This is a genomic window from Metabacillus indicus, assembly GCF_046603695.1.
GTDB classification, from domain to species: Bacteria; Bacillota; Bacilli; order Bacillales; family Bacillaceae; genus Bacillus_P; species Bacillus_P indicus.
In genome coordinates, this window is sequence record NZ_CP176757.1 from 2,461,201 (window position 1) to 2,914,241 (window position 453,041).

Here is a 453,041-nt window from a genome sequence, read left to right on the forward strand (position 1 = left end):
CCTTCAGGGAAAAGTTCCTCAATAACAAGGTGATAAAAATCTTTCTTGGAGATTGTCCCGTCAAAATCAGACACGAATGCCCATGTTTTCATTGTTAATCCTCCATTGATTTAATTTTTCCATCTGGAAATATATAGGTTTCTCTCTTCATATCATGTAGTAATTGCTTTTAACTACTCACATCAAAGGAGAGACACATGAAGAAATTATTCGTTATTTTCACCGCCGCGCTATTTATCTTTTTCGGCGCAGGCATCAGCAAAACAGAGGCAGCAGGCAGTGACTTTATTATTATTAACAAGTCCAAAAATCAGCTGGCCTTTTATAAGAACAGCAAGCTCAGCAGCGTGTTTAAAGTGGCAACCGGCAAAAAGCCATCCTACACCCCTGAAGGAACCTTTAAAGTGGTCAGCAAAATTGTAAACAGACCATACTACAAGCTTGGCATTCCCGGCGGCGACTCGCGCAACCCTCTTGGAAACCGCTGGCTTGGCATCAACGCAAGAGGCACATGGGGCACAACGTATGCCATACACGGGAACAATAATCCCAGCTCCATCGGGCAGTACATCAGCAACGGATGCATCAGAATGTATGATAATGAAGTGGAATGGCTGTACAGCCAGGTTAAAATGAATACACCTGTTATCATAACATCTTCCGGCAGTTCATTTGATGCCATTGCCTCATCAAAAGGGTTTAAGGTGAGCGGCAGCAAAGCAGTATCATCTAAACCATCCGGATTTACGGGACAAAATCTGAAAAAAGGCAGCCGGGGAAGCGAAGTCAAACATCTCCAGCAGCTTCTTACCTCCAAAGGGTTCGACACCCGCGGCATTGATGGGATCTTCGGAAGCAATACCGATAAAGCAGTGAGGTCTTTCCAAAAGAGCAAAAAGCTTTCAGCAGACGGCATAGTCGGTCCGGCTACAAGAAAAGCCCTCAGTATGTATTAAGAAAAGCCATACCCTGAAGATATTCGGGTATGGCTTTTCTATTGGATCTTATTTTACATCAGAAGAATTAAGATGCGTGTTTTTCGTTCAGACGTACAGCTTCGCTTTTTTCTTCTTTTCGAACAACGTTGAACACAATATTCAGCAGAATGGCTGTCAGGCTTCCCGCCACTATGCCGTTGTTGGTCAGGATTTTAACAGACTCGGGAAGAGCGGCGAACATATCAGGCACGGCAGTCACACCAAGTCCCATTCCTACAGAGCACGCGATAATCAGCAGGTTTTCCTGTGATGCAAACTCTACCCTGCTCAGCATCTTGATGCCGTATGCAATGACCATCCCAAACATGGCGATCATGGCTCCGCCGAGAACGGCTTCAGGAATAATGGTTGTGAATGCAGCAATTTTCGGCACAAGTCCAAGCACCATTAGCATTCCTGCTGCTGTATAAATGACATTCCTTGATTTAACGCCAGAAAGAGAAATCAAACCTACGTTTTGGGAATATGCCGTGTATGGAAAAGCATTAAAAATCGCCCCAAGCAAGTAAGCAACTCCTTCTGCACGGTACCCTTTCGCAAGATCCTCTTTTGTGATGTTCTTTTTCGTAAGATCCCCAAGCGCATAGTAAACCCCGGTTGACTCTACCAAACTGACGATAGCGACGAGGATCATTGTCAAAATCGGAGCAATCTCAAACGTCGGCGTTCCAAAGTAAAACGGCTTGCCGATCTGAAACCATCCCGCTTCAGAGACAGGCTGCAGGTCCACCTTTCCCATAACCGCAGCCGTAGCTGTTCCCGCAATCAGCCCAATCAGGATGGAAACGGCGCGGATGAAGCCGGTGAAAAATCTGTAAAGCAGAATAATAAACAGCAGAACACCAAAAGCAAGCGCAAGATTGGAAGGAGATCCAAAATCAGCGGCCCCCTGTCCGCCCGCCATATTATTCATGGCAACCGGAATCAGCGTGATTCCGATAATCGTCACGACAGATCCTGTTACAACAGGCGGGAAAAATACAGCCAGCTTCCCAAACACTGTTGAAATCAGAATGACGAAAATTCCTGAAGCTAAAATCGCACCATAGACAGAAGATATCCCGTACTCCGTCCCAATGGCGATCATTGGACCAACTGCTGTAAACGTGCATCCGAGCACAACCGGAAGACCAATTCCGAAAAACTTGTTTTTCCACACCTGCAGAAGTGTAGCAAGACCGCACATGAAAATATCAATGGAAACAAGATAAGTCAGCTGCTCAGGCGTTAATCCAAGGGCTCCGCCTACAATCAGAGGTACGATAATCGCACCTGCATACATGGCAAGAACGTGCTGAATGCCGAGTGAGAACACTTTAAAGGAATTGTTATTCATCGGACTGCCTCCGTTTCGTCAAGAAATTGCACGGCGCCGTTTTCAAGAGACTCGATTCGTGCAAGGGATTCCACGCGAAAGCCTTTTTCGCGAAGCAATTTCCCGCCGTCCTGAAACGATTTTTCAATGACGATGCCTATTCCCGCAATTTCTGCTCCGGACTGCTTCACAATCTCGGCAAGTCCAAGAGCTGCCTGTCCATTTGCCAGAAAATCGTCAATAATGAGTACACGGTCTGTTTCATTCAGATGTTCGCCTGATACAGCGATCGTGTTTTCTTCCTGCTTCGTAAATGAATAAACAGCTGCTGTGAGAAGCTTGCCCTTTAACGTAAGAGAGCTGCGCTTACGGGCAAAAACAACCGGCACGTTTAGCTCAAGCCCTGTCATCACCGACGGGGCAATCCCTGACGATTCCAGGGTAAGAATTTTCGTAATGCCTTCGTTTTTAAACCTTCCTGCAAACTCTTTTCCTACTTCTCTCATTAAAAATGGATCAATTTGATGATTTAAAAAGGAATCTACTTTCAGTACCTGATCAGAAAGCACCTTTCCTTCAAGTTTAATTTTTTCCTGCAGCATGATCATCCTATTTCCCTCCAGCTATAAAAAAACGGCATCGTCTCATAGAGTGAGACAATGCCGTTTAGAAGATAGCTTAAAAGAAGCAGGCTGCAAAACAAAGCACTGCTCACTCATAGTCAGATGATTAACGGTCATCCGGTAGAAACTTGCAGGCCATATCCCCGCGATTATATGAGTGTGCACGTTTTATTAGAATAGTAGCATTATAACAGGGTTTATTCGTTATGGGAAGAGTATTCTGCACAAAAAAGCGAATAATGGCATGTAATTTAATTCGAATTATTCGTTATTTCTGAAAAAACCAAAAGAGACCGCACGAGAACACGTGCGGCCTTTGCTTATTATTTTGCCGGCTGAAGCTGATAAAGTTTCGAGTACTTCGTCTCGAGATGATCGATTAAATACTTGGCATTCAGGCCTTCTCCAGTTACATCATGAAGGATCTCAAGCGGCTGCTTCATTTTTCCGTGCTGATGGATCTTTTCTGTCAGCCAGTTTTTAATCGTGCCGAACTCTCCGTTTTCAACAAGCTGATCAAAGTCAGGCAAGTCTTTCAGCATCGCCTGTTTAAACTGCGCGGCGTACATATAGCCAAGTGCATAGGAAGGGAAATAGCCGAACATGCCGCCGGACCAGTGAACGTCCTGAAGCACGCCTTCTGCGTCATTCGATGGCGTTACGCCAAGGTACTCTGTATATTTTTCATTCCAGATGCGCGGAAGATCCTCTACTTCGATTTCATCATTAAATAAGCCCTTCTCAATTTCATAGCGGATCATGATGTGAAGCGGATACGTCAGTTCATCTGCCTCGATGCGGATAAGAGACGGCTTGGATTCGTTGACTGCGCGGTAGAAGTCCTGGAGCGCTACATCATCAAACTGCCCGTCTGCATAGTTCTTGAGCGAATCGTAGTAGCGGTTCCAGAATCCAGGATTTTTGCCGATGAATTTCTCATAGAAAAGAGACTGCGACTCATGAATTCCCATGGATGTTCCGTCGCACAGCAGGGTTCCTTCAAGCTTTTCTGAAATGTTCTGCTCATAAAGCGCGTGACCGCATTCGTGGATTGTACCGAAAAGCGCTGTACGGAAGTCATTTTCAGCATATTTCGTAGTAACACGCACATCCCCGCGGTTAAGACTGATCGCAAATGGATGGACCGTTTCATCCAGGCGGCCTGCTTCAAAATCGTAGCCGAGCTCTTTCAGGAAGAACTCTGAGATCTGGCGCTGCTTGTCTTTTGAAATCGGCTCATACAAAAAGTGAGTTTCCGGCTGGTTCTGTGACTCTGTAATGCTTTTTACAAGAGGCACGATCCGGCTTCTCAGTTCGCCGAATACCCGGTCAAGCACTTCAACGGTTACACCCGGCTCATACTGGTCAAGGAACGTATCATATTTGTTTTCTTTGTATCCCCAGTACTCAAGAAACTTTTTGTTGGTCTCAACGAGCTTCTTTAAGTACGGTGCAAACAGGCTGAAATCCGATTTTTCCTTCGCTTCTTCCCACACGGACTCTGCTTTTGACTGAAGAATGACATATTCTTTGTATTCTTCCTGCGGGATCACTTTGCTTAGTTTGTATTCTTTCTCACTTTCAAGGGCTGCTTTGAATGTGATTTCAGAAACCTCATCCTTCGCGCTCAGAATCTGATCAATATAGGATTTCATTTCATCAGATGTCTGCATTTGGAACACTTCAGTAGATAAAATGCCAATTGCCTGCGAACGCTGTTCAATCGCTTTTTTCGGTGCTCCTGTGCGCAGATCCCAGAACATGAGCGAGATGGCTTCATTATAGCTTTTCATTTTTTGCAGGTACTCTAAAAATGACGTCTCAACGGATTGAATAGTCAATCTGATCACCCCTTCTTTAGGTATGTAAAATAGTAGTAATTTTCTAACATTTTTAGATTAAAGGAAAGAAAAGGTTTTTGTCAATGATTTTATAAACTGACGGGTCGGTTTTATTTTTGTTTGCGAATGTGTGCTTCTGGCAATTGCATACCCTCCACATCGTTTCTCGGTTTCCGGGGGTACGATTACAGCGCTTGCTTACCCTCCCAAATCGTTTCTCGGTTTCCGAGGGTACGATTCGCCCACTTGCTTACCCTCCCAAATCGTTTTTCAGTTTCCGAGGGTACGATTCGCACTCTTGCTTACCCTCCCAAATCGATTCTCGGTTTCCGAGGGTACGATTCGCCCACTTGCTTACCCTCCCAAATCGTTTTTCAGTTTCCGAGGGTACGATTCGCGCTCTTGCTTACCCTCTCAAATCGTTTCTCGGTTTTCGGGGGTACGATTCATTACGCCGAAAAAAAGAGCGAAGGGACCTCTCCCCTCGCTCTTACACTTACAATTCTTCAGCTGTCACAGGCAATATGGATTTAACTTCTTCAAGCACGTTCAAATCCTGCTTTGTGGAGAGGTAAATTGAAATCTCCCCGCTGTCAGTGCTTGTTCTGATCAGGCGGCCAATGCCCTGTTTCAGTCTCAGCATCATATACGGCATATCCACATCAGCGAACGGATCGGGCGAGCTGCTGCGTTTTGATTCAAACACCGGGTCATTTGGCGGGAACGGCAGTGACCAGATGATCACATTCGACAGGGATGCCCCAGGAATGTCAAGTCCTTCCCACAGATGCACGGCGCATAATACGGATGTCTCGTTATTCTGGAACTCAGAAACAAGCTTGCTTATTTCCTGGTCTCCTTCAAATAAGAAGCGATAATCAGCTTTATGGGCTGATGCATAACGTTTAAACACGTCAAGTTCATCTTTTGTGTTAAACAGGATGAGCGCACGGCCTCCTGATTGTTCAATTCTTTTCAATGTTTCCGCACATTTCACTTCATTGAGGGAAACAGATGCTGATACGTCTAGCAGTGAAATCTTCATGTTTTCTTCATAATCAAACGGTGACTCAACGTTCAATGACAAATAGTCTTTAATTCCAAGACTGCCCGCGATAAAATCGAACGATCCATGATTGGACAGTGTCGCAGATGAGAAGATATACGGCTTTTTCTGAGAAAATACTTTCTCTCTCAGCACTTCTTCCACTGTTCTTGGCATGATGATCAGGGAGAAATCCTGCTCTCCGTTTTCAATCCAGTGGATCGCGCCTTTTTGTTTATTAAAAAGGGAAATGGAAAATTCCATGCTGTCCAAATATTCCTCGACAATCTTTAGCTCGTAGGAATCAATGGTATACATTTCCCCTTCAAATACTAGGGCCTCGCCAATTTCAGCCAGCATCCTGTGCAGCTCAATCCCCTGTTTCCGCAGCGTATCGTTCATCACTATCCGTGAGCGGTGTGAGCCTTTTACTTCTTCTGATGCTTCAAGCAGGCTGTCGAAAAATTCCTCGTTGATGACAAGCGTGTCTTCAACTAAATGAGCAAATTCTTCCCTGATGTCATTCTGAAGCAGTCTTTCAAGCAAGATGGCAAGCGTGCTGCTTTTCACTCTGTAGGTAAGGGCTTTTTGGGCTGCATATTCAAGAAGATGCCCTTCATCGAAGACGACTGAGCTGTGTTCAGGCAGCAATGGAAGCTGTCCTTCCCGCTTTCTTGAGTCGTATGTCCAGATATGCTCCATGTAGAAATCATGAGAACAGACGATCAGGTCGGTTGCTTTGCGGTAATGCTCGCGTGAAAGCGTGAGGCCGCAGCGGTGCCTTTGGTCACATGACAGACAGTCCTGGAACGAGTCATAATTCACATGACTCCACTCTTCATCTGTCAGGTTGGGATATTCTTTACGGTCTCCGTAATGATAGAAAGACTGCATACCTGCTTTTTCATGGACAAAGCCTGGAAGCGACTCAAATAAATCAAGATACAGATCATCACCCGTCCGCTGAATCGTCTGATCCAGTTTTTTCAGGCACAGATACTGATCCTGGGATTTTCCGAGTCTTACATCAATGGTTAAATCCAGATGCTTTCTCAGCTTTGCAATATCCCCTTCATTTTTAACAAGCTGTTCAATCAATGTTTCATCCGCACATGCAATAACAGCAGGTTTTCCGGTGTAGCGTGCATAGCTGATCGCATAAAGCAGATACACCAGTGTTTTTCCCGTTCCAACTCCAGCTTCTGCGAACATGACACTCTTTTCGCGGAATGCCCGTTCAAGCTGAAACGCCATAAAAATTTGTTCATCTCTAAGTTCAAAGCCTTTTTCAGGCAAAATATCGTAAAATACATCTCCGATCCAATTGTTCAGCCCTTCATAGAAGGTTTCATTTTTGGAAACAGCAAATGGCAGACGTGACGTCGGCATGTATTAGATCCCCCGCAATCATTTATACTCAAACAACTATTTTCTCATTTGTCGATCGGTTCGTCAACTGCTTCTGAGCTGAATATGACCCTGAATTCAGGAGCCATGAAAAAAGACAGGCTTTCATCATATGAAAGCCTATCTCAGCGGTCGTAAAGCGTATCAATCATTACCTTTTGGTCAATCGCAGAAGCATGTGCCACTGCTTTTAGAAAATCGGCTCTCGCACTGCCGAGCGATGCTTGAGCAGCTGCTTCATGGCCATTCTCAATGAGAGACAAATAAGTTGATGACAGCGCTTTGGATATTAGATTAAAATCATTGTTTTCGCCCAGAATCACTCACTCCTTGAAAAGAAATCAATACTGTTTCTAGTGTATTCAAGGAGAGATGCTTCTATACCTGTTTTCTGTCTCTTGGCGGGCGTTTACCCCAGTACTGATAATAATCCGTTTCAATAAATCCGTTAAAGAGCTTGCGTTTTTTTGTTGCCTGCCTGCCGTAAAAATCTTCAAATCCTTTATGGGAAGTCAGCATATAAACAGACCACGTCTCAAGAGGCAGCAGAGCGCGTCCCATTCCTTTGTACAGCTGCTCAACTTCTTCTTTTTCTCCAAGTCTTTCCCCGTATGGAGGGTTTCCAACGATTACGCCATACTCTTTTCGGGTTGTGAAATCGCTGACCTGCATTTGCTTGAATTGAATGATGCCGCCAAGGCCTGCTTCATCCGCATTTTCCTCCGCAATGGAGATCATGCGGTGGTCAATGTCATGTCCTGAAATATCAAGCTCGAGATCATAATTCGCCAGGTCTTCAGCTTCTGTGCGTGCTTGATTCCAATGGCTTTTTCCGATAATATCCCATTGTTCGGAAACGAATTCCCGGTTAAACCCGGGGGCAATGTTCTGTCCGATTAGTGCCGCTTCAATCGGGATTGTACCCGATCCGCAGAAAGGATCTACAAATGGACGGTCAGGCGTCCAGTTTGTCAACATGACAAGAGCAGCAGCCAGTGTTTCCTTAAGAGGCGCCCCTCCCTGGTCAAGCCTGAAGCCGCGCTTGTGAAGCCCTGCGCCGCTTGTATCAATCGTCAAGGTCGCTACATCTTTTAAGAGGGCAATTTCCACTTTATAAAGCGGACCTGATTCCTCGTACCACTCTGAAGTAATCTTATACTGTTGCTTCAGTTTTTCGGCAATTGCCTTTTTCACGATACGCTGACAGTCAGGTACACTGTAGAGCTTTGATTTTACCGATTTACCCGTGACAGGAAATTCTGCCTGGCGTGGAATAATTGCTCCCCAGTCAAGGGCCTTTGTTTTTTCAAACAGATCGTCAAAAGAGTAGGCTTTAAATTCGCCCACTTTCAGCTTTACGCGGTCAGCTGTGCGAAGCCATAAATTCAGACGGGGAATGTCCTTTGGATCCGCCTCAAATGTCACTTTGCCGTTATCGGTCGTGCATTCATATCCAAGATCCCGCACTTCTTTGGCAACAAGCGCCTCAAGTCCCATGGCAGCTGTTGCGATCAATGTCACCTTACTCATTGCATCACCTTCTAAATCAGACTGCAGGACAGGCCTGCAGATCATTTTTAATTTCATTTTATTTTGCACATAGTGCACGCAGCTCAAACTTCCTTTGACAGTCGGCCGGCTGTGGTTTTCTATGCTCAGTTATATGAGCTGGGCTATTCCGCTTTTCTCATTGTCCAGCTGCGCCTCCTAGTCCTTCTGTCAGAACAAAATCCCCGAAAAAGTCAAAACCGGACTTTTCCGGTGATTTCTTATCTGACTGAAAGGATTGAACAGTCGGCTCCGCTTTTCTGTATTGTCCAGTTCCATCGCCCAACTCCTCCGTCAGAACAAAATCCCCCAAAAAGTCAAAACCGGACTTTTCGGGTGATTTCTTTTCTGCCTGTCGGAGCTGAACGGGCGACTCCACTTTTCTTTATGTAAATGAAAAGCTCTCATCACATATGAAGAGAGCCTGTTTTAAACATGTTAAGTTTACCTGAAATAACGTTCTGTAAGCCATGTTTTGTCCCTTTGTACTGCAAACGGCCGGTATCACCTCGTACTCCGGTGGTAATCATCTATCTACGGAAGCTTAAAGCTTCCGGCCTTCTCCGTGTTCAGTTCCTAAGAGAAGGTGCCCCTACCTATATTTGGGTTTCTCGCTCGAGGGGTTTACCGCGTTCCACTCCTCAGGTTTCCCTGAGGACTACGTCACTGTGGCACTTTCAAGGTAGCAGAGCCATATCCGAAGACTTAGGCCCCTTCCCTGCCGTCAGCCGGATCACCCGGCTGCCCTAGCTTATGACTTCGCTAGGCACGAACACTACGGGCATCTCAGCACCGTGCGAGCATGGACTTTCCTCTACAGCCCTAAAGACTGCAGCGATTACCTGAACGTTATTATTTTTTAAGAGCAAGTACTAGTATAGTTAATTACAGAAAAGATTGCAAGAGCAAATAGTGGAAATCAATCGTAAAGCTTGCTTCCGAAAACATGCTTTTCAAGGTTTGACAAACGTTTCAGAATATCAAAGTTTGTCGTGTTTGTCTGTACAGGCTGAACCTGCTTTCGGTTGAACGAGTCTTCAAGCTGTTTTGTCAGACGCAGGTTTTCCTGCTGAAGCTCTTCGATTTCCTGATGAAACGTTTCATAGTCCTTGATGATCAAATCAAGAAACTTATCCACGTCTTCCTGTTTGTAGCCGCGCATTCCCTGTTTAAATTCTTTTTCTAAGATTTCTTTCGCCGTTAATTTAATTTTATCGGAAAGCATCTCTTTCACCTCGTCACACTGAAATCATCTTTTCATATTTTTTCATAATCCTGATGCCGTTGTCAATTTTCTTCCGTTATTCGCCTGTCCAAAAATGATCCTTGCTTTGCTCTTCTTCCACAATGAGCTGCAGATCTGCAAAAGAAATTGTCATAATGGTATATCCGCCGGACTCAGCCTTTTTTCTGGCGGTCTCGAGCAAATATTTTGGAGACCCAGGGTTTTCTTCGTCATAAACCAGCAGGAGTCCTTCACTTTTTGAAACAAAAAATTCATTTTTCAGCCTGAACTGATTTGGATTATCATATTTTCTTTTTGTGATGCTGTCAACAAAGTCGGCTGATGACATAATGTATTCATAATATTCTTTATTGTCTTCATTCCATTTTTCTTCCTGCTCCAAAAATGGAGTCAGAATGCCGAGCTTTAGTTCATCATACTCTACCTGCAAATCAAAGACAACCTCTGCAGCCCAGAGCTCTATTCCGAGCTGGCCGCTGATGAGCACCCACTCGAGTCCTTCTTCTGCAAGCGGCCGCAGGGACTTTTCAATGGCTTTTTTTATATAGGCGACTCCCGGATCATCATTTTTAAAGATGCCGAGTTCAAAAGGTTTGTATCCGGATACGGTCAGGACCTTCATTATGTATGTCTCCCTTCAAAGAAGATAGGAGCTGACAATTGCATCAGCTCCTAAGGTGAGGTATTAACGGCCGTAAGGACTCATAGGAGGTCTTCCGCCGCCGCAGTTAAATTGTTGGTTTGATACAGAGTTTACCATAGAATTTGTTTGAGGGAAAAAATGCTTGTGCTGAATGTTCTGGTGGTTAACGACAGTTGTGTGAGTCGGGTGGATATGAGGAACAACTGTTGTAGAGAAAGTATGCTGCACGCAGCATTTTGTCGGATGAACAATCGGCGGACACATTTTGACAGGTCCCATCGGCATCATCGGCATTTGTGCACCTGCCACCATATTTGGAGCTGGCATGTTTGGTCCCATTTGTGCACCTGCCACCATATTTGGAGCTGGCATGTTCATTTGAGCTCCGCCTACCATATTCGGCATGTTCGGTCCCATCTGAGCGCCGCCCACCATATTAGGAGGCATGTTGTTATTTGGCATCATGTTTGTTTGTCTCCTTTCCTTCATTTCTTATCTGTCTTACAGTGATAGTCTATGAAGCAAGGAGTGTACATGTACTGATGCAATAACCTATTTTTTACAAGAATGCATAGAAACTGTCTTTGAAGTTTGAAAAGATGAAGACTGTTGCAAATAAAACGATGAAAAACAAGTAGAAGATGCCTTTGTACATGATCGTGCTCACCCCGGTTATTAATGTTTACAGTCCCTAATTTTACACACATCTTCACCGTTCTACAATTACTTGAATGCCCATCTTATAAATTTCACAATATCGACAAATTTTACGCGAAAAAGAGCGGATTTTGCGGTTCCCCGGGGAATAATCACCCCATTTTATTCCCCAGCCTCTTCATTCTTTTTAAAAGCTCTGCTTTCTCTTTTTCTGAATCGGTTTTCAGTGCCTGATCCTTTTCCTTTACCGCAAGATAAGCGGATGTGGCAAATGAAAGGGCCTTTTTTGAATCTTTCTCCTTGTGTTCATAATACTTCGCCGCTTCCACTGATGCCTTTATCTTATATTTCAAGCTGCCCGCTTTTGCGCAAGAGAGGAAAATCGGCAGTGCTTCGTCCATCCTGTTGTTCTTTTTCAGCTGCATCGCCATCTCAAATTTCGCTTCATATTCCCTCTCTGAGCCTGATTCTGCTGCAGCTTTAAATGTGTCGAAGGCTGCCGCCTTTTCACCTGCTGAAAGCAGCCAGCGTGCGACTTCATATTGCTCGATGCCGGTTGCTTCGACAGAGGGAAACAAAATTCTGTGTGTGAGATGCGTGTAGAGAGTGATGAGTGAAAGGATATCAACTTCATTATGTGTCAGCACACCGCTGATGTGATCTGGATCCTGGGACTGTACATAGCTGAAATACAGCATGGGGGCAAGATAGCCCGGAACATCATGCTCCCTCACGATTCCAAGAATCTCCTTCTCCACATGACTCAATTTAACTGATTCAAGCCTTGTTTTCCAAAGCCTTCTGGCCGCATGGAAAAGATCGAAATGGCCGAAGGAAGGAAGCTTCGGCACCTGATCTTTAATCAGCGTATGCCGCGTTTTCACCTGAGGCCAGTCAAAGGCTTTACCGTTATAAGTGACAAGGGTTTTCGTATTGACCCGGCTCAGAAAACTTTGATAAAGCGCTACTTCATTTCCGGGTTTCGGCAGAAAATGCTGAACAACTTTCACTTTATCGTCAAATACCTGCGCATGACCAAGCAGAAAAATCGTATTTCCCGCTCCTCCCCCAAGACCTGTCGTTTCTGTGTCAAAGAAAAAGAGATCGTGCGATTGATGCTCTTTGGAAGAAAGCGGATGAAGGCTGTCTCTCTCATTCCACAGGGAAACCGCTCTATGAAATTCACCTAGCTGATAGAGGCCGTGCTGAAAAGAAAGATCATATGTCCTTTCCCTTACAAGACAGTACTCACCATCGAACCAGAATGGTTTGGCGTCAAGTTCTTCCCACTTTGAAAGGTGCGAAACATTTTCTTCCGGCTCCCTTTTGACAGTCTCTGTTTTCTCTTCCAGCGACATATGTGATTTTAATCGGTTTAGCTTTCCTTTTAACGACAAGAATCTTCGGCTCCTTTAAGACCGTTTATTAAGTAAAGGGTATCCTTCTTCTGATGGTCGGATCCTTCCAGGCCAGTGCACGACGGACAGCCTGTTTCACAGGGGCATCCGCTGATCATGGCATACGTTTCAGAGAGCACGATTTCCATTGTTTCAAAGACTTTCCCTGCAAGACCGACTCCGCCGGGATATTTATCATAGAGAAAAACGGTAGGCTGGTCGTTATGCGTCGCCTTCATTTGCGGAACAACGCTTATATCTGACGGGTCACACATGACGCTGATCGGAACAATATGCTTTAAGGCATGCGAAAGACCGAGAAGGGCTTCTTCGAGCCTGTCTTTCTTCAGCATTCCGGCAAGTCCATCCGAAAGGCTGATCCACGCAGCATTCGTGTGCAATTCTTCTTCAGGAAGGTGAATCGGGCCTGATCCGATATTCTCATGCGTGTCAAACTTGATCTTTTTAAAAATGGTCGCCATCGCCTGAACCGTTACATCCCCGTAGCCAAGATGGTGGCTATCTCCCGCTCTCGTTTTGTCTTCTTCAAGCACTTTCAGCTGCACGGCAAGATTTGCATCTGTAAAATAATCAACATCCACTTCTCTTACAAAGGCTTTTTTCTCTTCCCAGTCGAGCATCTCCACCTGATACTGAATGCCCTGATGAAGGTAGATCGCTTCATCATGAAGCAGGGTCATGGCGCTGAATCTGTCCATCTCCCCGATGACTTTGACATTTGCAATATCCGACTGGTCAATGATGATGACATTTTCCTGTGAAGCCGATCTCAGACTGATGTTATGGGCCGGGAAAGAATCGTTCATCCAGTGATATTTGTCTCTGTTAAAATATAGAACTTTCTCCTCTGCCAGGAATTCGAGAATTTCCTCGATATCCATTTGCCCGAATGATTCATCTTTTTTGAATGGCAGTTCAAACGCAGCACATTTGATATGATCCACAAGAACAATGAGATTGTCCGGATTAATGATGGCCGTTTCCGGATTCTGCCTGAAAAAATAATCCGGGTGCTGAATGATGTACTGATCAATTGGAGTCGATCCCGCCACCATCACAATCAGGGCTTCCCCGCTTCTTCTTCCGGCCCGGCCAGCCTGCTGCCAGGCACTCGCGATCGTTCCCGGATAGCCTGTCATAATGCACACCTGCAGCTGCCCGATATCAACTCCGAGTTCAAGGGCGTTTGTGCTGACAACGCCGAGAATCTCCCCGTTCCTCAGCCCTTTTTCAATTTCGCGCCTTTGTTTTGGCAGATAACCTCCCCTGTAGCCGCGTATCGTCTTCTTTCCAAGCTCCCCCTTGATCAGCTCCTGCAAGTACGTCAAGATAATTTCAACACGCACCCTGCTCCTTGCAAAAACGATTGTCTGAATTTTATTTTTCAGGAGCTCTGATGCTATCTTTCTGACTTCAAGTGTAGCGCTTTTCCGGATATTCAGCGGCTTGTTGACGATTGGGGGATTGTAAAAAAGAAAGTGTTTTTTCCCCGAGGGGGCCCCGTTATCATCAACGAGCACCACGTCTTCTCCAAGCAGCTCTTCAGCAAGCTCCTTAGGATTGGCAATCGTTGCTGATGTGCAGATAAAGACCGGATCGCTTCCATAAAAACGGCATATGCGTTTTAGCCTGCGGATCACATTGGCAACATGGCTGCCGAATATTCCCCTGTAAATATGAAGTTCATCAATGATGATATACTTCAAGTTTTCAAAAAGGGAAACCCATTTTGTATGATGGGGCAAAATCGCCGAGTGAAGCATATCAGGATTTGTCATGACAATGTGACCCGCCTTGCGGATGACATTCCTGATTGTCGGAGCGGTGTCTCCATCATAGGTGTAGGAGTTGATTGGAACGCCAAGTTCTGTAATCAGCTCATTTAATTCGCTCTTCTGGTCCTGGGCGAGTGCTTTGGTAGGAAATAAATAAAGGGCCCTGCTGCTTTCATCTTGAACAATCTGCTGCAAAACCGGGAGATTGTAGCAGAGCGTTTTCCCTGAAGCAGTCGGAGTGACGGCAACAAAGCTTTTTCTGCTGCGTGCAAGCTCATAGGCCGTTGCCTGATGGGTATAAAGAGACTCTATGCCTCTTGCTGCAAGCGCCTCTCTTAACCTGCTGTCAACAGAAGACGGCATTTCGGCTGTTCTTGCTTCTTTTGGTTCTATCGTATGAGCATGGACAATCTGCTCTTTAAATTCTTCATCGCGTTTTAAAAAATCAATAATCTCTGACAGTGACTGCTTTCTTCGCACCCTGATCACCTCTTTCTCCATTTTAACAGAATAGATGTTCGTTTTTAAGCAAAACAGACGATAACATAAAAAAAGCAGGCGCGATGCCTGCTCCGTTCTGCACTTATTTAACCTTGATGTCAAACACTTTATCTTTTCCGCCGTTCACCTGTCCGACAGGAGCTTTCTGAACACTTTCCACAATATCGCCATTTGTAATGATGATTGGAGTGATCGTGCTTGCTGCTTTTTCTTTGATCAGATCAAGATCAAACGAAATCAGTTTATCTCCCGGCTTGACGCTGTCTCCTTCTTTGACAAACGCTTCAAATCCTTCTCCGTTCATAGCCACCGTTTCAAGGCCGATGTGAAGAAGAATCTCCATGCCCGTCTGGCTTCTGATGCCGATCGCATGCTTTGTGTGGAAGAGCTGAATGATCTCTCCCTCAACAGGTGACACCAGGATCCCTTCTGAAGGTTCAATCGCCATTCCATCGCCCATCATTTTCTGGGAGAAAACAGGATCCGGAACTTCTTCTAATTGCAAAAGCTTTCCTGTTAATGGTGCAAATACTGTTTCTTCTGTCTGTTTTTCCGTTTTTTTACTGCCGAATAGTTTTTTAAGCATGGCTCTGCTCCTTTTCTGCATTGAATTCTACTTTAGAAATACCCCTGTCTCCCTGAAATTAAACGCTTCTCACTTCACCCGTCCCTTTATAATTATCATCATTTAACCATAAAACGCCTGAATCAAGCAACCAATTTACAGTGCCATGCATATTTTAGCCTAAAAGCATGCTTTATCCTCATTTAAAAGGAGACACGGCAGATGAGTGAAAAAAATCACAACCCGTTATATGAACTTGCGGAGCAGTTCTTCGGTGACAGCTCATTTAAACAGAACGTACTGGAGTTTGAGAAAGTATTTCAGGAGCAGATGAATACGGCTTATATGAAAGTATCCTCATGGGAAGAGGATAATCGCTATTTTGTAAAAGCAGAGTTTCCCGGATTGAAAAAAGAGCAGATCAAAATTGAATTTCATGACCTTTGCCTGTCCCTGACCGTCAGCCACAAGGAAGAATTAAATCTCAGCCATATAAATGGATCTGCTTACTCGCAGACGAGAAAACAAATGACAAAAACCATTCTATTGCCTAAGTCGCCGAAGATGGACGAAGTGGATGCCGCTTTTCAAAATGGCTGCCTGCTCATATCCTTTCCGCTCAGCTGACCAGATTTTAACACAATAAAATTCCCCCTGCTTATGAAAACTACTAGCAGGAGGTGCTTTTATGAAGGAACATGAAAAAAGAATCAGCGCAGAGCCGTCGGGGTCTCCGATGCTTGTTATAAAAACAAATCTGGATGAAGGTGCGGCCTCGGAAAATCCATACGCATCCGGCAGTGATCCGGGAAAAGTGAAAGAATTCTTTGAGGATCCGTCCTGATGGAACAGTCACTGTCATATTTAAGAGAAGCCCTTTCCAATTATCTGGAGGAGCATGAAACCAGCAGGCACATTTATTTCAAACTCTCCAGGGAATCCTTTACAGATGAAAAGCAATTCATCAGGATGCTTTCTGAAAAAGAGCAGATGTTCTTAAATAAAATGCTCCCGTATGAAATAAAGCATGCGATGGGCGAGCAGGACTATGTCAGGATGAATCAGCTGAATGACGTTTATGAGGAGCTGCTGTAATGAAAAAAGATGCGGGACTCCAACCCTTCAGCACGACAAATGCAGAGGAAGTTAAAAGATTGAATGCCGCTTCAGGCTTGTCCTATTCTGAAGTTAAAAAAAGGCTGGAGGAAAGATTAAATGAAAAGAAGTAAACACAGGCAAAGACGCATAAGGTTATGCGTCTTTGTTTTTGCCGTCCGCGTTTCGTTCGAGAACAGATTGTTTATACGCCTGATGAGTGGTGATGGCCGCTCCTGCCGCGATAAAACCGTTGGCAATGCTGCTGACTGAAAAACCCAGTGTGAAAATACTTGCGATAATGCCGGCTCCGAGGAGAATCCAAACAATCATCCAGTCCTGCACATTAGGAGTCCGCTTTAAAGCATACCCTAAGATCATGAGGGCCGGAACGACAATCACGAGCTGGGGGTGAACATTGATCTGATCAAACAGACTTGAGAGCGCTGCAGAAACCATGCTTATCCACCTCATTTATAGCTTAATGCAGCTTATACTTTAAACATGGATGTGACCCCTTTTACAAGAGAACTCACCTGATTAACGGCTCCCATCATCTGCCCTGCCGTATCCATTACTTTGTTGAAATCCATCTGACCATCCGGCTTTTTAAACTGGGACATCACTGTAGAAATGCCTCCCTGCTGATTTTTCGCTGCAGGTACCGGTTTTGGGTATGGATTTGCATACATTGCTTGCGGCATCATATTCTGCTGGGGCTGCTGCATCATAAACCCCTGTGTCTGATAGCCGTATGGCGGCATCTGGGACTGCTGATAGAAGGCTTGATTTTGCTGCACTTGCTGATAGGTATGCTGATTTTGAGGCAAATATGCCGGATTTTCATATGGTGCATAGCCTTCATATGGATAGTAATAGCTAATTCTCTCTTCTTTCTTTTTTCTGCGGTTTTTAAATGAACTCATTTCTTGAGAATACATAACAGATCTCCTTTCAGCATAATGGGCTATTTCATACATATGCAAAAGAAAAGACTGCCGTGCGTGTCTAAAAGAAATTGTCAACTCTTGTCGGAAGTTTAAATTATTTGAAAAATCGAGATAAAAATTTCCCGTGATACCATTAAAGCAAGGGAATGGGAGGAGATACACGATGAATCTGCAGAGCATACAATCCGCTTTTTTAGAAACAAAGAAGTATGAACCGACCAGCATCAGCGAATTAATGAATTTTATCAAAACGCTTTATATCAAGGGTGAGATGACCATCAGCGAATACAGGACGGCTGTCATGTACCTTGAAGCCTCAGAACTTGAAAAGATAAGCAACTGATGACTGAGAGGGGATTCCCTCTCTTTTTTTGTGTTATTTTCCATACATAACAGCACGCAATCGGAAACATATTATGAAGGATTCACCATTTCATTTATGGAGGTCATTATGATGGGAAGAGGCAACCATTTCAACCATAAGAAAAAAGGACAGGATCTAACATTGTCAAAAAAGGGACAGCCTGCCGCTGCTAAACATTCAAAAGATGTTGAATATGCAATTGAACCTGTCGCAAGCGAAGGAGACCGCGCTGTCACATTCCAGGAAGCGCGTGAAATAGACGAATAAACGTCATGAAGGGTGTCCGATATACTTCGGACACCTTTTTCATTGAGGAAAATTCTTCACCTTGAGGTCTTTAAGCAAAATAAAAAGCCCCTCATTGTAAGGAGCTGTGTGCCTCCAGCCGGTCCATAACAGTTTCAATCGTATAGTCAATGGACTGTTTCATGTTCTTAAAACGTATGGCTTTGGAATCTTTGTAAAACGACTGAAGCACAAGCTGCTCAAAATTTTCTTCAGCTGAATCAATTTGAGCCGGAAACAAATATTTTGGTTTTGCTTCATCTCTCCATGCAAGAACGTCTCTTTTCCAATCGCTCATTACTTTCATCGCATCCTCAAATGCTGGCTTTACTTCGTGAAAAAAATCAACGTCTTCTTTCTTTTTGCTGTCGTTCTCAAAACGGCGGACACATTCGTCCGTTATATATAGAAGCTTTTCGGAATTTTCAAGAATTTTCGCTTTCATGCTGCAACCCCTCTCTGGGGTATCTTACCAAACATAAGCATGAAAAGCCAGATTCCTGCTAATAACTGAGCCGGTAGCTTGGTTTAACCCGTGATACGGAATCTTCCCTGTTTTCTTCTCCATTTGCCTGTAATACCGATTCTTCCGTCCTCTTTATGCTGCGCTGAAGGTCCTCTTCGCTCTGCAGAATGGTTTCCGATACTCTCTTTTGTATGGCAAGTTCTAATTTCGTCATCTCTTCATCGAGTTCCATTAAAAGTCTTTCCACAACCATTTTCGGCACGAGGTGTTCCATCCTAACTCCTCCTTTCAATCTACTCGTACTATTCGCGGGCCAAAACGCTCCTCCCTTCACGGATGACAAAACTAGTTCGCTTTCGGCAAAGAAAGAAGAAATGATTGGATATTACTGTTTTTTCGACATCTCCCCCCGACATGCTGCATGAAATCGATTCCCATGCAAACACTACACTCAGGAGGTGTCTAACATGGCAAAAGAAAACAAAAAGAACACACAAAAACAGCAGCAGCAAGCCCCGTCAAAAAATGACCTCGACAAAAAGCTGGGTGGGCCGAATCGCCCTTCTACGTAATAGAAAACACACAGAGGCTAGGACGTAACTAATTTAGCCATAAAAAAACCGGACTAGTTTATAGCAGCTAGTTCGGTTTTTTATGTTAATGGACTAAAATTGATTGTCAATTGTAGGAGTCATTCCCCTTAGTGACGCACTTTTTCCAGTGATTGATGCTCATTTGTGGCGTCATTCATCTTAGTGACACCACTTTTTCCGGTGATGGTGCTCATTTGTGGCGTCACTCGCCGTAGTCCCTGCCACTTTTAAAAGAAATGGATCCTCGATTATATCATCATTCATAGGTGTGACTGCATTCTTCCAGATTTTTAATCGAACCTCTTTACACTATGATTTGTTCCAGCCTCCTCATATCTTTTTTCTCTTCGCCTGAACATACTCATTAGCAATGGCCAGAGCGTGCAGCTGATTTTCCTTTTTTATAAGCCAGTCTGTCAAATCGATTGTTTCTGGCACCGGTATCGGTCTGTACCACCTGTCAAGCGGCTGGCCATGAAACCATTTTCGTTTCTTTTCGTCTAATTGATGGGAAACAAAAGGAAAGGCCGTTCTTAAATACGGGGTCATACGAAGCCTGCTTGAAGGCTCATAATCTGCTCTTGAGCCGGTATGAACTGTCTTAGCCGCGAAGGTCAAAAACTCGCCGTAATAATCAGGATGAAAAAGAAGCCATGCAAGGGATCGTCCGAGCCTGATCCTGCTTTTCAGCTTTCTGAAATCATGTACGGAGAAACCGTAAAGTCTGCCGCCCTCTCCGGGAAAAATGACTGTGCTGAAGTGAAACAGATCCTGAAAAAGAAAAAACGGTGTGCCGAATACTTTTCGTTTAAAGACAGTTCCCTCTATAACGGGTTTCTGGATAAGATGCTGCTCATTAATAATGAGAGAGGTCATCAGCCGCTCCATGTCCCCTCTTTCCCAAAACAAAACCCATTCTTTTTTCATAAAGGCAGAAACGTGAAATGCATCAAGAAGGTGAAACAGGGGTTTCCCTGCTGTTTTTGACCATTCATAAAGCAAAAGCTGCGGATACGCATCCGAAAAAATCAGCCAGTTGGCATCCTCATATGTCAGAAAGAGGGCTTTCCTTGTTTTCTCGTCCAATAATTTTTGAAACCAAACGCCCTTTAAATCCGTCATACAGTAGCCTGCATTCCGCGAGACCATGCTTGCCAGAAAAGACCATTTGATTTCGGGGTGACGGAGAAAAAAGTCCTGATAGCTTTGCGTGCGAGAAATATTGTCGTAATTATTTTTGCGCACCGTATTCTTTATAAGTGCTATAATATTCTTTTCATCTAAATGGCTGCCGCCTGTCATCAGCATTCGCCTCCCTGTTTTAAGCTTGCCCAGGGAACCCGGAACTACGCGCGGCGTCTGTTAACAAAATCGAAACTTTTTCACCATGTCTTTTTTCATTTTTTTGATATGATAGGTAGTAGTTTTACCTGAGGAGGGAAGAAATGATTTTTCGTTATCCTAACGGAAAAACGTACAATCCTGGTGCTGTTCCGGCTAAAAAGCGTGAGGCTAAGGAATCCTATAGTAATAGAGGGATGACTCTTGAAGAGGATTTGAATGAAACCAATCAGTTCTATCTAAACAGAGCGATTGCCGTCATTCATAAAAAGCCGACTCCTGTGCAGATTGTGAATGTTGATTTTCCGAAAAGGAGCGCAGCGGTTATTCGCGAGGCCTATTTTAAACAATCCTCTACAACAGACTATAACGGGGTCTATAAAGGAAAGTACATTGATTTTGAAGCGAAGGAAACGCAAAGCGAAACCTCTTTTCCGCTGAAAAATTTCCATGAGCATCAGATCAGCCACATGAAAATGGTCATTGATCATGGAGGCATTTCGTTTGTGATTCTGTCTGCCTTCGGAAGTGTGTATTTGATGGAGGCAGCCGTTTTATTTGAGTTTTGGGAAAGAAAAGAAAGCGGAGGCAGAAAGTCCATCTCAAAAAAAGAAATTGAAGCATCGTCCCACTTGATACCGCTTGGCTATCAGCCCAGAATTGATTATATTAAAGTATTAGAAAAGCTTTATTTCCATTAATTCGCCGCAGCGCGGATCTTGTAATGAAAGGTTGGAAAAACGCAATGTCAGATCAATACAAAAGCCGCGAGGAACGCCGCAGGGCACTTGCGCAAACAAGTAAAACAAGCAAGACAAAAACGAAAAAACCGAACAAACCCGGCGGGGGTGCCCTATGGAAACGTATCCTGTTTATCCTGATATCGATCGGACTGATCGGCATGATTGCAGGCGGCGTAACATTTGCGGTTATCGCAGCAGGAGCCCCGAAGCTTGATGAGAAGAAACTGAAGGATTCATACTCATCCACCATTTACGATAAAGAAGGCAATGAAATTACGGAAGTAGGCGCTCAAAAACGAACCTATATCTCCTACAATGACATTCCCAAAGTACTTGAAGAAGCTGTTCTTGCAACGGAGGATGCCCGCTTTTATGAACACAGCGGGGTAGATGTTATCCGCCTTGGCGGTGCAGTCGTTGCCAACGTTACACAAGGGTTCGGTTCCCAGGGCGGAAGCACGATCACCCAGCAGGTCATCAAAAATTCTTTCTTCACTCATGAAAAAACGATTACCCGTAAGGTTCAGGAGCTGTGGCTCGCATTCCAGCTTGAGCAAAAATACTCAAAGCACGAAATTCTTGAGATGTACTTAAATAAAATTTACTATCATCCTCAATATTACGGAGTCGGGAAAGCCGCTGAAGGCTTTTACGGCAAAGAACTGAAGGACCTTGAGCTTCACGAGGCAGCAATGCTTGCCGGGATCCCTCAGAGCCCGACAAACTTTGACCCGAGAAAAAATCCCGAGTCAGCTGAAAAAAGACGAAACATCGTCCTGAATATGATGGTGAAACAAGGCTTTATTACAGAGCAGGAAGCAGAAGAAGCGAAAAAAGTTCCTGTTCAGTCTACCGTTGTTCCTGAAAAAGAAAAATCAAATCCATACAGTGCGTATGTCGAGCAGGTCATTGAAGAAGTGAAAGAAAAAACGGATATCGATGTAAGCTCAGCAGGTGCGAAAATCTATACGACAATCGATACAGATGCACAAAAATACGTAGAAGATCTTCTTAATGGAAATGATGTCGACTTCCCTGATGACAACTTCCAGGCAGGCATCACGCTCATTGATACAGAGTCCGGCGAAATCCGCGCAATCGGCGGCGGACGCAACCAGAATGTCGGAGACTTCAACTATGCAATTGATACGAGAAGACAGCCGGGTTCGACGATTAAACCTGTCCTTGATTACGGACCGGCCATTGAATATCTGAAGTGGTCCACATATGAACAAATTAAGGATGAACCATATACCTATTCAAACGGCGTCAAAATCAATAACTTTGACCGCGGCTACAAAGGACAGATGTCCATCCGCGACGCCCTGGCACAATCACGCAACATCCCTGCTCTGAAGGCTATGCAGGAAGTCGGAATTGACAAAGCCCGTGACTTTGCCGCAGGACTTGGCATTCCGCTTGAAGAGGAAATTCCGGAAGCATACTCTATTGGTGGATTTGACACGGGAGTATCCCCTCTTCATATGGCAGGAGCATTTGCAGCGTTCGGCAATAATGGCATTTACACAGAGCCTCATGCCGTTACAAAAGTTGTCTTAAGCGACGGAACAGAATTTGATCTTTCTCCTGAGGCTGAAGCTGCAATGAGCGATTACACCGCTTATATGACAACAAGCATGATGATTTCTGTTGTTGAAGAAGGAACAGGTACAGCAGCAAGAGTTCCCGGGGTCACAGTTGCAGGCAAAACAGGAACGACAAACTTCTCTGAAGAGGATAAACAAAAATACAACGTTCCATCCGGCGGTGCGAAAGACAGCTGGTTTGTCGGCTACACTCCGGAATATGCGGCTGCAGTATGGACCGGTTATTCAAAAAATGATGAAAAAATGCATCTGAATAAATCAGATCAGCAAATTGCGAAGAAACTTTTTAAAGAAGTGATTTCAGAAGTATCAAGCGGAAACGGCAAAGATTTCAAAAAACCAAACTCAGTTGTTAAAGTTACAGTTGAAAACGGCTCTAACCCGCCGAAGCTTGCAAGTAAATTTACGCCTGACAGCAAGAAAATCAGTGAGTACTTTGTAAAAGGCACAGAGCCTACAAAGGTTTCTGAGCAGTATAAGCGTCTTGCTAAACCATCAGGATTTAAAGTGGAATATGATCAGACAGCCAATCAAATTGTACTCAACTGGGATTACAAAGAGGATCTGAAAGACTCTGTTACCTTTGAAATCAGCCAGTCTGTTGACGGAGGTCCTGCACAGGTGATCAATCAGACGAAAGACACCAGCATGGCCATCCCTAACCCGAATCCTGGATCAACGTATAAATTCCAGATTGCAGCCGTCAGCGATGACGACGGCTCTAACCGAAGCGACTCTGCCGCAGCAGCGATCCAAATTCCGGAAGCAGTCATAGAGGAACCTGCAGAACCGGAAGAGCCTGAAGAAGAGCCTGGTGAAGGCGAACAGCCTCCTGGCGAAGAATTCCCCGGCGGTGAACTTCCGGGTGAAGGTGAGCCTGGTGAAGGCGAGCAGCCTCCTGGCGAAGGAGAACAGCCTCCTGGTGAAGGCGGACCTGGAGATGGTGAAACACCTCCTGGCGAAGGCGAAACACCTCAAGAGCCTGCTGAACCTCTGATTCCGCTTCCTCCCGGCAACGGAAACGGAAACGGCAATAATGGAAACGGAAACGGCAATGGAAACAATGATGATGATTGATAAGAAAAGCACAAGCGCATGATAAAAGAAAGACCTGCACATGCAGGTCTCCCCAAAACAAAAACGCAGGAAAATCATTCCGATTTCCCTGCGTTTTTTTGTTTGTATTTTTTTAGGGCCATTTGTTTTGAAAACTGCTTTTCGCACTCCTGAAAGAGCTGATCAAGCTGAACAAAGGAATGATACTGTTCCGGCTTTATAAGGATATAGTTCAGTCTTTCATGTACATTCACAGGCTGTATGTCAAAAACAGTCCAGTCTGTGTTTCTGAGATCTAAATGCCCGACCGGTTTGCCGCTGCTCCAGTAAAGACAGCAAACAAACAGGGAGACCCCGTCAATCATGTCTTTCCTTGAGGCTTTTTTCTGACGGGAACGGAAGCCGGATGCAATTGTTGTCTTGAGTGCATCCCACCTTTTCATAATAGCGGAAACCGATTGATCTGCATGCTCCCAAGGTCTCCACAGCACCTGCTCGCCTGTTTTCAGACAGATGTCATAGTAAAAAGGATTAATGGCCAGCACCTGTTCCAAATCACTATGAAAAGCTTCTTGAAAAGGACCGAACGGCTCATGGAGAAAATCTCCGGGCACACTGCTGCTATACATTTCTGACCGTCCCTTTTTTGATGCGCTTCTGCCCTTCCCTGCACATATGTAAAAGCGGACATTCTGAGCATTTTGGCGCCTGGGCCCTGCAGTGATATCTGCCGAAAAAGATCAGTCTGTGATGGGTCAGAGACCACTCTTCCTCAGGCACTTTCCGCATCAGGGTTTTTTCAACTTCCAATACAGAATCTTTCCACCTGCAGATCGCAAGCCTTTTGCTCACCCTTTCTACATGAGTATCAACAGCGATGGCCGGTATGCCAAAAGCTACGGAAACGACTACATTTGCCGTCTTCCTCCCTACCCCGGGAAGCTTTGTCAGTTCATCGCGGTCTTCAGGAACCTTTCCGCCATATTCATTGATAAGCAGCGTGCACAGCTTTTGAATGTTTTTAGCTTTATTTCTGTAAAGTCCGATGGACCGGATGTCGTTTTGCAGTTCTTCAATGGGAACTGCAAGATAATCTTCCGGTGACTTATATTTTTCAAACAGGCTCTTCGTCACTTTGTTTACAAGCACATCTGTACACTGGGCAGAAAGAGCAACTGCTATGACAAGCTCAAATGGATTGCTGTGATTTAATTCGCAGTGGGCGTCCGGAAACATGTCCCCGATCGTATCCATTGCTTCTCTGATTTGTTTCTTGTTCAGCATAACATCACCTGTTCATTTTTCATTTAACTTTCCAGCCAGTTGTAAAAAGGCACTTTCCGTTTGTATTCTTCTTCAGACTCCGGCTGTTTTTGCGGCTGCACTTGATGCTGGCGGAACCGTTTCCCGTAGCTTCTTGCCTGTTCAATCGTTCTGATGCCGTTCTTTTTCCATTCAAAAAGTATTCTGTCAATGTATCTGAAGTTCAGTTTGCCTGAAATGACCGCTTCTTTAAGGGCTGCTTTAATAATAACCGGATCATGATAATCCTGATCCATCCAAATAGACAGCGTTTCAACTTCAAATGGGGACAGCGGCCTTCCAAATTCACGTTCAAATACAGGATACAGGTTTACATTTTCCTGGTCCTGCTTCTCCTCAGATTGAACTTCCTCTTTTTTCAGCAAATCATCATATAATTTGCCCCAAAGCGGTTTTAGGGAATAACGTTCATATTTTATGGAAGCCTGCTCATATTCTTCAATATCAATAAACCCTCTCTGCAGCAGACTTCTTAAAAGAGACGTGCAGGCAGAAGTCTGTATGGTCATGGAATTTGATAATTCGTCCGGTGTAGGAAACTGATTTCCGTTTTGAAGATGCAGATTTACCTGCAGAAGCAAAACCAGCTCCTCTTCTTTGAGGCCTAACCGGAAGTAATTGGATATAAGCGCCGAAGGCACAGTCAAATAGCCCTGTTCCTGCATGGCTGTAAATTGTTCTTTATTCATCACGGGTCACCTCACCTCACTTAGTATAACACGACCTGTCTGAAAAACGGCGATGGTCTTTTAAACCAATTTAAAGACAGGACCGAAAGGAAAGAGCAGCTGCAAAGCGCCGGATAAAATACTGACAGGAAAAGAAAACATGAGCCTCTATAGAGACTCATGTTCGCCAGTTTTTCTGATTAAGGATAAAGTCTGTTTAACAGACGAGGGAACGGAATCGTTTCGCGTACATGCTCAACGCCGCTGATCCACGCTACTGTTCGCTCAAGCCCAAGTCCGAAGCCTGAATGCGGCACTGACCCGAATTCACGGAGCTGCAGGTACCACTGATACGCTTCTGGTGAAAGATCATGTTCTTCAATACGCTGTTTCAGCAGCTCATGATCATGGATGCGCTGTGAGCCTCCGATGATTTCACCGTAGCCTTCAGGCGCAATCAGGTCTGCACAAAGGACAACGTCGTCGCGGTCAGGTGCAGGCTGCATGTAGAACGGTTTAATGCCTGTCGGGTAGTGTGTAATGAATACCGGCTTATCAAAGCTTTCAGCAATGGCCGTTTCATGCGGCGCTCCGAAATCATCCCCCCACTTGATATCGTCAAAGCCTTTTTCGTTCAGGAATTTGATGGCATCGTCATATGAAATGCGCGGGAACGGTGCTTTAATTTGCTGAAGCTTTTCAGTATCGCGGCCAAGAACCGTCAGTTCAAGACTGCAGTTTTCAAGGACACTTTGAACGACGTATGACACGTAATTTTCCTGAACCACAAGGTTGTCTTCAAAATCATAGAAAGCCATTTCAGGCTCAATCATCCAGAATTCAATCAAGTGGCGTCTTGTTTTTGATTTTTCGGCACGGAATGTCGGGCCAAAAGAGAACACTTTTCCAAGAGCCATTGCAGCTGCTTCCATATACAGCTGGCCGCTTTGTGAAAGGTAGGCATCTTCATCAAAGTATTTTGTTGCAAACAGTTCTGATGTACCCTCAGGCGCGCTGCCCGTAAGGATCGGAGGATCTACTTTTGTAAATCCTTCTTTGTTGAAAAATTCATAAGTTGCACGGATAATTTCGTTTCTGATTTTCATCACAGCATGCTGGCGTTTTGATCTCAGCCATAAATGGCGGTGGTCCATCAAGAACTCTGTGCCGTGCTCTTTAGGTGTGATCGGATAATTAACAGATTCATGAATGACTTCAATGCCTGTTACCCCAAGTTCATAACCGAACGGAGAACGCTCGTCCACCCGCACAACGCCGGTTACAAAAATAGATGATTCCTGTGTGATTGATTTTGCTGTCTGGAAAACAGCCTCGTCGACTTCTGCCTTTACGACAACGCCCTGAATGAAACCAGTTCCGTCACGCAGCTGCAAAAAAGCAATTTTACCGCTTGAACGCTTATTGGCGATCCATGCGCCAATCGTTACTTCTTTATCTACAAATTTGCTTACTTCTTTAATCGTTGTTTTCACGTTATGTCCCTCCAAAAAAACCGCAGATCAAAATATATGTACATGCATCTATTATACCTTATGGCATCTCCAAACAAAAGAGCGGACCGTCAATTGACGGCCCATCTGACTTTTAGTTTGAACTGTTTTCTTTTACAAACCGTTCGATTCTCTCAAGTGCTGCTTCAATGACGTCAAGAGATGTCGCATATGAAAGTCTTACATTGTCCGGAGAGCCGAAGCCTGAACCGGGAACAATGGCAACTTTTTCTTTTTCAAGCAGCGCCTCTACAAATTCATCCACTGATGCAAAGCCTGTCATTTCGGCTGCCTGCTTTGCATTCGGGAATAGATAGAAAGCACCTTGAGGCTTCAGGCATGAAATACCCGGAATGGCAACGAGTTTATCATAAATAATGTTCAGTCTCTCTTCAAACGCCTTCCGCATTTCTTCAACTGGCTCCTGCGATCCCGCGTATGCAGCAATCGAGGCATATTGAGCAATGGAAGTCGGATTAGAGGTGCTGTGGCTCGCAAGATTTGTCATCGCTTTGATGATTTGTTCATTGCCTGCTGCATACCCGATTCTCCATCCTGTCATGGAATGTGATTTGGAAACACCGTTGATGATGATTGTCTGATTTTTTAGCTCTTCTGACAATTCAGCGATTGAAACATGCTTATGAGTTCCATAAATGAGTTTTTCATAAATCTCATCGGAAACAATCAGAACATCATGCTCCAGGCAAATTTGGCCGAGCACTTCAAGTTCTTCCTTCGTATAGAGCATCCCCGTCGGATTGCTTGGAGAGTTAATGATGACAGCTTTTGTCTTCTCAGTGATTGCTTCTTTCAGCTGTTCAGGTGTTAATTTAAATTGATTCTCTTCAGATGCCTCTACATAAACCGGCACGCCATCTGCAAGTTTAACCTGTTCAGGATAGCTTACCCAGTATGGGGCAGGGATGATGACTTCATCACCTTCATTTAAAAGAACTTGAAACAGGGTATACAGGGCATGTTTTGCGCCGCTGCACACAATCACTTCTCCCGGTTTATAGGCAATTCCCTGGTCTCGTTCAAACTTGCTGATGATTTCTTTTTTCAGCTCAGCCAGGCCGCCTGCAGGTGTATACTTTGTCTGGCCGGCATTCATTGCGTTTACGGCAGCGTCCATAATGTGCTGCGGCGTATTAAAATCAGGCTCGCCTGCACCGAGGCCAATCACGTCATGTCCTGCAGCTTTAAGTTCTTTTGCTTTTGCAGTAATGGCCAAAGTGGTTGATGGTGTTAATGCAGATACTCTGTCAGCTAGTTTCATGACTATAGTCCCCCTATTTCCTGATGGCAATATGCTTTCTGATTTCTCCGTCTGTAAATTGGACGAGATCATATGTATACCTGTTCTGATCATCAATATACTTCACTTCCCAGACAGGAACGCTGCGCTCCATGCCAAGCTGCACACTAATCAGCTTTTGCGGGTTTTGTTCCGATCTGACAGCTTCAAGTGCTTCCTTTTCTGAAATGCCGTCTGACACAACCTTCAGTACAGGCTTTTTCTTTTTGTCTGAAGGGACAAATACATACACGGGCTTCCCGCTATCATCAGATCCTGTAATGACGATGTATTGTTCCAGGCCGTTAAAGGTTTCAGCACTCTCTGCTTTTTTAAGCTCCGTATCCCGTTCGGCTCTCTGAATGGCTTCCGTGTGGCCATCCTTCTTTTGAGCCATAGCCGTGTTGTAGACATTCATAAAAACAACCGCGGCAATAAGCAGCAGAATTCCTGCAGAAATGGATGCAATCGCTATTTTTCTCCCCATTGTTTCAAATCCTTACGTTCTGTATATCGTGAAAACAGCTTTATTTTTGTCTTCCTGATCAAGAGCGAGCCCAAACATCAGATTTTCTCTTTTAAGCGTACGGTTCAGCCCGTCGACAATTTTATAGAGATCATCCGAATGCTCCACGGTCACAGTAGACAGGATTTCAATCTTACTTTCCATGGTCTATACCTCCAGTGCAAAAACAAAAATTGTAACTTATATCACAGCCGCAAACGGCCACAATAAAAGTACAGACAACGACATGTTGTTTTATGTACCCATTATAACAGCATCATGATCATTTAGTGAAAATAAATTTTCTCCTACCCACACCATTGCCTGTGCGCTCACACAGGCTTTTTTACGTTCTGCTGTTTTTCCAGCCTGCGATTTTTTTGTGCAGGCGGGCCATTGGCTCAACCGAAACTTCAATGTCAGGAAGTGAATCAATGAAATGTCTTCCATACTTCGCTTCAATGATTCTTTTGTCAAAGACAAACAGGAGGCCTTTGTCGTTTTCTGTACGGATGAGGCGTCCAAATCCCTGTTTGAATTTCAGCACTGCCTCAGGAAGCGAATAATGGTAAAAGGCATTCTTTCCTTCTTTCGTCAGCTGTTCGCATTTGGCTGCTGTTCTGGGATCATCAGGCGGAGAAAACGGCAGCCTGACAATCACAAGCGTTGTCAGTTCATCGCCTGGAAAGTCCATTCCTTCCCAGAACGTGCTCGTTCCCAGAAGAATAGCCTTTTCAAACTGACGGAAGTTTTTAGTCAGCTTCGTAATGCTTCCGCCACCCTGGCCCATGATGACAAAATCATCCAGGCTCTGATCATTTTTAAGCAGCTGCTGCGTTTTTTTAAGCATATCATAGGCATTGAACAAGATAAGAAGCTTTCCTGACGCAGCTTTGGCTATTTCAGAAACCCTGCAGGCGATTGCTTCAGTATACTCATCAAGCGTAACATGCTGGACAGACGGGAAATCTGATGGAATCATCAGCATGGCCTGCTTCTTATAATCAAAAGGTGAGTCAATTTTGTGGACCAAAGGATAGAAATCGCTTAGCCCAAGCTCAGAAATCATATAATCAAAAGTCCCGTTTACAGTGAGAGTGGCCGATGTAAGAACAGCGCTCTTCATACTGGCGAAAAATCCGTCAGCCAGCTGATCAGAAACAGAAACAGGCTGTGAATACACACTTACCGCATTTCTCGCTCCCCTGGACTCTATCTCAATCCACTTCACTTCTCCCGGGCTGTCCTTAAAGAAAAGGGAATCTAGGCTGTCATATGCAGCCTTAAACCGGTCAAGCACTTCCCAGTATTCATAAAGATCGAACGATTCTTCTCGTTCTTCCAGTCTGCTGAAGACACCCTTCTGTTTATTCATGATGGACATCATATCATGAAGCTGAAATTTCACTCTTGCTGCAAGCTCTAAAATGGCCAGCCATTTTCTGCTTTTTTTCTCATCATGACTGAAGCGGCAGGCAATCCTGTTTGATGAAGAGTCCTTTTGGTTCTGCAGCACATAGCTGTGCAGGGTTGTAAACAGAAGCTGATTGTCTTCTGCAAGCTGCTTTAGAATCGCATCGATTTCAAGAAACGGTTCACTCCATTTCTTTTTGCTGAAAAGCTGCTGCGTTTTGCGGAGCAGACCGTCTGTATAAAGGTTGCCCAGCTGATTTGTCAGGGCTTGAAGCGTCAGGTAATGAATTCTTTTCCCTAAATGCTCACTTGCTGTCCGCTCAAAATGATGCGCCTCATCAATGACGACTTCCTCGATGCCTTCAAGCATGTCTGAGGAAGAAGAAACGGCTGAGAGCAAAAGCGAATGATTCGTCATGATCACATCAGCCTGATTTGCCCGCTTATAGGCTCTCGTATAGAAACAGCGTTCCTTCCAAGGATTTGACGCGGACCCCGACAGCTTCGGGTCGTAGTGGAGCCTTTGCCATAGGAGTTTCCCGCCAGAAGGCAGATTGAGTTCATCCACATCTCCTGTTTCGGTCTCGGTCAGCCAGATAAGCAGCTGCGCTTTCGTCAAAAGATTATCATAATTCATATCTTCTTCATTCAGGTACTTTTCGAATTTCCTTAAGCAAAGGTAATGAGATCTCCCTTTAAGAACAGCCATCGAAAACGGCAGACCGGCTGCCTGTTTCAAAAGCGGATATTCTTTTTCCATCACCTGCTGCTGAAGGGCTATCGTATAGGTGCTGATGAGCACTCTCTTCTTTTCAGTAAGGGCATAATAAACAGCGGGAACAAGATAGCCCAGTGTTTTTCCCGTCCCTGTCCCTGCTTCGATCAGACTGTGCTGATGGCTTGCAAAAGACTGATAAACCGATTTCATCATGTTTACCTGTTCACTGCGCTTTTCGTATTGCACAAAGTGGGCTGCGACAGAACCATTTTCATTCATCAGTTTCTCTGCAAACGCATGGAAAGGAAGTTTTTCAGTCCCGGACTGATCCGGATTCTGTTTCGTATCGGCCATTTTTCTGACAGCAACCGACCGGTACACCTCGATATCCAGAGCCTCTTTCAGCCTCAGCTCACTCATTGTTTCAAGCTCCTCAAGCATTTCCTCGGCATCGCTGATAAACGAAGCTGATAATCTTTTGAGGGAATGAAGAGTAACAGAGGGCAAGCTTGAAAGCCTGGAAAGAATGTGAATAAGCAGTTCTCCCGTAACTTCCGCATCGCTGTCCGCCCTGTGCGGATTCTTGTGCTGGATCCCAAGGTCTCTGCAGAGCTCAGAAAGCTTGTAGCTGTCAGCACTCGGAAAAACAATCCGGGAAAGCTCGACTGTATCTAAAATCGGCCCTGTAAACATTTGAATGCCGCACCGGTTCAATTCCTCCTGAATGAAAGAAAGATCAAAATGAACATTATGGGCAACAAAATAAGCATCGTCCAAAAGCGATGACACTTTATCTGCAATCTCTTTAAATGCAGGGGCATCTTCCACCATTTCTGTCGTAATGCCTGTCAGCTGTTCAATAAAAGAGGGAATCTTTTTTTTCGGATTCACAAAGCTTGAGAAGCGTTCAATGATCTTTCCTTCTTCAATGACAACGGCTGCAAGCTGTATAATCCGGTCTCCCTTTTTCGGAGAATTTCCTGTTGTTTCCACGTCAACTACAACAAATCTTTGTTTCATTTTTACTACACCTCAATTAACCAGGGCCCGTAAAAGCCCCATCCAAAAAACCAATATCGTTATTTTACCACTTATAATGCAAAATCCCCCAAGATTTTGGGGGATTTTTTTGAAATCGTGCTATTTATTCATTACATGATGGTTGAAGCAGGCTCCTGGCCCAGCATCTCCACGATTTCATTGTTTTCATTCATGATGGCAACCTTCGGCTTGTGTGCGCGGACTTCTTCTTCTGACATCATGGCATAAGTTAAAATAATGACAACATCACCTTCTTGAACAAGTCTCGCTGCAGCGCCGTTCAGACAAACTGTGCCTGACCCTCTTTCCCCGGGTATAATGTAGGTTTCAAAGCGGGCTCCATTATTGTTATTTACAATCTGGACTTTCTCATTAGGAAGCATATCCACTGCATCGAGTATATCTTCATCGATTGTAATGCTGCCTACATAGTTCAAATTCGCCTCTGTCACCCTTGCACGGTGTATTTTACCCTTCATCATGGTGCGGAACATCCCTATCTCCTCCTGTATCTTTCTCTATAGCTGTAACGTAATATTATCGATTAATCTTGCCTTGCTGAATTTGACCGCTGCTGCAAGAATGATTTTTCCTTTTGCTTCCTGCAAAGGCTGCAGTTCCGGATAGGAATAAACCTCGACATAGTCAATTTCGCCGGCTGTTCTGTCTTCAATCCTCTTTTTCACAGTATCAGCTGCATGTTCCGGAGAATGGCCTGAAGCAAGCAGCCCGGCACCTTCATTCAAGGCTTTATACAGTTCAGGCGCCTGTTCTCTTTCTTCTTCAAGCAGATAAACATTGCGAGAACTTTTGGCTAGTCCGTCCGGTTCTCTGACCGTTTCAACCGGTACAAGCTCAACAGGGAAATGAAAATCTTCAATCAGTCCGCTGATCACCGCAACCTGCTGAGCATCCTTCATTCCAAAATAGGCCCGGTCCGGCTGAACAAGATGAAACAGCTTCGTCAGGACAGCTGCTACACCGTCAAAATGCCCGGGTCTGGATTTGCCGCATAAAACATTCGTGCGCTTCACTGCTTTCATGGAAATGGACGGTTCATGAGGGTACATTTCGTCTGCAGAGGGAGCAAACAAATAGTCTGCGCCCTCTTCCTTTGTCAATATTGCATCCCGCTCCAAGTTGCAGGGATACGAATCAAAATCCTCATTTTCACCAAACTGGAGAGGATTGACAAAAATGCTGACAACAAGCAGATCGTTTTCTTCCCGTGCTTTTTTCATCAGACTTAAGTGGCCCTCGTGAAGATAGCCCATCGTTGGAACGAAGCCAATGGTACGGTTTTCTTTTTTATGATTTTTGATAATCTGCTTTAGTTCCTTTATGGTTGTGACAGTTTTCATTTTGCAGCAGTACCCCCGTACAACGCCTGTAGTTCTTCGTCTTTCAACGTGAATGTATGTTTTTCTTCAGGAAATTCTCTCTTTTTCACTTCCTGCACATAAGCAGTCAGAGCGGACTTCATCCCGCTGCCGGCATTTGTGTACTGTTTGACAAACTTTGGCACACGGTCAACGCCGTAGCCAAGAACATCGTGGTAGACAAGCACCTGTCCGTCTGTTGAGGCTCCTGCCCCAATTCCGATGACAGGAATGGATAATGTATTTGAAATTTCTGATGCAAGCTGGCGCGGAACACATTCCAGCACAAGCGCAATTGCGCCCGCTTCCTCGCACTGCTTTGCATCATGCATTAATTTTTTTGCACTTTCTGCATCTTTTGCCTGAACTTTATATCCCCCAAGCACTCCTACTGACTGCGGTGTAAGGCCAAGATGGGCAACAACCGGCACTCCTGCTGATGTAAGCGCTTCAATATTTTGGAGCACCCCATCCGCCCCTTCAAGCTTAAGAGCATGTGCCCCGCTTTGCTGCATGATCTCCGCTGCATATTTAAGGGTCTGTTCTTTTGAGACATGATAGGACATAAACGGCATGTCAGTCACGATAAACGTAGAAGGCGCCCCTCTTTTAACAGCTTTCGTGTGATGAATCATATCCGCGACTGTAACAGGCACAGTTGAATCGTATCCAAGCACGACCATGCCGAGTGAGTCACCGACTAAAATCATGTCCACACCTGATTCTTCAGCAAGCCTGGCTGAAGGATAATCGTAGGCTGTAAGCATGACGATCGGTTCATTTTCCTGCTTCATTTTGACAAAATCAAGTCTCGTTTTCATTTTTTTCCCTCCCATGTGATGCAGAGGAATTTCGGAACCAGCAAATGGCCGACCGCAAAAAAACCTTCTCCAATAGGAAGAAGGATTGATGGTCTCATCATATCTGGCTTGATATCCCTCTGTCCCAGTCCGAATTCCGGATCAAGGCAGAACTATTAAAATCTGGTTTTCATTGCTAGCAGGTGCAATTCCTGAAAAAGGATACTGCCCGCCTTGAATTATACCAGAAAGTAAAAGGGGATACCAAGTATTTATGACTGGATTTCGATATCGGCAGAATAGATTTTTTCAAGCTTCCCTTCATCTGTTTCCAGAAGAAGAACGCCTTCATCATCGATTCCTGCAGCCCTGCCGCGCAGAGTTCCCTGCAAGGTTCTTGCAATCAGTTTTTTATTCAGACTGATGGCGTAACTTTCCCAAAGAAGCTTGACAGGTTTAAATCCGTGCGCAAGATAGCTCTTATACAGCTTTTCAAAGTGGATCATCACAGACTGTATCAGCTTTGCCCTGTCAATCTGCTGACCTGTCTCTTCCGCTAAAGATGTAGCAATATGCTGAAGTTCTTCTGGAAATTGCTCTTTCGTATGATTCACATTGATGCCGACCCCGATAATAACAGAATGCACCCTGTCAGCTTCAGCCTGCAGCTCCGTTAAGATTCCGACGGCTTTTCTGCCATTAATGAGGATATCATTCGGCCATTTAATTTCAGGTGTCAGTCCCGTGACATCTTCAATGGCCTGTATAAGGGCAACCGCCGTCAGCAATGTCAGCTGCGGGGTTTTATTGATCGGAATTTCAGGCTTCAGAATCATGCTCATCCAAACGCCCGTCTGTTTCGGGGAATACCACGCTCTTGCAAGCCGGCCTCTGCCTTCTGTCTGCTGGTCGGCTACTACAAGAGTCCCTTCTAGTGCACCGTCGCCCGCCAGAGTATGGGCAATCTTTTGTGTAGATGCCACGACTTCCTCGAAGTGGATATGACGCCCCATAAATTCTGTTTTCAGCCCGAGCTGTATTTCATTGCCGCTGATCTTATCCGGCTTGCGGGTAATTCTGTAGCCGCGTTTTCGGACCGCTTCAAGCTGATAGCCCTCGCTTCTCAAGTCCTCAATATGCTTCCAGACAGCTGTCCTTGAACACCCGAGTGTCTCACTCAATTTCTGCCCGGATAAAAATTCTCCCTCGGCTTCTGAAAAAGCCTGAAGCAATCGCGTTCTTAATTCAGATTGCACGATTTCAACATCTCCTTAATCGCTTCCTTGCTGTTTTCTACCTGACCATTCACTACGGCAAGTTCTATTTTTTCCATATACTCACTCAGCCACGGTCCGGGTTTACGGCCTTCAAAAGCCATCAAATCGTTCCCGTTCACAGCAAGCTCCCTCTTTGAATGAACAGGAAGGGAATGATATTGCGCTTTGATCTCCCGGATCTTAGATTCACTGAACGGAAGACCGCTAAGCAGACAGTATACAGCTTCAGTCTGCAGCGCACACTGCAGGCCTGCCCTGTAAAGATTAACCTTTGTCCAGTCAGACTGCCTGCGCTCCTCCAAAAACAGAAGGTTCTGCCTGATGGCCCCAATTTGCCTGTTGGAAAGCTTCCATTTTTTCAGAAAAGCTTCAATGCCGCTTATTCCAATAACGTCAATGAAAGCGGTCCAGCGCTCTTCATGTGAACTCAGTCGGTAAAAAGGAAGATCAGCCGCCTGCAGGATCTGCTGCTTTTTCTCTTTTAAACCAGGAAGATATTCACTCATGCCCGTCTCTGCAATCAGCCTCAAGCCTTCGCTGCATCCGGAGCCTGCCATCGTTTTTTCAAATTCGGCCGTTTTGCGTTCTGCCGATATATGCTTAAGCAGGGATATGTGGCTGACAATGGCATCATGTGTGCCTTCGCTTAGAGAAAAGCCGAGCTGACTGACAAAACGGACAGCTCTCATCATTCTCAGCGCGTCTTCTGAAAATCGTTCGGCAGGACTGCCTACTGTAGCTATCCGTTTTTTTTCAGCGTCTTCCCTGCCGTTAAAATAATCGATGATGCTGCCGTTCTCATCCATGGCCATGGCATTGATCGTAAAATCACGGCGTTTTAAATCTTCTTTTAACGAGGAAACAAACGTCACTCCGCTTGGCCTGCGGTTATCCTCATACGCAGACTCTGTCCGGAACGTTGTGATTTCGTAGTGAATTCCGTTTTCAATCACAATCACCGTGCCGTGCTCTGAGCCGATATCAACGGTTTTCTGAAAGAGCTGCTGTACTTGATCCGGTGTCGCAGATGAGGCGATATCGACATCTTTAATCGGTTTGCCGAGGAGCTGGTCTCGGACAGAACCGCCTACAAAATAAGCCTCAAAGCCGTGTTTTTTCAGCTTTGAAAGAACAGGAAGCGCCTCCTGAAATTCTCTATTCACCCTGCTCACCTGATTCCGCCAGTTGATAGTAAAGAGTTTCATACTGTTTGACAATATGGGCAGAATGAAAGGTTTCCTGTGCGATTTTGACGGATTCTTTTGACATCCGCTCATGAAGTTCATGATCCGTTAACAGCGAAATCGTTTTTTCTGCTATAGATGAAATATCCCCTACATCGCACAGGTATCCGGAAACGCCATCCTGAACGACTTCAGGAATCCCTCCAATATTGGATGCCACACAGGGAACCCCGCATGCCATCGCTTCAAGAAGGACAAGTCCAAAGCTTTCTTTCTGTGAAAGGAGCAGCTTCACATCACTTAATGAATACAGTTCTTCAAGGTGATTCTGCTTACCAAGAAACAGAACGTCTTCGCTGATGCCCAGTTCCTTCACGAGTTTGCAGACAGACGTCATCTCCGGCCCGTCCCCTACAAGAAGAAGCTTTGACTTTACTTCTTTAGTAACGCGTGCGAACACCTTGACCACATCCTGCACCCTTTTTACCTGCCTGAAGTTTGAAACGTGAATCAGTACTTTTTCATCTTCAGCTATGCCATATTCTGCTTTCAGATGACCGACATTTTTCTTTTTGTAAATGCGTTCATCGATAAAGTTGTAGACGGTCTGTATGTCTTTCTCGGGATGAAGAAGCTCATACGTCTGATCGGCAAGTGCCTTTGACACAGCCGTCACTGCATCAGAGGCTTCTATGCCGAACTTAATCATATTGGACAGTGACAGATCATGACCGAGAACTGTAATATCGGTTCCGTGCAGCGTGGTAACGATTTTCAGGTGGTCACCCGTCATCTGTTTTGCAAGATGGGCGCAAATCGCGTGGGGCACCGCATAATGAACATGAAACAAGTCCAGCTCTTCCCTTTTCGCCACTTCAGCCATCTTGCTTGCGAGCGCAAGATCATAAGGAGGATGCTTGAAGACAGAGTATTGATTCACTTCCACCTCATGAAAAAAGATATTGGGATACATTTTATCAAGCCTGAAGGGTCTGCTTGTTGTGACAAAATGAATACTGTGTCCTTTTTCCGCCAGTTTTTTGCCAAGTTCCGTTGCCACTACCCCCGAACCGCCGACAGACGGATAGCAGGTAATGCCGATTTTCAACTTTTTCATAGTTGTTCACCGAGCAGGTCCTTATCAAGCAATAGAGGTGACCTTGAGAAAAATCCCTCTGCATAAGTGACTCCCGCTTCTTTCCCAAACAGCCGCTCCCGGCTTTCAACACTTTCTATGTATCCGTTCGTAAGGGGTGTATCAACGGATGATTCACCCTTGATGAACTGGCTTTCGTACGCTTTCAGACTCAATCGCTTTTTCTCCATCGTACCGGTTACATCAACAACAAAATCCGGCTTGTGAAAACCGTTGATCATATAAAAATAGACGCGGTTCACTCTGTGAGGTGCCTGAGATTTTGAATCACGGACATTTTTAACAGCTGCAGAAAAGCTTGCTTCCTCTACAAGTTTTGCACAATTCCCGTGATCAGGATGACGGTCCTGAAACCATGGTGCAAATACGAGCTTAGGTTTATACTGCCTGATAACCGTTATAATCTTATCTATGTATTGTTCGTTCATATAAAGTCCTCTGTCAGGGAGGTCAAGGAAAATCCGTTCCTGCAGACCGAGTATGTCTGAAGCAAGCTGCGCCTCTTTTTTCCTGACTGCGACCGTTCCGTTTGAAGACAGTTCTGCCTCCGTTAAATCGCAGATTCCCACTCTGTACCCCTGCTCCGCATATTTAGCGAGAGTTCCCCCCATCCCGATTTCGGCATCATCGGGATGGGCTCCGAATGCAAGGATATCAAGGTTATTCTTTTCCATAGTCATCATCAATTTCTTTGTCATTTACAATTGCTCTCCATTTCAAATCACCGCGCTCCAGTCCATGTATCAGAATTTCTGCTGTTCCCATATTCGTCGCAAGCGGAACCGCATAAACATCGCACAGCCGGATTAAAGCGGACACATCAGGCTCATGAGGCTGGGCAGTCAGAGGATCACGGAAGAAAATGACCATGTCCATCGCATTGTTTGCGATGCATGCGCCAATTTCCTGATCACCGCCAAGCGGCCCTGACTGGAATCTGTGGATTTCAAGGCCTGTCGCCTCTGTTACTTTGAAGCCTGTTGTTCCGGTCGCATAAAGTTTATGTTTTCCAAGGATGCCTTTGTAGGCCAGTGCAAACTGAATAAGATCATTTTTTTTCTTATCATGAGCTATGAGTGCAATATTCATCTGACATTCCCCTTTAGTCGATTAAATTTTCAAGGCCGTATACAAGAAGATCCAGCTTCATCACCTGTTCGACGCACAGTTTAACACCCGACATAAACGATGCCCGGTTAAATGAATCGTGGCGGATGGAAAGTGTCTGCCCGTCTCCCCCGAACAGCACTTCCTGATGGGCAACAAGCCCCGGAAGCCGGATGCTGTGTACGTGAATCCCCTTGTAATTGGCACCGCGGGCTCCTTCTAATGTCTCTTTCTCATCCGGATGTCCCTGTTCTTTCTCTTCTCTGACAGCAGAAATCATTTCCGCCGTTTTCAAACCAGTCCCGGAAGGTGCATCCAGCTTCTGATCGTGGTGCATCTCAAGAATTTCTACATCCGTAAAATACTTGGCGGCCATTTGTGAAAATTTCATCATTAAGATGGCACCGACTGCAAAGTTTGGTGCAATAATGGCGCCAATGCCTTTTTCTTCTGTCAGCTCCTCGAGTTCTTTCAGGTCAGCATCCGAAAAACCGGTTGTGCCGACTACAGGTCTTACACCATATTCAAGAGCTTTCTTCGTATGAATCTTCCCGATCTCAGGTGTAGTTAAATCAATAAGCACATCAGGCTTTGTTTCCTGAAAGCATGCTTCTATATCCGTATAAATCGGTGCTTCGCTTTTGAAATCACCGGCTTCTTTCAGCGTTTGGCCTCCGAATTTATGATCGACTGCCCCTACGAGAGTAAAGTGCGGTGTTTCTTCTGCAAGCTTAACCGCCTCTCTTCCCATTCTTCCTCTAGGCCCTGCAATAACAACTTTAATCTGTTCCATAGCGGTTTCTCCTTACGACTCTTTTTTTGTCCAGCGGTCTTTATCTCTTGTTGTGAATTTTTTCATGACAAGATTATGCGCTTCTTCCAGATCGATTTGCAGAGAATTGGCAAGACAGATCAGCACAAACAGAATATCTCCTGCTTCCTCTTCGATCTTCTTTTCTTTTTCTGTATCCTTTTTTGGCTTTTCGCCGTATGTATGGTTTATTTCCCTTGCAAGCTCTCCCATTTCTTCGGTCAGTCTTGCCATCATCGCAAGCGGGCTGAAATATCCCTCTTTAAACTGGCCGATGTACTCATCTACTTCTTTTTGAAGGTCTTTCATTGTCTTTTGGCTCATAAAATCACCTCTTTATTCTTCTTCATGTTAGCGGGTTCAGGACATTTTGACAAATTTTCCGGCTTGCAAAAAAGGCGTGATTGCACCTTTTGTTTCCATCATCTATACTATTATCGCAAAGAACATAGAAAAGAGGATGATCGACATCATGTTTCTTCAATTGAAAATACGGAATATTTTCTTTATTTTACTCGGTTCAGCGATTTTTGCATTCGGACTAGTTCATTTTAACATGCAGAACAATCTCGCTGAAGGCGGATTTACCGGAATAACCCTTCTTTTATACTTTCTTTTTAACATTGACCCCTCGATATCCAACCTGGTGCTGAACATCCCGATCTTTTTCATCGGATGGAAATTGCTCGGCAGGACGACCTTTCTCTATACCATAATCGGTACGGTCGCACTGTCTGTCTTCCTTTGGCTTTTCCAGCGGTTTCAGATCTTCATGCCGCTTAAAGATGACTTGACCCTTGCAGCATTATTTGCAGGTGTTTTCATCGGAGTAGGCCTCGGGATCATTTTCAGATACGGCGGCACAACCGGCGGAGTTGATATCATAGCAAGACTGGTACATAAATACAAAGGCATCAGCATGGGAAAAACGATGTTCATCTTTGACTTTGTCGTCATTACCCTTTCCCTCATTACCTACTTATCCTATAAAGAAGCAATGTATACCCTTGTTGCCGTCTTTATTGGCGCAAGAGTGATCGACTTTATGCAGGAAGGGGCCTATGCAGCTAAAGGAGCGACAATCATTTCGGAGAAAAACGAAGAAATCGCAGAAAAGATCATGCAGGAGATGGACCGCGGCGTCACGACTCTAAAAGGAATGGGATCCTATACAAAAATGGACCGGAACATTCTTTACTGCGTAGTGGCAAAAAATGAAATCGTCCGCCTCAAAGCCGTCATCACATCCGTCGACCCCCACGCATTCGTGGCAGTCAGCGACGTCCATGACGTCTTAGGAGAAGGGTTTACGCTCGATGCGGATAAGAATCCTATTCAACGCTAGAAAAGCGGAATCGCCCGTTTAGCTCCGGGAGTCAGATAAGGAAATGGCGGTGAAGGCGCTTTTTGCCTTTGCCGACAGTTCCGTTCTGGCAGAGGAGTTGGGCGATGGAGCTGGACAACAAGAAAAGCGGAATCAGCCGTTTAGCTCCGCCAACTTCAAATAAAACAAACAAGAGGCCTCGCTCACGAGGCCTCTTACTTGTTAAAGTCACGTTCTCTATTCATTTTGTCTTTCTCGCCTTTGTACTTTCTCCAGCCTGTATAAGAAAGCGCCATAAAGATAATGCTTCCGGTAGAAATCATGACCCACCATAGAGACGGATCCGCTTCATCTTCTTTTACCCTCTCAAATAAGTTCTGCAAGTCTTCCTCCATCAATGTCAGCTGATTCACCTGTGATTCTACAGGAATTTCTGCAAAGAATGAATCTTCCACCACAGACTTGTGAGCTTCAATTCTCTTAAGCTGCTCAGACTCAAGATCCATCAGCATGCTGGGATAAACCGTTTCATAAAGAGAGACAAATTCCTCCCAGTTTTGTTCAAAAGCCTGATTATTTCCGTCTTTCACACCATCTTTCACTTGTGTGAAGGCACTCATAACAGGCGCTTCCATTGAACTCCACAGCGGCTGATGCTCTGATGCAGCTGCATCAACAACCAGCCTGAGGCGGATCAGGGCTCTTACTTTTTGATCAGGCGAGGCCCCTGTTTCCTGCAGCTTGTCGACAGCCGTCTGCTGAGAAGCTGAAATTGTACGGATTTCTGCAGCTGAAACGTCGTTATTTCCCTTTATGGATTTCTCGAATTCCCTGCCAAAATAATTGACGAGCTGAAGCGATTCTTCAAACCGGTTCTGTTTTGTCAGCTGAAGTGCTGTATCCGTCAGTTTATTTAAATCATCCCAGCTGCTGTCCATGTGCCCTGCACGATGATCAGCCAGTGAATAAAACGGCAGAGCAAGCGCCATGATCATAAAAACTGCCATTGCGGCTATTCGTTTTTTCATCCTTGTCCCTCCCACAGCTTCTACTTAAAACTATGAAAAAGTGGACAAGGATAGACCTTATTTTTCAGATAAAAGAAAATCTATTTCAAGAGGTCCAGCTTATACGAATCTTTTCTCACCACAAAATAATAAGCAAGATAAATAGAGAAAAGACTAAGCCAGAAAGTAAAATACCCGATCTCAGGCAAATAGTTCATCAAAACACTGTACTTCGGCATTTGCCCAAACACATAATCAATGATTTCATTATGCAGTGTCCAAACAGCAGCTGCCGCAAGATGCCAGGCTTTGAACCTGTAAAACGGTGCATAAAGCAGCCCCTGAACGGCCATGCCTAGATGAGACAATATCAGCATATAGCCGACAGGGTCCAATACCCCTGTTTCATTCAAGACGAGCAAATTCATGACAACCGCCCATATGCCATATTTAAACAGCGTAATTATGGCAAGAGCTTCAATTAAAGGGAAATTCCTTTTAAAAAGAAAGCCGAGCATGACAATCGTAAAAAAAAGACTTGCCGTCGGGCTGTCAGGTACAAACGGCAGAAAGATGGCCGGCGTTTCGTACAGCTGATATCTGTACCAGTAATACCCGTAGAGGGTCCCAAATAAGTTGACAGTAAACATCAAAAAAAGAAAAGGCTGTCTTACAAGCAGATAGTGCATCCATCTCATAATGGTTTCAACTTCCTTTATATGTAGTTCACAACGCAGAAAAAAGCTGACATTTTGTCAGCTTTTTCTGATTATTTTGCAGTAACACTGGAGACAAACTCAGAAAGCACTTTCAATTCTTCATCTGTTCCCTTGAAGATGCCAGCAGGCATGCCGCCCTGGCCTTCAACTGCGATTTTGGCAACCTCTTCAGGACTTAAACCAGTATCAACCAGTGAAGGACCGGCTGCGCCTCCGGCTAAATTGTCGCCGTGACAGGAAACGCATGTTTGTTCAGTGAAGATTTTGTAGCCTTCTGATTCTTTGTCAATTTCAGCTTCTGCTTTGATTTTCCCTTGTTCAGCAGCTGCTTCCCAGTCGTGAGTTGCAACAGATTCCCACGTCAGGAAAATCGTTGCCGCTACGCCTAGAAGCATCATTCCGACTGCAACAGGGCGTTTTGAAGGTTTGCGCTCAGGCCCGCGGTCAATAAACGGTGCAAGAAGCAGTGCACCAAATGCAAGACCCGGCATGATAAATGCGCCAATTACTGTGTATGGTCCTGCAGCATATGTGTACTTGAGCAATTGGTATAAGAATAAGAAATACCAGTCAGGCAATGGAATATATCCAGTGTCCGTCGGATCTGCAACACGTTCAAGCGGCGACGGATGCGCCACAGTCAAACACAAGAACCCAATCAGGAACACAGCTCCAACCAGCCATTCTTTTAATAAGAAGTTCGGCCAGAACGCTTCCGTTTTACCCGGGAATTCTGAATAATCTTTTGGAATATTCGGTTTTCTTTCAGCTGGAACACGAGAGTCTCCAACAAATTTCATCCCTTTTCCGCGATGCATGATTTCCCCTCCTTCTTTGGCAGTTCCGCATATAGATGCGGCTGATCATCATTTGAATTTTACAGAGGTCCGGATATACCCTGTTTGCGGATCATGATAAAGTGAGCCCCCATTAAACCAAACAGCGCTGCTGGAAGGAAGAACACATGAATCGCAAAGAAACGGGTCAGTGTCTGTGCACCGACGATTTCCGGATGGCCGGCAAGCAATGTTTTAACTTGAGTACCAATCAGCGGCGTTGCCTCAGCGATTTGAAGACCAACTTTTGTCGCAAATAGCGCTTTCATATCCCAAGGCAATAAATAGCCCGTAAATCCAAGACCAAGCATTACGAAGAAAATTAGTACGCCGACAACCCAGTTAAGTTCGCGCGGTTTCTTATACGCACCCTGGAAGAATACGCGGAGAGTATGTAGGAACATCATGACGATTACAAGACTTGCTCCCCAGTGATGCATGCCGCGGACAATTTGGCCGAAAGCGACTTCATTTTGAAGATAATAAACAGATTCCCATGCATTTTTAATGTCGGGAACATAATACATTGTCAGGAACATGCCTGATAATACCTGAATAACGGTTACAAAGAACGTCAGTCCGCCAAAGCAGTATACGAAAGCTGAAAAATGGTGTGCCGGATTTACATGCTCTGGCACTTCATGGTCAGCGATGTCTCTCCACATAGGCGTAATATCGAGCCGTTCATCAACCCAGTCATAAATTTTGTTTAACACTTATTACGCCTCCTTTCGCGGTTTAGCCGAACCAAGATACAGGAATCCATCCTTCACTTCACTTTTGTATACATCAAGCGGAGCAAGCGGCGGTGTACCAGGAACATTCGTGCCGTCTTTTTCATACAGTCCGTAGTGGCATGGACAGAAGAATTTGTTTGGATTCGATGGATCACTGTTCCAGTTAACTGTACATCCCAAGTGTTTGCAGACAGGAGAAAGCGCTATAATATCCCCATTGTCGTTTTTGTAGACCCATGCAGCCCTAGGCTCTTCCGATTTGTGCCAAGCATCAACCTGTTTAATTTTAAAGTTAAAACGGGTTGGTTCATTTGTAATTTCATCTACACTGACAACCTGGACAAGATCCTGTTCTTCGACCTTTCCGAGTACTGGATCAAGCGCAAAACGGACCATAGGCATAAGCATACCCGCAGCCATGAAACCGCCTACACCAGTAAGTGTATAGTTGAGAAATTGCCGTCTTGATACCCGATGTTTTTTCTCGCTCATCATTTTCCCCCCTCTATCTTAAGCTGAAGTCCGTCAGGACATACGATAAAACCATATAAAACTAGGACAATCTCATGATATATCAATCTTCCAGTAAGGTCAATATTATCCTTTTTTGGAACTTAATAAATATGTAAGGGTTTTTATTTCCCTCTCCAAAATTGTAAGAAAATGTTCATAATTTGGCTGACCTGATCCTCAACCATCTTTCTTTTCAGTGATTCATCCATATGCTCCATAGGGACCGGCGGGAGGTAAATGACTTTTCCATTAGCAAAATCTTCTTTGGTCTTCCAATAAGGATCACTTGTCATAAAAAAGATATGGCTGAAGCTCTTTTCAAGATTTATGTACCATTGCTGCACCGTATTTTCTGCATCTTCAGCTGCATCTTTCAGATAAGAGACCGGCGGCATGAGGAAAACTCTTCCTTTAAGCTGTCTTTCAAGGTCTTCAGAAATCAGCAAAGCATATTCACCCTCTGCAGCAGCATGCTTCAGGCCTGTCCCGAAATCGGCCTGGATGAGGGGCACGACTGCCGTATCAACATAATCTGCCGACTCCAGATAGGACGCTGCGTCTCCGGCTGTCCATTTCATTCATTTCAGCTCCTTCAAGTTGTGATGCTTCTCATTATATAGGTTTTGCAGGAATCGGAAAAGAAGATTTAGAATCTGTACGTTTCTTTGAGACCTTTAATCTTCGGACAGGAGGATGCACGCTGTCAGTTAGGAGGAAGCTGGAAATTTTCTAGTAAACACACGTTTCCTGCAAGTAACAGACCTGCTTTTTCAAGTAAAAGAAGTATTCTTGCAAGTATTCCGCTATTTGTGGCAAGTAACGCGCTCGGTGATGTCCACGGTCACCGTTTTATAGCGTTGAATGCCCAAAACCTCTGCGAGAAAGACACTTATATGCAGGGTGCACTCTGCTAATTAGGAGGCGGATGGAAATTTTCTAGTAAACACACGTTTCCTGCAAGTAATAGACCTGCATTTTCAAATAAAAGAAGTATTCTTGCAAGTATTCCGCTATTTGTGGCAAGTAACGCGCTCGGTGATACCCACGGTCCCCGTATTATAGCGTTGAATGCCCAAAACCTCTGCGAGAAAGACACTTATATGCAGGGTGCACTCTGCTAATTAGGAGGCGGATGGAAATTTTCAAGTAAACAGCAATTTCTTGCAAGTTACTGAACTGTTTTTTCAAGTAAAAGAGGCATTCTTGCAAGTATTCCGCTATATCCTGCAAGTAACGGACTTGCTGAAATCCACGATCCCCGTTTTAAAGCGTTGCATGCTCAGGAACCTCTTCCACACAGCAAAAAAAGTGCCCCTGCATAAAATCAGGGACACCTATCATTTGTTTCGCAAGTCTTATTGAACAGCGCGCTTAACAAAACGCCTTTTCAGCATCCAGCCGCTGATGCCGGCTGCAAGCAGCACGATTCCGATAAGCATGATGCTGTAGGACGCTGTAGCTGTTGCAGGAAGTCCTTTTCCTGCACCGGGAGCTGAAGTGCTGTCTGGTGAGGCGCTTCCGCCGGCAGCATCTCCTCCTTTAGCTGGGGGTGTCCCCTGTTCATCCTTATCATGGGGCTGAGCGGCACCGTCAGGTTTTTCGTCTTTTCCAGGAGGTTTTGGCTGACTGTTTTTTTCAGCCAGAATAAAGGTGCCTCCAGCTTCCCGTTCAGGAAGGTCTGCTGTCACTTTTCCGCCTGCAGAAACTTTGTATTCTTTTCCGCTGTAAAGATCAATCACTTTCGTGTTCTTTTTAAACGGAACAGATACTGTCACTTTTTGGGCTGTTTCTGTTGTATTCAGTCCGACGGCAACAGATTGTTTGCCGTATGTTCTGGTGAACACGAGGTAGCCCTCATTGTTGCTGCCCCCGATTTTTGCGCGGGTTCCTTTTGAGAAGACCTTTGAGTAGTCTTTACGGATGTTCAGCAGCTTCTGATAGTGTGTTAACAGGTCATTATTCTTTGTTTTGTCCCAGGCAAAATCGTACCGGTTTTCATTAAATTCGCCTTTGTCCATGTCCCCGGCATGCTTGCCTGTCTGTCCGATTTCCTCCCCGTAATAAACGACCGGCTGTCCTTTTGCCGTAATCTGAAGGGCTGCAGCAATTTTCTGCTTGCTGATGTCACCGCCTGCATGAGTCAGAAGGAATCCATCCTCATCGTGGCTGCTGAGAAATTGTCCCATCGTGGCAGAGCTTGTCATGTTTGCATTGCGTTCTTCCAGTCTTGCTTCTACTGCTTCTACATCACCGTTGATGAAATCTCTCGCATCGTATTTAAAGTTGAAATCAAGCAGAGAATCCATCTGGCCGCTGTCAAGATAACCACCGGTGTTGCCGATGCTGCCTCCGTAATATTCACCGATCAGTTTAAAATCAGGATTAATTTTCACGAGTTCATTTTTAAACATTTTCCACGTTGTATCCTCGACATGTTTGACTGTATCTACACGGAAGTAGTCAATAGCGTTGCCTTTTTCCGTCCTGTGAGCAGCCCAGGCTGTCTGCCAGTCAATCATCTGTTTGCGGACAGCAGGGTCTTCCGTTATCAGATCCGGCAGGCCGGCAAGCTCGCCTTTAATGACGTCAGTTCCGCCGTTGCGGAGCATGCCGCTGAAACGGTTTCTGTCCTCATCTGTCGGATAGTTAGAGATGCCCGTATTTCCTGCATCCGTCTCTTTTAAACCGTATCCTGTATGGTTAAGAACGACATCAACCATAATCTTGATGTTTTTTTCATGGGCTTTGTCCAGAAGTTCATTCAGGTCATCCATGGAGCCCAGATGTTCATCAAGCTTTGAGAAATCCTTTGCCCAGTATCCATGATAGCCATACTGATGCCCGTTCTTGTCATGGCGCAGGTCCCAGTCAATGTTGTCAACGACAGGAGTAATCCAGATCGTGTTGATGCCAAGGTCTTCAAGGTAATCAAGCTTTTGAGTGATACCTTTAAAATCACCGCCGTGATACGTTTCAAGATGGCTCGCGTCGTAGCCTTCCCCGTTTGGATCGTTGTTTGTTTTGTCTCCGTCATTAAAACGGTCTGTCAGCATAAAATAAATTCTTGCCTCATCCCAGTCAAAATCGCCTTTTCCTTTTGAAACACGAGGTTTAACTGTGATGGATGCCGTCTTAGTATGTTTGTTGCCGTACTGGTCAACAGCTGTCACAGGAATTTGTTTTACACCTGCCGTCACGGTATCTGCAACTGAAAGAGATGTTTCCATTAGCTGCGGATCGATTTTCAGCGCCTTTGGTCCGCCGAGTGCGGAAACGTCAGCTGACAGCTCGGTAAATTCAACCTCCTGATCTGTTTCAACATCAAGGCTCAGCACCGCATTTTGATTAGAGGTTACTGCCTTCGGAGAAACAGACAGTTTCATGGATACATCAGGCACGATGTAGTCTACAGATGATTTTTCATAGTACGGATCTCTTACTTCTGTTTCTGTCCCATTGACAGTGACCAAATAACTGTAGTCATACGTACCTTCTCCAGGCAGGGCAACTGTATGGGAAAAGTACTCGTTTTTCTCGTCATAGGCCATTTCGTATTTCTTGCCTGCAACTTTAAGGCTCACTTTCTCAACCGTGTCCATTGCATTATCTGCAAACAGCTCGGGATCTCTGTAAAAGAAGGTTGCTTTTCCTTCTGACAAAACAGGACCTTTTACGGCCGGAACGGTATGAAAGTCACCTTTCCCGCTTTCAACAACGACCTTTGTGAGAGCTTGTCCCGCTTCTGCAGTGATGTATCTGTCCCCGTCATATGGATCTTTAACAGCCCAGTCCTGGCCTTTTCTGATGACAAAACCGACTGCCGTTGCATCTGAGCTGATTTCAAATTTCGAGACAGCACCTTGTTCTGTTATGTCAGAAAACAGCTTTTCCCCGTCCTGCAGTCCGGTCTGCCAGGTCCAGATGTTCCAGTCCGCGTAGTCTGCGTCCTCCCTGACATAAGTAAATTGAATAAATCTTTTAGCAGGTTCAATCATGTTTGAAGTTGCAAATGAAAGAACAAAATCCTCCTGCAGATATGAATTAGTGGATTGTCCCTTTACAGCATCTTTTTTTACTGTCAGTGTGTAGGACTGTCCTTTTTTCAGCTGCTCTGCTTTGATGCTGAGCTGATTTCCTTCTGCTTTTAAAGCAGCCGGCACATCCCCGCCGTCTTTTTCTGACAGAGTTACTGCATCCTGCTTCTCAACAGCCACGTTTTCATTGAATGTAACAATCAGCGGGGCTTCAGGCTTAAATTCAGCGTCCCCCTCCGCAGGCGTTGAAGAAAGGACCTCCAGCTGAGCAGCTTCCTCCACTCCGCCTATTGTGTAGCTGCTGCTGTATACTGCCTGGCTGTTTGGGTTTCCTGATTCATTCCAGGTGCCGGCAAGAACATTCCCTTCGGCTTCGGGACTTACATCAAATGCACCATGCTCCGCCGGATTGTTTCCGCTTAAAACGGCAATGGCCCTGATCGAGTCATCATTTTTCAGGCGGAGCTCGCTGAGCGGAATTTTTCCTTCAAAGCCTTTCGTGCGATCAGCTGCGAATTGTGCTCCTTTGCTATTTTCCCAGGTTGACAGCTTGGGAGCTGCCAGATCCTCCGAGCTGTATAGAGCAGCTCCGGCAAGTTCATTGTCATTTTTTATTCTGACAGTAATGTGAAACTGCGGCTTAGCTTCTGTGCCTCCAAAGTGAAAAGGAGCTCCCCATGGATTGCCTTCTATTTTTGAATCTTCTTCATTCACATTCAGTGCAAGGTTTAAAAACATCCCGTCGCTTCCCCAATTCGGAACATTTTTTGCTTCTGTCCAAAAATAGAGATACCTGCTGTCGTTCGTTATATGCAGATCTCCAATCTGAAACCCCTCATATCCCGGTGTTTCAGATGATGCAAGCGGTTGCATTTCAGACCAGTCTTCTCCGCTTCCGTCAACCTTTATTGCAGCCGGTGCCGAAGCGGCAAATCCCTGCCACGTTCCAAGCACACTGCTCGCGAGAAGGACCAGTATGGCTACAGCCGCCGTCCATCTCCCCCATTTGTTCCTCATTCCATTTCCCCCTTTGGCATATAAAGAAATCGGCTGCACTCGAGACCAATGCCTGTCTATGTAAACGATTTCATAAACACCCTTATTTTGTCACGGTTCGACCGAAAAATCAATTGAAAATTCTGAAAAAAATAAGCTGAAAAGCCTAAAAAAAAGAAACCTCCTTTTCTGAAGGTTTCTTCTCAAAAGCTGCAGTTCCGGCAGCAGGCAAGCTTATCTGAGGCATTTCAATTTGTCTGTCAAATGGTTGAATGCTTCTTTATCCTGGCGGTCAAGGGCATCATCAATCATTTGAAGGAGTTTTTCTTTTTGGAACGTCTGAATGGATTCTTCAAGAATTCTCTCAGCTACTACACGGTCTTTTTCATTAATGTTGAGGTGCTTTGGCATAAACGGGTTTGCCTCAAGCACGGCTGCGTAATTCGGAGACTGATAAGATGAGCGGAAATTGAGCTGGATATACAGATCCTCGTCTTTATTTAATCGAATGTCATGGAACGATTTTTCGGCATCCGTTGTCATGACATTTTCTTTGTAAAAACGAAACGGCACTTCCTCTACACAGTGGGTCGACATGATAATTCCGCGGGGACAATACTGTGCCTGCTCGACAAAATGCACTTTTTCCATCAGAGTATCATGACTCATCAAATAATTCAGAATCCATACACATTCTCGTCTTTTCAGCTGATAATGATTTAAAAACCACCTGATAAAATCCTTCTTCTCAATGACAGATACAGGGGCCATCATATGCATTTCCCTCCTCTGCTAACTGTAGATTCTTACTTTAAAAGTTCAACAGATCCCAGGTGAATTCCTTCCGGCCGAGTGTTAAAAATCATCTTCTAATTGCATCAAAATCTCTTCGATTTCGACATTCGCAGGGTCATGCGTTAAAGCCCTGCTGAACATCTCCCTTGCAGCTGTCCGGTTTCCGTCCTCAAGCAGATAATACCCGTACTCCATTAAAAAGTCTGGTTCTTCCTTGAAGAAATTATATGCTCGCTGGTAATGGTTTAATGCATCCGAATATTGTTCTGTTTCATGATAGGCGCGTGCAAGCTTCCGGTCATATTCAGGATCTTCTTCGCCGTACCTCATGACCTCTTTCAGACAGTCGATGACCTCTTCATAAAGCTGTTCCTGCATGTAGATATTCGTCAGGGTGATTGTCGCTTCCACATGACCCGGATCAATGGCAATCGCCTGCTGGAGCAAAGCTTTGGCTTCATCCGGCTGATTGTTTTTAAGCGCCGTTTTTCCGCCGTATACATACAGCTCTTTATTGTATTCATCTACTTTAAGTCCATCTTTTACAGCTTGGAGGCTTTCCCCGAGCATTCCTTCAGCCTCATAGGCCTTTGCAAGGAAAAGATAGAGGGATGTATATTCATGATCCAGTTCTTTCAGCTTCAGAAACTGCTCAATCGCTGTCTTCGGATAATTCGCCTGAAGGGCGGTAAATCCGTAGCCAAACAGCGTGTGCAGATCAACCTGCTCATCTGCTGCTTTTTCATAAAAAGGCAGAGCCTCTTCAAATTCGCCGCTTGCGCTGATCGATTCTGCCAATCTCTGATAAACGTTTACACCTGTGACCGTACTGTGTTCATTAAGCACGTCTTTGAAAAAAGGAATGGCTTTATGGTAATGCCCCTGATGAAAATAAAGCTCTCCGAGTGCAAAATCGATAATCGGCTCATCAGGCACTAATTTTTTTGCTGCTTGGAGCTTTTGTTCGCTTACTTCGTTCAGACCCTGCATCTGGTAAAGGTCTGCTGAGAGAATCAATGCCTGTACATAAGCAGGATCCGTCTCCGGAATGGTATTCAGGAGGTCGATTGCTTTTTCTTCCTGATCCATGTCGATATAGATTTCTGCAAGAAATACGGTTACTTCAGACTCTTCAGGATAGAGAAGATGCATATCTTCCATAATCGAAAGTGCCTGATCTGTATTCCCCCACTGATAATATTTTTCTGCAAGCAGAAATTTTTCTTCATCGTGCAGTTTGTTTTCGAGACCGGAAAGCTTAGCAAGCCCTTCCTGGACCTGTCCCGATTCAACCAGTTGAATTGCTTCGGATAATGTGTTGTTCACCTTTAACGCCCTTTCCATTCCAGTTACGGAACAGCCTGAGCAGCAAACCTGCCTGACATGGCCACGGTGCGCTCTTCTCCAAAACCCGGCTTTAAAAAAATCGTTTCACCGGCTTTTTGCAGCTGTCCTTTATGAACCGTAAATTTAGGAATATGACTATGATACCCGCTTGAGGACAAATCTTCAACTGAATTGAATGCATTTCCCTCATACAGGTTATAGTCAACTTCGCCGCCGATGCGGATATCTCCTTTATCAGGAAACAGGCCGATTTTCATCAGGAGGTTTTTATCTAGAATAGTATGCTCGGGCGGGCAGGCAGCATTTGCTGAGAAGCGGTGTTTTTTCATCAGGGCTTCGAACGTTTTTTGCTGTTTATCCTGCAAGGCACGATCCGGCCATTGCGGCAGAAACGTCATCGGGAAATGGTAAATGCTGCTGCGGATCCATCCCCACGGGAATCCTGCAAGATCATCCTCAGGATGAATCTCAAGGACAAGCAAAGGGATCTTCTGGCGTTTGCAGGCAATCAGCAGGGATGGAGTCAGTCTTTTGAGCGGAATGGCTGCACTGATGCAGTAATCAATTGGGGAATTAATCATCCTTTGTCTCTTTTTCCTGACTGCATCTGATAATTCACGTTCGTATTCTGCGCGGGCAACCGTAATAACGGCTGTACAACCGGATGCTATGAGCTTGTCCTTAAAAATGGGTTTGGCTTCTGAATAAGAACCGTTTATGGAGAAATCAAGCATAACGTGCCCGGGTGTCATCACATACGGAGAGGCGTCCATCTTCATATAGGCCATATTTTTAACTGAAGAATGGATATAATCCATTTTGTTGTTTCTTACGAGAATGGACGTTTTTTCAGCTGCTGCATGCTTAACAATAACTGCATCTTCAAGTATATAGGCCACTTTCCGCTTATCCCTCCCTTGTCGTCTTCTTAAGACAAGCTATGAGGAAAAAGAAGAAAATATGCCAACAAAAGCGGAAGCGCCTTGATTAGATCCGATAGGCAGATAAGAATCCGACGGAAAAGTCCGGGTTTGACTTTTTTGGCGGATTTGTTCTAACAGAGGATCTAGGCGCTGTAGCTGGACGTGGATAACTTTGTATATGATTTCCTTAGAGTTAAAAATGCCTGCGGAGATTCTCCGCAGGCTGGATGTGCATCAATCCACAGTTTTCCCTGTCAATGCACGTACATGCTCAAAGAAAGAAGGATAAGATACATCAATCGCCTCATGCCCTTCAAGACTCACTTCCCCGTCTGTTATCATGGCGGCGACTGCAAGCATCATGCCGATTCGGTGATCACCATGGCTTGAAACAGATGCTTTTTCAGCTGACAGCTTTTGTTTGCCGCGGATAATCATTCCGTCTTCCGTCGGAATAATCTCAGCTCCAAGCTTTCCAAGCTCCTGAACGACTGTATCAATCCGGTTCGTTTCTTTTACTTTCAGTTCACTCGCATCTTTAATAATGGTTTCGCCTTCTGCCTGTGTGGCAAGCAGGGCAATAATCGGGATTTCATCAATGAGCCTCGGGATCAAATCGCCTGAAATGACCGTTCCTTTTAATGAGGAGGCCGAGATTGTTAAATCCGCCACAGGCTCATGGGTGTTTGAACCTTTTTCTTCAATCGTTAAATCCGCACCCATTTTGTTTAAAACATCGATTATGCCTGTTCTCGTTGGATTGATTCCCACATTTTCAAGAGTGATCCTGCTGTTTGGAACGATCGCTCCTGCTGCAAGGAAAAACGCTGCAGATGAAATATCCCCCGGCACGTCCACTTTTGCCGCTTTTAATGTCTGTCCGCCTTTGATTTCAGCAGTCAGCCCCTCTTCCCGCACCTCTGCACCAAACGCCCGGAGCATCCGTTCTGTGTGGTCACGTGATTTATGCGGCTCTGTTACACTTGTCAATTCCTGATTCGCCTGAAGGCCTGCAAGCAGAATGGCTGATTTCACCTGTGCGCTGGCTACAGGAGACGTATACTTCAGCCCCTTAAGTTTGCCTCCGCGGATGGAAATCGGCGTGTAATTGCCCTCCTCCCTGCCGTCAATGGAAGCGCCCATTTCTCTGAGCGGATTCGTCACCCGTGTCATGGGCCGTTTTGCAATAGATTCATCTCCAATGATGCAGGAATGGAAAGGCCGTCCTGCAAGAATGCCAAGCATTAGCCGGGTAGTTGTTCCGGAATTGCCCACATCCAGTATGCCTGAAGGCTCCTTAAGAGCATCCATTCCCTTTCCTTTTACTCTGACATGAGTCCCGTTTTGCTCAATTTCAACGCCCATTTGCCTGAAGCAGGCGATTGTAGACAGACAGTCCGCCCCTGCAAGGAAGTTGTCGATCACCGTTTCTCCTTCTGCCAGCGCGCCGAACATCACCGCTCTGTGTGAAATGGATTTATCTCCGGGAATAGCTATCGAGCCCTTGAGGCCTTCTGCTCTCTGCAGTTTTTTCACGCTTTTCATACCAGCACCTCTTAACTGAAAAAAGTTTTGTAATCTGTATATTTTTCTATGCACTTCTGTGCACGTTCACGGTCGATGTCGGTTTGAAAACTCAGTCTCAGGACACCGTAAATTTCCTCGCGTGTTTCGATGATCCGGATATTTGTAATGCTGATTTCCTCCATTGCAAGGTACCCTGTAATCTCAGAGATAACCCCTGGATAATCTGGAACATCGACATATAAATCATAAAAAGAAGGAATCGCGCCTTTTTCCCGCTCGGGAAGTCCGTCTCTGTAGTCCTTTGCATCTTTGAAATAAGAGAAGAGAGCAAGACTGTCCAGATCTTCCACCATATCCTTCACACGGCTCATTTCCCGTTCCCAGTCTGCAAACAGAGTGAGGAGCTTCTCCTTATTATGCAGAAGAATGTCTCTCCACATAGCGGGACTGCTTGAAGCGATTCTCGTAATGTCCCTGAAGCCTCCTGCTGCCAGTCTTTTAATAACAGGATGAGTGTCTTCAAACCGTCCAGCCTGATGAACAAGGCTTGCTGCGACGATATGGGGAAAGTGGCTGATCACTCCTGTTACCTCATCATGGACTTCGGGCGTCATTTCAATAAAATGCGCATTTGTTCCTTTTAGAATGTTCTTCAGTTTATTTAAGGAGTCCTCACTCGTAGTTTTTGCGGGAGTCAGAATATAAAACGCATTCTCAAAAAGATGCGCTCTGGCTGCCGTGACACCTGATTTATGAGAGCCTGCCATCGGATGCCCGCCGATAAAATGGACATCGCCTTTGAAGGCTGCGGCAGCACAGGCGGTGATCTTCTGCTTGGTGCTTCCCACATCTGTAATGATGACGTCTTTTTTCAATTTCATGCCGCTTAATGTCTCTATCATCGAAAGAGTTTGCTCCACCGGGGCCGCAAGAATGATTAAATCCGCTGTTTCGATGTTTTCAAACTGGCTGCCGGCTGCCTCATCTATCACGGTAAGAGTTTTGGCAATCTCAAGCTGGCTTTGATTAATATCATACCCGGTAATCCAGGCATCAGGAAATTCCTTTTTTACAGATAGAGCAATCGATCCTCCAATTAAACCGAGTCCGATCAGATGTATTCTTTTTATTGGCTGATCCATTGTTATCACCTACGGATTTTATGTATGAAGAAAGAGGTGACAGCATCACCTCTTTAGGTTAAGAAATCAATTCGGCAAGGATGCTGATGATTTCCGCGTTTTGTTCTTTTGTGCCGACAGTAATGCGGATAGAAGTCGGAAATCCGAGCGCTTTTCCTGAACGGACAATGTATCCTTTTTCAAGCAGAGCCTGGAACACTTCGTCTGAATCCCGGTTAAAATCGATCAGAATGAAATTTCCCTCAGAAGGATAATAGCTTAGGCCATGTTCTTCACTGAAGCGGTAGAATTGCTCCAGTCCCTGTTTGTTCTTTTCTCTGCACTGAAGAATAAATTCCTGGTCATCCAAAGCATGAAGAGCGGCTGCCTGTCCAAGGCGGTTTGTATTGAACGGCTCTCTTGCAGGCTCAATGCTTTTGATCAGCTCACGATTGGCTGCTCCATACCCGACGCGGAGGGCGGCAAGCCCGTACGCCTTTGAAAACGTGCGGAGTATCATGACATTTTTGTATTCTTTTATGAGAGGAAGTGTTTCCGGAAAATCCTGAGCTGTCACATATTCATAGTAGGCTTCATCAAGAATGACGAGCACGTGCTGCGGCACTTTTTCAAGAAAAGCCGAAAGAGACGGTTCATTGATGTAAGTTCCCGTCGGATTATTCGGCGAGCACAGCCAGACAACCTTTGTTTCCGGGTCGATCGCAGCAAGCATCGCATCAAGATCATGGTATCCATCCGCAAGAGGAATTTCTCTGATTTCCGCTCCTTCAATCACCGCATTATGACGGTACTGAGGAAAAGTCGGCGTTGCCATCACGGTATTTGTCCCCGGTTTCAAAAACGCACGGCAAATGATCTGAACGATTTCATCTGAACCATTCCCGAAAATCAGCTCAGACTCGCTTACGTCAAGGAATGATGCCAGCTTTTCTCGCAGCATGGCGCTGTAGCCATCCGGATAGATGGCAAGCTGATTCAGTTCATTTTGGATGGCTGCCTTGGCAGCTTCTGAGCTGCCGTACGGATTTTCATTAGAGGCAAGCTTGACGATATGAGTCAGATTGTATTCTCTCTTAACTTCTTCAATGGGCTTGCCCGGCTGGTAGGGTTTTAGATTTGTAAGCTGATCTTTAATTTGCATAAGTAGACACCTCTTCTGTTTTGAACGCGAAGGAAGCCTTCGCATGCTGCTCTATGATCCGATTTCAACTTCAGCGGGCAATACAAAGGAAGCGGCTTTCTTTTGAAACTCTTCAAAAGCAGCAATCCGGGCATCCGGATCTTTGAGCTTTTGCGATAAACGTTCCACTTCTTCTATCAGGGCGCTGCCTACAACGACTCCGTCGCACGTTTTTGTCAGTTCTTCGACGTGCTGCCTTGTTGAAACGCCAAAGCCGACAAGGACAGGAACATCCGCTTCCTGTTTTACTTCTTCAAGGAAGTCAAAGATGCGCTTGTCGAATGATTTGCGCGAGCCCGTTACACCGAGTGATGAAACACAGTACAGGAAGCCTTCGGCACTTGAGACGATTTTCTTCAGGCGCCCGCTTGAAGTCGGGGCCACCATGGAAATGAACGTCACCCCATGCTGTCTGCATGAATCCCTCAAATCTCCGCTTTCTTCAAAAGGAAGGTCCGGAATCAGCAGTCCGTCGATTGTATTTTTCTCCGCTAAAGCAAAAAAGGATTCTTTTCCTAATTGTAACACAGGATTATAATACGTAAAAAGAATGATTGGAATAGTCAGACCATTTTCTCTCATTACCGGAACCAGTTCCATTGCTTTTACAATGTTCATTCCTTCTGCAAGAGATCTTTGCGATGCCCGCTGAATCACAGGTCCGTCTGCAAGCGGGTCTGAATAGGGAATGCCAAGCTCAATAGCCGAGGCGCCGGCTTTTTGAAGGGCAAGTGCAAGTCCGACGGTCGCCTCCCCGTTCGGATCACCCGCTGTGATAAACGGAACAAAAAGCTTCTTATTTTGTGAAAGCAGGTTCTGCAGGTGTGTCTTCATGCTTGCCGCCCCCTTCAAAAGAATCCATTAATGTGTGGACGTCCTTATCACCGCGTCCGGATAAACAAATCATCAGTGTTTCATCCTGTTTCATCTGTTTTGCAAGGTCAAACGCCTTTGCCAGAGCGTGTGCTGTTTCTATGGCAGGAAGAATCCCTTCCTCCTGAGCAAGGAACGTTAATGCTGATAAAGCTTCATCGTCTGTCACACTTTCATAGGAAACACGTCCTGTTAACGACAGATGGGCATGCTCAGGACCAATTCCCGGATAGTCAAGTCCGGCCGAGATGGAGTACGGCTCCGTAATCTGCCCGTGTTCATCCTGAAGGAGATACGTCAGCGAACCGTGGATGACTCCCTTCGTTCCTTTCGCAATCGTAGCTGCGTGAAGGTCAGTATCCGTCCCTTTGCCTGCTGCCTCGACACCTACAAGGTCAACTTCTTCATCAATAAAGGCAGCGAACATGCCAATCGCATTGCTTCCCCCTCCGACACATGCAACAACTTTGTCCGGAAGAGTATTCAGCCTGCTTTGAAGCTGCTCCTTTGCTTCGTCTCCTATAACTCTCTGAAACTCTCTGACCATTTGCGGATACGGATGTGGCCCTACAACGGATCCAATCATATAAAAATGGTCTTCGCAATGCTGCACCCAGTAGCGGATCGCTTCATTCGTGGCATCCTTCAGCGTTTTGTTCCCGCTGTGGACAGGAATGACCTCTGCGCCAAGCAGCTTCATCCGGAATACGTTCAGCTCCTGTCTGCTGACATCCTCCTGTCCCATGAATACTTTGCACTCGAGTCCAAACTTTGCCGCCACTGTTGCAGCCGCAACACCGTGCTGGCCTGCTCCTGTTTCAGCTATGATCTTCGTTTTGCCCATTTTTTTCGCAAGCAGCGCCTGGCCGATCGCGTTATTGATTTTATGGGCGCCTGTATGATTCAAATCCTCTCTTTTCAAGAAGATTTTTGCTCCGCCAAGCTTTTCCGACACGTTTTCTGCATAGGTCAAAGCGGTCGGGCGTCCGGAATATTCCGAAAGCAGGCGGCGGTATTCATTCATAAACCCGCTGTCTGCAATGGCTTCCTCAAATGCCTCCTGAAGTTCAGCCAGCGGCTGCATTAGCGTTTCAGGAACATATTTTCCGCCGAACTCTCCATATCTGCCAAACTCATCCGGAAATTGATACATGCTGATTCACCCTTTCTTGAAATCTTCTGAGTAATAGCTCGTCTTTTCTCTCATTCTGTTCAATGCCGCTCGAAAGATCGATTCCTCCAGGCATCATTGAAAGGAGGCTGTCAATGTTGTCAGGACCGATTCCGCCTGCAATAAACATCTTCCTGTTCATTTCTTCTGCTGCTTTTATATAGGCAGGGACACTAGACCAGTCAAAGCTCTCCCCAGTTCCGCCAAACGTCTCTTTTACTTTTGAATCTATGACAAACCCATCAGCGGATGTTTTATAGTCTCTCATAAGAGAGAGAGTATCCTCTTTATGGGGAAGGGCCTTCCAGACTTCCGCCCCAAACCTGCGCTTGATTTCGCCTGCTTGATCAGGGGTTTCGCTTCCGTGGAGCTGGATAACGTCAATCGGAAGTTCACTCAGAACGCTCTCGATTTCTTCGTTTGCTGGATTGACAAACACTGCTGCGAGCTTTTTCCCTCTCAGATCAACCTTTTGCAGCCACTCCTTTACTTCGCCCGCCTGAACCCGCCTCTTGCTTTTCGCAAAAATCAGGCCCAGATAGTCAGCGGATGAAGCCGCGGTCAGTGATAAATCATGAAGAGAGCGATTGCCGCAAATCTTAATGAGCGGCTTGTTCATTTTGTTTCACCGTAAAGCCTTTGAATGGCGGACGTCTGATTCTCTTCCCTCATCAGGGATTCTCCGACAAGAATCGCGTCAGCGCCCTTGCTTTTAACGGTTTCTACATCGCTGAATGTGAAAATACCGCTCTCGCTTACAAGAAGCGTCTCTTTAGGCACTGCCTCGCTTATTTTTTCAATTTGATGGATATCGGTTTGGAAAGTTGTAAGATCCCTGTTGTTGACTCCAAGAATCTTTGGAGTGAAGTGCGGCAGCAGTTTTTCAAGCACTGGCAGCGAATGCACTTCCACAAGGACGTCAAGATTCAGTTCACCCGCATGTACATAAAGCTCATGAAGCAAAACCGGGTCAAGCGCTTCACCGATCAGGAGGACAGCATCTGCGCCAATATGGCTGGATTCAATGATCTGTTTATGATCAATGATAAAGTCCTTTCTCAAGACAGGAAGGCTGACGACCTCTTTTATTTGAGCGATATAATCTCTATGCCCCTGAAAGAACGTTTCATCCGTCAGCACTGACAGGCAGTCTGCTCTTCCCGCTTCATATGCCTTGGCTATTTCAACAGGATGAAACGATTCTTTGATGACCCCTTTGGAGGGAGATGCCTTCTTTACTTCTGCTATTAGAGCCGGCTTTCTTTTAGATTGTTTGAGGGCACTGAAAAAAGACCGCTCTGAAACTTGCTTTCTTTCAGGTATATTCAGGGATTGAACTTCTTCCCGTTTTTTCTCAAGAATCTGATTAAGCATACTGTTCCTCCTTTTTGCGCTGAAGCCGTGCAAGCTGACGGTATGCCGTGCCATTTTCAATCGCCTGTTTAGCAGACGCGACCCCTTCTTTGAGACTGTCTGCCTTTCCTGCAACATAAAGGGCGGCTCCGGCATTCAGTGCGACAATATCGGCTGCAGCCCCTTTTTTCCGGCCTTGGAAAACAGAAAGAATTAGTTCGGCGCTTTCAGACGGGCTTTCTACTTGAATGTCTTTTAATTCCCCTTTTTCAAGACCCATTTCCTCAGGTGTGATTTCATAGCGCGTGATGTTTCCGTTTTTCAGTTCTACCACATCCGTTATGCCAGTAATGCTGCATTCATCAAGACCGTCTCTTCCGGTCACAAGAAGAACGTGCTCGGAACCAAGCTCCCGGAGGGCATGAGCGATTTTTTCAGCATACTCCGCCGAAAAGACACCCATCACCTGACGTTTGGCATTTGCAGGGTTGGCAAGCGGACCAAGAAGGTTAAAGACCGTCCTGAATCCGATTTCCTTCCGGGGATTTACAGCATGCTTCATGGATGCATGATAAATCGGGGCGAATAAAAAGCTCATATCATAGTGATGAAGGGCTCTTTTCGCTTCTTCAGGTGAGGTTTGAATCATGATCCCGAGCTGTTCAAGCACATCTGCACTTCCGCTCTTTGACGAAACAGCGCGGTTCCCATGCTTTGCCACTTTTACGCCCATGGAGGATGCCAAAATGGCGGATGCAGTTGAAATGTTGAAGGTTGAGGCACCGTCTCCGCCTGTGCCGCACGTATCAATCACATCTTCTTTATACTCAATCCGCGTCATATGCTGCTTCATCGCTTTAGCAAACCCGACAAGTTCATCGACCGTTTCCCCGCGGAATCTGAGAATGGAAATAAAGCTTGCAATTTGACTCGGAGTTGCTTTTCCTTCCATGACCTGATTCATGGCACTCATCGCTTCCTGTTCAGACAGCGTGTGGCCTTCAATGCATTTGTTCAGCAAAGCTTTCATTCCCGTCACCCTCCTTCTGTCCGAACACTTTTTCAGCAAGCTCGATTGTTTTAATTAGCGCACTTGCTTTGTTTCTTGTTTCCTTCCACTCAAGCTCAGGCTTTGAGTCGGCAACAATACCGGCTCCTGCCTGCACATACGCTTTTCCGCCCTGTAGAGCAATTGTTCTGATTGTGATGCAGGAATCGATATTTCCATCAAATCCAATGTAGGCTATGCAGCCGGCGTATGCATTTCTCGCTGTCGGCTCGAGCTCCTGCAGAATCTGCATGGCACGAACCTTGGGAGCACCGGACACTGTGCCGGCGGGAAAAGAGGAAAGCAGGGCATCAATCGGATGTGTGCTGCTTTTCAGCTGGCCGGTGACTTTTGAAATCAGGTGCATCACATGTGAAAAGCGTCCAAGCTCCATTAGAACAGGCGTTTTAACGGATCCGTATTCGGCCACTCTTCCTATGTCATTTCTTGCAAGATCCACCAGCATGTAATGCTCTGCTTTTTCCTTTTCATCCTGACGCAGATCTTCTTCAAGGAGCAAATCTTCTTCCTCGGTTTTGCCGCGTTTTCTGGTCCCAGCAATCGGATGGATTTCCAGATATCCGTTCTGTACGTAGATCAGCCGTTCTGGAGAACTACCGATCAGCTCCGTGCCGTCAAACTTAATATAGAACATATAAGGGGAAGGGTTTACGACCCTGAGCATGCGGTAAAGATCAAATCCCCCTGCCGTTACAGGGATTTCAAACCGCTGAGAAAGAACTCCCTGAAAAATATCGCCTGAACGGATATATTCTTTGATTTTCTCAACAGCTTCAAGGAAATCTTCTTTTTCAAAATTCGAAGCCACTCCCTCAAAAGAAACGGCTGCCTGATCAGTCGGCGACAGCATCAGGTCATGAAAATCCCGCTTCTCGCCGAGCTTTGAGATCAGCTGGCTGATTTTCGCTTCTGCCATTCCGTAGACAGCGCGTATTCCCTCTTCCGATTCCTTGCCTGTAAGCCGTTCATATTGGATAAACGAAAGCTTCTTATCCTGATGATCATAGGCAATCATGGTCGAACAGACAAACAGAAGGCATTTTTTAAAGGATAGATCCTGATGTTTGTGCTGCGGAATCCGTTCGAACATCGTCACAGAATCATATCCGAGATATCCGACTGCTCCGCCGGCAAAAGGGATATCGAGATCCGGAACCTTCACTTTTAAATACGCGTCCATCCACTTGAAAATCTCTTTAAGCGAGGATGATTCATGCAGCGTCTGGCGCTGTTTAGAACGGACACAGTAACGATTCTTTTCTTCTTCAATAAATAAAAATGGATTTAATCCGATAAAGGAATAGCGTGACCAGGATGATTCCGCGTCTTTACTTTCAAGCAGATAGACCGCTTCATCTTCAAACACCTTAAAAAGCTGTATCGGCGTAAAGGTGTCAACTTGAAAGGATTTGATGACGGGGATGGTCCGAAACTGTCCGCTGTCCTCTTTAAATGAGGCAAAATCAGTATGAAACAATGTACTCACTCCTCCAGCAGTGTGGAGAATAAGTATTTAGGAGGTTATAGAAGGTTGCCCGGTAAACAGAAAAACCCAAAAACGAGGATGACCTGTTTTTGGGTAGACGTATGCCGCAGCGTAAATATAAAAATACCTCAGCTAAACTGACTCATTCTCGGCTACCCTAAACTAAACTCTTGCTAAATGTATCGTATCTCTTATCTTTTCCTAATCTCTAAACTCAGCTAACGCACTGGAACATATTAGAAGCTCTCTTCTAATTTCTATTCTTGTGAACTATGTTAATACAGCTTTTGAAAAGTGTCAACGAAAGAAGGCAAAGCGGTATGTTTTATTTACCTGTAAGGTCCGGCCTTAAAACCGTCGCTTTTCCCTGATAAACATGTTTGACTTCCTTTTGGCTAAGCGGTGTTTCAGCCGTCATCATGACCCTGATGCATTTCTCGAGGCTTCCTTCAACCGGAATCTCCTTCATGCACATAACCGGGACATATTCCCATCCGTCAAAATTCCGTAAAGCTTTGGCAGGAAAAACAGTGTTCAAATCCGCTGTTGTTGAAAACAGGACCGACGTCACATCTTCAGCTTTAACATGATTGGAATCAATCATCTCCAAAAGCAGTGCTTCTGTTGCCTTTATAATTTCCTGCTCATTGTTTTGCTGAACGGTTGCAGCTCCTCTTATTCCCCGTATCATACAGTTCCCTCCTGTCTCCAGTTTTCCAGCAGGGATCTTAAACGTTCTTTTTCAAAGGCTTGCGTTCTGCATTCTCCAATGGACTGAAGAAGCACCATTGTGATGGTTCCCGAACTGGCTTTTTTATCTTTCATCATTTTGTCGAGGAGCAGATCTGTATCCAGATGGCTTGGGACCTCTGTTGGAAATCCAAGCTCTCCAAACCACGATTTCATCTCTTCGTACGGAAGATCCGCGCCGAGAGTAAGATTGCTCAGCCATACAGCAAACAGCATGCCTGCTGCGACTGCGTCACCATGGCTGATCTTCCCGTATCCTGCTCCTGATTCTATCGCATGACCGAGGGTGTGGCCAAAATTCAGGTGGGCCCTCACTCCTGATTCCTTTTCATCTTCTTTAACGACAGCAGCCTTTACAGAAATGCCTTGGAGGATCATCCGCTGAAGCATGGAATCATAGATTCTGCTCACATCACGTATCTCCTGTTTCAGCCATGTATATAATTCTTTATTTCCTATCAGTCCATGCTTTATTACTTCTGCAAAGCCTGACCGCAGTTCACTTTCCGGCAGGGATTCAAGGAAGTCAAGATCATAGATGACAGCTTCCGGCTGATAAAAGGCACCGATCATATTTTTCCCTTCCGGATGATTGACGGCCACTTTACCGCCAACTGCACTGTCATGGGCAAGCAGAGTTGTAGGAAGCTGGATAAAAGGTATGCCCCTCATATAGGTAGCAGCGACAAAACCGGCAAGATCGCCAATAACGCCTCCGCCGAATGCGAGAATGAGAGATTTCCTGTCAAGTCCTTGTTTAAGAGCAAACGTCTGAATGTCATAGTAGGTTTGAAATGACTTGCTTTCCTCTCCGCTTGGAACGGCATAAACATCTGACGGGAATGAGCTGACTGCCCGCATCAGCTTATCCCCGTATAGATTCTGAACAGCTGAATCGGCAATAACCAGAATTCTGCTTGGATTTAACCGCTCCAGCTGTTTCATTAGTTGTGTTTCAATCACGCCTGCCCCGATAAGAACAGGGTAGGTACTTGCTGATGTTTCAACAACAAGCTGTTTCATTAGAATTCCCTCGCGTACTCGCGGATTTCCTGAATTTCTTTTTGCAGGGCGTCTATACGGTCTGAGCCGAATTGTTCAACAATGGCTGATGCAATTTCCCATGCGACAACAGCTTCAGCCACAACACTTGCAGCAGGAACTGCACAGCTGTCCGAACGTTCAATACTTGCAGAAAACGGCTCTTTTGTTTCTATATCAACACTTTGGAGAGGTTTGTAAAGGGTCGGAATAGGCTTCATGACTCCTCTGACAACAATCGGCATTCCTGTTGACATTCCGCCTTCAAATCCTCCGAGACGATTCGTTTTGCGGGAGTAGCCCTGCTCTTTTGACCAAGTAATTTCATCATGCACTTCGCTTCCGAATTTGCGTGCAGCATCAAAGCCAATTCCAAACTCAACGCCTTTGAAAGCATTGATGCTGACGATGGCAGCCGCGATTTTCGAATCAAGCTTGCGGTCATAATGGACGTAGCTGCCTACTCCTGCAGGCATCCCTTCAACAATCACTTCCACAATGCCTCCGATTGAGTCTCCGTTGCTCTTGGCATCATCGATTGCCTGCATCATTTTAACGGCAGCATCCTCATCCAGGCATCTTACTGGCGATTCCTCTGTTACACGCTGCAGTTCTTCGATTGAAGAGTATTCTGTCTTTTCTGCTTTTACAGATCCGATTTCCACAACATGTCCTGCCACTTTGATTCCAAGCTCTGCAAGCAGTCTTTTAGCCACTGCGCCTACAGCTACTCTGACCGTTGTTTCACGGGCTGAAGATCGCTCAAGCACATTGCGTATATCACGATGTCCATATTTAATGGCACCGTTCAAATCAGCATGACCAGGACGGGGGCGGCTGATCTGACGCTTGATTTCCTTTTCCTCGCCTTCTTCTAAAGGCTCGATCCCCATAATCTTAGTCCAATGCTTCCAATCATTATTTTCAACAACGAGTGCAATTGGAGAGCCAAGCGCTTTTCCGTGGCGGATTCCGCTTGTAATCTGAACCTCATCTTTCTCAATCTGCATTCTTCTTCCTCTGCCATGTCCTTTTTGTCTGCGTGCAAGATCGCGGTTGATGTCCTCGGCAGTAATTGCAAGACCTGCCGGCACTCCTTCCACAATTGCAGTTAACTGAGGACCATGTGATTCTCCTGCTGTTAAGTATCTCATCTAAAGCTCTCCCTTCATCGCACTAACGCTTTTAAGTAACACTATATCATATCCTTCAAAGGATGAATAGAAAGATTTACAGTTGTTTTTTTCTGTAGAAAAAAGTGCCTGCCGATTCCAGTCCATATGTATGGGCATGAAAAATCTGCTCGGTGCTTCCAACAAAGAGAATTCCCCCCGGTTTCAGCGCATTTGAGAACTTTTCATAAATGGCTTCTTTCGCCGCTTCTGTAAAATAAATCAGTACGTTGCGGCAAATAATCAAATCAAAGCCGCTTTCATAACGGTCTGAGAGGAGATTATGCTTTTTAAACTGCACCGATTTTTTCAGGTCACTCTTAATTTTATAGCCTGTCCCATCTCCTGAAAAGTATTTGCCCCTCATTCCGTCAGGCAGCTCTGACAGGCTTCTCTCATGAAAAACCCCCGCTTCCGCTCTTTTCAGTACCGTTTCATCCAAATCTGTTGCCAGAATGCGGATCTCTGACTGGGCAGCATACTTTGACAAAATCATGGCCAGTGTATACGGCTCTTCGCCGGTGGAGCAGGCCGCACTCCACACCTTCAGTGTTCCGGGCTTTTTGACCATGTCCGGGAGAAGCTTCGTTTCAAGCATTTCCCACTGTTTTTTATTCCGGTAAAACTCTGTGACATTTATCGTCATTTTATCAAGCAGCTCTGCAAGCAGCTCCGGCTCTTTCCGGAGACGTTCACTGTAATCCCTAAACCCGCTGCATCCTCTTTTTATGTAGAGGGAAATTAACCTTCTTTTCATCTGCGCTTCCTTGTAGAGCGAAAGATCAATCCCCGTCATCCTTTTGATTTCATTTATAAACTGCTCGTATCCCATCAGCGTTTCTCCTCTGCACATGCATTATGTATAGTATATCGGATTTGGAGAACGACTTGTGAAATGAGTTTTAAAAAATCTGAAAAATCGGAATGGATGGATGCTTCTAGCATACCCAGCTCCCTTTCACTGGATGTCCGCGGGGAGGGCAGGAAGTTTGCGTACCCTCCCAGATCGATTTACTGTTTGGGAGGGTGCGATTCCTCACTTTGCTTACCCTCACAGATCGATTTACGGTTTTGCAGGGTACGATTCCGGACTTTGCTTACCCTCACAGATCGATTTACGGTTTTGCAGGGTACGATTCCTCACTTTGCTTACCCTCCCAGATCGATTTACGGTTTTGCAGGGTACGATTCCTCACTTTGCTTACCCTCACAGATCGATTTACGGTTTTGCAGGGTACGATTCCGGACTTTGCTTACCCTCACAGATCGAATTACGGTTTTGCAGGGTACGATTCCTCACTTTGCTTACCCTCACAGATCGAATTACGGTTTTGCAGGGTAGGATTCGCAGCTTTGCTTACCCTCACAAATCGAATTACGGTTTTGCAGGGTACGATTCCTCACTTTGCTTACCCTCCCAGATCGATTTACATTTTTGCAGGGTACGATTCATATTCTTTTCTCCCACCATTCACCAAAGCTGCTAAGCCTAGAAGCAAAAAGAGGTTCTATCCGCTTGCTCTAGTCGAAAATAAATAAAAGCCAGCATCTCTGCTGGCTTTTGGTGCGGATCAGTAGATCCAAGTATGAATATCTTTATCGTATTCGACAAGCTCTTCAGCTTTGAAGAATAAACCGATTTCGCGCTCTGCGCTCTCAGGAGAGTCAGATCCGTGAATGATGTTCTTTCCGACAAATAAACCATAGTCTCCTCTGATTGTACCCGGCAATGCTTCGGCTGGCTTGGTTTTCCCCATCATCGTACGTGAGATTTCAATCACATTTTCCCCTTCCCAAACCATTGCGAAAACTGGTCCGGATGTGATGAATTCAACTAATTCGCCGAAGAATGGCTTGCCGTTATGTTCCCCGTAGTGCTGTTCAGCAAGAGATACAGGGATCTGCATCAATTTTGCCCCGACTAAATGTAAACCCTTACTTTCAAATCTGGAAACGATTTTACCGATAAGCTGACGCTGAACGCCATCAGGCTTGACCATCATAAATGTTTTTTCCATGTTAATTTCTCCACCCCGCGATTGTTATGTATGGGCTTTCATGGCCCATGGAAATCGTACCATTATTTCACTTTTTACGCAATCGCATGGAGCGGATGAAATTAAAATTTTCTTTTTCCAATATATTTTGCAATGCTTGAAAGAGCTGATCTCGCTCTGTTTCTCGGAAGCTCGCTCAATATATTGAAACCTTTCTCAAGATACATATCGCTGACCTTTACAGACCGGCTGATTGCATCAGACGCAATGATGGCGCGGATGATTTCATCCATCTCCTCTTTTGTCGTTCTGCTGTGCACCTTGCTGATTTTTTGCTTCAGTTCATCATCTTCCATAGCATAAAGAACCGGAAGCGTAATATTGCCCTGAAGGAGATCTCCCCCTACCGGTTTTCCGAGTTCCTCTTCTGTAGAAGTGAAATCAAGGATGTCATCTGTGATCTGAAAAGACATGCCGACATAATACCCAAACAGAAACAGTTTTCTGTGAACAGATTCAGGCACTCCTCCTGCGATCGCCCCAAGCTGGCAGCTCGCAGCAATCAAAAGAGCGGTCTTCCGCTTAATGCGTCTCAAGTAGACCCGCAGGTTCTGTTCATAGTCATATTTGTCTTTGATCTGCTCAATTTCACCAAGCGAAACTTCTACAATGGTTTTGGAGAGAATCTGGTGGGCGGCAACATTCTCGAGGGATGTCATAATTTCAAGTGATCTTGCAAATAAATAATCTCCGGTGTACATGGCAATGCGGTTGTCCCATTTCGCTTTTATCGTAGGTTTGCCGCGTCTGAGTTCAGCATCATCGATGACGTCATCGTGCACAAGTGATGCCATATGTATAATTTCAAGCGCAATCGCCACTTTTTTCACTTTTTCAATATCATATTCGCCAAACATGGCCGAAAGCAATACAAAAACAGGGCGAATCCGCTTTCCCCCTGCCTGAAGAAGATGCAGCCCTGCCTCGCTTAGCAGAGGCTCTGTGGAGCTAACCGTTTTTTCTAGTTCCTGTTCGATCAGATCGAGATCTGCATTTAGAAACGAATACGCCATTTTAAATTTCATTCAATTCACCTAAATACTCGCATTTTTAAATCCGGATGAACCTGAGCCCGCTGAAAAAAATAAGTGCAATTCCTATGAGAGCTGTTTTAAAGAGATACTCTTCTTCTTTACTTTACACCGAGATGCATTGCTGCAACTCCGCCTGTGTAAGGTTTTACTTCCACTTCTTTAAAACCGGCATCCCTGAACATCCGGGCAAGCTCCTTCATGCCCGGGAAATCTCTTGCAGACTCCTGGAGCCATGAATACTCGTCATAGCTTTTGGCAAACAGCTTTCCAAACAGCGGCATGATAAACCGGAAATAAGCGTAATATGCCTGTTTAAAGCCTATCATCGTCGGCTGTGAGGTTTCCAGGCAGACGACTTTCCCCCCCGGCTTGACTACACGGTGCATTTCTTTAAGGACTGTCATATAATCAGGAACATTTCTGAGTCCAAATCCGATTGTGACATAATCAAATGTATTGTCAGCAAAAGGCAGCTCCATCGCGTTTCCATGAATCAGTTCAATGTTTGAATGGGCTTTGATTTTTTCTCTTCCGATCTTCAGCATATTGTTGCTGAAATCAAGACCGACTGCCCTGCCTTCAGGACCGACAGCATCTGCCATGGCAATCGTCCAGTCTGCTGTCCCGCAGCATACATCAAGGGCTGCCGCTCCCTTTTTTACGTTCATTCGCTTCATCGTTTCCCTGCGCCATGCTATATGGCGCTGAAAGCTGATAACGGAATTCATTTTGTCATAGTTTTTGTAGATTTTCTCAAATACAGAGTGTACTCTTTCCTCTTTTGACTGCTGCATGTTATAACCCTTCTTCCGCAAGCGTAGTGTATCTCATCTCCTGATTATACTTAAAAGACTGCAGCCTCGCCAAGAGAACCTTCTGAAGAGAGGATGGCTGCTGAAAACTGCTTTCGATCAAGGCTGCCGTTTCTTCGAAATAACGGTTGCAGAACTCTTTTAAATAGACACCCGTCCATTCAATGGCACCGGCATTCTTTTTCTTTTTGGCAGAATCGCCTGTCCGGTGATGAGATTCTGAGCTGTATTTGCTTTTTTCCAGCAGGAGGCGTTTGTATGAAAGAAACGCAGTCGTAAGCCTTGAGAATATGCCGGCCTGTATGTAGTCTGACACATGCTCAAACAGGGAGGTTTCCACTTTAAGCAGGCTTGCTGTGAATGAATCAAAATCAGCCGCCGATTGTTCGTATAGACGGATTTTGTGTTCATTGATTTCTTTTATTGCCGTTGCTAACGTCCGAATCATTCCGATATCCTGCATTTCAGAAAGAAGTGCGTAATAGAGTCCGCTGAAATAATCCCCGGCAAGAACAATAAGCTGTCTCTGCTTGAACTCTTCCTGCCTGAGATGAGCAGACGTTGAGACTTCATCATGAGTATCAAGGGCAATTTGCACAAGCATCGCAGTAATGATGTAATTTTCTTTCTTTTCCTCCGGAAGATCCGTCTGATCAAACAGAGCATAAAAGAGAAGCAATTTATCTTCATCAATCATTGGAGAAGGTATATATTTCGCTAAAAATGGATGAGTGAGTTTTACATGTAATGCGTCTTTGATTTTAGCTAATTGTACATAGATGTCTTGCAAATGAATCACCCTTGTCCCCACGTAAGAAATTTTTTCGGAAAGCCAGCAATAGCAACAACGTTCGTGATGCTTAGTACTGATTATTATACCATAAGTGTGCCTCTCGGAGTATTATCTTCTGGAATCGCTCTCTATTTCTCCGTGGCCTGTCTGAATAAGCGCTTTGCCCCTGATTTTAATGGCAGATGTGTGCTCTGTAAATTGCGCAATCATCACTTCGCCTTTATCAAGCTTTTCAGAATGATGGAAGCGTGTATCCGACCCGCGCGTAAGCCCGATTACGTTTACTCCGTCTTCGATTGCTTTAATCACAAGGAAATCATTTGTATTGTCTCTCAAGCAGGTTCACCCCCGTTTTTATGTAGTTGCTTATTCTTTTATAAATGAAAGAACTTCGGCTCTGGCCGCAGGATCATTTGTAAAGACGCCTCTGACGGCTGATGTGATCGTTTTGCTGCCGGGCTTTTTGACGCCCCTCATTGTCATGCACATATGTTCTGCTTCCACGACAACCATAACGCCGTGCGGCTCCAGGGAATCGACAATGCTTTCTGCAATAGTTGATGTGATTCTCTCCTGCAGCTGAGGTCTTCTGCAAACGGCTTCAACTGCTCTTGCAAGCTTGCTCAGACCTGTTACTTTTCCGCCTTTAGGTATGTATGCTATATGCGCTTTTCCGAAGAAAGGGACGAGATGATGCTCGCACATGGAGTGAAAAGGGATATCTTTTACTAAAACGAGCTCTTCATGATCCTCGCCGAACACCGTTTTAAAATGTTCCTTTGGATCCTCATTAAGTCCTGAAAATACTTCCGCGTACATTTTTGCGACTCGTTTTGGAGTATCAAGCAGCCCTTCACGGTTAGGATCCTCACCTATTGCTTCAAGGATCAGCCTGACCGCCTCTTCGATCTGCTGTGTGTTGATTTGCCCCATACTTTTCCTCCCGGTAACAAGTTATTTGATACAGATTCTAGCACAGGTGAAAGATTAAAAGCAAAGAATGATGCACGCCCGCTCTGTCAGAATGAACTTCATGCAGGCTTCTTCATCTTTCTCAGCACAAAGGAAAAGCCCCTATAAAAGGGGCTGTCCATTTGTTGTGTATGTATTTTATGCATCATACACGGGTAAGAGCACATTATTTACCGGCTACAGCATCTTTAAGAGCTTTACCTGGTTTGAACGCAGGCACTTTGCTTGCTGCGATTTCGATTTCTTCTCCAGTTTGCGGGTTGCGTCCTTTACGAGCCGCGCGCTCACGTACTTCGAAGTTACCAAAACCGATCAATTGTACTTTATCACCGTTTTTAAGTGCATCCAAAAGTGTATCGAAAACAGCATCAACCGCTTTCGTTGCATCTTTCTTAGACAGTTCGCTAGCTTCTGCTACCGCGTTGATTAGTTCTGTTTTATTCATGCCTTTCACCTCCTCCCAAAGTTTGTTGTCAGATTCAGCATAAATCCATTCTGTTAAATTCATTTCTTCACAGATTCTGCGGAATCTATACATGATAGAAACGCATTTTACTGTGAACACGCTAATCTTATCCGATTAACGCCTGAAATTCAATGTTTTTCCGCATGAATAGTGGGTTTCAAGGAAGATTGCACCAATGCAGAAAATAATTTCTGATAGTAGATTAACACATCAGGTTTCGCTAAGCAAGGAGAAACCTCAAGAAAACCTTTATAAATCAGGCATTGAGGCCTCCCCAGGCGAACGTGCATTCTTGCCGGGACTCTATTTTACAAAAAAATGATGGGAGAAGCAAATACTATTTTAAAATATGTAACACCATACGCCGAACATGATTGTATATAAGGGGGTACGAAAGCGAATATTTTACTGAAATACATTTTTGTAACGTGTTTGTCATCTGGCTGAAAACTATTATTAAAGACAAAAAGACAGCCACCGAAAGTGGCCGTCATTTTGGTTGAGCTTATAGGATAATCGCGATTAAACCGCCTGATCCCTCGTTAATGATGCGTTCAAGCGTCTCTTTAAGTTTGTATCTTGCATTCTCAGGCATGAGTGACAGCTTCGCCTGAATGCCTTCTCTTACAATTGAGCTCAGGCTGCGGCCGAAGATATCTGAGTTCCAGATTGACAGCGGATTATCTTCGAAGTCCTGCATTAAGTACCGGACTAATTCCTCACTCTGCTTCTCTGTACCGATAATCGGCGCAAATTCAGACTCAACATCCACCTTGATCATATGGATAGAAGGAGCAACTGCTTTCAGGCGCACTCCAAACCTTGCACCCTGTCTGATGATTTCAGGCTCATCAAGGCTCATGTCGCTGAGAGCCGGTGCAGCAATGCCGTAGCCGGTCTGCTTTACCATTCTAAGGGCATCTGCGACTTGGTCGTATTCAGCTTTTGCATAGGCAAAATCCTGCATGAGCTGAAGGAGGTGATCCTTCCCTCTTATCTCAACACCTACGACTTCTTTTAAAATCTGATCATATAAATCATCCGGAGCATAGAGGTCAATTTCGGCAATTCCCTGACCCATCTCAATTCCGGCAAGGCTTGCACGGTCGATAAAGTCGTATTCACTGAAATAGCCGACGACTCTGTCCACATCTCTCAGTCTTTTAATATCCTGAACGGTATCTTTTACAGCTTCCTGGTAGCTTTCACGCAGCCAGTGGTTGTCGCGCAGAACCATTACCCAGCTCGGGAGATTGACATTAACCTCTAGCACAGGGAATTCATATAGCGCTTCGCGGAGGACGTTCATGACATCTGTTTCGCGAATGCTCTCCACACTCATTGCCAGTACAGGAATATCATACTTTTCACTGAGCTGTCTCCGGAGCGTCTCAGACTCAGGATGATACGGCTGGACCGTGTTGATAATCATGATGAACGGTTTGCCAACTTCTTTCAGCTCTTCAATCACGCGCTCTTCTGCTTCTACATAATCTCTTCTTGGAATTTCTCCGATTGAACCGTCTGTTGTAATGACGACGCCAATTGTGGAGTGCTCCTGAATCACTTTTCTTGTTCCGATTTCAGCTGCTTCATGAAACGGAATCGGTTCTTCGTACCAAGGCGTATTGATCATTCTCGGGCCGTTTTCATCTTCATATCCTTTTGCTCCCGGAACCGTGTACCCGACACAGTCCACCAGTCTGATATTAACGTCAAGCCCCTCTTCAACATGAATCGATACTGCTTGATTAGGGACAAATTTAGGCTCTGTTGTCATGATGGTTTTGCCTGCGGCACTTTGCGGCAGCTCATCCTGCGCGCGTGCCCGGTCAGACTCGTTATCAATATTCGGAAGCACAACCTGCTCCATGAATTTTTTGATAAATGTAGATTTGCCTGTTCTTACTGCTCCTACTACTCCAAGATAAATATCGCCGCCTGTGCGCTCTGCGATATCTTTGAAAATATCTACCTTTTCCAAGTGATCCCCTCCCGATCATAGGCTTCTTGGGTTATTGACCGTCTGCTTTTTCGTGTTTAGGACACTATATATTTATGACGTTGTCCTATTTCTTTATGACAGTGATCTGAAATTTTTTTCTCGGTTCATTTTATGAACAGGTTTTTTATAAATGAAAAACCCTTCTTTCAGAGTTTATTTCCCGAAAGAAGGGTTCATGACTTAATTATTCAAAAAGACAGGCTCATTTTTTTCATTAACGGTATATGGCAATGAAAAAGCAGGAACAAATGGAGAATCCTTCACAAGGACATTGCGGATATCTTCTCCAGCTTTGTATGCTTCCTTACCTTCGTTCAGCTTTTTGTACAGGTCAATCCGGTAATCGGCATATACCTCGCCTTTATTGTCAATCACAAACGGCAGTGACTCTCCCGAGTATGGGCTGACAGCTTGAGGAGCTTCTTTGTAGCCGAGTTTCTTATAGTCAAGAGTGAACACGTTTTCAGCGACTACATCCTTATATGGAGGATATCCGTTTGAAGCTTTATACACGTTCAGCCTTGTTTTAATATCCCGGATTGTCTCTGACATTCGGAGATCTATCAGCTTAACAGTCGGATTATTCTCTACATCAACAAGCACGTATAAATACACGCCGCCGTTTTCATAAGAAGTTCCCGGCGGTTCAGCCATGTATTTTGGAGCAATCTGGCTGAAGTCTACAGGGTATTTTTGATAGACAGGTGTTGTCATATCACGCGTTTTGATGGGAAGAAGGCCTCCTGAATCTTCTCTGAACCGGTCGACTGAATTCTGTACGGCCGCAATCTGATCCTCGTATGGAACCTGATTCTGATTCAGCTGATCCTCAGGGTAAAGACAGCCGGATAATAGCATAAGCATGGTAAAAACGGTTGCAAAAATAACAGGCTTTTTCATGAAAATCTTCCTTTATGTAGTGAATTCCTTATTCATTAACGGGGCCGCTGAACACAACAAAAAAGATCAGAAGTCCTGCAAGAATCATAAAAAAGTAGGCAATTGCGGCAAATGTGCCTTTTAAAAACCCTTTCATTTTAAATCTGCTTAAATAGATTGCGAGAATCGCGATAAACATAAATCCCATCGATGCAAGCGCAATCCACATTTTCATTAATGCTGGACTCATTTCTGGTTTTACCTCCCTATCGTTTCGAACATATTATAGCATATATTTCAAAAAGCGGAATTGCCTGGTTCAATGGCGAATGTTTTAACTTGATTCATTCAGCCTTCCCTCTTGATCAGAACGCAAAAAAACCGAAGTAAAGAGGGGGCAGCTCTACTTCGGTCATGCGTTTGCACCTGACTAATCGGTACCCATTGTTTAGAACAACTCATGATTTACTACGATGCATTTTATGCGAATATCAGAGCATTTGCATCCTCTAATGCCTAATTTCACTGAGAAATTCGCCAGAAAGGATACGTAAGTATACAGTTCAATGCTTTCATGTTTCACGTAATTGCACCTAGTGGTCCGTTTTCATGAGGTTGATGAATAGGCTTCACAAACTCAAGGTATAGTATGCAGCCCCAAACCCATGTGCCACAAGGTCAGCAGCGATTTTCGCTAATATTCACAAGATCTTCCATTTCATGTGTTTTCACTCTCGCCATCAGCGAGTCCACAGCGTCCTTCACTTCTTTCCCGTTAAAAAGAACGGCATATAGTGCTTCTGTGATCGGCATTTTCACATCAAATTTTTGAGCGAGCTGGTAAGCCGCTTTTGTTGTGCGCACGCCTTCAACGACCATGCCCATGTTTTCAAGAACATCTTCAAGCTTCTGGCCTTTTCCGAGAAGATTCCCCGCTCTCCAGTTTCGAGAATGAACGCTTGTGCAAGTTACGATCAGATCCCCGATTCCCGTCAGTCCTGAAAACGTAAGCGGATTGCCTCCCATGATGCTTCCGAGGCGGGCGATCTCAGCAAGTCCTCTAGTGATAAGAGCCGCTTTTGCGTTGTCCCCATATCCAAGGCCGTCTGTAATGCCTGCTGCAAGAGCAATAATATTTTTAAGCGCACCGCCGATTTCCACCCCGATGACATCAGGGTTCGTGTACACTCTGAAATGCTGATTCATAAACAGGTCCTGAACAAGCTCGGCAGCTGCAAGGTTATCAGATGAAGATGTGACAGTAGTCGGCTGCCTTAGCCCTACTTCTTCAGCATGACTTGGCCCGGACAGAACGACGACGTCCTGAAGGAGTTCTTCAGGAACTTCCTCTTTAATGATCTCAGAAATGCGCAGAAGACTGTCAGGCTCTATCCCTTTGCTTACGTGCACGATTGTCAGCTTATGGCTGATTACTTTAATGACATCCTGAAGAACTTCCCGTATGGCTTTTGTAGGAACAGCGAGAACGGCAATCTGCACATCCTGCAGGGTTTTTCTTAAATCAGTGCAGCCCTTGATGTTATCTGAAAGCTCTATATCAGGGAGATACTTTTGATTTTTATGCGTTTCATTAATTTCCTGAATTAATTCCTTGCGGTGACCCCATAATCTTACTTCGTGCTGATTATCTGCGAGAACAAGGCTTAAAGCAGTGCCCCAGCTTCCCGCGCCAAGAACGGCAATTCGCTGCATCTTCATTCACCTCTATTATTTTCTGGCCCGTGAAAAGATCTTGATCGGCGTGCCTTCAAATCCAAATGCATCCCTGATGCGGTTCTGAAGGAAGCGCTCATATGAGAAATGCATCAATTCGGGTTCATTGACAAAAATAGCAAACGCAGGCGGCTTGACTGCAACCTGAGTAGCGTAGTAAATTTTCAGTCGCTTGCCTTTATCTGTCGGCGCCGGATTCATAGCGACTGCATCCATGATGACATCATTCAATACAGTGGTCTGAACGCGCAGAGCGTGGTTTTCACTTGCACGCACAATTTGCGGAAGCAGTGTATGAATGCGGCGTGTCGTTTTTGCCGAAAGAAAAACAATCGGAGCATAATCAAGGAACTGGAAGTGGTCTCTGATCTTCACTTCAAAGTCCTTCATCGTTTTTTCATCTTTCTCAACAGCATCCCATTTGTTTACGACAATGACAACTGCTCGGCCTGCTTCATGGGCATAGCCTGCAATGCGTTTATCCTGCTCGATAATGCCCTCTTCCCCGTCAATGACGACAAGAACGACATCCGAGCGGTCAATGGCCTTAAGGGCACGCAGCACGCTGTATTTTTCCGTTGATTCGTATACTTTCCCTTTTTTCCTCATACCAGCCGTATCGATGATCACGAAGTCCTGTCCTTCGTAGCGGTAGCTTGTATCGACCGCATCACGGGTAGTGCCGGCAATGTTGCTGACGATTACGCGCTCTTCACCAAGCAGGGCATTAACAAGGGAAGATTTCCCGACATTCGGGCGACCGATAAGGGAGAACTTAATGGTTTCCTCATCATATTCCTCTGTAATAAGGTTCTTGAAATGCTCTGCCACAGCATCAAGCAAATCACCTAGGCCCAGGCCGTGGGAGCCTGAGATCGGAAACGGCTCGCCGAACCCAAGCGCATAAAAGTCATAAACACTCGCTCTCATATCAGGGTTATCGACTTTGTTTACAGCCAGAACGACAGGCTTTTTGCTGCGGTAAAGAATCTTTGCGACTTCTTCATCTGCAGCTGTGACACCTTCGCGGCCGTTCGTCATAAAGATGATGACGTCAGCTTCATCAATCGCGATTTCCGCCTGCTGGCGGATCTGTGCGAGAAACGGTTCGTCGCCGATGTCAATACCGCCTGTATCAATCACATTAAACTGGTAGTTCAGCCATTCTCCTGAACTGTAAATTCTGTCACGTGTTACTCCTGGGATGTCTTCAACGATAGATACACGTTCACCGACAATCCGGTTAAAAATTGTTGATTTGCCGACGTTTGGGCGTCCAACAATTGCAATTACGGGTTTAGCCATAGCGATCTTTCCTTTCAGCTTACAATTTACGTATTTATGTTAAACAGGCAGCATCAGTCTCATTTTCTGTACAATAAGCTTTTTCAAAAAACTCAGGCTGTACATTTGCAGCCTTTCTGACCATGATAACAAGACTCTGGGAAGAGCCTTCATGAAAGAAACCCTTCTCTTTTAGGAAGGGCTTAACTTTTATATATTAGCAGAGATTAGCATGTTGTACAACTCAATGCTTGACAATTATGTAAAGATCCTCGCCGATTCCATGGGCAATGCCATCCAGGATGGCTTCAAGATTCTTTGCGAAAAAATCCATTTCTTCCTTGTCTTTCACAATAAATACAGCCGTCCCTCCTGCTACCTTCGCGGGGTTGGTCGTCACTGCAGCGAGTATATACTTTTCAAGAGCTGTGTTCACTTGACCGACCTGCCTTCTTTATTTGCTTTTGATTCACTTGGCATGCGAATGGCATTTTCGAGGGTAGGAACTTCCCCGATGACGGTTTTTGCAAGGTCTTTGTCTCCGCCCTGGGGAAGAACAAAAACACCAAGACGGCCGTCATCAAGGTCTCTTTTTGCCAGCGGAACAAGGGAAGGCTCTCCTGAATCGCGATGAACGCCGAGGGCTGTAGACACATCATGAAGGATTGCCTGCCTCTGACCCAGATTGGCGATTGTATTTCTGGCGTTGTAATTTTTTGGAGTCAGCACAAAGCCCATACCGTATTTCAATACAGCTTCCTGTTTGTCTGGAACCCCGATGTTCATAATATAAATATTATCCACATAAAGTCCGGCCCCTTCAAAATGGGGCGCTACATATTCGATGTCCACGATATCTTTAATCTTGCTTCCCGCCATCAATTTTTTCGACACGAGCAGGCAAATGACGCCTGATGCAAGTGCAGCCCAAACATTCAGCGCCAAATAGACAAGCGTAACAACTAAAGATGTAAAGATCACGAGATAATTGCGGCTTTCAAAGGCGACGGCAATTCCTTCAATATAAGTAGCCCCGCGGGGCACAAGTTCATAGCCGTCAAGCTCTGTTAATGTATTGCGCTCCATGTTTCTTACTTCCCTGAACTGTGAAGCTGCAAGGGTTAAAAACGTGATGGCTGTAAATTCTTCTTCCATGATTGCCGGAATCGCGATTGTGCCAAGGCCGGCCGCTATGACTCCAAGCGCCACATGAATGATTTTCCCGTGAAGATAGGTGGGATACTGCCTGTAATCAGTCCGAAGCATATAAAGTCTTGTAAAAACCCCAAATGCTACACCAAAAATGATCGGTAACGTATATTCATTCATCCTATGCCTGCTTCCCCCTTGCTGCTTTTTGCAGAGTTTGATTCAAGGCAGCCATTGCCGCTTCCACGCCGGTCCACGTGCAGACAGCGAGAAGACTGACAGCCGCCATATTCATGTAGTCATAGGATCCGATGGCAAGGCCGCTGTAAAACCTGCTTAAGATCCCATAGAACAGGACATCTCCATGGGCTATTGCAACAAATAAGAAGCCTAAACGTTCATGGATACTTTTCCCAAGATAAATCGCTAATATACTTAAAAGACCCGTAACGACATAAAACCTGTCGACCGCAAACCAGACCGGATCAAACAGTTCCACTAAATGAACAGCTGCATAGGCTGCCGACATCGTCATCACTGACAGAAAAGAATAGAGCTTTCTGGGTGACTTCGAGATAAGATAATACCCCGTCAGCAAGGTCAGAACAAACGGCACACTGACCGTAAATGGATAGACCTGTGCCGTCATCTCTCCTGTTATGATGAATGTCAGCAGCAAAAAGGAAAGAAAGGTTCGCTTTGCAGATTTTTTCATTAAAAACACCGCTATAATCCATGCTCCCCACAAAATCCAATAGTAAAATACGTTCTCCACTCTTCTCACTCCTATTTCTACCAGTATGGCTGCATTTTTACCTCTTTAATCCAAAATACCGGCAAAAATTTTGCTGATGAAGCAAGCTGCATTGAGTCATACTAAGCCATAAAAGGAGGGAAAAACACATGGGACGCGACAGACAGGAAAAGAAATTGAAACAAAGCGGACGAGTGGAATCTGACAGAGATCAATCGTTAACTTATAAAGGCGCTGCATCACTTGAAAGTCCGGAAGAATCGAGAGCCAGAAATAAATAAGGTTTTATATATGCAAAAATCCGCATCTCTGCTTAGAGATGCGGATTACTTTATTTCCTGATTATTCGATTGCTCCATGCTTTTGTATCTGCATTCCGTTCGGAAAGGTAATGGTGGGTAAACCCTGATATAATGACCGGCGCTTCCTGAAGCTGTTTGACGCTTTCAGCACCGAGGGCAGCCATGATCATTTTCAATTCTTCCTGAACATTTTTTATTTCAAGAACGAGTGCTTCATAGCCGTCTTCAATCAGGATCTTTAAAAAGAAGCCTGCCATGCCGGCTCCAGACGCACCTAGGGCGACAGCTTTTGCGATATCCATCGCATCCTGAATGCCTCCTGAACCGATGATGGAAACATCTTTCACCGAAGACGCAATCTCTGCGATTGACGCCGCCGTTGGAATGCCCCAATCATTAAAGCTTTCAAGAAGCCTGCTTCTCCGCTCATTTTCAATTCTGGCAAAATTCGTTCCGCCATAGCCGCCGACATCAATGGCTTTCACACCTGCATCCGCAAGTTTTGAAGCTGCTTCACGGTTTATGCCGAAGCCCACCTCTTTTACAAAGACGGGTACATCCACTGCCTCTGCAATAGCAGAAATCCGGTTTAACGCCCCTGAAAAGTCACGATCTCCTTCTGGCATCACAAGTTCCTGCACAACATTAAGATGGATTTGAAGAGCATTTGCTTCAATCATGTCAATTGCCGTTTTCGCCTGGTCAGGCGTTGCCTCGCTGCCGAGATTGGCAAACAGGACGCCTTTTTGATTCACCTTGCGGACAATTTCATAGGATTCCCGTTCAGAGGGATTTCTTATCGCCGACATTTGCGATCCAACTGCAACAGGGATCCCGCATTCAGCAGCCGCAGAAGATAATGCTTCATTAATCTTAACTGTTTCAGAACCGCCTCCGCCTGTCATCGCATTGATAAAAATTGGCGAACTTAAGACAAGTCCGCCAATTTCAGTATGCATATCAATGTGATGAACAGCTGTATCAGGCAAGCTTTGATGAAGAAACAGGATGTCGCTGAATCCATTATTACGCTTTTGTCCTGTTTTTAAAGCATGTTGAATATGGTCAATCTTTCGCTTAGCTCTGCTCACAGTCATCACCGTTTACTTTTTTAATTTGTTTAATTGATCACCGATCATCTCACCAAGCTGGAAGCCGGATGATTCTTCTTTCGCCTGATAATTGCGGTAGTCTTCTTCGTCCGCTTTTTCAGGTTCTTCAAGCTCCCGGATGCTTAGGGAGATGCGCTGTTCGTTCTCATTGACATCAAGCACTTTAACCTGAACGCTCTCGTTTTCAGAAAGAACTTCATGAGGTGTGCCGATGTGCTTGTTTGAGATCTGGGAGATATGGACAAGGCCTTCTACTCCAGGAAGAATTTCAACAAATGCTCCGAAAGAAACAAGACGTTTTACTGTACCCTCAACAACGTCTCCCGCTTTCACCTGGCTTGTAATATTCTCCCATGGTCCAGGCAGGGTTTCTTTGATGGAAAGAGAAATCCGCTCGTTGTCACGGTCGACAGAAAGGACTTTGACCTGGACCTTCTGCCCTTCTTCAACAACTTCGGAAGGCTTGTCAACATGATTGTGCGAAAGCTGTGAAATGTGGACAAGACCGTCAATTCCGCCGATATCGACGAAAGCACCGAAATCAGTGAGGCGCTGGACAGTGCCTTCCAGCACTTCTCCCGCTTTGATCATGTCAAGACGCTGCTGTTTTTTCTCACCCTGCTCTTTTTCTACGACCGCACGGTGAGACAGAATGACGCGGTTTTTCTCACGGTCAATTTCAACAACCATAAGAGAAAGCGTTTTGCCCCTGTAGTCAGAAAAATCTTCGACGAAATGTGATTCCACTAAAGACGCCGGTATGAATCCTCTGACACCGAGGTCTACAACAAGACCGCCTTTTACAACGTCTTTCACTTCCGCGTCAAACACTTCTTTTGATTCAAATTTAGCCTGAAGCTGATCCCAGGCAAGATCTGCATCTATCGCTCTTTTTGAAAGGATGAGGGCTTCATCCTCAACTTTTGTTACTTTCAGCTGCAATTCCTCATTTTCACTTACAACATCGGAAGCTTTTTCAACGTGCAGACTGGACAATTCACTGATTGGAATTATGCCTGTATGCTTTACGCCGTCAATTTCAACAATTACCTGTTTGTCTTCTACTTTGGTAACGATCCCTTTAAGGACATCACCGACTTCCGGTGTTTTTACTTCTACATCATTCATGTCTTCAACCATTCCAATTACCTCCTTGGTCACAACCCACGACTTAGTTGGATATGTATGAAATCACTTTTTAGAATAAAGTGAAAATACTCTTTTTACTAACTTCTAATAAATGCTACATTTTGTCAAGTAGTTAGACTCTTAAGATTGATGTTTTTCGAGCAATTCAGCAATTTTCGACATAATCAGTTCTGTAGCCTCATCTGCGGACGTTTTCTTCTCGCGGAGCGGAGCAAAATCGATCGGTGGACCGAAATAAACCCTTACTTTCTGAAAAGGCTTGTAGGTGCCGATAATGGCACACGGGACGATGCTTGCATCTGATTTCAGCGCAAAGAATCCTGCGCCGGCCAGTCCCTTTCCAAGCTTGCCGTCCTTGCTCCGTGTTCCTTCCGGAAACAGGCCGAGCACTCCGCCGTCTTTCAGGACATTGAGCCCTTTCCTGATGGCTTCCCTGTCGCTCATTCCTCTTTTAACCGGGAATGAGCCGACTTTCCTAACTATACCCCCAAGAACCGGCACCCGAAACAATTCTTCTTTCGCCATAAAATGCACCTGTCTCGGCGCGCAGATTCCGACGGTCGGGGGATCCAGATTGTCAATATGGTTTGAACAGAGAAGAACAGCGCCGTCTTTTGGAAAGTGTTCTTTCCCGTGAATTTCAATCCTGTACAGCGGAAAAAAAACCGACGCGACAACACCCTTGGCAAATTGATAAAAACTCATCCGCATCAAAGCCTCTCTTGGACAATTTTTTTAATTTCATCTACAACTCCCTGAATGGAGAGAGAGGTTGTATCGATTTCAACTGCATCCTCTGCTTTTTTCAGCGGGGCTACTTCTCTTTCTGAATCAAGCTTGTCTCTTCTTTCAATCTCAAGTTCAAGCTGCGCAAGATCAGAGGTAAAGCCCTTAGAAAGATTTTCTTCATGCCTTCTTTTTGCGCGCTCAGTAACAGAAGCGCGAAGGAAAATTTTCACTTCCGCATTCGGCAGCACGTGCGTTCCGATATCCCTGCCGTCCATGACCACTCTTCCGTTTACAGCCATATCCTGCTGGCGTTTCACCATTTCTTCCCGCACGGATGCATGCTTGGCCGCAATGGATACAGAGTTTGTCACTTCATGTGAACGGATTTGTTCTGTGACATTTTCCCCATTCACAAAAACAAGCTGGCCGCTTTCACTTGGAACTAGTTCAATATGTGCATCCGAAAGAATTTCTTTAACAGCTGCTTCATTTTCAAGGTCCTCATTTTTCTTAAGGACCATGTATGTGAGTGCTCTGTACATAGCTCCCGTGTCAATATATAAATATGAATAATCTTCTGCAAGTATTTTCGCAACTGTACTTTTGCCTGCAGCAGCAGGGCCGTCAATTGCAATAGAAATAGTACGTTCCATAGTTCCTCCTCGCGTAGTTTACCAGATTCTTAGCCTGAGCCGCTCTGGCAGGCTTTTTAGAACAAACAAAAAAGAATGCAGGTTTACTTGTCCTGCACACTGGATTGTTTGAACGTTTCAAGCCATTCGCTGATTGTCAGTTTGTTTACACCTTCATATTGTACCACACGCGAGATGTGAGGCTGCAAACCAGGATTTGTCAGGGCAGCCTGCGCGCACAGGAGCAATATCAGATGGATCATGATTAGTTTAAAGAGTATTCTCTCTGCCCGTTTCATCTACTTATCAAACTCCGTTTTTACCATTAGTATGGTGCAGGAGCGCGGGTCTTATTCGGCTGCAGTCTTCTTTTTCTTCAGAAGCAGCTCCTGGTCGAAGCAATACTGCAGCAGCTGTTTCCGGTCAGTTTCTGTCATATCCGTAAATTCCAGGGCCGCTATGCCCGATTTGCCGGCATTTATTACGTTCGCCTGAATTTTCGCGTACTGGATACTGCCGTTTTGGAAATGGAGAGAAAGCCACATCCATACTTGATCATTTTCATTAAGCCCTGCGTTTGCAGGCACCTTCACGGCGGCTCCACCTGCACTTAAATCCACGGTTAAGGCTGTAAAAGGCTTAAAAGCATCAGATACAGAATGAATGGCGGCATCGGCATCTGTTTCAACTCTTACATATTCTCTTCTTTGCACTTTTGTAAAGCCATTCTGTTCAGGAAGCGTAAAAGCAAGCATTGGAATACTTTCTTTTTTTCTGTGAAGAAGAACAGACTGAAACAAATATGCCTGCCCATGCTGTGAAAAAAAGGCGTTTATTTCTGTTCCATTTAAAAGAAAGGTCGTTTTGCCTGTTTCGTCATTAATCGGATAATCGGTATATAAGACCCGGTCCTTTAGATCGACTACCCGGCATCTTAATCTTGCCGCATCCCCGCCCTGCACTTCAATATACAGTGTATCTCCAATTGCCAGCACATGATCACACTCTTTCATTCTCTCTTCTTTTATTAAATCATGTAATAAAAAAAAGGAAAAGCCTTATTCTGCTTTTCCTTCTGAAAAAAATCCTCCTAAATTTCCTGATAAATCGGTTCGGAGTTATCCAGTTTTTCAACCTTTTCTTCTGAACCGTCTTCAGCGTTCACAAAGATCCGGTACGTGTCATTCTCCATCGTTCCCAAGAACTCGTAGCAGAGAACTTCTTCTCCGAGCTCATTTGTGATGATGGCGAGTCTGTCTTCCTGAACCATCAGATTCGGATTCACAAAGCCCTTAGCCTCTTCTGTGCTGAGCTTTGCCTTAGGAATTTCGCGTTTTCTGTGAGAGGCAAGATAATCCCTTGCAGAAAAACCGATGACTTTGCCGTCATCAAGCGCCACTTTCATGCGGATTGCATCAGGGTACAGCCTTACGTTTTCATAGACGGAAACAAAGGAAAAGATTCCGATGTTCTCAAACTGTGCGCTTTCGTAAAGAATGAGATCTGAAAAACCTTGATCTTTCAAGAATTTGGCCGCGTTGTTTGAAGCCTCATTCAGGCTGATCTTCGGTTGTGCCACTTTGCGGTTTTGAAGCAGCCAGATAGGATATCCGCCTTTTTTCGTGATATCAAGATAGATCTCCGATTTCTTTTTAGGGTCATTGACCGATACACTGTAAAATTCAAGGGGAGATCCTTTTCCATTTGGAGTCACTTTCATATTTCCCGTAGAGCCTGGAACAAATTTTTCGACAATTTTCGGAACTTCTTTTTCAGTAATGACTTTACCTTTTAAATGATTAAAGCCTTCCTCTTCTTTTTTTACTGAAGTAAACGACGGGTCAAAGTCTGTGCTTGAGTAAGCATTCACATTTTTTTCAACCGTTTTAAATCCGTTAATAATCGTGTTATCCTGCTTTTCTTCACCTGCAGCAAGGGCAAGCTCTACATCCATCCAGCGCAGGTTATTATCAATAACCATATGCTGAACATTCCGCAGCTCTTTTTGAATATCTTCTGATTTTGCATACAGCTGCTTTAAAGTTGCGTATTCCTGATCTGAAAGCGGTTCTTTGTCAAGGTCTCTGACTGCTGTGCGGTAGCTGAAATCAGAAATGCTTGCGAGAAATTCCTCTGTTTTATTGAACGGCAGCAGAGTCAGCGGAAGCTGTCCTACATCTGAATGTGCTTCTGATGTGATTCTCCAGACTTCAACAAGACCGGGAGAAAGTGATTTTCTTGAATTCATGGCAAGAGTTGCGCCGATTTTATCATGCAGCTGGTCCACTTGATAGGTCAGGTCATGGAAAGCCCTCTGATAATTGTTTTCTGCATGTATCAGCACGGCATTTTTCTCCTGATGCTCTTTATAGCCCCAATAAGCCGTTCCGACAACACCAATTGTAAGTATTGCGATCAAAATCCCTCTGATCATTTTGTTCACCTCTTAATTACAGAATATGTGCTTTCCAATCTGTTTAATTTGAGGACGTCCCCAAATCCATCCGCTTGTCGCTGTATCAGGGTTAAAGTAATAAATGGCCCCTTCAGTCGGATCCCATCCATTAATCGCATCCATGACTGCTTTTTTAGCTGTATCGTTTGGTGTCAGCCAAATCTGGCCGTCAGCTACAGCTGTGAACGCCCGCGGTTCAAAAATAACGCCTGACACCGTATTCGGGAATGTTGCGCTGTCCACCCGGTTGATGATAACCGCTGCAACCGCTACCTGTCCGATATAAGGTTCGCCGCGTGCTTCCCCGTATACGGCATTAGCCATCAGCTGAATGTCATTTTGTGAAAATCCTTCCGGCATATTGACGGCCGTTGTTTTTGCTTTGCTTTGTGATTTAGGCTGAGCCTGCTTCTTTGGCTGTGCCTGCTGCTTCTGCTGAGGTGCCTGCGCTTTTGGCTGCTCTTTTTGCTGAGCCTGGCCTGCAGGCGCTTTTTGGCCGCCTTTTTTTCCATAGGTCGCTTTGAGCTTCGCCTTATATTCCTTTGAAGGAGCAACCTGTCTGTCGAGCGGCACGCCGCCATAATGAGTGAAATCTTTTCCTTTGTTCAACTGTCTGTGGACAAAATCACGGTAGTATTTTGTAGTCTGTGACAATTTATGCTTCGTTGCTTCTCCGACCAGACCATCAATCTCTTTCAGCCCAAATTCGTATTGAAAATTGCGCACCGCCCAATATGTGCTCCACCCATACACCCCGTCAATTGAACCGTTATAATAGCCGTTGTACTGCAATCTTGCCTGCAGTTCCACAACATCATCGCCAACAGCGCCTTTTTGAATCACTTGATCCGAAAACGCATGGGCTTCATTTTGATTAAAAATCGTTAATTGAAAAACAAGGGCAATCATCACTGCACCCGCCGTCATCCAAATGAAACGTTTTTTCTGCATGCTGCTGCCTCCTCATGATTGATGAATTTCCTTACAACGTATTTTTTGTTGTAATTGGTATTTTATACAGCATGTTTAGAAGTTCTGTTCATTTAGAGGTGAAATGGAAATGGCAATTCAGCTGTAATCCTGGTGCTGAACCGAACTTTCCGCAGGGGGCGCAATGCGCAAATAAAGCAATCCTGGTGCAGGATTGCTTTTACGGATCCGTATTTTATTGTTTTAAAGCCACTGCATACTTATTATGTTTAATCATTCTCGCTTTTTTTGCTTTATGCAGGGAAAACCACCAGAGACATAGCATAAATGGCACCATATAAAGCGGCCAGAGCTTGTGGGCAACAAGGATATAGTCATACAATCCATGCAAAATGACGGGAACCATTAACGAAAAAAGAATCCATTTTCTTTTTTCCGAGAGCTCGGAAAACTTTCCTTTTCCCATGTAATAGCCCATAATCACGCCAAATAATGCATGGCTCGAAACGGGAAGCAGCGCGCGGCCGACGGCAAATTCAAGTCCGTTTCCGACTAAGTATAAAATATTTTCAAGTGTAGCAAAGCCCAGTGATGAAGCGACCCCGTACACTATGCCGTCGTAATGTTCATCAAAATGAACATGCGGATAGATGGTCACAAATAAAATAAACCATTTAAAAAATTCTTCCAAAAGTCCGCTCGAGAAAAAAGCCAGCAGCACCTTTGAGTCAATGATCTGTTCCGTCTCAAGCACATACTGAATAAACATGATCGGAAAAACAAGCAGCGCCCCGAAGGCAAATGACCGGAACACCATATAAATCGGCTCTGCTTCATATTGGTCCTTTAAATAGAAATAACTTAAAATGGCTAAGCCAGGGGCTATGCCGGCAGAAATAATGGCAATCATCCGCAGGCCTTCTTTCTTCAAAATTCTTCTATTTATAATGGTATCATGTTATCGTAAAATTGAAAATGAATTGAGAGAAAAGATATTGAACAACCGGAGGGGCTTATGAAACATATTTTTGTCATCCATACAGGCGGAACCATTTCGATGAGCGAAGATGAAACAACCGGCGAGGTCAAGCAGGGAGAATCCAATCCGCTGCTTAAGCATTTGCTTACGTTTAACGATATTGTGATTACTTCAAAAGAACTTTTTTATCTGCCTTCACCGCACATCACGCCAAAAGAAATGCTCGAACTTAAAGAAACGATTGAAAAAGCATGTCAAAAAGATCAAATAGATGGAATTGTGATTACACACGGAACGGACACATTGGAGGAAACAGCCTACTTTCTTGATTTAACTCTTAATGTACGGATTCCTGTCGTCATAACAGGCGCCATGCGCTCAAGCAATGAGCTCGGGTCGGACGGGCTGTATAACCTTATTTCCTCTATTCAGGTGGCTGCGAGCACTGAAGCTGCAGATATGGGCGTGCTTGTCGTAATGAATGATGAGGTGCACTCGGCAAAAAACGCTACCAAGACCCACACCAGCAACGTTGCTACCTTCCAGAGTCCTCAGTACGGACCCATTGGAATTGTCAACAAGCGCGGAGTGGCTTTTCATCACAAACCTGTAAACCGCACTCATCTTAAAGCCGATCATCTGACGAAACAGGTCATGCTTCTTAAAGCTTATGCAGGGATGGACGACACAATTTTAAAGGCAATCGCCGAAGTGAAGCCTGACGGTCTTGTCATTGAAGCGCTTGGACAGGGCAACCTTCCGCCAACCTTAATGCCTGCACTTGCTAAGCTTATGAATGCAGGCGTCAAAATTGTCATTGTTTCGAGATGCTTTAACGGCATTGTTCAGGATATTTATTCTTATGAAGGCGGAGGAAAAACACTGAAAGAAGCCGGCATTATCTTCAGCAACGGCCTGAACGGGCAAAAAGCCCGCCTGAAACTGATGATTGCTCTTGAGACAACACAGGATGCAGGCGAACTTCAGAAGATTTTTTCCTTTTAAAGAACCAGACAAAAAAAAGACATCACCTTATGGAGTGATGTCTTTTTTTGCTGCGATGTTTTCTGCAATCAGTCCGCCATGGAACCGTCCGTTTTCAATAAAGATTTCATTTGCGTTATTCCCGGCTGCAATGACGCCCGCAATATAAATGCCCGCTTCGTTTGTTTCCATCGTTTCTTCTGAAAAAGCAGGACGTCCCGTAGCGGGATCAATGTCCACACCCATTTTTGTCAGGAAAGAATGATCCGGATGATAGCCTGTCATCGCAAAGACAAAATCATTTTGGATCGTCACTTCTTCTTTGCAGTCTTTTTCATAGACAACTGTATCCTCTGTTATCCGCTTTAAGAGTGAATTAAATTCCATTTTAATGGTTCCGTTTCTGACAAGCGCTTCAAATTCAGGGAGAATCCAAGGCTTAACGCTTGGCGAATACGAACCGCCCCTGTAAATAACCGTGACTCTGGCCCCTGAGTGCACCAGTTCAAGCGCCGCATCGACGCTTGAGTTTTTTCCGCCCACAACGACGACATCTTTATCAAAAAATGGATGACCCTCTTTAAAGTAGTGAAACACCTTTGGAAGGTCCTCACCCTCAATGTTCATATAGTTAGGATGATCATAATACCCGGTTGCGACAATGATGTAATCTGCATTGTATGTATCCTTTGATGTTGAAACATTAAAGGACTTGCCTTCCTTTGTTACGCCTGTCACTTTTTCAAAGGCGTGAATTCTCAGACTGCTGCGCCTTACGACATCACGGTAATAGGCAAGCGCCTGAATTCTGTAAGGCTTCCTGTTTTCAGTAATAAACGGAATGCCTCCAATTTCCAGCTTCTCGGCTGTACTGAAAAAAGTCTGGTGTGTAGGATAATGATAAATAGAATTAACAATATTTCCTTTTTCTATAATAAGGGCATCGATCCCTTTTTCTTTTAAAGCAAGTGCCGCCGCAAGTCCGCATGGACCTCCTCCGATAATGATGACCTCTTCTTTTTTCACCATGTTCACTCCTGAATTTCTAGTTTTTGCTACATGCAAAAAAATCTCCTACCGGTAATGATAGGAGATTTCTTGAACAGTTGCAAACAATTAACTTAAATCCAGCCTCTAAACCTTGATGCTTCCGCCATTTTGCGGACACCAACCATGTAGGCAGCAAGGCGCATATCGACTCGTCTTGTCTGTGACGCATCGTAGATATTATTGAAGGATTTGACCATAACCTTTTCGAGCTTTTCCTCAACTTCTTCTTCCGTCCAGTAGTAGCCCTGATTATTCTGAACCCACTCAAAGTATGAAACCGTAACACCGCCGGCACTTGCAAGCACATCAGGAACGAGCAGAATGCCGCGGTCAGTCAGAATTTGAGTCCCTTCAATCGTTGTTGGCCCGTTCGCCGCTTCAACAACGATGCTTGCGCGGATGAGATGGGCGTTTTCTTCAGTAATCTGGTTTTCAATCGCTGCCGGTACAAGAATGTCGCAATCAAGCTCAAGCAGCTCTTTATTTGTAATCGTATCATTAAATAACTTTGTCACAGTACCAAAACTGTCTCTGCGGTCAAGAAGGTAGTCGATATCAAGACCATCAGGATCGTGAAGACCGCCGTATGCATCAGAGATTCCAATGACTTTGGCTCCTGCATCATGCATGAATTTCGCAAGGTAGCTTCCCGCATTTCCGAAGCCCTGCACGACAACCCTCGCGCCTTTCAGCTCAATGCCCTTTTTCTTCGCGGCTTCATGAATACAAATTGTTACACCTTTAGCAGTAGCTGATTCACGTCCGTGCGAACCTCCAAGAACAAGAGGCTTCCCTGTAATAAATCCAGGAGAGTTAAATTCATCGATGCGGCTGTATTCATCCATCATCCAGGCCATAATCTGTGAATTAGTAAAAACATCCGGTGCCGGAATATCTTTTGTCGGTCCGACAATCTGGCTGATTGCTCTTACATAGCCGCGGCTGAGCCGCTCGAGCTCACGGAATGACATATCACGGGGATCGCAGACGATTCCGCCTTTTCCTCCGCCGTATGGCAAGTCAACAATTCCGCACTTCAGGCTCATCCAGATTGACAGCGCTTTAACTTCAGTTTCGGTTACTCCAGGATGGAAACGGATTCCGCCCTTTGTAGGCCCTACTGCATCATTATGCTGCGCGCGATAGCCAGTAAAAATTTTAACTGAACCATCATCCATTCGAACAGGTATTTTTACCGTCATCATTCTCATCGGCTCTTTTAGTAATTCATACACTTCTTCAGGATAACCCAGCTTCTCCAGGGCTTTATGTATCACCGTTTGTGTTGATTTCAGCACATCATGCTTTTCTCGTTTATGATTGGTGCTCTTTTCGGCTACCATCGAGTAAACCTCCTACTGTCTCTTCAGGATGGGTGGAATGTCCACCTTTCATGACATAGTATACACCTTTGGCCCTTTTCTGCAAAGTAGAAATAGCGAAAAGAAAACGTATTTTTGTAAGCGATTTCAATGAAGTGGAGGATATGGATAAAACAGGATTCAAACACATAAGTATAGTTCGAAAGCTTAGAATAGTAAGACATCTTCATTGAAAGAAAAACCCGAAGTCTTTAAGACTGCGGGTTCTTCTTCCAGTAATAGGAATACAGCTTTTCTACAGCGAAGTCTTCAAGCAGGCACTTGCCATACTCATGTAAGTAATGGATGGATATCATCGATGGATTCCCGTATTCTGCGATAATGGATACAAGCGTATCAACATGTATTGGCTGGTGTTCGTCGAGTATAAGAAAAAAACGGTTTTGGTATGAATAGACCGTTCCTTCCTTCAGACCCTGAGAATAAAGAGCATTTGTCAGCTGGATAATGTCTTCAAATTCATGAAATTCATAGACAATGTCGTAATTCTGATCAAGCTTCACCTGCATTTCAATATAGTCATCCGCATAATCTTCATCGGATTCTTCTTCTTCATGGTTTTTGGTGACGATGATCACCATGCCTTGCGCCTGAAGAGAATAAACCTCTACAGCAATCGGGCCGCTCGCTTCAAATCCAAGCTCCTCACTTGCTTCGTCCATCATTTCCCTGAAAAGCTGATGCACTTTCAGAGAATCTTTCCATAAGTCTTCCTTTGTCAGTCCTCTGTCCATTAAATCATCTATGGTTAAGAAGATTTTGATCTTGTTATAGTTCAATCGCTCTAGCCGCATCCCTTACCCTCCTGCCGTCAGAACGTACTTTTTTCTTTATCATATGAATTGCAGGCGGGATGGTTCGCCTGATTTTCCAGCAAGTTTACACCAATCGGACAGGTTTAGAGAAGCAAAATGGTTCAGACAGACAGACGTTCTTTCAGCCAGGTGTCCCACTCTTCTTTTGTATTGCCGACAAACATGGATTCATATGGCTTCAGATCATCTCTTGAAACCTTATTAAAGCCGTTTCCACCGAGTCCTATTATCAGGTGTTCATGCTTTCCTCTGAGTTCACCTGCAGATGCGATTGTCTTTTCTACATTTTCCTGCAGAGTACAGGAGTAGAAAAGAAATTTCGGGTTCACTTCACCCAGAACAATATCGATATCTCCGTCAGCAATGCTTGTCCCTAAATAAATGACCTCAAACCCTTTTCTCCGCAGATAGAGGGTGAAGATCAACAGGCCAAGTTCATGCCATTCGCCCGGTCCGCATACGGAGACCACTTTTGGAAGCAGTCCGTTTACCGGAAGAGTATGAAGGATGATGCCGATTCTTGATCTGAGAAAAGATGAAGCAAAGTGCTCATGGGCAGATGTAATTTTTCCGTTTTCCCACAGATCTCCTATTTTAACAAGCAGTGTTCCGAGGATATCGATAAGCACTTTATCAATCGAGTAAAGGCTGAAGGCTCTGTTAAGCAGCTCATGGGCGGTGTTCTCATCAAAAGACAGCAGCGCAGTCAGAAGCTCCTCCGTTAAATCCATCGACCGGTCGGACACGTCAGGTGCCGCTGAGACGCTGACAGAGTCTTCTGAAGGCAGTTCGCTGTGTTCAAGAAGATTGACAGCCTGGCTGATCGTAAACCCTTTATTCACCTTTGTGATCAGCCATTTTAAAATTTTTATGTGTTCTTCTGTATATAAGCGGTGGCCGGAATCATTTCTGACCGGTGCAATCATGTTATAGCGTCTTTCCCAGGCTCGGAGGGTTCCCGGCTGGATTCCAAGCATTTTGGAGACTGCCTTTATGTTGTATTTGCCTTCTTGACTGGACATATCAAATCCTCCAATTACAAAAATCACTGTAATCAAAGTATATAGGATTAAACACCTTGTGTAAACTTTGTATAACAGTTGAATAGTCTGATTTCTAGTATTTTCTTATATCTTGCAGGCTTCTTTCAATGCGCTCTTTTCGGCTGCTGTCTGTGCAGGAAAGAGGATGAGAGGCTGTAGACGGCGCTGAAGCAGGCTAATCCGGCTGTTTGCCAGGCGCCAAATTGGGCTAATAGGAAGAAATTCAAAAAAACACAAAAAGAAATGATTGATGCGAGGATATTTCCTTCCTTTTTTAAAAGCTTCAACCCGTTCAAAGCAGCTTCTTTAAGCAAGGATGCGTGAAGAATAAAGGACACCGTAAAAAATACCATGCCCAAAAAAGATCTGCCCGGAAACAGGGCAAGCCCCATAATGAATTCAGGAAAATGAAAAGGCAGCCGGACCGGCAGTAAGAAGCAGGACACACTGCCGGCAGCAAAGCCGGCGATAAGGCGCAGAAGCAGACTGAACAAAAAAACCCCTCCCCCACATCTTTATATGCAGGGAGAGGAGCTTTATTCATCTTCGTGAATGTCCAGTATCCGGAAGCCGGCTTTTTCAATTCGTTCAATAAACCTGTTAATGTTGTCCTTCTTCTCAATCTTCATGACGATTCTTCTGACCATGCTCTCTGTTTCGTCAAACGTAACAAGAGAGATAATGTCTTCGTGAAATTGTCTCGCAAGTTCAGTCAGCCTCGCAATCCTGCCTTCTGTTTCCACTGATGTAAAAGCAATTCTTACACCCTTTTTGTTCATTCCAAAAGCACTTTGAAATTGTTCCAGCACATCATACCGCGTCACGATTCCGAGGAATTCTTTTTCCTCTCCGACTACAGCAATCAGGGGATAATCCTTCAGCTGAAGGAGAGTGTTTTCAAAAATTTCTTCGCCTTCAAGATAAACGTCAGTGTGTACAGCAATGTCTTCAGCCTTTTTCTCCGATAGAAAGGCATCCTTTTTCAAATCTGACTGAAAAAACTCTTCATAAAGATGAAATCTCGTCACAATGCCTATGTATGCTGCCCCTTTTAGGACAGGAACACCGTCAATCTTATGATGTTCCAATTTTTCAAGGACTGTTTTTAATGAATCGCCTGCTTCTGCATGTACCGTCCGGTTTTTCGGTATCATTGTACTTTTGACAAACATCGCATCACCCCATTAACGTTTTAGCATACATTCGCTTTTATCTGTCAAAATCCTCTGCGTTTCATGCGATTATTTGCTTTCGAAATAAAGATTAATGTCATAATGCTTCTTCATCATGTCATAAACCTCTCCTCTTTTTTTCCAATGATACGGCTGCGGCCATAGCTCTGAGCTTTTTCGGATAATTTCTGTGCGGAGGCCATGATATTCCTTTTCATATTTTTCTTCTTTTTTCTTATAATAACGGGCTGTTGCATAGCCTGATCCAAGCAGGAGCACGACGAAAAAATGCAGAACGCTGCCGACCAGCTCTCCAAGCATATACCCTATATTGCTTCCATTTGGAACGACAATAAACTGATAAACATACAGGAAATATACTAAACCGCCAAAGAGTGTGAACATCTGCCATTTGAAACAGTTTTTCTTATACCGGTCGTACTTTCTTTTTTTATTCAGCACGCTCTGCAGCATTTCCCTTGTTGCCCCATCTGTCGACCCGCCAAGCTCCAGTATTTGCTTTTCCACATGCATCACATCTCCCGATCGAACAAATTGTCTATAAAACTATATGATGCTGTCCGCCTTCTTATGAAATGCATGTACAAAAAAACACATGCGTTCTTCAGCATGCGTTTTACTGTTTGAGCGGTATTTTCAGGACTTGTCCTTCATAAACTCCGTCTCCGCTTAATTGATTCCACTGTTTGATCAGGTCTTCTCCTGATCGTCCGCCATAATATTTAACGGATATGCGGTACAGGTTATCCTCAGGACCAACGGTATGTTCAACAATCCTGTAGTTCTCTTTTGGCTCAGCTGCGGCTTCCGGTTCCGGCTTTGGCTCTTTTTCGGGCTTAGGTTCGGGCTTTGTTTCAGAGCCTTCCCCCTGCCCTCCTGTGCCTGCAGAAAGGTCTGCTGAGGCTGTCATTGTCTCTGTTTGTTCCGTTTGGCCTTCCGAGTCCGCAGCAGAATTACTTTCATCCGGGGCCTGACTTGATTGATCGTCTGTTTCCTGCTCTTCATCATCCCCGTATTTTATCAGCACGTCTTCATAATCTGAAATATTCTCGCCATCAACGGTTTTGCTGCGTTCATCAAAATACGAAATGGTGTAATAAAAGCCGATGGGAAGCAGAAAAAAGAAAATGGCAAGCAAAGTGACGGCAGGATATTTATAAGGTGACTTTTTTTTCTCTTTCTTTTTGTGAATCTCGCTTCGTGAAGGGTAGCTCCCCGTCCGGGATTTCACATCTTCAATTTTTGCTTTTTTGGCTAAAGCCGCTCTTTCCATTCTGCTCATCTTGTCACCTCCGTCTTATGTGATTCAAGCGAATTTGAATGGCAAACACTAAATCTATTAAAAAATGGGCAAATACCGTTACAAATAAATTCCCAGTCTGCTCATACACGAATCCGAGCAGCAGGCTGATCAGCACCACCATGCAAAAAAGCAGCCATTTTGACAAGTATCTGAAGTGGAGCACCGCAAAAATGAGGCTCGCTGCCCAAAAACCGAAATGCGTCTGCAGTATTCCTCTGAAGAGCACTTCTTCTGTAAAAGAAATCAGCAGGCACAGAAAAATGATGTGGGGAACAGAGCGGTTCCTGAACATCTTTTCATTGATTCCGCCGTCATCATACATATCTTCAGGCATCGTCTTCATGATGATCCAGTCAAAGATAAGAACAGCTCCTGCTGTCAGTCCCCCAATAAGGAGGACCTGGCCGGTGTCGGGCTTCCACAATCCCGCAAATTCTGACACGCCGTTAAATAATATCATACTCAAAACAGCGGAAATTGTAAGTAGTAAAATTTGAGTAAAGTAAAGCTGTTTCAGCAGCTGACTGTCACTCATGCTCTTAACAAGTTCATTTTGACGCTTTACCATGCTATCACTCGTTCTGGCCAAATACAGCCTTTAATTCTGTTTCCCAGTCAGGCATCTGGTCATCCGTCCTTCGCCTGGACGGTTCCTGTTTCAGAAAAGACAGGCTCACTCCGCATCTGTCACAGCAGAATTCCTGTTTTTGAAACGTTTCTTCCCCGAAGTATGCCAAAATCCCTTTTCTTCTGCACTCAGGTGAAGCCAGCCAGTGCAAGACGCCGTCAAGCTTTTCCAGCTTCAATCGGCGCCGGTTTTCAATGCGGGAAAAAATCCAGTCGATTGCCTGTTGTTCTGCACCATAAATCCCATTTTCAAAAGATGTCAAATGATGCAGGATAAACCTGCCCTGAATCTCACTTATCCCCGCCATGTTAAACGCATCTTCCGGGGTCATTCCGGATGACATGGCATACATGCATTCATGGAGCTGACTGTAGGTGCAGAACTCAGAATCGATCATGGAAAGCGGGAGATCACGGTCTCCTTTTCCAATCAGAGCGACGGCAGCACTTGGCAGCCCGTCTCTTCCTGCCCTTCCGATTTCCTGAACATAGGATTCCATTTGAGCCGGAAAATGAAAATGGATTACATAGCGCACATTCGCTTTGTTTACTCCCATCCCGAATGCGTTCGTACAGCATACCGCATCCAGCTGTCCGTATAGGAACTGATGCTGAATCAGCGTCCGCTGTTCCGGTTCCATGCCTCCGTGATAGAAAGCTGTGTTCTTAATGCCTTCAGCCTGTAAAAAAAGCGAAATGCTTTCTGTCCACTTTCTGCTTGCACAGTAAATGATTCCGGGTCCCTCAAGGGTCCGCACCAGCTCAAGAACCCGCTGAAGTTTTTCTTCCAATGAGGAATATTCCTCGATTTTGATGCTGATGTTGCTTCTGTTCACTGAATAGACGTGCCTGATCGTTTTTTTCATATTCAGTGATTGTTCAATGTCTGCTAAAACCTCTTTTGTCGCCGTCGCCGTCAGGGCAAGACATGGTGGATTGCCGAGGCTTTCTCTAAGTTCGCCCAATTTTGAGTAGTCCGGTCTGAAATCATGGCCCCACTGAGAGATGCAGTGGGCTTCATCGACAGCAAACAGGGATATTCGGACGGCAGAGAGTGCGGAAAGAACCGCTTCAGACTGAAGAATTTCCGGTGACGCAAAGATAAACCTGTACTGATTCAAATGAGAAAGAGCCCTCTGCCTTTCAAGATATGGAAGAGAGCCGTTTAGTCCAATCACCCTTTTTTCGCCCCGCAGGCGGATTTGCTGCACCTGGTCTTCCATAAGAGAGAGCAGAGGAGAAATAATCAGAACGGTTCCCTCAAGGAGATAGCCTGGAAGCTGATAGCACAGCGACTTTCCTCCGCCAGTCGGCAGCATGGCAAGGACATCCCGGCCTGACAGCACATCCCGAACGATATTTTCCTGCCCTTCCCGAAAGTGTTCATATCCAAAATAGCGGGACAATGCCTGCTGAACGTTCATAGCATCCTCCTAGGTTCTTGTATAGGCAAGCCTGATCTGAAAGTAGCTGAACCGGTCATTTAAAGCCTCTTTTACGATTCGCAGCTGATGGGTATTCAGTTCTTGAATCTTGCGTGTAATCAGTGCAAGCCCCTCTTCTTCAAGAAACATTGAGATATCAAAACCGGGGTCATTTAAAGAGATCTCGACAATGTGGTCTTCTATCGTGCTTCTTTTCAAACGCCTTATGTCAGAAATCGCATCAACCGACTTTCCTGAGCGGATCAGATGAAGTGTTTTGGAAGCAGACTCAGTCAGGGAATCGCTTTTTGTCAAATCTTTTGAAACGGCATGCAGTATTGGATATGTGTGAATATTTTGCGCTGATTCCTTTAAAAAACGGTGAACAAGCCCCCAGAACAAGAGCCTGATGTATACTTCATCCTCATTAAATTTCTCGGCAAGCTGCTGGTAGGTGAACCCGATTCTGCTTTTGGAACTTAATTGATACACCCACACAGAGGCCGCTGTATGGTCGGCCTGCTTCAGAAATGCCTGCATCTCCTGATACATGCTGAAGGAAAGCTCTTCTTTTGAGAATGGCATTCCTTTAAGATAGGATTTCACCCATCGCTGCACTTTTTCATCTTTTATGACAGGCAGATAGCGCGCGCTCCCGGCTGCTGCATGTGAAAGCACCTGCGCTAGAAGGACGGTCCGCTTCCAGAAATGCACACCTGCCTGCGAATAAAGAGTTCCGTCTAAATCTTCAGGAAGCGGCCTTTCCTTTATCCTATTTTCTTTATAAATGACGGCATCAGGATTCGGCCGGCATACATCGCCTTCAACGGGAAGCAGCCACCCGCTCTTTACAAGTCCCCCAATGGCTGCATCAAATTCTTTTCTTGAAAGATCGGGAAACATTCCAAAGAGGCGGGACAGACTGAAAAGTTTGCTGTCCTGGATTGTCTGGGAAGACTTTTTTCCTTTCAGCAGATGAAAGACAGCAGATGCCGTCCGTTCGCCTCTGAATTTCTCCAGACATTCCAGGTAAATACAATCCATATAAGTTAAAGTCATGGTCATCACCCTGCACTTTTTGACACGATTCGATATATCCTTTATTGTAACAGATTCTGTATAAAAAAAGGCGTTTAAAGTTGCGTTCAAAGGGTACCTTAAATACTAGAAACCCTTATATGATAAGTATTCTCAATGTACTTTACTATTGAAAAGTTTTAAAAACAGATTTACAATGTATAAATATAAAGAGGTACGCACTCGTTCAGACTTACGTTTTACTCATGCGCTGACAAATGAATGACAGTACCATATCATAGAGTGTAACCAATTCAGAGGAGGTTTTTTTGATGGCAAAGTATACAATTGTTGACAAAGATACGTGCATTGCTTGCGGTGCTTGCGGAGCTGCTGCACCGGACATTTATGATTATGATGATGAGGGGATTGCATTTGTAACCCTTGATGATAACCAGGGAATTGTTGAAGTTCCTGAGATCCTTGAAGAAGACATGATGGATGCATATGAGGGCTGCCCGACTGATTCCATCAAAATTGCTGACGAGTCATTTGACGGCGACGCATTGAAATTCGAATAGCATACGAAAACCCTCCGCATTTGCGGAGGGTTTTTTATTGGGCTTATGCAGCCCGTTTATAGTCATTTTGAGCATGAACCCATGTTTTCAGCTTGGCGAAGATCGCCATAAACACAAAGCCCATCACAATACCTTTGATTAAGTTAAACGGCAGAATACCACTAACAATCAGCGCTTTAAGCTCAGGCGCTGCCATTGCAGGTGCATTCAGGAACCACGTGTAGGCAGGAATAAACAAGTAATAGTTCAGGACGCTCATAGCACCTGCCATGAGGACTGTTCCTGCTGAAAGGCCGATTGCCAGCCCTTTCATGCTGTTCATTCTTCTGTACAGATAGGATGCCGGCAGAATATAAAGAACTCCAGCGGTGAAGTTAGCCAGCTGTCCAACAGGTACTCCAGCTGCATTTCCCATAATAATATAGTGAAGAACATTCTTCAGTGCCTCTACCATAATCCCTGCGCCAGGTCCGTAAAGAATGGCTGCAATAATGGCCGGCACGTCCCCGAAATCAAGCTCCAAAAAGCTTGAAAAACCAATCGGGAAATTAAAAATCATCAACACAAACCCTACACTCGCAAGCATCGCAATCGATACCTGCTTTTTGACTTTACTTTGCTGCATTGCTGCTTCTCTCCTTTTTCGATCCATCCGGAAAGAAAGGAAACGTCCTGTTTTTCCAAGAAAAAATAAAAACCCCAAGTGAAAAATCACTGTGGGGAGAATTTAATCAAGGTCAAATAAACGGTTAAAATCTTCATTTTAAACGCCAGAACCTCCATCTTCTCCCATCCAGACTTTACTGTCGGCTCTGGAATCTCACCAGATCCTGCCATCACAAGGACGGCTCGCGGGCTTTGGAAAAAATATCTTTCCTTACCGCCGGTCGGGAATTTCACCCTGCCCCGAAGATAGATCATGTTATTTTGTTTTCGAGATAAGTATACTGCATCTGTTTCAATTTGTGAATACATTTGCTTGCGAAACATCTTTCCAGCAAATGTCTTTATCGTTGTACCGCGTTAATGTTATTGACACAATAATCTTAATATGATAAATTATCTGATATTTACTAGATGTACTTAGGGGGATAAACATGTACCGAATTCTTGTTTCAGATTCAATGAGTGCAGACGGTCTGCAGCCTTTACTCGAAGCAGAACACGTCGAAGTTGTCCAGAAAAAAGCTGCCGAAGCAGAAGATGAGCTACATACATTTCATGCTTTACTGGTGCGCAGTGCCACAAAAGTCACAGACGAACTGATTGGAAAAATGACCTCTCTTAAGATTATTGCCAGGGCAGGGGTTGGAATCGATAACATTGATCTTGATGCTGCTACAAAGCACGGCGTCGTCGTCATCAATGCACCTGACGGAAATACCATCTCAACAGCTGAACATACATTTGCCATGATGACATCTCTCCTTCGCCATATCCCGCAGGCAACGGTATCTGTTAAATCCAATGAATGGAACCGGAATGCATTTGTCGGCACGGAGCTTTTCGGCAAAACGCTCGGTATCGTGGGACTCGGCAGAATCGGAACTGAAATTGCCAAGCGAGCACAGGCCTTCGGGGTAAATGTGATCGTATTTGATCCGTTTTTAACCCGCGACCGCGCAGCCAAAATATCTGTTAAAAGCGCCACGTTGGATGAAGTTCTGACACATGCGGACATTATCACCGTACATACACCGCTTACGAAAGAGACAAGAGGCCTTATCGGTGCTGAATCACTGCCGAAAACAAAAAAAGGCGTTTATTTGCTCAATTGTGCACGTGGAGGAATTATAGACGAGCAAGCCATCATCCCTTATCTTGAAAACGGTCATATTGCCGGTGTTGCCCTTGATGTATTTGAAACAGAGCCGCCGGAAAATCATCCACTTCTGAAATTTGACAATGTGATTGCCACACCGCATTTAGGGGCATCAACAAAAGAAGCCCAGCTCAATGTAGCCGCTCAGGTTGCACAGGATGTTCTCGACTTCCTAGATGGAAAGATCGTCACAACTTCTGTAAACCTGCCTGCTCTGACAAAGGAAGTATTCGAAAAAATCCAGCCATTTTACAGGCTCGCAAAGAATATGGGCAATATCGTTTCACAGTGCATGAAAGAGCCTGTACATGATATTTCCATTAAATACGAAGGTTCTGTTGCAGAACTTGAAACGTCTTTTGTGACAAAAAGCCTGATTGCAGGATTCCTGACTCCGCGCGTTGCATCAAATGTCAACGAAGTAAACGCAGGGATGATCGCCAAAGAGCGCGGCATCAGCTTCAGCGAAAAAATCACTTCGAATCAGTCAGGATATGAAAACTGTATTACGGTGTCCATTCACGGAGACCAGACTACGTTTGAAATAAAAGGAACACATATTCCGCATTACGGCGAACGCATAGTCGGCATCAATTCCTTTAACATTGATTTCTATCCCGCAGGTCACCTTATCTATATTCAGCATACAGATAAGCCGGGAGTCATCGGACGTGTCGGAAGAATTCTCGGAGATCATGAAGTCAACATCGCAACGATGCAGGTAGGACGGAAAAATGCAGGCGGAGAAGCCATCATGATGCTGTCATTTGACCGCAAGCTTGATGATTCTCTTATTAAAACCCTTTCTGACATCGATGACATTGTGTCCATAAAACCTATTGAGCTATAAAGGATCAATTAAAAACGAGCAAGCAGAATCATCTGCTTGCTCGTTTTATGTTCTTTTTACAGGCAGGTCAATGACAACTTTAGTGCCCTCTCCCACCTTGCTTGAATACGTGATGGTGCCGCCATGCGACTGGATGATTCTGTAGCTGACAGTAAGGCCGAGCCCTGTTCCTTTTTCTTTAACGGAATAAAACGGCTCTCCAAGGCGTTTCAGCCTCTCCTCTTCCATGCCTTCCCCGTCATCTTCAATCATGATGCGCGCTGATCCGCCTTCTTCAAAAAGAGAGATGGAAATCGATTTTGATCCTGCTTCAATAGAATTTTTGATGATATTGATAAAAACCTGCTTCAGCTGATTCGGTTCGCAGTCAATCTCCTTCATCCCGGCGTCTGATTGAAACACAATGTTCACGCCGTACATATTCGCCTGTGATTCCAGCAGCGAAATGACATTGCACATCAGCTTGCTTACATTTGTTTTCGTAAAGCGGATGTTTTGAGGCTTTGCCAGAACAAGCAGCTCTCCGACAATCTCATTGATTCGGTCAAGCTCATTTTCCATAATCTCATAATACAGTTTATTCACACTGTCGTTTTTATTCATCAGCTGAACAAACCCTTTTAAAGAGGTGAGCGGATTTCTTATCTCGTGTGCAACACTTGCGGCAAGGCCTCCGACGACACTCAGCTTTTCTGCTTTTTGAAGACGGTCCTCCGCTTCTTTCATCTGGGTGATGTCCCGTCCGATGACGACAAGGGCCTTTCTCGAACCGTCATCGTTGAACAGCGGAACCTTAATCGTATCAAACGTTTTAAAGCTTCCGTCCGGCTGCGGAATCTGTTCTTCACTCCTGCTGACAGATCCGCTCATCCAGGTCTGCTCGTCCGATTCCTCGCAATAGAGAAGTGCCTCCCTGTAAAATTCCGTATATTCAGCAAGATCCCTGTCCCGCTTCCCCTTGTAATCCACTCCCTGAAGGTCAAACAGATTCAGCCCGAATGTATTTACCTCAATCCAGCGGCCCTCACCGTCTTTAAAGTTAACAAAGTCCACCATAGAATTAATAAGCGACAGCAGCTTTTCTTTTTCACGCTCAAGCTCTTGAAACTGTTCATTTTTGCTGATCAAATATTTTATGAAGATAAAAGTGGCTGCAATGAACAACACAGCTTTTATTTTTGAAATTGCAATAAATGTGTAGATGTCATAATCAAGCAGTGCAATCAAATGGTCTGTGCCAAATACCCACACGATGCTTAGTAAAACATAGAAATATAAAACCTTTTTCATTTTTGACATGTATGTCTCCCGAAATTAAGATGTAGACTTACATTTTACTACTAAATCCGGGAAAAGGGATAGCGTTGGCTGAAATTTTTACATAACGGGCAGGAATGTTTTTTTATTAGTAATGCCCTGTTAAAGGTAAATGTTGTTGTCTACCCATAATAACGTTTTTGCCATAGTCAGATTATATTCATATAGGAAAGGAGGAAATTTGAACAATACGAACAAGCGTTTTATAATGAATAGACACTAATTAAAATGGGATTATGGAGGTATCGATTATGTATGTAACGATTGCAGACTTTATTAGAGAATGGAATTGGGAAGCAACGCTTACTCAAAAAGTTTTAGAAGGTTTAACTGATGATTCATTGAATCAAGAAGTTCACCCAGAAGGTCGTACATTAGGAAGAATTGTTTGGCATTTCACAACAAATATTCCAGAGTATTTAGCTCATTTCGGGCTGAAAGCAGACTTAGTAGAAAATGTTAAAGATGTCCCTGCCTCAGCTAAAGAAATTGCTGAAACATTTATACATATAAGTTCATCTGCAATTAAAGTAATTGAAGAACAATGGACAGACGAATCCTTGAAGGAAGTGCAAACCGCATTTGGCAGAGAAGAAACAAATGCTCAAATTTTCATGGGGCTAATTAAGCACATTGTTCATCATCGCGGACAAGTTACAATTCTTATGCGTCAAGCTGGAATCAAACCTTATGGGGTTTATGGACCACCAAAAGAAGATTGGATTCACTTAGGTGTGGAAAATCCGCCACTTTAAATATAATTATAAAAAAGTCGTTTTAACCTACTATCAACATAAAAGTTTTAAAGCGCCAAGAAAAAAAGACCGCGGGCATATGCCTGCAGTCTCCTTCTTCAATCTAATGGAACTTCTTTGCGCTCGCCTTTTGAAAATGTCATCAGCGATGTGTATCCAACTCTCTTTGCAAGAGCCACAGCCTGGTCATAATCTGCGCCAACATCGCCTGGTACATGAGCATCCGAGGAAAGAACGATCGGGATATTCTTTTGATGGCAAAGTTTTAAAAGCCTTTCATCAGGATACAGTTCACCGACAGGCTTTCTGAGTCCGGCAGTGCTGATCTCAACGCATGTCTTGGACTGAGCAAGAGCATCTGTCGCCCGGTCATACTGCTTCATCAGAAACTCTTCATCATCCGGGACGTATTTAAAAATTTTGACAAGATCCAGGTGGCCGACGATATCAAACAGATTCGACTGGGCCAGGGTGACGACCTGGTCGAAATAATGTTCATACACTTCATTTACATTACGCTTGTCCCATTCATGCAAATATTCCTTCAGGTCAATTCCAAAGTCATCCACCCAGTGTATGGAACCGATCACATAATCAAAATCATATGTATCAATAAACGACTTCATTTCAGCATGTCTGCCAGGCGTATAGTCCATTTCAATCGACATTTTCACATCGATTCCCTGATTCCATGCCTGGTGAAAAAGTGACACGTAATCCTTCATATCATAGTAGCGTCTCTCGTCTACCCAAGGATTGCTAAGGATGTTTTTTGTCTGATAAAAATGATAGGCATGCTCGGAAATTCCGAAATGCTGGATGCCTTTTGCGGCAGCTTCATCTGTAAATTCCTTTAAATAATCAAGCGTCAAAGTGCCTCTTTCAAGATGATTGTGATAGTCGGTGCGCATTGTCTGCTCCCCCCGCGAAGTTTTGTCCTATTATATCGCTTTTTGGAAAGTGTGACAATGTATTTTCAGTTTATTTAGAAGAAGCTGAAGAGTGAGTAATTTTCAATGTTTGGTCGGGAAAAATAGCTTCAGATGACAGGTCATTTTCTTGCTTCAGCTGCTGTACAGTGATCTGCAGCTGTTCTGCTATCGAAAACAGGGTGTCTCCTTTTTTAACGGTGTACTGGCTCACGGAAGCCGTTCTTTGCTCAATCATCAGCTTCTGTCCTGCGTATAAATGGTCAGATACAAGGCCGTTTAATTTCTTCAGGCCATCTACGCTAAGCCCATTTTTTTTGGCAATTCCCCACAACGTGTCCCCTTTTTGGACAGTGACAGATCCATCTTCAGCAGCAGGCTGTGCCGTCGCGGGTATTGCTTCTATAGAGTGGGCTGCCACCATGATAAATGGATCAACAGCCTGTTTTTTGTCGTATGTCCATTTTCCTTTATGTACTTCAAAATGCAGGTGGGTTCCTCTTGAAACACCGGTATTGCCGATCACGCCGATTTTTTGGCCCCTTGCTACTTGTTCCCCTTCTGAAACGGTCCTTTTGCTCAGATGGGCATAGACCGTTTCATATCCTTCAGGGTGAGAAATAAAGACGACGTGGCCGTATGTACTTGAAAGATAGGATTTTGTCACGGTTCCTGACTGTACGGCTGAAATGGCCGTTCCTTCAGGTGCTGCGATATCAATTCCTTTATGTTTTCCGCTTCTTGTTCCGAATGTGTCTGTTATCGTGCCCTTGACGGGATGAATCCAGCTTTTGTTTTCAGCTGGACTTTCTGCTTTTGCCAGTGTTCCTCCGACGAAGAGCAGCATGACGCATATTCCGACAATCAGAGCAATGGATAACCTTCTTAGCAAATCTAACATGAGTTCCCCCTAGTTTGTTCATTTGTCAAAAAATGACCAATACTAGTATTATGCAGTCTTTGCGGATTCATACGTTAAAGTTGTGTGAAGACGGGGGACAGCATTCTGTTAGATAAGAACTAATTATTCTTCTCTTATCTTAAATGTGAGGCTGACTTTGTGCGGATTGTTGGTTTTAAGGTGTACCCGTTCCCTTGCGCTCCAGTCACTTGCTTTCCGCGGGGAGTGCCGGGAGCCTCCTCGGCCAGCCTGCGGGGTCTCCCGTGCCCTCTTCATCCCGCAGGAGTCAAGTGCCTTCCGCTTCAGTCCACTGGTGAGTGGTGATTGAAATGCAGCCGGAATATAGTTAAGAACCTTCATAAATAAGTTGTGACGATTACAGGAATCCAAGAGAAGAAGCTTAAGATTCAGGAGCCCCGATTGCTGAAGAAGCAAAGTTACTCTAGACCAAAAACGTGAGACATAATTATGCCTGTAATTAATCCAGCCATAAGAAAAGTTGGGATACACAGTAAAATCTTTTTTCTTAATGAAATGGTATAAAATCGTTTATACAATTTTCCCAACAGAGTAAAAAAAACAACAAAAATAGAGAGAGATAACATACTTGCTATTAAATCAACTTCTGTAAAGGGCGGATTGAGGTAACCATCCAAATAATAATTTAAAATAACCAATAAACTAAACAATATAAACTCATAAAAAAGAAATTTCAGGTAATGCATTAACTACACCTCTTATGTACCATGTAAACAATTCTCATTCAATGCCTTGCCCGATTCTTCAATAATGAGGGGCAATTACCCTTTGCATCGCACCCGATAGATTAATATTAGAAAAACTATATATGATATGTTTAATTTAATTCGATTTGTTTAATTTTGGATAAGCACCGCCGATATAAAGAATTGTACCGGACTCATCTTGTGCACAACAAAACAGCTTTGTGTATACATTTGCAAACAATCTTATAGAAATTTTATCAAGCAAATCAGGTTCCAATATGAATTTGTTTGGCTTAAAAATATATGAATCTGGGAATGCATTTGTAAAGAAGGTAATGATGTCTTTATGCCTTTCTAATTCTCCCTCTGTCAATGGCACTATATTTTCTGTATTCAGCTCAAAGAACGATGTCTTTGCTGCATTGTTAGATAGTTCATATACAGATATTTTTTCCGTATAGGGTGATGGAGAGAAATAGACACATTTAACAAAAGAATCAACTTGATCCTGTTCAGCTATTACCTTTAAAAGTTCTATAGATTCTTTCTTCGCTTCTGATAGCTGAATCGTTGCTGTCTGGCGATTAGAAGAGATTTTTAGAATTTTATCGAAGTTCGGGGCTAATTCAAGAACATTTCCAATCTTATATGTATCTAAGCTGCTAAATTGATATGCGAAATTCAACCCTTCATAAACAACGAAAGGGGCTATCATAAATTGTTCGACACTGTTTAAAACAGCAGGAGGAGATATCTCAATGAATTCCCTGAGCCTCTCCATTTGCACATCTTCTTGTTCAACAGCATTGGCAGAAGGAGGCAACAATTCAGCCATATCAAGTGCATCAATTTTAGTTGCCCAAACTCGCATCCTACTAACCCCTTATAAAGTAATGTAAATCAGGATAATATCTTTCCTTTTTGGATAATCGCCCTTGAATGTTGAAGAATTACTTAAGGCTGATTAACAGATACCGTTTCTTCAAACTTCAATCCAAAGTGACTATATGTTATATGCAATCTTTCTATGGGTTCGTTATGTACAACACTTATTCCATAACTTTTATCATTTATAGTTGCCGTTCCATCATTCATCTTTTCTAACTGGGTTATTGGTGATGTGTCGGACTCAATATCAATAGTATCAATATTACTAATGCCAAATTCCTTTTCGTCAAACGTTTTGGATATAACGAAACCTTTAAGGGGATTTGTGACCTGTATTTTAAGCTTTATAGGTTCATTGTAATTATTCACCAGGACTTCATTAATCTTCAGTTTCCCAAACCCCTTATTCCCTATTGCAACAACAACTGCTTTATTATCTTGTGTTGAACCAACTGTACCACTGACCAATGGAGAATTGATTTTGAGAAAAGAATAAAGTCCAGCAAATACCAATATTATGCTTAGAGCTATAATCAAAATGAATTTCTTCATATTCCTAAACCCCCTTACTATGAAGAGGCGATCACTTTGTGCAGAAATCGCCTCCGATTGTTAAATATCAAAAAATGAATTTAATGAAATAGGTCTCTAATTTCTAGGAGGGCTTTTCTTGATTCTTCTATTTTATATACTTCCAGTTCAAATGAGCCTTTTTGTTGTACGGATTCAAGAACAGGATTAAGATCACTTGAATAATACGTTTTATTTAAAGTATATCTAATTTGGCAAGTCGAAGGACTTACCTTATTCGCATTAATAATCACTTCTTCAGGGCTCATACTTGTAAAAGTATGCTGAAAAGTATCTATAAAAGAAATATCTTTGCTTTCACCCAAAAATTTTTCAATGCTTGATAATTCAATCCAGACATTTGGTAAAGCTGCTGTAAATCCCCGATTATGAACTTCTAAGTCTACACATATGCTCGGCAAACGATATTCCACTTCTTTTAATATATATTTGAAATAAGAGAACCCATCTTTTGAAAATATCTTTGTCATCTATAACCAAATCCTTTTTATTGCTTAAATAAAATCTTTCGTAAAAGAGATATGTACTTATGTGCCACAATCTATTGATGTCTAAAATCATATTTGCCACCAGGAACCTTTAATGTATGACCGTTTATTACTACGGTCTCATTATCTGTCCAAGTAATATTTGCAGAGCTCTCACGATAGTTCCAATATATATTTTTTGATTTGTTTTCTTCTTTATTGAATACTAATTCACCTCGAATCGAATAAGAGGTGGTTGCTCCTCCATTTGTGATATATGCTTTTAAGGTGTACTTCCCATCCGGTGATTTAACTTCAGTAAGATACGATCCTGTGGGCAGCCTGTTCATATCATAAAAGGCCCAGTAAACTCCATATCCTAAAAAAGCCATTACCAATAATCCAACTATTGAAATTCTAATAAATATCACTTTGTACTTTCTATTTACCTCATCTTCAGAAGTCATATTTTTCTGTTTTAAAAACATCTTTTTTACTCCTTTACCTAAATCAAATTACATTACTACATCACTCCTGCATAACGATTTTCAATCAGTCTTTTAATGGCATCTACAACTAATGCTGGTTCATCATTTTGTATGTAATGTGTACTGTCTTCAGCAATTATAAATTCACTGATAGAAGATATTTGAAGAAGTTCTTCTTGCATTGTATTCCATAAATCTTGTGACTTGGATGAGTAGTGATTTTTTTTGCCTGCAGAAAGGACTATTAAGGGAATGTTTAATTTCTTTTGGTCTTCTTTTATTTGATTTAAACTTTGCATAAATTCTTCATAATTACCTTCGTGAACAAATTGCTTATTGTAAGCTTCTTGAAACTCTTGAGACATCGTTGGAAGAAATCTTTCTCTGTAATCCTCAGGAGTAGAATCCACTAGAAGCAGCCCACAAACATTTTCAGGGTAATTACTAGCAAACAGCCGTGCATTTACACCCCCAAAAGAGTGCCCTACAAGTATATATGGAGGAATTATATTCAATTTATCTAAAAGTTCTTTCAGTTCCTTTACCATCTCTCTGCTATTCCTAGGATTAGAACTTGGCTCGCTTCTGCCTAGACCTGCTCTATCATACACAATAACTTCTGTCAGCAGAGAAACTTCAGAAATTATGGCATTCCACCCTTTTGAATAATCCCCATACCCAGCATCCATAACAACGGTTGGCTTATCCTTTTTTTCTCCAAGCAAGTTAGCAAACATTAAAAAATCACATACTTTTATATACATCTCTTTAGACATATTGATAAGATCCCCACTTTTTTGTGCCTTTGTTAATAGACATTAGCTTATTTAATTTAGCCCTTTAACGAAATAACCAATATTTACAATAATATCACAAATATCCCATCTGCTAGCCGGAAAATCTGAAGCCATAAATAAAGTCACAGCACCCTCCTGCTTTTTTTGTTAACGGCAAAAAAAACCCTAAAGCGTCATGCTAAGGGTTTCGTTTAGGGAAGGAAAACCTGAAATCACACGTTATTTAGCAGGGGGAATAGCTTAAGAAGTAGCAGGCTAATTCGCCCCTCTTTTAGCGGTGTTTTTTTGCATAATAAAACACAGTTCATATTGAACTGAATTAATACGCCGCCGAGTGCGGAGAAATATATTATTATTTTCTTTATCGATCTGTAATAGCACCTAAAATAGCTAAAAATAACTTTTTCACTAAATCCTACATCCCCTGTTTATAAAATTCTTTACGAGTTATCTCTTCTTTATTTTTCGATAATATAATGATTTCATAAGTATCAATTGCTCGTAAAGTAGAAGGTAGATTATTTGCTACGACACATTCATTAGCTATATTAATAAGTTTGTTTAGATTCTCATCGCCGTTTAAATTGTTTTTCTTAAATGATGTCTTAATGAAAATTTTTATAGGTTTAGGATTAAAATCAATTGCGACCCCCGCATATTCATCTGTATTCTTCTTTAAGGCATCATCTATTTCTTTAGTGACTTCCATCCAGCCGAGCTCAACATCATTAGCTTGGAGTGGTTGGATACCCTCAGACTCTGTAAATGTAAATTTTGTCCCTAGGTAAAATAGGAAAATAAATAAAAAAATAATAATTGCTGCTTCTACTGCATTTTTTCTCTCATTATTTTTTAATTCTTTATCATCTCTATATTTTTGTTGTATTCTTCTTATTAAATCTTTATTCATTAAAGGGCCGCCCCTGTTCATAGTGAATTCTGTTGAATCCGGTATAAAGTTCAATAAGACATCAATTTGCTGATTCATTTAGAAGATTCTTTTCTTTTTTCAAAAGGATATTTTAAATGCTGCCCAATTCCTCAATAAGAAAAGGCGATCCACTTTGATGCAATAACCCCCTAAACTTGAATAAAAAAATCAGCTAATCTCGCAACATTTAATTAATTTCGAAATGACTTCTGATTTTTTTCTGATGTCGAAAATATTTTCAATAGGCAGTACTGCATACCACGAATTAAAAGTATTTTCAGTTAACACAGGATTATCATATATCAAATCTATTCTTAACCTTTTATTCACATTTAGAGAGTTAGATAAATCCCTATAGACCTCATTCATTCTATTCTCATCAAATACACTTTCAATCGAAATTTTTCCGTATATCCCATTCCACCAAGTTACAAAGGATTTAACACTCTCAGAATATCCAGATACTCCTGTTTCATTGTCCTTAAACAACTTTTGATAAAATGTTTTATCCAGATTTAATGTTCCATTATGATCGTATAAGCCGCTTTGACAATTTCTAATTACTGTCTCGTTCCATACTTCTGTAAAAATATTTTCAAATTCATCTTCTAAGAGCCCCCACGTTGAACTATAAACGTATGGAAACAAAGGATTTTCCCGGTCTTGATTTTGACTGTTTATATATATGTTTTGGACATAAATCAAATAATTCAAGGAATAAGGAGCGTTAACTTCCAGTTCAAATCCGCTAAGTCCTACTTCCTTTTGAGTATCCTCCATAAGTCTTTTCCCTCCTGCTCCCAAACAAAATAACCAATATTTACAATAATATCACAAATATCCCATCTGCTAGCCGGAAAATCTGGAACCATATATAAAGTCTCAGCACCCTCCTGCTTTTTTTGATAACGGCCAAAAAACCCGCAAGCGTCAGGCTGCGGGTTTTTCCTGTTATTCCTCAAGATCGACAGGGTTTGGCGAGAACGGGACGGGCACGGCCTGTGTTACGTCCATTTCACCAATTCTGCCGGCTTCGATTCCTTCGAATTTTACACTTTCGTAGCCGAAATCTTTAGCGGTCATCAAAATCGCTTCGAGCATCAGTGTATCTGTTTCGTTATCATCAATTGTTGAGGCGTCTGTGAATTCAATGGTTACTCCATTATCTGTTTCTTTTATTTCATCGATGACAACTGTTTCTTCGATCACCGGTTTTAATCCGAGTGTCCCTTTTTCTTTCATAGCCGTCAGGGCATCTGTCAGCTTGTTAAAGGATAGAAGAGAAGGCGCCAGGAATTTAGGTGAGTTCAGGCTCTCCTGATACAGGAAATAGGCTTTCTTTTTGAACTTTTTGAAAGTCAGCTTATCCTGATAGCCATACGCTCCGATTTCCGCTCCTTTTTCGCCGCGGGTATAATAGTCAGCCTGAGAGGCATCCTGCCAGCGGAAAGACTCTTCAAGACCTTCTGTAAAGAGCCTGTTTTCCGTTTCTGAGCTTGATTCCGCATAGGAATTCCCTTTAATGTCAACAGACATCCGTTCTTCTCCTGTCTCATACGAGAGCTTTGTTCCTGAGAGCGCAGAAGGACTCAGTCCGGCGCTCATCGGGTCAAATGAAGTCAGCGCCGTCTCAAAAAGAGTCATGTACGAGTCAGAGGAATCGAACTGAAAGCTGAGCGGTATCGTATTTTGAACCTGAAGATCGGGATAGGCAACCGTTACAATCGTTTGATTGTCCTTTGTCCTTGCTACAAATGATTTTTTCTCAGGCTCTGGTGCAGATTTTGCTTCTAATTTCATGTCTGCGTTTTCTTCAGACACCTGGCCGCTTTCAGCTGCTTTATCCGCACTGTACTCAGACCTACTTTCACTCATCTGGAAGTTCTGAAGGAAAAAGGGTGAAAGGATTAAAAGAATAAAAAGGGCGGCAAAGCTTGCAAGAGCCGGTGTTTTCCACTGAACTTTCTTTTTGTGCATACGCTGCTGCAAACTGGTGTAGATTTGCTGCTGCGTCCTCCGGTCTTTGATATCTGGCATTGCTTGAAGTTTATCGGTAATCTGCTCATCGTTCCATTTTGATTGATTCATCCCTTTGCTATTCCCTCCTTCCTGATCGAGTGTTCAGATAATTTATTTTTCAGAGCTTTCAGCGCTCTGTGCTGGGTCGTTTTCACTTTGCTTTCCGTAAATCCGAGGGCTGCTGCTGTATCGGCAATGGACATTCCCTGAATATACCTTAAGATAACGACGGCCCTCTGATCGACTGTGCATGTATCAAGCGTCCGGTAAACCATCTGCATCTCTTCATTTAAAGCAGCGATTTCCTCCGGCAGCGGCTGATGATCCCGTATTTGCTCTCGGTCCCAGTCAAACGCTTCAAAAATTCGCTGTTTGAGTGTTTTCTGTTTGCGGAAAAAATCAATCGCAACATGTCTTGCAATGGAGAGGATCCAGGTTTTTTCACTGCTCCGTCCTTCAAAACTGCTGTGTGATTTTAATATTCGTATATACACTTCCTGAACGAGGTCCTCGGCCTGTTCACGATTCTTCACCATATAAAACAAGAACTGGAAAAGATCGCTGTGATATTTTTCATAAATCCTTTGAAAGGCCTCTTCCATGAACGAACCTCCAATCAATACATTAGTCGGAATGAAGAATAAAAAGTTACACATCTTTTACTATATCGGGATTGCATAGAAAAAGGAAGGCAGTTTCCGCCTTCCTTTTCAAAGAAATTATGACTCTTTCTTTTTCGTAAATACGATGGCACTTCTTTCATACTCCACATCTTTTGAACCGAGTCTGGCATTTGCCGCTCTCGCTGCCGCAAAGAAAAAATCGGAAAGTCTGTTCATATACGTTAAAACATGCTCATTGATTTCCGTTTCTTTTTTGAGCGAAACAATACAGCGCTCCGCTCTTCTTGCTACGGTCCTTGCCACATGGATGGCAGCGGCCGCCTCTGTTCCCCCAGGTAGAATGAACCGCTCGAGCGGAGGGGCTTCTGCTGTGTACGCATCAATTCGCGTTTCAAGAAACTCAATCATGTCAGGTGTTGTTTTATAGGGATACTTTTGCTTGCCGTGGATGACAGCAAGATCGCTTCCGCAGTCAAAAAGTTCATGCTGGATTTTTTCAAATTCCTGCTTCATGTCTTTCAGAGTTTCATCGTTCATCCATGTCATGGCAAGACCGGTAAAAGAGTTTACCTCATCGATTGTTCCGTAGGCTTCTACCCTCAGGTCATCCTTATCGACACGGCCCCCGATAATGCTTGTTTTCCCTTTATCGCCGGTTCTAGTATACAAATTCATATTCAGCAGCTCCTGTCCTTTGTTCTCAGACTGTCTTGCCTAAGCTAAAAAGAAAGTCTCTCTCTTATTCTGCCATTATTTTATTGAAGTGTAACGCCATAATCGTTTTTACACAGATAATACTGAAACGTTTTTTGCATAACCGGGTACAGCACAAGAAAGAAAATGCCGTTTCCTGCTGCATGCATCGTATCAAACGGGATTCCTGCAAGATAGTAGGCAAGTCCGTTATCTGTCAGGACAAACATATTCAGAGAAACGATGAATCCAAAAAGATATCCCGCAAGAACAGCTGCCGGGCTAAAAATGAGCAGCCTGTTTCTTTTAACCGCTTTTCCAAGCAGGCCGAATACGAGAGCCAGAATCCCCCATGCAAGCATCTGCCAGATTGTCCACGTTCCCATGCCAAGCAGCAGGTTGCTCAGGAAACAGCCTAGCACTGCGACAATCATTCCATTAACCGGTCCGAGCAGAATCGCCGTGATGAGGATGATGGCTGTCATCGGCTGTATGTTCGGAACAAATTGAAAGGAAAGTCTGCCGACAACGGACAAGGCTATAAGCAGAGACAGAAGACTGATTCTTCTTGTTGTCATTGTTTCTCACGCTTACTCATAATTCCGCAGATCAAATTCAATTTTATCGCCGTCTTTCAGTTTAATGTCATTAGCTCCTGTCATGGCATCTTCCCCGTTAACGATTAAATGCCAGTATGTTTTGTCCGCTTCGCTCGCCTGGATGCCTTCAATTCCGTTGATAAAACCTCCGGACTCTTCAATTTCAAAGTTCTCCTTCATGGCATCCATCAAGTTTTGTCCTTCTTCAAATGCAATTTCTTTAGCGTCTACTTTCTCTGCCATTTCATTTTTTGTCAGCGTGACAGATGCTTTCAGCTCTTCAGCCTGCTCTTTGCTCTCAGCAGCAGGTTTTGTTTCTTCCGTTTTAGGCTGCTCTGCCGCATTTCCGCAGGCACTCATCAGTGTCAGAAGAATGATTGCGAGAAAACTGTAAAATTTGTTCATGTTCCATCTCTCCTCTTGTTGTTGTGTATGTATTGGAAAAGCAAAAAGCCCATCTTATAGAAGATGGGCTTTTAAAACGGCATAGAAGAAACTGCAGGCACTCATGCCATACCTGTGCCGTTTCTATGCTCAAATCCCCGAAGAATAGTAACGTTCGAAAGATCCCGGCAGGTCTACTGACTCGTGCTTCATCCTCAAGCCTGCACCTTCCCGTCTGAATTCTGACAGTGGTCTAAAAGCAGGTATTGTCTGCACTTACAGTTGCGGGGACAGTCCAGGCATTTCACCTGATTCCCTATTAAGCAAAGTTTGCACCAGTTTCTTTTCGTATTCACTTTTATATCCAGCTTTTATTGTACCTAAAACGACATGCGGCATCAACAGGTGTTTCGTATGAAACAAGAATATTCGTCAGATTCTATCAGGATAAACGGTTTTTCGAGGCAGAAAGAAACTGAATGTTGTTCCTTCATTTACTTTGCTGTGCACATTAATCGATCCTGAATGGGCATCGACAATGTTCTTGGCAATCGCAAGACCAAGGCCAGTTCCGGAGCGGCCTCTCGTCCTCGCCTTATCTGCTTTGTAAAAACGCTCAAAAACAAACGGAAGGTCTTCTTCGACAATTCCTGTGCCCGTATCCTTCACATCAACTTTAATACCGCCGGCAGCAGACTGCACAGCCATTTCGACTGTACCGCCCTCAAGTGTATGCCTGATAGCGTTATCCACGAGATTCGTCAGAACCTGTTCAATTTTATCCGGATCCAAAACAAATTCAGGTTCGTCAAGTGTAATGCTGGAGGTGAGCGTAATGTCTTTTTCTCTTGCAAGTCCCTGGAACTTCCGGTTTATTTTTTCAATAAATTCATGAATGGAAATGCTCTCGAGATTAAGGGTGATATGACCCGCTTCCATCCGGGCAAGATCGAGCAGATCATTGACAAGCCTTCCCATTCTGAGCGATTCATCGTAGATAACCTGTGCAATCTCTTTTTTCTCTTCATCCGAGCTTGCAATATCATCCACAATAGCTTCAGAATACCCCTGGAGCATGGCAATCGGCGTTCTCAGTTCATGGCTGACGTTTGCGATAAAGTCTTTGCGCAATTTATCAAGCCTGCGCTCTTCTGTCATGTCCCGAAGCACGGCAACAGCCCCCCGGACGTACGACTGATTGTAAAGCGGGCTCATGACAAGCACCCAGCTTCTTCCCTGAAGGGTTACTTCAACGATATGCTCTCTTTCTGTGTTGACTACCCGCTGGAACAATTCCTTTGCTTCCGGCGGAATTTCTTCCCCTTCATTAATCTGCATTTTCTGTTCATAGTACCATGACTGCAGGAAGCGTTCTGCAGGAGGATTGGTCACGAGAATCGTTCCATCAATATTAAGCGTGATAACCCCGTCTGCCATACTGCTTAAAATGCTCGTTAAGTGCTCTTTCTCCTGATTGAGAGCGTTGATGTTAAACTTCAGCTGTCTGCCCATCTGATTGAACGCAATGGCGAGCTCCCCTATTTCATCGTGGCTCAAAATAGGAACTTTTGTATCAAAATTGCCGCGTGTCAGCTCTTGTGTCGCCTCTCTCATTTTTCTCAATGGATAGGTAATTCTAGTAGACAGGAAAAAGGCAAAAACCGTTGTCAGAATGATGGCTATACCTGCCGCAAGAAGAATGTATTTTGTCGTGTGCTCGGTTGTCTTTTGGACGGCCTGCAGGGACTGTGACATAAAAACGGCTCCGTCCTTGCCGTCACTTGTTTTATAGGGAACACCGACTACAAGCACTTCCTCCTTGTTTCCGGAGTTTTTTTGCTGTTCTTCAGGCAGCCGCGTGAGCTTGCTTACATTTTTCTGATCCTGAAACACCTTTGACAGCTCTCTGTCAGCGCGGATATCCTCCATGCTGAAGGTTGGCGTGTTTTCATACTTTTTTGGTGAAAACCAGTATTCATTTTCGTTTTCGGCTATCACAATGCTTGTCAGTTCATCCGCAAGCTCCCAGGTGATGGATCTTGCAAGCTCCTGGTCTTCATGGTTTTCCAAAATAACAGACACTTTGTTGGCCAGCTGCGTCAGTTCGTTCTCGGCTTCATCCACATGAAAGCTTTCAATAAATTGAAGCAGCAAAACGGTCAAGACAAATAAGACGAATGATACGAGAAGCAGGATGGTAAACCAGAGTTTACCGACTACGCTTTTCCAAAACATCATTCACTGCCTGCCTCAAACTTGTAGCCGACACCCCAGACCGTCACAATCATCGAGGCAGCATCGGGTGAAACTTTGCTGAGTTTCTCTCTAAGACGCTTAACATGTGTATCAACCGTTCTCAAGTCTCCGAAAAACTCATACTGCCATACTTCTTTCAAAAGCTTCTCACGGTCATACACTTTATCAGGCGTTTTCGCCAAAAAGTAAAGAAGCTCATATTCTTTCGGCGTTAAGCTGACTTCTTTTCCATCAGCAAGAACGCGGTGGGCATCATGGTCAATGGAAAGATGCGGGAAGACAATCACGTTTTTGGCCTTTGTCTCTGTTTTAAGGAATGAAGTCGTCGAAGAGCGTCTCAGAAGGGCTTTCACTCTCAAAACAACTTCTCTCGGGCTGAAAGGCTTAACGATATAGTCATCTGTGCCGACCTCAAATCCCTGTACCCTGTTCACTTCTTCCCCTTTTGCCGTAAGCATAATGATCGGCGTTGCTTTTTTCAGGCGAAGCTGTCTGCACACCTCAATGCCGTCAATGCCCGGCATCATCAAATCAAGCAGAATCAGATCATATTCTTCTGCAAGAGCCATCTCCAGAGCGTCGCTTCCGTTGTCGGCTTCTTCAATCTGATAGTTTTCCCGTTCAAGGTACATCTTCAGCAGTCTTCTGATTCTGTCTTCATCATCTACAACAAGTATTTTATAGTTTGGATTGGTTTCCATAGAGGTTCCTCCTGAATTAGAAAAGTGTAAGCGGACGTTCAGCTCCGGGAGCCAGATAAGAAATCACCTGAAAAGTCCGGGTTTAGACTTTTTAGGGGATTTTGTTCTGGCAGAGGAGCTGGCCGCTGAAGCTAGACAATGAAATGCGTAAGCGGCCATAAGAATGATTACTTCCTATTTTACCAAAAAACCTTCACTTTATAGGAGTGAAGGCTCTTTTAAAACGTATTTTAAGCGTAAGAATGCAAACCGGCGATGACAAGGTTCACAAAAATCAAGTTGAACATGATGATAGCAAAACCGATCACAGCAAGCCAGGCCGACTTTTCTCCCTGCCAGCCTTTTGACAGCCGCAGATGGAGGTATGCTGCATAAAACAGCCAGGTAATCAATGCCCAGACTTCCTTCGGATCCCAGCCCCAGAAACGTGTCCATGCAATCTGCGCCCAGATCATGGCAAAGATCAGCGCGCCTAATGTGAAGACCGGAAATCCGATTGTTACCGAACGGTATCCAATTTCATCAACAAGGTCCAGGTTGACGTTTTTCACGAGCGGCTGCAAAAAGGCGGAGATCCGCTTTCTTAAAATCAGGCGAAGCGCACCGTAAAGCAGCAATCCTGTTCCAAGCGACCAGAGCACGGTATTCAGTTTTCGTGCTGAAATCAGGGCCGGAACTTCAACAGCAGCTTCCATTTTTCCTTCTGTCAGGAGCTCACCTTTATGGGGACCTACAAGAGCAGGAAGGTTATAGACCATTTCCGCTTGCTGTTCATTTTTATCTGTCCATTGATAGACAGCTTCATAATCCATGATTCTGAATGTGCTTGTTATCGCAATAAACGCAATGGTTGCAACCAGGGCGTACATCACCGTCTCAAGCCAGAACGTCTTTTTGGATTTAACAGACTGATCAACCGTGCGAAGCAGATAAATAACGCCGGCAATGAAGCTGATGGAGAGGATTGCCTGTCCAAGAGCCGCAGTGGTCACATGGATGTGAAGCCAGCTGCTCTGCAAAGCCGGAATCAGCGGAGATATGTCTGTTGGAAACATGCTTGCATAGGCAATCAGAAGCAAGGCAACAGGAAGTGTAAACAATCCAAGAACCGATACTTTATAAATAAAATAGAGGACAATAAATGCCAGAACAAGCATCATGCCGAAAAACGTTGTAAACTCAAAAAGATTGCTGACAGGAGCATGACCGGAAGCCATCCATCTTGTAATAAAATAGCCGGTCTGTGCTGCAAACCCGGCGATTGTTACCGCAATGCCTGCAGACGCCCATTTTGTAGGCTTTTTATATTCTTTTCTCTTGTCGCGGATTGCTCCTGCAAAAAGAAAGGTTGCAGCCAGGTATAGAAAGAATGCTGCAAATAGCAAATTACTGCTTAAAGCCGCCACACCTTTTCCTCCTCATCGCTTTATTTCTCATCTGACTGGTCAGCCGGCTTTTCAATCACTGTTCCTTCAAGCACAGCTTCCATTTCCTTTTTAATGCCGTACCAGTTTTTATTGGTATGGCCTGCAAGGAGAATGGCATCCCCGTTCCGCCTGATCCAGATGCGGCGGTGATTCCAGTACATGCCCTGAGTGACACCGATCATGAAAATGGCTCCGCCAAGTCCAAGGAACCAGAGGGTATTGTCTTTTCTTACTGTAAGAGCAGAAAGGTTTTTCGTTTCGACTCCTTCAAACTTCATCTTCATCTGATTATCTTCACTCGGCTCAATCGTCTGCTGAATCGCAACAAAACTCGTCTCGCCCTCAGGTTTATCAGGAGAAATCATTTTAAAAACAAATGCCGGGTTATCCGGTATTCTTGTTTTCGTTGCCGGCTCTCCCTCGCTGTTGAAATAAAAATCAGGAAGGTAGCTTGCAACTTCCACTTTATAGCCATTGCCAAGGTCATACTGTTTTTTCGGATCAAGCAGATCTATGGCAAGTTCACCAAAGCTCTCTTCCGTCTCTTTGTCTATCAGACTGAATTTCATCTTGTTTAATTCGTTCAGTTTGAAATCAACTTGATAAAGAGCATACGAATCATGCTTTAACGGCTGATTCACTTTAATCTGCTCATCCTTTATTTTCTCAAGCTCTGGATCGGCGCCAATAAGGGCTTCTCCTTTTCGTTCAAATAAGGTGACATTTGTCTGATAGTTTTTGGCTACACTGCCGTCTCCTACTCTAGTAATCGCGTTTTCAAATACTTCATCTTCGCTTTCTTTCTGGTAGGTTTCCATAATGAACTGATCGCTTTTCAGAAAATACTTGCCGTCTGTTCCAGGGATGACCTTTGTTTCTCCTTCGCGGATCCACAAGACATCATCCACATACATGCCCGGCACAAACCTGAGCATCGCTCCAAACAAAAAGATGATCAGACCAATGTGGTTGACATAAGGTCCCCATCTTGAAAAACGGTTTTTTTCGGCCAACAGGCTGCCGTTCTCTTCTCTGACATGATAGCGTTTTCTCTCAAGCTTTTCTTTCACCATTTCCAGCTGCGCATCTGCGTCAGTGACAGACGGTGTCTCGCTGAACAGGCGCTGTCTTCTCATAAAACTTTCATGGCGCGTGACGCCCTGCTTTTTCAGCGCCCTGTAAAGCGGTACAAACCGGTCAAGGCTTGCAATGACAAGCGAAGCCGCCAGCGCCCCGATCAGGACGATATACCACCACGAGCTGAAAAGTTCATGAAATCCAAGCTGATAATAAAGCTGGCCGATTACGCCGTATTCTTCCCGGTAGAAATCTTTAGGCGTCACATTCGGCGGTATGTACATCACTTGAGGAAGAATGGTGCCGATCGCTGACGCTATTAATATCAGAACGATAATCCAAATCCCGACTTTTACGGAAGAAAAGAAATTCCAGATCTTGTCGACCGGGGTTCTTTTATAGGTCTGGGACCGTCTTGCACTGCCGTCATACTTCATATCAAGCAGCTTGCTTCCGTTCTCCTTTTCCTGAATAGGACGGCCGCAGGATTCGCAGAGAACCGTTCCATGCGGATTGCTGTGGCCGCATAAGCATTTCACTTCATTCATGATGAAAACTCCCCGTTTACGGCTTGATTGATTCCATATAATCCCTGACCATCCGCTCATTCATCTGGCCAGTGATAATTTCTTTCACTACTCCATTTTTGTCAATGAGAAATGTAGTCGGAAGCGGGACAACTCCATATGCCTCCAAGACTTGTGAGTCTTTATCAAGGACCACGGGAAAAGATAAATCATATGTTTCCATAAAACTCTGCACGGCAACGTTTGACTCTGCGATGTTCACGGCAAGAATTTCAACGCCCTGGTCTGAATAATAATCATACTGGCTCTGCATATAGGGCATCTCGCGTTTGCACGGCTCACACCATGTTCCCCAGAAATTCAGAAAAACACCTTTTCCTTTGTAATCAGAAAGCTGGTGCTTTTCCCCTTTCAGGTCTGTTAATACGAAATCAGGCGCCTCGCTGCCAACCTTCACCTTTTCTTTGCTTGAGAAAAAATTTGTGTATAACGTATATCCCAGCGCCCCGGCAAGCAGGGCGAGGATAATGGATCTCATGATCAGACGTCTTTTTTTCTTCATTGAAAACTCTCCCATATCCTCATACATTTCAACTCATTATATCACTGTTTTTTTGGAACATTTTCCTGATAATTTGAAGTTTATGTGAAAATTAAGGCGCTTACTTTCCGAATTTGGCAAGGGATCTGAGCTGTTTTACCTCATGCGGGGAAAGCTCGCGGGCATCGCCTGTTTTCAGTCCCTTCAGGTCAAGGAAGCCGTATGTTTCGCGCTTCAGCTTAAGAACCGGGTGACCAATCGCTTCAAACATGCGGCGCACCTGTCTGTTTCTGCCTTCATGAATCGTCAGTTCCACAATGCTTGTCTGCTTCTTTTTATCAAGAGATACAAACTTCACCTTTGCAGGAGCCGTTTTTCCGTCTTCAAGCATAACCCCTTTTTCAAGCGATCTCAGCGTTTCACGCGGAGGAATGCCTTTGATTTTTGCCACATAGGTTTTTTCAACCTCGCTCTTTGGATGCATCATCAAGTTGGCAAATTCGCCGTCATTTGTCATGATGACAAGGCCGGACGTATCATAATCAAGCCTTCCCACCGGATAGATGCGCTCTTTAATATGCTGGAAGAAATCTGTCACCGTTTTTCTTCCTTTATCGTCAGAAGCAGTCGAGACCACTCCGCGCGGTTTGTAAAGAATAAAATACACAGGTTCTTCTTTTTCAACAGGAATTCCGGCAACTTCAACACGGTCGTTTCCGGATACTTTTATCCCAAGCTCCCGGACTGTTTTTCCATTCACTGTCACTTTTCCTTCTAATATAAGCTCTTCCGCTTTCCTTCTTGATGCAAGGCCTGCGTGAGCTATCACTTTTTGCAAACGTTCCATTCTTTTCACCTCGTTAACATCTTACTGCTAAAAATTTGATTAGACAAGTTTACGTGGCATGCACGAAGCCTTATTATCTCACAAAAATGATGCGCCTGCTCAAAAATCTTCATAACCTCACATTCAGGCATATAAAAAAGCCTTCCGGGTGAGGAAGACTTGTATTCTCTGCCTTTAAAAAGCAAGCATGACAATAAAGATAGCGGCCGCAATCCCAAGCAAGTCTGCGAGAAGCCCCACTTTCAGCGCATCTCCCATTTTTTTCACACCAACCGCACCAAAGTAAACAGTCAGGATATAGAGCGTTGTATCCGTGCTCCCCTGCATGACAGCGGCCAGCCTTCCGATAAAGGAATCCGGTCCGTAGGCGGCAATCAAATCTGTCGTCATGCCAAGTGCGGCAGTCCCTGAAATCGGCCGGATAAAAGCGAGGGGAACAATTTCACTCGGCACACCGATCGCATCCAGGGCAGGCTTCATCATCCCGACGAAAAACTCAAGCGCACCAGATGCGCGGAAAATGGTGATGGCTACGAGCATTCCTACTAAATAAGGAATAATGGAAAAGGCAATCTCAATTCCTTCCTTGCCGCCTTCAACAAACGTTTCATAGGTCGGCACTTTCTTAAACGTGCCGTACAGAAGAATGAACCCGATCATCAGGGGAATCATCCATAGAGATATGATACTGACAAGCCCCATCCTTATCTCCTCTCCTTCCGCATTCTTCTATGGTAGAAATAGCGGTCTATCAGAATGGCGCCAATGGCGGAAATGATGGTTGCAAGGAGAGTCGGTCCAACAATATCAGTGGGTGACTTTGACCCGTACGTCATCCTCACCGCAATGACTGTCGTTGGAATCAGCGTAATACTTGATGTGTTCAGCGCGAGAAACGTGATCATCGACCTGCTTGCATCCGTTTTGTTCCCATTCAGCTTTTTCATCTGTTCCATCGCTTTAATGCCAAGAGGGGTGGCTGCATTGCCCAGACCGAAAAGGTTCGCCATCATGTTCGACAGAATGTAGCCCATTGCCGGGTGTTCAGGTGGGATCTCCGGAAAGAGTCTTTTAACAAGCGGCTTGAACAAATTGCTCAATTTTTCAAGAAGTCCTGCTTTTTCCGCCACCTTCATCAGACCAAGCCAGAACACAAGCACACTGATCAAGCCGATGCTGATCGTAACAGCATCTTTTGCCCCTTTAAAAACCGCAGCATTCACTTCTTCCATCGTGCCGTTCACCATGGCAAATACAATTCCGATGACGGTCAGCCCCACCCATATGATGTTAATCATGTCCGCTGTAGCCCGCTCCGATAAAAAATAGCTTCCGGAATTTTTCCCAAAGAGGGGCATTCGGTTTGTTTGTCAGGCCATTATCATAGTAAATGGGCACTTCATCGACACGTTCATCTTCTACAATAACGGACATTTTCCCGACGACATTCGGAACATCTTCCGGCTTATCCCATTTTTTATCCGGTTTGATGAGCGTGATGTCGATTCTGATTTCATCCTCCTCTTCATCATTCAGCGGATAGTACACATCTCTTTTGATGAAAAGACGGTTCTTATAGATCTTCTCCTGAATATCTTTCAGCGTTCCCGACTCTTTCACTTTAAAAAGCTCATAATCTCTGTATGCCATATTGAACATGGCAATATGATCATTCCAGTCATCAGAAGCATCAATCGTCACAGCCACAAGGTTCATGCCCTCTTTAGAAGCAGTTGACACAAGCGTCCGCTTCGCCCGTTTCGTATACCCCGTTTTCCCGCCGGTGCTGTACTCATAAAGACTTGTCAGCAGTTTGTTTTTGTTTCTCCACACCCGGTCCCACTGCTCATTCGGATTAGGAGCACGGTGCACCTTAGTGCCTGATATTTTCTGATACATCGGGTTTTGCATGGCATACCTTGTCAGAATCGCCATATCATAGGCCGTTGAATAGTGGTTTTCATGATCATCCAAACCGTGCGGATTCGCAAACTCCGTGTTCATCATGCCGATTTCCGCCGCCTTCTGGTTCATCATATGGACAAACCCTTCAACACTACCCCCGACATGTTCTGCTATTGCAACAGCCGCATCATTTCCGGAACGGAGCATCAGGCCGTATACAAGGTCCTCAAGCTTGATCTTCTCCCCCTCCTGAAGGTACACCGCCGACCCTTCAGTATGTATTGCGCGATTGCTGACCGTTGCCTTTTCATCCATCTTTCCGGATTCAATCGCAAGGATGGCCGTCATAATTTTAGTAATGCTCGCAATCCTCCGCTTTGTATGGGCGTCTTTTTCAAAAAGGATTCTTCCTGATTCCTGTTCAAGCAGTACAGCACTTCTTGCACTGACGCCCATCGCATCAGCCTTATGCGGCAGACCCGAAATAAGCAAAAGGCAAACAAGTGCGGTCACTGCGATCTGTTTCCATTGCCGCACAGCCCCCACGTCCTTTGATCGTTTTGTACAAGTTTATGCGGATGGACAAAGGATATGAAGGAATAATTTTTGCTTTTGGAAAGAAAGTGTCATTTCGGTAGAGTGGTTGCTTACCCTCGCAGATCGTTTTACAGTTTGCGAGGGTACGATTTGTGACTTTGCTTACCCTCGCAAATCGTTTCTCGGTTTCCGAGGGTGCGATTCATGAGTTTGCTTACCCTCCCACATCGTTTTTCGGTTTCCGAGGGTACGATTCACACGCTTGCTTACCCTCCCAGATCGTTTTTCGGTTTACGAGGGTACGATTCATGGGTTTGCTTACCCTCCCAGATCGTTTTTCGGTTTACGAGGGTACGATTCGAGCCTTTGCTTACCCTCCTAGATCGATTTACAGTTTACGATTTACAGTTTACGAGGGTACGATTCATGGGTTTGCTTACCCTCCCAGATCGTTTCTCGGTTTACGAGGGTACGATTCGAGCCTTTGCTTACCCTCCTAGATCGATTTACAGTTTACGAGGGTACGATTCACTGCTTTGCTTACCCTCCCAGATCGATTTACAGTTTGCGAGGGTACGATTCGTCCGGTTGCTTACCCCAAAATCAAATTCAGGCACGCACTTCGTCACAATTCCGCACAACAAAAAACAGCTGCCCACTGGACAGCTGCTCACATATTTATTTAGATTGAATCATTTTTGTACGGTAATCGGTTTCGTAGTACTCAAGCTCTTCGCGGATCTCCTGAAAGCCGCTTTCGAGTGAAGCAATCATCGTTTGAAGAGTTGCCGGTACAGCATGGCGGTATTTGATGGCGTTTTTGCCTGTATAGGCGGACCTGCTGTCTTCATACCACACATCATTTTTCGGATTATAAAACTCTTCAATGCACTGATGATAAATTTTATAAAGCGCCTTTTCGGCAGCAGGCTTTCTGAAAGGCTCGTTCTGAAGCACGATTTTGCAAGCTTCAAGCCCTTCCTCACAGTAGACGGACAGCCTTCTCAGATTGCGGAAAAGATCTTCGTAATACTCCTCTTCTCCTCCCGCTTCCTCGTTTAAAAAGGATGAGATTGTCGCATGGTTTAAAAATGTATTCAACTCATTGACGACATTCCCCAAAAAACGTTCTACTTGTTCTGTTTGTGCTTTTACAATGGCATTTCCCACTTGAGACACTTCCCTTCCGTTTGTTTAGATTTCTTTATGTACAGTCATTTTCAGTTTTTCAGCAGCATCTTTAATACTGATCCTGCCATGCTCTTTAATGTGAGCCGGAATCTCCAGGGCCTGCTGGAGATTGATTCCATCCAAGTACTTGAGAAAAACATCCTGTTCATTTACATAAAATCGTTTCCGCTTTAAGAGCGATTCATTTTGAATAATGCAAATTAACGCCAGTACATCCTTTATTGCCGCATCTTTGAAAAGGCCAGGGTTTTGGCCGGCAAACACCTCTTCAAAGTACCTGACATACAGGACGTGAAACGTTTTTTCGGTTTTACCTGTGACAATCGTGATTTCAGAGCGGTTAAAAAAATCCTCGGATGTATTCGGCATCTCTTTTTCTAACTCATAGCCTCTGCACATGGTTATGTACACCTGATTGCCCTCCTGATTTAGATTCAAAAAAAGGAACAAAGAGTGTCCTTTGTTCCGTTGTACCCTATTTTACCACAGGTTCTGCTTCAATTGTGTAAATTATTTGATTTCTTCAAATGTCTGATTGAAATTTTCAAAAAAGAGATCGGCTTCTTCTCCGAACGCCTCGTCGTCTTCTTTTTCGGGAAGAGGAGGAAGCTCTTTAATGTTCTTCAGTCCGAAATGCTCGAGAAATTCCTTCGTCGTTCCATAGAGAATGGCCCGTCCTGTTCCTTCCGCCCGTCCGACTTCTTTCACGAGAACCTTCGCTGTGAGTGTCTGAAGGGGGCGCTCGGATTTGACCCCTCTTATCTCTTCAATTTCTGCTCTAGTAATCGGCTGTCTGTAGGCTACAATTGCAAGAATTTCAAGGGCAGCCTGGGACAGGGAGCTGTGGTTAGGTGTTTCAACCAGTTTCTTTAAATAAGCGGCATGCTTTTTTTTCGTTGTCAGCTGATATACACCTGCGACTTCGATCAATTCAATGCCCCGCTGCTTTTTCTTATACTCTTTTTGAAGTTCTTCTATTGCTTCTGCTACAACCACTTCTTCAATCTCAAGCACGGCTGTGAGCTGTTTTTTTGAAAGCCCCTCATCACCTGCAGCAAACAGCAGGGCTTCCATAATGGATTTCCATTTCTCCAAGGCTTTAAACCCTCCCCAGAATATAAATATCTGAAAAATTTTCTTCCTGTTCAATCATGATGCTGTTGTTTTTCATCAATTCCAAGATGGCAAGAAAGGTTACCACTAGATGATCCTTCTGGTCTGAGGGAAACAGCTCGGTAAATTTGCGTCTGCGGGGATTTCGCCTGAATTCATCAAGTATTTCATCCATCCGCTTCTCAATCGGTATTTCCTGTCTGGCAATTTTCGTCTGCAGCGGCTTCTGCAGTTTTTTTCTGCGCATCATCTTCTGGAATGCCCCAAGCATATCGTAAATGGTGACATTCACCGGATCGGATCCTGCAGCAGGCTCTGCGGCATATGCGCTGAGATCACTCGGCGGCTTTGTAAAAACCTTCGACCGTTCTTCTTCCATGTGTCTTAAATCATCTGCAGCTTCTTTGTACTTGCGGTATTCAATCAGCCTTCTCATCAGCTCATCGCGCGGATCTTCCTCAGGCTCAAACCCAAAGTCATCCTCTTCAAGCTCTTCTTCATGTTTTGGAAGAAGCATGCCGCTTTTAATGGACAAGAGCGTTGCTGCCATTACCAGATACTCAGACGCCACATCAAGCTGAAGTTCTTTCATTGTATGTATATAGAGCATATACTGCTCGGTTATTTCAGCAACCGGTATATCATAAATATCAATCTCAAGTGTATTGATTAAATGCAGGAGAAGATCCAGCGGCCCCTCAAATGCATCGATTTTTACTTTGTACTGCACGTTCATCCCACCACTTCATTCTGTACCGCTTAAGCAGACTACCCTTTAGTATAGAACATAATGTGATCAATCTCCATTACTATTTTAAGTGATTCAGAGAACAATGAGAAAAAAGTCCAGAACCGGGATATTCGCCCATACACATCAAAGCGCCCTGCATAAGATACCAATGTAAATTCGAAAGTTCTTAAGGAGGAATTAGTAATGGGAGATAAAGGTTTTGGCTACGGTTCTGGATTTGCGCTGATTGTTGTATTGTTCATTTTGTTAATTATCGTTGGAGCTGCTTGGCTGTACTAATCAGCGCCTATTAAAGACAGCAACATTCTGGTGCTCAGGCTGATGAGCACCTTTTGTGTTTCATTTCTTCATGGGAGATGCCCCTTTATGCTAAACTGAAAATACATATTTTCTGATGTGAGGGTGATGTTGTCTGTATCCTAAAGCCTATTTAGATTATTTAGTTCACTTCCACGGAGACCGCGACTATTTTGAATGCCATGAAGTGCTTGAAGAACACTGGAAGGAAGATCCTCCCGGAAAGCGCAAGGCATACTGGGTCGGGCTCATTCAGCTTTCGGTCGGTCTTTATCATTACCGAAGGGAAAACTGGAACGGGGCAGAGCGGATGATTAAAAATGCCATTTCCATTTGTTCGCAGGAAAAAGATGCGCTCGCATCACTCGGCCTGCACCCCGAATCGCTTCTTGAGCTGATGAGAAAAACAGCTCTTGCGATCGAACAAAAGCGGCCATATGAGAGCATAAGTCTCCCTGTTGCTGATGAAGAGCTGCTGAAGCAGGCGAAGTCACACTGTATAGAAAACGGCATGACGTGGGGAAACCCAAGCAATCTTGCGGATGCCTCACTTGTGCACAGACATTCCGCGAGGGACCGGTCGGATGTTATTGCAGAACGGAACAGAAGTCTTCTGCAAAAGAAAAAAAACAGATGAAGCATATGCTTCATCTGTTTTTTTGAAATCACGGATTTCTTTAATCCGTGCTCAGGCGTTCTGAAAGTCTGCAGCTAGCAGTCCGGTTCCGTGCACTTTTCGAAAAAAGCTTTTGTCCGTTCATCCGGAACCACTGTTTTTGTTTTGTACTGTTCTTTTAATGCCGCCACCATTTTTCTGCCGATTCCCTGATGACGGTGAGAAGGGTTCACACTTACATGCTGAATCTTCACGCGGTCATCGTCCTCGAACACGACTCCGATTGTGCCGATGATATCATCGTCTTCTTTCCATAGAAACAGCTGCCAGAACTCATCTGCTTCATACTGTTTCATTGTCTGCTGCAAATGCTTTAAATCTTTTTCATTTGGCATAAAAGACAAAAGACCCATGGCAATTTTTTCAAAGCTTTTCTTATAGCGAATTAACATATGAACCCCTCATTAACGAAATAACCTTCCGATTAGAGAAAGCAAAAACAAAAAATTAGAGCCTGTCATCAGACTGATGTTCGGTCCATGTTTCTTCCGGTCACCTAAGCAGATCCCGGATCAGGCAAGAATCACTCTCAGAACATTATAAACAGTTTTCCGGGCTTTTTAAACACTTTTAAGCGAAATTAATCCAATGTGCGCATTAAATTCGCCATTTCGATGGCTGCAACGGCTGCTTCATAGCCTTTATTCCCAGCTTTCGTGCCCGCACGCTCAATCGCCTGTTCAATGGATTCCGTTGTCAGGACACCGAAAATCACCGGAACGCCTGTTGACATGGATGCCTGCGAAACTCCTTTTGCCGCCTCATTGCAGACATAATCATAATGAGTCGTAGATCCTCTGATGACCGTTCCAAGTGTGATCACTGCATCATATTTGTTTGACGCGGCCATTTTTTTGGCAACCAGCGGTATTTCAAATGCGCCCGGCACCCATGCAATTTCCACATTCTCTTCCTCTACGCCGTGGCGCTTTAGTGCGTCTGTTGCCCCGCTCAAAAGCTTGCTTGTAATGAATTCATTAAATCTACCTACGATAACCGCTACTTTTAATCCTGATCCGACTAAATTACCTTCGTATGTTTTCATGACTGTTTCCTCCAATGTTATAGGTTGAGTAAATGTCCAAGCTTTCCTTTTTTCGTTTTCATGTAGCCTTCATTTTCTTCTTTAGAAGGCATTTGAATTGGCACGCGGTCCACTACTGTCAGTCCGTACCCTTCAAGCCCTGCAATCTTTCTCGGATTGTTCGTAAGAAGTTTCATCTCTGCCACGCCAAGATCTTTTAATATCTGGGCACCGATTCCGTAATCCCTCAGATCATCGGCAAATCCAAGCTTATGATTGGCTTCAACCGTATCATAGCCTTCTTCCTGAAGGGCATAAGCTTTCATCTTATTTAAAAGGCCGATTCCTCTGCCTTCCTGTCTCATATATAGTAGAATCCCGCTGCCGGCTTCTTCAATCTGAGCAAGCGCTGCATGGAGCTGAGGTCCGCAGTCGCAGCGGTTTGACCCGAACACATCGCCTGTCAGACATTCTGAATGGACGCGTACAAGAGTTGGCTGATCAGGAGAAATGTCTCCTTTCACAAGTGCAATATGCTCCTTGCCGTCAAGAACATTTGAATATCCGACGGCTCTGAACACGCCGAACTCTGTAGGAAGCTTAATATCCGCTTCTCTTTTTACAAGAGCATCAGACACATTGCGGTAATGAATCAGATCTTTAATGGTGATCATTTTAAGGCCGTGGTGCTCTGCAATTTCCATTAAATCCGGCACCCGAGCCATTTCTCCGTCTTCTTTAATAATTTCACAGATGACGCCTGCCGGGCTTGCACCAGAAAGCCTCGCAAGATCAACAGCAGCTTCTGTATGCCCTGCCCGTCTCAGCACGCCGCCCTGCTTTGCGACAAGCGGAAAAATATGACCCGGACGTTTAAAGTCTGAAGGAACGGCATCATCATTTAGAATCGCCATGATCGTATCTGATCGTTCAGAAGCGCTTATCCCTGTTTTAGTGGTTTTATAGTCAATGCTGACAGTAAACGCCGTTCCATGCGGGTCCGTATTGTCGCTGACCATCGGATGAAACTGGAATTTTTCCGCGTATTCTGCTGACAGCGGTACACACACAAGTCCTCTGCCGTGCTTAATCATAAAATTGATCACTTCAGGAGTCGCATGGTCGGCGAGTGCTACAAAATCTCCTTCATTTTCACGGTCTTCATCATCTACGACAATGACAACCTTGCCTTTTTTCAAATCCTCAATTGCCTCACTTATGGAATGAAATGCCATGATGTGTCCTCCATTCTAGTAAAATCCGTTTTCTTTTAAAAAATCAGGTGTAATCGATGAAGAGCCCTGTGACTGGTCGATGAATTTTTTCACATACTTGCCAAGCATGTCACATTCGATGTTAACAATGTCCCCTGCCTCTTTTCCGCCAAGAACGGTTTCAGAAAGAGTATGCGGGATGATGGACACCGTAACTAATTCATTCTCTAGGCCGAAAATTGTGAGGCTGATTCCATCAATGGCGATTGAGCCTTTCATCACAAGTGATGAAGTCAGGTCCCTGCTCGCTTTTATATCGTAATAAACCGCATTTGCAGACGGCCGCTTGCGGATAATCGTACCTGTTCCATCCACATGTCCGGTGACAAAATGCCCGCCGAACCTGCCTCCTGCAGCCATCGCCCGCTCAAGATTTACGTTTGATCCCTGTTTTAACGCGTTCAGCGAGGTAGCCTTCACGGTTTCAGGCATCACATCCACTGTAAACGAGGATGACGTGAACTTTGTCACCGTCAGGCACACACCGTTCACGGATATACTGTCGCCAAGCTTCACATCTTCCAAAACGTTTGACGCATGAATGGTCATTTCAATGGCTTTATCACTTCCGCTCATGCTGCCGATCGTGCCGATTTCTTCAATAATTCCTGTAAACATCCTGCACTACCCCTCCTTCTTCACGCAGACAAGCTTCAAATCTTCTCCAATCAGCTCGGCTGACTTAATTTTCAGCCGGATGGCTTTGTTTATTTCCTTAATCCCTGTTCCTCCTGCAAGAGACGGGGCACCTTCCCCTCCAATCAGAACGGGAGCCGTATAGCTGATGACTTCATTATACATGCCGCTTTCAATAAAACTTCCATGTACCGTTGCGCCGCCTTCTACAAACAATGACGTCACACCCATTTCACCGAGGGTCTGCAGCAATTCCTCCATTTTTATGAAGGGCGTGTTCATTTTTATCACTTTGGCTTTCTTTTCAAGCCGGTTTACTTTTTCAGCAGGTGCGCCGCTTCCGGCGATCAGCCACGTTTCTGCAAGACCGTCATTCAGCACGGCGGCTGTTTCCGGAATTCTCAAATGCGTATCAAGCACAATTCGGACAGGCTGCTTTTTAGCATGCTCCGTCCTGCATGTTAAAGACGGATTATCTTTTATAACTGTTTCAATACCGGTAAGTATGGCATCGTGCCTCTCTCTGTAGGAGTGGACATCCTTCCTTGCCTCTTTCCCGGTGATCCATTTGCTCTCTCCCGTGACAGTGGCTGTTTTGCCGTCAAGACTCCCAGCCCACTTCAGCGTAACAAACGGACGTTTCTTTTTAATATAATGGAAAAAAATTTTGTTCAGCTCTGCAGCTTCTTCTTTTGAGACGCCAAGCTCCACTTCAATCCCGGCATTACGGAGTTTCCTTATACCTCTGCCGGCAACTGCCGGATTCGGATCTTCCACAGCCACTACCACTCTTCTCACTTTGGACTGAATAAGCAGATCCGCACAAGGAGGAGTCTTCCCGTGATGGCTGCATGGCTCAAGCGTCACATAAACAGTCGACCCTTCAGCCTCAGCACCCGCCATCCTGATCGCATGAACTTCTGCGTGCGGCTCTCCCGCTTTAAGATGTGCACCAAGACCGACAATCCTGCCGTCCTTCACCACAGCCGCACCAACATGCGGATTGGGCGACGTCTGCCCGATTCCCTGCTCTGCCAAGCGCAGAGCGGTCATCATATACTCGCGATCCTCCAAAACCATATCCCCTTTCTTTTAGAATGCAAAAAAGCCCGCAGGTTGATACCTGGGGGCTTGTCAGGGATTATTGGTCACATTCGCATGCCAAACAAGAGTACTATTCCTCTGTTTTTTCAGAAAAATAATACCCGCACGTCAACACTGTGTTCCTTCTCCCATCCAGACTATACTGTCGGCTCCAGAATTTCACTGGATCCACCGCCTGCACACTGTGCAGCCGGGTCACGGACTGAAAAGCATCTGCTTTATCACCGCCGGTTGGGAATTTCACCCTGCCCCGAAGGAAAACAATGAGTATGAAATTGTTCCTTTGTATAATCTTATCCGGATATGCGGAAGATTGCAACGATTTAATTCCGGGGTTTTCTGATTGGAGATTAATTTTTTATTTTAAAAAGGGTAGCTGGTTTTTTGGTGGTGTGATCCGTGCTGTTGCTTACCCTCGCAAATCGTTTTTCGGTTTCCGGAGGTACGATTCCAGCACTTGCTTACCCTCGCAAATCGTTTTTCGGTTTACGGGGGTACGATTCCAGCACTTGCTTACCCTCGCAAATCGTTTTTCGATTTCCGGGGGTAAGCTTCACGCGTTTGCATACCCTACCATATCGTTTCTCAGTTTCAAAGGGTACGATTCACACGTTTGCTTACCCTACCAAATCGTTTCTCAGTTTCCGGGGGTACGATTCAACTGTGTTTACTATTTCTCGCGTGGCACATAATGTGTAGCTTTGCCAATCCCTGTCTGTAAAAAATGAGTGTTTAAGATTTTCCTGATGGTCTTTTTGGATTTTACTATGTGACACCATTCCCAAATCTCTTCAACAGTCATCTTTCTTTGCGGAAAAAGAAACTGAAATTCTTCAATAGCCCGCAGGATTGCAGGAACATAGGCTTCCGCAGTTTTACAATTCGAGCAGCGAAAATTTGGATTCGCAAATGAAGCATAAAGCACACCGCAAAACCTGCACCCCACCCCCTTCTCAAGCTCATCATACTCATACCTAGGCAGCCGCTCAAAACGGGATTCCTCCTGATGGAGTGCCAAAAGCTTCTCCGCAAGCTTCGAGTGAATGGCTTTAAGCGGGGCGGCACTATTTTTGTTTAGTGTTTTGGCAAAACGGTCCAGCTGGGAATGAAAAATGATGGGGTGTGAGGACGATGCTTGATAGAGGTGAAAGCGGGGATTGATAAAAACCAGAATGGCTTCAATCGGAAGCTGAAAGTGGTGTTCCTGCAGCAGGATTCGTAAGAGGGTTTCGTTTCTGCTTAGCTGCAGCAAGGGGTTTTTGACTTCTTTTTTAACCGGGGAGAGCCACTTATCTTTGTCCAGGTGATAGTCTCCTTCGAAGTTCTTCACTTCAAACAAGTAGATTTTTTGCGGCGAAAGGTACAGAGAATCGATTTGATAGGTTGTTTGATTGGTTTCGAGCAGGAGATCACTCAAGATGATTCCGTTCTCCCGGTGAAGTTTCAGCCACGTCTCAAACTGTTTTTCCCCTTCAAACCCTTTTTCAAGGTTAAGAAAGTGCGCTGCTTCTTCTGCATTCAAATTCTTTCTGGCATTCAGCTTTCTGTACATCAGCAGTTCTTTTGATTCTCGCAGATCTTTCAAATGCATTCCTCCTTTCCCCCATCGTATTACAGGAAGAAGATTCCGGCAAAACATGAAAATCAAGTTATCTCTTAATACAAGTAACTTAATTATTTGTTTGGACCTAAATCGTTTAGCAATCCCGAAGGAAACTAAGCATTTGCCACAGCACAAATTCAAATCAAAAAAGCCGCCCCGATAAGGACAGCTTTCCATTCATCTTATTCTTCCCAGACTTTAACTTCTTTCATTGCATCGCCCTGTTTGATTTTGTAGACGTTGTCCAGTCCTTCAACAACTTGTCCGAAAACAGTGTGGACGCCGTTCAAATGAGGCTGTGGCTCGTGAACGATGAAGAATTGGCTGCCGCCTGTGTCTTTTCCGGCATGCGCCATTGAAAGAGCTCCGGCAACGTGCTTGTGAGGGTTTCCTGCTGTTTCGCATTTGATTGAGTAGCCAGGGCCGCCTGCGCCAGTTCCAGTAGGATCTCCGCCTTGTGCAACGAAGCCAGGGATAACGCGGTGGAATGTTACGCCGTTGTAGAAGCCTTCGTTTGCAAGCTTTTCGAAGTTTTCTACTGTTTTAGGTGCTGCTTCAGGATAAAATTCGATCACCATTTGATCGCCGTTTTCCATTGTAATTTGACCTTTTTTCATATGTATGAAACCTCCTGCATCTTTTTTTCGTCTAATAGACTGAACGTTATTCATTCTACTATATAACGTTTCATAAAGCCAAACAGTTCGCTGTTTTCCTGAAAAAACCTGTCGCCAAACCGATAAAGATATTATAATGAAGATTGCTGTCATAAAGAAGGAGGTCTTTTTTTGAAAAAGATAATGATTACTGCATTCTCACTGGCACTGCTTGCTTTTCCGTCAATGGGACTTGCCGATGCAGCACCCGGAGACAAAATTATTACACTTGGAAAGAACTTAACAGAAGCACAGAAGGATTCCATGCTTTCTGAAATGGGAGCGGATGACAGTGCTCAAGTCATAGAAGTGACAAACGAAGAAGAACATAAATATCTTGGAAACTATATTCCGAAGGCGCAAATTGGCACGAGAGCGATTTCCTCTTCAGCGATTACGATTGAAGAGAGCGGCGCAGGCCTTGAAGTAAATACGAAAAATGTCAATTGGGTAACAGATGAAATGTATTTGAACGCCTTGATGACAGCAGGCGTAAAAGATGCTTCCATCCAGGTTTCAGCGCCATTTGAGGTATCCGGCACAGCAGCTTTGACAGGTTTGCTGAAAGCTTATGAAGTAAGTTCAGATGAGGCTATTCCGGAAGATGTGAAACAGGTGGCGAACGAAGAACTTGTCACAACAGCTGAACTCGGCGACAAGGTCGGACAGGAAAACGCCAGTGCGCTCATGGCTAAAATCAAAGAAGAAATTGCGAAAAACGGAGTTCCAAAGACTGATGCCGAGTTCCGTGAACTGATCGAAACATCGGCAAACGACTTGGGCATTACACTGTCTGAAGAAGAAATCAACAGCCTTGTAGCCCTGTTCAATAAAATGAAAGACGTCAACATCGACTGGAATCAAGTAGGACAGCAGCTTGATCAGGCAAAAGACCAGATTTCAAAATTCATTGATTCAGAGGAAGGCCAGAACTTCCTTGATCAGCTGAAAGAGTTTTTTATTGCTCTTTGGGATGCAATCATAGCTATTTTCAGCAATAAAGATAACGCCTAATGCAAACAGCCTGCAGAAACGATTTCTGCAGGCTGTTTTTTATCTGATTTCATATTCCCGGCATTTTTCATAAAAGCTTGTTTTCCCAATTCCAAGAAGCTTTGCCGCCTCCAATTTGTTTCCTTTCGCTTCTGATAACGCATGGAGTATGGCTCTCTTTTCAGCTTCGGCTACAATGCTCTTAAGCGGTTTCACAGGACCTTTGAATGTATCCCCGTTTACAGGCTGCAGGGGCGGGCCCGCATTGTATGGCATGCTTTGGCTCTGTTCTTCTTTCTGTAGATAAAGCGGCAGATGTTCCGGGTAGATGATTTGTCCGTCGAGCACATTTACAGCCCGTTCGAGCACGTTTTCAAGTTCCCGGATGTTTCCGGGCCACTTATGCCGTTCAAGATCATGCATCGCTTCTTCTGATAGATCCAGACCATATCTGTGAAACTTTGTCTCTAGTTTTTTCAAAAGAACTCTTGAGATCGGAACAATATCTTCCTTTCGGTCCGCAAGTGAGGGAATCTCAATTTTTATCACATTGAGCCTGTAGTAGAGGTCCTCTCTGAATTCACCGTCCAACACCATCTTCTCCAGATTCCTGTGTGTTGCGGCAATGACCCTTACATCAATTTGAACAGGGCCCCTGCCGCCTATGCGTTCGATTTCCTTTTCCTGCAGCACGCGAAGCAGCTTGCTTTGCATCTGAAGGGGAAGATCGCCTATCTCGTCGAGAAAAATAGTGCCCCCGTGCGCAAGCTCAAACTTCCCCTTTTTCCCTCCTCTTTTAGCACCGGTAAACGAACCTTCTTCATATCCGAAGATTTCCGATTCAAATAGGTGCTCGGGGATGGATGCGCAGTTGACTCTCATAAAAGGGGCGAATTTTCTCCCGCTTGTCTGATGAATGGCGTGGGCAAACAGTTCTTTTCCCGTTCCGGACGCTCCAAGAAGGAGCACGGCCGACTGACTGTCTGAAACTCTTTCTGCGAGCGTTTTGGCTTCCGTGAATTTCGGACTGCTACCTACAAGGTCCCCAAAATGATATTTACTGAAGAGCTCCTTTTCGAATTTCCTTTTATAATAGTTCAACTCTTCCATGATTGGCTGGATTTTCTTCGAGTAGTCGATCCATTCCTGTGCATTGCGGAACATAACCGTCCCGACAGCGCCAACGAGCTCTCCTTTAACATAGAGGGGATAGCGGTTTGCAATCATTTCGCTCCCCTTAATAGGATGGATGGATGCGACTTCAGCCTGTCCGGTTTTGGCGACAATCTGCATTCTTGTGTTTTCAATCACATCCTGAACAGGCTTTCCGATTGATTCTTCGGCATTGACATTTAAAAACTCGCAATAGGCAGAATTGAGATAAAGAACCGTCCCCTCATGGTCCACTACCACCATGCATTCAGCTGCCAAGTTGACGACCTCTTCAATCCAGTCTGCAGGAAGCTTTTCCATGAGCCCTTTCATCCTCTTCACCTCTTCCCTTTCTTTAAACCGTTTACATTTATGTTCATCTTACACGGACGGATTGACAAAAATCAATAGATTAAGAGATTCAGCACCGGCATTTATACTGGAAAAATAAAGCATATAAAAAAGACAGCATGTCCCGCTGTCTTTTCCCCCTCTTATTGAACTGTATACCCGCCGTCAAGAATCGCTGCCTGACCAGTTATTCCTTTCGCTTTGTCGCTTGCAAGGAAAACGGCATAATCCGCAATTTCCTGAACAGCGAGAAGTCTCTTTTGCGGAACGAGCGGATAGATGACCTGCTCGAGCACGCGTTCAAGCTCTACATTTCTTGTTTTTGCAAGGTCTGCGAGCTGATTGCGCACAAGCGGTGTATCCACGTAGCCCGGGCAGAGGGCGTTAACGGTAATGCCATGTTCTGCCCCTTCGAGCGCCGCTACTTTTGTTAATCCGATAACACCATGCTTGGCGCTGTTATAAGCTGCTTTTCCGGCGAAACCGATGACCCCGTTTATGGATGCCATGTTAATGATTCTCCCGAATTTTTGCTTTTTCATGATTGGAAAAGCATGCTTTGTGGCAACAAAAGGAGCTGTAAGCATGACTTTAATCAGAAATTCAAACCGGTCAGTCGGAAATTCGTCAATTGGAGAGACGTGCTGCAGTCCTGCATTGTTGACCAGAATATCCAGGCGGCCGTATTGCTTTTGGACGGTTTCGATTGCTCCAATCATCTCTTCTTCCTTTGTTACATCGCACGCCGCCGCAATGGATTCAAATCCTTCATCCTTAAGCTTTGATGCAGCTGCTTCTGCTGCTTCTCTATTAATATCTGAAATTACGACCGCAGCACCTTCTCTTGCATACTCTTTTGCTATTTCAAAGCCGATCCCGCCTGCAGCGCCTGTGATCAGCGCTGTTTTTCCGCTGAGTAATTGGTTCATCGCCATATTCCTTTCTGTCTGTACCTCGCCTTAATGGGCGGTCATCAATGATTGGTTGACCGTAAAGGCGGCCTCTGTTTTCTCTTTTACCTCTTCAATGGTCACTCCGTCCTGCAGTTCGACAAGCTCCATCGCACCATCCGCAAAATCAAAGACGGCAAGATCTGTTATGAGGCGGTTGACTACATGCTTCCCTGTCAGCGGAAGGCTGCATTCCTTTTTCACCTTGGATTCGCCGTATTTGTTCACATGCTCCATAATCACAATGATTCTTTTTGCGCCGTTTACAAGATCCATGGCGCCGCCCATTCCTTTTACCATTTTCCCAGGGATCATCCAGTTGGCGAGGTCACCCTGTTCAGAAACCTCCATTCCACCGAGAATGGCGAGGTCAATATGCCCTCCGCGGATCATGGCGAAGGATTCGGCACTGTCGAAGTAGGAAGCTCCGGGCACACTTGTTACCGTCTCTTTTCCTGCGTTGATCAGGTCTGGATCTTCTGTTCCAGAAACCGGGTAAGGTCCGATTCCGAGGAGGCCATTCTCTGATTGCAAAAGAACATCGTAATCATCCGGAATTTCGTTAGCCACTAGCGTCGGCATTCCGATTCCGAGATTCACGTTCATTCCGTCCTGAATTTCTTTCACTGCTCGCTGCACCATTTTCTGTCTGCTCTCATTCATGGTTTTGCCTCCTTCTTATGCCTGTCGCACAGTCAGGCGTTCAATGCGCTTTTCATAGTTTGTTCCAAGCAATACATGCTGGACGTAGATGCCCGGTGTATGAATTTCGTCCGGGTCCAGTTCGCCTGCTTCTACAATTTCTTCCACTTCTGCAATCGTTATTTTTCCTGCCATAGCAGCTACCGGATTAAAATTCCTTGATGTTTTCCGGAAAACCAAATTGCCCAGTGTATCAGCTTTCCATGCTTTTACAAGGGCAAAATCGCCGACAATGCCTCTTTCAAGAATATAGGTCCTGCCGTCAAAATCCTTATGTTCTTTTCCTTCCGCAACCTTCGTTCCCACTCCGGTTGCTGTATAAAAGCCCGGAATGCCGGCACCGCCCGCTCTCATTCTCTCGGCGAGCGTCCCCTGCGGTATCAGTTCCACTTCCAATTCGCCGCTTAAATACTGGCGCTCAAAAATTTTGTTTTCTCCCACATAAGAGGACATCATTTTCTTAATTTGTTTGTTGGCGAGAAGAAGCCCGAGACCCCAGTCATCCACTCCGCAGTTATTGCTGACAACTGTCAGGTCTTTGACCCCTTTATCTCTTAACGCAAGAATGGATTTTTCCGGAATGCCGCAGAGGCCGAAGCCTCCTACGACTAATGTTGCACCGTCTTCTATTTTTTCAATTGCCTGTTGGAATGAATCGAGCACTTTTCCTTTCCCCATCACTGTTCCCTCTCTTTCCCGGATGTTTTCTTATACTAGACCGAATAGACTGTAAATACCGATGATGACAAATACGGCAACTGTTTTGATGATCGTAATGGCAAAAATATCACGGTATGATTGTCTGTGAGTCAATCCGGTAACAGCAAGAAGCGTGATAACCGCTCCATTGTGCGGAAGCGTATCCATACCGCCGGATGCCATGGAAATGACCCTGTGCATCACTTCAGGAGGAATATTGAACTTTTCAATTGCCTCAAGGTATTTATCAGACATCGCACTGAGCGCAATTCCCATACCGCCGGATGCAGAACCTGTTATACCTGCAAGTGTCGTCGTCGTAACCGCACCGTTTACGAGCGGATCTGTGAAAGTAGAAGAAATTCCATTGCTTACTGCTTTAAATCCAGGCAATGCAGCGATAACGCCGCCGAATCCGTACTCAGCGCCTGTATTCATAGCTGCAAGCAGGGCACCGCCGATACCGGCATTCAGACCCTCTTTAATGTTGGCGGTTACAGCTTTCCAGTCAAAAGCTATGGTCGCGACGATACCAATTAACAGCGCCAGCTCAACAGACCAGATGGCTACAACAGACGGCAGTTCAATCTTGCCGAACGCTTCAAGGCCGATGGCTGAAAAATCAAAGCCGTTCGGATACCATTTCGGAAATGAAACTGTGAAGAATTTATTCATTACACCAACCAGGATCAGCGGCACAAATGCCAAAACTTGGCGGGCCACACTTGGTTCAGTTCCAGCTGATAAGATAGCTTCTTCTTTTTCGCGGGCAATCTCAGGATCAAGTCCTGCAGCCGTCTCAGAATGAAATCCTGCATATCCTTCTCCGGCTTTTTCCGCTTTTTTGCGTCTTGATTCCAGATACCACATACCAAGTGAAAGGACGAAGATCGCACCAATGATTCCAAGAACAGGTGCTGCATAGATATCTGTTTTGAAGAAAGTAGTCGGGATTACGTTTTGAATCTGCGGAGTACCCGGAAGGGCATCCATTGTAAAAGTAAAGGCACCGAGAGCAATCGTTCCCGGAATCAGGCGTTTTGGAATGTCCGCCTGGATGAAAAGGTTTTTCGCAAATGGATAGACGGCAAACACAACAACAAACAGACTGACGCCGCTGTACGTTAAAATCGCACCCATCAGAACAATTGCAAGAATCGCTCTCTTCGCACCGACAAGTTTGACAATCGTCTTGGCAATCGATTCAGCAAGGCCTGACATTTCAACCACTTTCCCGAATATTGCCCCGAGCAGGAAGACAGGAAAGTAAAGCTTAATGAATCCGACCATCTTCTCCATAAACACATTGGAGAAAAACGGCAGAACATAACTCGGATCTGTCAGCAGCACGGCAAACAGTGCACAGATCGGAGCAAACAAAATAACCGAAAATCCCCGATAAGCCACAAACATCAATAAACTCAGTGACAATAAAATAATAATGATTTCCACAAACATCCCCCTTAACCTAAGTGTTCTCCTGCATAAGCAGCTCATTTAATGGTAAGCGCTTACAATTTGGGTACCCCTTCCCGCTTTCGCCTTCCATCTAAATGACTGCCTCACAATAATTACTTGCAAGATACGTGCCAACATGGCTTTTCTTAATAAAAAGTTCGGAAAATTGACTTAAATTCAGTGATGGCTTGGTTTGCCTGATTTCAAAAAACAGAAAATTCAATTTTAAAAAGCTGGGTTTTTCCGCAATCTCGGAAATACAACTCATTCCATTCCGGTATAGCGGAATATTCCGGATATGCGGAACGGGCTTTTATTAAGCATTATTAATCTGGCGTATATTCTTCTTTTGGCACCCCATATTTTACCTGCTCCGCTTTATAAGGATGCATTTCCCTCTTTTGCTACCCCATAATTCACCCGCTCCTTTTTATAGGTACGCATCCCCTGTAATAACCAGCCTTTTTCACCCCTTCTCCCAAAATCAAAAAAACCGCTCCCAACCGGAAGCGGTTTTTTCTATCTATCAGCATTGAGACACTTTTGATTTTAATGGCAGATCCAGTGCGACCAGATCCTGATACGTTTCTCTTTTAATGACAAGCTGTGCTTCTCCATTTTCTGCGAAAACAACCGGTGGACGCGGGATGCGGTTGTAGTTGTTTGCCATGGAGTATCCGTATGCGCCTGTGCAGAAGACTGCAAGCAGATCATCTGGATTTGCTTGCGGCAGTGGAAGATCCCAAATGAGCATATCTCCGCTCTCGCAGCATTTTCCGGCGATGGAAACCGAGTCATCTTTAGGGTCATTCATCCGGTTCGCAAGGGCTGCTTCGTATTTTGCCTGGTAAAGAGCGGGACGGATGTTGTCGCTCATGCCGCCGTCGACTGAGACATATTTGCGGACATTCGGCACCACTTTTTCTGAGCCGATGGAATAAATCGTTGTGCCTGCGTCACCTACAAGTGAACGGCCCGGTTCAATCCAGATCTCAGGCATGGCAATGCCGCTTTCCTTCACCTGCTGTTTGATGCTTTCAACGATTTTTTCAACATAATATGTGGCAGGCATCGGCTCATCTTCTTCAGTGTAGCGGATTCCGAATCCGCCGCCGAGATTGACCACTTTCGGTTCGTACTGGAACGTTTCTTTCCAGTACGTCACTTTAGTGAAGATTTTTTCAGCAGCGAGAACGAAGCCCGTTGCATCGAAGATCTGTGAACCAATGTGGCAGTGATAGCCGAGAAGGTCGAATGCATCTGATGAAAGAACACTTTCCATCGCGCGTTCTACCTGGCCGTTTTGAAGGTCAAAGCCAAATTTTGAATCTTCCTGGCCGGTCGTAATATAGTCATGTGTATGCGCTTCAACGCCTGGAGTAACCCTCAATAGAACGGGCACTGTCGTTTTTTCCTGGGCGGCAATCTCTTTGATAAGCTCGATTTCTCTGAAATTGTCAACAACGACGCAGCCTATATTCAGCTTAATCGCCATTTCAAGCTCTGCTCTGCTTTTATTATTGCCGTGGAAATGAATTCTGTCTGCAGGAAAGCCTGCTGTTACAGCTGTGTAAAGCTCTCCGCCTGATACCACGTCAAGGGAAAGGCCTTCTTCTTCCACAAGCTGAAACATGGCAACGGAGGAGAACGCTTTGCTTGCATAGGCAACCTGCGCCTTTACGCCAAGCTTTTCAAATGTATGTTTAAAGCTTCTCGCACGTTCGCGAATAAGCGCGACATCGTAAATATAAAGAGGTGTACCGTATTTTGATGCGAGCTCTGCTGCATCTACTCCCCCAATTTCAAGGTGATTCTGCTCGTTGACTTTGCTGCTTCCATGTAAGAACAATTTAGCATCCCTCTTTCATTCCGTAAAAGGACAAAAGAACAGCTGCTACCTTTTGGGTGAACAGCTGTTCCGCACTTCTGGTCCTTCAGGTAAATTAAGCTTACAATATCACAAAATCCATGCACTTTCAATCCTTTTAGCGCGGCTGTTTCCTGATATTCTGGGGGTGTACGATGCTTGGTCTGACCTTTGCCCCGGGCACCGATGTCCGGATGAAAACCTGCCACAGAGCTTTTGCATTAAATGGGAGGAACGGCCACAAATATGGCGTGTTCAACGATCTGATGCTCGCCAAGTATAAGAAAATCAAGGTAGTCCCGACGACAAGTCCTTCTGCGTGAAAGAGTGCAACTGCCACAAGGAGCACCAGCCTGACCATTTTGTTGGCAATGCTCAGCTCATAACTTGGTGTTGCGAACGTTCCGATGGCAGCAATCGCTACATATAGAATGACTTCAGGAACAAAAAGTCCGACATCAATGGCAATCTGTCCGATCAGAGCTGCCGCAATCAAGCCCATGGCAACGGACAATGCTGTCGGCGTATGAATGGCCGCCATTCTTAAGAATTCGATGCCGAGATCAGCGAGAAACAGCTGTACGACAATTGGAATGTTCTTCTTTTCATTTGGTCCGATATAGTCTATCGCTTCAGGCAAAAGTGACGGCTCCAATACGTATGCAAACCACAGCGGGACGATAAATATCGATCCTATGATGCCGAGAAACCTCACCCATCTTAAAAATGTCCCGACAGCAGGGGCCTGGCGGTATTCCTCCGCGTGCTGAACATGGTGAAAGTACGTGGTTGGCGTAATGATCACACTTGGAGATGTATCAACAATAATTAATACATGTCCTTCAAGCAAATGATTGGCCGCAACATCAGCCCGCTCTGTGTACCTGACAAGCGGAAACGGATTATATCCCTGTTTCACCAGGAATTCTTCCACCGTTTTGTCTGACATCGTAAGTCCGTCTATCTTAATGGTCTCAAGCTCTTTTTTTACCACTTCAACCATATCGGGGTCTGCAACATCTTCTATGTAGCACAGGCACACATCGGTTTTTGAGCGTTCACCGATTTTCATCATTGAAAACCGCAAGCCTTCATCCCGGATTCTTCTGCGCATCAAAGCAGTGTTCACAATGATATTTTCAACAAAACCGTCTCTTGAACCCCGGACCACTTTTTCTGTATCCGGTTCTTCAGGGTTTCTGCCGGGATAGCTCCGCACATCAACGACGATTCCGTAATCAAAGCCTTCAATCATGAAGACAACTAATCCTGAAAGGACCTGATCTACTGCTTCATCCATGGTTTTAAGCTTTTGCACCTGCTGATGGGCAAGCCTGTTTTCAATGATTTCATTGACTTTCATCCGTTCAAACTCAAAGTCATTGATTTCAACGAGTTCTTTTAAAATCGGAATCAGAAAAGAAGTATCACAAAGGCCTGTCACGTAGTACATATTGACCTCTACGCCCAGGACATAAATTTTCCGGACTCCAAGGTCAAAGCTTTGATTTAGCCCAACATGGTTTTTAAAATAGTTTTCATTGACGGATAGTTTAGATGAAATTTTGGTCTTCTGTTCTGATTTTTTTTCGCTCATCTGCCATTCCGCTCCTTTCCAGGATTAATTCAACTGCTTTCATGGTTATTGGAGAGCCCCGGTCAACGCTGTCTTTGCGGGACATTTTCCCGATGTCTCCGATCCCCACAATAATCGGCACATTCAGTCTGTCCAGACAATAGACGGTGTCTCCCGTCATTTTTCCAACTTCAAATTCTCTTATGCCGCTTTTATCGACCCCATATTCGGAAATCTGTCCGTCCCGGTCGATGGATACATCAATATTCGTCCATTCGGACCCGTGCGTCTTGGCTGCAACGGCGATGACCCCAAGCACTTCAATTTGAGGATGCTCCGCTACATGCATAAGCGCTCTTTCACCCGGACCTTCTTCTAAAAGACCGCAATCATCAAACATGACAAAGACAGGGTCATATGGGGTTTTTATGATTAGCTTCACAATTTCAGGACCTGTCAAAAAAGTGGGATTCCCTTTGGACTGGGAAATGCATCTGCCGCCGACTTTCTTTGCCGCATAAGCAATCGTTTTGGCCGCATATACATCTCCATCTGTCACGATAATGACCCTTCTTGTCTCTGTCATAGGATGATCTTATCCTTTCGGCTTAAAAATAAGTGCCACGAAAAATGCAAACACGATAGCAGCGGAGATCCCGGCAGATGTCAGTTCGAAAATACCGATTCCAATCCCGATAATGCCGTGTTCCTCTGCCTGCTTCATTGCCCCGTGCAATAGAGAATGACCGAAGCTTGTAATCGGAACGGTGGCGCCTGCCCCTGCAAATTTTATAAAATTATCATAAATGCCAAAGCCGTCAAGAATGGCACCTGACACAACGAACGTACTCATAACATGTGCCGGTGTAAGCTTTGCAAAATCAAGCAGAATCTGGCCGATGACACATATAGCCCCGCCAACTGCAAACGCAATTAAGTATTCCATGTATTGTTCCCACCCCTGTCCACTCTCTCGAAAACAACTGCATGAGCAATTGTCGGAATGGATTCTTTTTGCTGAATCATCGTCGGGCTTAAAAGAGCACCCGTTGCAACCACCATCACTTTTTTCAAATTGCCGTTTCTCATTTCGTCAAAAAGATGGCTGTACGTGACAACAGCCGAACATCCGCAGCCGCTGCCCCCTGCAAACACGTTCTGGTCAGGCCGGTATATCATAATGCCGCAGTCGTTATGATTGGCATAGACGTCAAATCCTTCTTCTTTTAAAAGATCTTTCACAATCGGGCTTCCGACAGAAGCCAGGTCGCCTGTTGCAATCAAGTCATACTCGTCCGGAGATATCTGCAAATCCTTAAAATGCTGTGCAATGGTATCCGCAGCTGCAGGCGCCATAGCAGAACCCATATCAAAAGGATCCGTTATTCCAAGGTCCGCCACACTGCCGATGGTCGCTGACGTAATTCTGATGTCACTCTCGTCGCGGCTGACAATGACAGCTCCTGAACCGGATATTGTGGACTGAGCTGTTTTCGGCTTTTGACCGCCATATTCGGTAGGATACCTGAATTGCCGTTCTGCTGTAGCGTTGTGGCTGCTCGTAGCAGCCAACACCCTGTTTGCAAATCCCCCGTCAACTAGGGCCGAACTCACAGCCAGCGTTTCCATGGAGGTTGAGCATGCTCCAAACATGCAGAGAAAAGGAATCTTGTTATGCCTTGCTGTATAGTTTGCTGTCACGTTCTGATTCAGGAGATCTCCTGCAAGGAAAAAATCAATATCTTCCTTTGTGAAATTTCCTTTCTTCAGGGCAAAATCGATCGCATCCTCCATCAGCCGCCGTTCTGCAAGCTCCCAGTTATCCTCATCGCAGTGGAGATTATCATATGTTTTATCAAATCCGCTGCCGAGCGGACCATCTGCTTCTTTTGGCCCGACAGCTGTTCCGCTTGACTGAACATAAACAGGGTTTTCAAAAACCCACGTCTGCTTCCCGGTTAATCTCATTTTTTATAGCCCCTCCTTCTTTTTAAAATGCCAGTCCGTAAACATATCTGATAATCCCTACCACGTATGCTGCCACTACACCGAATACAATGACCGAACCTGCAAGCTTAAACATGTTTGTCGCAACTCCGAGCACAATCCCTTCACTTCTGTGCTCAAGAGCTGCACTTGTCATAGAATTAGCAAAGCCGGTAACAGGTACGGCTGAACCTGCCCCTGCAAACTGGCCGATTCTGTCGTAGATGCCAAAACCCGTAAGGAGAGCTGAAATTAATATAAGTGTTGCGACCGTAGGGTTTCCGGCGGTTTTTTCCGTAAAATGAAAGAAGTTTATATACATGTTTGAGATGGCCTGGCCAAACGCGCATATCAGCCCTCCCACAATGAAAGCCTTGAGACAGTTTTTGAAATATGGCGGCTTCGGCTGATACGTCTTTACCTTATTTTTATAATCGTCCTTTAAATTTGCCATGTTTTCTCCTCCCGGAATTATTGATAGACGAAATAGAGCCAGTGAAACAGAGACCCTGCAACTTTTCCAAACACAATCGCCATTAAGAGAATGACAATCTTGTCGGCAATCCCGATTCTTTTAGCGAGAATCGGAAAGACATTCAGCACTTCAGTAAGCGCTGCGGCAAGCATGCCGATGAAAATTCCATTGATTAAGCCAACGGGTAAAAGGAAAAATTCGGGCAAGAACAGTTTTGAATCCCTTAAGCTGACCCATCCCCCTGTAATAGCCCCTGCTACAATGGCCCACTCATATGCCTGAATCATATCGACGGTTTTCGTCAGCTGCGTGAGCCGGGGGATAATCCCCAGAACCGCTAAAAATGCGACGAACCCCGATCCTACAGCAAGCCCCCCTGCGAGCCCGATCAGCATCGTGATCAGAAGGTTAATGATCATCGATTTTTTTCATGCTTTCTTTGTTTTCTTTCATGGATACATACATATCCATGTCGAGCTGATAATTGAACATCTCGACCTCAAGCGGACTTGGCTCTTCATTAATTCTCTTTTTAAAGAGATGATTGAAAAACAGAATCATCCCAAGACCGAGTCCGATTGAATATGGGATTTGCAGAAGAAGCGGATGCTCAGACGTTTTTCCGGTAATAATCGTATACAGCCGTTTATGCACAAGCTGCATGCTGACATCTTCATGAAAATTCATAATCGCAAGCGCTGCTCCGACAAAGAGCAGAATCCAGACAAGCGCGAACAAAACAGGCGAATACGATTTTTTCTGAAACACAATCTCCACAATTGTCTGCGCAGGCCCTACAGCCTGAACATCAATATCCGGATCTGTCTTATGTACCTCTGCAAGCACCCGCATGACATCGATCACGACGATATTCTTATCACTCGGCTGTACCCTGTGGACAACAAGATTTGAAATCCGGGTCCGGAGCTCCTTTTCAGCCACAATCTGAGCAATTTTTGAGACGGTAATACAATCGTCAGGGCGGACCTGCACTCTGTGACGCAGCCGGATGTATACCGTTTTTTCCATCACATTCACTTCCTGAAAATAGGATTGTACCTGTAGTATGCATTGGAAGAATTTATATCATGCAACTTGCAGCGGGCCATTAATTACCAAAGGAGTTTTTATTAAGGGGATACTCGGGGCTTTGCGGGATTGTAGAGGGAAATAGTGATGCGGTGCCGGGGACCGGTCAAATTGATCTGATGAATTTTATATATAATACAGTTAAAACTGCCAGCCGTACTTCAATCCATCACGCTTAGTATTTTCCGCAAACACAAAAAAGACACATCTCATGATATGTCTTTTTGAACAATTATTGATCCATCCGGTCTTTCATTTGCTGGAGGATCTTTTTTTCGAGCCTTGATACCTGCACCTGCGAGATGCCGAGGCGTTCGGCCACTTCTGATTGAGTCTGGTCTTTGTAGTACCTGAGATACACGATCAGCTTTTCCCGCTCATCGAGTTCTTTTATGGCATCTTTCAGGACGATTTTGTCAAACCACTTCGTCTCGCCCGAGTCGGCGATTTGATCGAGCAGGGTGATTGGGTCGCCATCGTTTTCGTAGACGGTTTCGTGGATGGAGGATGGCGCGCGTACGGCTTCCTGTGCAAGAACGACTTCTTCGGGTGTGATCTCAAGGTAGTCTGCGATCTCAGAGACAGTAGGCATTTTGCCGAGCGATTTTGATAAATCATCTTTTGCTCTTCTGATTTTGTTGCCCAGTTCTTTTAGAGAGCGGCTCACCTTTACTGTGCCGTCATCCCGGATAAAGCGCTGAATTTCGCCGATAATCATCGGAACCGCATAGGTTGAAAATTTAACGTCGTAGGACAGGTCAAATTTGTCAACCGATTTTAAAAGGCCGATGCAGCCGATCTGAAACAGGTCATCTGCTTCATAGCCCCTGTTCAGGAATCTTTGAACGACAGACCACACTAAGCGCATGTTTTTTTCGACAATCGTGTCTCTTGCCGTCTGGTCGCCATCCTGGCTGCGTTTGATCAGTTCCTTCACTTCATGGTCCTTAAGCTGAGTTTTTGAGATATCGTTCTTGACCTCCACATCCATAGCAAGTCTCCTTAGTTTACTAAAGCTTTGCTTTTCGATAAGTGTTTTGTAAGCTTTACCGATGTTCCGCGGGATTTTGACGATTCAATTTCCACTTCATCCATGAAGTTCTCCATGATGGTAAAGCCCATTCCTGACCGTTCAAGTTCCGGCTTAGTTGTATAAAGAGGCTGTCTTGCTTCTTCTACATCGCTGATTCCCATTCCCTCATCGCGGATGGACAGTGTGACTATGCTGTCTTCGAGTGTGACAGAAATATAGACAATTCCGCTTGGATCGTTGTCATAGCCGTGAATGATGGCGTTTGTCACCGCCTCGGATACGACCGTTTTGATTTCAGTCAGTTCATCAAGTGTCGGATCGAGCTGGGCAATAAATGCCGCAACTGTCACACGGGCAAAGGATTCATTCTGGCTGAGCGCGGAAAATTGAAGGTTCATCTCATTTCTCATGATGCCACCCCCAATGTAACGAGCGCTCTTTCTTCAGACGACTCCAGGCGGATGATTTTAAACAGGCCTGACATATCAAACAGGCGTTTGACTGCAGGCGATATGGCACAGACGACCATTTCCCCGCCGATTTGCTTCACTTGTTTGTATCTTCCTAAAATGACGCCAAGCCCTGAACTGTCCATAAATGACAGGTGCTCAAGGTTCAGTACGATATGCTGAACGTTTTCAGATGCAAGAATGTCTGTCACCTTCTGGCGCAGTTCCTCCGCAGTATGATGATCGAGTTCACCGATCAGACGAATGCACAGGACAGATTGTTTGACATCAAGCTCTACTGCTAGACTCATCCCTATTCCTCCCTAAATTCCGGATATAGTCAGTTTCGAGGTTTTGACGCTTTTTTCCTGCCCTGTGACAAAACTAGTGCCTATTCGCCAACATTAGCCAGTTTCTGTTTTCAGCCTGATTTCGTAAAGTCTGAGAGTACGCGTTTAAAGAGTGTCCACCAGCCGGCCTGCTGAATATCGCCTTCTGCTACAAGCGGGCTTTCAACAACGGTTTTGCTGTCTTTTTTCAGAATCAATTTTCCAAGCTCATCGCCTTTTTTAAGCGGCGCCTGAAGATTTTGCTTCATGACAACTTCCTGAGTGACATCTTTTACACTTCCGCCTTTTTTCGTCAGTACTGAAATCGGTTCAGATGTGACAAGATTTAAGGTTTTGCTGTCGCCTTTGCTGATCTTCATTTTTGCAACGACTTCGTTCCGTTTGAACAGAGGGTGTGTTTCATATTGGCTGAATGCGTAATCAAGCATTTTTGTCACTTGTGCATTTCTGTCTTTTGGAGTCGGCGCTCCCATGACAACGGCAATGACACGCATGTTGTCTTTTTTGGCAGTGGCCGTCAGGCAGTATTTTGCTTCATTCGTAAAGCCTGTTTTCACGCCGTCGACGCCTTTATAGAACTTTACAAGACGGTTTGTGTTAACGAGCCAGAATTTTTTATCGGTATCCTCGCGAAGATAATCTTCATAAGACCCTGTGTATTGGGTAATTTTTTCAAATTTCAGCAGTTCTTTCGCCATAACGGCCATATCATGAGCTGTGCTGTAATGGCCTTTTTCAGGCAGACCTGTCGGGTTTTGAAAAGCCGTATTTTTAAGCCCCAGTGCTTTAACACGTTTGTTCATTTTTTTAACAAAAGCATCTTCAGAGCCTGCAATGCGCTCGGCCATGGCAACGGATGCATCATTTCCGGATGCGATGGCGATGCCTTTAAGCATTTCATGAACGGTCATCTCTTCTCCCGGTTCAAGGAAGATTTGAGATCCGCCCATGGAAGCTGCATATTCGCTTGTACGGACTTTTTCGTCCATTTTAAGCTGTCCTTTATCAATCTCTTCCATAATCAGCAGCATGGTCATAATTTTTGTCATGCTCGCTGGAGGAAGCTTTTCATCACTGTTTTTATCATAGAGAATGTTGCCGGTGTCGCGTTCGATCAGTACAGCCGATTTTGCTTTATCCGCAAGCTGGACTGAGCCTTCTTCTGCAAAAGCAGGTGTTGCAATGGTCAATATCATGGTGCTGAGCACTGCGGTTGATAGTAGACGTTTCATCTCCAAGCCCTCCATTCATATACTTCCCATTTTTTCCATGTGATGAAAAAATATACTTATGGACACCAAAATTTTTGCATGCAAAAAGCCGGGAGTTCATCCCGGCTCTGGCTGTTCTTATTCTTTTACTGTATCATGCACAAGCGGCGGTGCGTCCACTGCCTGCTGTGACACTTTGATGCTCTCATAAAGCTTTGCTTTTACTTGCTCCACATCTTCCTGGTTGCTGTAAATAGTCACTAGAGAATCGCCTTTTTTGACGGCCTCTCCAATTTTTTTGTTCAGCATCAGACCGACTGCAAGGTCAATTTCAGATTCTTTCGTAGCGCGTCCCGCTCCAAGCCACATCGCTGCAACTCCTACAGAATCTGCTACGATTTCAGACACATAGCCGTCTTCTTTTGCAGGAAGTTCAACTTTGTATTTTGCCTGCGGCATTTTGCTTGGGTCATCAACCACTGAACCGTCTCCGCCCTGTGCTTCAAGGAATACTTTCAGCGTTTCAAGAGCTTTTCCGTTTTGAATCACTTCTTCAAGCATGCTGCGCGCTTCTTCAAGAGATGACGCTTTTTCTGCAAGGAATACCATGTAGCTTCCAAGCGTTAAGCACAGCTCGTGTAGATCTTCCGGACCTTCGCCTTTTAACGTATCAATCGCTTCTTTGATTTCAAGGGCGTTTCCGATTGCGTAGCCAAGCGGCTGGCTCATATCAGAAATAACGGCCATCGTTTTGCGTCCGACTGCATTTCCGATCTCAACCATTGCCTGTGCAAGCTCTCTTGCATCATCAAGGTCTTTCATGAATGCGCCTGCGCCTGTTTTTACATCAAGAACAATTGCATCTGCGCCTGCTGCAATTTTTTTGCTCATAATGGAGCTTGCAATCAGCGGAATGCTGTCAACTGTTGCTGTTACGTCACGAAGAGCGTAAAGCTTTTTATCAGCAGGAGTTAAGTTGCCGCTCTGGCCGATAACCGCGATTTTGTTTTGGTTTACAAGCTTAATGAACTCTTCATTTTCAATCTCAACATGGAAGCCAGGTACAGCTTCAAGTTTATCAATCGTTCCGCCAGTGTGGCCAAGGCCGCGGCCTGACATTTTCGCAACCGGCACGCCGACTGCAGCGACAAGAGGTCCAAGAACAAGTGTCGTTGTATCGCCGACTCCGCCTGTGCTGTGCTTATCAACCTTGATGCCTTCAATCTTGCTGAGGTCGATCGTGTCGCCTGAATGAACCATTTCCATCGTTAAGTTTGCGCGCTCTTCTTTTGTCATGCCTTTAAAAAAGATGGCCATTGTAAGAGCACTCACTTGATAATCAGGAATATCACCGTTTGTATAGCCTTTGATGATAAAGCTGATTTCTTCTTTTGTCAGTTCTTTTCCGTCACGTTTTTTTTCAATTAAGTCAACGATTCTCATTTTTTCTCCACCCCGCTGTGAATATCTTCAACGATTTTCTTCACTAGATTCAGGAAGTTCGTTTTTACCATTTCTGTTGTTTCCATTACTTCATCATGTGAAAGCGGCTGGTCCAGAATACCGGCAGCCATGTTTGAAATACAGGAAATGCCAAGCACCTTCATGCCTGCATGATTGGCTACAATGACTTCAGGCACAGTTGACATGCCGACTGCGTCTCCGCCAAGGACACGTGCCAGGCGAACTTCTGCCGGTGTTTCATATGCAGGTCCCGTATTTCCGACATACACGCCTTCCTGCACGTTAATGCCAAGCTCTGAAGCCGCATTCTTGGCAAGAGTTCTTAGATCCCGATTGTATGCCTGGGACATGTCAGGAAAACGCACGCCAAGGTCTGAATCATTTGGTCCGATTAACGGGCTTGTTCCCATATTATTGATATGATCAGAAATGATCATTAAATCACCCGGTTCAAACGATTCATTCACTCCGCCTGCTGCATTCGTGACGATAATTGTTTTTACGCCCATTTCCTTCAGCACACGAACCGGGAATGTCACTTTTTTCATGTCATAGCCTTCGTAAAAGTGGAAACGGCCCTGCATAGCAGCCACGTTTGCTCCTTTAAGCGTTCCGAATACAAGCTGTCCGGCATGGCCCTCAACAGTGGATACCGGGAAGTTTGGAATGTCCTCATATGGAATTTTAACCGGATTCTCGATTTCATCCGCCAGAACACCAAGACCAGATCCAAGGATCAGACCGATCTCAGGCAGGTTTTTTACTTTTTCCTTCATGAACTCTGCAGACTGTTTAATTTCTTGCAGCATGTCTCGTTCCCCCTTTAGTTTTTCAATTCGTGCAAAAAGCTTTTTCCATGCTTTGGCATCGTCACTTTAAAGTTGTCGGCAATCGTTGCGCCGATATCAGCAAATGTTTCGCGGACAGGCAGTTCCGTGCCTTGTTTCATGCGCGGGCTGTACGCCAAAAGCGGAACATATTCACGTGTATGGTCTGTACCATGGTGAACAGGGTCATTTCCGTGGTCAGCCGTAATAATAAGCAGGTCATCTTCGTTTAATTTGGACATTAATTCAGGCAGACGGGCATCATACTCTTCAAGCGCAAGTCCGTATCCTTCAGGATCTCTTCTGTGCCCGAACAGCGCATCAAAATCAACCAGGTTTACAAAGCTTAAGCCTGTAAAATCGCGGTCGGCTGTCTCAGCAATCTTGTCCATTCCGTCCATATTCGATTTCGTGCGGAGCGCGTCTGTAATGCCTTCTCCGTCATAAATATCCGATATTTTGCCGATGGCAATGACGTCGAGCCCGCCGTCCTGAAGCTCATTCATGACTGTGCGCTCAAATGGTTTCAGTGCATAGTCGTGGCGGTTTGCCGTACGCTTAAAGTTCCCCGGATTCCCGACAAAAGGACGGGCAATGACGCGTCCGACCATGTACTTTTCATCAAGGGTCATCTCGCGTGCCATTTCACAAATCTTAAGCTGCTCTTCAATCGGAATGATGTCCTCATGAGCCGCAATCTGAAGAACCGAATCCGCAGATGTATAAACGATCAGCGCTCCGGTTTTCATATGCTCTTCGCCAAGCTCATCCAGAATCTCCGTTCCTGATGCAGGTTTGTTTCCAATCACTTTTCTGCCTGTTTTTTCTTCAATAGCAGAAATCAGTTCATCAGGAAAACCATCCGGAAACACTTTAAACGGTGTATCAATACGAAGGCCCATGATTTCCCAGTGACCTGTCATCGTATCCTTTCCGTTTGAAGCTTCCTTCATTTTTGTATAGAATGCCTGCGGTTTTTCCTGAACAGGTATACCTTCAATTTCTTCTATGTTGCTCAGTCCAAGCTTTGCCATGTTCGGCATGTTAAGGCCTTTCATATGCTCTGCAATGTGGCCGAGTGTGTGTGAGCCTTTGTCGCCGAAATCAGCTGCATCCGGCGCTTCCCCGATGCCGACTGAATCCATGACGATCAGGAATATTCTTTTATATGTATAATCAGACATGTAGATCCTCCTTATAACTTAAAATTGCTCTTCTATACCATTTCCCAATTGATGAAGATTGATTTACGCGTTTTCATTGGTCAGAAGTCTGACATCTAAAGTATAAACCGTTTTCACGGATTCTGACAATCATTATCTTTCTATTTCCTTGTTTTATTTGTTCGAAAACCTGTTTCCCATAAAAATGATAAAAAGCCACCCCTCAGGATGGCTTATGCTCTTGGATGATATTGTCTGTAGACGTCTTTCAGTCTGGTCTTTGAAACATGCGTGTAAATTTGAGTGGTGGAAATATCCGCGTGGCCGAGCATTTCCTGTACCGCCCGCAGATCTGCTCCATTTTCAAGAAGGTGCGTTGCAAACGAATGGCGGAGAGTATGCGGCGTAAGCTCTTTGCTGATGCCTGCCTCAAGAGCAAGCTTCTTCAGATTCTTCCAGTAGCCCTGGCGCGTCATCCTGTTGCCGTGATGGTTTAAAAACAGGGCATCTGTCTGGTTTTTCTTCGATGCAAGCTTCGTTCTTCCCCTGTCAATGTACGTCTCAAGCGCTTCTGCTGCGGTTCTTCCAATCGGAACGATCCGCTCTTTATTGCCTTTTCCGATGCAGCGGACAAAGCCCATCGTCAAATGCACGTCGGTTATATCAAGATTAATCATCTCACTCACCCGTATGCCAGTCGCATAAAGCAGTTCAAGCATGGCTTTATCTCTGTAGCCAAACGGCGATGTGAGTTTTGGGGTATCAAGCAGTTTTTCAACTTCTGTCAGTGAAAGCACTTTTGGAAGGGTCCGTTCGACCTGGGGAGATTCAATATGTACAGTAGGATCGTGGTCTGCGGCCTTTTCTCTTAAAAGAAACTGGTGAAAGCTGCGGATGGAAGCAGTGTGCCGGGCGATCGTCTTGCTTGATTTTCCCGCTTCCTTTAAAGATTTTAAGAAATGGATAATTGAAAGTCGCGTCACGTCCTGAAAAGACGAAAGCTCTTCTTTTTCAGTCAAATAGTGATGGTAGCTTTTTAAATCACGTTCATACGAAACAATGGTATTGTGGGAAAGCCCCCGCTCCACCACCAGGTAATGCATGAAATCCTGAATTTGATCTTTCAATTTCCTCTACTCCCCGTTTAAGTAAAAGAAAAGCAGCCTGTTCAGCCAGTGCTCCTCTTCATCGGCCACCATCTTGGTGACCTTAAGCGCTGCACCCTCGGGCTGGTCATAGCGGTGCATTTCTTCATACTCTAAGTTAACCCAAATGATAGCATAATAGAAAAGAATCGTAAATCCGGTAAACAAAATAAACACTTTGATCATATCAAACATGGTCCGTGCTGCTCTCACTCGCATTGCCTCCTTAAGAACCCGGCATCTTACCTAAACATATGCCAAAAAGGACAAACTTTATACGGAAAAACGCAAAAAAACCTCTCCGTATAATAGGAAAGGTTTACTCCTGCTCTTCATCCTTCTGTTCTTTTTCCTGACACCGGCGGCAAATGCCGTGAAAGGTCAGACGGTGATCTTTAATTTTAAATTGAAAGTCCCGTTCAACAATCTGTTCTACATCCTCAAGAAGATCTTCTTCTATTTCAGCGACCGCGCCGCATTCAATGCAGACAAGATGATGATGAAAGTGCGCTGCGCCTTCTTTTCTCAGATCATAGCGCGATACGCCGTCTCCAAAGTTTATTTTATCGACAATTTTAAGTTCTGTAAGTAGCTCCAACGTACGATAAACAGTTGCTAAACCAATCTCTGGCGCTTTTTCCTTAACGAGGAGGTAAACATCTTCAGCACTCAAGTGATCTTCTTCACGCTCTAGCAGTACTCTGACAGTAGCTTCGCGCTGAGGAGTCAGCTTGTAGCTGGATGAATGCAACTGCTTTTTTATCCGCTCAATTCTGCTTTCCATACACACATTCCTCCCTCGCCGCGTTCCTCATCCATTATATCAAAAGAAAGGGATGTGTCCAACGAAAATCATTCCAATCTAATAAATAAAATGATTATTAGATAAAAATCATTCTATTTAGATACAATCTCAATAACATTTTTCATCAAAACAGGTGACGCATATGCCTCAAGCCCTGATGCAGCAGCGGTCAGCACAGCAATAGCAACAAAGAATGCCGCGTACCGCGCGAACATCGAAAACGGCGACTCTGCCAGATTTGATTTTTTATTTAAGAGCTGCTTTACGATTTTAAGAGAAAAAGAGATGGCTGTCGTACCCATAATAATAAATGCCGGTATTAAAATCATATTCTGCGGCATAACCGAAACAAATGAAAGCAAAAAGCCCTGCCAGCCCATTTGATTGACAAGAAAACCGACAGTAAAGCCAACGACAATTCCCTTTAAGAATAACATAATCAGAATCACCGGCAAACCTATGATTGAAATGCCGAGCACCCACATCAGGCCCAGATATTTCAGATTATGAAAAAAACTCTGCTGCAGCATTTCCACTGAACTTGCCACCTTGCCTTCAGAAACTTGTCCGAAAAAGCGGCTTAAATAAAAATATAAATCTTCCTTTTGAGTAAAGTTCATGCTGTTGACGATGACCGCCCCGAAAATAACCCCCATCAAAAACAATACAAAGACAAACAGGTAGAGCGACGAGCGTTCTTTCATATGCTGGATCATCATTGCTTTTAATGGATGTTTGCGCATCTTTTCTTCCTCCCGGTTTTTCACTTACTAGATTGTATGAAAAAAAGGAAGAAACTATGACAAGCCCCTATTGCATTATTTTCCCAAAAGGTTATAATTCTTAAAAACTGACAAGGCGGTGTTCCTGTGAAACGACCAATCTTACTTGATTTTCCGAATGAACTGACAACAGACAGACTCCTGATCCGCGCTCCCCGTCCAGGTGACGGAAAAGCAGTTAACACCGCAGTAAACGAATCGCTTGAAGAGTTGAAGCCATGGATGCCGTTTGCGCAAAAAAGCCAGTCCTTAGAAGACACAGAAGCAAACATCCGCGAATCCTGCGCTAAATTCATGCTGCGGGAGGATCTGCGTCTGCTCATGTTTGACCGGATCACTGGCGAGTTCATCGGCAGCACCGGCTTTCACCGCATGGACTGGGATGTTCCAAAAGTGGAAATCGGGTACTGGATTTCAACAAAGCACTCAGGAAAAGGATATATGACAGAGGCCGTTGAAGCCCTGACCGCCTTTGCAGCCAAAGAATTCCGCGCGAAACGTGTGGAAATCAGGTGCGATCCGGAAAACACAAAAAGCCGGCGCATTCCTGAAAAACTCGGTTATCAGCTGGAAGGCATCCTTAGACAGGACGATGTTTCTGCAGACGGTTGTTCACTGAGAGATACGTGTGTGTTTGCTAAAATTTTTTAACGCAAGAGAGGCACTTTGATGAAAAGTGCCTTTTCATGCTTTAGAAACCCTGCCGTAAATCCCGCCTCCGCCAGGTTCGGCACAAAGCCTGCCTTCCCTTGCCGCAAGTATGTACGCTGCTGTTTTAGCAGGAAGCACATTCTCAAGACGTTCCTTTGAAACCTCATGCAGGATCGTCATTTCCGTTCCGAACGCAGTCTTCAGTTTTTCCAGTGTTTTCGGACCAATGCCGGGTATAAACTGCAGCGGAACCTGATGAACATAAGGCGGTCGCTCCCTGCCGTTTCCGGCCCTTCTGTCCGCCAGTTCAGACAGCCGGGTGCTGACCCCTTTTGTAAACCGGAAATTGCCGCAGTTTCTGCATGCCTGTTCAAGTTCTTCTTTTGCAGCACCGCATGTTTCACAGACTGTTCTATAATACTTTCCAAGCAGCGGATTCAGCCCGTGGTTGGATGCAATCCGGCGGTCCCCTTTCCCTTTCAGAGCCATCCTAACCTCTTCAAACGATGGTTCGGCAAGCTTGAGCTTCTGATATTCTCTTCCGATTTTGGCCGCCGAATGAGCATCTGAATTGGTCAGAAACGGATACTTGTCAAGCTCGGTGACCTTCGATGCCATCTCTGTGTCTGAACTCAGGCCAAGCTCAACGGCGTCAATCCATTCAGGATTCAGTACCTCTTCAAGAGAAGCACGGACTCCGCTTCCATAAAGACTCTTATGCGGAGTGAAGATATGGGCGGGAATAAACAGCCCGTTAAGCTCCCTTACTTTCTTCTGCAGTGTTTTTGCTTCCCCGTACATTCTCTGCGTACTCAGTGTCAGGTTTTTCACCCTGCTGCCGAGCCAATAGGAAAAGTTCTTCATCCTCTCAATTGTCGGCATGAACACCAGAACGTGCAGCGGCCCTTTGCAGAGAGAATCATACACTTCTATTTCACAGCCAAGCAGAAGGGTCGTTTTCTCAAACCTGATGCCGCCGTGCTGGAGCTCGCGCCATTTCCCTTCACCAATGCCATTTTCGAGCGTGAGAAGAACTTCAGGAACATGACAGTCAATGACTCCTATAATATCCATCCCTTTGTGCCCGCTTGCTTCTATTAAAATGTTTTCAAGCGTAAGCTGCTTAGAAGCCGTTATTTTCACAGGCTTTCCGGAAGAAGTCCGGCCTATATGAATATGTAAGTCCGCGTAATAATCGTTCATTTATTTCTGAAGAGCCTGCTTTAATTGCAGATATTGAACCGCATAGGCGGTTTTTGCATCAAAAATCCGCTGCTCATCAATCAGCTGCTGCGCCTCTTCAAGCGTCACCTCCAGCACATCGACGAACTCATCCTCATCAAGCTCTGCCTTTTCTTCAAGAACGTGCAGGTCATCCGTATAGTAAACATGCACAAGCTCATCGGCAAATCCAGGAGATGTATAAAAAGAAATCAGATGCTGCAGCGATTGTGTTGTATAGCCTGTTTCTTCCTCAAGTTCACGCTTTGCCGTCGCTTCCGGAAGCTCACCTTTTTCAAGCTTGCCTGCAGGAATCTCTACAAGCACCCGCTCCATGGCTTTTCGGTACTGCTGAACCATCACAAGCTTTTTGTCTTTCGTCAGTGCAAGGACAGCAACTGCACCGGGATGCTTGATAATTTCACGCGTGCTTGTTTTTCCGTTAGGCAGTTCCACCTCTTCCAGGTATAAATCAATGATGCGTCCTGAAAACAGTTTTTCTGATGTTTTAGTGGTTTCCTTTAAGTGGTTCATTTCCGTTCCTCCGCGTTCTACAAATTCTCATGATTACATATATTCTACCACATTCTAAAGAAGCTAAAGAGGCACCGCCTGAAACACCGCTTTAATGGACATACTGATATCCACTACACGGGAAGCGAGGCGAATAAGCATGAAGATCTACCTTCTGGAAAAGGGAATCGTCCTTGTCGGCAAAGCATGGGAAGTCCGGGAGAAGCTGAAAGAATACAGCAGAAAATATGAAACAATCGAACAGTGGACAAAGGACAAGTAAGCGTCACAATTGCTTTTTCCTCCTGCTTGTACTAATGTCAGTAGAAAGACGAACAGGCAGGAGTGAGACAAATGAAAAAAAGACAGCTTGGCACATCTGATTTAATGGTAAGTGAAGTCGGACTCGGCTGTATGTCCCTTGGAACAGACAAGGAGCAGGCAGAATCCATCATTGATGCAGCACTTCATGATGGCATCAACTATTTTGACACGGCCGATCTATACGATTTCGGCCTGAACGAAGAGTTTGTCGGAGCTGCTCTAAAAAAGAAACGAAAAGAAATCATCCTAGCCACAAAAGCGGGTAACCGCTGGAATGACGCAAAAGACGGCTGGACGTGGGACGCTTCTAAAAGCTACATAAAAGAAGCTGTCAAACACAGCCTGAAACGCCTGAAAACAGATTACATCGACCTTTACCAGCTCCACGGGGGCACAATCGAAGACAATATCGATGAAACCATCGAGGCTTTCGAAGACTTGAAAAAAGAGGGATTGATCCGCTACTACGGCATCTCCTCCATCCGTCCGAATGTCATTAAACAGTACTTGGAGAAATCCTCCATCGTCTCTGTCATGATGCAGTACAGCCTCCTTGACCGCCGTCCAGAAGAATGGTTTTCCCTTCTGAACGACCATGGTGTCAGCGTCATCGGCCGCGGCCCGATGGCCAAGGGACTGCTTACAGACAAATGGGAAACAAAGCTGAATGAAAAAGGCTACCTCTCATACAGCGAAGAAGAACTGCGCAGACTTCTTCCGCAAGTCGCAGCAGAAAGCGGACTTACCATGACCGAAACGGCCATCCAATATTGCCTGAAACAGCAGACAGTCGGAACCATCGTACCCGGCGCCAGCAAAATCGAACAAGTTCAGGCAAACTGCCGCGCTTCTGAGGCACGCCCGCTTTCAGGTGAAGAATTTGTTGCGCTGCAGGCTTTGACGAAGTTTGATAAGTATGAGGGGCATCGGGAGTAGTAGCATTAAAAAATCCTTCTCAATTGGGGAGGATTTTTTTCGTGTTTCGAAAATGAAAAACGATTCCATATAGGTAATTAGACTCACATCTTCAGAATTATCTTTTTTTATTTTTTTCCATATTACTATGCTATAATCCATGTATTGTCATTATATACAAAACTATACACACAGGTATTTTTTCATATATCAGTTTGCACCCACATACATTATGTTAAAACTACCTATGGGAAGGAAAAAAGCATGAAAAAAATATTTAGTTTTTCAAAGAAACATTGGAAGTACATAATTGTTGCTCTTATTGCACTTGTTATCGGTAGCACAAGCGGCCCTTCTAGTGCTGATGTCGAATCTACTCAACAAGAACTAAAGGATGCTTCTGGACAATTAAAGGAAAAAGATGAGGATTTAAAAAAGCTTATCAAAGAAAATGAAGAGTTAATGGCTGATAAACGTGAATTAGAAAAAAAGGTTAAAGAAGCAGAGCCTTTTTTCAAATTATCTGAACAGGAACGTAAGGAAAAAGCTGCCGAATTAAAGAAAAAAGAAGAAGCAGCAAAAGCAAAAGAAAAAGCTGAAGCTGAGAAAAAAGCAGCTGAGATTAAAGCCGCTGAAGAAGAAGCCAAACGTAAAGCTGAAGAAGAAGCCAAAAAAGGCTATGATACAGGAATTACTTATAATCAATTAGCCAGAACCCCGGATGATTTTATTGGGGAGAAAGTAAAGTTTAAGGGCAAAGTCATTCAAGTTATGGAAGGTGACGGAACCACCCAAATTCGTTTAGCTGTAAACGATAACTACGACACTATCATTTATGGAGAATTCGATTCTTCTATAGTAGAAGCTAGAATTTTAGAAGATGATGTCATTACAATTATGGGTCTGTCTACTGGTTTATTAACATATGAGTCAACTATGGGAGGAAATATATCAATCCCCGGTATGTTAATTGAAAAAATAGATTAACCCCAAGACCAATGCTCCTGGCTATTGGAAGTTAAAATGCCTTCGCATCCGCGAAGGCATTTTCTTATTTATAATCCGACCACTTCAACTGACTGTCGTTAAGCAGCTCTTCAAAGCTTTTGTTCTTCTCTTTTTCTTTCTTTTCTTTCAGCTTCTGCAGGCGTTCCTGCTCCTGCTTTTGCTCCTGTTCTTCAAGCAGTCCTTTTTTCATTCCGGAGAGCTGTTCAAACAGGCCTGAATCGAGGCGGTCCTTCAGGTTCAGGGACGCATCGTCTGTTTTTTTCGGCTGTGCCTTTTGATGTTTTTTCTGTTTTTTCGCCATGATGATCACTCCTATATACACTCATTATATACAAGAAATGGCGATGTTAGAAAGGGATTTGACTGATTAATAGGCGTCCAGGATGACATCGTCGCCGATGATTAGCTCAGGTTCAGTTGAGCGTTTGATATCTTCTACTGTATAGCCTTTAGCCACTTCTTTAAGTTTGAGGCCAAGTTCAGTGACATCTATTACAGCCTGATCCGTTATGATCCGGTTCACAACACCTTTGCCTGTAAGCGGCAGTGTGCACGTGTTCAGGATCTTCGGTTCGCCGCTTTTATTTACATGCTCCATAATGACAATGATCCTCTGTGCTCCATGAACGAGATCCATCGCCCCGCCCATTCCTTTGATCATTTTTCCCGGGATCATCCAGTTTGCAAGATCGCCGCTTTCTGACACTTCCATGCCTCCGAGAATGGCCACATTCACGTGTCCTCCGCGGATCATCGCGAATGATTCGGAACTGTCGAAATAAGCGGATCCAGGAATCGCTGTGACGGTTTCCTTCCCCGCATTGATTAAATCAGGATCGACATCCCCCTCTTTAGGATAAGGCCCAATCCCGAGAAGACCGTTTTCTGACTGCAGCACAACCTCTTTGTTTTCACCGATATAATTGGCGACCAGTGTCGGCATACCAATTCCGAGATTCACATAGAAACCGTTTTCAATTTCCTGTTCAGCCCGTTTGGCGATTTTCTCGCGGACTTCTGCTTTGTTTTGTATCATGGCTTTGCCTCCTGTCATCCTGTCTTTTGTACAGTCAGACGCTCAATACGCTTCTGCTGCTCTCCGAGAATGAGTGCCTGAACGTAAATGCCCGGAGTATGAATCCCGTCCGGCTGAATGCTCCCCGTTTCCACCAGCTCTTCCACTTCTGCAATCGTGACTTTTCCCGCCGCTGCAATCATCGGATTAAAGTTTTGAGCCGTCTTGTTGTAGAGCAGGTTGCCCATTTTATCCGCTTTGCTCGCGCGTACAAGGCTGAAGTCTGCGGTCAGCGCTTCTTCAAGCAAGTATTCTTTCCCGTTGAAGTTCCGTGTTTCTTTCCCTTCAGCAATCGGTGTGCCCACTCCTGCAGGCGTATAGAACGCAGGAATGCTTGCTCCGCCTGCACGGATTTTTTCAGCAAGCGTCCCTTGAGGAACTAGCTCGACTTCAATCTCGCCTGAGAGCACCTGGCGTTCAAATTCCTTGTTTTCGCCGACATAAGAGCTGATCATCTTTTTGATTTGCTTATTTTTCAAAAGAAGCCCGAGTCCCCAGTCGTCTACACCGCAGTTATTTGAAATAATCGTCAGATCCTTCACGCCTGTTTCAACAAGGGCAAGGATGAGGTTTTCAGGAATGCCGCACAGCCCGAAACCGCCGACCATCAGAGTGGAACCATCTTTGATTTCGCTTACTGCTTCTGTAAAAGATGTATAGATCTTCTTCATCATTTATCCCTCCAGATTTTCAACGATTGTCGCAACACCCTGGCCGCCGCCGATGCAAAGAGTGGCAAGGCCGCGCTTAGCGTTTCTGCGCTTCATTTCGTGAATCAACGTCACAAGAATGCGCGTGCCACTTGCACCGATTGGATGTCCAAGGGCAATGGCGCCGCCGTTTACATTCAGTTTTTCTTTGTCAAAATGAAGTTCGCGGTCAACGGCAATCGACTGTGCCGCAAACGCTTCGTTCGCTTCCACAAGGTCCATGTCATTCATTGTCAGCCCGCTTTTTTGGAACGCTTTTTGAACGGCAGCGACAGGTCCAATTCCCATAATGCTTGGATCTACGCCGGCATTCCCATTTGCAGTGATTTTAACAAGCGGCTGAATGCCCAGCTCTTCTGCTTTTTTTCTGCTCATAACAACGACAGCTGCCGCACCGTCATTAATGCCGGAAGCATTTCCCGCTGTAACAGAACCTTCTTTTTTAAACGCAGCACGAAGACCGCCGAGCTTCTCTGCCGTTGTGCCTGCGCGCGGGAACTCATCGGTTTCAAACGTAACAGCATCCCCTTTTCGCTGAGGAATGACGACAGGCGTAATTTCCGATTTGAATGTACCGGACTCAATCGCATTCACCGCTTTTTGCTGGCTCCACGCTGCAAACTCATCCTGCTCTTCTCTCGTAATCTCGTATTTATCGCACAAGTTCTCTGCTGTCACACCCATATGATAGTTATTGAACGCACACGTCAGACCGTCAGAAACCATCGTATCAATCAGCTTCTGATCGCCCATCTTAAATCCGTCCCGAGCATTTTTCATTATGTAAGGCGCCTGGCTCATATTTTCCATACCGCCTGCAACCACAATCTCTGCATCCCCTGATAAAATCGCCTGTGCCGCAAGATGGACCGTTTTTAAACCGGATCCGCACACTTTGTTGATCGTCATGGACGGCACATTCTCAGGAAGACCCGCTTTCATAGCCGCCTGGCGCGCCGGATTTTGCCCAAGTCCCGCCTGCAGCACATTCCCCATAATGACTTCATCCACCTGCTCGCCCTTTAAACCCGCTTTCTCAAGAGCATCCTTGATCACAATCGCCCCAAGCTCCGGCGCGGACACACCCTTCAGCGCTCCTCCGAAACTCCCGATTGCCGTGCGGACAGCACTCACGATGACTACTTCATTGCTGCTCATACTACACTCATCCCCTTTGTCATGGCTTTAACCATTGGTTTCGCTAAATCCTGATAAATTCCTGCAATCTTTTCAAAATTCAGCTTTCAGTTGCATACACTCTTAGTAAACTATTAATATGGGGATATGTAAACCCTTACAATACGAAAAGCGGAATCGCCCGTTTAGCTCCGACAGACAGAAAAGAAATCACCCGAAAAGTCCGGGTTTGACTTTTTGGGGGATTTTGTTCTGGCGGAGGAGCTGGGCGATGGAGCTGGACAACCCGAAAAGCGGAATCGCCTTGGTCAGCTCCGAAGGACAGAAAAGGATCCGACGGAAAAAGCCGGGCTTGCTTTTTGCGGCGGAGCCGTTCTGGCCGAGGAGTTAGGCGATGGAGCTGGACAATACGAAATGCGGAGCCGACTATTCAGGCCTGGCAGTCAGATAAGAAATCACCGGAAAAGTCCGGTTTTGACTTTTTCGGGGATTTTGTTCTGACAGAAGGACTAGGAGGCGGAGCTGGACAATGTGAAAAGTGGAATCGCACCCTCAAAACCTGAAAACCTGAAATTGAGGGTACACAAATTGCCGATAAGTACCCTCAAAACCTAAAAATCAAAATTTGTGGGTACGCAAAATCCCGATTCGTACCCTCAATACCCAAAAATCAAAATTTGAGGGTACGCAAATTGCCGTTTCGTACCCTCAAAACCTAAAAATCTGAAATTGAGGGTACGCAAAATCCCCAATCGTACCCTCAAAACCTGAAATCCCGAAATTAAAGGTACTCAAAAATCCGAAAGGCTGGTGCTTCCTGTGAATCTTCCAAAACATGCAACGCTAATTGAGGTCGGTCCCCGTGATGGGCTGCAAAATGAAAAAAATGAAATCCCGACAGACGTTAAAATTCAGTTTATCAAGGAGCTTAAAAAAGCGGGGTGCAAAGAAATGGAATTGACCTCTTTTGTCTCTCCAAAGTGGGTTCCCCAGCTGAAAGATGCAGGAGAGATCATCAGCTATTGTTCTGATGAGGACAGAAACCTTGTTCTCACTCCTAATGAAAAAGGGATTGCTCGTGCAAAAGAGGCAAACTGCAAAGACGTGGCTTTTTTTGTGGGAGTAAGCAGCACCTTCAATCAAAAGAATATCAACGCGACAACAGAAGAAAGCATGCAAAAGCTCCTACCGCTGATCCGCTCGCTCAAGGAAGAAGATTTTTTTGTGAGGGCGTGTATTTCGACTTCTTTTTACTGCCCGTATGAAGGAAAAATAGAAGCGGATGCCGTTGTTGAGCTTTGCAGGCAGTTTGCAGATGCGGGTGTTGATGACTTAAGTGTTGCCGACACCATCGGCATGGCGAATCCGCTTGAAGTGCATGAGCTTTTTTCACGCCTGAAAAAAGCACTGCCGGACGTGCTGATCACGGCCCATTTCCATGATACAAGAGGCATGGCGCTCGCCAACATTTACGCAGCGCTGCAGGCAGGCGTCGACAGGTTTGACACGTCTGCAGGCGGACTCGGCGGATGTCCTTTCGCACCCGGTGCTACAGGAAATGCTGCAACAGAGGACGTGCTCCATATGCTGCATGCTCTGAACATTGAAACAGGCATTGACATGAACCAGCTTCTGAAAGCAGTGGAGATCATTGAGCCGCATCTTTCAGGAAGTGTTCAAAGCAAACAATATCAGCTCAGCAAACGGTCAAAAACGCTTCTAACTGAATAAACAGCAGTGGATATAACTGCGCTTGACATATCTTTATTAAGTATCCATTCTAGTCTTGCTGGTCTTAAGATTGGTTCATTCCATGTATATTTCTCCCCCTTTCTTCACATCTTAGATGACAGAAAGGAGCGGATATCATGACAAACGAAAAGGCATCAAAAAGCCAAAAAGGCAAGCCGAATGCAGATACCCCGAAGCAGACTATGGCTTTTGAAGAATTGGAAAAGGCTGTACACCCGACAAAACGCCAAAACTCGGAACAATAACGCGGCAGCAAGCCCCATGTGCTTGCTGCTTTTGTTTTTCTCCTTTTCCTTCTTCGTGATAAAATGGATGTATTATACAGCGGAAGGAAGAATGCAGATGAAAAAGTGGCTGATCGGAGCTGGAATCATCCTCTCCTACATCTTCGTAGTAGGATTTTTTTTCACCAACCAGATGATGTACATGCGAAAGAAATCAGACAAAGAAATTATCGACCGCGAAACAAAAGACGGCCATTACGATGAAAGCGAATATGAAGCCTACAACAAAATCGAAGTATCCATCCCGTCCCAGTTCGGGTATGACATCAAAGGCCATCTTATTGCCCCCCACAGCACCTCCTCCTATGTCATTATCTGCCACGGGGTCACCATGAACCGGATCAACTCGGTCAAGTACATGAAACTGTTTTTAAAACGGGGCATCAACGTGCTGATTTATGATCACAGAAGGCACGGGGAATCAGGCGGGAAAACAACAAGCTTCGGGCACTACGAAAAATACGACCTTCAGTCAGTCGTGAATTGGCTGAAGGACCGTGTCGGCGATGACCTGCATCTCGGCATTCACGGGGAATCCATGGGTGCCGTCACGACACTGCTTTATGCAGGACTCGTAGAAGACGGTGCCGATTACTATATTGCCGACTGCCCGTTTTCAGATCTTCAGGAACAGCTGCTTTACCGCCTGAAATCGGACTTCAAGCTCCCTGGATACCTCGTGATGCCGATTGCAAGGCGGTTTCTGAAACTGCGCGACGGGTACACCATCCAGGACGTTTCCCCGATTGCGGTGATGGACAGAATTCAGCACCCTGTTCTGTTTATCCACAGCAAGGACGACGATTACATACCGTCAGCGATGACCCAGCAGCTGTTCGAGAAAAAATCAGGGATGAAAAAGCTGTACTTTGCCGAAAAAGGCGCCCACGCCATGTCCTACACCGAAAACCGCGAGGAATATGAGCGGATCATTGACGAATTTTATGAAGAAATGAAAGAATACGAAACTACCCTGTAAGTTGTTATGCAAGATATGACAGCTTCCCTTATACATGATATAATTTTCATTTTTATATCGTTAACGAGAGGAGTTTACGTATATGTTAAATCACGAGGAAATCAGGTTTTCCAATGCATTAAAATCGGTTGCCAGAAATGGAGAGATAAAAAACTACATTCAGAACTCAGAGGAGCTCTATCCTTTATTTATGCGGGCCGCAAAGCGCTTTGTATCAGGTGAAACAAGGCTGGATGCAATTAACAAAGCGAAAGAGCTTATTGCGAAAGACTATCTTGTTTCTTTAGAATACATAGGTGAAAATACAACAAATGTTGACGAGTGCCATACTGCGAAAGAAGAGTTCATATCATTAATTCATCAATTAGGCGCTAATGGAATACAGTCAACCATCTCGTTTGATTTATCCCATATTGGCATGTCGGTTGACAGAGAGCTTGCCTTGAAAAATTTAAAGGAAATGGCACAAGCTGCTGAACTATATCACTTAAATCTCATGATCAGCATGGAAGAATCTGAAAAGACAGATCGTATTTTAGATATCTATAAAGAAGTCGCTTCAACATATAAAAACGTAGGAATTACGTTACAGGTTCATTTGAAACGTTCATTAGACGATTTGAATGAATTGTTTAAGTATCCTGGAAAAATAAGAATTGTAAAAGGGGCTTATCAGGAACCTGCAGATCTTAAGATTGGCCGTTCTGAAGAGCTGAATAACCGTTACCTGGAATTTATCAGAGTGGGCGTTGAAGCTGAACATCCTATTTCAATTGCTACCCATGATGAAAAACTGCTTGAAAAAGTATTTGAGCAAGGTTATTTAAAGCATTCAAACGTTGAGCTTGAAATGTTAGATGGGGTTAGGTCTGATTTAATCAAAAATGCAAAAAATGAAGGATACAAAGCGAGGGTTTATGTAACTTACGGCACAGAATGGTATCTGTACTTAGCGCATCGCATTGCAGAATATCCTCCTAACATTTACACTGCTGTATCAGATATTATAGCTTTTGAAACGAAAACTGCTTCTTATTAAACGAAAAACGGTGACATTTTACTCGTTGTAAAATGTCACCGTTTTTTCATTTCAGATGTGGTTTTGTCCCAGACACTTTTTCGCGTTTATCCTAGTACGTCTGTAATATCATGCATATGTTCATCAAGCCAGGCAATTGCCTCATCAATCGTAGCAAATTCCTGTGCTTCAAACGTCATTTCATCCTGAAGCAGCCAGACATCTTTTTTGTCCTCAAAGACTCCGCCAATCGACCAGTGCAGCAGGGTATATGGATGGTTGCTGTTCAAAAACGAAACCCATGTTTTATTTAATGCAATATTCTTAAGAGTTGTTAAGCGGTCCTTCATCTTTCTCTCCACCTCACTTTACAGTCAGACTCATGCGCGGATTCAAGATTTGCGAAGGACACGTCAGCATGTAGCTGTTTGCCGTCTCGTTAAAATCAATTGTCATCTTTTCATCCAGAAACACCATCTTTGATTTTTCAACCAGAACCGGATATGCGTTCGTTTCAATCAGAACATCATCTCCGTCTTTTTCATCAACAAGCCAGAGTGCGGTCACCCCGCTGACCACGCATCCGCAGCCGTCGGTATCATACTTGAGCTTCACTTGTTTATCGGAATGAGCCTGAACACTGCCTTCTATTTTTTTCATGGCACGGTCTGTCCATTTAATTTCCATACGTCATGTCTCCTCATTTCAGGTTGCTTAGGGACATTTTATCACAACTCGGTCAGATGCGCACCGCGGCTTGCCTGTCATACCCCGGGGTCCAGCTGAATACGTCTAGGTATAGAAGGAGTGATACCATGACAAAACCCGTCATCAAAGTAAATGACAACGGCTCCCTGCGCATTACCGGAGACGTCGAACTGATCGACGCAGAAGGAAACGTCTTCCAAACCAAACAGAGCTTCTCCCTCTGCCGCTGCGGCCTCTCCAAAAAAATGCCGTTTTGCGACGGTTCGCATAAGGGAGTGTTTCAGTCGGTGGTTAGGGCGGAGTAGGAAGAGCGGAGGCGGCCGTTTAGTTCAGAAGGTTAAAAATCCGCCGAAAAAAGCAGGATTGGCTTTTTACGGCGGAGCCTTCAAAGTTCTTGAGACAGGATTACAGCACTTTCCCTCGGTTCTCTCATTCCAAAAGTGTTCTTAAAACCCGATTGCAACACTTTCTCTCGCCTCTCCCATCCCGAAAGTGTTCTTAAAACCCGATTACAACATTTTCTCTCGTCTCTCCCATTCCCAAAGTGTTCTTAAATCAAAATTACAGCACTTTCCCCCATCTCAAACGCCTGCAAAGTGTTTTAAAAACAGGACTATAACTCCTATACAACAAAAAGAGCATGACCAGTATGATCACGCCCATTTTCATATCTACTGCAAGAGAAGGCAGGCACCCCCGCCCGCCTTCATCTCACTCCTTCTCCCCTATATCCGTTATTTTCTCGATTGGCAGATCAACGCGCGTGTGGTCTTCGCCGATGATCCGCAGGCATCCGCGGATCGGATCTACGTAGTGTACGCGGCCTTTGAGCACGTGAAAATCGTGATGTTCGTAGTAGGTAAACGCAAGCTCGCGGTTTTCCTCCATGGCGAGGCCGATGATTTCGTTAAAATGCTCGAGCTGCTGTTCGTCTACTGCGGGCTTCGTTTTATAGCCTTGTTCAATTTCAAGTTCTCTTAAGATTTTTACATGCTCAGGCAGCATCATGGATGTCCATTTGATATTGCCCCGATCCCGAATCATGAGTATCCCTCCTTTTACGCTTTGTGTCCGCCGACAAGCTTGGCGCGGTGCCTTGCTGTGCCTGCGTTTGTATAGGAAACGGCCCGCAGCAGGGCATTGGGTCCGTATTTCCCGCGGATGGAGTCCATGACATAGCCAAGGATCTGTTCTTTTTCGCGGTTTGGCTGGAATAAATCGAGCTGCATTTCGGAATCATCTTCAATGTTGGAGAGGGCAATCGAAATTTTCCGGACAGTTTTATGTGCGTAAAATTGTTCAAATAAGGCGAGGCATGTTTCGTAGAGCTCCATTGTGATGTTGGTCGGCCGTTCCATCGTCCGTGAGCGGTGAAATCCGCCTCCAAGCTCATCATGGCTGTAGCCGATGCCGAGACTGATCGTCCTGCCTGCCTTCCTGTGCGTGCGCGCCCTTCTTGCGACTTCTTCGCACATTTCAAGAATGACGTGCTGTACCTCTTCCGGATCAGGATAATCCCGCATGAGAATCTGGCTCTTCCCGAAGCTGATCTGCCCCTGCAGAATCGGCGCACCAATTTCAGAGAGATCAACGCCCCAGGCATGGTAATAAAGCTGGTTGCCCATAATCCCGAACTTTTTCTCAAGTACTTCAAGCGGATGAGCCGCTAGTTGCCCTACGTTGAAAATGCCCATCCGGTTCAGCGTTTTTTCGACTCTGCTGCCGATGCCCCACATTTCCCGGAGCGGCTGCACCTTCCACAGTTTTTCCTTTACATCGTCGTACGTCCATTCCGCAATGCCCTTTTTCTTTGCCTCAAGATCAAGGCAGATTTTCGAAAGCAGCATATTGGGTCCGATGCCGATTGCACACGGCAGCGAAAATTCACGGTCCATATCATCTCTGATTTTTGCAGCAACCTCCCACGCATCTCCCCAAATCCCCTCCACTCCGTCAACTTGGATGAAGCTTTCGTCGACACTGTACGTGTGGATGGCATCCTTCGGGACATACCGGTGAAACAGGCGCGTCAGTTCAGTCGAAATACGGACAAAAGAAGCCATTTTTGCGTTCACAATCCGAATGCGGGAATCTTTCGGAATTTCGAACAGACGGGATCCGGTCTTGATGCCAAAATCTTTTTTCAGACAGGGCGAAGCCGCCAGGACAATACTTCCCTGCCTTTCTGTGTCACCAACCACCGCCAAATGGCACGTAAGCGGGTCAAGACCTTCCAGAACCGCCGCGCAGCTGGCATAAAAGCTCTTCATATCAATGCACAGAATCTTTCGTTTTGGAAATTGGCTGTAATCCTCAATCATCGTTCTTACTCCTCACAACAGAATATATGTTCCCATTCAGTATATGCTAATAGTAAGCGAATATACGTTCGATTTCAATGGTAGTTTTTGCTACGAAATGCGGAGCCGACTGTTCAGGCCTGGCAGTCAGATAAGAAATCACCGGAAAAGTCCGGTTTTGACTTTTTCGGTGATTTTGTTCTGACAGAAGGACTAGGAGGCGGAGCTGGACAATGCGAAAAGCGGAATCGGCCGTTTAGCTCCGATTGGCGGATAAGAAATCACACGGAAAGGCCGAACTTGCCTTTTCTGGGGATTTTGTTCCGACTGAGGAGTTGGCCGGTGCAGCTGGACAACGCGAAATGCGGAATCGCCTTGTTTAGCTCCGAAGGACAGAAAAGGATCCGACGGAAAAAGCCGGTCTTGCTTTTTCCGTCGGATCCTTTTTGGCCGAGGAGTTAGGCGATGGAGCTGGACAACACGAAAAGCGGAGCCGACTGTTCAGGCCTGGCAGTCAGATAAGAAATCACCGGAAAAGTCCGATTTTGACTTTTTCGGGGATTTTGTTCTGACAGAAGGACTAGGAGGCGGAGCTAGACAATACGAAAAGCGGAATCGTACCCTCAAAAACCGAAATTCAAAAATTGAGGGTACTAAAAAGCCGGTATCGTGCCCTCAAAAACCAAAATTTAAAAATTGAGGGTACTAAAAAGCCAGATTTGTACCCTCAAAACCCAAAAACCAAAAATTGAGGGTACTAAAAAGCCGGTATCGTGCCCTCAAAAACCAAAATTTAAAAATTGAGGGTACTAAAAAGCCAGATTTGTACCCTCAAAACCCAAAAACCAAAAATTGAGGGCACTAAAAGCCCGGATTCGTACCCTCAAAACACAAAAATCATAAATTGAAGGCACTAAAAAGCCAGTATCGTACCACCAAAACTCAGAAACCAAAGATTGAGGGTACTCAAAAGTCTCCCGCCCCTCTTTTCCGGGTGACCCTATGGAGCTGCTGGCCCAACACAAAAGGCGGAGCCGCTAAATCAGACCCTTGCCCCCCCACAAAAACCCCCGCTTGGCATCTCCCCCAATCCTCCTTATAATCAGGATAGAACGAGGTGGAACATGAACGAAAAATGGATTTTGAAGATGATTCTGCAGTCTTTTCAGCAGTATGAGCTGCACGGATCATTGAGTAAAAAAGAGGAAGAAGAACTTGTTGCAAAAGTGATGCAGAAGCGGGCGCAGGAGGATTCGGAGTGGTTTGAGACGGTCGAAGATGTTGTGTACGGGTTTGTGACGAATCAGGAATTGTAGCAGAAAAAAACAGCCTGCCTTTGCCGGCAGGCTGTTTTCACTTTTTGGATAATGCTTTCCCCGCGAGCTTTTCAAACACGCGCGGCATGAGCTGATAAAAGCTGCTGCCGGCATTCATCCAGCCGGGCAGGTTGATTTCGCGCTTTTCGGTCATCATGGCGCTGACAATTTTTTCAGATACTTTATCAGGATCAAGCATAAAGCGCTGAACATTTTTTACGTACGTTCCGCTTTGATCTGCAATATTGAAAAAATTCGTCTGGATCGGCCCCGGGTTGACGGATGTGACGTGAATGCCGGTGCCGGCAAGCTCCATCCGGAGGCTGTTTGTGAAGCCGAGAACCGCATGCTTTGTTGCTGAGTACAGGCTTGATTTTGGTGTTGCGAGCTTTCCGGCCTGTGAGGCGATGTTGATGATATGTCCGTCATTCCGTGCTCTCATCCCCGGCAGGACCATTTTGGTGCAGGCAATTAGTCCGAATACGTTCACCTCAAACATGGAGGTCATTTCATCCAGTGTAGCCTCTTCCACTGTGTTAAAGATGCCGAAGCCGGCGTTGTTGACGAGCACATCAATTTGAGGGACACTGTCCAAAATCCGGGCGAACGTCTGCGCGACAGCGTCCAGGTCGCTTACGTCGAGCGGATAATACGTGCAGGTGACGCCATATTGATCAGAGATTCGTTTTGCTGCTGCGGCAAGCAGGTCAGCCCGTCTTGCAATCAGGATTGGATGTGCGCCGCTTGCCGCTGCGAGTGCGGCCATTTTTTCGCCGATTCCGCCCGATGCACCGGTAATGACGACATAGCGGTCTTTCAATTTTTGATTCATTTCGTTCACCTCATCAAGAGTAAAGGATGTGTACCCCTTCCATTTGACCCTTAATTTCCCCCATCGCTTCGAGATAATCCAGCTGCCCCACCGTTTCTGACATCGTGAGCATCATCTGCTTCTGATAAAGACGCGGGAACAGCCTTTCGGATACTTCAAACGCTGTCATCGGTTTTTCTTTTAAAAACGACAGCACTTCATAGGCGCGTTCTTTTTGTCTTTTCAACCGATATTGTATCAGTTCGTGCGGATTTGCGACAGTTTCACCATGCCCGGAATGCACACTTGAGAGCGGTATTTTCAAAAGAGCCTCAAAGGATTCATTAAACTGCAGCTGCGGTTTCGGCCGCACCCCGCCTTCCATAGACGGTTCCAATAATGGATTTGCAGATATATGCTTCAGGATATGGTCTCCCCCAAACATCATGCCATCCTCAGCCCTGTACAGCGCGATATGCGTCTGAGCATGCCCAGGTGTCTCAATGACGTGCCACCCGTTCATTCCCGGCACAGGGTCCCCTTCTCTGAGATCTGATGAGAGCTCCCGTTTGCATGAATATTTTAGATTTGATACAAATCTTGCGAGGTACGGAAGCTGCTTCTCTTCTACGCCCAACTCGGCAAACAGCTTCAGAAAAAAGGTCTTTTGCTCTTCCATAAATACCTGATCCTGGCTGATCCACGGAGCATTGTAGCGGTGACCAATCACTTCAGCCGACTCGGGCAGATAATCGAGCAGCCCGACATGATCCGGATGGTGGTGGGTCAGAATTACCTGCTCAATGTCTTCCGGACGGTATCCGGCATCCTTCATCTGGGCTGTAAGAGCGGCAAATGCCTCCGGTGTTTTCGGACCGGCATCAATCAGCGTCAGGCGGTCTCCTTTTACAAGATAAACGTTCACATCCCCCACCGGAAAAGGCGTCGGGAGGGTGATAGGGATTATGTAATCTGATTTTAATTTCATACCATCGTCCTCATTTTGTTATTTTTATATATGACTACTATATTCAATACATGTAAAATGAATGCTTATTCACCTATTATTAAGCCTATTTTACACGTTCCCTGCAAACGTGTCATTATTTTCAAATAATTCACCGGTTATTATTGAAAAAATACTCCTTGACAAACGCCTGTCCAACCTCGCATAATGATGAACAACTAATATGCTTTAACGCGCGAATGCTGCAAAATAAATAACGTAATGAGCTGTGAACAGGAATAGTAAATCCGCAATGATGAACAGAGAGTGAAACCCGCCGGCTGAAAGGTTTCATCATCCTCTTGCCGCTTGAACCTGCCCTGTGAGCTTTCAGGCAAACCTGACGCTGCCCCTCGATACGGGAGCATAAGCTGGAGTGATTCACGTCGCTCAATGAAGGTGGTACCGCGGAAACCGTTTCGTCCTTTTTTTACTGGATGAGGCGGTTTTTATTTTGGAAAAAATTTCAGGAGGAAAAAGATGAAAAACATCGCATTTACAGGTGCAGGAGCTATAGCCGAAGCCATCATCAACGGGTTAATCAGCGACGGTGTCTGCCTTCCTGGCCAACTAATTGTCACGAACCATTCAAATGATGAACGCCTTTCATTTTTAAAAGAGTCCTACGGGGTCTCAGTCACCAGAGACAAGCGCGAAGCTGTCAAACATGCCGATATCATCATTCTTGCCATGAAGCCGAAGGATGTCAGATCAGGAATTGAAAGCATACGGGAGCATGTCACAGACAGCCACTTGATTATTTCTGTCCTTGCAGGTATTTCCACTGAAACGATCCAGGATCTGTTCGGAAAAAAATTGTCCGTCATCAGGGCCATGCCAAATACATCTGCAGCCATCCGGAAATCGGCGACCGCCCTTGCCTGCACATCAGAAGTCAGCCAGGCGGAAATGGACGCAGCATCAGAACTGTTCCGCGCAATCGGTACGGTCGTGCACGTATCAGAGAATCAGCTAGATGCGGTAACAGGCCTTTCAGGAAGCGGACCTGCCTACATCTATTACTTAGCAGAAGCACTCGAAGCAGCTGCGGCCGATAATGGCATTGAAGCACACACAGCAAAAGCACTCATCGCCCAAACTTTCCTCGGAGCGGCCGAAATGCTCCTGCACTCAGGAAAACAGCCGGAAGTTCTCAGAAAAGAAGTAACAAGTCCGGGGGGCACAACAGAGGCCGGCATTGCAAGGCTTGAGCACTATGCCGTTAAAAAAGCATTAAGAGAATGTGTGAAAACGGCGACCGAACGCTCTGCCGAAATGGGTGAATTGTTTGCAAAAAACGCTCAAAAAGAGCATACTTGATAAGATAAAGGTGCAGGAAAAAAAGCAGCCTTGTTGAAATAAAAAGAAAACGAAATGTCACATTTACAGACAGGTGGTAGCATGTATACAGTTTTTTCGACCTTCGATGTGCCGGATGAAAAGGCCGAAGAAGTCATTTCCATATATCAGAACCGTTCAAGAATGGTAGATGAAGCAAAAGGATTCGTTGATTTTCTGCTTCTGCAAAACGATAAGCGAGCGGGAGAATTGACGGTCCAGCTGCTTTTTGAAAGAAAAGAAGACTACATGAACTGGGTCAAAAGCGAGGAATTCAAGAAAATCCATGACCTTGAAAAGAAGTATCCTGATCAGGAGCTTGCTGCCGTCATTCCCAAGGTCAAGCAATACAAGGTGGTCGCCCGATGAGCTTTTTCCCTGCGGATCAGATTGTCTATGAAGCAACCGAGAAAATCTATCAAAATGAGCCTTTCCTTCTTGAGAGATTCGGAGAAAAAGGCAAAGAAAAATGCAGAGAAGACAACCATCATCATCTTAAGCACCTTCAAACCGCTTTTGATCTGCAGAATGCACAGGTATTTACAGACTACGCCATCTGGCTGAACGGCATTCTTGTCAAACACGGCATGAAGACGCAGCATTTGATTGATAACTTTGATTACTTGAAAGAGGTACTCCTTGAAATGGAGATTCAGGATCAGGAGAGAGTGTCTGCCTACTTGGCTTACCTTAAAGCCGGCACAGATGCACTATTGAAAGAGAAAGAGAAATAAAAGAGAAATGGGGTGCTCTGTATGAAGAGTTCAGCAGCTTTTGAGTTTGCAAACCTGCTGTTAGACGGCAATGAAACAGCCGCTGTTCAGCTGGTTAAGGACCACAGTCACCTGTCACGGATCCAACTGTTTGAAGAGTTATTCACCCCCGCAATGCAGCATGTCGGGGATTTATGGGAAAACAATGAGATTACGGTTGCAGACGAACATCTTGCGAGTGTTGTGTGCGACTTTATCCTTTCAACCCTCTATCCGCTGGAACAGCATCCGGAGTCAGAAAACAGAAAAAAAGCTATGCTGCTTTGTGTAGAAGGCGAGCAGCATTATCTCGGGCTGAAGATGGTCAACAGCCTGTTTGATCAGCAAGGGTGGGAAACTCATTACCTGGGGCCCAACCTCCCGCTTGAATACGCTATAAAAAAAGCCGAGCTCTGGAAGCCGGAAGTCATTTGTCTTTCGGTATCCATCGTATATCATCTTCCAAATGTCAAAAAATACATCGATGCCCTTTCTGCCCTTCCAAATCACCCGGACATCCTGCTTGGCGGACGAATTGTCGGCCAGTACGATATCAGTCCTTACTGTTCAGGAAATACAGAAATCATGTACGACCTGAAATCGGTGGACAACTGGCTGAAGAGACACAATAAAATGAAAATCGGCAGCAGGGTTTCAGCTATTCCATTGCTTACAGATAAAAGTCTGACCCGATCATAAAAAAAGCGGCCGGACGACATCCCGTTAAAGGATGGCGTCCGCCGCTTTTTTGCGTTCTGCAAGACGGATACTGGTTTTCAGCCAGACAGGTGAATTCGGATGAGCAAAAATTTCCTCCGCCGTCATCCAGACAGCATCAGAAACCTCCTCTTCGCTTTTCGGATGAGCCGTCCCGCTTTTGTATTCACATAAAAACACGATGTTCACAACATGGAAGCCATCATCTGACTGAAACGATGCACTGTGAACGTAACGGACTTCACCCTTAACCACAACACCTGTCTCCTCTTCCACTTCCCGCTTGACCGTGTTTTCCAGAATATCCATTTCAGCGCCTTCTTTTTCCGCTTTTCCGCCGGGCAGGGAAAGCAGCCCTGGGGCGTGCTCTTCCCTCATGCTGCGTTCAATGATGAGCCATTTGTCTCCTTTAAAAACGGCCCCTTCTGCATTTACGATGAACATGCTGTTTTCCCGTCCCTTCATTCCTCTGACTGCTTACAAAGCCACTCAACTGCAAGCTTCTCCACTTCATCAAGATGCTCCATAAAACTGTGTGAAGCTCCATCAATCACCTCAAGTATTGAGGCTTGGGGCAGCCACTTCATTCCCCTCTTAGACGTCTCTAAAAGCATTCTTTCTTCTTCGTCCGCATTCCCGTGTATGATCAGAACCGAACAGGCAACGGCCGACAGCAGCTCCTTCTGGTTCCCCTGTTCAAAATCAAGCAGCATCTGCTGATCGATAATGATTTGTTTACGAGGACCGGAGGAAAGATGCTCTGTAATCACTCCTGTTTCTTGAAGCTCTCTCATTTGCTCGGCTGTGAAGTGATTATTCCAGTCGTAAGTATGCGGACCTGTTGACGCACCTGTCAGAATCATCGTACTCACTTCTTTTGAATAACACATCAGGCAGATTCTGCTGCCAAGGCTGTGACCGTAAAGGACAATTGATTGAAAGCCGCGTTGTTTGGCATACTTCATCACCGACTGAAGATCATCCTTCTCTTTTGCCATTGTCAGAGTATCGTCATCACTCTCGCCGCAGCCGCTGAAATCAAAGGCAAGCACGTTCCATCCGAGTGACTGGAAAACAGCTGCAAACCGGTTGAACCGGCCACGCGATGACTTGTCCGACGTAAACCCGTGGCACATGATGACAAGTCTGCGAGAATCGGCTTCATATAAATGGCCGATGAGGGTAAGTCCCCTGGAATTTTCCAGTTCAATCCTGATGTAATTCATCACTCTCTGCCTTTTTAAAAATTTGTTTCAATGTATAGTTCAGAAGCTCAGGGCACGTTTCAAAGGAATACGGCAAATGAAGGCGCTCTGTCCACTTATGCGGGTCCTTTCCGTAAGGGCCGACGTTTAAAACAGGAATATCCAGCTCTTTTATTTCATCAAGCGGCAGCTTATAGTGATCCCCGTAGATTGGCATATTGGCTGTCAGTTCTCGAATCGACTCCTCACTGTCACGCAGCTGAAGAAAGCTCAAATCCGAAAGCCCCGCAAAGTACTCCTGATTCACAAGAGAGATTCCGAATTTGCTGCCGGCATAGCTCTGCACATCCGACAGAACATCCTGGATAAACGCGTCCTCTTTAGATGAAACAGATGGATAAAACGGCGGACTGTAAAACACAACGATTAAGGGAGCAAGCTCCTTGCACAAACCAGACAGACCGGAAACGATCTTATTCGTAAAATGACGGTCATCAAGATCACCGCGGTTGGCTTTTAAATACCCAATATGCCTGTTGACTTCTTCTTCACCCACTTTTTGAACGGCATAGGCAAGCAGTTCGTCATAGGACATGACCGTTACCCGGTAGGATGCAGGCGTATAGCCGACAGACCGGCTGTAATGCTTAGCCTTCTCATCATAAAACTTCTCCACCCTGCGCGCTGCGGCAGAGGCTGTATTCATCAGCATCCCGTGCAATTCAAGCATGCTCCGTTTCATCGTCAAAATGTTGAACAGCGAAACGGCCTCATGTGGAATCTGCACCGAATACTCCTCTTTGAGGTCTTTTTGCATAAGGTTCATCGGCGGCGGCGTCACTTCTCCGCCGGTCTTTTCCGAATAGTTTTCATTCAGCTCAAGCAATCTGTTCAGCTCGGAAATGATTAAATTCGCGTTCAGTCCAGAAAAAGGCTCGCCTACATGCGTTTCCACCCCGCTGCAGTAAAACCCGGCCAGCACTTTTCCGATCGACCCGCTGTACACATAGAAATTCTCATCATTCGGATACCTCGAAAACATCGGCTCTGAATTGACGCATGCCGTGTAGGAAAGACCGTATTTTTGTTTCAGCTTTTGAAGAACAGGCACAGCCCCGAGCATCCCTGCTGAATTTACTTCTTCATCAGGAACCGTCAGCAGGAGCAAATTCCCGTCAAACTCACCGTTCATCGCCTGCTCAAGCATGCCGAGCTGAACCGTCAGTCCCGCCTTCATATCCATAGTTCCGCGGCCAAACAGCCAGTCGCCTGTTTCAAGATCCTCTTTCACCGGCTGCGGAAGAAGATTCGCCGAGTTCGCAAGTTCCTTTGTCAGCTCGTGCGGCCGGAAAGCAAGATGCTCAAGATGACCGTAATCCTTCACATCCACCACATCGAAATGGCTCATCAGGATAACCGTATCTTCCGTTTCTTTTTTGCTTTTAACAAAAGCCGTCAAAAAATAGCGGCCGTCTTCAAGCGGATGCAGTTTCACATGATCCGGATGTTCTTTGAAATAAGGAAAATCATTCAGCACATAATAAAGATGCTGGGCAAGGGCAATCTCATCCTTTGATCCCGTGATGCTCGCAAGATTAACTAGTCCTGTTAAAAGCTCTGTCAGCTGCTGTTTCGATTGCCATTTTGCTGTCATGATGAGACCTCCTAAAATAGATGCTGCTTCTATTCTAAAGAATTTTCACAATTTTTAAAAGAGGGTCATTTTGAATATGTGGAGTGGATTTGGAGGAGTGAATTTGCAGTTTTGCTACCCTGTATTTTCGGTACTTCTGATTATAGGGATGCATTTTATCTTTTTGGTACCCTTTATTTTCGGTGCTTGCGATTATGGGATAGCATTTTCCCTTTTTACTACCCTATATTTTCGATGCTCGAGATTATGGGATAGCATTTTCCCTTTTTGATACCCTATATTTTCGGTACTCGTGATTATAGGGCAGCATTTTCCCTTTTTGCTACGCCATATTTTCGGTGCTTGAGATTATGGGATAGCATTTTCACTTTTTGTTACCCCATATTTTCGGTGTTTGCGATTATGGTGCAGCATTTTCACTTTTTGCTACCCTGTATCTCCGGCACCCCTAATTATAAGGATGCATTCACTCAATGCTCCATCGTCAGGCAACTTACATGAAGTCTTACCGCAAAGCTGATATACTTTTTTTATGAATTTCACTCAGGGAGGCAATTAACATGAAGAATCACTTATTTACACCATACACCGTAAAAAACGTCACACTTAAAAACCGGATCGTGATGTCTCCGATGTGCATGTACTCTTCACACCGCGAAGGCGGAATGGTCGAGGATTTTCATATGACCCATTACATTAGCCGCGCCATTGGCGGTACGGGGCTGATCATGATTGAAGCGACATCTGTTACGCCTCAGGGCAGAATTTCACCGCAGGATCTTGGCATCTGGAGCGATGACCATATCGAAGGTTTGAAAAAATTAGTTGACGGCATGAAAGAAAATGGCGCCAAAACGGCGATCCAGCTTGCACATGCCGGAAGAAAAGCCGTGCTCGAAGGCGAGATTGTCTCACCATCCGCCATTGCATTTAATGAAAAAAGCAAAACACCTGTCGAGATGACAACAGAAAAAATTAAAGAAACCATTCAAGCTTTTAAAGACGGAGCAATCCGTGCGAAAAAAGCTGGATTTGATATCATCGAGCTTCACGGCGCACACGGATACTTAATCAACCAGTTCCTCTCACCGCTTTCCAATAAGCGGACAGACGAATACGGCGGCAGCAAAGAAAACCGCTACCGCTTCCTGAAAGAAGTTATTGATGCTGTTAACGAAGTCTGGGACGGACCGCTGTTTGTAAGAGTATCTGCAACAGACTACAACCCTGAAGGACTGAACGTAGAAGATTACGTGGATTACTGCTCATGGATGAAAGAACAGGGAGTCGATCTGATCGATGTCAGCTCAGGTGCCCTTGTTCCTGCAGACATCAAAGTCTTCCCTGGCTACCAGGTGAAATTTGCCGAGCGCATCCGCGAAGGAGCCAGCATCGATACTGGAGCTGTCGGCCTGATCACAACCGGAACACAGGCTGAAGAAATCCTTGGCAACGGCCGCGCAGATCTTATCTTCCTTGCACGCGCCCTGCTCCGTGACCCATACTGGCCGCGAACTGCAGCAGCTGAACTTGGCGTTGAGATTGAAGCGCCTAAGCAGTATGCGCGCGGGTGGTAAGCCTTAGTGTAATGAGCTAGAAATATATAAGCACGCAATTCAGCACCGCTTTTGGCGGTGTTTTTTTGCATGCGAAAAAAATCATTTGAAATGAGTTGAAGGGGCAGATAGACAATGAGAAGCAATAAATGATAAACAATCCATTTTATTTAGATTGGACTCTTTTTTATCATGGTGTTCACACTAAATATAAATATTGTAAACCCAACAAAATTTATCAGCATATTTTCTGTAAAACCCAGATCATCAAAATTAATACTGGCCAAAAGCACTCCGATAAGCATTAGAAATAATGCAAACATTGTTTTCAACTATCTTCCCCTCTTTCTTCTGCATGGGCTTATAGATTGAACTTTTAATCTTCACAATTTTTCATTTCGTCATACAACGCCTGCAAAGTTTGTAAATTGATTAACTTACCATTGTCCGCTTTTTAAAATAAATCACTTCCGGATCTCCATCATCCAAATTTTCCACAATGCCGCTTTCAATGAACCCATTTGAATGAAAGACTTTATGCATATCTGAATTAGATTGATTCGTTGAAGAAAAAACTTTCTCTGTTGCAGATGACCTCACCATATAGTCAATTAGCAAACTTGCAATTCCCCTGCGCCTCTTGGATGGAGACACAATAATGAGAGAGATAAACGCACACTCAAAGAAGCTGGTATCATGAATAAGAAACCCTGCAATCTCCTCTTCTTCCTTAGCAATGAGACACTGTCCATTCTCGATAGCACGTTTTATGATTTCCCGTCTGCTTGAATTATCAATTACCTCACTGTCTATTTCTACTAACCTATTTAAGTCTGCGATATCTGCAGCAAGCACTCTGTTCATGTTTTCGCTCCCTTAAAATTAGCAACTCTTAATACTACTTTACAGACTTATCCATTTCTATTTTCTGAACACAATCTGCAATCACTTCGCATTTTTTTATTGCCCAAATGTAATGACTGGACGTGTTTGCTTCGAAATAGCTGTAAAGATTACTTGTTTTTGTCCACTTATAGTATTTTTTCATCATGATTTCTTTATTTGTATGTAAGTTGATTAAGTCCATTATTCTCCCATGGCTTAACTTCACTTTTTTTACGGCTTGATTTAACGTAACTTCCTGATACCCTTCCCAGATTTTCATGTTGAGCAGTTTTATACTGCTCCACTTATAACCGGGTGCTGGCATAAAAGGCTGATCCCCATCCATGCCTTCCCGGTACCATCTCTCAAGCATGGCATGCCATTCATAAAGATGCATCAATACATCGCGAAAATTTTTGTCTCGCTCATGAGTATCAATAGAAATCGTTCTTTTTCTGGCAGGAACAGACTCAATGATTTCGAGCAATGAACTAAAATACGTGTCGCTATTTAACAATAGAATATCTTTCTCACTTATCGAAGTCATACTAACCTCCTTATTTACGCCAAATTATGTTCCCACTTCTTTCTCAACCACTTATCGTTCTGCCCCTACTGCCCCATGCAGCACACGCATAGCCTGCAATGCATGCTGACCCCAATGAGATTCAAAGGTGAATTTCCAATGCCATGTTGCTTCCGGCCTTTTATCGTTTTGAAACAGCAGAATACCTTCCTTTACATCTCTGTAAATATCTTGAAGATCATCATTTAAACTGCATGCGACAGGTTCTTCATCCGTGTATGGATCAAACAAGGCCCAATAATTGGCCATATCTCCAAGATTGATATCCGGTAAAGCAAAATGCAATGCAGTAATCTCCTCTTCAGCAAGGTTAGATTCTGGAAGAGTCAAAGCTGCTGCGTACAATGATGAAATCGTTTTAAGAAGGTTGATTACTTTATCTGACTCAGTGAATACTGAGAAATTTTCTATCAGATGACAGTATTCTGATGCCTTGTTTAAAAATGCTTCCGCTTCTTTTACATACATTTTCTCTAGGTAACCTGCCTTCATTTAATAGTTTTCCAGTTCCGTTTCGAGATCCTTAAGTAGATTATCTATACTTACCGCTGTCGTTTCGTTTCCTAAAGGAAAAATAGATGGGTTAATGCCATCCTTTTTCATGCCTGTAAGCCAATTTTCAATAAAATCATCTAAGGTGATTGACCTTGCTTCATATGATGCCCACTCTTTTACAGCACTGATTTCTGCAAATTCTTTTTTGGGAAAAAACGGAATGAATAAGTTCCCATCTTCATCCCTGGAAGTTGCCCAGCCGTCGTTGAACAAACCCCAGACTTCTTCATAGTCAGTGACTTTTTTTATAAAATACTCATATCTTACATTTGATGGTAGCTTATTAACTGCGTTAATTTCTGCATTATTTATTTTAATCATTCCTTACCGCGAAATGTCTCCATATCAAAAAGTAACTCAGGATGTCACATTCTATGCTTTTTCTAAAATCGCCTTAACAAATTCCGTTTTTTCATCTGCATATTTATGTTTATCATTCGAATTTGAGTTTGCTAATGCAAGCTTCAGCTGTTCATATTCCTTTCTCTTCTGCTCGTTCTCTCTCAAATAATCTCTGAATCTCAATTGTTCTGCCAAGTATCTATTATGTGTTTCGTACATATGGATCTGGTGTGTTCTCGGTTCTCCTTTATTGAAGTAATGCCTTTCCGGTAAAACGTTTGTGCCTCTGTAAGCGTAACCTATTTTCTTCAGGGCAGGTGCACACTTTTCTCCGTCTGAAAAATCATGTATTTCTACAGCTATGTCAATGATAGGCTTTGCACTAAGACCTTCAATGGCTGTACTTCCAATATGGTGAACACGATGGATGTAAGGACCAATCAATTCTTGAATGCGCTGCTTTTCTATTTCAAACTCTTTTTTCCATTCGTTCGTCCATGGTACTAAGAAAACTTCACCTCTGGGTAATCCGAGCATGTTGCATCTCCTGTCCATAAAACTCAAAACTATTTTTCTCTATGTCTTCCCCTTTATCTGTAGACTTGATAATAATATCAAACCGCTCGCTGTACGGATGCATAAATAACTTGTACTGTATCCGGCGCTGATTATGAGAGAAGAGCAAGTACTCTTTATCCGTTCCCCGTTCAAGAACATCCCGGTCCATTCTTCTGACCAGTTCTGTTTCGTCATCCGTATAAAAATAAATGTACAAATCATAGAGTTCCGGGTTCGTGAAAGCAACAGCCATTCCCTCGACAATTGATATCCTTTTCTTTGAATCAATCAACATACTTTTAGAGTAAGGTGCATCGATTGTAAGAAAATCTAAACCCTGCCTGATCATCTGCACATCTCTTTCCAATGCAGGCAGATGATGAGCGGCTGGGTGGCAGGCCGTCATTTTAAAGGAGTGATTTTCGTTTCCATAGCTATAGTCAATCCGGGCATGTTTTCTAACACCTGAACTAATTATGTATGGATCCGTATTCAGGTAATTGACATCTTTTTTATTCAGTGCAGCCAAGAGTTCAGTTGCGAAGGTTGTTTTTCCAGCGGCTCCGTGGCCTGAAATGCCAATTATGATTCTTTTCTTTGTACTTCCAGTCCACTTTAAGATATTCTCTGTTAATTGATTCATGTCTTCAACCCTTCAGTAACGTATATAAACTAATAAAAAATGCGAATGAAAAGTACAATTCCATAAAGAGGTATGCCGACAATCAGCATTCCTGCTAAAAAGTAACAGATACTTTTAAAGATACCCTTGAGAAAATCAGAAATTGCTCCTGCAAAATCATCTATAAAATGCTTCATGACTCACACCTCCCATTCAATAAAATAGAATTCAGGTCACTCTTGAAAAGCATTAATCGAACGAGAAAATGCTTATTAAATAGTCGATTCTGGAGAATTACTATATAAAAAAGTTCTGACTCCACTTTAGCATAATTATCCAAATCTATAACAGTACTTCTTTTCAATGTTATCCATTAATTTAAACGATATTTGACAATCTCTCTGTTTTACACTATTATCATTACTGATAACAATAATAATTAAGGGTGAGAACAGTGACCAAGGCCAAGATGGATTTAATCCTGCATCCTGTCCGAATGCAAATTATCCAGCAACTCTCCAGGAATGATGCGACAGTGAGCCAGCTGAAAGAATGGATTTCCGATATTCCCCAGGCAACTCTTTACCGCCATTTAAATATTCTTAAGGAAAATAAGATTATTTTTGTAAAAGAAGAACGCAAAATAAGAGGCGCCGTTGAGAGGACTTATGCGATTGAAAAGCAGAATCCTGTGGTGTCTTTGGAAGAGCTGAAAAGTATGTCCGGTGAAGAACATCTGAATATGTTTATGACCTTTTTATCCAACGTGACCGGACAGGCCAAAAGTTATTTGCTTGCGAATCCCGATCTGTCCAATGATCCATTTGGATACAGCCAAATTGATCTCTACCTCACAAAAGAGGAAGTTGAGGATTTATCTAAAAGCATGAATGAGCTCCTGAGCCGTTTTATAACCAATAAACCTTCCTCGCAGAACGAGAAGGTTACTCTGATTCAAATGCTTTTACCAGAGCCCAAGAATAATAAAGGAAGTGCTGACTAACAATGTTAACCCGTTTTTATCGTAAAGTGTTTGAATTAAACGGCCATCCTGCGGCTGCAAGATTACTTAAAAGGTTTGCACAGTCTAAAACCAGTAAACCTTTCACAGGTTCATTTTCAAGACTGTATAAATTAAATTTACAGGAAGCAAGCAAAAATCTTCAAGACTATCAGTCTCTTCACGATCTTTTCACCCGTGAATTAAAACCGGGTGTCCGCCCGATTGCAGGAGAACAGGATGCGTTCGTCAGCCCGAGTGACAGTGTGTTGTCGGTGGTTGATCACCTGACTCCTGAAAGCAGGTTTGTTGTGAAGGGACAGGAATATACAGTGGAAGAGCTGCTTGGGTCTAAAAGCGAGGCTGCGGTATATTCAGGCGGACAAGTGCTGATCTTTTATTTAAGCCCCACTGACTACCACCGGGTTCATGTCCCAATGGATGCAGTGGTTGAAGACGTCTATACATTGGGGAAAGAAGCGGCTCCCGTTAATACAATCGGCTTAAAATACGGACTCCGCCCGCTGACGAGAAATTACCGCCTGGTGACGAAATTCAACGCAGCCGGAGTACCATTTGCACAGGTAATGGTCGGTGCTCTAAATGTAAATTCCATTGAAAGAACAAATCATCAGCATGATGTACGCCGCGGCGACCCATTTGGCTACTTTTCATTCGGCTCAACTGTTGTGATTTGTGTGCCGAAAGGACATCTTGAATTTACCGGAAAGACAGGACCTGTTAAAATGGGCGAGCAAATTGGCAGATGGAAATCTGCTGGTGACATGCCGAAGCTGTAATGTCACGCCGTCTAATTAAATGTACAAAATCTTAAAAAAGCAGCCAATGGCTGCTTTTTATCGTTAAATATAGATAAATCCTAACACCTAACATACTTCCGCTTAAACCCAAGCCGCCCTTTATCCAGTTCCTTATGGATCGTTTCAAAAGCATTCAGAGTACTGCTTTTTTTCGTATCCCGCCTGATTTCAACTGTTCCGATTGCCTTGGCCGTTTCAACTGCTTTTTCACTCAGCGGTATATACGAAATCCCGACCGTGTAAACAAATTGATTCATGGCATATTTCGCTCGTTCCGGCGAATCATGAATGGTGTTTTTGACCTCACTAAGCATCGCCGCAATTTTGCTTTCTGAAAATTCATGGTCCTTGCGGTTTCCAAGCAGCCAGCAGTAGCAGCTCCAGCCTGCAGACATTTTTAACTCTTCCCCGCTAGCAATCCACTTATCTGCCACATCCTGCGCAATATCTGATTCTGATAATGTCACTGCCACCACATAGTCCGAAATCATATAAAAATATGCTGCATCGATCCAGCGGTCAAAGTCCTCTTCTGTCATGGCTTTTGGATCTGCAATAATCCCGGCAAAATACATCGCATCATAATTCCCTGTGGCATACAGCTCTTCTGCGAGTGCCTGATTGATTTTAATTTGCTTGGCAATTGGTTTCATCGCTCCAGTTGCCACACCAAAAAGAGGTTCCTGTGCCCCATTTGACATGTACATTTTCTTTGTCCGTTCCTTGCCGAGGGATTCAAGCTCCTGCATAACCGTTTTGGCATCCATTGTTTTTGCACGTCCTTTCATATCTTTAAACGATTCTATTTGAGTTTTTGTTCGAGCAAAAATTTATGTTCATTCACTAGCTTCCATGTCGAAAATGAATTATTCCCAATCATTCCTATGATTTGATATAAATGAAAGGTCTTTTTGATAATGTTCAAGATGGCCTTCTTCGATCATTTTCTGAAAAGCAAGATGACCTTCACCTGCTTCTCTTTCAATCGTTTTGCACAAGCCTTCGATTCGCAGCAGAACGATATCCAGAACATCTTCTTCAAACGTCTTTCCGTATGAATCAAAGAACAAGTTTATTCTCCGCTTAATCCTGCTGGCATGCTCCGATGCTTGATAATAAACCTTCTCACCTGTTTCAGAAAGATAAAATCTGCTTAGCGGAACGCATGTATAAAGAGTGTACGCAATGTCCCAAATTCGCGGACCAGGTCCGGCGACATCAAAATCAATGATTCCGATTGGACGCTGGTTATTAAAAATGATGTTATATACCGCAAAATCATTATGACAGAGTACTTCATATGGCTGAGGAGTGTTATCAAGCGGTTTCCAGCTGCTGTCGAATGGAAAATCACTGACAGCATCATGATAGAGCCTGAGCATTTTTGCTGTTTCTTGCAAAACCGCATCTGACCACATGTACTTTTTCAGCGGATAATGACCGGCTTCGCCTTCAATAAAGGTTAGAATCTCTCTTCCTTTTTCATCCATGCCAAGATATTTGGGAGCATACTTAAACTCTTTGTCTTCCAGATGTTTTAGTAGTGAATGAATCTTTCTGCTATTTGGCTTGCATTCCCGTCTTACTGTCTGTCCTGAGCGGTATACACTGGACACGTTGCCTCCAGTGAGCAATTCTTCGTTTGAAAGATTTGACAAAACGAGGCATCTCCTTCTTTTCATTATTTGCGGGTTGTTTCCTATCCCTTTATTATTTCTCCCCTATGGCATATCAGTCGTCATCCGATGCTTCCCGCAATGAAGACATGCAAAAAGATGGACGGTCATGTATGAGTTCATAGCTTTCTTTAATTCATCTACTTGATAATCGTACTTATCAGCTTCCAGCAGTAAATCCTGCTGCAGTTCCTCCTCCAGGTGACTGATAGTACGCCAGTTTGAAGCTCCTTTATAAGCGCAAAAGTCATGGCAGTGTTCTAGCCAGGAAATTTCCTGCCAGGAGCGGATGGAAGGGGTCCGCATATGCAGTTCCTTCACCTTTAAATCATCGTCAAATGTAGCTGCATAGGGCTGATTAAAGAAAACCTCATACTCGTCCCCGGCTCTTCCGGATGCAATGCAATGAACACAAATCACATCCAAATCGTCTTCTCCGTATGCTCCTTCATGAAAGATATAGCCTTCCTGACTGCATACCTCGCATGTATCATGATAAAAAGACAAAGATCCGCTTTCATACACATCTGGATGATAAGTAAAATGAGGAAGGCCCAGTGCAGTTTTAAATTCTTTGATTTCTTTTTCCAAGTCTGTGAGACTGACAGTCCATTTCTGATCTTCTGTTTCCTTGTAAACCGTATAGTCAGCACCGGCACTCACCAGATCAATGATTGCTTTCATAAGAAGCATTCTATCATATTCAAAATCCTCCGCGCGGTAAACCTCTGTTTTCTTACTAACGGCTTTTCTGAAACTTTCAAAATCATTGGCAGGCAGGACATGGCTCACCCGGGAAAAGAATGTCCCCTTTTGATTCTGCTGCCACTGGGATAAATCAATTTCTAAAATAAATGAATTGGACATATCGGTTCCTTTCTTAGGCAAACGGCTTTACCTTACTAATTGAAAAAGAAAATATAGATCTCCTGAACAATTAAAGCTAGAAGAGCTGTAATTAGAATATCAGATACAACCCATTTCATTTTTCTTTTCTTATATCCAGAATCAGAAAAATACCTGATTACATAAAATGCGGTAAAATGCCAAGCAGTTCAATAATCCTCAATCCCCTTGTCCTCCAGCCTTCAGTTGTTTCAAGAGTGTATTCAACAAAAAAAAGCATGAACCCTTCTTGGGACTCACGCTTCGGTAAAATCTTTCAGGATTTTCTATTAATATATGCTTTCTGTTCTTCGCCTAAAATCCCTTTTAGCCAGCAGTCTTCTTCTTTCTGTTCGAAAAAAACGAAACCATCAGAGCAATCAAAAATCCCGGAATTGCATAAATCTGAATGACAAACAAAGACCAGCTCTTTGTATCATATCCTGACCCCTCCGGTCCCCCTGGCGGCAAAAGAAGTCCAATGAAGCAAATCACAAGATACACCACCACTGGCGGCATAATTATTTCTAAAAATTTCATTTCACATCCTCCTTTAGTGTAATTTTACACTAAATGGACGTAAATGGAAATTATTTTTTGTAAATATTAGTAATTATTTCGCCGTATGGAAGCCTTTGATTGTCCGCCCCGTTTTCACGAGTGTGCCCTGCACTCGGATTTTTTATATAATGGGCGGGTACTCTTATAAAAAATCTTTCAAATACTCTACTAACTCACTCTCAACTTCTTCAACCGATTCATCAAGCAGCTCACCACTTATGGTACTCCCGGGAATCTTCTTTAAGGTAGTCAGTCCTAAAAAAGACCGATGGCACTCCCATATTTTAATTGTATGTAAATCAATAAGTTCCCCGTTTTCTTCAGAAACGCCCACCCATACAGAAGAACTGTAATCAGGTGTAAAAGGGTCGTTTCCTTCTTTAGAAAACTCGCCATGAAGATCCAGTTTCTTTTCTGCAAAAACAGATTTATTTTTCACCAGCAACCTTTCTATCAGTCTCTTCATTGCGGTTTCAGCCGTTATGATCTTGGTTAATAAAGCTTCTGAAAAATCCTTTTGGTGAACTTTCATCTCACTCACCCGCTTAGCTTTAGATTTGAGCGATGCTGCATTTCCATTTTATCACAGCTGAACAAAACACAATATAAAAACAGGATGCTTGTTTCGCATCCTGTGAACCGGTTTATTATGCTACAGAAAACACCCGTTTTCTCCAGTCATTCTCCTCTTTTCTGACACTCCGGGCAGTAATACAGCCGCCTGGACGAAGCGATGATCTTCACAATTTCCGTTCCATCTTTGCGGCAGGGCCTTCCTTCGCGGTTGAAAACCCAATGGCGGTACTGGGATCTCTTTTCACCCTGTTTTTTTAGTTTTTCGGCAAGCTCCAGGTCGTTTGTGATTCCTTTGTGCCTGTAAGATTGAACTGTGATGCTGATGATGGCTTCAGCGGCTGCGCGGAGCTGTTCCTCTGTGCAGTCGACGGGACGCATGTCCGGATGGATTTCTGACACATACAGGATTTCGCTTCGCAGGTAGTTTCCGATTCCGGCGACAAATCCCTGATCTAAAAGCAGAGCTGACCATCTTCTCCGGAAAAAGCGCTTGTCCATGAAACGGGAAAATAGATCCTCAGGCGTGATGTCGTCGTTCAGTACATCAGGACCTGCCTTGCAGATGAACGGATGAGCCGGCACTTCACTGTCTCTGAGAACCTCAATGTCAGAGGCGCTGTAAAGTAATGCCGACTTTTTCTCGTTATGAATGGCGAGTCTGAGGATCCGGTTTGTTTTTGGATATGTATAAGCATTGCGGACGACCCATTTTCCGTACAGCTGGTTGTGGGAATAGATGGTGTAGCCGTTGTTGAAGCGGATCAGCATGGCTTTGCCCTTTGTCTCGACTTTTTCTACACGTGCTCCTTCAAACAGAGGTTCATAATCTTTTAGATGGTCAAATGCAAAGGACACCTCTCCTACCGGCAGCGGAAGAAGAGCTTTTTCAATCTGGTCGGCTGCACGCCGGATTTCCGGCCCTTCTGGCATTCAGCAGCACTCCTTTCTACTTTGTAAAATATCTTTTGTCATGAAGTGTACCCTCATGCAGCGGCCTTCAAAACCAGTCAATATGCAGGCAAAAAAAAAGAAGCCTTAGAGCTTCAGCATTAAAATCCTTTTTTATTCAGAACAATGACACTGTTTTTCAGCGTTTTCACGCCTTCTGGCATCAGATCTTTCTGCTGGTAATACCAGAGGATTTTATCCTGGAGATTATGTTTTTGCGCTACTTCCTGTTCAAGCATGACACCGATTTCAAGGGTGCGTGCCGGTGCTCCGTTTATATTCACTTCAAGTGACCCTTCGGCATCGGATATAAGGCCGTAAATCATGGAATTATCATACACATGGTAATCGATGAGTTTTTGATCGGCCTTCATTTCCTGCTGGGGGCTTGCTGATATTGCGCCTGTCTTCCACCCGTAAATACCTTGTTTCATAAATGCCGTACCGAGCTGATCGTTTTCATCGATGAAGAAATAGAGGGCTTCGTCGTTGATATTGTAGGCTGGAATGATGACTTCCATATCCTGCTTCGTCTGTTTGAGAGCTTCAAGGGGTTCGTCGTAGGAGTGAGAGATTTCTGTCATGGACCAGATCACAAATGCCAGGCCAAAACAAATGAACAAGCCTAAATAAATGCGGTATTTATTCATCCTATTCCCCCTTCTCTTTCTGTCTTCTTACCTTTTTATATTCTAGGTCTTTGTGCTGTATTCCTTTTGAGTCAAGGAGAAATCATACGAGGGATTTCGCTAATTCCGGGCAAGAAAAAAGGAACTTCATCAAATTCCGATGAGTTCCCTGTGAATTCTTACTTTGTTTCGCGGTGCACCGTTACTTTTTTAAGGCGCGGAGAATATTTTTTCAGCTCCAGACGGTCAGGATTGTTGCGCTTGTTCTTAGTTGTAATGTAATTGCGGTCCCCTGACTCTGTGCATTGAAGTGTAACGTTGACTCTCATGATTGTTCCTCCTAAAAATTAAAACGTAATAGTTACGATTTGATAAGAACATTCTATCTTCTCTGCCCTAAGTTGTCAACTCCATATCCGGCAAATCTTTGTTTCTCCATCATTTAATTCAATGTGGAAAACATCCGGATTGCTCATCTTCATCATGAGGTCATATCCATAGCTTTCTTCAAAGTATCTAAGCAAAAGCGCAGAAAGATTTCCATGACTGACTAAAACGATGTGCCCCTCCTCAGCTGAAAGCAGATCGCCAAGCAGTAAGCTTACCCGCTTCATGCCTGACTCATTTGATTCTCCACCGTCGAAAGAGAGGGTAAAATTAGCAAACGTTTCCTTCAATTTATCTTTCCAGTCTGCCATATCTGTTCCGCTCATGACCCGCTCTGCAAGTCTGTCGTCCCGTTCCACTTCAAGTTCGCGCGCAGCAGCAAGTGGCTCAGCGGTTTGAAGGGCACGGCGAAACGGACTGGAGAGAATCCTGTCTATTTTCTTCCCTTCGAAAAAAGAAACAAGCTTTTCAGCCTGCTGAAACCCAGCTTCGGTCAGAGAGGCAGAAACCTCCTGACCGTGAGCCTGGCAGTGGCGGACCAAATAGAGGTGTTTAGCTGTCATGTCTCTCCACCTCAAAACATGAAAAATCTTCAGCAACAGAAGTATTCGGGAAAATAGCAGATGCTTCGCTTAGGAGAGTATGCTGATCCTCATTCTGATACCGGGCGCTGATATGGGTCAAAACCAGTTTTTTCACGCTTGCATTCAAAGCAGCTCTGGCGGCCTGAGTCGTTGAAGAATGAAAATACTCATACGCAAGCTGTTCATCCTCCTTGCCGAAAGTGGATTCATGAACAAGGAGATCGGCATTTGCTGCGAGCTCCTCTACTTGAGGGCATGTTCTTGTATCACCAAGGATCGTAACGACTCTTCCTTTTTTAGGTGCGCCAAGAAAATCCTGCCCGTGCAGGGTTCGTCCGTCCTCAAGCATGACCGATTCCCCATCTTTCAGTTTCTTGTAGAGCGGCCCGGGCTGAACACCCGCTTCTTTCAGCTTATCCACCATGAGCATGCCGGGCAGATCCTTTTCCGTGATCCGGTAGCCGTAGGAAGGAACACCATGCGATAACCTTTTGGCCTCAACTTTAAACTGGCTGTCTTCAAAAACAGTCCCGTCTTCAAATTCCACAATTTCAAGCGGATATTTTAAATGCGTATAACTTAATTTCAAAGAAGCTTCCACATAGTCTTTTATGCCGGGTGGGCCATAAATGACAATTGGTTCTTCCCCTCCCTGAAAAGAGCGGCTCCCAAGTAAACCCGGAAGTCCGTAAATATGATCCCCGTGCATATGAGTAATGAAAATTTTCTCTATTTTTCTCGGTTTAATGCTAGTATGTAAAATCTGATGCTGCGTGGCCTCCCCGCAGTCAAACAGCCACACCGCCTGCCGCTCCTCAAGCAGCCGCAGCGCAACAGACGTAACATTTCTCGCTTTTGCCGGCATACCGGCACCTGTCCCCAAAAACAGCAAATCCATGAAGCCTCACCTCATCCGCTTTCTAGTAACTCTAGAATACATGAAAACGGGGAAAAGTTGAAGATTGGAAAGAGTTTAGATGGGAAAAGACATCTGTGCTGTACCATTTTTCATCAAATTGAAACTTACTTGTTCTTTATTCGTATAAGTACTGGCAAACAAAAACTGAGGAGGAACATCGGTGAAATCACTTACAAAAAAACGGACAAAAGCGATTTTAATAGACCTGGCAATCTCAAGCGCAGTGACAGCTGGAGTTGAGTATTTCCTGCGCAAAAAAGTAAAAAGCGAAGCCGTACATACGCTGATCACACCGACTATCGTCATGTGGACACTTGAGTACACACAGCTGCGCAAAAGAGGTCAAACCGTTGGCTATAAAAAAATGGGGCTGGTCCTTGAAAATGAGGATGGTTCAAAACCGACTTCCCGCCAAATTATTAAGCGCATGGGCTACAGGGATACATTGAGTACACTTGATTACATAAAAAGCCGGAAAACGTTCGAAGCCGAAGAAGGAGCCGTCTTTCCACATGATCGCTTTTCGGGGACAGAAGTTCGGGAAGTGTAGAAAACAAAAAGATCGGTCGCTACCCATGCGGACCGATCTTTTCACTCATGCATTCTATTATTTTTTGAAATGACAGTAAACATCCCCGTCATGTTTGGTGAATAATCTTTAAAGTCATATTTTTCATAGAACGGTCCTTTCCCCTGCGAAGCAAACAAACCCACAAACGCCTTATCCGGAGCATTCTGATTCAAATATTCGGTCAGCATGTTCATCAATTCTTTACCAATACCGCTTTTTTGATAGTCCGGATGAACCACCAGATCTTGAATATAGAAATAGATTGCGCCATCGCCAACAATTCTGCCCATACCTATCATGCGGTCTTGATCTTTTACGGTAACCCCGAAAATAGAATTCTTTAAAGATGTTTCTGCGACTTCAAAATTCATATGCTCGGTCCATCCCACCGATTCGCACAGGAATTTGTATTCTTCAAGTGTCGGACAGTTTTTTTCATACGTATATTTTTTCAATATGTATCCTCCAAAACATCATAATAAAAGTTCTCAAATCTAAAAAAATGAGCTCATTATACTTTGCTGCTTTAGCGCTAACCCCCATCAAAAACCATTATGCTATAATTTGGTTATTCACCAACTATATTAACATACAGGGGTAACGACTATGACAAACATACAAGATATTTTAAAACTGGATTTTGCCTATCTGGAAACCTTCACTACCAGGACAGACACGGATTGGGGATCTATGTTCTGCAACGAAAATCAGCCTTCCTATTACGATGCCAATCATGCTCATATCGATCAGGTTTGTGAGCAGCCTCAACTAGTTATTGATGAAGTCATGAAATTCTACCAATCTAAAAAAATCATTCCAAGGTTTTACATCTACAACTTGGAAGCTCAACAGGAATTGGTCAACATGCTGAAATTGAATCAATTTGGATTTGAAGAATTAATCAGTCCTGTCCAATTGTGGGATCAAGTGATTTCGGAGAAAGAAATGGATGAGGCAGTTTCTATTGAAGTGGTCACTAAGGACAATTATTCCGAAGCATTGGACATAGAGTGCAGCATTACCGAATTTGGAGGCAAAGCAGTAAGGGAAAAGGCTTTTGAAGAAGAATATAACCATCCAAGCTTTGTTCACTATATTCTCCGCTATAATGGGGAAGCCTGTGCAACAGTCTGTCTTTTCATCAGTGGTCAGCAGGCAAGGATGGAAAGCGTAGCCACTCTGAAAGAATACAGGGGCAGAGGTTTAATCGGCGAACTGATTCATTACATACAAAGAGAGGTCGCCAGACAGGGCCTGGAAATGCTCTGGGTATTTCCGATTAACGAAAAAATTGAAAAAGTGTATCAGAAATATGGGTTTAAGACTGTTGCTAAACTGAAGACAGGACATGCTTTTTTAGGCGGAAGAAGTATTAAAGACATCCAGGGATGATGCTAGACATTAGCCTCCGAATATTTTTCATCACCAAGCGCTTTCCTATATCAGGATCAGCGCTTTTTTCATTTCATGCAGCATCCAAAGGTTTAAAATGTTTTTTCACTTAAATCAATTACCTATTTTCCATTATTACTGTCACCACAATAGTGGATGACACATAGCATAAGACAAATAGTGTAAGTCATACAGTATGTAAAAACGAGGTGGGTGAATGAGCACTTTATTGAATTCATTATCGACAGAGCTTAGGCGAGGAACGCTGACGTTGGCCGTTTTAAGTCAATTGTGGACACCCCAGTATGGATATTCACTTGTTCAGTTATTGGAGGAATCAGGCATTACCATCGATCAAAGCACCTTATATCCATTGCTTCGGCGTTTAGAAAAACAGGAATTAGTCACAAGCAGCTGGGATACTTCCGAAAGCAGGCCGCGCAAATATTACGTATTAAGCGATTATGGACTGGAAATCTTTTTGACGCTGAAACAAGAATGGCTTAAAAATACGAAAGAACTTTATCGTTTGGTAAAAGGAGAGAACGAAGATGAATGTGATTGAGGTTTATATATATGAAGTCACTCGCAGACTGCCTGAAAAAAACCGACAGGATATTGCCCTTGAGCTGCGGTCAACGATTGAGGATATGCTGCCCGATGGTCACACTGAAGAAGATGCCTATGCGGTTCTTGAAAAATTAGGGAATCCTGCAGCATTAGCCAGCGGATACCGGGATCAGCCCATGCATCTAATTGGACCGCGCTATTTTGATGTGTATGTCTCTTTGTTAAAAATGATCTTGCCTATTGCTGCTGCTATTTCCCTGATAACGGTTATAGCAGAATATGTTATAGGGTTTCCCCGCGGAGAAACAATCATTGATGCCGTATTAAATATAACTGGTTTCGGTATTTGGAAAATGATCGAAGTTAGCATCCACACCTTTTTCTGGCTTACTCTTGTTTTCGTGATTATTGAAAGAACAGATAAAGGAAAAGACCAGCAGCCATTATCCGCAAGTTTGAAAAAATGGACACCTGATGATCTGAGGAACATTCCTTATATCCCCAAGAAAAAAGCCATTACAAAACCCGAAATATTTGGATATTTGATGTGGACGGCGATTTGGGCAGCCCTATACTTTCATGCCAATCATCTTTTGGGTATCTATGAAGGCGGCAATGAGGGACTCAAATTCCTAATTCCAGCCTTGAATCAAGAAGTATTGCTTCAGTATTGGCCAATCGTTCTCGTCATCATTGCCCTCGAAATAGCGTTATCTCTATACAAACTAATCATAGGACAATGGACAAAAAGAATGGCTCTCTTTACTGCTGCTCTTGAACTTATCGGAACAGGTGTATTCCTTGTCATATTAAGCAATTCAAAGGTAATGAACCAAGAATTTATTGCGTATATGAGCCATTTATTTAACACTACAGCTGTGCAATTTCAAACATGGCTTGTAGGAAGCGCGATCATCATCTATATGCTGTCTGCAGCATTCAATGTGTTCAATGGATTTCGCAAGGCTAGAATCCGTTAATTTTTTGTAGACACGATTGAGCGGATATTATATGTGAACAAATTAAAGGAACTTCCAAATCAGAAGTTCCTTTAATTCTTATAAAAACCCACACTTAAATTCCTTTTGTACACATTAAAACGATACGCCAGCCATCTGGATCTTCAATCGTAACACCAGACTCTTTCCAGTAAGGATTTTCAGGTTCGACCGTCTTGTAGCCCATTGTTGTCAAATGGCTATGTATATGCTGGATCTCATCTTTATTAGGAATATAGAAAACAAGTAAATTATCTTTTGTTGGAGCTGGGCAAGGACTTCCATCTATATGCTGAGTGAATTCCAAATGGTAGGATGCATCAGGCATGCCAAACATCACCCCGTCATAACCTTCATGATTTTGAAATTGCCCGATTTGTTTCAACCCCAATCCTTCTCCATAAAATCGAACGATTTCCTGTAAGTTGTTTGTTGGCCTAGCTATTCGAACTTGTACGTAATTCATTTAACTTCCCCTTATAACTAGAATTTAATGATTTACACTCTTCGAAAAGAAAAGCTTTAATAGTAATCTGAATCATGTCCAATTAGACAGGTATTGACCGGGTCTGCTGTATTAGAGAAACGACCCGAGTTAAATGAAACAGAATGTAAACGCGTCACAGTGGAATCTACAAATTTTATAGACCAATCGTCATTCCCAATGATGACTAACTCTGAGTTTTTCTGAATTATTTTCTGACCAAAAAGCGTACCGAATAATGAAGGATTGTTATTAGAGAATGGTAAGTGTATTTCCATCTGGTCAATTCGCGTATGACTTTCCTCTTGAACAACATCTCTTCTTTTTTGTACTTCTACTTTCACTTTCCAAGGGGTAGCGATAAACGTTCTCCGTACATCTTCATTCACTTCCCACACCAGATCTTTTGCGCTATAAATGATCTGATCATATTCAGCTGAATTCACTAAAAATCCGAAATGATCAAAAATGTCACGAATACCATTTCCAAATGTAATATTTGTTTGCCCTTTTACCATTTCGATAATTCTAAACTTGATATCCTTATGTCTAAAATCATTCCATTGCAGTGGAGGGTTAAAAGCTTCAAATTTATCTTTATACCTGCCAACTCTTAAAGTGACCTTAAAACCTAATTTCCCGTAAAAGTTTTCCATCTCTTCTGCTTTGTCCGTCCACCAGTGATAATGAAATAAATTCATTATGATCTCCTTTCAATAATTAGTTCAGCTGTTATTACCAGCTTACTTGTTTTAAAAAGAAAAGGCTTCAGCTGTTTGGAGGAATGACTATACTACTTTGGATGTACAAATGGGTTTAACTTAGTCACGTAACAGAAGGAATGACCATAAGCGCCTTTAATTCCATAACAGTCACTCGGGAACAAAAAAAAGGAACTCCAGCTTTAAAAAGGAGTTCTCTTTCTTATTCCATTAAATCTACGATTGTTTTATAAGTACTAACTAGATTTTTTATATTCAATCAGCCAACAATCACGATATTGTCCCTCATGAAATTCATGTTCAGGAAGAAGTTTCACCTTTTGAAAACCACATTTTTCATAACACTTAATAGCCCTCTCATTCCAGGTTTGCGGGTCCATGACTACTCTATCAGCTTGTTTTTGTCCTACTAGAAATTTGACCATTGAATTCACAAGAAGTTTTCCAATCCCTTTATTCCAATAGTCAATTTCTCCAATAAATTGGTCCGTTCCATAAATAGTTTCTTTTCCATCATAACCGTATGTTTTACTGGACTTCTCATCTAAAAGGTAATATTGTATGTATCCAATTTCTACTCCTTCGTATTCAATCATACAGCGAGTAACACCACTCTCGCGGTTATAAAACGTTTTATTAACCTTTTCTAAATCAAAAGGATTGTCCCTGCCTTCGTAATATTCTAAAACGATTGAGTTTGAAAGCCATTTTGCTAAAAAATAATTATCTTTTAATTCTAGTTCACGAACAACTAATTTCCCATTTTGGAATAACATACATTTCCCTCACTTTTATTTACAAATACATGAGTTAATAGTGCAGCAATTTAAATTTAAAAATCCGCTGCAATCGGACCGAAGTAAAAGTAATGTTATCGTTTTTTACGAATGCCTTTTTTTTTGTCTCTCTCCGCAATCCATCCCTGAGGTAAATCCTAAATTGAAGCAAGGGAATCAACAATCTCTATCATTTCTTCAAGAGTGACTATTCTTGCGTTTCCTGTATCAAATTCCATCGATCCTATAAAAGAATTCTGTTCGATTCTTTATTATAAAAATCGATAAAACTGCAGCGATCGCAGGCAATAGCTTAAGATTGTAATTCTATTAGCTTGTTTAATTTGAATTTGGTTTCTAGAAATTCATTCTTTACTTTTTCATTATCTTTTTGTTCTTCATAATAGAAAGCTTCACCTTCAAACCTTGGGATAACATGCATATGGTAATGATTTAAATCATTAAATTTTCCGCCATTCTGGCAAATGGTTATCCCGTCTGGGTCGAATAGTTTCTTTATTGCTCTTGAAATCTTCATAGATGCATCCATTATGGCATTGGCCGTTTCAATATCTAAATCCTCAACATCTAGATAATGCTTTTTTGGAAGAATTAACGTATGACCTTCGTTAAATGGTTCAATATCTAAGAAACAGCAAATATATTCATTTTCATACACGACGTTAACCGGTTCCATTTTATTAGCAAGTTTGCAGCCCAAACATTCAAAATTCACGGACATTGATGAATCACCTTTTTTAAAATATAGTGTAGTTCTATCTATATTAATGGAATTCAACATAAAGAGCGATAACCCTTCTTGGGTAATCGCCCCCTATTCGTATTATAAGGTCAGCCAGATATTTCTGGTTGACCATTTTTTATATCGATATATGATTGCGGTAGCCGGGGTAGAACGGACGCCCCCGTGGGACTTGATCCCGTCCATTAAACTGTTCGCCCCCTACTTGTAGAAATATGATTGAGGCTGGTTGAGACAATGATCTCGTATAACAAGCGAAGCTATAACACTGCAAGGAGACTTAGGGGTTACCGGCAATTAAGATCAGAGGAGGAGATGTTGGAATGAATCCAGTCGTTGGTCTGGATGTATCAAAAGGCGAAAGCCAGGTTCAAGCATTTTTAGAAAAAGGAAAGCCACATCGCAAAAGTTTCAGTGTATCTCATACTATCGAGGGCCTTGACTGCCTTGTTGATTATCTGGAGGAAATGAGAGAACTGACAGGCAAAAAACCTCCTGTTGTGATGGAATCAACCGGACACTATCACCTTCCGGTCGTTCACTATTTAGAAGAACGTGATTACCTGCTAATCATCGTGAACCCACTCGTTTCTTATAAAGCGAAAAGCTCGAGTCTGCGTAAGGTCAAAACAGATGCCATCGATGCCTATCACCTTTGTGAGTTGTATTACAAAGAAGAATTGGAGCCATATAAAAAGCGAGGCATTCAGCTCTTAAACCTTAGGAACCTTACTCGCCAACACGAAAATATAACGGACTTACAAGTACAGGCTAAGCTGCAATTCCACGCTCTTTTGGATCAGTTATTCCCTGAATACAAGGTGGTATTTGGCAGCCTATATTCTGTCGTCTCTCTCCTCACATTAAGGAGATTTTCATCTTCTGAAGAAATCCTAAACACCGAGGAAGAGGCTCTGGCAAGTACTATAGCTGAATTTTGTAATAGCCGGTCCAGAAAATGGGCGGAAGAAAAAGCCGCAAAGCTCAAAGAGGCTGCAATCCGAAATCCATTTCAAAAAACCCTTTACCATAGCCACATTCTAAGCCTGCATATGTACATTGATCTGCTTCTTCAGTACAAAGAGCATCTATCAAAGTTGGCAGCTGAAATAGATGCTCTCGCTAAAGAAGTAGAAGAATATGAAATCATTCAATCAATTCCTGGCATTGGAGAAAAAATCGCGGCAACGATTATCTCTGAAATTGGAGAAATTGAACGATTCAGTGCCCCTCAAAAACTTGTGGCGTTCGCTGGAGTTGACCCAAGTGTCTTTGAATCTGGCAAATTCAGAGCCACTATGAACCGCATAACCAAAAGAGGATCCAGCAGACTTCACCAAGCATTGTTTATGGCTGTAAAATGTGCCATTCGTGATTGCCGCAGACAGAAAACGAGTGATGAAATCATCCCTCGCAACAAGAGATTACGAGCGTTTTACGACAAGAAACGAGAAGAAGGCAAACCATACAAAGTAGCCATAATTGCCTGTGTAAACAAGCTTTTAAGATGGATATTTGCGATGTTAACCAATAAAGTGGCTTTCCAAGATATAGAGTAAGATCTAAACAAAACCACATTAGACAAAACCTTCCAAACCCAATACTTTGGAGGGTTATTTGGCTTGCACAATTTTAGTCTAACATATTTTATTTAGCTTTTTTAATGATAATTCTTGACAAACTATTAGCTGGTTTAATTGATTAGTTTCTTTTCAAGAACTCCACTAACTCTATCCCCCTCGCCTAACTTTTCATTACTGCCTTTCCTGAACGGCAAAATAATGATCTTCATCATCGGCAAAGTTGAATAGTTTTCCGGACGGTAAGTCTACAATCTCACCGACCTTCACACCTTTATTCTTTAAATCGTCATACAAACGGTCCACGTTGTCTGTAAAGAACATGAGAGAAGGAGTACCGAGATTCAATTCAGGTTCCATTTGAGCAATGAAGTCTTTATTATGTAGCACGATACTTGTTCCTCCCGCTTTAGGAGCTACTTCAATCCATCTCATGCCTTGTTTGTTATCTTCTTCTGCAATGACGGTAAAACCTATTTTTTCCACCCAAAAATTCTTCGCTTGATCTTGATCTTTAACATATACCATCACTTGACCCAGACTTTTCATCATTTTCTTCACTCCATTTAGTTAAGTTAAATGCTATTTGCCAGATAATACACTACTAATTATTAATTCGAGAAAGATGCTCATGAATCCTTCACCGATCAGAAATGAGCCGCCTCCCATTATTAAAGAAATCTCGCGATGTTTCCTTACTATTCCTTTTTAAATCTATAGCCTACGCCCCAAATGGTTTCAATCAATTTAGGCACAGATGGATCCTGCTCAATCTTCTCCCGGATTTTCCTGATGTGCACAGTGACCGTCGTAATGTCTCCAAGAGAGTCATATCCCCAGATCCTCTCGAATAGGTGTTCCTTCGTGAAGACCCTTTCAGGATGAGTCGCCATGAACACCAATAAATCGAACTCTTTTGCGGTAAATGTTTTTTCTTCATGATCGACGTATACTCTCCGGGAATCGAGATCCACCCTCAAGTTTTTAATCTCAATTTCATTTTTCAGGGAATCCCGCTTGATTAACCGGTCATATCTTGAAATATGCGCTTTTACTCGAGCAACCAGTTCACTTGGTGTGAAGGGCTTTACAATATAATCATCTGCCCCGCGGTCGAAGCCCCTGATTTTATCAATGTCTTCTTTTCTGGCGGTCACCATGAGAATCGGAATATCCAGAAGGTCCCGAAGTTTTTTGCATAACTCGAGCCCATCCATCCCCGGCAGCATTAAATCAAGCAATATGAGATTGTACGAATGAGTCCTTGCCATACGCAGCCCTTCCTCCCCGTTCAAAGCGATATCGCTGTCAAATCCATTCACTTCTAAATAATCCCTTTCCAGTTCAGCAATATCCGTCTCGTCTTCAATTATCAATATTTTCTTCACGCTGATTCACCTTTTTCAGTGTAAAATAAATACTCGTTCCCACTCCCGGTTCACTCTCTGCCCAAATTTCCCCTCCGTGTTTTTCAATGATTTTCTTTGCTATAGACAGTCCCAGACCGGTGCCCCCAGTAGAAGAATTTCTCGATTCATCTGTCCGGTAGAAGCTGTCAAAAATATGGTCAATATCCTTTTTCCGGATTCCGCTCCCATTATCTTTGATTTCCACCTGGACCTCCTTTTCCCTTCCACTCAGGATAATCTGGATGTCTTTCACTGATTTATCCATGTACTTCAGACTGTTTTGGCTGATATTCATGACGACTCTGTTTAATTTTTCCCTGTCCGCTTCCACGATATAAGATTGAAGAGGATCATAGCTCAGAACTGCTTTCCCCTGTTCCTGTTCAAGTGTTAACGAAAGTTCGTCAATGAAATCATGAAAATAATCGTCCAGTTTAACGTTTTCAAACGCAAATGGAATTTCTTCAAGGTCCAGCTTGGAATAGAGAAACAGTTCATCAATGAGAACATCCATCTCATGAGCGTTTTTTTCAATTTTGGAAAGATAGCGGTTCAGTTTCTCTGGAGTGCCCGCCACTCCATCCTGAATACCGCTCACATAACCCTTTATCGAGGTTAAGGGAGTCTTTAGATCATGCGAAATGCTGGCTATGAGCTCCTGTCTGCTCAGCTCGTACTGTTGTTGAACCGCTGCTGCTTTCTTTAGTTTCAACCGCATGTCTTCAAAGGTATTGGACAGCTGCCCCAATTCATGCTTCTGATCTGAAGCACAGCTGTGATCAAGGTCGCCTTCACTGATCTTTTTCGCCGTCTCGGATAATCTCTCAATTGGATTAAGGATACTCCTGGAAATAGAATAGGTCAGGATGCAACTAGTGGTGGCCAGTATCACAATCATGGCTGCGAAACGAAAGGTTTGAAAGACTTGCATGTCCTCCCCTTCCGGATTTCTTTCGAGCACATAAAAAAACAAATACCCGGCAGCGAGTTCGACAATGATTAAAGCAAGAATTGGGATGACAACCATACCGATATTAGATAATATCAGTCTTTTCTTTATGGACACCTTCACGTCACCTCCTCTTTCACACTCATATCTTCAGTGTAAGTATCGGTAAAGCCGGACGCTGCTCCACTTTCACAAAAACGGACTGTCCGGCACCGTTTATATGATTTAGTTATTTCCTTTTGCTGTCATAAAACGATCAAACTTAATAAATCCTACGAAGATGAACAGTGATCCAAATATATTGCACATAACCCTGAACCAATGTACGATCTTAAATTCCTTCACCGTTTGCTTTAGAAATTCTGCAGAATGAACGTCAGCACCTTCAATAAACATAATCTCATTCCGGGGCCACTCAAAAAGAATGGAAGCTGCCCCTTCTAATAGGATGGCCAGCAGGCTAAAGAGTACCCACTTTCTTGCCGGTTTCACTTTCCACACAAAAATCCCTGCCAGAACGCCAGTCAAGATACTTGCAAATCCCAATGGCGGAAAATAAGTATGGGGACTAGCGACTTCCATCCAATCCATCGTTGATTCCAATGTTTCCGGTACGTTATGAAAAATATTCGGATAGACCATAAACGTATTAAGCAAGATGCCCCCCAACATGATCCACTGAATCCAAAGATGAGATAAAACCGAGTAATAACCTGCTTTTTTTGCCATTCGAAAAACTCCTTTTCAATCAATAGTTTTCGTCGCCTTATCAGCTGACTAGAACTCATTGTAAGGAACAATTCGAAATGATTTCTTATGTAGTTATTAAATAATTATTAAATGCCATAAACGATAAAATGCAATGATGGTTCACCTTCTACTACAGTTTCAAAGAAATATTTCGATTCTATTTTCACCTGCTGCTGAATTTCAGGAATACCTTGTGACCAGCAAGAAACAATCCAGGCTTTAGAGCGTCCAGCATTAGTGCTGCTCCAAGCAAAGCAAAAAGGATCTGGAAGCTTACTTTCAGATCCTGTCCATATTTATGCTTTGAATTCCTTTGTTTTAAAATCAAAACCTTATGAATTTATCAGTTAGTTCTATCTAATTATTCATTCTTTTGTTAACTTCAATCGTAATGAACTCCGGCAAATAATTGGGAGTACATCCCTTAGATACCATTTCATCTTTGTAAAGACCCGTTTTCTCACCAAGTTTAATACAACGTGCTCGATACTTTTCATCATAAATGCCTATCCAGCCTGCGGTGAAATTCATAGCCCATTGAACTTCCGGCTCTTCCTGCGCAATAGCAGCTTCTATTGCAGATAGTAACTCTGCAGTGTTATCAGGCGGTGTCTGTCCAGTCCATCTCAATCGCGCTTGATAATACCAGAAAGCTCGCCTTTGAAGAGAAGGAGGACTATTTACCCATGACTCCATCAATGCAATGTTCTTCTTGTCTTTAGTGAGCTGATTGGCCATTAACCAATCCATTAAGTTATTTCTCTCATCAAAGGTGTGAATCTGCATATCCTTATCAAGCTTATTTAACACATCTTGCGAAAGAAGTTTTTTGTCCATAAGTAAGATTGCCAGTAGTCTGGGCAAAAACTCTCCGGTTGCCCAAAGTTCCATAGCTAGTTCGTGATCTTTTTTAATGTCCTTCGCGATTTTTCGCAAGTCGCCTAGCTTAGTTTTAGTATTGATTTGAGAGAGAATGTCTTCTGCTTTTGATGAGCGTTTTAAATCTGTATCTTTTTTTTCATTCATTATATACAACTCCTTTATTAAAGCAATGTTTCATAATATGTCCTTGACGCGATCGATCAAGAACTTAAAGTCATTAAAAAACTTATTACAGGATGTACCTCCAAAGTTTACCTTTTTTAATATAGTAGCATATATAGGATTAACCTCTCTAATGTAGTAATAACATTTACATACTTATAATTGGATAGAAATTTTTCAATTTCTGAAAGTAACAAACAAGATTAATTAAAGTTCCATCAATTATTGTTGTAAATACATGGTACTATTAGAAATAACTATCATACATTGAAGCTGAAAAGGAGTGTTAAAAGTGGAGCGGTTAGTCTTATTTTATAGAAAATGTATAGTCGTAGTCATTTCTGCTATGATGTATACTTTCTATGCTTATACAGAAGGGTTTACAAATGTTGAATTGAATCCATCTATTTTGTTTTCAAGTATTATTTTTTTTGCCATCTGCATAATTGGTTGTACTGCCTATGGGCTTCCAATTTCCGTCCTTGCAGAGCTTATTACAAAGAAGATATCGCATAATTTCATACGCGCAATCACTTCAGGAATCCTGCATTTGATAGGAGGGTTTTTGTTTTACTTTATCAGTGAAGATCTTATGTACTATTCTGTTCAGTGCTCAATCGTGTTTTTTCTTACAGACGAAGGGTTGAGAGTGCTTGAAAAAAGATATTCGCACATTTGTTTGAAGGGTTGGGTTTAAGTATTCTTATTCATAGTTTGGACGTTTTGCACTAAAACGACCAAACTGCAGAAGATAAAACATAAATTATACTAACTCATTAATTTTTTTAATTCCGTCAAAACAAAATTTTCACGGTGTATCCATACGTTCTGCTCACATTGATTTAAAATGATTTGGTTTTGTTTAATCGCATCTTCAAGTTTTACCCATTTAGGCGTGTATTCTTGTTCAGACTCATAATCATCTAACTGTTGTACACCGACCATCTCGTCTGTTAATTCACAAAGATAATAATGTGAAGTCATTTGAAAGACTGCATCTTTATCATAGTCATCTAAATGTCTTTCAATGACAACGCCCATTTTGTCTCCAACTAAACCGTTGAGATAGCCTGTCTCTTCTGCGACCTCACGCAATAGAGCTTCTGCATGACTTTCATTCTTATCTACTCCACCACCTGGAAATTTATAGTCTCGAAGATTTGAATGAACCATAAGGATCTTATTGTTTTGGATAATTACAGCCCTGACCGCTTCTCTGTTGTTTATCCTAACTTTTTTATCATCAATCTCCTGAATTCCTAATACTTCATTACAAATGATAACACCTCCATTCTATATGAGATAAATACGTCTCTTAGTAAGAATCCTTTTGGAGGAACCACTCTGGTTGCATTATCTAGAATTGTCCCCGATTGATAAGTAGTAATTTGTTCTACAATTGTTCGTTTAAACTCAGTTTAAAATACGGCTTTAAGTCAATTTCTCTATTCCATATCGCTTGTATATTTTTCTGGAAGTAATTCCATTACATTGCACTTCACTAATCTATCATTATAAGAAATAATGACATCTGTATTTTTTCCATAATCGCTTATTAATTCCCGGCACATACCACAGGGAGCAACTACCCAACATTTTTCTATATCTTCGTGTGGATGAGGGTAGGCAACTGCTACAATTGTTTCAAATTCGTGGTCTCCTTCAGAGATAGACTTACCAATGGCCATCGCTTCTCCGCAAACTGTTATTCTCCCCACATTCGCTTCTACGTGAACCGCAGAAAAAACATTACCTTTTATTGTTCTGACTGCTGCACCAATATGATGTCGTCCATATCTATAATTCTTTTCTATTACTTCTTCTGCTTGTTTAATCAGTTCATAGTCTTTATCATCTAAAGGTCTTACTTTTAACATAATGATTCTCCCCTTTGGTTAATCCGCTTTTATCTTTTTATTTAAAGTTTTATCTTACGTAACGGAATAACTTATATTTTCATTTCAACATAATTGTCCAGTACCCGTACCTGCTTCCTTCAACAATTATTTTCAATAAAAGAAACGTCAATCCTTTCCTGAATTGACGCCCTCTATTGATGAATATTCTACTTCCAAGTGGTTGTACTTGTTTGAAGCTGCTTACTTCCAGAAAGTTGATCAATTATCCGTGATAATTCTGAATGGAATTTTACTGATTTTAAATCTGTAATAAATTGAATCCCTTTAATCTTATCTACTTCATTAATAGCGGGAATTCCATCAGCGGCATTTGCGAAATAAAAGTAGCCGTGCCATTTGATATCTCCAAAATAAAAGGATCCATTATAAATCTCAATGAGATCATCAACATCTATTCCAATCTCTTCTTTTACTTCTCGCCTCGCACATTCCAAAGGCGTTTCACCTGCTTCTTGTTTTCCGCCCGGGAAGTTCCAGTCATCCGCTCTGTCCTGAACAACTAATATATTATTTCTTGTGTCTTTAATTAATACACGAGAAAAAGCTGGCTTCAAAATCCATTCCTCCAAGACAAAAAAAGTCTATTATTAAGCTAACTTTTTCACAAACAGCACTCTATCTTGATTTAGTCCATCATAGTTAGTATTTATGGAAAGGCCATTAAGTGTTTTATCCCCCTTTTCAATTTGAAAACCCATCTTGATATGATAGGCAACAGAAACCTTGTTGACAGGGGAAGTTACACAACGGACAATTGTGCGGCCATTCTTTCTGGCTTCAATAAAAAATTCGTTGTATAATTTTTTTCCGATGCTATGCTTTCTATAATCAGGATGAACTCCTGCAAAGTGAATATATGCCTCATTAGAATGAGTTTGAGAAAGAAAACCTATTAGAAATCCTACAATTTCCCCTTCTCTTTCAGCAACGAAACTTGTCCTTGTGAAATGGTCAAAGAATAGCTTTGGCAGCATCTCAGACACATGCCTGCCGCCCCACCATTCATCAATAAGCGGAGAAATCGTATAGTAGTCTCTACCCTTCACTTGACGTATTTTCATCGTTATCTCCCCTTTTTATGAAAATGAAAAGCATTTACGATTTAATGTTAACTCTCTAAGATTCAACCTATATTTTAGAATTGTTTGTGATGAGGGTAGTTTAAAAATGAATTTCCTCTAAGAATTTCATCGTTATTTTTTCTAACTGATGAGGAGTTAAGTGGTTTACATCTACCACTTTCGTATTGAATTGGTTATACCACTCTTTTTCAAAGCCAACTATTTTCATGTACTGCTCAAACGAGCTTCTTCCTCTTGTTTTGTCACTCTGCTTTCGTCTGCACAGCGTTTTTTCATTTGCATCTAAATATAAAATATAGTCAGATCGGCATCTGCGCAGTTCTTGAAGTTCATGTTGAAGATCGCTTTCTACATCCCAGTCATATCCATTTACTAGAGGGAAATGTAATGTATAAAACTCTATATCTTCCGGACCCCTATCAAATATCGCCTTTCCATCAGGCAAATGATGAAAACGTTCAATTTATGAAACGATAAATACACGCTGGTTTTCATCGAATCCTTCTCTCGTACCTATGTCAAGATTCATATTCTTTCTTTTTACAAGGTTTGGGTATGGATTTTCATATGAGAAAAATACATCACTCATTATTGTCTCTAGTCTTTTCACTAGAGTTGTTTTTCCTCCAGCCATGCCGCCCTGTATTGATAAAACCTTTTTCAAATTTTTTACCCTTCTCTGGTTAAGGTGCTACAAGCTCCACTTTTATTCTATCCGGATCCTCAAAATACACGGCATAATGTTCATTTCCACCTGCGAATGGATGTTTATCCGGATAAAGAATATGAATGTCTCTGGACTTTAATTTATTTGTCATTTCATCTACGTGCTCTCGTGAACTCGAGTGAAAGGCCAGGTGGTTTAAGCCAACTCGACATCTATTAAAAGGAACATCCATATATCGTTCCTGTGTTTGTACGAAGACAAGGTAAGTATCTTCAATTTTCCAGCTCTGCCCCTGGTCCCATTCTTGATACCGGCTGTAACCCAACTCTTCAAGGAACCAACCCCAGAATTCGATAGATCTTTTTAGATCAGATACATATATTTCAATGTGATGAATCATTCCTTTTGACAAACTATCCGCTCCTATCATATATCATGCATTTTTCCGCTTGCTATATTAGCCATTCCACAAAGAGTACACGCCTATAACAGCAAAGACAATTGTACCTACTAATACTGAAAGACAGCCGACAACAAGCAGTTTATCAAACAATGAATCCTCAGGTTCCTCGAGCAGCTTTTCAGTTACTTTTTTATGAACAGGTGAGAGATTTTCACTGAACTTTAGGTCCTTTACTATTTCTTTATCGCCTTTAAACTTTAAAGCTCTTACAATCTGAAAAGGATCATGACCCATCGATTTTTCAAATTCAATACAGGCATGCTGCATATCAGGTGTTTTATTCTTTTCCAAGTACCAGTATCGTCCAGCCATCGACGGGTACTTCAATGCATAGTAAATATCCCCTAATTTTCTGCGGAGCTCTATTTCATCAGGGTACGTTGCAATCAATCCATGCAGTCTGTCCCTGGCTTTCCCTAAATCGTTTTTCTTAATATCCTCTTCGATTTTTGACAGAGTTTTATTTGGCACTTTTTCTATTGGAAACACCTCTATTGCTTCTAAATGTAGCTGCCGTTGAACTAAAACAGACTTTAAACACCGAATCTTTTAAACTAGGAAGGAAAATATTCCATCGGCTCCACGCAATGTGTATACCCATTTTTCTTATAATACCCAATCGAATCATCACTTGGCCAAACAATGACAAATTCACACTTATTTTCTTTAATCCACTGATTAATTGAGCTTAGCATCCTGCTTCCAATCCCTTTGTTTCTATATTCCGGAATGGTGTACACGTTTGTCATGAACGCAAAGGGATAGGTTATTCTTCCAGGCCGCGGTACTTTTTCAATTAGTTCTATGTATATATGCGATACTATTTTTTCATTTTCTTCAGCAACCCAGATCATCCACCGGTCACCCTTAATAGCGTGTTCCAAGAAGATTCTGCATTCTTTCTCGAAGTCTGGAAAAGATGAGTTTGCCTTGCTCTCATCATGTTCAATGGTGAAATCCCATCTCATTTTTATTAATTGGTCCATATCCTTTTCTTCAGCAAACCTTAGTCTCAAATGAAATTCCTCTCCTGTCTTCTGAACTTAGTTTCTCACTTTTTCCAGACACCTCATCACCGTATCGCCGAATGACCTGACATCCTGTAAATAATCATATCCCTCAGGTGACCCAAAGCTATTAAACATGCGGACAGCAACGATGTTTTCTTCGGGGATCACCAATAATGTAACGCCTGTATAGCCCAATATCTGATATGAACCTCTGGGAACTCTTTCTCCGATTTCATTTTCCTTGGCCGGCAAATCTTTCACAAACCACAGGAAACCATTCTGAGGAGAGTCAAAATCTAAGGCTGCCGGGCTCTGAAGGGATGTAGCCAGTTGGATGACTTCTTTTGGAATGATTTGTTCCCCGTTTACTCTTCCTTCTTTAAGATGCAGATATCCCCATAAAGCCAGTTCGCGAGCAGAAACATACATGTTCATCTTGTCGCCTTCAGTACTTTTGCTCGTTCTCCAGCTGCTATCCTGTTCAGATTTTAGAATGACATCAACAAGTTTTTCATTTTTTTCGGCATACCAATCCGATTCTGAAAAACCAAGCGGCGTAAACACTTGTCCATGAACAATTTCGGAAATGGTTTGTCCAGTTGTCCGTTTGACAATTTGAGTCAGGGCATTTACGCCGACCTGCCTGTAGGTCCATTTCTCCCCCGCCTCATACTCACGGGAGATAACACCCTCTTTTTCCGATAAGCCGTGGGTATGTGTCAACAAATGCCTGATGGTTGTATCTTTCCAAACATTTTCATTAAGCTCGGGCAGATAGCTCATTACCAAGTCATCTATGCTGTGAATACAACCGGTATGTACAGCATAGGCCACAGCAAAACCGATATAGCTTTTTCTCACGGAGGCTACGTGAAATTGAGTACCCCGCTGAACATCTCTTGCATCAGGCTTGTTGGATTGCGCTCCAATATACTCTTCCAAAACAACAGAATCGTTTTGTATAACAAAAACTGCAGCTCCTGAACAGATGACTTGGTTAAATGTTTGTGTGACGTGTTTTAACAAGGGGTTAAAAATTGAATTTGGCTTGGTTTTAAGAAGCAACGAACATTCCTCCGTTGTCAGTAATTTTCTATTCTTTTTCGAATTGAAGTAAGCTTGCAAGTGTGATCAGTTTTTGCGGGTCTATTCTAGAATCTTTTTTACTCATTCCAGCAGAATAGATATGATAAATATAGTTTTCAGTAACTACATACAGGTCAGTCTTACCGATTCCTGTTTTTTCTTCCTGCATAACAGCTCTGTGACCTGAAATTTTCATTTTGTATGTTGATTGAGACGAACTTGGATATTTCGTATGCGGAAGCAGCATTTCTATTCTTGTATCGATTGGTTCATCGTGTCTTTGAGTATCGATGTATATGTGCTGCCCTAAAGTAGTTGTTGCGTAAATGGCCTGCGTTTCAAATACTTCTTCCTTTCCCTGCTTAGATATACTGAGATGGATTTCCGGTTCTCCTGCAATGGTTTTGATCGTTTCATTGGCATCCGTTGGATAAACCGTATTTTCAATTCCTTCATTTGTAAGTACCGCTGTTTTTTGTCCGTTGATTGTCTCCATCTGATAATGGACACCTTCGATGAATTTGCTGTTTCCACCGCTATGATCGCCTGTCCCTGCGAGATTCAACTGTCCGCTTATCTGACCAGCCATCACAAACAGGAATAATGCAGCTAACACTGAGCTTATGGATAAAATATAAACGCGCTGCAGCTTTGATATCATATTTGTTTTTTGAATACTTTTCTGTAGTCTTATTTGAACCATTTGCGAACGATGAGGACTCCATTCTACTTGGTCATCTAAATTCTGCAGAAGCTGGTCATAATAACTTACTTCTTTGCTCATCCTGATAACCCTCCTTGGTCAGTGTTTTTTCCAGTGCAAGAATGGCTCTAGACAGTGTAGACTTCACCTTCGTTTCTGACCAGCCGAGTATTGCACACGTTTCGCTGATCGAAAATCCCTTGATTTTACGAAGAATGATAACTTCTCGATGCGAATCCTTCAGCATTTCCAAGGCCTGATAAAGCTCCTTAGAATTCTCTTTCATCTCAACGAAATGCTCAGGAAGCAAACTGGTATCTTTCTTTTGCCGGAACAGCTCCATGACTAATCGAACCGGCTTTTGCTTTCTTGCGTAATCAACCGTCACATTGTGCGCAATTCGGAACAGCCAGGTTTTCGGACTTGATTCCTGCCTGAAAGAATGATGCTGCCTGAATGCCTTTAAAAACGTTTCGTGCGTTAAGTCTTCAGCCTGCTGATAATCTTTTGTCATCATTAAAATGTGTACTTGAAGATGGTCTGATGATACTGGCTGTACCATTCTTCTATTTCGGTCTTTCTTGCATCTTCCAAATAAATCGTCCTCTTCCTAAAATTGTAGGTACCTGTTATTTAGACGGTTGACTTGATGAAAAGTTGTGTTTCAATTAAAAAAATCATAAAAAGAGCGTTTGCCTCATCATGCAAACGCTACTTATAAAATCATTCAATTATCAAAAATACCCTTCACAAGACGAAACAGCAGCCTTGGAATAAACGTGATGATCTTCCAAACCGCTTCAAACAGAATTTCAAATACAAATTCCCTGCATTGATCTCTAAACGAGTCTCTTCTTATACCTCTTCTAATTCTATTCAATTGCCAGTCCTCCAAAGTAAACTTTCCTATCAATTCGCTCGTCAAACTCACTTCTCCTGCAAATAGAAGGTTTCTTCATTCTCATCGTCCCATTTAATGGTCACCTTCTGCTTTTCCTCTTTTCCAGTTACAGTACATCCTCTGCAGTTGGAAGAGAGAGTAATTGTAGCGCCTTTATGGTTTTCTTCTGATTTTGTTGTTCTTCCATTATTTACGTTGATTTCAAGTACCTTAAATTGAGTGTTCTCATTTCCGTCTTTAAAATGAAATTCGTAGCTGCCATGCTCTTCATTTCCATCAATCGTTGCTGTGTATTTTCCGGTCCAGCTTTTGCTTTCTCCTGAAAAAGTTATGAATTGATTCGTGCATCCTGATAATACTCCTAAAAATAGGACTGCAATAAATAGGTTCCTCATCTAATTCTCCCTTATCAGCGGTTCAGCCTGCTGTAAATGGATACAAACACGCTACCTCTTGGTTGGTATAATTTCTTCAATCCTCCACTTAAGAGTCTTGTCATTAACTCCTTCAGTGTTCTTCAAGACAAATTGATAATCGTCCTTTATCATTTCTCCTGTTTGATAGGTAAGAATAATTCTTTCTCCTTCTATCCCCAACTTCTTAAGATCCTGCACAGAATTTGGCTTCCAATCAATGCCTCTTCCGTTTTCATATGAAAAACCGCAAGGACAAGTTCCCGCTCTGTCTAAAGAGGAGAAGCCTGTGGTAGCTGCAACCAACTCTTTCGCCTCACTGAATGATCCTTTCACTTTATAAGATTCGACTGTCTGAACCGCATCCAGGAAATCTTGATACTCAACTGGTGTTCTTAATTCATCAATTTCATTTTTAAGGCTGGTAAAATCATTAATCAATCGTTCATTTTCTTTCAATGTATCTTCTAATACTGAAGATTTTTTTGCACTGTCTTCTTTTAAAGCGGCAACCTGCTCAGTCAGATCTTCTCTTTCCTGCTTTAATTTCTCTGCCTCATTTCCCATGTTTAGATTATTGATAATCATCATTGCTAAAAATATGACCAAAGCGATAATTGCATAAGCACTTTTTTTCAAGCCAGGACCCCCTCATTAAACGATAATAAGTTGAATAGTTAAATTACGTTAACAGGCTGAAAAAGTTTCATTTTTCTAATAACTCACGTTTGCTAAATGTCACAAGGTCGCAAGTCAGCAAGAAAAAACTCAGCTCATGAATGAACTGAGTAAACATGTATATGAAACACTAGAGGGATTCATCATCATTCTCAACAATATGCTTAAGGATCGACAATTTGTTATTCCAAAACTGCTCATAATAGGACAGCCATTGTTTTACTTCTGTCAGCGGCTCTGGATGCAGCTGATATATTTTTTCTCTGCCTACCTTTTTACCGCTGACTAAATTAGCTTCCGAAAGAATATGAAGATGTTTAGCTATGGCCGTCCGGCTAATAGGAAAATGAGAAGTAATTTCCGTAATGGCCAATTCTTTGCCCGCGAGTAATCGAAGGACTTCTCTTCTTGTTGGATCAGCTATAGCTTGAAATACATCATGCTTTAAAGCTGACATTTATCCTTCAACAACTTTCAGAAGTCGTTCATTAACAATTTTAATCCAGCCATACTCCATTCTCTCGCGAACAACAGAACTTTTTTCGTTTGCTTTTGGAAGAACTTCATCTGCAGATTTCCAGCCGCCATGAATTAGAGTGAATTCTGTCTTTCCGCCCAAGTCTTTCAGGAGAAAAGTAACGACCCATCCATCTGTATCCCAGGAAAAAGAAATTTTAGTTGGTTCATCCACTTCTAATACTTTACAGGGAGATGGACCAAAAGGGGATTGAATGTGGAACTCATGACCGACCCTGGCTTCGAAGTCATTGGGCATAAACCATGCTGCAATACCTTCCGAATTGCTTACTTTTGCCCATACCTTTTGAATAGGAGCTTCAAATATAATTGTTTGTTTAATATCTTGTAATGTCTCCACTAAAAACACTCCTTGTCACTTGAAAAATACAGAACCATTTGGTTTCGTTTTTAAGTATATAACACCTTTTGGTTTCATGTCCACATGAAAATTCTAGTTTATTTTTTCCTTTTGACAGAATTTATAGCTGTATTTTTTTATAAAAAAGAGACAATCACATGGAATGCAATTGTCTCTCTTAAATTTCCAGGGCAATATCAATTCTCTTTATTCCTGGCGCTTCAGCACTTCCTGCAGCGGAATGCGGCTGATTTTTCGTTTTGAAAGCTGCAGGGAGGTTACATATGATGCGTAGATAATGATAAAACCAGCAGCAATCATCAGATAGTCGGGTTCGATCGGAAGTGAAAATCCGGTTGATTCTGAAACAGATGCCATCAATCCTTTGTAGCTGATAAATGCAAGAGGAACGCCGAGTACGTATCCTGCTATTATAACCGGAGTATAGACATTCAGAAGCAGGGATGAAATTTCTTTCCTGTCATAGCCCATGACTTTCAGCAGGGAAATGTTCACGGTGTGCTCATCCATCATCATGCTGGTGATCAGGTAGATGATGAGGAGGCCGATCAAGAATGCGAAGATACCGATGACGGCCGCCGAATAGTTGGTCGGCTCAAGCAGCTGTTCCATACCTTTTTTCATCGCGTTTTTGTCTTCAATCGCCGCGATTGCTTCACCAGATTCCTTTTCTGGCTTTTCAAGCGTCCATTTTCCGATGTATGCATCCTCTTCCAGGCTCAGAAAGCGGTTCACGTCCCCGCGTTCCATGTAGATGGCATGACCGATAAAGATTTCTGCGACACCGGTGACAGTGACGGATTGCTCCTGGTCCGTCCAGGGATTTTGAAGTGTGATGGAATCTCCGGCTTCAAGGCCTTCAGCTGCAGCCAAAGCCTGCGTTACGACTGCCCCGTCCGGCAATGTGCTGTTTAGTTCTTTCCCGCTGCTGTCAATCAGTTTCAGCATTGGCGTTGAGGGATCCATGCCAATGAGCTGCGTTTTAACGTCTTTTCTGCCGTCTTCTCCTTTAATAATGGCTTCTGATGCAGAAAACGGACTTTCCTCTTCCTGGGCAGGCTCAGTTTTTACTTCTTGATAATAGACCGCGTAGTTATAGCGATAAGCATCTTCATACGTTTTTTTCATCAGCACGTTCATTGAATTCATGGAAATAAATCCAAAGGTGACTAATAAGGAAGAAAAGAGAATTCCTGTAAACAGCACAAGGCTCTTGGATGGACTGCTGAGCAGCATTTTCAGACGGAACCTTCTCTTAAAGCTCCATTTCGATGGGAGCTTTATTGCTCCTTTTTTCGAAAAAGACGGTCTTGAGTGCAGCAGCTGGAGCGGCGGTTTGCTGACTTTTTTCCTGATTGTCAGGAAACCGGCCAGACAAAGAACGGAAATCGGTACGGCAAATCCAGCGATAAGAGTGACCGGATCAAAGGCAAGCCGGTTTAAAATGGGCAGATTGTAAAAAGCGGTGTAGAGCTCTGTCAGTGGCCTCGCTGCAATCAGTCCCGCCGCTATCCCGAGTATCGTGCCGGAAATGGAAATGATCAATGGATACATCATAAAGGAGAGCGTGACTTCTTTTCTGGTGTACCCAAGCGCAAGAAGGGTTCCAATTTGATTGGACTGCACGTCTATTTGTCTTTTCAGCATTAAAACGACTATAAACAGGGCAAGCAGTCCGATAAAGACGGGAAGAACACTTCCGAATGACTGATTGGACTCAATTTCTGCGTCAATGTACGAAATCCTGACATTGTCTTTTGCATCGGTCCATTTCAGGACAGGAACCGTTTCTGAAACAGCCTTTTTCAGACTGCTTAAGGAACCGCTGTTTTCAGAAAATCGCCCGGAGTAATAAACAGGCGGCTGATTTCCCCCAGGAAAATCCTCTTTGTCTATCAGCACGACACCGAAGGTCTTCGGATCAGCCATCAGGTCATTCTCGTTTTGTACGCCGTAAATATAGTCCGGAAGATACACATGGGCTGTGATTTTATATGTTTCCCCTCCGGAGTCCCAGATGTCTCCCACTTTCAGCCCGTGTGCATCTGCAAAAGAAGCGGTTATGGCTGCTTCATTCTTTTCATCAGGCAAACTGCCTTTTACCACATACGGTTCGTTAATTCCTTGCTGAATAGAAAGAATCCGGGTAATGACTCCCTCCTTCCATTCGATATCCAGCCATTGGCGGGCCTGCAGATTCACGCCAAATTCCTTTTCAAATGATGCAAGCTGATCCTCAGACAGCCGCTCTCCCACTGTAAATTGAAAATCCTCCTGCTTATACTCTTCTCTAAACAGCTGATTGCTCGAATCCATCAGTGCCATTGTGCTTGAGAGCGTGACAAAAAGCATGACGGCAACCGCAAGAAGAAGAGCAGAGCCTCCAAACTGCAGCGGCTTTTGCCTGATGGTGCGCAGAGCCATGGCGGTGATTTTCATACCCATTTCACCTGCTCTGCAGGTATTGGAGCCTCATTTTTAACGGTTTCAATGATTTTTCCGCTTTTCATTTTCATGACGGTATGGGCCATATCGGCAATGCCTGGATTATGGGTGATCATTAGAATGGTTGTACCATATATACGATTGATTTCCTGAATAAGTGAAAGAATTTTTTTTCCGGTCTCTTCATCAAGAGCTCCTGTCGGCTCATCACAGAACAGGATACTTGGATTTTTTACGATTGCCCGTGCAATGGCTGTTCTTTGCTGCTCCCCTCCGCTTAATTGATGCGGAAACTTGTGCTGGTGTTCACTCATTCCGACTTTATCCAGGATCTCATCAGGAGAAAGAGGATGGTCGCTGATGTCAGCACCGGTTTCAACGTTCTCCCTGACAGTCAGTGCAGAAATAAGATTATAGGACTGGAAAATAAAGCCCGCATGCTTTCTTCTGAAAAGCGTTAGCTGCCTGTCGTTCATTTCATGAAGGTTTTCTCCCTGGACGGTGACCTGTCCCCCGTCTGCTCTGTCAATTCCGCCGGCCACGTTAAGAAAGGTGGATTTCCCGGAGCCGGATGGTCCTAGAATGACAATGATTTCACCTTTTCCGCAGGCAATGCTGACGTCATTTAATGCAGGCACCTCTACTTCACCTGTACGGTATATTTTTCTGACATTCTCAAAACTGAAACTCATACAGACACCCCCGGTTATTTCAAGTATATTCCTCTGTATCGTACTAAAAATCTTCCTTCTTGACGATCTCTTATTTTACTTGTAATCATTTTCATTTCCGTTTTATGGATACAATAGAAATGGTTCATACTACTTATGTAGGAAATTAATCTTAAATGTTTGATTTACTTCATGGTTAGCATTAAAATTAAGTACTTGAACAGGTTACATATCATTATTAATAAATCCGCTGATACAAAGTGAGGTTCAATACATGAATACGGAACATAAACCAAAAGCAGTAATCGTAATTTTCGGAGCAACAGGAGATCTTGCCAAGCGCAAGCTTTTCCCCTCCATCTACCGTCTTCACCGCAGCAAAAAAATCGACAGTGACTTCGCTGTTGTAGGCGTGGGCAGAAGACCGTGGACAAATGAAGAATTCCGCTCAAATGTCAGCGACTCGATTCAGTCATCGATCAAGCAGTCATCTGAACTAGATGAATTTGCATCGCATTTTTACTATCATCCATTTGATGTGACAAATCCATCTTCCTACCTTGAGCTGAAAGGCATGCTTTCAGAGCTTGACGGCAAATACGGCATACCTGGAAACAGAATGTTCTACATGGCGATGGCGCCTGAATTTTTCGGAACGATTGCCCGGAATTTAAAAAGCGAAGGCCTGACAGCGACAGAAGGCTGGAGCCGTCTTGTCATTGAAAAGCCGTTCGGACACGATCTGCCTTCTGCACAGGAGCTGAACGATGAAATCCGTGAAGCTTTCTCGGAAGATCAAATTTACCGCATTGACCACTATCTTGGAAAACAGATGGTGCAGAATATTGAAGTGATTCGCTTCTCTAACGCTCTCTTTGAGTCGGTATGGAACAACCGCTATATCTCCAACATTCAGGTAACTTCAAGTGAAGTTCTCGGTGTAGAAGACCGCGGACGCTATTACGAAAATTCAGGTGCGCTTCGTGATATGGTTCAAAATCACTTAATGCAGATGGTCGCCCTGCTTGCCATGGAGCCGCCAATCAAACTTGAAACAGACGAAATCCGTTCTGAAAAAGTGAAAGTGATGCGCGCACTCCGCCCTCTTACAGAGAAGGACGTGCCTGATTACTTCGTCCGCGGACAGTACGGCAAAGGCGATTCAGAAGACGTATCTGTTCCCGGCTACCGCGAAGAAAGCAATGTAGATCCGGAATCCAACACAGAAACTTATGTTGCCGGCAAGCTGATGATCGACAACTTCAGATGGGCTGGCGTGCCTTTCTATATCCGTACAGGAAAGCGCATGACGGCCAAATCAACGAAGATTGTTGTACAGTTCAAAGACCTGCCGATGAACCTTTACTCAAACGACGTAGACAGCAAGCATCCAAACCTGCTTGTCATTCACATTCAGCCGGATGAAGGCATCACGCTGCACCTGAATGCCAAAGAAGCAGGCGGCGGCTCTTACGTCAAGCCGATCAAGCTTGACTACTGCAGCAACTGTGTAGATCAGTTCAACACGCCTGAAGCCTATGAAAAGCTCATCTACGACGGCTTGCGCGGAGACGCCACCAACTTCACTCACTGGGATGAAGTGTCCCTCTCATGGAGCTATGTGGACACCATCTCAAAAGCATGGGAAACGCACAAAGCAGAATTCCCTAACTACGCAGCCGGCACAATGGGTCCAAAAGCCGCTGACGAACTGCTTGAAAAAGACGGCTTCCACTGGTGGCCGATTACGGATATGGTTGATTAATTCAAAAAGACTGGAAATGAATATGTAATTTCGCACCGCTTTTAGCGGTGTTTTTTTATTATCAATTTTTATTTTATAAAGAGGTTTGGCCGTTTCATTGTTCACTCTCCTGTTTCGCAGGCTTCGCTTTTTGTTTGCTTCTTGGAGAGATTAACCAATTTATAAAAGTAATGATTATACCTAAAACAAAAGCCTCAATTACGTTTTCTTTCCAAATCAAAACTCTTGTTTCCTGATAATCAAAAAATACTTTTATTGCACCAATCAATAAAACAAGAACAAGGAAATATATGAGCTCTCTTTTCAATTCATCAGCTCCGAATAAAGGATAAAGTTTGAGGATACTCTTTTTGTTTGATTAGCTGCCCTTAACCATTTTATTCTGATTCGCTGCCTCCAAATCCTCCTGCTTTCAAGTCAGAATGCTGTTTTATTATAAATTGTTATATATGAAGAAAGCATAATCAGTCATGGAAGAATTTGAAAATTCCCTTTGAAAAGTACGTCTCATTATTTTAAAAGGAGAGGTTAATGGCAGTCATTCCACTGTTTGCAGCAGGTTGTTCAAACGGTACGGCAGCTGGAGGAAAAAGCATTGAAGTAACCAAACTTATAGTGGTTTCCTAATCACCTTTTGAATTAGCACTCAGTTATTTAAGGACATTCATGTTATTTCTAAAAGGAGCCAAGACAAATCAAAACCAATCTTTTACATAAGCAACTAATCCCATTAATGCACCTATTCCCGCCCCAATAAAAACAGGCACTACGAAATTTGATTTATTTCTTTTTTTGCTTAGTATTACATTATTGTGACTCATAAAAAGCCCCCTCTGTATAATATAAAACAGGAAAAATTTTCAAAACTATCACAGCTTATTATCTCCTTTTTTGTTTGTTCCCTTTATTCAACAAAGATGCTGCGATAGCAGAAAAGATATCACCGAGAAGAGTTAAAAGAGTACTCATGTATGTCACTCCTTTCCATTAATCAATTTATGCTTTATATGACATCCACTTCACATTACTGCACAGGGTTCCGGAAGTAAAATTCCTCATAATCCTTGATTTCATTGTCATTTCTTATCAAAAGCACAATCTTCTTTACTGCCTTAGAAGATAGAACTCCCTTTTCATAAAACCCGTTGCCATAAGTGACAGCTAACTCTTTAATCCCAAGTATAGGACTTTGCAGAAGTAATATCACACTTTCCTCAATGAAGCGTTCGTTTCCTGCAGGATTAAAGTAGAGATAATCCAGGGCAGGAATGATTTCTTGTTCAATGTTTGTTAGAAAAGCGACTTTGAGTTCCTCATATGTCCAAACCCTTTGGTTCTGTTCATAAAAGAATTCATCATGCTCGGTTTCTTCTTCGGTATACAATCTGTTTAAAAAAGCTTCAAAATCCGGAGCAAGTTCAATGACTAGTTCTGAATCAGCCTCAATATAGATAATTGGCGGATTTTCTTTCTTCTTTCGATAATCAAAAGCACTCCAGGAATGCCCGTCTCCAGAAAAAATCACAATATTATGCGGCAGTCCCCACTCGCTTATCAAATACTCACTGTTTAAAATACTGTGTTTTTCACCTATCCCCCAAATATAGCCTACATGAATATGATCATCTGCCCAGGATGTCGGGACATTCGTCGGGAACGATTTGTCATTAAGGGAACCGCCATTTTGTTCTTTAAGAAGAGCTAGATAGGATTTAGGCAGCCTTATTTTGAGTTTTCCTTCGGCATGTTGAACTGCTTCATCTGTTAAGGTAATTAATGTATAATAGTCATCATCTTTTTGCCAGATTGTTTTCAAGATTCATGTACTCCTTAATCGTAATTACAGCTTTCGTTTTTCTATAACATACTTCAACAACTGCGTCTCTTATCCTCTTTCAGACACAGAAATACTCGTGAAGCTTCAATCAATCCTACAAAGAATGCTTGATACCAAATCATATTCATTGACAGAACCACCAACTAATATTACTATATGTTTAAACACTTAAACATATAATTGTTGGAAGGATGATCTTTGTAATGAAGAAAACCGTACTTGTCACAGGCGGAACCGGCTATGTTGCAGCCTGGGTCGTTAAAGAGCTGCTTGATGGCGGCCATGATGTAAGGATTACTGTCCGCGATGCAGCGAAGAAAGAAAAATACCAGCATCTCCTGGATGCGGAGAAAGAATCTCCCGGAAATCTGACAATCTATGAAGCGGATTTGCTGAAAAAAGGAAGCTTTGATGAAGCCGTGAAAGGCACTGAGTATGTCTTTCATACCGCTTCCCCTTTTTTCATCAGCGGATTTAAAGATGCTCAAAAGGAATTGATTGAACCGGCTCTGGAAGGCACCAAAAACGTTCTGGAGTCTGTCAGACGCTCACCTGAAGTGAAACGGGTTGTCCTTACGAGCAGTGCAGTGGCCATTTTTGGGGATAATGCGGATATGGAGGGCAAGTCCTCTTTTAATGAACAGGATTGGAACACAACAAGCAGTGTTTCGCATCAGCCATACAGCTACTCAAAAACACTCGCTGAAAAGGCGGCCTGGGAAATGGCGGACAAGCAGCACTTTAATTTAGTCACCATTAACCCAACCTTTATTCTTGGTCCGTCTCTTTCAAAACGTTCAGATTCAACGAGCATCAGTACGATTCTCGATCTTCTGAAGGGCGGTTTTAAAAGCGGTGTGCCAAACTTAATCAACGGAACCGTTGATGTGCGTGATGTTGCAAAAGCCCATGTGCTTGCAGCCTTCACTGAATCTGCAAAGGGCAGATACTTGATTTCAAACGAGGAAGCTTCCCTGCTCGATATGGCACGAATATTTGAAGAAAACCGTCCAAATCACTATCCTCTTCCAAAACGCGAAGTGCCTAAACCGCTCATCTGGCTGATTGCACCGAAAGTCGGTCTTACACGGAAGTATGTCAGCAAAAACGTTGGAGTAAATGCCCGCTTTGATAACAGAAAAAGCATTGATGAACTTGGCATGACTTACAGAAGTCTAAAAACGACGCTGATTGATCAGAACGAGCAGCTTGAGGCTGACGGCCTGCTGGCATAATTAAACCAAAAAAGATGATTTCATAACGAAATCATCTTTTTGTTTTATCTTTTCCCTTAATCGACGGAAGAATAAATGGACTTATCAGGCTCTATAAATCTTACATACTTCCTCACAGTAAAAGAATAAATCCCTGTACCAATCAATATAACGGAAGACAGCACAAAGAGGATGGTAATGCCGTAAGCTTCAGCTAACATGCCGTACAGCAGACTGGATATGCCAAATACACCAGTCAAGATAGCGTCCCTGGCCGCAAACACTTTCGGCAGAAGCTTTTTTTCTGTGTGATTTTGTATAAGCGTGATTTGACCGATCAACTTGATTTCACTCCCTATTCCCACTAGGAATGAAATCAGAAGCGCTGAGGTCCCCGTGGTTGTGAAACCGAACAATAGGGTTAAGATCCCACCGGCTGTCGAACCTGCAATGATTGCATAGCGGATTGACTTTTTTAGAATGGTCTCAAATTTTAAACATAAAAGCCCGCCCAAAATCAGCCCGGCAAAGTATGCAGAGTTCAAATAGCCCCACCAGGCTTCACTTTTGTTCAGCACTTCTTCCACATAAACCAGCAGAACAGCAGCAATCCATACGACTTGTGCAATCGAATCAAAGAAATCAACAACAGAAATGACTCGCAGGGACGGGATTTTCCATATCGCCTTCCAGCCCTCCTGCATGGAGCTCCATTTTGTCTTCCCTTCCATTTGGTTAGTGCTTTCGATGATAGGCTGCATCTGTATGAGTGACATCATAATGGTTGAACCGGCAAAAAGCAGTACAGAGAAATATAGTACTTCTTTTCCTCCGGCAACAGAAACTGCGATACTTCCAAGCGGCCAGCTCCCGAGCTGAACAAGCTGATCAACAACCGCCATAAATCCATTAGCGCGGACGATCCGATTCTCTGGAACTAAATGCGGAACGAGCGAATTTCTGATCGGCACAGCCCAGCCATCAAAAAAAGCTATGACTGAAATCAAAGGGAAAACCATAAGGATTCTTGCCACCGGAAAAAGAGTCAAACAAACAGCAAGCATGAGTAAAAATAACGTCTTAATCAGTTGCGAGTATACAAGAATGGTTTTATAAGAGAATCGGTCAACCATGAACGGAGCTGTCATACCGCCTGCGAACCTTGACAGCGTGACAGCAAATGGAACAGCTGCTGTCATTGCGATTGAGCCTGAGATGGAATACATGTAACTTAACAGTGCTACTATATAGAATACATCTGCAGCATTTGCAAAAGTTTGGCCAATCCACAAAAAATGAAACGAATGGTTTTTCACCTGTCAATCACCTTCACTTGTCTTAAATTAAGTTTAAGTTGTAAGTGAAAGTGTGATTACAATGGAACTCATCCTTTCTGAATGAATGAACCCTTCTATGTCTTTATCCCAGGAAGTAATTGACCATCGGAGACTTCGCATTTATTTCTGCGGGCAGGTCTCCAGCAATTTGTCTGCGGTCAATCTCCAGGAAATAAGCGGCTTTACTAAGTGTGTCATAAAAAAGAGGAACTGCTTCCATCTCTCTGAATACATACACCTGTATATGCTGACAGCCCGATTTATAAGCCTCAGTCAGACGGTGGTTTCCGTTTATGCAATAAGGCTTGCCGTTTGTAAGCAAGCTGTTTTGAAGGATCATGACAGGATTTTTGTGATTGGGCTTTATTCTTGCAGGGTCAGTGTTTACATTCCCTTGATCAACGGCGTGAATGATACGGGATGGCTCAAAAATCTCTGCTTTAAGTCCATTTTTATTTATATACGCTGTAGCTCCATCTATGTCTAAAGCGTACTCAAATACGCCAGCTTCATATTCCGCATACAGGGAAAACGTTTCTTGGCCAATTGGGTGGACAACAGGGTATTCTTCTTTAGCCAGGATGCGGGTAAACACATCCTGCCATTTCTCTGCGATGTCAGCACCGTGCTGCGAGGCGATCTTCATTTCTTCCATGCACAGATGAAAATGACGGGCTGGCTGGAATATCCTTGATTGTATTTCGTGCAACTGAATTTTTGATTCCACATGTATCTCCACGCGATCATTGTGATTTTTCACTTTATATTATCACATATTGACCACTTTAAATGCAGATAATTTTGAAATCTCCAGCGACCCTATTGTAAATAGCATTGCGAATAAGGGCCGCCTTAGATAAAAGTGGAAGCACTTCTGCGAATGACGCCACAAATGAGGATTCACCTATGGTAAAAGTGGTGGCTCTACTACTGTTACAACAAAATTAAGGATGCATGACAGTTTTACATATATAAGAGGAAGTCACTTCTTTTCAACTAACCGTTTAAATAACTTTCCCAATCGTAATCATCAATCTTATAAAATACTCCATTATCATTTCTTTCATATGCACATAAAGGTGGCTCATGGATAAATTCTAATATGGAATCATCAAAATTCAAGATTACTCCAATAGATACAATTTGAAAGTTTTCGGAATCACTTAAATAGTCATCATCTTCGTAGCCGCTGAATATAGACCATCCAAAATCTTCTTCACCGTTTGGATGATCTCTCAGCAAAAAGTTGAATTCTTCTCTTTCAAGTACATCTTCGCTGACTGTAACTAAGCTGTCAAAATAAAAATCCCATTTAGATGAATTTGGGTCTTGGTATTCTGTATCGCAGATATTTTCAACGCCGAATGATACCACATCACCTATTTCCAAAGGCAAACGATGAGGTTCATTATCCAGTTTGCCTTTAAATTTTTTTCCGTTTATGCTGGTGATTTGAACCCACATTCTCTCTCCTCTATATCCATCATCCTCAGCCTTTTCAGTTACAAAGATTAACTTTACATAGTCATCAACAACTAGTTTGTCCAGCACTTCTGAACTTGGGACATAAAATGTATAAGGTGATTCTTTGTTTAAGTCATAGACATTATCTAAGTACCAGTTCATTCTATTTCTCCCCTTGACCAAAAAAATGAATTCTTTACTATAACCTTATTTGTAATTCATAGACGTTGAGCTGAAGGTACAATTTTTTGTAAAGCATATTTATCTATAGCAAGTTCTTCTCAATTTTAGCAGATTACAAAGAGTCTTGTGTATTGCAAAAAATTGACGTCTCTCTGCCATAAAGCAGATCCATGTTAATTAGGTAAAAAATCTCTCGGAAATTACATGGTATAGGGGTAAGAGAACTTATTTATGTTGATAAAACGGCGGAACGATAAAACATTTGTGCAGAGGTTATCCTGTAGAAGACACTTGTTTCTTATGCCATTTGACAACCAGCCGCTGATTATACCGCACGAAAGAAAGAGCATGAATGAAAAAAGGGTGAATTTGAGTAGTTTAAACTCAAATTCACCCTAATTTATTTCCGTCCCAGTCTCTTTACCTATTCAGCTTTGAAGCAATCTTGCATTTCTTCGAACATACGATAAGAAAATCATGCCGGAAGCTCCAATAAGCAACGTCATTCCCCAGAAGATGTTAGTGTAAACAGCTGCGCCAGAAACACCATGCTGCCATTCAATCAAGAGACCTGACAGTGCGACACCAAATGCTCCGCCGAAAAATTGAATCAGCTGCATTAGGCCCATGCCTGAACCGATTTCATCCTCCGGCAGGATGCGGGATGCTTCGTTTGCAATGCTTGAGGTCAGGCTTGAAAAACCTGTGCTCATAAACATGTAGGCAACCAAAATCGCATATGGATTTTCTCCTGAAAACAAAGCCAGAATCAGCAGTGAAATCATGAGCATCACATGGCCAAAGGAAATTAACGGTATATTTCCGAATTTGTCGATCAGCCGCCCAATGAACTGTGCGGCAACCGCTGAAAGGATAGCACCAGGAAAGATAATCAGACCAATGGCAGCCGGATCTTTTTCAAACAGCTCTGTCAGGATGATCGGCATCATAAAGAGCGCTGAAAAATGAAGAATAAATCCTGAAAATGCTGATAAAGCAAGCTTCACATACTGTCTGTTTTTAAACAGCGAAGGCTGCACAAACGGCAGGCTGACTTTGTGTATATGCCTCCATAAGAGATACAGGATGGCCAGCGAGCCAATGAGAAGAGGCACTGACATGGTGGATAAAAAGAGCAGCAGCCCCGTAACTCCGAGTCCTGTCAGCAATCCTCCGGTTGAATCGAAGTGTACCTTATGGACTTCCTCTTTAGGAAGCAGTTTTTTAAACAGGGGAAGAAGCAGGACAACAAATGCGGTGATGACAAATAAGTAATTCCATCCGAGATAGGTTGTAATGGCTCCTCCAATAACGGGTCCAAGTCCAAAACCGAGCGATGCGGCAGACGAAATCAGCGACATTGCCTTTCCTCTTCTGGAAATGGGAATATATTTACCCGCCAAAACCATGGCAAGACCAGGCACAGCCCCTGCTCCCGCTGCCTGAAGAACTCTCGCGAATAAAAGCAGATAAAAGTTATGAGAAATAAAACCGATAATGGATGCTGCACCAAGCATGGCAAGCCCGACTGCAAGCAGCCTTGAGATCGGAATAAAATCTGATAAACGGCTGTAAGTGAGAGTCGAGATGGCAAAAGCGATTGAGTATCCTGACACAATCCAGGATGCAGTGCCGGATGAAAGGCTCAAATCGCGAAGCACGCTCGGCAAAGCGACATTAAACATCGTCGTGTTCATCACAACGAGCCATACGGTTAAACTCCACAGCCATACAATTCTGTTTTCGTACTTTAAGCCAGGAACTGCTGGCGGTCTTTCTTCTATTATCGTTGACATTCTATCCCGCCCTCAGCTTTTATTTCGTATACCTAAAGAAATATATACTCTTACAGCCTGTATAGTCAACCGATTTGCTTCAATCGGTTCTGTAAAAAGATGAAAACCCTTCTTAACCAAGAAGGGCTCTCTTTTAGTCATATTATTCGTTTTCTTTAACAGCAGATACTTGCCATTCAACACCATATTTGTCTTTAACCTGACCGTATGCAGGACTCCAGAATGTTTCCTGAAGAGGCATTGTGACATTTCCGCCTGCTGAAAGTTTTTCAAATACATCTTTCGCTGCGTCTGCTGAATCAATATGAATCGCAATGGAAAGCTGCGAACCGAGAGTATAAGGCATTCCGGGAAACGTATCTGACAGCATCATGAGGGTATCGCCCGCTTTGAACTGTGCATTCATCACACGGTCCTTTGCATCAGCGGGAATAGGATGATTCGGATCCTCCGGCATTTCCCCGAATGTTTGAATCGAAACAAGTTCAGCATTTAATGCATCCACATAAAACTTCACTGCCTCTTGACCATTTCCATTTGTCACAATGTAAGGATTTACTGATGTGATCATGTTACACCTCATCGTCATAAATTTAATAAGAACATTTGTTCTGTATTATCATACCATGTACAGCTGCCTTTTGCTACACCCTTTTTAAAAGATGCAATAAATAAAGCCCGTCCCTCTATTTCTCTAGAGGCGGGCTAATTTCCTTCAGAGTCAGCATCTTTTTTAAGTTACCTCACTCCGTACTTCTTCATACGCTTCTCATCTTTTGCATCCTTCACCACAAGCACGGCGTGTATGGCTCCCGGAAGATAAAAAATGAGCGTCAAAATCAGGTTAAGCAGCGCCTGAAACGGTCTGCCGACAAACAGTACGGCAACAGGCGGCAGTAAAATCGCCAATAAATAAAGCATCACATCACCCCGTTCTTTTCTTATCCGTAACATTTTACCCCGATTCAGCGGTTTAGAAACAGCAAAAAACACGGAGCACAAGGCCCCGTGTTCTGTTTTTACTTAGACATCCATTCTGTATGGAAAATGCCTTCTTTATCTGTACGCTGATAAGTGTGCGCTCCGAAATAGTCGCGCTGCGCTTGAATCAGGTTTGCTGGCAATGTAGCCGTGCGGTAGCTGTCATAATAAGAAAGGGCAGCTGAGAAGCTTGGTACCGGAACACCCTGCTCAATAGCAACTGTCAGCACTTTGCGAAGAGCTCCCTGGTAGCTTTCTGCAATCTCCTTGAAGTAAGGATCAAGCAGAAGATTTGCAAGCTCGCCGTCACGGTCATACGCATCTTTGATTTTTTGAAGGAATGCTGCACGGATGATGCATCCTCCTCTGAAAATCATCGCGATGTCGCCATACTGAAGATCCCAGTTGTATTCCTCAGAAGCTGCTCTCATTTGGGCAAAACCTTGGGCATAAGAACAGATCTTGCTCATGTAAAGCGCTTTGCGGACAACTTCAATCAGTTCTTTTTTGTCTCCTTCATATGGTGTCACAGAAGGACCTGAGAGAATGCCGCTCGCTTTTACACGCTCATCTTTCATGGCAGAGATGAAGCGGGCAAATACGGATTCCGTAATAATCGGAAGCGGAACACCTAAATCAAGGGCACTTTTGCTTGTCCATTTTCCAGTTCCTTTTTGTCCTGCTGTATCCAGAATCATATCGACAAGCGGCTTGCCTGTTTCATCATCTGTTTTTGTGAAAATGTCAGCCGTGATTTCAATCAGATAGCTGTCAAGCTCGCCTTTATTCCACTCGGCAAATACTTCGTGGAGTTCCTGTGCAGATAAACCAAGAACATTTTTAAGGATGAAATAAGCTTCTGAAATCAGCTGCATATCGCCGTACTCAATGCCGTTGTGCACCATTTTCACATAGTGGCCGGCACCGTCCGGACCGATGTAAGTTGTACATGGATCTCCGTCCACTTTTGCAGAAATCGCTTCGAAAATCGGCTTTACAAGTTCAAATGCTTCCTTTTGTCCTCCAGGCATGATGGAAGGTCCTTTAAGGGCTCCTTCTTCTCCGCCTGAAACGCCGGTGCCGATAAAGTGAATGCCGCTTTCAGCAAGCTCTTTGTTTCTGCGCTGTGTATCTGTGTAAAGTGTATTTCCTCCGTCGATCAGAATATCGCCTTTATCAAGATGAGGAAGAAGCTGCTCAATCGTTGCATCTGTTGCAAAACCGGCTTTTACCATAAGAAGAATTTTGCGCGGTGTTTCAAGAGACTGAACAAACTCTTCAATGCTGTATGTACCTGTAAGGTTCTTGCCGCTGTGTTCTTTCAGCATTTCTTCTGTTTTATCTGAAGAGCGGTTATAAACGGCCACCGAATAGCCGCGGCTTTCTATATTAAGAGCGAGGTTTTTGCCCATGACGGCCAAACCGATAACGCCAATTTGCTGTTTAGACATGTTTATACTCCCTTTCTGTCCCAAATATCGTTGTTCGCATGAATATGCATTCCTTCTGTAAAATAACACAGTGCCCTTGCTTTTATCAAGAAAAGCGCCTTGTCTCATTCCCTTAAAAAATCTTTATTGAAACTTGTCCCGCTTGTTTTATCATCTTCCAGGCGGACCGCTTTCATCCCGCGTTTTATGACACTTTCGCCAAATTTTTTCTGGATGTCTTCAATCGTCTTATAAAGCGGCTCTTTTTTTGCATCCTCCTGAAAAGAAAACAGATCCAGCTGTTTATAGGCATCTCCTTTTGGGACAAGGTCCTGGCACGTCACCCCGAGCAACCGTACCGGCTCTCCTGTCCAGTGCCTGTCAAAAATCTCTTTGGCGTGAGTGTACAGCTCTTCTTTTTCACCAAGCGGGTTATTGACTGTCCGACTGCGGGTAAATGTGCTCCGGTCTGAGTAGCGGATCGTAATAAAGATTTTTGTTCCGAGCACCTCTTTCCGCTTCATCCGCATGCTGACTGACTGGGAAAGGCGGTTCAGGGTATCATACAGGACGCGCACATCGCTTGAATCTTTGGAGAGAGTGGTTGAATTCCCTATGCTCTTAAAATCATTGATGCTGTCCGGGTTAACTTCTCTGCTGTCTATGCCGTTTGCCCGTTTTTTCAGCCGTTCACCGTTTATGCCCAGGAGCTGTTTCAATGAAATCGGATCGGCTTCAGCCAAATCTTTGATTGTTTTGACGCCGATGGTGAGAAGTTTTTCTGCCGTTTTTTCCCCCACTCCGTGCATCTCGCCTGCTGGAAGCGGCCACAGTGTCTCGTGAAGCTCCCTCTTTCTGAGGACGGTGATGCCGAGGGGCTTTTTCATATTGGAAGCCATCTTGGCCAGGAATTTATTCGGTGCAATGCCGATACTTGAAGGCAAAAGCAGTTCTTCGAGCAATCGCTGCTGAATCGTTTTTGCCACTTGAAGCGGATTGCCTTCCTTCAAATATTCCGTCAAATCCAAATACCCTTCATCTATAGAGACAGGCTCAACCAGATCCGTAAATTCTCTTAAAAGGTCAAACATCGCTCTGGATGCCTTCCGGTACCGGTCAAAATTCGGTTTCCTGACAATCAGTTCAGGGCAATGGCGCTTCGCCTGCCACAACGGCATGGTTGTTTTCACGCCTCTGGCCCTTGCCTCATAGCTGCACGTCACAACAATACCCTTCCGCTCTTCCACATTTCCGGCTATGGCGAGCGGCTTTCCCCTCAGTTCAGGCTCAAACGCCATCTCAACAGATGCGTAAAAACTGTTCATATCCACATGGAGAATGACCCTTGGACCGCTCTGCTGTTTCATGCCGTTCAACTTCTTTCCAAACTGTTATAGTGCCTCAATTTTATCACAGTCAGCAGATGAACCGCTAATGATGGGGGCGGAATTAGAAAAGCGCAAAAATTTGATCCTTTCTTACTTTTTATAAAACAATTGACAGATTCCCCTTATCACAAGTAAATTATATCTTGTGTGTTTTTACGGTCCGTTAAATTTCATAACAAGCTTAATCTATTCAGAGCGGGGGAATCATGCATTTGGTAAGGCTCTTACCTTGGGGTGAATCCGTAAATGGAAGGGAACTCTCAATCCCGAATCCGACAGTTAACCTCGTCTGCTTTATTGGGAGAAAGACTTTAATTGTGTATTAAAGACCTTTCTTACTTTAGATTGGTCTTTTTTTGTATTTTCAGAATTCTTACATCTCAGAGGAGGTTCTTCTATGAAAAAAATTCGTTTGGGACTGGCTTCCCAAATTTTTATTGGTTTGACTTTAGGTATTTTAGTAGGTGTTGTCTGGTTTAATGACCCCCGAGTTGCCGCAGTTTTGCAGCCGCTTGGAGATTTGTTTTTGCGTTTGATCAAAATGATTGTCATTCCGATTGTTATCTCTAGCCTGATCGTTGGAGTTGCAGGTGCTGGGAATGGAAAAAACGTTGGAAGACTCGGCGGAAAAACCATTCTTTATTTTGAAATCATTACAACTGTTGCGATTGTCCTCGGCGTATTGCTTGCAAACGTCTTTCAGCCGGGGCAAGGAGTTGACCTTGAATCTGCCCAAAAAACAGATATCCAGCAGTATGTCGATACATCTGAAGAACAAAGTGAAAAATCGGTTGCCGAAACGTTCCTTCATATCGTGCCGACGAACTTCTTTAAATCTGTCGTAGAAGGCGATATGCTTGCCATCATCTTTTTCTCCGTCCTCTTCGGACTTGGCGTAGCAGCCATCGGAGAACGGGGAAAGCCGGTCCTTCAGTTCTTTGACGGTGTTTCACACGCGATGTTCCACGTCGTCAACCTTGTGATGAAAGTGGCTCCTCTCGGCGTGTTCGCCCTGATTGGAGTAACCGTTTCGAAATTCGGAATTGACTCACTGCTTTCACTTGGAAAATTGGTTCTATTAGTATATGCTGCCCTGATTTTCTTCCTGATTGTAGTACTAGGGGCAGTTGCCAAATGGGCAGGCGTCAATATCTTTTCCCTGCTTCGCTACATTAAGGACGAGCTGCTGCTTGCGTTCAGTACATCAAGTTCTGAAACTGTCCTGCCCCGAATCATGGAAAAGCTTGAAAAGATGGGATGCCCTAAAGGAATTGTGTCCTTCGTCGTTCCTATTGGATACACTTTTAACCTTGACGGATCAGTCCTCTATCAGGCCATCGCTGCCTTGTTCCTTGCACAGGTTTACGGCATCGAACTGACAATCGTTCAGCAATTGACTCTGATTTTAGTCTTGATGGTTACGTCTAAAGGAATGGCTGCCGTTCCTGGAACATCCTTCGTCGTTCTGCTTGCCACTCTCGGAACAATCGGCATTCCGGCAGAAGGACTTGCCTTCATTGCAGGGGTGGACCGCATCATGGATATGGCCCGCACAGTTGTCAACCTTGTCGGCAATACCCTTGCTGCCATCGTGATGTCGAAATCCGAAGGCCAGTATAACCGGATTAAAGCGAATGAAGTCATGAAAGCAAGTGCATAAATAAGTTGAGCCCCCGGAAAATGTCCCGGGGGTTTTGTTAATTCTTATTGTACTTCTTGAATACATATGTAAGCACTCCTCCAACAATCCCGATCATGGCAGCAACCGGTGCAGAAAACACAAATCCGAATGCTATTGCAAATCCGACTCCGGCACCTACGGACGGGTCCTCGTTAGGATAAAGTTCTGCAAAGAGTGCCAGCCCCAGACAGATTAGAATAAATGATCCAATCTCTGTAATCAAAAACCCCTGAAAAAAATGTTTCATCTTATGCTCCTCATGATTTTATTGAAGTTCTCTCTCGTGAGAACATGGATTGTGTATTTGCTTACCCTCCACCCATCGATTTTCGGTATCAGAGGGTACGATTCACCACTTTGCTTACCCTCTCACATCGTTTCTCAGTTTGCGGGGGTACGATTCACTGCTTTGCTTACCCTCCCACATCGTTTCTCGGTTTCCGAGGGTACGATTCACCACTTTGCTTACCCTCCCACATCGTTTCTCAGTTTCCGAGGGTACGATTCACCACTTTGCTTACCCTCCACCCATCGTTTCTCAGTTTCCGAGGGTACGATTCACCACTTTGCTTACCCTCCCACATCGTTTCTCAGTTTCCGAGGGTACGATTCACCACTTTGCTTACCCTCGCAGTTCGTTTTTCGGTATCCGAGGGTACGATTCGTACATTTGCTTACCCTCCCACATCGTTTCTCAGTTTCCGAGGGTACGATTCACCACTTTGCTTACCCTCTCACATCGTTTCTCAGTTTCCGAGGGTACGATTCACTCTTTAAATGACTCTCTAATGCTGCTAGCCTCAAGCTTCCTTCCACGAATTCAAAAACACATCATCCCTTACAAGAATGATGTGCTCCGCTTGACCCTGATTACTTGCACTCTACTTTATCAAATCCAAACCGCTCCAGAAATTCATTGTAAGCTTCCATTCTGCCGAGGATTTTTCCTCTTTCCAGCTCTTCCATGTTCTCCTGGAGGAGTTTGCAGTTTTCTTCGGCTCTTGTTTTCACATATGATGCAATGGCACTTTCATTAAATGTATTCATTGTAATCACTCTCCTTATTATGGAAAATACCCATTGCAGGTTTAATACAAACACAGAGCCGAACATCGAAAAAGCCCTCCGTCCAAATGAACAGAGGGCTTGCTTGCTTTATTTCTTCCAGTTGTTCCGGATAAATTCTTCTCTTCCGGACTCTTCGCGCTCCTGCTTGTACTTTTCAGGGTTTTTCGCGTAGAATTTCTGATGGTATTCTTCTGCCGGATAAAATGGAGCGGCAGGAAGGATTTCAGTCACAACAGGTTTTTGAAAGCGTCCGCTTGCTTCAATTTCCTGCTTTGTTTTCTCAGCCTTCAGCTTTTGCTCTTCTGTGTGATAGAAAATGGCTGTGCGGTACTGGCTGCCGCGGTCAAAGAACTGGCCGCCGTCATCTGTCGGATCAATCTGCGGCCAATAGAGCTCAAGCAGGGTGTCATAGGAAAAAACATCCGGATCAAAGGTAATTTCGACCGCTTCCCTGTGTCCTGTATCACCTGTTTTGATTTGTTCATATGACGGATTATCAAGGTTTCCTCCCGTATAGCCCGAAACGACTTCAATAATGCCCGGCTGTTCGTCGAACGGCTTCACCATGCACCAAAAACAGCCGCCTGCAAATGTTGCCTTTTCTCTTCTTCCCATGATATGCACCTCTTTCTATGATGTAAAACAGCAGACACAATCCATGTGCCTGCCATCTTTTCACTTATTCGCTTTTAGCTACTTCTTTGATTATTGATACCACAAGTTCAGCTGTTTTGACAAGTTCTTCGATTGGCATCTTTTCATTTGTCGTGTGGATGTCTTCGTATCCGACAGCAAGGTTGACAGTCGGAATATCAAAGCCGGCAATCACGTTGGCGTCACTTCCGCCGCCGCTTGTCTGAAGCTCGCTTGTACGGCCGATGTTTGCTGCCGCGCGCTTTGCCACTTCTACAACGTGATCTCCTTCGCCAAACTTAAAGCCAGGATACATCACTTCGATTTCAACTTCTGCACGGCCTCCCATTTCAGCCGCCGCACTTTCGAACGCTTCTTTCATTTTAGCAGTTTGGGCTTCCATTTTTTCAGGAACGAGTGATCTCGCTTCAGCCAGGATATTCACTTGGTCGCACACAATGTTTGTTTGTGTGCCTCCTTCAAATCGGCCGATGTTTGCTGTTGTTTCATGGTCGATTCTTCCAAGCGGCATTTTCGCAATGGCTTTTGAAGCAATCGTAATCGCAGAAATGCCCTTTTCCGGTGCAACGCCTGCGTGGGCCGTTTTGCCGAAAATAGAAGCTCTCACTTTTGCCTGTGTCGGAGCAGCCACAATAATGGTTCCTACTTTTCCATCACTGTCGAGAGCATAACCGAATTTAGCCGTCACTTTAGAACCGTCCAACGCTTTTGCGCCTACAAGGCCGGACTCTTCTCCAACTGTGATGATAAATTCAATTTTCCCGTGAGCGATGTTGTTTTCTTTCAGCACACGAACTGCCTCAAGCATGGCTGATAATCCCGTTTTGTCATCTGCCCCAAGAATCGTTGTGCCGTCTGTTACAATGTATCCGTCTTTAATAGAAGGTTTAATTCCTTTTCCCGGAACGACTGTGTCCATATGGGATGTAAAATAAATCGGATCAATGCCGTCCTTTACAGCATCCAGCGTGCAGATCAGGTTGCCTGCTCCGTGTCCAGTAATACTTGTTGTATCATCTTCTTCAACGCGGACGCCAAGTGCTTCAAACTTTTCAGTCAGGACTTTGGCGATTTCTGTTTCGAATTTTGTTTCGGAATCAATTTGAACAAGCTCTAAAAATTCATTCACTAAACGTTCTTGATTAATCATTTTTGTTTCCTCCTAGGCTTAAAGCGGAATGTTTCCATGTTTTTTGGCAGGACGCTGTTCCTGCTTTGTACGCAGCATCTCAAGCGCCTGAATAAGCTTTATTCTTGTATCGCGGGGGTCAATTACGTCATCGACCATCCCCTGGCTTGCTGCCACGTAAGGATTGGCGAATTTTTCGCGGTACTCCTCAATTTTGGCTGCCCGCGTTTCTTCCGGGTTCTCGCTGTTTTCAATTTCTCTGGCAAAAATAATATTTGCAGCACCCTGAGGACCCATAACAGCAATCTCGGCATTCGGCCATGCAAAAACCAGATCCGCTCCGATCGACTTGCTGTTCAGCGCCACATACGCTCCGCCGTATGCTTTGCGGAGAATGACCGTAAGCTTTGGCACCGTTGCCTCTGAGTAGGCATATAAGATTTTTGCCCCGTGGCGGATAATTCCCCCGTGCTCCTGTTTAATTCCCGGGAAAAAGCCGGTCACATCTTCAAAAGTAATCAGCGGAATCTGGAATGAATCGCAGAAGCGAATGAATCTGGATGCTTTGTCAGATGAATCGATATCAAGCCCGCCGGCCATATATTTCGGCTGATTGCAGACAAGGCCCACAACTTCTCCTTTGATGCGCGCAAACCCGACAACAATGTTTTTGGCAAAGTCTTTTTGAACCTCGTAAAAAGATCCTGCATCTGCGACTTCCTCTATGACCACTCTGACGTCATAAGGCCTAAGGGCGTCAAACGGAATGCAGTCCGTCAGGTTCGGCCTGTAGTCAGACTCTTCTTCATGCGGCAGAACCGGCGTTTTTTCCTGGTTGTTCTGCGGCAAATATGTAAGTAGTTTTCGCACCTGGGAAAGCACTTCTTCCTCCGTCTGTCCGGAAAAATGGGCATTCCCGCTGATCGTATTATGTACTTTGGCCCCGCCCAGATCCTCTGAGCTGATTTTTTCTCCGGTCACGGTCTCAATGACCTTAGGTCCTGTTATGAACATCTGGCTTGTTTTTTCAACCATGAACACAAAATCGGTGATGGCCGGAGAATATACGGCTCCTCCTGCACATGGGCCGAGGATGACAGATATCTGCGGAATGACACCTGAATAGATGGTATTCCGGTAAAAAATCTGCCCGTAGCCATCTAATGATACCACACCTTCCTGAATCCTCGCACCTCCGGAGTCATTCAAGCCGACGAACGGCGTCCCGCTTTTTGCGGCAAGATCCATGACTGCAGCAATCTTCTTGGCGTGCATTTCGCCCAGGGCACCGCCAAAAACCGTGAAGTCCTGAGAGAACAAATAAATCGGACGTCCGTTCACTTTTCCGTAGCCGGTCACAACTCCGTCTCCCGGCCCTTTTTTCCCGCTCAGCCCGAAATCATTGCAGCGGTGCTCAATGAAAGGATTCATTTCAACAAACGTGCCTTCATCCACCAGAAGGTCTATTCTCTCCCGTGCAGTCAGCTTGCCCTTTTCGTGCTGTTTATCAATACGCTCATCCCCGCCGCCCATCTCAACTTCCCGTCTCCGGTCATACAGCTCGTTAATCTTCTCAAAGATATCAATGTTCATGAGATAGTTCCTCCTTTCTTTTCACATAGTTCAACCAGCACTCCATTTGCAGCCTTTGGATGCAGGAAAGCAATGGAGGCACCGCCTGCACCGTTTCTTGGAGTCTCATCTATCATTTTGATTCCGTGTTCTTTCAATTCGTGAATCCTCATTTTTATATCATCTACTGCCAAAGCCAAATGATGTATGCCTTCTCCGCGCTTTTCAATGAACCTGGCTACAGCACTTTCTTTTGAAACCGGCTCAAGCAGCTCAATTTTCGTTTCGCCTGCTTTCAGAAAAGCCACTTTGACTCCCTGTTCTTCTACCGTTTCCATTCCTTCAAGTTTTAACCCGAGTGTTTCCTGATAAAAAGGAAGCACCTCTTCAATTGAATGGACGGCTACCCCAATGTGATCGACCTTTTTGACCATTTCTTCCCCTCCTCATGATGAAAACGCTTAACATCGTGAACATGACATACTTCTTTGCCAATCGACGAAATTCCTTCTTTTTCGGGCAAAAATGTCCATCTTTGTTCATATCTCCTCCCTTGTCCGTACCTCCTATCCGCGTTAGAATAGAAGGACAAACCCTCTGAAATGGAGTGAACGAAATGTCTAAACGATTTCAAAAAGCCATTATCTATCTCATGCTCTTCGTCATGCTGGCAACAACGCTGTTGGCGGGGATGAGCATGTGGTTCTAATAGACGCCAAAAAAGGTGATTCCCTTCAGGAATCACCTTTTTTAATTGCTCCTTTTTCAGCTGCAATTTCTTCAAAGGACTTGCCGTTTTTAGTGATAAACACTTTGGTTCCAACCGGAATGTGCTCAAAGAGGATTTCGACTTCTTCGTTGTACATGCGCACGCAGCCCTGGGTGACGAAGGATCCGATGGAATCCTCGTTGTTTGTGCCGTGAATGCCGTATATTCGTCCATCTGTGTTTTCGGCGTCAAAGCCGATCCACCTTGTGCCGAGCGGATTTTTCGGATCTCCGCCGGGGATGTCTTTTTTCCGGTAATAGGGCTCTGCCGCCTTGACTGTGATCGTAAATTCTCCCTCAGGCGTCAGATTCTCGTTTTTTCCTGTTGCCACATCAAAGGTTTTAATAATTTGTCCGTTATCAATATAAGCAAGTTCGTTCGTCTGCTTATTGATGATGAGGTACGGATCGCCGACAGACGGATTTTCTCCGAGCGGCCAAAGCGGAGACAGGAACATTATGAGCAGGAACACCATTTTCAAAGTCTATCACCCTTTTTTGAATTAGGATGCTCCTGCAGGCTTCATTTCATTCTTGCGTGACATACCTTTAAATTGACTTTTTATCACAAGATATTGTTCCATCTCACGGACAAAATGCAAAAGCGCAGCCCGTGCCTCGAATTCTTCACGGGTTTCGGGAAGCGGCATTTCTTCGAACATCTCTCTCATCTCTGCAAGCTTTACAAGAAATTTGTGAGCGGTGTTGCCGGGATGGATCGCTTCCCTCACTTCACGGATAAAGTCCGCCACAATCTCCGCCTGATCGACGGTTACTTTAATCGAGGCAATGATCGGGAGGACCCTCTCAATGATTTCGAACTGTTTTTCCCTCATCTTAAAATAATGATAGTAGAGATTTTCATGTCTCATAAAATGGTTCTCTACATCTCTGAACGCGAGCGTTTTTGCTTCGTTGATGATGGCGGCTGTTTCTGTGATTTCCCTTCCGTCCCACGAACTGTCATGCGAAAGCAGATATTCCTCAATTTCAATGAAGATTTTCGAGAGGCGGTCTTCCACTTCCAGCTGATATTCTTTCAGCTTTTTATCTACACTCGGCATGTAAAGGTTCATGATAAGCGCTACCCCTATACCGGTAGCAATCAGCGCAATCTCATTTATGATCAGATCAAACGTAATATTGGCGGCAGTGTAGAGATGAAGGATGATGACCGAGCTTGTCACAATCCCTTCTTTGGCTTTTAAAAGAACGGTAACGGGAATGAAAAATAAGAGCAAAAGGCCGATGACAAATGGATGATAGCCGATTCCTTCGAAAAAGACAAAGGAAAATAAGATGGCGATTAGGCAGGCAAAAAAGCGTGCCCATGAGGTCTGAAGCGATTTTTTCTTCGTCACCTGGATGCATAGAATCGTCAGTATGCCGGCAGATGCAAAATTCTGCAGTCCGAAAAGCTCGGCAAGACTGATGGCAATGGCTGCACCAAGTGCTGTTTTGAGTGTGCGGTAACCAATTTTAAACATGCGTCTTCCCCTTGCGTTTCATGTGATATGAGGTTTCATATCCTTTTTCATACGTTGCCCAATTGCAGGCTTAAAGATAAAAACGAAAAAAGATGATCATGATGATCACCTTTTTCTAAGTAGCCATTATAGCATTTTTTCAAGGAATAGTTGAGCACGCTGTGTTTTCGGGTTTGAGAAGAAGTCTTTCGGAGCAGCGTCTTCTACAAGTCTTCCTTCATCAAGGAATAGCACTCTGTCAGCCACTTCTCTTGCAAAGCCCATTTCGTGCGTGACGATGGCCATCGTCATACCTGAGAAAGCAAGATTCTTCATGACCTCAAGAACTTCCTTGACCATTTCAGGGTCAAGTGCGGATGTCGGTTCATCGAACAGCATCACTTCCGGGTTCATCGCGAGTGCTCTTGCAATGGCAACACGCTGTTTCTGTCCTCCCGACAGACGGTTTGGATACTCATGCGCTTTTTCTGCGAGTCCGACTTTCTTAAGAAGTTCATGCCCCTGTTCCTCTGCTTCTTTTTTTGAAGTTCCTTTAACGGTAAGAGGTGCATACGTTAAATTCTCAAGAACCGTTTTATGAGGGAACAAGTGAAAGTGCTGAAACACCATTCCGACATTCTGGCGGACTTTGTTGATGTCTGTTTTCGGATTTGTAATATCCTGATCTTTAATGTAGATATGGCCGCTCGTCGGATCCTCAAGCCTGTTCATGCACCGTAAAAAGGTGGATTTCCCTGAACCGGACGGGCCGATGATGGCCACAACTTCTTTTTCTGCGATGTGTGTTGAGATGCCTTTGAGCACTTCTAATTTTCCGAATGATTTATGAAGGTTGTCCACTTTAATCACTGCGCGCCATTCTCCTTTCAACAAGTTTGCCAAGAACCGTTAAAATAATGACCATGACATAATAGATGAGGCCGGCAATTAAGATCGGCTCAAAATAGCGGTACGTCTGGCCTCCGACTATGTAGGAGCTTCTCATAATATCCTGTACTCCGATAATCGTCACGATGGCTGATTCTTTTGTAAGGGTGATAAATTCGTTCATTAAAGCAGGCAGAATGTTTTTGATCGCCTGAGGGAAAATAATGTCTTTCATCATTTTTGAATATGGAACGCCAAGAGCCATAGCCGCTTCACGCTGCCCTTTATCAATGGCCATGATGCCTGCTCTGATTACTTCAGAGATGTATGCTCCTGAGTTAAGAGCGAAGGTTGCGACTGCAGCCGGATATGGATCAATTTCAAAGCCCAGTATCTGAGGCGCACCGTAGTAAATGATCAATAATTGCAGGATAAGCGGTGTACCGCGGAAAATGGATGTGTATGCATCCGCAAACCACATCAGCGGCTTGATTCTGCTGATTTTAAAGAGAGCAAGAATGACAGCCAGTGTAAAACCGAGCAGTGCAGAAAGGCCGACAATCTTAAGTGTTACCGGAATCCCCTGTAGGATAAACGGTATCGAGGGCGCTATCGCCGGAAAATCCAGATTCATTGATTTCGACACTCCTTTCTCATGTTAAACAAAAAAACGTTCAACATTCGTGTGTTGAACGTTTTCCTGAATTGACTGCTTATTCTTCTCCGCCGAACCATTTCAAGACAAGCTTTTCAAGTTCGCCGTTTTCTTTCATTTCGTTCAGCACTTTGTTGAATTCCTCAGCATATTTGCTGTCTTTCGGGAATGCGATTGCTGAACCAGCTTCTTCTGTTTCACCGTCTTCAATGACTGTGCCTTCAAGCTCTTTGTCATTTTTGAAGTAGCCTTTTGCTACTGTGTCTTCAATAATTGCTGCATCAAAGCGGCCAGCTTTCATTTCCTGAATCAGTTCAGGGATTCTGTTGCGGTTTTCTACTTTGATGTTAACTGTTTCAGCGATTTCTTCTGCTTTGCCTTCTTGAATGGATGCAAGCTGAACACCGACTGTTTTGCCTTCAAGATCTTCAACGGACTTGATGCCGCTGCCCTTTTTAGTCACAATCATGTGCTTTGCCGTGTAATAAACATCTGAGAAATCTACGCTCTTTTTACGTTCTTCAGTAGGCGTCATTCCTGCAAGTACGAGATCAGCTTTGTTGGCTTGAAGCGCTGGGATCAATCCTGTGAAATCCATGTCCTGAACTTCAATTTCATAGCCAAGCTCTTTGCCGATTGCTTTTGCAAGATCGATGTCAAAACCGATAATTTCGCTTCCTTTTGCTGTGTCAATGTACTCAAATGGCGGATAATCGGCTGATGTTGCCATTTTTAGGACTTTTTTCTCCTCTTTGCCGGATGTTTCTGAAGAACCGCAGGCAGCAAGAACTCCAATCACCAAAATCGAAATCAAAAATAGTGCAAACTTCTTCATTTTACTTCCCCCTCGTTATTTTCTTAAAATTCTAAATTTAATAATATTATGTTCTATAGAATAATAATTTACAAGACTTTTTTCGCGAATAAATATCCGAATAAATGTATTTTAACACAGACTTATAAATATGCAATATATCTTTTAATAATTTATTTTTATGCAAGAATATTATAGTAAGAAAGAATGTTAAACTATGGAAAAATATGATTACGCAAAAAAAAACTGCCGCATAAGCGGCAGTTTAGATTTCTTCGCAATATTGGTCAAATGCTTCCTGAAGCTTTGCTACAACACTCATTGGGTCATGTCCTTCAATTTCGTGGCGCTCGACCATAGTCATGAGTTTTCCATCTTTTAGCAGGGCGAAAGATGGAGATGATGGCGGATAACCCGTAAAAAAGTCTCGGGCGTATGCAGTCGCTTCTTTGTCCTGTCCGGCAAAAACCGTTACAAGTCGGTCTGGACGTCTGTCATAATGCACAGAATGAGCAGCTGCCGGTCTGGCAATTCCTCCTGCACATCCGCAAACGGAATTAATCATAACAAGCGTTGTTCCTTCTTTTTTAAACGTTTCTTCAACGTCTTCAGGTGTTTTCAGCTCTGTATAGCCTGCAGCCGTAATCTCTTTTCGTGCCTGAGCCACGACATCGTTCATAAACATATTAAAATCAATATTCATTGGTTGCATCTCCTTTATACACACTATACATCTATTCTACCAGTAGATTTTGAAAAAAACTACCTAAATGCAAGACTCACCCTTCTAAAAAGGCCGTGATCAGCTCTTTGACGCTTCCAGAAACCGGGCGTTTTCCGCTGATGACCTCCTGTTCGAGGACAGGCATCGTTCCTTTAATCGATGGATGCTGAAAAAAGTGATGCTTAAGCTGTTCCTGAATCATCTCATAGAGCCACTCTTTTTGCTGAAGCTGTCTTCTTTTTTCAAACACGCCGCTTTTCATTGTTGTGTCCAGAAAAGCCGTGACAGTGTCCCATATTTCTTCGATTCCTTTTTCCTGAATGGCAGAAGCCGTGACAGCTTTTGTTTCCCATCCTCTTGTGTAGGATGTCAGAAAGTGAAGAATCTGATTATACTCATGCCTTGCTCTCTCTGCATTCTTTACGTTATCTCCATCCGCTTTATTGACGACAACCAGGTCCGGCAACTCCATGATTCCCTTTTTCATCGTCTGAAGCTCGTCACCTGCACCGGTAAGAACGAGGAGAAGGAAAAAATCGACCATTCCTCTGATCGCAAATTCCCCCTGGCCTACCCCCACTGTTTCGACCAGGATGACGTCATAGCCAGCCGCTTCGCAGACAATGATGGATTCTCTCGTTTTTCTTGTCACTCCCCCCAAGGTTCCGCCGGACGGGGAAGGGCGGATAAAGGCATCCGGATTTCTGGACAGCCGCTCCATTCTTGTTTTATCTCCAAGAATGCTGCCTTTGGACACCTTGCTGCTGGGGTCGACAGCAAGTACAGCTACCTTGTGGCCCTTTGCGCACAAATACGTTCCGAACGCATCTATGAACGTGCTCTTCCCGGCACCGGGTACGCCTGTAATCCCGATCCGGACGGACTTGCTTGTTGTCCGCTGCTGCAGCGCTTCAATCATCTCCTGAGCCGTTTCGAAATGCTTTTCAGCATTGCTTTCGACAAGCGTAATGGCTTGTGCAACCGCTGTTTTGTAACCGCTAATCACACCGTCTGCATACTCGTTTGCACTCTTTCCCGCTTCTCCTGCCTTTTTTCTTCGTTTAGGAGCATCGGTCATTCTTCTGCTGCCTCATAGCCAAGACGTTCATATACTTTTTCGAGCATGATTTTTGCAGCATTCGGAATCACCGTTCCGGGACCGAAAATAGCAGAAGCTCCGTTGCTGAGAAGAAATTCGTAATCCTGATACGGGATCACGCCGCCGACGATGACCATGATATCTTCTCTTCCCAAAGCCTTCAGCTCCTGAACAAGCTGCGGCAGAAGAGTTTTGTGCCCGGCTGCAAGCGAGCTCATTCCGACGATGTGCACATCATTTTCAACGGCCTGCGCCGCCGTTTCTGCAGGAGTCTGAAATAAAGGGCCGATGTCAACGTCAAAGCCTAAATCTGCATAAGCGGTGGCAACTACCTTCGCTCCGCGGTCATGTCCGTCCTGCCCCATTTTCGCAATTAGAATACGGGGCCTTCTTCCTTCCAGCTGTGAAAATTCATCGGTCATCCTTCTGACGCTTTCGATTTCTTCTTCATTTGAAAATTCTGAACTGTAGACACCGCTTATAGAGCGGATTACTGCCTGATGGCGTTTAGACGCTTTTTCTATTGCGTCTGAAATTTCCCCGAGAGTGGCTCTGGCCCGCGCCGCTTCTACAGAAAGCTCCAGCAGGTTTCCCTCTCCCGTCTTCACGGCTTCTGTGAGAGCCTGAAGTGCTTGATCCACCTGCTTCTGATCACGTGATGCCTTTAACACTTGGAGTCTCTCAATCTGCTTGCGCCTTACTTCCGTATTATCAATAGAAAGAATCTCAATTGGATCCTCTTCCTCAACTTGATACTTGTTCACGCCGATAATCGTTTCTGACCCGGAGTCAATTTTCGCCTGGCGTTTTGCGGCAGCTTCTTCTATTTTCATTTTAGGAAGACCTGTCTCAATCGCTTTTGCCATTCCCCCGAGATTTTCAACCTCTTCAATGTGTTCCCATGCCTTATCCATCAGCTGCTTAGTCAGTGACTCCACATAATGGGATCCTCCCCAAGGGTCAATCACATCGCAGATTCCTGTTTCCGCCTGAAGATAAAGCTGGGTATTCCTTGCGATCCGCGCAGAAAAATCAGTAGGCAGGGCAATCGCTTCGTCAAGTGCATTTGTATGCAGAGACTGGGTATGGCCCATGGCAGCGGCATGTGCTTCAAGGCATGTCCGGATGACATTATTAAATGGATCCTGTGCAGTCAGGCTCCAGCCGGATGTCTGTGAATGTGTCCGGAGTGCGAGCGATTTCGGATTTTCTGGCTCAAACTGTTTCACAATCTGCGCCCACATCAATCTCGCCGCTCTCATCTTGGCCACTTCCATAAAATAATTCATGCCGATTGCCCAGAAGAATGACAGCCTCGGCGCAAACTGATCAATTGTAAGACCCGCTTTTAAACCCGTCCGGATATATTCCAGGCCGTCAGCAAGCGTATAAGCAAGTTCAATATCCGCAGTAGCCCCCGCTTCCTGCATATGATAGCCCGAAATGCTGATGCTGTTGAACTTCGGCATATGCTTTGCGGTGTACTCAAAAATATCCCCTATGATTCTAATGGATGTATCAGGAGGGTAAATATACGTATTTCTCACCATATACTCTTTTAAAATATCATTCTGAATTGTACCGGCAAGCTTCTCTTTAGAGACACCCTGTTCTTCCGCTGTCACAATATAAAAAGCCATAATCGGAAGCACAGCCCCGTTCATTGTCATCGACACAGACATCTCATCAAGCGGAATGTCCTGAAAGAGAATTTTCATATCCAGAATCGAGTCAATGGCAACTCCCGCTTTTCCGACATCTCCTTCCACTCTTGGATGGTCGGAGTCATAGCCTCTGTGCGTGGCCAGGTCAAAGGCAACTGAAAGTCCTTTTTGCCCCATAGCCAGATTCCGCCGGTAAAACGCGTTGCTGTCTTCAGCCGTTGAAAAACCGGCATACTGCCTGATTGTCCACGGCCGGTTCACATACATCGTAGAATACGGGCCTCTTAGAAAAGGAGCAATGCCCGGATAGCTGTCCAAAAACGGCATCTCTTTTCTGTCTTCCTCTGTATAGGCCGGTTTAAGGGGAATCCCTTCGTTTGACAGAAAAGCTTCTGTGGAGCCTGTCTGTCTTTCTGGACTCTTTTTTTCCGTCCATTCAACATTCGCAAAACTGATCCGGCTCATTTACTTCACCCCCAAGTGACTATGAAGATTCTTTAAAAATTCGTGCACATTCATCCCCTGGTAAAGGGAAGCAGCACATTCGGTCTTAAAACGTCCTGCAAGGAAAAGCGGATGTTTTTCAGACAGGTTTTTAAGGTCCAGCAATCCATATTCTTCGTCTGTTCCGCATAAGATGACAGGCTTGTCTGCCTCTGCCTCATCCATCGCCGTAATTTTTGCTTCCACGCCTCCTGCCGCAAGCAGTCCTGCCGTAAAATCAAGTCTTGCTTTATAATCAATCGGTTCACCAAACACGACCACTTGGATGAAAGGAAAGCTTCCTGTTTCTTCTTTAAATCTTGACGAAGCGGCCCTGAGCTCTTCAAACGGCTCGGAAAGCCTCTTTTGCAGCAGCGGTTTCACCCCGTCCTGAAGGTCATCCCGGTACATCAGGCTGTTGAGTTCAGTTGCTGTGACGGTATAAGCGTCCTGGATCCATTTCGCAATGTCTGGTGCAGAGTGAGCCGTACTTTTGTCTGGTTTCACTTTTTCTTCTGCCTTCGCCTCGTAAGCTGATTCCTGAAGATTGGCATAAACGTTCGTTCCAATCAGCTGCACGCTCCGTTTGCTGATATCCTCCAGGCGCTTCTCAAGCAGACTGCTCAAATGGTTCTGGATATACTCATTCTTTGCGGCCTCAGTAAAGCCTACAAGCGTTTCAATCGCCTGGATTTCCTTCCACGATTGCTCGGCAAGCTCACTTGTCAGTTCTTCAATGTACCATGAACCAGCAGCAGGGTCCTGCACCTTTGCAAGGTGGCTTTCTTCTTTCAGCACGTAGTGCGTATTTCTCGCCACCCGTTCTCCGGTTTTGCCCGGCTTGCCTTGCACTTCATCAAATGGAGAAATAGACAGGCTGCTGACTCCCCCGGCCGCAGCAGAAAACGCTTCTGTTGCTGCCCTAAGCATATTGACGTGAATATCGTGTTTCGTTTTCGTGATCAATGATGTGGTCGCATGCAGGTCGATCGGGAACTTTTCTGGATCTGCTCCAAACCCGTTTAACACAGCAGCCCACAGTTTCTTAGCTGCTCTGAACTTGGCAATTTCCATAAAGAACGGTGCAGCTGCCGAAAATGAGAATGCCGTTCTGGCTGCAATCACATCAACAGGCACACCCCGTTCTTTTAATGCATTGAACAGTTCAATGGCATTGGCGAATGTATAGGCAAGCTCCTCTTTTGCAGAAGCTCCGGCATTTCGGTAAATCTGCCCGTCCACAAGGATGGTTTTGACGTCCGGCAGGTTTGCTTCTTCCAGCGCCTTCATCATATCCGCTGCAGCATCCAGTTTTTCTGTAATCTGCATGCGGCTTCCCCCGCTCTCAATCCACTCCCCAAGCGGATCAAAAGCAAACCGTCCGCTTCCATTCCGGTTTTTCAGGAAGGCTGTGAAAATCGGAAAAAATCCGATGTTGTCTTTAAGTGAAATGTGAAACGGGGTTGCACTTAACTCAGTGTTTTCAAACGCAATTTGAATATCTTCATATGTATTGAGAAAAGAGACATCCTCAAGATGAATCGTATCCTGTCCGCATTTCAGTGCCTCATGAATTTCCGCTTTCAGTTCTTCAGGCGTTTTTGATTTCTGAAGTTTTTGGCTCACTTCCCAGCCGTTTTGCTTCTCCAGATGCCTTGGAATCTGATGCGCAGCCCGGCTGTTTTGCTCTGTATAAACAGGACGCAGTGTAATACCCTCATATGTTTTTCTAGAGAGCGTCTCAATGCTTTTTCCTTTCAGCGCTCTTTCTGCTTCTTCCACCCACATTTGTTCGGTTGCTTTTTCAAAATCATATCTTTCCCTGCTGATTCTTTGCTTCATTCTCCCGCTTCCCTGAAGGAAGCACACCCCCTTGACGCAAAAGAATGCGTTTACATTTTTGAAAATAATAAAAACTTAGTTTCTTTTATTTTAGTACACCTTGCAGAAGTCAGCAAATGTAATTCATAATTGAAACCAGAGCAAGTTTTGAAACGTATAGGAAGAAAGATGTTTCATTTAATGGAAGAGAGGATAATTTAATGAAGAAGAGACCTTTCGGATTAAAAAAGAAGCGGAAAAAGAGAAGCAGCAAATGGCTTGATTTCCTGTTCGATCTCCTTGAACTGGCCGAATTCCTGATTCTTCTTCCTTTCCGCATCATCTATTATTTGCTCCGTGCTGTTTTAAAGGCATTCGGAGACCTTTTCAACTTTTAAACGACTTTTGCTCGTAAGGGGTTTTTTTATGGCTGAATATAAAAAGGGCATTCTTATATACAATGGCAATGCCGGTCAAAAAGATGCGGAAAAAACGCTTGGCGTTTGCGTTCCCATTATCTCGCAGCATGTGGAGCAGCTTCTTTTGCTCCAGACAAAAAAACCTCTGGACGCCCTGGAGTTCTGCCGGGAGCATGGTGAAGGAAGTGATATCGTCATCATTCTTGGGGGTGACGGAACGGTTCATGAGTGCATTAACGGTCTTGGCGGACTTGAAAACAGACCGGTCATTGCCATACTTCCGGGAGGCACCTGCAATGACTTCTCCAGAACACTGGGCATCCCGCAAAACCTGAGAAAAGCTGCAGAATGCATATTTGAGGGTGAAGTCCGCGGAGTAGATGCAGCTGAATCAACTAGCGGTTATTTCCTCAATTTCTGGGGCATCGGCCTGATCGCCGAAACATCTGAAAATATCAACGACACCGAAAAAGCACTGCTTGGCAGAGTCAGCTACTTTCTCAGCGCACTCCGAACAATCAAAAGCATGAAGCCATTTACCTTTAAACTGGAGCTGGATGACAGAGTCATAGAAGATGAAGCCATCATGATCCTGCTTGCAAACGGACGGATGATCGGAACAAACGAGCTTCCCTATCCTGACATACAAATAGATGACGGTCTTGCGGATATCTTTATTATAAAAGAAGCAAGCTTCACGGTATTAAAAGAAATCTTCACCATGAAAGACACCATCGACTGGGACCATCTCGATTCACAGCTCCAGCATTACCGGACAAGCATCATGAAAATTGAAACGGAAGACGAAATGAACTGCGACACCGACGGAGAAGTCTACTCCTCCACTCCCGAATCCATCCGTATTCTGCACCAGCATTTTCAGATGCTGGTTCCAAAAGTGGTTATTTAAAAAGTGTTCTGCAGCTATTGCTGTTGGGGCACTTTTTTTGTGGGGTGGAGGGGTTGTAGGGTTCGAACACTTTAAAGGGGTTCTGCCGCACCAATTATAGCTGACCATTTTTCATTTTGATAACCCATATTCCCACCTCGCCGATTTATAGGGTAGCATTTTCTCTTTTTGATTTCCTGTATTCTTCCAGCGTCGAATTATACGGTACCATTTTTCCTTTTTGCTACCCCATATCCTTCCCGCACCGATTTATAAGGTATCATTTTCTCTTTTTGCTACCCCATATTCCCGCTGCACCGATTTATAGGGTGCCATTTTCTCTTTTTGCTACCCCATATCCTTCCCGCACCGATTTATAAGGTATCATTTTCTCTTTTTGCTATCCCATATTCCCGCCGCACCAATTTATAAGGTACCATTTTCTCTTTTTGCTATCCCATATTCCCGCCACACCAATTTATAGGGTGCCATTTTCTTTTTCTCCCCTCGTCCTCTCGACGAATTCCCCCTGCCACCTAAATGCCAAAAAAAAACAGGCAGGAAAAACCGAAGTTTTCCTGCCTGCAAATTTTTTAATAGATCGACGTTGTTTCTTTTGATGTTTGTTCGATGATTTCTTTCACCCGCGCCAAAAATCTTCCGCAGATCAGGCCGTCAAGTACGCGGTGATCGAGGGACATGCAGAGGTTGACCATGTCTCTTACAGCGATCATGCCGTTGTTCATGACAACCGGGCGCTTCACGATGGATTCGACCTGCAGGATGGCAGCCTGCGGGTAATTGATAATGCCCATGGACTGGACAGAGCCGAATGATCCGGTGTTGTTGACGGTAAAGGTGCCGCCTTTCATATCATCTGCAGACAGTTTGCCGGCACGTACTTTTCCTGCAAGTTCTGAGATTTCGCGGGCAATGCCTTTGATGGTTTTTTCGTCCGCATGTTTGATGACAGGGACGAAAAGGGCATCATCTGTTGCGACTGCAATCGAGATGTTGATGTCTTTTTTCTGGATGATGCTGTCGCCTGCCCACATGGAGTTGATTTGCGGGAATTCTTTCAGTGCCTGGGCAACTGCTTTGACGAAGAAGGCAAAGAACGTCAGGTTAAAGCCTTCTTTTTGTTTGAACTCGTTCTTGAGACTGTTGCGGTATTCCACGAGATTCGTTGCATCCACTTCCATCATCGTCCAGGCGTGCGGAGCTTCATGTTTGCTGCGAAGCATGTTGGCTGCAATGGCTTTGCGGATGCCGGTAACCGGTATTTCCACGTCTCCCGGCTGCGCGGTGACAGCTGCTCCCTGCGTCGTTGCCGGTTTGGCCGGAGCCGGAGCTACAAGGGTTTCCTTCTGTGCTGAAGGCGCCGGCTTCTCTGCAGCAACTGGAGCTTGATTTACGGTTTCGACGGCTTTAGGGATCGTTCCGCCTTCAATCAGCTGCTGAAGATCTTTTCTTGTGATTCTACCGCCTGCCCCTGTTCCGTTCACTTGGGTAAGATCAATGTCATTCTCCTGTGCTAGGCGTAGGACAGCCGGCGAGTATCTCTTTTTATTAGACTGATCCTGTTCTTGTACAGGCTCCTGAGCTGTTTTTTCAGCTGCAGGCGTTTCAGCTTGAGCAGGTGCTTCTGTTTCTGCACTGCCTCCGACTTCTACTTTGCAGATAATTTCTCCTACAGCAAGCGTGTCTCCCTCTTCAGCTGTCAGTTCCTTGATGACGCCTGAAAAAGAGGACGGGACCTCTGCATTTACTTTGTCTGTCATAACCTCTGCAATCGGGTCGTACTTATTAACGGTATCTCCGACGGATACGAGCCATTTGCTGATGGTGCCTTCTGTTACACTCTCCCCAAGCTGGGGCATGGTCATCTGTTCAACTGCCATGAAAGTTCCCTCCTCAACTAGAACGTTTCTTAAAACTCCGCAAGCTTCCGCATGGCTGCTTCGACTTTATCAGGGTTGATCATAAAATGCTTTTCCATTGTCGGGGCATAAGGCATCGCAGGAACATCAGGACCTGCAAGACGCATGATTGGAGCATCCAGGTCGAACAGGCAGTTTTCAGCGATGATCGCTGAAACTTCACTCATGATGCTTCCTTCTTTGTTGTCTTCTGTGACAAGCAGGACTTTGCCTGTTTTTGATGCCGCTTCAATAATCGCTTCTTTATCGAGCGGGTAGACTGTGCGCAAATCAAGAATATGAGCTGAAATGCCGTCCTGGGCAAGTTTTTCCGCAGCCTGAAGGGCAAAATGAACACAAAGGCCATACGTGATGATTGTGATATCTTCGCCTTCCCGTTTTACATCCGCTTTCCCGATCGGCAGAACATAATCATCATCAGGGACTTCCCCTTTAATCAGACGGTACGCCCGCTTATGTTCAAAGAAAAGAACAGGATCTTCGTCTCTGATGGCAGCCTTCAGCAATCCTTTTACATCATAAGGAGTTGACGGCATCACAATTTTCAGACCCGGTGTATTGGCAAAAAGAGCTTCAACTGACTGGGAATGATACAGAGCGCCGTGCACTCCGCCGCCGTAAGGGGCACGAATGGTAATCGGACAGTTCCAGTCATTATTGGAACGGTATCTGATTTTCGCCGCTTCTGATACGATCTGGTTGACAGCCGGCATGATAAAATCAGCAAATTGCATTTCGGCAATCGGTCTCATGCCATACATGGCCGCTCCGATTCCTACTCCGGCAATCGCAGATTCTGCAAGCGGCGTATCAATGACGCGTTCTTCTCCAAATTTATCGTAGAGTCCTGCTGTAGCTTTAAAGACTCCGCCTTTTCTGCCGACATCTTCGCCAAGGACAAACACCTTCGGGTCGCGTTCCATTTCTTCGCGAATGGCCATTGTTACTGCATCTATATAAGAAATGACTGGCATTGTACTTCCCCCTTACTCTGCGTATACGTATTTGAGTGCTGATTCCGCTTCTGCATACGGCGCATTTTCAGCGTAATCCGTCGCTTCATTGACAACCTTCATAATCTGATCAAGAATCTCTTTTTCCTTCTCTTCTGTCAGGACGCCTGTCTCCTTCAGATAAGAGGCAAATGTTAAAATCGGATCCTTTTTCTTCGCTTCAGATACCTCGTCCTGTCCGCGGTATGAACGGTCATCATCATCACTTGAATGAGGCGTCAGACGGTATGAAACTGCTTCAACTAGAGTCGGCCCCTCACCGCGGCGTCCTCTGTCTGCAGCTTCTTTCACTGCTGCATAAACTTCAAGCGGATCGTTTCCGTCCACTGTCACGCCAGGCATGCCGTATCCAACAGCACGGTCGGAGATTTTTTCGCATGCAACTTGCTTCTCATACGGCACACTGATGGCGTACTTGTTGTTTTCGCACATGAAAATAACCGGAAGTTTATGAACACTTGCAAAGTTTGCGCCTTCATGGAAGTCACCCTGATTGGATGAACCTTCTCCGAATGTTACGAACGTCACGATGTCCTTTTTCTCCATTCTTCCTGCAAGAGCTATGCCGACAGCATGCGGCACCTGCGTGGTTACAGGAGAAGAACCTGTTACGATGCGGTTTACTTTTTGCCCAAAGTGACCGGGCATCTGGCGTCCGCCTGAGTTCGGATCTTCCGCTTTTGCAAATCCCGAGAGCATTAACTGCTTGGCTGTCATGCCAAAAGCAAGAACAACGCCCATATCTCTGTAGTAAGGAAGCGCGTAATCTTTTTTCCGGTCAAGGGCAAAAGCAGCTCCTACCTGTGCCGCTTCCTGTCCCTGACAAGAGATGACAAACGGAATTTTCCCTGAACGGTTCAACAGCCACATGCGCTCATCAATTTTACGGGCCATAACCATAGTTTCATACATTTCAAGAACATCCTGATCTGTCAGACCAAGAGTTTGATGACGATTTTCAGCCATTTTGCTGCCTCCTAAAAATCAGTATGTAAGGGAAGTCGTTCCCCTTAAGAATGTATTGCGCTGCCGTCCACTGCAAGTGCAGCTTCGCCGATTGCTTCAGAAAGCGTAGGATGCGGATGGATCGTGTGCCCGATTTCCCAAGGGGTTGCATCCAGCACCATGGCAAGACCGGCCTCTGAAATCATATCTGTCACGTGCGGACCAATCATATGAACGCCAAGAAGGTCATTTGTTTTCGCATCTGCCACCAGTTTGACAAACCCGTCCGACTCTCCGAAAACAAGCGCTTTGCCGATTGCACGGAAAGAAAACTTCCCTGTCTTCACGTCAAAACCGGCATCTTTTGCTTCTGCTTCCGTGTAGCCTACACTTGCGATTTCAGGTGTGCTGTAGACACATCTTGATACGTTTCTGTACGTAATGGCAGAAGGATTTTTCCCGGCAATGTGTTCAACGGAGGTAATACCTTCGTGTGAAGCTACATGAGCAAGCTGCATGCCGCCGATCACATCACCGATTGCATAGATATGTGACTCTTTTGTCTGCATAAATGCGTTTGTTTTGATAAATCCGTTTTCAATCTGGATGTCGGTGTTCTCAAGGCCGATGCCTTCAACATTCGCCTGACGGCCGACGGAAACAAGAATTTTTTCTGCTGAGAAGGTTTTCACTTCGCCTTTATGCTCAGCAGATATGGAGACTCCTTCTCCTTTTTCAAGTGTTTCAGAAAGCACCTTTGCACCTGTCACAACCGCGACGCCCTTTTTCTTCAGCAGGCGCTGCATTTCTTTTGAAATATCTGCATCTTCTGTAGGGAGAATTCTGTCTGCATATTCAAGAACTGTCACGTCAAGACCGAAATCTGAAAGCATGGATGCCCATTCAATTCCGATCACGCCTCCGCCGACAATGATGATGGACTTCGGCAGGGACTGAAGGTTTAATGCTTCATCTGAAGTGAGGACTGCTTCTCCGTCAATTTCAAGTCCAGGAAGGCTGCGAGGTCTTGATCCTGTTGAGACAATCACATTCTTCGGTATGAGCATTTCATTTTCCTCCCCGTTGTTCATTTCAACGGAGATGGTTCCAGGCATTGGAGAAAAAATCGACGGTCCAAGGATTCTGCCCGTCCCTTCGTATACATCAATTTTTCCCTGTTTCATTAAATGCTGCACTCCTTTATGGAGCGTATCGATAATGGACTGCTTCCGTTCCTGCACTTTGGCAAAATCAAGCTCGACGCCGGAAGTGATGACGCCGAATTCTTCGCTTCGCTTAGCTGTTGCAAAAACCTCCGCGCTTCTAAGCAATGCTTTGCTTGGTATGCAGCCTGCATGCAGACATGTGCCGCCAAGCTTCCCTTTTTCAACAATAGCTGTTTTTAAGCCGAGCTGGCTTGCACGGATGGCTGCTACATAGCCGCCTGTGCCTCCGCCGACAATCACGAGATCATATTCAGTAGCCATGGGATCATGCTCCTCTCTTTAACCGGTAAGAAGATCTATTTTGGCGCTCAGTTTCTGCTGAGCGGTTTTGCGATGACGAGGTTTGGATATTCTTTCGGCTCTTCTTCTCCCCTAAGGACACGAAGGGCACCTTCTGTTAGAGCCTGCAGCTCATTTTCACCCGGGAATACCGTAATGTCTGCAATCCAGTCAATATAAGACGAGATCTCTTTTACAAACCTCTTCCCGTATGCAAGGCCTCCTGTAAGGATAATGGCATCTACTTTGCCTTTAAGAACTGCACTCGCAGCACCGATTTCTTTGCCGATCTGATACGCCATCGCATCAAAAACCAGCTTTGCCCGCTCGTCACCTGCTGCAATCATGCGTTCAACCTTTTGTCCGTCGTTTGTTCCAAGGTAGCCAACGAGGCCTCCACGGCCGACAAGCATTTTCATAATTTCCTCGCGGTAGTAATCCCCTGAGAAACACAGGCTGACAAGATCTCCTGCAGGAACCGTCCCAGCTCTTTCAGGGCTGAACGGTCCATCACCATGGAGACCGTTGTTCACATCGATCACTTTTCCCTGCTTATGGACACCTACTGTAATCCCACCGCCCATGTGAGCGACAATCAGGTTCATTTCCCCATACGATTTGCCGTACTGCCTGGCCACTTTTCTTGCGACTGATTTTTGGTTCAGTGCGTGAAAAATACTTTTCCTTTCAATTGAAGAAACGCCTGATACTTTTGCAATCGGTTCCATTTCATCGACAACGACAGGATCTACGATGAATGCAGGGATATTAAGGCCTCCAGCTATCTCGTATGCAATGATTCCTCCAAGGTTAGAGGCATGCTGGCCTGCATAGCCTATCCGGAGATCATGAAGCATCTGCTCATTGACATGATATGTTCCGCCTTCAATCGGACGAAGCAATCCGCCTCTTCCGCAGACAGCGCTTAATTTTGAAATGTTTATGCCTTCTTCATCAAGCGTCTCAAGAATCGTTTGCTTTCTGAATTCGTATTGATCAATGATTTGGGTGAAAGACTGAATCTTTTCCGCATCATGTCGAATTGTTTTTTCAAAAATAGAACGTTCATTATCAAATACACCAATTTTCGTAGAAGTTGAACCAGGGTTGATGACGAGTATCCGATATTCTTTTTCTTGCAACTTTCATAACCTCCAGGTAAGAGAAGGATCTGACCAAACAGACCCTGCTCCATGTATTTCCAAATTAGCGGCGGCTTAAAATATGATGGCCGTTTTGAAGGAACTGGCTGCGGGAGTTTCTCATTCTTTCAATCCGCTCTTCTGCCAGACGGTCAGCAGCCATATAAGTAGGAATGCCGTCACGCTTTGCAATTTCAAATACACGCTCAATGTTCTGGTAGATGCCTTCTACTTTTTTCATGGCTCTTTCACTGTTATAGCCAAGAAGTTCGTCGGCTACATTGATAACTCCGCCGGCATTAATGACGTAGTCCGGTGCATAAGCGATTCCCATTTCATGAATCGTATCGCCGTGGCGTGTTTCCTTCAGCTGATTGTTTGCAGCACCTGCAATGACTTTTGCTTTTATTTGAGGAATCGTATCGTCGTTAATTGTCGCTCCAAGTGCACATGGTGCATAAATGTCGCAGTCAACAGAGTAAATCTCATCCGGATCGACAGCTTTTGCTCCAAATGCTTCCACCGCTCTTTGAACCGCTTCTTTATGAATGTCTGTTACGATCAGCTGCGCACCTTCTTCATGAAGATGTCTGCAAAGGTTAAAGGCAACATTTCCGACACCTTGTACAGCTACCGTTTTCCCTTCAAGTGAATCTGTTCCAAAGGCTGCTTTAGCTGCTGCTTTCATTCCGCGGTATACACCGAATGCAGTGACAGGAGACGGGTTGCCTGAAGAGCCGAATGCAGGAGAAATACCTGTTACATAATCTGTTTCCTCATGAATCAGGTCCATATCTTCTACTGTAGTCCCTACATCTTCCGCTGTGATATAACGGCCGTTCAGCCCTTGAATATAGCGGCCGAATGCGCGGAACATTTCTTCATTCTTATCTTTTCTAGGGTCTCCGATGATGACCGTTTTGCCGCCTCCGAGGTTAAGTCCCGCTGCAGCATTTTTGTAAGTCATGCCACGTGCAAGACGAAGGGCATCTTCAATGGCATCTGCTTCAGAAGCATATGTCCACATGCGCGTTCCGCCAAGAGCCGGTCCAAGCGTTGTATCGTGAATAGCAATGATCGCTTTTAGTCCTGATTGTTTATCCTGGCAGAAAACCAATTGTTCATAGTCGTATTGTTCCATATATTTGAAAATTTCCATCTGTAAATCCTCCTAGTGGTATCATTTTTGCTTTTTCTGTTTTCAGCTTGTGCAAATGGCAAGTGCCAGTGAATAAAGCTTGCTTTCAGCTGAATCTGCACGGCTTGTCAGTACAATTGGCGCTTTAGCTCCTGCAATAACAGCTCCAACCTTTGCCCTTGCGAAATAAATAAGTGATTTATATAAAACATTGCCAACTTCAATGGTTGGTACCAACAAAATATCTGCCTGTCCCGCAGCCCCGCTCTTTATGCCCTTATGCTCCGCAGCTTCCATGGAAACGGCGTTATCAAGAGCCAGCGGCCCGTCTACAAGACAATGTTTGATTTGCCCGCGGGCATTCATTTGCGTTAGTGCAGCAGCATCAAGTGTGGCCTGCATAGCCGGGTTAATGACTTCAACCGCTGCAAGCGGTGCAACTTTCGGCATCTTAATGCCGATTTTCCTTGCGACCGTAACGGAGTTTTCAAGAATCTGCTTTTTTTGCTGAAGATCCGGCGCAACGTTCATGGCAGCATCTGTCACAATGGTGTACCGGTCGTAGCCTGGCACATCAAAAACGGCCACGTGTGAAAGGATGTTTCCCGTTCGAAGACCAAACTCCTTGTTCAGTACAGCTTTTAAAATCACAGCAGTCGGAACATTCCCTTTCATAAGGACATCCGCTTCATTTTGAAAAACGGCTTTTACAGCTGCTTCTGAAGCCTGTACGGCTGATCTTGCGTTATGGATTGTGACTCTTCTGGAATCAATTTGTTTTTCAAGAAGCATCTTTTCAATGACTTCTTTGTTGCCAAACAGCATAAAATCAGCCAGTTCCCGTTCTAGAGCAAGCTTAACAGCTTCAAGAACTTCCACGTCTTCTGCCGCTGCAACAGCAACCGTCTTATTTTCCAGCTGTGCTGCTTTTTCCAGCAGGTCGTCTAATGTCATGTATCGTTCAACCCTTTCTTGATGTAATCACAGCACCCGATTATTTATAATGCAAGAAGCGTGCCAAATAAGAAAACGTGAAACCGCTTCATCTGCTATTTATTTAACGTGCAAAATATTGCATATCACGCAATATTTTGCATGCATTATTTTTCAATTCCGTATTTCTCCATCTTATAATACAGGTTTCTTAATGAAACACCTAATGAAGATGCGGTTTTTGTCCGGTTATAGCCGTGTTTTATCAGTGCGTTCTGTATCAGGTTTTTTTCGACTTCTTCCACAGCTTCGGCAAGCGTAATATTCCCGGTATCTTCTATAAGGACATTTCCGGTATATCTTTCTTTTTCAGAACTCTGAATGAGTTCAGGCAGATGGCGGGCTGTGATTTTCAGTTCATGATAATGCATAAAGATCATCGCCCTTCCAATAACATTTTCAAGCTCTCTCACATTACCCGGCCAACTGTATCCCATCAGTGCCGCTGCTGCTGATTCATCAATTCCTTCAATGCTCCGTCCATAATCCTGATTCAGCTTTCTGATCAGATGTTCAGCAAGCATGGGAATGTCACTTTTCCTGTTCCGCAGCGGAGGAATGGATATTGGGTACCTGTTTAATCTGTAATACAGATCCTCCCTGAACGTGCCGTCAGACAAGGCTTTTTCGATATTGATGTTCGTTGCGGCAATTACCCTTACATTGATGGAAATGGATTTCGCCGACCCTACTCTGACAATTTCTTTTTCCTGAAGAACGCGCAGCAGCTTGGCCTGTACACTGGCTGACAGTTCACCAATTTCATCAAGGAAGATGCTTCCGTTATTCGCCTCTTCAAAAAACCCACGCTTGCCTCCGCGTTTCGCGCCTGAAAACGCTCCTTCTTCGTAGCCGAACAATTCACTTTCAAGCAGGGTTTCTGAAATGGCTGCACAGTTTACTTTAATAAACTTGTTGTATTTTCTGTCGCTAGCATTATGTATAGCGTGTGCAAATAACTCTTTTCCCGTCCCCGATTCTCCTCTCAGGAGCACGGTCGCAGGTGTTTTCGCCCCAAGCTTTGCCTGTTCGATCGCGAGCTTTATTTCTTCACTTTCACCAACGATGTCTTCAAAGGAATATTTCGCTTCGAGGGTTCTGATAATCTGCCTTGCCCGGTTTAATTCTGTTGTCAGCGTTTGGATCTCAGACATATCGTGAATAACGCCCACGCTTCCCTTTAATTTGCCGTCGACGATAATCGGGGCTACATTGACGATGACGTCTTTTTTAGAAGGGCCGACTTTCATTCTCGCTCCGCGGACAGGCCTTCTTGTCTCAAGCACTTTCATATGCATGCTTTCACCCTCTGAGATGTCCGCTGTAGCAGGCATTCCGAGGACCTCGCCCTCAGTCAGGCCGGTCATGCGGGAGTAGGCAGGATTAATCATGATGCCTCTCCCTTCTTCGTCCACCACAGAAATCGCTTCATCCGATGACTGAATAATCGCCTGAAGCATAGTCTGAATTTCTTTTAGGTTCGTCATCTCTTCAGCAAGATTCACAATTTCCGTTATATCTTTAAAAAGCGAAAGCGCCCCAATAAGAATGCCCGAGTGGTCAAAAATCGGAATTCGGGTTGTAATGATTTTCAGGCCGTTCTCAAGAACCTGCTCCTGGTTCATTTCAACTTCTTTCGTCTGGAGGATTCTCGGCAGTTTGCTTGATGGCATGACTTCCCTGACAAGCCTGCCGATGACATTCTCCTTTTTTAAGCCTGTCATTTCTTCGGCCATTTTATTAAAAAGAATGAGCCTCTCCTTGTCGTCGATGACAATCATGCCGTCATTCGTTGCGTCAAAAATGGTTTCATGCTTATATGTAATTTCTTGAAGAGCTGTAATCAGATCTTCTTTCTGATTAATCAGATTTGTTATGATATGAGCCACGCTGCCCGGTATGATGACTGTGCTCCTGCTTCTTTGCTGAAGCAGTTCTTCAAACACTTCAGAACTCCCCGTTGCTTCTATGACAATGTTGATCTGATCAGACAGAAGCGGCTTCCAGTCTGAGCTGGTCAGAATTCCGATTTTTTTGGCATATTCGATACCCGGTGCATTTGAATCAATATCAACAACAGCCATAATTTCCATCGCTTTGATCTCAAGCAGCATTTTAAGGAGTGCAGTCCCGCCTTTGCCCGCACCAACAAGCAGCACTTTTTGCATGAATCTATCCCCTTGTTTTTTATAAAATCGGAAAATACTCCGTAAAAAAAGCCTTTCCCATTCCCTCATTAGTGTACTCGAACAGCTCCTTTTATGCAAAAAATTGCACGATCTCATCATCTGCTTTTGCTCACTTGACAAAAAGGCCCATTCACTTGACAATTTAGAAAGAACAGGGAAAGGACAAGGGGAAATATGAGGATAGTTGCTCTGATTATAATGGTCATACCTGGCGTTTTGGCAGGCTATGGCATCAAGCTTATGCGCGATATGCTGTTTGGCATTCTCCAGCCGCCATTTCCGGCATTATGGATGCAGTTCATAGGAGGACTGCTTTTGTTTATAGGGGGATTAAGCTTTGTCGCAGGATTCATCTTCCGCAGAGACTCAAAGAGGAAAAAGGTTCAAAAGCGATTCCAGAGGTAGTAAAGCAAAAGCGCCAAGTCAGCCCGGGCGCTTCGTCAATCAGCCATTTTTTAGTGATTTTCTAATTCGCACAGCCATTTCAGGATAATCTGTGAAAAATCCTGCACAGCCGGCTTTCATTAGGTCCTTCATCATTTGTTCGTCGTTGACCGTATAAGGCCTGACCATGACCCCGTGCGCCTGACTTTCTGCAATCATTGATTGATCAGCCGATAAATAGTAAGGGTGCACGGAAGCAGCAGGGATGGTTTTTGCATACTCCCAAGACTGATACAGCCTTTCATGAATCAGAGCCCCGCGCTCAATATGAGGTGAAATGTGATAACATGCTACTAAGCTGTCGTGGTTAAACGAAGAGAGGATAACTCGGCTCTCTAAGGTATATTTTCCAATGATGCTGATTACTTTTTCTTCGATTTGCCCGTAATGGATCCGGTCATTTTTCAATTCAATATTCAGCTTAACATTCAGCGGTCTAATCCACTCTGCCACTTGTTCAAGAGATGGCACGGATGCTTTTCCGCTCCACTCAGGAAACAAAAAGCACGCATCAAGCTGCTGAAGCTCTGCATACGTCAAATCTTTAACATAGCCGGTGCCGTTTGTGGTTCGGTCAACTGTTTCATCATGGATGACAACGGGAATGCCGTCTTTAGAAAGATGCACATCCAGTTCAATTCCGTCAGCACCAAGGTCAATTGCCGCCTGAAAAGACGGCATCGTATTTTCAGGATGCGTGCCGGCTGCACCCCGGTGGCCAAATATAATCGTCATTGCTTTTTCACCCGCTTAAAAAGAATAAAGGAGGATTTCCCATGAGACCACTGCCAATTTCAGCTGATACGGCTGTAAAATTGAGCGAAGCACTGAATGTACCGGTTGAACAGCTGATGCATATGCCCCAGCACATTCTGCTTGCAAAGCTTGCTGAACTTGAGAAAAAAGAGAATTGATCTTTAACTGAAAAGAACCCCCTTTCAATCGAAAGCGGGTTCTTTTTCTATTTAATGTCTATCCCTCTCAGGAAGCCTTATGCTCAAGTCTGAGTTTATCCGCAACCATTGCAATAAATTCTGAATTTGTCGGTTTTGCTTTTGACATGCTCACTGTATAGCCGAAAAGAGATGAGATGGACTCGATATTTCCGCGGCTCCAGGCCACTTCAATCGCATGGCGGATCGCACGCTCGACACGGCTTGCTGTTGTGTTGTATTTTTTTGCGATGTCAGGATAGAGAACTTTTGTAATCGAACCGAGAAGTTCAATATCGTTATATACCATAGAAATGGCTTCCCTTAAGTACAGGTACCCTTTAATATGAGCGGGTACACCGATTTCATGAATGATGCTGGTAATGTTCGCATCAAGGTTCTTGCCTTTGTTTTCAGGCTGGGATCTGAGTGAGGAACTGGATCTGGAAAGAATAGGAGCCGATTTTCCGCTGACCTGGCGAATGTGGCTGACAAGGTTTTCCATGTCGAACGGTTTTAAGATGAAGTAAGACGCACCAAGGTCGACAGCTTTTTTCGTGACATCTTCCTGTCCGAACGCTGTCAGCATAATGACATTCGGCTGTTTGGATTTTTCCATCTCCCTGACCTTTTCAAGGACAGCAAGACCGTCAAGATGCGGCATAATAATATCCAGTACCAATACATCAGGATCTTTGTCCTTCAGCATGTTCAGGCATTCCTGACCGTTATAGGCAATTCCAAGCACTTCCATGTCATCCTGGCTTGATATAAATTCATCTAAAAGGCCGACCAACTCACGATTATCATCAACGACACATACTTTTATCTTCTTCACTAAAGTTCCTCCTCAGTCTTCATTTCTCCGCCTTAACCCGTTAGCATCTCTATTGTTTATTCTAAATGAGAATTTCGACAATGCAACTTAAATTCCTCTAATTATTTTAAAAAATACCAAAAAAATGAAATATCTAAGTTTTTCTCCAGTTTCCTCACATTTTCGACGATTACCGCAACCAATCACTTCCAAAGTTAAACAGTTTTGTCGAATAATCTTCTTTTCTCTATTCTACCGAAAAAACAGGAATAAAGAAAGACATAAAAAAGAGCTGTCAAGAATCACCTCTCAACAGCTGCCCTTTTAGCTTGCTTTCTTTGCACCTTGCGTATAGATATCAATTCCCGCTTCACTCAGCATCCACTCGATATGAACACCATACCCTGAAGTCGGATCGTTAACAAACACATGTGTAACGGCGCCAATCACTTTGCCATTTTGAATAATCGGACTTCCGCTCATCCCCTGAACAATCCCGCCTGATTTCTCAAGCAGTTTTGGATCTGTAATTTTTATGACCATCCCTTTAATTGCAGGGAACTTTTGAGGAGTAGAACTGACGACCTGTACATCAAACTCCTCTACTCTGTCACCGTCTACAACCGTCAGTATATGCGCAGGACCTTCCTTTACCTCGTTTGAAAGGGCGATTGGCATAGGCTTATCATAAAGACCATTTGTCATGTCTCCGTTCAGTCTGCCAAAAATACCGAATGGACTGTTGCGTGTAATGTCCCCGATAATCTGTCTGTCGCTTGAAAATCTGGCAAGCTTTTCTCCAGGATTCCCGTTGCTTCCCTTTTCAATGGATGTGACAGTCGATCTGACAACCTGTCCGTCCTGTACGACGATTGGTTTTTTTGTATCCATATCTGAAATAACGTGGCCTAAAGCGCCGTATTTCTTCGATTTAGGATCATAAAAGGTCATCGTCCCGATTCCCGCTGCTGAATCTCTGATATAGAGTCCGATCCGGTATGCGCCTTCATTTTCATCTTTTACCGGAACAAGCTTTGTCTTAAGCTCTTTGTTATCCCTTGAGATCACTAAATCAAGAGGCTTGCCGGTCTTTCCTGAACCCTGAATAAACGGCGTCACATCACTCATGCTTTCAACTGTGGTGCCGTTAATTTTCGTAATGATATCACCGACTTGCACTCCGGCTATTTCTCCGGGGGATTTTTTTCCTCCGGATGTTTTAATTTGATGATGTCCGACAACAAGGACGCCAAGTGAATTAAGTTTAACGCCTATTGACTGGCCGCCCGGAATAACCCGGAAATCTTCAAGGACTTTAACGTCCACTTTTTTTATCGGAATTCCGGCAAGGTCAAATACGATTTCTCCTACTCCGCTTTGCCTGCCTTCAATTTGAAGGGATTCACTCCCTGTTTTAATGGAAAATACCTGCTCTGAATCCGCCGCGGCTGCATCAGCCTGCAGGGATGTCTGCATTGATAATTGCTGATTTTCGAATACAGTTAAAGAATTTGGCAATAGAACGTATTCTTTAACAGGTTTTACAAATCCTAAACTCATTAAAGAAACAAGGAGAATACAACCAATTATTTTTCTTATTTTATCTGAGCCCAACTATACACACTCTCCTCGCTCCTACCACACCAATACATCGGCTACATTCATTAATTTTGCCTTTTGGAGGAGCATTTATAACTGATATAAAAAGAAAATGTTGATGTTTTGGCGTATAATGCCACAGGACGGCACATGAGGTGTTTTTTGCAGACAAAAAAAATACTGCCGGCGAAGGCAGTATTTAGAAGCTCTTTGCAGCTTCTGCAAGAGCAAGCAATTCTTTGGCATGCTGTTTCGTCAAATCCGTTACTTCAACTCCGGCAATCATCCGGCCGACTTCTTTTATCTTTTCTTCCTCGAGAAGAGGCTTAACACTTGTTTTCGTGCGTCCTTTAACCGTTTCTTTGGAGATGAAAAGATGCGTGTCTGCCATTGCAGCTACCTGAGGCAGGTGAGTGATGCAGAGCACCTGGGACCCGACAGAGACCTTATAGATCTTCTCTGCGATGGCCTGGGCCACTCTCCCGCTCACTCCAGTATCAACCTCATCAAAGATGATCGACGTCACACCCTGATGCTTGGAGAAGATGCTTTTCATCGCAAGCATGATTCTTGAAAGCTCTCCCCCGGATGCAATTTTGGAAAGCGGTTTAAGGGGTTCACCCGGATTTGTAGATAGGTAAAATTCCGTTTCATCTACTCCGTTTTCGGTGAATTTTGCAGGAACACTGTCTATTTGGACACTGTCTGGATGTCCCTTGCGGACGCCGAACACAACTTCAAACTTTGTTTTTTCCATATAGAGTTCTTTAAGCTCCTGCTGGATGTTTTTTATCAGCTCAGCAGCACTTTTTCTTCGCACAGCCGTCAGGTTTGAAGCTTCAATCACCAGATCCTTCGTAACCGAATCAAGTTCGTTTTTCAGTTTATAAAGGTGGCTGTCGCGGTTTTGAATGGTATCAATCTCTTCTTCAATTCCTGCTGCATATTCAAGGATTTCCTCTACACTCTGACCGTACTTTCTCTTCAGATGCGTGATCTCCGCAAGTCTTGCTTCAATTTCATTTAGCCGCTCCGGGTCAAACTCAAGCCTGTCAAGTTCACTGCGGATCTGAAACGACAGATCTTCAAGCATGTAGTAGCAGTTGGAGACGGTTTCTGACATTTCTTTCAATGAGTCATTAATCGAAGACACTTCTTCAAGGTGACTCATGGAATGGCCGATATAGTCGAGTCCCCTCTGTTCGCCGTGAAGGGAATTATAGCTGTTCTGCAGGGATTCATAGACCTTTTCAAAGTTGGAGATTTCATTTTTTTCTTCCATGAGCTGTTCGTCTTCTTTTAATTTCAAATCAGCTTTTTCAATTTCTTCGAGCTGAAACTGAATAAGATCAAGCCTGTGGGCCATTTCCTGTTCGTTTTCAGAAAGCTGTTTGATTTTCTTTTGCAGCGAAGCATATGTAGTGTAAATCTCTCTGTATGACGAAAGGGCATGGTTTATTTTTGACGAACCGTACTGATCGAGCAGCTTCCAGTGATTTTCTTCATTCATCAGCTCCTGATTATCATGCTGGCCGTGAATATCAATCATGAGCTGGCCGATTTCCCTGAGAATTCCGATGGTCACAAGCTTTCCGTTCACACGGCAAATACTCTTGCCTGCTGCTGAAATGTCGCGTCTCAGGACAATCATCCCGTCACTTGTATCAATTCCAAACTCCTGGCATCTTTCAAGGACCGGATGAGCGTCATCATCCAGCAAAAAAAGACCTTCCAGTTCAGCCCTTTTTTCTCCGTAGCGGACAAATTCAGATGACCCTCTTCCTCCTACCAGCAAATGAACGGCATCTATAATAATGGATTTTCCAGCTCCTGTTTCTCCGGTAAGGACCGTAAGCCCTTTTTCAAAAGAGACAGTCAGTGCTTCGATTATGGCAAAGTTCTTTATGGAAAGTTCTGCTAACACAGGGCCGAATCCCCCTTCCATTTCATTCTTTAAAGCATATCCAGGAATCGCTTGGAGATGGTTTCGGTATCATCTGGTGTTCTGCAGATAATTAAGATCGTATCATCTCCGCAGATTGTCCCTAATATTTCATTCCAATCCAGGTTGTCGATAAGTGCTCCTATGGCATTTGCATTGCCGGGAAGTGTTTTCATAATAATGTTATGGCCTGCTGAATCAATTTTTACAAAGGCATCCATTAGCGCCCGTTTCAGCTTCTGAAGCGGGTTAAAGCGCTGATCTGCAGGGAGGCTGTATTTATACCGCCCATCAAGCATTGGGACCTTTACAAGGTGCAGCTCTTTAATGTCTCTTGAGACTGTAGCCTGAGTAACATTAAAGGCAGCTTCCTTAAGCATGTCCACCAGTTCATCCTGCGTTTCCACTTCATTATGTGTGATCAGCTCGCGGATTTTAATGTGTCGTTGACCTTTATTCATTGGGCACCCCTTGTTAACTGTATGATTATACTGAATATGTTATATGAAATCGCTAAAAATGTACATGTTTTTGTCAGCCTGCATGTTCAGGCGGTTCATTGATTTACTGGTAGTATACTCAGAAATGCAAGAAGCATTTGCATTTCTGCCGGCAGAACAAACAGGAATAACGGCAGCAGCGTTATTCCTGTTCCTGTTTCTTAGTTTTCAGTTCACTGTGTGCTTGTTCGACTACTGCATCAATGCTCTCAGGCAGCAGGTTTTCACCAGGCTGGCCGATGGCATTCTTCAGATGCAGCAGAAATTCAATGTTTCCGTCTCCGCCTGTGATGGGGGAGTAGGAAAGATTGACACAGTCATAGCCCTCTTTCAGAGCAAATTGGGTAATATCTTCAAGCACCAGTCTGTGTGTTTTCGGTTCTCTGACGATACCCTTTTTGCCTACAAGCTCTTTGCCTGCTTCAAACTGAGGTTTGACGAGCGCGATGCAGTCTCCTCCTGCGACTAATATTTTCTTAAGTGCAGGAAGGATCAGCCTCAAAGAAATAAACGACACATCAATGGATGCAACTTCAGGGAGCCCCGCTGTAAAATCAGCAGGCACTGAATAACGGAAATTCGTCCGTTCCATCACCGTCACCCGTTCATCCTGCCGGAGCTTCCAGGCAAGCTGGTTATACCCGACATCAAGCGCATAGGAGCTTTTTGCCCCGTTTTGGAGGGCACAGTCTGTAAAACCGCCTGTTGATGATCCGATATCCAAAAGAATTTTACCTTCTACCGTTAAGTCAAATTCTTTCAGTGCTTTTTCAAGCTTTAAGCCTCCGCGGCTGACATACGGCATGACATTTCCTTTTACAGTAAGCGTTAGAGAGGTGTCGACCTTTTCACCCGGTTTTTCCACTCTCTCTTCATTTGCATACACAAGCCCTGCCATAATAGCCCGCTTCGCTTTTTCTCTTGTTTCAATTAACCCTCTTTCAACAAGGAGGATATCAATTCTTTCTTTTTTTGAACTCATTCATTAAACCCTTTTCTCTTTCTCTTTTGAAATGCTGATAATCCGGTCTTCTGCATGCGCAGCTGTCATCCCGATCTCATCAAGCAGCTTGCCCACACTTCCGTGTTCGATAAATCGATCCGGTATTCCCATTCTGTCAATCACAGCATCTGAATAGCCGTTTTCCTGGGCAAATTCCAGAACGGCACTGCCGAATCCTCCTTGAAGGACAGCTTCTTCTATTGTCAGAACAGGAAGCTTTTCTTCAAAAATCTCTGCCAGCATGCTCTCATCAAGAGGCTTGATGAACCTTGCATTGACCACTCTTACAGACAGGTCTTTTTTAGCCAGGCTTTCAGCAGCTTCAAGCGCCATTTCAATGGTCGTTCCAAATGTAAGGATCACAGCGTCAGTTCCAGGTCTGATCACTTCCCATGTACCTATAGGAATTTCCTTAAGCTCGGCATCCATCTTGACTCCGATGCCGTTTCCGCGCGGATATCTCAGGGCTATCGGACCGTCATTGTATTTGATGGCCGTATTAACCATGTGCTGGCCTTCATTCTCATCTTTCGGCATCATCAGCACAATGTTCGGCAAGTGTCTCAGGAAGGCAATATCAAAAACACCCTGATGCGTCTCACCGTCTGCACCAACTAGGCCTGAGCGGTCGATTCCGATAAAAACGTTCAAATTCTGCCGGCAAATATCATGCACGACCTGATCGTACGCTCTTTGCAGGAACGTTGAGTAAATGGCAAGAAACGGCTTCATATCCTGGGCTGCAAGTCCTGCGGCCATTGTCGTTGCATGCTGTTCAGCGATACCCACATCAAACATGCGGTCCGGAAATTCCGCTGCGAACTTCTCAAGCTTAGAGCCGACAGGCATGGCAGGAGTAACGGCAACAATCCGTTTGTCTTCACGCGCAAGTTTACGCACTGTCTCACTGACTAAAGCGCTCCATGCCGGACCGGCTGCCTCCCCTTTCACAAAATCGCCCGTTTCAATTTTATACGGCCCTGTTCCGTGCCATGTACCGATCTTATCGGTTTCAGCAGGCTGGTAGCCCTTCCCTTTTTTTGTAATGACGTGCAGCAGCACCGGACCTTTCGTCTTCTTCGCATACTGCAGATTTTCAAAAAGGTCATCATAGTTGTGTCCGTCTACAGGACCTAGGTAAGTAATACCGAGCTCCTCGAAAAAGATGCCTGATACAAGCATATATTTTAGACTGTCTTTCACGCGTTCTGCAGTCGAAGCAAGCTTGCCGCCTACAGCAGGGATTTTTTTCAGGATATATTCGAGTTCATCTTTCACCCATTGATATTTTCCTGCTGTCCGGAGCTTTCCAAGAACGTTGTGCAGAGCACCGACGTTTGGTGCGATGGACATTTCGTTGTCATTTAAGATGATGATCATGTCCTTTTGCTCATGACCGATATGATTAAGGGCCTCAAGTGCCATTCCGCCTGTCAGCGCCCCGTCTCCGATAATCGGCACAATGTGATCTTTCGTGCCTTTTAAGTCTCTTGCAATGGCCATTCCCATAGCAGCAGAAAGAGAAGTCGAGCTGTGGCCGGTTTCCCAGACGTCATGTTCGCTTTCATTACGTTTCGGGAATCCGCACAATCCCTGGTACTGCCTGATTGTATCGAATTCGCACGCGCGGCCTGTCAGGATTTTATGTACATAAGACTGATGGCCTACGTCCCACAGAAATTTATCATTCGGACTGTCGAAGATTTTATGAAGGGCGATTGTCAATTCAACCACACCTAAATTCGGTCCGATGTGCCCTCCTGTTACAGAAAGCTTTTCAATCAGAAATTTGCGGATTTCCGCACCCAGCTGTTCTAATTCAGGGTTTGAAAGCTTCTTAAGGAAGGACGGGTCTTTAATGGATAATAGATCCAAATGGATCACTCGCTTTCAGTTCATTTTCAAGGTCTTTTGCTAAAAAAGAGCCGCTAACACAGCAAGTGATAACGGCGCCATTGTTTAATTATCGCTTTATTTGCAGTCTTTACCGCGCTGTCTGCTTAAGATATGTATAAAATATGGTGATAGTATACCATACCGTATGAAAAACCTCAATTTGACGGTGTTTTACAGAAAAAGGAGAGGCGCCTTGATCAGATTCGGCAGATTAGAATTCCGCAGAAAAGTCCGCTTTTGACTTTTTTGCCATGGGGCAGCTTAGTAATGTTATCGGTGTTTTTATGTTATTTATGATACCCTGCCCAACAAAAAAACGCGACCTGATGTCGCGTTTTTAATGATCTCTTGAAGCAATCAGATCGCAAAGCTCCTCTAAAAGAGACGAATCTATCTTCATTTCTAAAAGAATCCCTTTTGCTTGTGCAATATGGCCTGCAAGCTTTTCTTTTGCTCCCTCGAGAGTGAGAAGTGCAGGATAGGTTGTTTTTTGATTTCCTTCATCTGAACCGACAGGCTTGCCGATCTTGGCCTGTTGCCCTTCAATATCCAGAATATCATCCTGGATTTGAAAAGCGATTCCTACATGATAGGAAAACGTTCTGAGCATTTCTTTTTCATGTGCTTCTGCTTCAGCGAGGATTGCTCCTGCCATGATGGAAAAGCCAAGAAGCTTTGCTGTTTTATGCTCATGTATGTATTCTAGCTCGGTAAGGGAAAGAGTTTTCCCCTCACCCTGCATATCAGCAACCTGCCCTCCAACCATGCCTTCTGCACCCGATGCGCGCACAAGTTCACTGATTAAAGACAGACGCATTTCTGCAGAGATGTCCTGCTGGTCGGTTAGGATGCCGAAGCTGTGTGTTAGTAGACCGTCACCTGCAAGAATCGCCATTGCTTCGCCAAACACTTTATGGTTTGTCGGTTTGCCTCTCCGCAAGTCATCATTGTCCATCGCCGGAAGATCATCATGAATGAGAGAATAAGTATGGATCATTTCAACTGCGCATGCAGCAGGAATGCCTGTTTCTTCTTCTTTGCCGAACGCTCTGAGAACCGCCAGGACCAGCGCGGGACGCAGGCGCTTGCCTCCTGCTGTCAGGGAATAGGACATTGCCTCTTTAATAACAGCCGGAGCCTGAAGTCTGCTGATATACTCAGGCAGCCTTGCTTCAATCAATTCTTTTCTCGAAGAAAGAAACTGGCTGAGGTTCATCATTCTTCCTCCTGAAGGTCAAACGGCGCAAGCTCACCGTCTTCGCGGAGAATCAGGTCCATTTGCTTTTCAACCGATTGAAGCTTATCGTGGCAAAGTTTTGACAGCTTCATGCCGTCCTGAAAGTAGGCAATCGCTTTTTCAAGCGGAACATCGCCTTCTTCAAGCTTTTCCACAATTCCCTCAAGCTCTTCCATTGCCTGTTCAAACGTAACCTCTTTTTTTTCACTCATGTGACTTTCGCTCCTCCACTCCTGTAACTTGGCAGATGACTTGTCCGTCCTGCAGATGAATGTGCAGACCGTCGCCTTTTTTCACCTGTGTAATGCTTTTTACAAGGTTGTCATCCTGATAAGCAATACTGTAGCCCCGGTCCATGATTTTAAGGGGGCTGAGTGCATTAAGATTTGCTGCCATTGCCCCGAACGCAGACTGTTTTTGTTTCAGAAGCACAGACATATCCCGCGTCAATTTTTTGACAAGCTGCTGATGCCGTTCTTTTTCGCGGCTGATTTTTTCGTTCGGATGCACTCTAAGCAAGCGGCTGCTTAATGCTGCAAACCGCTCTTTTTTCATCTGGATGTTGCGGATGCTCTCTTTTTGCAGGGATTCAACGAGAACATCAAGCTGCTGCTCTTTTTGCTGATACAGCTGCTTAGGGTATTTAAAAGCATATGATTTCTGGTAATAGGCAAGCTGTTCTTTTTTCGCCGTAAGCTTCTCCTGCATGGCTCTCAAAAGCCTGGTCTTCTTGTTTGCCGTTCTCTCAAGAAGATCGGCAAAATGGGGAACAGCAAGTTCCGCAGCACCTGTTGGCGTTGGAGCGCGCAAATCTGCGACAAAGTCAGCTATTGTATAATCCGTTTCATGCCCGACAGCCGAGATAATCGGCACTTTCGAGCTGAATATTTCACGTGCCACAATTTCTTCGTTAAATGCCCAAAGTTCTTCAATTGAGCCTCCGCCCCTGCCTGCGATGATCACATCAAGTGTCCCCAGGCTGTTTGCCTGCCGGATGGCTTTCACAACAGAAGGGCCTGCGTTTATTCCCTGTACAAGTGCAGGGATAATGATCACCTTTGCAGATGGGTACCTGCGCTTGATTGTTGTTAAAATATCACGCACAGCAGCGCCCGTAGGGGATGTAATCACACCGATTTCAGAAGGATATTTCGGTACCTGCTGCTTGTGCCTTTCGTCAAAAAGCCCTTCCTTTTCAAGCTTCTTTTTCAGCTCTTCATAAGCAAGATACAGACTTCCAATTCCGTCAGGCTGCATTTCTTTTACATAGATCTGATAATTTCCGCTTGGTTCGTACACGGAGATTTCACAGCGCAGCAGCACCTTCATCCCGTTTTCCGGCATGAATTTTAAGGAAGCGTTCTGACCTGCGAACATAACAGCTGCAATACGCGCTCCCTCATCCTTCAATGTGAAATACATATGGCCGCGGCTGTGCATTTTAAAGTTGGAAAGCTCGCCTTTGACCCAAATATCCTTTAAATGCGGATCGGCATCAAACTTCCGCTTGATGTATTTTGTGAGGGCGGTTACCGTTACATGTTTGATTTCACTCATCCGCCTGAACTCCTTTATCTTACTTGGAAGGCTGTTTAACAGCAGATTTTTTGGCTGATTTTACAACGTTATGGGCTAGCATGGTGATGGTCATCGGACCGACGCCGCCTGGAACAGGAGTAATATGGCTTGCTTTGTTCATTGCATCCTCAAAGACAACATCTCCGCAAAGCTTTCCTGTGTCCAGTCTGTTGACTCCGACATCAATGACTGCTGCACCTTCTTTAAGATGGTCTCCTGTAATGAAGTTCGCTTTGCCGACAGCAGCAATCAGAATATCTGCCTGACGGGTCATTTCTTTTAAGTTTGGCGTTCTTGAATGGCAGTAAGTCACTGTCGCATGCTCATTAAGCAGCAGAATGCCGGCAGGTTTTCCGACAATGTTGCTTCTTCCGACAACAACCACGTGCTTCCCTGAAATTTCAATCCCGGCAGATTTAATCATTTCCACAATTCCTGCAGGGGTGCATGGAAGGAAGGTATCCTGTCCGACCATCATTTGTCCGACATTTAGAGGATGGAATCCGTCAACGTCCTTTTCAGGAGAAATTTTTTCAATGACTGCTTTTTCGCTGATGTGTTCAGGCAGAGGCAGCTGTACAAGAATGCCATGGCAGCTGTCGTCCTCATTATAGGTTTCAATCACATTAAGCAGTTCTTCTTCCGTCATCTTTTCTGAAAAATGTTCAAGTTTAAAAGCAACCCCGATTTCTTCGGACGCTTTCTGTTTCCCTTTAATATAGGAAAGAGATGCGGGGTTGTCACCGACAAGAATAATCGTTAATCCGGGAGTAATTCCCTGTTCTTTTAATCCTTTTACTTCCTCGGCAAGCTGTCTGCGTTTTTCCTGTGCCAATTCTTTTCCGCTGATGATTGAAGCTGTCATTGTTTTGTTCCTCCTCAGGTGGTGTTTGACAGAGTTATCTGTCGAGTGCTGATTTAATGTTTGAGAGGACTCCGTTGATAAATTTCGGCGACTGGTCATCCCCGAACGTTTTAGCGAGTTCGATGGCTTCGTCAAGGGTAACGTTAAGAGGAATTTCCTCCATAAACATCATTTCATAAACGGCTAAACGAAGAACAGAGCGGTCTACGTTTGCAAGCCGTTCAAGCTTCCAGTTTACGAGGTGAGGCTTAATTTGCTCATCAATCTCTTCTGTATGTTCCACAGTTCCCAAAACGAGAGCCGTCATGAATTCATCCATCTGTTCTCCGTCCAGGGCATGATTCATTGCTTCTTTTGGATCAATCTCGCTTACGTCTATCTGAAAGAGTGCCTGAAGTGCTTTTTCTCTTGCTAATCTTCGTTTCATTCTTACTTGCTCCTTTATGTACAAAAATGTCGAAATGTCATAGAACGATCATACCATATTTTACGGACAGAAGCACACTGCAGTTGTTGTTTTTCGGCCAAATAACGAATAAAAAACAGTCCTGCCTCTAAATTATTCGTACTTAGTGGAATCTTCGCTCAATTCAGTCTGGAATAAAGCATGTGTAAAATGGATGATTTTGTGTAGGTTACAGTCAGTAAAATGGTAATCGTTTCTTTCCGCTGCAGGAATTTGCTTTCCGCGGGGAGGGATGGGAGCTTGTACCCGTTCCCTTTCGCTCCAGTCACTTGCTTTCCGCGGGGAGCGCCTGGAGCCTCCTCGCTTCGCTTGCGGGGTCTCCAGTGCCCTCTTCATCCCTAGAAAAGCGGAAGCGCCCGTTTTGCTCCGGCAGTCAGATAAGAAATCACCCGAAAAGTCCGCTTTTGACTTTTTGGGGGATTTTGTTCTGACAGAGGAGTTGGGCGCTGCAGCTGGACAAGGAGTCAAGTGCCTTCCGCTGCAGTTCACTGGTGTTTACATTTTTCACATTTTACGCTTTTAAAAATACCTTTTTCCGGGCTGAACTCAGAAAAAAAAACCAAAGGAAGAACTCCTCTGGCTTTACATTTCCTGGTCGATTTCAATTTCCTGTGATTTTGTTTCGAATTGAATTCCGACTACATGGATATTAATCTCGTTGATTTCAAGAGCTGTCATGTTGTACAACGCCTGGCGAGTGTTGTCCTGGATGCGCTGGGCGACGGTCGGGATGGAAACGCCGAACATCATGACGCAGTAGACATCGATTGTGATTCCGTCTTCAGAAAGGTCGACTTTCACGCCTTTGCCGTGATTTTTCTTGCCGAGGCGTTCTACAACGCCTGACGCGAAGTTTCCGCGCATTTGTGCAACGCCTTCTACTTCAGAAGCAGCGATTCCGGCAATCACTTCAATGACTTCCGGGGCAATTTCAACTTTGCCGAGACCATTTTCTTCATGAGTCATTTCAAGCAGCCTGTTTTCTTTCAAGAGTCAGCACCTCCGTGTATTTTTAAGATTCCATAACTTTATGGATTTCTAAGAACTTCGTATTAAAGTCTCCGGAAACAAACGTTTCGTGTTCAAGCAGTTTTTGATGGAAAGGAATCGTTGTGTGGATCCCCTCTATAACAAATTCACTAAGCGCGCGTTTCATTCTGGCAATCGCTTCCTCGCGGGTTGCTCCATATGTGATCAATTTGGCGATCATGGAGTCGTAATATGGAGGAATGGAATAACCAGGGTATGCTGCTGAGTCTACTCTAACACCAAGGCCTCCGGGCGGCAAGTACATTTCTATTTTACCAGGAGAGGGCATAAAATTCTTCTCCGGATTCTCTGCATTGATGCGGCATTCGATTGCCCAGCCGTTAAAGACAACATCTTCCTGCCTCACAGAAAGCTCTTTGCCTGAAGCAACCATGATTTGTTCCTTGATCAGGTCAATGCCTGTGACCATTTCCGTTACAGGATGCTCAACCTGAATTCGCGTGTTCATCTCCATGAAGTAAAATTTATCTTCGATGTGATCAAAAATAAATTCGACTGTTCCTGCTCCAGTATAATTGACGGCTTCAGCAGCTTTAACAGCAGCCCTTCCCATCGTCTCGCGCATTTCAGCTGAAAGGGCAGGAGACGGGGTTTCTTCAACGAGTTTTTGAAGTCTGCGCTGAATGGAGCAGTCTCTTTCTCCTAAATGGATGACATTGCCGAGAGAGTCTGCCATGACCTGAATCTCCACGTGTCTGAAATCCTCAATGTACTTCTCAATGTAGACACCGGGATTTCCAAATGCAGTAGCAGCTTCCTGCTGAGTAATTTGGATGCCTTTGATCAGATCCTGTTCTGTTTTTGCAACACGGATTCCTTTTCCGCCTCCGCCTGCCGTTGCTTTGATAATGACAGGGTATCCGATGTCATTTGCAAGTGAAACAGCATCTCCCGTATCCTTGATAATGCCTTGAGATCCCGGAACAATCGGAACACCGGCTTTTCTCATCGTTTCCCTGGCAACGTCCTTTGTTCCCATTTTAGAGATCGCATCTGCGCTTGGTCCGACGAAGATGATGTTGCACTCTTCGCACAGCTCTGCAAAATCTGCATTTTCAGCCAGGAATCCGTAACCCGGATGAATGGCTTCACTGCCTGTAAGTTTTGCCACGCTGATGATATTTGTGAAATTCAGATAGCTGTCTTTTGAAGCTGTCGGTCCGACACAATACGCTTCATCAGCAAGCTGAACGTGCAGAGAATCTCTGTCTGCTTCTGAAAAGACCGCAACCGTCTCAATTCCCAGTTCTTTGCAGGCCCGAATGATCCGTACCGCAATTTCTCCTCTGTTTGCTATAAGCAATTTCTTAATCATAGTTTCTCTCCTTACTCTGGTCTGACAAGGAATAAAGGCTGTCCGTATTCTACTAGCTGGCCATTTTCAGCCAGGATTTCAACGATTTCGCCTTTTACTTCTGCTTCAATTTCATTAAACAGCTTCATCGCTTCTACGATGCAGACAACCGAATCATTAGTTACCTTTGAACCAACGCTCACATAGTTGTCTGTGTCAGGTGATGACGCTGCATAGAACGTGCCGACCATCGGCGAAGTGATTTTATGTAGATTTTCATCCTGGGCAGGAGCCTTCGCTTCTTCCTTTGGCACTTCTTTTACTTCCTGAAGGGCTGCAGGAGCCGCAGCCGGCTGTGCTGCTGGCATTTGAGGAGCTGCTTGTACAGGAGCTGTCTGCACAGCTGCTTTCTCAAGCTCTTCCATGCGTTTCTTTAACTTAATTTTAGATCCTTCATGTTCATACGTAAATTCGTCGATTGAAGACTGGTCAACAAGCTTGATCAGTTCTCTGATTTCTTGTATTTTCAACATCTGCTGGCACCCCTATTCAAATTCTTGATGATTGTGATTCCGTGTCTAAGCAAGGCAAAGCTTCATTTAAGGATTATGGACTATGAAAGAAAAAACGCCAAAAAAGCATTGCCCGTACTCTTCGGGTGATTTCTTATCTGGCTATTGGAGCGGGACGGGTGTTTACGCTTTTCTTATTGTCCAACTTCAACAGCCAGCTCCTCTGTCAGAACAGAATCGTCGAAAAAGGCAAAAAGCGCCTTTCCGGGTGATTCCTTATGTGACTGTCGGAGCTGAACGGGTGCTTCCGCTTTTCTTATTGTCCAGCTCCATCAGCCAGCTCCTCTGTCAGAACAGGAATCGTCGAAAAAGGCAAAAAGCGCCTTTCCGGGTGATTCCTTATGTGACTGCCGGAGCTAAACGGGTGCTTCCGCTTTTCTTATTGTCCAGCTCCATCAGCCAACTCCTCTGTCAGAACAAAATCCCCGAAAAAGTCAAAACCGGACTTTTCCGGTGATTTCTTATCTGACTGTCGGAGCTGAACGGCTGATTCCGCTTTTCTTATAGCCTAGTACTAAAACGAAGTCCTATGTCTATCTTACGACATTTGCGTGCTTGAATTCAATATGTATTCTTGCCCGCCCCCGGTGATCTTAAAATAATCTGTTCTTTTCAATTATAAGGGATAATTGAATATTTTGAAATGACAGGCAGGTAAAAGACAAAACCCCGCGCCATGGACGCGGGGTTTTACGATTATTGATTTGAAGGTTCAAGTGTTACAGCTACATCTTCCATGCCTTTCATCTCGCTGCTGACAAGCTGGATGATTTTGTTCGCTTCTGAAGCTGAACTTTCTTTCGCTTTTACTGTTACTTTGACTTTTTCGCCTTCGATTCTTACAAGGGCATCATCGTAGCCGTTTGATTTAATGAACGTTTCGAGGATTTCCTCGTTGGCAACTGCTTCATCAATCGCATTCATCTCATCACGGGCAGCGCTTTTTTCTGCAGCACTCGCCTCTTTGCTTGCTACAATATCTTCAAGACTTTCTTTCTTGGCGTTTCGGGAATCTTCAAGCTGCATGCGGATCGTTGCAAAAAGTTCATCGTTTGAAACAGAAACAACCGTTCCGTCCTCTGCTTCTTCAACTGTCACTTCTGCCTCTCCATCTTTCTTTGCTTCTTTCGCAGCTTCCGCTTTCTCTGCTTTTTCAGCACCTGTCATAGCCACATCATTTTTGATTTCTTCAGGTGTCGTGATGTAGTACACTGAAAGCACAACCACCAAGCTTAACATTGTTAATAACCAAACCGTTTGTTTTTTCAGCATCATTCAAGAATCCTCCTCTATTTCCCTTTTTTCGCTGCAACTGCTACGCGGTGGCTTGGGACTCCAAGCACTCTCGTTACAGCCTCAACGATTGATTTTTTTATTTGAATGTTGTCAGCACCCTCAGCCACCACAAGCACACCCCTGATTTCCGGTTTTTTCGTCTGCAGGATGATGGGTGTCTCCTGATCTCCCTTTCGGATAATAACAACGGATTCTTCTGTTGAACCATCTTCCACTGTCCGCTTGCCGCCCTGAGGATCTGTCTCTTCAGTTGTCTGGTTCTGGCTGACGCTGTTTCTCTCAAGAATTTGCTCGGAAGTCGCTTCTACGTTGACAACGACCATGGCATTGTTTATTCCGGACATGGAATCAAGCGCTTCTTTTAATTGATTCTCGTATTCCTGCTCATATTTCTCGATTGAACCTGAGCCCCCGCCTTCATCAGCCGGTTTAAACACTTCTTCGTCTTTATCAGATGCAGAAGACATTCCGGAGACTTGAGATACGTCAGGCATGGCTGTCTGACCGGACAACAGATTGCTTACGAGCATGAATCCGATGCCAAGCGCAAGCGCGATCAGGAGGTAGTGGTACTTGTTCGGTTTTTTGCCGTTTTCAGAGTTTAGCAGGGTTTTCAATTTTTCCAGCAATTGTTTGGGACTATTCATCTGTGCTGCCCTCCCCCCCTTCCATTTTCAAGGAAATCTTCTCAGGGTCGACTCCCCAGATACTTGCTAAATAAGCTTTAATCTCAGGTTCAGAAGAAATGGAAGCTTCCTCTTCCCTATTAGTACCGCCGATGTCAACCGGCTGTACAGCTTCAACGGCTCCGGTTTCTTCTGCGCCGGGCTGAAGCGTCACTTCAATGCTCTGGAGACTGGTTTCTATTTTTTCAAAAGGTGCTTCTGCAGATAGACGAATGTCTTTTATCGCTAGATCATAGCTTTTCACCAGCTCCTCTTTTGCCTGCGTTTTTAATTGGACAGCCATGTTTTCTAAAATATATGCATCATTTGAGGCTTGTATTTCTTTTTTTTGTGAATCTATGGATTTTTTTATTTCTGCTTCTTTTGCAGAAGAATAGCTGCCGATCCCGGCTTCCTGGACCATTGCCGGGATATCGGCGGACAAAAGCTTAAAAATCGGCGACAGGATAATCACGATCAGAAGAAGGCTGATCACCATTTTGGCGTACTTTTGCATGGCCGAGTTCGGCAAAAGCAGATCCAGTATGACAGCCAGCATGATGAAAAGAATAATGTTTGAAATCCACTCTGTCAGAAATGACATGCCGACTCCCTCCTATCGAACCATCATGGTTATATTGCCAGCCGCAATAATGACTGTAAGACTCAGGAAAAACATCAGTGACACGATGGCAAGCGCCGCAAAAATATAGATGACACTTTTGCTGATGATATCCAGGCATTTGATGATTGGACCGCCGCCAAGGGGCTGAAGCAGTGCAGCTGTAAATTTATAAATAAAGGCCAGAGTCAGCACTTTTATCGCCGGGAAAGCAGCGATAAACAGGAGAATCGCCACACCGAGAATGCCCACTGTGTTCTTTAGAAGAACAGAAGCGCTGATGACCGTATCGGTTGCATCGGTAAACATCCGCCCGAGGACAGGTATAAAGTTTCCTGTCACAAACTTGGCCGTGCGGATGGCCATCCCGTCAGAAACGGCAGCTGATGCCCCCTGAACAGAAATGACTCCGAGAAATACCGTTAAAAACGTACCAAGCAGCCCGATCCCTATGTTTCTTAGAAGCTGGGCCAGCTGCGTTACTTTATACTGATCCGTGAGCGTGCTGACAATGCTCAGCAAAGCGGAGAGAAACAGAAGCGGCAGAACAATTTTTTCAATCAGCACTCCGCTTGTATTCATGAGGAAAAGGATGACCGGGTGAAAAAATGCTGCTGATATCAGCCCGCCGGATGCCGCCATCAGAGCAAGAAGAAGCGGAATGAGTGCGAGTATGAAGCTTGACATCGTCCGGATCGCTTCAACCGTATATTCAATGGCAATATGAAAGCTGTTCAGAGCGATGATCATTAAAACCATGTAAACGAGAGCATAAGCGACTTTGCTGACTGTGCTCTGGCTGAACGCGTCCTGAAGGAGCTGCAGCAGCATGCTGAAAATTGTCAGCATAATCAATGTCCCGAGCAGTTTTCCGTTTGCGATGATTTCATGGAAAATGTAGCTCAGGAAAGCTTTTGACCATTCTTTAAAGGATAATTCTTTCTCGCCATTTAAAAATTGAAGCAGACTTCCTTTCTGGCTTTCAGGAAGATACCCTCCGTATTCTGTCATAATGTCGTCCCAGAACGTTTTAATTTCCTGGATCCCAAGCTTGTCTATCTGCTGATCAACCAATTCCTGCTGCGGTGGAGGGGGAGAAGCTTGTACAAGAGCCGGAAATGAAAAAAAGAAAAGAAAAAAGACAGCGGCGATTCCCTTTTTAATAACTCTCACCCCTTATCCATCACGCCGGTATCAGGCCGATGATGGTTTCAATTATGACAGTCAGGATCGGAACCGCCATTGCAAGAATAATGATTTTTCCGCCAAGCTCAATCTTTGAAGCAATGGCTCCCTGACCTGCATCCTTTGTAATCTGTGCGCCGAATTCGGCAATATAGGCAATTCCGATAATTTTCAGGATCGTCTCCACATACATCATGTTAATGTTTGCATTCAGCGCAATTTTTTCAATCATGGTGATAATCTGGGAAACGCCGTCGACTAAAAACAGAAAAATGACGCAGCCGACAAAAACCACGAGCATGAATGCATATGTCGGCTTTTGTTCCTTTACAATCAATGCGAGAAAAGTAGCAACTAAACCAAGTCCGACAATCTGTATAATTTCAATGGCTGAGCCCCCCTATCCCTGAAAAAGGAAGACTGATTTAATTTTCTGAAACAAATCTTCTACAATGGAAGCCACCATAAACAGAATATAAATAAAACCCAGGAGCGTGACCCATTGCGCATACTCTTTTTTGCCCATCTGATCAAGGATTGTGTGAAGAAACGCGACGACAATTCCGATGCCCGCTATTTGAAAAATGATATTAACATCTACTCCCATTGCATGTAATCCTCCTGACTGCTACATCAATAAAATAACCAGCAATAAACCCGATAAGAATCCAAGGCTTTTCAGCATTTTTTCATAGCGGCTCTGTCTGTCGAGTGCATCCGCTTCCTCTCTTTCAAGATGGGCAAGTGCGAGGCGGATATGTTTCTGCTGAGAGATCAGGTCGTGCTGGCCGAGTGTTTCGCCAAACTGCTTCATGATCTCGTACTCTCCCTGCTTAAAGGCAGTCATCCTCCATACTTCCTGCAAACTGTTTTCCCAGGCTGCCCTGACGCTTGTATGCCCTGCAGACAGACGCTTTGAAAATACCTCAAAAAACCAGGAAAGCGGCTTTGGCATTTGCTTTGAAAGGGTGGCGGCTGCTTCTTTTAACGGGGTATGAGCATACATGATTTCTGCTTCGAGCGCCTGCAGGGCAACCTTCAACTGTCTCAGCTGGCGCGGGCGTTCACTGATGTGTTTTGCCGTTTCAAAACCGGCCCATGTTGTAGCAAGCAGGATGAATACAGCTCCAAGCAGCTTCAGCATAGCGGGACACCTTCTTCCGTTCTGACAATCCGTCCTTCTTCATCAATGACTCTCTGGACCGTTCCGGGACCGCTTACTCTTGATAGCTCTATGAACCTCTTAAAAACATGATGATTTAATAGAGGAGCAATAGTCGGCCTCATTTTAATATCCTCAAGAGAGCATCCGTGAACGGATATAAACAGTCCGACACCCGCATGAACGGCCTCAAGTATCGCTTCTGTATCTTCCATTCTCCCCGCCTCATCCACAACGAGAACATCGGGGCTCATAGAGCGGATCATCATCATCATGCCTTCTGCTTTCGGGCATGCATCAAGCACGTCCACTCTTTCGCCGAACTCATGCTGGGGTATGCCGTTTATGCATCCTGCAATCTCTGAGCGCTCATCTACAATCCCTACTTTTCTTGATGGGATCTGTCCATGGCCTGTACTCATAATTCGTGCAAAGTCGCGGAGCATCGTCGTTTTACCAGTCTGAGGCGGGCCGATAATCATGGTATTCAGCCACTCTCCGCTGTAGCAGCAAGGGATGAACCGGTCAGCAATTCCGCGTTTTTGGCGCGCTACCCGAATGTTGAAAGACGTGACATTGCGGATGGCTTTTACACGGCCGTTTTCTGTTATGACCCTCCCCGATAGCCCTACACGATGGCCGCCCTGAATGGTGATAAAGCCGCGTTTGAGCTCTTCTTCAAGTGCGTAGATGCTGTATTGGCTCAGTTCGCTCAGCAGAGAAATTCCGTCCTGATGTGTAGCGATGCATGACAGGAAAACAGGTTTTCCCGCCGCTGTCACTTCAACCCGCTTTGATATTCTGATGCGAATCTCTTCCATTTGCTGCAGCACATGCGGCGGAAGGTCCAGTATATGCTGTCTGATCGGCTCAGGAAGCATAGCTGTAATCTCATTCACATGGCTTCCTCCTTGCATAGTCTCTTAATACTCCTATGTTTATGCAGGCTTGGACACATTATGACTGTGACCTCATTTATAAACCCCAATTAAGATAAAGGCTACGCCGATTGAGATGAAAATCAGTTTTGCATAAGACAGCTGTTCAGCAATTTGGAAAATGCCGATCGTCATTGTCAAAATAAAAATGACCGGCCCGACAATGGCTAACATTGAGTTGATCAGTACTGCCTTCCGCACATCATTAAAGACAAGCATCAAAACAGCAGCTGTCATTTCAATGCTTGCAGACAGCAGCCTCAAAAGGGCCATGGATCTGACAGCAGGATCCAGACCGGCTAGAAAATGCTTCATCTTCTTCCTCCCCTACTCTTCTAATCACAAAGCTGCGGAGTTTCGCTTGTCCATTCCCTAAAGAACGAAAACGGAGCCCGCAACCGGAGTGATAGTCCAGTCTATGAGAGAAAAAGGCCGTTTAGACAAAAAGAATTCTTGACAGAATTTTCAGATTTTATAATAATAGGTACAAAGGGGGATGTGTCATGGGATTTGGAATAGAAGCTTATGAGGTCTATCACTATTTGCAGTGGGCCATTGGGATTGCCGTATACATAGTATTGCCGGCCGCACTTCTTTTCAAAGCGGGGAAAAAGAGAGAGCAGGAGCCGCGTACTTTCCGGGCGCAGACAATTATTGAAGAAACAAAAAACTCCATCTGATCAGATGGAGTTTTTTAATGCGGTTTTACGCGCGTGATACGTATGAGCTGTCTGTTGTGTTGATGATCAGCACGTCACCTTCGTTTACGAAGAACGGGACGTTGACGATCAGTCCAGTCTGCACTTTAGCAGGCTTTGTTCCGCCGGAAGCTGTATCACCTTTAATACCTGGCTCTGTTTCAATAACTTCAAGTTCTACTGTGTTTGGAAGCTCAACACCAAGTGTTTCGCTGCCGAACATCATGATTGATACTTCCATGTTTTCCTTAAGGAATTTAAGTTCATACTCGATTGAAGCTTCAGGCAGTTCCACTTGATCATAAGACTCATTGTCCATGAACACATGCTGGTCGCCATTTGCATACAGATACTGCATTTTGCGGTTTTCAATTTGAGCTTTCGCCACTTTTTCTCCAGCACGGAACGTTTTTTCCTGAACAGCTCCAGTACGAAGGTTACGCAGTTTTGAGCGTACGAATGCAGCGCCCTTTCCCGGTTTTACATGCTGGAAATCCATAACGCGCCAAATGCCGTTATCTACCTCGATTGTTAAGCCCGTACGAAAATCATTAACTGAAATCATATTTGTTCCTCCTATGTAAATAACACTTTTTAACCTTCCGGAAGCTTTTTATAAGATAATAAGCTCTTTAGGGGAGTGTGTCAGAGATTCATTGCCATCTTCCTTAACCACTGTATCGTCCTCGATCCGGACACCGCCAAGCTTAGGAACATAAATTCCCGGCTCTACTGTAACAATCATGCCCGGCTCAAGAACCGTTTCTGATTTTGCGGATAATGACGGACTTTCGTGAACTTCCATTCCAAGGCCGTGTCCGGTTGAATGGCCAAAATACTCGCCATAGCCGTTCTCTGAAATATAATCCCTTGTCAAAGCATCAGCTTCTTTTCCGGTCATACCTGCTTTAATTCCATTCATGCCGCGAAGCTGGGCTTCAAGAACAATGGAATAAATCTTCTTCAGCTCATCACTTGGATTGCCGACTGCAATCGTGCGTGTAATATCTGAACAATATCCCTTGTAGTATGCTCCAAAATCAAAGGTTACAAAATCGCCCTTTTCAATTTCTTTTTCACTTGCCACACCGTGCGGAAGAGCTGACCTGTGGCCGGATGCGACAATGATATCGAATGATGAAGAAACAGCTCCCTGCTTTCGCATAAAGAATTCAAGTTCGTTTGAAACTTCAATTTCCTTCATGCCGGGCTGTACTACTGTAAGAATGTGCTTAAATGCAGCATCGGCGATCTCCGCAGCTTCCTTTAATATCTTAATCTCTGCTGCAGACTTAATCAAGCGTAACTTTTCCACCGCCTCAGACACCGGAACAAACTCAATTCCCTTCAGTTTGGAAGCATATGAGGAATAAGCTGCAAAGGATAAATGATCCTGTTCAAAGCCAAGACGCCTGATTGAAAGCTTTTCTGCCTGTGCAGCGACTTCGTCAAGAATCGGCCCCTTGTGCTGAACAATTTCATAGCCTTCAACCTGCTTGGCTGCCTGCTCTGTATATCTGAAGTCTGTAATAAAAACGGCTCCTGACAGAGAAACGAGCGCGACGCCCGATGAGCCTGTAAAACCGGTCATGTACCGTCTGTTATAATCGCTTGCAATAAGAAGTCCGTCAACATCAAGCTCCTTGAGCCTGTTTCTTAATTTCTCAATCTTCAGCATGCTGTTTCTCCCCTATCTTTGTATGTATTGCCTGCAGGGCAAACTGGTATCCCTGAAATCCGAGGCCGACTATCTGTCCGGCAGTGACCGGCGCAGTGACAGACTGATGCCTGAACGGCTCGCGGCTGTGAACATTGGAGATATGCACCTCAATCACAGGTAGAGGCACACTTGCGATTGCATCTCTTAAGGCATAGCTGTAGTGGGTAAACGCACCCGGATTCAGAACAATGCCGTCGTAGTGGCCATCTGAACCATGAATGGCATCTATCAGGTCTCCTTCATGATTGGACTGAAAGCACGTGACCTGAAACCCCTGCTTTTCAGCAAAAACCATCAGCTCCCGCTCAAGATCTGTCAGCGTTTTGCTTCCATAAATATCAGGTTCACGCAACCCAAGGCGATTCAGGTTTGGGCCGTTAATTACTATGTAGTGTCTCATCTTTCGACCTCCAAGCACGATGAGGACTCTCCTTCATGTGACAGATGTTTTCGTCAAAACGCTGCCTTAAACAATAGCCGCATGAATAAAAAGCCGACAAAAAATAGAATGTTCATTTTAGAACATTCTACCATACTTCATTGTGCGTTACCTCTATTGTTACGTGGAAGCGCTGCCCTTTTTTTTCGATTGAAGCTCATTTTGTTCAAAGGAAATGGAATACCCGATAAAGACCCCATATAAAATGTATAAACATATCATCGTAACCGTTGTCAGGCGCTCGAGTTCAAAGACTGTTTTGACGTTTGGAAAGATCGGATTCAAGAGGAAAAAGACAAGCGCCCATAAAGCGGCTCCATAGATCATGCCGACGAAAATAGACGAAAACCTTTTTAAAACTAAATAATAGACGAGTGCCGTTCCTACAGAAAGGAATCCGATAACCAGTACTCCCGCAAAATTTCCGATTGTGCCGTTTTTCCAGTCACCAAGAAGAAACGGCTGCAGCAGCATGTTCGGACTGATCTCTGTCATGTTCAGCACATAAGCCAAATAGCCGATTAAACTCCAGAAAATACCTCCTGCAAATCCGGTAATCATAGCTCTTGCGATAAACGGGAGACCCTCGCCCTGCTTATCATCCTGTCCATCTTCTATTCCTGCAGAATTAGACTGATAATCATCTGTCATATGTACACCTCCTACTTCTAGTATGTACATCCAATCCGAAATTCGATGCAGAAAATGTCTAACTGGCAAGTATTAGGATATACTACAGACGTACTTACCTGCAGAACCTTTCCGGCGCCCATAAATTGAAGAATAAAATATAACTGCCTAGAGGTTTATGCTGTTTTTATGTAGAATATAAACATAACATTCTCTTCCGTTTTGTTTAAAATCCGCTCAAAAAGAGAATAGATAGGTAGGTTGGTGAAAAATGTCAAAGCAGAACAAGCCCGCATATGGAGGGCAAGCAGTAGTAGAGGGCGTCATGTTTGGCGGCAAGCATCACTATGTTACAGCCATCAGACGGAAGAACAAGGAAATTGATTACTTCCGGCTGCCCAGAAAATCAAGCAGCTCACTGACAGCCCTTAAAAAAATACCATTTATCCGCGGAATCGCAGCAATCATAGAAGCAAGCGCAAATGGTACGAAACATCTCAACTTTTCAACAGACAGGTACGACCTTGATCCTGAAGATGACGAGAAGCTGAACGAGCCGAAAAAAGAATCAAAGCTGACGATGATACTCGGAGTTGCAGCAATCGGGGTCCTGTCCTTTTTATTCGGAAAATTCATCTTTACGCTTGTCCCGCTTTTTCTTGCAGAGCTTACAAGACCTGTTTTTTCATCGGATTTGTCACAGATCCTGATTGAAGGTCTTTTCAAACTTATTCTCCTGCTTGCCTATATTTACGCGATTTCCTTTACACCGCTGATCAAGCGCGTATTCCAGTATCACGGTGCAGAGCATAAAGTCATTAACTGTTATGAAAACGGTATGCCGCTCACAGTCGAAAACGTACAGAGCAACAGCCGCCTTCATTACAGATGCGGAAGCAGCTTCCTTCTTTTCACCGTGATTGTCGGAGTTTTCGTCTACATGCTCGTTCCCACTGAACCGCTTTATGTGCGCGTTTTGAACAGACTGGCGCTTATTCCCGTTGTGATCGGCATTTCTTTTGAGGTGCTGCAGTTTACAAATAAGCTCAGAGACGTGCCTGTCCTGAAATGGCTTGGATATCCGGGCTTATGCCTTCAGCTTCTGACCACAAAAGAGCCAGACAACGAACAGACAGAAGTCGCAATTGCAAGCTTCAATGAAATGCTCCGCCTGGAAAAAGAAACAGAAGAAGGTATAAAAACAGAACAAATTGTATAAGCTAAAACTTCATTAACTCATTTTCATCTTGGGAGGTGGACTCATGAAAAAAAGAATGAATCCATTTGTGATGATTGTGTTAGCTCTGGGAGGAATCGGGTTTTTAGTGACTCTCATCAGCAGGCCCGGCTTCCTCTTCAGAGAAATGCTCGTGTTTGCTGCTGTTCTAGCCATCATCTATTTTGTTGTCCGTTACTTTACAAAACAAAGAATGGGAAAAGACTCTTCCTCTTATTCCAAAGCTGCTAAACAGTCCAAAAGGCGTTTCAGCGACCGCAATCAGAGCAGCTCCCATTTGAAAAGTGTGTCAGCCCCTAAAAAGAGCAGCAAAACAAGCGCTCTTAAAAAGAAGCAGGCTTCACACCTGACCGTGATTGAAGGCAGAAAAGGCAAAAAGAAAAGCAGGGCTTTTTTCTGACCTGCTTTTCTTTTTGAATTAATATGTCCAGCGTTTAAGAAATTGTTCCGTCCGACTTCTACCTAGCTCAATCAGAGCTAGTTTTTTTTGTTCTGAGAGATCAAATTCTGTCGTGAGAATGCTTTCTACCGGCAAAAAAATGATGTTTCTCTCATGCCTGCTTGATACATGCCTGGCATCATGGGCATCTTTCATTGTTTCAAACAGCGCACCGTACATTTCAATCGCATTTTTAATCTGATTCCTCGGCCTTTCTTCATCTCTCGGGCTTAGCTTGATTCCAATAACAGGCCTGGCCTTTTCCTTAAAGAGCCAGATCGGAAAGTTGCTTAAAACTCCCCCGTCTACCACTATATTCGTCCCTTCAGCACTCGTCAGCTTAACAGGTTCAAAGAAATACGGAAGACTGCAGCTCATCAGCACAGCTCGCGCAACTGAAAACCTCTCGGGAACAAGTCCGTATCTGGGGAGATCATCAGGCAGCACAATGATCCTGCCGTTAGTGAGATCCGATGCGACAATCTTTAATGAACCGGGCCTCAAATCGCCAAAGGTGGAAACGCCCCTTTCCTTCAGCCTGGCTGCTATCCATTCCTCAAGCTTCCCGCCTTTATACAGACCGAGGCGCCAATAGAGGTTAAGCCATTTCATCAATTTAAATGGAAGAATGGAAGGGTTTTTCTCAAGAAACTTCCCAAGCTCCATATCGTCCATCATTCGGATAATTTCATCACTTCTGTATCCTGCTGCGATAAAGGATGCCACAATTGAACCCGCGCTTGTGCCTGCCACTCTTACAAACTGCAGCCCTCGCTGTTCAATTGCCTGATAGGCTCCAATCAGCGCAAACCCTTTTATGCCGCCGCCAGAGAAGACACCATCAATGTACACAGAAGTTCCTCCCCTCTTCTCCTATCCTTATAGTGTAAGATGAAGGCCGGAGAAATAGACCTTTTCCAGTTTTGGCGCAAGAAAAAAAACGAAAGCAGCTGCTTTCGTCTTTTTCAGGACTCGTTATCCTGTTCATTTTGTTTTTGTATCGCACGCAGGGTATCTACACGCGCTTCATCGCTTTCGAAAAACTGCACGAGATCTCCGATGCGGTCTATGGCGTTCCAGCTGAGGTGATGCTCAATGCCCTCAACATCGTTGTAAATCTTTTCTTCATCCACGCCGATCAAACGCATAAACTGCTCGAGCAGCTCATGACGGTAGACAAGGCGCTTTCCGATCTTCTTGCCCTTAGGCGTCAAAATAAGTCCACGGTATTTTTCGTATATGAGATATTCATCTTTGTCTAGTTTTTGGACCATCTTTGTCACTGAGGAGGGATGAACGGATAATGCTTCCGCGATGTCTGAGACACGGGCATATCCTTTTTCTTCTATTAAAATGTAGATTTGTTCAATATAATCTTCCATACTTGGTGTTGGCATGAGGTCCCCTCCAAAAAAACGTTCAAAACATAGGAAATCATTACAAGTGTACACTAGTTTGCAGGTCATGACAAGAAAGCTTGCAGGAGAAGCACAAGAAAAGAGCCGGATGTCCCGGCTCTTCCATTTCTTATAATCCGCACTTCAGCTGTGCACCGCAGCTTGTGCAAGTGTTGCATCCGCCAATGTCCTCAACTGTACCTTCACGGCATACAGGGCAAGTATTGCCCACTTCGTTTCCGATTGTTACATTTGTGGAGCGCAAAGCCTGGATTGTATCCACAAGAACAACTTTGCCTTTTTCTTTCGGTGCTTCTTCTGTTTCAGAGAAGGTATTCTCCTCCGCTTTTAATGTAAGGACCTGAGTGTCCCGGCTTCCGTCAACATAGACTGTTCCGCCTTTTGCTCCGCCTTTATACAGACGCTCATATACTTTTTGGACCTGGTCCACCGTATATCCTCTAGGAGCGTTGACCGTTTTGCTGATTGAACTGTCGATCCAGCGCTGGATGACGCATTGTGCATCTGCATGCGCTTCTGCACTCAGTTCCATAGCTGAGATAAACCATTCAGGAAGATTCTCCGGATCTGCATCAGGATTTTTATCCAGATACTCCTGTACGATATCTGCTTTTACTTCAATGAACTTGCCAAGTCTTCCGCTTCTGTAGTAAGAGAAGGAGAAGTATGGTTCTAGTCCAGTGGAAACCCCGACCATCGTCCCAGTGGATCCCGTGGGAGCAACAGTCAGCAAGTGTGAATTGCGGATACCGTATTCTTTAATATCTTCCAGGATATCAGACGGCATTTTGCTCATAAAACCGGTCTCAGTAAAGGCCTGGCGCAGTCTGTTCGTTTCTTCAGCCGTTTCGCCAGTCAAGAATGGGAAGCTGCCTTTTTCTTTTGCAAGCTCTACAGATGCTTTATACGCAGTGACAGCGATCGTTTCAAAGACCTTGTCAATGAGCTCGTTGCCTTCTTCAGAACCGTACTGTGTTTCACAGTAGATCAGAAGATCGTGAAGTCCCATAACACCAAGACCTACACGGCGTTCGCCTAGTGCCTGTTTTTTATTTTCATCAAGGAAGTACGGTGTTGCATCGATTACGTTATCCTGCATGCGGACACCGACTTCAACCGTTCTTTTCAGTTTTTCGAAATTGACGGTTTTTGTTTCTTTGTCTGCCATTTCAGCAAGGTTCACTGCAGCAAGGTTGCAGACAGAATATGGTGCGAGAGGCTGTTCCAATATTGTTATCGCACGGCTTTTTATCCGTACTTCTTACACTTCTCCTTCGTGTAAGTTCAGCATATCTTTTCATTACAAAAATACTGATTGATGTAATGTTGCGGCCTCGTGGGAGAATTATATTCTGATCTCTCAGGTTCATCTCCTATGCGTTGCCCCTGACTAAACGTTTAGGCTTAGCCTTCGGTTCGGATTCCCATCTCAGGGTTCCCGCTTCATTCCGCAATTTTTAACGTGAGGCAAATCAAGCTGCTCTACCACACGGATTCGTTGCAACTACCTTCTGTCCATACGCTTTAGCGTTTGTCATGTCATTGGCGTTATCAATGAAGAAAATGCCCGGCTCTGCAGAGTATGTTGCGCAGATGTTGATGAGGTTCCAAAGTTCTTTCGCCTTGATCGTACGGTACGTGCGCACTTTGTAGCCGAGTTTTTCCCACTCGCGAACGTCACCATGGTTATGCCAGTCTTCATTGTAAGCTTTCATTTCCTCTGCATTGTAGCTTTCAACATCAGGGAAGCGCAGCTCGTAATCGGCATCCTTTTCAACGGCATCCATGAAATCCTTTGTCAGCGTGACTGAGATGTTTGCTCCTGTAAGGAATTCTGAATTATGAACGGTATAGGTTCCGCCGACTGCAAGCTTCACTTCTGCGTCTTTAATGATTTTCTCGTTAAATCCGCCGTAGCCCGGAATCTGCTTGTAATTGACGATGCTTTGATACATAGCTTCCTCGTCCTGTGTAAGCGGCTTGAACTTCAGCTTTTCCTGGGCGTATTTCTTTATGGTTTCATCGTTTGTATTTTCAATCAGATAACGCAGGATACGGGGATTCTGCATTTTGGAAATAATGAATTCAATAATGTCAGGATGCCAGTCGGCAAGCATGATCATTTGCGCGCCCCTGCGCGACCCGCCCTGCTCAACCAGATGAGTCAGTTTCGCAATGTCATCAAGCCAGGATACCGACCCGGATGATTTGCCGTTGACTCCTCTTGCAAGGGTGTTTCTCGGACGCAGCGTTGAACCGTTTGTTCCAACGCCTCCGCCGCGGCTCATGATCTCCATGACCTGCTTGCGGTGTTCGGAAATGCCTTCGCGTGAATCCTGCACAAACGGCATCACGTAGCAGTTGAAATACGTCACATCTGTTCCTGCTCCCGCTCCGTATAACACGCGTCCGGCTGGAACAAAGTTCAGGCCGACGAGTTCCTGATAGAACTTCTCAAACCATTCCTTGCGTTTTTCTTCTGTTTTCTCAACAGATGCAAGACCTGTCGCATTCCGCTTGGCTATTTGCTCGTAATATACTTCAAGCGGTTTTTCTATAACGTCAAGAGAGCGGTGAATGACTCCTGATTCTACTTCTTCAGGCTTTTCAAGTGAAAGGCGGTACTCTTCTTCCACCTGAACGTGCGCCATTTTTGCCTGCCAGTCTATATCTAAGATGTACCCGAGGCCTCTTGCCGGGAATTTCGGATCTTCCTTAATTGTCAGAACGACAAAATCGCCTTTGGACAGCGTCAGCTTTTCAGTGTCTTTAAATGTGTACCTGTCAAGCATGACTAAACGCGATACACCTTTGTGTGTAAGCTTCATATCTTCTGTAATCGGATGAACTTGGGGAAAAAGTGAAATATCGTGGTTAAGCTTGTCCACATCAAGTTTCAGATTTTCATTCAGTGCAACGGTCATTCAAACAACTCCCCTATTATCTTTGTACTTGATTTAATTTATCACACAGCCATCCGTTTATCAATATATAGTGTTTCTTTTTCGTTCGACAATACTATATATGGATAAAAAGTCAGTCTGCTGTTATTTTGTCAAATTACAAACTTCGTAATTGAGTGTGAAAAAAAGAGAATAAAGAAGATAGGAGATTGAAAATCACTTTTTTTGAAGTAATTTGTCGCTTGCAAATTTCGAATCGAACAGAAAGCTAGAAAAATAAGGAACACATAGAAATAACTAGAAAATAAAAATAAACGAAAGCGACTTATTTCAGCCGCTTATCGTTTATAATTCCACTCATCCGATTCATATTTTTCAGCTGCCAGTTTCATAACTGCAGCGTGTTCTTCGTCAGTCAGTTTATACGATTCGAGCTTAATATTCAGCCCTTTTTCAAACCCTCTTCTAAACGCCTCTTTCGCCTCTTCAATCGTTACTTTCGTCTCTCTGAGAGCATTCACTGCTACTGCCTTATTTTTAAAGTTCTTCTGCATTCGTTCTTTTACCCTGTCACTCGGGTACTTAAACAGGCTGAACAAAAGATCTTCATCAAGATCAAGCAGAATCGATCCGTGCTGGAGAATCACGCCTTTTTGACGTGTCTGTGCACTGCCTGCAACTTTCCTGCCTTCAACGACAAGCTCATACCAGGAGGGTGCATCAAAGCAAACCGCTGAACGCGGATTTTTAAGCCCCTGCTTCTCTTCCTCCGTTCTCGGCACCGCGAAATAAGCATCAAGGCCAAGCTCTCTGAATCCCTGAAGAATTCCTTCTGAGATCACCCGGTATGCTTCTGTAACGGTCTTCGGCATCTCCGGATGGTCTTCTGAAACAATGACACTGTATGTAAGTTCTTTATCATGCAGAACGCCTCTGCCCCCTGTTGGCCTGCGCACAAAGCCGAGCCCATTTCGTTTAACAGCTTCAAAGTCAATTTCTTTTTCCGCCTTCTGGAAATAACCGACAGAAAGTGTCGCAGGATTCCATCCGTAAAAACGGATGACAGGCGGAAAGTTCCCTTCGCTGTTCCACTCAAGCAGCACCTCATCAAGCGCCATATTGTAAGCAGGAGAGCAGTTGCCCGAATCAATAAATCTCCAAATTTCTTTCTCCATGTTCATACCCCATTTTTCATGCTTAGGCTGTTTGTTAAATACATTCCGCTATCATAGTCTATCAAAAAGAATTCCAGGATGAAAATAAATAACTCTGATTCATGGATGACAATTTGACCCTGCTCTTATATAATTATACTTGTCCAATAAACAGAAGTTTACATGAACCAGCCCGCATAAAGGGTATAAAAAAGGAGTCGGGTCAGCTTGACAACATGGATTTTCTTATTAATTTTAGTCGGCGCAATTGCAGCCTACACAATCTTCTCTTATTTTTACCAGCGTAAAATTATGAAAACATTAACGGAAGAGGAATTCCGTGCAGGATACAGAAAGGCTCAGCTCATTGATGTCCGCGAGCCGAACGAATTTGAAGGCGGCCATATTCTTGGCGCAAGAAACATCCCAATGTCACAAATGAGACAGCGCCATAAAGAAATCCGCAAAGACCAGCCTGTTTATCTTTATTGCCAAAACACAGTAAGAAGCGGACGCACAGCGCAGATGCTTAAGAAAAAGGGCTATTCAGATCTTTACACATTAAAAGGCGGCTTTAAGGGCTGGAGCGGAAGAATTAAGACGAAGAAGTAAATAACAAAAAAGGATTCGCCAGCGGCGAATCCTTTTTCTTATTGCTTCTGATAGCGGAGAATCGGCTTGCGTGCTGCCGTTGTCTCATCAAGACGTCCAACAACGGTTGTATGAGGAGCTTCCTGAACCATTTCTGGGTTTTCCTCTGCTTCTTTCGCAATTTGAAGCATAGCATCAATGAATGAATCAAGTGTTTCTTTTGACTCTGTTTCCGTCGGTTCAATCATGATGCACTCCTCGACATTAAGCGGGAAGTAGATCGTCGGCGGATGGTAGCCGAAGTCAAGAAGGCGCTTTGCGATATCAAGCGTGCGCACTCCGAGTTTTTTCTGGCGTTTTCCTGATAAAACAAACTCATGCTTGCAGTGTCTGTCAAACGGCAGATCATAGGCTTCTGAAAGTCTTCTCATCATGTAGTTTGCATTCAGAACCGCATACTCTGTCACTGCTTTTAAGCCGTCTGGCCCCATTGTGCGGATATACGTATATGCACGCACATTGATTCCGAAGTTGCCGTAAAACGGCTTGACTCTTCCGATGGACTGAGGTCTGTCATAGTCAAATGCATATTTGTCATCACGTTTCACAAGAACAGGCTTAGGAAGATACGGAATCAGATCTGCTTTTACACCGACAGGACCTGAACCCGGTCCTCCGCCGCCATGCGGCCCGGTAAACGTTTTGTGGAGATTTAAGTGAACCACGTCAAATCCCATATCTCCGGGACGAGCCTTGCTTAGTACGGCGTTTAGGTTGGCTCCGTCATAGTACAGCTTGCCGCCTGCATCATGCACGATCTTTGCCATGTCCAGAATATTTTCCTCAAACAGACCCAGCGTATTCGGATTTGTGAGCATCAGCGCAGCGGTATCATCTCCTACTACACGCTTCAGATCTTCAAGATCGACGAGTCCATGTTCATTTGATTTAACAGTGACCGTTTCAAAACCTGCCACTGTAGCAGATGCAGGATTGGTTCCGTGTGCAGAATCAGGTACGATGACCTTTGTGCGTCCAGTGTCGCCGTTTGCTTCGTGATACGCACGGATCATCATAAGTCCGGTCCACTCTCCGTGGGCACCCGCTGCCGGCTGAAGCGTGACTTCATCCATTCCTGTAATTTCTACAAGGTGCTCCTGAAGGTCATACATCAGCTCAAGAGCTCCCTGTACGGTACTTTCATCCTGAAGCGGATGGATATGGGCAAGCCCTGCCATGCGGGCAACATTTTCGTTTATTTTCGGGTTGTACTTCATCGTGCATGAGCCAAGCGGATAAAAGCCTGAGTCCACTCCATGATTGCGCTTTGAAAGAGCTGTATAGTGCCTCATAATATCAAGCTCTGATACCTCCGGCAGTTCAGCTTCCTCTGTGCGGAGATAGTCAGCGGGAATGAGTTCATCTGCTGATTGTTCGGGAATATCCATATCAGGCAGGCTGTAGCCTGTTCTTCCAGGCTTTGTCAGTTCAAAAATCAATGGCTGATTCTCGTTATTCATGTCCATCCCCCAATTCCAAAACAAGTTGATCGATTTCTTCTTTCGTGCGAAGTTCTGTCACAGCTACGAGCATGTGATTTTCAAGCTCAGGATATACGCTGCCAAGATCGAAGCCTCCGATGATGCCCTTTTCAATCAGGCGGGCATTCACTTCTTTCACCGGTTTATTTAATTTAACGGCAAACTCATTGAAGATCGGTCCGTCAAATGGCACGTCAAAGCCTTTTTCTTTAAATGCCTTTTTAGCGTAGTTTGCTTTCTGGATATTCTGCAGAGCCATTTCTTTGACTCCTTTTCTTCCGAGCGCTGTCATGGCAACAGACGCTGCAAGTGCATTCAAAGCCTGATTTGAACAGATGTTTGATGTCGCTTTATCACGTCTGATATGCTGTTCGCGTGCCTGAAGCGTGAGAACAAATCCTCTGCGTCCCTGGTCATCCTTTGTCTGTCCGACAAGACGGCCTGGCACTTTGCGGATCAGTTTCTGAGTGACAGCAAAATAGCCGCAGTGCGGGCCGCCAAATGCTGTTGGGATACCAAACGGCTGAGCGTCGCCGGCAACAATGTCCGCGCCGAATGCTCCCGGAGGTGTTAAAGCTCCAAGGGCGAGCGGGTTGGAAGAGACGATAAACATGCTTTTGCCTGTATGGGCAATTGGCTCAATGTCCTTAAGAGGTTCAATCTGGCCGAAGAAGTTAGGATATTGAACTACGACCGCTGCTACATCATCAGACATTTCCTGCTTTAATGCCTCAAGATCTGTGACGCCGTTTTTGACAGGCACTTCCACCACTTCAATGTACTGTCCTTTTGCATACGTTTTCAGCACATCTCTGCTTTCCGGATGAACGGCTCCTGACACAATGACCTTTTTCTTTTTCGTCTGTCCGCAGGCAAGCATAGCCGCTTCAGCAAGTGACGTTCCGCCGTCATACATAGAAGAGTTGGCTGCATCCATGCCTGTAAGCTCTGCGATCATCGTCTGAAATTCGAAGATTGCCTGCAGTTCGCCCTGTGAAATCTCAGGCTGATACGGCGTGTAGGCCGTATAGAACTCCGATCTTGAAATCACATGATCCACAATAATCGGCATGTAATGGTCATACACTCCCGCTCCAAGGAAAGAGGCATTGCTTCTTAGGTCTTTATTTTTAGCAGCAAGCGCGCTCATCTCTTTCATTAGCTCTGTTTCCGATTTAGCCTTCTTGATGCTGTATTCGCCCTTAAATCGAACACTTTCAGGAATGTCTTGAAAAAGCTCATCAATTGATGCTACTCCGACAGCTTGAAGCATCTCCTGCTGATCTTGCTCTGTCATCGGCAAGTAACGATGTTTCATGGATGTATTCCCCTTTCAACCCGGTTTATTTTTTTGGTCGCTTATAAAAAGGCGTCTGCACGACAACTGCTTTCAAGCGTTTTTTACGTACTTGAACAACCACTTCAGTGCCGGGCTCGGCAAATTCTTTCTTAAGCAGTGCCCAACCGATATTCTTTTTAAGTGTAGGAGATTGTGTGCCGGTTGTAATTTCCCCGATCTGCTCTTCTCCTGCAAACACCTCATAGCCGTATCGCGGTATGCCTTTATCGATCATTTCAATTCCGGCAAGCTTTCGGTCCGGTCCGTTTTCTTTTTGATCCTTTAACACAGCTTTGCCGTTGAAATCACTTTCCTTGTTCGGTTTCACGGCAAATCCGATGCCTGCTTCTATCGGGGTAATAACTTTGGAAAGTTCCTGTCCGTAGAGCGGCAGGTTCGCTTCAAAGCGAAGCGTATCACGGGCGCCAAGTCCGCATGGCAGCAGACCATCTTCTTTTCCGGCTTCCAAAATCGCTTTCCAAAGCTCAGGAGCTTTTGACGCGGCGCAGTAAATCTCAAAACCATCTTCACCTGTATAGCCTGTTCTTGATACAAGAGCAGAGGCTCCTGCAATGTTTACGTCATCTTTGAATTTAAAAAACTTGATTTCACTTAAATTTGTATCCGTGAGTTTTTGAAGGATTGACTCAGCAAGCGGTCCCTGGATAGCGAGCTGGGCGACATCTGAAGATACATTGTGCAGTTCCGTGTCCCCGAACAGCTGGGAGTTCAGCCAATCAAAATCCTTTTCAATGTTGGATGCATTCACTACAAGGAGATAATGCACATCTGATTTTTTATAGATTAATAAATCATCCACCGTTCCGCCGTCTTCATAGCACATAGCGGTATACTGCGCTCCTCCGTCTTTTAAAAGAGCAACATCGTTTGTCATTGTTTTTTGAAGAAATGCAAGGCTGCCAGTGCCCCTCACTTCAATTTCCCCCATGTGGGATACATCGAACAAGCCTGCTCTTTCGCGAACAGCTTCATGTTCTTCTTTAATAGAAGAAAACTGCACCGGCAAGTCCCAGCCGCCGAAATCAATCGTTTTTGCACCCTGCTCTTTGTATAAGTCAAAAAGCGGTGTCCGCTTTAAATCCGCCATTTCATCGCCTCCCGGTATGATCCTCTTTTTTTCATCAAAAAAAGGACAGAGAACTCCCTTTAATGGAAGTCTCTGTCCCTGCACCTGAAAGTTTACCCGGCCTAATAAAATGGCCGAGCTTTCCCCTTTGGTGGTTTGCCGCTTTCACAAACTCTCTCCAGAGTTGCGTCAAGCAAGAGTTCTTTTGCCTGAGAGATTCACATCAGTTTGCTCCTTCGGCGCTGCATGCGTATGCTGCAGTCTCTCCCCTTGCTCTCATCCGCTCATATTTTTTCATTAATTGGTGATACTGATAAGTAGACATTTTAGACATTATGACATTTTTGACATAAGAAGCCTGCTGACTGAAAACTGAGTAAGTTAGCAACTTTCTTACTTATTAACATCCTACCATTAAGGTCTTTATTCATCAATCACTTTTTTCACAAATGTTTTGTTTAAAACACATTGGAATGTTCGTGTTTTACTGTCTTTTCATCTAATCCATTGTGATAACCTGCTATTTTACCACTTAACGTGAACAATAGAGAAAGATCTACTCTTTTTTGAAAGGGCTGTCAATCATGAACGTTAAACTGAAATTTGACTCCGCGTGGCAAGATATATTTCTTAAAAAGCTTGATGACGACGGTCCGTGGGCCAGCTGGGAGAATTACAAATTAGCATGCGCCGTGCAAAAGCACCTGATTGTTCCTTCCTTTGAAGGGCTTCAAGCTCCAAATCACCTGACAGACTTCACTCCTCTTCCCCATCAGTTGGAGGTTGCAAGGCAGGTGGTGGAAAACATGAACGGAAAGGCCATCCTTGCAGATGAGGTAGGACTTGGAAAAACAATTGAAGCAGGCCTCATCGTCAAGGAATATATGATTCGGGGACTCGCTAAGAAAATTCTCATCCTCGTTCCTGCCTCTCTTGTTTCCCAGTGGGCAAGAGAGCTTCATGAAAAGTTCTATATTCCAGCCGTTGAGCAAAAGAAAAGCTACGTATGGGAAGCCTGCGATGTAGTGGTCTCTTCCATTGATACGGCAAAAAGAAGCCCCCACCGGGAAATTGTTCTTAACCAGCAGTACGACCTGGTGATCATCGATGAAGCTCATAAACTGAAAAACAGCAAAACGAAAAACTATGAATTTGTTCAGAGCCTGAAAAAGAAATACTGCCTGCTTCTTACTGCAACGCCCATTCAAAACCGCGTAGAAGAGATTTTTAACCTTGTATCTCTGCTGAAGCCCGGACATTTAGGCAACGAAGCTTATTTTTCAGAAGTATTTTCTGCCAAGAACCGCTCTTTGGAACACCATGAGCACCTTCAGGAACTCGTGAACAAAGTCATGATCCGAAACCGCAGAGGAGATACGGGCATTGAATGGCCTAAACGACATGTTGAGACCGTTCCGATCGAGCTGTCTGAGAGTGAGCGCCAGTTGTATACGGCTATATCACGTCTCAAAACATTCGGCGCCTCTTCCGCCAGCACGTTTTCAATCATGACGCTGCAAAGAGAGGCATGCTCAAGCAGGGAAGCTGTCTACATGACGCTGAAAAAAATGGCCGAGCGCCCCGAAGGCGAAGCATCCCCTCTTCCAGACTCTGTCATTGAAGAGCTGATGAACTGCATTAATGAAGTTGACGGAAATTCCAAAGCACAGCGGACGGTTGAACTGATTCAGCAAATCAATGACAAAGTCATCATTTTTACAGAATACAGGGCCACCCAGTTTTATCTTCAGTGGTTTCTTCAGCAGCACGGCATTTCATCTGTTCCTTTCAGGGGAGGATTCAAGAGGGGCAAAAAAGACTGGATGAAAGACCTTTTCAAAAACCGGGTTCAAGTACTGATTGCGACAGAAGCTGGCGGGGAAGGAATCAACCTGCAGTTCTGCAATCACATTATCAACTATGATCTTCCCTGGAATCCGATGCGGCTTGAACAGCGGATTGGACGGATTCACCGTCTCGGGCAGGAAAAAGATGTCCACATTTATAATATGGCAACAAAAAACACCGTTGAAGAGCACATTCTGAAACTTCTCTATGAAAAAATCAACCTGTTTGAAAAAGTCATCGGCGAGCTTGATGAAATACTGACAAAACTTGAGATATCCAATTTCGAAGATCACCTGCAGGACATCCTGTTTAAATCTAAAAGCGATGGAGAAATGAAAATTAAGATGGAAAACCTGACATCCATCCTGCATTCTGCAGAACAGGAACACACAAAACAGAGAATGGAGGGATAACCAATGCAGCAGCAGCAGATCAGCGAGTTCCTTGAAACCTTTTTCACGGCCAATTCATGTGACATTACAGAAAAACAGCCTGGCTATATGACGATCCAGCTGACAGTGGACATGGATAAAGAATTGATGAACAGGCCGTTTTACTGGACATATCTTGAGAAAACAGGCGGTGTGCCGAGTCCGATGCAGCTGACTTTAATAACAGATGCCAAACGGGCACCAGCTGATTTGAAAGGGGAAATCATGCACTTCGGAGCACCAAGACTGCACCAGATTTTCCGGACTGCCAAAAAATTCGGAGGCCATATCCGCCTCTATGAAAACCCGCCGAACACGGGAAGCTCTCAGTCCCTGCATCCATGGCTGGGTGTAAATGTCATGGTATCCTATCAGAGCGACAAGAAAAAAGATCATCTCTATTCCATTGGACTTCACCTGATCAGCGGAGCCATCATAGAAGATTTTCAGGATCATTTGGAAAACATGGCCCTCACTCCCAGAATTCCTGATTTGTGTTTTACAACTTCGCCAATGATTAAAGTTCAAAGCGGCCTCTTGCGAATTCAAAATTATATACAAGCTAAATTTGAACAGGATGACCACACCTGGGCTGATGATGCAAGACAGCGCTGGAATTCAGATATGATGCTGCTAAGCCATTTTTATGAAGATCTTGAAGAAAAACCAGAATCGTACCATCTTGAAAAAGAAGCCTTGAAAGAGCTGTATGATCCTCACATTCATGTCTCGATTACAAACGGCGGGTTATTCTATTTATCGAGGACTGCCCTCGCTTAATGTCAAAATTTGCGCAAAAAATGATTTTGGTGTCATAAAATCATTTTTTGCCTTTTTATTTTTGCTGAAGAATGGCTGTCGAAGAAAACAGTAAAATCAAGCCAAAATGCCCATATAAAAGGAATATAATTCTAATTACTAGTAATTTTTTGAAAAAAATGAAAATATTTTTTTCTCTCGACATATTTCAGCACAATAAATGAAAATGAAATTTTATACTAGTAGTAAATTAGATAGACAACACGAAGTGACAAAAGAAATACTTTGTTTTTGATGCAGTGTCAGAGTTACACATAATCAGACAAAGGCAAACCTGCTGAAAAGCCGGGACGCAAAGTCACAGATCTAACGTTCTACGGAGCTATGATGGCTGGACTGCCTGAAATACTATTGCGTATTTTAGGAGGAGTTACAATGGAAGTGTTAATGGAGGAGTTTCAAAAGCTTGATCAGGAATGGAAAGAGTTGATTCTGTCGGCTTTGGAGATGGGTATCAGCAAAGAGGAAATCAGAGAGTTTTTGAAAACGCAAACAGTTTAAAGTTGACAAACAGCTGCAGTCTGTATTTTTTTTTCGTAAATTCGTTCTGTATATATAACAATCCCTTCGCTATATGCTATAATACGACTGGGAAGGTGATTATATGATTGGTGAACGCATACGAAAATACCGCAAAGAACGTGGACTGTCACTATCAGAGCTTGCCGATCGGGCCGGAGTTGCCAAATCATATTTAAGCTCAATCGAACGGAACCTGCAGTCAAATCCTTCTGTTCAATTTCTCGAAAAAGTCTCTTCCGTCCTTGGGGTCTCAATGAATACACTTATTCTTGAAGACCAGTCACAAAACATGAAACAGGCAAACCTTGATCATGATTGGGCAAATCTGGTCAAAGAGGCAATGGATTCAGGTGTTACAAAGGATCAGTTCAGAGAGTTTCTTGAATTTAACCGCTGGAAAATGAACCAGGAAAAATAACAGCACCATGCAAAAGGTCTTCTTACCCCTTTTGTATGGTGCTGTTTTTACGTACGCTATCCTTTTCTGTCAAATTCGTATCCTGTTCCCATATTTTGCTGATAGGCTGACAGCGGTATTTTCTTTACAGCGTGAACAGCCTGTATCGCTTTATGGGAGGTAAGATCCTTTGAACAGACAGGACAAATCCACTGATATGATTTGCTGCTGCTGAAAGATGGCTGATAGCACTGACTGCAAAGTTTTTTATACATCGCTTTTCCCCTTTTCATCCAATCAGCAGCCGGATCCAGTGCAAATGAGCCAAAAGAACAGCAGAATACAGAAATGCAGCGGCAATTGAAAGGACTTTAATTATCGGTGATGACGGCACACGCCCCGTGAAAACAAACAAAAGCAGAAATAATGAAAATGACAGCTTACTACATGTAAATACCGCAGGATGTATCTCATACAGAATCCTCATAACAGGATTGGCTTCTGTAATCAGCTCATAATGCAGACCGGCAAGGGTCAATGCTGCGTCCATACCATTTAAAGCTGCTAACATCAAAAAGAGTGCCTTCAACACATTTCCGCCTTTATTCTTAATAAAGAACAAAAAGAGCAAACTTAATCCGTCTACTAAAAGTATATACCTCTTCAGCGAATAAAAACAGGTTCAAATTCCGCTATTTTTCTTTTTAAAGAACGTTTACCGCCGATTTCCTCCAATTTTCTTTAATAATCTTACTAAATTTAAACATTATAAAGAACAATCACTAGCATGCCGCATTCTTCATTAAAAACAAAAAAGCCTGTCTTTGCAGGCCCCCTCTTTCTCAATCTCCTCCGCCGCCACCGCCGCCGCAGTCTCCCCCGCCTGAATCCCCGCCGCCGAAGAATCCAGAATCAGAATGGCAGTCTCTGCCATTGTCTGAACTCGTATACGTATAACCAGAGGAGTCCCTGTGCCTGCTCCTTTTTTTGTTATCACCAGCGATCCCCATTACTGCCAAAATTCCGACAAATACAACCATTAAGAAAAATCCCATTTTAAATCCCCCTTTGAATAGCAGCATGTTTTTTGGAAAAAATAACTAACAAGGACGGTGAATATCATGAGGAAAACCATTTTGCTTTTGCTGCTTCTCCTTATATACGGTCTGCAGCCGGCTTTGGTTTCACAATCAGCAAATGTTTATGCGGAAAAGCATACAGACTGGAAAAACGTAGCGGTGAAAGAAACGAAAAAAAGATATCCGCTCTCACAAGTATTGTTTACCCAAAAAATCTGGGACAACACCAAGAAAAATCAGACGGTCAAACAATACAAGGTGACATTGCGCGAGGGAATGAAAGACATCGGGGTGTTTGTCACCATCTCTTACGATGCAAAAACAGAAAAAATCAAAAAGATACAGGTTCTGGAAGAAGCGGATTAAACCGGTGTAGAACACGAAAGAAGGTACCTCTCTCCAGGGTACCTTCTTTCATTGAAGCTATTTTCTTCTTTTTAAGAAAAACATAAATGCAAAGGGAAGGATACCGAACCACCTGCTTGCAAACGGCGACTTCTCCGTTTTTCGCATTGTTTTTATTGCCTTCCGCTCTTCTTTTGGAGTATCCATATATCTGACCAGCTGCTGAGTCATATATTTCACATAATCATTCGTAGACACTGCAAACACACCTCATACGCACTTTTTAGCTAGTATGCCGCGTTTCCAGCTCTTTTATACGTTCAATCAGTTCATCTGCCAGCTGTTCTATGGTTTTTCCCTCTGTTTTGATTTTTATCGTACAGTCCTCATATGCATTTACGCGTGACTCATAGAGCGATGAAAGCTCTTCTTTTGAAGCTTTTGAAGCTAGCGGCCGGTTTTCATCCTGCTGCACACGTTCAAAAATGACATCAAGATCGGTTTGAAGGAAAATCACAATGCCGCTCTCTTTCATTTTTTCCCTGTTCACTTTGCGCACAGGCAGTCCGCCGCCTGTCGTTATCACAGCATTTTCGGAAGGCGCACGCTCAATCATCTGTGTTTCTAGTGAACGGAACACCTCTTCCCCGTCTTCTTTAAAGATGTCTTTGATCTGCTTTCCTGCTGCGTGTTCAATCATTTGATCAGTATCTAATACAGGGCATCCGAGTTTTTCGGCAAGAACCTTGCCTACAGTCGTTTTTCCGGTCCCCATAAATCCCGTGATAAAAATTGGCTTCACTGCTGTTCACTCCGCTTGTTTTTCAACTACCTTACCACAGAATCAGGATGCAGGGAACTGCTCTGCAGGTAAATCAGTAGACCGTCCAATCAGTCATTTCTCCGGAATTCAGATTGTACGTATATTTTGCTGATGAAAAATGGCCTGTATTAAGTTTTGCAGCAAGTGATACCAGCAGTTCGCCTTCACCTTTTTCAGCAGCCGTATAAGTGATGGAACCATCGTCCGTCTTTATTTCATAGTGGTTTACCCCTTCTTGATCAGCAATGGACTGCATCGAATGCTGAACACCGCAAAGGAGCAGATTCTCAAGAATCATTGAACGTTCTCTCTCGCTGTAAAACTTTTTTTCTGCTGTGAATACTGCTGTCTGGTGAAGGAGGATCAGCAAGATAAAGAATGCGATCATTGAAACAGACGGCAGGATAAATCCTTTTTCATTTCTCATCCAGACCGCTTCAATCCTAAAAAGCTTCTGAATGTGCACCTGTAGGTTTTGCCTGAAGTACTGACAACTGTGAGCAGGGCTCCCCCTTCGATTTGGGTGAATTGCATATCCTTCACATGTCTCAAGCAAATAATGTGGCCGGTGTTATTCACCTGTCTACGAATCATCGTTCCATACTTTTCAAATTCAATGCTTCTTCCCGTTTTCGAGGTAAATGAAAGCATTTGGTCCTGGACTTTGAAGCCGGTGCCTTCTCTGAATTCAATGGCTGCCTGCTGCTGAAAGATCTCCCATTCCAGCGGATTTATGTCCCGTTTATCTTCCGACACTCTGTATAGATGGGGAATAAGCAGAGCTGACGATGCTGTAATCACAGCGAATATACTGAAAGAAAACAGCATATTCAAGAACGTAAAACCGCTATGGTCTGAAAGAATAGAGGCATTCCGTTTCGAGCTTGCCTTTGTAGCTCCACTCAATGCATGCTTTTTCGAGCTCTCCCGAAGCACTCCAGCTGATATCCTTTCCTTCTTCATTGTGTTCTCCTTCCTTATACGCGCGCTTTTCAATGATTGACTGCAATTCAGTGACTGCTTCATGTTTAAGGCGCGTTTTTTCCCGTTCCTGACTGATATACATAGAGGCAGGGATCAAAATCAGCGAAATCATAGACCAGATGCTAAAAGCCATAACCGTCTCAGCCAATGTAGTGCCGCTATCGTTCCTCAACGCCCATCCTCCCCATCCCCATGTAAAAAATCATGTTATATCGTTTTTTGCGGTATTGCATGACAATCGTGCCGCTGTCAGAGAGCCTCCCGTCAGGAGTAAACTGAACTCTCGCTTCCATCGTGGAAGGCGTTAGCAGGATATCGGAATCATACGAAACGGTATAGAGTCTCTTCGGGGATATCCCCCCTTCTGTACCTATATACCTGTGGTTAGCAGGGTCAAATAACAGGACGATCGTTTTTTTATTTGAAATAGCGTACTGCTGGGCATATAAAAGATCCTGTTCAAGAGTCTTGAAGAAAAGCTGAGCAGGCTTTTGACTTTGAAATGGCTGAAGGATGAAAACAGCCGTCCCTGTCATCACAGTAACGATGCTGATTACGATGACGGTTTCCATAAGCGTGAACCCTTTATTCGGCTGCAGACGCCTCACCGACTTTTCCCTCCGAATCAATAGTAAGCGCCGTGCCATTTGGACATGCAGGTGCTTCTTCAAGGTACCCTGCCGTCACAAGGGCTTCGATCGTCGCAGTCTTTTTCGTTTCAATCTGATAGGCGGAGGCTTGGGCCTGAACCGTATTTTTTAGCCCTTCACATCCTTTGCTCTGGATGTTTGCGTGATGCTTTGTAATATTGGGAATGGTGATCAAAAGCAGGACGGATATGACAAGAAGGACAATAAGCATTTCAATCAGTGTAAATCCCTTTTCATTTTTAACCATAATCAGACTCCTTTCCCGTTATAAAGCTTCCATCATGTGATACATGGGCATAATCATTGACAGATACATGATCAGCACTGTAATTCCCACGGTTATATAGGCTGCAGGCTGAATCATCAGCAGCCATTTCATTGTTTTGTCTTCAAGCCTTTCAAGAACAAACTGGCTGTATGTATACAGCTCTCTTGCAAGCCTTCCATTTGCTTGTCCATGGCCGACGACCTGACTCATTTCCTTTTCGTAAAAACAGTTATGGCTTATGAGGGTTTCAAATCTCTCCCCCTTTTTTAAATGTTCAATAAACCATTTGGCCTCATCTCTGTAAAACGGAAGAAAATTCTGATGTTCAAAAACCTTGAGAGATTCATAAATCGATAAACCGCTTTTCAGGAGGTTGCTCAGCTGCAGGGCAAAATAGTAGCTGTTAATGAGGACAATGATTTTTTTCCATACCGGAATTTTCAGCATAAATCTCATTTTTCTCTGAGGTTTAAAGGCTCTCAGCCGGACCATGTAATAAACACCGCCAAGCATCAGCAGGACGAGGCTTCCAATCACCGCTGATTTTACTGCTTCAAACAGGAAAAACAGAAAATGTGTCAAAAAACTGGGTTCAAGGTTCATGGAATGGTAGATCTGCTGAAACTGAGGGGCAATGACAGATTGTGAGAGGTAAAAGAGAATGCCAATTGTGAAGAAGAGAAAAAGAGGATATTGCATAACCTTCTGCCATTTTTCGCGCTGCACGACTTTTCTGCTGAGCATATCTCCAGCTTCTTTGAAGGCGGCATCCAGATCCCCGTGCTTCTCGGCAAAATACAAATAGCTTAGAACTTCACGGTGAAAGGATAATTCTTCAAAAGCCGAACGGATCGACTGACCTGCAGAGAGCCTTCGCAGACAATGAGCCACATCCCCGCTTTTATCTGCGCGAAGATCAATAGAAGTAAATTTTAACGCTTCATTTAGTGTATAGCCCTTTTCTAAAAGATTGCTCATCCTCTTCAGAAATTGCGATTGATCCTTAAGGCTCCATCTTTTTTTAGTCTTCATAGGCATACATCCACTTATGAAGAGCATAAGACGGCAAGTACCCCAGGGCAATCCCCTTCTTTATCGCATCCTTTAAGGTGGCATAATCACATTCGACCTTTTCCCCGCGTGCTTCTTTTATGGCAAGTGTAAGGTTTTTCCCGTACAGCATTTCAAAGATTCCAAGTCTCCTGACGTTTCTCATTTTTTTACACTGCGGTGAGCATTCGCCCTCGCAAAATGGACATTTGACACCGACAAGCCTCTGAGCAACGACAGCTAGAAAGGTCTGCTCAATTTCAGACAGGCTTACATCAAATTCAAGCATTCTGTAAATCGCGCCTTTGGCATCTCTTGTATGCATCGTCGACAGAACCAAATGTCCTGTGAGCGCTGCCCTGATTGCAATTTGTGCAGTTTCCCGGTCTCTGATCTCACCGACCATTATGATATCCGGGTCGTGCCTGAGTATGGCCTTCAGCCCGACCGCATACGTGATCCCCGCTTTTTCATTAACCTGTACCTGCAGAACCTCGGAGCTTTTCGTTTCAACCGGATCCTCAAGCGTTATAATGCTCCGGTTAAAATGTTTTTTGGCATAATGAATGAGAGAATAGAGAGTCGTTGTTTTTCCGGAACCGGTTGGACCCGTAAAAACCATTAAACCGTGGGAATGGTTTAGAAAAGAGAGAAGTTTTTGTGCGGACTGCGGAAAAAGCGACAGTTTGGTAACGGAAGGAATGCAATCATTCGGGAGGATTCTGATCACTAGACTTTCTTCAAATACGGTAGGAAGAGTGGACATGCGAAGCTGAACATTGATTGCCTCATTTGACAGAGCAAGTGAACCGTTTTGCGGCCTCCTTCTCTCGCCAATATCCATAGAGGCAAGAAATTTAAAATGGGCAATAATCCTGCCGCAGACCTCTTTGCGGATAATCCTTTTTTCAATGAGATCATCATCGATTCTGTATTGAATGACCGCGTCTGTTTCCCTGGGAACAAAATGAATATCAGAAGCGTTAAGCTCACAGGCTTCTTCAACAATTCTTTCACTGAGCAATTCGATGGAATTCATGATTTCCTCCTTTCTGTGCGGCTACTGAAAGACTACCTCATTTAAAGAGAAAGCGCACATACCGAAAAGTCAATTTTCGGGACAAATCAGGAGTTCTATAAGGGCGAAAACCTCATTTTCCCCTTGAAGAAAAACAAAAAATAGAGCGGCAATGAATAATTTTACCAGTTTTGCCCATACTGTATAAAGTCTTTAATGGGCTATAGCCAAGCGGTAAGGCAACGGACTTTGACTCCGTCATGCGCTGGTTCGAATCCAGCTAGCCCAGTACGAAAAGCGGAGCCTTCCGTTTAGCTCCGGGAGTCAGATAAGGAAACGCCGAAACGGCTGTTCAACCTTTGCACAGCCCCCCTTAACACAAAAAAACCTGCGGATAAAAACATATCCGCAGGTTTTTTAAGCGTTTCTTTTCGCATAATAAATATATGGCTTCCTCTTAGATTTGAGCAATGACGGTTTTAGATAGTAAACCCTGTACCCGCTGTTCAGGATTTCATATTCTATATATTTCAGCTTGTTCTTTTTAGCAAACTCTTTGGAAGCTTTTTCAATGCTTGACTCATCTGTAATAAAATTCGGGCTGGAGTAGTCTGTTGCTACATTCCGGTTGCCAATGCCTTCTAAGAAAAATTGAATTTCTGTCATCATCATTCCACCCTTTTCGTTCTTTATAATGAACCATCTGTATTCACTATACAAAGAAAAGGCTGAAATGAAAATCTTCAAATTCGGGCAAATTTTTAAATTATCACATCATTACTAGGTATTTCTGCATAATTCTCATGAATTCTTATTATTTTGTTCCCTATAAAGAACGGGAGAGCTTTTTATGAAACGGATTTTTGTACTTCTTTCTTTTTAGAAAGCTTTGTCAGGGCTTGAGGATTATAGCCGACGACCAGTTTTTTTCCGTCTGTGATAATAGGCCTTCTAAGTAGTTTGGGCTCGTCGATGATCAGTTTTATCACATCTGAAAGCGGCAGTTCATCTATATCCAGGTTCAGTTCCTTGTATGTCTGGCTGCGGGTCGCCAGAATCTCATCCATGCCGTCTGTTGTAAGCTGAAGGATTTTTTGAAGTTCTGAATAAGTAGGAGTTTCGCGAAACAAATGTTTTTCATTGAAATCAACGTTATGTGCCTTAAGCCAATGCTTTGTCTTTCTGCATGATGTACAGCTCGGATAACTATAAAAAACCAATTCGTTCATTGTCTTCATCTCCCATTTTATATTGTTTTTTTATGATCAATTTTGTTTAGACGGCAGCTGTTCAACTTGTATAAACCAATTGTATAGCAATTGTTTAACTTTTGTACAGCAATAAGCCTCGAGTTCAACAAACTTTTTTTTAGGTTTGTTTACACTTTGTGACATAATTGGTACTTCTAGAATGTAAACGCTATTTACAAGGACGTTGGACGTACTTTATAATAAAAAAAGTGATGGACTTAGGGACTTAAACAAAGGAGGGATTGACATATGGATCGCATGTTCCGAGTATTAGGCTTCTGGACTGGCATCTTCGCTGTCATGTTTTACCTGGGAGATATGAAAACGACTTCATTATTATTCTTCGGTCAGACGGGATTTTTCGTGTTTTTATCTTATCTTAAACTTTCTGAGCGCATGTACATTTACGTGTTCGGCGCATATTTAACGATTTTCTTCGTGGGCTTTACATATTGGACTACATTTATGATGGTTCCTGGGCAAGGCGGTCACTAAGATCAAACCCCAACAAACTTATTAAAACAAAAATGGTGACCTGCAAAATGCAGGTCACCATTTTTTATAAATGTCATCAGTCAGGCGCTCAATACCTTTGCCATGCAGAAACACATGAAACGCAGAACTGATGCCGCCTGGCATGATCAGGTCTCTTACAGCTCTGTTTTGTTTGGCAGACGGGCTGAAAGGATCCCTGTGGGAATGCTCATGGAGAAATGAAAGAATTCCCGCATTCATCAGAAACTGATCCTGCCTTTCTTTCACGAGCAGGTTCCACCCAAGCTCTTCCGCTTTTTTCTCATACGCATCAAAATGGATATGTGTTGTTATATCCATTTCAAACGGGTGAAGAAGCGGCGGCATCATTTGATGTCTGAAATATCCCCTCATGCTCCCCTGCTTTCTTGCAGGAGTGTGCCACTCTGCGTTTGTATAGCCATAGTCCGCCATTGCGATGACAGCAGCCTCACAAGCATGATCCAGCATCCGCATATAGCTGAGCATAGCCAGCGGCACTTCAAAGCGCTGGCCTTCTGAGAGCTCAATATTCTGCCACAGCAGGAAGGAAGCAATCTCTTCATTCTTGAGAGGCTCGAATTCTTCAACTAGCGCGCCATTTTTATATGCTACTTTCACTTCAAACAGCTGTGAATCTATTTTGGCAACTACATGTACAGGGAAGGCATCAAACAGTTCATTTGAGAAGATGATCCCTCTGAAATTTTCCGGAAGCTGCTCCTGAACAGAAACGGCAAGATCTGCGCATCTTTCCATTTGAAGGTTTCTGTGAAATCCGCTTCCTTCAACAGAAATAACCGTTAAAGCCTCATAAGTACGAGGTGAACAATTTTTCCATTCCAAAAGAAGTGCTTCCAGAAATCTACCTGTGCCCCCGCCGATTTCACAAAACGCCGGTTCAGCGAGGTCTTTTTCAACCATCCTGGAAAAAAAGGCTGCAAACACTTTCGCATAAACATCCGAAACATTGCTCGAGGTGTAAAAGTCTCCGCCTTTTCCTATCTTTTGCCGGGTACTTGAATAATAGCCGTGCTCAGGATGATAGAGGACAAGGTTCATATACTCCGCATAGGAAATAGAGCCCCCCTGCCGGTCAATCAGATCGAAGACAAGCTGTTTCATGGCAGTTCCTAAAAACCGTTTAAAAATGGATTGCTGTCCATTTCGGCTCCTATCGTTGTATCCTGTCCATGCCCAGGCAGCACGACCGTGTCTTCAGGAAGGTTCAGCAGTTTGTCATGGATGCTTTTAATCAGCTGGCGATGATTGCCTTCAGGAAGATCCGTCCGGCCAATGCTGCCCGCAAACAGAGCATCTCCGGAGACGACAAATCCGCTTTCCTCAAAGAAAAAGGAAATGCTTCCCGGTGAGTGGCCCGGCGTTTCCAGCACTTTGCAGGAAAAAGACCCTGCATTCAGAATGGTTTCCTCATCAATTAGATAGTCGGCATCTTCAGCTGCAATGGACTGTCCAAGAAAAGCGTTTGACCCGTTCTTAGCGGGATTTCCAAGCCACTTTTTTTCAAGTCTGTGTATGTAGACAGGAATTTTGTATTCATTGCGCACGTCGTCAACAGCGCCGATATGATCAAAATGGGCGTGTGTCAGAAGCACTGCCATTGGCTTTAGGCCACGTTTTTGCAGGTGCTGAATCAATTTATTTCCTTCGCTCCCCGGATCAATGACCAGGCATTCTTTTTCGCGGTTAGAGATGATGTAGCAATTTGTTTGGAGAGGACCTAAAGGAAGCTGCTCCCAGTTCATATAAACACCCCGTTGCATGCATTTTCTTTCTATTCTACACTAAAAAGGGAAACAACTAAAAGAAGGAGGGGCTGAAAAAGGGTGAAAAGATTATGGGGAATCGAATGGACCAGTGGTGCCTCTGCTGAAGCTATTCAGGAATATGACTGGATAGACAGAGCGGATATGATCACGGTAACAGACTGCAGCCGTCTTGTCTCAAAGCTGAAAGAAGAAAAGCATACTCTGATAGAAGATGTGCATGAGCTGCTGCAGACAGATCTGAGTGTGCTGTACGGTACATTTACTGACTATGGCTTTACAAGTGAAGCCGGCCGCCATTATTTCCTTTCAGAGATGATCCTTTCGTTCAGACTCACAAGCGGCGATCCTCTCCAGAAACAAATGTGCAGACTTCAGACAGAGGAGCACTTGATTGCAGAGAATGACAGCGTTTTATTCACTGATGCAGACAATTTCGAGCTCATGAAAAAAATGGCTGATTCATATGGGGTCTGTATAGAATTCGGGCCTCGACAAACAGAATGAAAACGTTTAAACTATTAAAAGGAATATTTTGCTTTTCTTCATGATTTTATGAAACGACTTACATACGTCAGGGGGCTACAAATATGGGGTTAGTTATTATTTTTGCTCTAGTTACATTGCTGTCTGTGCTAGGATTGCTGCGCTCGTTTAAAGACAAAAATGTAATGGGCATTGTTTTCGCCGGCGGAACACTTGCTGTTTTCGGATGGTTTACGGTAATGACCATTCTTCACCATGGATTTCCGACTGCTCACTAACAGGCAGCAAAAAACGGCCATACGGAGTGCACATGCACTCTGTGTGGCCGTTTTTGTTTTTTACTACTGATGGGCATTTACACTTTTAAGCTTGCTTTCCATTGTAGACTTTTTGTCTCTCCGGTCATCGATTCGGATATTGGTGGCCACTCTTTGAATCCCTTTCTCAAAAGGAGACTCGTGAATCGCCTGAATGACTTCAAATAAATCCGGCAGCTCTCCTTCGATAAGCGTATTCATCGGGGTAAGCTGAAATTTAATCTTGCCTTCCGCTTCATATCCTTTGAGGATTTTTTGAACTGCTGCTACATACTGGCTTACACTTGCCGTTTCGGTGCCTATTGGTATGACGGTTACATCTGCTATGGCCATATTCGTTCCTGCCTTCTTTTTTTCATTTAACGATACTCTTAATTTCACCATCTTTCAAGTGAATGAGCTTTTCCCGATATGATCCGTAAAGGGCATATTCCCCGTCGGGTGAAAGACTGATCGGGCTGTTATCGACATTCCGGGTGATGACTTCCATTGATGCTTTTTCCGGGTCAACAGCAGTCAAATCGAACTTTCCTTCCGTATCTCCCGGAATAAAAGTATAGAAAACACCTTCTGCCGTGTCATATTCAGGAATAAGCCACTCGGAATATAAAGGAGTTAATGGAACGTTAAATGAATAGAGAAGTTCTCCGTTTTTGGAAAACAAATACGTGCCGGTTGATTCCTCTTCGTTCTCTACTTTTATTGAAAATGTGTATTCTTCAAAATGCGCATGTGAAATAATGTGTTCTTCAAGAATCCTCTCTTCCTTTGTCTCTAGAGAATAAGCTGCAAGCGGAGCTGTGAGCTGCGGTTCTGCTTCATTCCATTTCAGATAAGTGATTTCATCATCAGTGAGCCACTGAATAAATGGAAGCTCGACTGGGTTTTTCTCAAGCGAATAATCACTCATTGAAAGGAGAAAGGTTTCAAAAGACCAGTTTTCATCAAAAGCTGTGATGAAAAGCTTTTCTCCTGATGGACTCCATGAAAGATTCAGTTCAGTTGACGGGAATGACCTCTCTGTCCTGATATTTCCTGATTGATCAAGGACCGTGATGCTTGCCTCATAGCTAGTGGGGCTGGAGTGGACGGCGAGCAAGCCCGACTCCCGGTTGATTGACAATTGAACGATGGATGCCTCTGTTTCAAAGAACGGCTTTCTTTCTCCTGTGAACAAATTATATTGGTAGACGACGGACCCGCCGGCATTTTCGCTTAAATAATAAATGCTGCTCTCATCTGCCCAGTCTTCAGCCGAAAAGAATTCTGAGTCCGAAAACGGGACAAGATCTTTTTCTGCTGCCTTGTCTGCAGACATGTCTTTCTCATTCGTTTGCTCTGATTTAACTTCCTTTTCGTCCGGGACATCCCGAGATTGATGAGGCTGCTGCGAGCAACCGGCAGCAAGCATGACAATAAATAGTAAAGCGGTAAATAGTCTGGTTCTCATCATCTCGTCTCCCCTCTTCTTATCATGTAATACGTTCAGACTTGCTGAAAAGTTTCAGGATTTCAGCATATATAATGAAGCCCAGAAAATGCCTCTGCTTTTATTGTAAATATCATCAAACTGACTGAGCGGAAGAGGATTCACTCCCGTCCCAAGCTCTATAGTATACCCGCATTTCTTCTTCTCCAAAACAAACCAGTCCCTGAATCCCGCATGACTGTCGATGGTTCTGATCGCTTTATAGCCGCTCTGCCTGCTGAATTCTTTCACGATGATGCCCGCTTGTTCCGGTTCACAGTTCATATATCCCCAGTAGATTTCTTCGCCCTGGGTATGAACAGCGACAACCATATCAAAATTTTCAGTCTCCACAAGCTTTGCCATCATAATGGATTCCGGTTCAGTCAGCGGCGCGTCACCCGGGTAATCCCTTGAAGACGGAGCTTTAGGAATTTTTCTCTCCTTTTCAATCTCCCAGTTCGCAGGATATTGATTGTTCAGATCCACTCCATTAATATTCGCCTTCCACTGTTCAAAATCAAGGCTGTTATTGTTCATGTGAAGCGTCGAATGATAGTGCGGATGATCAGACGGCAGTCCGTTCAGTACAAGCTGTACACCGTCAGGATTGACCATCGGGACAAAAGAAAGGGATACTTGCTGATATAAATCCATTGCGGAATGACCTTCAAATGACCCTCCGTCAACAACCGCTTCTAAATATTCATGAAGCCAGTTCATCAGGACAGATGTTGTAATCCATTCATTTGCATGAAAGGAGCCGTTCATATGAACTTTTTTGGGTCCGTTTCCAATTTTAAGCTCATATACTGGCAGCCCCAAAACACTGTGTCCAATTGTCCGTTTTTCTACAAAAGGATAGGCATGAAGGATTTTTTCCAGATCTTCAAGCAGAACAATGTAATCATATGCTCTCTTCTTCTGGATAAACTCAGGTGATGGCGGCAGTGGAAGCTGACCCTCATAAAAGTCTATTATATTCCTAATATGCGGTGCATTGAAAGTGGACGATATGTGACATTTTACATTCTCGGTAAAAGGTATGCGGAGCGTCTCTCCTGAAAGGATGCAGGCTGCGGAACATGCCGAATTTGCCTCAAATAGGAGCTGTTCATGTATATTCAGTAGATGGGACAGTTCTTTTAAATGTGTATCCCTTTTCACTCTGACAATCATTACAATCCCCCCAAAAAATGTGCTTATATTCAGCATATGATTACATGCGGGCTTTCTTGTTAAAGCATTTATTAAAGAAGGGGATCAAAGAGAATAAAAAAAGCTTTGGCACAGGGCCAAAGCTTTTGCAGGTTTACTCTTTTTTCTCATTTTCCTTTTTCATTTCATCATAGAAACGAAGGAGGTCACCATAGATGATTTTATCGGAGTAGTTAAGCTCCTGTTTCGCTTTATCCATATATGGTTCACACGCATCCTTGTCTTCAGCAGGCTGCTCTGTTGATTTGTCGTAGCATGTGCCGCTTGTGTAGACAAATTTGTCTGTGATGAAGCTTCCATCACGCAGAACCGTAAACGGAAGTTTATCTTTTGAGAAGAGATCCTTGCCGAATTCAATCTCATCTTTTGTCTCTACGCCAAGCAAATGCATCAGTGTAGGACGAATATCAATCTGACCTGAAACGTCAGAAATGGTTTTAGGATTTTTATCCGTCACTCCAGGGATGTGTATGACAAAAGGCACTCTCTGCAGCTGAATTTCATCGTACGGCGTCACTTCTTTGCCGAGGAACTCTCCCATGGCGGTATTGTGGTTTTCAGAAATGCCGTAATGGTCACCGTAAAGGACGATAATGGAGTTCTCGTAAAGACCTTCATCTTTTAGCTTCTGAATGAAGTGCTTTAAGGCTTCATCCTGGTAACGCACAGTCGGGAAATAGTTATTCAGCGTTTTGCTGTTTGAGTTAAACTCATCAACCATTTTGTCTTCTTCGTTCAGTTCAAACGGGAAATGGTTGGTAAGCGTGATATGCTTGCTGTAAAACGGCTGGGGAAGCTCTTTCATATGATCAACAGACTGTTCAAAGAACTCTTTGTCTTTTAATCCCCATCCGACAGAATTTTCTTCATTTACGTCATAGTCATTTACATCAAAGAACCTGTCATACCCGAGTGCCTGATACATGATGTCACGGTTCCAGAAACTTTTATTGTTGGCATGGAAAACGGCCGAATAGTATCCTTGCTCTTTAAGCAGCTCAGGAGCCGCTACATATTCGTTGTTGCTGTTTGTAAAGAATACTGCGCCCCGTCCAAGCGGATACAATGAATTCTCTACGATAAATTCAGAATCGGACGTTTTCCCCTGTCCTGTCTGATGATAAAAGTTGTCAAAGTTGTAGCTTTCACCGATAAAATCATTTAAGAATGGCGTGATTTCTTTGCCGTTAATGGTTTCGTTAATGACAAAGCTCTGAGTTGATTCCAGTGAAACCAGGATAACGTTTCTGTCTTTTGCAATGCCGAACATGTCTTTGTTCGGTTCCTTCTTATTCGCTTTTACATAGTTCTCAATTTCAGTCAGGCTGTTGCTGTCTGCAAGAGCGCGCTGTGCAGATGTTTTAGACTGCAGCACGCCGTCATAAATGTGGAAGTTATAGACGCTGATGTTTTTCACAAGCATTTCACGGTCAAATGAACGTGTAAGCAGCTGCGGACGTTCAGTCTCAGCCAGTCCCAGGTTGAAGAAAAAGATACCGGCAACAAGCAGATAGAAGGCCGATTTTTCTTTTCTAGTGACGGCGGCAACTGCTTGGAAGCGCGGACGCTTCATAAGCCAGGCAAGAATGACAATGTCAACAAGCAATAACAGATCAAGCGGTTCAAACAGGGAAGAAATACTGCTTCCCAGGTCACCCATATTGCTTGTCTGAAAAAGAACCGGAATTGTCAGGAAGTCATTGAAAAACCGGTAAAAAACAATGTTGGCAAGCAAGACAAACGTTACGATCATGCTCGCAGCAAGGATATATCGGTTGCGGTTTTTCTCTTTCATGAACAGGCCAAAGCCGAAGATAAACAAAAGAAAGCTCAGGGGGTTAATAAACAGGATAAACTCTTGGGTGAAATTTTCAATTTTGATATCAAAGCTAGTTTTGTAGACAATGTATGTTTTGATCCACATGAACAGTGTCGCGATAAGCAAAAATGAAATTTTTGAAAATGATTGGATACGCATTTCATAACCTCCTCATTCGTTAGAACCTGCGCAGTCAAGATCTCGTTTTTTTATTTTTTAAAATTCTCTTTAATTTCCATAAATTAGGCAGATTGAACAACTAAACCATATCTTAATACTTCTTTAACAAAAAATCAATCGTTTTTAACACTTAGCTTACAATAGGATGATAGAATTGTAATGTTGTTCAGCTTATTCGTTTTACCCTATAGTTAGACGTATAAAACCCAAAAAGGTTTCAAAAATGCCAAAGTAAATATCTTCTGAATATTCTTTAAAATAAGAAAGGAGCCTTATCTGCTTTGATAAGGCTCCTTTTAGTATTGCTTGCCCGGACTTTTATATGCGATTAAACCGCGGAAAGTTTTGTTTTTACAAGCCACGCTCCGCCAATAACGCCAGCATCATTGCCAAGAGTTGCAATGGATATGGACGCGCCTTCAGCCACACGCGGGAATGCATAACGCTTGAAATACTTCTCTGTGTTTTTTCTTAAGTGCTCTCCGGCTCTTGAAACTCCCCCGCCGATTACAATCTTCTCAGGATTCAGACCGTTTGAAAGGTTTGCAAGTGCAAGTCCAAGCTGCTTCGTAATATATTCAACAACTTCCGATGCAAGAGCATCTCCCTGTTCAGAAGCTTCAAAGACATCTCTCGACGAAATGCTGCCGTTTTCGGCATAAAGGGTTCTGAGGCTGCTCTGCGCATCACTTTCGCTCAGTTTTTCAACGGCAAGTCTTACAATGCCCGTTGCAGATGCAATTGTCTCTAAGCAGCCTTCTTTGCCGCAGTTGCAAGGTGCTCCGCCTTCAGTCACAGAGGTAATGTGTCCTATTTCTCCCCCTGCACCGTTTACACCATGCACAACCGTTCCGTTTGAAATGATGCCGCCGCCGACTCCTGTGCCAAGCGTTACACAAATAACATCCGTCGCTCCGTCTCCGGCTCCCTTCCACATTTCGCCGATCGCTGCGATGTTTGCATCATTGTCAATAACGGCTCTGAGGCCTGTCTCAATTTCAAGGTGATGCTTTAACGGGTAATTTTTCCAGCCGAGGTTCACTGTTTCATACACAAGTCCTGTTTCTAAATTCACAGGGCCCGGTGCACCCATGCCAATGCCGGCAAGCTTCGCTTTTGTCTGGCCAAGCTCTGAAAGTTTGGCGTCAATTGCCTTTGCAATATCTGTCGTAATGGTTTTTCCGCTTTTATCTGTAGGGATCTCCCATTTTTCAATCATTTCGCCGTAATGGCTGATAAATGCCATTTTAATTGTTGTACCGCCAAGATCTATTCCAACCAGCCATTTATCTGTCATAATATGTCATCCTTTTTTGTTGTAGTCTTAGAGAAACCGTTTGCACAATCATTTAAAACAGCAGGAGCTATTTCTTTTCAAGAACCCGCTGCCTTTCCTGCCTAAGAAGCAGGATTGCCATTTGGTAGTCCTTTACGTCCATTAGGTTTGATTCATATATTTGCCTGATTTCCATTTCCATCAGTTCAAGATCAGCTGCTCTGTCTCCAATATATATGATCGTTCCCATTTTTTTCAGAAACTGCTGAATATCGTAAATCGTTTTCATCATTACACCTGCTCATTTCATAGATATTCTGCATGAACCTACATAAAAGTATAAAGGAATGTCACTTTCCGTCAAGAGGATATTTTAAAATTCAAAACTGGAGTGTATTTTTTCAGGGAACAAAAAAAGAGCGGGCCCCGCTCTTCGCTACAATCCCTTTATCAGAAGCGAACCGTAAAGATACAGCCCCCCTGTAAAAAACAGAGCAAGAACTGCTCCTGTCAGCCGCAAGCCCCATTTCTTCTGTTTGGGCAGCTGCACCATCAAAGCTGCAAGAAATCCTCCTGCAAGACCTCCAAGATGACCGGCGTTATCCACTCCTGGAAATGCAAAACCAAACAGCAGATTCAAAACGATGATAAAGATGACATTTGTTCCAATTGTCCTGAAAAACAGCTTTGGCTTATCAATGCCCATATAGAGCAGGGCTCCGAAACATCCAAAAATGGCGCCTGATGCCCCCGCGGATATGGAAGGGCTGAATGCAAAGCTCGCTAGCGTTCCTGATGCTCCCGCAAACAAATATATAAGCAGAAACCTTACAGATCCGTACATTCTCTCAACCGCCCCCCCTATATAAAGAAGCGCCAATGTATTCATCAGCAGATGGAGGATTCCGATGTGAAGAATAATAGGAGTGAACAAACGCCACCATTCCCCGTCGGCAAGCAGCGGGTTATATTTCGCCCCATAGTCAACAAGCGTCTGGGGGTTCTGGCTGCCTCCTGAAGCTTCAAGAAGCATAAACATGCCGACCTGCAAACCGATAAACAAATAGGTGAAAAGAGGTTTTCCATAACGGAAAAGCTGTCTTTCTTCATTCGCTTTCTTATTTGAATGAAAGATGGCCTCCTTCTTCAACAAGCCTATGTCTGCTTCTTCTGCATCTACCAAAAACGGCAGCCTTTTCCCAAGCAGCGCTTCAAGATAGTCAATCATCTTCTGCTCATTGTCTTTATGGATGACAACCGATTTAATGGTTGTTTTTCCTTCCTGATGAGGTCTTTCGGTCCGGTGTTCCCAATCATCAACCGGCGGATAGGGGGAAAGATAAATATTCAGAAGCTGGACAGGGTGCTTGAATGTTTGCGCGCGGAGCCTATCTATTCTGAATGCGGTTCTCTCGATATCCTGCTGAAGCTGGCTGCCCCAGTCCAGGTCTATCTGCAGAATGCGTATAAGCTGAAACTCTTTATTTTTATTTGGAGCAAGCAGAATTTCGCGATCATCGTCCGAAAGACGGATGATCTGATCATTATGCCGCGTGACAGCATCGTGAACATATTTCCAGAATATTTGTTCCTGCCTTATTCCCATATGCTTCACTCCGACCTTTTTAAGTATAGTATATCAACTCCATGCATCCCTGTTAAGAAAAGCGCCTGTTACTGAATTTTATGAAAAGCCGCCAAATATGCATTGATTGCGTTTCAATATCCTTTTTTATGCTGCTGATTATGTATATGTCTGCAAAAAGATAAAAAAGCACCTGCAGGAGGCGCTTTCAGCGGAAAACACGAAACATAAACTTATTGCGGATAAACGGTATCCTCATCGACAGCTGTATAAACTGGTGCCGGATGGCCGGGCTGCTCAGAACAGCATTCATCAGCCTGTAGCGGTACTGATAAAAGACAAGAGCTCCGAGTATAGTCAAAAGTACAGAATTCACTTTTCGCATGATCATCCCTCCTGCTATTACTCTCTGCGGGAGATCGCGGTTTTATCCATGCATCATTCACTTTTGGTTAATAAAAAAGAAATACAAGTAAAGCTGCACCAAGGATCGCGGTGAAATTAACAGCATCATTATCAAGAAAGCCGCCAGTTTTCACTCCTTCTGTACCGCAGTGCATCTTTTTTTCTGTTGATTTTCCGCATGCAGGGCATTGAAACTGCACCTGAACGGCCGCACCGAGAAACGTATCAATCAGATTTCCTAGGAAGCCTATAAGAAAGATCAGATAGAACTCCATCGGCTCAAGAGCAAAGACAGCATATGCACAAAGGGCTATCAGCCCGGACCCTGCCGCTGCGGCTGCTGTGCCGAGAACGCTGACTGCTCCTGATGTTCCTTTTTCCACTTGTTTCAAGGAAAAAATCATTCTCGGCTTTTTTCTGCTCAATGTTCCAATTTCTGAAGCCCAGGTGTCAGCATTTGCTGCAGCAATTGCTGCACTGTAGACAGCAAATCCTCCCTCAAATGGAAAAAATGCATAAAGAATGCTTAAAAGCGAGGCAGCCCCTCCATTTGCAAACACCTGAACGGCATCCCTCTGATCTCCTTTAACTAGCATCTCTTCAACACTCGCTTTTTGATTCCGCTTGTACTTGCTCCATAAGCTTGAGCTTCCAAAAAACACGCCAAGCAAGATCAGTCCCGGATAACCAAAGCCTGCATAAATGGAGATGCCGGTAAAAACCGCTGCCGCTGCACCGCCAAGCGTTAAAGATTTCAGCTTAAATCCTGCAGCAGAAATGCCCAGAATAAACAGAATGGCAATTAAAAGATCAGCCACTTGTCAAGATCACCTCATCTTCAGTTATGATCTTCCTGACCGGAATATCATGATGTTCTGCAGGAAGGTCCGGCAGAATTTGTTGAGAAAAGGCAAGTGAGACCGTCATACCTCCAAATGAAGGAAGATACCTGTCATAATAGCCTCCCCCGTAGCCGATCCGGTACCCCAATTTGCTAAAACAAACCCCGGGAACAAATAGAAGATCCATTTCGTCAGGCGTCACTAAGGATGTTTTTGACACAGCAGGTTCCTTTAAGCCGTAATAAACAACCTCCAGCTGATCTTCTGATGTATACGTGCGAAATTCCATTTCCCTGGTTTTCGGCAGGCATCTCGGAATAGCTACACGCTTGTTCATCTGCAGCGCTTTTTCAATGATACGATTTGTGTCAACTTCCATGCCTCGTGAGATTGTAATGCCAATCGTCTTGCTGTCTTTCCAGCAGGAGGACTGAAAGAGTTGTTTATGTATACGCCCGCAAAGGCTTCTGTATGTATCAGGTTCCATCTCAGATAATTCGTCCAGCATTTGTTTTCTCAATGTTTTTTTCAGCATCAGCCATTCTCCCTTTGCTAAAATTCGCGTAAAAAAAAACAGCAAGGAAAAAATTCCTGCTGCTTACTTTGTTTCGCGGTGCAATGTAACCTTTTTCTCTCTAGAGCAGTATTTTTTAAGCTCCATACGATCTGGGTTATTACGTTTATTCTTTTTAGAAATGTAATTACGTTCGCCGCATTCTGTGCAAGCTAATGTAAGATTAACGCGCATGTTGATTTCCCTCCAAACTGAAAAAACTTATACTAAATCAGACTTAACTATAATAGCATTTTTAAAAAATAAATGCCACATTATTTTCAACTTTTATTTCATACAGATGTTAGGAATTTTTTTTCGTGTACTCTTGCCAGGCATTTGCCGTCTCTTCATTCATATCAGCGAGAGCTGAGTGATCTTGAATCTGGCACTGTCCGATCATCCCGCCAAGGCTGCACGATTTTCCTACATAGCTGTTTTCCCACAGAATGGAATGTGTAACAGAAGATTTTTCGTGGATGATGGCTGATTCAGACAATACAGTGTGAGGCCCCACTGTCGCCCCTTCATGTATGATCGTATTGCTGCTGATATAGATTGGCCCCTTCAAAGTCACATCATCATGGATCGTGACACCGTCCTCCATCCAGATGCCCTTGGCAATCTCTTTTCCCTTAGGGGCGAGATTCACTCGATGTTCAAGCATATCAAATTGTGCTTCGCGGTAATTTGAGAGAGTTCCAATATCCGACCAGTACCCCTCCGCTCTGAAAAGGGAGATAGTCTCTTTATTTCGGATCATTTCAGGGAACAGATCATTGCTGAAATCACTGGATGCAAACTCTTCCAGGTAAGAGAAGATGCTTGGATTGAAAATATAGATCCCCGTATTGATGGAGTGATCTGAAAGGTCATTCCACTTCGGTTTTTCAAACATCCTGCTGATATGGGTTTCTTTTGAAAGCAGCACTCCGTATTCAATTGGGAGATCAAGCGGCTTTGTGAAGATTGTCGCAGCCGCACCGTGTGACAAATGATGATCAATGCCTGCGGTTAAATCAAAATCGGTCAGAATGTCCCCGCTGATGACAAGAAAAGGTTCTGTCAGAAGCTCTTCTGCAAGCTTGACGCTCCCTGCTGTGCCAAGAGGCATTTCCTCTTCACTGTATGTGATTCTGATGCCCCACTTCGAACCGTCTCCAAAATAGGACCTGATGGCTGACGACAAGTAATGTACGGTCATAATAACATCATCTATACCATGCCTTTTGAGAAGCTCAAGGCTATATTCCAGTACGGGCTTATTCAGTATGGGCACAAGCGGCTTTGGACAATGATTTGTAAGCGGTCTGAGCCGGCAGCCTTCTCCGCCTGCGAGGATAACAGCTTTCACTTTACTTCAGCTCCTTGTCTTTATGGAATTCAGCACTTCATATTCTTCTATCACTTGCTCTGCAAACAGATCATAGGAAAAACGCCGCGAAACGTCAGACAATCCTTCCTTCGCAAGGCGATCTGCCCATATTTTATTTGTTAGTGCCTCTAAGATAGCTGATGTTAAAGCTTCCGAATTCCCCCGCTCAAATAAAAGACCGTTTTCCCTATGCCGGATGATTTCTTTAAGCCCGCCGGTATCAGATGCAATTGTAAGCTTACATGCTGCCATGCTCTCAAGGGAGATCATTCCAAAGGGTTCATACAAACTTGGCACAACGGTCATCTCACAGTTCTTAAAACATATATGAAGAGGTGCATCGTCTAAAAAACCAAGAAATATGACATGATTTTGAACGTTCAATTCTTTCGCTAGTTTTTCATATTCGCTGCGGTATGGCCCATCTCCTGCAATTATAAGCCTAATTTCAGGAAAACGCTTTAAAATTTCCGGCATGGCTGCAAGCAGCACGCCGAATCCTTTTTCGGGGACCAGCCGTCCCGCTGCAAAAATATATGGCTCTCCAGATAAAAAAAGAGGTTTTTTGTTTTTAGAATTTTTATCATTCATATTACTTTTTAGCGGATTTATTCCATTATAGATGACCGCAGACTTGCCGGGGGCCATTTCTAATTGATCTTCAGCTTGTTTCTGCATATATTGGCTGCATACGATGACCCTGTCAGACTCTTTAACAAGCCTTTTTTCTTCCATAGTAATGTGTTTCTGCAGCGGGGTACATGCGGACCCGTTTCGCCCAATTTCTGTCGCATGTATGGTCGCTGCAAGCGGAACTCCCCAACCTTCCCTTACAGCCCGTCCGGCCCCGGCAGTCAGCCAGTCATGTACGTGAACAAGATCAAAGGAGAGGCCTCTATTTCTTTTCAAAAACTGAACGAAAGCAAAGTTCATGTTCAGCACCCACTCTTCAAGGCTATTGCTTGTTTTATGCAGGGGTTTTAGCCTGAATATGTGCAGAAAAGGCGCCGGGTTCTCATAGCCTTGCAGAGCGGGGTCCGCTGCAGCGGTCAATAGAATGACTGCTTTCTTTTTTTCAGCGAGGGCTTGAACAAGGACATGCACATGACGGCCTAGTCCGCCAATAAGATTTGGCGGATATTCTGTTGAAATCATAAGGACAGAAGCGTGAAGTTTGTGAAGCGAGCTTTTGACCTCCTCCACATTCTGCATATTCGTGTTTAAGTCCTGTAATATTACCGGTTCTTTTTCATCTGGAACATCCCCATATGAGGTGTATCCGGAAAAGCAGCGCTTCCAGTTCGTTCTGGAATAGGCCGATCGCCAATCTGAACTGCTGCCGCTGCCTGTTTCTCCATGAACGGAGTCAGATCTTGCAAGTGTAAGTTCTCTGCTTTGATCATATAAGACGAGGTCGGCAAAGTAGATGGCTTCCGTCCCGCTGTATGGAATAAATACATGCCTTTCCTTTTGCACCTCTATATCCTTATAAGCAAGAAACCCTTTTGCCTGCCTGAAAACGCGGATCTTTTTTCCAAGCAGGGAAAACGCTTTGCCGAATAGAGTGGACACAATTCCTTTATCCGGCTCATCAATATGCCAGCTAGCATACAAACCTGACTGCTTTTTGGCGAGACTGATCCCTGTCCCCTTTTCATGAATGATATCCACTGTTATTCCCCTCGCTTCACTTGCTTCATTGTCATTTCCCGTACATCTATTTCTCTCCTTATTATGTCATAAATCCTGTATTTGAAAAAAGCTGATCCAATAAGGACAATTTTCGACAATATCTACGAATTTCCTTTAGTCCATAAGCTTTTTATGGTATAAAGAAAAAGGGAAAAAATATTAGAAGGTGAATAAAATGGAGATTATGATTATTGCCCTGTTTGCCGTAAGCATCCTTTTAATTGGCGTCTCATATTTTCAGAGAGATTCCGTTAAAGACATTGAACAGGAAGTAGAGCACCTGTCGGTATCATCTATGCAGGAGATCTACAAGCTGAAGAAAAAAGTCAGAGTTTTAGAAGAAGAAATTCTGCAAAACGGCCTTCAGCTTTCAGATTATGATTCAATCGATCCTCAAACGCTTCAGCGCATTGTTTTAAAGCATAATCAAGGATTATCCACTGAAGCCATTGCACGTTCTGAATACTTAAGCGAGGACGAAATCAGAGACATTCTTAAAAAGAATGAGAGGGTCCTCACATGAGCAGAAAAGGATTTCAATCGTTCGCAGCAGGAATGATTCTTTCCACATCTGTACTCGCTGCCACTCACTTTTTCGGAGAAAACAACGACAAAGCGACTGTGACTGTCAATAGAGAAGTAACTGAAAATGACATCAAAGAATACTTAATCAAAAACGGCCAGACGGCTGTTGATACGAAAGAATATGACGAATTAATCGCCTTTAAAGAAAAGGCTTTAATTGAAAAGCAAAAACAGGCTGAAAAACCTGCAGAAGAAAAGCCACAGCAGGAAAACTATACCCTTAAAATTGTAGACGGCATGGCGACTTCTGATGTTTCGCGTATTCTCGAACAGGAAGGCGTCATCGAATCCGCAAGCGAATTTAATGATTTTGTCATTAACGGAAATTACCATACAAAAGTACGCATGGGAACATTCCAGCTTAAAAAAGGAATGAGCTTCAGCGAGATTGTAAATGTTCTCGTAAAATAAAAAGGAGTGAACGCCAGAGAAATCGAGGCGTTCATTTTTCTATTCGGGAATTCCTGACATAAAAAAGCTTGCCGCGTTTACGGCAAGCTTTTTTGATGGTTTAAGCATTAAGGTCGTATCTTCTGCCTTTTACGAGGTAGAGGACGCTTTCTGAGATATTTGTCGCATGGTCAGCTGTGCGTTCAATGTATCTGCACACGAACATAAGCTGAGTAAGCTGCTGCATCAGCTCTTTGCGCTCAGGCATAATTTCAAGCAGTTCACGAATTGTCTGGCCGTATAAATCATCCACCTGATCATCCATCTCCGCTACTTGCTTGGCAAGGACCACATCTTCTTCGTTATATGCTTTAACAGAAAGGGATAACATTTCAACAGCAATCGCATGCATTTTTTTAATGGTTTCAATCGGTTTGAATAACGGCTCGTCCCCGATTCTGATTGTTGATTTTGCAATATTAACAGCAAAGTCCGCCATTCTTTCAATGTCATTAGAGATTTTAATGGCAACGATAATTCTTCTCAGGTCAATGGCAACGGGCTGCTGCTTGGCAATAAGAAGGATGGCAAGATCATTGATTTCCTCATCCAGATCATCAATTCTTTCATCATTTTCGATAATTTCAAGCGCTGCTTCTACATTTCTTGTTTCAAGTGCACCGATTGCCTCAGACAGCGATTTTACGGAAAGGCTTGCAATTTCATTTAATTTATCCTGAAGAATTTTAAGGTCATATTCAAACTTCTCTCTTACTACCATGTCGCTTCCCTCCAATAGTATCAAGCTGATGTGTTTTTCCCAGTAAATCATACAGGAATAAGCCGTGCAAACTGATTGTTTTGCACGACTTACCTTTATTTAACCGAAACGTCCTGTGATGTAATCTTCTGTACGTTTATCAGACGGGTTAGAGAACAGCTTATCAGTATGTGCGTATTCCACAACTTCGCCGTTTAGGAAAAATGCTGTGCGGTCGGAAATACGTGCAGCCTGCTGCATGTTGTGAGTAACAATCACGATGCTGTACTGCTTTTTCAATTCCTGAACAAGCTCTTCCACTTTTAACGTCGAGATCGGGTCAAGTGCAGACGTCGGCTCATCCATCAGGATCACATCGGGTTCAATCGCAAGACAGCGCGCGATGCACAGACGCTGCTGCTGTCCGCCGGAAAGGCCGTATGCATTTTCTTTTAAGCGGTCCTTTACTTCATCCCAGATGGCTGCGCCTTTTAAGCTTTTTTCAACGATGGCGTCAAGCGTCTTTTTGTCGCGGATTCCATGAATTCTTGGTCCGTATGCAACATTTTCATAAATAGATTTAGGGAACGGATTTGGCTTTTGGAACACCATCCCAACTCTTGTGCGCAGGTCTTCCACTCCGTAGCCTTTATCAAAGATGTTTTTTCCGCGGTAGATAATTTTGCCTGAAGTGCGGACTGTAGGAATAAGTTCAACCATGCGGTTCAGTGTTTTGATGTAGGTTGATTTACCGCATCCAGATGGTCCGATAATCGCCGTTACTTCATTTTCATAGATATCAAGGTCAATATTTTTCAATGCCTGATCATTTCCGTACCAAAGATTCAGGTTATCTGTTTTATAGACGATGCTTTTTTCTTTTTGAGCATTCGCCGCCATATCCTCATTTTCCTTCCGCTCTTTCACAACTTTTGTCATTTCCATCGTGTGAAACCTCCTTCATCCATTTCAAAGCGTGTTTAATAATTTTTCTGGAATTTATTTCGAATCAATACTGCCACTGAGTTCATGACAATCAGGAAGATAAACAGAACGATAATGCCGGCGGCAGCCACATCCTGGAAATCAGCCTGCGGTCTTGAAGCCCAGTTAAAGATCTGAATTGGCATAACGGTAAATGTGCTCATTACATTTTCAGGCAAATAATTAACAAATGCAAAGGCTCCTACAACAAGCAGAGGTGCTGTTTCACCTATCGCTCTTGAGAAAGCAAGGATGCTTCCTGTTAAAATACCTGGAATTGCGGCTGGCAAAACAACTCTGCGGATCGTCTGCCACTTAGTAGCCCCCATACCGAAAGATGCTTCACGTAGCTCTTTAGGAACAGCTCTGATGGCTTCCTGAGACGCAACGACAATAACCGGAAGAACAAGAAGCGCCATTGTAAATCCCCCGGCTAAAATGCTTCTTCCAAGGTCAAAGTAACGGACAAATACAGTAAGACCCAAGAGTCCAAAAACGATCGATGGAACTCCGGCAAGGTTTGCAATATTCACTTGCAGGAAGTTCGTGAATTTATTTTTCTTAGCGTATTCTTCCATATATAAAGCCGTGCCGACACCAAGAATCAATCCAGTCGGTATGACTACAGCCATAACCCAGAGGGAACCGACCAGTGCTGCTTTAATACCTGATGCTGACGGTCTTCTTGATGCGAAATTCTGAAAAAATTCCGGTGTTAAAAAGCTAAATCCTTGAGTGAATATCCGATATAAAAGAATTCCGAGAACAACGAGAGCAAAACTTGTGGCAATCATAAAAATACCTTTGTAAATGCCGTTTACCGCAAGCCTGCTGCCCATCTTCTTTGCGACTTTATCTTTATTAATGTAGTTCATCTTAGTATTCCTCCCTGAAGCGGCGGGAAATAAACTGTGCAAGCAGGTTCATGAGCAATGTGAACAGGAATAGCGTCATACCGACAGCATAAATGCTGTAGTAGATTGTTGTTCCATAACCTGCATCACCTGAACTTACCTGAACAATGTAAGCTGTCATCGTCTGAATGGATTCCGTCGGATCAAACGTAAGCTTAGGTGTAGCACCGCCTGCTAGTGTAACAATCATCGTTTCGCCGATTGCACGTGAAATAGCCAGTACAAATGAAGCAATGACACCGGATATAGCTGCCGGAAGCACTACCTTAATGGCAACTTCAAATTTCGTTGATCCAAGTGCCAGTGCGCCTTCTCTCATAGCTCTTGGAACAGATGTCATGGCATCCTCAGATAGTGAAGCAATCATTGGAATGATCATAATCCCCACCACAATACCCGGGCTCAGAGCATTGAAGAATCCAAGGTCAGGCATAATCGAACGAAGCAGCGGTGTAACAAATGTCAGGGCGAAGAATCCGTACACAATAGTCGGTATCCCGGCAAGTACTTCAAGGATCGGCTTTATGATCCTTCTTACCCGGTCTGATGCATACTCACTCAAATAAATAGCAGATGCCAAACCAATCGGCAAAGCTACAACCATTGCAATTACTGCTACAAGAAGTGTTCCAGAAATAAGTGTTATAATTCCGTAGGCTGGATCACTTTCAAAAAACGGATACCATTCCCGCTGGGTTATAAAGTCAAGCAGAGGCACTTTGCTGAAAAACGTTACCGTTTCAACAATAAGAGTTAACACAATTCCTACTGTCGTAAGAACGGAAATGACAGCTGTCAGCAATAAAAATGCCGGGACCAGTTTTTCTGTAGATCTCATCCAGGATCTTTTCTCTTTTTTTTCTCTGATCAGTTCACTGACAGAGCGGCTTGATTCTGTTGCCATAATGCGAAAACCCCTTTCCAAAACATGGGAAGATGAGAAGCAGTTTTATGCTTCTCATCTATTAGATTTTAAATTATTTTAAACCTTCGATTGTTTCAAGCTGCTCTTTGTACTTTTCTTCAGGAAGGCTTACGTATCCGACTTCTTCAGCAAGTGCGCCGGCGTTTTCCATGTAGAACTTCACGTATTCAGCAACTTGTGGCTTTTCTTTCATTGAAGCGTTGTTCACATAGATGTAAAGCGGACGTGAAAGCGGATTGTATTCGCCAGACTCAACTGATTCATTTGTCGGCTCAACTGCTTTGCCTTCTTCATTTACGATTGGAACAACTTTAAGTGTATCTTTGTTTTCAAGGTAGTAAGCATATCCGAAGAATGCCATTGCGTTTTTGTCTCCTTGCACACCTTTAACAAGAACGTTGTCATCTTCAGAAAGAGTAGCAGCTTTAGCAACAGGCTCTTCGTCAAGAATTACTTCATCGAAGTAGTCATACGTTCCTGAATCAGTTCCTGGAGAGAAAAGCTTGATTGGCTCGTTTGGCCAGTCAGGGTTGATATCAGACCATTTCTTTTCTTTACCGTCTTCAACCCAAATCTTTTTAAGGTCTTCAACCGTTAATTCTTTGATGAAATCATTTTCTTTATTTACTACTACAGAAAGTCCGTCAAAAGCGACTTGAAGTTCAGTATATTCAATTCCAGCGTCTTTAGCTGCTTGTGCTTCTTCATCTTTAATTGGACGTGACGCTTGAGAAATATCCGTTTCGCCTGCTACGAACTTCTCAAATCCGCCGCCAGTTCCTGATACGCCGATAGGAGCTTTAACATCTTGATTTTCCATTGCGAATTCTTCAGAAACTGCTTCACCGATAGGAGCAACAGTTGATGATCCGTCGATTCCAACTTCACCTTCTAATTGAGCTGCTTCTTCAGAAGTTTTGTCTTCAGAACCGTTTCCTTCTGTGCTTTCACCATTTCCGCATGCTGCTGCGAATGCAAGCAAAGACGAAATCATAATAGTCATGGCTAAAAATTTGAAGCTTTTCATATTTCTTAATTCCCCCTACAAAGTGGTGTTTTTGTCCTACAAGTAATACAATAACGCCTAAGTGTTAACATGGTTTTAATCAAATGTTAAGGTTTTGTAAATGCATATCCCTTTTTGTCGAATAGTGAAAGGGTGCCGGCTTAATGCTTGTTCCAGCAGACTCTTTTCAAACCCAACAAAAAAAGCACTCTCATTTGAGTGCTTTTATTGTCCTCTTTATCGCTTGCTTTTATTCAGCTTCTTCCAGCTCTCTTGCATTTTCAGGCTGGCCGACACCTTCTTCAATGCCTTCTTTGCTCTGTTCGCTTTTCAGTTCAAAATACTTATCCATAATTCTCCGTCCTATCAGGTTATTGATTGGATGAGAATTGCTGGCTTTATCATACGCCCATGGTACAACTACTGAAAAGGCGATTTCAGGGTTGTTGTGAGGCGCATACCCCACAAGAGTCAGATTATAAGTAGGCGAAAGGAACTGGTCTTTGTTCGGCCCGTCGTAAAATGCCTGGGCTGTCCCTGTTTTGCCTGCAGGGAGGTAATCCGCTCCCATGAAATAACCATAGGCAGTCCCTCTTTTTTCCTGCATGACCCTTCTGAATCCTTCCTGAACACGTTCAACATACTGGGGCTTCATTTCAACCTTATTTAACACTTCAGGATTAATGGATTCAATCACAGATCCAAGATTGTCTTTCGGAGACGGTTCTCTTATTTCCTTCACAAGCTGCGGCTTCATGCGGTAGCCGCCGTTTGCAATGACAGAAACATATTGCGCAAGCTGAAGCGGCGTATACGTGTCATATTGTCCGATTGATAAATCAAGCAGCAGGCCGGGCGTTACATCCCTTCCTTTAAAGCCTGTTGCTTCGTTAGGGAGGTCTATGCCCGTTTTGACGCCAAGACCAAACTGGCTGTAGTAGTTTCTCAGCACAGAAAAGGCTGATGTATCTAGGGGCAGTGATTTGTTTCGTCTATACTCGCCATCCGCCATAGCGATGGCAGTTTTAAACATATATACATTGGAAGACCGCTGAAGCGCTTCAAGATCATTGATGTTTCCCATTGTCTGATAGGACTTTTTAGGCGGGGAGCCTTTGATGTAAAGAGGTTCGTCCAGCTGTATGCTTCCGGGCTTAATCACACCTGATTGGAAACCTGAAAGAACAGTGGCCCCTTTTACAGCTGACCCCATTGTGTATGAACTTGTCATCGTCCCGAGAGCATAATCATCAATGACGGTTTTTCCATTTTCATCTTTTTTGATCTGTTTACCCGCCATAGAAAGCACTTCACCGTTTCTCGGGTCCATCATGACGACAAAGGCCCGGTCAAGGAGGGCCGTTCCGGATTTCTTTTTGGCCGCTTTCAATTCTTCTTCGATGATCTTTTCAACTTCCTGCTGAAGCTCTACATCGACTGTCATGATCAGGTCTTTGCCGCTCTTTCCTTCGGTGATGATTTCTGTATCAATGATGTTTCCCGACTTATCGGTAATATTGCGGGCTTTTGCTTTTTGCCCCTGCAGAATGTCTTCATATTGATACTCGAGATAACTTTTCCCCACTCTGTCATTCCGGCTGTACTCACGGGAAGTGAAATAGTCCAGTCTGTCCTGGGGCACTCCCTCTTCAGAAGAAGAGATGCTGCCTATAAGCGTTCGGAGTGTTTTATCAAACACATAGTTGCGCTCCCAGTCGGTTGTAATATCGATACCGGGCAGCTCATCAAGGTTTTCGCTTATAAAAGCAAATTCCTTTTCAGAAATGTTGTCTTTTTTAATAATCTGGGGCGTCAGGGCATAACCGCTGTCCATTTCCCGTTTGATCGCAAGAACTTTAAGCTCTTCCTGAGTAATTTCCTTCAGCTCATTTTCCGTTATTCTTTCAAGCTGCAGATCGTACAGGTCATCTTCGCTCATTACTCCGTCAAGCACCTTCTGACGGTCCGCTTTCGTGATTTTCTTTTCTGCTTTTTCAGGACGCGTCAAAATCCAGTAATCTTTTTTATCTCTTACCGTGATTTTCTTTAAGTCTTCTTCCAGAGCCTCCTGGTCCTCTTTTGAGTCCGTTGTGTCCTGGTCAAAAATCTTGGCAAGTTTGGCTGCTGTTTCAAGTCGTTCCTCTTGATCAGAAGAAGCCGATCTTGTATATGTAATCGCCTTGATCGGCTTGTTGTCTACAATTGTATTGTAGTTTCTGTCAAAGATTTTCCCCCGGGGGACAGACGTGCTTATTGTTACTTCTTCCGTCCTTTCAACTTCCTTGCGGTAATCTTCTCCATATACAATCTGGACAATGCCAAGCCTTAGTATCATTCCTGAAAATAACAAAAAGATAAGGAAAAACAGGATATTCAAGCGAAGCGGGACTGTCCGTTTCTTTTTCTTTGTCATGCTGCACCGCCTTATTGTCGAAATCAGGTTTTAAAAATGAAAATAGACACCATAACATGGTGTCTACCCTCTATTTTATGAAAAAAATCGACTTATTTCTATTATTTTCGACAGTTGTAACACGATTGTCATATGCCGTGTCAGCTGCTTTCTCCATCTACAAGGTTCGGCTCAGGCATTTTTTTCTGTCCGTTAACCTCTTTTTTATCGATGGGTTCATTTGTTTCAGGCAGTGAAACCTTCCTTATGAAAAAATAAATACAGCTGTGTCCTGCCCCTATGATAGCAAGCAGAAAAGGAATACTCTGTTTTTCATCAAACAGCGTGACAGAAAGAATAAACAGCAGGATTGACGTAATTCTCCCCAAGTTTAAAAACAGTTCTCTGACGACAATGTATTCGATCCTTGCTTCTCCTGCATTCCATGACCGCCCAATCACATCGTAAGTCAATGAAATGTAGGGAACGAGCAGAAGCGGATAGGCGACCGCAATAGAAATCGCATAGATGATGAGCTTTGTGTAGGTCAGATCAAAAAGAAGCAGGAAAATGGAAGCATAAAGCAGAATTCCCCCTGCCAGGATAAACTTCTTTCTCATTTTCTTCGTAATCATCCTTGTGGCCAGATAATAAAAAACAAAAGCAACCGCAGAGTTAATCAGCCCATATTTCCCCAGAGCAAGTTCGCTGCCGGTCGTGATAAAAACAAGGACTCCAATGACAAAAATAAACGTACCTTCCCTGAGCCCCTGAAAGAAATGAGCGTTCGTAATCATACGCCAGTTCATGTTCCGCTTTCTTTCTTTTAAAACATCCATAAGCAGAAAACGCCCGTTCGCATGCCTTCTTTTCAAGAAGAGACTTAGAATCACTGCACAAAAAAACAGGGCAAGCGACAGGGAAAAGATTGTTTTGTATCCCGTGTCTCCTGCAAGCCTTGAGATGACAAAACCGGCGACAATCGGGCCGATCATTCCAGCAGAGGAAGTCATGACCCCTAAAAATCCGTTAAAAAAGTCCCTTGTCTCAGGTTCTGTAATTTCAAATGTCAGTACATTAAAGGAAAGCCAGTAAAAACCTGAGCCTATCCCAAGAAGACCTCCAAGCAAAATCAAATTATCTGCTGCCCTGTCCCCAATTAAGAGAACGGACAGATAAAATACAGCCAGAAAGGCAACACCAAGACGAAACACAATCACCCGGTCAATTTTTTTCGCCCATCTCCCGGCAATAATAAATGTAATGGGCTGCATGATCACAATCGTCAGATTATAGATCCCTAAATCCAAAAAACTGCCGGACTGCTTCCACAAATACACATTAACAAAAGCATTCGAGAGGGCAATCCCTAAAGAATACATGCCCCCAATCGTCAGAAGCAGAAGCAAATCGCGGTTCACTTCCACATTACCAAAGACTTTCTGCAGCTTAGACATACCTAAAACTCCCCTTCATCAGCTACTAATTAGTCTGTGTAAAGGGGGGGGAGATATACAAAGAAAAGCGGAATCAGCCGTTTAGCTCCGATAGGCAGATAAGAAATCACCCGAAAAGTCCGCTTTTGACTTTTTGGGGGATTTTGTTCTGACAGAGGAGTTGGCTGATGGAGCTGGACACCACGAAAAGCGGAATCGCCCGGTTAGCTCCGAAGGGCAGAAAAGGATCCGACGGAAAAAGCCGGGTTTGCTTTTTACGGCGGAGCCGTTCTGACCGAGGAGTTGGGCGATGGAGCTGGACAACACGAAAAGCGGAATCAGCCGTTTAGCTCCGGGAGTCAGATAAGGAAACAGCGGTAAAGGCGCTTTTTGCCTTTGCCGATGGTTCCGTTCTGACAGAAGGGCTGGGAGGCGGAGCTGGACAATGAGAAAAGCGGAATCAGCCGTTTAGCTCCGGGAGCCAGAAAAGAAATCACCCGAAGCGGAATCAGCTGGTAGCTCCGTTTCCTACGCTATATTTCGCTCACACTCATTTTATACCGTACGATTCCAACTCTTTCTTAAGCTATCTTGCACCCGTACTCTTGTTATACCGTACGATTCCATCCCTTTCTTATGCTATCTTGCACCCGCTCTCTTGTTATACCGTACGATTCCATCCCTTTCTTACGCTATCTTGCACCCGTACTCTTATTATACCGTACGATTCCATCCCTTTCTTATGCTATCTTGCACCCGCACTCTTGTTATACCGTACGATTCCATCCCTTTCTTACGCTACCTTGCACCTGAACTCTTTTTATACCATACGATTCCATCCCTTTCTTACGCTATCTTGCACCTGAACTCTTTTTATACCGTACGATTCCATCTCTTTCTTATGCTATCTTGCACCCGCACTCTTTTTATACCGTACGATTCCAACTCTTTCTTACGCTATCTTTTGCCCGCATTCTTTTTTCCGTACGATTCCAACTCTTTCTTACGCTATCTTTTGCCCGCATTCTTTTTTCCGTAAGATGCCTGTTTTTATTTTCAGCTCAAAACCGATTCTGAATGGTGTATGCCTGCCTGACATACGTCTTCAGCTGTAGAAGGCAAATAAAAAAACAGGAAATCCAAGATTTCCTGTTTTTTCACGTCTATTATTTAGCTTCTTCGTAGCGTCTGTTTACTTCTTCCCAGTTTACAACGTTCCAGAAAGCTCCGATGTAGTCAGGACGGCGGTTTTGGTAGTTCAGGTAGTAAGCATGCTCCCAGACATCAAGACCAAGGATCGGCGTTTTGCCTTCCATTAAAGGAGAGTCCTGGTTTGGAGTGCTTGTTACTTCAAGCTCGCCATTGTTTACAACAAGCCATGCCCAGCCAGATCCAAAGCGTGTAGCGCCAGCTTTAGCGAATTCTTCTTTGAATGTTTCAAAGCTTCCGAATTTGCTGTTGATTTTGTCAGCAAGTTCTCCTGATGGAGCTCCGCCGCCGTTTGGTGAAAGGATTGTCCAGAACAGGCTGTGGTTCGCATGGCCGCCGCCGTTGTTGCGTACAGCTGTGCGCGCTGATTCAGGCACTGCGTCAAGATTTGAAACAAGTTCTTCAACACTTTTGCTGAGAAGATCGTCATGACCTTCTAGAGCAGCATTCACGTTCGTGATGTATGTGTTATGGTGTTTCGTGTGGTGAATATTCATTGTTTCCTTATCGATATGCGGTTCAAGTGCATCATATGCGTAAGGCAGTTGCGGTAGTTCGTAAGCCATTTAAATCTCCTCCTTGAATAGTATGTAGTTGCTAAGCCTAAGCTTGTCACATTAAGATTACCAAAATTGACCGATTGTTTCAATTTATATGCATGTTTTTTCGAATGTTCTTCACGTCAGAGAACGGTATACAGGAAATAACCGATCATAACGAGCTGAATGATTGTTTTGGCAAAAACCCCTGATATAAATCCAATAAGAGATCCAAGGCCGACTTTTACAGATTCATTAAAATCTTTTTTGTGAACGAGAAGTTCTGCAAGCACTGCACCGATAAACGGTCCAATGATGATTCCCGCTATAGGAATGATAAATGGACCGATCAAAAGTCCAATCGTGCTTCCCCAAATGGCAGCCTTGCTTCCTCCGACTCTTTTGACCCCCATTAAATTTGCCACATAGTCAGCGGCAAATAAGACAGCGACAAACACTCCCTCAATCAGCCAGAACTGATAGCCGAATTCCTCAAAGCCAAAGAAAGCGCCAAATAGAAGAAATCCGCCGACAATGAAGAGAACGCTTGGGATAATCGGATAAATCAGTCCTGCAAATCCAATCACAAACATAATGATAATCAGTGTCCAATATAAAGCTTCCAAATCGGAAAACACCACTCTTTCTTCGTTATTACTGAAAAAAAGCAAGAGCTTTAGCCCTTGCTTTCATTATAGCTTATTCAGTCTTTTTTAAACCATTATTTGCGGTAGCCAAGCACAGCTTCAGCGATGTTGACAGAATGGTCGCCGATTCGCTCAAGGTTGCTGATGATGTCGACAAACACAATGCCTGCCTGACCCGTGCAGCTTCCCTCATTTATGCGGAGAATATGCTTTTTGCGCAGTGTGCGTTCCATTTTGTCAATCTGTTCTTCTGATTTCATGACTTTTGCTGCAAGATCTGTATTTTTATCATCTAATGCAGTAATGGCATCTTTCAGCGTGCTGATTGTCAAAGTGAACATTTCATCTAAATCTTTCAGTGCGGATTCAGTGAGCTTTACTTTGTTTGTAAGCTGATAATCGACAAGCTCCACAATGTTTTCAAAGTGATCGCCGACGCGTTCGATGTCTCTTACCGTATCCATCAGAGTTGAATGTTCTTCAGACTCTGCTGCAGACATTTCTGCCCGTGAAATTAATACGAGATAGTCTGTGATTTTCCGGTCAAGATTATTGATGGCATCTTCGATCTGGTAAGCTGTATCGGCATGTTTACTCTGGTTTGTTTTCAGATATTGATTTGCCTCTTCAAGGCCAAGTGATGCAAACTGACCCATGCGAAGGATTTCCTCTTTCGCCTGGCCAAGCGCAATGGAAGAGGATTGCTCAATAAACAGCGGATCCAAATGTTTTGCTTTGTATTCTACCAGAGAATCTTCTCCAGGAATTAACTTTGTTACAATGTAAGCAAGCACCCCGATAAACGGAAGCTGAATTAACGTATTTGATAAGTTAAATGTTCCATGAGCAAAGGCAATCGTCATCTCGGGATTAAGTCCAAGGTTCGCCTTCAGCATGGCGACAAAGGCTGTGAACAGCGGCAGAATCAGCAGGAAAATGGCTGTCCCTATCAAGTTGAAGATAACATGCGTCAATGCCGCTCTTCTTGCAGCAACAGAAGCACCAATTGAAGCCAAAACGGCCGTAATCGTAGTACCAATGTTATCTCCGAAAAGAACCGGCAGGGAAGCTTTAATATCAATCAGGCCAAGTCCATGAAGCTCCTGCAGGATACCGATTGTCGCACTCGAGCTTTGGACGATGACAGTAAAGACAGTGCCAATCACGACGCCAAGCAGCGGATTGTCACTCATGCTGACAGTGAGTTCCTGAAAAGCCTGAAGCGAACGAAGCGGCTTCATGCCGTCGCCCATTAATTCAAGTCCAAAGAACAAAGCACCAAATCCGAAGACAATCTGGCCGAAGTTATGAATTTTTTTGTTTTTAAAGAAGAAAAGCAGTACAGCACCGGCAAACAGAATCGGCAGTGCATAGTCTGAAATTTTAATACCTATGATAAAGGCTGTGACAGTGGTTCCAATATTTGCACCCATAATGACACCAATTGCCTGGCGCAAATTCATAAACCCTGCGCTGACAAGTCCTACGACGAGTACAGTCGTACCGCTGCTTGACTGGATGAGTATTGTAACAAATATACCTGCCAGAACACCCATAACAGGATTTGTCGTAAACTTATCCAGTATGTCACGCAGTCTGTCACCTGCTGATTTTTGCAGTCCGTCGCCCATGAATTTAATTCCGAAGAGGAAAATCCCAAGGCCTCCGAGAAATTCAAAGATCATCTTCTGTAAATCGAGATCCAACTTCATTCAACCCCTAACATCTTTTTATCGACATGTTTCTACAACCTCCCCAATTATTAACGAATTGTGGATTGATTGTAAAGGTGTTTATCCCTTTTTCATAAAAAATTTACAATATCTTAACATTAGCAGTTTCTATTCGATTATTCCTTGTTTCTTGCGGTCTGCATGGTTAAAATGAAAACTGGATGATTATAGAAGGATGTGCGTATAATTGAACATTTTTAAACAGCTCGCAAAAAGTACTTATTCCCCCAAATCGATCTCCATGTTCAGATTTCAGGGAATCGGCAAAACCATTCTTTATGTCTTTATGCTGACAATACTTATCACCCTGCCAATGGGGATTTACATGTCCTCCGGCATATCAGCACTGCTGAAAGGCCTTGACTCAACACTTAGAGAGGACTTGCCGGAGTTTACAATAGAAGATGGAGCATTGGTTTCAGATGCGAAAGAGCCGATAGAGCTCACAAAAGATGATCTCTTTATCGTCTTCGATCCCACTGGTTCTTTTACAGTTCAGGAAATTGAAAGCAAAGAAAATGCGATCGGCCTCCTGAAAAATGAATTTGTCTATGCTTTTGCCGGACAGTCGCAAAGCTATGATTACTCTATGCTGAACACATTGTCTAAAGCGGATTTACTGACGTACTCGTCCCAGTTCGAAAGTGTTCTGCCAATTGTCATCGGAACTGTCCTGCTCGTCTTTTACCTTTTTACCGCTGCATCAAAATTTATCGAAATTACGTTTCTTGCGTTTGTGAGTATTCTCTTTAAGAATAGTCTGCAGAAAAAAGTGAATTTTAAACAGCTGTGGGTAATGGCTGCATATTCAATTACACTCGCATCTATTTTCTTCATGATTATGGAGTTCCTGCAAATTTCGGTCCCTAGCGGAATTTTCATCAACTGGTTTGTGAATCTGGTTGTCATGTATCTGGCACTTAAAGAAATTCCCGGTGCACGCAAGAAAACGCTCGACTGACTGACAAAATGAGCCCCAAAGCATCTTCAGCTTTGGGGCTCATTTTATATGTACAAGTGTTTTACACTTTGTATTCTTTGGCGGATTGCGCGAGGCTCTTTGAAAGTTCTGAAACCCTTAACCCGATTTCATGCGTTCTGCTTACCTGAGTCATTTGTTCTTCTGAAGAAAACAGCATCTGCTCTGCGCTCGCAAGCGTTTCCTGAGAAACAGATTCAAAGCTTGCCGAAGATTTTTCCATGACAGGCAGATAGTCATGCAGCTTATTCATTTGCCTCTTCATTCCAGACAGCCTGTCACTCACTGTTTTAATTTCAATTGAAAGTTCATCAAACAGAACACGTGATTCTGAAGCCGCATGAAGATGGGAGTGAATGGCTGAGAGCATTTCATCAAATTCTTTTGATGCATGAACGGCGATACCCTCCATGTTTGAGATGGAATTCCTGATTTTATGAGTGGCATTTGATGATTGTTCAGCGAGTTTTTTCACCTCATCTGCAACAACGGCAAACCCTTTTCCCGCCTCACCCGCTCTGGCTGCTTCAATGGCTGCATTGAGTGCAAGCAGTTTCGTCTGCTCAGCAATCGTATGAATAATGGCGGCAACATCCGCAATCGACATGGAATGCTCTTTCACGCTTCTGATCACAGCCGTCATTTTCTCTGTTTCGCGCTCAAATACATTCATCGTACGGATCATCTTTGATCCCTGCTCTTCTCCGCGTGCTGCTGAAGAGTTCATATCTGATGCACGGCTGAACAAAAATTCCATGTTGCGGAAAACTTCTTTTAATTCATCCTTCACCCTGCTGAACGCCTCTGCGCTTTCCGCTGAACCCGCGGCTGTCTGCTCTGCACCCAATTTCACAATTTTAATGGCCTCTACAAGCTGGCCATTTTGCATAACCCCTTCATCTGTCGCTTCCCTGAGCTGATCTCCTTTAGCCGACAGCTCATCTGCAGCATGATTGATATCACCAATAATGCTGCGCATATGATCCATCATGGAATTAAAGCTTTTCATGACTGAATTTATTTCAGGAACCTTCGTTTTCACATGGACATTCCTTGTTAAATTGCCGTCCCTCACATCTTTCATCGCTTTTCTGAGGACGGCAAGAGGATTCGTTAAGCTTCTGATCACAATAATCAGCACCGCTGCTGTAAGCAGGACACTGATTCCAATCATCCAAATGGTAAATGAAGCGAGGGTCTTAGAGGTTTCCATATAACTTTCTGTCTCTACCGCAATAAGGAATTGACCCTTGAGCTCCTGAACTTTCTTAAAAGACAATGTGTAGTCGGTCCCGCCTATCGTCTGGTGGATCACGCCATTTTTCTTTTCGGTGATTTCTTTTAGCTGATCCTCTTTAAATTGCAGCCTGCTGTTTGAACTCACAGAAAAAGGATTGGCCTTCCCTTCGGCTACAAGGAAAAAATCAGCCTTCAGCCCGTCCTGTATTAATGCGGAGGCCTGGTTGGAGAGGACCACTTTATTAAACCTTTCAAGGAATGAATCCTCTTCGCCTACGTAGGCAATCATAAGATTCCCTGCAATTTCGTTTGTCGTGTTAACCTCCCTTGCAAGCCTGTCCTCAATCAATGACATCGTTGCTTCTTTGGATTTTGAATAAGAAATAAAACCTACAGCACTTATAGATGCTGCCATAATGGTTAATACAAGGAACAGGAGCCTTGCCTGGAGGCTCACTTCTGATATTTTTACAGATCGTATCTTCATGTATATGTAAGATAAAGACCCATTCTTTTTGCTTACTTTCCCGATAAGTCCCTTCAATGCGCCTACACCCTTCCTCTTAACTCATGAAAATTATCCCAGATTAATGTTAAGAGAGTGTAAACCCCTCATTAATTTATGGAGAATTTTGTCGTATTTATAGGTATTAAGAAGGTTTCTCCACCACTTCATCTTTCTTAGAAAGGAATAAAGAAAGGCATGTCATATTTTTAGTGGACAAGCCATATAAATAATCATCGTGACGGATTGGGAGATGATACATATGAAGCGGCTGATGGTCTTTCTTTTAACACTCTTTCTTCTCTATATTATGTACTATGACATCAGTACAGGAACGATTGCCTTTTCGCCCCCTGCCAAGGATAATGAACCTGCAGCGGCAGTTCAGACGTCGCCCTCTCCTTATACAGTAAAAGAAATTAAGCAGGGTGAAACCGTCTTAACCATCGTTGAACAGCTCCACAGCGGACTGCCCGTTTCCATAGAACAAGTCAGGAAAGACTTTGAAAAGCTGAATCCAAATGAAAAAGCAGATGCGATCCAAGTAGGAAAAGCATATAAATTTCCACTTTATGAAAAAGAAGTTGCTTCTTAATTCTTGTCAATATCGCGCACTCACTGTTACAATATTGTGAGGGAAAGCACAATTTCCCCGCATTGAATGATGATCAAATAGGTACTATGAAACCATAGGACCATGATTATGAATTAAGGAGCGATTTACACGTGAGTGAAATCATACATCGTACCAAAACCCGTCCTGTTAAAGTCGGCAATCTGACCATTGGCGGAAATAATGAACTAGTCATTCAGAGTATGACAACAACGAAAACACACGATGTGGAAGCTACGGTCGCTGAAATCCTGCGTTTAGAAGAAGCAGGATGCCAAGTAGTGCGTGTTGCCTGCCCGGATGAGCGTGCAGCCGATGCTATTGCTGAAATAAAAAAACGCATCAACATTCCGCTTGTTGTAGATATTCATTTCGATTATAAACTGGCTCTAAAAGCTATTGAGGGCGGTGCAGATAAGATCCGCATCAATCCGGGAAACATCGGCCGCAGAGAAAAAGTCGAGGCTGTTGTAAAAGCAGCGAAAGAAAAAGGAATCCCGATACGCATCGGGGTTAATGCAGGTTCTCTTGAGAAACGCATCATTGAGAAATACGGCTATCCGACAGCAGACGGAATGGTCGAGAGTGCCCTGCACCATATTAAAATTCTTGAAGATCTGGATTTCCACGATATTATTGTGTCCATGAAAGCATCTGATGTCAATCTTGCCATCGAGGCTTACGAGAAAGCCGCAAAGGCTTTTGACTATCCCCTTCATCTTGGAATTACGGAATCAGGAACGCTGTTTGCCGGTACAGTTAAAAGCGCTGCCGGACTTGGTGCTATTTTAAACAAAGGAATTGGAAACACGCTTCGCATTTCCCTTAGCGCAGATCCGGTTGAGGAAGTGAAGGTTGCACGCGAGCTTCTTAAATCTTTCGGCCTTGCATCAAACGCCGCGACATTAATTTCATGCCCGACATGCGGACGCATTGAAATTGACCTGATCAGTATCGCAAATGAAGTGGAAGAATATATTTCAACCATCAAAGCCCCAATCAAAGTTGCCGTTCTGGGCTGTGCCGTAAACGGACCTGGAGAAGCACGTGAAGCTGATATCGGCATTGCTGGAGCACGCGGTGAAGGACTTCTTTTCCGCAAAGGACAAATTGTCCGCAAAGTGCCTGAGGAGACAATGGTTGAGGAACTGAAAAAAGAAATCGACAAAATTGCCGAAGAGCATTATGCAAAGCAGGAAGCTGAAAAAGCTTCCGCTGAAATGTAAAACAAGCCTGGCCAAATGGCCGGGCTTGTTTTTATTTATCCTACTTTTAAAAGAACGGCAGGATAAAAATTCCGAGGATGAGTGATACGATACCGATGCCGATTGCCCATCCGCCAAGAGCTTCTGCCCCTCTGCGGCGTGCAACAAAGCCTACAATGATGCCCGCTGCCCCGAGGATGACAGGGAAAACGAACAATGAGATGACTGACAGAACAATGGCCAAATACCCCATTCTTCGTCCGTCCGTTCTGACTCCTTCTTCTTCGTCGCGGCGGTCGTAGTCTGCCTCTCTTCTCAGAGTGGCCGGAGCTGCAAGTTCGGCAGCCGTTTCTTCTCTATAGTCATCGCGGAAATCTCTGCTGTAGCCAACTTCATCATCACGGAGGTCATATTCCTTGATGTTACCGTGATAATCATAATGTTTCTCATCTGCCATGCGTGATCCCTCCATTCATATTGTAAGGAACATTTATAGTATGAGTTGATCGGCACGTCAGTATAACTGTTAAAGTTTACTGTGATTGTAATGGCTGATTATGATACACTAAAGAGTATAGTTCATCATTAATCAGTTATGAGATAAACCTTTATGGGAATGTTTGACAGCAAGGGAGAGAAGACATGATGCTGCGTTTAGGAATTGATATAGATGGCACAGTTACATCACCTGAAACCTTTGTGCCGTATTTGCAAAAATCATTTAATGAATCCATTACTTTTGAAGATATGAAGGAGTACGATCTGACGAAGCTTTTAAAGATCTCAGAAGCTGAATTCTGGAAATGGATGGATGAAAAGGAACCGCTCATTTACAAAGAAGCACCAATAGCACTGGATGCGAAACTCGTTCTTGATGAATGGAAGAATAAACATAAGCTTCTTTTCATCAGTGCAAGAAGAAGCCACTTGGAAGAAGTGACGTATGAGTGGTTTAATCGAAACGGTCTTACGTACCATCAAATCGACTTAATCGGCACACACGATAAGCTCCAAGCAGTGAAGAAAAATAAAATTGATGTCTTTTTTGAGGACAAGCATGACAACGCATGCACCATCAGTGAGGTATTTAATATTCCTGTCATTTTATTTAATACCCCATATAATCAGGAACCTGTTCCAAAAAACGTCATCAGGGCAGATAATTGGCTTGAGGCAAGAGACTGGGTCAATTCTTATGCAGAAAACCGTTACTCCTTAACAAAATAAAAAAACGCCTGCGAAAAACAAGCCGCAGGCGTTTTTTTATGTGGTTACTTCATGGCATTCAGGGCACGTTCCGTAAATTTCGAACTTGTGGCCGCTGATTTCATATCCGGATAAGTTTTCCTTCAAATTCCCCATAGGACAAGAAGAAATTTCTTTAGTCTTTCCGCACGTCAGACAAATAAAGTGGTGATGATGGTGTTTCGTTGAGCATGAAAAGCGGAAATGCTTTTCGCCTGAGAGTTCTGTCGTTTCAAGAATGCCCATTTCCGCAAAAAGTGAAAGGTTGCGGTAAATCGTATCAAAACTCAGACCCGGATATTCCGGCTTCATTTCTTCAAGCACATCCCTCGCAGTCAAGTATTTGTTGGACTGCGAAAAAAGTTCAAGCATCTCTTCCCTCTTGCTCGTATATTTATATCCTTTTTCCTTCATTAAAAGAAGAGCTTCCTGTACATTCATTTTACTGGCCCCTTTTTAATTTAGTCCATCCAATTGTAAGAACGAGAATGAGAACGGAAAGCATAACAATCGTCCCGCCCGGAGCTAAATCGAGCTGATAGGCTAACACTAAACCAATGATAACAGATATTTCTCCGAAGAGTACAGAAAAGAAAATGGCCTGCTTAAACCCTTTTGCAATCCGGATGCTTGCTGCCACAGGAAGCGTCATAAGCGATGAAACAAGCAGAATGCCGACAATCCGCATAGACGCTGCAATGACAAGCGCAACGGTTAAAATAAAGATAAAATGGATCCATTTTGAATGGATGCCCGATGCTGCTGCATGCTCCTCGTCAAATGACAAAAGGAACAGTTCTTTATAAAGAGCAAAAACAACGATCAGAACAAAGGCAGCAATGGAGATGATCACCCATAAATCCGTGCGCGTTACAGCACTTACACTTCCAAATAAATAGTTGAACAAATCTGTGTTAAATCCGTCCGCAAGTGAAATGAAGATAACACTGAGGCCTACTCCTGCCGACAGGATGATCGGAATAGCGAGCTCCTGAAAATGTTTATAAACGCCTCTGAGCTTTTCAATAAACAATGAACCCGCAACCGAAAAGCCCATTCCAAGATAAATTGGATTGAGTCCTGACATGCCGAGGACTTTCTTTTCAAGAAGAAGACTCGCGGCGATGCCGGCGAGTGTCACATGACTTAAAGCATCTGCAATCAGCGACAGTCTCCTGACGACAACAAATACTCCCAGAAGCGGAGCTATGAAACCAATTAATATGCCTGCAAGAAACGCATTCTGCAGGAATTCGTACGTAAATATACTGTTAATCATTTTTACCTTCCCCCATGATCGTGATGATCGTGAGTCAACACATGAACTGAATGACCGTAATAGTCAGACATATCAGAGCTCTTCAGGCTTTCAAATTCCTGTGTATTTCCGTGGAAATGCATATGTTTATTTAAGCATGCGACATGTGTTACCTTATCTGTGATCGTTCCGACATCATGTGTAACGAGAATGAGGGTAATACCCATGCCTTTGTTTAAACGCTGCAGCATTTCATAGAAGCTCTGAACGGTTTGAGCATCAACTCCGACTGTCGGCTCATCCAAAATGAGCAAATCCGGATCACTCACAAGCGCTCTGGCAATAAAAGTCCGCTGCTGCTGCCCGCCTGAAAGCTCTCCTATGTTTCGGTTTGTCAGTTCTTCAAGCCCGACTGCGCCAATCGCTTCTTTTACTTTTTGATGATGGGCATGGTTCAGTTTCTTAAATAACCCAAGCTTTGATGTCAGCCCGCTCGCAACCACTTCATAGACAGAAGCCGGAAACCCGGTATTAAAGCTGCTGGCTTTCTGGGAAACAAAACCGATCCGATGCCAATCTTTAAATTTGCGGATGTCCTGGCCGAAAAGCTTTATATTCCCGTGATCCGGCTTTAATAGCCCAAGCATGCATTTAAGCAGCGTTGTTTTTCCGGATCCGTTTGGGCCGACAAGACCGAGAAAGTCTCCCTCTCTCACGGTAAAATGAATATCCTCGAGCACCGCGGTGCGTTCATATGTGAAAGTCAGACTTTGAACATCAATAATAGGCTGATTCATTACATTCACTTCCAAGTTTCAGAATGGTTCCGATTTATTTTCGTAAAAAAAGATCAGAAGCCATGTCTGATCTTTAACATAGAGATTATACAAGATTACCCGTAAAAGAGCAAGAATTTCTGCTTAGTGAATCGCAGATTTAAAATTGGTACCCTTTGTTTCCTGGGTGTTCATGATGGTGATAAAGGCGTTTGTGTCAATCTCATGCACGATGGATTTAAGCTTAGTCACCTCTAGCCTTGTCACAACCACATAAATGACTTCTTTTTCATCATCAGTATAGCCGCCTTTTCCTTTCAGCTTTGTTGTACCCCTTCCAAGGCGCTGAAGGATGGCATCAGAAACATCTTCATAATAATCGGATATGATGATGACCGCTTTAGTTTCATCTAGTCCCTGAATGACTGTGTCGATTGTTTTAAACGCAATATAGTAGGCCATGACGGAATACATCGCCTGTTCCGGCCCGAAGACGAACGCCGCCCATGCAAAAATGAAAATGTTGATGAACATAACGAATTCGCCTACTGAAAACGGAAGCTTCTTAGTCAGTAGAATCCCGAGAATCTCCGTTCCGTCCATCGAACCGCCATTCCGGATGACAAGCCCGACACCCGCTCCAAGCATCAGTCCGCCAAACACCGTTGCAAGCACGGGCTGGTTTGTAAAAGGTTCTACATGATGCAGCATACTTTCAATGACCGCGAGAAACACAATGCCGAAAATAGACGAGATCATAAATGTTTTGCCTATTTGTTTGTAGCCGTAGTACATAAACGGCAGATTCAGAACGACCACAAGTGTCCCGAAATTAATAAACGGGAGGGATTCAGGGGAAAGGTAGTCAAGTATCAGCGAAATTCCGATGATTCCTCCGTCAATGATCTGATTGGGAATTAAAAACAGTTCAATCGAAGCTGCTGCAAGGGCAGCTCCGATCACAATCAGGATCATCCTTCTGGCAAACCGTCCTGCACTTTCTTTTTTATGCTGTTTTTTTGCCACAATAAAACTCCTTTCTTAAAGAATTCCTGTTCCGAATATGTGTAAAAAATTTGCCTTTCTTCTTTCCTGAATAGGCACTTTTTAAAAAACTCCGCCATACATTGAACTGTAGAGGAGGTTATGTACGTGATTTTATTTCAAAAGATTGTCAACCAGAAACTGAATACCCTTGATACAGACGGCCTGCTTCAGCTTGCCAAGCAGAATAACCTTTCCATCAGCAGACCCCAGGCACAGGAAATTGTGAAAATCATCAGAGGGAAAAACATCAATATTTTTAACGATGCAGAACGAATCGATCTTTTAAAACGGGTGGCTGCCATTACTTCGCCTGCGACAGCCCAGAAGGTCAATCAGCTCCTGCAGCAGTTTATTGGGTAAAAGCTGCCGGTTTCCCGGCAGCTTTTTTTTTGTTTTATTCCTGATTGCGTATTAAATCAAGCAAATCCGGGTTATATTCCTGATTGCGGAGCATCTCAATTTCAAAGCGGTACGGAGGCTTCTTGTCTTTTTTATCTTCGCCTACATATGGCGTTTCAAGGATTTTCGGAACATCCGAGAGTTCAGGATGATGAACAATCCGGTTCAGTGCTTCAAAGCCGATGTGACCGAAGCCGATGTTTTCATGGCGGTCTTTTCTGGCTCCTGCCGGGTTTTTGCTGTCATTGATGTGAAGAACTTTCAGTCTGTCGAGTCCGATAATGGAATCAAATTCCTTCAGGACGCCGTCAAAGTCATTGATCAAATCGTAGCCGGCATCATGAGTATGACACGTATCAAAACAGACGGATAAATGTTCATTATGAGTCACTCCGTCAATGATCTGTGCAAGCTCATCAAACGACCTGCCGCACTCAGACCCTTTTCCGGCCATAGTCTCAAGGGCGATCTGAACATTTTCTTCTTTCACAAGCACTTCGTTCAGGCCTTCAATAATCTTTTTAATGCCTATATCGGCTCCCGCACCTACGTGCGCACCCGGATGCAGCACAATCTGTTTTGCGCCGAGTGCGTGGGAACGGTCTATTTCCGAGCGCAGAAACTGCACACCGAGCTCAAACGTTGCCGGATTTGTCGTGTTGCCGATATTGATGATGTACGGTGCATGCACGACAATATCCGAAATGCCGTGCTCCTTCATGTGTGCAAGACCGGCCGCAATGTTCAGGTCTTCTATCTTTTTTCTTCTTGTATTCTGGGGTGCTCCTGTATAGATCATAAACGTATTTGCACCGTAAGAAGCCGCTTCCTCACTTGCCGCAAGGAGCATTTTTTTTCCGCTCATTGATACATGTGATCCAATTTTAAGCATGCCTTATCCCCCTACTTGCGCTTTTTGTTCAATCTTCTTTGGCGTTTTTTAATTTCATCCATTTCACGGGACATTTTCTTTTTGTAGCCCGGTTTGACGCCCTTAGGCTTTCTCACCATGCTTTTCGCCATCTGTTCGGTTCCGTCTGACGGCTTAGCCCGTTTTTGTCTGCGTTTGCGGTCGTCAATCGTTTTCCACTCGCCATTTGCAAGGTCCATGTTTTCAAACTGGATGCCAAGCTTTTCAAGCAAGTTCAGAGCATGCTCATTTTCAGGCTCATAAATGGTTGCCGCAATGCCTGAATAATCAGCTCGTCCTGTACGGCCGACGCGGTGGATGTAAAAATCAAGATCGCTTGGCAGTTCAAAATTGATGACGTGGCTGACTCCGTCGATATCAATTCCGCGTGAGGCAAGGTCTGTTGCAACAACGTACTGATACTCCAGGTCATTAATCTGTTTCATCATTTTTTTGCGGTCTCTCGGCGTCAGATCCCCGTGGATTCTGCCGACTCTCAGTCCTTTTGCAATCAGTCCGTCTGCAACCTCATCCGCTTTCTTTTTCGTGTTTGTAAACACGATGGCAAGAAACGGATTATAGCTTTTCAGCATTTCATAGAGCAGATTTGTTTTATTGCGGTGACGCAGGGGCACAAGGACATGTTTGATTTTCTTCGCCGCTGCCTGTTTAGGTGCAACATGGGTGAATTTCGGGTTTTCCATGTATTTTTTTAAGAATGGCTTTAGTTTCTCAGGAATCGTTGCCGAGAATACAAGCATTTGAAGCTTTGCAGGCATAGCTGCACCGATTTTGTCCACATCTTCAATAAAGCCCATATCAAGCATAAGATCAGCTTCATCGACAACAAGCGCTTTTGCATGATGAACATGCAAGGCGTTTGCTGCAACAAGGTCTTTAATACGCCCAGGCGTGCCAATGACGATTTGAGGCTGAGTTTTCAGTTTATCAATCATTCTTTGCTTATCGGTTCCGCCGATAAAGCATTTCGCTGTAATTGTTTCGTTTTCAGGAGCAAATTTAATAATGTGAAGAGCATCCTGGTAGATTTGATTTGCAAGTTCTCTTGTAGGTGCGGTAATGACGACCTGCACACTTTCGTCTGCGGCATCGATTCTTTGAATAAGCGGCAGCAGATACGCATGGGTTTTTCCCGTTCCTGTCTGTGACTGCCCGATTGCCGTTTCCCCTTTCAGAAGGGAAGGAAATAAGCGTTCCTGTATTTCAGTTGGTTCATAAAAACCCAGCGCTTTAACAGCATCTATAATAAAAGGCTTAAATGGAAACTGAGTGAACTTTGTCTGTTCCATGTTCATCATCTCCTTGATGAAAAATTAAAGTAAGACGGTTTTAGCCATACGAAGGTGAGATCTTCTTTCAAACAAAAACACTGCACGCATCCGGAGACACGCCTGTCCATCAAAACATTATATACGATATCCGGCAAAAAAACCAATTTGCTTTTTGGCCTATTCTCATAAATCTGCTGACCATCCGCAGGTACCCTGCATATTGTGTAGGTAGGATAGACGTTAGTTTAAAGGAGGGTCATCATGTTTCAGCAAAGACCAATGCCCCAAATGCCTTCAAGAGGTATGCAGCCCCAGAGAATGCAAATGGGCGCACAGCGGTTTTCGGGGCAGCCTATTGGATATCAGCAAGCAAGAGGATTAGGCTCATCCAGGTTTCAGCCTTTCGGACCGCAGATGGGATCATTTGGACCGCAGTTTGGCGGACCGGGTTTTGGAGGTCCTGGTTTTGGAGGTGCCGGGTTTGGCGGACCGGGATTCGGGGGACAGGGATTCGGGGGACAGGGATTCGGAGGAGCAGGATTTGGCGCACAGCAATTCGGACAGCAGGCAATCGGAAAAAGCGGAGGGCTAAAAGGTCTTTTATCGAGATTTTTGCCGGGCGGCGGAGGCCAGGGACTTACAGGTGCGGCGAATGCAGCGCAGGGCCTTCAGGGACTCACAAATCCAGCCAATCTTTCAGGCATGCTTGGAAACGTTCAGAAAGTGCTGGGCATGGCACAGCAGGTCACTCCAATGGTTCAGCAGTACGGGCCTTTGGTACGAAACCTTCCGGCTATGATTAAAATTTACAGCGAACTTAAAGGCGGAGGCTCAAGCGACGACGGCGAAAGCACAGAAACAGCTGAAACTCAGCCTGCAGCAATAAAGACTGAGGCCGTTTCAACCGAAACATCAGAGCAAGAAACTTCAGCTGAAGTAAAACAGGCTGCAGTGAAAGAAAAAACACCTGCAGTCAAAGGCGCTTCTGCTCCAAAGCTGTATATCTGATATTCTTCTTTGAATTATTCCCCAGTCTCAGCTATAATAATGAGGAGATTACAAGAGCCAAGAGCCTGATTCTTTGGCTTTTTTCTCTTTTCTGTAAAGTACTTCTCTTTAGGGGGCTCTTTTTAATGGAAGTAATTAAGATTGCACCGCGGGGCTATTGCTATGGCGTAGTAGATGCCATGGTTATTGCCAAGAATGCCGCTCTCGATAAAACTCTGCCGAGACCGATTTATATCCTCGGCATGATTGTTCACAATAAACATGTAACTGACGCATTTGAAGATGAAGGCATCATCACGCTCGACGGAAGCAACCGCCTTGAGATTCTTGAGAAAGTCCAAAGCGGAACCGTCATTTTTACCGCTCACGGCGTTTCTCCGGAAGTAAGAAAGATAGCATCCGAAAAAGGGCTGGTTACCCTTGATGCGACATGCCCTGATGTAACAAAAACACATGATCTGATCCGTGCAAAAAAAGCGGAAGGTTATCATGTCATATACATCGGAAAGAAGTCCCATCCTGAACCTGAAGGAGCTGTCGGTGTAGCGCCTGATATCGTCCATCTTGTTGAAACAGAAGAAGATGTCGATGCTCTGACATTCCAGAATGATAAAATCATCGTCACAAACCAGACAACGATGAGCCAGTGGGACGTTTATGACATTATGGAACGCGTGAAAGAAAAATACCCGCATGTTGAATATCACCAGGAGATCTGCCTTGCGACACAGGTGCGCCAGGAAGCCGTTGCCGAACAGGCCAAAGATGCTGACCTGACGATTGTTGTCGGAGATCCGAAAAGCAACAACTCAAACCGTCTAGCCCAGGTTTCTGAAGAGATTGCAGGCACGAAGGCCTACCGCATTTCAGACATCAGCGAACTGAAGCTCGAATGGTTTGAAGGAGTGAAGAAAGTGGCCATCACAGCAGGCGCTTCAACTCCGACCCCTATTACCAAAGAGGTCATTCAGTTTCTTGAAAAGTATGACCCTGAGAACACTCTGACGTGGAATATTGAGCACAATGTTCCCCTGCAGAAGATTCTTCCGAAAGTAAAAGCAAAATAAAAAAGTACAGCCGCCGGAAATCCTTTTTTCCGGCGGCTGTTTTTTATACAAGGCTAAATGGATCGGTGTTAATTGCTGAAGGGTAGATGCCCACTTCAAATTTCTTTTCTTCACACATTGAAAGCAGAAGGTCTGAGACCCCTTTTTTCATCACTTTCTCAGCGTTGTGGCCCGGGTCAACGATGTTTAGGCCAAGCATCATAGCGTCGTGAGCCGTATGGTAGTACATATCCCCTGTCACATAAACATCAGCACCCTTGCGTTTTGCGTGATGGATATATTTGTTTCCGTCGCCGCCAAGAACCGCTACTTTTTTGACTTTGTCTTCTTTATTTCCAACAAGTCTCACAAACGGCACATCGAGCGCCTCCTTTACATGAACGGCAAACTCTTCAAGTGTCATTTCTTTTTCCAGTTTTCCGATTCTGCCAAGACCAAGTGACTTCCCTCCGTTTTCAACCGGATAGATGTCGAACGCAGGCTCTTCATATGGATGTGCTTTCATCATAGCTGATACAATTTTCTTCTGACTGCTCGCTGGAATGACCGTTTCGATTCTCTCTTCTTCTGCACATTCCAGCTTTCCTTTTTCTCCGATGTAGGGATTCGTTCCTTCAAGGGGAAGAAAACGCCCGATTCCTTCTGAAGAAAAAGAACAATCGCTGTACATGCCGATGTGACCTGCACCTGTATCCCCCAGAACGGTCCGTATCCGGCCGGCGTGATCTTTCGGGACATAGACCACCAGTTTCTTCAATGTCTCCTGATAGGTGTCTGCCAGGACTTCTGTGTCTGTGAGCCCGAGAGCGTCTGCGAGCAGATCATTCACTCCGCCTTCTGCGACATCCAGGTTTGTATGGGCAGCATACACGGCGATATCATGCTTGATGCATTTTTCAATGAGTGCTCCGCCTGGCTGGTCGGTTGCAAGCTGTTTTAGCGGCCTGAAAATAGGAGGATGATGGGCAATGATCAGGTTTGCCTTTTTTTCAATGGCTTCATCCACCACTTCATCAAGTACATCCAGTGCCACTAATACGCCTGTTATCGGTTTATTCAGCGTTCCGATCTGCAGGCCGATTTTGTCTCCTTCCACCGCATATTCTTTCTTTGAAAAAGATTCGAAGAGCTGAATGATTTCATAGCCGTTTGGTTGTTTGCTCATTCTCCCGCCGCCTCCTCAAGCATGGCAATCATGCGAGTTAATTCCTGCATTTTCCTGCTGTTTTCTTCGCTTTCTGTTGCCTTGCTTATATTTTCTAAAATACGTTTATAGTGTTCTTTTTCCTGTGACCACTTCTTTATAAACGTGCTTGATTGTTTTCGCATTAAATGGGGTCCTACAAGAAGGCCGGTTTCAAGAGAAACATCTTGATACGGAGCTTTTGCGTCTCCTCTTTCCCCGACAAGAATTTCATAGATTTTTCCGTCCTCTTCCAAAATCTCTTCATTCACCAGTTCCCAGCCGTTTTGAAGCAGCCATTCTCTAATGTGATGAGCATGAATATTCGGCTGAAGAATCAGCCTCTGCACACCCTGGAGCTTTTCCTTTCCTGCATCCAGAATCTTTTCGATCAAAGCACCGCCCATGCCGGCGATCGTAATGCAGGTGACTTCATTCGGCCCTATCACTTCCAGCCCGCTGCCGAGACGCACAGAGATGACATCCTCGAGTCCGCTTTTTTTCACCTGTTTTTTGGCAGACTGGTAAGGCCCTTCCACAACCTCTCCCGCTACTGCAGAAGCGGCCAGCCCGTTCAGAAGGGCATAGCAAGGCAGATAGGCATGGTCTGAGCCGATATCAGCAAGCACCGCACCTTCAGGTATATAATCAGCCACTGTTTTCAGCCGTTTTGATAAGTTTACATCGTTCATTTTCTATCACCACATTCTTATGTACTTTTAAATCAGTCTCTCTATATAATAAGAAAAGTCCTCCGCAGATGCAAAGGACTTTTCTTTATCACATTATGTAATGCTTTAAGCGTCATAATATGACCCGGTTCAAGGCTATTTGATTTCTGATACCCATTTGGCCATTTCGTCAAGCTTTTCATCAGGAACAAGTCCTGCAGGCATTGCTCCGCGGCCGTTTTTAATCGTGTCTTTGATTCCGTCAACACCGAGCTTGTCCCCTACTCCTTTAAGAGCCGGACCTGCTCCGCCTTCGTAATTCTCACCATGGCACGAAATACAGTTCTGCTTGTAGATTTCCTCCGGTGAAGCGTTTGCAACTTCCCCTGATTTATCTTCTTCTTTTCCTTCACCAGCCATTTCCTTCATATCGCCGAGCCCCTTGATGGATAAGAAAAACATAAGGCCGATTCCGATTACGGCAACTAGAGCAAATGGAATGAGCGGATTGCGATTCATTATGTAACCTCCCCTATGTAAAAATCTTGAAATGCAGGTAAACGATAGGTTTAAACAATCTCTATTTTACTTGAAAACGCTGTTAAGGAAAAGAGTTATTGCAGAAAGATGGCGTATTTTTCAAAAATTAGACAAAAAAACCTCATCTGTTAAGATGAAGTTCTTCAAATCACGTTCGTTCAGCACCCAATCTGTCTGGCAATAACCATTCTTTGAACTTCACTCGTGCCTTCACCAATCTCAAGAAGCTTTGCATCCCGAAGATAGCGCTCCACCTGGTATTCTTTCATATAGCCGTATCCGCCATGAATTTGGATCGCCTGGTTGGATACCTCTGTGCACATTTCAGATGCGAACAGCTTGCAGTAGGACGCTTCTTTAGTGAATGGCTTTCCTTGATCCTTGAGCCAGGCCGCTTTGTATACCGCTGTACGCGCAAGGTCAATTTTCATGGCCATGTCAGCAAGCTTGAACTGTATCGCCTGAAACTCGCTTAGCGTTTTGCCGAATTGCTTTCGCTCCTTTGAGTAAGCAAGCGCCTTTTCAAATGCCGCCTGTGCAATCCCGACAGCCATTGCAGCAATTCCGATTCTTCCACCGTCAAGAGTCATCAGGAATTGTCTGAAGCCGTTCCCCTTCTTGCCAAGGAGATTTTCAGACGGAACCTCGACATCTTCTAAAATCAGTTCTGTCGTGTTGGATGCGTTCAGCCCCATTTTTTCATAATTATCAATGACCTTGAAGCCAGGTGCATCTGTAGGAACAATAATTGCACTGATTTCTTTTTTTCCTTCATTCCGTGCAGTAATGGCTGTTAGTGAAAGAAATTTGGCGTAAGAAGCATTTGTAATGTAGCATTTGTTGCCGTTGATCGTAAACTTGCCGTCCTTTTCAACTGCTTCAGTCAGAGTTCCTCCTGCATCAGAGCCTGCGTTAGGCTCAGTAAGACCAAAAGCCCCTAAAGACTCTCCAGAGCAGATTTTTGAAAGATATGTTCTCTTCTGCTCTTCTGTTCCAAACATGCTGATTGGCGCCCCGCCTAAAGAAATATGGGCGGAATATGTAATGCCTGTCGAACCGCAAGCTTTGCTTAATTCTTCCGTTACGATTGCAAAACTGGTTGTATCTGCTCCGCTTCCGCCGTATTCCTCAGAGAATGGCAGGCCAAGAATGCCCATATCCCCCAGCTGTTTGAAAATTTCGGCCGGAAACTGTTTCGTTTTGTCCCGTTCATATGCTCCCGGTTCCACAACTTCTTCTGCGAATTCCCTGATGGTTTTTTGAATCATGCGCTGCTCTTGTGATAGTTCAAAATTCATTTTATCCCTCCGTTTTGAATACGCTTACATTACAAATTATAAGATGAACAGCTCTATTTTCACAACTTTTTAAATTTTTTATTTTATGAAAAAATATTTTTTTGTGTTTGTTTTGTGCCCAGTTGCCCGGAGATGATCCTGCAGCCGGAATGAAACCCGCATGTTATCAGGGTAAAATCATGTTTTCCCCGTCTATTCAGCAATTGCTGCCGAAGAATTTTTTTATGAAGGCAGTTTGCAAATTAAATAACAATTAAGTAAAATAATGAAAAGAAGATGTAAGAAAAAGGGTGTTAGCGCTGTCACATCTGATTCTTAAGAATTTGGACAACAAAAAAAAAGCGAACGTAATGTCCGCTTTCTGCTTTCTATTCGAGAAAATCTTTAAGGCGTTTGCTTCTGCTTGGATGGCGAAGCTTGCGAAGGGCTTTTGCTTCAATCTGACGGATACGCTCTCTTGTTACGCCGAAAACTTTTCCGACTTCTTCAAGAGTCCGGGTACGGCCGTCGTCAAGTCCGAAGCGTAGACGAAGCACGTTTTCTTCCCGGTCAGTAAGAGTATCAAGTACATCTTCAAGCTGTTCTTTCAGAAGTTCGTATGCAGCATGCTCAGATGGAGATGTGGCATCCTGATCTTCTATAAAGTCACCAAGATGCGAGTCATCCTCTTCCCCGATTGGAGTCTCAAGAGAAACAGGCTCCTGGGCAATCTTAAGGATTTCTCTGACTTTATCAGGCGTCAGATCCATGTCTTCCGCAATTTCCTCAGGTGAAGGCTCACGGCCTAAATCCTGAAGCAGCTGGCGCTGAACCCGGATCAGCTTATTAATCGTTTCAACCATATGAACCGGAATACGGATCGTTCTTGCCTGGTCGGCAATGGCGCGTGTTATGGCCTGGCGAATCCACCAAGTAGCATAGGTACTGAATTTAAAGCCTTTGCGGTAATCAAATTTCTCTACCGCCTTCATCAGTCCCATGTTGCCTTCCTGGATCAGATCGAGAAACAGCATTCCGCGGCCTACATACCGTTTTGCAATACTGACGACAAGACGGAGGTTTGCTTCAGCGAGTCTTCTTTTCGCTTCTTCGTCTCCTTCTTCTATCCGGTTTGCAAGCTTAATTTCTTCGTCTGCAGTCAAAAGGTCTACTCGTCCGATTTCTTTAAGGTACATGCGGACAGGGTCATTTATTTTAACGCCCGGCGGCACACTCAAATCATTCAGGTCAAACTCTTCTTCCTTGGCAAGCTGCTGAATGTTCGGGTCTTCTGTTGATTCATTATCTCCCACCAGTTCAACACCCTGTTCACCCAGGAACTCATAATACTCATCCATTTGGTCTGATTCAATTTCGAAGCCTGACATGCGTTCAGCAATCTCTTCGTATGTTAAAACTCCACGTTTTTTTCCGATTTCAGTTAATTGGTCCTTAGCCTGTTCCAATGTCAATTCAGAATCATGGGTTTGTTTATCAGCCATTGGATCCCCTCCTTCCAAACTCTTGCAATTAGTGCTTTATAGTAATGTTCTGATTGGAAATAAACAATCAGCAACAGTGAATCTCATTTCAGTGCTACTTAAGGCTTTGTTTCAGCTTAATGATTTCCATGGCAATGCCGGCAGCTTTAACAAAATCCTTTTTGCGTTCTGCATCGTGCTTTTCAGATTCTTTTTCTTTTATCATTAACCAATTTTGGTGATTCAACACCTGTTTGATATAATCTGACAGCTCCCGCTCCGAAATTTCTTCATTCACGGAAAGCATCGCGATATCTGAAACCACTTGATGAAGCTTATGATCAGGCAGTCTCCTCAGAAAGGAGCTTACATTTGCTTCAAAGCCCTCTTCGTAATAAGCATATAAATAAGTAATAATGGCTCTGTGTTCCTCAATATTAAATTGAAGCCCCACCCTGTCCAGCACTTTTTGGGCGATTTCTTTGTTTCTCAGCATGTGGGCGATGAGCAGCCTTTCTGCATTATGAAAAGCTTTCAGAAGGCGCTTTTGCTGCGGTATTCTCGTCTCCGTTTTTGGAGGAGCCGGCGCTGCCTGCTCTTTTTTCGGCTCACGCTGCCTGCTTCCTTTCTGATCAAGCACACGGCTTTTCAAAACATCCATGGAGAGTGAAAACTCTTCAGACAGCTGTTTCAGATAAAGCTCAATTTCAACAGGATTGTCAAGAAGACTCAGCTCTCTGACTATATCTTCGATGTACTGCAGTCTTTGTCCTTCATCGTGCAGATTTTTGCCTTTTCTGAACATCTGCATCTTAAATGCCATCAGCGTAATGCTTGCCCCTATTACATCCTGCCTGAACTTCTCGGCTCCGTGTGTCCGGATGTAGTCATCAGGGTCTGTCCCATGAGGCAGGGCGGCTACCCGCATTTTGCATCCTGCAGCAGCAAGTGTTCTTGAAGCCCTGAGCGTTGCCTCCAGGCCTGCAGAATCTGAGTCATAGCATATGATAACATCTCCTGCATTTCTTTTGATGATTTTTGCCTGGGCATCTGTAAGCGATGTACCCATTGTGGCAATCGCATTCGGCACATTTGAACGGACAGCAGATATCACATCGGCAAAACCTTCGAATAAAACGGCTTGCTGATTTTTGCGTATATGTACTCTTGCCTGATGAAAATTGTAAAGGACCTTGCTCTTATTGAAAATCGGGGTTTCAGGACTGTTCAGAAACTTCGGCTGTTCCTTGCCGAGCACTCTGCCTGAGAACGCGATTGTTCTCCCGGTATGGTCAAGGATCGGGAACATAACTCTGTTTCTGAAGCGGTCAAGATAGGAATCAGAATTGTTCTTCTTAACAAGAAGCCCTGCTCGTTCCATCATTTCGGGACTGTATCCGCGTTTGGTCAGAAATTTCGCAGCGAAATCCCACGAATCAAGCGAATAGCCGATTTCAAACTGATCGATAGTTTCCTTATCAAAGCCTCTGCCTGTCAGATAATCAAGAGCTTCCTGGCCTTCTTTCGTGTTTACGAGCAGGTGATGGTAAAACTTTTTCAGCAGTTCATGAGCTTCAATCATTTTTTCATCATCGCTGTTTGCGTCTTTTGGCTGGGCGGAATGAAGATGATCCGGCAGTTCTATGTTAAGCCTGTCTGCTAAAGATCCGGCTGCCTCCACAAAGGAGAGCCCTTCTATCTGCATCAGAAAGGAAAAAACATTTCCTCCGGCGCCGCATCCAAAACAGTGGTAGATCTGCTTATCATGCGAGACAGAAAATGACGGAGATTTTTCTCCATGAAAAGGACAGAGACCAAAATGATTTCGCCCCTGCTTTTTCAATTGAACATATTCGCCTACAACATCCACGATATCTGCAGACTTCTGAATCTGATCAATAAGTTCGTCAGGAATACGATTTGCCATAGTAACATCTCCGTGAAACTAATATTCGCGATTTAATCACCAATTCCTGCATCTTTCGACAAAATCTTTTGAAGGGTGAGGACAAAATGTTCCCGGTCTGCTCCGGTAAACTTCTTCGGTCCTTTCGTATGATTCCCGCTTCGCCGTTCCTTTGCGGAAAGATACCTGAACTGAAGAGCTGTTTCAATCGAATCTTCTGTAAGTTCTATACCCCGGGGTGTGATAACTGTAACCCCTTTTTTAAGGAGAAGCCCTGCAAGACCGATGTCCTGAGTCACAACGGTATCGTGTCTCGAGGTGTGATTAACAATGTATAAATCAGCAGCTTCTTTTCCTGTGTCCACGTATACCCAGTCGCATCCATATGTAGTTGATGACTGATGATTGTAGGAAGCAACAAACAGGACCCGTACCCCGTGCAATGCAGCCAGATCAGCAATCTCCTGTTTAACCGGACACGCATCTGCGTCGACAATAATCTGCATCTTTTTTTCGCCGTCTTTCACTATTCTACATCACTCCGAAGGATTCCTTCTAAACTATCCAGAAAAGATGCCAAAGGAAATCAAGACTGAATTTGTCGAATTATTTTTTAATGATTAGCTTGACAGATCACAATAAATAGTTTATTCGTAATAGGTCAAGTCTAAACCTAAAATAAGTAATTTTATCACAATTTTTTATTATAATACAAAGTCTTTCATTTTTCCATTCTTTTTAGCCAATTAAAGCTGTAAACAGGATACATGCAGAAAACTCAGAGTATCAGGCCACTCTGAGTCTTTACATCCGTTAGATTCAGTTGTATCTGTTCATGATGTTCTGGATCATGTTGGCTGTCTCTTCTACCGCTTTATTTGAAACATCAATCACCTGGCAGCCGATTCTGTCGATTATTTTTTCGAAGTATTCAAGCTCCACTTTGATTCTGTCAATGTTGGCGTAGATCGCCTTGTCGTTAAGCCCCAGTGAAATGAGCCGTTCTTTTCTGATATCGTTTAACTTGTCCGGGCTTATTTTAAGGCCGATGCATTTTTGCGGCGACACTTTAAACAGCTCTTCAGGCGGTTCAACTTCCGGAACGAGCGGAACATTGGCCACTTTAAACCGTTTGTGCGCCAGATACTGGGACAAAGGCGTTTTCGACGTTCTAGACACACCGACAAGGATGATATCCGCTTTCATGATGCCCCTTGGATCTCTTCCATCATCGTATTTTACGGCAAATTCAATGGCTTCTACCTTTTTGAAGTAATCTTCATCAAGTTTTCTTACTCTTCCCGGCTCATATTTGGCTGAGATGCCGTACGCAGATTCCATTTTATCAATGAGCGGTCCGATAATATCGTAATAAACGACCCCCTGGGCTTCCGCCTCCTCAATCAGACCCTGCCTCAGGTCAGGCACAACAAGGGTAAAGCAGACAATAGCCTGTTCAAGCTTTGCATGGGCGATAATCTCTTTAATCGTTCCAAGATCCTCTACATATGGAATCCGCTTTACTTTGGTGTCTGCAGCGTACCCGTTGAACTGGCTGATCGCAGCTTTGATAACCAGTTCAGCCGTTTCACCGACAGAATCCGAAACAACATAGACATGACGATTGTACATACCATTCCCCACTCCCCAGTTAGATGATTTCATTCTCCGCTAGTCCGACCAATATCTTTGTCATATTTGTTTTTGTAATTCTGCCTGTTACTTCGAACCCTTTATCTGTTTCTTTAATAACTGGAATGGCATCAATTTGTTTATGAATTAAATATTTCGCTACATCCACGATGTTGTCCTCTCTGCTGCACATCGTGATGTTCGGCATTCTTGTCATAATGATATTGACCGGAATCGATGCAAGCTCCTGCTTTCCGATGCTTGCCCTGAGCAGATCTTTCCTCGACAGCACACCGACAAGGATGGACCCCTGGTCGACGACAAAGAGCGTCCCCACATCTTCAAGAAACATGGTCACAATGGCATCGTAAACAGACACATTTTCATTTACAACGACAGGTATGGACTGAAAATCCTTTACCTGAAGTTTTTTCAATTTATCAGACAGCATGCCGGCTCCGGTCTTGCCTGTGTAAAAATAGCCGACTCTAGGCCTCGCTTCCAGGTATCCGGCCATCGTCAGGATGGCAAGGTCAGGCCGCAGAGTGGCCCTCGTTAAATTCAGCTGGTCTGCAATGTGTTCGCCGGTAATCGGCCCGCTTGCTTTTACAATCTGCAGAATATGTTCCTGTCTTTTATTTAATTCGATTGTACTCACCACCTTAAGGTTCCAATACATATGTATCTATAGTTCTGCTTTCACTCAATCCAAATAGGTTATACTCATATAAAAATATTATATACTATTTGAGCAGATTGAAAAGAACCTTTTCACAGGCTGCTTTTGAAATACGTAAACAAACGGGACGATTGCCTTTAGGCAACCGTCCTCGTTTCTCTATTTTACAATGACAGCATTCATGTCCGCAAAGGATTCAATGAGTACTGCAAGCTTTTTCATCTGGGCAAGGCGATTTGTTTTCAGTGCTTCGTCATCTGCCATAACCATAGTTTCGCTGAAATAGCTCTCAATGGCAGGCTGAAGGGAGCGAAGAGCTTTAAACGCTTCTTTATACTCGCCGCGGGCTCCGTGCGCAGCATATGCTTCCGCTGCTTCTGTGTACTTGCTGTAGAGATCTTTTTCTTCCTGATTTTTAAACAGGGAAGGATCTACAGCGTCACCCGTTCCTTTTTTGGAGATATTCTGAACACGGGCAAAAGCTTCCATTTCTTCTTTAAATCCTGCTTCACCTGCAGCGGCGGCCAGAACTTCCGCTTTGGAGAGGACAGCCGTAAGTTCAAGCTGTTCAGACCCAAGAACCGCATCGACGATATCGTATCTGATTTTCTTTTCATCAAGAACATGCTTGATGCGCATTTTAAAGAATGAACGCAAATCCGCCATCACTTTTTCTTTATCCGAACCTTCAAATGGAGCAAGGGCAGCTTCAAACAATTCATCAAGCGTCACCTTCCACTGCTTGGCAAGAAGAATGTGAACAATACCGCTTGCCTGACGTCTGAGTGCATATGGATCCTGCGATCCTGTCGGAATGACGCCGATTGAGAAGAATCCCGCAATCGTATCCAGTTTATCCGCAAGAGCAACAATCGCACCCGCGGTGGTTGAAGGTGCTGCATCATCCGCGTGACGAGGCATGTAGTGCTCGTTAATGGCCGCTGCCACTTCTTCCGCTTCGCCGAACGCTCTTGCATATTTTTCACCGATGATTCCCTGCAGTTCAGGGAACTCATAGACCATATGAGTGACCAGATCGAATTTGCAGATTTCAGCTGCGCGCACCGCATGTTTTTTCTCTTGCTCTGACGCAAAGCGGTCTGCCAGTTTTTCAGACAATGCCGTTACTCTTCTGACTTTATCGCCTGTAGAACCAAGTTCTTCGTGGAAAATGATTTTATCAAGTTTCTTTACGTTATTTGCGATCACAAGCTTTTGATCCTCATTGTAGAAGAACGCAGCATCAGAAAGGCGTGCACGCAGCACTTTTTCGTTTCCTCTTGCTACATTTTCAATATGGTTGTGATCACCGTTTCTGACAGTCACAAAGAATGGAAGCAGCTTTCCTTCTTTGTTTTTCACAGGGAAATATCTCTGATGTTCTTTCATCGTTGTAATCAGAACTTCTTCAGGAAGAGACAGATATTCTTCTTCAAACTTGCCGAAGAGCGCCGTCGGATACTCTACAAGATTCGTTACTTCTTCAAGCAGATCCTTATCGATCGGAATCTCCCATCCGTTTTCTTCTTCGATATGATGAAGCTGTGTCAGAATCGCTTCTTTCCGTTTTACCGGGGAAGCGATAACATATTGTGAAAGAAGGGTTTCTTCATAGTGAGATCCTGATTGCACCGTCTGATCCTGTCCCAGGAAGCGGTGTCCTCTTGTTTCATTGCCTGTTTTCACACCGGTGATTTCAAACGGAATGATTTCGCTGCCAAAGAGCGCAATCATCCATTTGATTGGACGTGCAAACCTTAGGTCCTGGGATCCCCAGCGCATATTCTTCGGGAATGTCAGGCTTGTGATGATGTCTTTAAGCTCTGACAGCAGCTGTTTTGTTTCTTTTCCCTTAATAAATTTATGAACATGGGCATATTCAATGCCGCCGATTTCTTTAAAATAAATATCCTCAGGAGACGCTCCCTGGCCTCTTGAAAAGCCGGCAGCCGCTTTTGACCAGTTTCCTTCTGAATCAAGCGCTATTTTCTTCGCCGGTCCTTTCGCTTCTTCTTCAATATCCTTCTGCTTTTCCGCAACATCCTCAATCCGTACGGCAAGCCTTCTCGGAGTTGAGTAAACATGCACTTCTCCAAATGAAATGTTTTTCTCTTTCAGCCAGTTTTCAACTTTCATAGAAAGCTGATTCATCGCATCTGTTACAAATCTTGCCGGAAGCTCCTCAAGTCCAAGTTCAAGCAGCAGATCCTGTTTACTCATTTGTTTCAGCCTCCTCTTGTTTCAGCATTGGAAATCCAAGCTTCTCCCGTTCATTATAAAATGTTTTGGCTACTTTTCTGGCAAGGTTTCGGACGCGGCCGATATATCCCGTTCTTTCTGTCACGGAAATCGCCCCTCTTGCGTCAAGCAGATTGAACGTATGGGAACATTTTAAAACATAATCATATGCAGGGTGCACAAGTCCCTCGTCCATCTGGCGGTGGGCCTCTTTTTCATAAATGGAAAACAGGTTAAAGAGCATATCTGCATCTGATGTTTCAAACGTATATTTAGAATGTTCGTATTCAGGCATCAGGAAGATGTCACGCACAGTGTATCCTTCTGTCCATTCCAGATCGAACACATTTTCTTTATCCTGAATGTAGGATGCGAGACGTTCGATACCGTAAGTAATTTCAACAGAAACAGGTTTGCATTCGAGTCCCCCTACTTGCTGGAAGTAAGTGAACTGTGTAATTTCCATGCCGTCAAGCCATACTTCCCACCCGAGTCCTGCGCATCCAAGAGACGGGTTTTCCCAGTTATCCTCAACAAAACGGATATCATGCTTCAGCGGGTCAATGCCAAGAGCTTTAAGAGAATCGAGATACCACTCCTGAATATTGTCAGGAGAAGGTTTAATAATGACTTGAAACTGATGATGCTGATACAGTCTGTTCGGATTTTCGCCGTATCGTCCATCTGCCGGGCGGCGGGAAGGTTCAACATAGGCTACCTTCCAAGGCTCCGGACCTACAGCTTTCAGGAACGTGTACGGGCTCATTGTACCTGCCCCTTTTTCTGTGTCATATGCCTGCATTAATACACAGCCGTGATCAGACCAGTGTTTTTGCAATGTCAATATCATGTCTTGAATATTCATAACATGCACCTCCAAAATGTATTGTCATTCACAAGATAAGCAACAAAAAAACTCCCGTCTCTATGCTGCTTAATCTCAGCATAGGGACGAGAGTTAACCCGCGGTTCCACCCTAATTGCAAGTGCACTTAGTGCACTGCCACTTTCCGTAAGCGCCGCTCGGGAAACGCCTTTCTTTGCCTGTTGTCACCCGGCTTCCACCGTCCCGGGTTCGCTTTCGCACAACTGCAGCAAATACTCTTTTTCCTTCATAGCAGCTCCATATAATTATTAGCATCATAACCTGAATGCAAGCTCAAAGTCAATAGGCCCGTTAATCCGAAAGCTTGCCACGCAGCGCGTCCATCTGATCAAGGAAACGCTTGGATTTAAGAAAAAGGCCTGAGTACTCGCTGTAGTATGTATGGATGACCATTTTCAGCTCCGCCTTCGTTTCGGGTTTTAAAGACACTTGCCCAAGCCTTTCCAGATCAAAATAATAAAACAGCCTCAGCAGCTTGGCGGTTCCCTGCGAGATCTTGAGTCTGTAAGGGTCCATTTCAAAGCAGCGGTGGCACAAAAAGCCGTTTTCCCGAATGGAAAAATGAAACGTTCCATCTCTGCTTCCGCAGTTGACGCAAGAGTCAAGCTGAGGATAAAGACCAAGAACATTCAGCATTTTCATCTCGAAAATGTGAAGCAGAACATCCGGGTCCACTCCTTCATTCAAAAGCTTGAGAGACTGGCTGAAAAGCTCAAAAAGAAAGGGATTAGGATCATTTTGCTCCGTGCTTTTATCAAGCAGCTCCGCCATATAGGATGCATATGCCGTCAGAAAAATATCTTCCCTGATGCCTCTCATTGATGCTATTGTTTCTCCCTGCTGAAGACCGCCGAGACCTGTTGATTTTTGAAATAAAAAATACCCGTAAGTGAATAACTGTGTAGAAGCAGTCAGGCGGCTGTTCGGCTTTTTAGCGCCTCTCGCCATAACGCCCACTTTTCCAAGCTCACGGGTATAGAGTGTCACAATCTTGTTTGTTTCACCATAATCATTTGTGCGTATCACAATGCCTTCGCATTTTTGAAGCAATCATTCTCACCATCCAGAAGGATTCGGTCAGATCACGAAATTGGAAAGTCCGCTTCTGTCAGCTCATGATCATGTAAATCGGGTCCGTCACCAGTATCTTTTTCCATTTCCTTAAAAAGAAGATAGGTATCAATATTACCTGTCTGAATAAACACTTTCCAGGTAAAATCAAGCATGTTAACCCCGCCTTTCAGTTGTTAAGAGAAGCAAGCTGTTATCCAATTCTATACCGTTATCTTGACCGAACATCCTTCGTTTCATGTTAGATAAAATTTGTTAATTTCAAGGAGCTTTTAATATTCATCTTCTCTGAAACCGAAGTCTCTGAGCTGATTCATTTTATTGCGCCAGTCTTTCTGCACTTTCACCCAAAGCTCTAAAAATACTTTCGTCCCAAGCAGCGCTTCAATATCTGCCCTAGCCCGCTGGCCTACTTCCTTGAGCATTTTTCCCTGTTTGCCGATGACAATTCCTTTTTGAGAATCACGTTCGACAATAACGGTTGCACTTACGTAAATGGACTGATTGTTGTCGCGTCTTTCAATCGCATCAATCACCACTGCAACCGAGTGGGGAATTTCTTCGCGTGTTAAATGCAGCACTTTTTCCCTGATAAGCTCAGAAATAATGAACCGTTCAGGATGATCTGTCACCTGATCGGCAGGATAGTACTGCGGTCCCGCTGGAAGATAAGATTCAATCTGTTCAAGAAGAGTGTCCACATTATTGCCTTGAAGAGCTGAAATCGGAATAATTTCCTTGAAGGGATAGAATGCGCGGTACTGGTCAATCAGCGGAAGAAGCTGATCCGGATGGATCTGGTCTATCTTATTAATGATCAGGAAAACAGGTGTCTTTGTATGCTGAAGTTTTTCAATGATAAATTCATCTCCGCGGCCATAGCCTTCTTCTGCATTGATCATAAATAAGACGACATCGACTTCCTTAAGCGTATTCTGGGCTACCTTCATCATAAAATCGCCCAGTTTGTGCTTTGGTTTATGGATTCCAGGTGTGTCTATGAACACAATCTGAGATTCGTTTGTTGTATATACGCCTTGTATTTTATTACGTGTTGTCTGTGGTTTGTCGCTCATAATCGCGATTTTCTGTCCGATCACGCGGTTTAAAAATGTTGATTTCCCAACGTTCGGTCTGCCGATAATGGAAACAAAACCTGACTTATATTCATTTTTACTCATTCAAATCCTCCGATGAAAATGCCCCGGGCAATAATTCAGCAACTGTCCATTCTTTTACGTCGCCTTTTAAATTTGTCAGTATTACTTTCATGTCTCTCGGACACAATTCTGAGATGACCTGCCTGCACGCACCGCACGGGGACACAGGGCCCTCCGTATCTGCTACGATGGCAATGGCCGCAAACTCCTTGTCGCCTTCTGATACAGCCTTAAAAAGCGCTGTCCGTTCTGCACAGTTCGTCATGCCGTATGAGGCATTTTCAATATTGCAGCCTCTGTACACTTTTCCGTCTTTTGTTAATAGAGCAGCACCAACCTGGAATTTGGAATAAGGAACATATGCCATTTCCCGAGCTGCTATTGCTTCTTTGATGAGTTGTTCTGAGTTCAATGCTATTCTCCCTTTCTTAAGCGGCTCTGTGTACTTCTATTTTACCTCTGCCGGAATGAAATTTCACCTGATTGCCGCAAATGTAATTTAATTGTAAGAATTTTCTCATAACTTAAAGGATCTTTGGAAAGAAAATGAGTAACCCTATCATAACCGCAAGAATGGCATAAATCAAAACAGCGCCGGCTGCTGCGTCTTTGGCTGCCTTTGCAAGCGGGTGATAGTCGGCGGTTACAAGGTCAACAACACGCTCTACCGCCGTATTCATGAGCTCAAGCGAGAGCATTCCGCCCATAAGGAAAAGAATGATGATCCACTCGCCGGCAGACAGGTGAAAGTACAGCCCGGCCCCCGTCACGATCAGACATACAAAAGCATGAATCTGAAAGTTCCGCTCATGAATCAGGGTCATCTTTATCCCCTGCCAAGCATAATAAAAACTTTTTAAAAACCGTTCACGCTCAGACTTCTCTTTTAAGTCCATACGCATCGAGAATATCCTTTTGTTTGCCGAACATCTTTTTTTCATCTTCTTCTGTCATGTGGTCATATCCCAGCAAATGAAGAAGGCCGTGAACAGCCAGAAATCCTAGCTCTCTTGTAAAAGAATGACCGTATTCTTCCGCCTGTTCCTTTGCACGGGGCACTGAAATGATGATATCCCCGAGGATGCGGGGCATATCTTCCCCGCCGACGATCGAAACCTCGCCTTCGCCCAGCTCTTCCATCGCAAAAGAAATGACGTCCGTTACCTGATCTTTGTTCCGGTACTCTCTATTTACTTCCTGAATTCTCTGATTGTCTGTGAACGTAACAGAAAGCTCTGCATCCTGAGGCACGTTCTCAGTTTGAGCCGCGTGCTGCAGCAGGCTTTCGACCATAGAAAGCTGGTCTTGTGCGAGTTGTTCTGTTTCATCCTCCATATCGATTATCATTCTGTTCATGCCTGTTTCACCTTCTGTTTTGTAATTTCCGGATATTCAATTCTTGAGTGAAATATCCCCTTTAATGTTTCGCTGAATGATTTCGCGATGATATCCAGTTCCCTCAGAGTCAGATCACACTCGTTCAGCTGATGGTCCTGAAGCCTGTCCGCAATGATTCCGCGTATCAGCTTTTCAATTTTATCCGGTGTCGGACTCGACATGGATCTTACCGCAGCCTCTACACTGTCTGCAATCGAAATAATCGCGATTTCTTTTGTCTGCGGCTTCGGTCCGGGATATCTGAACTCTTCTTCGTATATATCAGGGTGGTTTTGCTTCGCTTTATGATAGAAAAACTTCAGCAGGGTTGTCCCGTGATGCTGTTCTGCAATATCCACAAACTCTTTGGGCATTTTATGCTTTCTAAGCATTTCCGCACCGTCTGAAGCATGTGCGATAATCACATTTTTGCTTAGCTGGGGAGACAGTTTATCATGCGGATTTTCAATATTCATCTGATTCTCAATAAAGTACTGAGGCCGTTTTGTTTTTCCGATATCATGGTAATAGGCTCCCACGCGGGCAAGCAGTCCATTCGCACCGATTGCCTCGCACGCTGCTTCTGAAAGATTTGCGACCATGACACTGTGATGATACGTCCCTGGTGTTTCAGTCAAAATTTTTCTGAGCAGAGGATGATTCGGGTTCGACAGCTCAATCAGTTTCATTGTCGAGAGAATTCCGAAACCCGTTTCAAAAAACGGCATGAATCCAATTGTCAGAACAGACGATATGAGTCCGGAAGCAAGAGCCATTATGAAATAAGAGCCCAGCTCAATATTTGAGTAGCTTCCGTTTTGTATCAAGGTGATCGCTGTGATGATCATGATGTTGATCAGCGCCACAAACAATCCCGTCTGCAAAATTCTTGACCTGACGTTCTGGTCGTTCAAAAAGAGGACGCCTGCTATACTGCCGAACAGGAAGTAGATGCCGATCGTGAAATTGAACGTCCCCGTTACGCCTTCATTAAAGATAATGCTGCCGCATACAGCAAAGATAATGCTTGTCAAAATGGCCAGTCTCTCATGGAGAAGCAGCTTGATCAGCATGGCACCCATAGCGACAGGAACGAGATACCCTACGTTATTATAATTGATTTCCTGAAAGAAGCTGATAATTTTAATCAGCAGGATGGTAATGCTGAATATCAGGACATACAGAATGAGAGAATGATTTTTTCTGTGCGGCTGCCTGTCAGGCGCCTCAAAATAATAAATGAGCGCCGCAAGGATCAGAAGGATCATCAGCAGCAGACCGGCAAACGGCTTCAAAGCAAGCTTATTGTCGAGAAGACCTACAAGATCAAGTTTGCGGTAGATATCCCTGCTGATGTAACCGCCTTCTTCAACAAGAATCTGTCCCTGTTTAATCTGTACTTCATTGACATCATCGTATGCCTGCTGCTTTTTCTCTTCCGTCGCATCAAGATCAAAGACATAGTTCGCAATAACGGCATATCTTCCGAGTTCAATCGCTGCTTTCAGTAAGTCCGCCCTTAAATTCGAGGATGTAAGGTCCTCTTCAACCAGATCCTTTGCCTCATCCTGCTTCTGCAGCGGAATTTCCTCGCTCATCACCCGGTTGACTGCCGTGACCGCTGCATCCTTGGCTATATTCAGCTCATTCTCCGAGGATTCAAGGAGAGCGGTGAATGTATCATCTGAAATTTTTTCTCGGATATCTTCTGTAAGCTTGTCCTTCAGCCGAATGAGTTTTTCTTCAATTGATACTGTGTAGGCTTCTTCGCCTTCTGTCACATTTTCATTCTGCAGCTTCATTTCATCCGCAGCCTCTTTGTTTGTTTCTTTTACAAAGTCAAAGATCGATGTTATGACTTCTACGCGGTTTACGACATAATCTTTTCTCAGGACATATTCATCTTGAACCGCATCGTATGCTTCCTGCCGTTTGCTCTCTGTTTCAAACGTATCTTCCGCCTGAGTCGGAGCTATGATTGTCTGATCAGAGTAAGTAAAAAGTTCAACATCAACCGTTTCCGGCTTTACATTGCTGTAAAGGGAGACAAAAATGACAGCAGCAAGCAAAAAATACATGGAAATATGTATAAACTTATAATGCTTTAACGTTTCAATGAGCTGACTGAGCTTAGCACTTCGCTTTGTTTTCATAACATCACCCCCGCTCCCCTTTGCATTCCTGAAAAAAGTGACCCGAAAACGGGCGCCCGGGTCACTTTGTCTTGTCATATGCTTCAATGATTTTCGCTACAAGCGGATGGCGCACGACGTCTGACTGCTGCAGTTCATTAAACGCTATACCGCTTACAGAACTCAGTGTATCCCTTGCTGCAGCAAGACCCGACTGAACGCCTCTCGGCAGGTCAACCTGTGTAATATCACCGGTAATGACCATTTTCGAACCAAATCCGAGTCTTGTTAAAAACATTTTCATCTGTGCAGGTGTTGTATTCTGGGCTTCATCCAAAATAACAAAAGCATCATCAAGCGTTCTTCCTCTCATATAGGCAAGAGGCGCAATTTCGATGGTGCCTCTCTCAATCAGCCGCTGCGTATGTTCCGCTCCGAGAACATCGTTAAGCGCATCATATAGAGGGCGTAAGTACGGATCTACTTTTTCTTTGAGGTCGCCAGGCAGGAAGCCGAGACTTTCTCCTGCTTCAACAGCAGGCCGCGTGAGAATGATCCGCTTCACTTGATTATTCTTAAGTGCGCTGACCGCCATCACAACGGCGAGATACGTCTTGCCTGTTCCTGCAGGGCCGATGCCGAATATCAGGTCCTTGTTTCGGATAGAAGACACATAATGTCTTTGCCCGAGAGTTTTGACTCTGATGGATTTCCCCTGAGCATTTTTGCTTACTTCCTCAACATAAAGAGCTTCAAATTCATCAAGCTTGTGTTTTTTAGCCATTTCAATGCCATAGATGACGTCGCGTTCGCTGATGGCTATTCCTCTTTTCAGAAGAACCTGAAGCGACGCAAGCACATCACCAGCTATATTTGCATTCTCTTCTTCTCCATTTACATAGACAGCTTCGCCTCTTGATACAATTGTAACGGACAGCTCATCTTCCATCCGCTTCAGGTGTACATCATTGTTTCCAAAAAGAGATGCTGCTTCGTTTGGATTTTCGACTTGCAGATTTATCGTAATGAGTTCTTCTGGCATGATTTAGTCTCCCTGAACAATTGGTGTTGTTTTTACGATATTTTCTATAACTTGGTAGAGCACTGTTAGTTTTACTTTACCATTCTCGTTCGTCTGGTGCAAAACTTTTTGACCCTTTACCTCTGCATCTTCTCCTAATTGTCCAAGCAGCTCTTTTTTGCCCTGATCAATTGCAGCAGCGCGCGCCTCTTCCTCTGTATATTGTTTTTCATAAACTTCTTTTTCACGGTAGATCTTCTGGCCGAATCCAAACGGGAGAATCCATTTTAAAAACCGGAGCGGCCTGATATCATTTTCCTCTTCATATTTTGCATACAGGTCCTGATTAAATCCCCAAATCTGGAGATCGGCTGACCCAACTGAAAGGTACGTTTTTCTGACTTCGCTGCCTGAAAAAAGCTGAAAGGTTTGTTTTTTTGGCACAGTTATTTCCGATCTATACCATGTTTCACCCAGAATTTCCGCTTTAGCCGCAACAAGCTGCTTCTTTTTTTCGCCTCCGATTAAGCCTGATACGAGCAGCTGCCCTTTTTCAACATGATCATGAATGGTCACGGAAGGCTGTCCTTTTTCAACATACATCTTTGTAATGACCGCTTTCTTTTTCGCTACAATATGCTGAGGGCCTGCTTCTGCTGTTTTTTCGGGTTCATTCTTTTCGACCACCTCAAAATGAAAATGCGTTCCCCTGAGTTCAACACCCACCCATGTCAATTCACTGATATTGTCTGTCAGCTTTTTCTGGATGGAATCAGGATCAAGCGTCATGAACTGCAGCCTTCCTGTTTTCACCCCCATTGCATCCAGCTCTTTCATGATTTTATGCTCCGTGCTCGGCTTTGCGCCTTTTACATCGATTCCCCAAATCATATTGGAGAGGAGCAGGATGACAGCAAAGAACAGAGTGAATCCGATAACAAAGCCGCTGTTTTTCAATGATTTCTGGATTAGAAACGGCAGTCCCGACACCTTTTGCAGCGAACATTTGCATTCGCTTTTTCTTGCCGCCCGCCTCAAGGCATGTACATCTTTCAGGCGAATAAAAAAAGAGAGTCCATTCTCTTCTTTTCTCACATTCCAGACAGGGATTCCCTGTCTGATGCAGTCATTTACAAACCGTTCCGTTCCTCTTCCCGCTGCTGTTACTTTTATCACGCCGTAAAAGAAATGCATCCATTGATTTTTCATCGTCATCCCCCGATTTTTAAGATTGTTCCAAGTAATTGACCTGATCAATTTTCCCCTGCAGAAGAATCTCTTCAGGCAGAATGGTTTTTATGACAAAAGCTTCTCCCTTTATTTGAAGCTGACCCTGTTTTAACAGAAGCCTCAGCTCATTGTCTGTAAATGTAAGCAGCCCTCTGTGATTTTCTATATAAATATGTATCTGGCCGATCATGGTGATGCGGGGAAGATCCATCATGACATCCTGGGGTATTTCAATTGTTCGCGTGATCCATTTCGCAACGTTCTGCCGCCATTTTTTCGCCATAAAAAAGAACCCCCTCTCATCTCATATGTATGAGTTTAAAGGGGGTTCTAACACATTTTTTTAAAGTTGCCGCCTTGCTGCCCTGTGCGGCTTTTTAGAACGCGGCGGTCCGATGATTTCGCTCCAGATAATGCCCCGGACAATATCATCTCTTGCAGCTGCAGGTGTTTTCTTAGGTGCAGCAGGAGCCTTCTGAGCCGTCTGCTGCACAAACAGATCCGCCTGCTCCTTTAATTCCGTCACATTCCTTGAAGCGGCATCTTCGTCCGCATTCGGCAAGGTGCTTTTAGCAGACTGATATCTTGCTTCAATTGTTTTAACAGCTTCTTTCATTCGGTCCTTTGCTTCTTCAAACGATTCCCTGCCCGGCTTTTCAGCCTCCGCTCTATTCGGCGCGGCAGTATTTTGTACAGTAGCAGGTTTTCTTTTTCGATCACGCTGCGCTTCTGCTTTTTTATCTCTCGCTTTTTTTCCGAACAGGGAAGAAATGGCGAAGATAAGACCTGCTATCACAAGAGGGTTGTTTAAAAGAAAATCAATCCATTGCATCCATCAGCACCTCCTGATTTGGGCTGATTCCTACTCTTCATGATCAGGCTGATCTTTCGAAAGCTTTCCGATCGAATCTCTCATGCCTGTATCAGCATGTATATTTTCAAAATTCATATAGTCCATCACGCCGATTTTCCCATTGCGCAGTGCTTCTGCCATCGCGAGAGGAACTGTAGCCTCTGCCTCCACAACCTTCGCTCTCATTTCCTGCGTTCTGGCATTCATTTCCTGTTCAAGAGCGACCGCCATCGCACGGCGTTCTTCAGCTTTTGCCTGGGCAATTTTCTTATCTGCTTCAGCCTGATCAGTCTGCAGAATCGCCCCGATGTTTTTGCCGATATCCACATCTGCGATATCGATCGACAGAATTTCAAAAGCAGTCCCTGAATCAAGTCCTTTGTTTAATACCGTCTGAGAAATCCTATCCGGGTTTTCAAGAACTTTTTTATGGTTGTCAGAAGAACCGATCGTACTGACGATTCCTTCTCCTACCCGTGCAATAATGGTGTCTTCGCCGGCACCCCCGACAAGTCTTTCAATGTTTGCACGGACTGTGATGCGCGCTTTTGCTTTTACTTCGATTCCGTCCATAGCAACCCCTGCAATAAACGGCGTTTCAATCACTTTTGGATTAACACTCATCTGTACAGCTTCAAGAACATCGCGTCCAGCCAGGTCAATGGCTGCACAGCGCTCAAATGTCAGTTCGATGTTGGCGCGCTCAGCTGCGATCAAAGCATTTACAACCCGGTCTACATTCCCTCCGGCAAGATAATGGCTTTCAAGCTGATTGATGGTTACTCCAAGTCCAGCCTTATGTGCTTTAATGAGCGGATTAATGATTCTGTTCGGACTTACTCGGCGAAGCCTCATCCCGATCAGGGTGAAAATACTGATTCTTACCCCTGCAGCAAGTGCTGAAATCCACAGTGTAATCGGCACAAAGGTAAATAAAACACCAAGTACAATGACACCTATAACAATTAAGCCTAACGTGAGCAGCAATGATGGATCCATTTTGTTCCTCCTTCAATTAAATGATTTCTCTTACGACGACCCGGGAGCCCTCTACCTTAATAACCTTTACTTTCTGATCTTTTGCAATAAACGTTCCTTCTGTCACCACATCAATGCGCTCATCTTCGATCAGAGCTGTGCCCGAAGGCCTCATTGAAGTTAGTGCCACACCCGTCTTGCCGATCAGCTCGAGCCTGCTGCGGTTCGAAACATATCCGCTTTCCGTATTGGTTGAATCACGCAATATGAGTTTTTTAAAGATATTCATACGTTTTCCAAACACCTTTACAAATATGATGGCTGCCGATACGGCAACTAAAAGCGCAATCCCAAGCGAAAAGGCCATATAGCCTATGTCATCTGTTGCGATGAAGAAACTGAGCAGGATTGCTCCAAAACCAATAAATCCTATTATGCCTCCCGGGACGAAAAACTCAGCTGCCACAAGAATGATTCCGGCGGCAAAAAGAATGATGGTCTCAAGCCCGGCAAGCCCTGCAATATAGTGTCCGTAGAAGAATAGGAAGAGCGAAGACAGTCCCATAATTCCCGGCAGTCCGAAACCTGGACTGTAAAGCTCAACAATTAGCCCGAGGCTTCCAATAGAGAGCAGAATAGGGATGACAATCGGGTTTGTGACAAACCGCGCGACCTTCTCGGCAAAGCTTACTTCAATATCAATGACTTCTGCTGAGGCAAGATTCAGCTTTTGGAGCAAACTGTCCAGATTTTCAGCCGTTCCCTCAGAATAACCGACCTCAAGCGCCTGCTCCGAATTCAGTGTCAGAAGATCACCTTTTCCGGCTCCGTACTCAGGCACATCCACATCAGGATCTGCCATGGCAAGGGCATATTTGGCATTCCGGTTATTTTGCTCAGCTGATTCCTTCATTTCCGCAAGCCAGAGCGATTCTGCCTTTTTATCTGCTGTATTGCCTTCAAGATCAATGATAGCGGCAGATCCCATTTTCGCACCGGGAACCATATAAATCTGATCTGCATTCAGGGCAATATACGCTCCGGCAGACAGCGCCCTGCGGTCAATAAAAGCGGTTACAGGGATGTTCGACCCTCTGATTGTATCAGCAATTTCAAGAGCGGCATCAACCGCTCCCCCTGGAGTATTGATGTCTAAAATGATATGGTCTGCATTTGCAGCAGCAGCTTCCTTAAACGATCTCTTGATAAACTGCGACAATCCTTTTTCAACCGTCTCTTCAATGGGGATAACCGCAACTTTATCTGCTGAATTGTCAGCTGCAGGCATATATGCACTTCCAAAAAGCGAAAGGAAAAGAACAATGCCGAAAAAGATATGAAATAGACGGTTATGATGACTCTTCAATGTTCAGCTGGCCCCCTTTCATCTGCAGTCTATCAGTAATACGTTTCTACTTAAGTATAGGTTTCATTTTTATTAAAAATTCTGCTGAAAAACACCCTGTTCAAATGAACAGGGTGTTTTTCCGGTTTTTATTATAGCTGTCCAGCTACAGTTTTATTGACAAGCGCACCGTCAGCCTTACCTTTAACCTTAGGCATGATGGCAGCCATAACTTTACCCATGTCTGCTTTTGACACAGCATTCACTTCAGCAATCGTTTCCTGAACGATAGCTGTAAGTTCTTCCTCTGTCAGCTGCTTAGGCATGTATACAGTTAAGATATCAAGTTCAGCCTGTGTCTTTTCAACTAAATCTAAGCGATCAGCTTTACTGAATTCCTGGAGGGAGTCTTTACGTTGCTTTAATTCGCGAGAAAACACAGTCAGTTCCTCTTCAGCAGACAACTCCTGTTTACCCAGTTTGATGGCTTCATTCTGTAATGAGGCTTTCACCATACGGATAACAGCCAGTTTGTCCTTCTCTTTGTTCTTCATCGCTTGTTTCATATCTTGATTCAAACGCTCAAGAAGACTCATAAATCCACCCTCTTTAGAATTTGCGTTTTCTAGCAGCTTCAGACTTTTTCTTACGTTTTACGCTAGGTTTTTCATAGAATTCGCGCTTTCTAGCTTCTTGTATAGTACCGCTTTTTGATACTGTACGTTTGAAGCGACGAAGAGCGTCCTCAAGCGACTCGTTTTTACGAACGACCGTTTTTGACATTCTTATTCCCTCCCTCCGAATACAACCAATCGACATCATCTGTTTAATAAACATGTTTAAAGAAAACATGTACTTTGCCATTATAATATAACGTGCCTCAGAGGTCAACTTATATAAAAAAACTTCTAAAGAACAATCGTTTGTCCATAGTATTTCTGTCATGATTCTGCGCGCTTGTCCATATAGTGTGAAGAAGAGGTGAGCACATGGCGGCTGCAATGTTCTTTTTGCTGTATTTACTTTTCTTTCTGACAGGTATGCAAATACTTAAAAACGGTCTTTCCATTTTATCAGGAAGCACTATGAGAAGCTGGGTGTTTGCCTGTATAGATCACCCGTTCAAAGCGTTTCTTGCAGGCATTGTTTTTACCGGTATTCTGCAGAGCAGTTCAGCTGTTATGGTCATTGTGATCGGGCTGGTCTCTGCGGGTATCATTACATTCAGACAAACCATCGGCATCATATTGGGAACGAATATCGGGTCGACTTTTACGACTCAGCTGATCACACTGGACCTTGGATCACTGATTTTCCCCATGATAGGCGGGGGATTACTTTTCTTTTTAGCGGGTGCGATGATGAAAAGGCAGTCCCTTCTCAGGATCAGCGGAATTCTTTCCGGGCTTGGCCTGCTGTTTTTATCCATGTCCGGGTTTGGCAAGCTTGCAGAACCTCTATCGCACCTTGAGACCGTAAGTGAACTGCTGCTGTATTCAAACACCCATGCGTTTGCAGGAGTGCTTGGCGGCACAGTTTTGACTGCCATCATTCACTCAAGCGCTGCAGCCGCAGGCATCATTATGAGCTTTATGAATGCAGACCTACTGACTCTCAGCGCCGGCATAGCCTACATTCTCGGAGCTAATATCGGAACGTGCATCACCGGTTTGATGGCATCAGCCGGAGCCGGGCATGAAGCCAAACTGACAGCCTATGCCCATGTCTGGCTCAATGTCCTTGGAGTCGCTGCCTTTTATCCATTTATTGCTTTCTGCAGCGGTATTGCAGAGCATTTTGCAGCCGAGCCTGATTTGCAGCTGGCCCATTTCAGTCTCGTGTTCAATGTCGTCAGTTCGATTGCCGTCCTTCCTTTTGCTGAACCATTCGGAAGATTTGTGGAGTCTTCCGCCAGGTTTGTTAATAGAAAGCATTAAAAAAAGCTGCCGGATTTCTCCGTCAGCTTTTTGCTGTTATTAATAATCTGAAGTTGACGTTTCACCATTTACAATGGCAATTCCAGCACTTGCACCGATGCGCGTAGCGCCTGCTTCAACCATAGCCATTGCACCTGCACGGTCACGGACTCCGCCTGAAGCTTTAACGCCGATATCAGGGCCTACTGTTTTGCGCATAAGAGCGATGTCTTCTACAGTTGCGCCTCCAGTTGAGAAGCCAGTAGATGTTTTAACAAAGTCAGCTCCTGCTTTTACAGAAAGCTCGCATGCTCTGACTTTTTCTTCGTCAGTCAGAAGGCATGATTCAATGATTACCTTCGTAAGCGCTTTTCCTTTAGCTGCATCGACAACTGCGCGGATGTCACGCTCAACAAGCTCATCGTTTTTGTCTTTTAGGGCACCGATGTTGATGACCATGTCTACTTCAGTTGCACCTTTTGCAATTGCATCGCCTGTTTCAAATGCTTTCGTTTCAGGAGTAGATGCTCCAAGCGGGAAACCGATTACTGTGCAAACTTTTACTTCTGTGCCTTTTAGAAGGGCTGCTGCTGTTTCAACCCAAGTCGGGTTTACACAGACAGATGCAAATTTATATTCTTTCGCTTCTGCGCATAATGTTTCGATTTGTGATTTAGTTGTTTCAGGCTTTAAAGCCGTATGGTCAATCATACTGCCAATGTTTACTGACATATGTACTACCCCTTTTCCATTATTATAGTCGTCTGACCTCTTACATCTTATCATTTTTTTGATTGAAATACGAGTACAAGTTTAATTTACACCGGGAAAATAATTATAAACCTGCTTTCGGTAATTCTTTTCAATTGGGTTTGTATTTGTACCCGCTCCCTTTCGCTCCAGTCACTTGCTTTCCGCGGGGAGTGCCTGAAGCTTCCTCGCTGCGCTTGCGGGATCTTCAGTGCCCTCTTTATCCCCCAGAAAAGCGGAAGCGCCCGTTTTACTCCGGCAGTCAGATAAGAAATCACCCGAAAAGTCCGGGTTTGACTTTTTGGGGGATTTTGTTCTGACAGAGGAGTTGGGCGCTGCAGCTGGACATGGAGTCAAGTGCCTTCCGCTGCAGTCCACTGGAGTTTTAATTTCGCTCGCTAAAACGTAAGTACTCTCTAAAATAAAACTTTACTTTTAGGAGCCTTTCAAAAGAAAAAAATCCGAACTAAGTAATTCCCAGTTCGGATTTTTCTTTTGCTGTTTATGAAATTTGGCGGACCGCTTCAGCTGTGGTGTCTTCGTCCATGACGCGGACGAATTGTCCTTCTGAGTACGGGTAGCCTGCTTTTGTGATTTTTACTTTTACGATTTTGCCGACCATTTCTTCAGAAGCCGGGAATACGACTTTCAGATAGTTGTCAGTATATCCTACATAAAGGCCGCTCTCGGGAGATTCTTTGTACTCTTCTTCAGGAATGACCTCAAGTACTTCTCCTTCGTAATCTGAAGCATATTCTTTTGCAAGCTGGTCTGACAGTGCAATCAGCTGATGAACGCGTTCGTTTTTAATCTCTTCGTCCACCTGATCTTCCATTCTTGCAGCAGGTGTTCCGGTACGTTTCGAGTACGGGAATACGTGAAGCTCGGAAAATTTGTGTTCTTTAATAAAGTTGTAGGTTTCCATGAATTCTTCTTCTGTTTCGCCAGGGAAGCCGACAATGACGTCAGATGTAACAGCAAGGCCCGGCAGCGCTTGTTTCAGGCGCGTCAGACGCTCTGCGAAAAATTCCATTGTGTACTTGCGTCTCATTCTTTTCAGCACTGTGTTTGAAGCGGATTGAATAGGAATGTGCAGATGACGGACAATTTTGTCCGACTGATCCAGTACTTCAATCACTTCGTCTGTAATTTGGCTTGCTTCAATAGATGAAATCCGGATGCGTTTCAGTCCTTTTACCCGTGCATCAAGATCGCGGAGAAGCATCGCAAAGTTGTAATCTTTCATATCTTCGCCGTATCCGCCTGTGTGAATGCCGGTCAGAACAATTTCTTTGTACCCTGCATCAACAAGCTGCTGAGCCTGATTGATGACTTCCTCAGGGTCTCGTGAACGCATGAGTCCGCGTGCCCAAGGAATAATGCAGAATGTGCAGAAGTTATTGCACCCTTCCTGGATTTTCAGGGAAGCACGTGTGCGGTCTGTGAAGGCAGGAACGTCCAGTTCTTCATAGACGCGCGCCTTCATGATGTTGCTGACGCCGTTGATTGGCTGTCTTTCTTTTTTGAACTGCTCGATATAATCAAGCATTTTAATGCGGTCGGATGTTCCAACTACAATATCGACTCCTGGAATAGCCATAATTTCAGCAGGAGAAGTTTGTGCATAACAGCCGGTTACACAGATGACGCCGTCCGGATTTTTTCTGATGGCGCGGCGGATGACCTGGCGGCTTTTTTTATCGCCCGTATTTGTAACGGTGCATGTATTAATAACATATACGTCTGCTTTGCTTTCAAATTCAGACCGCTCATAGCCTGATTCTTTGAACAGCTGCCAGATCGCTTCTGTTTCGTAATGATTTACTTTACAGCCAAGTGTATGAAAAGCTACTGTTGGCATGGGATTCACCTCGATAATTCAAAATGATAGGAAACAGCAGACAAAAGGTATAGAGGAGCCGTTTCCGTCCTTAAAATTCTTGGCCCAAGTCCGCAAAGGTTGAATCCTGCGGCTGTCAGCTGCTCTGTTTCTTCTTTCGTCAGGCCGCCTTCCGGTCCAAACACAGCAAGAACCGACTGCCCCGGACTGCACGACTGCAGCACCTTTGCAAGGTTCGACATCTCGCCTGTTTTGGCTGATTCCTCGTAAGCGGCAATTTTATAATCATAAGACTCTGAATGTCTTAAAAGCTCTTTAAAACTTTGAGGCTCAGAAACATCGGGAATCACATTCCTGTACGATTGCTCTGAAGCTTCTTTCACGATCTTTCTCCAGCGGTCCGCTTTCTTGCCTGCTTTTTTTTCATCAAGCTTGACAACGGAACGGGCAGCATTAAAAGGGATAAACGAAGAAGCACCAAGCTCAGTGCCCTTTTGGAAAATCCACTCGAGCTTATCCCCTTTAGGCAGCCCGCTCGCAATCGTGACCTTCACAGGCAGTTCATTGTCCGCATCCTGCCATTCCAGGACAGAACATACAACCGCATCTTCGTGAAGCTCTGCGATTTCACACAGCGCAGAAAAACCGTCTGCTGTACAGCAGACAATTTCATTGCCGGGCTTCATACGCATGACACGGGAGATGTGATGAACATCGTCTCCCGTGATGGTTATTCTGGATGGACTATTTTCTTTTGTTTCCTCGATAAAATAACGCTGCACCGATGAGCACCTCTTATTTTTTTCTGGCGATAAAGGCCACCCAGTCTTCCATGACCACTGTTTCTTCAATCTCAAAACCGGCTTCAATCAGGCCGTTCCTGACTTCTGCCTTTTTGTTTAGGATAATGCCTGAAGTAATGAATAATCCGTCCTGCTTCAGGATTTGATTGGCGTCACCTGCAAATCGCAGAATGACTTCAGCCAAAATATTCGCAACAACAACATCAACCGGCCCTTCGACACCGTTCAGGAGGTTGTTCTGTGTAACCGTGACAGTTTCATGCACTTTGTTGAGCTTTGTATTAAGCCGTGCCGCATCTACTGCAACCGGATCAAGATCCATTGCCTGTACATGTTTTGCCCCAAGCATTGCGGATGCAATGCTTAGAACGCCTGAACCGGTACCGACATCGACAACCGTGTCATTTTCTTTTACAGAGCGCTCAAGCGCCTGAATGCATAAAACGGTCGTCGGATGTGTTCCTGTGCCAAATGCCATTCCAGGATCAAGCTCAATGATGAGCTCATCCGAATGGACGGGAGTATAGGTTTCCCATGTTGGAACAATTGTGAACCGCTCTGAAATTTTGACAGGGTGGTAGTACTTCTTCCAGGCTGTAGCCCATTCTTCCTCATTCACTTCACTGATTGATATATCATTCTTCCCTAAATCAATATCATGAATAAGCAGATTGTTCACAGCTTCTTTAATTTCTTCCACCGTTTCCCCGAGAAAACTGTTTACGGGAAGATATGCTTTAATAATAACACCTTCATCAGGATAATCATCAGAATTGAGGTGGTAGATTTCTCCATACACACTTTCGCGCTCTTTTAACAGATCCATCTGATCTTCAATTACGACTCCGCTAGCTCCCGCCTCATGCAGGATATTGGAAATCGGCTCAACCGCTTCCTGTGTTGTATGAATACTTAACTCAGACCATTTCATTCTACCAGCTCCACTTCTGTTTATTCACCCTTGAAAGCACGTTTCACTTTATCAAAAAAACTTTCTTCATGCTCATCCGGTCTGCCGCCGCTCATTTCAGCAAATTCGCGCAGCAGTTCTTTTTGTTTTTCATTAATATTAGTAGGTGTAAGCACCCGGATAACAATGTGCTGATCTCCCTGGCCATAGCCGCGCACATTCGCGACGCCTTTGCCCTTCATGCGGAATTTGGTGCCCGTTTGTGTACCTGCAGGCACCTTCAGCTTCACTTTGCCGTGAAGGGTCGGAACCTCAATTTCATCTCCAAGAGCAGCCTGTGCAAATGTGAGAGGCATTTCGCAGTATATGTCATCGCCGTTGCGTTCGAAAAACTCATGAGGCCTTACATTAAAGACAACATAAAGGTCTCCTGCTGGACCGCCGTTTACGCCTGGCTCACCCTGTCCGGATACTCTCAGCTGCTGGCCGTCATCAACACCGGCAGGAATCTTAACCGATATTTTCTTGCGCTTCTGCACCTTTCCGGCTCCGCCGCATGTTGAACATTTGTGCTTGATTTGTTTGCCTGTCCCGCTGCAGTAATGACATACTCTGCGGTTGACAATTCTTCCAAATGGCGTGTTCTGTTCAACGTTCAGCTGGCCTGAACCGCTGCAGTGCGAACAGGTTTCAGGTTTTGTTCCGGGCTTGGCTCCGGATCCGTCACACGTGTCACATGTTTCTTCACGCGGAATTTCGATGGTTGTTTCCTTGCCGAATACAGCTTCTTCAAAGGCAATCGTCATTGTATACTGCAGGTCTGCACCCTGTCTCGGCGCGTTAGGGTCGCGTCTTCTTCCGCCTCCGAAAATAGAGCTGAAGATATCGTCAAAACCGCCGAATCCTCCGCCAAAGTCAGAACCGCCAAAGCCCTGATTTGGATCAGCATGGCCGAATTGATCGTATTGAGCCCGTTTTTGGTCGTCAGAAAGGACTTCGTATGCTTCTGTAATTTCTTTAAATTTATCTGAAGCGTCTGCTTCTTTGTTAATATCAGGATGATATTTTTTTGACAGCTTGCGGTACGCTTTTTTCATCTCATCCTTAGACGCGCTCTTACTTACTCCAAGCACTTCATAGTAATCACGCTTGCTCATAATTGCTCACTCCCGAATTCTCACATAAAGTAAATTGTATCACTCGATTTGGCATGATTGCAAGATAATGTTTGTGGGGGTCATTCTGTACCTATACATTATTCTTGGCAGCTGAAAGTGTCTTTGTTTCTCAATAAAAAATGAACACCTTGTCAGCACGCGCTCTTTGCAGATTGAAGATTGCTTTCGCATAGAGTGCTGTTTTTGCAATCGTACCCGTTCCTTTCCGCTCCAGTCACAAGATTACCGCGGGGAGTGCCTGAAGCTTCCTCGCTGCGCTTGCGGGATCTTCAGTGCCCTCTTTATGCCCCAGAAAAGCGGAAGTGCCCGTTTTGCTCCAGCAGTCAGATAAGAAATCACCCGAAAAGTCCGGGTTTGACTTTTTGGGGGATTTTGTTCTGACAGAGGAGTTGGGCGCTGCAGCTGGACAAGGAGGCAAGTGCCTTCCGCTGCAATCCACTGGAGTTTGACGGATTCACACTAAAGCAACATTATCTGCGAAAAGAGCCTCATCAAAAAAAGCCAAAGTCAAGACAAGCCTGACTTTGACTTTCGGGATGGCGACATTTATTTCTTGTCGTCATTTACTTCTTCGTATTCTGCATCAACGACATTGTCGTCCTGGTTGGAAGCGCCTTGTGCACCTTCAGCACCCTGCTGCTGTTTTGCAGCTTCTTCGTACAGTTTCATTGACAGCTGCTGAACGATTTCCTGAAGCTCGTCTTTTTTCATTTTGATTTCTTCAAGTTCGTTTTTCTCAATGGCTGCTTTTAAAGCGTCTTTTGCTTCATTTGCTTTAGCAACTTCCGCTTCGTCCACTTTGCCTTCAAGATCTTTCAGTGTCTTTTCTGTTGCGAAGACAAGCTGATCTGCTTCATTGCGAAGTTCTACTTCTTCTTTGCGCAATTTATCTGCTTCAGCATTTTCTTCTGCTTCTTTTACCATGCGTTCGATCTCGTCATCGCTCAGGCCTGTAGAAGACTTGATTGTGATCGCCTGCTCTTTATTTGTTCCAAGATCTTTTGCACGCACGTTTACGATACCGTTTTTATCAATATCGAATGATACTTCGATTTGAGGTACTCCGCGCGGTGCCGGCGGAATGTCAGTAAGCTGGAAACGGCCAAGCGTTTTGTTGTCTGCTGACATTGGACGCTCACCTTGAAGAACGTGAATGTCTACAGCTGTCTGGCTGTCTGCAGCTGTTGAGAACACTTGGGATTTGCTTGTTGGAATCGTCGTGTTGCGCTCGATTAATTTCGTGAACACGCCGCCCATTGTTTCAATTCCTAGTGAAAGCGGAGTTACGTCAAGAAGAACAACATCTTTAACGTCTCCAGTAATAACGCCGCCCTGAATTGCTGCTCCAAGCGCCACTACTTCGTCAGGGTTAACGCCTTTTGACGGCTCCTGGCCAAGCTCTTTTTTGATTGCTTCCACAACGGCAGGAATACGCGTTGATCCGCCGACAAGGATAACTTTATCGATTTCTGATTTAGATAGACCTGCATCTTTAAGAGACTGGCGAACCGGTCCCATTGTTCTTTCAACAAGGTTTGAAGAAAGCTCTTCAAATTTAGCTCTTGATAATGTTACTTCCAGGTGAAGCGGTCCAGCTTCTCCAGCTGTAATGAATGGAAGTGAGATTTGTGTAGATGAAACGCCTGAAAGATCTTTTTTCGCTTTTTCAGCTGCATCTTTAAGACGCTGAAGAGCCATTTTGTCTTTAGAAAGATCAATGCCGTTTTCTTTTTTGAATTCAGCTGTAAGGTAGTCAATAATCACTTGGTCAAAGTCATCTCCGCCAAGACGGTTGTCACCTGCAGTTGAGCGTACTTCAAATACTCCGTCGCCAAGTTCAAGAACAGAAACGTCAAATGTACCGCCGCCAAGGTCGTATACAAGAATCGTCTGATCCTGATCTGTTTTATCCAAACCATATGCAAGTGCTGCAGCAGTTGGTTCGTTGATGATGCGCTCTACTTCAAGACCAGCGATTTTACCTGCATCTTTAGTAGCCTGGCGCTCTGCATCATTGAAGTATGCAGGAACAGTAATAACGGCTTTCGTTACAGGCTCGCCAAGATAGTCTTCTGCATAAGCTTTCAGATGCTGAAGGATGATTGCAGAGATTTGCTGAGGCGTATTTTCTTTGCCCTCAACCTCTACTTTGTAGTCTGTACCCATGTGGCGTTTAATGGACATGATTGTGTTAGGGTTTGTGATTGACTGACGCTTCGCAACTTCCCCAACCTGACGCTCGCCATTTTTGAATGCAACGACTGAAGGAGTCGTGCGGTTGCCTTCTGCGTTTGGAATAACCTTAGGTTCGCCGCCTTCTAATACAGCGACACATGAGTTTGTAGTACCTAAATCGATGCCGATAATTTTCCCCATCGTAGAAAACCTCCTGATATGTAGTTTATTGATTCACTTTCACCATTGCTGGTCTGATGATGCGGTCTTTTAGCTTATACCCTTTTTGGAACTCTTCAATAACCGTTCCCGCTTCAAAATTCTCATCTTCCACCTGCATGACAGCCTGGTGAAGATGCGGGTCAAACGGCTGGCCTTCTGCCTGAATGGCTTCAGCGCCTTCGTTTTGAAGTGCCTGGATCAGCTGGCGGTATACCATATCCATGCCTTGCAGCAGAGACTGTGTTTTTTCGTCATCTGTATCTATTTTTAACGCTCTTTCAAAGTTATCAAGAGCTGGCAGAATGTCGGTAATGAGATTTTGAGAACGATACTTTTGAGCAGATTCCATATCAAGGCGGGCACGTCTTCTGAAGTTATCTAAATCCGCCTGAAGACGGTACATGCGGTTTTCTGTATCGCTGAGCTTTGCTTCAAGCTCCTCAATTTTAGCTTTCGCATCAGATAACTCGCCTGAATCCTGCTCCTGAGCTTCCTCCTGGCCGGCCTGAGCTTCAGCTGCCTCTTCTTCCTGGCTGATCACTGTTTCTTCTTGCCCGGCTGCCCCATTTTCTTTTAAGCTTTCTTTTGCTTCGTTAGTCAATTTCTTTCACCTCCCTTAAAGGATAAACATCATGGAAAGGAGCGGAAAACGGTTTTTCCGCTCTCTTACAATATGGACAATTGTTTTACGAGTGATACAAATTTGTCAGCGCCTTGGACATGTCTTTTGTCACTCTCTGCAGCAGGCTGATAACCCGCGAATATTCCATTCTCGTCGGGCCAAGCACGGCAATGCGGCCGATCTGCCTGTTGTCAACGGAGTAGGTTGCGGTGATCAGGCTGCAGTTTTCCATTGCGATATTTTCATTCTCTTTGCCAATTTTAATTGTTATGCCTGAATCGTTGGCATTTAAAATATTGTATAGTTCCTGTTCCTGTTCAATCATCGTAAGCAGCGTTCTGACCCTTGAGATGTCATTGAATTCAGGCTGACTGAGCATGTTTGTCTTTCCGCCGAAATAGATCTTTTCATTGCTGTTCAGCGTAAACGTTCCAGTAAGCACCTTCATGACAGCGTCATAATTCTGGATATGATTTTTCAGGAGACTGACGATTTCTTTATAGATTTTGTCATGCAGCTCCACAATCGGCACATTAAAGAGCCTCTCATTTAAAATATTGACCATCTTCTCAATATCCTGGGGAGCTATGCTTTCGGGAAACGAAATCGTTCTGTTCTCTACATGTCCGGTATTTGTCACGATAATGGCAACAGCCGTATCGTCATTGATTGGAACGATCTGAATGCGCTTGAGCCGGTTTTCGTTCACCTTTGGACCGAGAATAATCGATGTATAGTTTGTCAGATCCGATAAGATCTGCGCAGATTTCTGAACGACTTTTTCAAGTTCAAATATACGTTCTGCAAACACAGATTTAATTGTGACAACATCCATATTCGATAGCTTCTGCGGTGCAAGAAGGTTGTCGACATAGTAGCGGTACCCCTTTTCAGAAGGAACTCTTCCAGAGGAACTATGTGTTTTCTCAATAAACCCCATATCCTCAAGATCGGCCATCTCATTGCGGATGGTAGCCGAACTGAACGTGATCGAATCCTTTTTGGACAAGGTCCTGGAGCCTACAGGCTGTGCAGACTGAATAAAATCATCCACAATGACCTGAAGGATTAAAAGCTGACGATCTGTTAGCATTATCATCACCTCTGTTAGCACTCTGTATGTGTGAGTGCTAAATCTATAATAAAAAGTATCAAATCACTCGTGAAATGTCAATTATTTAGACGAAATTCTCATGCCAGATCAGGCAAAAATACAAAGAGGAAGAAAAGAACTGATTACTGTCCGTCCTTTTCAGGAATAACCCCTAAAAACGCCTGGAACACTTCGTTTCCAAGAAGCTTGCCCTTGTGTGTGAGCGAGAGGAAGTCTCCGTTTTCTTCAATCAGTCCATTAGCAATCTGTTCCTTTATCTGCTGTCCAAAAACCTGCTCCATGCGCATGCCAAATTTTTCATAAAACCTGGCACGGCTCACTCCGGCGGATTTTCTCAGCCCAAGAAACATTTCTTCTTCCATTGCTTCCGCTTTAGACACGATGTGCTCACTCGTATACGGAAATCCTTCTTCTTCAACTAAAGACATGTATTTTTTCAGCGGTCCTGCATTGGCACGGCGTACTCCGCCTCCATAGCTATGGGCGCCTGCACCGATTCCGAAATACTCTTCATTGTTCCAGTACGTCAGATTATGCATGCTTTCATAACCGGGCTTTGCAAAATTGCTGATTTCATACTGTGCGAAACCGTGCTTGTCCATTTCCTCCATTAGCAGCTCATACATGGCTGCCTCTTCTTCCTGAGGAGGAAGAAGAAGTTTTCCTTTGGACATTAAATTATAGAAAACGGTTTTAGGCTCCACGATCAGCGAATAGGACGAATAGTGCTGAACATCAAGACTGAACGCTGTGTGAAGGGTTTCTTTAAAATCATCCATCGTCTGCCCGGGCAATCCATACATTAAGTCAATGCTGATATTGTCAAAGCCCGCTTTTTCTGCAAGGCCAATTGTTTTCATCACATCTTCAGACCTGTGGCTGCGGCCTATTTTTTCAAGCAGCCTGTCATTAAACGTCTGCACGCCAAAGCTCAGTCTGTTTACTCCAAGTTCTTTCATGATTTTCAGTTTTTCCAAGGAGACTTCACCGGGATTTGCTTCTGCAGCATATTCATGAAGACCTCCAACCGGAAATTCTTCAGCAATGGACGTAAGCAGCTTCTCCATCTGAAACTCATTCAGGGCTGTCGGTGTGCCGCCGCCTATAAAGATGGTTTTAAGTCGGTCTGCCGGTGTTTTTTTTACTGTGTTTTTCATTTCCTTGTGCATGCTGTCCAAATACTCGTCTACAGGCTGATTTTTTAAAAAGACTTTATTAAAATCGCAGTAGTGACAGATTTGTTCGCAGAATGGAATATGAAAATATGCTGCCTGAACCATATTTCTCACCTTCTAATAAAGAAGCCGCAGTACACGACTGCGGCAGTAGTTTTTTCTTACAATATCACAGATTTCCGGGGACTCAAAATCATTTGATTAGTTGTCATCCATTTTGAGGACCGCCATGAAGGCTTCCTGCGGAACTTCAACAGAACCAACCGTTTTCATCCGCTTTTTACCTTCTTTTTGCTTCTCAAGAAGCTTACGCTTACGTGAGATATCCCCTCCGTAGCACTTGGCAAGAACGTTTTTGCGCATCGCTTTAATCGTCGAGCGCGCCACAACCTTCTGTCCAATTGCCGCCTGAATCGGAACTTCGAACTGCTGGCGGGGAATCAGTTCTTTCAGTTTTTCAACAATGATTTTCCCGCGGTCATAGGCCGAGTCTTTATGCACAATGAACGAAAGGGCATCAATTTTTTCGTTATTTAACAGAATATCCATTTTCACAAGCTTGGATTCTTTGTATCCAATCAGCTCGTAATCAAAAGAGGCATATCCTTTTGTATTGGATTTGAGCTGGTCGAAGAAGTCATAGACAATCTCTGAAAGCGGCAGCTCATAAATAATGCTGACACGGTTCTCATCAAGATACTGCATGTCAATGAAATTGCCGCGCTTAATCTGGCAAAGCTCCATAACCGCTCCAACGTAATCGTTCGGCACCATAACGGTTGCTTTTACATACGGTTCCTCGATCCGGTCAATCTTCTGCGGATCAGGCAGGTTTGACGGATTGTCAACACGGACATCCGTTCCGTCTGTAAGGAAAACATTATAAATAACACTCGGTGCGGTTGTGATCAGGTCAATTTTAAATTCGCGTTCGATCCGCTCCTGAATAATCTCCATATGAAGGAGCCCAAGGAATCCGCAGCGGAAGCCGAAACCAAGTGCCTGTGACGTTTCCGGCTCAAATTGCAGAGCAGAATCGTTGAGCTCAAGCTTTTCAAGCGCTTCGCGAAGGTCATTGTATTTTGCTGTATCAATCGGGTAAAGTCCGCAGTATACCATTGGATTCAGTTTCCGGTATCCCGGAAGCGCCTCAGTGGCACTGTTTTTTGCATCCGTAATGGTATCACCGACACGTGTGTCTCCCACGTTTTTAATCGCAGCCGTTAAAAATCCTACGTCACCGACATTCAGTTCGTCCATGAGTACAGGCTTTGGCGTAAATACGCCAACTTCCGTCACTTCAAACTCTTTGCCTGTTGCCATCATTTTAATCTTCTGGCCGACTTTAACGGTTCCCTCAACGACACGGATATAGGCTACAACTCCGCGGTATGCATCATAAAGCGAGTCAAAGATCAGCGCTTTAAGAGGAGCATCAGGATCCCCTGTTGGAGCCGGAACCTTCTCCACAACCTGCTCCAGAATTTCTTCAATACCGATGCCAGCTTTAGCTGAAGCAAGAACAGCCTCTGAGGCGTCAAGTCCAATTACATCCTCAATCTCCTGACGCACACGCTCAGGGTCTGCGCTCGGAAGATCAATCTTATTGATAATCGGCAAAATCTCAAGATCATTGTCAAGCGCCAGATACACGTTTGCAAGCGTCTGAGCTTCAATACCCTGGGCTGCATCTACAACGAGAACCGCACCTTCGCAAGCAGCAAGGCTACGGGATACCTCGTATGTAAAGTCAACATGTCCCGGGGTATCGATCAAATGGAAGATGTACTCTTCCCCGTCTTTTGCTTTATATCGCAGCTGAACAGCATTAAGCTTGATCGTAATGCCGCGTTCTCGCTCAAGGTCCATTGAGTCAAGAAGCTGATTTTTCATTTCTCTCTGAGTCAAAGCAGACGTCTTCTCAAGAATCCGGTCGGCTAGCGTTGACTTCCCATGGTCAATATGAGCAATGATTGAGAAGTTGCGGATCTTGGACTGCCTCTTTAATTTATCGTCTTTATTCATCATAATCGTTCTATCACTCCTACTAAACTGGCCAATGCACTAACTTTGATTATAACAATAGGGGGGGGAACATTCAACACCGAAAAGCGGAATCGCCCGGGCAGCTCCGGGAGTCAGATAAGGAAACGGCGGTAAAGGCGCTTTTTGCCTTTGCCGACGGTTCCGTTCTGACAGAGGAGTTGGGCGATGGAGCTGGACTTCACCGAAAAGCGGAATCTCAACAATTTGTATCTGGATTATGCCCTACAACTTACTTCTTCTTCTCTGAAGGGCACATTCTTGCCTTGTCTTCTCCCTTCAGTTCACTTCCTCTTCTCTGAAGGGCACATTCCTGCCTGGTTTTCGCCCTTCAGCTTGCTTCCTCTTCTCTGAAGGGCACATTCGTCCCCGGTTTTCACCCTTCAGCTTGCTTCCTCTTCTCTGAAGGGCACATTCCTGCCTGGTTTTCGCCCTTCAGCTTACTTCCTTTTCCCTGAAGGGCACATTCGTCCCCGGTTTTCGCCCTTCAGCGATCATCAAGCATCTTAAGGGCTCAATAAACTTTTCACTTCTGCCCTTCATAATCCCCAAACAAAAAAAAGGAAAGCAGCTGCCCGCTTCCCTCCATCTTATGCAGTATCCCCCTTATTGAAACAGGCTTTCAACCATGCCTGCCAAAAAGCTGATCAGGCCTGTAATGACAGCACTCGCAAACGAGGCAAATGTCTTTCCCAGCTGGGAAAAGAAGTTGAAAGCTTCCATGTCTTCGAGCTTTTGCTGCTTTTCTTCAAGGTTGTGTGTGTTTCCGAGGACAGAAGCTTCGAGTTCGCCTGATGCATCATTTTTCACCTCAAAAGCGCTGCTTAACTTCGGGTCTTCATAGCCTTTCATTTTGACGAGGCCGTGGTTTGCCTGCTGCATGCCGAACAGAACCCCAAAAAGAAGAACCGAGCATAGGACAAAGCACTTCAGCATGAATTTTATCATCGTACGTCCCTCTAATCTGATTGCTTATTTTTTCTCAGCGGCAGGCGCTGCATTTACTTTTTCAGCCTGCCAGTAATAATCTGCAAAAATGTCTGCCACAGCATCCGCTGTTCTGTTCAGTTCTTCAAGGTTATTATCGACTCCGCCAAATTCGATGAGCATGGCGTTTTGCGAAAGATCCTGATTATAGAGGCTGTTTGACTTCTGAGATTTTTTCACAAGTACACCTCGGCTAAGTCCCGGATACTTGCTTTCGATCGATTTATGAAGCTCTGATGCTAGCTGTGCATTTTTATCATGAAAGGGGTTTTTCCCTCCGATAATAAAGGCTACTCGTGCATATTTTTTGCCGCCGATGGTCGCAGTTGTAATATTGTAAGGCTGTGAATCCCGGTGAATATCAATGACATACTCAATTTCTTTGTTTGAAGCCATTGCAGTTTCCACCGTCGGCCTTGACATTGTGTATGCTTTGGTGAAGGACCATCCCTTTTCATTCAGCTTTTTCATAAAATTCGTTTTATCAACATTTGTCCCAATTCCCTTGTCTTGAAGTGCTTTCCCAAGCCTGTCGCCTACAAGGGTTACATTAGCTTCTGAGTGATAGGCGCTGTTTGGGTTCTTCACATTTTTCAGCATAGGCAGATAGGATTCTGTTGTATGAGTGTGATAAATATAGACAACTTTCCGGTCACCTGTCGTTTCGACCGGCGGGGTTTTTGCCTGGTCAGGCTCCTCGCCTGCTCCCTTCAGATCAGCTATTGAAGCCTCCCTCTCTTCAAGCAGCACTTCTGTTGGAGGAGGAGATTCAATCGGCATGGTTGTATAGTCGGTTCCTTCGCCGGCAACTAAAATTTCACTGTCAAAGAGAGTAAAACCCGGAAGCTCTCTACCAAGAAGACTGCGAGGGTCGTCGGGATTAATGCTTGTTGCCGCTTTAAAAAACAGGGATGACACGCTCGGAAGCTTCGTTTCTTTAGGAAGATCCTTTATGAAATAACGGTTTTCAAAACCAAGCAGGTGAATGAATGCCTGTCCGTTAATATTGCTTGTCAGTTCGTTTATTGATTTTGAAGTAATCCTGTATTCAGGCTTGAGCGAGGTCAGTGCGCCTGAGAGCAAAAACACGAGCATAAACAAAGTAAAGCCTAGTGCGAATCCTTTTTTCAAGCTTGTCCCGTTTAGAGTGACAACAATACCGCGAGTTTGACGAAAGTGCTTCATCTTTCTTTTTCCTCCTTAAAGCCTGCCTGCTAAACTATATGCAGCAGAAGGAGAAAATAGACTGTTTTTCAATGGGTATATGATCTTGCGTTTCCTTTGTCCACTTGCTGGTGAAGTGCTTCGTTCAGGCCGTTGGCAACGACGGTCGCCATGTCTTCAATAAAGGTATCCACTTCTTTCGGTGTTACCATCAGATTATGCCCGAGCGGAGAGAGCACCTCATGAATGAGTCTTCTTTTTTCTTCATCTTCAAGCGTGCCGATCACTCCGAGAAACTGCTGTCTGTGTTCATCCGACGGCATATCTTCATCAGTAAGAACTTTCTTTTTGCCAAATGTCATTCCTGCAGGTGTTAATGCTTTTGAAGGTTTGTCCCCTTCTCTCATCTCTCTGCCGAAATGCTTTAAAATAAAATCGATGGTATCGCTTGTAATGGATACGGCATCCACTACCGTTGGAATGCCGAGTGCAATAACCGGTATGCCAAGCGTATCCATGCTGAGTTCCTTGCGTTTGTTTCCTACACCTGAACCCGGATGGATGCCCGTGTCTGATATTTGTATGGTCGTGTTCACACGTTCAATCGAGCGCGCCGCAAGAGCATCGATGGCAATGACAAAATCAGGCTTGCTTTTATCAATGATGCCTGTAATGATGTCACTAGTTTCAATGCCTGTAATCCCCATAACTCCGGGGGATATGGCGCTGACCGGCCTGAACCCTTCCTGAACATTTTCAGGCTGCAGTTTAAACAGATGCCGGGTCACCAGGAGATTTTCCACAACCTGCGGTCCAAGCGAATCAGGCGTCACATTCCAGTTTCCAAGACCGACAACAAGACAGCTTGCGTCTTTCGATATGTTCAGCCCCTCCATAAACTGGCTGAACTCTTTTGCAAAGACATCAACAACCTGATCCTGGAGGGCTGTGTCTTTCTGGCGTATGCCCTGAACTTCAAGCGTCAGATAATTGCCTGGTTTTTTGCCGGTCAGCTCTGCTCCCTGTTCTGTTATTTGAAGAGATGTTATTTTGATGCCGTTCTCATCCCTCTCTTTAACTATGACACCTTCTATTTCGGGAGATTTCGCCTTCTGTTCGGGAGTTCTGGACTCATCTGCCATCCCCTTCGCTTCAATGGCTAAATCTGTCCGGACTGAATACTTGCTTAGATCCAATGATTCTTTCACGTGTTTTCCTCCTGGCAAATTAGATTTATTCCTTATTTTTACCGGTTTTGGACCGTTTCATTCCAGGCGGAAAACAGCTGCGAGATTTTCCTTTACAATTATATTGCATTCTATATGCCCGTTTGATAAAATATCACTTGTTCTTATTGTTGATGAAAATATCGAGTATAATAGATCTCGAATGCTTTTTAGGAGGTGAAACGAATGCCAAACATCAAATCTGCGATCAAACGCACAAAAACGAACGCTGAGCGCAATGCACACAACGCTACAATCAAATCTGCTATGCGTACTGCTATCAAAAGAGTAGAAGCTCTTATTGTTAACAACGATGCTGACAATGCTAAAGCTGCACTATCTGTAGCTGCTAAAAGAATTGACAAAGCTGCTCAAAGTGGACTTATCCACAAAAACGCTGCTGCTCGTTACAAATCTCGTTTAACGAAATCTGTAAACGGTCTTTCAGCATAATGCAAAAAAATCCTCTTCACGGGAAGAGGATTTTTTTATGCATTTTTTCTGTTAAATAGCTTCAGAAGAAACAGTTCAATGGTCAATTTCTTATCCATCTTTCCCGTTTTCATGACATAATCAGCTTCTGCCAGCTCATTTATGATGGCTGTAAGCTCGCTGCTTTGAAACAGCTGCGCCTGCCCCAGAGCAAGCTTGACTCTGAAAGGATGCACTTTGAGGTTTCCTGCTATCTGCTGCTGTCCGTACCCAAGTGCAGCAAGCTCTTTCGCCTGCAGCAGGAGCCTGAACTGATTGATCAGAAGGGACAGAATTTTAATCGGTTCTTCATTTGCTTTCAGCAGGTCATAAAAGATCTGCATCGCGTTTGCCCGGTCTTTGCGGACGACCTTTTCAATTAGTTCAAAAATATTCTGCTCAAGTGTTCTTGCCACTAAAGACGATACTGTGTCCGCTGTAATGGTTCCGCCTTCACCTGTATATGTACTCAGTTTTGAAAGCTCCTGCGAGATGGCCATAAGATTTCCGGCAGTCAGCATATAGAGCATGTCCCGGGCCTCGTTTTGCAGAGTGATGCCATGCGTTTCCGCCAGTTCATTCATCCATTTTTTCGTATCGCCTTCTGAAAATCCGTTCATTTCCACCGTTTCAGCAGTTTTTTTCAGGGCTTTTGTGATTTTTTTCCGTTCATCAAGCTTTTCATACGGAGCTGCAATCACAAGAACGGTATAAGGTGCAGGGGAGTTTACGTACTCCTCAAGTTTTTCAATGCGGTGCTCAAGCTTTTCCTTCTTTTTCTCACTAGTTAAAAACGCCGGGTTTTTTAAAATAACCACTCTCCGCTCACCGAGAAACGGAAGCGTTTCAGCATCTTCTATTGCAGCTTCAAGCAGCGTTTCCGACAAATCGTACTGCGCAAGATTAAAATCCATTTCGGACGGTTCCAGTGCAGCATCTATGATCAGCTGAAGGGTTTCCTGAAGAAGATAAGATTCCTTGCCCAGCAGAAGATATACAGGCTTAAGCTTTTTATTTTTCAGGTCTTTCCAGACATTTACTACCATGTAATCACCCAGTTTCCATCATGCTTCTCTCATCGTATAGGTCCTTTGCTTTTTTTTCAAGAGAAAAAGCCAAATGGAACAGGGAACCTGATGACAAGTCCCCTGATTTATATAAACGCCGCCGCATATGACCCGGGTTCCACATACTGGCTGGCGATCGATCTGATTTCTTATAGTGTCCTCTTGCCCCCATCTTTCTATAGGTGTAAAGTGTTGACAAATGGCCGATTGGAAAATGATAGATTTTTTGGCGGATTTGACTTATACTATAAGGCATAATAGGAGGGGTAAATTGTGAATGAATTTGAAAAGAATGTTCAAAGTAAACGCAACGACGCTGTAGACTCTGGAGTGGGATTTGTTGTATCATTTGGTTTTTTCGCCACGATCTTCATCATGGCAACTGTTATTAAGTTAATCGGTTCATGACAACCCTTACATAGAGGCTGCCGGGCAGTCTCTTTTTCATTTTTCCTTTCCTGATACGCTATCGTATGGAGGGTGGATAGAAAATGTTCCATTGTCCCCCTTAAATTTATAAGCAATTGACCCATCCCGGTCCGTGCGGTATGTTTTGGTCCCATTTTGCTCAAGGAGTTTCAGCACATCCGGATGGGGATGATTGTATCTGTTCTTCCTTCCGGCCGAAATCAGGGCGATCTTGGGCTGCAGCTGCTGAAGAAAAGGAACAGAAGTGGAGCCTTTACTTCCGTGATGGCCAATTTTCAGCACATCCGCCCGTAATCCCCTGTAGGCTTCAAGGATCCGCTTCTCCCCGTCATGTTCAAGATCACCGGTAAAAATCCACTTCAGACCACCTATTTCCGCGTACAGAACAAGCGAATCATCGTTTTCACTGTCTGTAATCTCTGCAGGTGATAATACTTTCCACTTGAAGTATTTGTCATCCATAACATCTCCGCTTCCAAGAGCGGTTATTTTTATCCCTTTTGCCAAAGCTTCCTCCACAATTTCTTTTTCAAAGTCCCCTCTTATAAATCCTTTTGGAACGACGATTTCCTTTACCTCTACTTCCCGCAGCAGTTTCAGCGCTTCCCCTGCATGGTCCGCATCCCCATGAGTCAAAATCAGCTTATCAAGCGTCTTTTTACCTTTAGATTTTAAAAACGGCACCAGCGTATCCTCGGCTATGGAGTAGGACGACCGTTTTTCCTGCCAGGCTTCCCTGCTGAACGAGAGAATGCCTCCGGTATCAATCAGATAGGTTCCCTGATTATAAGGCGCAGACACGTATATGGAATCACCCTGACCGACATCCAGAATGACAACCTCTCCTTCTGCCTGGAAGTGTGCAAATTGATGCTGAAGGAAGAGAAGCAGAAAAACGGCTGCCGCCGCCCCTTTCAGCCTGCTGAAAAGGAAGTGCTTTTCAAATGCCACAGCTGCAAAGCAAAACAGGACCGTGTAAAGAGAAAGCACCAGCCATGATGGCTTCCCGAATACAAGCATAAAAGAATATCTGCTGCCTGCAAGCAGCGCAGCATCATTGCTGATGGCAATGACGGCATCAGTCACTCCAATCAGCACGGTTCCTGCAGAAGGAACAGCTGCCTTTAAAAGAAAAGAGCCCAGGCAAAGAGGAAGAACGACCGCTGAATAAAATGGCACAAACAGCAGATTCACAAGCACACTTACTGCTGACACCTGATAAAAGCTTTGCAGGATGATTGGAAGTGAGGAAGCCTGCGCAATCACTGATACAGCTGTGAGCTGATGCAGACGGCTTGAAAATGAGGAAATGATTTTAACGGATAAAAGAAGGGCAAGACTGACTGCGAAGGACAGCTGAAAACCGATGTTAAATAAATAATAGGGATCTGCGGCAAGCATCACAATACATGCAATGGAAATCGCATCTGCAGCTGTGAGCTTTATTCTCAGCTGTTTAACGGCGAGATAGATCATGCTCATGCCGGCAGCTCTCAGGACAGACGGAGCCCCGCCTGCAAGCAGGCTGTATACGGGAAGCAGCAAAAGAAGAATACGGGCAGCCCATTCATGGGTCACACCTGAGCGTATGAGAATGAAGTAAATGCAGGAAACAAGAATGCTGACATGCAGTCCTGAAATCGCCAGCAAATGGATGATGCCCAAATCGCGGTATGCTTTGTTGATCTCATCTGGAATATACTCCCTGTATCCAAAAAGCAGAGCCGCAGCAATGCCTCTTGACTGGGGAGAAAATTCCTCGGCAGCAAACTGAATTCCCTTTGCTCTGTACTCAGCCAGCTTTTCGAAAAAAGAGGAAGCCCCGCCGCTGCAGTCTTTGATCGAATCAGGGGTCATAACCCAATGGATTCTGCTGTTTTTCAAGTAATCATGATAGTCAAACGCATTAGGGACAGTCGCTTTTAATGGATGCGTCAGATGGCCGTTAAATGTGCAGGAGGTGCCTGCTTCAATCTGTTTGGACAGGTTCATAAGTTCCCCTTCAGACTGAACGAAATAAACGGCAGACAGCTTTTCCCCATGGGCATGAATTACGCCTTTCATCTGATTTCCGTCAAACTCAGGCGGCTCTGAAAAGGATGCGCGGAGAACTGTTCTGCCTTCTGTAAATTGTGAAACATTTCGATTGTCGGTTTGGGTGAAATGAATGGTAAAGAAGATAAACGTGAGAAGTGTAAGAACGAAGAGGGTCTTTTTTTTACGAAAGAGTAGGCAGGAAAAGAAGAAAAACACCAATATGAGCATTTGGGGATGATCAGGAGATTTTGCAGCAGCAACACCTAAACCGGATGCTGCCGCAAAATAGATAAGCCTTCCCTGATAGCTTATTTTAGAAATCTGCAAGATATTCACCTTTTAAAAAGCTTGTCTGCTTTTTTTATGAGCATGTCGCGCGCATCCGAATCTTCAGCACTTACATGCCTGAGAAGTTCTTCTACGAACTCTCTTTGCTCCGCTTCAAGTGAATCCGTCTCGCCTTCCACCTGCTCTACTGCAACTCCCGCCTGTTCAAATAATTCGATGGCATAAGGGTGATTCCTATAGCTTTTTGCATAATAAACTTTCTTTATGCCGCTTTGAATGAGAGCTTTGCAGCACTGCAGGCAGGGAAAGTGGGTCACGTATATTTCTGCTCCCGCCGCCGGAACGCCGAATTTTGCACATTGAAGCAGCGCATTCATTTCAGCGTGGATAGTTCTTACACAATGATTGTCGATGACGTAGCAGCCTTCATCTATGCAGTGAACCCCTCCGGCAATGGAGCCGTTGTATCCGCCTGCTATAATCCTCTTGTCTCTTACAATGGTCGCTCCTACTGCAAGCCGCGTGCACGTGCTTCTTAATGCGAGCAAGTGGCTCTGGGCCATAAAATACTGATTCCAGGAAATTCTGTTCATATTATCCCCCATTTGTAAAAGTGCATGATCTTCTTCTAGTGTACTGATAGTTCTAAAACGCAGTCAATTCATTTTACTGAAATACTGTCTTTCACTTTTTCAAACGACTTTTCTCCGATCCCTGAAACATTCATAAGATCTTCAACGGCTTTAAAACCGCCTGCTTCCTCCCTGTAGGCAATAATGGCTTCTGCTTTTGCCGGGCCTATCCCTGTAAGGGTCTGCAGTTCCTCAGATGACGCCTTATTCAGGTTTACCACTTTCTCTCCTCCCGCGCCAGAAGCATTTGCCCCTGCAGGCTGCTGAGTGAGTTCATTCGGGACTTCTCCAATCTTCGGAACCTGGACCACCATACCGTCTTCAAGCAGTGCTGCAAGGTTAATCTGTGCAGCATCCGCCTGTTCAGTAAGTCCCCCGGCAGCATCAATGACATGATGGTATCTTTCTCCAGGCTTCATCTCATAAACGCCGGGCGCTTTCACTTCACCCTTCACATCCACAATGAGCTCCTCCAGCTGACCTTCCGCACTTTGATCGGTCGTGGTTTCTGGAGGCTCGGGTTCCATTAATACAGCCTCTTCATCAAGCAATTCTGCCTTCCCGCCCCCTGAATCTTGCTCCTGAGATTGATAAATAAACAGAAAAGCAGCTGCAGCGGCAATCAGAACAGCGATTTTATATTTTTTAAGTAATTTCATTTTCAGCTCCTTAGTTGTATTCATAAATGGGAAACAGATTTCATAAAGTGTAGGAGTAAGTATGATAAAAGGAGGGGATGACACATTGAACGCAGGTTTTATTGGAACAGGCAATATGGGGAAGATTCTGATTGAAGCGTTTATTGAATCTCATGCACTTAAGCCCTCAGACATTCATATTACAAACCGGACCTTTGAAAAAGCGGCAAACCTGAGAAAAGAGCATCCTAAACTGAACCTGTATTTAACGCCCGAAGAAATTGCTCGGCAAGCTGAGCTTATTTTTATATGCGTCAAGCCGCTTGATATTCACCCCCTGCTGCTGAAATTGTCACCCTATCTCCGGCATGATCAATGCATTATTTCCATTACTAGCCCAATCAGTGTCGAGCAGCTGCAGTCGGTTGTCAGCTGTCAGGTTGCCCGTGTGATACCGAGTATTACAAACCGGGCATTGTCAGGCGTTTCACTGCTGACGTTCGGAAGATGCAGCGGGGATATGCGAAAGAAAATTGAAGAGCTCTTCCAGACCATCTCTCATCCATTTACAATTGACGATCAAATTACACGTGTCTCCTCAGATATTGTAAGCTGCGGGCCGGCATTCTTCAGTTATCTGCTTCAGAGGTTTATTGATGCAGCTGTCAGGGAAACAGACATCACAAAAAATCAGGCGGTCCAGCTTACCAGTGAAATGGTCGTCGGTCTCGGGAAATTGCTTGAAAGCGAGAGGTATACACTGCCAACCCTTCAGGAGAAGGTGTGTGTAAAAGGCGGTGTTACGGGAGAGGGAATCAGTGTGATGGAATCTGAACTGGGCGATGTCTTTGAACACCTGTTTCAGAGGACCCATAAAAAATTTGATCAGGATCTGAGAGAAGTGGGAGAACAGTTCGGGAGATATGAGTGACTATACTAATCATTCTTCAAGCAGCCTTCTATTCCTTCTCCATACGAAAAAAAACCATCAAAAAAATGATGGTTTTTTAGTGTTAACCCAGTAACCCGTTCTTTCGCGCTGTAAAAAAGATTCTCTCGGATTCTTCTTCAGGCTGATCCTCCGAAAAATCCGCACTTATCTCAAGCAGTTCCAGCCCTGCAGCCGCAATCATATCTTTATAGCAGTCAATGGAGTAGGTTCTTTGAATATGGAATTCATCGAAACGCTCATAAAGCGAATCACGCTTTACAAAGAAGGATAAATCGTGCTCGATGCTGCCGGGCTCATCGCCCAGGAAGCTGTTCCAAATAAAGCTTACGTCCTCATCATTTCCTGCAAAAGTTGCGCCATTAAAGATTTCATGAATTTTATATAATGAGTGCACATCAAAAATAAGCAGACCGCCTTCAGCCAGCTGGTCAAAGGATGCTTTGAGGGTACTTTGGACATCTTCTTTTGACTGCAGATAATTCAGGGAATCACAGCAGATAAAAACACCGTCAAATGATTGATTAAGATCGCTTTTTTCCCGCATATCATGCTGAAGATACTGGATGCTGAGACCCAGTTCTGCTGTCTTCTGATAAGCGACTGAAAGCATCTCTTCACTGATGTCCATGCCGGTAACAGCGTATCCCTTTTGGTTCAGCCTGATGGATATTTCCCCTGTTCCGCAGCCTAAATCAAGGATGCGGCTGCCCCCGTTTCCAAATCTCATCATTCTCTCATGGAGCAGATCTGTCCACTGTCCGTATGGGACGTCTTTCATCAATTCATCGTAAATTTCGGCGAACCCTTTATAAATCATGGAGTGAGAACATTCTCCAGATTCTCATGCGGAGCATCTCCCCATAGCTTTTCAAGCTTATAGTAACCCCGCTCTTCTTTATGGAAAACATGAGCGACAACATCTCCCATATCAATCAAGACCCAGCGTGCTTCATCGAAGCCTTCCAGACGTTTCACGTTAATCCCTTTTTCGCCTGCCTGATCTTTCATCTCTCTTGCGATGGCCTGAACCTGTTTGTCTGAATTCCCGTGACAAATCAGAAAGTAATCCGCAATTAATGAGATTCCTTCCATTTTAAGGGCAACAATATCTTCCCCTCTTTTGTCATCTGCTGCTTTTGCCATGATTTCCAATGTTTCTTTACCAGTCAATAGCTTGTTCCTCCTTTTTTTTCAAACACTAAATAATTATATGATTGCAGAGTCTGCGGATAGATGGGCTGATTTTTTTTCAGCAAAAACAGGATCGTATTTTTCATCGATGCCATCAGCGCCTGATTCAAATCGGTTTCAGCGATTTTGCGCACTTCCTCGGCACCGGGAAAAATTCTTCCAGGCTCGATGTAATCTGCCACATAAATGATTTTATCGAGCAGGGTCATATTTTCTCTGCCTGAGGTATGGTAACGGATTGCATCAAGGATTTCTGCGTCCTCTATCCCCGCTTCCTTTTTCACAAGGTACGCCCCGACAGGAGCATGCCACAGCTCAGGACTGTGAATCAGCAGATCAGGTGCCATCTTCTGCTCCGTAATGATCTGCTTCATTTCTTCCTTGCTGCGGAACTTTGCATAATCGTGAAAAATAGCAGCTGTTTCTGCTTTTTTGAGGTCTCCCCCGTATCTGTCAGCGAGCTCGATCGCCGTTTCCATCACGCCGATTGTATGAACGTATCTGTGTTCTGTCAATTGTTCTTTTACAATAGCAAGTGCCTGATCACGATTCATATAAATGATTCTCCTCTATATATCCTATCACTTCTTGAGGCAGCAGAAAATCCGCTGACTGCTGCTGCCTGAACCGTTCCCTGATCATTGTGGAAGAAATCTCAATAATCGGAGCAGTGACTTCACAGACAGGATAGTCTGTCTCTGTTTGATAACCTTCCCGTTTCACCCCGACAAATTGAACAAGTTCAGTAAGCATGTCTATATTATGCCACTTCGGCAAATATTCGATCATATCCGCGCCAATGATAAAATAAAACGAGCAGTCAGGGTATTGTTCCTTCAAAAGAACGACCGTGTCATACGTATAAGAAGGCCCGACCCGCTCAAACTCAATACTCTGAACCTTAAATTCCGGCTTCTTTTCTGTACACAGCCTGAGCATATGCATGCGGTGAAGGCTGTCTGAAATTTCTTCTGAGTCTTTATGGGGAGGGTTCTGGTTCGGCATGAACCAGATTTCGTGAAGGTGAAGAGCACTTAGAACTTCATTTGCCATAATTAAATGTCCAAAATGAGGAGGATCGAATGTCCCTCCAAATATCCCAATCTTCTTCATCCTTCAGCCTCCTTGTTATCTGGGCAGCTTCAGCTGCTTGTTCTCTCTAGACTCTTTGTAAAGAACAATCGTATTGCCGATTACCTGCACAAGTTCAGCTCTTGCGCCTTTTGAAAGGGCTGCTGCAACTGTATCTCTGTCTTCTTCGCAGTTTTGCAGCACACTTACTTTTATTAATTCTCTCGCTTCAAGCACATCTGCGATTTGCTGAATCATATTGTCATTGACCCCGCCTTTTCCTACTTGAAAAATCGGGTTCAAATGGTGAGCTTCTGAACGCAAAAAGCGTTTTTGTTTTCCTGTTAACATGAATTTCCTCCTAATTGTGCAAATACGAGCTTACTCATTCTTGCAGTATCCGGTTTTTCACCGGTCCATATTTCAAATGAAAGGGCCGCTTGATAAACAAACATGCCAACCCCGTTCAGGATTTTCGCACCTGCTTTTTCCGCTTCTGTCAGAAAAGCGGTTTTTACCGGATTGTACACGATGTCGCTTACAATCGTCCCTCTTCGGATATTGCTTGCCGCAAAGGGCTTTTCTGTTTCATTTGGATGCATGCCGATGGCCGTTGTCTGGATGATGACATCATAATCAGATAAAAGAGATTCCGCCTCGCTTAATGAAAAGACGTTTCCATCGACCTTATGCGGACACTCCTCCATAAGCATGCGAGCTTTTTCAGGCGTCCGGTTGGCAAGATCAATGGCTGATGCGCCCTCTGATGCGAGTGTGTAAAAAATGGCCCTGGCAGCCCCTCCAGCACCGATAATCAAATACCTCTGCTCATGCAGTGGCTTTTCCATCAGCTGCTTCAGTGATGCCAAATATCCCTGTCCATCTGTATTATACCCGATCAATCTGCCCTCTTTATTCAAAACGGTATTAACAGCGCCAAGCAGCTCTGCGCTTTGATCAAGTTCATCCAAAAAAGGGATAATGGAAATTTTATGAGGAATGGTCACGTTGAATCCGGCAATGCCAAGCGCTCTTGCACCTTCAACCGCAGCTTTAAGGTGTTCTTTTTCCACATGAAAAGCATGATAGGCCGCACTTATTTTCTTATGCTGAAGCTGATCATTGTGAATAAGCGGCGACATCGAGTGTCCGACCGGACATCCTATAAGACCGTATACTTTGTTCAAAAGAATCTCTCCCCGTTAAATTAAGGATGATCTTAATGTAACATTTACGCCTTTAGGCGCGTAAGCCGTTACTTTTTTGTTTCCTTCATTGACAGTTACCCATCCAAGTCCGGAAAAGACAATGTCAGTCTTATCATCCTTAATTGTAAATTCATGAGCTGTCAGTTCCGGGAAGCTTCCGAGCTGGTCTTTTCTTGGCGGAGTCAGCATGTCTCCTGCATGGCGTTCATACAGCTCGTCTGCATTTTCAAGCTTTGTGCGGTGAATCGTAATTTCTGCAGGCACATAGCACGTAAGAGACGTTCTTCCGCCGCTCACGTAGTCAAGACGGGCAAGACCGCCAAAGAATAGAGTCTGAGACTCGTTCAGCTGAAAAACCTTTGGCTTGATCTCTTTTTTTGGAGACAGCAGTTTTAAGTCTTTTTTATCGACGAAATGGGCCATCTGATGGTGGTTAATAATACCCGGAGTATCATATAAAGCTGATCCGTCATCAAGCGGAATTTCAATAAGATCGAGCGTTGTACCAGGAAAATGCGATGTGGTAATCACATCTTTTTCACCCGTCACTTCTTTAATAATGCGGTTGATGAAGGTGGACTTGCCGACATTTGTGCAGCCGACGACATAGACATCCTGTCCGTTCCGGTATTCTTCAATCGCTTCAGTGACTTCCGGAATGCCCTGGCCTCTTGCAGAGCTGATCAGAAATACATCCACAGCGTTTAAGCCGAGTTCCTTAGCTTCCCGTTTCATCCAGTTGGTCAATTTTTGTCTCTTGACCGACTTTGGGAGAATATCCGCTTTATTTCCGACAAGCAGAATCGGGTTGCCTCCGACAAAACGCTGAAGGCCGCTCAGCCAGCTGCCGTTAAAGTCAAAGATATCAACGATCTTCACCACAAGTGCGTTCGTGTCGCCGATACTGTGAAGGATTTTCAGAAAGTCATCATCTGTCAGGGAAACATCCTGAATTTCATTATAGTTTTTTAGGCGGAAGCACCTTTGGCAAATGATCTGTTCCTTTTGTAAAGCGCTCTCCGGTGCATATCCAAGCTCGTCCGGATGTTCTGTCTGTATTTTTACACCGCAGCCGATGCAGACAAATTGTTCCTCTGTCACGTTTAATCCTCCCACTGAATCAAGCCTTTTCTTTTCAGAACAGCAAGAATTCTTCTTTCAATTTTGCGGTTAAGTCTCGTTACAAAACCGTCAGTAGATGCAACAGGCACGACTAAAATCGTATGAAAACCGTTGCGGTTGCCGCCAAGGACATCTGTCAGCAGCTGATCGCCAATCACAACAACATCCTTTTTATCAAGCTCCATGTTTTTCAGAGCTCTGCGGAATGCTTTGCCCATCGGTTTTCTTGCTTTATAGATGAAAGGAATTTGAAGGGGATCTGAGAAAGAGCGCACCCGTTTTTCTACATTATTAGAAACAATGGTAACCTTGATGCCATGTTCTTTTACATCTTTGAACCATTCAATAAGCTTCGGAGTGGCACTTGGACGGTCCCATTCTACCAGGGTGTTGTCAAGGTCGGTGATGATGCCTTTTACTCCTCTGTCTTTTAATGCCTGTGGAGAGATTTCATAAATATTCTTCACGTACTCTCCCGGCAGAAATAATTTCAACATTCTATAAACACCTCATCGGACATTTTTTAGCCAAACTACATCATATCTGATTTTAATCTTTCTTTCAAAAGAAACTTGGCATTCTGCAGAAATTCAGAAGAAATCCGGTAAATTTTTCGACAAAATGTTCGGCCTTCCGTTCTGTGGATAAGTCTATTCACATTGTTCACTCATATAGATTCCTCTGCTGATAGGATTATAAACAAGATATTAACAGCTTATCCACTTTCTTCTGTGGATAACAGAACGATTGTTCTATTTTATATTTCGTGTTAGATTGGATTTACTAGAAGAAAATAACATAAAAGTATATGCATGGTGCTTACTTTATAGAACATTATTTCCATAATGGAGGTGCAAGCCGGCAAGCCGGCGATCCTATGAGAAAACTTTCCGATGAACTGCTCATTGAATCCTACTATAAAGCGACAGAAATGCAGCTGAGCGAAGATTTTATAGAACTGATCAAAAAAGAGATCAAACGCCGGTCATTGACTCACGTTTTAAAAGCTTCGAGCTGACTTTTAAAACGTGAAGCTCTCTTCTTTTGCGCTTATCAGCTAATCCCGCGAAAACCTTAACCTCTCCCCGAGACTCTGCAAATGCCGCTTTATTCTTTTCAAAAAGGAGAACAGCAGCCGGTCCAAAAAATAAGCCAGCTCCTCTCCTTTTTCATCCTTTCCTTAGCATGAGTCAATTCAATCGTATTTATAAACAGCGCCTGGCTTAACATGGATTGATGATTAACCTGGACGAATCACATGATTTGGGTTATCATCAAATGTTCATGCTTCTTTTTTTATGCTTATTTATAAAGAAATCATTGGAAAATTATTGTTATAAATGTTCATCCTCCAAAAAAATATCTTTACTACTGTCAATATCATGCATAGAATAAAAGTAGGCCTGAATAGGTCATTTATGCTATTTAAGGAAGTGCCATTATGTTTTTAGCAGGCTATATCGATGCCACATTAAAAAAAATAAAAGCAAATACCGCCAACATGCTGACCCTTGTGAATCTTGGACTGGGCGGCTTCGCCATTATCTATACTCTTAACGACGTGCTGAAGCTGAGTCTTCTGCTTATTTTTCTTGCTGCTCTTGCTGACAGGTTTGACGGAATGGTTGCCAGAAAATTCAACATCGAGTCCGAACTCGGCAAACAATTGGATTCAATGAGTGATATTATATCATTTGGTGTTGCTCCGGCACTACTTATTTATAAAGGAATTCTTTTTGAGCTCGGGGCGCCGGGAGCTTTTTTCGCCGTTTTATTTATAGGATGCGGTGCTTTCAGACTTGCCAGATTTAACATTACAGATAACTGCGGATTTTTCAGCGGACTGCCAATAACGGCAGCCGGATGCATCGCCACCCTCAGTTATTTATGGAAAGACTTCATGCCGGTGCATTCCTATATGTTCCTTCTGATGATTCTTTCTTTTTGTATGATCTCATCCTTCAGAATCCGCAAAATGTAAAAAACACCTCAGCCGAGGTGTTTTTTTTGGCTATTTGCAGCAATAGTTATTGTAGTAATAGCCTCCTCCTAAAACAAGCAGCAGGATCAGCAATACGACAATAAAAGCGTACCAATAGCCAAAGCCCGCGTAAGGTGCATAGGGATAAGGATAAGGATATGGTGCAGGCGGTCCGTAGAATGGTGTGCAAGAGCGCATGAGTAAGACCTCCTTTTAAACTGTTCCCTCTAAATTATGTGACACTCAACTAATTGGTATAGGCTATAGCCATAGATTGTCAGCTCATTTAATAAATATTGCCTATTTTTCAAAAAAAGGGTTTACAATTTATCCTTTCGTGGATATAATTACCATTGTAATCAAAACTACGAAAAGGGAGGTCGAATCAAATGTCAATCATGTCAGTGTCAGCACAATGGAATGCAGCTCAATTGAATATACGTCTATTCGGCCGAACTGGTAAACGGTAATTATCCTATTGTCCTTACCGCCGCAGGTTGAGTAGCATTCTCCTGCGGCGTTTTTATGTCCATTTTTATAAAACGCGACACGCCACAGGTATGCCCTGTGGCGTTTTTGTGTTCTCTGGGGATTTTGAACAGCCTCTCCAGTGGATTGCAGCGGAAGGAACTTGACTCCTGCGGGATGAAGAGGGCACTGAAGATCCCGCAAGCGCAGCGAGGAAGCTTCAGGCACTCCCCGCGGAAAGCAAGTTCCTGGAGCGAAAGGGAACGGCTGCACTGCAATCAATATTAAAATTGGTTTTAACCATTTAAAGGAGGTGAGAAAAAATGACGATCAACCTATTATTTGTATCACTTACAATCAACCGCAGAAAACAGACGCTTGAACAAGTGCAGCACGAAGAACAAGTTTTCAAATCATACGAAGCCATGCAGAATAAATGCTTCCAAATGTATAACGGCATCTAATGAACAAAAAAAACAACAAAGAAAAACAGGAGGTGAAACGATATGACGATCAACCTATTGTTTGTAAGCCTGACAATCGAACGCAGAAAAAAATCAATCGAAGAGATCCACCACGAAGAACAAGTCTACAAATCTTATGAAGCCATGATGAACAAATGCTTCCAAATGTATAACGGAAACTAACACCCCACCATACTTAAAAAACGAAAGGAGAGAGCGAAAATGATGATTCAAATGAAACTCAGAATGCACCTTAATGTGGAGAAGGATACCGGCTAGAAAAGCGGAGCCGGCCGAAACCTGACATATACCAACATAAAAAAGCGAAGATCTTTTTAAAAGATCTTCGCTTTTTTCATCCCTTCCCCTTTTGCCGGCCCTTCTGCTGGCCCTTTTTTTCCTTTTCCGCCCTGTAAAATTCATGGAACATTTTCATGAGTGCCCTCTTTTCGATCCTCGACACGTAACTCCTTGAGATGCCCAGCTCCTTTGCGATTTCCCGCTGCGTTTTCTCTTTTTGCAGGTCAAGGCCGAATCTGCCTACAATGACTTCTTTCTCCCGTTCATCCAGAATATCGATAAATTCTTTTACTTTTTCTAGTTCCATGTTCAGCTGAATCGTATCGATGACGTCTTCTGACTCTGATTTCAGCACGTCAATCAGGCTGATTTCGTTCCCCTCTTTATCCTGGCCGATCGGATCATGAAGGGAGACGTCCTTTTTGGTTTTCTTTAATGCCCTCAGATGCATGAGGATTTCATTTTCAATACATCTTGCCGCGTACGTAGCGAGCTTTGTGCCCTTGCCTTCTGAATAGCTTTCAATTGCTTTTATCAGACCAATCGTGCCGATTGAAATAAGGTCCTCCGAGTCCTCGCCGGTATTTTCAAATTTCTTGACGATGTGCGCCACCAGCCGCAGATTGTGCTCGATCAGCATATTACGGGCATGCTCATCCCCTGTTGCCATCAGCCTTAAGTATTTTTTTTCTTCGCTTGCTGACAATGGCTGAGGGAAGGCATTGTTTTTGACATAAGATACTAAAAAGACCAGCTCTTTTAATAAGTATCCTAATGCAGCTAAAACTCCTGACATTGACCCACCTCCACGAACAGATTGTAGGCAGCTGCCTATAATCAAGTCTATGTCCGGAAGGGTGTGAAAGTGTCTGTACTACGAAAGATTGCGGAAGTCCTTCCAGTTTTTCACCAAAAATGAAGCGCATACATTATGACATTTTTGAAAACTCTATTGATTCTTCCTTCTTTTTCATCAATAATGAATGCTGGTGCTGTCAAGCCCTTGGCCATCTTATGTTGGAGGTTGTTTTTTTTGAAAAAATACTTGTCTCTCGCTGCTTTTCTTTTGTTTTTTCTGCTGCTGATCAGCTGCGGAAACCGATCAGATAGATATACCATTGTTGCCTTTGGCGACAGCAACACGCGCGGAGCAAACTGGACCATCCGAAATTATCAGGATACAGATAAATGGGTAAACCTCGTCAAATCCACTCTCCCTGTAAACGATGGACAGACGTTCATTCATAATGCAGGAGTAGGAGGAGAAACGACTGAGGATGCAAGAAAACGGTTTAGACGGGATGTGCTGAACACAAAACCCGATCTTGTTTTCATCATGTTTGGAACGAATGATGCTGTGATTCTGCCAAACGGGCAGCCAAAAGTCACACACAGCCGCTTCAGGGAAAATCTGCTTTACTATGTAAATGAGATTAAAAAGAACGGCGGAAAACCCGTTCTGATGACATGCCTTCCTATAGTTGAAGGAAACGGCCATGACAAGCTTTACTACACGAGATATCCGAAAAAACTCTATTCCCATACAGACGGGGCACGGAACTGGCATAATTCCTATAATGACATTACCCGCGAAATTGCGTTTAAAAATGACATCACCTTAATTGACAACTGGACGACCATGGTGCAGGCTGCCGGAGGCGACTCTGATGAACTGCTGCTTAAAGCAGGAATTATTGACCCATCCGGAAATCATATGACTCCGCATGGAGCAAAGCTGATCTATGAATCCATCTTAAAGAGCAAGGTGCTTAACCAATAAAAAGAACCCGTTCAGATAAGAACGGGTTCTTTGTTTATAGTAGAAGACTATGCCTGATCCTGCTCATCCAGCCGTTTCTTGTATGCCAGAGAACGTTTAAAGCAGTAAAAGGCCCCTATAAGAAAAAGTCCAGTTGTGCCCATCATCGCGTATTCCTGAATGTCGCCAGGCTCCCCGCCCTTTGCAGGGACGAGCATGCCGATATATAGAAATACACTGACTGCAAGAAGGACAAAAGCATATCTCTTAAAGTCTGTCATTAAATGCTTCATCTGTTTTGTATTCAAACCAATCACCTGCCTGAATATGTGTCTATAAAAACCTTAACATATCAGAGCAGGCAATGATGCAGGCAAATACAGGCAGCAGAGGAATTAGTTTAATGCATGTTTCAGATCTTCAACAAGGTCCTCCGCATCTTCAATGCCCACTGAAATCCGGACCAGGCCATCTGTGATGCCAAGCTCTCTTCGGCGCTCTGCCGGAATGGATGCATGCGTCATTTTAGCCGGAACTGAAATCAGGCTTTCAACTGCGCCAAGACTCTCTGCCAAAGTAAAGTATTTTACTTTTGAAAGCACTTCTTCCGCCTTTTCTTCGCTGCCGACATCAAACGAAACCATTCCGCCGAATCCGCCTGACTGCTTTTTCGCAATTTCATGATTAGGATGATTTGCAAGGCCCGGGTAGAATACTTTTTCAACTGCCGGATGCTCCACTAGAAAATCAACGATGGCTGCCGTATTCTTCTCATGTGCTTCCATACGGAGAGCGAGTGTTTTAATGCCGCGCATCAGAAGCCATGAATCCTGGGGACCAAGTACTCCACCTGTAGAGTTCTGAACAAAGTGTAGTTCTTCTGCCAGTTTTTCAGACCTGACTACTACAAGGCCGCCGACTACGTCACTGTGTCCGCCAATGTACTTTGTTGCGCTGTGCAGGACGATGTCAGCTCCCATTGAAAGCGGGGTTTGCCAGTAGGGCGTGCTGAACGTGTTGTCTACGATCGTCAGCAGTCCGTGTTTTTTCGCAAGTGCCGCTGCCGCTTCGACGTCCGTAATTTTAAGAAGCGGATTTGTCGGTGTTTCAATGAACAGGGCTTTCGTGTTTTCTTTTACTGCAGCTTCAATTGTAGAGAGGTCGCTTGTGTCAACGAAAGTAGAATCAATGCCCATACGGTTCAGAACCTTTGTCATCACACGGTATGTTCCGCCGTAAACATCATCAGTCAGGATCACATGATCTCCGCTGTTGAACAGCATCATGACGCCTGTTATGGCAGCCATGCCGGAACCAAATGCAAAGCCTGCATGACCTCCCTCAAGATCCTTGATCAGCTCTTCCAAAGCATGGCGGGTAGGGTTTCCTGTGCGGGAATACTCGAATCCTTTATGATTGCCGACTCCGTCCTGTTTATAGGTGCTTACCTGATAAATAGGTGTTGATACCGCTCCTGTGTGCGGGTCTCCGACAATGCCCCCGTGAATCATTTTCGTTTTCTGTTTCATGCTAGATTCCTCCTTCGTAAATCTTTTTGCTTAAATACCGTTCACTGCTGTCAGCAAAGATGGTCACTATGTGTGAGCCCGGGGCCGCTTTTTCTGCCTCAAGAAGGGCTGCATGCATTGCTGCACCTGCTGAGCTTCCGACTAACAGACCCTCTTTCACGGCAAGCTCTTTCACTCTTTTAAACGCGTCCGTGTCCATGACTGTATGAATACTGTCAAAATACGTTTCATCCATATAACCCGGGAGGAATTCCATTCCGATTCCCTCTGTTTTGTGCGGTCCGGATTCTCCGCCGTTCAAAATTGATCCTTCAGGTTCTACTATGACGGTTTTCACACCGGGGTTTACCTCTTTTAAATACTGCGCCGTTCCCATAAACGTTCCGCCGGTTCCTGCCCCTGCGAGAAACACATCAATTTTCCCATCGAGCTGCTCCCACAGCTCAGGTCCAAGCGTTTTATAGTACGTGAGCGGATTTGCAGGATTCCCAAACTGCTGAGGGCAGTAGGATCCGGGTATTTGCTCACTAAGCTCCTGAGCTTTCTTGATGGCGCCCTTCATTCCATCTGCTGTCGGGGTATTGACAACTTCTGCCCCGAGCGCCCTCATGAGATCCTGTTTTTCCATGCTGAACTTTTCGGGGACGCAAACAATCACTTTTACGTTCCTGCTGATTGCGGCAAGCGCAAGCCCGATGCCCGTATTGCCAGCATTCGGTTCAATAATCGTTCCGCCTTTTTTCACCTTGCCTGTTCGTAATGCTTCATCTATCAGTTCAGCGCCAAGACGGTCTTTAATGCTCCCGCCCGGATTCATAAACTCCAGTTTTGCAAAAAGGCGCACGCCGTTTGGAAGCGGAAACTGGGTCAATTCCATCAGAGGCGTTCTGCCGATCAGTTCTTCAATGCCTTTTACGACTTTCATTCTGTCCACTCCTGTGATAAGAATGTCTGCACTCTTATCCTGTTATCCTTAAAAAAGAGGATCATTGCGATCCCCTCTGTTTTTAGCTTTTTAATGCACGGACAATGCTTAAAACAAGCTCTGCGGAATTTTTTGCAGCTGTTTCCAAGTATTGTTCGAATGATACATCCGATTCTTTTCCTGCAATATCAGACAAAGAGCGGATGATGACAAACGGTACGCCGAATTGATGGGCAGTCTGAGCTATGGCCGCAGCCTCCATCTCAACTGCGTATAGGTCTTCAAATTTTGTTCGGATGTATGCGACTCTTTCAGGATCATTCATAAACGAATCACCGGTGGCAATCAGACCTTTCACAACCTGAATTCCTTCCTGTGCCTGAGCCTGCTCGGCAGCAATTGCAACGAGCTTTTCATCCGGAAGGAAAGCGGCCGGCATGCCTGGCACTTGACCGTATTCGTAGTTAAATGCCGTCACATCTACATCGTGATGTCTCACCTCTGTAGAAATGACGACGTCTCCAACATTCAGGGAATGATGAAAACCTCCTGCTGAACCTGTGTTAATGACCACATCAGGTTTGAAGCGGTCAAGCAGGATTGCGGTGCTTACTGAAGCATTCACTTTCCCAATTCCTGATTTCAGCAGGATGACGTCCATCCCGCTGTATGTTCCAGTTGTAAATTCGCTTCCTGCGATAGTTTCGGTTTTTGCATGTTCAAGCTGATCTCTTAAAATAGAAACTTCTTCTTCCATTGCTCCAATGATGGCTGCTTTCATTTATTGTTCCATTCCTTTCAAAAGGGGTTTTTGGCCGGCATCAGCCTGAAACGCGGTCGGTATTATTTTTTTACGGCTTCTATCAGCCACACAAATTCGTTGAGCTGCGTGAAGTCGGCAGTGAATGAATGTTTTTCAAGGATGCCGCGCATGACTGAATGTGTCGTGTAATATTCTGTTTCAAGGTCGGCTGCCAAGTTTAAGTAGTGCTGTTTTTTTGCTTTTTCGATCATGGCCACGTAAGCCTCCTGATCTTCAAACATTGTGTCAGCAAACACTATTTTACCACCTTTGCCGAGAAGACGGGCATAAATTGCGACAGCTTTCTCTTTTTCTTCATCTGTTAAATGATGAAACGCATACGTACTAACAACCGTGTCTATTTCCCCTTTTGGAACAGGGAAGGTGAGAAAATCACCGTCGCTGATCTGAGCCTTGTTTCCAAGCTTTTCAGCTGCTTTTTCTCTCATCGTCTTCGATGGTTCGATTCCGTAGACCTGCTTTCCTTTATTCAGCAGTTCTGCTGTCAGGTTGCCGGTTCCGACTCCGAATTCAAGGACGAATTTACCAGATTTGGATGCTACAGCTTCAAGAATGGCGCTGTAGCCGCTGAACACTTCTTTATATTCTTCATCATGTCCGACTACTGTCGAATCATACGAGTGAGCCCAATCTTCAAATAGTTCTACAAATTCTCTTCCCATCATGCACCAATCCTTCGATGATAATTTAAATAATTCCTATGTGTATACTATGATTTAAAAATAGAACTGTTCTTAATTTACCACATGGTTTGTTTAACAGGCAATGAAAAGACTTTCCAGAAGAGTATTTTATGCGATATTCTATAGAAAAGCTGGTTTGCCGGAATGCCAGAAGTTAAGTAGTACACGTTCCTTTCCGCTCCAGGAACTTGCTTTCCGCGGGGAGTGCCTGAAGCTTCCTCGCTGCGCTTGCGGGATCTTCAGTGCCCTCTTCATGCCCTAGAAAAGCGGAAGCGCCCGTTTTGCTCCGGCAGTCAGATAAGAAATCTCCCGAAAAGTCCGGTTTTGACTTTTTGGGGGATTTTGTTCTGACAGAGGAGTTGGGCGCTGCAGCTGGACAAGGAGTCAAGTTCCTTCCGCTGCAATCCCTTAGCTTAGAACTTTAAATAACGTTTATAAACAAAGAAAATAATACATTTGGAGGCATATAGTATGTTTAAACTGGAGTTCATCAAAGATAAAGTGGAATTTTTCGAGTCGGAGAAGCTTGCAGATCTTGAGAAGAAGATCAGTGAGCAGATTGAGATCAATAAAGCGATTCTGCTTGAGGTGCATTCGGTTTCCCACCAGATGCATGTAAGTGAAGAAGGAAGACGGTTCTACAGCGCGGCGGTGCATTTTAAGGCAAAGTAAAAAGGTGAGACGAGTGTCTCACCTTTTGTTAATTTTCAGGCTGTTTCAGTTTTTCGACTCTGACCGGCTTCCAGCCTTCGTTTTCAACCCAGGTAATCTCTACTTTGTAATTTTGTGTTTTGTCTTTTGAAGAAATGGTTCCTTTTGCATCATTCGGACTGCCGTTGTTCCCGATAAACCAGATGGTCATATCCGATTCGCTCAGTCCAGTAGCATAGCTCATGGCCTGGATCATTTCAGCCCAGTCCTGTGAGCTTTTGTCATATTGGGCAACGTGGGGCTCAGATTGTGAAGTTCCGACCGGCTTCCAGCCTGGATTTTCAATAATCTGATCTACGTTTGAATTCGGATCGCCTTCTGTTACGACAGGTTCTCCGGCTTCTTCATTTTCTTCGCCGTTTTCTTCGGCCGTTTCTTCTTTTTCTGCTTCATCTGCATCTTCTGTGCTGTTTTCTTCGCTGTTTTCTTCAGACGCTTCAGCTTTTTCTTTATCTTGTTGTCCTTTATTCTCATCATTCTTGACGGTACCTGATGCCGTCTCTTCGTTTGCTTTTTCTGACGCCTTTTCGCTGTCATTTCCGCCAAGCAGCAGCTGTGACCCAATGACAAGAATTAAAATGGCTACAATCCCAATTAAAATGTTCAGGACAACATTTGCTTTCCGGCGTTTATCACGGTTTTCAAAGCGTGATCCTTTACTTAGATTGCTCAAGTGCATTACACTCCTTTATCCCTCTAACATTCTGTCTTATTCTATCATTAGATTGCGTTTCTATCTAGTAGAAGCATTTTCTAATCGGGATAATTCAGCTGCGACATCATAAAAGATGCTGTTGGCCGAGGATGTTTCACTTTGAGTATCCAGTTCAACAACTGCAAGGGCATATTTGGGATTGTTTGAAGGAAAATAGCCTGCGAACCATTTATGGACAGTGTCGTGTCCTGTTTCAGCCGTGCCTGACTTCCCTGAAACTTCAAATGGCAGCGACTGAAATCTTCTGCCGGTTCCGTCCTTATCTGTTACAACCAGCCTGAGCAGATGCTGCAGCTTGGAGGCTGTGTAAGGAGAGATCCCATCACCTTCCATATCCTGATCCGGAAATGCAAACATGGTTGTCCCGTTTTTATAAAGAATGCTGTCAGCAATCTTCACCTGCTTTTTTTCTCCTCCGCGCGCAATTGTCGCCATCATGTTCGCTGCAGCAAGCGGGGTTACGCGGACATTTTTCTGCCCGATTGCCGTCTGTGCCACAGCACGAAACGCTCCTTTATCTCGCGGGTCATCCCAAATGGAAGGAGACTTCTCTTCAGGAAACTGCCTGAACTGGTTATAATGAAACACATTTCCGCTCCAGCCATTTTTTTCAGTCAGGCCTAATTTCCCTGCAAATTCCTCAATGGTCTTTTTGTCTTTTTTAATCAATTCATCAGCTGTCGTTGTAAACGTGTAGTTGCAGCTTCTTGCAAAACTGCGTTCAAAGTTGAGGATTCCCATATCAGAATCATCGTCATGTTCACCATACATATCCAGCTGGCAATTATACGAATTTTTCAGCTTCAGCCCGCTTTCAATCGCAGCAGCGGCGATGACCGTTTTAAAAACGGAACCGGGAATTTGCGGAGTCAGCATATGGTTGGTGTGTGAACCGGAGTCAGACCTTTCAAGCGCCGGTTTGCTTACCATCGCCAGCACTTCACTCGTTTCAGCGTCCAGGAGCACAAGTCCCCCTTTTTTAATGCCGTATTTCGTGACGATCGCATCCGCCATTTTCTGTATCCTGCTGTCAATGGTTGTTTTGACGCTTACAGGATAAAAAGGATTTGCGTTTGCAATATACTTGACGTTGATGCCAAAGAGCGGATTTCCATCGCCGTCCACATGGTATAAAAGCTTTGTTTCTGCATCCGGAAGTAAAAATTCATCAAAAGCTTTTTCAAGCCCGGTAAAGCCGACCTGCGTTTTGGAGGATAGCTCCTTCTTATCAGGGTAGCGTTCTCTCAGTACATCCGGACTTTCTCCCGTGATGCCGATAATATGGTTTGCTGCTTCATCCTTCTTTTTTGCCTGCTGGTAAATGGCGAAAACCCCAGGGATCTCAAGGTCATTGATCGTATCCATTTGGGACTCAGTCAAGGTTATGCCCTCTGCAGAACCCATGATCAGCGGTTTGTCAGCATCCTCAAGCATGTTTTCCAGGTTGTATGCAGAGTATCCGGTTATCTGCGCCAGTTTTTCTTTCGGCCACTCAATGTTTTTCAAAAACGGGAACAATACGAGTTTGGGTTCCTGAAAATTTCCGACAGGAAGGAGATTTCTGTCCACAAACCGGCCGCGGCCGTCGTCGATCATGACTTCCTGCGTTCTCTGTCCGACACTCTCTTCAATTAAATTGACATTTTCTCCCCCAAAGGACTCTGTGTTTATAAGCTGGATGTCTGCAAGTCTTGCAATCAGCACAAGCATGCATATAAAAATAAAAGCGCCCGTCCATTTCATTCTCTTCTTCATTATCATCAAAAAAACACCTCGCCTTTGACTAGTGTCGACGAGGTGTTTTCTTATTAAACCTTCTTACTTAACGTTTGTGATTCTTACTTGCATTTCTCCGCCCGGAGTCTGCACGTTTACTTCATCTCCAACCTGACGGCCCATGAGGCTCTTTGCGATTGGGGAATCATTAGAGATTTTGCCTTCAAATGGATCTGCCTCAGCGCTTCCGACGATTGTATATGTTTCTTCATCGCCGTTTGGAAGTTCAATAAATGAAATGGTTTTGCCGAGAGTGACAACATTTGAATTAGCATCATCCACAATGATTTTAGCATTGCGGATCATATTCTCAAGTGTTGTAACGCGTCCTTCAACAAAAGCCTGTTCTTCTTTGGCTGAATCATATTCCGAATTCTCAGACAGGTCTCCGAAGCTGCGTGCAATCTTGATTCTTTCTACTACTTCTTTACGTTTGACCGATTTTAAGTATTCAAGTTCCTGCTCGAGCTTTTCTTTACCTTCAAGTGTCATAGGAAATACTTTCTCTTGTGCCATGATCTCACTCCTTCTAGTATAACTGCCCCCAAAATCAATTGGTATGTAAGACTGCACTGTGATAACGGAGGAGCTAGATCTGCTCCCGCCCGGTTTATGCATATTATTTGCTTTATGTAGCTTAAAAGCAAGCCCTGGGCTTGCTTTTAAGACATCGTACTTTTCCCGATGAAGCTTTCTGAACATAAGAATTTTAAATCCGGTTCATAAAAGCTGTGAGAAACTTTAACAGCCTATACATAATATGGTCACAGTACTCTTTATCTATGCTATGTTATTACAAAATTGCGTTTAGTTCAAGAATTGTTTGAATCTTTGTAACCATAAGGTCGATGGCCACATGGTTCTGGCCGCCTTCAGGTATGATAATATCCGCATAGCGCTTTGTCGGCTCAATGAACTGGTTATGCATTGGACGGACAACGGAAACATACTGCTCGATGACAGAGTCAATCGTTCTTCCGCGCTCTTTTATATCACGAAGCATGCGTCTGATAATCCTGATATCTGCATCTGTATCAACGTACAGCTTAATATCCATCAAATTTCGCAGTCTCTCGTCCTCAAGAACGAGAATGCCTTCAAGAATAATAACGTCTTTAGGCTCAACGAGCAGGACATCTTCAGAGCGGGTGTGAAGCTTGTAGTCATAGACAGGCTTGTTGATGGCTTCGTAATTTAAAAGCTGTTTAATATGCTCAATCAAAAGCGTGTTGTCAAAAGCAAGCGGGTGATCATAGTTTGTATTCAGCCTCTCCTCAAACGGAAGATGACTTTGATCTTTATAATAAAAGTCCTGCTCCAGCATTAAGATGGAATGGCCTTTAAAGTAATCATAAATAGACTTTGTCACACTGGTTTTTCCGGAGCCTGAGCCCCCGGCTACCCCAATGACAATGGGCTTTTTCCCCATCGGTTCACTTCCCCTTCCGCATCATGTTATTTGGGAAGACTTTTCGGTCTGCTTTAAACGTCACAATTTGCAGAGGGTGGCGGGCTGCATCAAGAACATTTCCGTCTTCATCCCACAGCTGCTCAATTTTTTGCGTGAAGTTTTCCATTTCAGGGCCAAAGAATTCAACTTCGTCTCCCGGCTTGAAATAGTTGCGCTGCTGCAGTGTAACCATTCCAGTCTCTTCATTGTAATCAAGAACAAGCCCAACGAAGTCAAACGTTGTTTTCTTGCCGTGAATGCCGAACATTTGCTCCTCTGTTCCTGGAACACCTTCAAAGAAAGCAGGAGCTGTGTCGCGGTTTGCACACTTATCAAGCTCATCAAGCCATTCTTTTTGGATAACAAAGTTTTCAGGATCAGCGCAATAGGCATCGATGACCTTGCGGTAAACACTGACAACCGTTGCAACATAGTGAATGGACTTCATGCGGCCTTCAATTTTCAGGCTGTCAATTCCAAGCTCGATCATTTTCGGAATCGACTGGATCAAATTTAAGTCTTTCGGACTCATGGCAAACGCAGCGTCATCCTGGTCGAACAAAGCTTCTTCACCATTACCTGAGAGCTTGTAAAGATCGTAGTCCCAGCGGCATGACTGACAGCATCCCCCGCGGTTTGAATCACGCGCAGTCATATGATTGCTCAGTACGCAGCGTCCTGAATACGCGATGCACATCGCTCCGTGGATAAAGGTTTCAATCTCAATATCAACTTTTTCTTTCATTTCTTTTATTTCTTCAGCGCTTGTTTCACGCGCAAGCACAACTCGCTCAAGTCCCTCTTCTTTCCAGAACTGAACAGCTTTCCAGTTCGAGAGAGACTGCTGTGTGCTTAGATGCACTTCAAGTTTCGGAGCTACTCTGCGGCATGTTTCGATAATCATCGGATCAGCCACGATAATGCCTGAAACGCCTGCTTCCTGAAGGCCCATAAGGTACTCTTCAAGCCCGTCCATGTTTTCGTTATGGGCAAAAATGTTGGTCGTAACATAAATTCTTGCACCGTATTTGTTTGCAAACTGCACTCCTTCAGCCATTTCTTCCAATGAGAAATTATCTGCATTAGAACGGAGGCCGAATTCTTTTCCGCCGATAAAAACGGCGTCTGCGCCGTAGTGAACGGCAATTTTCAATTTTTCGAGATTGCCTGCCGGTGCAAGCAATTCCGGTTTTTTCACAATGACGCGTTTGCCGTCTATGATTTGTGAAATGTTATCTGCAGCAGTCACCATCATTTATTCCTCCTTGTTTCTTGCAAGCTTCTATTAATAAACGGTTTCTTTAAAGAAAAATCCTGTATCGAGCGGTCGGTTTTCAGGCTGAATGTCTTCAATTTCTGAAAGAAGATCATCTTTTACATTTTCATACTCATCGCGGTCTTCCACGCAGAGATCGATTGCCTTGCGATATTTTTTGGTTACCTCAATCAAATACTCAGACGTTTGAAGGACACCGTCAATTTTGAATGAGTCAATGCCGGCATCAACCATGTCAGAGAGCTCATCTATGATGCACATATCGTTCGGGCTCATGATGTGCGTGCCGTTTTCATCCTCATAAATCGGATATTTGTTGCTGCGTTCTTTGTCGTGCAGGAACATCGCTTTTTCGCTTTGGATGTTTTCGATTTTCATTGCTTTTCCCTGGTATTCGAAGTAGTTTCCGATGAGGGAGCGTTTGGACTGGAACATGCATGTCATTCCGTGGACCTGAACTTCAATTTCCACTTCTGCCTGTTCTTTCGTGTCGATAATCGTTTCCATGCTTAACTCACGTGCAAGAACTGCCCGTTTTGCGCCTTTTCTTCCCCAATAATTGCATGTATACCAGTTTGTAGCCGTCGTTTCCGTATTCCAGTGAAGAGGAAGCTCAGGAGCAGCTTCTCTTGCCGCCATGAGAACGGCTGGATCTCCAAATAAAACAGCATCCACGTTGATTTCTTTCAGAAAACGAAGATAGTCATAAAGCTCTTCTACCTTTTCGTTATGAAAAATCGCATTCATAGCGGCGTACACTTTTACATTTTTCGAGTGGGCAATGGCGGTCGCCTCTCTCATTTGGTCACGGTTGAACTCACCTGCAAGTCTGAGCCCGAAGCGCTGTTCTCCGAGAACAAAAGCAGTGGCTCCTGCATCTGCAAGGGGGATTATATCTTCCATCTTGGTTGGTGTGACAATTAATTCCGGTTTATTCATCTTGTTCACCTCGTTTTATACTTACGGCCATTCCGTCTCCGACAGGAAAAATCGCTGTGTGATAGGAAGGATTTGACATCAGCCATTCATTATAGCTGCGGATTTTCCTGAGCAGCGCACGCCGTCTCCGGTGAAACGACATGTCCTCCTCTTCATTCGCAACAAGTCCTTTAAACAGGACGTTGTCCGTTATGATGCAGCCGCCTTCAGAGAGCATCGGCTCATACATTTCAAAAAATCTCATATACTGCCCCTTAGCGGCATCAATGAAAATCACGTCATACGGTCCTTTTTCTTCAATCTGCTCTTTCAGCTGGAGGGCGTCGCCGTGGAGAGCGGTTATTCTGTCACTGAGTCCGTTCTCCGTGATATTCTGGGATGCCTGTTTGTAGCGTTCTGCATTTCGCTCAGCCGTCACAATCTCCGCTTGCGGCAGCGCTCTGCACATGCGGATGGCAGAGTAGCCGATGGCTGTGCCGATTTCCAGTATTTTTCTTGGCTGTTTCAGCACAAGGAGACTGATCAGAACTTCGATCCCTGTCTTTTCCATAATCGGAACGACGTTTTGTTCTGCATATTCCTCCATCTTTCTGATGGATTCATCCTGCTCGGGAAGAAGGCTTTCTATATATGTTAAAATTGTATCGTTTTCCATTGTCTTCTCCTTTAAACGCCGCACTGGCGGGCGTTCAGGTCTATCTTATCTCATGAAAATAAGAGTTCTACCGAAGAACTCTTGGCTGTATTTATCGTTTTGTTTATCTCTGTCTTTGCAACTCGATATATTTTACCACAATAGAAAAGGGAATGCGAATTTTTTCGCCTTCCCCTGTTTCTTATTTATTCGTGATGTGTTCAGCTTTTGCTTTGTTATGTTCTGCAAGTGTTTTTGTGAAAATCACTTCGCCTTTTTTCGTTGCGAGGAAGTAGAGATAGTCCGTCTTGGCAGGCTCAATTGCCGCCTTAAGCGACTGGCTTCCCGGATTTGCAATCGGTCCCGGCGGAAGGCCCTGTACTTTGTACGTATTATAGGCTGATTCTACTTCTAGATCTTTGTAATACACGCGGTCTTTGTGCTCTCCAAGTGCATAAAGAACGGTAGGATCGGTCTGAAGCGGCATTTTTTTGCTGATGCGGTTATAAAAAACACTTGAAATCTTTTGCCTGTCAGCTGACTGTGTTGCTTCTTCTTCGATGAGAGATGCCATCGTCAAAAATCTGTGAACCGGCATGTTTTTTTCTTCCAGCTGGTCTGCATAAGGCTTGACCACTTCATCTGTTTTCTTGATCATTTCCTCTAAAATCAGATCAAGCGGAGGCTTTTCCTCATAAAACGGATAAGTTGCAGGATAAAAATAGCCTTCAAGCGGGTACTTAATATCCTGGCCGTAGATTTCTTTTGTCACGGTTTCCGGGTATTTTTTCTGCATAGCCGAAATAAATTCTTTGCTGTTCATTCTGTTCAGCACTTCTTTTTCAGGGTAGCCGGAATGCTTGGCAACCTGTGCTGCAATTTGTGTAAGCTGAATGCCTTCAGGTACGGGAATCTGAAACACAACATCTGTTATGACCCGGCCTGATTTGAGGCTTGCGATAATGTCTTCAAGTTCCATCGATGGGGTAAGTTTATAGTCACCCGCCTGAAAACCTGATTCGTTTTTAAATTTCACATAGTATTTGAAAACCCGTTTATCTTTAATAATCTTTTCTTCTTCCAGAATAGCCGCAATGGATGAGACAGATGAACCTATAGGTATCGTTACATTCACTGCTTTTTTATCTGTTTCATCAGCCGGCTCCAGCGCGGATTTGATATATAAATAGCCTCCGCCGATCAGCCCTGTCATAGCTATAAGCAGCACAGCGACAACAATCAGGACAATCTTCCGGATGACTCTTGCTTCCTGCTGTTTTTCCAGGAGTTTGTGCTGCAATGTATGTTTGTTCGAATCTCCCTCTGACATTATGGACGAGCTCCCCCTTTCATCATCATGATTATACTACATAATGACCATTTTTTCGCCAAATTCCACCACATTTTTACGGGAGCGCCTGTTCCATCCCGCACAAACAGAGAATTTCAAGTTCTTCTTTGTCAAGAGTGTTCCCTTAATACGGTTTAAAAAGCAAAAAAAATAAACCGTCAAATGACGGTTTACTTTTTATCTGACGATTTAGTTTTCTTCCTCTTCGTTGTCAAGAAATGTATTCAGCATTTCTTCTACAAGATCCCACTCTTCTTCTGTTTCGATCGGAGCAAGTTCCCCGTCAACGCCGTCTGCAGTAGGCTCGAAGCTGGATGCATGAATTTCGATTTCTTCCTCGTCATCCTGTTCGCCAAGCGGATAGTAAAGAACGTAAGACTTTCCGAACTCCTCCGAAGCGAAAGTGAAAAGAATTTCGCAAAGCTGCTCGTTGCCGTTTTCGTCTACTACTGTAATTTGTTTTTCTCCGTGTTCCATGTAAGTCACCTCATCTATAGTTTGCTGCCTGTTAGTTCAGGCTGTCAAGATAGCCCTGAAGGATCATGACGGCAGCCATTTTATCAATTACCTTTTTTCTCTTTTTTCTGCTGACATCCGCTGAGAGCAGAACACGTTCTGCAGCCATCGTGGATAATCGTTCATCCCAGAGGATGACCGGGATGCCGAAGGTTTTCTCAAGCTTTGATGCAAACCTCTGGCTTGCTTCTCCCCTTGGTCCGACCGTTCCATTCATGTTCTTTGGAAAACCGAGGACAAATTTCTCTGCATGATGCTCATTTACAATCTGAGTCAGCCTGGGAAGTCCAAAATTCCCTGCTGTTTCATCAATCTTGATTGTCTCGATTCCCTGTGCTGTCCAGCCAAGTTCATCGCTGACAGCGACTCCGATTGTTTTGGAGCCATAGTCAAGCCCGATAATTCGCATATTAATCCTCTCTATGATGGTGTAAGTACGATTTGACCAATTCCTCAATGAGTTCGTCGCGCTCAAGCTTGCGGATTAAATTTCTTGCATCGCGATGCCGCGGGATATAAGCAGGATCTCCGGAGAGAAGGTAGCCGACGATCTGATTGATCGGGTTATACCCTTTTTCCTTTAAGGCATCATAAACAGTGAACAGCACTTCATTTACGTTCGTCTCCACTGCTTCCTCAGAAAAATTAAACTTCATTGTTTTGTCAAAGGAACTCATCACACGCACCTCTTTCCCAGATTCGCTGTTTGAATCTGCTTGTCCATTCTTATTACCATTCTACACTAAGTATGGAAATTATAAAACGGATTTCCCTTGCAGGAAGAAAAATCAGACAGTTTTCATCCATTCTGAAGCATATTCCAGAGCGCTTTCAAGCTTTTCAGGTTCTTTTCCGCCTGCCTGAGCCATATCCGGACGTCCGCCGCCGCTTCCGCCGCAGCGTGCCGCTACTTCTTTGATCAGTTTGCCGGAATGATAGCCTTTCTTGACTAAATCGCCTGTAACACCAGCTGCAAGACTGACTTTCCCGTCATGGGCCGCACCCAGAATGACAACCGCTGATCCAAGTTTCTGCTTCAGCTCATCCACCATAGAACGCAGGCTGTTCATGTCTTTTGCACTTACCTTGCTTGCAAGCAGAGTGACTCCGTCAATTTCCGCAGCCTGGCTCAGTAAGCTTCCAGCTTCTACGTTACCCAGTTTTGCTGTCAATGATTCATTCTCCCTTTGAAGAGAACGAACTTCTAAAAGCAGGGCGTCAACACGGTTTGCAGCATCTTTCGGGCTTGATTTAAGTTTACCTGCAACGTCTGAAAGGATAGAAAGCTGATCTTTAACAAGCTGGTATGCGCCTTGTCCTGTTACAGCTTCAATTCTTCGGGTTCCGGCGCCAATTCCTGATTCAGCCACAAGTTTAAACATGCCGATGGACGCTGTATTGTCAACATGGCAGCCTCCGCAAAGCTCAAGGCTGTAATCGCCGACTTGAACGACACGGACAATATCTCCGTATTTCTCGCCGAACAGAGCCATTGCACCCATTTCTTTCGCTTCAGCAATCGGCTTAAGCTCAATATTCACTCCGATGCTTTTCCAGATCTGTTCATTGACGATCTGTTCAATTTGCTCAAGTTCCTCAGGCTGCACCTGACCGAAATGAGAGAAGTCAAAGCGGAGTCTTTCTCCTGTTACAAGAGAGCCTGCCTGATTGACATGTCCTCCAAGGACATCTTTAAGAGCCTGGTGCAAAAGATGTGTCGCTGTATGATTTTTAATAACGGCACTGCGTGTTTTTTCATCAACAGAAGCTGTTACCTCGTCATTTGTTTTCACTGTCCCGCTAACAACAATGGCCGTATGAAGGTTCTGGCCGTTTGGAGCTTTTTGGACATGCTTGACCTGAAGCTTAACAGCTTCACTTTCAATTGTGCCCTCATCTGCAATCTGTCCGCCGCTCTCTGCATAAAACGGCGTTTCATTCAGAATCAGCTGAACTTCTTCTCCTTCATGCGCTTCACTGATGATCTCGCCGTTTTTCAAAAGAACGGAAACAGAAGCTTTTGCTGTAAGGCTGCTGTAGCCGACAAACGTGCTGTCTGCTTTAATTTCTCCGAGCACTCCGCCCTGAACCTGCATGGAATCAACATCCTGCCTTGCAGCACGTGCCCGCTCGCGCTGGCCTTCCATCTCTCTTTTGAAGCCTTCATGGTCGATTTCCATCTGCTCTTCCTGTGCATATTCCTCTGTTAATTCAACAGGGAATCCGTACGTATCGTAGAGACGGAATACATCCGCACCAGGAATGACTGAGCTGCCTTTAGCTTTTTGGACTTTGACCACTTCTGATAGAATTGCCAGGCCGTCATTCAGTGTTTCATGGAAACGTTCTTCTTCGTTTTTGATCACCTTTTGGATAAATTCTGTTTTCGCCTGCACTTCCGGATAAAAATCAACCATAATTTCTCCGACAACCGGAACGAGTTCATACATGAACGGGCGGTTGATGGAGAGCTTTTTAGCATACCTCACAGCACGGCGGAGAAGGCGTCTAAGTACATAGCCGCGGCCTTCGTTAGAAGGAAGCGCTCCGTCACCGACTGCGAATGTCACTGTCCGGATATGATCGGCAATCACTTTGAAGGCTTCATCTTTCTCAGCATCCACGCGGTATTTTTCGCCAGATGCGTTTTCTGTTGCACCAATGATCGGCATGAACAGATCTGTATCGAAGTTAGTCGGCACATCCTGAATGACCGAAACCATCCGCTCAAGGCCCATGCCTGTATCAATGTTTTTCTTAGGCAGCGGAGTATACGTTCCGTCTGAATTATGGTTGAACTCAGAGAACACCAGGTTCCACACTTCAAGATAGCGCTCATTTTCACCGCCAGGATAAAGCTCAGGGTCCTGCGGGTCATTTCCGTATGATTCTCCTCTATCGTAGAAAATCTCTGTATTCGGTCCGCTCGGGCCTTCTCCGATATCCCAGAAGTTGCCCTCCAAGCGGATAATACGCTCTTCCGGAACACCGATTTTGTCTTTCCAGATCAGGAACGCTTCATCATCTTCCGGATGAATTGTAACCGAAAGCTTCTCAGGGTCAAAACCGATCCAGTTCTTGTCCGTAAGAAATTCCCAAGCCCATTCAATCGCCTCTACTTTGAAGTAGTCGCCGATGGAAAAGTTGCCGAGCATTTCAAAAAACGTATGATGACGAGCCGTTTTTCCGACGTTTTCAATGTCATTTGTGCGGATTGATTTCTGGGCGTTGCAAATTCTCGGATTTGCAGGAATCACCCGGCCATCAAAGTATTTTTTTAATGTAGCAACCCCGCTGTTGATCCATAAAAGAGACGGATCTTCATGCGGCACGAGAGATGCACTTGGTTCCACTGCATGCCCTTTTTCTTTAAAGAAGTCCAAGAACATTTGGCGTACTTGCGCTGAGGTTAGTGTTTTCATCTTTGTTCCTCCTTTTAAATGTCTGCAAATAAAAAACTCCCGCCTCTGTGAAAATCACGCTTGATTTTCACAGGGACGAGAGATTGCTCGCGGTACCACCCTGATTATAGACATAATAGTCCATCACTTCATTAAAACCGTAACGTGGTTTCACCGGCAGGGTTTGCCTGCACTCCGGAATAGCCTTCTGTTTCCCTTCATCTCAGAGCTCTCTCAGCGTACAAGCCCCTCTCTTGTCAGATGGTCTGAAACATACTCGTTCCTTCATCGTTTTCCTATTTGCGCTTTATACGCTGAATTATAGTTTAACGCCAACCCATTGTCAATGCTGTCTTCTCAGCTGCATGAGATGCATGAGTGTGACTTTCAGCACCGCAAGCACGGGAACAGCCAAAATCAGCCCGACGATGCCGGCTATTTCACCGCCGGCAAGCAAAGCAAGCATAATCACAATCGGATGCATGTGAAGGCTTCTCCCGACGATCAGCGGACCGAGAATGTTCCCTTCAATAAACTGCAGCGTGAAAATAATGGCCGCAACAATCAAGACGGTGTTTACAGACATCGATGCAGCAATAATGACAGCCGGAATGGCTCCGATGACAGGCCCAAAATACGGGATGACATTCGTAACACCAATCAGAATTCCGATAACGAGCGGATACTTAATATCAAAAAACCAAAGAGAAACAAACGCAAGAAGTCCAATAATCACACAGACGAGCAGCTGTCCTCTTATATAGCTTCCAAGCGACTGATCCACATCTCTGACAAATACGGAAGCCTCCGCCCTCCATCTTTTAGGAGTCAAATACCAGGCAGCTTTTTTCAGCTGCTCATAATCCTTCAGCATATAAAAAACCAGAAAGGGAATCAGCGCGAGAACCAGGACGTAATCAACAGCCTTGCCCAGACTGCTCAAAATTTTATCAATCCAGTAGGAAAACCAGGCTTCAATATTCTGAAATCCCTCTTCAATCCTTGTGTGTATTTCATCAGGGAACCGGTCCGTCTGGGTGTGAACCATCTCAAGCCAGCCCTGGTATTTTTGTTCAAGCACAGGGAAACTGGCCGATAATTCCTTCAGCTGAATAATCATCACCGGAATGCCTTTATAGAGGCCGTAGCCGACACCGCCAAAGAACAGGGTGTAGATGATCAGGATGGAAAGTGTCCGCGGAACACCTGTAGAGTGGAGCTTTTCAATGACCGGATGCAGCAAGTATGTAATAAAGCCTGCAATTAAAAAAGGGATCAGAACGGCCTTGAACATCATAAAAAAAGGATCCCATAAAACTCTCAGCTTTAAAAAAATGAAAACAGAAAGCAGGATCAGAAGGAATATCGCGATTCTAAGCAGCCATTTGACATATCGTTCTCTCAAGTTGCATCCCCTCCTCGTCTTTAGTTTGGTGATGGAGGGGGGAATTATTCATGGGCGGGAAAGAAGAATGAGTGCTTATTGTATTATGGCCGTTTGATTATACCCGTTCTCTTGGACTACAGTCACAAGATTACCGCTGGGAGGGATGGGAGCTCGTACTCGTACCCGTTCCCTTTCGCTCCACTGGATATCCTATACTTACGAAGTTCCTTTTTATAGGTATACAATTTTCTTTTTGCTCCCCTATATTTCCGCAACTTCATTTTATATGGATGCATTTTCGCTTTTTGCTGCCCCATATTTACGAAGCTTCTTTTTATAGGGCAGCATTTTTCCTTTTTGCTGCCCCTTATTTCCGAAGTTCCTTTTTATAAGGAGGCATCTTCGCTTTTTACTACCCTGTATTCCCGCTGCACCTTTTTATAAGAAGGCATTCTCGCTTCTTGGCAACTTTTACTCCCGCAGCTCCTACTAATACGATTGCATCCCCTGTACCCAAACTAAAAAGCAGCCAGGTCCCCTGACTGCTTTTCATCATGCGCGCATCAGAATAGTTTCTTGATGCGTTTTTTCATTTTTTTCATGTCCCGCTTTGAGACGGAAACACGGCCAAGTAAATCTGTAAGCATTGAGGTCATTCGCCGGTTCATACTCATTTCCCCCTTGCTGCGTTTACATGCTGATTGTTCGGTCATCATCTGAGAAAAGATCATCAAGAGAACTGAGCGAACCGTCCTCTTCCACCTGGTGGGTGAAAATCTGTCCTTTAGATACAGACAGCTCTATGAAGCATCCCCAGCAGTAATACTGGTTTACGCCGATTTTGCCTATATCTTTGCTTTTGCAATTCGGGCATTTCAACAATTTGGTGCACCTCGCTAATGAATAAAATCCATGACGATTGCATCTTTGCTGATCGTTAAAGTCCCCGGAGGATCAAGTTTCTTCTTTCCCTCCATCATGTCTGCAAAGAATCCGTCCGTCAGTTCATATGCTACAATGGTGCCCAAATGTTCAGAAAAATATACATCTGCGAGAAGACCAAGCTTCTCGCCCTCTGCAGAAAAAACCTCTTTGTATTGGATTCGGCGGCGTGATGTCAGGAAATAAGCTTCTCTGAATTCAGACAGCGATTTCAGCGTGCTTCTTCCTTTCATCATGATTCCGTCCTTGCCGATGGTGCAAATCGATTCACTCGGTACGATGCGCCCTTTTTTAAAAAAGCCTTTTTCATGCAGCAAAAGTCCGGTGAAACGGCCGTTTTTATCAAGACATGCATCACATACATACCCTGCTATATACCCGTCTTCCAGATCGACTACAGGAAGGCCTCTGAGCTCTGTGAATGTCCGCAGGAGAAACTCCCCCTTTCCGAACACTCTTAGATTCTGCTGTCTTCCATAAAGTCATACGGGGTAATGCCTTCCATTCCGATCATGGCATCTGCCGCGCCGAATGGAAGCTCTGACTCGAGCTCCTGTTTTTCTTCCTGCTTTTGCGACAGCTTCATGCGAAGGGACGTCTGCCGGCTCAGATGATCGCGGTTTTCGATACCCCTGAGAAGCGCATCCTGCTCTCCGCAAAGAATCAGAAACTGCTTACTTCGGGTGATGGCCGTATAAATAAGGTTCCGCCTTAGCATCCGGTAGTAGCTCTTCACAACCGGCACAACCACAATAGGAAATTCGCTGCCCTGGGATTTATGGATGGAGCAGCAGAACGCGTGAGTAAACTGAGTAAAATCTGATTTTGTATACGTCACTTCATTACCGTCAAAGGAAATGACGATCATATCTTCTTTTTCTGTGTTTTCCTTCGCATAAAAGATGGAGACAATCTCCCCGATATCCCCGTTGTACACATTGCTTTCAGGCTGATTGACGAGCTGAAGCACTTTATCGCCTGAACGGTACACCGTTTCTCCAAACTTCATTTCACGCTTGCCGGAGGATTTCGGATTGAACAGCTCCTGCAGCATCACGTTCAGCTGGTCTATGCCTGCAGGACCCCTGTACATAGGAGCAAGAACCTGCACATCGCGTGCGGTATACCCTTTCTTAATAGCATTCGCAATAACCTTTTCCACCACTTCTTTTACCTGCGTGCCGCTGCACCTGATAAAAGAACGGTCTTTCGTCGGGGCGGCAAGGTTTTCAGGAAGCCTCCCTTTTTTAATATCATGGGCAAGCTCAATAATGGATGATCCTTCTGCCTGTCTGTAAATATCCGTCAGTCGCACGACAGGAACGGCATCCGACTCAAGCAGATCACGCAAAACCTGGCCGGGTCCAACAGAAGGCAGCTGATCTTCATCCCCTACCATAATCACCTGAATCTGTTCAGGCAGGGCTTTAAAAAGCTGATGGGCAATCCAGGTATCCACCATGGACATTTCATCGACAATCAGGAGCTTGGCCCCGATCGGATTGTCTTCGCCGTGGTCAAAGCCTTCTGCCCCGTTCCATTTCAGCAGCCTGTGAATCGTGACGGCAGGCAGTCCCGTCGCTTCTGTCATCCGCTTTGCAGCACGTCCGGTAGGCGCCACCAATGAAATCGGAAAAGGCTCTTCTTTTTTATAATCCTTTGGGTCAAGAGAACACCCGTGCAGATCGGCATACAGCTCGACAATCCCCTTGATCACGGTCGTTTTTCCTGTTCCGGGTCCTCCTGTAAGAAGAAGCATCGGCGACATCAAGGCTGTCTGAATAGCCTCTTTCTGACTGGAAGCATACTGAACGTTCATCCGTTCCTCCAGGTTTCCAAGTGACAGGAGAAACTCTGACTCGGGAAAAAGACTGTCATACTCCGTTTGAAGAAGGACCCGTTGAATGCTTTTCACAAGCCCCTGCTCCGCAAAATAGAGCGATGGCAAGTACGTTCTGTCCTCTTCAATGATGATGCCTCTGTCTTCGGCCAGCTTAATAATCTGTGCTGAAATATCTGTTTCAATCACTCTGATGTCACTGGACTGATTCAGGAGATCCATTGCTTTTACAATAAGCTGTTCGGTTGAAACATATGTATGGCCTTCCTGAAGGCAAAGGTGCTCAATCGTGTAAAAGCAGGCTGCTTTGATTCGCTCTGGATGGTTTCCCCCAAGCCCCATGCGGCTTCCCAGTTCATCTGCCCGCACAAACCCGATGCCTTCAATATCCTTTACGAGCTGAAACGGGTTCTCCTGGATGATCTGTACCGTTCTGTCCTGATAGGCCTGATAAATTTTCATGGACAACTGCGGGCCAAATCCGAGCTGGTTCAGGATAATCATGGCCTGTTCAAGTCCCTGGTGCTCCTTCAGCTGATCGAGCAGCAGTTTCGCCTTGTCTTTGCCAAGTTTCGGGACCTTATCAAGAAGGGAGGGATCCTCCATCATTTTTGAAATGGCTCCTTCTCCAAGCTCGTCCACAATGGCTTCGGCCGTTTTTCTCCCAATACCTTTGAAAAGATCACTTGAGAGATACTGGATGACCCCGTCTCTCGTTTTAGGTATCTCTTTTCTGTAGTGCTCTGCCTGAAACTGCTGGCCGAATTTTGGATGCTGCGTGACCATCCCAAAGAAGGTGTACGTTTCATCTTCATGCAGAAGCGGAAAATAGCCTGTCACGGTCATCTCTTTTTGATCAATGTTTTCGCTCGTTTCAAGAACCTCCGTCTTCAGGACGGTGTAATGATTCTGCTCATTCTGAAAAATAACCGTGATGATTTTGCCTTTTAGAAACCGTTCCTGTTCCTGAAACAGATCCGCCTGTTGCTGCACAAGATCTCCTCCCCGCTACATCTCTTGCAATAATTGTTTCAGATTGGCAGCCATCGCGTGACCGGGCTGAATCTCAAGCGCGCGCTCAAGCATTTGGAGCGCTTTTTCAGGGTTTTCCTTAAAAGCGTAACCGACACCAAGATTGTAAAAAGCATCAGCATGTTCAGGGTCCTTCTCAGCGACAATGCCAAATTGCTTGATTGCTTCATCGAGCGCATCCTGCTGGGCAAGACAAAGGGCATATTGAAAACGTGCTTCTGTATCTTCTTCATTTAATTCTGCTGCTCGCTGCAAATAAGGAAGCGCCGGCAGCGGCTGTTCCGTCACCACATAGCTCATTCCGAGCATGAAGTAGACATCTGAATTGTCCATCCCTTTTTGTATCGCTTTTACGAACATGTTTTTCGCCTGCTCATAGCGTTCCTGATCGTAATAAACACTTCCTGCTCCGTAATAAGCCGTAGTTGCCTCTTCATCAAGCCCAATGGCTTTTTCAAAAAACGAAATCGCTTTTTCAGGTTCTCCCACAGCTGCAAGCAGGTTTCCGAAATTCACATAACAAACAGCATCATTCGGATTTTCTTCGATAGCTTCAGAAAAAAATCCTGCCGCTTTCTCAAAGTCGCCTTCCTGCATCGCTTCAATGCCCATTTTGTTTTTATCGCTCATCTTTGGCACTTCCTTTCTCTTTAAAAGAAAAACCTCAACCGTTGCTGTTGAGGTTTTCATAAGTCTGCATTATCCGACATACCAGATTTTATCATCTTTTTTAAACACTTCGTCTATGGTTCCGCCGCCAAGACACTCGTCTCCGTTATAAAAAACGACCGCCTGTCCTGGTGTAATGGCTCTTACCGGCTTATCAAAGATAACCTGTGCTGTTTCAGCATCCGTCATTTTAACTTGAACGGCATGATCTTCCTGACGGTATCTGAATTTCGCCGTGCATGTAACCGTGCCCTCAGGCATCTTTCCCGACACCCAGCTGATGCTTGTGGCAGTCAGAGAATCAGAATAAAGCAGATCATTGTCAAAGCCCTGATCAACGTAAAGAACATTTTTTTCGAGGTCTTTGCCGATGACAAACCACGGATCTCCGCTTCCGCCGATTCCAAGGCCGTGGCGCTGGCCGATTGTATAGTACATCAGCCCGTCATGCTTGCCTTTTACCTCTCCTGAAAGAGTCTGCATCAGGCCTGGCTGTGCAGGAAGGTATCCGCTCAGGAATTCCTTGAAGTTCCGTTCGCCGATAAAGCAGATTCCTGTGCTGTCTTTTTTGGACGCTGTCGCAAGGCCCGCTTCTTTTGCAATCTCGCGGACTTTGGATTTTGGAATATTTCCGATCGGGAACATCACTTTGGAAAGCTGATCCTGCGATAGCTGATTGAGGAAATACGTTTGATCTTTGTTTGCATCCGCGCCTCTCAGCATTTTATATTCGCCGTCCCGGAATTCAACCTGGGCGTAATGGCCTGTCGCAAGATAATCCGCTCCAAGAGAGATCGCATGCTCAAGAAACGCTTTGAATTTGATTTCCTTGTTGCACATGACATCAGGATTTGGCGTTCTTCCCGCTTTGTATTCATCGAGGAAATAGGTAAATACTTTGTCCCAATATTGCTTTTCAAAATTGACGGCATAATACGGAATACCGATCTGATTGCAGACCTGAATGACATCATCATAGTCTTCAGTTGCCGTGCAGACGCCGTTTTCATCCGTATCATCCCAGTTTTTCATAAAGATGCCGATCACATCGTATCCCTGTTGTTTTAAAAGCAATGCCGCAACGGAGGAATCAACTCCGCCTGACATCCCGACAACGACACGTGTGTCTTTAGGTGCTTTTTGCATCTTTTTCACCTCCATAGTTCCTTCTAAGCTGTAAGCCGCTTCACAATTCCTGCTGTAACGCGGGCCGTTTTTTCGATTTGATCAAGCGTATTCCCGTAACCGAAGCTGAACCTGATCGATGCTTTCGTCCGCTCATGATCGCCGTACATCGCAGTCAGCACATGAGAGGGTTCAATGGATCCTGCTGTGCAGGCAGAGCCGCTGGAAACGGCGATACCCGCAAGATCCATATTTACAAGCATTGCCTCTACATTTGTTCCCGGGAAATAAAGGTTCAGCACATGAGGAAGACTGCCTTCAAGTGTTCCGTTCACTTCAAACGAAACCTCTTCTTCCTTCAGTACTTCCATTAATTTCATTTTAAACTCTCTATATTGGGCAGCTTTTTCCTCTTTTGTTTTCAGAGCAAGTTCAGCTGCTGCCTTTAGTCCGTAAATGCCTGGAACATTTTCTGTTCCTGCGCGTCTTTTCAGTTCCTGCTCACCGCCGTAAGACTGCTGTTTAAGGGATATTCCTTCCCTCAGGTACAGAAATCCCGTGCCTTTCGGGCCGTTGATTTTGTGGCCGGAAGCAGAGAGCATATCAATTCCGCACTCTTTCACATCGAGGTCAAGAAGACCGTAAGCCTGAACAGCATCTGTGTGGAAAAGAGCAGGATGGTTTTTTAAAGCCATGCCAATCTCCTGAACCGGCTGAACCGATCCTGTCTCATTGTTTCCGTACATGATCGTCACTAGGATGGTTTCAGGCTTCAGTGCTTTTTTCAGTGCTTCGACAGATATGCTGCCGTCTGTGTCAACAGGCAGATAGGTAACCTCAAACCCCTGCTTCTCAAGGTTCTTGCATGTATTTAAAACGGCATGATGCTCAACCTGTGTTGTAATAATATGGTTCCCTTTATGGCGGTAAGCTGATGCAGCACCGAGGATTGCCATATTATCTGCTTCCGTGCCGCCGCTTGTGAAAATGATTTCTTTTGGTCTGGCATGAAGACTTGCCGCAATAACCGATCTTGCTTCATCAAGCAGCCTTCTGCTTTCACGCCCGAAACCGTGGATGCTTGAAGGATTTCCAAATACATTCTGCATATGCGGAACCATCTGCTCAATCACAGCGGGATGCATGGGTGATGTTGCAGCATGATCCAAATAAATTCTATCCACAGTAAACCCACCTTTTAAATATAAAACATGTAAGATTCCTGCTCATCATCCGTATAATTTGCAAGATCTTCAAGTGTTGTGCTGTCCAGTACATCTTTTACAGCATCTCGTATCCTTACCCATAAATGCCGCTTGGCAGGTTCTTCATCTTCCAGAACTTCAACAGGGCTTATAGGCCCTTCAAGCACGCGGATAATATCACCGGACGTAATAGCTGCCGGTTCATTGCCGAGCACATATCCCCCGTATGCTCCGCGGATGCTTTTAACAAGTCCCGCATTGCGCAGAGGTGCAATCAGCTGCTCAAGATAGTGTTCAGACAGGTCATGCGTCTGGGCAATGCTCTTTAATGATGTCGGCCCTTCGCCGTGTTTTTTTGCAAGCTCAATCATAATAGTAAGACCGTAGCGGCCTTTCGTTGAAATCTTCATTCTTCCACCCCTATTTATCTAACTGACTTGTTGAACCCTTTGTCTTTTTTCTGCTGTTCTCAAAAGCAGGGCATCGGTTGCCTTCTGGCAATACGGCAGAGTAAAGCCGATAATATAGCCGATTGACAGCGTACAGACGATTGTGCCGAAAAAGACCGGGCCCCCAAGTGACCAGCCTATAAGCAAAACAATCACTTCGATGCTGCTTCTGATCCTTGATACCTTCCATCCCGTTTTTTCAACCAGGGCAAGCATCAGCGTATCACGAGGCCCAGCCCCGCAGCCTGCTGAAATATATAACCCGATGCCATACCCCATGACCAGAATGCCGAGAAGCAGCATTCCGATTTTCCCGGCATAGCCGGCAGGCGTCTGCAAAAAGGGAATCATCATATATAAATCGATAAAAAGGCCAACTGTAAGCATATTCACAAACGCACCGGCCTGCGGCATCTTCTTTGTGAAAATGGATGACAGGAGAAGAATGCCTCCTCCTACAATAATTGCCCAAGATCCGATCGTTAAACCAAGCTGATAATACAATCCTATATGAAGAACATCCCACGGCGATGTGCCGAGGTCTGCTTTAATGGTCAGCACAATGCCGAAAGCCATGATGAGGAGTCCGGTAAAATAAATACTCCATCTCACTCTCAGCTCAGCAAGTGATTTCCCTGGACGCATACGTTCAAACGCCGCCTTTCAGTCAAGACCGTTTTCATTAAAATGAACCTAAGCCATTATAGCATATTTCCTATTACCCAAGCATTCAAATTGACTTATTAAGCATTTGGGGAGACAAATTGGTATACTGGAATGAAAGAGCTTGAACCACCCGGGAGTGATGGAAATGAAACCACTGGCATTCAGAATGAGGCCGGAATCAATTGATGAAATCATCGGACAGGAGCACCTGGTCGGAAAAGGCAAAATGATTGAGCGGATGGTTAAAGCACGGCACCTGAGCTCCATGATTTTGTACGGACCGCCCGGAATCGGCAAAACGTCCATAGCCACAGCCATAGCAGGAAGCACAAATACAGCTTTCAGAAAACTGAATGCTGTTGTTAATAATAAAAAAGACATGGAAATCGTTGCAGAAGAAGCCAAAATGTCAGGCAAAGTCATTTTGATTCTTGACGAGGTCCACCGCCTCGACAAAGCCAAACAGGATTTTCTCCTTCCCTATCTTGAGGACGGAAAAATCATTCTAATAGGAGCAACAACGAGCAACCCTTATCACGCCATTAATCCTGCCATCAGAAGCAGATGCCAAATCTTTGAGCTGAAGCCGCTCGAAGCGGACGATATTAAAAAAGCGCTGAACCGGGCCCTTCAGGATGACAAAAAGGGACTTGCCAAGTACAGGGCTGAAGTGGCGGACGACGCGCTCGATCATTTCGCCTCAAGCTGCGCAGGCGATGTAAGATCGGCATTAAATGCACTTGAACTGGCCGTCATTTCATCTGAGCCGGATGATGAAGGCATCATCCGCATTGATCTGAAAACCGCTGAAGAGTGCCTTCAGAAAAAGAGTTTTGTGCACGACAAGGACGGAGATGCGCACTATGACGTGCTCTCTGCTTTTCAAAAATCGATCAGAGGGTCTGATGTGAATGCAGCTCTTCATTATCTCGGAAGACTGATTGAAGCAGGCGACCTGATCAGCATTAACCGCAGACTGCTCGTCATTGCTTATGAAGATATCGGGCTTGCAAGCCCGCAGGCAGGAGCAAGAACACTTGCCGCCATTGAAGCAACAGAGCGCCTGGGCCTGCCTGAGGCAAGAATACCTCTTGCGAACGCAGTGATCGAACTGTGCCTTTCGCCAAAGTCAAACTCTGCCTACAAAGCGCTTGATGCAGCCCTAGCCGATATCCGTTCAGGCAAAAGCGGAGAAGTGCCTGACCACTTAAAAGATGCCCACTATAAAGGTGCCGGTAAGCTGGGCCGGGGCATCGACTACAAATATCCGCATGACTATGAAAACGGGTGGGTCAAACAGCAGTACCTCCCCGACTCCTTAAAAAAGAAAAAATACTACGAGCCAAAACAGACAGGGAAATTTGAACTGTCACTTGCCCAGATATACGAAAAGCTGATGAGGAACTAAAAAAGCAGGCAGGAAAACAATGGTTTTCCTGCCTGCTTCCTTTTTGTCTATTTATCGTTTACACGAGAAATTTTAATATCTTTCAGAAGGTCCATGATGACATGACCGCCCATGATCAATCCTGCTACGGATGGCACCCATGCATTGGATGAAGGCGGCATTTTAGCCTTGCGGATCTCCGCAGCGTCATTTCCTACCTTAACCCGGACATCTTCGCGGATCACAATCGGACTTTCATCAGAAAACACCACTTTAATTCCTTTTCTGATGCCTTCTTTGCGGAGACGAGTGCGGATGACCTTCGCAATCGGATCCGTGTGGGTTTTTGAAATGTCTTCAATTTTAAATCTTGTCGGATCGGTCTTATTTGCAGCGCCCATGCTTGAGATAATCGGAATCTCTCTTCTCAGGCACTCTTTCATCAGATGGATTTTATACGAAATCGTATCAGAAGCATCAATCACATAATCCAGTCCGTGGCTGAAAAACTCTTCATAGGTTTCTTCCGTATAGAACATCTTCAGTGCGATGACGTCACAATCAGGATTGATTTCTTTAATTCTGTCTCTCATCAGATCCACTTTTGGCTTCCCTACAGTCGACACAAGCGCATGGATCTGGCGGTTTACATTCGTGATATCCACATCATCTTTATCAACAAGCACAATACGTCCCACTCCCGAACGCGCAAGAGCCTCTGCCGAAAACGATCCGACTCCGCCGATCCCAAGAACAGCAACTGTGCTGTTTTTTAAAATTTCAATACCTTCTTTTCCAATCGCAAGTTCATTGCGTGAAAATTGATTCAGCAATCCTCTCAACTCCATTTATAGAATCCATGTCAGTATTTTTCCTGAAAATGAATATATCATACTTTCGGTGAAAAACAAGAGGGAATTCTTGATTGGGCAATGATCAGCAGCAGCTCGCACATGGATATTGGTGTCATTAATGCACCGATCTCCTATTTGGATGACACTATCATGTTTTTCAGTGCCACCAATACGATCTTTTCCTTCCTTGGTGGTACTTATCTCGTTTTTGAGTTCCACCAAGTCGCTCTCTTCCTTCTTTGATGGCACTTATCTCGTTTTTCATTACCACTAATTCGGTCTTCTCCTTCGTTGGTGGCACTTATCTCGTTTTTCAGTACCACCAATTCATTCTTCCCCTTCCTTGATGGCACTTATCTCGTTTTTCAGTACCACCAATTCGGTCTTCCCCTTCCTTGATGGCACTTATCTCGTTTTTCAGTACCACCAATTCGGTCTTCCCCTTCCTTGATGGCACTTATCTCGTTTTTCAGTACCACCAATTCGTTCTCCCCCTACCTTGATGGCACTTATCTCGATTTTCAGTACCACCAAATCGGTCTTCTCCTTCGTTGGTGGCATTTATCTCGTCTATAAGTTCCACCAAATCGACCTTCCCCATCCTTGATGGCACTTATCTCGTTTTTCAAGTGCTACAGTGCCCTCAAGTCCTTCGCAGAAAAATAAAAAGCCCCCACAAGCAAAAGCTCATGAAGGCTGTATGTTCTTATTCGGCAGAAGTCCCAATTGTGCCGTCGCGGCTATCTTGGTTTTGAACCCGCTCACAGCAGGTGGGTGTCCTGTTCCACGGGTGATAAGTCCTCTGATCGAATGATGAGGCATTTACACCGCAATGGAAACTTGAACTCCCGGATCAAGTAATGTTGGATCAAAACTAAGTGTACGACGTACACATCAGGACTTCTATTTATCTTGTAAAAAGATTACCACATTGGAACAGTCTTTTCAAGCAATTCCAAGTAGGCATTATTCACCCCTTTTAAGCTTCAGGGCAAGGTTAAGGTCGTTCAGCTGGGCTGTGCTCACTTCACTTGGCGCATGTGTAAGAAGGTCGCTTGCGCTTGCTGTTTTAGGGAACGCAATCGTGTCGCGAAGGTTCGTTCTGCCTGCAAGAAGCATGACGAGACGATCAAGGCCAAGGGCTATTCCGCCATGCGGCGGCGTTCCGTATTCAAATGCTTCAAGCAGGAATCCGAATTGCTCCGTCGCTTCCTCTTCTGAGAAGCCGAGCATTTTGAACATTTTCTGCTGAACATCTCTTTCAAAAATACGGATGCTTCCTCCGCCAAGCTCATAGCCGTTGAGTACAAGGTCATAAGCCTGTGCTTTCATTGCTGCCGGATTCGTTTCAAACAGCTCCAGATCTTCTCGTGCAGGCATTGTGAACGGATGATGGGCTGCGAAATAGCGCTGTGCTTCTTCGTCGTACTCAAGCAGCGGCCAGTCAATGACCCACAGGAAGTTGAATTTGCTTTCATCAATTAGGCCAAGCTCTCTTCCAAGTTTGAGGCGGAGGGCGCCAAGCGCATCTGCCACAACTGATTTCTTGTCGGCAACAAACAGCAGCAGATCTCCTGCTTCAGCTTCAGTTACCGTTCTTAGTGCCGCCTGCTCTTCTTCAGCAAAGAATTTTGAAATTGGGCCTTTCAGCTCCTGTTCTTCTGCTTTCAGCCATGCAAGTCCTTTTGCTCCGTACTGGGAAACGAACTCCGTCAATGCATCAATGTCTTTGCGGGAATAAGATGCTGCCGCGCCTTTAACATTGATGACCTTCACTTCTCCGCCGTTTGCGACAGCGCCGCTGAACACTTTAAAGCCGCTGTCTTTTACAAGCTCAGAAACATTTACGAGCTCAAGGCCGAAGCGTGTATCCGGTTTATCCGAACCATAGCGGCCCATCGCTTCGTCATACGTCATGCGCGGAAGCGGCAGGTCAAGTTCCACGCCTTTTGTTTCTCTCATGATGCGGGACATCATTTTTTCCATCAATGCCATGATTTCGTCCTGGCTCATAAAGGACATCTCAATGTCCACCTGAGTGAATTCAGGCTGGCGGTCTGCACGCAGGTCTTCATCGCGGAAGCAGCGGGCAATCTGGTAATAACGGTCGAAGCCGGAAACCATTAACAGCTGTTTGAAAATTTGCGGCGACTGTGGAAGAGCGTAAAACTCTCCTTCATGTACACGGCTCGGAACAAGATAGTCACGTGCTCCTTCTGGCGTGCTTTTTGTCAGAATCGGTGTTTCAACGTCTAGGAATCCGTTCTCGTCCAGGAAATTGCGGATTGATTTGGACACATTGTGGCGCATTTTAAACGTATCAAGTAGTGCAGGTCTTCTAAGGTCCAGATAGCGGTATTTCAAGCGCACATCTTCTGAAACCTCTTCAGATTTATCTTCAATCAGGAAAGGCGGGTTTTTTGCTGCATTGATGATGGAAGCTTTCTCAACCATAATTTCAATTTTGCCTGTAGCAAGGTTTGAATTCACCGTTCCTTCAGAACGCGCTGCGACTGTTCCTTCGATGTCAAGGACGTATTCGCTGCGGGCTTTTTCTGCAATTTTCAGCGCTTCCTCTGAAACTTCAGGATTTACGACAATCTGCACGATGCCCGTTCTGTCTCTCAGATCAATAAAAATCAGCCCGCCAAGGTCGCGTCGTTTTTGCACCCATCCTTTAAGTGTTACTTTTTCTCCGATTGCTGCTTCTGTTACTTCGCCGCAATAATATGTTCGTCCAAACATCATTTCTCTCTCCTTTTGACTATCCTTTTATATACGCTGCAAGGTCCTGCAGGGAAATTTCTTTCTGTTCGCCTGATTCCATGTTTTTTACAGAAATCATGTTCTTTTCAAGCTCATCTTCGCCAAGTACGGCAACGTATCTTGCATTAAAACGGTCTGCCGCTTTAAATTGAGCCTTCATTTTTTTATCATCATAATCCTTTTCAGCTGTCAGTCCCGCTTTGCGCAGCTCATATACAAGAGACACAGAGCGGTCTTTCGGCTTGTCGCCAAGCGTTACGACAAAGCAGTCGATCGACTGGTCTACAGGCAGTTCTACGCCTTCTGCATCAAGAGCGGCGAGCAGGCGTTCAATACTTAGAGCAAATCCGATCCCTGGCGTTTCCGGTCCGCCAATTTCCTGGACGAGGCCGTTGTATCTTCCTCCGCCGCAAAGGGTCGTAATGGCGCCGAACCCTTCTGCATCGCTCATGATTTCAAACGCAGTGTGATTATAATAATCAAGGCCGCGGACAAGATTCGGATCGACTGTAAAATCGATTCCAAGGTCTGTTAAGTATGCCTGAACCTTTTCAAAATAAGCGCGTGACTCATCGTTCAGATAATCCATAATGGATGGAGCGGTTTTCATCAGTTCATGATCACGGTCTGTTTTGCAGTCAAGGATGCGAAGCGGATTTTGCGTCAGTCTTTTTTGGCAGTCTGAGCAAAACTCCCCGATTCTAGGCTCAAAGTGGGCAATTAATGCTTCCTTATGAGCTTTTCTGCTGTCTGCATCTCCAAGGCTGTTGATGATGAGCTTCAGTTTCTTCAGTCCAACAGAGCGGTAAAGCTCCATTGCAAGGGAAATGACTTCTGCATCCATTGCGGGATTGCTGCTGCCGAGAGCCTCCACCCCGAATTGCACGAACTGGCGGAAACGGCCGGTCTGAGGACGTTCGTATCTGAACATCGGTCCAATGTAATAGAGCTTTGTCGGCTGTGCAGGCTGTGCATACAGCTTTTTCTCAACGAATGCCCGGACTGTTGAAGCCGTGCCTTCAGGACGAAGCGTGATGTTTCTTCCTTTGCGGTCCTGGAACGTATACATCTCCTTTTGAACGATGTCCGTTGATTCGCCTACCCCCCTCTGGAACAGCTCAGTGTGTTCAAAAACGGGTGTGCGGATTTCCTTATATTGATACAATTTGCATATTTCACGTGCTGTATTTTCAATATACTGCCAGCGTTCAACTTCTCCAGGCAGAATATCCTGCGTGCCTCTCGGTATTTGAAATGCCATGTTAGATTCCTCCGATTTTTTCAAAAAATAAAAAAACTCCCGCCCCTACATAAAAATGTAGGGACGAGAGTTTGTATCCCGTGGTGCCACCCTAGTTGAAGCAAAAAGACTGCTCCCGCTCAAAGACAGTTAACGCCTGTCACGTTCTCCTCCTACTAGATGCAAGTCCGTTCAGAGGGAAACCTAGAGAGTGTTCTCTTCATCAAGTCATCATGGGAAAGCTTACAGCCAAGGCTTTCCTTCTCTGGTCATGTGTCATCCTGATTACTCTTCTCCGTCATCGGTTCTGATTATGTAATTCCAGTTAAGATTTATATACTATCATACGAATGTTCCGTGACTTGTGTCAAGAGCGATTTACCCGTTTTTTTAATTTCTTTGCTTCTTTTGCGTTCATACCGTACTCTCCCGCGAGTTCATACAGGTTGGAATGCTGATCCTTCGTCAGTTCCCGGGAATTCACTCCGAAAATATCATGATTATTATAATGCGATCCTTCGCTTTTTTCACTGTGCCTCATTTTAATCTCCTTTACAGCAACTGTCTTTTCTCTAGTCTTTCCTGTTTAGCGAAAAAATATATCAAATGTCACAAGGGATATCCGATATAATAAAAGAATCTTTATAAGGTTAAGAACAAAAGCGCAAGCGCCTTGGTCAGATCCGATAGGCAGATAAGAATCTGTCAGAAAAGTCCGGGTTTGACTTTTATGACAGATTTGTTCTGACAGAGGATTTAGGCGCTGGAGCTGGACGAGGATAACTTTGTTATATTATCCACAACCTTACACTCTTTAAAATTTCCTTAATGATCCAAAAAAAGGAGGACCGGTCATTGTTTCGAAAAATTCTATATCCCGTCATTTGTGCACTGCTGCTTTTCAGCCAGCTGCCAATGATGCCGGGAACTGCGTCAGCTGAGCCGCAAAAAGCTGTAATCGCAGCGGACGGCCTCAACATCAGGAGCGGTCCGGGTTTAAGCTATCCGGTCATCGCAAGTGTAAAAAAAGGGGCCGTCTACAGCATTACGGATGAGAGCAAAGGCTGGTATGAACTGCAATTATCAGGCGGAAACAAAGGATGGGTTGCCTCTTGGCTAGTTACCCTCCAGAATAAATCCGCAGCTTCAAAAGAAAGCAATTCAGACGGCACGGTCATGTCGAATGCTGAGGATCTCAGAATCAGAAGCGGTCCCGGAACAAGCTTTCAAGTGACCGGCACCTTCGACAAAGGAAAAAAAGCATCATTCGTTCAGCAAAACGCCAATTGGGTTGAAATTTCCTTTAATGGAAAGCGCGGCTGGGTTTCAAGCCAGTTTGTCACCATCAGCAAGAAAACACAAACAGCTTCCCCGTCTCCATCAGGAACGAAAACAGGCAAGGTAAAGGCCACCTCACTCAACGTTCGGAATAAACCATCCACCTCGGCTTCAACTATTGGAAGCCTGAAGAAACATGCATCTGTTTCGATAACGGGAAATGATGGCGAGTGGCTGGAAATCCGTTATAATGGCCAAAGAGGATGGGTACATAGCGATTTCATTTCAACTGAAACAGAAAAACAGCCAGAAAAAACCGGACAGACAGGAAAAGTTACGGCAAGCTCCCTGAATGTCAGAAGCAGCGGAAGCCTGAACGGAAAAGTGATCGGGTCTGTTGCAAAAAACACACAGGTCACCATTCTTGAATCAGCAAACAGCTGGCTTCATATTCAATATTCAGGCAGTAAAAAAGGATGGGTTTCAAGCTCCTACGTTTCCCTCTCGTCAAAGGGAAAAACGGAAGAGAACAAAAGCGGCACATCAAAAGTCAGCATTCTGCAAAACGGCACAAACATCCGCAAAGGACCATCCACAAATGAAAAAATTGTAAGACGGGCAAATGCAGGCGAGCAGTTTTCTGTTGTCAGTAAAGTTGGCGACTGGTATAAAATCCAGCTTTCCGGCAGCACAACAGGATATGTAGCGGGCTGGGTTGTGTCTTCATCAGGCAGCTCCGTATCAAGGCCCGGCGGAGATGTAACGTCTTATTTAAAAAACAAAACAGTCGTTCTTGACCCGGGTCACGGCGGACGTGATGGCGGGGCTATCGGAACGAGAGGGACCCTTGAGAAAGATTTAACAATGTCTACTGCAAAACTTGTGTACGATAAACTGAAAGCATCAGGTGCCGATGTTCATCTGACACGCAGCAGCGACAGCTACATCAGCCTCAGCTCACGGGTCAGCACCGCTCACTACCGGGATGCAGATGCATTCATCAGCCTTCATTTTGACAGCATCGAAAACCGGAGCGTACACGGAATGACAACTTATTATTACAGCTCATCAAAAGACAAGCCTCTTGCCTCTCCCGTTCATGATGAACTGCTGAAGCAGGCCCGGCTTAAAGACCGCGGCACCAAATTCGGAGACTATCACGTCATCCGTGAAAACAGACAGCCGGCAGTCCTGCTTGAACTTGGCTATGTGAGCAACAGCGCTGAAGAACTCACAGTCAGCTCAGGCTCCTACCAGGAACGGGTTGCACAGGGCATCTATTACGGATTGGCCCAGTACTTCAAATAACAGCAAAACACCACCCAGGCGTCCTGGGTGGTGTTTTTTTTATTAGCAAATAAAATGCCGGGTCTCCCCGGCGTTCAGCTTTTTGATTCTAATATTAGCGTGACCGGACCGACATTTGTAAATGCTACGTCCATCATGGCGCCAAACTCTCCGGTTTGAACGCTGATGCCCTTGTCACGCAGCTTCTGGTTGAAATAATCATAGAGCGGCTGTGCGTGATCGGGTTTTGCTGCAGCCATAAAGTTCGGCCTTCTCCCTTTTCTGCAGTCACCGTAGAGCGTAAACTGCGAAATCGACAGGACCTCTCCGCCAACGTCAAGCAAAGAAAGATTCATTTTATCATCTTCATCTTCAAACACTCTGAGATTGGCTACTTTTTCTGCAAGGTAATCTGCATCCTGCTCATCATCGTCGTGTGTGACGCCGACAAGAAGCATAAACCCCTGTCCAATTTTTCCCACTGTTTCATTTTTGACTTTCACTTCTGCATCTTTAGCACGCTGTAAAACAATTTTCAAACCGAACGAACCCTTTCTAGTTCATGATTCTTCTTACAGAATAGATATCTGAGATCTGCTTGATTCTCTCAACCACTTTATGAAGGTGGCTGATATTGGAGATGGCAATCGCCATATTGATCGTCGCCACTTTGTTGCGGTCAGACTTTCCTGCAACAGATGAAATGTTTGTTTTCGTTTCGTTGACAGCCTGGAGCACCTCGTTCAACAGGCCTCTTCTGTCGTAGCCGAGTATTTCGATTTCCACGTTGTACTCTTTCCGTGCATCAAGCTGTGTTTCCCATTCGACCGGAATTAAACGGGCCTGTGCCTCGTCCGTGTGTACATTCGGACAATCATCCCTGTGAACGGAAACTCCACGGCCCTTCGTGATGAAGCCGACAATTTCGTCACCCGGAACCGGGTTGCAGCACTTGGAAAGACGGATAAGAAGGTTGTCAATCCCTTTGACTCTTACCCCACTGTCCCGCTTTTTGGAAGGATACGGACGCACCTCGGAAATAACCTCTGAGATATCTTTTTCCTGTTCCATATCCCGCTTTTTGCGGAGCTTTTCCGTCAGTCTGTTCGCAACCTGGGCTGCAGTAATGCCGTTGTATCCAACAGCAGCATACATATCTTCCTCATTTGAGAAATTGAATTTCTCAGAAACGCGCTTCAGATTCTCCGTTGTCAGGATGTCCTTCAGTTCAAAGTCGAGATTTTTAATCTCTTTTTCAACCATTTCTTTTCCCTTATCAACGTTCTCTTCGCGGCGCTGCTTTTTGAAAAACTGGCGGATTTTATTTTTAGCCTGTGACGTCTGAGCAAGCTTGAGCCAGTCCTGGCTTGGGCCATATGAATGCTTGGACGTCATAATCTCGATAATATCGCCTGTTTTGAGTTTATAATCAAGGGTTACAATCTTTCCGTTCACTTTTGCCCCAATTGTTTTATTGCCTATTTCTGAGTGAATGCGGTAGGCAAAATCGATCGGCACTGAGCCTGAAGGCATTTCAATAACATCACCTTTTGGCGTAAAAATGAACACCATATCAGAGAACAGATCGATTTTAAGAGATTCCATAAACTCCTCGGCATTTGTCGTATCATCCTGAAACTCCAGAATTTCACGGAACCAGGTCAGCTTCTGCTCAAGTGTAGATTGCTCCTCTGTCTCTTTGCCTTCTTTATACGCCCAGTGTGCAGCAATCCCGTATTCTGCAATCGTGTGCATATCCTTTGTGCGGATCTGCACTTCAAGCGGATCGCCTTTTGGACCCATGACAGTCGTATGAAGGGACTGATACATATTTGCCTTCGGCATGGCAATATAATCCTTAAATCTGCCGGGCATCGGCTTCCAGCACGTATGGATAATTCCAAGAACGGCATAGCAGTCTTTAATGCTGTTTACGATGATTCTGACGGCTAATAAATCATAAATTTCATTAAACTGCTTGTTCTGCAGGGCCATTTTGCGGTAAATGCTGTAAATGTGTTTCGGACGTCCCGAAAAATCCGCCTTAATGTTGACTTCCCCAACGCGGTTTTTCACTTCATCAATGACTTCGTCCAAGTAGGCCTCGCGTTCTGCCCGCTTTTTCTTCATCAGATTGACAATCCTGTAGTACTGCTGCGGATTCAAATAGCGCAGAGCCGTGTCTTCAAGCTCCCACTTAATTTTTGAAATCCCCAGACGATGAGCGAGCGGCGCAAAAATTTCCAGTGTTTCATTTGAGATCCTGCGCTGCTTTTCCTGCGGCAGATGCTTCAGTGTGCGCATGTTGTGGAGGCGGTCGGCGAGTTTAATCAAGATCACACGAATGTCCTGTGCCATTGCGACAAACATTTTACGATGATTTTCAGCCTGCTGTTCTTCGTGTGATTTATATTTAATTTTTCCGAGCTTTGTCACTCCATCCACGAGCATGGCGACTTCATCATTAAATGTTTGTTTCAAGTCATCAAGTGTTACATCTGTATCTTCTACGACATCATGTAAAAATCCACCCGCGATTGTTGACGGATCCATGTCCAGGTCAACCAGTATCCCTGCGACCTGTATTGGATGAATGATATATGGTTCACCCGATTTCCGGTATTGTTCACGATGCGCCTCTTCTGCATAATCATAGGCTTTCTGGATAAAGACGAGGTCTTCTCCGGTTAAATAGCGCTTCGCCTTTTCTATGACCTGCTCGGCAGTCAGTACTTGTTCATTAGCCATGGAATCACCTTTACAATGAGAACTTTATTGTACCTATTATCAATAAAAACACAGAAGATGTAAAGAGGGAGACCGTCTTTTCTGTGCCAAGCTTTTGGCCGGTACTTTGCCTGCAGTTAAATAAGAGAAAAAGCACCCATTCCCGAGTGCTTTTTTCTATGTGATTAAAACGTCATTAATGTTAAGATATCGTATTTATCGAGCTTGCTGCGACCGTCAAGATAGCTGAGCTCAATCAGGAAAGCAATCCCTGCAACAACTCCGCCAAGCTCCTCAACCAATTGGATCGTAGCTTCGATTGTGCCGCCTGTAGCAAGAAGATCATCTGTGATAAGCACTCGCTGACCCGGCTTGATTGCATCCTTGTGCATAGTCAGTACGTCTTTTCCGTACTCAAGTCCGTATTCAACACGGACTACTTCGCGCGGAAGCTTGCCTTCTTTGCGGACTGGTGCAAAACCTACTCCAAGAGAATAAGCAACCGGACATCCGATAATAAATCCGCGTGCTTCCGGTCCTACAATTATATCAACGTTTTGTTTGCGTGCATAGTCAACAATTTGATCTGTTGCATAACGGTATGCATCACCATTGTCCATCAACGTTGTAATATCTTTAAACTGGATTCCCGGCTTCGGGTAATCCGGAACGACTGTCACGTATTTCTTTAAATCCATATTAAGTTTGTCCTCCTCATGCATTGACAAGCGCCTTCGATTGTTTCATCCGATCATCAAACCACTTCTTCAAGTCCTGGTACGACGAATACAGCAGCGTATTCTCAAGCTCCAGCTGACTGAGTTTGGCAGAATACGATGAAGATTCGGAGAGGTCTCTTTTAGGCGGCTGATGATTGACAGAAATAATGCCATTGTCTATTGTAGCAAATTCTAAGTCAAAAAACACCTGTGACATGAAATTGATTGTTTCACTTGACCATCCTTTGTGGCGTGCAAGGGCTTCTGCGTGCTTTTTCAAGTCAAAAGTTTCTTTTTGCTTCAGGAAGCCATAGTACCATTTAAAGTGGTCTCTTGTCGGGATGGTAGCAAAAAAATGATCGGTATGCTGATGAAAAACCGCATAGATGCGTTCAGGAAACACGTTCTCAAAGAGAGCGTCAAGACGTTCGATAGATGTTGGAGTATCAACAAAGGTGATGTACTTGCCTTGTATTTTTTCAGCCGAACCCTCATCTTCGAGATAGACGATATCCTGTCCAGAATCCTTCAGCATAGACAATGTCTCTTTTTGAAAAACAACATAAACGTTTTCTTTATCCTTCATCTTATCAAGCGTTTTATTCAAGTCACGCGATCCTCTTGCATCAAACAGCTGCCACTCATTTACAGCAAGATCCTGAATCATCAGCTGCGGTTTTCTGAAATTGTTCCATTCATTTATGGACAATTCCCCGACAAGTGACACTTTCGCGAGCGGCGCCATGTGATCATGCAAATGCCCGAAACCGAACCCGATGCAGTCAAGCTGCTTTTGATCCTGCTCCACCGCAAGCTTTAAGTGGGTCTGGTCAGAACCGATTTTTCTCATGGACCCCACTTGTACAGACTCCAGCAAAAACAGCGGTTTTGGATTTCCCATGCCAAACGGGGCGAGCTTCGCTATTTTCTCAATCGACTCCACAGAAACGTCAGCAAGACTGCATGCGGCATCAATGGTTTTTATCGGAATAAAATCCTCTTCTTTCAGCGTAGCGGAGGCAAGATTATTCAATCTGTCTCTCAGCTGATCGACATGCTGGAGCTCAAGCGTCATGCCTGCTGCCATTGGGTGACCGCCAAAGTGCGGTAGAATATCACGGCATTCTGAAAGATTGGCAAACAGATCAAACCCTGCGATGCTTCGGGCAGAACCTTTTGCCGTTCCTTTTTCAGGATCAATGCACAGAATAATGGTCGGTCTGTAGTATTTTTCCACTATCCTTGACGCTACAATTCCTACGACACCCGGATTCCAGCCCTCTTTCGCAAGAACAAGCACAGAATGCTGATCTGCTGGGTACAGGGTCTCAACCTGTTCGATCGCTTCGTCTGTAATCTGCGAAACAATTTTCTGTCTCTCTTTGTTTAAGCCGTCGATGTAAACGGCAAGCTCTGCCGCTTCCTCACTGTCCGCAGACATCAGGAGGCGGACAGCGGGATCTGCTGTTTCAAGGCGTCCGACTGCATTGATGCGGGGTCCGACCGCAAAACCGATGGTCTCCTCATTGACTTCTTTCCCGTCAGCCCCTGCTGCTTTTAGAAGTGCCTTTAATCCTGTCCGTTCTGTCCGGTTCATCTGCTGGATACCCAATCTTGCAATAAGACGGTTTTCATCGTGAAGGGGCACAAGGTCGGCAATTGTACCGATGGCTGCTATCTCAAGCAGGTGTTCCGGAACAGTTCCTGAAAGCGCATGGGCAAGCTTAAAAGCAACCCCTACACCAGCAAGCTCCTTAAATGCATACGTGCAGCCAGGCTGCTTCGGATGGATGATGGCATACGCATCCGGAAGTACCGGCCCTGGTTCGTGATGATCGGTAATAATCAGATCGACTCCAAGCTCTTTTGCAAGAGCCGCTTCGTTAACAGCAGAAATTCCTGTATCAACCGTAATAATCAGCCCGTAGCCATTTTCACGGGCTTTGCGGAAAGCAGGTTCATTCGGACCGTAGCCCTCGGTGAACCGGTTCGGAATATAAAAATCGGCATTGGCTCCAAGTGAATGAAGCGTCTCAAGCATGACGACCGTCGAGCTTACGCCGTCCGCGTCATAATCTCCGAAAATCAGAATTTTTTCCCCATGCTCAATGGCGCTGTGAATACGCTGCACAGCTTTATCCATGCCGAGCAGTGTAAATGGATCGTGAAAGCCGTGCTTTTCTATGTGAAGAAACTGATCGGCCGCATCAGCCGATTCAATGCCCCGGTTAAGCAAAAGTGAAGCTACCAGAGGCGTAAGATTCAATGTACTCATCAATTCGTTCATTTTTTCGGGATGGTGTTCGTGAACATCCCATCTGTTCTTTGCTTTCAGCAAAAAAATCACCCCTCAACCACCCTATTATACTAGAGGCGGCATGGGGTGACAAACGAATATAAATGCCAGGTGCCGTGATTGGATTCTAATGAAGGATGCAGCTTTGCCGTGAAAGAGGAAGGGAGTTTTTTTATTTGCTTACCCTCCGGTTCCTGTTTTTCGGCTTTGCTGGGTAGAATTCAGTGCTTTGCTTACCCTCCACCACCTGGTTTTCGGCTTTGCTGGGTACGATTCGCTCCTTTGCTTACCCTCCACCACCTGGTTTTCGGCTTTGCTGGGTAGGATTCAGTGCTTTGCTTACCCTCCACCACCTGGTTTTCGGCTTTGCTGGGTACGATTCGCTCCTTTGCTTACCCTACAACTCCTGTT

501 protein-coding genes, 1 tRNA gene, 2 other RNA genes, 2 pseudogenes, 7 riboswitches and 2 other annotated features (1 of these 515 running past the window's edge) are annotated in these 453,041 nt (G+C 44.3%); of the genes and pseudogenes, 84 read left to right on the forward strand and 422 right to left on the reverse strand.

Going from position 1 to position 453,041, the window contains the following annotated elements; genetic code table 11:
- Positions 1-92 carry the beginning of an MtnX-like HAD-IB family phosphatase gene (locus ACK1LH_RS12470; protein ID WP_029566015.1) on the reverse strand. 562 nt of this gene lie to the left of the window's left edge, so only the first 92 of its 654 coding nucleotides appear in the window; it begins with the start codon at positions 90-92; its stop codon lies off the left edge, out of view.
- A gap of 105 nt (positions 93-197) precedes the next feature.
- On the opposite strand from ACK1LH_RS12470, the gene ACK1LH_RS12475 reads away from it, so the two are divergent.
- Positions 198-956 (forward strand): L,D-transpeptidase family protein, encoded by a 759-nt coding sequence (locus tag ACK1LH_RS12475; protein WP_411333228.1) that lies wholly within the window; start codon positions 198-200, stop codon positions 954-956.
- A gap of 67 nt (positions 957-1,023) precedes the next feature.
- On the opposite strand, the gene ACK1LH_RS12480 is transcribed toward ACK1LH_RS12475, so the two are convergent.
- The 14 genes from ACK1LH_RS12480 to ACK1LH_RS12545 form a co-directional block, all read right to left on the reverse strand.
- Positions 1,024-2,334: a nucleobase:cation symporter-2 family protein gene (locus tag ACK1LH_RS12480; protein WP_411333229.1), complete on the reverse strand. Its 1,311-nt coding sequence runs from the start codon at positions 2,332-2,334 to the stop codon at positions 1,024-1,026.
- Complete coding sequence (locus ACK1LH_RS12485) at positions 2,331-2,921, reverse strand: xanthine phosphoribosyltransferase (RefSeq protein WP_282034139.1); 591 nt, start codon at positions 2,919-2,921, stop codon at positions 2,331-2,333. The genes ACK1LH_RS12480 and ACK1LH_RS12485 overlap by 4 nt, the downstream gene beginning before the upstream one ends.
- Positions 2,922-3,011: 90 nt before the next feature.
- Positions 3,012-3,113, reverse strand: a riboswitch (purine riboswitch).
- A 146-nt stretch (positions 3,114-3,259) separates the two neighbouring features.
- Complete coding sequence (locus tag ACK1LH_RS12490; protein ID WP_411335098.1) at positions 3,260-4,783, reverse strand: carboxypeptidase M32; 1,524 nt, start codon at positions 4,781-4,783, stop codon at positions 3,260-3,262.
- 490 nt (positions 4,784-5,273) lie between these two features.
- Positions 5,274-7,211 (reverse strand): ATP-dependent DNA helicase, encoded by a 1,938-nt coding sequence (locus ACK1LH_RS12495; RefSeq protein WP_411333231.1) that lies wholly within the window; start codon positions 7,209-7,211, stop codon positions 5,274-5,276.
- Positions 7,212-7,354: 143 nt separating this feature from the next.
- A complete protein-coding gene (locus ACK1LH_RS12500; protein ID WP_029280361.1) occupies positions 7,355-7,552 on the reverse strand; it encodes a hypothetical protein in 198 nt (65 codons plus the stop codon).
- Between the two features lie 55 nt (positions 7,553-7,607).
- Positions 7,608-8,759: a class I SAM-dependent RNA methyltransferase gene (locus ACK1LH_RS12505; RefSeq protein ID WP_411333232.1), complete on the reverse strand. Its 1,152-nt coding sequence runs from the start codon at positions 8,757-8,759 to the stop codon at positions 7,608-7,610.
- A gap of 157 nt (positions 8,760-8,916) precedes the next feature.
- A complete protein-coding gene (locus ACK1LH_RS12510) occupies positions 8,917-9,090 on the reverse strand; it encodes a hypothetical protein (protein WP_411333234.1) in 174 nt (57 codons plus the stop codon).
- A 146-nt stretch (positions 9,091-9,236) separates the two neighbouring features.
- Positions 9,237-9,627, reverse strand: an RNA gene (gene rnpB / locus ACK1LH_RS12515) — RNase P RNA component class B.
- 69 nt (positions 9,628-9,696) lie between these two features.
- The gene (gene gpsB / locus ACK1LH_RS12520) at positions 9,697-10,002 is read right to left on the reverse strand and encodes a cell division regulator GpsB (protein ID WP_029280358.1); all 306 of its coding nucleotides are present in this window, start codon (positions 10,000-10,002) and stop codon (positions 9,697-9,699) included.
- Between the two features lie 76 nt (positions 10,003-10,078).
- Positions 10,079-10,645 (reverse strand): DUF1273 domain-containing protein, encoded by a 567-nt coding sequence (locus ACK1LH_RS12525; RefSeq protein WP_411333235.1) that lies wholly within the window; start codon positions 10,643-10,645, stop codon positions 10,079-10,081.
- A gap of 63 nt (positions 10,646-10,708) precedes the next feature.
- Positions 10,709-11,131: a spore coat protein gene (locus tag ACK1LH_RS12530; protein ID WP_320155872.1), complete on the reverse strand. Its 423-nt coding sequence runs from the start codon at positions 11,129-11,131 to the stop codon at positions 10,709-10,711.
- A 344-nt stretch (positions 11,132-11,475) separates the two neighbouring features.
- Positions 11,476-12,720 carry a ribonuclease H-like domain-containing protein gene (locus tag ACK1LH_RS12535; protein ID WP_411333237.1) on the reverse strand — a complete coding sequence of 415 codons (1,245 nt, stop codon included), beginning with the start codon at positions 12,718-12,720 and terminating at the stop codon, positions 11,476-11,478.
- On the reverse strand, positions 12,711-14,996 hold the full coding sequence (locus ACK1LH_RS12540; protein ID WP_411333239.1) for a DEAD/DEAH box helicase: 2,286 nt from the start codon (positions 14,994-14,996) through the stop codon (positions 12,711-12,713). The genes ACK1LH_RS12535 and ACK1LH_RS12540 overlap by 10 nt, the downstream gene beginning before the upstream one ends.
- A gap of 103 nt (positions 14,997-15,099) precedes the next feature.
- On the reverse strand, positions 15,100-15,603 hold the full coding sequence (locus tag ACK1LH_RS12545) for a PTS glucose transporter subunit IIA (protein WP_029566021.1): 504 nt from the start codon (positions 15,601-15,603) through the stop codon (positions 15,100-15,102).
- Between the two features lie 201 nt (positions 15,604-15,804).
- Between ACK1LH_RS12545 and ACK1LH_RS12550 the strand changes: the two genes are divergently transcribed.
- The 4 genes from ACK1LH_RS12550 to ACK1LH_RS12565 all read left to right on the forward strand — a co-directional run bounded on the left by ACK1LH_RS12550 (position 15,805) and on the right by ACK1LH_RS12565 (position 16,811).
- Positions 15,805-16,209: an Hsp20/alpha crystallin family protein gene (locus ACK1LH_RS12550; RefSeq protein ID WP_411333241.1), complete on the forward strand. Its 405-nt coding sequence runs from the start codon at positions 15,805-15,807 to the stop codon at positions 16,207-16,209.
- A 61-nt stretch (positions 16,210-16,270) separates the two neighbouring features.
- A complete protein-coding gene (locus ACK1LH_RS12555) occupies positions 16,271-16,426 on the forward strand; it encodes a hypothetical protein (RefSeq protein ID WP_168713767.1) in 156 nt (51 codons plus the stop codon).
- Positions 16,426-16,677 carry a hypothetical protein gene (locus tag ACK1LH_RS12560; RefSeq protein ID WP_029280346.1) on the forward strand — a complete coding sequence of 84 codons (252 nt, stop codon included), beginning with the start codon at positions 16,426-16,428 and terminating at the stop codon, positions 16,675-16,677. Before ACK1LH_RS12555 ends, ACK1LH_RS12560 begins: the two co-directional genes overlap by 1 nt.
- Positions 16,677-16,811 (forward strand): hypothetical protein, encoded by a 135-nt coding sequence (locus ACK1LH_RS12565; RefSeq protein ID WP_411333243.1) that lies wholly within the window; start codon positions 16,677-16,679, stop codon positions 16,809-16,811. The genes ACK1LH_RS12560 and ACK1LH_RS12565 overlap by 1 nt, the downstream gene beginning before the upstream one ends.
- A gap of 22 nt (positions 16,812-16,833) precedes the next feature.
- Here the strand turns inward: ACK1LH_RS12565 and ACK1LH_RS12570 are convergent, their stop codons facing one another.
- Positions 16,834-17,136: a phage holin family protein gene (locus ACK1LH_RS12570; protein ID WP_029566022.1), complete on the reverse strand. Its 303-nt coding sequence runs from the start codon at positions 17,134-17,136 to the stop codon at positions 16,834-16,836.
- A gap of 32 nt (positions 17,137-17,168) precedes the next feature.
- On the reverse strand, positions 17,169-17,618 hold the full coding sequence (locus ACK1LH_RS12575) for a YppG family protein (RefSeq protein WP_051827262.1): 450 nt from the start codon (positions 17,616-17,618) through the stop codon (positions 17,169-17,171).
- Between the two features lie 172 nt (positions 17,619-17,790).
- Between ACK1LH_RS12575 and yppF the strand changes: the two genes are divergently transcribed.
- Together yppF and ACK1LH_RS12585 are read left to right on the forward strand one after the other, a co-directional pair.
- Entirely contained in the window at positions 17,791-17,970 is a 180-nt protein-coding gene (gene yppF, locus ACK1LH_RS12580) for a YppF family protein (protein WP_029280340.1), read from the forward strand.
- 111 nt (positions 17,971-18,081) lie between these two features.
- On the forward strand, positions 18,082-18,258 hold the full coding sequence (locus tag ACK1LH_RS12585; protein ID WP_168713768.1) for a hypothetical protein: 177 nt from the start codon (positions 18,082-18,084) through the stop codon (positions 18,256-18,258).
- Positions 18,259-18,349: 91 nt separating this feature from the next.
- Here ACK1LH_RS12585 and ACK1LH_RS12590 read toward each other — a convergent pair whose 3' ends face one another.
- On the reverse strand, positions 18,350-18,721 hold the full coding sequence (locus tag ACK1LH_RS12590) for a DUF1798 family protein (RefSeq protein ID WP_411333244.1): 372 nt from the start codon (positions 18,719-18,721) through the stop codon (positions 18,350-18,352).
- A 58-nt stretch (positions 18,722-18,779) separates the two neighbouring features.
- Positions 18,780-19,016, reverse strand: a complete 237-nt coding sequence (locus tag ACK1LH_RS12595; RefSeq protein ID WP_029280337.1) for a hypothetical protein — start codon at positions 19,014-19,016, stop codon at positions 18,780-18,782.
- 193 nt (positions 19,017-19,209) lie between these two features.
- On the opposite strand from ACK1LH_RS12595, the gene ACK1LH_RS12600 reads away from it, so the two are divergent.
- Positions 19,210-19,314, forward strand: a complete 105-nt coding sequence (locus ACK1LH_RS12600; protein WP_081414142.1) for a spore protein — start codon at positions 19,210-19,212, stop codon at positions 19,312-19,314.
- A gap of 351 nt (positions 19,315-19,665) precedes the next feature.
- Here the strand turns inward: ACK1LH_RS12600 and ACK1LH_RS12605 are convergent, their stop codons facing one another.
- Positions 19,666-20,637 carry a DUF2515 domain-containing protein gene (locus ACK1LH_RS12605; RefSeq protein ID WP_029566023.1) on the reverse strand — a complete coding sequence of 324 codons (972 nt, stop codon included), beginning with the start codon at positions 20,635-20,637 and terminating at the stop codon, positions 19,666-19,668.
- 146 nt (positions 20,638-20,783) lie between these two features.
- On the opposite strand from ACK1LH_RS12605, the gene recU reads away from it, so the two are divergent.
- Both recU and ACK1LH_RS12615 read left to right on the forward strand, forming a co-directional pair.
- A complete protein-coding gene (recU, locus tag ACK1LH_RS12610; RefSeq protein WP_411335099.1) occupies positions 20,784-21,377 on the forward strand; it encodes a Holliday junction resolvase RecU in 594 nt (197 codons plus the stop codon).
- Positions 21,378-21,421: 44 nt separating this feature from the next.
- A complete protein-coding gene (locus ACK1LH_RS12615) occupies positions 21,422-24,103 on the forward strand; it encodes a PBP1A family penicillin-binding protein (protein WP_411333245.1) in 2,682 nt (893 codons plus the stop codon).
- Positions 24,104-24,177: 74 nt separating this feature from the next.
- Here the strand turns inward: ACK1LH_RS12615 and ACK1LH_RS12620 are convergent, their stop codons facing one another.
- The 18 genes from ACK1LH_RS12620 to ACK1LH_RS12705 all read right to left on the reverse strand — a co-directional run bounded on the left by ACK1LH_RS12620 (position 24,178) and on the right by ACK1LH_RS12705 (position 40,599).
- Positions 24,178-24,711, reverse strand: a complete 534-nt coding sequence (locus ACK1LH_RS12620; RefSeq protein ID WP_411333246.1) for a YpoC family protein — start codon at positions 24,709-24,711, stop codon at positions 24,178-24,180.
- Positions 24,704-25,366 (reverse strand): endonuclease III, encoded by a 663-nt coding sequence (nth, locus tag ACK1LH_RS12625; protein WP_203287594.1) that lies wholly within the window; start codon positions 25,364-25,366, stop codon positions 24,704-24,706. The genes ACK1LH_RS12620 and nth overlap by 8 nt, the downstream gene beginning before the upstream one ends.
- Before the next feature lie 23 nt (positions 25,367-25,389).
- On the reverse strand, positions 25,390-26,094 hold the full coding sequence (locus ACK1LH_RS12630; RefSeq protein ID WP_029566027.1) for a DnaD domain-containing protein: 705 nt from the start codon (positions 26,092-26,094) through the stop codon (positions 25,390-25,392).
- A 179-nt stretch (positions 26,095-26,273) separates the two neighbouring features.
- Positions 26,274-27,566, reverse strand: a complete 1,293-nt coding sequence (gene asnS, locus ACK1LH_RS12635; protein ID WP_029566028.1) for an asparagine--tRNA ligase — start codon at positions 27,564-27,566, stop codon at positions 26,274-26,276.
- A gap of 112 nt (positions 27,567-27,678) precedes the next feature.
- A complete protein-coding gene (locus ACK1LH_RS12640) occupies positions 27,679-28,866 on the reverse strand; it encodes a pyridoxal phosphate-dependent aminotransferase (protein WP_411333248.1) in 1,188 nt (395 codons plus the stop codon).
- A 13-nt stretch (positions 28,867-28,879) separates the two neighbouring features.
- On the reverse strand, positions 28,880-29,371 hold the full coding sequence (locus ACK1LH_RS12645; protein WP_411333249.1) for a DUF5590 domain-containing protein: 492 nt from the start codon (positions 29,369-29,371) through the stop codon (positions 28,880-28,882).
- A gap of 12 nt (positions 29,372-29,383) precedes the next feature.
- Positions 29,384-29,554: a YpmA family protein gene (locus ACK1LH_RS12650; protein ID WP_081414144.1), complete on the reverse strand. Its 171-nt coding sequence runs from the start codon at positions 29,552-29,554 to the stop codon at positions 29,384-29,386.
- Between the two features lie 181 nt (positions 29,555-29,735).
- Positions 29,736-32,540, reverse strand: a complete 2,805-nt coding sequence (gene dinG, locus ACK1LH_RS12655; RefSeq protein ID WP_411333250.1) for an ATP-dependent DNA helicase DinG — start codon at positions 32,538-32,540, stop codon at positions 29,736-29,738.
- A gap of 131 nt (positions 32,541-32,671) precedes the next feature.
- Positions 32,672-33,055: an aspartate 1-decarboxylase gene (gene panD / locus ACK1LH_RS12660; RefSeq protein WP_029280316.1), complete on the reverse strand. Its 384-nt coding sequence runs from the start codon at positions 33,053-33,055 to the stop codon at positions 32,672-32,674.
- A gap of 24 nt (positions 33,056-33,079) precedes the next feature.
- Positions 33,080-33,922: a pantoate--beta-alanine ligase gene (panC, locus tag ACK1LH_RS12665; protein WP_411333251.1), complete on the reverse strand. Its 843-nt coding sequence runs from the start codon at positions 33,920-33,922 to the stop codon at positions 33,080-33,082.
- Positions 33,919-34,761, reverse strand: coding sequence for a 3-methyl-2-oxobutanoate hydroxymethyltransferase (gene panB / locus ACK1LH_RS12670; RefSeq protein WP_411333252.1), 843 nt, complete (start codon positions 34,759-34,761; stop codon positions 33,919-33,921). Before panB ends, panC begins: the two co-directional genes overlap by 4 nt.
- 251 nt (positions 34,762-35,012) lie before the next feature.
- On the reverse strand, positions 35,013-35,996 hold the full coding sequence (locus ACK1LH_RS12675) for a biotin--[acetyl-CoA-carboxylase] ligase (protein WP_411333254.1): 984 nt from the start codon (positions 35,994-35,996) through the stop codon (positions 35,013-35,015).
- On the reverse strand, positions 35,981-37,180 hold the full coding sequence (locus ACK1LH_RS12680; protein ID WP_411333256.1) for a CCA tRNA nucleotidyltransferase: 1,200 nt from the start codon (positions 37,178-37,180) through the stop codon (positions 35,981-35,983). The genes ACK1LH_RS12675 and ACK1LH_RS12680 overlap by 16 nt, the downstream gene beginning before the upstream one ends.
- Positions 37,173-38,318, reverse strand: a complete 1,146-nt coding sequence (gene bshA, locus ACK1LH_RS12685) for an N-acetyl-alpha-D-glucosaminyl L-malate synthase BshA (RefSeq protein WP_411333257.1) — start codon at positions 38,316-38,318, stop codon at positions 37,173-37,175. Before bshA ends, ACK1LH_RS12680 begins: the two co-directional genes overlap by 8 nt.
- A complete protein-coding gene (gene bshB1 / locus ACK1LH_RS12690; protein ID WP_234703404.1) occupies positions 38,315-39,055 on the reverse strand; it encodes a bacillithiol biosynthesis deacetylase BshB1 in 741 nt (246 codons plus the stop codon). Before bshB1 ends, bshA begins: the two co-directional genes overlap by 4 nt.
- Entirely contained in the window at positions 39,018-39,446 is a 429-nt protein-coding gene (gene mgsA, locus ACK1LH_RS12695; RefSeq protein ID WP_029280303.1) for a methylglyoxal synthase, read from the reverse strand. The genes bshB1 and mgsA overlap by 38 nt, the downstream gene beginning before the upstream one ends.
- A gap of 13 nt (positions 39,447-39,459) precedes the next feature.
- A complete protein-coding gene (dapB, locus tag ACK1LH_RS12700) occupies positions 39,460-40,257 on the reverse strand; it encodes a 4-hydroxy-tetrahydrodipicolinate reductase (RefSeq protein WP_411333258.1) in 798 nt (265 codons plus the stop codon).
- Positions 40,258-40,269: 12 nt separating this feature from the next.
- Positions 40,270-40,599 (reverse strand): nucleotide pyrophosphohydrolase, encoded by a 330-nt coding sequence (locus ACK1LH_RS12705; RefSeq protein WP_369733741.1) that lies wholly within the window; start codon positions 40,597-40,599, stop codon positions 40,270-40,272.
- A gap of 148 nt (positions 40,600-40,747) precedes the next feature.
- Between ACK1LH_RS12705 and ACK1LH_RS12710 the strand changes: the two genes are divergently transcribed.
- Positions 40,748-41,620: a YitT family protein gene (locus ACK1LH_RS12710; protein ID WP_029280298.1), complete on the forward strand. Its 873-nt coding sequence runs from the start codon at positions 40,748-40,750 to the stop codon at positions 41,618-41,620.
- A 194-nt stretch (positions 41,621-41,814) separates the two neighbouring features.
- Here ACK1LH_RS12710 and ypjB read toward each other — a convergent pair whose 3' ends face one another.
- The 38 genes from ypjB to ACK1LH_RS12900 form a co-directional block, all read right to left on the reverse strand.
- Entirely contained in the window at positions 41,815-42,627 is an 813-nt protein-coding gene (gene ypjB, locus ACK1LH_RS12715; RefSeq protein WP_029566041.1) for a sporulation protein YpjB, read from the reverse strand.
- A gap of 80 nt (positions 42,628-42,707) precedes the next feature.
- Positions 42,708-43,304: a DUF1405 domain-containing protein gene (locus tag ACK1LH_RS12720; RefSeq protein ID WP_029566042.1), complete on the reverse strand. Its 597-nt coding sequence runs from the start codon at positions 43,302-43,304 to the stop codon at positions 42,708-42,710.
- A gap of 71 nt (positions 43,305-43,375) precedes the next feature.
- Positions 43,376-44,143 (reverse strand): menaquinol-cytochrome c reductase cytochrome b/c subunit, encoded by a 768-nt coding sequence (locus ACK1LH_RS12725; protein ID WP_029280292.1) that lies wholly within the window; start codon positions 44,141-44,143, stop codon positions 43,376-43,378.
- Between the two features lie 59 nt (positions 44,144-44,202).
- Entirely contained in the window at positions 44,203-44,877 is a 675-nt protein-coding gene (qcrB, locus tag ACK1LH_RS12730) for a menaquinol-cytochrome c reductase cytochrome b subunit (RefSeq protein WP_029280290.1), read from the reverse strand.
- A 3-nt stretch (positions 44,878-44,880) separates the two neighbouring features.
- Positions 44,881-45,390 (reverse strand): ubiquinol-cytochrome c reductase iron-sulfur subunit, encoded by a 510-nt coding sequence (locus ACK1LH_RS12735; protein ID WP_029280287.1) that lies wholly within the window; start codon positions 45,388-45,390, stop codon positions 44,881-44,883.
- Positions 45,391-45,533: 143 nt separating this feature from the next.
- Entirely contained in the window at positions 45,534-45,989 is a 456-nt protein-coding gene (locus ACK1LH_RS12740) for a YpiF family protein (protein ID WP_029566043.1), read from the reverse strand.
- A gap of 777 nt (positions 45,990-46,766) precedes the next feature.
- Positions 46,767-50,462: an alpha-amylase family glycosyl hydrolase gene (locus ACK1LH_RS12745; RefSeq protein WP_411333260.1), complete on the reverse strand. Its 3,696-nt coding sequence runs from the start codon at positions 50,460-50,462 to the stop codon at positions 46,767-46,769.
- A 213-nt stretch (positions 50,463-50,675) separates the two neighbouring features.
- Positions 50,676-51,215, reverse strand: a complete 540-nt coding sequence (locus ACK1LH_RS12750) for a ReoY family proteolytic degradation factor (RefSeq protein ID WP_029566046.1) — start codon at positions 51,213-51,215, stop codon at positions 50,676-50,678.
- Positions 51,216-51,296: 81 nt separating this feature from the next.
- Positions 51,297-52,562, reverse strand: a complete 1,266-nt coding sequence (locus ACK1LH_RS12755) for a tetratricopeptide repeat protein (protein ID WP_282034169.1) — start codon at positions 52,560-52,562, stop codon at positions 51,297-51,299.
- A gap of 23 nt (positions 52,563-52,585) precedes the next feature.
- Positions 52,586-53,482 carry a hypothetical protein gene (locus tag ACK1LH_RS12760; RefSeq protein WP_411333261.1) on the reverse strand — a complete coding sequence of 299 codons (897 nt, stop codon included), beginning with the start codon at positions 53,480-53,482 and terminating at the stop codon, positions 52,586-52,588.
- A 258-nt stretch (positions 53,483-53,740) separates the two neighbouring features.
- Positions 53,741-55,051, reverse strand: coding sequence for a 3-phosphoshikimate 1-carboxyvinyltransferase (gene aroA, locus ACK1LH_RS12765; protein WP_051827264.1), 1,311 nt, complete (start codon positions 55,049-55,051; stop codon positions 53,741-53,743).
- Positions 55,052-55,062: 11 nt separating this feature from the next.
- The gene (locus tag ACK1LH_RS12770) at positions 55,063-56,175 is read right to left on the reverse strand and encodes a prephenate dehydrogenase (RefSeq protein WP_411333263.1); all 1,113 of its coding nucleotides are present in this window, start codon (positions 56,173-56,175) and stop codon (positions 55,063-55,065) included.
- 58 nt (positions 56,176-56,233) lie between these two features.
- The gene (gene hisC / locus ACK1LH_RS12775; protein ID WP_411333265.1) at positions 56,234-57,316 is read right to left on the reverse strand and encodes a histidinol-phosphate transaminase; all 1,083 of its coding nucleotides are present in this window, start codon (positions 57,314-57,316) and stop codon (positions 56,234-56,236) included.
- 51 nt (positions 57,317-57,367) lie between these two features.
- Positions 57,368-58,189 (reverse strand): tryptophan synthase subunit alpha, encoded by an 822-nt coding sequence (gene trpA, locus ACK1LH_RS12780; protein ID WP_029566051.1) that lies wholly within the window; start codon positions 58,187-58,189, stop codon positions 57,368-57,370.
- Entirely contained in the window at positions 58,152-59,381 is a 1,230-nt protein-coding gene (gene trpB / locus ACK1LH_RS12785) for a tryptophan synthase subunit beta (protein WP_029280270.1), read from the reverse strand. Before trpB ends, trpA begins: the two co-directional genes overlap by 38 nt.
- Entirely contained in the window at positions 59,362-60,018 is a 657-nt protein-coding gene (locus tag ACK1LH_RS12790) for a phosphoribosylanthranilate isomerase (RefSeq protein WP_029280268.1), read from the reverse strand. Before ACK1LH_RS12790 ends, trpB begins: the two co-directional genes overlap by 20 nt.
- Positions 60,015-60,773 carry an indole-3-glycerol phosphate synthase TrpC gene (gene trpC, locus ACK1LH_RS12795; RefSeq protein ID WP_029566052.1) on the reverse strand — a complete coding sequence of 253 codons (759 nt, stop codon included), beginning with the start codon at positions 60,771-60,773 and terminating at the stop codon, positions 60,015-60,017. Before trpC ends, ACK1LH_RS12790 begins: the two co-directional genes overlap by 4 nt.
- The gene (gene trpD / locus ACK1LH_RS12800; RefSeq protein ID WP_029280264.1) at positions 60,766-61,782 is read right to left on the reverse strand and encodes an anthranilate phosphoribosyltransferase; all 1,017 of its coding nucleotides are present in this window, start codon (positions 61,780-61,782) and stop codon (positions 60,766-60,768) included. Before trpD ends, trpC begins: the two co-directional genes overlap by 8 nt.
- On the reverse strand, positions 61,754-63,298 hold the full coding sequence (trpE, locus tag ACK1LH_RS12805; protein WP_029280262.1) for an anthranilate synthase component I: 1,545 nt from the start codon (positions 63,296-63,298) through the stop codon (positions 61,754-61,756). The genes trpD and trpE overlap by 29 nt, the downstream gene beginning before the upstream one ends.
- Before the next feature lie 334 nt (positions 63,299-63,632).
- Complete coding sequence (gene aroH / locus ACK1LH_RS12810) at positions 63,633-63,998, reverse strand: chorismate mutase (protein WP_411333266.1); 366 nt, start codon at positions 63,996-63,998, stop codon at positions 63,633-63,635.
- Positions 63,995-65,080, reverse strand: a complete 1,086-nt coding sequence (aroB, locus tag ACK1LH_RS12815; protein ID WP_411333267.1) for a 3-dehydroquinate synthase — start codon at positions 65,078-65,080, stop codon at positions 63,995-63,997. Before aroB ends, aroH begins: the two co-directional genes overlap by 4 nt.
- On the reverse strand, positions 65,080-66,252 hold the full coding sequence (gene aroC / locus ACK1LH_RS12820) for a chorismate synthase (RefSeq protein ID WP_029280257.1): 1,173 nt from the start codon (positions 66,250-66,252) through the stop codon (positions 65,080-65,082). Before aroC ends, aroB begins: the two co-directional genes overlap by 1 nt.
- A gap of 76 nt (positions 66,253-66,328) precedes the next feature.
- Positions 66,329-67,102 carry a CheR family methyltransferase gene (locus ACK1LH_RS12825; protein WP_029280255.1) on the reverse strand — a complete coding sequence of 258 codons (774 nt, stop codon included), beginning with the start codon at positions 67,100-67,102 and terminating at the stop codon, positions 66,329-66,331.
- Positions 67,103-67,841: 739 nt separating this feature from the next.
- Complete coding sequence (gene ndk / locus ACK1LH_RS12830; protein WP_029280253.1) at positions 67,842-68,288, reverse strand: nucleoside-diphosphate kinase; 447 nt, start codon at positions 68,286-68,288, stop codon at positions 67,842-67,844.
- Between the two features lie 101 nt (positions 68,289-68,389).
- The gene (gene hepT, locus ACK1LH_RS12835) at positions 68,390-69,352 is read right to left on the reverse strand and encodes a heptaprenyl diphosphate synthase component II (RefSeq protein ID WP_029280251.1); all 963 of its coding nucleotides are present in this window, start codon (positions 69,350-69,352) and stop codon (positions 68,390-68,392) included.
- Between the two features lie 107 nt (positions 69,353-69,459).
- A complete protein-coding gene (locus tag ACK1LH_RS12840) occupies positions 69,460-70,155 on the reverse strand; it encodes a demethylmenaquinone methyltransferase (protein WP_029280249.1) in 696 nt (231 codons plus the stop codon).
- Between the two features lies 1 nt (position 70,156).
- Positions 70,157-70,972 carry a heptaprenyl diphosphate synthase component 1 gene (locus ACK1LH_RS12845; RefSeq protein WP_051827265.1) on the reverse strand — a complete coding sequence of 272 codons (816 nt, stop codon included), beginning with the start codon at positions 70,970-70,972 and terminating at the stop codon, positions 70,157-70,159.
- A 102-nt stretch (positions 70,973-71,074) separates the two neighbouring features.
- Positions 71,075-71,302: a trp RNA-binding attenuation protein MtrB gene (gene mtrB, locus ACK1LH_RS12850; RefSeq protein WP_411333270.1), complete on the reverse strand. Its 228-nt coding sequence runs from the start codon at positions 71,300-71,302 to the stop codon at positions 71,075-71,077.
- A gap of 30 nt (positions 71,303-71,332) precedes the next feature.
- Positions 71,333-71,899 carry a GTP cyclohydrolase I FolE gene (folE, locus tag ACK1LH_RS12855; protein WP_029280243.1) on the reverse strand — a complete coding sequence of 189 codons (567 nt, stop codon included), beginning with the start codon at positions 71,897-71,899 and terminating at the stop codon, positions 71,333-71,335.
- 205 nt (positions 71,900-72,104) lie between these two features.
- Positions 72,105-72,383: a non-specific DNA-binding protein Hbs gene (gene hbs, locus ACK1LH_RS12860; RefSeq protein WP_029280242.1), complete on the reverse strand. Its 279-nt coding sequence runs from the start codon at positions 72,381-72,383 to the stop codon at positions 72,105-72,107.
- 526 nt (positions 72,384-72,909) lie between these two features.
- Positions 72,910-74,388, reverse strand: coding sequence for a stage IV sporulation protein A (spoIVA, locus tag ACK1LH_RS12865; protein WP_029280240.1), 1,479 nt, complete (start codon positions 74,386-74,388; stop codon positions 72,910-72,912).
- Positions 74,389-74,589: 201 nt separating this feature from the next.
- Positions 74,590-75,309, reverse strand: a complete 720-nt coding sequence (locus tag ACK1LH_RS12870) for a hypothetical protein (RefSeq protein WP_411333272.1) — start codon at positions 75,307-75,309, stop codon at positions 74,590-74,592.
- A 28-nt stretch (positions 75,310-75,337) separates the two neighbouring features.
- Positions 75,338-75,538: a DUF2768 domain-containing protein gene (locus ACK1LH_RS12875; RefSeq protein ID WP_029280236.1), complete on the reverse strand. Its 201-nt coding sequence runs from the start codon at positions 75,536-75,538 to the stop codon at positions 75,338-75,340.
- A 428-nt stretch (positions 75,539-75,966) separates the two neighbouring features.
- Entirely contained in the window at positions 75,967-77,001 is a 1,035-nt protein-coding gene (locus tag ACK1LH_RS12880) for an NAD(P)H-dependent glycerol-3-phosphate dehydrogenase (RefSeq protein WP_411333273.1), read from the reverse strand.
- A gap of 15 nt (positions 77,002-77,016) precedes the next feature.
- Positions 77,017-78,327, reverse strand: coding sequence for a ribosome biogenesis GTPase Der (gene der, locus ACK1LH_RS12885; protein ID WP_029280232.1), 1,311 nt, complete (start codon positions 78,325-78,327; stop codon positions 77,017-77,019).
- A gap of 223 nt (positions 78,328-78,550) precedes the next feature.
- Positions 78,551-78,742, reverse strand: a complete 192-nt coding sequence (locus ACK1LH_RS12890) for a capping complex subunit for YIEGIA (RefSeq protein WP_029280230.1) — start codon at positions 78,740-78,742, stop codon at positions 78,551-78,553.
- Positions 78,739-79,635: a YIEGIA family protein gene (locus ACK1LH_RS12895; protein WP_029280228.1), complete on the reverse strand. Its 897-nt coding sequence runs from the start codon at positions 79,633-79,635 to the stop codon at positions 78,739-78,741. Before ACK1LH_RS12895 ends, ACK1LH_RS12890 begins: the two co-directional genes overlap by 4 nt.
- Position 79,636: 1 nt before the next feature.
- On the reverse strand, positions 79,637-80,230 hold the full coding sequence (locus tag ACK1LH_RS12900) for a hypothetical protein (RefSeq protein WP_029280226.1): 594 nt from the start codon (positions 80,228-80,230) through the stop codon (positions 79,637-79,639).
- A gap of 128 nt (positions 80,231-80,358) precedes the next feature.
- Here ACK1LH_RS12900 and ACK1LH_RS12905 point away from each other — a divergent pair, with 128 nt between their 5' ends.
- Positions 80,359-80,490: a YpzI family protein gene (locus ACK1LH_RS12905; protein ID WP_081414146.1), complete on the forward strand. Its 132-nt coding sequence runs from the start codon at positions 80,359-80,361 to the stop codon at positions 80,488-80,490.
- 50 nt (positions 80,491-80,540) lie between these two features.
- Here the strand turns inward: ACK1LH_RS12905 and fni are convergent, their stop codons facing one another.
- The 9 genes from fni to prsW form a co-directional block, all read right to left on the reverse strand.
- A complete protein-coding gene (gene fni / locus ACK1LH_RS12910) occupies positions 80,541-81,602 on the reverse strand; it encodes a type 2 isopentenyl-diphosphate Delta-isomerase (RefSeq protein ID WP_029280225.1) in 1,062 nt (353 codons plus the stop codon).
- A gap of 12 nt (positions 81,603-81,614) precedes the next feature.
- Entirely contained in the window at positions 81,615-82,763 is a 1,149-nt protein-coding gene (rpsA, locus tag ACK1LH_RS12915; RefSeq protein ID WP_029280223.1) for a 30S ribosomal protein S1, read from the reverse strand.
- Between the two features lie 129 nt (positions 82,764-82,892).
- Positions 82,893-83,477 carry a lysophospholipid acyltransferase family protein gene (locus tag ACK1LH_RS12920; RefSeq protein WP_029280221.1) on the reverse strand — a complete coding sequence of 195 codons (585 nt, stop codon included), beginning with the start codon at positions 83,475-83,477 and terminating at the stop codon, positions 82,893-82,895.
- A 5-nt stretch (positions 83,478-83,482) separates the two neighbouring features.
- Positions 83,483-84,154, reverse strand: a complete 672-nt coding sequence (gene cmk / locus ACK1LH_RS12925; protein WP_029280219.1) for a (d)CMP kinase — start codon at positions 84,152-84,154, stop codon at positions 83,483-83,485.
- 83 nt (positions 84,155-84,237) lie between these two features.
- A complete protein-coding gene (locus ACK1LH_RS12930; RefSeq protein ID WP_029280217.1) occupies positions 84,238-84,432 on the reverse strand; it encodes a DUF5359 family protein in 195 nt (64 codons plus the stop codon).
- Positions 84,433-84,483: 51 nt separating this feature from the next.
- Positions 84,484-85,128 carry a flagellar brake protein gene (locus ACK1LH_RS12935; RefSeq protein WP_029280215.1) on the reverse strand — a complete coding sequence of 215 codons (645 nt, stop codon included), beginning with the start codon at positions 85,126-85,128 and terminating at the stop codon, positions 84,484-84,486.
- A gap of 95 nt (positions 85,129-85,223) precedes the next feature.
- On the reverse strand, positions 85,224-86,567 hold the full coding sequence (gene ypeB, locus ACK1LH_RS12940; protein ID WP_029280213.1) for a germination protein YpeB: 1,344 nt from the start codon (positions 86,565-86,567) through the stop codon (positions 85,224-85,226).
- A gap of 12 nt (positions 86,568-86,579) precedes the next feature.
- Positions 86,580-87,497, reverse strand: coding sequence for a spore cortex-lytic enzyme (gene sleB / locus ACK1LH_RS12945; protein ID WP_029280212.1), 918 nt, complete (start codon positions 87,495-87,497; stop codon positions 86,580-86,582).
- Positions 87,498-87,753: 256 nt separating this feature from the next.
- The gene (gene prsW, locus ACK1LH_RS12950; protein WP_029280210.1) at positions 87,754-88,428 is read right to left on the reverse strand and encodes a glutamic-type intramembrane protease PrsW; all 675 of its coding nucleotides are present in this window, start codon (positions 88,426-88,428) and stop codon (positions 87,754-87,756) included.
- Positions 88,429-88,533: 105 nt separating this feature from the next.
- On the opposite strand from prsW, the gene ACK1LH_RS12955 reads away from it, so the two are divergent.
- Positions 88,534-89,502 (forward strand): asparaginase, encoded by a 969-nt coding sequence (locus ACK1LH_RS12955; protein ID WP_411333277.1) that lies wholly within the window; start codon positions 88,534-88,536, stop codon positions 89,500-89,502.
- A gap of 27 nt (positions 89,503-89,529) precedes the next feature.
- On the opposite strand, the gene ACK1LH_RS12960 is transcribed toward ACK1LH_RS12955, so the two are convergent.
- The 11 genes from ACK1LH_RS12960 to ACK1LH_RS13010 all read right to left on the reverse strand — a co-directional run bounded on the left by ACK1LH_RS12960 (position 89,530) and on the right by ACK1LH_RS13010 (position 99,377).
- Positions 89,530-90,507 carry a YpdA family putative bacillithiol disulfide reductase gene (locus tag ACK1LH_RS12960; protein WP_029566060.1) on the reverse strand — a complete coding sequence of 326 codons (978 nt, stop codon included), beginning with the start codon at positions 90,505-90,507 and terminating at the stop codon, positions 89,530-89,532.
- A 95-nt stretch (positions 90,508-90,602) separates the two neighbouring features.
- Positions 90,603-91,874, reverse strand: coding sequence for a Glu/Leu/Phe/Val family dehydrogenase (locus tag ACK1LH_RS12965; protein WP_029280204.1), 1,272 nt, complete (start codon positions 91,872-91,874; stop codon positions 90,603-90,605).
- Positions 91,875-92,104: 230 nt separating this feature from the next.
- Positions 92,105-92,707 (reverse strand): genetic competence negative regulator, encoded by a 603-nt coding sequence (locus tag ACK1LH_RS12970; protein ID WP_411333281.1) that lies wholly within the window; start codon positions 92,705-92,707, stop codon positions 92,105-92,107.
- Positions 92,708-92,829: 122 nt separating this feature from the next.
- On the reverse strand, positions 92,830-93,750 hold the full coding sequence (locus ACK1LH_RS12975) for a MerR family transcriptional regulator (protein ID WP_411333282.1): 921 nt from the start codon (positions 93,748-93,750) through the stop codon (positions 92,830-92,832).
- 125 nt (positions 93,751-93,875) lie between these two features.
- A complete protein-coding gene (locus tag ACK1LH_RS12980) occupies positions 93,876-94,265 on the reverse strand; it encodes a hypothetical protein (RefSeq protein WP_411333283.1) in 390 nt (129 codons plus the stop codon).
- 42 nt (positions 94,266-94,307) lie between these two features.
- The gene (locus ACK1LH_RS12985) at positions 94,308-94,943 is read right to left on the reverse strand and encodes a CBS domain-containing protein (RefSeq protein ID WP_411333284.1); all 636 of its coding nucleotides are present in this window, start codon (positions 94,941-94,943) and stop codon (positions 94,308-94,310) included.
- A gap of 69 nt (positions 94,944-95,012) precedes the next feature.
- Complete coding sequence (locus ACK1LH_RS12990) at positions 95,013-95,471, reverse strand: DUF2663 family protein (protein WP_282034197.1); 459 nt, start codon at positions 95,469-95,471, stop codon at positions 95,013-95,015.
- A gap of 109 nt (positions 95,472-95,580) precedes the next feature.
- Positions 95,581-96,246, reverse strand: a complete 666-nt coding sequence (locus ACK1LH_RS12995; RefSeq protein WP_411333286.1) for a LysM peptidoglycan-binding domain-containing protein — start codon at positions 96,244-96,246, stop codon at positions 95,581-95,583.
- Positions 96,247-96,250: 4 nt separating this feature from the next.
- Entirely contained in the window at positions 96,251-96,835 is a 585-nt protein-coding gene (locus tag ACK1LH_RS13000; protein WP_282034199.1) for a CPBP family intramembrane glutamic endopeptidase, read from the reverse strand.
- A 4-nt stretch (positions 96,836-96,839) separates the two neighbouring features.
- Positions 96,840-98,318, reverse strand: a complete 1,479-nt coding sequence (locus tag ACK1LH_RS13005; RefSeq protein ID WP_411333288.1) for a RecQ family ATP-dependent DNA helicase — start codon at positions 98,316-98,318, stop codon at positions 96,840-96,842.
- 9 nt (positions 98,319-98,327) lie between these two features.
- Positions 98,328-99,377, reverse strand: coding sequence for a helix-turn-helix domain-containing protein (locus ACK1LH_RS13010; RefSeq protein WP_411333289.1), 1,050 nt, complete (start codon positions 99,375-99,377; stop codon positions 98,328-98,330).
- Positions 99,378-99,667: 290 nt separating this feature from the next.
- Here ACK1LH_RS13010 and ACK1LH_RS13015 point away from each other — a divergent pair, with 290 nt between their 5' ends.
- The gene (locus tag ACK1LH_RS13015; RefSeq protein WP_029280187.1) at positions 99,668-99,916 is read left to right on the forward strand and encodes a ferredoxin; all 249 of its coding nucleotides are present in this window, start codon (positions 99,668-99,670) and stop codon (positions 99,914-99,916) included.
- Between the two features lie 43 nt (positions 99,917-99,959).
- On the opposite strand, the gene ACK1LH_RS13020 is transcribed toward ACK1LH_RS13015, so the two are convergent.
- A complete protein-coding gene (locus ACK1LH_RS13020) occupies positions 99,960-100,541 on the reverse strand; it encodes an ECF transporter S component (protein WP_029280185.1) in 582 nt (193 codons plus the stop codon).
- 152 nt (positions 100,542-100,693) lie between these two features.
- Positions 100,694-100,834: riboswitch (FMN riboswitch) on the reverse strand.
- A 179-nt stretch (positions 100,835-101,013) separates the two neighbouring features.
- On the opposite strand from ACK1LH_RS13020, the gene serA reads away from it, so the two are divergent.
- Positions 101,014-102,588 carry a phosphoglycerate dehydrogenase gene (gene serA, locus ACK1LH_RS13025; protein WP_203287706.1) on the forward strand — a complete coding sequence of 525 codons (1,575 nt, stop codon included), beginning with the start codon at positions 101,014-101,016 and terminating at the stop codon, positions 102,586-102,588.
- A gap of 45 nt (positions 102,589-102,633) precedes the next feature.
- Here serA and ACK1LH_RS13030 read toward each other — a convergent pair whose 3' ends face one another.
- Positions 102,634-103,887: an ATP-binding protein gene (locus ACK1LH_RS13030; RefSeq protein WP_029566067.1), complete on the reverse strand. Its 1,254-nt coding sequence runs from the start codon at positions 103,885-103,887 to the stop codon at positions 102,634-102,636.
- 269 nt (positions 103,888-104,156) lie between these two features.
- On the opposite strand from ACK1LH_RS13030, the gene ACK1LH_RS13035 reads away from it, so the two are divergent.
- Positions 104,157-104,660, forward strand: coding sequence for a DinB family protein (locus ACK1LH_RS13035; RefSeq protein ID WP_411333290.1), 504 nt, complete (start codon positions 104,157-104,159; stop codon positions 104,658-104,660).
- A gap of 98 nt (positions 104,661-104,758) precedes the next feature.
- Here the strand turns inward: ACK1LH_RS13035 and ACK1LH_RS13040 are convergent, their stop codons facing one another.
- The 27 genes from ACK1LH_RS13040 to ACK1LH_RS13170 form a co-directional block, all read right to left on the reverse strand.
- Positions 104,759-105,571: a histidinol-phosphatase gene (locus tag ACK1LH_RS13040; protein ID WP_411333291.1), complete on the reverse strand. Its 813-nt coding sequence runs from the start codon at positions 105,569-105,571 to the stop codon at positions 104,759-104,761.
- A gap of 70 nt (positions 105,572-105,641) precedes the next feature.
- On the reverse strand, positions 105,642-106,490 hold the full coding sequence (locus ACK1LH_RS13045; protein ID WP_411333292.1) for a LysM peptidoglycan-binding domain-containing protein: 849 nt from the start codon (positions 106,488-106,490) through the stop codon (positions 105,642-105,644).
- Between the two features lie 861 nt (positions 106,491-107,351).
- On the reverse strand, positions 107,352-108,086 hold the full coding sequence (locus ACK1LH_RS13050; protein ID WP_411333293.1) for a hypothetical protein: 735 nt from the start codon (positions 108,084-108,086) through the stop codon (positions 107,352-107,354).
- An 83-nt stretch (positions 108,087-108,169) separates the two neighbouring features.
- Positions 108,170-108,655 (reverse strand): hypothetical protein, encoded by a 486-nt coding sequence (locus ACK1LH_RS13055; RefSeq protein ID WP_411333294.1) that lies wholly within the window; start codon positions 108,653-108,655, stop codon positions 108,170-108,172.
- A gap of 80 nt (positions 108,656-108,735) precedes the next feature.
- On the reverse strand, positions 108,736-109,164 hold the full coding sequence (locus ACK1LH_RS13060) for a hypothetical protein (RefSeq protein ID WP_411333296.1): 429 nt from the start codon (positions 109,162-109,164) through the stop codon (positions 108,736-108,738).
- 71 nt (positions 109,165-109,235) lie between these two features.
- Entirely contained in the window at positions 109,236-109,649 is a 414-nt protein-coding gene (locus ACK1LH_RS13065; protein ID WP_411333298.1) for a DUF5412 domain-containing protein, read from the reverse strand.
- Positions 109,650-109,684: 35 nt separating this feature from the next.
- Positions 109,685-110,425: an alpha/beta fold hydrolase gene (locus ACK1LH_RS13070; protein ID WP_411333299.1), complete on the reverse strand. Its 741-nt coding sequence runs from the start codon at positions 110,423-110,425 to the stop codon at positions 109,685-109,687.
- A gap of 436 nt (positions 110,426-110,861) precedes the next feature.
- The gene (locus ACK1LH_RS13075) at positions 110,862-111,356 is read right to left on the reverse strand and encodes a hypothetical protein (protein ID WP_411333300.1); all 495 of its coding nucleotides are present in this window, start codon (positions 111,354-111,356) and stop codon (positions 110,862-110,864) included.
- Between the two features lie 189 nt (positions 111,357-111,545).
- Positions 111,546-112,157: a group-specific protein gene (locus tag ACK1LH_RS13080; RefSeq protein ID WP_411333301.1), complete on the reverse strand. Its 612-nt coding sequence runs from the start codon at positions 112,155-112,157 to the stop codon at positions 111,546-111,548.
- Positions 112,158-112,328: 171 nt separating this feature from the next.
- A complete protein-coding gene (locus ACK1LH_RS13085; protein WP_411333303.1) occupies positions 112,329-113,465 on the reverse strand; it encodes a hypothetical protein in 1,137 nt (378 codons plus the stop codon).
- Positions 113,462-113,998, reverse strand: a complete 537-nt coding sequence (gene sigX / locus ACK1LH_RS13090) for an RNA polymerase sigma factor SigX (protein WP_411333305.1) — start codon at positions 113,996-113,998, stop codon at positions 113,462-113,464. Before sigX ends, ACK1LH_RS13085 begins: the two co-directional genes overlap by 4 nt.
- A gap of 117 nt (positions 113,999-114,115) precedes the next feature.
- Positions 114,116-114,694, reverse strand: a complete 579-nt coding sequence (locus ACK1LH_RS13095) for a cob(I)yrinic acid a,c-diamide adenosyltransferase (RefSeq protein WP_411333307.1) — start codon at positions 114,692-114,694, stop codon at positions 114,116-114,118.
- Positions 114,695-114,774: 80 nt separating this feature from the next.
- Positions 114,775-115,290 (reverse strand): ECF transporter S component, encoded by a 516-nt coding sequence (locus ACK1LH_RS13100; protein WP_411333308.1) that lies wholly within the window; start codon positions 115,288-115,290, stop codon positions 114,775-114,777.
- Positions 115,291-115,302: 12 nt separating this feature from the next.
- Positions 115,303-115,716, reverse strand: a complete 414-nt coding sequence (locus ACK1LH_RS13105) for a DUF4430 domain-containing protein (protein WP_282034217.1) — start codon at positions 115,714-115,716, stop codon at positions 115,303-115,305.
- A gap of 148 nt (positions 115,717-115,864) precedes the next feature.
- Positions 115,865-116,050: riboswitch (cobalamin riboswitch) on the reverse strand.
- 77 nt (positions 116,051-116,127) lie between these two features.
- Positions 116,128-117,933 (reverse strand): ATP-binding protein, encoded by a 1,806-nt coding sequence (locus ACK1LH_RS13110; protein WP_282034218.1) that lies wholly within the window; start codon positions 117,931-117,933, stop codon positions 116,128-116,130.
- Complete coding sequence (locus tag ACK1LH_RS13115) at positions 117,930-118,652, reverse strand: response regulator transcription factor (RefSeq protein ID WP_029566080.1); 723 nt, start codon at positions 118,650-118,652, stop codon at positions 117,930-117,932. Before ACK1LH_RS13115 ends, ACK1LH_RS13110 begins: the two co-directional genes overlap by 4 nt.
- 230 nt (positions 118,653-118,882) lie before the next feature.
- Complete coding sequence (ccsB, locus tag ACK1LH_RS13120; RefSeq protein ID WP_203287729.1) at positions 118,883-120,058, reverse strand: c-type cytochrome biogenesis protein CcsB; 1,176 nt, start codon at positions 120,056-120,058, stop codon at positions 118,883-118,885.
- Between the two features lie 20 nt (positions 120,059-120,078).
- Positions 120,079-121,704: a cytochrome c biogenesis protein ResB gene (locus ACK1LH_RS13125; protein ID WP_411333309.1), complete on the reverse strand. Its 1,626-nt coding sequence runs from the start codon at positions 121,702-121,704 to the stop codon at positions 120,079-120,081.
- A 16-nt stretch (positions 121,705-121,720) separates the two neighbouring features.
- The gene (gene resA / locus ACK1LH_RS13130) at positions 121,721-122,245 is read right to left on the reverse strand and encodes a thiol-disulfide oxidoreductase ResA (RefSeq protein ID WP_029566083.1); all 525 of its coding nucleotides are present in this window, start codon (positions 122,243-122,245) and stop codon (positions 121,721-121,723) included.
- A 100-nt stretch (positions 122,246-122,345) separates the two neighbouring features.
- Positions 122,346-123,071 (reverse strand): 23S rRNA pseudouridine(2605) synthase RluB, encoded by a 726-nt coding sequence (rluB, locus tag ACK1LH_RS13135; RefSeq protein ID WP_029280139.1) that lies wholly within the window; start codon positions 123,069-123,071, stop codon positions 122,346-122,348.
- A 174-nt stretch (positions 123,072-123,245) separates the two neighbouring features.
- Positions 123,246-123,773 carry a spore maturation protein gene (locus ACK1LH_RS13140; RefSeq protein ID WP_282034220.1) on the reverse strand — a complete coding sequence of 176 codons (528 nt, stop codon included), beginning with the start codon at positions 123,771-123,773 and terminating at the stop codon, positions 123,246-123,248.
- Between the two features lie 2 nt (positions 123,774-123,775).
- Positions 123,776-124,369 (reverse strand): nucleoside recognition domain-containing protein, encoded by a 594-nt coding sequence (locus ACK1LH_RS13145; RefSeq protein WP_029280135.1) that lies wholly within the window; start codon positions 124,367-124,369, stop codon positions 123,776-123,778.
- The gene (locus ACK1LH_RS13150; protein ID WP_029280133.1) at positions 124,362-125,513 is read right to left on the reverse strand and encodes a D-alanyl-D-alanine carboxypeptidase family protein; all 1,152 of its coding nucleotides are present in this window, start codon (positions 125,511-125,513) and stop codon (positions 124,362-124,364) included. The genes ACK1LH_RS13145 and ACK1LH_RS13150 overlap by 8 nt, the downstream gene beginning before the upstream one ends.
- Positions 125,514-126,191: 678 nt before the next feature.
- A complete protein-coding gene (locus tag ACK1LH_RS13155) occupies positions 126,192-126,683 on the reverse strand; it encodes a DUF3907 family protein (protein WP_029566085.1) in 492 nt (163 codons plus the stop codon).
- A 24-nt stretch (positions 126,684-126,707) separates the two neighbouring features.
- Entirely contained in the window at positions 126,708-127,115 is a 408-nt protein-coding gene (locus ACK1LH_RS13160) for a hypothetical protein (protein ID WP_051827269.1), read from the reverse strand.
- A gap of 99 nt (positions 127,116-127,214) precedes the next feature.
- Positions 127,215-127,799, reverse strand: coding sequence for an SMC-Scp complex subunit ScpB (scpB, locus tag ACK1LH_RS13165; protein ID WP_267881649.1), 585 nt, complete (start codon positions 127,797-127,799; stop codon positions 127,215-127,217).
- A 4-nt stretch (positions 127,800-127,803) separates the two neighbouring features.
- Positions 127,804-128,553 (reverse strand): segregation/condensation protein A, encoded by a 750-nt coding sequence (locus tag ACK1LH_RS13170; protein WP_029280125.1) that lies wholly within the window; start codon positions 128,551-128,553, stop codon positions 127,804-127,806.
- A gap of 198 nt (positions 128,554-128,751) precedes the next feature.
- Between ACK1LH_RS13170 and ACK1LH_RS13175 the strand changes: the two genes are divergently transcribed.
- Both ACK1LH_RS13175 and ACK1LH_RS13180 read left to right on the forward strand, forming a co-directional pair.
- A complete protein-coding gene (locus tag ACK1LH_RS13175; RefSeq protein WP_081414149.1) occupies positions 128,752-128,847 on the forward strand; it encodes a YjcZ family sporulation protein in 96 nt (31 codons plus the stop codon).
- A 133-nt stretch (positions 128,848-128,980) separates the two neighbouring features.
- On the forward strand, positions 128,981-129,502 hold the full coding sequence (locus tag ACK1LH_RS13180) for a DUF309 domain-containing protein (RefSeq protein WP_029280124.1): 522 nt from the start codon (positions 128,981-128,983) through the stop codon (positions 129,500-129,502).
- A gap of 74 nt (positions 129,503-129,576) precedes the next feature.
- Here the strand turns inward: ACK1LH_RS13180 and ACK1LH_RS13185 are convergent, their stop codons facing one another.
- From ACK1LH_RS13185 to ACK1LH_RS13215, 7 genes are all read right to left on the reverse strand, one after another.
- Positions 129,577-129,933, reverse strand: coding sequence for a GNAT family N-acetyltransferase (locus ACK1LH_RS13185; protein WP_029280123.1), 357 nt, complete (start codon positions 129,931-129,933; stop codon positions 129,577-129,579).
- Between the two features lie 188 nt (positions 129,934-130,121).
- Positions 130,122-130,586: a 6,7-dimethyl-8-ribityllumazine synthase gene (gene ribE / locus ACK1LH_RS13190; RefSeq protein ID WP_029280121.1), complete on the reverse strand. Its 465-nt coding sequence runs from the start codon at positions 130,584-130,586 to the stop codon at positions 130,122-130,124.
- A 17-nt stretch (positions 130,587-130,603) separates the two neighbouring features.
- Complete coding sequence (locus ACK1LH_RS13195; protein WP_411333313.1) at positions 130,604-131,800, reverse strand: bifunctional 3,4-dihydroxy-2-butanone-4-phosphate synthase/GTP cyclohydrolase II; 1,197 nt, start codon at positions 131,798-131,800, stop codon at positions 130,604-130,606.
- Between the two features lie 15 nt (positions 131,801-131,815).
- Positions 131,816-132,457, reverse strand: a complete 642-nt coding sequence (gene ribE, locus ACK1LH_RS13200; protein WP_029280117.1) for a riboflavin synthase — start codon at positions 132,455-132,457, stop codon at positions 131,816-131,818.
- A gap of 6 nt (positions 132,458-132,463) precedes the next feature.
- A complete protein-coding gene (gene ribD / locus ACK1LH_RS13205) occupies positions 132,464-133,549 on the reverse strand; it encodes a bifunctional diaminohydroxyphosphoribosylaminopyrimidine deaminase/5-amino-6-(5-phosphoribosylamino)uracil reductase RibD (protein WP_411333315.1) in 1,086 nt (361 codons plus the stop codon).
- A 146-nt stretch (positions 133,550-133,695) separates the two neighbouring features.
- Positions 133,696-133,841, reverse strand: a riboswitch (FMN riboswitch).
- 408 nt (positions 133,842-134,249) lie between these two features.
- Positions 134,250-135,164, reverse strand: a complete 915-nt coding sequence (locus ACK1LH_RS13210; RefSeq protein WP_411333316.1) for a nuclease-related domain-containing protein — start codon at positions 135,162-135,164, stop codon at positions 134,250-134,252.
- 200 nt (positions 135,165-135,364) lie between these two features.
- Entirely contained in the window at positions 135,365-135,799 is a 435-nt protein-coding gene (locus tag ACK1LH_RS13215) for a peptidylprolyl isomerase (RefSeq protein ID WP_029280109.1), read from the reverse strand.
- Between the two features lie 171 nt (positions 135,800-135,970).
- On the opposite strand from ACK1LH_RS13215, the gene ACK1LH_RS13220 reads away from it, so the two are divergent.
- Complete coding sequence (locus ACK1LH_RS13220) at positions 135,971-136,852, forward strand: DUF1002 domain-containing protein (RefSeq protein WP_411333317.1); 882 nt, start codon at positions 135,971-135,973, stop codon at positions 136,850-136,852.
- A gap of 39 nt (positions 136,853-136,891) precedes the next feature.
- On the opposite strand, the gene ACK1LH_RS13225 is transcribed toward ACK1LH_RS13220, so the two are convergent.
- The 24 genes from ACK1LH_RS13225 to spoIIM form a co-directional block, all read right to left on the reverse strand.
- Positions 136,892-138,316, reverse strand: coding sequence for a sigma-54 interaction domain-containing protein (locus ACK1LH_RS13225; protein ID WP_411333318.1), 1,425 nt, complete (start codon positions 138,314-138,316; stop codon positions 136,892-136,894).
- A 161-nt stretch (positions 138,317-138,477) separates the two neighbouring features.
- Complete coding sequence (locus tag ACK1LH_RS13230; protein WP_411333319.1) at positions 138,478-139,263, reverse strand: 3-hydroxybutyrate dehydrogenase; 786 nt, start codon at positions 139,261-139,263, stop codon at positions 138,478-138,480.
- A 30-nt stretch (positions 139,264-139,293) separates the two neighbouring features.
- A complete protein-coding gene (locus ACK1LH_RS13235; RefSeq protein WP_035206867.1) occupies positions 139,294-139,947 on the reverse strand; it encodes a CoA transferase subunit B in 654 nt (217 codons plus the stop codon).
- A 15-nt stretch (positions 139,948-139,962) separates the two neighbouring features.
- Positions 139,963-140,664 (reverse strand): CoA transferase subunit A, encoded by a 702-nt coding sequence (locus tag ACK1LH_RS13240; protein ID WP_203287757.1) that lies wholly within the window; start codon positions 140,662-140,664, stop codon positions 139,963-139,965.
- Positions 140,665-140,694: 30 nt separating this feature from the next.
- The gene (locus tag ACK1LH_RS13245; RefSeq protein WP_320155948.1) at positions 140,695-142,137 is read right to left on the reverse strand and encodes a GntP family permease; all 1,443 of its coding nucleotides are present in this window, start codon (positions 142,135-142,137) and stop codon (positions 140,695-140,697) included.
- A 532-nt stretch (positions 142,138-142,669) separates the two neighbouring features.
- Entirely contained in the window at positions 142,670-143,992 is a 1,323-nt protein-coding gene (gene lysA / locus ACK1LH_RS13250) for a diaminopimelate decarboxylase (RefSeq protein WP_029280097.1), read from the reverse strand.
- A gap of 136 nt (positions 143,993-144,128) precedes the next feature.
- Positions 144,129-145,607, reverse strand: coding sequence for a spore germination protein (locus tag ACK1LH_RS13255; protein WP_029280095.1), 1,479 nt, complete (start codon positions 145,605-145,607; stop codon positions 144,129-144,131).
- Positions 145,564-146,172, reverse strand: a complete 609-nt coding sequence (locus tag ACK1LH_RS13260) for a stage V sporulation protein AE (RefSeq protein ID WP_411333321.1) — start codon at positions 146,170-146,172, stop codon at positions 145,564-145,566. Before ACK1LH_RS13260 ends, ACK1LH_RS13255 begins: the two co-directional genes overlap by 44 nt.
- 9 nt (positions 146,173-146,181) lie before the next feature.
- On the reverse strand, positions 146,182-146,532 hold the full coding sequence (gene spoVAE, locus ACK1LH_RS13265) for a stage V sporulation protein AE (protein ID WP_029280091.1): 351 nt from the start codon (positions 146,530-146,532) through the stop codon (positions 146,182-146,184).
- Complete coding sequence (spoVAD, locus tag ACK1LH_RS13270; RefSeq protein ID WP_029280089.1) at positions 146,520-147,554, reverse strand: stage V sporulation protein AD; 1,035 nt, start codon at positions 147,552-147,554, stop codon at positions 146,520-146,522. The genes spoVAE and spoVAD overlap by 13 nt, the downstream gene beginning before the upstream one ends.
- A gap of 22 nt (positions 147,555-147,576) precedes the next feature.
- Positions 147,577-148,026, reverse strand: a complete 450-nt coding sequence (gene spoVAC / locus ACK1LH_RS13275) for a stage V sporulation protein AC (RefSeq protein ID WP_029280087.1) — start codon at positions 148,024-148,026, stop codon at positions 147,577-147,579.
- A 17-nt stretch (positions 148,027-148,043) separates the two neighbouring features.
- On the reverse strand, positions 148,044-148,466 hold the full coding sequence (locus ACK1LH_RS13280; RefSeq protein ID WP_029280085.1) for a stage V sporulation protein AB: 423 nt from the start codon (positions 148,464-148,466) through the stop codon (positions 148,044-148,046).
- Positions 148,456-149,076: a stage V sporulation protein AA gene (locus tag ACK1LH_RS13285; RefSeq protein ID WP_035206876.1), complete on the reverse strand. Its 621-nt coding sequence runs from the start codon at positions 149,074-149,076 to the stop codon at positions 148,456-148,458. The genes ACK1LH_RS13280 and ACK1LH_RS13285 overlap by 11 nt, the downstream gene beginning before the upstream one ends.
- Before the next feature lie 292 nt (positions 149,077-149,368).
- Positions 149,369-150,127, reverse strand: a complete 759-nt coding sequence (sigF, locus tag ACK1LH_RS13290; protein WP_035206878.1) for an RNA polymerase sporulation sigma factor SigF — start codon at positions 150,125-150,127, stop codon at positions 149,369-149,371.
- An 11-nt stretch (positions 150,128-150,138) separates the two neighbouring features.
- Complete coding sequence (gene spoIIAB / locus ACK1LH_RS13295; RefSeq protein ID WP_029280081.1) at positions 150,139-150,579, reverse strand: anti-sigma F factor; 441 nt, start codon at positions 150,577-150,579, stop codon at positions 150,139-150,141.
- Positions 150,576-150,929: an anti-sigma F factor antagonist gene (spoIIAA, locus tag ACK1LH_RS13300; protein WP_029280080.1), complete on the reverse strand. Its 354-nt coding sequence runs from the start codon at positions 150,927-150,929 to the stop codon at positions 150,576-150,578. Before spoIIAA ends, spoIIAB begins: the two co-directional genes overlap by 4 nt.
- A gap of 110 nt (positions 150,930-151,039) precedes the next feature.
- On the reverse strand, positions 151,040-152,200 hold the full coding sequence (locus tag ACK1LH_RS13305; protein WP_029280078.1) for a D-alanyl-D-alanine carboxypeptidase family protein: 1,161 nt from the start codon (positions 152,198-152,200) through the stop codon (positions 151,040-151,042).
- A 117-nt stretch (positions 152,201-152,317) separates the two neighbouring features.
- Positions 152,318-153,622: a pyrimidine-nucleoside phosphorylase gene (locus ACK1LH_RS13310; RefSeq protein WP_411333324.1), complete on the reverse strand. Its 1,305-nt coding sequence runs from the start codon at positions 153,620-153,622 to the stop codon at positions 152,318-152,320.
- Positions 153,619-154,452 carry a purine-nucleoside phosphorylase gene (locus ACK1LH_RS13315; RefSeq protein ID WP_282035399.1) on the reverse strand — a complete coding sequence of 278 codons (834 nt, stop codon included), beginning with the start codon at positions 154,450-154,452 and terminating at the stop codon, positions 153,619-153,621. Before ACK1LH_RS13315 ends, ACK1LH_RS13310 begins: the two co-directional genes overlap by 4 nt.
- A 14-nt stretch (positions 154,453-154,466) precedes the next feature.
- Positions 154,467-155,654 carry a phosphopentomutase gene (deoB, locus tag ACK1LH_RS13320; protein WP_411333325.1) on the reverse strand — a complete coding sequence of 396 codons (1,188 nt, stop codon included), beginning with the start codon at positions 155,652-155,654 and terminating at the stop codon, positions 154,467-154,469.
- 212 nt (positions 155,655-155,866) lie between these two features.
- Positions 155,867-156,760: a site-specific tyrosine recombinase XerD gene (gene xerD, locus ACK1LH_RS13325; RefSeq protein ID WP_029280070.1), complete on the reverse strand. Its 894-nt coding sequence runs from the start codon at positions 156,758-156,760 to the stop codon at positions 155,867-155,869.
- A 6-nt stretch (positions 156,761-156,766) separates the two neighbouring features.
- Positions 156,767-156,997, reverse strand: a complete 231-nt coding sequence (locus ACK1LH_RS13330; RefSeq protein WP_029280067.1) for a YqzK family protein — start codon at positions 156,995-156,997, stop codon at positions 156,767-156,769.
- Between the two features lie 100 nt (positions 156,998-157,097).
- Positions 157,098-157,562 (reverse strand): Fur family transcriptional regulator, encoded by a 465-nt coding sequence (locus ACK1LH_RS13335; protein ID WP_369733846.1) that lies wholly within the window; start codon positions 157,560-157,562, stop codon positions 157,098-157,100.
- Positions 157,563-157,675: 113 nt separating this feature from the next.
- On the reverse strand, positions 157,676-158,326 hold the full coding sequence (spoIIM, locus tag ACK1LH_RS13340; protein ID WP_029280063.1) for a stage II sporulation protein M: 651 nt from the start codon (positions 158,324-158,326) through the stop codon (positions 157,676-157,678).
- A gap of 126 nt (positions 158,327-158,452) precedes the next feature.
- On the opposite strand from spoIIM, the gene ACK1LH_RS13345 reads away from it, so the two are divergent.
- On the forward strand, positions 158,453-159,016 hold the full coding sequence (locus tag ACK1LH_RS13345; protein ID WP_411333326.1) for a GNAT family N-acetyltransferase: 564 nt from the start codon (positions 158,453-158,455) through the stop codon (positions 159,014-159,016).
- A gap of 33 nt (positions 159,017-159,049) precedes the next feature.
- On the opposite strand, the gene ACK1LH_RS13350 is transcribed toward ACK1LH_RS13345, so the two are convergent.
- On the reverse strand, positions 159,050-160,219 hold the full coding sequence (locus ACK1LH_RS13350) for an endonuclease Q family protein (protein WP_411333327.1): 1,170 nt from the start codon (positions 160,217-160,219) through the stop codon (positions 159,050-159,052).
- Positions 160,220-160,771 carry an NUDIX hydrolase gene (locus ACK1LH_RS13355; RefSeq protein ID WP_411333328.1) on the reverse strand — a complete coding sequence of 184 codons (552 nt, stop codon included), beginning with the start codon at positions 160,769-160,771 and terminating at the stop codon, positions 160,220-160,222. It lies immediately after the preceding gene.
- A 139-nt stretch (positions 160,772-160,910) separates the two neighbouring features.
- On the opposite strand from ACK1LH_RS13355, the gene mciZ reads away from it, so the two are divergent.
- The 3 genes from mciZ to ACK1LH_RS13370 all read left to right on the forward strand — a co-directional run bounded on the left by mciZ (position 160,911) and on the right by ACK1LH_RS13370 (position 162,976).
- Positions 160,911-161,033, forward strand: coding sequence for a Z-ring formation inhibitor MciZ (gene mciZ, locus ACK1LH_RS13360; RefSeq protein ID WP_081414156.1), 123 nt, complete (start codon positions 160,911-160,913; stop codon positions 161,031-161,033).
- Positions 161,034-161,104: 71 nt separating this feature from the next.
- Positions 161,105-162,010, forward strand: coding sequence for an aldo/keto reductase (locus tag ACK1LH_RS13365; protein WP_411333329.1), 906 nt, complete (start codon positions 161,105-161,107; stop codon positions 162,008-162,010).
- A 243-nt stretch (positions 162,011-162,253) separates the two neighbouring features.
- Complete coding sequence (locus ACK1LH_RS13370) at positions 162,254-162,976, forward strand: toxin regulator (RefSeq protein WP_411333330.1); 723 nt, start codon at positions 162,254-162,256, stop codon at positions 162,974-162,976.
- A gap of 64 nt (positions 162,977-163,040) precedes the next feature.
- Here the strand turns inward: ACK1LH_RS13370 and ACK1LH_RS13375 are convergent, their stop codons facing one another.
- The 4 genes from ACK1LH_RS13375 to ACK1LH_RS13390 all read right to left on the reverse strand — a co-directional run bounded on the left by ACK1LH_RS13375 (position 163,041) and on the right by ACK1LH_RS13390 (position 165,940).
- A complete protein-coding gene (locus ACK1LH_RS13375; protein WP_029280048.1) occupies positions 163,041-163,298 on the reverse strand; it encodes a DUF3886 domain-containing protein in 258 nt (85 codons plus the stop codon).
- Between the two features lie 66 nt (positions 163,299-163,364).
- On the reverse strand, positions 163,365-164,033 hold the full coding sequence (locus ACK1LH_RS13380; RefSeq protein ID WP_029280047.1) for a CoA transferase subunit B: 669 nt from the start codon (positions 164,031-164,033) through the stop codon (positions 163,365-163,367).
- A 14-nt stretch (positions 164,034-164,047) separates the two neighbouring features.
- Positions 164,048-164,743 (reverse strand): CoA transferase subunit A, encoded by a 696-nt coding sequence (locus ACK1LH_RS13385; RefSeq protein ID WP_411333331.1) that lies wholly within the window; start codon positions 164,741-164,743, stop codon positions 164,048-164,050.
- A gap of 3 nt (positions 164,744-164,746) precedes the next feature.
- Positions 164,747-165,940, reverse strand: coding sequence for an acetyl-CoA C-acetyltransferase (locus ACK1LH_RS13390; protein ID WP_411333332.1), 1,194 nt, complete (start codon positions 165,938-165,940; stop codon positions 164,747-164,749).
- 798 nt (positions 165,941-166,738) lie between these two features.
- On the opposite strand from ACK1LH_RS13390, the gene ACK1LH_RS13395 reads away from it, so the two are divergent.
- The 4 genes from ACK1LH_RS13395 to ACK1LH_RS13410 all read left to right on the forward strand — a co-directional run bounded on the left by ACK1LH_RS13395 (position 166,739) and on the right by ACK1LH_RS13410 (position 169,973).
- On the forward strand, positions 166,739-167,650 hold the full coding sequence (locus tag ACK1LH_RS13395) for a hydroxymethylglutaryl-CoA lyase (protein ID WP_411333333.1): 912 nt from the start codon (positions 166,739-166,741) through the stop codon (positions 167,648-167,650).
- Positions 167,651-167,787: 137 nt separating this feature from the next.
- Positions 167,788-167,916 (forward strand): hypothetical protein, encoded by a 129-nt coding sequence (locus ACK1LH_RS13400; protein ID WP_267881650.1) that lies wholly within the window; start codon positions 167,788-167,790, stop codon positions 167,914-167,916.
- A gap of 97 nt (positions 167,917-168,013) precedes the next feature.
- Entirely contained in the window at positions 168,014-168,934 is a 921-nt protein-coding gene (locus tag ACK1LH_RS13405) for an alpha/beta hydrolase (RefSeq protein WP_411333334.1), read from the forward strand.
- 82 nt (positions 168,935-169,016) lie between these two features.
- Positions 169,017-169,973 (forward strand): proline dehydrogenase family protein, encoded by a 957-nt coding sequence (locus ACK1LH_RS13410; RefSeq protein WP_411333335.1) that lies wholly within the window; start codon positions 169,017-169,019, stop codon positions 169,971-169,973.
- A gap of 86 nt (positions 169,974-170,059) precedes the next feature.
- On the opposite strand, the gene ACK1LH_RS13415 is transcribed toward ACK1LH_RS13410, so the two are convergent.
- The gene (locus ACK1LH_RS13415; protein WP_029280035.1) at positions 170,060-170,302 is read right to left on the reverse strand and encodes a DUF2552 family protein; all 243 of its coding nucleotides are present in this window, start codon (positions 170,300-170,302) and stop codon (positions 170,060-170,062) included.
- A 13-nt stretch (positions 170,303-170,315) separates the two neighbouring features.
- Positions 170,316-170,639, reverse strand: a complete 324-nt coding sequence (locus ACK1LH_RS13420) for an iron-sulfur cluster biosynthesis family protein (protein ID WP_029280033.1) — start codon at positions 170,637-170,639, stop codon at positions 170,316-170,318.
- A 128-nt stretch (positions 170,640-170,767) separates the two neighbouring features.
- Between ACK1LH_RS13420 and ACK1LH_RS13425 the strand changes: the two genes are divergently transcribed.
- Positions 170,768-170,965 carry a CDGSH iron-sulfur domain-containing protein gene (locus ACK1LH_RS13425; RefSeq protein ID WP_029280031.1) on the forward strand — a complete coding sequence of 66 codons (198 nt, stop codon included), beginning with the start codon at positions 170,768-170,770 and terminating at the stop codon, positions 170,963-170,965.
- Positions 170,966-171,371: 406 nt separating this feature from the next.
- On the opposite strand, the gene ACK1LH_RS13430 is transcribed toward ACK1LH_RS13425, so the two are convergent.
- Together ACK1LH_RS13430 and ACK1LH_RS13435 are read right to left on the reverse strand one after the other, a co-directional pair.
- On the reverse strand, positions 171,372-171,704 hold the full coding sequence (locus ACK1LH_RS13430; protein ID WP_029280030.1) for a YolD-like family protein: 333 nt from the start codon (positions 171,702-171,704) through the stop codon (positions 171,372-171,374).
- A gap of 14 nt (positions 171,705-171,718) precedes the next feature.
- Positions 171,719-172,981, reverse strand: a complete 1,263-nt coding sequence (locus ACK1LH_RS13435) for a DNA polymerase thumb domain-containing protein (RefSeq protein ID WP_411333336.1) — start codon at positions 172,979-172,981, stop codon at positions 171,719-171,721.
- A 1,103-nt stretch (positions 172,982-174,084) separates the two neighbouring features.
- On the opposite strand from ACK1LH_RS13435, the gene ACK1LH_RS13440 reads away from it, so the two are divergent.
- The gene (locus ACK1LH_RS13440) at positions 174,085-174,276 is read left to right on the forward strand and encodes a YqzH family protein (RefSeq protein ID WP_411333337.1); all 192 of its coding nucleotides are present in this window, start codon (positions 174,085-174,087) and stop codon (positions 174,274-174,276) included.
- Between the two features lie 37 nt (positions 174,277-174,313).
- Here the strand turns inward: ACK1LH_RS13440 and ACK1LH_RS13445 are convergent, their stop codons facing one another.
- Both ACK1LH_RS13445 and ACK1LH_RS13450 read right to left on the reverse strand, forming a co-directional pair.
- Positions 174,314-175,108 (reverse strand): SDR family NAD(P)-dependent oxidoreductase, encoded by a 795-nt coding sequence (locus ACK1LH_RS13445; protein WP_035206905.1) that lies wholly within the window; start codon positions 175,106-175,108, stop codon positions 174,314-174,316.
- 13 nt (positions 175,109-175,121) lie between these two features.
- Complete coding sequence (locus ACK1LH_RS13450) at positions 175,122-176,075, reverse strand: MBL fold metallo-hydrolase (protein WP_411333338.1); 954 nt, start codon at positions 176,073-176,075, stop codon at positions 175,122-175,124.
- A gap of 498 nt (positions 176,076-176,573) precedes the next feature.
- Here ACK1LH_RS13450 and proC point away from each other — a divergent pair, with 498 nt between their 5' ends.
- From proC to ACK1LH_RS13470, 4 genes are all read left to right on the forward strand, one after another.
- Positions 176,574-177,413 carry a pyrroline-5-carboxylate reductase gene (gene proC / locus ACK1LH_RS13455; protein WP_411333339.1) on the forward strand — a complete coding sequence of 280 codons (840 nt, stop codon included), beginning with the start codon at positions 176,574-176,576 and terminating at the stop codon, positions 177,411-177,413.
- An 81-nt stretch (positions 177,414-177,494) separates the two neighbouring features.
- On the forward strand, positions 177,495-177,800 hold the full coding sequence (locus ACK1LH_RS13460) for an antibiotic biosynthesis monooxygenase family protein (protein WP_029280018.1): 306 nt from the start codon (positions 177,495-177,497) through the stop codon (positions 177,798-177,800).
- Positions 177,797-178,165, forward strand: a complete 369-nt coding sequence (locus ACK1LH_RS13465) for a hypothetical protein (protein ID WP_411333340.1) — start codon at positions 177,797-177,799, stop codon at positions 178,163-178,165. Before ACK1LH_RS13460 ends, ACK1LH_RS13465 begins: the two co-directional genes overlap by 4 nt.
- Positions 178,166-178,186: 21 nt before the next feature.
- Positions 178,187-178,882: a B12-binding domain-containing protein gene (locus ACK1LH_RS13470; RefSeq protein WP_411333341.1), complete on the forward strand. Its 696-nt coding sequence runs from the start codon at positions 178,187-178,189 to the stop codon at positions 178,880-178,882.
- 24 nt (positions 178,883-178,906) lie between these two features.
- On the opposite strand, the gene ACK1LH_RS13475 is transcribed toward ACK1LH_RS13470, so the two are convergent.
- Genes ACK1LH_RS13475 through ACK1LH_RS13485 form a run of 3 tightly spaced genes read right to left on the reverse strand, consistent with a single transcriptional unit; the run spans position 178,907 to position 181,759 of the window.
- Complete coding sequence (locus ACK1LH_RS13475) at positions 178,907-179,344, reverse strand: NUDIX domain-containing protein (protein ID WP_411335100.1); 438 nt, start codon at positions 179,342-179,344, stop codon at positions 178,907-178,909.
- Between the two features lie 17 nt (positions 179,345-179,361).
- Positions 179,362-180,126: an alpha/beta hydrolase gene (locus tag ACK1LH_RS13480; protein WP_411333342.1), complete on the reverse strand. Its 765-nt coding sequence runs from the start codon at positions 180,124-180,126 to the stop codon at positions 179,362-179,364.
- On the reverse strand, positions 180,107-181,759 hold the full coding sequence (locus ACK1LH_RS13485) for a M20/M25/M40 family metallo-hydrolase (RefSeq protein ID WP_411333343.1): 1,653 nt from the start codon (positions 181,757-181,759) through the stop codon (positions 180,107-180,109). The genes ACK1LH_RS13480 and ACK1LH_RS13485 overlap by 20 nt, the downstream gene beginning before the upstream one ends.
- A 560-nt stretch (positions 181,760-182,319) precedes the next feature.
- Here ACK1LH_RS13485 and namA point away from each other — a divergent pair.
- Positions 182,320-183,336, forward strand: coding sequence for an NADPH dehydrogenase NamA (gene namA, locus ACK1LH_RS13490; protein ID WP_411333344.1), 1,017 nt, complete (start codon positions 182,320-182,322; stop codon positions 183,334-183,336).
- Between the two features lie 411 nt (positions 183,337-183,747).
- Here the strand turns inward: namA and ACK1LH_RS13495 are convergent, their stop codons facing one another.
- From ACK1LH_RS13495 to ACK1LH_RS13525, 7 genes are read right to left on the reverse strand one after another with little or no spacing between them, the layout of a single operon-like run.
- The gene (locus ACK1LH_RS13495) at positions 183,748-184,179 is read right to left on the reverse strand and encodes a GNAT family N-acetyltransferase (RefSeq protein WP_411333345.1); all 432 of its coding nucleotides are present in this window, start codon (positions 184,177-184,179) and stop codon (positions 183,748-183,750) included.
- Between the two features lie 34 nt (positions 184,180-184,213).
- A complete protein-coding gene (locus tag ACK1LH_RS13500) occupies positions 184,214-184,747 on the reverse strand; it encodes a ClbS/DfsB family four-helix bundle protein (protein WP_411333346.1) in 534 nt (177 codons plus the stop codon).
- Between the two features lie 51 nt (positions 184,748-184,798).
- Positions 184,799-185,278 carry a DUF5063 domain-containing protein gene (locus ACK1LH_RS13505; protein ID WP_411333347.1) on the reverse strand — a complete coding sequence of 160 codons (480 nt, stop codon included), beginning with the start codon at positions 185,276-185,278 and terminating at the stop codon, positions 184,799-184,801.
- Positions 185,279-185,662 carry a DUF2750 domain-containing protein gene (locus ACK1LH_RS13510; protein WP_411333348.1) on the reverse strand — a complete coding sequence of 128 codons (384 nt, stop codon included), beginning with the start codon at positions 185,660-185,662 and terminating at the stop codon, positions 185,279-185,281.
- 51 nt (positions 185,663-185,713) lie between these two features.
- Positions 185,714-186,220, reverse strand: a complete 507-nt coding sequence (locus tag ACK1LH_RS13515; protein WP_411333350.1) for a GrpB family protein — start codon at positions 186,218-186,220, stop codon at positions 185,714-185,716.
- Positions 186,198-186,884 carry a uridine kinase gene (locus tag ACK1LH_RS13520; RefSeq protein ID WP_411333352.1) on the reverse strand — a complete coding sequence of 229 codons (687 nt, stop codon included), beginning with the start codon at positions 186,882-186,884 and terminating at the stop codon, positions 186,198-186,200. The genes ACK1LH_RS13515 and ACK1LH_RS13520 overlap by 23 nt, the downstream gene beginning before the upstream one ends.
- 29 nt (positions 186,885-186,913) lie before the next feature.
- Positions 186,914-187,060, reverse strand: coding sequence for a hypothetical protein (locus ACK1LH_RS13525; RefSeq protein ID WP_320155998.1), 147 nt, complete (start codon positions 187,058-187,060; stop codon positions 186,914-186,916).
- A 257-nt stretch (positions 187,061-187,317) separates the two neighbouring features.
- On the opposite strand from ACK1LH_RS13525, the gene ACK1LH_RS13530 reads away from it, so the two are divergent.
- Both ACK1LH_RS13530 and ACK1LH_RS13535 read left to right on the forward strand, forming a co-directional pair.
- Positions 187,318-187,866, forward strand: a complete 549-nt coding sequence (locus ACK1LH_RS13530; RefSeq protein WP_411333354.1) for a helix-turn-helix domain-containing protein — start codon at positions 187,318-187,320, stop codon at positions 187,864-187,866.
- A gap of 2 nt (positions 187,867-187,868) precedes the next feature.
- A complete protein-coding gene (locus ACK1LH_RS13535) occupies positions 187,869-188,663 on the forward strand; it encodes a phosphatidylserine decarboxylase (RefSeq protein ID WP_411333356.1) in 795 nt (264 codons plus the stop codon).
- A gap of 80 nt (positions 188,664-188,743) precedes the next feature.
- Here ACK1LH_RS13535 and ACK1LH_RS13540 read toward each other — a convergent pair whose 3' ends face one another.
- The 10 genes from ACK1LH_RS13540 to rnz form a co-directional block, all read right to left on the reverse strand.
- Complete coding sequence (locus ACK1LH_RS13540; RefSeq protein ID WP_411335101.1) at positions 188,744-189,451, reverse strand: DNA alkylation repair protein; 708 nt, start codon at positions 189,449-189,451, stop codon at positions 188,744-188,746.
- A gap of 99 nt (positions 189,452-189,550) precedes the next feature.
- Complete coding sequence (locus ACK1LH_RS13545; RefSeq protein WP_411333358.1) at positions 189,551-190,342, reverse strand: phosphotransferase; 792 nt, start codon at positions 190,340-190,342, stop codon at positions 189,551-189,553.
- A 63-nt stretch (positions 190,343-190,405) separates the two neighbouring features.
- The gene (locus tag ACK1LH_RS13550; RefSeq protein WP_411333360.1) at positions 190,406-191,227 is read right to left on the reverse strand and encodes a CbrC family protein; all 822 of its coding nucleotides are present in this window, start codon (positions 191,225-191,227) and stop codon (positions 190,406-190,408) included.
- 345 nt (positions 191,228-191,572) lie between these two features.
- The gene (locus ACK1LH_RS13555) at positions 191,573-191,785 is read right to left on the reverse strand and encodes a DUF4017 family protein (protein WP_411333362.1); all 213 of its coding nucleotides are present in this window, start codon (positions 191,783-191,785) and stop codon (positions 191,573-191,575) included.
- A 163-nt stretch (positions 191,786-191,948) separates the two neighbouring features.
- The gene (locus ACK1LH_RS13560; RefSeq protein ID WP_411333364.1) at positions 191,949-192,338 is read right to left on the reverse strand and encodes a hypothetical protein; all 390 of its coding nucleotides are present in this window, start codon (positions 192,336-192,338) and stop codon (positions 191,949-191,951) included.
- A 146-nt stretch (positions 192,339-192,484) separates the two neighbouring features.
- Positions 192,485-193,312 (reverse strand): endonuclease VIII, encoded by an 828-nt coding sequence (nei, locus tag ACK1LH_RS13565; RefSeq protein ID WP_411333366.1) that lies wholly within the window; start codon positions 193,310-193,312, stop codon positions 192,485-192,487.
- Positions 193,313-193,431: 119 nt separating this feature from the next.
- Positions 193,432-193,980 carry a hypothetical protein gene (locus ACK1LH_RS13570; protein ID WP_203287861.1) on the reverse strand — a complete coding sequence of 183 codons (549 nt, stop codon included), beginning with the start codon at positions 193,978-193,980 and terminating at the stop codon, positions 193,432-193,434.
- Between the two features lie 158 nt (positions 193,981-194,138).
- Positions 194,139-194,288 carry a 50S ribosomal protein L33 gene (gene rpmG / locus ACK1LH_RS13575; RefSeq protein ID WP_029279966.1) on the reverse strand — a complete coding sequence of 50 codons (150 nt, stop codon included), beginning with the start codon at positions 194,286-194,288 and terminating at the stop codon, positions 194,139-194,141.
- Between the two features lie 75 nt (positions 194,289-194,363).
- Positions 194,364-194,909: a histidine phosphatase family protein gene (locus ACK1LH_RS13580; protein WP_411333369.1), complete on the reverse strand. Its 546-nt coding sequence runs from the start codon at positions 194,907-194,909 to the stop codon at positions 194,364-194,366.
- On the reverse strand, positions 194,899-195,828 hold the full coding sequence (rnz, locus tag ACK1LH_RS13585; RefSeq protein ID WP_411333371.1) for a ribonuclease Z: 930 nt from the start codon (positions 195,826-195,828) through the stop codon (positions 194,899-194,901). Before rnz ends, ACK1LH_RS13580 begins: the two co-directional genes overlap by 11 nt.
- 181 nt (positions 195,829-196,009) lie before the next feature.
- On the opposite strand from rnz, the gene ACK1LH_RS13590 reads away from it, so the two are divergent.
- Entirely contained in the window at positions 196,010-196,399 is a 390-nt protein-coding gene (locus ACK1LH_RS13590) for an RDD family protein (RefSeq protein ID WP_411333373.1), read from the forward strand.
- A 41-nt stretch (positions 196,400-196,440) separates the two neighbouring features.
- Here ACK1LH_RS13590 and ACK1LH_RS13595 read toward each other — a convergent pair whose 3' ends face one another.
- Positions 196,441-196,875 carry a GNAT family N-acetyltransferase gene (locus ACK1LH_RS13595; protein ID WP_411333375.1) on the reverse strand — a complete coding sequence of 145 codons (435 nt, stop codon included), beginning with the start codon at positions 196,873-196,875 and terminating at the stop codon, positions 196,441-196,443.
- Between the two features lie 151 nt (positions 196,876-197,026).
- On the opposite strand from ACK1LH_RS13595, the gene ACK1LH_RS13600 reads away from it, so the two are divergent.
- The 3 genes from ACK1LH_RS13600 to ACK1LH_RS13610 all read left to right on the forward strand — a co-directional run bounded on the left by ACK1LH_RS13600 (position 197,027) and on the right by ACK1LH_RS13610 (position 199,362).
- Positions 197,027-197,812, forward strand: coding sequence for a GNAT family N-acetyltransferase (locus ACK1LH_RS13600; protein WP_411333377.1), 786 nt, complete (start codon positions 197,027-197,029; stop codon positions 197,810-197,812).
- Between the two features lie 217 nt (positions 197,813-198,029).
- The gene (locus ACK1LH_RS13605) at positions 198,030-198,377 is read left to right on the forward strand and encodes a PadR family transcriptional regulator (protein ID WP_411333379.1); all 348 of its coding nucleotides are present in this window, start codon (positions 198,030-198,032) and stop codon (positions 198,375-198,377) included.
- Positions 198,364-199,362, forward strand: a complete 999-nt coding sequence (locus tag ACK1LH_RS13610; protein WP_282032827.1) for an HAAS signaling domain-containing protein — start codon at positions 198,364-198,366, stop codon at positions 199,360-199,362. Before ACK1LH_RS13605 ends, ACK1LH_RS13610 begins: the two co-directional genes overlap by 14 nt.
- Before the next feature lie 94 nt (positions 199,363-199,456).
- On the opposite strand, the gene ACK1LH_RS13615 is transcribed toward ACK1LH_RS13610, so the two are convergent.
- From ACK1LH_RS13615 to ACK1LH_RS13630, 4 genes are all read right to left on the reverse strand, one after another.
- Positions 199,457-199,846, reverse strand: coding sequence for a VOC family protein (locus tag ACK1LH_RS13615; RefSeq protein WP_411333381.1), 390 nt, complete (start codon positions 199,844-199,846; stop codon positions 199,457-199,459).
- 56 nt (positions 199,847-199,902) lie between these two features.
- A complete protein-coding gene (locus ACK1LH_RS13620) occupies positions 199,903-200,565 on the reverse strand; it encodes a hypothetical protein (protein WP_282032829.1) in 663 nt (220 codons plus the stop codon).
- Positions 200,566-200,822: 257 nt separating this feature from the next.
- Complete coding sequence (locus tag ACK1LH_RS13625) at positions 200,823-201,362, reverse strand: GNAT family N-acetyltransferase (RefSeq protein ID WP_282032830.1); 540 nt, start codon at positions 201,360-201,362, stop codon at positions 200,823-200,825.
- 313 nt (positions 201,363-201,675) lie between these two features.
- A complete protein-coding gene (locus tag ACK1LH_RS13630; RefSeq protein WP_282032831.1) occupies positions 201,676-202,104 on the reverse strand; it encodes an HIT family protein in 429 nt (142 codons plus the stop codon).
- 344 nt (positions 202,105-202,448) lie between these two features.
- Here ACK1LH_RS13630 and ACK1LH_RS13635 point away from each other — a divergent pair, with 344 nt between their 5' ends.
- The gene (locus tag ACK1LH_RS13635) at positions 202,449-203,684 is read left to right on the forward strand and encodes an IS110 family transposase (protein WP_411333382.1); all 1,236 of its coding nucleotides are present in this window, start codon (positions 202,449-202,451) and stop codon (positions 203,682-203,684) included.
- 195 nt (positions 203,685-203,879) lie between these two features.
- Here the strand turns inward: ACK1LH_RS13635 and ACK1LH_RS13640 are convergent, their stop codons facing one another.
- From ACK1LH_RS13640 to ACK1LH_RS13755, 24 genes are all read right to left on the reverse strand, one after another.
- Positions 203,880-204,257, reverse strand: a complete 378-nt coding sequence (locus ACK1LH_RS13640; RefSeq protein WP_411333383.1) for a VOC family protein — start codon at positions 204,255-204,257, stop codon at positions 203,880-203,882.
- Between the two features lie 146 nt (positions 204,258-204,403).
- On the reverse strand, positions 204,404-205,093 hold the full coding sequence (locus tag ACK1LH_RS13645; protein WP_411333384.1) for a response regulator transcription factor: 690 nt from the start codon (positions 205,091-205,093) through the stop codon (positions 204,404-204,406).
- Positions 205,071-206,180 (reverse strand): ATP-binding protein, encoded by a 1,110-nt coding sequence (locus ACK1LH_RS13650; protein ID WP_411333385.1) that lies wholly within the window; start codon positions 206,178-206,180, stop codon positions 205,071-205,073. Before ACK1LH_RS13650 ends, ACK1LH_RS13645 begins: the two co-directional genes overlap by 23 nt.
- 108 nt (positions 206,181-206,288) lie before the next feature.
- Positions 206,289-206,792 carry a hypothetical protein gene (locus ACK1LH_RS13655; protein ID WP_411333386.1) on the reverse strand — a complete coding sequence of 168 codons (504 nt, stop codon included), beginning with the start codon at positions 206,790-206,792 and terminating at the stop codon, positions 206,289-206,291.
- Positions 206,793-207,170: 378 nt separating this feature from the next.
- Complete coding sequence (locus ACK1LH_RS13660; protein WP_411333387.1) at positions 207,171-207,839, reverse strand: DNA alkylation repair protein; 669 nt, start codon at positions 207,837-207,839, stop codon at positions 207,171-207,173.
- A 786-nt stretch (positions 207,840-208,625) separates the two neighbouring features.
- Positions 208,626-209,138, reverse strand: coding sequence for an NUDIX hydrolase (locus tag ACK1LH_RS13665; RefSeq protein WP_411335102.1), 513 nt, complete (start codon positions 209,136-209,138; stop codon positions 208,626-208,628).
- 164 nt (positions 209,139-209,302) lie between these two features.
- Positions 209,303-209,734, reverse strand: coding sequence for a cytidine deaminase (locus tag ACK1LH_RS13670; protein WP_411333388.1), 432 nt, complete (start codon positions 209,732-209,734; stop codon positions 209,303-209,305).
- A gap of 188 nt (positions 209,735-209,922) precedes the next feature.
- Positions 209,923-210,330: an NUDIX hydrolase gene (locus ACK1LH_RS13675; protein WP_411333389.1), complete on the reverse strand. Its 408-nt coding sequence runs from the start codon at positions 210,328-210,330 to the stop codon at positions 209,923-209,925.
- 33 nt (positions 210,331-210,363) lie between these two features.
- Positions 210,364-210,837: a GNAT family N-acetyltransferase gene (locus tag ACK1LH_RS13680; protein WP_411333390.1), complete on the reverse strand. Its 474-nt coding sequence runs from the start codon at positions 210,835-210,837 to the stop codon at positions 210,364-210,366.
- A gap of 100 nt (positions 210,838-210,937) precedes the next feature.
- The gene (locus ACK1LH_RS13685; protein ID WP_411333391.1) at positions 210,938-211,303 is read right to left on the reverse strand and encodes a hypothetical protein; all 366 of its coding nucleotides are present in this window, start codon (positions 211,301-211,303) and stop codon (positions 210,938-210,940) included.
- Between the two features lie 18 nt (positions 211,304-211,321).
- Positions 211,322-211,522, reverse strand: a complete 201-nt coding sequence (locus ACK1LH_RS13690; RefSeq protein WP_411333392.1) for a hypothetical protein — start codon at positions 211,520-211,522, stop codon at positions 211,322-211,324.
- Positions 211,523-211,541: 19 nt separating this feature from the next.
- Positions 211,542-211,937, reverse strand: a complete 396-nt coding sequence (locus tag ACK1LH_RS13695) for a VOC family protein (protein ID WP_411333393.1) — start codon at positions 211,935-211,937, stop codon at positions 211,542-211,544.
- 45 nt (positions 211,938-211,982) lie between these two features.
- On the reverse strand, positions 211,983-212,468 hold the full coding sequence (locus tag ACK1LH_RS13700; protein ID WP_411335103.1) for a DUF6584 family protein: 486 nt from the start codon (positions 212,466-212,468) through the stop codon (positions 211,983-211,985).
- A gap of 74 nt (positions 212,469-212,542) precedes the next feature.
- Positions 212,543-213,004: a GNAT family N-acetyltransferase gene (locus tag ACK1LH_RS13705; protein WP_411333394.1), complete on the reverse strand. Its 462-nt coding sequence runs from the start codon at positions 213,002-213,004 to the stop codon at positions 212,543-212,545.
- Between the two features lie 27 nt (positions 213,005-213,031).
- Entirely contained in the window at positions 213,032-214,063 is a 1,032-nt protein-coding gene (locus ACK1LH_RS13710) for a serine hydrolase domain-containing protein (protein ID WP_411333395.1), read from the reverse strand.
- Between the two features lie 28 nt (positions 214,064-214,091).
- Positions 214,092-214,868, reverse strand: coding sequence for a hypothetical protein (locus tag ACK1LH_RS13715; protein ID WP_411333396.1), 777 nt, complete (start codon positions 214,866-214,868; stop codon positions 214,092-214,094).
- Positions 214,843-215,349, reverse strand: coding sequence for an RNA polymerase sigma factor (locus ACK1LH_RS13720; RefSeq protein ID WP_411333398.1), 507 nt, complete (start codon positions 215,347-215,349; stop codon positions 214,843-214,845). The genes ACK1LH_RS13715 and ACK1LH_RS13720 overlap by 26 nt, the downstream gene beginning before the upstream one ends.
- A 165-nt stretch (positions 215,350-215,514) precedes the next feature.
- Positions 215,515-215,667 (reverse strand): hypothetical protein, encoded by a 153-nt coding sequence (locus ACK1LH_RS13725; RefSeq protein WP_411333399.1) that lies wholly within the window; start codon positions 215,665-215,667, stop codon positions 215,515-215,517.
- A 47-nt stretch (positions 215,668-215,714) separates the two neighbouring features.
- On the reverse strand, positions 215,715-216,083 hold the full coding sequence (locus tag ACK1LH_RS13730; RefSeq protein ID WP_411333400.1) for a hypothetical protein: 369 nt from the start codon (positions 216,081-216,083) through the stop codon (positions 215,715-215,717).
- 51 nt (positions 216,084-216,134) lie between these two features.
- The gene (locus tag ACK1LH_RS13735; protein ID WP_029279894.1) at positions 216,135-216,740 is read right to left on the reverse strand and encodes a hypothetical protein; all 606 of its coding nucleotides are present in this window, start codon (positions 216,738-216,740) and stop codon (positions 216,135-216,137) included.
- Between the two features lie 169 nt (positions 216,741-216,909).
- A complete protein-coding gene (locus ACK1LH_RS13740; RefSeq protein ID WP_029279892.1) occupies positions 216,910-217,236 on the reverse strand; it encodes an ArsR/SmtB family transcription factor in 327 nt (108 codons plus the stop codon).
- Positions 217,237-217,656 (reverse strand): SRPBCC family protein, encoded by a 420-nt coding sequence (locus tag ACK1LH_RS13745; protein WP_411333403.1) that lies wholly within the window; start codon positions 217,654-217,656, stop codon positions 217,237-217,239.
- Positions 217,657-217,863: 207 nt separating this feature from the next.
- Complete coding sequence (locus tag ACK1LH_RS13750; protein ID WP_411333404.1) at positions 217,864-220,116, reverse strand: FtsX-like permease family protein; 2,253 nt, start codon at positions 220,114-220,116, stop codon at positions 217,864-217,866.
- Positions 220,113-220,814 (reverse strand): ABC transporter ATP-binding protein, encoded by a 702-nt coding sequence (locus tag ACK1LH_RS13755; RefSeq protein ID WP_029279886.1) that lies wholly within the window; start codon positions 220,812-220,814, stop codon positions 220,113-220,115. Before ACK1LH_RS13755 ends, ACK1LH_RS13750 begins: the two co-directional genes overlap by 4 nt.
- A gap of 253 nt (positions 220,815-221,067) precedes the next feature.
- Here ACK1LH_RS13755 and zwf point away from each other — a divergent pair, with 253 nt between their 5' ends.
- A complete protein-coding gene (zwf, locus tag ACK1LH_RS13760) occupies positions 221,068-222,558 on the forward strand; it encodes a glucose-6-phosphate dehydrogenase (protein WP_411333405.1) in 1,491 nt (496 codons plus the stop codon).
- Between the two features lie 94 nt (positions 222,559-222,652).
- Here the strand turns inward: zwf and ACK1LH_RS13765 are convergent, their stop codons facing one another.
- From ACK1LH_RS13765 to ACK1LH_RS13775, 3 genes are all read right to left on the reverse strand, one after another.
- Positions 222,653-222,865: a hypothetical protein gene (locus ACK1LH_RS13765; protein ID WP_411333406.1), complete on the reverse strand. Its 213-nt coding sequence runs from the start codon at positions 222,863-222,865 to the stop codon at positions 222,653-222,655.
- Between the two features lie 388 nt (positions 222,866-223,253).
- Positions 223,254-223,379, reverse strand: a complete 126-nt coding sequence (locus ACK1LH_RS13770; protein ID WP_411333407.1) for a hypothetical protein — start codon at positions 223,377-223,379, stop codon at positions 223,254-223,256.
- 203 nt (positions 223,380-223,582) lie between these two features.
- Positions 223,583-224,374, reverse strand: a complete 792-nt coding sequence (locus ACK1LH_RS13775; RefSeq protein ID WP_411333409.1) for an SMI1/KNR4 family protein — start codon at positions 224,372-224,374, stop codon at positions 223,583-223,585.
- A gap of 224 nt (positions 224,375-224,598) precedes the next feature.
- Between ACK1LH_RS13775 and ACK1LH_RS13780 the strand changes: the two genes are divergently transcribed.
- Positions 224,599-225,630, forward strand: coding sequence for an SDR family oxidoreductase (locus ACK1LH_RS13780; protein WP_411333410.1), 1,032 nt, complete (start codon positions 224,599-224,601; stop codon positions 225,628-225,630).
- Between the two features lie 56 nt (positions 225,631-225,686).
- Here the strand turns inward: ACK1LH_RS13780 and ACK1LH_RS13785 are convergent, their stop codons facing one another.
- From ACK1LH_RS13785 to ACK1LH_RS13820, 8 genes are all read right to left on the reverse strand, one after another.
- Positions 225,687-226,925 (reverse strand): MFS transporter, encoded by a 1,239-nt coding sequence (locus ACK1LH_RS13785; RefSeq protein ID WP_411333411.1) that lies wholly within the window; start codon positions 226,923-226,925, stop codon positions 225,687-225,689.
- A gap of 103 nt (positions 226,926-227,028) precedes the next feature.
- Positions 227,029-227,673, reverse strand: a complete 645-nt coding sequence (locus tag ACK1LH_RS13790; RefSeq protein WP_411333412.1) for a hypothetical protein — start codon at positions 227,671-227,673, stop codon at positions 227,029-227,031.
- A 269-nt stretch (positions 227,674-227,942) separates the two neighbouring features.
- Complete coding sequence (locus ACK1LH_RS13795; RefSeq protein ID WP_035207026.1) at positions 227,943-228,572, reverse strand: DUF2185 domain-containing protein; 630 nt, start codon at positions 228,570-228,572, stop codon at positions 227,943-227,945.
- A 449-nt stretch (positions 228,573-229,021) separates the two neighbouring features.
- Complete coding sequence (locus tag ACK1LH_RS13800; protein WP_411333414.1) at positions 229,022-230,389, reverse strand: MFS transporter; 1,368 nt, start codon at positions 230,387-230,389, stop codon at positions 229,022-229,024.
- Between the two features lie 142 nt (positions 230,390-230,531).
- A complete protein-coding gene (locus ACK1LH_RS13805; RefSeq protein WP_029279864.1) occupies positions 230,532-230,960 on the reverse strand; it encodes a VOC family protein in 429 nt (142 codons plus the stop codon).
- Between the two features lie 167 nt (positions 230,961-231,127).
- On the reverse strand, positions 231,128-231,310 hold the full coding sequence (locus ACK1LH_RS13810) for a YqaE/Pmp3 family membrane protein (protein WP_029279862.1): 183 nt from the start codon (positions 231,308-231,310) through the stop codon (positions 231,128-231,130).
- A gap of 98 nt (positions 231,311-231,408) precedes the next feature.
- A complete protein-coding gene (gndA, locus tag ACK1LH_RS13815; RefSeq protein WP_029279861.1) occupies positions 231,409-232,821 on the reverse strand; it encodes an NADP-dependent phosphogluconate dehydrogenase in 1,413 nt (470 codons plus the stop codon).
- A gap of 104 nt (positions 232,822-232,925) precedes the next feature.
- Positions 232,926-234,167, reverse strand: coding sequence for a DNA polymerase IV (locus tag ACK1LH_RS13820; protein WP_411333415.1), 1,242 nt, complete (start codon positions 234,165-234,167; stop codon positions 232,926-232,928).
- Positions 234,168-234,356: 189 nt separating this feature from the next.
- Positions 234,357-234,497, forward strand: a riboswitch (cyclic di-AMP (ydaO/yuaA leader).
- Between the two features lie 88 nt (positions 234,498-234,585).
- On the opposite strand from ACK1LH_RS13820, the gene ACK1LH_RS13825 reads away from it, so the two are divergent.
- Positions 234,586-235,848 (forward strand): cation:dicarboxylate symporter family transporter, encoded by a 1,263-nt coding sequence (locus ACK1LH_RS13825; RefSeq protein ID WP_411333417.1) that lies wholly within the window; start codon positions 234,586-234,588, stop codon positions 235,846-235,848.
- A 37-nt stretch (positions 235,849-235,885) separates the two neighbouring features.
- Here the strand turns inward: ACK1LH_RS13825 and ACK1LH_RS13830 are convergent, their stop codons facing one another.
- From ACK1LH_RS13830 to mce, 6 genes are all read right to left on the reverse strand, one after another.
- On the reverse strand, positions 235,886-236,116 hold the full coding sequence (locus tag ACK1LH_RS13830; protein WP_411333419.1) for a hypothetical protein: 231 nt from the start codon (positions 236,114-236,116) through the stop codon (positions 235,886-235,888).
- Between the two features lie 623 nt (positions 236,117-236,739).
- The gene (locus tag ACK1LH_RS13835) at positions 236,740-236,916 is read right to left on the reverse strand and encodes a hypothetical protein (protein ID WP_158001637.1); all 177 of its coding nucleotides are present in this window, start codon (positions 236,914-236,916) and stop codon (positions 236,740-236,742) included.
- A gap of 108 nt (positions 236,917-237,024) precedes the next feature.
- A complete protein-coding gene (gene msrA / locus ACK1LH_RS13840; RefSeq protein WP_029279851.1) occupies positions 237,025-237,552 on the reverse strand; it encodes a peptide-methionine (S)-S-oxide reductase MsrA in 528 nt (175 codons plus the stop codon).
- A 64-nt stretch (positions 237,553-237,616) separates the two neighbouring features.
- Complete coding sequence (locus ACK1LH_RS13845) at positions 237,617-238,741, reverse strand: M20/M25/M40 family metallo-hydrolase (protein ID WP_411333420.1); 1,125 nt, start codon at positions 238,739-238,741, stop codon at positions 237,617-237,619.
- Positions 238,742-238,759: 18 nt separating this feature from the next.
- Complete coding sequence (locus tag ACK1LH_RS13850) at positions 238,760-240,307, reverse strand: acyl-CoA carboxylase subunit beta (protein WP_035207304.1); 1,548 nt, start codon at positions 240,305-240,307, stop codon at positions 238,760-238,762.
- A gap of 2 nt (positions 240,308-240,309) precedes the next feature.
- Positions 240,310-240,726, reverse strand: a complete 417-nt coding sequence (gene mce / locus ACK1LH_RS13855; RefSeq protein WP_411333422.1) for a methylmalonyl-CoA epimerase — start codon at positions 240,724-240,726, stop codon at positions 240,310-240,312.
- Positions 240,727-240,908: 182 nt separating this feature from the next.
- On the opposite strand from mce, the gene prli42 reads away from it, so the two are divergent.
- On the forward strand, positions 240,909-241,001 hold the full coding sequence (gene prli42 / locus ACK1LH_RS13860) for a stressosome-associated protein Prli42 (RefSeq protein WP_087946338.1): 93 nt from the start codon (positions 240,909-240,911) through the stop codon (positions 240,999-241,001).
- Between the two features lie 25 nt (positions 241,002-241,026).
- On the opposite strand, the gene ACK1LH_RS13865 is transcribed toward prli42, so the two are convergent.
- The 9 genes from ACK1LH_RS13865 to ACK1LH_RS13905 all read right to left on the reverse strand — a co-directional run bounded on the left by ACK1LH_RS13865 (position 241,027) and on the right by ACK1LH_RS13905 (position 250,695).
- Positions 241,027-241,536: a L,D-transpeptidase gene (locus ACK1LH_RS13865; RefSeq protein ID WP_411335104.1), complete on the reverse strand. Its 510-nt coding sequence runs from the start codon at positions 241,534-241,536 to the stop codon at positions 241,027-241,029.
- A 27-nt stretch (positions 241,537-241,563) separates the two neighbouring features.
- The gene (locus ACK1LH_RS13870) at positions 241,564-242,547 is read right to left on the reverse strand and encodes an aromatic acid exporter family protein (protein WP_411333423.1); all 984 of its coding nucleotides are present in this window, start codon (positions 242,545-242,547) and stop codon (positions 241,564-241,566) included.
- Between the two features lie 126 nt (positions 242,548-242,673).
- Positions 242,674-243,396: an amino acid ABC transporter ATP-binding protein gene (locus ACK1LH_RS13875; RefSeq protein WP_035207046.1), complete on the reverse strand. Its 723-nt coding sequence runs from the start codon at positions 243,394-243,396 to the stop codon at positions 242,674-242,676.
- Positions 243,389-244,048, reverse strand: coding sequence for an amino acid ABC transporter permease (locus ACK1LH_RS13880; protein ID WP_029279838.1), 660 nt, complete (start codon positions 244,046-244,048; stop codon positions 243,389-243,391). The genes ACK1LH_RS13875 and ACK1LH_RS13880 overlap by 8 nt, the downstream gene beginning before the upstream one ends.
- Before the next feature lie 79 nt (positions 244,049-244,127).
- Entirely contained in the window at positions 244,128-244,904 is a 777-nt protein-coding gene (locus tag ACK1LH_RS13885) for a transporter substrate-binding domain-containing protein (RefSeq protein ID WP_029279836.1), read from the reverse strand.
- Positions 244,905-245,148: 244 nt separating this feature from the next.
- Positions 245,149-245,586 carry a BrxA/BrxB family bacilliredoxin gene (locus tag ACK1LH_RS13890; RefSeq protein ID WP_411333425.1) on the reverse strand — a complete coding sequence of 146 codons (438 nt, stop codon included), beginning with the start codon at positions 245,584-245,586 and terminating at the stop codon, positions 245,149-245,151.
- A gap of 76 nt (positions 245,587-245,662) precedes the next feature.
- On the reverse strand, positions 245,663-246,685 hold the full coding sequence (meaB, locus tag ACK1LH_RS13895) for a methylmalonyl Co-A mutase-associated GTPase MeaB (RefSeq protein ID WP_411333426.1): 1,023 nt from the start codon (positions 246,683-246,685) through the stop codon (positions 245,663-245,665).
- On the reverse strand, positions 246,682-248,835 hold the full coding sequence (gene scpA / locus ACK1LH_RS13900) for a methylmalonyl-CoA mutase (RefSeq protein ID WP_411333427.1): 2,154 nt from the start codon (positions 248,833-248,835) through the stop codon (positions 246,682-246,684). The genes meaB and scpA overlap by 4 nt, the downstream gene beginning before the upstream one ends.
- Positions 248,836-250,695, reverse strand: coding sequence for a methylmalonyl-CoA mutase family protein (locus ACK1LH_RS13905; RefSeq protein WP_411333428.1), 1,860 nt, complete (start codon positions 250,693-250,695; stop codon positions 248,836-248,838). It lies immediately after the preceding gene.
- Between the two features lie 200 nt (positions 250,696-250,895).
- On the opposite strand from ACK1LH_RS13905, the gene ACK1LH_RS13910 reads away from it, so the two are divergent.
- Together ACK1LH_RS13910 and ACK1LH_RS13915 are read left to right on the forward strand one after the other, a co-directional pair.
- Entirely contained in the window at positions 250,896-251,072 is a 177-nt protein-coding gene (locus ACK1LH_RS13910; RefSeq protein WP_203287993.1) for a hypothetical protein, read from the forward strand.
- Positions 251,073-251,100: 28 nt separating this feature from the next.
- A complete protein-coding gene (locus tag ACK1LH_RS13915; RefSeq protein ID WP_411333429.1) occupies positions 251,101-252,003 on the forward strand; it encodes a YegS/Rv2252/BmrU family lipid kinase in 903 nt (300 codons plus the stop codon).
- Between the two features lie 572 nt (positions 252,004-252,575).
- Here the strand turns inward: ACK1LH_RS13915 and ACK1LH_RS13920 are convergent.
- From ACK1LH_RS13920 to ACK1LH_RS13955, 8 genes are all read right to left on the reverse strand, one after another.
- Positions 252,576-253,883, reverse strand: coding sequence for a dihydrolipoamide acetyltransferase family protein (locus ACK1LH_RS13920; protein WP_411333430.1), 1,308 nt, complete (start codon positions 253,881-253,883; stop codon positions 252,576-252,578).
- A 29-nt stretch (positions 253,884-253,912) separates the two neighbouring features.
- Positions 253,913-254,896 (reverse strand): alpha-ketoacid dehydrogenase subunit beta, encoded by a 984-nt coding sequence (locus tag ACK1LH_RS13925; RefSeq protein ID WP_029279824.1) that lies wholly within the window; start codon positions 254,894-254,896, stop codon positions 253,913-253,915.
- Between the two features lie 12 nt (positions 254,897-254,908).
- Positions 254,909-255,901, reverse strand: a complete 993-nt coding sequence (locus tag ACK1LH_RS13930; protein ID WP_035207060.1) for a thiamine pyrophosphate-dependent dehydrogenase E1 component subunit alpha — start codon at positions 255,899-255,901, stop codon at positions 254,909-254,911.
- 44 nt (positions 255,902-255,945) lie between these two features.
- The gene (lpdA, locus tag ACK1LH_RS13935) at positions 255,946-257,367 is read right to left on the reverse strand and encodes a dihydrolipoyl dehydrogenase (protein WP_411333431.1); all 1,422 of its coding nucleotides are present in this window, start codon (positions 257,365-257,367) and stop codon (positions 255,946-255,948) included.
- A 47-nt stretch (positions 257,368-257,414) separates the two neighbouring features.
- Entirely contained in the window at positions 257,415-258,527 is a 1,113-nt protein-coding gene (buk, locus tag ACK1LH_RS13940) for a butyrate kinase (RefSeq protein WP_411333433.1), read from the reverse strand.
- A gap of 64 nt (positions 258,528-258,591) precedes the next feature.
- Positions 258,592-259,686 (reverse strand): branched-chain amino acid dehydrogenase, encoded by a 1,095-nt coding sequence (bcd, locus tag ACK1LH_RS13945; protein WP_029279816.1) that lies wholly within the window; start codon positions 259,684-259,686, stop codon positions 258,592-258,594.
- Between the two features lie 42 nt (positions 259,687-259,728).
- Positions 259,729-260,619 carry a phosphate butyryltransferase gene (gene yqiS / locus ACK1LH_RS13950; protein ID WP_411333435.1) on the reverse strand — a complete coding sequence of 297 codons (891 nt, stop codon included), beginning with the start codon at positions 260,617-260,619 and terminating at the stop codon, positions 259,729-259,731.
- A 146-nt stretch (positions 260,620-260,765) separates the two neighbouring features.
- Complete coding sequence (locus tag ACK1LH_RS13955) at positions 260,766-262,826, reverse strand: sigma 54-interacting transcriptional regulator (RefSeq protein ID WP_411333437.1); 2,061 nt, start codon at positions 262,824-262,826, stop codon at positions 260,766-260,768.
- A 195-nt stretch (positions 262,827-263,021) separates the two neighbouring features.
- Here ACK1LH_RS13955 and ACK1LH_RS13960 point away from each other — a divergent pair, with 195 nt between their 5' ends.
- On the forward strand, positions 263,022-263,252 hold the full coding sequence (locus ACK1LH_RS13960) for a DUF2627 domain-containing protein (RefSeq protein ID WP_029279810.1): 231 nt from the start codon (positions 263,022-263,024) through the stop codon (positions 263,250-263,252).
- A 39-nt stretch (positions 263,253-263,291) separates the two neighbouring features.
- On the opposite strand, the gene ACK1LH_RS13965 is transcribed toward ACK1LH_RS13960, so the two are convergent.
- Complete coding sequence (locus ACK1LH_RS13965; RefSeq protein WP_035207067.1) at positions 263,292-264,026, reverse strand: glycerophosphodiester phosphodiesterase; 735 nt, start codon at positions 264,024-264,026, stop codon at positions 263,292-263,294.
- 41 nt (positions 264,027-264,067) lie between these two features.
- Between ACK1LH_RS13965 and ACK1LH_RS13970 the strand changes: the two genes are divergently transcribed.
- Positions 264,068-264,205 (forward strand): YycC family protein, encoded by a 138-nt coding sequence (locus tag ACK1LH_RS13970; protein WP_081414161.1) that lies wholly within the window; start codon positions 264,068-264,070, stop codon positions 264,203-264,205.
- Between the two features lie 67 nt (positions 264,206-264,272).
- On the opposite strand, the gene spo0A is transcribed toward ACK1LH_RS13970, so the two are convergent.
- The 14 genes from spo0A to accB all read right to left on the reverse strand — a co-directional run bounded on the left by spo0A (position 264,273) and on the right by accB (position 279,003).
- Positions 264,273-265,061: a sporulation transcription factor Spo0A gene (spo0A, locus tag ACK1LH_RS13975; protein WP_029279806.1), complete on the reverse strand. Its 789-nt coding sequence runs from the start codon at positions 265,059-265,061 to the stop codon at positions 264,273-264,275.
- A 303-nt stretch (positions 265,062-265,364) separates the two neighbouring features.
- Complete coding sequence (spoIVB, locus tag ACK1LH_RS13980; protein WP_029279804.1) at positions 265,365-266,654, reverse strand: SpoIVB peptidase; 1,290 nt, start codon at positions 266,652-266,654, stop codon at positions 265,365-265,367.
- Between the two features lie 184 nt (positions 266,655-266,838).
- On the reverse strand, positions 266,839-268,563 hold the full coding sequence (gene recN / locus ACK1LH_RS13985; protein WP_029279802.1) for a DNA repair protein RecN: 1,725 nt from the start codon (positions 268,561-268,563) through the stop codon (positions 266,839-266,841).
- 29 nt (positions 268,564-268,592) lie between these two features.
- Positions 268,593-269,042: a transcriptional regulator AhrC/ArgR gene (ahrC, locus tag ACK1LH_RS13990; protein WP_029279800.1), complete on the reverse strand. Its 450-nt coding sequence runs from the start codon at positions 269,040-269,042 to the stop codon at positions 268,593-268,595.
- A 181-nt stretch (positions 269,043-269,223) separates the two neighbouring features.
- The gene (locus tag ACK1LH_RS13995; protein WP_035207071.1) at positions 269,224-270,063 is read right to left on the reverse strand and encodes a TlyA family RNA methyltransferase; all 840 of its coding nucleotides are present in this window, start codon (positions 270,061-270,063) and stop codon (positions 269,224-269,226) included.
- Positions 270,064-270,066: 3 nt separating this feature from the next.
- Complete coding sequence (dxs, locus tag ACK1LH_RS14000; RefSeq protein WP_035207074.1) at positions 270,067-271,959, reverse strand: 1-deoxy-D-xylulose-5-phosphate synthase; 1,893 nt, start codon at positions 271,957-271,959, stop codon at positions 270,067-270,069.
- A gap of 358 nt (positions 271,960-272,317) precedes the next feature.
- Positions 272,318-273,199 (reverse strand): polyprenyl synthetase family protein, encoded by an 882-nt coding sequence (locus ACK1LH_RS14005; protein ID WP_029279794.1) that lies wholly within the window; start codon positions 273,197-273,199, stop codon positions 272,318-272,320.
- On the reverse strand, positions 273,196-273,429 hold the full coding sequence (locus ACK1LH_RS14010) for an exodeoxyribonuclease VII small subunit (protein WP_029279792.1): 234 nt from the start codon (positions 273,427-273,429) through the stop codon (positions 273,196-273,198). Before ACK1LH_RS14010 ends, ACK1LH_RS14005 begins: the two co-directional genes overlap by 4 nt.
- The gene (xseA, locus tag ACK1LH_RS14015) at positions 273,422-274,774 is read right to left on the reverse strand and encodes an exodeoxyribonuclease VII large subunit (protein ID WP_411333440.1); all 1,353 of its coding nucleotides are present in this window, start codon (positions 274,772-274,774) and stop codon (positions 273,422-273,424) included. The genes ACK1LH_RS14010 and xseA overlap by 8 nt, the downstream gene beginning before the upstream one ends.
- A 19-nt stretch (positions 274,775-274,793) precedes the next feature.
- Positions 274,794-275,660 (reverse strand): bifunctional methylenetetrahydrofolate dehydrogenase/methenyltetrahydrofolate cyclohydrolase FolD, encoded by an 867-nt coding sequence (folD, locus tag ACK1LH_RS14020; RefSeq protein WP_282032903.1) that lies wholly within the window; start codon positions 275,658-275,660, stop codon positions 274,794-274,796.
- A 34-nt stretch (positions 275,661-275,694) separates the two neighbouring features.
- Positions 275,695-276,087, reverse strand: coding sequence for a transcription antitermination factor NusB (gene nusB, locus ACK1LH_RS14025; protein WP_029279787.1), 393 nt, complete (start codon positions 276,085-276,087; stop codon positions 275,695-275,697).
- 621 nt (positions 276,088-276,708) lie between these two features.
- Positions 276,709-277,116, reverse strand: coding sequence for an Asp23/Gls24 family envelope stress response protein (locus ACK1LH_RS14030; RefSeq protein ID WP_029279783.1), 408 nt, complete (start codon positions 277,114-277,116; stop codon positions 276,709-276,711).
- Between the two features lie 22 nt (positions 277,117-277,138).
- A complete protein-coding gene (gene accC / locus ACK1LH_RS14035) occupies positions 277,139-278,491 on the reverse strand; it encodes an acetyl-CoA carboxylase biotin carboxylase subunit (protein ID WP_029279782.1) in 1,353 nt (450 codons plus the stop codon).
- Between the two features lie 11 nt (positions 278,492-278,502).
- Complete coding sequence (accB, locus tag ACK1LH_RS14040; protein WP_029279780.1) at positions 278,503-279,003, reverse strand: acetyl-CoA carboxylase biotin carboxyl carrier protein; 501 nt, start codon at positions 279,001-279,003, stop codon at positions 278,503-278,505.
- A gap of 82 nt (positions 279,004-279,085) precedes the next feature.
- Here accB and ACK1LH_RS14045 point away from each other — a divergent pair, with 82 nt between their 5' ends.
- Positions 279,086-279,499 (forward strand): hypothetical protein, encoded by a 414-nt coding sequence (locus ACK1LH_RS14045; protein WP_411333443.1) that lies wholly within the window; start codon positions 279,086-279,088, stop codon positions 279,497-279,499.
- A 239-nt stretch (positions 279,500-279,738) separates the two neighbouring features.
- Here ACK1LH_RS14045 and ACK1LH_RS14050 read toward each other — a convergent pair whose 3' ends face one another.
- The 9 genes from ACK1LH_RS14050 to ACK1LH_RS14090 form a co-directional block, all read right to left on the reverse strand.
- On the reverse strand, positions 279,739-280,314 hold the full coding sequence (locus ACK1LH_RS14050; RefSeq protein WP_029279778.1) for a SpoIIIAH-like family protein: 576 nt from the start codon (positions 280,312-280,314) through the stop codon (positions 279,739-279,741).
- 17 nt (positions 280,315-280,331) lie between these two features.
- Positions 280,332-280,985 (reverse strand): stage III sporulation protein AG, encoded by a 654-nt coding sequence (gene spoIIIAG / locus ACK1LH_RS14055; protein ID WP_029279776.1) that lies wholly within the window; start codon positions 280,983-280,985, stop codon positions 280,332-280,334.
- On the reverse strand, positions 280,978-281,607 hold the full coding sequence (spoIIIAF, locus tag ACK1LH_RS14060; RefSeq protein ID WP_411333445.1) for a stage III sporulation protein AF: 630 nt from the start codon (positions 281,605-281,607) through the stop codon (positions 280,978-280,980). Before spoIIIAF ends, spoIIIAG begins: the two co-directional genes overlap by 8 nt.
- A 12-nt stretch (positions 281,608-281,619) precedes the next feature.
- Positions 281,620-282,798: a stage III sporulation protein AE gene (gene spoIIIAE / locus ACK1LH_RS14065; protein WP_035207086.1), complete on the reverse strand. Its 1,179-nt coding sequence runs from the start codon at positions 282,796-282,798 to the stop codon at positions 281,620-281,622.
- A 10-nt stretch (positions 282,799-282,808) separates the two neighbouring features.
- Complete coding sequence (gene spoIIIAD / locus ACK1LH_RS14070; RefSeq protein ID WP_174434979.1) at positions 282,809-283,198, reverse strand: stage III sporulation protein AD; 390 nt, start codon at positions 283,196-283,198, stop codon at positions 282,809-282,811.
- A 12-nt stretch (positions 283,199-283,210) separates the two neighbouring features.
- Positions 283,211-283,417 (reverse strand): stage III sporulation protein AC, encoded by a 207-nt coding sequence (spoIIIAC, locus tag ACK1LH_RS14075; protein ID WP_029279768.1) that lies wholly within the window; start codon positions 283,415-283,417, stop codon positions 283,211-283,213.
- 21 nt (positions 283,418-283,438) lie between these two features.
- The gene (spoIIIAB, locus tag ACK1LH_RS14080; protein ID WP_029279766.1) at positions 283,439-283,954 is read right to left on the reverse strand and encodes a stage III sporulation protein SpoIIIAB; all 516 of its coding nucleotides are present in this window, start codon (positions 283,952-283,954) and stop codon (positions 283,439-283,441) included.
- On the reverse strand, positions 283,948-284,871 hold the full coding sequence (gene spoIIIAA, locus ACK1LH_RS14085) for a stage III sporulation protein AA (RefSeq protein ID WP_411333446.1): 924 nt from the start codon (positions 284,869-284,871) through the stop codon (positions 283,948-283,950). The genes spoIIIAB and spoIIIAA overlap by 7 nt, the downstream gene beginning before the upstream one ends.
- Positions 284,872-284,943: 72 nt before the next feature.
- Positions 284,944-285,225 carry a YqhV family protein gene (locus ACK1LH_RS14090; RefSeq protein WP_035207096.1) on the reverse strand — a complete coding sequence of 94 codons (282 nt, stop codon included), beginning with the start codon at positions 285,223-285,225 and terminating at the stop codon, positions 284,944-284,946.
- A gap of 188 nt (positions 285,226-285,413) precedes the next feature.
- Here ACK1LH_RS14090 and ACK1LH_RS14095 point away from each other — a divergent pair, with 188 nt between their 5' ends.
- Positions 285,414-285,590: a hypothetical protein gene (locus ACK1LH_RS14095; RefSeq protein WP_161781207.1), complete on the forward strand. Its 177-nt coding sequence runs from the start codon at positions 285,414-285,416 to the stop codon at positions 285,588-285,590.
- Positions 285,591-285,615: 25 nt separating this feature from the next.
- Here the strand turns inward: ACK1LH_RS14095 and efp are convergent, their stop codons facing one another.
- The 4 genes from efp to ACK1LH_RS14115 form a co-directional block, all read right to left on the reverse strand.
- Complete coding sequence (gene efp, locus ACK1LH_RS14100) at positions 285,616-286,173, reverse strand: elongation factor P (RefSeq protein WP_029279759.1); 558 nt, start codon at positions 286,171-286,173, stop codon at positions 285,616-285,618.
- A gap of 48 nt (positions 286,174-286,221) precedes the next feature.
- Positions 286,222-287,286 (reverse strand): M24 family metallopeptidase, encoded by a 1,065-nt coding sequence (locus tag ACK1LH_RS14105; protein WP_411333447.1) that lies wholly within the window; start codon positions 287,284-287,286, stop codon positions 286,222-286,224.
- Positions 287,273-287,728: a type II 3-dehydroquinate dehydratase gene (gene aroQ, locus ACK1LH_RS14110; RefSeq protein ID WP_029279756.1), complete on the reverse strand. Its 456-nt coding sequence runs from the start codon at positions 287,726-287,728 to the stop codon at positions 287,273-287,275. The genes ACK1LH_RS14105 and aroQ overlap by 14 nt, the downstream gene beginning before the upstream one ends.
- A gap of 159 nt (positions 287,729-287,887) precedes the next feature.
- Positions 287,888-288,418 (reverse strand): YqhR family membrane protein, encoded by a 531-nt coding sequence (locus tag ACK1LH_RS14115; protein WP_411333449.1) that lies wholly within the window; start codon positions 288,416-288,418, stop codon positions 287,888-287,890.
- A 250-nt stretch (positions 288,419-288,668) separates the two neighbouring features.
- Here ACK1LH_RS14115 and ACK1LH_RS14120 point away from each other — a divergent pair, with 250 nt between their 5' ends.
- Both ACK1LH_RS14120 and ACK1LH_RS14125 read left to right on the forward strand, forming a co-directional pair.
- Positions 288,669-289,616 carry a DUF1385 domain-containing protein gene (locus ACK1LH_RS14120; RefSeq protein ID WP_029279753.1) on the forward strand — a complete coding sequence of 316 codons (948 nt, stop codon included), beginning with the start codon at positions 288,669-288,671 and terminating at the stop codon, positions 289,614-289,616.
- Between the two features lie 43 nt (positions 289,617-289,659).
- A complete protein-coding gene (locus ACK1LH_RS14125) occupies positions 289,660-290,034 on the forward strand; it encodes an SA1362 family protein (RefSeq protein ID WP_029279751.1) in 375 nt (124 codons plus the stop codon).
- 18 nt (positions 290,035-290,052) lie between these two features.
- On the opposite strand, the gene ACK1LH_RS14130 is transcribed toward ACK1LH_RS14125, so the two are convergent.
- The 5 genes and pseudogenes from ACK1LH_RS14130 to ACK1LH_RS14150 form a co-directional block, all read right to left on the reverse strand.
- Positions 290,053-290,925 (reverse strand): patatin-like phospholipase family protein, encoded by an 873-nt coding sequence (locus tag ACK1LH_RS14130; RefSeq protein ID WP_029279750.1) that lies wholly within the window; start codon positions 290,923-290,925, stop codon positions 290,053-290,055.
- A gap of 113 nt (positions 290,926-291,038) precedes the next feature.
- On the reverse strand, positions 291,039-291,470 hold the full coding sequence (gene mntR, locus ACK1LH_RS14135) for a transcriptional regulator MntR (protein ID WP_029279748.1): 432 nt from the start codon (positions 291,468-291,470) through the stop codon (positions 291,039-291,041).
- A 130-nt stretch (positions 291,471-291,600) separates the two neighbouring features.
- A pseudogene (locus tag ACK1LH_RS14140) lies at positions 291,601-292,716 on the reverse strand (hypothetical protein); the annotation flags it as partial.
- A gap of 259 nt (positions 292,717-292,975) precedes the next feature.
- Positions 292,976-294,415: pseudogene (locus ACK1LH_RS14145) on the reverse strand (vitamin B12-dependent ribonucleotide reductase); the annotation flags it as partial.
- Positions 294,416-294,732: 317 nt separating this feature from the next.
- Entirely contained in the window at positions 294,733-295,569 is an 837-nt protein-coding gene (locus ACK1LH_RS14150) for a biotin/lipoate A/B protein ligase family protein (protein ID WP_029279742.1), read from the reverse strand.
- A gap of 219 nt (positions 295,570-295,788) precedes the next feature.
- Between ACK1LH_RS14150 and ACK1LH_RS14155 the strand changes: the two genes are divergently transcribed.
- Positions 295,789-296,160, forward strand: a complete 372-nt coding sequence (locus ACK1LH_RS14155) for a rhodanese-like domain-containing protein (RefSeq protein WP_035319304.1) — start codon at positions 295,789-295,791, stop codon at positions 296,158-296,160.
- A 38-nt stretch (positions 296,161-296,198) separates the two neighbouring features.
- Here the strand turns inward: ACK1LH_RS14155 and gcvPB are convergent, their stop codons facing one another.
- From gcvPB to gcvT, 3 genes are read right to left on the reverse strand one after another with little or no spacing between them, the layout of a single operon-like run.
- Positions 296,199-297,659, reverse strand: coding sequence for an aminomethyl-transferring glycine dehydrogenase subunit GcvPB (gene gcvPB, locus ACK1LH_RS14160; protein WP_029279738.1), 1,461 nt, complete (start codon positions 297,657-297,659; stop codon positions 296,199-296,201).
- A complete protein-coding gene (gcvPA, locus tag ACK1LH_RS14165) occupies positions 297,652-298,998 on the reverse strand; it encodes an aminomethyl-transferring glycine dehydrogenase subunit GcvPA (RefSeq protein WP_035207106.1) in 1,347 nt (448 codons plus the stop codon). The genes gcvPB and gcvPA overlap by 8 nt, the downstream gene beginning before the upstream one ends.
- 25 nt (positions 298,999-299,023) lie before the next feature.
- Entirely contained in the window at positions 299,024-300,127 is a 1,104-nt protein-coding gene (gcvT, locus tag ACK1LH_RS14170; protein ID WP_029279734.1) for a glycine cleavage system aminomethyltransferase GcvT, read from the reverse strand.
- A gap of 166 nt (positions 300,128-300,293) precedes the next feature.
- Positions 300,294-300,386, reverse strand: a riboswitch (glycine riboswitch).
- Between the two features lie 304 nt (positions 300,387-300,690).
- Here gcvT and ACK1LH_RS14175 point away from each other — a divergent pair.
- The 4 genes from ACK1LH_RS14175 to ACK1LH_RS14190 all read left to right on the forward strand — a co-directional run bounded on the left by ACK1LH_RS14175 (position 300,691) and on the right by ACK1LH_RS14190 (position 304,144).
- Positions 300,691-302,367, forward strand: coding sequence for a DEAD/DEAH box helicase (locus ACK1LH_RS14175; RefSeq protein WP_029279732.1), 1,677 nt, complete (start codon positions 300,691-300,693; stop codon positions 302,365-302,367).
- 3 nt (positions 302,368-302,370) lie between these two features.
- Positions 302,371-303,165, forward strand: coding sequence for a YqhG family protein (locus tag ACK1LH_RS14180; protein WP_029279731.1), 795 nt, complete (start codon positions 302,371-302,373; stop codon positions 303,163-303,165).
- A 296-nt stretch (positions 303,166-303,461) separates the two neighbouring features.
- Positions 303,462-303,548: riboswitch (cyclic di-GMP riboswitch) on the forward strand.
- Positions 303,549-303,579: 31 nt separating this feature from the next.
- Positions 303,580-303,705, forward strand: a complete 126-nt coding sequence (locus tag ACK1LH_RS14185; protein WP_081414163.1) for an anti-repressor SinI family protein — start codon at positions 303,580-303,582, stop codon at positions 303,703-303,705.
- A 103-nt stretch (positions 303,706-303,808) separates the two neighbouring features.
- Positions 303,809-304,144, forward strand: coding sequence for a helix-turn-helix domain-containing protein (locus ACK1LH_RS14190; RefSeq protein WP_029279729.1), 336 nt, complete (start codon positions 303,809-303,811; stop codon positions 304,142-304,144).
- Positions 304,145-304,200: 56 nt separating this feature from the next.
- Here the strand turns inward: ACK1LH_RS14190 and ACK1LH_RS14195 are convergent, their stop codons facing one another.
- The 3 genes from ACK1LH_RS14195 to ACK1LH_RS14205 form a co-directional block, all read right to left on the reverse strand.
- Positions 304,201-304,398 (reverse strand): hypothetical protein, encoded by a 198-nt coding sequence (locus tag ACK1LH_RS14195; RefSeq protein WP_029279727.1) that lies wholly within the window; start codon positions 304,396-304,398, stop codon positions 304,201-304,203.
- A 14-nt stretch (positions 304,399-304,412) separates the two neighbouring features.
- The gene (locus tag ACK1LH_RS14200; protein ID WP_235728219.1) at positions 304,413-304,694 is read right to left on the reverse strand and encodes a DUF5658 family protein; all 282 of its coding nucleotides are present in this window, start codon (positions 304,692-304,694) and stop codon (positions 304,413-304,415) included.
- A gap of 271 nt (positions 304,695-304,965) precedes the next feature.
- Positions 304,966-305,178 (reverse strand): hypothetical protein, encoded by a 213-nt coding sequence (locus ACK1LH_RS14205; protein ID WP_029279723.1) that lies wholly within the window; start codon positions 305,176-305,178, stop codon positions 304,966-304,968.
- 66 nt (positions 305,179-305,244) lie between these two features.
- Between ACK1LH_RS14205 and ACK1LH_RS14210 the strand changes: the two genes are divergently transcribed.
- Complete coding sequence (locus ACK1LH_RS14210) at positions 305,245-305,568, forward strand: DUF3889 domain-containing protein (RefSeq protein WP_029279721.1); 324 nt, start codon at positions 305,245-305,247, stop codon at positions 305,566-305,568.
- Between the two features lie 57 nt (positions 305,569-305,625).
- Here the strand turns inward: ACK1LH_RS14210 and ACK1LH_RS14215 are convergent, their stop codons facing one another.
- The 9 genes from ACK1LH_RS14215 to comGA form a co-directional block, all read right to left on the reverse strand.
- Positions 305,626-305,805 carry a YqzE family protein gene (locus ACK1LH_RS14215; protein ID WP_029279719.1) on the reverse strand — a complete coding sequence of 60 codons (180 nt, stop codon included), beginning with the start codon at positions 305,803-305,805 and terminating at the stop codon, positions 305,626-305,628.
- A gap of 25 nt (positions 305,806-305,830) precedes the next feature.
- Entirely contained in the window at positions 305,831-306,349 is a 519-nt protein-coding gene (locus ACK1LH_RS14220) for a shikimate kinase (RefSeq protein ID WP_029279717.1), read from the reverse strand.
- A 73-nt stretch (positions 306,350-306,422) separates the two neighbouring features.
- Complete coding sequence (comGG, locus tag ACK1LH_RS14225; protein WP_029279716.1) at positions 306,423-306,797, reverse strand: competence type IV pilus minor pilin ComGG; 375 nt, start codon at positions 306,795-306,797, stop codon at positions 306,423-306,425.
- A complete protein-coding gene (gene comGF / locus ACK1LH_RS14230; protein ID WP_267881654.1) occupies positions 306,794-307,333 on the reverse strand; it encodes a competence type IV pilus minor pilin ComGF in 540 nt (179 codons plus the stop codon). The genes comGG and comGF overlap by 4 nt, the downstream gene beginning before the upstream one ends.
- Positions 307,218-307,526: a hypothetical protein gene (locus ACK1LH_RS14235; protein WP_029279712.1), complete on the reverse strand. Its 309-nt coding sequence runs from the start codon at positions 307,524-307,526 to the stop codon at positions 307,218-307,220. The genes comGF and ACK1LH_RS14235 overlap by 116 nt, the downstream gene beginning before the upstream one ends.
- Positions 307,513-307,962, reverse strand: coding sequence for a competence type IV pilus minor pilin ComGD (gene comGD, locus ACK1LH_RS14240; RefSeq protein WP_029279711.1), 450 nt, complete (start codon positions 307,960-307,962; stop codon positions 307,513-307,515). Before comGD ends, ACK1LH_RS14235 begins: the two co-directional genes overlap by 14 nt.
- Entirely contained in the window at positions 307,940-308,251 is a 312-nt protein-coding gene (gene comGC / locus ACK1LH_RS14245; protein WP_029279709.1) for a competence type IV pilus major pilin ComGC, read from the reverse strand. The genes comGD and comGC overlap by 23 nt, the downstream gene beginning before the upstream one ends.
- Positions 308,252-308,269: 18 nt before the next feature.
- Complete coding sequence (gene comGB, locus ACK1LH_RS14250; RefSeq protein ID WP_411333451.1) at positions 308,270-309,304, reverse strand: competence type IV pilus assembly protein ComGB; 1,035 nt, start codon at positions 309,302-309,304, stop codon at positions 308,270-308,272.
- Positions 309,294-310,361 (reverse strand): competence type IV pilus ATPase ComGA, encoded by a 1,068-nt coding sequence (gene comGA / locus ACK1LH_RS14255; RefSeq protein ID WP_029279705.1) that lies wholly within the window; start codon positions 310,359-310,361, stop codon positions 309,294-309,296. Before comGA ends, comGB begins: the two co-directional genes overlap by 11 nt.
- Before the next feature lie 196 nt (positions 310,362-310,557).
- Here comGA and ACK1LH_RS14260 point away from each other — a divergent pair.
- Positions 310,558-310,629: transfer RNA gene (locus ACK1LH_RS14260), tRNA-Gln, on the forward strand.
- A gap of 128 nt (positions 310,630-310,757) precedes the next feature.
- Here the strand turns inward: ACK1LH_RS14260 and ACK1LH_RS14265 are convergent.
- Both ACK1LH_RS14265 and ACK1LH_RS14270 read right to left on the reverse strand, forming a co-directional pair.
- Positions 310,758-311,006, reverse strand: a complete 249-nt coding sequence (locus ACK1LH_RS14265; protein WP_029279703.1) for a hypothetical protein — start codon at positions 311,004-311,006, stop codon at positions 310,758-310,760.
- A gap of 182 nt (positions 311,007-311,188) precedes the next feature.
- Positions 311,189-311,569, reverse strand: a complete 381-nt coding sequence (locus ACK1LH_RS14270; RefSeq protein ID WP_035207135.1) for a Spx/MgsR family RNA polymerase-binding regulatory protein — start codon at positions 311,567-311,569, stop codon at positions 311,189-311,191.
- Between the two features lie 270 nt (positions 311,570-311,839).
- Here ACK1LH_RS14270 and ACK1LH_RS14275 point away from each other — a divergent pair, with 270 nt between their 5' ends.
- A complete protein-coding gene (locus tag ACK1LH_RS14275; RefSeq protein ID WP_029279699.1) occupies positions 311,840-312,085 on the forward strand; it encodes a DUF2626 domain-containing protein in 246 nt (81 codons plus the stop codon).
- A gap of 54 nt (positions 312,086-312,139) precedes the next feature.
- Here the strand turns inward: ACK1LH_RS14275 and ACK1LH_RS14280 are convergent, their stop codons facing one another.
- Positions 312,140-313,228: a class I SAM-dependent methyltransferase gene (locus ACK1LH_RS14280; protein WP_411333452.1), complete on the reverse strand. Its 1,089-nt coding sequence runs from the start codon at positions 313,226-313,228 to the stop codon at positions 312,140-312,142.
- A gap of 8 nt (positions 313,229-313,236) precedes the next feature.
- Positions 313,237-313,869 (reverse strand): MBL fold metallo-hydrolase, encoded by a 633-nt coding sequence (locus tag ACK1LH_RS14285; protein WP_203288084.1) that lies wholly within the window; start codon positions 313,867-313,869, stop codon positions 313,237-313,239.
- Between the two features lie 81 nt (positions 313,870-313,950).
- Between ACK1LH_RS14285 and ACK1LH_RS14290 the strand changes: the two genes are divergently transcribed.
- Both ACK1LH_RS14290 and ACK1LH_RS14295 read left to right on the forward strand, forming a co-directional pair.
- Positions 313,951-314,397 (forward strand): hypothetical protein, encoded by a 447-nt coding sequence (locus ACK1LH_RS14290; RefSeq protein WP_029279692.1) that lies wholly within the window; start codon positions 313,951-313,953, stop codon positions 314,395-314,397.
- Positions 314,398-314,480: 83 nt separating this feature from the next.
- Positions 314,481-314,654 carry a DUF2759 domain-containing protein gene (locus tag ACK1LH_RS14295; RefSeq protein WP_029279690.1) on the forward strand — a complete coding sequence of 58 codons (174 nt, stop codon included), beginning with the start codon at positions 314,481-314,483 and terminating at the stop codon, positions 314,652-314,654.
- Positions 314,655-314,717: 63 nt separating this feature from the next.
- Here the strand turns inward: ACK1LH_RS14295 and ACK1LH_RS14300 are convergent, their stop codons facing one another.
- From ACK1LH_RS14300 to ACK1LH_RS14360, 13 genes are all read right to left on the reverse strand, one after another.
- Positions 314,718-315,026, reverse strand: coding sequence for an MTH1187 family thiamine-binding protein (locus ACK1LH_RS14300; RefSeq protein WP_029279688.1), 309 nt, complete (start codon positions 315,024-315,026; stop codon positions 314,718-314,720).
- Positions 315,027-315,048: 22 nt separating this feature from the next.
- Positions 315,049-316,143 carry a hypothetical protein gene (locus tag ACK1LH_RS14305; RefSeq protein ID WP_411333454.1) on the reverse strand — a complete coding sequence of 365 codons (1,095 nt, stop codon included), beginning with the start codon at positions 316,141-316,143 and terminating at the stop codon, positions 315,049-315,051.
- A 54-nt stretch (positions 316,144-316,197) separates the two neighbouring features.
- Complete coding sequence (locus ACK1LH_RS14310; RefSeq protein ID WP_411333456.1) at positions 316,198-317,340, reverse strand: M14 family metallocarboxypeptidase; 1,143 nt, start codon at positions 317,338-317,340, stop codon at positions 316,198-316,200.
- 133 nt (positions 317,341-317,473) lie between these two features.
- Positions 317,474-319,357 (reverse strand): LTA synthase family protein, encoded by a 1,884-nt coding sequence (locus ACK1LH_RS14315; RefSeq protein ID WP_411333458.1) that lies wholly within the window; start codon positions 319,355-319,357, stop codon positions 317,474-317,476.
- Positions 319,358-319,706: 349 nt separating this feature from the next.
- Positions 319,707-320,675 (reverse strand): ROK family glucokinase, encoded by a 969-nt coding sequence (locus ACK1LH_RS14320; protein WP_029279681.1) that lies wholly within the window; start codon positions 320,673-320,675, stop codon positions 319,707-319,709.
- Positions 320,676-320,742: 67 nt separating this feature from the next.
- The gene (locus tag ACK1LH_RS14325) at positions 320,743-320,943 is read right to left on the reverse strand and encodes a YqgQ family protein (protein WP_029279680.1); all 201 of its coding nucleotides are present in this window, start codon (positions 320,941-320,943) and stop codon (positions 320,743-320,745) included.
- A 147-nt stretch (positions 320,944-321,090) separates the two neighbouring features.
- Positions 321,091-322,260 carry a rhomboid family intramembrane serine protease gene (locus ACK1LH_RS14330; RefSeq protein ID WP_051865389.1) on the reverse strand — a complete coding sequence of 390 codons (1,170 nt, stop codon included), beginning with the start codon at positions 322,258-322,260 and terminating at the stop codon, positions 321,091-321,093.
- 187 nt (positions 322,261-322,447) lie between these two features.
- The gene (locus ACK1LH_RS14335) at positions 322,448-322,624 is read right to left on the reverse strand and encodes a hypothetical protein (RefSeq protein WP_087946341.1); all 177 of its coding nucleotides are present in this window, start codon (positions 322,622-322,624) and stop codon (positions 322,448-322,450) included.
- Between the two features lie 67 nt (positions 322,625-322,691).
- Positions 322,692-323,462 (reverse strand): DUF92 domain-containing protein, encoded by a 771-nt coding sequence (locus ACK1LH_RS14340; RefSeq protein ID WP_411333461.1) that lies wholly within the window; start codon positions 323,460-323,462, stop codon positions 322,692-322,694.
- Positions 323,455-324,021 carry a 5-formyltetrahydrofolate cyclo-ligase gene (locus tag ACK1LH_RS14345; protein ID WP_051865516.1) on the reverse strand — a complete coding sequence of 189 codons (567 nt, stop codon included), beginning with the start codon at positions 324,019-324,021 and terminating at the stop codon, positions 323,455-323,457. The genes ACK1LH_RS14340 and ACK1LH_RS14345 overlap by 8 nt, the downstream gene beginning before the upstream one ends.
- Before the next feature lie 63 nt (positions 324,022-324,084).
- Positions 324,085-324,234, reverse strand: coding sequence for a 50S ribosomal protein L33 (rpmG, locus tag ACK1LH_RS14350; RefSeq protein ID WP_070875478.1), 150 nt, complete (start codon positions 324,232-324,234; stop codon positions 324,085-324,087).
- Positions 324,235-324,343: 109 nt separating this feature from the next.
- Positions 324,344-325,393 carry a sugar phosphate nucleotidyltransferase gene (locus tag ACK1LH_RS14355; protein ID WP_051827297.1) on the reverse strand — a complete coding sequence of 350 codons (1,050 nt, stop codon included), beginning with the start codon at positions 325,391-325,393 and terminating at the stop codon, positions 324,344-324,346.
- A 6-nt stretch (positions 325,394-325,399) separates the two neighbouring features.
- Positions 325,400-327,085: a glycosyltransferase gene (locus tag ACK1LH_RS14360; RefSeq protein ID WP_411333463.1), complete on the reverse strand. Its 1,686-nt coding sequence runs from the start codon at positions 327,083-327,085 to the stop codon at positions 325,400-325,402.
- A gap of 196 nt (positions 327,086-327,281) precedes the next feature.
- Here ACK1LH_RS14360 and ACK1LH_RS14365 point away from each other — a divergent pair, with 196 nt between their 5' ends.
- Together ACK1LH_RS14365 and ACK1LH_RS14370 are read left to right on the forward strand one after the other, a co-directional pair.
- Positions 327,282-327,629: a hypothetical protein gene (locus ACK1LH_RS14365; RefSeq protein WP_029279669.1), complete on the forward strand. Its 348-nt coding sequence runs from the start codon at positions 327,282-327,284 to the stop codon at positions 327,627-327,629.
- Positions 327,626-328,102, forward strand: a complete 477-nt coding sequence (locus ACK1LH_RS14370; RefSeq protein ID WP_029279667.1) for a hypothetical protein — start codon at positions 327,626-327,628, stop codon at positions 328,100-328,102. Before ACK1LH_RS14365 ends, ACK1LH_RS14370 begins: the two co-directional genes overlap by 4 nt.
- A 100-nt stretch (positions 328,103-328,202) precedes the next feature.
- On the opposite strand, the gene phoU is transcribed toward ACK1LH_RS14370, so the two are convergent.
- The 10 genes from phoU to ACK1LH_RS14420 form a co-directional block, all read right to left on the reverse strand.
- Positions 328,203-328,862 carry a phosphate signaling complex protein PhoU gene (gene phoU / locus ACK1LH_RS14375; RefSeq protein WP_029279665.1) on the reverse strand — a complete coding sequence of 220 codons (660 nt, stop codon included), beginning with the start codon at positions 328,860-328,862 and terminating at the stop codon, positions 328,203-328,205.
- Positions 328,863-328,961: 99 nt separating this feature from the next.
- Positions 328,962-329,786: a phosphate ABC transporter ATP-binding protein PstB gene (gene pstB, locus ACK1LH_RS14380; protein WP_035207162.1), complete on the reverse strand. Its 825-nt coding sequence runs from the start codon at positions 329,784-329,786 to the stop codon at positions 328,962-328,964.
- A gap of 35 nt (positions 329,787-329,821) precedes the next feature.
- On the reverse strand, positions 329,822-330,700 hold the full coding sequence (gene pstA, locus ACK1LH_RS14385; RefSeq protein WP_035207164.1) for a phosphate ABC transporter permease PstA: 879 nt from the start codon (positions 330,698-330,700) through the stop codon (positions 329,822-329,824).
- A gap of 1 nt (position 330,701) precedes the next feature.
- A complete protein-coding gene (gene pstC / locus ACK1LH_RS14390) occupies positions 330,702-331,643 on the reverse strand; it encodes a phosphate ABC transporter permease subunit PstC (protein WP_029279659.1) in 942 nt (313 codons plus the stop codon).
- A 73-nt stretch (positions 331,644-331,716) separates the two neighbouring features.
- The gene (locus ACK1LH_RS14395) at positions 331,717-332,691 is read right to left on the reverse strand and encodes a PstS family phosphate ABC transporter substrate-binding protein (RefSeq protein WP_029279657.1); all 975 of its coding nucleotides are present in this window, start codon (positions 332,689-332,691) and stop codon (positions 331,717-331,719) included.
- 229 nt (positions 332,692-332,920) lie between these two features.
- A complete protein-coding gene (locus tag ACK1LH_RS14400; protein ID WP_029279655.1) occupies positions 332,921-335,083 on the reverse strand; it encodes a peptidoglycan D,D-transpeptidase FtsI family protein in 2,163 nt (720 codons plus the stop codon).
- Between the two features lie 140 nt (positions 335,084-335,223).
- Positions 335,224-336,519, reverse strand: a complete 1,296-nt coding sequence (locus ACK1LH_RS14405; RefSeq protein ID WP_035207168.1) for an MFS transporter — start codon at positions 336,517-336,519, stop codon at positions 335,224-335,226.
- Positions 336,520-337,664: 1,145 nt separating this feature from the next.
- Complete coding sequence (gene sodA, locus ACK1LH_RS14410; protein ID WP_029279652.1) at positions 337,665-338,273, reverse strand: superoxide dismutase SodA; 609 nt, start codon at positions 338,271-338,273, stop codon at positions 337,665-337,667.
- Positions 338,274-338,389: 116 nt separating this feature from the next.
- A complete protein-coding gene (locus ACK1LH_RS14415; RefSeq protein ID WP_029279650.1) occupies positions 338,390-338,872 on the reverse strand; it encodes a DUF456 domain-containing protein in 483 nt (160 codons plus the stop codon).
- Between the two features lie 95 nt (positions 338,873-338,967).
- The gene (locus tag ACK1LH_RS14420; protein ID WP_029279648.1) at positions 338,968-340,599 is read right to left on the reverse strand and encodes a Na/Pi cotransporter family protein; all 1,632 of its coding nucleotides are present in this window, start codon (positions 340,597-340,599) and stop codon (positions 338,968-338,970) included.
- Between the two features lie 214 nt (positions 340,600-340,813).
- Between ACK1LH_RS14420 and ACK1LH_RS14425 the strand changes: the two genes are divergently transcribed.
- Positions 340,814-341,587 (forward strand): DUF1189 domain-containing protein, encoded by a 774-nt coding sequence (locus ACK1LH_RS14425; protein ID WP_035207172.1) that lies wholly within the window; start codon positions 340,814-340,816, stop codon positions 341,585-341,587.
- A gap of 61 nt (positions 341,588-341,648) precedes the next feature.
- Here the strand turns inward: ACK1LH_RS14425 and ACK1LH_RS14430 are convergent, their stop codons facing one another.
- Positions 341,649-343,388: a methyl-accepting chemotaxis protein gene (locus tag ACK1LH_RS14430; protein ID WP_411333464.1), complete on the reverse strand. Its 1,740-nt coding sequence runs from the start codon at positions 343,386-343,388 to the stop codon at positions 341,649-341,651.
- 223 nt (positions 343,389-343,611) lie between these two features.
- Here ACK1LH_RS14430 and ACK1LH_RS14435 point away from each other — a divergent pair, with 223 nt between their 5' ends.
- Positions 343,612-343,944, forward strand: a complete 333-nt coding sequence (locus ACK1LH_RS14435) for a hypothetical protein (protein ID WP_029279641.1) — start codon at positions 343,612-343,614, stop codon at positions 343,942-343,944.
- A 140-nt stretch (positions 343,945-344,084) separates the two neighbouring features.
- Positions 344,085-345,188 carry a flavodoxin-dependent (E)-4-hydroxy-3-methylbut-2-enyl-diphosphate synthase gene (ispG, locus tag ACK1LH_RS14440; protein ID WP_174434980.1) on the forward strand — a complete coding sequence of 368 codons (1,104 nt, stop codon included), beginning with the start codon at positions 344,085-344,087 and terminating at the stop codon, positions 345,186-345,188.
- A gap of 46 nt (positions 345,189-345,234) precedes the next feature.
- On the opposite strand, the gene ACK1LH_RS14445 is transcribed toward ispG, so the two are convergent.
- Entirely contained in the window at positions 345,235-345,624 is a 390-nt protein-coding gene (locus ACK1LH_RS14445; RefSeq protein ID WP_029279637.1) for a DUF308 domain-containing protein, read from the reverse strand.
- A 188-nt stretch (positions 345,625-345,812) separates the two neighbouring features.
- On the opposite strand from ACK1LH_RS14445, the gene ACK1LH_RS14450 reads away from it, so the two are divergent.
- Entirely contained in the window at positions 345,813-346,394 is a 582-nt protein-coding gene (locus tag ACK1LH_RS14450; RefSeq protein ID WP_411335105.1) for a hypothetical protein, read from the forward strand.
- Positions 346,395-346,430: 36 nt separating this feature from the next.
- Here the strand turns inward: ACK1LH_RS14450 and ACK1LH_RS14455 are convergent, their stop codons facing one another.
- From ACK1LH_RS14455 to ACK1LH_RS14470, 4 genes are all read right to left on the reverse strand, one after another.
- Positions 346,431-346,853 (reverse strand): Fur family transcriptional regulator, encoded by a 423-nt coding sequence (locus ACK1LH_RS14455; protein WP_035207174.1) that lies wholly within the window; start codon positions 346,851-346,853, stop codon positions 346,431-346,433.
- Between the two features lies 1 nt (position 346,854).
- A complete protein-coding gene (locus ACK1LH_RS14460) occupies positions 346,855-347,691 on the reverse strand; it encodes a metal ABC transporter permease (protein WP_035207175.1) in 837 nt (278 codons plus the stop codon).
- 2 nt (positions 347,692-347,693) lie between these two features.
- Entirely contained in the window at positions 347,694-348,467 is a 774-nt protein-coding gene (locus tag ACK1LH_RS14465; RefSeq protein ID WP_029279631.1) for a metal ABC transporter ATP-binding protein, read from the reverse strand.
- Between the two features lie 123 nt (positions 348,468-348,590).
- Positions 348,591-349,472, reverse strand: a complete 882-nt coding sequence (locus tag ACK1LH_RS14470; protein ID WP_411333467.1) for a YitT family protein — start codon at positions 349,470-349,472, stop codon at positions 348,591-348,593.
- 120 nt (positions 349,473-349,592) lie between these two features.
- On the opposite strand from ACK1LH_RS14470, the gene ACK1LH_RS14475 reads away from it, so the two are divergent.
- Complete coding sequence (locus ACK1LH_RS14475) at positions 349,593-349,853, forward strand: DUF2624 domain-containing protein (RefSeq protein ID WP_406818057.1); 261 nt, start codon at positions 349,593-349,595, stop codon at positions 349,851-349,853.
- Positions 349,854-349,887: 34 nt separating this feature from the next.
- Here ACK1LH_RS14475 and ACK1LH_RS14480 read toward each other — a convergent pair whose 3' ends face one another.
- Complete coding sequence (locus ACK1LH_RS14480; protein WP_035207180.1) at positions 349,888-350,784, reverse strand: deoxyribonuclease IV; 897 nt, start codon at positions 350,782-350,784, stop codon at positions 349,888-349,890.
- 11 nt (positions 350,785-350,795) lie between these two features.
- Positions 350,796-352,112, reverse strand: a complete 1,317-nt coding sequence (locus tag ACK1LH_RS14485; protein ID WP_035207181.1) for a DEAD/DEAH box helicase — start codon at positions 352,110-352,112, stop codon at positions 350,796-350,798.
- Between the two features lie 243 nt (positions 352,113-352,355).
- Here ACK1LH_RS14485 and vrrA point away from each other — a divergent pair, with 243 nt between their 5' ends.
- On the forward strand, positions 352,356-353,102 hold the full coding sequence (gene vrrA / locus ACK1LH_RS14490) for a VrrA/YqfQ family protein (protein ID WP_411333468.1): 747 nt from the start codon (positions 352,356-352,358) through the stop codon (positions 353,100-353,102).
- A gap of 125 nt (positions 353,103-353,227) precedes the next feature.
- Positions 353,228-354,169: a 4-hydroxy-3-methylbut-2-enyl diphosphate reductase gene (locus tag ACK1LH_RS14495; protein ID WP_035207187.1), complete on the forward strand. Its 942-nt coding sequence runs from the start codon at positions 353,228-353,230 to the stop codon at positions 354,167-354,169.
- 43 nt (positions 354,170-354,212) lie between these two features.
- On the opposite strand, the gene ACK1LH_RS14500 is transcribed toward ACK1LH_RS14495, so the two are convergent.
- From ACK1LH_RS14500 to rpsU, 26 genes are all read right to left on the reverse strand, one after another.
- Positions 354,213-355,334: a Nif3-like dinuclear metal center hexameric protein gene (locus ACK1LH_RS14500; RefSeq protein ID WP_411333470.1), complete on the reverse strand. Its 1,122-nt coding sequence runs from the start codon at positions 355,332-355,334 to the stop codon at positions 354,213-354,215.
- On the reverse strand, positions 355,331-356,044 hold the full coding sequence (locus tag ACK1LH_RS14505; RefSeq protein WP_029279614.1) for a tRNA (adenine(22)-N(1))-methyltransferase: 714 nt from the start codon (positions 356,042-356,044) through the stop codon (positions 355,331-355,333). Before ACK1LH_RS14505 ends, ACK1LH_RS14500 begins: the two co-directional genes overlap by 4 nt.
- Positions 356,045-356,179: 135 nt before the next feature.
- The gene (gene cccA, locus ACK1LH_RS14510; RefSeq protein ID WP_029279613.1) at positions 356,180-356,542 is read right to left on the reverse strand and encodes a cytochrome c550; all 363 of its coding nucleotides are present in this window, start codon (positions 356,540-356,542) and stop codon (positions 356,180-356,182) included.
- Positions 356,543-356,721: 179 nt separating this feature from the next.
- On the reverse strand, positions 356,722-357,861 hold the full coding sequence (locus ACK1LH_RS14515) for an acyl-CoA dehydrogenase family protein (protein ID WP_035207197.1): 1,140 nt from the start codon (positions 357,859-357,861) through the stop codon (positions 356,722-356,724).
- 368 nt (positions 357,862-358,229) lie between these two features.
- On the reverse strand, positions 358,230-359,342 hold the full coding sequence (gene rpoD, locus ACK1LH_RS14520; protein WP_029279609.1) for an RNA polymerase sigma factor RpoD: 1,113 nt from the start codon (positions 359,340-359,342) through the stop codon (positions 358,230-358,232).
- Between the two features lie 94 nt (positions 359,343-359,436).
- Positions 359,437-361,248: a DNA primase gene (dnaG, locus tag ACK1LH_RS14525; protein WP_029279607.1), complete on the reverse strand. Its 1,812-nt coding sequence runs from the start codon at positions 361,246-361,248 to the stop codon at positions 359,437-359,439.
- Positions 361,249-361,280: 32 nt separating this feature from the next.
- A complete protein-coding gene (locus ACK1LH_RS14530; protein ID WP_051827336.1) occupies positions 361,281-361,733 on the reverse strand; it encodes a YaiI/YqxD family protein in 453 nt (150 codons plus the stop codon).
- 313 nt (positions 361,734-362,046) lie between these two features.
- On the reverse strand, positions 362,047-362,859 hold the full coding sequence (locus ACK1LH_RS14535) for a pyruvate, water dikinase regulatory protein (protein WP_029279603.1): 813 nt from the start codon (positions 362,857-362,859) through the stop codon (positions 362,047-362,049).
- Between the two features lie 19 nt (positions 362,860-362,878).
- Complete coding sequence (locus ACK1LH_RS14540; RefSeq protein ID WP_029279601.1) at positions 362,879-363,517, reverse strand: helix-turn-helix transcriptional regulator; 639 nt, start codon at positions 363,515-363,517, stop codon at positions 362,879-362,881.
- Between the two features lie 180 nt (positions 363,518-363,697).
- The gene (gene glyS, locus ACK1LH_RS14545; protein ID WP_411333472.1) at positions 363,698-365,758 is read right to left on the reverse strand and encodes a glycine--tRNA ligase subunit beta; all 2,061 of its coding nucleotides are present in this window, start codon (positions 365,756-365,758) and stop codon (positions 363,698-363,700) included.
- A complete protein-coding gene (gene glyQ, locus ACK1LH_RS14550; protein WP_035207207.1) occupies positions 365,751-366,641 on the reverse strand; it encodes a glycine--tRNA ligase subunit alpha in 891 nt (296 codons plus the stop codon). Before glyQ ends, glyS begins: the two co-directional genes overlap by 8 nt.
- 312 nt (positions 366,642-366,953) lie before the next feature.
- The gene (recO, locus tag ACK1LH_RS14555; RefSeq protein WP_029279595.1) at positions 366,954-367,712 is read right to left on the reverse strand and encodes a DNA repair protein RecO; all 759 of its coding nucleotides are present in this window, start codon (positions 367,710-367,712) and stop codon (positions 366,954-366,956) included.
- A gap of 32 nt (positions 367,713-367,744) precedes the next feature.
- The gene (locus ACK1LH_RS14560) at positions 367,745-367,888 is read right to left on the reverse strand and encodes a YqzL family protein (protein WP_081414167.1); all 144 of its coding nucleotides are present in this window, start codon (positions 367,886-367,888) and stop codon (positions 367,745-367,747) included.
- 117 nt (positions 367,889-368,005) lie between these two features.
- Positions 368,006-368,914, reverse strand: coding sequence for a GTPase Era (gene era / locus ACK1LH_RS14565; protein WP_029279593.1), 909 nt, complete (start codon positions 368,912-368,914; stop codon positions 368,006-368,008).
- The gene (locus tag ACK1LH_RS14570; protein WP_029279591.1) at positions 368,907-369,305 is read right to left on the reverse strand and encodes a cytidine deaminase; all 399 of its coding nucleotides are present in this window, start codon (positions 369,303-369,305) and stop codon (positions 368,907-368,909) included. The genes era and ACK1LH_RS14570 overlap by 8 nt, the downstream gene beginning before the upstream one ends.
- A gap of 112 nt (positions 369,306-369,417) precedes the next feature.
- Positions 369,418-369,795, reverse strand: a complete 378-nt coding sequence (locus tag ACK1LH_RS14575; RefSeq protein ID WP_029279589.1) for a diacylglycerol kinase family protein — start codon at positions 369,793-369,795, stop codon at positions 369,418-369,420.
- Complete coding sequence (gene ybeY, locus ACK1LH_RS14580) at positions 369,767-370,240, reverse strand: rRNA maturation RNase YbeY (protein ID WP_035207323.1); 474 nt, start codon at positions 370,238-370,240, stop codon at positions 369,767-369,769. The genes ACK1LH_RS14575 and ybeY overlap by 29 nt, the downstream gene beginning before the upstream one ends.
- Positions 370,241-370,245: 5 nt before the next feature.
- Positions 370,246-372,423, reverse strand: coding sequence for an HD family phosphohydrolase (locus ACK1LH_RS14585; protein WP_035207210.1), 2,178 nt, complete (start codon positions 372,421-372,423; stop codon positions 370,246-370,248).
- Between the two features lie 61 nt (positions 372,424-372,484).
- A complete protein-coding gene (locus tag ACK1LH_RS14590; protein ID WP_035207212.1) occupies positions 372,485-373,444 on the reverse strand; it encodes a PhoH family protein in 960 nt (319 codons plus the stop codon).
- Between the two features lie 3 nt (positions 373,445-373,447).
- On the reverse strand, positions 373,448-374,632 hold the full coding sequence (gene yqfD / locus ACK1LH_RS14595; RefSeq protein ID WP_411333473.1) for a sporulation protein YqfD: 1,185 nt from the start codon (positions 374,630-374,632) through the stop codon (positions 373,448-373,450).
- 16 nt (positions 374,633-374,648) lie between these two features.
- The gene (gene yqfC, locus ACK1LH_RS14600) at positions 374,649-374,936 is read right to left on the reverse strand and encodes a sporulation protein YqfC (RefSeq protein ID WP_029279581.1); all 288 of its coding nucleotides are present in this window, start codon (positions 374,934-374,936) and stop codon (positions 374,649-374,651) included.
- A gap of 60 nt (positions 374,937-374,996) precedes the next feature.
- Complete coding sequence (locus tag ACK1LH_RS14605) at positions 374,997-375,485, reverse strand: hypothetical protein (protein ID WP_029279580.1); 489 nt, start codon at positions 375,483-375,485, stop codon at positions 374,997-374,999.
- A gap of 30 nt (positions 375,486-375,515) precedes the next feature.
- Positions 375,516-376,505, reverse strand: a complete 990-nt coding sequence (gene floA / locus ACK1LH_RS14610; RefSeq protein WP_029279578.1) for a flotillin-like protein FloA — start codon at positions 376,503-376,505, stop codon at positions 375,516-375,518.
- A 16-nt stretch (positions 376,506-376,521) separates the two neighbouring features.
- Positions 376,522-377,820 (reverse strand): NfeD family protein, encoded by a 1,299-nt coding sequence (locus ACK1LH_RS14615; RefSeq protein WP_029279576.1) that lies wholly within the window; start codon positions 377,818-377,820, stop codon positions 376,522-376,524.
- A gap of 161 nt (positions 377,821-377,981) precedes the next feature.
- Positions 377,982-378,425, reverse strand: a complete 444-nt coding sequence (locus tag ACK1LH_RS14620) for a GatB/YqeY domain-containing protein (RefSeq protein WP_411333475.1) — start codon at positions 378,423-378,425, stop codon at positions 377,982-377,984.
- 13 nt (positions 378,426-378,438) lie between these two features.
- The gene (rpsU, locus tag ACK1LH_RS14625) at positions 378,439-378,612 is read right to left on the reverse strand and encodes a 30S ribosomal protein S21 (protein ID WP_015595024.1); all 174 of its coding nucleotides are present in this window, start codon (positions 378,610-378,612) and stop codon (positions 378,439-378,441) included.
- Between the two features lie 206 nt (positions 378,613-378,818).
- Here rpsU and ACK1LH_RS14630 point away from each other — a divergent pair, with 206 nt between their 5' ends.
- The gene (locus ACK1LH_RS14630; protein WP_029279566.1) at positions 378,819-379,766 is read left to right on the forward strand and encodes a Na/Pi symporter; all 948 of its coding nucleotides are present in this window, start codon (positions 378,819-378,821) and stop codon (positions 379,764-379,766) included.
- Between the two features lie 39 nt (positions 379,767-379,805).
- Here the strand turns inward: ACK1LH_RS14630 and deoC are convergent, their stop codons facing one another.
- From deoC to gpr, 13 genes are all read right to left on the reverse strand, one after another.
- Entirely contained in the window at positions 379,806-380,477 is a 672-nt protein-coding gene (deoC, locus tag ACK1LH_RS14635) for a deoxyribose-phosphate aldolase (protein ID WP_029279563.1), read from the reverse strand.
- Between the two features lie 520 nt (positions 380,478-380,997).
- A complete protein-coding gene (gene mtaB / locus ACK1LH_RS14640) occupies positions 380,998-382,356 on the reverse strand; it encodes a tRNA (N(6)-L-threonylcarbamoyladenosine(37)-C(2))-methylthiotransferase MtaB (protein ID WP_029279562.1) in 1,359 nt (452 codons plus the stop codon).
- Positions 382,357-382,361: 5 nt separating this feature from the next.
- Positions 382,362-383,117 (reverse strand): 16S rRNA (uracil(1498)-N(3))-methyltransferase, encoded by a 756-nt coding sequence (locus ACK1LH_RS14645; protein WP_029279561.1) that lies wholly within the window; start codon positions 383,115-383,117, stop codon positions 382,362-382,364.
- Between the two features lie 13 nt (positions 383,118-383,130).
- A complete protein-coding gene (gene prmA / locus ACK1LH_RS14650; protein WP_029279558.1) occupies positions 383,131-384,069 on the reverse strand; it encodes a 50S ribosomal protein L11 methyltransferase in 939 nt (312 codons plus the stop codon).
- Positions 384,070-384,089: 20 nt separating this feature from the next.
- Positions 384,090-385,205: a molecular chaperone DnaJ gene (gene dnaJ, locus ACK1LH_RS14655; protein ID WP_029279556.1), complete on the reverse strand. Its 1,116-nt coding sequence runs from the start codon at positions 385,203-385,205 to the stop codon at positions 384,090-384,092.
- 567 nt (positions 385,206-385,772) lie between these two features.
- A complete protein-coding gene (gene dnaK, locus ACK1LH_RS14660) occupies positions 385,773-387,602 on the reverse strand; it encodes a molecular chaperone DnaK (RefSeq protein ID WP_029279554.1) in 1,830 nt (609 codons plus the stop codon).
- A gap of 25 nt (positions 387,603-387,627) precedes the next feature.
- A complete protein-coding gene (gene grpE / locus ACK1LH_RS14665; protein WP_029279552.1) occupies positions 387,628-388,224 on the reverse strand; it encodes a nucleotide exchange factor GrpE in 597 nt (198 codons plus the stop codon).
- 85 nt (positions 388,225-388,309) lie between these two features.
- A complete protein-coding gene (gene hrcA / locus ACK1LH_RS14670; protein ID WP_029279550.1) occupies positions 388,310-389,338 on the reverse strand; it encodes a heat-inducible transcriptional repressor HrcA in 1,029 nt (342 codons plus the stop codon).
- A gap of 143 nt (positions 389,339-389,481) precedes the next feature.
- Positions 389,482-390,639 carry a radical SAM family heme chaperone HemW gene (gene hemW, locus ACK1LH_RS14675; RefSeq protein ID WP_029279548.1) on the reverse strand — a complete coding sequence of 386 codons (1,158 nt, stop codon included), beginning with the start codon at positions 390,637-390,639 and terminating at the stop codon, positions 389,482-389,484.
- 96 nt (positions 390,640-390,735) lie between these two features.
- A complete protein-coding gene (gene lepA, locus ACK1LH_RS14680) occupies positions 390,736-392,559 on the reverse strand; it encodes a translation elongation factor 4 (protein ID WP_411335106.1) in 1,824 nt (607 codons plus the stop codon).
- 624 nt (positions 392,560-393,183) lie between these two features.
- The gene (locus ACK1LH_RS14685) at positions 393,184-393,525 is read right to left on the reverse strand and encodes a YqxA family protein (protein WP_029279542.1); all 342 of its coding nucleotides are present in this window, start codon (positions 393,523-393,525) and stop codon (positions 393,184-393,186) included.
- Positions 393,526-393,549: 24 nt separating this feature from the next.
- Positions 393,550-394,749: a stage II sporulation protein P gene (spoIIP, locus tag ACK1LH_RS14690; protein ID WP_411333476.1), complete on the reverse strand. Its 1,200-nt coding sequence runs from the start codon at positions 394,747-394,749 to the stop codon at positions 393,550-393,552.
- Positions 394,750-394,817: 68 nt separating this feature from the next.
- On the reverse strand, positions 394,818-395,936 hold the full coding sequence (gpr, locus tag ACK1LH_RS14695) for a GPR endopeptidase (RefSeq protein ID WP_029279538.1): 1,119 nt from the start codon (positions 395,934-395,936) through the stop codon (positions 394,818-394,820).
- 204 nt (positions 395,937-396,140) lie between these two features.
- Here gpr and rpsT point away from each other — a divergent pair, with 204 nt between their 5' ends.
- On the forward strand, positions 396,141-396,407 hold the full coding sequence (gene rpsT / locus ACK1LH_RS14700; protein ID WP_029279536.1) for a 30S ribosomal protein S20: 267 nt from the start codon (positions 396,141-396,143) through the stop codon (positions 396,405-396,407).
- A gap of 35 nt (positions 396,408-396,442) precedes the next feature.
- Here rpsT and holA read toward each other — a convergent pair whose 3' ends face one another.
- The gene (gene holA / locus ACK1LH_RS14705; protein WP_029279534.1) at positions 396,443-397,471 is read right to left on the reverse strand and encodes a DNA polymerase III subunit delta; all 1,029 of its coding nucleotides are present in this window, start codon (positions 397,469-397,471) and stop codon (positions 396,443-396,445) included.
- A 294-nt stretch (positions 397,472-397,765) separates the two neighbouring features.
- Here holA and ACK1LH_RS14710 point away from each other — a divergent pair, with 294 nt between their 5' ends.
- The gene (locus ACK1LH_RS14710) at positions 397,766-397,900 is read left to right on the forward strand and encodes a YqzM family protein (protein WP_029279532.1); all 135 of its coding nucleotides are present in this window, start codon (positions 397,766-397,768) and stop codon (positions 397,898-397,900) included.
- Between the two features lie 36 nt (positions 397,901-397,936).
- On the opposite strand, the gene ACK1LH_RS14715 is transcribed toward ACK1LH_RS14710, so the two are convergent.
- The 3 genes from ACK1LH_RS14715 to ACK1LH_RS14725 all read right to left on the reverse strand — a co-directional run bounded on the left by ACK1LH_RS14715 (position 397,937) and on the right by ACK1LH_RS14725 (position 401,537).
- Positions 397,937-400,285, reverse strand: coding sequence for a DNA internalization-related competence protein ComEC/Rec2 (locus ACK1LH_RS14715; protein ID WP_411333477.1), 2,349 nt, complete (start codon positions 400,283-400,285; stop codon positions 397,937-397,939).
- Positions 400,286-400,290: 5 nt separating this feature from the next.
- Positions 400,291-400,839 (reverse strand): ComE operon protein 2, encoded by a 549-nt coding sequence (locus ACK1LH_RS14720; RefSeq protein ID WP_029566739.1) that lies wholly within the window; start codon positions 400,837-400,839, stop codon positions 400,291-400,293.
- Between the two features lie 68 nt (positions 400,840-400,907).
- The gene (locus ACK1LH_RS14725) at positions 400,908-401,537 is read right to left on the reverse strand and encodes a helix-hairpin-helix domain-containing protein (RefSeq protein ID WP_411333478.1); all 630 of its coding nucleotides are present in this window, start codon (positions 401,535-401,537) and stop codon (positions 400,908-400,910) included.
- Between the two features lie 85 nt (positions 401,538-401,622).
- Between ACK1LH_RS14725 and comER the strand changes: the two genes are divergently transcribed.
- Positions 401,623-402,447 (forward strand): late competence protein ComER, encoded by an 825-nt coding sequence (comER, locus tag ACK1LH_RS14730; RefSeq protein ID WP_342823569.1) that lies wholly within the window; start codon positions 401,623-401,625, stop codon positions 402,445-402,447.
- Between the two features lie 82 nt (positions 402,448-402,529).
- Here comER and ACK1LH_RS14735 read toward each other — a convergent pair whose 3' ends face one another.
- The 8 genes from ACK1LH_RS14735 to ACK1LH_RS14770 are packed head-to-tail and all read right to left on the reverse strand — an operon-like array spanning position 402,530 to position 407,557.
- Positions 402,530-403,285: a class I SAM-dependent DNA methyltransferase gene (locus tag ACK1LH_RS14735; protein ID WP_411333479.1), complete on the reverse strand. Its 756-nt coding sequence runs from the start codon at positions 403,283-403,285 to the stop codon at positions 402,530-402,532.
- Complete coding sequence (gene rsfS, locus ACK1LH_RS14740) at positions 403,282-403,611, reverse strand: ribosome silencing factor (RefSeq protein WP_029279522.1); 330 nt, start codon at positions 403,609-403,611, stop codon at positions 403,282-403,284. The genes ACK1LH_RS14735 and rsfS overlap by 4 nt, the downstream gene beginning before the upstream one ends.
- Positions 403,612-403,634: 23 nt before the next feature.
- Complete coding sequence (gene yqeK, locus ACK1LH_RS14745; protein ID WP_282032978.1) at positions 403,635-404,213, reverse strand: bis(5'-nucleosyl)-tetraphosphatase (symmetrical) YqeK; 579 nt, start codon at positions 404,211-404,213, stop codon at positions 403,635-403,637.
- Positions 404,203-404,772, reverse strand: a complete 570-nt coding sequence (locus ACK1LH_RS14750; RefSeq protein WP_029279518.1) for a nicotinate-nucleotide adenylyltransferase — start codon at positions 404,770-404,772, stop codon at positions 404,203-404,205. Before ACK1LH_RS14750 ends, yqeK begins: the two co-directional genes overlap by 11 nt.
- A gap of 15 nt (positions 404,773-404,787) precedes the next feature.
- Positions 404,788-405,081, reverse strand: a complete 294-nt coding sequence (gene yhbY, locus ACK1LH_RS14755; protein WP_029279516.1) for a ribosome assembly RNA-binding protein YhbY — start codon at positions 405,079-405,081, stop codon at positions 404,788-404,790.
- On the reverse strand, positions 405,075-405,917 hold the full coding sequence (aroE, locus tag ACK1LH_RS14760; protein WP_411333481.1) for a shikimate dehydrogenase: 843 nt from the start codon (positions 405,915-405,917) through the stop codon (positions 405,075-405,077). Before aroE ends, yhbY begins: the two co-directional genes overlap by 7 nt.
- Before the next feature lie 15 nt (positions 405,918-405,932).
- Positions 405,933-407,039: a ribosome biogenesis GTPase YqeH gene (gene yqeH, locus ACK1LH_RS14765; protein ID WP_029279512.1), complete on the reverse strand. Its 1,107-nt coding sequence runs from the start codon at positions 407,037-407,039 to the stop codon at positions 405,933-405,935.
- 2 nt (positions 407,040-407,041) lie between these two features.
- Complete coding sequence (locus ACK1LH_RS14770) at positions 407,042-407,557, reverse strand: YqeG family HAD IIIA-type phosphatase (RefSeq protein ID WP_029279510.1); 516 nt, start codon at positions 407,555-407,557, stop codon at positions 407,042-407,044.
- 380 nt (positions 407,558-407,937) lie between these two features.
- Here ACK1LH_RS14770 and ACK1LH_RS14775 point away from each other — a divergent pair, with 380 nt between their 5' ends.
- Together ACK1LH_RS14775 and pssA are read left to right on the forward strand one after the other, a co-directional pair.
- Complete coding sequence (locus ACK1LH_RS14775) at positions 407,938-408,078, forward strand: sporulation histidine kinase inhibitor Sda (RefSeq protein WP_029279508.1); 141 nt, start codon at positions 407,938-407,940, stop codon at positions 408,076-408,078.
- A gap of 423 nt (positions 408,079-408,501) precedes the next feature.
- On the forward strand, positions 408,502-409,041 hold the full coding sequence (gene pssA / locus ACK1LH_RS14780) for a CDP-diacylglycerol--serine O-phosphatidyltransferase (protein WP_029279506.1): 540 nt from the start codon (positions 408,502-408,504) through the stop codon (positions 409,039-409,041).
- A gap of 30 nt (positions 409,042-409,071) precedes the next feature.
- Here pssA and ACK1LH_RS14785 read toward each other — a convergent pair whose 3' ends face one another.
- A complete protein-coding gene (locus ACK1LH_RS14785) occupies positions 409,072-409,239 on the reverse strand; it encodes a hypothetical protein (protein ID WP_168713771.1) in 168 nt (55 codons plus the stop codon).
- A 593-nt stretch (positions 409,240-409,832) separates the two neighbouring features.
- On the opposite strand from ACK1LH_RS14785, the gene ACK1LH_RS14790 reads away from it, so the two are divergent.
- Positions 409,833-409,973: a YrzI family small protein gene (locus ACK1LH_RS14790; RefSeq protein WP_081414168.1), complete on the forward strand. Its 141-nt coding sequence runs from the start codon at positions 409,833-409,835 to the stop codon at positions 409,971-409,973.
- Positions 409,974-410,015: 42 nt separating this feature from the next.
- The gene (locus tag ACK1LH_RS14795) at positions 410,016-410,156 is read left to right on the forward strand and encodes a YrzI family small protein (RefSeq protein WP_081414169.1); all 141 of its coding nucleotides are present in this window, start codon (positions 410,016-410,018) and stop codon (positions 410,154-410,156) included.
- A 172-nt stretch (positions 410,157-410,328) separates the two neighbouring features.
- Here ACK1LH_RS14795 and sigK read toward each other — a convergent pair whose 3' ends face one another.
- Positions 410,329-411,069: an RNA polymerase sporulation sigma factor SigK gene (sigK, locus tag ACK1LH_RS14800; RefSeq protein ID WP_029279504.1), complete on the reverse strand. Its 741-nt coding sequence runs from the start codon at positions 411,067-411,069 to the stop codon at positions 410,329-410,331.
- Positions 411,070-411,306: 237 nt separating this feature from the next.
- Here sigK and ACK1LH_RS14805 point away from each other — a divergent pair, with 237 nt between their 5' ends.
- Entirely contained in the window at positions 411,307-412,053 is a 747-nt protein-coding gene (locus ACK1LH_RS14805) for an SGNH/GDSL hydrolase family protein (RefSeq protein ID WP_029279502.1), read from the forward strand.
- Positions 412,054-412,100: 47 nt separating this feature from the next.
- Here the strand turns inward: ACK1LH_RS14805 and ACK1LH_RS14810 are convergent, their stop codons facing one another.
- The 5 genes from ACK1LH_RS14810 to ACK1LH_RS14830 all read right to left on the reverse strand — a co-directional run bounded on the left by ACK1LH_RS14810 (position 412,101) and on the right by ACK1LH_RS14830 (position 415,971).
- Entirely contained in the window at positions 412,101-412,340 is a 240-nt protein-coding gene (locus tag ACK1LH_RS14810) for a YrhC family protein (RefSeq protein ID WP_029566742.1), read from the reverse strand.
- Positions 412,341-412,427: 87 nt separating this feature from the next.
- Complete coding sequence (locus ACK1LH_RS14815; RefSeq protein ID WP_203288187.1) at positions 412,428-413,561, reverse strand: bifunctional cystathionine gamma-lyase/homocysteine desulfhydrase; 1,134 nt, start codon at positions 413,559-413,561, stop codon at positions 412,428-412,430.
- 1 nt (position 413,562) lies between these two features.
- Positions 413,563-414,486 carry a PLP-dependent cysteine synthase family protein gene (locus ACK1LH_RS14820; RefSeq protein ID WP_411333483.1) on the reverse strand — a complete coding sequence of 308 codons (924 nt, stop codon included), beginning with the start codon at positions 414,484-414,486 and terminating at the stop codon, positions 413,563-413,565.
- Positions 414,487-414,568: 82 nt separating this feature from the next.
- The gene (gene mtnN / locus ACK1LH_RS14825; protein ID WP_029566745.1) at positions 414,569-415,267 is read right to left on the reverse strand and encodes a 5'-methylthioadenosine/S-adenosylhomocysteine nucleosidase; all 699 of its coding nucleotides are present in this window, start codon (positions 415,265-415,267) and stop codon (positions 414,569-414,571) included.
- Between the two features lie 62 nt (positions 415,268-415,329).
- Positions 415,330-415,971, reverse strand: coding sequence for a class I SAM-dependent methyltransferase (locus tag ACK1LH_RS14830; protein ID WP_411333484.1), 642 nt, complete (start codon positions 415,969-415,971; stop codon positions 415,330-415,332).
- A gap of 492 nt (positions 415,972-416,463) precedes the next feature.
- Between ACK1LH_RS14830 and ACK1LH_RS14835 the strand changes: the two genes are divergently transcribed.
- On the forward strand, positions 416,464-416,664 hold the full coding sequence (locus ACK1LH_RS14835) for a DUF2536 family protein (protein ID WP_029279492.1): 201 nt from the start codon (positions 416,464-416,466) through the stop codon (positions 416,662-416,664).
- Between the two features lie 28 nt (positions 416,665-416,692).
- Here the strand turns inward: ACK1LH_RS14835 and ACK1LH_RS14840 are convergent, their stop codons facing one another.
- The 21 genes from ACK1LH_RS14840 to ACK1LH_RS14940 all read right to left on the reverse strand — a co-directional run bounded on the left by ACK1LH_RS14840 (position 416,693) and on the right by ACK1LH_RS14940 (position 438,055).
- Positions 416,693-417,382, reverse strand: coding sequence for a DUF1510 family protein (locus ACK1LH_RS14840; protein ID WP_029566747.1), 690 nt, complete (start codon positions 417,380-417,382; stop codon positions 416,693-416,695).
- Between the two features lie 54 nt (positions 417,383-417,436).
- A complete protein-coding gene (locus ACK1LH_RS14845) occupies positions 417,437-419,179 on the reverse strand; it encodes a peptidoglycan D,D-transpeptidase FtsI family protein (RefSeq protein WP_411333487.1) in 1,743 nt (580 codons plus the stop codon).
- 57 nt (positions 419,180-419,236) lie between these two features.
- The gene (greA, locus tag ACK1LH_RS14850) at positions 419,237-419,710 is read right to left on the reverse strand and encodes a transcription elongation factor GreA (protein ID WP_029279487.1); all 474 of its coding nucleotides are present in this window, start codon (positions 419,708-419,710) and stop codon (positions 419,237-419,239) included.
- A 277-nt stretch (positions 419,711-419,987) separates the two neighbouring features.
- Positions 419,988-420,623 carry a uridine kinase gene (gene udk / locus ACK1LH_RS14855; RefSeq protein ID WP_029279486.1) on the reverse strand — a complete coding sequence of 212 codons (636 nt, stop codon included), beginning with the start codon at positions 420,621-420,623 and terminating at the stop codon, positions 419,988-419,990.
- A 4-nt stretch (positions 420,624-420,627) separates the two neighbouring features.
- Positions 420,628-421,896: a peptidase U32 family protein gene (locus tag ACK1LH_RS14860; protein ID WP_029279484.1), complete on the reverse strand. Its 1,269-nt coding sequence runs from the start codon at positions 421,894-421,896 to the stop codon at positions 420,628-420,630.
- 33 nt (positions 421,897-421,929) lie between these two features.
- Positions 421,930-422,859, reverse strand: a complete 930-nt coding sequence (locus tag ACK1LH_RS14865; RefSeq protein WP_203288197.1) for a peptidase U32 family protein — start codon at positions 422,857-422,859, stop codon at positions 421,930-421,932.
- On the reverse strand, positions 422,852-423,514 hold the full coding sequence (locus ACK1LH_RS14870) for an O-methyltransferase (protein WP_203288199.1): 663 nt from the start codon (positions 423,512-423,514) through the stop codon (positions 422,852-422,854). The genes ACK1LH_RS14865 and ACK1LH_RS14870 overlap by 8 nt, the downstream gene beginning before the upstream one ends.
- 181 nt (positions 423,515-423,695) lie before the next feature.
- Positions 423,696-424,823: an endolytic transglycosylase MltG gene (mltG, locus tag ACK1LH_RS14875; protein WP_203288201.1), complete on the reverse strand. Its 1,128-nt coding sequence runs from the start codon at positions 424,821-424,823 to the stop codon at positions 423,696-423,698.
- Between the two features lie 210 nt (positions 424,824-425,033).
- Complete coding sequence (locus tag ACK1LH_RS14880; RefSeq protein WP_029279476.1) at positions 425,034-425,321, reverse strand: DUF1292 domain-containing protein; 288 nt, start codon at positions 425,319-425,321, stop codon at positions 425,034-425,036.
- Between the two features lie 31 nt (positions 425,322-425,352).
- Positions 425,353-425,769 (reverse strand): Holliday junction resolvase RuvX, encoded by a 417-nt coding sequence (ruvX, locus tag ACK1LH_RS14885; protein WP_029279474.1) that lies wholly within the window; start codon positions 425,767-425,769, stop codon positions 425,353-425,355.
- A 1-nt stretch (position 425,770) separates the two neighbouring features.
- Positions 425,771-426,037, reverse strand: a complete 267-nt coding sequence (locus ACK1LH_RS14890) for an IreB family regulatory phosphoprotein (protein WP_029279472.1) — start codon at positions 426,035-426,037, stop codon at positions 425,771-425,773.
- A 111-nt stretch (positions 426,038-426,148) separates the two neighbouring features.
- The gene (alaS, locus tag ACK1LH_RS14895; RefSeq protein ID WP_029566754.1) at positions 426,149-428,782 is read right to left on the reverse strand and encodes an alanine--tRNA ligase; all 2,634 of its coding nucleotides are present in this window, start codon (positions 428,780-428,782) and stop codon (positions 426,149-426,151) included.
- 68 nt (positions 428,783-428,850) lie between these two features.
- Positions 428,851-429,059 (reverse strand) — a binding site (T-box leader).
- A gap of 45 nt (positions 429,060-429,104) precedes the next feature.
- Positions 429,105-430,166, reverse strand: coding sequence for an AI-2E family transporter (locus tag ACK1LH_RS14900; protein ID WP_411333490.1), 1,062 nt, complete (start codon positions 430,164-430,166; stop codon positions 429,105-429,107).
- Positions 430,167-430,838: 672 nt separating this feature from the next.
- The gene (locus ACK1LH_RS14905; protein WP_029279465.1) at positions 430,839-431,030 is read right to left on the reverse strand and encodes a hypothetical protein; all 192 of its coding nucleotides are present in this window, start codon (positions 431,028-431,030) and stop codon (positions 430,839-430,841) included.
- Positions 431,031-431,044: 14 nt separating this feature from the next.
- On the reverse strand, positions 431,045-431,545 hold the full coding sequence (locus ACK1LH_RS14910) for a PRC-barrel domain-containing protein (protein ID WP_081414170.1): 501 nt from the start codon (positions 431,543-431,545) through the stop codon (positions 431,045-431,047).
- 2 nt (positions 431,546-431,547) lie between these two features.
- Positions 431,548-433,923, reverse strand: a complete 2,376-nt coding sequence (locus ACK1LH_RS14915) for an ATP-dependent RecD-like DNA helicase (RefSeq protein ID WP_029279461.1) — start codon at positions 433,921-433,923, stop codon at positions 431,548-431,550.
- A gap of 15 nt (positions 433,924-433,938) precedes the next feature.
- Positions 433,939-434,592 (reverse strand): tetratricopeptide repeat protein, encoded by a 654-nt coding sequence (locus ACK1LH_RS14920; RefSeq protein ID WP_203288217.1) that lies wholly within the window; start codon positions 434,590-434,592, stop codon positions 433,939-433,941.
- A 69-nt stretch (positions 434,593-434,661) separates the two neighbouring features.
- Positions 434,662-435,777, reverse strand: a complete 1,116-nt coding sequence (mnmA, locus tag ACK1LH_RS14925) for a tRNA 2-thiouridine(34) synthase MnmA (protein ID WP_029279457.1) — start codon at positions 435,775-435,777, stop codon at positions 434,662-434,664.
- A gap of 23 nt (positions 435,778-435,800) precedes the next feature.
- A complete protein-coding gene (locus ACK1LH_RS14930; protein WP_029566758.1) occupies positions 435,801-436,940 on the reverse strand; it encodes a cysteine desulfurase family protein in 1,140 nt (379 codons plus the stop codon).
- A 14-nt stretch (positions 436,941-436,954) separates the two neighbouring features.
- On the reverse strand, positions 436,955-437,371 hold the full coding sequence (gene cymR / locus ACK1LH_RS14935; protein WP_029279454.1) for a cysteine metabolism transcriptional regulator CymR: 417 nt from the start codon (positions 437,369-437,371) through the stop codon (positions 436,955-436,957).
- Between the two features lie 18 nt (positions 437,372-437,389).
- Positions 437,390-438,055, reverse strand: a complete 666-nt coding sequence (locus ACK1LH_RS14940) for a YczE/YyaS/YitT family protein (RefSeq protein ID WP_282032999.1) — start codon at positions 438,053-438,055, stop codon at positions 437,390-437,392.
- Positions 438,056-438,221: 166 nt separating this feature from the next.
- Here ACK1LH_RS14940 and ACK1LH_RS14945 point away from each other — a divergent pair, with 166 nt between their 5' ends.
- Positions 438,222-439,484, forward strand: coding sequence for a replication-associated recombination protein A (locus ACK1LH_RS14945; RefSeq protein WP_029566760.1), 1,263 nt, complete (start codon positions 438,222-438,224; stop codon positions 439,482-439,484).
- Positions 439,485-439,531: 47 nt separating this feature from the next.
- Here the strand turns inward: ACK1LH_RS14945 and ACK1LH_RS14950 are convergent, their stop codons facing one another.
- The 5 genes from ACK1LH_RS14950 to ACK1LH_RS14970 all read right to left on the reverse strand — a co-directional run bounded on the left by ACK1LH_RS14950 (position 439,532) and on the right by ACK1LH_RS14970 (position 444,864).
- Positions 439,532-440,296 (reverse strand): ThiF family adenylyltransferase, encoded by a 765-nt coding sequence (locus ACK1LH_RS14950; RefSeq protein ID WP_411333491.1) that lies wholly within the window; start codon positions 440,294-440,296, stop codon positions 439,532-439,534.
- A gap of 736 nt (positions 440,297-441,032) precedes the next feature.
- Positions 441,033-441,221, reverse strand: a non-coding RNA gene (gene ssrS / locus ACK1LH_RS14955) — 6S RNA.
- 62 nt (positions 441,222-441,283) lie between these two features.
- Positions 441,284-443,062, reverse strand: coding sequence for an aspartate--tRNA ligase (gene aspS / locus ACK1LH_RS14960; RefSeq protein WP_411333493.1), 1,779 nt, complete (start codon positions 443,060-443,062; stop codon positions 441,284-441,286).
- A 19-nt stretch (positions 443,063-443,081) separates the two neighbouring features.
- On the reverse strand, positions 443,082-444,344 hold the full coding sequence (gene hisS / locus ACK1LH_RS14965) for a histidine--tRNA ligase (RefSeq protein WP_029566762.1): 1,263 nt from the start codon (positions 444,342-444,344) through the stop codon (positions 443,082-443,084).
- Between the two features lie 56 nt (positions 444,345-444,400).
- Positions 444,401-444,634, reverse strand: a binding site (T-box leader).
- A gap of 56 nt (positions 444,635-444,690) precedes the next feature.
- Positions 444,691-444,864, reverse strand: a complete 174-nt coding sequence (locus ACK1LH_RS14970) for a hypothetical protein (RefSeq protein WP_282033003.1) — start codon at positions 444,862-444,864, stop codon at positions 444,691-444,693.
- Between the two features lie 314 nt (positions 444,865-445,178).
- Between ACK1LH_RS14970 and ACK1LH_RS14975 the strand changes: the two genes are divergently transcribed.
- Positions 445,179-446,909, forward strand: a complete 1,731-nt coding sequence (locus ACK1LH_RS14975) for an SH3 domain-containing protein (protein ID WP_411333494.1) — start codon at positions 445,179-445,181, stop codon at positions 446,907-446,909.
- A 74-nt stretch (positions 446,910-446,983) separates the two neighbouring features.
- Here ACK1LH_RS14975 and dtd read toward each other — a convergent pair whose 3' ends face one another.
- The 4 genes from dtd to recJ form a co-directional block, all read right to left on the reverse strand.
- On the reverse strand, positions 446,984-447,427 hold the full coding sequence (gene dtd / locus ACK1LH_RS14980; protein ID WP_411333495.1) for a D-aminoacyl-tRNA deacylase: 444 nt from the start codon (positions 447,425-447,427) through the stop codon (positions 446,984-446,986).
- A gap of 16 nt (positions 447,428-447,443) precedes the next feature.
- Positions 447,444-449,636, reverse strand: a complete 2,193-nt coding sequence (locus ACK1LH_RS14985) for a RelA/SpoT family protein (protein ID WP_029279436.1) — start codon at positions 449,634-449,636, stop codon at positions 447,444-447,446.
- A 164-nt stretch (positions 449,637-449,800) separates the two neighbouring features.
- The gene (locus tag ACK1LH_RS14990) at positions 449,801-450,313 is read right to left on the reverse strand and encodes an adenine phosphoribosyltransferase (RefSeq protein ID WP_029279434.1); all 513 of its coding nucleotides are present in this window, start codon (positions 450,311-450,313) and stop codon (positions 449,801-449,803) included.
- A gap of 16 nt (positions 450,314-450,329) precedes the next feature.
- A complete protein-coding gene (recJ, locus tag ACK1LH_RS14995; protein ID WP_411333496.1) occupies positions 450,330-452,672 on the reverse strand; it encodes a single-stranded-DNA-specific exonuclease RecJ in 2,343 nt (780 codons plus the stop codon).
- Positions 452,673-453,041 lie beyond the last annotated feature (369 nt).

Excerpts from the sequence above, each read along its gene's own strand:
- ACK1LH_RS13305 (WP_029280078.1), bottom strand. The coding sequence starts at position 152,200 with ATGAAACGTCTACTATCAACCGCAGTGCTCAGCACCATGATATTGACC.
- ACK1LH_RS14880 (WP_029279476.1), bottom strand. The coding sequence starts at position 425,321 with ATGGAACACGGAGAAAAACAAATTACAGTAGTAGACGAAAACGGCAAC.
- msrA (WP_029279851.1), bottom strand. The coding sequence starts at position 237,552 with ATGGGAAGAAGAGAAAAGGCAACATTTGCAGGCGGCTGTTTTTGGTGC.
- ACK1LH_RS12735 (WP_029280287.1), bottom strand. The coding sequence starts at position 45,390 with ATGAGCGAGAAAAAACATCGGGTATCAAGACGGCAATTTCTCAACTAT.
- ACK1LH_RS14265 (WP_029279703.1), bottom strand. The coding sequence starts at position 311,006 with ATGACAGAAATTCAATTTTTCTTAGAAGGCATTGGCAACCGGAATGTA.
- ypeB (WP_029280213.1), bottom strand. The coding sequence starts at position 86,567 with ATGATCAGAGGGATTTTGATCGCAATACTTACAATTGGTGTTGTCGGA.
- ACK1LH_RS14450 (WP_411335105.1), top strand. The coding sequence starts at position 345,813 with ATGCTGCGTTTAGGAATTGATATAGATGGCACAGTTACATCACCTGAA.
- ACK1LH_RS14190 (WP_029279729.1), top strand. The coding sequence starts at position 303,809 with ATGATTGGTGAACGCATACGAAAATACCGCAAAGAACGTGGACTGTCA.
- ACK1LH_RS12550 (WP_411333241.1), top strand. The coding sequence starts at position 15,805 with ATGAGTGAAAAAAATCACAACCCGTTATATGAACTTGCGGAGCAGTTC.
- deoB (WP_411333325.1), bottom strand. The coding sequence starts at position 155,654 with ATGTCTGATTATACATATAAAAGAATATTCCTGATCGTCATGGATTCA.
- ACK1LH_RS14175 (WP_029279732.1), top strand. The coding sequence starts at position 300,691 with ATGAACGTTAAACTGAAATTTGACTCCGCGTGGCAAGATATATTTCTT.
- meaB (WP_411333426.1), bottom strand. The coding sequence starts at position 246,685 with ATGACCGATGCTCCTAAACGAAGAAAAAAGGCAGGAGAAGCGGGAAAG.
- spoIIP (WP_411333476.1), bottom strand. The coding sequence starts at position 394,749 with ATGAAGCACTTTCGTCAAACTCGCGGTATTGTTGTCACTCTAAACGGG.
- ACK1LH_RS14150 (WP_029279742.1), bottom strand. The coding sequence starts at position 295,569 with ATGGAGAAAGAAATTTGGAGATTTATTGATTCGGGCAACTGCTCTCCT.
- ACK1LH_RS13375 (WP_029280048.1), bottom strand. The coding sequence starts at position 163,298 with ATGGCGAAAAAACAGAAAAAACATCAAAAGGCACAGCCGAAAAAAACA.
- ACK1LH_RS13515 (WP_411333350.1), bottom strand. The coding sequence starts at position 186,220 with ATGCTCGGATTACCCAGAGGTGAAGTTTTCTTAGTACCATGGACGAAC.
- mltG (WP_203288201.1), bottom strand. The coding sequence starts at position 424,823 with ATGTCAGAGGGAGATTCGAACAAACATACATTGCAGCACAAACTCCTG.
- ACK1LH_RS13050 (WP_411333293.1), bottom strand. The coding sequence starts at position 108,086 with ATGCGAGTTTGGGCAACTAAAATTGATGCACTTGATATGGCTGAATTG.
- ACK1LH_RS13330 (WP_029280067.1), bottom strand. The coding sequence starts at position 156,997 with ATGCGAGTGAGAGCAGCACGGACCATGTTTGATATGATCAAAGTGTTT.
- vrrA (WP_411333468.1), top strand. The coding sequence starts at position 352,356 with ATGTTTCAGCAAAGACCAATGCCCCAAATGCCTTCAAGAGGTATGCAG.
- ACK1LH_RS12725 (WP_029280292.1), bottom strand. The coding sequence starts at position 44,143 with ATGCATCGCGGAAAAGGGATGAAATTTGTTGGAGACTCTCGTGTTCCA.
- prmA (WP_029279558.1), bottom strand. The coding sequence starts at position 384,069 with ATGAAATGGTCTGAGTTAAGTATTCATACAACACAGGAAGCGGTTGAG.
- ACK1LH_RS12965 (WP_029280204.1), bottom strand. The coding sequence starts at position 91,874 with ATGGTAGCCGAAAAGAGCACCAATCATAAACGAGAAAAGCATGATGTG.
- ACK1LH_RS14770 (WP_029279510.1), bottom strand. The coding sequence starts at position 407,557 with ATGTTGAAATTATTTCTGCCGGGAGAGTACGTGAAGAATATTTATGAA.
- ACK1LH_RS14445 (WP_029279637.1), bottom strand. The coding sequence starts at position 345,624 with ATGGCAGATGAGAAACATTATGATTATCACGGTAACATCAAGGAATAT.
- ACK1LH_RS13260 (WP_411333321.1), bottom strand. The coding sequence starts at position 146,172 with ATGACAGAGACAAGAAGGGTCATTATCGTGACAGATGGAGATGTATAT.
- ACK1LH_RS13780 (WP_411333410.1), top strand. The coding sequence starts at position 224,599 with ATGAAGAAAACCGTACTTGTCACAGGCGGAACCGGCTATGTTGCAGCC.
- ACK1LH_RS13480 (WP_411333342.1), bottom strand. The coding sequence starts at position 180,126 with ATGAATTACATCAGGATTGAACTGGAAAATTCCAGGGGACTTACCCTC.
- rpsU (WP_015595024.1), bottom strand. The coding sequence starts at position 378,612 with ATGTCAAAAACGGTCGTTCGTAAAAACGAGTCGCTTGAGGACGCTCTT.
- ACK1LH_RS14790 (WP_081414168.1), top strand. The coding sequence starts at position 409,833 with ATGACGATCAACCTATTATTTGTATCACTTACAATCAACCGCAGAAAA.
- ACK1LH_RS13415 (WP_029280035.1), bottom strand. The coding sequence starts at position 170,302 with ATGAAGGACCGCTTAACAACTCTTAAGAATATTGCATTAAATAAAACA.
- ACK1LH_RS13255 (WP_029280095.1), bottom strand. The coding sequence starts at position 145,607 with ATGAGCGAAAAAAAATCAGAACAGAAGACCAAAATTTCATCTAAACTA.
- ACK1LH_RS13800 (WP_411333414.1), bottom strand. The coding sequence starts at position 230,389 with ATGTCAACGATAATAGAAGAAAGACCGCCAGCAGTTCCTGGCTTAAAG.
- dnaK (WP_029279554.1), bottom strand. The coding sequence starts at position 387,602 with ATGGGGAAAATTATCGGCATCGATTTAGGTACTACAAACTCATGTGTC.
- ACK1LH_RS13485 (WP_411333343.1), bottom strand. The coding sequence starts at position 181,759 with ATGACAGCAAAATGGCAATCGAAACAGCAGCTGACAGAGCTTTTAACA.
- ACK1LH_RS13615 (WP_411333381.1), bottom strand. The coding sequence starts at position 199,846 with ATGAATTACGTACAAGTTCGAATAGCTAGGCCAACAAACAACTTACAG.
- spoIIIAB (WP_029279766.1), bottom strand. The coding sequence starts at position 283,954 with ATGCTGAAGCTGCTTGGAGCTGTATTCATCCTGCTTGCTACAACATGG.
- folE (WP_029280243.1), bottom strand. The coding sequence starts at position 71,899 with ATGGGGCAAATCAACACACAGCAGATCGAAGAGGCGGTCAGGCTGATC.
- hrcA (WP_029279550.1), bottom strand. The coding sequence starts at position 389,338 with ATGCTAACAGATCGTCAGCTTTTAATCCTTCAGGTCATTGTGGATGAT.
- ACK1LH_RS12575 (WP_051827262.1), bottom strand. The coding sequence starts at position 17,618 with ATGTATTCTCAAGAAATGAGTTCATTTAAAAACCGCAGAAAAAAGAAA.
- gcvPB (WP_029279738.1), bottom strand. The coding sequence starts at position 297,659 with ATGAATAACGAGAATCAGCCATTGATTTTTGAACTGACAAAGCCTGGA.
- ACK1LH_RS14785 (WP_168713771.1), bottom strand. The coding sequence starts at position 409,239 with ATGCGCTCTTGCACACCATTCTACGGACCGCCTGCACCATATCCTTAT.
- bcd (WP_029279816.1), bottom strand. The coding sequence starts at position 259,686 with ATGGAAATTTTCAAATATATGGAACAATACGACTATGAACAATTGGTT.
- ACK1LH_RS12525 (WP_411333235.1), bottom strand. The coding sequence starts at position 10,645 with ATGAAGGTCCTGACCGTATCCGGATACAAACCTTTTGAACTCGGCATC.
- ACK1LH_RS13145 (WP_029280135.1), bottom strand. The coding sequence starts at position 124,369 with ATGATTAACATCATATGGGTGGGGCTGACCGTCATCGGAATTGTATTT.
- ACK1LH_RS14840 (WP_029566747.1), bottom strand. The coding sequence starts at position 417,382 with ATGCACTTGAGCAATCTAAGTAAAGGATCACGCTTTGAAAACCGTGAT.
- sigF (WP_035206878.1), bottom strand. The coding sequence starts at position 150,127 with ATGGATGTGGAGGTCAAGAACGATATCTCAAAAACTCAGCTTAAGGAC.
- ACK1LH_RS13185 (WP_029280123.1), bottom strand. The coding sequence starts at position 129,933 with ATGTTAATTCGCTATAAGAAAAGCTTTGAAAAAATTGCCATGGGTCTT.
- ACK1LH_RS14530 (WP_051827336.1), bottom strand. The coding sequence starts at position 361,733 with ATGCAGATTATTGTCGACGCAGATGCGTGTCCGGTTAAACAGGAGATT.
- ACK1LH_RS14505 (WP_029279614.1), bottom strand. The coding sequence starts at position 356,044 with ATGAACGATGTAAACTTATCAAAACGGCTGAAAACAGTGGCTGATTAT.
- ACK1LH_RS14435 (WP_029279641.1), top strand. The coding sequence starts at position 343,612 with ATGAAGCGGCTGATGGTCTTTCTTTTAACACTCTTTCTTCTCTATATT.
- ACK1LH_RS13390 (WP_411333332.1), bottom strand. The coding sequence starts at position 165,940 with ATGAGCAGCAATGAAGTAGTCATCGTGAGTGCTGTCCGCACGGCAATC.
- ahrC (WP_029279800.1), bottom strand. The coding sequence starts at position 269,042 with ATGAATAAAGGTCAACGACACATTAAAATCCGCGAGCTGATCACACAT.
- ACK1LH_RS13105 (WP_282034217.1), bottom strand. The coding sequence starts at position 115,716 with ATGAACAAATTTTACAGTTTTCTCGCAATCATTCTTCTGACACTGATG.
- ACK1LH_RS14685 (WP_029279542.1), bottom strand. The coding sequence starts at position 393,525 with ATGATAAAATTCATGCTGAAGTGCTTTGTCCTATGCTCGGTTCTTCTT.
- ACK1LH_RS13525 (WP_320155998.1), bottom strand. The coding sequence starts at position 187,060 with ATGAAGCATTTTATAGATGATTTTGCAGGAGCAATTTCTGATTTTCTC.
- ACK1LH_RS13370 (WP_411333330.1), top strand. The coding sequence starts at position 162,254 with ATGAAAAAAATATTTAGTTTTTCAAAGAAACATTGGAAGTACATAATT.
- ACK1LH_RS13520 (WP_411333352.1), bottom strand. The coding sequence starts at position 186,884 with ATGAATCAATTAACAGAGAATATCTTAAAGTGGACTGGAAGTACAAAG.
- ACK1LH_RS12545 (WP_029566021.1), bottom strand. The coding sequence starts at position 15,603 with ATGCTTAAAAAACTATTCGGCAGTAAAAAAACGGAAAAACAGACAGAA.
- gpsB (WP_029280358.1), bottom strand. The coding sequence starts at position 10,002 with ATGCTTTCCGATAAAATTAAATTAACGGCGAAAGAAATCTTAGAAAAA.
- ACK1LH_RS12970 (WP_411333281.1), bottom strand. The coding sequence starts at position 92,707 with ATGCGGCTAGAGCGATTGAACTATAACAAGATCAAAATCTTCTTAACC.
- aroC (WP_029280257.1), bottom strand. The coding sequence starts at position 66,252 with ATGAGATACTTAACAGCAGGAGAATCACATGGTCCTCAGTTAACTGCA.
- ACK1LH_RS14405 (WP_035207168.1), bottom strand. The coding sequence starts at position 336,519 with ATGTCTAAGCTGCAGAAAGTCTTTGGTAATGTGGAAGTGAACCGCGAT.
- comGA (WP_029279705.1), bottom strand. The coding sequence starts at position 310,361 with ATGAATTCCATCGAATTGCTCAGTGAAAGAATTGTTGAAGAAGCCTGT.
- ACK1LH_RS12710 (WP_029280298.1), top strand. The coding sequence starts at position 40,748 with ATGTTTCTTCAATTGAAAATACGGAATATTTTCTTTATTTTACTCGGT.
- ACK1LH_RS13640 (WP_411333383.1), bottom strand. The coding sequence starts at position 204,257 with ATGATGAAAAGTCTGGGTCAAGTGATGGTATATGTTAAAGATCAAGAT.
- ACK1LH_RS14815 (WP_203288187.1), bottom strand. The coding sequence starts at position 413,561 with ATGAAACAGAAAACGAAAATGATTCACGGGGGCATTGTCGGAGACCCG.
- ACK1LH_RS13870 (WP_411333423.1), bottom strand. The coding sequence starts at position 242,547 with ATGTTTAAAATTGGTTACCGCACACTCAAAACAGCACTTGGTGCAGCC.
- ACK1LH_RS13535 (WP_411333356.1), top strand. The coding sequence starts at position 187,869 with ATGTTAACCCGTTTTTATCGTAAAGTGTTTGAATTAAACGGCCATCCT.
- spoIIAB (WP_029280081.1), bottom strand. The coding sequence starts at position 150,579 with ATGAGAAATGAGATGAACCTTCAATTTTCCGCGCTCAGCCAGAATGAA.
- ACK1LH_RS13670 (WP_411333388.1), bottom strand. The coding sequence starts at position 209,734 with ATGTTAAAAGTAAGACCTTTAGATGATAAAGACTATGAACTGATTAAA.
- ACK1LH_RS12880 (WP_411333273.1), bottom strand. The coding sequence starts at position 77,001 with ATGCAGCGAATTGCCGTTCTTGGCGCGGGAAGCTGGGGCACTGCTTTA.
- ACK1LH_RS14310 (WP_411333456.1), bottom strand. The coding sequence starts at position 317,340 with ATGATTGTCAGAGTGAAAAGGGATACACATTTAAAAGAACTGTCCCAT.
- ACK1LH_RS13910 (WP_203287993.1), top strand. The coding sequence starts at position 250,896 with ATGAAGAAGAGACCTTTCGGATTAAAAAAGAAGCGGAAAAAGAGAAGC.
- ACK1LH_RS13560 (WP_411333364.1), bottom strand. The coding sequence starts at position 192,338 with ATGAAAGTTCACCAAAAGGATTTTTCAGAAGCTTTATTAACCAAGATC.
- ACK1LH_RS13630 (WP_282032831.1), bottom strand. The coding sequence starts at position 202,104 with ATGTCCGTGAATTTTGAATGTTTGGGCTGCAAACTTGCTAATAAAATG.
- lepA (WP_411335106.1), bottom strand. The coding sequence starts at position 392,559 with ATGAATAAAGACGATAAATTAAAGAGGCAGTCCAAGATCCGCAACTTC.
- comGC (WP_029279709.1), bottom strand. The coding sequence starts at position 308,251 with ATGGTTAAAAATGAAAAGGGATTTACACTGATTGAAATGCTTATTGTC.
- ACK1LH_RS14200 (WP_235728219.1), bottom strand. The coding sequence starts at position 304,694 with ATGTTAGCAGCTTTAAATGGTATGGACGCAGCATTGACCCTTGCCGGT.
- mtnN (WP_029566745.1), bottom strand. The coding sequence starts at position 415,267 with ATGAAAGCAGCCATCATTGGAGCAATGGAAGAAGAAGTTTCTATTTTA.
- ACK1LH_RS14115 (WP_411333449.1), bottom strand. The coding sequence starts at position 288,418 with ATGACAGATGATTATCAGTCTAATTCTGCAGGAATAGAAGATGGACAG.
- holA (WP_029279534.1), bottom strand. The coding sequence starts at position 397,471 with ATGGTAGTAAATGTCTGGAAAGACCTGAAAAATAAAAAGCTTAAGCCT.
- ACK1LH_RS13925 (WP_029279824.1), bottom strand. The coding sequence starts at position 254,896 with ATGCCAGTCATTTCTTATATAGATGCAGTAACAATGGCCATTCGCGAA.
- ACK1LH_RS13070 (WP_411333299.1), bottom strand. The coding sequence starts at position 110,425 with ATGTCTAAAGAGATGTATATAAAAGTATGTGATTTTTTAATGTTTGCT.
- mce (WP_411333422.1), bottom strand. The coding sequence starts at position 240,726 with ATGGTCAAAAAGGTCGATCACATTGGGGTAGCCGTCCATTCAATTGAA.
- ACK1LH_RS12615 (WP_411333245.1), top strand. The coding sequence starts at position 21,422 with ATGTCAGATCAATACAAAAGCCGCGAGGAACGCCGCAGGGCACTTGCG.
- phoU (WP_029279665.1), bottom strand. The coding sequence starts at position 328,862 with ATGGTAGTAAGAGAGAAGTTTGAATATGACCTTAAAATTCTTCAGGAT.
- mtaB (WP_029279562.1), bottom strand. The coding sequence starts at position 382,356 with ATGCCAACAGTAGCTTTTCATACACTTGGCTGTAAAGTAAATCATTAC.
- ACK1LH_RS14120 (WP_029279753.1), top strand. The coding sequence starts at position 288,669 with ATGTCAAAGCAGAACAAGCCCGCATATGGAGGGCAAGCAGTAGTAGAG.
- ACK1LH_RS13010 (WP_411333289.1), bottom strand. The coding sequence starts at position 99,377 with ATGACTTTAACTTATATGGATTGTATTTACCTGGAATGTCTGGAGAAA.
- yqiS (WP_411333435.1), bottom strand. The coding sequence starts at position 260,619 with ATGACATTAGACGACCTGCTGGAAAAAGCAGCACAGCTGGAAAATAAG.
- efp (WP_029279759.1), bottom strand. The coding sequence starts at position 286,173 with ATGATTTCAGTTAATGATTTTCGTACGGGCTTAACAATCGAGGTAGAT.
- ACK1LH_RS12740 (WP_029566043.1), bottom strand. The coding sequence starts at position 45,989 with ATGAAATGGACAGCCGGAGACGCAGCGTCCTATCTGGAGTCGGCAGAT.
- ACK1LH_RS14195 (WP_029279727.1), bottom strand. The coding sequence starts at position 304,398 with ATGTATAAAAAACTTTGCAGTCAGTGCTATCAGCCATCTTTCAGCAGC.
- ACK1LH_RS14585 (WP_035207210.1), bottom strand. The coding sequence starts at position 372,423 with ATGAAAACAAAGCGAAGTGCTAAGCTCAGTCAGCTCATTGAAACGTTA.
- sigX (WP_411333305.1), bottom strand. The coding sequence starts at position 113,998 with ATGGAAGAGGCCTTTCAAAGGATTTATGAAAAATATCACAGCGATCTT.
- ACK1LH_RS12530 (WP_320155872.1), bottom strand. The coding sequence starts at position 11,131 with ATGATGCCAAATAACAACATGCCTCCTAATATGGTGGGCGGCGCTCAG.
- udk (WP_029279486.1), bottom strand. The coding sequence starts at position 420,623 with ATGGGGAAAAAGCCCATTGTCATTGGGGTAGCCGGGGGCTCAGGCTCC.
- ACK1LH_RS12475 (WP_411333228.1), top strand. The coding sequence starts at position 198 with ATGAAGAAATTATTCGTTATTTTCACCGCCGCGCTATTTATCTTTTTC.
- sigK (WP_029279504.1), bottom strand. The coding sequence starts at position 411,069 with ATGTCAGGAGTTTTAGCTGCATTAGGATACTTATTAAAAGAGCTGGTC.
- ACK1LH_RS14620 (WP_411333475.1), bottom strand. The coding sequence starts at position 378,425 with ATGAGTCTTCTTGAGCGTTTGAATCAAGATATGAAACAAGCGATGAAG.
- ACK1LH_RS12645 (WP_411333249.1), bottom strand. The coding sequence starts at position 29,371 with ATGGGGAGAAAAATAGCGATTGCATCCATTTCTGCAGGAATTCTGCTG.
- ACK1LH_RS13715 (WP_411333396.1), bottom strand. The coding sequence starts at position 214,868 with ATGAGCAAAGAAGTAAGTTATTATGACCAGCTTCTGCAGAATTTAGAT.
- ACK1LH_RS14795 (WP_081414169.1), top strand. The coding sequence starts at position 410,016 with ATGACGATCAACCTATTGTTTGTAAGCCTGACAATCGAACGCAGAAAA.
- spoVAC (WP_029280087.1), bottom strand. The coding sequence starts at position 148,026 with ATGGCAAATTTAAAGGACGATTATAAAAATAAGGTAAAGACGTATCAG.
- spoIIIAC (WP_029279768.1), bottom strand. The coding sequence starts at position 283,417 with ATGGGAGTAGATGTTAATATCATTTTTCAAATAGCGGGCATCGGAATT.
- ACK1LH_RS13770 (WP_411333407.1), bottom strand. The coding sequence starts at position 223,379 with ATGAGTCACAATAATGTAATACTAAGCAAAAAAAGAAATAAATCAAAT.
- ACK1LH_RS13085 (WP_411333303.1), bottom strand. The coding sequence starts at position 113,465 with ATGAATCAATCAAAATGGAACGATGAGCAGATTACCGATAAACTTCAA.
- mciZ (WP_081414156.1), top strand. The coding sequence starts at position 160,911 with ATGAAGATCTACCTTCTGGAAAAGGGAATCGTCCTTGTCGGCAAAGCA.
- ACK1LH_RS12620 (WP_411333246.1), bottom strand. The coding sequence starts at position 24,711 with ATGTATAGCAGCAGTGTGCCCGGAGATTTTCTCCATGAGCCGTTCGGT.
- ACK1LH_RS13680 (WP_411333390.1), bottom strand. The coding sequence starts at position 210,837 with ATGAAAATACGTCAAGTGAAGGGTAGAGACTACTATACGATTTCTCCG.
- nei (WP_411333366.1), bottom strand. The coding sequence starts at position 193,312 with ATGCCAGAAGGGCCGGAAATCCGGCGTGCAGCCGACCAGATTGAAAAA.
- aroB (WP_411333267.1), bottom strand. The coding sequence starts at position 65,080 with ATGAAACAGCTTGTTGTTGAAACATCAGCAAGTACCTACCCTGTTCTT.
- ACK1LH_RS13405 (WP_411333334.1), top strand. The coding sequence starts at position 168,014 with ATGAAAAAGTGGCTGATCGGAGCTGGAATCATCCTCTCCTACATCTTC.
- ACK1LH_RS13175 (WP_081414149.1), top strand. The coding sequence starts at position 128,752 with ATGGGAGATAAAGGTTTTGGCTACGGTTCTGGATTTGCGCTGATTGTT.
- hisS (WP_029566762.1), bottom strand. The coding sequence starts at position 444,344 with ATGGCATTTCAAATACCGAGAGGCACGCAGGATATTCTGCCTGGAGAA.
- ACK1LH_RS13385 (WP_411333331.1), bottom strand. The coding sequence starts at position 164,743 with ATGAAGAAGATCTATACATCTTTTACAGAAGCAGTAAGCGAAATCAAA.
- ACK1LH_RS13005 (WP_411333288.1), bottom strand. The coding sequence starts at position 98,318 with ATGAACGTTCAGCAGGCATTGTCCCGCTATTTTGGATATGAACACTTT.
- glyQ (WP_035207207.1), bottom strand. The coding sequence starts at position 366,641 with ATGAATATTCAAGACATGATATTGACATTGCAAAAACACTGGTCTGAT.
- ACK1LH_RS14045 (WP_411333443.1), top strand. The coding sequence starts at position 279,086 with ATGAAAGAAAAAACGCCAAAAAAGCATTGCCCGTACTCTTCGGGTGAT.
- ACK1LH_RS14465 (WP_029279631.1), bottom strand. The coding sequence starts at position 348,467 with ATGAATCAGCCTATTATTGATGTTCAAAGTCTGACTTTCACATATGAA.
- ACK1LH_RS14590 (WP_035207212.1), bottom strand. The coding sequence starts at position 373,444 with ATGCCAGAAGAACTCATTACGATAAATCTGCAAGTCGAAAATCCAAAC.
- ACK1LH_RS13380 (WP_029280047.1), bottom strand. The coding sequence starts at position 164,033 with ATGATACAAAACAAAGCAGAAGTCCGCGAGAAAATCGCCAAACGGGCT.
- ACK1LH_RS13920 (WP_411333430.1), bottom strand. The coding sequence starts at position 253,883 with ATGGCAGTTGAACAGATGACCATGCCCCAGCTTGGGGAGAGTGTAACA.
- ACK1LH_RS14920 (WP_203288217.1), bottom strand. The coding sequence starts at position 434,592 with ATGAGCGATAAAAACAAAATGGGCATTGAAGCGATGCAGGAAGGCGAC.
- ACK1LH_RS13620 (WP_282032829.1), bottom strand. The coding sequence starts at position 200,565 with ATGAATTTATTTCATTATCACTGGTGGACGGACAAAGCAGAAGAGATG.
- ACK1LH_RS14720 (WP_029566739.1), bottom strand. The coding sequence starts at position 400,839 with ATGAACAGAATTTCCTGGAATCAGTATTTTATGGCCCAGAGCCACTTG.
- hemW (WP_029279548.1), bottom strand. The coding sequence starts at position 390,639 with ATGGTTCAGGCAGCATATTTTCATATTCCATTCTGCGAACAAATCTGT.
- cymR (WP_029279454.1), bottom strand. The coding sequence starts at position 437,371 with ATGAAGATTTCAACGAAAGGCCGCTACGGTCTTACTATTATGATTGAG.
- ACK1LH_RS14560 (WP_081414167.1), bottom strand. The coding sequence starts at position 367,888 with ATGCTTGATTTTACCTGGAAAGTGTTTATTCAGACAGGTAATATTGAT.
- ACK1LH_RS13080 (WP_411333301.1), bottom strand. The coding sequence starts at position 112,157 with ATGGAGGATACTCAAAAGGAAGTAGGACTTAGCGGATTTGAACTGGAA.
- ACK1LH_RS12480 (WP_411333229.1), bottom strand. The coding sequence starts at position 2,334 with ATGAATAACAATTCCTTTAAAGTGTTCTCACTCGGCATTCAGCACGTT.
- yhbY (WP_029279516.1), bottom strand. The coding sequence starts at position 405,081 with ATGTTAACAGGAAAACAAAAACGCTTTTTGCGTTCAGAAGCTCACCAT.
- ACK1LH_RS14285 (WP_203288084.1), bottom strand. The coding sequence starts at position 313,869 with ATGAACTGGGAGCAGCTTCCTTTAGGTCCTCTCCAAACAAATTGCTAC.
- ACK1LH_RS14475 (WP_406818057.1), top strand. The coding sequence starts at position 349,593 with ATGTACGTGATTTTATTTCAAAAGATTGTCAACCAGAAACTGAATACC.
- zwf (WP_411333405.1), top strand. The coding sequence starts at position 221,068 with ATGAATACGGAACATAAACCAAAAGCAGTAATCGTAATTTTCGGAGCA.
- ruvX (WP_029279474.1), bottom strand. The coding sequence starts at position 425,769 with ATGCGAATTATCGGGCTTGACTATGGCTCCAAAACAATCGGAGTCGCT.
- ACK1LH_RS14455 (WP_035207174.1), bottom strand. The coding sequence starts at position 346,853 with ATGAATGTACAGGAAGCTCTTCTTTTAATGAAGGAAAAAGGATATAAA.
- ACK1LH_RS12790 (WP_029280268.1), bottom strand. The coding sequence starts at position 60,018 with ATGAACAAGCCGCTCATTAAGATTTGCGGCAATCGCTCTCTTCATGAT.
- ACK1LH_RS14270 (WP_035207135.1), bottom strand. The coding sequence starts at position 311,569 with ATGAACGAATTGGTTTTTTATAGTTATCCGAGCTGTACATCATGCAGA.
- ACK1LH_RS13110 (WP_282034218.1), bottom strand. The coding sequence starts at position 117,933 with ATGATGTTTTGGAAAAGCGTAGTCGGTAAACTCTGGTTTACCATCCTG.
- ndk (WP_029280253.1), bottom strand. The coding sequence starts at position 68,288 with ATGGAAAAAACATTTATGATGGTCAAGCCTGATGGCGTTCAGCGTCAG.
- mntR (WP_029279748.1), bottom strand. The coding sequence starts at position 291,470 with ATGCCAACACCAAGTATGGAAGATTATATTGAACAAATCTACATTTTA.
- ACK1LH_RS13035 (WP_411333290.1), top strand. The coding sequence starts at position 104,157 with ATGTATGTAACGATTGCAGACTTTATTAGAGAATGGAATTGGGAAGCA.
- nth (WP_203287594.1), bottom strand. The coding sequence starts at position 25,366 with ATGCTGAACAAGAAACAAATCAGAGAAGCAATGGATACGATCGGGGAC.
- ACK1LH_RS13635 (WP_411333382.1), top strand. The coding sequence starts at position 202,449 with ATGAATCCAGTCGTTGGTCTGGATGTATCAAAAGGCGAAAGCCAGGTT.
- resA (WP_029566083.1), bottom strand. The coding sequence starts at position 122,245 with ATGAAGAAAAAAAGACGTCTGATCATGAGATCCATTATCCTCGCCCTG.
- ACK1LH_RS14330 (WP_051865389.1), bottom strand. The coding sequence starts at position 322,260 with ATGGGAATAAGGCAGGAACAAATATTCTGGAAATATGTTCACGATGCT.
- ACK1LH_RS14830 (WP_411333484.1), bottom strand. The coding sequence starts at position 415,971 with ATGGGAAGAGAATTTGTAGAACTATTTGAAGATTGGGCTCACTCGTAT.
- pssA (WP_029279506.1), top strand. The coding sequence starts at position 408,502 with ATGTTTTTAGCAGGCTATATCGATGCCACATTAAAAAAAATAAAAGCA.
- ACK1LH_RS12745 (WP_411333260.1), bottom strand. The coding sequence starts at position 50,462 with ATGAGGAACAAATGGGGGAGATGGACGGCGGCTGTAGCCATACTGGTC.
- ACK1LH_RS14835 (WP_029279492.1), top strand. The coding sequence starts at position 416,464 with ATGTTTAAACTGGAGTTCATCAAAGATAAAGTGGAATTTTTCGAGTCG.
- ACK1LH_RS13505 (WP_411333347.1), bottom strand. The coding sequence starts at position 185,278 with ATGAAGGCAGGTTACCTAGAGAAAATGTATGTAAAAGAAGCGGAAGCA.
- greA (WP_029279487.1), bottom strand. The coding sequence starts at position 419,710 with ATGGCACAAGAGAAAGTATTTCCTATGACACTTGAAGGTAAAGAAAAG.
- ACK1LH_RS13835 (WP_158001637.1), bottom strand. The coding sequence starts at position 236,916 with ATGAATACATTTAATGAAAGTGCCATTGCATCATATGTGAAAACAAGA.
- ACK1LH_RS14005 (WP_029279794.1), bottom strand. The coding sequence starts at position 273,199 with ATGATGAACCTCAGCCAGTTTCTTTCTTCGAGAAAAGAATTGATTGAA.
- trpB (WP_029280270.1), bottom strand. The coding sequence starts at position 59,381 with ATGTATCAATTTCCGGATGAGTTTGGCAGATATGGAGAGTTCGGCGGA.
- ACK1LH_RS13890 (WP_411333425.1), bottom strand. The coding sequence starts at position 245,586 with ATGAATATTGATTTTAATATGTTTATGAACGATGTCGTGGCTCAGGCA.
- ACK1LH_RS13045 (WP_411333292.1), bottom strand. The coding sequence starts at position 106,490 with ATGTTAGATTTGCTAAGAAGGTTATCCATTGCTCTGATTGTCGGAATA.
- ACK1LH_RS12895 (WP_029280228.1), bottom strand. The coding sequence starts at position 79,635 with ATGAATGAATATACGTTACCGATCATTTTTGGTGTAGCATTTGGGGTT.
- ACK1LH_RS12955 (WP_411333277.1), top strand. The coding sequence starts at position 88,534 with ATGAAACATATTTTTGTCATCCATACAGGCGGAACCATTTCGATGAGC.
- ACK1LH_RS13825 (WP_411333417.1), top strand. The coding sequence starts at position 234,586 with ATGAAAAAAATTCGTTTGGGACTGGCTTCCCAAATTTTTATTGGTTTG.
- ACK1LH_RS14725 (WP_411333478.1), bottom strand. The coding sequence starts at position 401,537 with ATGAAATTACTTAAAAAATATAAAATCGCTGTTCTGATTGCCGCTGCA.
- ACK1LH_RS14205 (WP_029279723.1), bottom strand. The coding sequence starts at position 305,178 with ATGGGATTTTTCTTAATGGTTGTATTTGTCGGAATTTTGGCAGTAATG.
- ACK1LH_RS12930 (WP_029280217.1), bottom strand. The coding sequence starts at position 84,432 with ATGAAACGGGCAGAGAGAATACTCTTTAAACTAATCATGATCCATCTG.
- ACK1LH_RS14985 (WP_029279436.1), bottom strand. The coding sequence starts at position 449,636 with ATGGCTAATGAACAAGTACTGACTGCCGAGCAGGTCATAGAAAAGGCG.
- bshA (WP_411333257.1), bottom strand. The coding sequence starts at position 38,318 with ATGAAAAAGTTGAAAATCGGCATTACCTGCTATCCGTCTGTCGGCGGT.
- ACK1LH_RS13280 (WP_029280085.1), bottom strand. The coding sequence starts at position 148,466 with ATGATCATTAACCTTCTGATCACGATGCTGATCGGGCTCGCAGGGGGG.
- ACK1LH_RS12600 (WP_081414142.1), top strand. The coding sequence starts at position 19,210 with ATGGCAAAAGAAAACAAAAAGAACACACAAAAACAGCAGCAGCAAGCC.
- ACK1LH_RS13065 (WP_411333298.1), bottom strand. The coding sequence starts at position 109,649 with ATGTTTTTAAAACAGAAAAATATGACTTCTGAAGATGAGGTAAATAGA.
- ACK1LH_RS12585 (WP_168713768.1), top strand. The coding sequence starts at position 18,082 with ATGGGAAGAGGCAACCATTTCAACCATAAGAAAAAAGGACAGGATCTA.
- ACK1LH_RS13625 (WP_282032830.1), bottom strand. The coding sequence starts at position 201,362 with ATGTTATTCCAAAATGGGAAATTAGTTGTTCGTGAACTAGAATTAAAA.
- ACK1LH_RS12630 (WP_029566027.1), bottom strand. The coding sequence starts at position 26,094 with ATGAATAAAGAACAATTTACAGCCATGCAGGAACAGGGCTATTTGACT.
- spoVAD (WP_029280089.1), bottom strand. The coding sequence starts at position 147,554 with ATGAGATTAACCGGGAAGCAGACGTGGGTTTTTGAAAACCCTGTTTAT.
- ACK1LH_RS13660 (WP_411333387.1), bottom strand. The coding sequence starts at position 207,839 with ATGAATGAAAAAAAAGATACAGATTTAAAACGCTCATCAAAAGCAGAA.
- aroA (WP_051827264.1), bottom strand. The coding sequence starts at position 55,051 with ATGAAAAGCGTGAAAAAACTGCAGAGAGCAGAAGGCCTCAAGGGCTCG.
- ACK1LH_RS13100 (WP_411333308.1), bottom strand. The coding sequence starts at position 115,290 with ATGACAACAAGAAGAATCAGTCTTCTGTCTCTGCTTATAGCCTTGTCC.
- hisC (WP_411333265.1), bottom strand. The coding sequence starts at position 57,316 with ATGCAAATTAAAGATCAGCTTACAAATCTAAAACCCTACCAGCCGGGC.
- ACK1LH_RS13020 (WP_029280185.1), bottom strand. The coding sequence starts at position 100,541 with ATGCAGCAAAGTAAAGTCAAAAAGCAGGTATCGATTGCGATGCTTGCG.
- ACK1LH_RS14125 (WP_029279751.1), top strand. The coding sequence starts at position 289,660 with ATGAAAAAAAGAATGAATCCATTTGTGATGATTGTGTTAGCTCTGGGA.
- spoIIIAF (WP_411333445.1), bottom strand. The coding sequence starts at position 281,607 with ATGTCATTTCTGACAGAGTGGATTTCAAACATTATTCTTTTCATCATG.
- aroH (WP_411333266.1), bottom strand. The coding sequence starts at position 63,998 with ATGATACGGGGAATAAGAGGAGCTGCAACCGTTCAGCAAAACAATGAG.
- ACK1LH_RS14990 (WP_029279434.1), bottom strand. The coding sequence starts at position 450,313 with ATGGATTTAAAGAAATACGTGACAGTCGTTCCGGATTACCCGAAGCCG.
- ACK1LH_RS13905 (WP_411333428.1), bottom strand. The coding sequence starts at position 250,695 with ATGAAGCAAAGAATCAGCAGGGAAAGATATGATTTTGAAAAAGCAACC.
- gcvT (WP_029279734.1), bottom strand. The coding sequence starts at position 300,127 with ATGGCGGATTTAAAGCGGACACCGCTTTTTGACTTATACAAAGAGCAG.
- ACK1LH_RS13720 (WP_411333398.1), bottom strand. The coding sequence starts at position 215,349 with ATGGTACAGCCAGTATCATCAGACCATCTTCAAGTACACATTTTAATG.
- spoVAE (WP_029280091.1), bottom strand. The coding sequence starts at position 146,532 with ATGGAATACTTAATTGCGTTTGCAGTTGGCGGGGCTATATGTGTCATC.
- ACK1LH_RS13015 (WP_029280187.1), top strand. The coding sequence starts at position 99,668 with ATGGCAAAGTATACAATTGTTGACAAAGATACGTGCATTGCTTGCGGT.
- ACK1LH_RS13570 (WP_203287861.1), bottom strand. The coding sequence starts at position 193,980 with ATGAATAAATACCGCATTTATTTAGGCTTGTTCATTTGTTTTGGCCTG.
- ACK1LH_RS13030 (WP_029566067.1), bottom strand. The coding sequence starts at position 103,887 with ATGTCAAAAATGAAAAAGGTTTTATATTTCTATGTTTTACTAAGCATC.
- ACK1LH_RS12590 (WP_411333244.1), bottom strand. The coding sequence starts at position 18,721 with ATGAAAGCGAAAATTCTTGAAAATTCCGAAAAGCTTCTATATATAACG.
- ACK1LH_RS14210 (WP_029279721.1), top strand. The coding sequence starts at position 305,245 with ATGAGGAAAACCATTTTGCTTTTGCTGCTTCTCCTTATATACGGTCTG.
- ACK1LH_RS13970 (WP_081414161.1), top strand. The coding sequence starts at position 264,068 with ATGAGACCACTGCCAATTTCAGCTGATACGGCTGTAAAATTGAGCGAA.
- ACK1LH_RS13655 (WP_411333386.1), bottom strand. The coding sequence starts at position 206,792 with ATGGCAAAAAAAGCAGGTTATTACTCGGTTTTATCTCATCTTTGGATT.
- ACK1LH_RS14970 (WP_282033003.1), bottom strand. The coding sequence starts at position 444,864 with ATGAGGCACAGTGAAAAAAGCGAAGGATCGCATTATAATAATCATGAT.
- ACK1LH_RS14605 (WP_029279580.1), bottom strand. The coding sequence starts at position 375,485 with ATGCAATGGATTGATTTTCTTTTAAACAACCCTCTTGTGATAGCAGGT.
- ACK1LH_RS13865 (WP_411335104.1), bottom strand. The coding sequence starts at position 241,536 with ATGGTGTTCCTGCTCATAATGTTCCTGTCTCCGCTTTGGCCGCTCGGA.
- ACK1LH_RS12875 (WP_029280236.1), bottom strand. The coding sequence starts at position 75,538 with ATGAGTCCAGCATTAATGAAAATGTGGATTGCGCTTGCATCGATGGGA.
- ACK1LH_RS13460 (WP_029280018.1), top strand. The coding sequence starts at position 177,495 with ATGTATACAGTTTTTTCGACCTTCGATGTGCCGGATGAAAAGGCCGAA.
- ACK1LH_RS12870 (WP_411333272.1), bottom strand. The coding sequence starts at position 75,309 with ATGAAAAAGCCTGTTATTTTTGCAACCGTTTTTACCATGCTTATGCTA.
- ACK1LH_RS12605 (WP_029566023.1), bottom strand. The coding sequence starts at position 20,637 with ATGACAGGCGGCAGCCATTTAGATGAAAAGAATATTATAGCACTTATA.
- ACK1LH_RS13955 (WP_411333437.1), bottom strand. The coding sequence starts at position 262,826 with ATGCAAAAAGTGCTGCTTGTTGGTGCGGGCAAAGGCGGGACTGCACTC.
- ACK1LH_RS13170 (WP_029280125.1), bottom strand. The coding sequence starts at position 128,553 with ATGAACGTGCAGTACAAAGTAAAAATCGATGCATTTGAGGGGCCGCTG.
- ACK1LH_RS14320 (WP_029279681.1), bottom strand. The coding sequence starts at position 320,675 with ATGACAGATAAATGGCTGGTTGGAATAGATCTTGGCGGTACAACAATT.
- ACK1LH_RS13040 (WP_411333291.1), bottom strand. The coding sequence starts at position 105,571 with ATGCGCACCGACTATCACAATCATCTTGAAAGAGGCACTTTGACGCTT.
- ACK1LH_RS13995 (WP_035207071.1), bottom strand. The coding sequence starts at position 270,063 with ATGAGTTCAAAAAAAGAAAGAATTGATATCCTCCTTGTTGAAAGAGGG.
- ACK1LH_RS14345 (WP_051865516.1), bottom strand. The coding sequence starts at position 324,021 with ATGCTGAAAAAAACATTGAGAAAACAAATGCTGGACGAATTATCTGAG.
- ACK1LH_RS14400 (WP_029279655.1), bottom strand. The coding sequence starts at position 335,083 with ATGACAAAGAAAAAGAAACGGACAGTCCCGCTTCGCTTGAATATCCTG.
- ACK1LH_RS14280 (WP_411333452.1), bottom strand. The coding sequence starts at position 313,228 with ATGAAACAGCTTGTCTTCGATCTGATTGACCGGCAGGGGGGCTCTATT.
- ACK1LH_RS13755 (WP_029279886.1), bottom strand. The coding sequence starts at position 220,814 with ATGAGTTTCAGTTTTGAGAATGTCAGAAAAATATACCGTACAGGTGAA.
- mnmA (WP_029279457.1), bottom strand. The coding sequence starts at position 435,777 with ATGCAAAAAGCACCTAAAGACACACGTGTCGTTGTCGGGATGTCAGGC.
- ACK1LH_RS13915 (WP_411333429.1), top strand. The coding sequence starts at position 251,101 with ATGGCTGAATATAAAAAGGGCATTCTTATATACAATGGCAATGCCGGT.
- ACK1LH_RS13845 (WP_411333420.1), bottom strand. The coding sequence starts at position 238,741 with ATGATTAATCAAGAACGTTTAGTGAATGAATTTTTAGAGCTTGTTCAA.
- ACK1LH_RS13435 (WP_411333336.1), bottom strand. The coding sequence starts at position 172,981 with ATGATTGAGGATTACAGCCAATTTCCAAAACGAAAGATTCTGTGCATT.
- ACK1LH_RS12560 (WP_029280346.1), top strand. The coding sequence starts at position 16,426 with ATGGAACAGTCACTGTCATATTTAAGAGAAGCCCTTTCCAATTATCTG.
- ACK1LH_RS14735 (WP_411333479.1), bottom strand. The coding sequence starts at position 403,285 with ATGATTTATAAAGGGTTCGCCGAAATTTACGATGAATTGATGAAAGAC.
- ACK1LH_RS12825 (WP_029280255.1), bottom strand. The coding sequence starts at position 67,102 with ATGGGATACGAGCAGTTTATAAATGAAATCAAAAGGATGACGGGGATT.
- dinG (WP_411333250.1), bottom strand. The coding sequence starts at position 32,540 with ATGAAACAAAGATTTGTTGTAGTTGACGTGGAAACAACAGGAAATTCT.
- ACK1LH_RS13830 (WP_411333419.1), bottom strand. The coding sequence starts at position 236,116 with ATGAAACATTTTTTTCAGGGGTTTTTGATTACAGAGATTGGATCATTT.
- ACK1LH_RS14460 (WP_035207175.1), bottom strand. The coding sequence starts at position 347,691 with ATGATTAACAGTATATTTACGTACGAATTCCTGCAGAATGCGTTTCTT.
- ACK1LH_RS12770 (WP_411333263.1), bottom strand. The coding sequence starts at position 56,175 with ATGGATCAGCCAATAAAAAGAATACATCTGATCGGACTCGGTTTAATT.
- ACK1LH_RS13470 (WP_411333341.1), top strand. The coding sequence starts at position 178,187 with ATGAAGAGTTCAGCAGCTTTTGAGTTTGCAAACCTGCTGTTAGACGGC.
- glyS (WP_411333472.1), bottom strand. The coding sequence starts at position 365,758 with ATGAGTAAACAGGATCTGCTGCTTGAACTTGGACTTGAGGAGCTTCCG.
- yppF (WP_029280340.1), top strand. The coding sequence starts at position 17,791 with ATGAATCTGCAGAGCATACAATCCGCTTTTTTAGAAACAAAGAAGTAT.
- ACK1LH_RS14480 (WP_035207180.1), bottom strand. The coding sequence starts at position 350,784 with ATGCTTAAAATTGGATCACATGTATCAATGAGCGGAAAAAAAATGCTC.
- ACK1LH_RS12720 (WP_029566042.1), bottom strand. The coding sequence starts at position 43,304 with ATGAGATGGATGCACTATCTGCTTGTAAGACAGCCTTTTCTTTTTTTG.
- ACK1LH_RS14185 (WP_081414163.1), top strand. The coding sequence starts at position 303,580 with ATGGAAGTGTTAATGGAGGAGTTTCAAAAGCTTGATCAGGAATGGAAA.
- era (WP_029279593.1), bottom strand. The coding sequence starts at position 368,914 with ATGAGTAAAAATGAATATAAGTCAGGTTTTGTTTCCATTATCGGCAGA.
- ACK1LH_RS13510 (WP_411333348.1), bottom strand. The coding sequence starts at position 185,662 with ATGATTAAAATAAATAATGCAGAAATTAACGCAGTTAATAAGCTACCA.
- ACK1LH_RS14845 (WP_411333487.1), bottom strand. The coding sequence starts at position 419,179 with ATGATAATGAAGAAGAGAATGAAATGGACGGGCGCTTTTATTTTTATA.
- ACK1LH_RS12920 (WP_029280221.1), bottom strand. The coding sequence starts at position 83,477 with ATGAGTTTTTATCAATTTGCCAAGGGTGTTGTCGCGTCGGTTTTTTTT.
- spoIIIAG (WP_029279776.1), bottom strand. The coding sequence starts at position 280,985 with ATGAATAGTCCCAAACAATTGCTGGAAAAATTGAAAACCCTGCTAAAC.
- ACK1LH_RS13820 (WP_411333415.1), bottom strand. The coding sequence starts at position 234,167 with ATGAAACAGCAGAGCGGTCCAAGGGTCATTCTCCATGTGGATATGAAC.
- gcvPA (WP_035207106.1), bottom strand. The coding sequence starts at position 298,998 with ATGAAACATCGTTACTTGCCGATGACAGAGCAAGATCAGCAGGAGATG.
- ACK1LH_RS14515 (WP_035207197.1), bottom strand. The coding sequence starts at position 357,861 with ATGAATTTTGAACTATCACAAGAGCAGCGCATGATTCAAAAAACCATC.
- trpA (WP_029566051.1), bottom strand. The coding sequence starts at position 58,189 with ATGAAGACACACCTGCAGAACCTGCTTTCACAAAATAAGAAGCTTTTT.
- ACK1LH_RS13310 (WP_411333324.1), bottom strand. The coding sequence starts at position 153,622 with ATGAGAATCGTTGACTTAATTGAAAAAAAACGTGACGGAAAAGAACTG.
- ACK1LH_RS12705 (WP_369733741.1), bottom strand. The coding sequence starts at position 40,599 with ATGAGCCAAAAGACAATGAAAGACCTTCAAAAAGAAGTAGATGAGTAC.
- prsW (WP_029280210.1), bottom strand. The coding sequence starts at position 88,428 with ATGATTGCCATTATTTCTGCCGGCATAGCCCCTGGCTTAGCCATTTTA.
- ACK1LH_RS14865 (WP_203288197.1), bottom strand. The coding sequence starts at position 422,859 with ATGAATAAACCGGAATTAATTGTCACACCAACCAAGATGGAAGATATA.
- ACK1LH_RS13610 (WP_282032827.1), top strand. The coding sequence starts at position 198,364 with ATGAATGTGATTGAGGTTTATATATATGAAGTCACTCGCAGACTGCCT.
- ACK1LH_RS13810 (WP_029279862.1), bottom strand. The coding sequence starts at position 231,310 with ATGCTTTATTTATTGGCGATTTTACTGCCGCCTGTTGCCGTACTGTTT.
- ACK1LH_RS14940 (WP_282032999.1), bottom strand. The coding sequence starts at position 438,055 with ATGCGTCCAGGGAAATCACTTGCTGAGCTGAGAGTGAGATGGAGTATT.
- ACK1LH_RS13605 (WP_411333379.1), top strand. The coding sequence starts at position 198,030 with ATGAGCACTTTATTGAATTCATTATCGACAGAGCTTAGGCGAGGAACG.
- ACK1LH_RS13315 (WP_282035399.1), bottom strand. The coding sequence starts at position 154,452 with ATGCTGCAAGAAATTAAACAGTCTGCAGAGTTCATGAAGGAAAAAGTA.
- scpA (WP_411333427.1), bottom strand. The coding sequence starts at position 248,835 with ATGAGCCGGATCAGTTTTGCGAATGTTGAATGGACGGAAAAAAAGAGT.
- ACK1LH_RS14500 (WP_411333470.1), bottom strand. The coding sequence starts at position 355,334 with ATGAGCAAACAACCAAACGGCTATGAAATCATTCAGCTCTTCGAATCT.
- spoIIAA (WP_029280080.1), bottom strand. The coding sequence starts at position 150,929 with ATGAGTCTAGCAGTAGAGCTTGATGTCAAACAATCTGTCCTGTGCATT.
- ACK1LH_RS14945 (WP_029566760.1), top strand. The coding sequence starts at position 438,222 with ATGAAACCACTGGCATTCAGAATGAGGCCGGAATCAATTGATGAAATC.
- ACK1LH_RS14630 (WP_029279566.1), top strand. The coding sequence starts at position 378,819 with ATGGCGGCTGCAATGTTCTTTTTGCTGTATTTACTTTTCTTTCTGACA.
- ACK1LH_RS12905 (WP_081414146.1), top strand. The coding sequence starts at position 80,359 with ATGGGACGCGACAGACAGGAAAAGAAATTGAAACAAAGCGGACGAGTG.
- ACK1LH_RS13400 (WP_267881650.1), top strand. The coding sequence starts at position 167,788 with ATGACAAACGAAAAGGCATCAAAAAGCCAAAAAGGCAAGCCGAATGCA.
- nusB (WP_029279787.1), bottom strand. The coding sequence starts at position 276,087 with ATGAAACGAAGATTAGCAAGAGAAAAAGCACTTCAGGCACTCTTTCAG.
- panD (WP_029280316.1), bottom strand. The coding sequence starts at position 33,055 with ATGTTCCGCACCATGATGAAGGGTAAAATACACCGTGCAAGGGTGACA.
- rnz (WP_411333371.1), bottom strand. The coding sequence starts at position 195,828 with ATGGATTTGCTGTTTTTGGGGACAGGTGCCGGTATGCCGGCAAAAGCG.
- ACK1LH_RS13445 (WP_035206905.1), bottom strand. The coding sequence starts at position 175,108 with ATGAATCAAAAATTGAAAGACCGCTATGTCGTCATTACCGGTGCATCG.
- ACK1LH_RS13740 (WP_029279892.1), bottom strand. The coding sequence starts at position 217,236 with ATGTCAGCTTTAAAGCATGATGTATTTCAAGCTATAGCTGATCCAACA.
- ACK1LH_RS13960 (WP_029279810.1), top strand. The coding sequence starts at position 263,022 with ATGAGGATAGTTGCTCTGATTATAATGGTCATACCTGGCGTTTTGGCA.
- ACK1LH_RS14365 (WP_029279669.1), top strand. The coding sequence starts at position 327,282 with ATGGAGATTATGATTATTGCCCTGTTTGCCGTAAGCATCCTTTTAATT.
- cmk (WP_029280219.1), bottom strand. The coding sequence starts at position 84,154 with ATGGAACGTACTATTTCTATTGCAATTGACGGCCCTGCTGCTGCAGGC.
- dnaG (WP_029279607.1), bottom strand. The coding sequence starts at position 361,248 with ATGGCAAATCGTATTCCTGACGAACTTATTGATCAGATTCAGAAGTCT.
- dnaJ (WP_029279556.1), bottom strand. The coding sequence starts at position 385,205 with ATGAGCAAGCGTGATTACTATGAAGTGCTTGGAGTAAGTAAGAGCGCG.
- ACK1LH_RS14820 (WP_411333483.1), bottom strand. The coding sequence starts at position 414,486 with ATGAAAGTCGTAAAAGGCATTGAAGAACTGATCGGCAGAACGCCTCTG.
- ACK1LH_RS12640 (WP_411333248.1), bottom strand. The coding sequence starts at position 28,866 with ATGAAACTAGCTGACAGAGTATCTGCATTAACACCATCAACCACTTTG.
- ACK1LH_RS13140 (WP_282034220.1), bottom strand. The coding sequence starts at position 123,773 with ATGGGGCTTGTCAGTATCATATCTCTATGGATGATTCCCCTGATGATC.
- ACK1LH_RS12840 (WP_029280249.1), bottom strand. The coding sequence starts at position 70,155 with ATGCAGCAGTCAAAAGAGGAAAGAGTACACTCTGTATTTGAGAAAATC.
- hepT (WP_029280251.1), bottom strand. The coding sequence starts at position 69,352 with ATGAAATTTAAAATGGCGTATTCGTTTCTAAATGCAGATCTCGATCTG.
- ACK1LH_RS13795 (WP_035207026.1), bottom strand. The coding sequence starts at position 228,572 with ATGAACTGGTACTTAGATAATGTCTATGACTTAAACAAAGAATCACCT.
- prli42 (WP_087946338.1), top strand. The coding sequence starts at position 240,909 with ATGTCTAAACGATTTCAAAAAGCCATTATCTATCTCATGCTCTTCGTC.
- alaS (WP_029566754.1), bottom strand. The coding sequence starts at position 428,782 with ATGAAAACACTAACCTCAGCGCAAGTACGCCAAATGTTCTTGGACTTC.
- ACK1LH_RS13580 (WP_411333369.1), bottom strand. The coding sequence starts at position 194,909 with ATGACAGCTAAACACCTCTATTTGGTCCGCCACTGCCAGGCTCACGGT.
- ACK1LH_RS13410 (WP_411333335.1), top strand. The coding sequence starts at position 169,017 with ATGTTAAATCACGAGGAAATCAGGTTTTCCAATGCATTAAAATCGGTT.
- folD (WP_282032903.1), bottom strand. The coding sequence starts at position 275,660 with ATGACAGCTTCAATCATCAGCGGAAAAGAATTGGCACAGGAAAAACGC.
- rpmG (WP_029279966.1), bottom strand. The coding sequence starts at position 194,288 with ATGAGAGTCAACGTTACACTTCAATGCACAGAGTCAGGGGACCGCAAT.
- ACK1LH_RS13805 (WP_029279864.1), bottom strand. The coding sequence starts at position 230,960 with ATGATCACATCAGTAAATCCTTACATTGTGACAAATGGAAATGGTCAA.
- ACK1LH_RS13600 (WP_411333377.1), top strand. The coding sequence starts at position 197,027 with ATGACAAACATACAAGATATTTTAAAACTGGATTTTGCCTATCTGGAA.
- rpsT (WP_029279536.1), top strand. The coding sequence starts at position 396,141 with ATGCCAAACATCAAATCTGCGATCAAACGCACAAAAACGAACGCTGAG.
- ACK1LH_RS13355 (WP_411333328.1), bottom strand. The coding sequence starts at position 160,771 with ATGAACCACTTAAAGGAAACCACTAAAACATCAGAAAAACTGTTTTCA.
- ACK1LH_RS12565 (WP_411333243.1), top strand. The coding sequence starts at position 16,677 with ATGAAAAAAGATGCGGGACTCCAACCCTTCAGCACGACAAATGCAGAG.
- accB (WP_029279780.1), bottom strand. The coding sequence starts at position 279,003 with ATGTTGAAAATACAAGAAATCAGAGAACTGATCAAGCTTGTTGACCAG.
- ACK1LH_RS13930 (WP_035207060.1), bottom strand. The coding sequence starts at position 255,901 with ATGGCTGAAAATCGTCATCAAACTCTTGGTCTGACAGATCAGGATGTT.
- ACK1LH_RS13420 (WP_029280033.1), bottom strand. The coding sequence starts at position 170,639 with ATGGAAATTAAATGGACAGACCGTGCCATGAAAAAAATAGAAGGCAGT.
- gndA (WP_029279861.1), bottom strand. The coding sequence starts at position 232,821 with ATGTCTAAACAGCAAATTGGCGTTATCGGTTTGGCCGTCATGGGCAAA.
- ACK1LH_RS13365 (WP_411333329.1), top strand. The coding sequence starts at position 161,105 with ATGAAAAAAAGACAGCTTGGCACATCTGATTTAATGGTAAGTGAAGTC.
- ACK1LH_RS13430 (WP_029280030.1), bottom strand. The coding sequence starts at position 171,704 with ATGATTCGGGATCGGGGCAATATCAAATGGACATCCATGATGCTGCCT.
- ACK1LH_RS13115 (WP_029566080.1), bottom strand. The coding sequence starts at position 118,652 with ATGGAAACCAATCCAAACTATAAAATACTTGTTGTAGATGATGAAGAC.
- bshB1 (WP_234703404.1), bottom strand. The coding sequence starts at position 39,055 with ATGACAAAGAAATTGATGATGACTATGGAAAAGAATAACCTTGATATC.
- ACK1LH_RS13230 (WP_411333319.1), bottom strand. The coding sequence starts at position 139,263 with ATGAACCAATTACTCAGCGGAAAAACAGCGCTGATCACAGGCGCTGCA.
- ACK1LH_RS13465 (WP_411333340.1), top strand. The coding sequence starts at position 177,797 with ATGAGCTTTTTCCCTGCGGATCAGATTGTCTATGAAGCAACCGAGAAA.
- rpoD (WP_029279609.1), bottom strand. The coding sequence starts at position 359,342 with ATGGCTGATAAACAAACCCATGATTCTGAATTGACATTGGAACAGGCT.
- pstC (WP_029279659.1), bottom strand. The coding sequence starts at position 331,643 with ATGGCAACAGAATCAAGCCGCTCTGTCAGTGAACTGATCAGAGAAAAA.
- sodA (WP_029279652.1), bottom strand. The coding sequence starts at position 338,273 with ATGGCTTACGAACTACCGCAACTGCCTTACGCATATGATGCACTTGAA.
- ACK1LH_RS12975 (WP_411333282.1), bottom strand. The coding sequence starts at position 93,750 with ATGTCCAGTCAAGAAGGCAAATACAACATAAAGGCAGTCTCCAAAATG.
- ACK1LH_RS12650 (WP_081414144.1), bottom strand. The coding sequence starts at position 29,554 with ATGGAAAGTAAGATTGAAATCCTGTCTACTGTGACCGTGGAGCATTCG.
- ACK1LH_RS13550 (WP_411333360.1), bottom strand. The coding sequence starts at position 191,227 with ATGTCCAATTCATTTATTTTAGAAATTGATTTATCCCAGTGGCAGCAG.
- sleB (WP_029280212.1), bottom strand. The coding sequence starts at position 87,497 with ATGATTGCCCTTGTTTTTCAATTAACGATTTTTAATCAAAATGAAGCC.
- ACK1LH_RS13880 (WP_029279838.1), bottom strand. The coding sequence starts at position 244,048 with ATGAATCTGGATTTTCCGGCGATAGCGCCCTCGATACCGTTTATCCTA.
- proC (WP_411333339.1), top strand. The coding sequence starts at position 176,574 with ATGAAAAACATCGCATTTACAGGTGCAGGAGCTATAGCCGAAGCCATC.
- ACK1LH_RS14050 (WP_029279778.1), bottom strand. The coding sequence starts at position 280,314 with ATGCTGAAAAAACAAACGGTTTGGTTATTAACAATGTTAAGCTTGGTG.
- ACK1LH_RS13475 (WP_411335100.1), bottom strand. The coding sequence starts at position 179,344 with ATGTTCATCGTAAATGCAGAAGGGGCCGTTTTTAAAGGAGACAAATGG.
- cccA (WP_029279613.1), bottom strand. The coding sequence starts at position 356,542 with ATGAATCGCAATCCGCTCATTCCATTTGCTCTAGTTGCCGTAATCGGA.
- floA (WP_029279578.1), bottom strand. The coding sequence starts at position 376,505 with ATGGATCCATCATTGCTGCTCACGTTAGGCTTAATTGTTATAGGTGTC.
- comGB (WP_411333451.1), bottom strand. The coding sequence starts at position 309,304 with ATGAAGACTAAAAAAAGATGGAGCCTTAAGGATCAATCGCAATTTCTG.
- ACK1LH_RS12505 (WP_411333232.1), bottom strand. The coding sequence starts at position 8,759 with ATGAGTAAGGTGACATTGATCGCAACAGCTGCCATGGGACTTGAGGCG.
- ACK1LH_RS12570 (WP_029566022.1), bottom strand. The coding sequence starts at position 17,136 with ATGGTTTCTGCAGCGCTCTCAAGTCTGTTTGATCAGATCAATGTTCAC.
- ACK1LH_RS13095 (WP_411333307.1), bottom strand. The coding sequence starts at position 114,694 with ATGAATTTGTATACTAGAACCGGCGATAAAGGGAAAACAAGCATTATC.
- ACK1LH_RS12495 (WP_411333231.1), bottom strand. The coding sequence starts at position 7,211 with ATGCCGACGTCACGTCTGCCATTTGCTGTTTCCAAAAATGAAACCTTC.
- ACK1LH_RS13540 (WP_411335101.1), bottom strand. The coding sequence starts at position 189,451 with ATGGATGCCAAAACGGTTATGCAGGAGCTTGAATCCCTCGGCAAGGAA.
- ACK1LH_RS13500 (WP_411333346.1), bottom strand. The coding sequence starts at position 184,747 with ATGACTTCGATAAGTGAGAAAGATATTCTATTGTTAAATAGCGACACG.
- ACK1LH_RS12595 (WP_029280337.1), bottom strand. The coding sequence starts at position 19,016 with ATGGAACACCTCGTGCCGAAAATGGTTGTGGAAAGACTTTTAATGGAA.
- ACK1LH_RS14575 (WP_029279589.1), bottom strand. The coding sequence starts at position 369,795 with ATGCGTATGGACTTAAAAGAGAAGTCTGAGCGTGAACGGTTTTTAAAA.
- ACK1LH_RS14095 (WP_161781207.1), top strand. The coding sequence starts at position 285,414 with ATGGGATTTGGAATAGAAGCTTATGAGGTCTATCACTATTTGCAGTGG.
- ACK1LH_RS12555 (WP_168713767.1), top strand. The coding sequence starts at position 16,271 with ATGAAGGAACATGAAAAAAGAATCAGCGCAGAGCCGTCGGGGTCTCCG.
- rluB (WP_029280139.1), bottom strand. The coding sequence starts at position 123,071 with ATGGAACGTTTGCAAAAAGTGATAGCTCACGCAGGCCTTGCATCAAGA.
- pstA (WP_035207164.1), bottom strand. The coding sequence starts at position 330,700 with ATGAACTACATTAATAAAGATAAAGTCGCAAAGAAGATGGGCAGCAGG.
- mgsA (WP_029280303.1), bottom strand. The coding sequence starts at position 39,446 with ATGAATATTGCACTCATAGCTCATGATAAGAAAAAAAATGATCTTATT.
- ACK1LH_RS14275 (WP_029279699.1), top strand. The coding sequence starts at position 311,840 with ATGGATCGCATGTTCCGAGTATTAGGCTTCTGGACTGGCATCTTCGCT.
- dapB (WP_411333258.1), bottom strand. The coding sequence starts at position 40,257 with ATGGAACAGATTAAAGTTGTTATTGCAGGGCCTAGAGGAAGAATGGGA.
- ACK1LH_RS14010 (WP_029279792.1), bottom strand. The coding sequence starts at position 273,429 with ATGAGTGAAAAAAAAGAGGTTACGTTTGAACAGGCAATGGAAGAGCTT.
- ACK1LH_RS13215 (WP_029280109.1), bottom strand. The coding sequence starts at position 135,799 with ATGAAAAAAGGTCAAATTACAATGGAAAACGGCGATCAAATGGTGATC.
- ACK1LH_RS13440 (WP_411333337.1), top strand. The coding sequence starts at position 174,085 with ATGAACGAAAAATGGATTTTGAAGATGATTCTGCAGTCTTTTCAGCAG.
- ACK1LH_RS13055 (WP_411333294.1), bottom strand. The coding sequence starts at position 108,655 with ATGAAGAAATTCATTTTGATTATAGCTCTAAGCATAATATTGGTATTT.
- ACK1LH_RS12995 (WP_411333286.1), bottom strand. The coding sequence starts at position 96,246 with ATGAGCAGAATGGAAAGAGCGGCTTTAGCCAAAAAAGCAAAAATTGAA.
- ACK1LH_RS14295 (WP_029279690.1), top strand. The coding sequence starts at position 314,481 with ATGGGGTTAGTTATTATTTTTGCTCTAGTTACATTGCTGTCTGTGCTA.
- deoC (WP_029279563.1), bottom strand. The coding sequence starts at position 380,477 with ATGTCAGTAAACATTGGCAGTATGATTGACCATACGGCTTTAAAGCCT.
- ACK1LH_RS13965 (WP_035207067.1), bottom strand. The coding sequence starts at position 264,026 with ATGACGATTATATTTGGCCACCGGGGTGCAGCCGGCACGCATCCTGAA.
- xseA (WP_411333440.1), bottom strand. The coding sequence starts at position 274,774 with ATGAGTGAAATCAAACATGTAACGGTAACCGCCCTCACAAAATACATC.
- ribE (WP_029280117.1), bottom strand. The coding sequence starts at position 132,457 with ATGTTTACAGGAATTATTGAAGAAATCGGCACGATCGGCAGCATGAGC.
- rpmG (WP_070875478.1), bottom strand. The coding sequence starts at position 324,234 with ATGCGCGTTAATCTTACATTAGCTTGCACAGAATGCGGCGAACGTAAT.
- yqfC (WP_029279581.1), bottom strand. The coding sequence starts at position 374,936 with ATGGCGAAAAAATGGCGGCAGAACGTTGCGAAATGGATCACGCGAACA.
- rpsA (WP_029280223.1), bottom strand. The coding sequence starts at position 82,763 with ATGGTTGAAGACATGAATGATGTAGAAGTAAAAACACCGGAAGTCGGT.
- ACK1LH_RS12485 (WP_282034139.1), bottom strand. The coding sequence starts at position 2,921 with ATGATCATGCTGCAGGAAAAAATTAAACTTGAAGGAAAGGTGCTTTCT.
- lpdA (WP_411333431.1), bottom strand. The coding sequence starts at position 257,367 with ATGGCTACTGAATATGATCTCGTGATTGTCGGCGGAGGCACAGGCGGC.
- ACK1LH_RS13750 (WP_411333404.1), bottom strand. The coding sequence starts at position 220,116 with ATGAAAATCACCGCCATGGCTCTGCGCACCATCAGGCAAAAGCCGCTG.
- hbs (WP_029280242.1), bottom strand. The coding sequence starts at position 72,383 with ATGAATAAAACAGAACTAATCAACGCGGTAGCAGAAGCTAGCGAACTG.
- ACK1LH_RS14495 (WP_035207187.1), top strand. The coding sequence starts at position 353,228 with ATGGAAGTAATTAAGATTGCACCGCGGGGCTATTGCTATGGCGTAGTA.
- ACK1LH_RS13335 (WP_369733846.1), bottom strand. The coding sequence starts at position 157,562 with ATGGAAAGCAGAATTGAGCGGATAAAAAAGCAGTTGCATTCATCCAGC.
- ACK1LH_RS13075 (WP_411333300.1), bottom strand. The coding sequence starts at position 111,356 with ATGAATAAAGATTTAATAAGAAGAATACAACAAAAATATAGAGATGAT.
- ACK1LH_RS14300 (WP_029279688.1), bottom strand. The coding sequence starts at position 315,026 with ATGGCCATAGCAGATGTAACCGTCATACCAATAGGCACCGAAACGGCA.
- comGF (WP_267881654.1), bottom strand. The coding sequence starts at position 307,333 with ATGAAGAAGGAAAGGATATCAGCTGGAGTGCTTCGGGAGAGCTCGAAA.
- ACK1LH_RS13495 (WP_411333345.1), bottom strand. The coding sequence starts at position 184,179 with ATGAACAGAGTGCTTGCTGCAGATATCGCAGACTTAAATAGGTTAGTA.
- ACK1LH_RS13125 (WP_411333309.1), bottom strand. The coding sequence starts at position 121,704 with ATGAATGAAGTGAAATGCTTATGCGGCCACAGCAATCCGCATGGAACG.
- ACK1LH_RS13000 (WP_282034199.1), bottom strand. The coding sequence starts at position 96,835 with ATGGTAAAGCGTCAAAATGAACTTGTTAAGAGCATGAGTGACAGTCAG.
- serA (WP_203287706.1), top strand. The coding sequence starts at position 101,014 with ATGTACCGAATTCTTGTTTCAGATTCAATGAGTGCAGACGGTCTGCAG.
- ACK1LH_RS13885 (WP_029279836.1), bottom strand. The coding sequence starts at position 244,904 with ATGAAGAAGTTTGCACTATTTTTGATTTCGATTTTGGTGATTGGAGTT.
- ACK1LH_RS14395 (WP_029279657.1), bottom strand. The coding sequence starts at position 332,691 with ATGAAAAGCTTCAAATTTTTAGCCATGACTATTATGATTTCGTCTTTG.
- ACK1LH_RS13450 (WP_411333338.1), bottom strand. The coding sequence starts at position 176,075 with ATGAAATTAAAATCAGATTACATAATCCCTATCACCCTCCCGACGCCT.
- trpD (WP_029280264.1), bottom strand. The coding sequence starts at position 61,782 with ATGAAAGCTTTGCTGAACAAATGCATTGAAGGCCACACGCTGTCTGAA.
- yqfD (WP_411333473.1), bottom strand. The coding sequence starts at position 374,632 with ATGAAAAATCAATGGATGCATTTCTTTTACGGCGTGATAAAAGTAACA.
- ACK1LH_RS14890 (WP_029279472.1), bottom strand. The coding sequence starts at position 426,037 with ATGAGTTCCTTTGACAAAACAATGAAGTTTAATTTTTCTGAGGAAGCA.
- namA (WP_411333344.1), top strand. The coding sequence starts at position 182,320 with ATGAAGAATCACTTATTTACACCATACACCGTAAAAAACGTCACACTT.
- aspS (WP_411333493.1), bottom strand. The coding sequence starts at position 443,062 with ATGTTTGGACGAACATATTATTGCGGCGAAGTAACAGAAGCAGCAATC.
- rsfS (WP_029279522.1), bottom strand. The coding sequence starts at position 403,611 with ATGGCAAAAGCAGCAGATGACAAAAGAGGGGAAGATATTGTTGCCCTT.
- ACK1LH_RS14750 (WP_029279518.1), bottom strand. The coding sequence starts at position 404,772 with ATGAAGAAGATTGGGATATTTGGAGGGACATTCGATCCTCCTCATTTT.
- ACK1LH_RS13425 (WP_029280031.1), top strand. The coding sequence starts at position 170,768 with ATGACAAAACCCGTCATCAAAGTAAATGACAACGGCTCCCTGCGCATT.
- ACK1LH_RS14105 (WP_411333447.1), bottom strand. The coding sequence starts at position 287,286 with ATGCTGAAGATTGAGAAATTAAGAAACAGGCTCAAGGAGCTTGATGTT.
- ACK1LH_RS14370 (WP_029279667.1), top strand. The coding sequence starts at position 327,626 with ATGAGCAGAAAAGGATTTCAATCGTTCGCAGCAGGAATGATTCTTTCC.
- yqeK (WP_282032978.1), bottom strand. The coding sequence starts at position 404,213 with ATGAATCGTGATCAGGCACTTGCTATTGTAAAAGAACAATTGACAGAA.
- ACK1LH_RS13235 (WP_035206867.1), bottom strand. The coding sequence starts at position 139,947 with ATGAATGAGAGCAGACAGAAAATGGTGCAGCGAGCAGTGAAAGAAATT.
- ybeY (WP_035207323.1), bottom strand. The coding sequence starts at position 370,240 with ATGATAATCGATATGGAGGATGAAACAGAACAACTCGCACAAGACCAG.
- ACK1LH_RS14535 (WP_029279603.1), bottom strand. The coding sequence starts at position 362,859 with ATGTACAATCGTCATGTCTATGTTGTTTCGGATTCTGTCGGTGAAACG.
- ACK1LH_RS13285 (WP_035206876.1), bottom strand. The coding sequence starts at position 149,076 with ATGGAAAAAACGGTATACATCCGGCTGCGTCACAGAGTGCAGGTCCGC.
- ACK1LH_RS12750 (WP_029566046.1), bottom strand. The coding sequence starts at position 51,215 with ATGATGGCCCCTGTATCTGTCATTGAGAAGAAGGATTTTATCAGGTGG.
- ACK1LH_RS14305 (WP_411333454.1), bottom strand. The coding sequence starts at position 316,143 with ATGAGAACCAGACTATTTACCGCTTTACTATTTATTGTCATGCTTGCT.
- ACK1LH_RS14485 (WP_035207181.1), bottom strand. The coding sequence starts at position 352,112 with ATGGAACAGACAAAGTTCACTCAGTTTCCATTTAAGCCTTTTATTATA.
- ACK1LH_RS14325 (WP_029279680.1), bottom strand. The coding sequence starts at position 320,943 with ATGAAAACGATTTACGATATTCAGCAGTTTCTGAAAAAAATGGGAACG.
- ACK1LH_RS13060 (WP_411333296.1), bottom strand. The coding sequence starts at position 109,164 with ATGACAAAGATATTTTCAAAAGATGGGTTCTCTTATTTCAAATATATA.
- ACK1LH_RS14180 (WP_029279731.1), top strand. The coding sequence starts at position 302,371 with ATGCAGCAGCAGCAGATCAGCGAGTTCCTTGAAACCTTTTTCACGGCC.
- pstB (WP_035207162.1), bottom strand. The coding sequence starts at position 329,786 with ATGGAAATGACAAAAGTTGTGAAAGAGCGGAAGGAAAATGAGGATATG.
- ypjB (WP_029566041.1), bottom strand. The coding sequence starts at position 42,627 with ATGAAAAAACGAATAGCCGCAATGGCAGTTTTTATGATCATGGCGCTT.
- ACK1LH_RS13225 (WP_411333318.1), bottom strand. The coding sequence starts at position 138,316 with ATGAAAGGGCTCATGGAAAAGCTTCCTGCAGACTGGATTGAAGAGGTC.
- ACK1LH_RS13555 (WP_411333362.1), bottom strand. The coding sequence starts at position 191,785 with ATGAAATTTTTAGAAATAATTATGCCGCCAGTGGTGGTGTATCTTGTG.
- ACK1LH_RS14315 (WP_411333458.1), bottom strand. The coding sequence starts at position 319,357 with ATGCGTATCCAATCATTTTCAAAAATTTCATTTTTGCTTATCGCGACA.
- panB (WP_411333252.1), bottom strand. The coding sequence starts at position 34,761 with ATGAAAACGAGACTTGATTTTGTCAAAATGAAGCAGGAAAATGAACCG.
- accC (WP_029279782.1), bottom strand. The coding sequence starts at position 278,491 with ATGATTAAGAAATTGCTTATAGCAAACAGAGGAGAAATTGCGGTACGG.
- ACK1LH_RS13240 (WP_203287757.1), bottom strand. The coding sequence starts at position 140,664 with ATGGGGAAAGGAAAAGTGCTCGATTCATTCCAACAGGCAATTGAAAAA.
- ACK1LH_RS14335 (WP_087946341.1), bottom strand. The coding sequence starts at position 322,624 with ATGCGAAAAGTGAATTCTGTACTTTTGACTATACTCGGAGCTCTTGTC.
- comGG (WP_029279716.1), bottom strand. The coding sequence starts at position 306,797 with ATGAGAAATGAAAAAGGATTTATCCTGCCGTCTGTTTCAATGATCGCA.
- ACK1LH_RS13350 (WP_411333327.1), bottom strand. The coding sequence starts at position 160,219 with ATGAACGATTATTACGCGGACTTACATATTCATATAGGCCGGACTTCT.
- ACK1LH_RS14090 (WP_035207096.1), bottom strand. The coding sequence starts at position 285,225 with ATGAAGCATTTTCTAGCCGGTCTGGATCCTGCTGTCAGATCCATGGCC.
- ACK1LH_RS13195 (WP_411333313.1), bottom strand. The coding sequence starts at position 131,800 with ATGGCATTTCATTCCATAAGTGAGGCAATTGAGGATTTGAAAAAAGGC.
- panC (WP_411333251.1), bottom strand. The coding sequence starts at position 33,922 with ATGAAAACTGTCACAACCATAAAGGAACTAAAGCAGATTATCAAAAAT.
- ACK1LH_RS14860 (WP_029279484.1), bottom strand. The coding sequence starts at position 421,896 with ATGGTGACTGCTGCAGATAACATTTCACAAATCATAGACGGCAAACGC.
- ACK1LH_RS14870 (WP_203288199.1), bottom strand. The coding sequence starts at position 423,514 with ATGGAAAACGATACAATTTTAACATATATAGAAAGCCTTCTTCCCGAG.
- ribE (WP_029280121.1), bottom strand. The coding sequence starts at position 130,586 with ATGAAAACATACGAAGGTAATTTAGTCGGATCAGGATTAAAAGTAGCG.
- trpC (WP_029566052.1), bottom strand. The coding sequence starts at position 60,773 with ATGCTTAATCAGATTCTTGAGAAAAAACGGGAAGAAGTTCAATCCCTG.
- der (WP_029280232.1), bottom strand. The coding sequence starts at position 78,327 with ATGGCTAAACCCGTAATTGCAATTGTTGGACGCCCAAACGTCGGCAAA.
- spoIIM (WP_029280063.1), bottom strand. The coding sequence starts at position 158,326 with ATGCGCAAACATCCATTAAAAGCAATGATGATCCAGCATATGAAAGAA.
- ACK1LH_RS14775 (WP_029279508.1), top strand. The coding sequence starts at position 407,938 with ATGAGAAAACTTTCCGATGAACTGCTCATTGAATCCTACTATAAAGCG.
- ACK1LH_RS13730 (WP_411333400.1), bottom strand. The coding sequence starts at position 216,083 with ATGAGGAACCTATTTATTGCAGTCCTATTTTTAGGAGTATTATCAGGA.
- aroQ (WP_029279756.1), bottom strand. The coding sequence starts at position 287,728 with ATGAGACACTACATAGTAATTAACGGCCCAAACCTGAATCGCCTTGGG.
- ACK1LH_RS12985 (WP_411333284.1), bottom strand. The coding sequence starts at position 94,943 with ATGTTTGTCAAAAGTACAATGATACCGAAAAACCGGACGGTACATGCA.